The 461,373-nt window shown below is 61.1% G+C and carries 391 protein-coding genes, 7 tRNA genes, 7 rRNA genes, 8 pseudogenes and 1 riboswitch (2 of these 414 running past the window's edge); of the genes and pseudogenes, 285 read left to right on the top strand and 128 right to left on the bottom strand.

All coding sequences use genetic code 11. The annotated features are described in order from the left end of the window. The 4 genes from rpoB to KY494_RS16155 all read left to right on the top strand — a co-directional run. A protein-coding gene (rpoB, locus tag KY494_RS16170; protein WP_096233370.1) for a DNA-directed RNA polymerase subunit beta crosses the window boundary here: on the top strand, positions 1-2,373 show its 3' portion. Its footprint begins 1,734 nt before the window's first position; the window shows 2,373 of its 4,107 coding nt (coding positions 1,735-4,107); the start codon falls outside the window, past its left edge; the stop codon is at positions 2,371-2,373. Between the two features lie 109 nt (positions 2,374-2,482). After that, positions 2,483-6,724 carry a DNA-directed RNA polymerase subunit beta' gene (gene rpoC, locus KY494_RS16165; protein WP_099760957.1) on the top strand — a complete coding sequence of 1,414 codons (4,242 nt, stop codon included), beginning with the start codon at positions 2,483-2,485 and terminating at the stop codon, positions 6,722-6,724. Positions 6,725-7,276: 552 nt separating this feature from the next. Continuing rightward, positions 7,277-7,909 (top strand): ArsR family transcriptional regulator, encoded by a 633-nt coding sequence (locus KY494_RS16160; protein ID WP_219887505.1) that lies wholly within the window; start codon positions 7,277-7,279, stop codon positions 7,907-7,909. A gap of 79 nt (positions 7,910-7,988) precedes the next feature. Continuing rightward, a complete protein-coding gene (locus KY494_RS16155) occupies positions 7,989-8,828 on the top strand; it encodes an HDOD domain-containing protein (RefSeq protein WP_219891617.1) in 840 nt (279 codons plus the stop codon). 72 nt (positions 8,829-8,900) lie between these two features. Here the strand turns inward: KY494_RS16155 and KY494_RS16150 are convergent, their stop codons facing one another. The 4 genes from KY494_RS16150 to KY494_RS16135 form a co-directional block, all read right to left on the bottom strand. Next, positions 8,901-10,712 (bottom strand): DUF885 family protein, encoded by a 1,812-nt coding sequence (locus KY494_RS16150; RefSeq protein WP_219887504.1) that lies wholly within the window; start codon positions 10,710-10,712, stop codon positions 8,901-8,903. Positions 10,713-10,840: 128 nt separating this feature from the next. Beyond that, positions 10,841-11,938 carry a M48 family metallopeptidase gene (locus KY494_RS16145; protein WP_219887503.1) on the bottom strand — a complete coding sequence of 366 codons (1,098 nt, stop codon included), beginning with the start codon at positions 11,936-11,938 and terminating at the stop codon, positions 10,841-10,843. After that, positions 11,935-13,101: an HPP family protein gene (locus tag KY494_RS16140; protein WP_219887502.1), complete on the bottom strand. Its 1,167-nt coding sequence runs from the start codon at positions 13,099-13,101 to the stop codon at positions 11,935-11,937. The genes KY494_RS16145 and KY494_RS16140 overlap by 4 nt, the downstream gene beginning before the upstream one ends. 79 nt (positions 13,102-13,180) lie before the next feature. After that, entirely contained in the window at positions 13,181-13,471 is a 291-nt protein-coding gene (locus KY494_RS16135; protein WP_258194946.1) for a DUF3349 domain-containing protein, read from the bottom strand. 165 nt (positions 13,472-13,636) lie between these two features. On the opposite strand from KY494_RS16135, the gene KY494_RS16130 reads away from it, so the two are divergent. Next, complete coding sequence (locus KY494_RS16130) at positions 13,637-14,137, top strand: co-chaperone YbbN (RefSeq protein WP_219137013.1); 501 nt, start codon at positions 13,637-13,639, stop codon at positions 14,135-14,137. Here KY494_RS16130 and KY494_RS16125 read toward each other — a convergent pair. Continuing rightward, entirely contained in the window at positions 14,100-16,007 is a 1,908-nt protein-coding gene (locus tag KY494_RS16125; RefSeq protein WP_219887500.1) for a methyl-accepting chemotaxis protein, read from the bottom strand. The genes KY494_RS16130 and KY494_RS16125 overlap by 38 nt on opposite strands. A 198-nt stretch (positions 16,008-16,205) precedes the next feature. After that, positions 16,206-16,703 (bottom strand): Lrp/AsnC family transcriptional regulator, encoded by a 498-nt coding sequence (locus KY494_RS16120; RefSeq protein ID WP_219887499.1) that lies wholly within the window; start codon positions 16,701-16,703, stop codon positions 16,206-16,208. Positions 16,704-16,856: 153 nt separating this feature from the next. On the opposite strand from KY494_RS16120, the gene KY494_RS16115 reads away from it, so the two are divergent. Then, on the top strand, positions 16,857-18,905 hold the full coding sequence (locus KY494_RS16115; protein ID WP_219887498.1) for an aminotransferase class V-fold PLP-dependent enzyme: 2,049 nt from the start codon (positions 16,857-16,859) through the stop codon (positions 18,903-18,905). 396 nt (positions 18,906-19,301) lie between these two features. Further along, positions 19,302-27,929 carry a GH36-type glycosyl hydrolase domain-containing protein gene (locus KY494_RS16110; RefSeq protein ID WP_219891616.1) on the top strand — a complete coding sequence of 2,876 codons (8,628 nt, stop codon included), beginning with the start codon at positions 19,302-19,304 and terminating at the stop codon, positions 27,927-27,929. Positions 27,930-28,002: 73 nt separating this feature from the next. On the opposite strand, the gene KY494_RS16105 is transcribed toward KY494_RS16110, so the two are convergent. Beyond that, positions 28,003-28,578 (bottom strand): TMEM165/GDT1 family protein, encoded by a 576-nt coding sequence (locus KY494_RS16105; RefSeq protein WP_219137016.1) that lies wholly within the window; start codon positions 28,576-28,578, stop codon positions 28,003-28,005. Between the two features lie 9 nt (positions 28,579-28,587). After that, a riboswitch (yybP-ykoY riboswitch) is annotated at positions 28,588-28,769 on the bottom strand. A gap of 145 nt (positions 28,770-28,914) precedes the next feature. Here KY494_RS16105 and KY494_RS16100 point away from each other — a divergent pair. From KY494_RS16100 to KY494_RS16090, 3 genes are all read left to right on the top strand, one after another. Beyond that, on the top strand, positions 28,915-31,296 hold the full coding sequence (locus KY494_RS16100; protein ID WP_219887497.1) for a M1 family aminopeptidase: 2,382 nt from the start codon (positions 28,915-28,917) through the stop codon (positions 31,294-31,296). Positions 31,297-31,414: 118 nt separating this feature from the next. After that, the gene (locus KY494_RS16095; RefSeq protein WP_219887496.1) at positions 31,415-33,274 is read left to right on the top strand and encodes a M1 family metallopeptidase; all 1,860 of its coding nucleotides are present in this window, start codon (positions 31,415-31,417) and stop codon (positions 33,272-33,274) included. A gap of 22 nt (positions 33,275-33,296) precedes the next feature. After that, entirely contained in the window at positions 33,297-34,934 is a 1,638-nt protein-coding gene (locus tag KY494_RS16090) for a serine hydrolase (protein ID WP_219887495.1), read from the top strand. Between the two features lie 113 nt (positions 34,935-35,047). On the opposite strand, the gene KY494_RS16085 is transcribed toward KY494_RS16090, so the two are convergent. Together KY494_RS16085 and KY494_RS16080 are read right to left on the bottom strand one after the other, a co-directional pair. Continuing rightward, on the bottom strand, positions 35,048-35,872 hold the full coding sequence (locus KY494_RS16085) for a class I SAM-dependent methyltransferase (RefSeq protein ID WP_219887494.1): 825 nt from the start codon (positions 35,870-35,872) through the stop codon (positions 35,048-35,050). An 80-nt stretch (positions 35,873-35,952) separates the two neighbouring features. Beyond that, entirely contained in the window at positions 35,953-36,612 is a 660-nt protein-coding gene (locus KY494_RS16080) for a pyridoxamine 5'-phosphate oxidase family protein (RefSeq protein WP_219887493.1), read from the bottom strand. A 106-nt stretch (positions 36,613-36,718) separates the two neighbouring features. On the opposite strand from KY494_RS16080, the pseudogene KY494_RS16075 reads away from it, so the two are divergent. Next, a pseudogene (locus KY494_RS16075) lies at positions 36,719-38,217 on the top strand (PLP-dependent aminotransferase family protein). Between the two features lie 15 nt (positions 38,218-38,232). On the opposite strand, the gene KY494_RS16070 reads toward KY494_RS16075, so the two are convergent. Genes KY494_RS16070 through KY494_RS16040 form a run of 8 tightly spaced genes read right to left on the bottom strand, consistent with a single transcriptional unit; the run spans position 38,233 to position 46,480 of the window. Beyond that, on the bottom strand, positions 38,233-39,012 hold the full coding sequence (locus tag KY494_RS16070; RefSeq protein WP_219887492.1) for a spermidine synthase: 780 nt from the start codon (positions 39,010-39,012) through the stop codon (positions 38,233-38,235). 4 nt (positions 39,013-39,016) lie between these two features. Continuing rightward, positions 39,017-39,130 (bottom strand): hypothetical protein, encoded by a 114-nt coding sequence (locus KY494_RS30170; RefSeq protein WP_375143360.1) that lies wholly within the window; start codon positions 39,128-39,130, stop codon positions 39,017-39,019. A 36-nt stretch (positions 39,131-39,166) separates the two neighbouring features. Then, a complete protein-coding gene (locus KY494_RS16065; protein ID WP_258194271.1) occupies positions 39,167-40,471 on the bottom strand; it encodes a PAS domain-containing sensor histidine kinase in 1,305 nt (434 codons plus the stop codon). 14 nt (positions 40,472-40,485) lie between these two features. After that, on the bottom strand, positions 40,486-41,838 hold the full coding sequence (locus tag KY494_RS16060) for a sigma-54 dependent transcriptional regulator (RefSeq protein WP_219887490.1): 1,353 nt from the start codon (positions 41,836-41,838) through the stop codon (positions 40,486-40,488). 28 nt (positions 41,839-41,866) lie between these two features. After that, positions 41,867-43,102: an ABC transporter permease gene (locus tag KY494_RS16055; RefSeq protein ID WP_219137026.1), complete on the bottom strand. Its 1,236-nt coding sequence runs from the start codon at positions 43,100-43,102 to the stop codon at positions 41,867-41,869. A 30-nt stretch (positions 43,103-43,132) separates the two neighbouring features. Then, the gene (locus KY494_RS16050; protein WP_219887489.1) at positions 43,133-44,443 is read right to left on the bottom strand and encodes an ABC transporter permease; all 1,311 of its coding nucleotides are present in this window, start codon (positions 44,441-44,443) and stop codon (positions 43,133-43,135) included. Between the two features lie 9 nt (positions 44,444-44,452). Further along, complete coding sequence (locus KY494_RS16045) at positions 44,453-45,181, bottom strand: ABC transporter ATP-binding protein (RefSeq protein WP_219887488.1); 729 nt, start codon at positions 45,179-45,181, stop codon at positions 44,453-44,455. Between the two features lie 30 nt (positions 45,182-45,211). Next, positions 45,212-46,480, bottom strand: a complete 1,269-nt coding sequence (locus KY494_RS16040) for an efflux RND transporter periplasmic adaptor subunit (protein ID WP_219887487.1) — start codon at positions 46,478-46,480, stop codon at positions 45,212-45,214. 207 nt (positions 46,481-46,687) lie between these two features. Here KY494_RS16040 and KY494_RS16035 point away from each other — a divergent pair, with 207 nt between their 5' ends. After that, positions 46,688-48,253, top strand: coding sequence for a DNA mismatch repair protein MutS (locus tag KY494_RS16035; protein ID WP_258194270.1), 1,566 nt, complete (start codon positions 46,688-46,690; stop codon positions 48,251-48,253). A 9-nt stretch (positions 48,254-48,262) separates the two neighbouring features. Here KY494_RS16035 and KY494_RS16030 read toward each other — a convergent pair whose 3' ends face one another. Then, positions 48,263-50,188 (bottom strand): phosphoethanolamine transferase, encoded by a 1,926-nt coding sequence (locus KY494_RS16030; RefSeq protein ID WP_219887485.1) that lies wholly within the window; start codon positions 50,186-50,188, stop codon positions 48,263-48,265. Positions 50,189-50,621: 433 nt separating this feature from the next. On the opposite strand from KY494_RS16030, the gene rpsL reads away from it, so the two are divergent. The 39 genes and pseudogenes from rpsL to dsbD all read left to right on the top strand — a co-directional run bounded on the left by rpsL (position 50,622) and on the right by dsbD (position 79,671). Further along, positions 50,622-51,005, top strand: a complete 384-nt coding sequence (gene rpsL / locus KY494_RS16025; RefSeq protein ID WP_010394376.1) for a 30S ribosomal protein S12 — start codon at positions 50,622-50,624, stop codon at positions 51,003-51,005. A gap of 152 nt (positions 51,006-51,157) precedes the next feature. Continuing rightward, complete coding sequence (gene rpsG / locus KY494_RS16020) at positions 51,158-51,628, top strand: 30S ribosomal protein S7 (protein WP_010394377.1); 471 nt, start codon at positions 51,158-51,160, stop codon at positions 51,626-51,628. 108 nt (positions 51,629-51,736) lie between these two features. Continuing rightward, positions 51,737-53,842: an elongation factor G gene (gene fusA / locus KY494_RS16015; RefSeq protein ID WP_099760934.1), complete on the top strand. Its 2,106-nt coding sequence runs from the start codon at positions 51,737-51,739 to the stop codon at positions 53,840-53,842. Positions 53,843-53,914: 72 nt separating this feature from the next. After that, entirely contained in the window at positions 53,915-55,105 is a 1,191-nt protein-coding gene (gene tuf / locus KY494_RS16010) for an elongation factor Tu (RefSeq protein WP_096233366.1), read from the top strand. A gap of 179 nt (positions 55,106-55,284) precedes the next feature. After that, positions 55,285-55,602, top strand: coding sequence for a 30S ribosomal protein S10 (gene rpsJ, locus KY494_RS16005; protein WP_010394389.1), 318 nt, complete (start codon positions 55,285-55,287; stop codon positions 55,600-55,602). A 495-nt stretch (positions 55,603-56,097) separates the two neighbouring features. Beyond that, complete coding sequence (locus tag KY494_RS16000; RefSeq protein WP_258194269.1) at positions 56,098-58,860, top strand: TonB-dependent siderophore receptor; 2,763 nt, start codon at positions 56,098-56,100, stop codon at positions 58,858-58,860. A gap of 94 nt (positions 58,861-58,954) precedes the next feature. After that, positions 58,955-59,377, top strand: a pseudogene (locus tag KY494_RS15995) (DUF817 family protein); the annotation flags it as partial. Between the two features lie 100 nt (positions 59,378-59,477). Continuing rightward, positions 59,478-60,152, top strand: coding sequence for a two-component system response regulator CreB (gene creB, locus KY494_RS15990; RefSeq protein WP_219887484.1), 675 nt, complete (start codon positions 59,478-59,480; stop codon positions 60,150-60,152). Then, positions 60,149-61,570, top strand: coding sequence for a two-component system sensor histidine kinase CreC (gene creC / locus KY494_RS15985; protein ID WP_219887483.1), 1,422 nt, complete (start codon positions 60,149-60,151; stop codon positions 61,568-61,570). Before creB ends, creC begins: the two co-directional genes overlap by 4 nt. 248 nt (positions 61,571-61,818) lie before the next feature. After that, positions 61,819-63,228, top strand: a complete 1,410-nt coding sequence (gene creD, locus KY494_RS15980) for a cell envelope integrity protein CreD (RefSeq protein ID WP_219887482.1) — start codon at positions 61,819-61,821, stop codon at positions 63,226-63,228. A 215-nt stretch (positions 63,229-63,443) separates the two neighbouring features. Beyond that, a complete protein-coding gene (gene rplC / locus KY494_RS15975) occupies positions 63,444-64,100 on the top strand; it encodes a 50S ribosomal protein L3 (protein ID WP_071079769.1) in 657 nt (218 codons plus the stop codon). Between the two features lie 3 nt (positions 64,101-64,103). Further along, a complete protein-coding gene (gene rplD / locus KY494_RS15970) occupies positions 64,104-64,724 on the top strand; it encodes a 50S ribosomal protein L4 (RefSeq protein ID WP_034753197.1) in 621 nt (206 codons plus the stop codon). Continuing rightward, a complete protein-coding gene (gene rplW, locus KY494_RS15965) occupies positions 64,721-65,038 on the top strand; it encodes a 50S ribosomal protein L23 (protein ID WP_010394398.1) in 318 nt (105 codons plus the stop codon). The genes rplD and rplW overlap by 4 nt, the downstream gene beginning before the upstream one ends. Further along, complete coding sequence (rplB, locus tag KY494_RS15960; protein ID WP_010394400.1) at positions 65,038-65,865, top strand: 50S ribosomal protein L2; 828 nt, start codon at positions 65,038-65,040, stop codon at positions 65,863-65,865. The genes rplW and rplB overlap by 1 nt, the downstream gene beginning before the upstream one ends. Positions 65,866-65,875: 10 nt before the next feature. Continuing rightward, positions 65,876-66,151, top strand: a complete 276-nt coding sequence (gene rpsS, locus KY494_RS15955; RefSeq protein WP_008444295.1) for a 30S ribosomal protein S19 — start codon at positions 65,876-65,878, stop codon at positions 66,149-66,151. Continuing rightward, a complete protein-coding gene (gene rplV, locus KY494_RS15950; protein WP_170840583.1) occupies positions 66,148-66,480 on the top strand; it encodes a 50S ribosomal protein L22 in 333 nt (110 codons plus the stop codon). Before rpsS ends, rplV begins: the two co-directional genes overlap by 4 nt. A gap of 9 nt (positions 66,481-66,489) precedes the next feature. Next, positions 66,490-67,314, top strand: a complete 825-nt coding sequence (gene rpsC, locus KY494_RS15945; protein ID WP_034753199.1) for a 30S ribosomal protein S3 — start codon at positions 66,490-66,492, stop codon at positions 67,312-67,314. Between the two features lie 2 nt (positions 67,315-67,316). Continuing rightward, a complete protein-coding gene (gene rplP, locus KY494_RS15940) occupies positions 67,317-67,736 on the top strand; it encodes a 50S ribosomal protein L16 (protein WP_010394411.1) in 420 nt (139 codons plus the stop codon). A gap of 12 nt (positions 67,737-67,748) precedes the next feature. Further along, a complete protein-coding gene (gene rpmC, locus KY494_RS15935) occupies positions 67,749-67,940 on the top strand; it encodes a 50S ribosomal protein L29 (RefSeq protein ID WP_010394412.1) in 192 nt (63 codons plus the stop codon). Then, the gene (rpsQ, locus tag KY494_RS15930; protein ID WP_010394415.1) at positions 67,937-68,209 is read left to right on the top strand and encodes a 30S ribosomal protein S17; all 273 of its coding nucleotides are present in this window, start codon (positions 67,937-67,939) and stop codon (positions 68,207-68,209) included. The genes rpmC and rpsQ overlap by 4 nt, the downstream gene beginning before the upstream one ends. Positions 68,210-68,462: 253 nt before the next feature. Beyond that, positions 68,463-68,831 (top strand): 50S ribosomal protein L14, encoded by a 369-nt coding sequence (gene rplN / locus KY494_RS15925; protein WP_008444317.1) that lies wholly within the window; start codon positions 68,463-68,465, stop codon positions 68,829-68,831. A gap of 9 nt (positions 68,832-68,840) precedes the next feature. Continuing rightward, positions 68,841-69,155, top strand: a complete 315-nt coding sequence (gene rplX, locus KY494_RS15920; protein WP_034753204.1) for a 50S ribosomal protein L24 — start codon at positions 68,841-68,843, stop codon at positions 69,153-69,155. A 6-nt stretch (positions 69,156-69,161) separates the two neighbouring features. Continuing rightward, positions 69,162-69,701: a 50S ribosomal protein L5 gene (gene rplE / locus KY494_RS15915; RefSeq protein WP_010394421.1), complete on the top strand. Its 540-nt coding sequence runs from the start codon at positions 69,162-69,164 to the stop codon at positions 69,699-69,701. 2 nt (positions 69,702-69,703) lie between these two features. Further along, entirely contained in the window at positions 69,704-70,009 is a 306-nt protein-coding gene (rpsN, locus tag KY494_RS15910; RefSeq protein ID WP_010394423.1) for a 30S ribosomal protein S14, read from the top strand. A 14-nt stretch (positions 70,010-70,023) separates the two neighbouring features. After that, positions 70,024-70,419 (top strand): 30S ribosomal protein S8, encoded by a 396-nt coding sequence (rpsH, locus tag KY494_RS15905; protein ID WP_010394425.1) that lies wholly within the window; start codon positions 70,024-70,026, stop codon positions 70,417-70,419. Positions 70,420-70,429: 10 nt separating this feature from the next. Then, on the top strand, positions 70,430-70,963 hold the full coding sequence (gene rplF, locus KY494_RS15900; RefSeq protein WP_034778281.1) for a 50S ribosomal protein L6: 534 nt from the start codon (positions 70,430-70,432) through the stop codon (positions 70,961-70,963). Between the two features lie 13 nt (positions 70,964-70,976). Next, positions 70,977-71,339, top strand: coding sequence for a 50S ribosomal protein L18 (gene rplR, locus KY494_RS15895; protein ID WP_071079767.1), 363 nt, complete (start codon positions 70,977-70,979; stop codon positions 71,337-71,339). A 9-nt stretch (positions 71,340-71,348) separates the two neighbouring features. Further along, positions 71,349-71,867 carry a 30S ribosomal protein S5 gene (gene rpsE, locus KY494_RS15890; protein WP_010394433.1) on the top strand — a complete coding sequence of 173 codons (519 nt, stop codon included), beginning with the start codon at positions 71,349-71,351 and terminating at the stop codon, positions 71,865-71,867. 10 nt (positions 71,868-71,877) lie between these two features. After that, positions 71,878-72,057: a 50S ribosomal protein L30 gene (gene rpmD, locus KY494_RS15885; RefSeq protein ID WP_010394435.1), complete on the top strand. Its 180-nt coding sequence runs from the start codon at positions 71,878-71,880 to the stop codon at positions 72,055-72,057. Positions 72,058-72,087: 30 nt separating this feature from the next. Further along, positions 72,088-72,519: a 50S ribosomal protein L15 gene (gene rplO / locus KY494_RS15880; RefSeq protein ID WP_034753211.1), complete on the top strand. Its 432-nt coding sequence runs from the start codon at positions 72,088-72,090 to the stop codon at positions 72,517-72,519. 32 nt (positions 72,520-72,551) lie between these two features. After that, on the top strand, positions 72,552-73,886 hold the full coding sequence (gene secY, locus KY494_RS15875; RefSeq protein ID WP_010394438.1) for a preprotein translocase subunit SecY: 1,335 nt from the start codon (positions 72,552-72,554) through the stop codon (positions 73,884-73,886). 18 nt (positions 73,887-73,904) lie between these two features. Beyond that, positions 73,905-74,123: a translation initiation factor IF-1 gene (infA, locus tag KY494_RS15870; RefSeq protein ID WP_005663428.1), complete on the top strand. Its 219-nt coding sequence runs from the start codon at positions 73,905-73,907 to the stop codon at positions 74,121-74,123. 42 nt (positions 74,124-74,165) lie between these two features. Further along, a complete protein-coding gene (rpmJ, locus tag KY494_RS15865; protein ID WP_010394471.1) occupies positions 74,166-74,279 on the top strand; it encodes a 50S ribosomal protein L36 in 114 nt (37 codons plus the stop codon). Between the two features lie 14 nt (positions 74,280-74,293). Beyond that, positions 74,294-74,659 (top strand): 30S ribosomal protein S13, encoded by a 366-nt coding sequence (rpsM, locus tag KY494_RS15860; protein ID WP_219136097.1) that lies wholly within the window; start codon positions 74,294-74,296, stop codon positions 74,657-74,659. A gap of 17 nt (positions 74,660-74,676) precedes the next feature. Continuing rightward, positions 74,677-75,081, top strand: a complete 405-nt coding sequence (rpsK, locus tag KY494_RS15855; RefSeq protein ID WP_010394475.1) for a 30S ribosomal protein S11 — start codon at positions 74,677-74,679, stop codon at positions 75,079-75,081. 255 nt (positions 75,082-75,336) lie between these two features. Further along, positions 75,337-75,960 carry a 30S ribosomal protein S4 gene (gene rpsD, locus KY494_RS15850; protein WP_010394478.1) on the top strand — a complete coding sequence of 208 codons (624 nt, stop codon included), beginning with the start codon at positions 75,337-75,339 and terminating at the stop codon, positions 75,958-75,960. A 102-nt stretch (positions 75,961-76,062) separates the two neighbouring features. Further along, positions 76,063-77,040, top strand: a complete 978-nt coding sequence (locus tag KY494_RS15845; RefSeq protein ID WP_008444343.1) for a DNA-directed RNA polymerase subunit alpha — start codon at positions 76,063-76,065, stop codon at positions 77,038-77,040. A 133-nt stretch (positions 77,041-77,173) separates the two neighbouring features. Further along, entirely contained in the window at positions 77,174-77,566 is a 393-nt protein-coding gene (rplQ, locus tag KY494_RS15840; RefSeq protein ID WP_010394482.1) for a 50S ribosomal protein L17, read from the top strand. 158 nt (positions 77,567-77,724) lie between these two features. After that, the gene (gene dsbD, locus KY494_RS15835; protein WP_258194268.1) at positions 77,725-79,671 is read left to right on the top strand and encodes a protein-disulfide reductase DsbD; all 1,947 of its coding nucleotides are present in this window, start codon (positions 77,725-77,727) and stop codon (positions 79,669-79,671) included. A gap of 84 nt (positions 79,672-79,755) precedes the next feature. Here the strand turns inward: dsbD and KY494_RS15830 are convergent, their stop codons facing one another. Continuing rightward, complete coding sequence (locus tag KY494_RS15830) at positions 79,756-80,289, bottom strand: Spy/CpxP family protein refolding chaperone (protein WP_219887481.1); 534 nt, start codon at positions 80,287-80,289, stop codon at positions 79,756-79,758. Positions 80,290-80,476: 187 nt separating this feature from the next. On the opposite strand from KY494_RS15830, the gene KY494_RS15825 reads away from it, so the two are divergent. From KY494_RS15825 to KY494_RS15805, 5 genes are all read left to right on the top strand, one after another. Further along, positions 80,477-81,205 (top strand): response regulator, encoded by a 729-nt coding sequence (locus KY494_RS15825; protein WP_034753223.1) that lies wholly within the window; start codon positions 80,477-80,479, stop codon positions 81,203-81,205. Further along, entirely contained in the window at positions 81,202-82,560 is a 1,359-nt protein-coding gene (locus KY494_RS15820) for an ATP-binding protein (protein WP_219887480.1), read from the top strand. The genes KY494_RS15825 and KY494_RS15820 overlap by 4 nt, the downstream gene beginning before the upstream one ends. A gap of 87 nt (positions 82,561-82,647) precedes the next feature. Beyond that, on the top strand, positions 82,648-83,817 hold the full coding sequence (locus KY494_RS15815; protein ID WP_219887479.1) for an efflux RND transporter periplasmic adaptor subunit: 1,170 nt from the start codon (positions 82,648-82,650) through the stop codon (positions 83,815-83,817). Then, positions 83,814-86,924: an efflux RND transporter permease subunit gene (locus tag KY494_RS15810; protein WP_219887478.1), complete on the top strand. Its 3,111-nt coding sequence runs from the start codon at positions 83,814-83,816 to the stop codon at positions 86,922-86,924. The genes KY494_RS15815 and KY494_RS15810 overlap by 4 nt, the downstream gene beginning before the upstream one ends. A gap of 259 nt (positions 86,925-87,183) precedes the next feature. After that, entirely contained in the window at positions 87,184-88,098 is a 915-nt protein-coding gene (locus KY494_RS15805) for a hypothetical protein (RefSeq protein ID WP_258194267.1), read from the top strand. A 70-nt stretch (positions 88,099-88,168) separates the two neighbouring features. Here KY494_RS15805 and yihA read toward each other — a convergent pair whose 3' ends face one another. Next, the gene (yihA, locus tag KY494_RS15800; protein ID WP_219136102.1) at positions 88,169-88,906 is read right to left on the bottom strand and encodes a ribosome biogenesis GTP-binding protein YihA/YsxC; all 738 of its coding nucleotides are present in this window, start codon (positions 88,904-88,906) and stop codon (positions 88,169-88,171) included. Between the two features lie 186 nt (positions 88,907-89,092). On the opposite strand from yihA, the gene KY494_RS15795 reads away from it, so the two are divergent. From KY494_RS15795 to KY494_RS15775, 5 genes are all read left to right on the top strand, one after another. After that, positions 89,093-89,764, top strand: coding sequence for a cytochrome c (locus tag KY494_RS15795; RefSeq protein WP_219887477.1), 672 nt, complete (start codon positions 89,093-89,095; stop codon positions 89,762-89,764). Positions 89,765-89,949: 185 nt separating this feature from the next. Then, positions 89,950-92,046 (top strand): cytochrome c biogenesis protein ResB, encoded by a 2,097-nt coding sequence (locus KY494_RS15790; RefSeq protein WP_219887476.1) that lies wholly within the window; start codon positions 89,950-89,952, stop codon positions 92,044-92,046. A gap of 64 nt (positions 92,047-92,110) precedes the next feature. Continuing rightward, complete coding sequence (gene ccsB, locus KY494_RS15785) at positions 92,111-93,262, top strand: c-type cytochrome biogenesis protein CcsB (RefSeq protein ID WP_219136222.1); 1,152 nt, start codon at positions 92,111-92,113, stop codon at positions 93,260-93,262. A gap of 72 nt (positions 93,263-93,334) precedes the next feature. Further along, the gene (gene msrP / locus KY494_RS15780) at positions 93,335-94,312 is read left to right on the top strand and encodes a protein-methionine-sulfoxide reductase catalytic subunit MsrP (RefSeq protein ID WP_219887475.1); all 978 of its coding nucleotides are present in this window, start codon (positions 93,335-93,337) and stop codon (positions 94,310-94,312) included. Positions 94,313-94,321: 9 nt separating this feature from the next. Continuing rightward, positions 94,322-94,975 carry a sulfite oxidase heme-binding subunit YedZ gene (locus tag KY494_RS15775; RefSeq protein WP_219887474.1) on the top strand — a complete coding sequence of 218 codons (654 nt, stop codon included), beginning with the start codon at positions 94,322-94,324 and terminating at the stop codon, positions 94,973-94,975. Here KY494_RS15775 and KY494_RS15770 read toward each other — a convergent pair. Next, entirely contained in the window at positions 94,972-95,154 is a 183-nt protein-coding gene (locus tag KY494_RS15770; RefSeq protein ID WP_219136107.1) for a lipoprotein, read from the bottom strand. The two genes, KY494_RS15775 and KY494_RS15770, sit on opposite strands and share 4 nt — an antisense overlap. A 40-nt stretch (positions 95,155-95,194) precedes the next feature. Here KY494_RS15770 and cyaY point away from each other — a divergent pair, with 40 nt between their 5' ends. Further along, on the top strand, positions 95,195-95,524 hold the full coding sequence (gene cyaY / locus KY494_RS15765) for an iron donor protein CyaY (RefSeq protein ID WP_219887473.1): 330 nt from the start codon (positions 95,195-95,197) through the stop codon (positions 95,522-95,524). Between the two features lie 143 nt (positions 95,525-95,667). Here cyaY and KY494_RS15760 read toward each other — a convergent pair whose 3' ends face one another. Beyond that, positions 95,668-98,013, bottom strand: coding sequence for a penicillin-binding protein 1A (locus KY494_RS15760; RefSeq protein ID WP_219887472.1), 2,346 nt, complete (start codon positions 98,011-98,013; stop codon positions 95,668-95,670). 291 nt (positions 98,014-98,304) lie between these two features. On the opposite strand from KY494_RS15760, the gene pilM reads away from it, so the two are divergent. The 10 genes and pseudogenes from pilM to KY494_RS15710 all read left to right on the top strand — a co-directional run bounded on the left by pilM (position 98,305) and on the right by KY494_RS15710 (position 112,440). After that, positions 98,305-98,946: a pilus assembly protein PilM gene (gene pilM, locus KY494_RS15755; protein ID WP_219887471.1), complete on the top strand. Its 642-nt coding sequence runs from the start codon at positions 98,305-98,307 to the stop codon at positions 98,944-98,946. Continuing rightward, entirely contained in the window at positions 98,943-99,491 is a 549-nt protein-coding gene (locus KY494_RS15750; RefSeq protein WP_219887470.1) for a PilN domain-containing protein, read from the top strand. The genes pilM and KY494_RS15750 overlap by 4 nt, the downstream gene beginning before the upstream one ends. A 15-nt stretch (positions 99,492-99,506) precedes the next feature. Next, positions 99,507-100,529, top strand: a complete 1,023-nt coding sequence (locus KY494_RS15745) for a pilus assembly protein PilP (RefSeq protein WP_219887469.1) — start codon at positions 99,507-99,509, stop codon at positions 100,527-100,529. A 98-nt stretch (positions 100,530-100,627) separates the two neighbouring features. After that, a pseudogene (locus tag KY494_RS15740) lies at positions 100,628-101,953 on the top strand (type IV pilus secretin PilQ); the annotation flags it as partial. Positions 101,954-102,050: 97 nt separating this feature from the next. Further along, positions 102,051-104,279, top strand: a complete 2,229-nt coding sequence (locus KY494_RS15735) for an Ig-like domain-containing protein (protein WP_219887467.1) — start codon at positions 102,051-102,053, stop codon at positions 104,277-104,279. A 102-nt stretch (positions 104,280-104,381) separates the two neighbouring features. Continuing rightward, complete coding sequence (gene aroKB, locus KY494_RS15730) at positions 104,382-106,001, top strand: bifunctional shikimate kinase/3-dehydroquinate synthase AroKB (RefSeq protein WP_219891612.1); 1,620 nt, start codon at positions 104,382-104,384, stop codon at positions 105,999-106,001. A 1-nt stretch (position 106,002) separates the two neighbouring features. Further along, positions 106,003-107,139, top strand: a complete 1,137-nt coding sequence (locus tag KY494_RS15725) for a deoxyguanosinetriphosphate triphosphohydrolase (protein ID WP_219887466.1) — start codon at positions 106,003-106,005, stop codon at positions 107,137-107,139. Between the two features lie 242 nt (positions 107,140-107,381). Further along, positions 107,382-108,092: a sulfate reduction electron transfer complex DsrMKJOP subunit DsrO gene (gene dsrO, locus KY494_RS15720; RefSeq protein WP_219887465.1), complete on the top strand. Its 711-nt coding sequence runs from the start codon at positions 107,382-107,384 to the stop codon at positions 108,090-108,092. 3 nt (positions 108,093-108,095) lie between these two features. Then, the gene (nrfD, locus tag KY494_RS15715) at positions 108,096-109,208 is read left to right on the top strand and encodes an NrfD/PsrC family molybdoenzyme membrane anchor subunit (RefSeq protein WP_219887464.1); all 1,113 of its coding nucleotides are present in this window, start codon (positions 108,096-108,098) and stop codon (positions 109,206-109,208) included. A 10-nt stretch (positions 109,209-109,218) separates the two neighbouring features. Continuing rightward, entirely contained in the window at positions 109,219-112,440 is a 3,222-nt protein-coding gene (locus tag KY494_RS15710; RefSeq protein ID WP_219887463.1) for a molybdopterin dinucleotide binding domain-containing protein, read from the top strand. Here the strand turns inward: KY494_RS15710 and KY494_RS15705 are convergent. The 5 genes from KY494_RS15705 to mutM are packed head-to-tail and all read right to left on the bottom strand — an operon-like array spanning position 112,437 to position 118,824. Next, positions 112,437-113,051: a response regulator transcription factor gene (locus KY494_RS15705; protein WP_219136119.1), complete on the bottom strand. Its 615-nt coding sequence runs from the start codon at positions 113,049-113,051 to the stop codon at positions 112,437-112,439. The two genes, KY494_RS15710 and KY494_RS15705, sit on opposite strands and share 4 nt — an antisense overlap. After that, on the bottom strand, positions 113,048-114,850 hold the full coding sequence (locus KY494_RS15700) for a sensor histidine kinase (RefSeq protein ID WP_219887462.1): 1,803 nt from the start codon (positions 114,848-114,850) through the stop codon (positions 113,048-113,050). Before KY494_RS15700 ends, KY494_RS15705 begins: the two co-directional genes overlap by 4 nt. Then, the gene (gene mutY, locus KY494_RS15695) at positions 114,850-116,013 is read right to left on the bottom strand and encodes an A/G-specific adenine glycosylase (protein WP_219887461.1); all 1,164 of its coding nucleotides are present in this window, start codon (positions 116,011-116,013) and stop codon (positions 114,850-114,852) included. The genes KY494_RS15700 and mutY overlap by 1 nt, the downstream gene beginning before the upstream one ends. A gap of 42 nt (positions 116,014-116,055) precedes the next feature. Continuing rightward, positions 116,056-117,957, bottom strand: coding sequence for a dynamin family protein (locus KY494_RS15690; protein WP_219887460.1), 1,902 nt, complete (start codon positions 117,955-117,957; stop codon positions 116,056-116,058). A 30-nt stretch (positions 117,958-117,987) separates the two neighbouring features. Continuing rightward, positions 117,988-118,824 carry a bifunctional DNA-formamidopyrimidine glycosylase/DNA-(apurinic or apyrimidinic site) lyase gene (gene mutM, locus KY494_RS15685; protein ID WP_219887459.1) on the bottom strand — a complete coding sequence of 279 codons (837 nt, stop codon included), beginning with the start codon at positions 118,822-118,824 and terminating at the stop codon, positions 117,988-117,990. A 166-nt stretch (positions 118,825-118,990) separates the two neighbouring features. On the opposite strand from mutM, the gene KY494_RS15680 reads away from it, so the two are divergent. The 25 genes from KY494_RS15680 to KY494_RS15560 all read left to right on the top strand — a co-directional run bounded on the left by KY494_RS15680 (position 118,991) and on the right by KY494_RS15560 (position 141,026). After that, complete coding sequence (locus KY494_RS15680) at positions 118,991-120,781, top strand: tetratricopeptide repeat protein (protein WP_219887458.1); 1,791 nt, start codon at positions 118,991-118,993, stop codon at positions 120,779-120,781. 62 nt (positions 120,782-120,843) lie between these two features. Then, positions 120,844-121,494, top strand: a complete 651-nt coding sequence (locus tag KY494_RS15675) for an outer membrane lipoprotein LolB (protein ID WP_219136125.1) — start codon at positions 120,844-120,846, stop codon at positions 121,492-121,494. Next, complete coding sequence (ispE, locus tag KY494_RS15670; protein ID WP_219887457.1) at positions 121,491-122,375, top strand: 4-(cytidine 5'-diphospho)-2-C-methyl-D-erythritol kinase; 885 nt, start codon at positions 121,491-121,493, stop codon at positions 122,373-122,375. The genes KY494_RS15675 and ispE overlap by 4 nt, the downstream gene beginning before the upstream one ends. 78 nt (positions 122,376-122,453) lie before the next feature. After that, positions 122,454-122,530 (top strand) — tRNA-Gln (locus tag KY494_RS15665). Between the two features lie 150 nt (positions 122,531-122,680). After that, positions 122,681-123,631 (top strand): ribose-phosphate pyrophosphokinase, encoded by a 951-nt coding sequence (locus tag KY494_RS15660; RefSeq protein ID WP_034753270.1) that lies wholly within the window; start codon positions 122,681-122,683, stop codon positions 123,629-123,631. A 171-nt stretch (positions 123,632-123,802) separates the two neighbouring features. Further along, a complete protein-coding gene (locus KY494_RS15655; RefSeq protein WP_219136127.1) occupies positions 123,803-124,414 on the top strand; it encodes a 50S ribosomal protein L25/general stress protein Ctc in 612 nt (203 codons plus the stop codon). Between the two features lie 115 nt (positions 124,415-124,529). Then, complete coding sequence (gene pth / locus KY494_RS15650) at positions 124,530-125,114, top strand: aminoacyl-tRNA hydrolase (protein WP_071079737.1); 585 nt, start codon at positions 124,530-124,532, stop codon at positions 125,112-125,114. 215 nt (positions 125,115-125,329) lie between these two features. After that, complete coding sequence (gene ychF / locus KY494_RS15645; protein ID WP_219136128.1) at positions 125,330-126,421, top strand: redox-regulated ATPase YchF; 1,092 nt, start codon at positions 125,330-125,332, stop codon at positions 126,419-126,421. 225 nt (positions 126,422-126,646) lie between these two features. Further along, entirely contained in the window at positions 126,647-127,816 is a 1,170-nt protein-coding gene (locus KY494_RS15640) for an integrase arm-type DNA-binding domain-containing protein (RefSeq protein WP_219887456.1), read from the top strand. After that, positions 127,813-128,637, top strand: a complete 825-nt coding sequence (locus KY494_RS15635) for a hypothetical protein (protein ID WP_219887455.1) — start codon at positions 127,813-127,815, stop codon at positions 128,635-128,637. Before KY494_RS15640 ends, KY494_RS15635 begins: the two co-directional genes overlap by 4 nt. A 123-nt stretch (positions 128,638-128,760) precedes the next feature. Continuing rightward, complete coding sequence (locus KY494_RS30165) at positions 128,761-128,940, top strand: AlpA family transcriptional regulator (protein ID WP_086145739.1); 180 nt, start codon at positions 128,761-128,763, stop codon at positions 128,938-128,940. Then, a complete protein-coding gene (locus KY494_RS15625) occupies positions 128,937-129,440 on the top strand; it encodes a hypothetical protein (protein ID WP_219887454.1) in 504 nt (167 codons plus the stop codon). The genes KY494_RS30165 and KY494_RS15625 overlap by 4 nt, the downstream gene beginning before the upstream one ends. Beyond that, on the top strand, positions 129,437-129,724 hold the full coding sequence (locus KY494_RS15620) for a hypothetical protein (protein ID WP_219887453.1): 288 nt from the start codon (positions 129,437-129,439) through the stop codon (positions 129,722-129,724). The genes KY494_RS15625 and KY494_RS15620 overlap by 4 nt, the downstream gene beginning before the upstream one ends. After that, a complete protein-coding gene (locus KY494_RS15615; protein ID WP_219887452.1) occupies positions 129,724-131,532 on the top strand; it encodes a replication endonuclease in 1,809 nt (602 codons plus the stop codon). Before KY494_RS15620 ends, KY494_RS15615 begins: the two co-directional genes overlap by 1 nt. Before the next feature lie 106 nt (positions 131,533-131,638). After that, positions 131,639-131,977, top strand: a complete 339-nt coding sequence (locus tag KY494_RS15610; RefSeq protein ID WP_258194266.1) for a single-stranded DNA-binding protein — start codon at positions 131,639-131,641, stop codon at positions 131,975-131,977. Between the two features lie 34 nt (positions 131,978-132,011). Then, the gene (locus KY494_RS15605) at positions 132,012-132,374 is read left to right on the top strand and encodes a hypothetical protein (RefSeq protein WP_219887451.1); all 363 of its coding nucleotides are present in this window, start codon (positions 132,012-132,014) and stop codon (positions 132,372-132,374) included. A 474-nt stretch (positions 132,375-132,848) separates the two neighbouring features. Continuing rightward, positions 132,849-133,067 carry a major coat protein gene (locus tag KY494_RS15600; RefSeq protein ID WP_219887450.1) on the top strand — a complete coding sequence of 73 codons (219 nt, stop codon included), beginning with the start codon at positions 132,849-132,851 and terminating at the stop codon, positions 133,065-133,067. A 56-nt stretch (positions 133,068-133,123) separates the two neighbouring features. Further along, positions 133,124-134,662, top strand: coding sequence for a hypothetical protein (locus KY494_RS15595; RefSeq protein WP_219887449.1), 1,539 nt, complete (start codon positions 133,124-133,126; stop codon positions 134,660-134,662). Positions 134,663-134,664: 2 nt separating this feature from the next. Further along, a complete protein-coding gene (locus KY494_RS15590) occupies positions 134,665-135,075 on the top strand; it encodes a hypothetical protein (protein WP_219887448.1) in 411 nt (136 codons plus the stop codon). A gap of 12 nt (positions 135,076-135,087) precedes the next feature. Further along, positions 135,088-135,390: a hypothetical protein gene (locus KY494_RS15585; protein ID WP_219887447.1), complete on the top strand. Its 303-nt coding sequence runs from the start codon at positions 135,088-135,090 to the stop codon at positions 135,388-135,390. Positions 135,391-135,480: 90 nt separating this feature from the next. Continuing rightward, complete coding sequence (locus tag KY494_RS15580; RefSeq protein ID WP_219887446.1) at positions 135,481-136,635, top strand: zonular occludens toxin domain-containing protein; 1,155 nt, start codon at positions 135,481-135,483, stop codon at positions 136,633-136,635. Further along, positions 136,632-137,921 (top strand): type II secretion system protein GspD, encoded by a 1,290-nt coding sequence (locus KY494_RS15575; protein WP_219887445.1) that lies wholly within the window; start codon positions 136,632-136,634, stop codon positions 137,919-137,921. Before KY494_RS15580 ends, KY494_RS15575 begins: the two co-directional genes overlap by 4 nt. A gap of 346 nt (positions 137,922-138,267) precedes the next feature. Further along, positions 138,268-138,495 carry a hypothetical protein gene (locus KY494_RS15570; protein ID WP_219887444.1) on the top strand — a complete coding sequence of 76 codons (228 nt, stop codon included), beginning with the start codon at positions 138,268-138,270 and terminating at the stop codon, positions 138,493-138,495. Positions 138,496-139,332: 837 nt separating this feature from the next. Continuing rightward, complete coding sequence (locus KY494_RS30160; protein WP_219887443.1) at positions 139,333-139,881, top strand: DUF4365 domain-containing protein; 549 nt, start codon at positions 139,333-139,335, stop codon at positions 139,879-139,881. Continuing rightward, positions 139,878-141,026: a hypothetical protein gene (locus tag KY494_RS15560; RefSeq protein WP_219887442.1), complete on the top strand. Its 1,149-nt coding sequence runs from the start codon at positions 139,878-139,880 to the stop codon at positions 141,024-141,026. Before KY494_RS30160 ends, KY494_RS15560 begins: the two co-directional genes overlap by 4 nt. 160 nt (positions 141,027-141,186) lie before the next feature. Here KY494_RS15560 and KY494_RS15555 read toward each other — a convergent pair whose 3' ends face one another. Continuing rightward, positions 141,187-142,899, bottom strand: coding sequence for an ATP-binding protein (locus KY494_RS15555; RefSeq protein WP_258194265.1), 1,713 nt, complete (start codon positions 142,897-142,899; stop codon positions 141,187-141,189). A 319-nt stretch (positions 142,900-143,218) separates the two neighbouring features. On the opposite strand from KY494_RS15555, the gene KY494_RS15550 reads away from it, so the two are divergent. The 4 genes from KY494_RS15550 (at position 143,219) to KY494_RS15535 (ending at position 149,352) form a co-directional block, all read left to right on the top strand. Beyond that, complete coding sequence (locus KY494_RS15550) at positions 143,219-144,895, top strand: ShlB/FhaC/HecB family hemolysin secretion/activation protein (protein ID WP_219887440.1); 1,677 nt, start codon at positions 143,219-143,221, stop codon at positions 144,893-144,895. Between the two features lie 64 nt (positions 144,896-144,959). Next, entirely contained in the window at positions 144,960-146,648 is a 1,689-nt protein-coding gene (locus KY494_RS15545; RefSeq protein WP_219887439.1) for a filamentous hemagglutinin N-terminal domain-containing protein, read from the top strand. After that, complete coding sequence (locus KY494_RS15540; protein ID WP_219887438.1) at positions 146,555-148,714, top strand: MBG domain-containing protein; 2,160 nt, start codon at positions 146,555-146,557, stop codon at positions 148,712-148,714. The genes KY494_RS15545 and KY494_RS15540 overlap by 94 nt, the downstream gene beginning before the upstream one ends. After that, a complete protein-coding gene (locus KY494_RS15535) occupies positions 148,714-149,352 on the top strand; it encodes a hypothetical protein (protein WP_258194264.1) in 639 nt (212 codons plus the stop codon). The genes KY494_RS15540 and KY494_RS15535 overlap by 1 nt, the downstream gene beginning before the upstream one ends. Here the strand turns inward: KY494_RS15535 and KY494_RS15530 are convergent, their stop codons facing one another. Together KY494_RS15530 and KY494_RS15525 are read right to left on the bottom strand one after the other, a co-directional pair. Beyond that, positions 149,353-150,180: a MipA/OmpV family protein gene (locus tag KY494_RS15530; protein WP_219887437.1), complete on the bottom strand. Its 828-nt coding sequence runs from the start codon at positions 150,178-150,180 to the stop codon at positions 149,353-149,355. A gap of 10 nt (positions 150,181-150,190) precedes the next feature. Next, positions 150,191-150,685 carry a hypothetical protein gene (locus KY494_RS15525; RefSeq protein WP_219887436.1) on the bottom strand — a complete coding sequence of 165 codons (495 nt, stop codon included), beginning with the start codon at positions 150,683-150,685 and terminating at the stop codon, positions 150,191-150,193. Between the two features lie 133 nt (positions 150,686-150,818). Between KY494_RS15525 and KY494_RS15520 the strand changes: the two genes are divergently transcribed. The 3 genes from KY494_RS15520 to KY494_RS15510 all read left to right on the top strand — a co-directional run bounded on the left by KY494_RS15520 (position 150,819) and on the right by KY494_RS15510 (position 154,103). Next, complete coding sequence (locus KY494_RS15520; RefSeq protein ID WP_219887435.1) at positions 150,819-151,913, top strand: type II asparaginase; 1,095 nt, start codon at positions 150,819-150,821, stop codon at positions 151,911-151,913. Positions 151,914-152,041: 128 nt separating this feature from the next. Beyond that, a complete protein-coding gene (locus KY494_RS15515) occupies positions 152,042-152,911 on the top strand; it encodes an MOSC domain-containing protein (protein ID WP_219887434.1) in 870 nt (289 codons plus the stop codon). Positions 152,912-152,945: 34 nt separating this feature from the next. Further along, entirely contained in the window at positions 152,946-154,103 is a 1,158-nt protein-coding gene (locus tag KY494_RS15510) for a diguanylate cyclase (RefSeq protein ID WP_219136142.1), read from the top strand. Here the strand turns inward: KY494_RS15510 and KY494_RS15505 are convergent, their stop codons facing one another. Continuing rightward, a complete protein-coding gene (locus tag KY494_RS15505; RefSeq protein WP_219887433.1) occupies positions 154,104-156,083 on the bottom strand; it encodes a monovalent cation:proton antiporter family protein in 1,980 nt (659 codons plus the stop codon). It abuts the gene before it with no gap. A gap of 84 nt (positions 156,084-156,167) precedes the next feature. Between KY494_RS15505 and KY494_RS15500 the strand changes: the two genes are divergently transcribed. The 8 genes from KY494_RS15500 to KY494_RS15465 all read left to right on the top strand — a co-directional run bounded on the left by KY494_RS15500 (position 156,168) and on the right by KY494_RS15465 (position 163,030). Continuing rightward, positions 156,168-157,202 (top strand): SIS domain-containing protein, encoded by a 1,035-nt coding sequence (locus KY494_RS15500; RefSeq protein WP_375143358.1) that lies wholly within the window; start codon positions 156,168-156,170, stop codon positions 157,200-157,202. Beyond that, entirely contained in the window at positions 157,202-157,735 is a 534-nt protein-coding gene (locus KY494_RS15495) for an HAD family hydrolase (RefSeq protein WP_219136145.1), read from the top strand. Before KY494_RS15500 ends, KY494_RS15495 begins: the two co-directional genes overlap by 1 nt. 45 nt (positions 157,736-157,780) lie before the next feature. Then, entirely contained in the window at positions 157,781-158,392 is a 612-nt protein-coding gene (gene lptC / locus KY494_RS15490) for an LPS export ABC transporter periplasmic protein LptC (RefSeq protein ID WP_258194263.1), read from the top strand. A gap of 25 nt (positions 158,393-158,417) precedes the next feature. Further along, entirely contained in the window at positions 158,418-158,981 is a 564-nt protein-coding gene (gene lptA / locus KY494_RS15485; protein WP_219136146.1) for a lipopolysaccharide transport periplasmic protein LptA, read from the top strand. Continuing rightward, positions 158,981-159,736, top strand: a complete 756-nt coding sequence (gene lptB / locus KY494_RS15480) for an LPS export ABC transporter ATP-binding protein (RefSeq protein WP_099760888.1) — start codon at positions 158,981-158,983, stop codon at positions 159,734-159,736. Before lptA ends, lptB begins: the two co-directional genes overlap by 1 nt. Before the next feature lie 4 nt (positions 159,737-159,740). Beyond that, positions 159,741-161,219 (top strand): RNA polymerase factor sigma-54, encoded by a 1,479-nt coding sequence (locus KY494_RS15475; RefSeq protein ID WP_219136147.1) that lies wholly within the window; start codon positions 159,741-159,743, stop codon positions 161,217-161,219. A 69-nt stretch (positions 161,220-161,288) separates the two neighbouring features. Continuing rightward, on the top strand, positions 161,289-161,648 hold the full coding sequence (hpf, locus tag KY494_RS15470; RefSeq protein ID WP_219136148.1) for a ribosome hibernation-promoting factor, HPF/YfiA family: 360 nt from the start codon (positions 161,289-161,291) through the stop codon (positions 161,646-161,648). Between the two features lie 296 nt (positions 161,649-161,944). Further along, complete coding sequence (locus KY494_RS15465) at positions 161,945-163,030, top strand: 3-hydroxyisobutyryl-CoA hydrolase (RefSeq protein WP_219887431.1); 1,086 nt, start codon at positions 161,945-161,947, stop codon at positions 163,028-163,030. Here KY494_RS15465 and rapZ read toward each other — a convergent pair whose 3' ends face one another. Further along, positions 163,031-163,894, bottom strand: coding sequence for an RNase adapter RapZ (rapZ, locus tag KY494_RS15460; RefSeq protein ID WP_071079719.1), 864 nt, complete (start codon positions 163,892-163,894; stop codon positions 163,031-163,033). 438 nt (positions 163,895-164,332) lie between these two features. Between rapZ and KY494_RS15455 the strand changes: the two genes are divergently transcribed. Further along, positions 164,333-165,340, top strand: coding sequence for an IS110 family transposase (locus KY494_RS15455; RefSeq protein WP_375143357.1), 1,008 nt, complete (start codon positions 164,333-164,335; stop codon positions 165,338-165,340). 23 nt (positions 165,341-165,363) lie between these two features. Here KY494_RS15455 and hprK read toward each other — a convergent pair whose 3' ends face one another. The 4 genes from hprK to ilvA form a co-directional block, all read right to left on the bottom strand. Then, positions 165,364-166,299: an HPr(Ser) kinase/phosphatase gene (hprK, locus tag KY494_RS15450; protein WP_034753337.1), complete on the bottom strand. Its 936-nt coding sequence runs from the start codon at positions 166,297-166,299 to the stop codon at positions 165,364-165,366. Positions 166,300-166,335: 36 nt separating this feature from the next. Beyond that, positions 166,336-166,818, bottom strand: coding sequence for a PTS sugar transporter subunit IIA (locus tag KY494_RS15445; RefSeq protein WP_071079718.1), 483 nt, complete (start codon positions 166,816-166,818; stop codon positions 166,336-166,338). A gap of 343 nt (positions 166,819-167,161) precedes the next feature. After that, a complete protein-coding gene (gene queF, locus KY494_RS15440) occupies positions 167,162-168,004 on the bottom strand; it encodes an NADPH-dependent 7-cyano-7-deazaguanine reductase QueF (protein WP_219887429.1) in 843 nt (280 codons plus the stop codon). A 133-nt stretch (positions 168,005-168,137) separates the two neighbouring features. Then, positions 168,138-169,673, bottom strand: coding sequence for a threonine ammonia-lyase, biosynthetic (gene ilvA / locus KY494_RS15435; protein ID WP_071079716.1), 1,536 nt, complete (start codon positions 169,671-169,673; stop codon positions 168,138-168,140). Between the two features lie 202 nt (positions 169,674-169,875). On the opposite strand from ilvA, the gene KY494_RS15430 reads away from it, so the two are divergent. The 28 genes from KY494_RS15430 to KY494_RS15295 all read left to right on the top strand — a co-directional run bounded on the left by KY494_RS15430 (position 169,876) and on the right by KY494_RS15295 (position 198,812). Then, complete coding sequence (locus tag KY494_RS15430; protein ID WP_219887428.1) at positions 169,876-170,367, top strand: YqaA family protein; 492 nt, start codon at positions 169,876-169,878, stop codon at positions 170,365-170,367. Between the two features lie 262 nt (positions 170,368-170,629). Beyond that, positions 170,630-174,670 (top strand): DUF3683 domain-containing protein, encoded by a 4,041-nt coding sequence (locus KY494_RS15425; protein WP_219887427.1) that lies wholly within the window; start codon positions 170,630-170,632, stop codon positions 174,668-174,670. 5 nt (positions 174,671-174,675) lie between these two features. After that, positions 174,676-175,119 carry an HIT family protein gene (locus tag KY494_RS15420; protein WP_258194941.1) on the top strand — a complete coding sequence of 148 codons (444 nt, stop codon included), beginning with the start codon at positions 174,676-174,678 and terminating at the stop codon, positions 175,117-175,119. 9 nt (positions 175,120-175,128) lie between these two features. After that, positions 175,129-175,581, top strand: a complete 453-nt coding sequence (locus KY494_RS15415; RefSeq protein ID WP_219887425.1) for a gamma-butyrobetaine hydroxylase-like domain-containing protein — start codon at positions 175,129-175,131, stop codon at positions 175,579-175,581. Between the two features lie 99 nt (positions 175,582-175,680). Further along, positions 175,681-176,025: a YciI family protein gene (locus tag KY494_RS15410; RefSeq protein WP_219887424.1), complete on the top strand. Its 345-nt coding sequence runs from the start codon at positions 175,681-175,683 to the stop codon at positions 176,023-176,025. 2 nt (positions 176,026-176,027) lie between these two features. Further along, positions 176,028-177,269: an RNA polymerase sigma factor gene (locus tag KY494_RS15405; protein WP_219887423.1), complete on the top strand. Its 1,242-nt coding sequence runs from the start codon at positions 176,028-176,030 to the stop codon at positions 177,267-177,269. Between the two features lie 29 nt (positions 177,270-177,298). After that, on the top strand, positions 177,299-178,033 hold the full coding sequence (gene ubiE / locus KY494_RS15400) for a bifunctional demethylmenaquinone methyltransferase/2-methoxy-6-polyprenyl-1,4-benzoquinol methylase UbiE (protein ID WP_219887422.1): 735 nt from the start codon (positions 177,299-177,301) through the stop codon (positions 178,031-178,033). Positions 178,034-178,064: 31 nt separating this feature from the next. Then, a complete protein-coding gene (locus KY494_RS15395) occupies positions 178,065-179,009 on the top strand; it encodes a Tim44 domain-containing protein (RefSeq protein WP_219887421.1) in 945 nt (314 codons plus the stop codon). A gap of 152 nt (positions 179,010-179,161) precedes the next feature. After that, complete coding sequence (locus tag KY494_RS15390; protein ID WP_258194262.1) at positions 179,162-179,800, top strand: SCP2 domain-containing protein; 639 nt, start codon at positions 179,162-179,164, stop codon at positions 179,798-179,800. After that, positions 179,797-181,368, top strand: coding sequence for a ubiquinone biosynthesis regulatory protein kinase UbiB (gene ubiB, locus KY494_RS15385; RefSeq protein WP_219136156.1), 1,572 nt, complete (start codon positions 179,797-179,799; stop codon positions 181,366-181,368). Before KY494_RS15390 ends, ubiB begins: the two co-directional genes overlap by 4 nt. Positions 181,369-181,387: 19 nt before the next feature. Continuing rightward, positions 181,388-181,990: a methyltransferase gene (locus tag KY494_RS15380; protein WP_219887420.1), complete on the top strand. Its 603-nt coding sequence runs from the start codon at positions 181,388-181,390 to the stop codon at positions 181,988-181,990. A gap of 90 nt (positions 181,991-182,080) precedes the next feature. Then, entirely contained in the window at positions 182,081-182,389 is a 309-nt protein-coding gene (locus tag KY494_RS15375; RefSeq protein ID WP_219136158.1) for an FmdB family zinc ribbon protein, read from the top strand. Positions 182,390-182,429: 40 nt separating this feature from the next. Then, positions 182,430-183,071, top strand: coding sequence for a DUF502 domain-containing protein (locus KY494_RS15370; RefSeq protein WP_219136159.1), 642 nt, complete (start codon positions 182,430-182,432; stop codon positions 183,069-183,071). 63 nt (positions 183,072-183,134) lie between these two features. After that, positions 183,135-184,937 carry an aspartate--tRNA ligase gene (aspS, locus tag KY494_RS15365; protein ID WP_168208495.1) on the top strand — a complete coding sequence of 601 codons (1,803 nt, stop codon included), beginning with the start codon at positions 183,135-183,137 and terminating at the stop codon, positions 184,935-184,937. 85 nt (positions 184,938-185,022) lie between these two features. Next, positions 185,023-185,487 carry a dihydroneopterin triphosphate diphosphatase gene (gene nudB, locus KY494_RS15360; protein WP_219887419.1) on the top strand — a complete coding sequence of 155 codons (465 nt, stop codon included), beginning with the start codon at positions 185,023-185,025 and terminating at the stop codon, positions 185,485-185,487. A gap of 19 nt (positions 185,488-185,506) precedes the next feature. Beyond that, positions 185,507-185,800, top strand: coding sequence for a hypothetical protein (locus tag KY494_RS15355; protein ID WP_072457749.1), 294 nt, complete (start codon positions 185,507-185,509; stop codon positions 185,798-185,800). Positions 185,801-185,873: 73 nt separating this feature from the next. After that, complete coding sequence (locus KY494_RS15350) at positions 185,874-186,695, top strand: endonuclease/exonuclease/phosphatase family protein (RefSeq protein ID WP_141171535.1); 822 nt, start codon at positions 185,874-185,876, stop codon at positions 186,693-186,695. Between the two features lie 9 nt (positions 186,696-186,704). Then, on the top strand, positions 186,705-187,868 hold the full coding sequence (gene clsB / locus KY494_RS15345; protein WP_219887418.1) for a cardiolipin synthase ClsB: 1,164 nt from the start codon (positions 186,705-186,707) through the stop codon (positions 187,866-187,868). Then, entirely contained in the window at positions 187,865-188,254 is a 390-nt protein-coding gene (locus tag KY494_RS15340) for an RNA-binding S4 domain-containing protein (RefSeq protein WP_077398991.1), read from the top strand. The genes clsB and KY494_RS15340 overlap by 4 nt, the downstream gene beginning before the upstream one ends. 258 nt (positions 188,255-188,512) lie before the next feature. Then, positions 188,513-189,115 carry a TetR/AcrR family transcriptional regulator gene (locus KY494_RS15335; RefSeq protein WP_219891607.1) on the top strand — a complete coding sequence of 201 codons (603 nt, stop codon included), beginning with the start codon at positions 188,513-188,515 and terminating at the stop codon, positions 189,113-189,115. 79 nt (positions 189,116-189,194) lie between these two features. Next, complete coding sequence (locus KY494_RS15330) at positions 189,195-190,985, top strand: acyl-CoA dehydrogenase C-terminal domain-containing protein (protein WP_099760869.1); 1,791 nt, start codon at positions 189,195-189,197, stop codon at positions 190,983-190,985. A gap of 14 nt (positions 190,986-190,999) precedes the next feature. Then, positions 191,000-193,399: a 3-hydroxyacyl-CoA dehydrogenase/enoyl-CoA hydratase family protein gene (locus tag KY494_RS15325; RefSeq protein ID WP_219887417.1), complete on the top strand. Its 2,400-nt coding sequence runs from the start codon at positions 191,000-191,002 to the stop codon at positions 193,397-193,399. Positions 193,400-193,410: 11 nt separating this feature from the next. Beyond that, complete coding sequence (locus KY494_RS15320; protein WP_257572283.1) at positions 193,411-193,908, top strand: PaaI family thioesterase; 498 nt, start codon at positions 193,411-193,413, stop codon at positions 193,906-193,908. Between the two features lie 60 nt (positions 193,909-193,968). Next, on the top strand, positions 193,969-195,165 hold the full coding sequence (locus KY494_RS15315; protein ID WP_071079694.1) for an acetyl-CoA C-acyltransferase: 1,197 nt from the start codon (positions 193,969-193,971) through the stop codon (positions 195,163-195,165). 202 nt (positions 195,166-195,367) lie between these two features. Continuing rightward, positions 195,368-196,147 carry an enoyl-CoA hydratase gene (locus KY494_RS15310; protein ID WP_219887416.1) on the top strand — a complete coding sequence of 260 codons (780 nt, stop codon included), beginning with the start codon at positions 195,368-195,370 and terminating at the stop codon, positions 196,145-196,147. A 122-nt stretch (positions 196,148-196,269) separates the two neighbouring features. Then, positions 196,270-196,872, top strand: coding sequence for a TetR/AcrR family transcriptional regulator (locus tag KY494_RS15305; RefSeq protein ID WP_219887415.1), 603 nt, complete (start codon positions 196,270-196,272; stop codon positions 196,870-196,872). Between the two features lie 82 nt (positions 196,873-196,954). Continuing rightward, positions 196,955-198,112, top strand: a complete 1,158-nt coding sequence (locus KY494_RS15300; protein ID WP_219887414.1) for an iron-containing alcohol dehydrogenase — start codon at positions 196,955-196,957, stop codon at positions 198,110-198,112. A gap of 22 nt (positions 198,113-198,134) precedes the next feature. Next, complete coding sequence (locus KY494_RS15295; protein WP_219887413.1) at positions 198,135-198,812, top strand: type 1 glutamine amidotransferase domain-containing protein; 678 nt, start codon at positions 198,135-198,137, stop codon at positions 198,810-198,812. Between the two features lie 18 nt (positions 198,813-198,830). Here KY494_RS15295 and KY494_RS15290 read toward each other — a convergent pair whose 3' ends face one another. Next, the gene (locus KY494_RS15290; protein WP_219887412.1) at positions 198,831-199,418 is read right to left on the bottom strand and encodes a TetR/AcrR family transcriptional regulator; all 588 of its coding nucleotides are present in this window, start codon (positions 199,416-199,418) and stop codon (positions 198,831-198,833) included. Positions 199,419-199,459: 41 nt separating this feature from the next. On the opposite strand from KY494_RS15290, the gene KY494_RS15285 reads away from it, so the two are divergent. Further along, positions 199,460-200,038, top strand: coding sequence for a dihydrofolate reductase family protein (locus tag KY494_RS15285; RefSeq protein ID WP_258194261.1), 579 nt, complete (start codon positions 199,460-199,462; stop codon positions 200,036-200,038). On the opposite strand, the gene KY494_RS15280 is transcribed toward KY494_RS15285, so the two are convergent. Continuing rightward, positions 200,010-200,813, bottom strand: a complete 804-nt coding sequence (locus tag KY494_RS15280) for a metallophosphoesterase family protein (protein WP_219887411.1) — start codon at positions 200,811-200,813, stop codon at positions 200,010-200,012. The two genes, KY494_RS15285 and KY494_RS15280, sit on opposite strands and share 29 nt — an antisense overlap. A gap of 125 nt (positions 200,814-200,938) precedes the next feature. Here KY494_RS15280 and bla point away from each other — a divergent pair, with 125 nt between their 5' ends. After that, positions 200,939-201,883 (top strand): subclass B3 metallo-beta-lactamase, encoded by a 945-nt coding sequence (gene bla / locus KY494_RS15275; protein ID WP_219887410.1) that lies wholly within the window; start codon positions 200,939-200,941, stop codon positions 201,881-201,883. A 19-nt stretch (positions 201,884-201,902) separates the two neighbouring features. After that, positions 201,903-202,031 carry a hypothetical protein gene (locus tag KY494_RS29790; RefSeq protein WP_258194259.1) on the top strand — a complete coding sequence of 43 codons (129 nt, stop codon included), beginning with the start codon at positions 201,903-201,905 and terminating at the stop codon, positions 202,029-202,031. On the opposite strand, the gene KY494_RS15270 is transcribed toward KY494_RS29790, so the two are convergent. Continuing rightward, positions 202,028-202,831 (bottom strand): metallophosphoesterase family protein, encoded by an 804-nt coding sequence (locus KY494_RS15270; RefSeq protein ID WP_219887409.1) that lies wholly within the window; start codon positions 202,829-202,831, stop codon positions 202,028-202,030. The two genes, KY494_RS29790 and KY494_RS15270, sit on opposite strands and share 4 nt — an antisense overlap. A gap of 46 nt (positions 202,832-202,877) precedes the next feature. After that, positions 202,878-203,783, bottom strand: coding sequence for a LysR family transcriptional regulator (locus KY494_RS15265; RefSeq protein ID WP_219887408.1), 906 nt, complete (start codon positions 203,781-203,783; stop codon positions 202,878-202,880). A 119-nt stretch (positions 203,784-203,902) separates the two neighbouring features. Between KY494_RS15265 and KY494_RS15260 the strand changes: the two genes are divergently transcribed. Then, entirely contained in the window at positions 203,903-204,769 is an 867-nt protein-coding gene (locus KY494_RS15260; RefSeq protein WP_219887407.1) for a pirin family protein, read from the top strand. A 56-nt stretch (positions 204,770-204,825) separates the two neighbouring features. After that, a complete protein-coding gene (locus KY494_RS15255) occupies positions 204,826-205,527 on the top strand; it encodes an isochorismatase family protein (RefSeq protein WP_198521362.1) in 702 nt (233 codons plus the stop codon). Between the two features lie 5 nt (positions 205,528-205,532). On the opposite strand, the gene KY494_RS15250 is transcribed toward KY494_RS15255, so the two are convergent. Then, entirely contained in the window at positions 205,533-206,294 is a 762-nt protein-coding gene (locus KY494_RS15250; RefSeq protein ID WP_219887406.1) for an ABC transporter substrate-binding protein, read from the bottom strand. A gap of 136 nt (positions 206,295-206,430) precedes the next feature. Here KY494_RS15250 and pnuC point away from each other — a divergent pair, with 136 nt between their 5' ends. Continuing rightward, positions 206,431-207,021, top strand: coding sequence for a nicotinamide riboside transporter PnuC (gene pnuC, locus KY494_RS15245; protein ID WP_219887405.1), 591 nt, complete (start codon positions 206,431-206,433; stop codon positions 207,019-207,021). A gap of 331 nt (positions 207,022-207,352) precedes the next feature. Next, positions 207,353-209,920 (top strand): TonB-dependent receptor, encoded by a 2,568-nt coding sequence (locus tag KY494_RS15240; protein WP_219887404.1) that lies wholly within the window; start codon positions 207,353-207,355, stop codon positions 209,918-209,920. Here the strand turns inward: KY494_RS15240 and KY494_RS15235 are convergent. Together KY494_RS15235 and KY494_RS29785 are read right to left on the bottom strand one after the other, a co-directional pair. Next, complete coding sequence (locus KY494_RS15235; protein WP_219887403.1) at positions 209,917-210,597, bottom strand: response regulator; 681 nt, start codon at positions 210,595-210,597, stop codon at positions 209,917-209,919. The two genes, KY494_RS15240 and KY494_RS15235, sit on opposite strands and share 4 nt — an antisense overlap. Before the next feature lie 12 nt (positions 210,598-210,609). Beyond that, a complete protein-coding gene (locus KY494_RS29785) occupies positions 210,610-210,738 on the bottom strand; it encodes a hypothetical protein (RefSeq protein WP_257572286.1) in 129 nt (42 codons plus the stop codon). 207 nt (positions 210,739-210,945) lie between these two features. On the opposite strand from KY494_RS29785, the gene KY494_RS15230 reads away from it, so the two are divergent. From KY494_RS15230 to KY494_RS15215, 4 genes are all read left to right on the top strand, one after another. Continuing rightward, complete coding sequence (locus KY494_RS15230; RefSeq protein ID WP_219887402.1) at positions 210,946-211,206, top strand: hypothetical protein; 261 nt, start codon at positions 210,946-210,948, stop codon at positions 211,204-211,206. 12 nt (positions 211,207-211,218) lie between these two features. Next, the gene (locus KY494_RS15225; RefSeq protein WP_219136179.1) at positions 211,219-211,449 is read left to right on the top strand and encodes a hypothetical protein; all 231 of its coding nucleotides are present in this window, start codon (positions 211,219-211,221) and stop codon (positions 211,447-211,449) included. A gap of 20 nt (positions 211,450-211,469) precedes the next feature. Beyond that, the gene (locus tag KY494_RS15220) at positions 211,470-212,027 is read left to right on the top strand and encodes a helix-turn-helix domain-containing protein (protein WP_071080157.1); all 558 of its coding nucleotides are present in this window, start codon (positions 211,470-211,472) and stop codon (positions 212,025-212,027) included. 155 nt (positions 212,028-212,182) lie between these two features. Next, the gene (locus KY494_RS15215) at positions 212,183-212,620 is read left to right on the top strand and encodes a CHRD domain-containing protein (RefSeq protein ID WP_219887401.1); all 438 of its coding nucleotides are present in this window, start codon (positions 212,183-212,185) and stop codon (positions 212,618-212,620) included. 113 nt (positions 212,621-212,733) lie between these two features. Here KY494_RS15215 and KY494_RS15210 read toward each other — a convergent pair whose 3' ends face one another. Further along, on the bottom strand, positions 212,734-213,387 hold the full coding sequence (locus tag KY494_RS15210; protein WP_219887400.1) for an FMN-binding negative transcriptional regulator: 654 nt from the start codon (positions 213,385-213,387) through the stop codon (positions 212,734-212,736). Then, positions 213,388-213,849, bottom strand: coding sequence for an OsmC family protein (locus tag KY494_RS15205; RefSeq protein ID WP_219887399.1), 462 nt, complete (start codon positions 213,847-213,849; stop codon positions 213,388-213,390). 110 nt (positions 213,850-213,959) lie between these two features. Between KY494_RS15205 and KY494_RS15200 the strand changes: the two genes are divergently transcribed. From KY494_RS15200 to KY494_RS15155, 11 genes and pseudogenes are all read left to right on the top strand, one after another. Beyond that, on the top strand, positions 213,960-215,456 hold the full coding sequence (locus KY494_RS15200; protein WP_219887398.1) for a PLP-dependent aminotransferase family protein: 1,497 nt from the start codon (positions 213,960-213,962) through the stop codon (positions 215,454-215,456). Positions 215,457-215,494: 38 nt separating this feature from the next. Next, entirely contained in the window at positions 215,495-216,058 is a 564-nt protein-coding gene (locus KY494_RS15195) for a DNA-3-methyladenine glycosylase I (protein ID WP_219887397.1), read from the top strand. After that, complete coding sequence (mnmC, locus tag KY494_RS15190; protein WP_219887396.1) at positions 216,058-217,689, top strand: FAD-dependent 5-carboxymethylaminomethyl-2-thiouridine(34) oxidoreductase MnmC; 1,632 nt, start codon at positions 216,058-216,060, stop codon at positions 217,687-217,689. Before KY494_RS15195 ends, mnmC begins: the two co-directional genes overlap by 1 nt. Positions 217,690-217,903: 214 nt before the next feature. Beyond that, on the top strand, positions 217,904-218,401 hold the full coding sequence (locus tag KY494_RS15185; protein ID WP_219887395.1) for a rhodanese-like domain-containing protein: 498 nt from the start codon (positions 217,904-217,906) through the stop codon (positions 218,399-218,401). Positions 218,402-218,420: 19 nt separating this feature from the next. Beyond that, positions 218,421-219,356 (top strand): annotated as a pseudogene (epsC, locus tag KY494_RS15180) (serine O-acetyltransferase EpsC); the annotation flags it as partial. Between the two features lie 57 nt (positions 219,357-219,413). Continuing rightward, on the top strand, positions 219,414-219,638 hold the full coding sequence (locus KY494_RS29780) for a helix-turn-helix domain-containing protein (protein ID WP_258194940.1): 225 nt from the start codon (positions 219,414-219,416) through the stop codon (positions 219,636-219,638). A gap of 227 nt (positions 219,639-219,865) precedes the next feature. Beyond that, positions 219,866-220,795, top strand: coding sequence for a family 2A encapsulin nanocompartment shell protein (locus KY494_RS15175; RefSeq protein WP_034784363.1), 930 nt, complete (start codon positions 219,866-219,868; stop codon positions 220,793-220,795). After that, positions 220,770-222,560 (top strand): family 2A encapsulin nanocompartment cargo protein cysteine desulfurase, encoded by a 1,791-nt coding sequence (locus tag KY494_RS15170; protein ID WP_219887393.1) that lies wholly within the window; start codon positions 220,770-220,772, stop codon positions 222,558-222,560. The genes KY494_RS15175 and KY494_RS15170 overlap by 26 nt, the downstream gene beginning before the upstream one ends. A 157-nt stretch (positions 222,561-222,717) precedes the next feature. Then, on the top strand, positions 222,718-223,437 hold the full coding sequence (locus KY494_RS15165; protein ID WP_219887392.1) for a sensor histidine kinase KdpD: 720 nt from the start codon (positions 222,718-222,720) through the stop codon (positions 223,435-223,437). Between the two features lie 11 nt (positions 223,438-223,448). Then, a complete protein-coding gene (locus KY494_RS15160; protein WP_219887391.1) occupies positions 223,449-225,179 on the top strand; it encodes a tetratricopeptide repeat-containing response regulator in 1,731 nt (576 codons plus the stop codon). 16 nt (positions 225,180-225,195) lie between these two features. Next, complete coding sequence (locus KY494_RS15155) at positions 225,196-225,459, top strand: hypothetical protein (protein ID WP_225317168.1); 264 nt, start codon at positions 225,196-225,198, stop codon at positions 225,457-225,459. A gap of 21 nt (positions 225,460-225,480) precedes the next feature. Here KY494_RS15155 and KY494_RS15150 read toward each other — a convergent pair whose 3' ends face one another. Continuing rightward, positions 225,481-226,197, bottom strand: coding sequence for a PhaM family polyhydroxyalkanoate granule multifunctional regulatory protein (locus tag KY494_RS15150; protein WP_219887390.1), 717 nt, complete (start codon positions 226,195-226,197; stop codon positions 225,481-225,483). Between the two features lie 149 nt (positions 226,198-226,346). On the opposite strand from KY494_RS15150, the gene KY494_RS15145 reads away from it, so the two are divergent. The 7 genes from KY494_RS15145 (at position 226,347) to KY494_RS15115 (ending at position 235,226) form a co-directional block, all read left to right on the top strand. Next, a complete protein-coding gene (locus KY494_RS15145; protein ID WP_258194258.1) occupies positions 226,347-227,459 on the top strand; it encodes a DUF3108 domain-containing protein in 1,113 nt (370 codons plus the stop codon). Further along, positions 227,460-228,221, top strand: a complete 762-nt coding sequence (locus KY494_RS15140; RefSeq protein ID WP_375143355.1) for a DUF3108 domain-containing protein — start codon at positions 227,460-227,462, stop codon at positions 228,219-228,221. 235 nt (positions 228,222-228,456) lie between these two features. Then, positions 228,457-229,827 carry a hypothetical protein gene (locus KY494_RS15135; protein WP_096233629.1) on the top strand — a complete coding sequence of 457 codons (1,371 nt, stop codon included), beginning with the start codon at positions 228,457-228,459 and terminating at the stop codon, positions 229,825-229,827. Further along, positions 229,820-230,554: a hypothetical protein gene (locus tag KY494_RS15130; protein ID WP_219136191.1), complete on the top strand. Its 735-nt coding sequence runs from the start codon at positions 229,820-229,822 to the stop codon at positions 230,552-230,554. The genes KY494_RS15135 and KY494_RS15130 overlap by 8 nt, the downstream gene beginning before the upstream one ends. 8 nt (positions 230,555-230,562) lie before the next feature. Next, positions 230,563-233,394 carry an ATP-binding protein gene (locus tag KY494_RS15125; protein ID WP_219887389.1) on the top strand — a complete coding sequence of 944 codons (2,832 nt, stop codon included), beginning with the start codon at positions 230,563-230,565 and terminating at the stop codon, positions 233,392-233,394. After that, the gene (locus KY494_RS15120; RefSeq protein ID WP_219887388.1) at positions 233,391-234,413 is read left to right on the top strand and encodes a DUF4424 family protein; all 1,023 of its coding nucleotides are present in this window, start codon (positions 233,391-233,393) and stop codon (positions 234,411-234,413) included. The genes KY494_RS15125 and KY494_RS15120 overlap by 4 nt, the downstream gene beginning before the upstream one ends. 12 nt (positions 234,414-234,425) lie before the next feature. Beyond that, positions 234,426-235,226, top strand: a complete 801-nt coding sequence (locus KY494_RS15115) for a hypothetical protein (protein WP_219887387.1) — start codon at positions 234,426-234,428, stop codon at positions 235,224-235,226. Between the two features lie 10 nt (positions 235,227-235,236). Here the strand turns inward: KY494_RS15115 and KY494_RS15110 are convergent, their stop codons facing one another. Further along, positions 235,237-235,755, bottom strand: coding sequence for a hypothetical protein (locus KY494_RS15110; protein WP_219887386.1), 519 nt, complete (start codon positions 235,753-235,755; stop codon positions 235,237-235,239). 184 nt (positions 235,756-235,939) lie between these two features. Between KY494_RS15110 and KY494_RS15105 the strand changes: the two genes are divergently transcribed. The 3 genes from KY494_RS15105 (at position 235,940) to KY494_RS15095 (ending at position 238,919) form a co-directional block, all read left to right on the top strand. Beyond that, positions 235,940-238,435: a prolyl oligopeptidase family serine peptidase gene (locus KY494_RS15105; RefSeq protein WP_258194257.1), complete on the top strand. Its 2,496-nt coding sequence runs from the start codon at positions 235,940-235,942 to the stop codon at positions 238,433-238,435. Between the two features lie 67 nt (positions 238,436-238,502). Beyond that, a complete protein-coding gene (locus KY494_RS15100) occupies positions 238,503-238,655 on the top strand; it encodes a hypothetical protein (protein WP_219887385.1) in 153 nt (50 codons plus the stop codon). A gap of 24 nt (positions 238,656-238,679) precedes the next feature. Beyond that, complete coding sequence (locus KY494_RS15095) at positions 238,680-238,919, top strand: hypothetical protein (RefSeq protein WP_034753464.1); 240 nt, start codon at positions 238,680-238,682, stop codon at positions 238,917-238,919. Between the two features lie 105 nt (positions 238,920-239,024). Here KY494_RS15095 and KY494_RS15090 read toward each other — a convergent pair whose 3' ends face one another. From KY494_RS15090 to KY494_RS15080, 3 genes are all read right to left on the bottom strand, one after another. Then, on the bottom strand, positions 239,025-240,032 hold the full coding sequence (locus tag KY494_RS15090; RefSeq protein ID WP_375143353.1) for an IS110 family transposase: 1,008 nt from the start codon (positions 240,030-240,032) through the stop codon (positions 239,025-239,027). Between the two features lie 244 nt (positions 240,033-240,276). Then, entirely contained in the window at positions 240,277-244,701 is a 4,425-nt protein-coding gene (locus tag KY494_RS15085; protein WP_219887384.1) for a translocation/assembly module TamB domain-containing protein, read from the bottom strand. After that, a complete protein-coding gene (locus KY494_RS15080) occupies positions 244,701-246,596 on the bottom strand; it encodes an autotransporter assembly complex family protein (protein ID WP_219891603.1) in 1,896 nt (631 codons plus the stop codon). Before KY494_RS15080 ends, KY494_RS15085 begins: the two co-directional genes overlap by 1 nt. A 223-nt stretch (positions 246,597-246,819) precedes the next feature. Here KY494_RS15080 and queC point away from each other — a divergent pair, with 223 nt between their 5' ends. Both queC and KY494_RS15070 read left to right on the top strand, forming a co-directional pair. Next, positions 246,820-247,533, top strand: coding sequence for a 7-cyano-7-deazaguanine synthase QueC (gene queC, locus KY494_RS15075; RefSeq protein WP_219136198.1), 714 nt, complete (start codon positions 246,820-246,822; stop codon positions 247,531-247,533). Positions 247,534-247,612: 79 nt separating this feature from the next. Next, on the top strand, positions 247,613-248,509 hold the full coding sequence (locus tag KY494_RS15070; RefSeq protein ID WP_219887383.1) for a sterol desaturase family protein: 897 nt from the start codon (positions 247,613-247,615) through the stop codon (positions 248,507-248,509). Positions 248,510-248,512: 3 nt separating this feature from the next. Here KY494_RS15070 and KY494_RS15065 read toward each other — a convergent pair whose 3' ends face one another. After that, positions 248,513-249,247 carry an AraC family transcriptional regulator gene (locus KY494_RS15065; RefSeq protein WP_219136200.1) on the bottom strand — a complete coding sequence of 245 codons (735 nt, stop codon included), beginning with the start codon at positions 249,245-249,247 and terminating at the stop codon, positions 248,513-248,515. Between the two features lie 172 nt (positions 249,248-249,419). On the opposite strand from KY494_RS15065, the gene KY494_RS15060 reads away from it, so the two are divergent. After that, positions 249,420-252,464: a CHASE domain-containing protein gene (locus tag KY494_RS15060; protein WP_258194256.1), complete on the top strand. Its 3,045-nt coding sequence runs from the start codon at positions 249,420-249,422 to the stop codon at positions 252,462-252,464. Here the strand turns inward: KY494_RS15060 and KY494_RS15055 are convergent, their stop codons facing one another. Continuing rightward, positions 252,465-252,839: a hypothetical protein gene (locus KY494_RS15055; RefSeq protein WP_219887382.1), complete on the bottom strand. Its 375-nt coding sequence runs from the start codon at positions 252,837-252,839 to the stop codon at positions 252,465-252,467. A gap of 213 nt (positions 252,840-253,052) precedes the next feature. Between KY494_RS15055 and KY494_RS15050 the strand changes: the two genes are divergently transcribed. Continuing rightward, the gene (locus tag KY494_RS15050) at positions 253,053-253,289 is read left to right on the top strand and encodes a hypothetical protein (protein ID WP_219887381.1); all 237 of its coding nucleotides are present in this window, start codon (positions 253,053-253,055) and stop codon (positions 253,287-253,289) included. Positions 253,290-253,367: 78 nt separating this feature from the next. Here the strand turns inward: KY494_RS15050 and KY494_RS15045 are convergent, their stop codons facing one another. Next, on the bottom strand, positions 253,368-254,003 hold the full coding sequence (locus KY494_RS15045) for a PEP-CTERM sorting domain-containing protein (protein ID WP_219136202.1): 636 nt from the start codon (positions 254,001-254,003) through the stop codon (positions 253,368-253,370). A gap of 367 nt (positions 254,004-254,370) precedes the next feature. Between KY494_RS15045 and KY494_RS15040 the strand changes: the two genes are divergently transcribed. Beyond that, complete coding sequence (locus KY494_RS15040) at positions 254,371-254,880, top strand: hypothetical protein (protein WP_219136203.1); 510 nt, start codon at positions 254,371-254,373, stop codon at positions 254,878-254,880. 36 nt (positions 254,881-254,916) lie between these two features. On the opposite strand, the gene KY494_RS15035 is transcribed toward KY494_RS15040, so the two are convergent. The 5 genes from KY494_RS15035 to KY494_RS15015 form a co-directional block, all read right to left on the bottom strand. Further along, on the bottom strand, positions 254,917-258,093 hold the full coding sequence (locus KY494_RS15035; RefSeq protein ID WP_219887380.1) for an efflux RND transporter permease subunit: 3,177 nt from the start codon (positions 258,091-258,093) through the stop codon (positions 254,917-254,919). 25 nt (positions 258,094-258,118) lie between these two features. Continuing rightward, positions 258,119-259,324: an efflux RND transporter periplasmic adaptor subunit gene (locus KY494_RS15030; protein ID WP_219887379.1), complete on the bottom strand. Its 1,206-nt coding sequence runs from the start codon at positions 259,322-259,324 to the stop codon at positions 258,119-258,121. Between the two features lie 13 nt (positions 259,325-259,337). Beyond that, positions 259,338-260,576 carry a TolC family protein gene (locus KY494_RS15025; RefSeq protein ID WP_219887378.1) on the bottom strand — a complete coding sequence of 413 codons (1,239 nt, stop codon included), beginning with the start codon at positions 260,574-260,576 and terminating at the stop codon, positions 259,338-259,340. Between the two features lie 91 nt (positions 260,577-260,667). Further along, positions 260,668-261,036: a cation efflux protein, CzcI family gene (gene czcI, locus KY494_RS15020; RefSeq protein WP_219136207.1), complete on the bottom strand. Its 369-nt coding sequence runs from the start codon at positions 261,034-261,036 to the stop codon at positions 260,668-260,670. Positions 261,037-261,065: 29 nt separating this feature from the next. Then, positions 261,066-262,613 (bottom strand): C13 family peptidase, encoded by a 1,548-nt coding sequence (locus KY494_RS15015; RefSeq protein WP_219887377.1) that lies wholly within the window; start codon positions 262,611-262,613, stop codon positions 261,066-261,068. A 185-nt stretch (positions 262,614-262,798) separates the two neighbouring features. Between KY494_RS15015 and KY494_RS15010 the strand changes: the two genes are divergently transcribed. Then, on the top strand, positions 262,799-264,742 hold the full coding sequence (locus KY494_RS15010; RefSeq protein WP_219887376.1) for a GAF domain-containing sensor histidine kinase: 1,944 nt from the start codon (positions 262,799-262,801) through the stop codon (positions 264,740-264,742). A 211-nt stretch (positions 264,743-264,953) separates the two neighbouring features. Here the strand turns inward: KY494_RS15010 and KY494_RS15005 are convergent, their stop codons facing one another. Further along, positions 264,954-265,961, bottom strand: coding sequence for an IS110 family transposase (locus tag KY494_RS15005; RefSeq protein ID WP_375143353.1), 1,008 nt, complete (start codon positions 265,959-265,961; stop codon positions 264,954-264,956). Between the two features lie 230 nt (positions 265,962-266,191). After that, positions 266,192-267,703, bottom strand: a complete 1,512-nt coding sequence (locus KY494_RS15000; protein ID WP_219887374.1) for a DUF3369 domain-containing protein — start codon at positions 267,701-267,703, stop codon at positions 266,192-266,194. A gap of 435 nt (positions 267,704-268,138) precedes the next feature. On the opposite strand from KY494_RS15000, the gene KY494_RS14995 reads away from it, so the two are divergent. Then, positions 268,139-268,642: a DUF3016 domain-containing protein gene (locus tag KY494_RS14995; RefSeq protein WP_219887373.1), complete on the top strand. Its 504-nt coding sequence runs from the start codon at positions 268,139-268,141 to the stop codon at positions 268,640-268,642. Positions 268,643-268,784: 142 nt separating this feature from the next. Then, positions 268,785-269,327 carry a DUF3016 domain-containing protein gene (locus KY494_RS14990; RefSeq protein ID WP_257572290.1) on the top strand — a complete coding sequence of 181 codons (543 nt, stop codon included), beginning with the start codon at positions 268,785-268,787 and terminating at the stop codon, positions 269,325-269,327. Position 269,328: 1 nt separating this feature from the next. On the opposite strand, the gene KY494_RS14985 is transcribed toward KY494_RS14990, so the two are convergent. From KY494_RS14985 to KY494_RS14975, 3 genes are all read right to left on the bottom strand, one after another. Then, positions 269,329-270,114 (bottom strand): ABC transporter substrate-binding protein, encoded by a 786-nt coding sequence (locus tag KY494_RS14985; RefSeq protein ID WP_219887372.1) that lies wholly within the window; start codon positions 270,112-270,114, stop codon positions 269,329-269,331. A gap of 71 nt (positions 270,115-270,185) precedes the next feature. Continuing rightward, positions 270,186-270,629 carry a thioesterase family protein gene (locus tag KY494_RS14980; RefSeq protein WP_219136214.1) on the bottom strand — a complete coding sequence of 148 codons (444 nt, stop codon included), beginning with the start codon at positions 270,627-270,629 and terminating at the stop codon, positions 270,186-270,188. Positions 270,630-270,775: 146 nt separating this feature from the next. Then, on the bottom strand, positions 270,776-272,227 hold the full coding sequence (locus KY494_RS14975) for a sorbosone dehydrogenase family protein (protein WP_219887371.1): 1,452 nt from the start codon (positions 272,225-272,227) through the stop codon (positions 270,776-270,778). A 212-nt stretch (positions 272,228-272,439) separates the two neighbouring features. Between KY494_RS14975 and KY494_RS14970 the strand changes: the two genes are divergently transcribed. Together KY494_RS14970 and KY494_RS14965 are read left to right on the top strand one after the other, a co-directional pair. Beyond that, positions 272,440-273,546, top strand: a complete 1,107-nt coding sequence (locus KY494_RS14970; RefSeq protein WP_035824324.1) for an S-(hydroxymethyl)glutathione dehydrogenase/class III alcohol dehydrogenase — start codon at positions 272,440-272,442, stop codon at positions 273,544-273,546. Between the two features lie 115 nt (positions 273,547-273,661). Beyond that, entirely contained in the window at positions 273,662-273,895 is a 234-nt protein-coding gene (locus KY494_RS14965) for a hypothetical protein (RefSeq protein ID WP_219136217.1), read from the top strand. 4 nt (positions 273,896-273,899) lie between these two features. On the opposite strand, the gene KY494_RS14960 is transcribed toward KY494_RS14965, so the two are convergent. Next, on the bottom strand, positions 273,900-274,904 hold the full coding sequence (locus KY494_RS14960; RefSeq protein ID WP_219136218.1) for a GlxA family transcriptional regulator: 1,005 nt from the start codon (positions 274,902-274,904) through the stop codon (positions 273,900-273,902). Between the two features lie 275 nt (positions 274,905-275,179). On the opposite strand from KY494_RS14960, the gene KY494_RS14955 reads away from it, so the two are divergent. The 3 genes from KY494_RS14955 (at position 275,180) to KY494_RS14945 (ending at position 279,391) form a co-directional block, all read left to right on the top strand. After that, entirely contained in the window at positions 275,180-278,056 is a 2,877-nt protein-coding gene (locus KY494_RS14955; protein ID WP_219887370.1) for a polymer-forming cytoskeletal protein, read from the top strand. Positions 278,057-278,146: 90 nt separating this feature from the next. Beyond that, complete coding sequence (locus tag KY494_RS14950) at positions 278,147-278,845, top strand: dienelactone hydrolase family protein (RefSeq protein ID WP_219887369.1); 699 nt, start codon at positions 278,147-278,149, stop codon at positions 278,843-278,845. 129 nt (positions 278,846-278,974) lie between these two features. Continuing rightward, positions 278,975-279,391 carry an SRPBCC family protein gene (locus KY494_RS14945; protein WP_219136664.1) on the top strand — a complete coding sequence of 139 codons (417 nt, stop codon included), beginning with the start codon at positions 278,975-278,977 and terminating at the stop codon, positions 279,389-279,391. A 118-nt stretch (positions 279,392-279,509) separates the two neighbouring features. Here the strand turns inward: KY494_RS14945 and KY494_RS14940 are convergent, their stop codons facing one another. Beyond that, a complete protein-coding gene (locus tag KY494_RS14940; RefSeq protein ID WP_219887368.1) occupies positions 279,510-281,126 on the bottom strand; it encodes a M28 family peptidase in 1,617 nt (538 codons plus the stop codon). Positions 281,127-281,260: 134 nt separating this feature from the next. On the opposite strand from KY494_RS14940, the gene KY494_RS14935 reads away from it, so the two are divergent. The 3 genes from KY494_RS14935 to KY494_RS14925 all read left to right on the top strand — a co-directional run bounded on the left by KY494_RS14935 (position 281,261) and on the right by KY494_RS14925 (position 286,608). Further along, positions 281,261-282,142, top strand: a complete 882-nt coding sequence (locus tag KY494_RS14935; protein WP_219887367.1) for an alpha/beta fold hydrolase — start codon at positions 281,261-281,263, stop codon at positions 282,140-282,142. A 200-nt stretch (positions 282,143-282,342) separates the two neighbouring features. Beyond that, complete coding sequence (locus KY494_RS14930) at positions 282,343-284,505, top strand: DEAD/DEAH box helicase (RefSeq protein ID WP_219887366.1); 2,163 nt, start codon at positions 282,343-282,345, stop codon at positions 284,503-284,505. A 459-nt stretch (positions 284,506-284,964) separates the two neighbouring features. Continuing rightward, positions 284,965-286,608 carry a PAS domain-containing methyl-accepting chemotaxis protein gene (locus KY494_RS14925; RefSeq protein ID WP_219887365.1) on the top strand — a complete coding sequence of 548 codons (1,644 nt, stop codon included), beginning with the start codon at positions 284,965-284,967 and terminating at the stop codon, positions 286,606-286,608. Between the two features lie 34 nt (positions 286,609-286,642). Here KY494_RS14925 and bamE read toward each other — a convergent pair whose 3' ends face one another. The 4 genes from bamE to KY494_RS14905 form a co-directional block, all read right to left on the bottom strand. Beyond that, the gene (gene bamE / locus KY494_RS14920) at positions 286,643-286,951 is read right to left on the bottom strand and encodes an outer membrane protein assembly factor BamE (RefSeq protein ID WP_219887364.1); all 309 of its coding nucleotides are present in this window, start codon (positions 286,949-286,951) and stop codon (positions 286,643-286,645) included. Then, positions 286,948-287,736, bottom strand: coding sequence for a hypothetical protein (locus tag KY494_RS14915; protein ID WP_219887363.1), 789 nt, complete (start codon positions 287,734-287,736; stop codon positions 286,948-286,950). The genes bamE and KY494_RS14915 overlap by 4 nt, the downstream gene beginning before the upstream one ends. Positions 287,737-287,785: 49 nt before the next feature. Next, positions 287,786-288,145, bottom strand: coding sequence for a nucleotide pyrophosphohydrolase (locus KY494_RS14910; protein WP_219887362.1), 360 nt, complete (start codon positions 288,143-288,145; stop codon positions 287,786-287,788). 111 nt (positions 288,146-288,256) lie between these two features. Beyond that, positions 288,257-289,699, bottom strand: coding sequence for a cytochrome P450 (locus tag KY494_RS14905; RefSeq protein ID WP_219887361.1), 1,443 nt, complete (start codon positions 289,697-289,699; stop codon positions 288,257-288,259). Between the two features lie 113 nt (positions 289,700-289,812). Between KY494_RS14905 and KY494_RS14900 the strand changes: the two genes are divergently transcribed. Continuing rightward, positions 289,813-290,670 carry a helix-turn-helix domain-containing protein gene (locus tag KY494_RS14900; protein WP_257572334.1) on the top strand — a complete coding sequence of 286 codons (858 nt, stop codon included), beginning with the start codon at positions 289,813-289,815 and terminating at the stop codon, positions 290,668-290,670. A gap of 93 nt (positions 290,671-290,763) precedes the next feature. Here KY494_RS14900 and ilvB read toward each other — a convergent pair whose 3' ends face one another. After that, positions 290,764-292,503, bottom strand: a complete 1,740-nt coding sequence (ilvB, locus tag KY494_RS14895; RefSeq protein WP_219887360.1) for a biosynthetic-type acetolactate synthase large subunit — start codon at positions 292,501-292,503, stop codon at positions 290,764-290,766. Positions 292,504-292,602: 99 nt separating this feature from the next. Here ilvB and KY494_RS14890 point away from each other — a divergent pair, with 99 nt between their 5' ends. Beyond that, positions 292,603-293,064 carry an Lrp/AsnC family transcriptional regulator gene (locus tag KY494_RS14890; protein ID WP_070217690.1) on the top strand — a complete coding sequence of 154 codons (462 nt, stop codon included), beginning with the start codon at positions 292,603-292,605 and terminating at the stop codon, positions 293,062-293,064. 92 nt (positions 293,065-293,156) lie between these two features. Next, positions 293,157-295,634, top strand: coding sequence for a TonB-dependent receptor (locus tag KY494_RS14885; RefSeq protein WP_258194254.1), 2,478 nt, complete (start codon positions 293,157-293,159; stop codon positions 295,632-295,634). Here KY494_RS14885 and KY494_RS14880 read toward each other — a convergent pair. Beyond that, complete coding sequence (locus tag KY494_RS14880) at positions 295,631-296,299, bottom strand: response regulator transcription factor (protein WP_258194252.1); 669 nt, start codon at positions 296,297-296,299, stop codon at positions 295,631-295,633. The genes KY494_RS14885 and KY494_RS14880 overlap by 4 nt on opposite strands. After that, a complete protein-coding gene (locus tag KY494_RS14875; RefSeq protein ID WP_219887359.1) occupies positions 296,296-297,204 on the bottom strand; it encodes a histidine kinase in 909 nt (302 codons plus the stop codon). The genes KY494_RS14880 and KY494_RS14875 overlap by 4 nt, the downstream gene beginning before the upstream one ends. A 430-nt stretch (positions 297,205-297,634) precedes the next feature. Here KY494_RS14875 and KY494_RS14870 point away from each other — a divergent pair, with 430 nt between their 5' ends. The 5 genes from KY494_RS14870 to KY494_RS14850 all read left to right on the top strand — a co-directional run bounded on the left by KY494_RS14870 (position 297,635) and on the right by KY494_RS14850 (position 303,781). Further along, positions 297,635-298,450 (top strand): NF038120 family PEP-CTERM protein, encoded by an 816-nt coding sequence (locus KY494_RS14870; RefSeq protein WP_219887358.1) that lies wholly within the window; start codon positions 297,635-297,637, stop codon positions 298,448-298,450. Between the two features lies 1 nt (position 298,451). Then, positions 298,452-301,616, top strand: a complete 3,165-nt coding sequence (locus KY494_RS30040) for a S8 family serine peptidase (RefSeq protein WP_219887357.1) — start codon at positions 298,452-298,454, stop codon at positions 301,614-301,616. A 156-nt stretch (positions 301,617-301,772) separates the two neighbouring features. After that, positions 301,773-302,390 (top strand): AIM24 family protein, encoded by a 618-nt coding sequence (locus KY494_RS14860; RefSeq protein ID WP_219887356.1) that lies wholly within the window; start codon positions 301,773-301,775, stop codon positions 302,388-302,390. An 8-nt stretch (positions 302,391-302,398) separates the two neighbouring features. Continuing rightward, positions 302,399-303,040 carry an AIM24 family protein gene (locus tag KY494_RS14855; protein WP_219887355.1) on the top strand — a complete coding sequence of 214 codons (642 nt, stop codon included), beginning with the start codon at positions 302,399-302,401 and terminating at the stop codon, positions 303,038-303,040. A 3-nt stretch (positions 303,041-303,043) separates the two neighbouring features. After that, positions 303,044-303,781 carry an AIM24 family protein gene (locus tag KY494_RS14850; RefSeq protein ID WP_219887354.1) on the top strand — a complete coding sequence of 246 codons (738 nt, stop codon included), beginning with the start codon at positions 303,044-303,046 and terminating at the stop codon, positions 303,779-303,781. A 1-nt stretch (position 303,782) separates the two neighbouring features. Here the strand turns inward: KY494_RS14850 and KY494_RS14845 are convergent, their stop codons facing one another. Further along, positions 303,783-304,592, bottom strand: coding sequence for an enoyl-CoA hydratase (locus tag KY494_RS14845; protein ID WP_219887353.1), 810 nt, complete (start codon positions 304,590-304,592; stop codon positions 303,783-303,785). A 41-nt stretch (positions 304,593-304,633) separates the two neighbouring features. Continuing rightward, positions 304,634-305,263, bottom strand: a complete 630-nt coding sequence (locus KY494_RS14840; RefSeq protein WP_219887352.1) for a head GIN domain-containing protein — start codon at positions 305,261-305,263, stop codon at positions 304,634-304,636. Between the two features lie 155 nt (positions 305,264-305,418). On the opposite strand from KY494_RS14840, the gene KY494_RS14835 reads away from it, so the two are divergent. Beyond that, a complete protein-coding gene (locus KY494_RS14835; protein WP_219887351.1) occupies positions 305,419-305,976 on the top strand; it encodes a flavin reductase family protein in 558 nt (185 codons plus the stop codon). 50 nt (positions 305,977-306,026) lie between these two features. Here the strand turns inward: KY494_RS14835 and gdhA are convergent, their stop codons facing one another. The 4 genes from gdhA to KY494_RS14815 form a co-directional block, all read right to left on the bottom strand. After that, the gene (gene gdhA / locus KY494_RS14830) at positions 306,027-307,370 is read right to left on the bottom strand and encodes an NADP-specific glutamate dehydrogenase (RefSeq protein ID WP_219887350.1); all 1,344 of its coding nucleotides are present in this window, start codon (positions 307,368-307,370) and stop codon (positions 306,027-306,029) included. Positions 307,371-307,563: 193 nt separating this feature from the next. Next, complete coding sequence (locus tag KY494_RS14825; protein ID WP_219887349.1) at positions 307,564-308,811, bottom strand: DUF819 domain-containing protein; 1,248 nt, start codon at positions 308,809-308,811, stop codon at positions 307,564-307,566. A 184-nt stretch (positions 308,812-308,995) separates the two neighbouring features. Further along, entirely contained in the window at positions 308,996-310,357 is a 1,362-nt protein-coding gene (gene yegQ, locus KY494_RS14820) for a tRNA 5-hydroxyuridine modification protein YegQ (RefSeq protein ID WP_219136685.1), read from the bottom strand. Positions 310,358-310,447: 90 nt separating this feature from the next. Then, positions 310,448-311,086: a TetR/AcrR family transcriptional regulator gene (locus tag KY494_RS14815; protein WP_219136686.1), complete on the bottom strand. Its 639-nt coding sequence runs from the start codon at positions 311,084-311,086 to the stop codon at positions 310,448-310,450. Positions 311,087-311,191: 105 nt separating this feature from the next. On the opposite strand from KY494_RS14815, the gene KY494_RS29760 reads away from it, so the two are divergent. Further along, positions 311,192-312,403, top strand: coding sequence for a TCR/Tet family MFS transporter (locus KY494_RS29760; RefSeq protein WP_375143350.1), 1,212 nt, complete (start codon positions 311,192-311,194; stop codon positions 312,401-312,403). Positions 312,404-312,435: 32 nt separating this feature from the next. Here KY494_RS29760 and KY494_RS14810 read toward each other — a convergent pair. After that, positions 312,436-314,721 (bottom strand): annotated as a pseudogene (locus KY494_RS14810) (acyl-CoA dehydrogenase); the annotation flags it as partial. Positions 314,722-314,844: 123 nt separating this feature from the next. Next, a complete protein-coding gene (locus KY494_RS30035; protein WP_219136688.1) occupies positions 314,845-315,186 on the bottom strand; it encodes a collagen-like protein in 342 nt (113 codons plus the stop codon). A 595-nt stretch (positions 315,187-315,781) separates the two neighbouring features. On the opposite strand from KY494_RS30035, the gene KY494_RS14800 reads away from it, so the two are divergent. After that, positions 315,782-316,912 carry an SEL1-like repeat protein gene (locus KY494_RS14800; protein ID WP_219887347.1) on the top strand — a complete coding sequence of 377 codons (1,131 nt, stop codon included), beginning with the start codon at positions 315,782-315,784 and terminating at the stop codon, positions 316,910-316,912. Between the two features lie 190 nt (positions 316,913-317,102). Here KY494_RS14800 and KY494_RS14795 read toward each other — a convergent pair. Further along, positions 317,103-317,178 (bottom strand) — tRNA-Phe (locus KY494_RS14795). A gap of 131 nt (positions 317,179-317,309) precedes the next feature. Here KY494_RS14795 and KY494_RS14790 point away from each other — a divergent pair. Continuing rightward, positions 317,310-318,068 (top strand): hypothetical protein, encoded by a 759-nt coding sequence (locus KY494_RS14790; protein ID WP_258194251.1) that lies wholly within the window; start codon positions 317,310-317,312, stop codon positions 318,066-318,068. Between the two features lie 42 nt (positions 318,069-318,110). Here KY494_RS14790 and KY494_RS14785 read toward each other — a convergent pair whose 3' ends face one another. After that, entirely contained in the window at positions 318,111-318,548 is a 438-nt protein-coding gene (locus tag KY494_RS14785) for a hypothetical protein (RefSeq protein WP_219887346.1), read from the bottom strand. Positions 318,549-318,756: 208 nt separating this feature from the next. Between KY494_RS14785 and KY494_RS14780 the strand changes: the two genes are divergently transcribed. After that, positions 318,757-319,752 (top strand): cytochrome-c peroxidase, encoded by a 996-nt coding sequence (locus KY494_RS14780; RefSeq protein ID WP_219887345.1) that lies wholly within the window; start codon positions 318,757-318,759, stop codon positions 319,750-319,752. 136 nt (positions 319,753-319,888) lie between these two features. Here KY494_RS14780 and KY494_RS14775 read toward each other — a convergent pair whose 3' ends face one another. The 4 genes from KY494_RS14775 to KY494_RS14760 all read right to left on the bottom strand — a co-directional run bounded on the left by KY494_RS14775 (position 319,889) and on the right by KY494_RS14760 (position 325,560). Beyond that, positions 319,889-322,288: a S9 family peptidase gene (locus tag KY494_RS14775; protein ID WP_219887344.1), complete on the bottom strand. Its 2,400-nt coding sequence runs from the start codon at positions 322,286-322,288 to the stop codon at positions 319,889-319,891. A 92-nt stretch (positions 322,289-322,380) separates the two neighbouring features. Beyond that, the gene (locus tag KY494_RS14770) at positions 322,381-324,642 is read right to left on the bottom strand and encodes a bifunctional diguanylate cyclase/phosphodiesterase (protein WP_219887343.1); all 2,262 of its coding nucleotides are present in this window, start codon (positions 324,640-324,642) and stop codon (positions 322,381-322,383) included. 134 nt (positions 324,643-324,776) lie between these two features. Continuing rightward, positions 324,777-325,166, bottom strand: a complete 390-nt coding sequence (locus KY494_RS14765; RefSeq protein ID WP_219887342.1) for an energy transducer TonB — start codon at positions 325,164-325,166, stop codon at positions 324,777-324,779. A gap of 88 nt (positions 325,167-325,254) precedes the next feature. After that, entirely contained in the window at positions 325,255-325,560 is a 306-nt protein-coding gene (locus tag KY494_RS14760; protein ID WP_219136695.1) for a PsiF family protein, read from the bottom strand. A 266-nt stretch (positions 325,561-325,826) separates the two neighbouring features. Between KY494_RS14760 and KY494_RS14755 the strand changes: the two genes are divergently transcribed. Beyond that, entirely contained in the window at positions 325,827-326,366 is a 540-nt protein-coding gene (locus tag KY494_RS14755; protein ID WP_096233723.1) for a DUF2058 domain-containing protein, read from the top strand. A gap of 86 nt (positions 326,367-326,452) precedes the next feature. Here KY494_RS14755 and KY494_RS14750 read toward each other — a convergent pair whose 3' ends face one another. After that, positions 326,453-326,986: a hypothetical protein gene (locus KY494_RS14750; protein ID WP_219887341.1), complete on the bottom strand. Its 534-nt coding sequence runs from the start codon at positions 326,984-326,986 to the stop codon at positions 326,453-326,455. Positions 326,987-327,241: 255 nt separating this feature from the next. Beyond that, positions 327,242-327,317 (bottom strand) — tRNA-Phe (locus tag KY494_RS14745). A gap of 344 nt (positions 327,318-327,661) precedes the next feature. Here KY494_RS14745 and KY494_RS14740 point away from each other — a divergent pair. The 8 genes from KY494_RS14740 to KY494_RS14705 all read left to right on the top strand — a co-directional run bounded on the left by KY494_RS14740 (position 327,662) and on the right by KY494_RS14705 (position 338,773). Further along, positions 327,662-329,845, top strand: coding sequence for a S41 family peptidase (locus KY494_RS14740; RefSeq protein WP_258194938.1), 2,184 nt, complete (start codon positions 327,662-327,664; stop codon positions 329,843-329,845). A 78-nt stretch (positions 329,846-329,923) separates the two neighbouring features. Continuing rightward, the gene (locus KY494_RS14735; protein ID WP_258194250.1) at positions 329,924-331,156 is read left to right on the top strand and encodes an FAD-dependent monooxygenase; all 1,233 of its coding nucleotides are present in this window, start codon (positions 329,924-329,926) and stop codon (positions 331,154-331,156) included. 171 nt (positions 331,157-331,327) lie between these two features. After that, a complete protein-coding gene (locus KY494_RS14730) occupies positions 331,328-332,044 on the top strand; it encodes a DsbC family protein (RefSeq protein WP_242428528.1) in 717 nt (238 codons plus the stop codon). 133 nt (positions 332,045-332,177) lie between these two features. Next, on the top strand, positions 332,178-332,636 hold the full coding sequence (locus tag KY494_RS14725) for a (2Fe-2S)-binding protein (RefSeq protein ID WP_070292451.1): 459 nt from the start codon (positions 332,178-332,180) through the stop codon (positions 332,634-332,636). 10 nt (positions 332,637-332,646) lie between these two features. Beyond that, positions 332,647-334,911 carry a xanthine dehydrogenase family protein molybdopterin-binding subunit gene (locus KY494_RS14720; RefSeq protein ID WP_219891416.1) on the top strand — a complete coding sequence of 755 codons (2,265 nt, stop codon included), beginning with the start codon at positions 332,647-332,649 and terminating at the stop codon, positions 334,909-334,911. A gap of 13 nt (positions 334,912-334,924) precedes the next feature. Next, positions 334,925-335,533, top strand: coding sequence for an NTP transferase domain-containing protein (locus KY494_RS14715; RefSeq protein ID WP_219891415.1), 609 nt, complete (start codon positions 334,925-334,927; stop codon positions 335,531-335,533). A 27-nt stretch (positions 335,534-335,560) separates the two neighbouring features. Further along, on the top strand, positions 335,561-337,390 hold the full coding sequence (locus tag KY494_RS14710) for a M61 family metallopeptidase (RefSeq protein ID WP_219891414.1): 1,830 nt from the start codon (positions 335,561-335,563) through the stop codon (positions 337,388-337,390). 207 nt (positions 337,391-337,597) lie between these two features. Next, complete coding sequence (locus tag KY494_RS14705; RefSeq protein ID WP_219136702.1) at positions 337,598-338,773, top strand: GGDEF domain-containing protein; 1,176 nt, start codon at positions 337,598-337,600, stop codon at positions 338,771-338,773. On the opposite strand, the gene KY494_RS14700 is transcribed toward KY494_RS14705, so the two are convergent. From KY494_RS14700 to rpe, 7 genes are all read right to left on the bottom strand, one after another. Then, on the bottom strand, positions 338,724-339,197 hold the full coding sequence (locus KY494_RS14700; RefSeq protein ID WP_219136703.1) for a hypothetical protein: 474 nt from the start codon (positions 339,195-339,197) through the stop codon (positions 338,724-338,726). The genes KY494_RS14705 and KY494_RS14700 overlap by 50 nt on opposite strands. Positions 339,198-339,217: 20 nt before the next feature. Continuing rightward, positions 339,218-340,018: an indole-3-glycerol phosphate synthase TrpC gene (gene trpC / locus KY494_RS14695; protein WP_219891413.1), complete on the bottom strand. Its 801-nt coding sequence runs from the start codon at positions 340,016-340,018 to the stop codon at positions 339,218-339,220. A 34-nt stretch (positions 340,019-340,052) separates the two neighbouring features. Next, positions 340,053-341,096: an anthranilate phosphoribosyltransferase gene (gene trpD / locus KY494_RS14690; protein WP_219891412.1), complete on the bottom strand. Its 1,044-nt coding sequence runs from the start codon at positions 341,094-341,096 to the stop codon at positions 340,053-340,055. Positions 341,097-341,161: 65 nt separating this feature from the next. Continuing rightward, positions 341,162-341,725, bottom strand: coding sequence for an aminodeoxychorismate/anthranilate synthase component II (locus KY494_RS14685; protein ID WP_092719017.1), 564 nt, complete (start codon positions 341,723-341,725; stop codon positions 341,162-341,164). 1 nt (position 341,726) lies between these two features. Further along, positions 341,727-343,223 (bottom strand): anthranilate synthase component I, encoded by a 1,497-nt coding sequence (gene trpE, locus KY494_RS14680; protein WP_141171636.1) that lies wholly within the window; start codon positions 343,221-343,223, stop codon positions 341,727-341,729. A 227-nt stretch (positions 343,224-343,450) separates the two neighbouring features. After that, positions 343,451-344,167, bottom strand: coding sequence for a phosphoglycolate phosphatase (locus KY494_RS14675; protein ID WP_219891411.1), 717 nt, complete (start codon positions 344,165-344,167; stop codon positions 343,451-343,453). Continuing rightward, a complete protein-coding gene (rpe, locus tag KY494_RS14670) occupies positions 344,167-344,841 on the bottom strand; it encodes a ribulose-phosphate 3-epimerase (protein ID WP_100875476.1) in 675 nt (224 codons plus the stop codon). The genes KY494_RS14675 and rpe overlap by 1 nt, the downstream gene beginning before the upstream one ends. A gap of 159 nt (positions 344,842-345,000) precedes the next feature. Between rpe and apaG the strand changes: the two genes are divergently transcribed. Next, on the top strand, positions 345,001-345,375 hold the full coding sequence (apaG, locus tag KY494_RS14665; RefSeq protein WP_034753698.1) for a Co2+/Mg2+ efflux protein ApaG: 375 nt from the start codon (positions 345,001-345,003) through the stop codon (positions 345,373-345,375). Between the two features lie 27 nt (positions 345,376-345,402). Here apaG and KY494_RS14660 read toward each other — a convergent pair whose 3' ends face one another. Continuing rightward, the gene (locus KY494_RS14660; RefSeq protein ID WP_165829277.1) at positions 345,403-345,549 is read right to left on the bottom strand and encodes a hypothetical protein; all 147 of its coding nucleotides are present in this window, start codon (positions 345,547-345,549) and stop codon (positions 345,403-345,405) included. A gap of 49 nt (positions 345,550-345,598) precedes the next feature. Here KY494_RS14660 and KY494_RS14655 point away from each other — a divergent pair, with 49 nt between their 5' ends. After that, a complete protein-coding gene (locus KY494_RS14655) occupies positions 345,599-346,840 on the top strand; it encodes an MltA domain-containing protein (protein WP_308836441.1) in 1,242 nt (413 codons plus the stop codon). Positions 346,841-347,001: 161 nt separating this feature from the next. Here the strand turns inward: KY494_RS14655 and KY494_RS14650 are convergent, their stop codons facing one another. Both KY494_RS14650 and KY494_RS14645 read right to left on the bottom strand, forming a co-directional pair. Then, positions 347,002-347,439: a universal stress protein gene (locus tag KY494_RS14650; protein WP_219136708.1), complete on the bottom strand. Its 438-nt coding sequence runs from the start codon at positions 347,437-347,439 to the stop codon at positions 347,002-347,004. A gap of 137 nt (positions 347,440-347,576) precedes the next feature. After that, the gene (locus KY494_RS14645; protein ID WP_258194898.1) at positions 347,577-348,878 is read right to left on the bottom strand and encodes an MFS transporter; all 1,302 of its coding nucleotides are present in this window, start codon (positions 348,876-348,878) and stop codon (positions 347,577-347,579) included. A 76-nt stretch (positions 348,879-348,954) separates the two neighbouring features. Here KY494_RS14645 and KY494_RS14640 point away from each other — a divergent pair, with 76 nt between their 5' ends. The 6 genes from KY494_RS14640 to rrf (KY494_RS14615) all read left to right on the top strand — a co-directional run bounded on the left by KY494_RS14640 (position 348,955) and on the right by rrf (KY494_RS14615) (position 355,282). Next, positions 348,955-349,731: an enoyl-CoA hydratase gene (locus tag KY494_RS14640; RefSeq protein ID WP_219891410.1), complete on the top strand. Its 777-nt coding sequence runs from the start codon at positions 348,955-348,957 to the stop codon at positions 349,729-349,731. 379 nt (positions 349,732-350,110) lie between these two features. After that, a 16S ribosomal RNA gene (locus tag KY494_RS14635) occupies positions 350,111-351,641 on the top strand. A gap of 101 nt (positions 351,642-351,742) precedes the next feature. Further along, positions 351,743-351,819, top strand: a tRNA-Ile gene (locus KY494_RS14630). 11 nt (positions 351,820-351,830) lie between these two features. Beyond that, a tRNA-Ala gene (locus tag KY494_RS14625) sits at positions 351,831-351,906 on the top strand. A 249-nt stretch (positions 351,907-352,155) separates the two neighbouring features. Continuing rightward, a 23S ribosomal RNA gene (locus tag KY494_RS14620) occupies positions 352,156-355,031 on the top strand. A gap of 138 nt (positions 355,032-355,169) precedes the next feature. Next, positions 355,170-355,282, top strand: a 5S ribosomal RNA gene (rrf, locus tag KY494_RS14615). Together the 16S, 23S and 5S rRNA genes with 2 tRNA genes alongside form the textbook arrangement of a ribosomal RNA operon. Positions 355,283-355,480: 198 nt before the next feature. On the opposite strand, the gene rtcR is transcribed toward rrf (KY494_RS14615), so the two are convergent. Continuing rightward, the gene (gene rtcR / locus KY494_RS14610) at positions 355,481-357,085 is read right to left on the bottom strand and encodes an RNA repair transcriptional activator RtcR (protein WP_219891409.1); all 1,605 of its coding nucleotides are present in this window, start codon (positions 357,083-357,085) and stop codon (positions 355,481-355,483) included. A 205-nt stretch (positions 357,086-357,290) separates the two neighbouring features. Between rtcR and KY494_RS14605 the strand changes: the two genes are divergently transcribed. The 5 genes from KY494_RS14605 to KY494_RS14585 all read left to right on the top strand — a co-directional run bounded on the left by KY494_RS14605 (position 357,291) and on the right by KY494_RS14585 (position 362,811). After that, on the top strand, positions 357,291-358,862 hold the full coding sequence (locus KY494_RS14605; protein ID WP_219891408.1) for an RNA-binding protein: 1,572 nt from the start codon (positions 357,291-357,293) through the stop codon (positions 358,860-358,862). Positions 358,863-359,064: 202 nt separating this feature from the next. Next, positions 359,065-360,300 carry an RtcB family protein gene (locus KY494_RS14600; protein ID WP_219891407.1) on the top strand — a complete coding sequence of 412 codons (1,236 nt, stop codon included), beginning with the start codon at positions 359,065-359,067 and terminating at the stop codon, positions 360,298-360,300. 16 nt (positions 360,301-360,316) lie between these two features. Beyond that, complete coding sequence (rtcA, locus tag KY494_RS14595; protein ID WP_219891406.1) at positions 360,317-361,336, top strand: RNA 3'-terminal phosphate cyclase; 1,020 nt, start codon at positions 360,317-360,319, stop codon at positions 361,334-361,336. Between the two features lie 131 nt (positions 361,337-361,467). After that, positions 361,468-361,953 carry a cytochrome c-550 PedF gene (gene pedF / locus KY494_RS14590; RefSeq protein ID WP_219137174.1) on the top strand — a complete coding sequence of 162 codons (486 nt, stop codon included), beginning with the start codon at positions 361,468-361,470 and terminating at the stop codon, positions 361,951-361,953. A gap of 24 nt (positions 361,954-361,977) precedes the next feature. Further along, on the top strand, positions 361,978-362,811 hold the full coding sequence (locus tag KY494_RS14585) for an ABC transporter substrate-binding protein (RefSeq protein WP_258194897.1): 834 nt from the start codon (positions 361,978-361,980) through the stop codon (positions 362,809-362,811). A gap of 54 nt (positions 362,812-362,865) precedes the next feature. On the opposite strand, the gene KY494_RS14580 is transcribed toward KY494_RS14585, so the two are convergent. Continuing rightward, positions 362,866-365,004: a TonB-dependent receptor gene (locus KY494_RS14580; protein WP_219891405.1), complete on the bottom strand. Its 2,139-nt coding sequence runs from the start codon at positions 365,002-365,004 to the stop codon at positions 362,866-362,868. Between the two features lie 204 nt (positions 365,005-365,208). Here KY494_RS14580 and KY494_RS14575 point away from each other — a divergent pair, with 204 nt between their 5' ends. From KY494_RS14575 to KY494_RS14545, 7 genes are all read left to right on the top strand, one after another. Next, on the top strand, positions 365,209-366,165 hold the full coding sequence (locus KY494_RS14575; protein ID WP_219891404.1) for a beta-propeller fold lactonase family protein: 957 nt from the start codon (positions 365,209-365,211) through the stop codon (positions 366,163-366,165). Between the two features lie 254 nt (positions 366,166-366,419). After that, complete coding sequence (gene adh / locus KY494_RS14570) at positions 366,420-367,940, top strand: aldehyde dehydrogenase (RefSeq protein WP_099760759.1); 1,521 nt, start codon at positions 366,420-366,422, stop codon at positions 367,938-367,940. 53 nt (positions 367,941-367,993) lie between these two features. Beyond that, entirely contained in the window at positions 367,994-368,383 is a 390-nt protein-coding gene (locus KY494_RS14565) for a DUF779 domain-containing protein (protein WP_219891403.1), read from the top strand. A gap of 49 nt (positions 368,384-368,432) precedes the next feature. Beyond that, positions 368,433-370,169: a PQQ-dependent methanol/ethanol family dehydrogenase gene (locus tag KY494_RS14560; protein WP_257572405.1), complete on the top strand. Its 1,737-nt coding sequence runs from the start codon at positions 368,433-368,435 to the stop codon at positions 370,167-370,169. A gap of 322 nt (positions 370,170-370,491) precedes the next feature. Beyond that, positions 370,492-371,616, top strand: a complete 1,125-nt coding sequence (locus KY494_RS14555; protein WP_258194895.1) for a porin — start codon at positions 370,492-370,494, stop codon at positions 371,614-371,616. A 69-nt stretch (positions 371,617-371,685) separates the two neighbouring features. Next, complete coding sequence (locus KY494_RS14550) at positions 371,686-373,788, top strand: 4Fe-4S binding protein (protein ID WP_258194893.1); 2,103 nt, start codon at positions 371,686-371,688, stop codon at positions 373,786-373,788. Beyond that, positions 373,778-374,788: an FAD:protein FMN transferase gene (locus KY494_RS14545; protein WP_219891401.1), complete on the top strand. Its 1,011-nt coding sequence runs from the start codon at positions 373,778-373,780 to the stop codon at positions 374,786-374,788. Before KY494_RS14550 ends, KY494_RS14545 begins: the two co-directional genes overlap by 11 nt. A 1-nt stretch (position 374,789) precedes the next feature. On the opposite strand, the gene KY494_RS14540 is transcribed toward KY494_RS14545, so the two are convergent. Beyond that, positions 374,790-376,778 (bottom strand): sigma-54-dependent Fis family transcriptional regulator, encoded by a 1,989-nt coding sequence (locus KY494_RS14540; RefSeq protein WP_257572402.1) that lies wholly within the window; start codon positions 376,776-376,778, stop codon positions 374,790-374,792. Positions 376,779-377,389: 611 nt separating this feature from the next. On the opposite strand from KY494_RS14540, the gene KY494_RS14535 reads away from it, so the two are divergent. The 5 genes from KY494_RS14535 to rrf (KY494_RS14515) all read left to right on the top strand — a co-directional run bounded on the left by KY494_RS14535 (position 377,390) and on the right by rrf (KY494_RS14515) (position 382,565). Continuing rightward, positions 377,390-378,920 (top strand): 16S ribosomal RNA (locus KY494_RS14535). Between the two features lie 101 nt (positions 378,921-379,021). Then, positions 379,022-379,098, top strand: a tRNA-Ile gene (locus tag KY494_RS14530). Between the two features lie 11 nt (positions 379,099-379,109). After that, positions 379,110-379,185, top strand: a tRNA-Ala gene (locus KY494_RS14525). 239 nt (positions 379,186-379,424) lie between these two features. After that, positions 379,425-382,314: ribosomal RNA gene (locus tag KY494_RS14520) — 23S ribosomal RNA — on the top strand. 138 nt (positions 382,315-382,452) lie between these two features. Beyond that, positions 382,453-382,565, top strand: a 5S ribosomal RNA gene (gene rrf, locus KY494_RS14515). A 180-nt stretch (positions 382,566-382,745) separates the two neighbouring features. Here the strand turns inward: rrf (KY494_RS14515) and KY494_RS14510 are convergent. Next, positions 382,746-383,753 (bottom strand): IS110 family transposase, encoded by a 1,008-nt coding sequence (locus tag KY494_RS14510; protein ID WP_375143357.1) that lies wholly within the window; start codon positions 383,751-383,753, stop codon positions 382,746-382,748. A gap of 349 nt (positions 383,754-384,102) precedes the next feature. Here KY494_RS14510 and rrf (KY494_RS14505) point away from each other — a divergent pair. Next, a 5S ribosomal RNA gene (gene rrf / locus KY494_RS14505) occupies positions 384,103-384,215 on the top strand. A gap of 61 nt (positions 384,216-384,276) precedes the next feature. Here rrf (KY494_RS14505) and KY494_RS14500 read toward each other — a convergent pair. The 3 genes and pseudogenes from KY494_RS14500 to KY494_RS14490 all read right to left on the bottom strand — a co-directional run. After that, positions 384,277-384,621 carry a DUF1840 domain-containing protein gene (locus tag KY494_RS14500; protein WP_141171650.1) on the bottom strand — a complete coding sequence of 115 codons (345 nt, stop codon included), beginning with the start codon at positions 384,619-384,621 and terminating at the stop codon, positions 384,277-384,279. 180 nt (positions 384,622-384,801) lie between these two features. Further along, positions 384,802-385,347, bottom strand: a complete 546-nt coding sequence (locus tag KY494_RS14495; RefSeq protein ID WP_219891400.1) for a hypothetical protein — start codon at positions 385,345-385,347, stop codon at positions 384,802-384,804. Positions 385,348-385,413: 66 nt separating this feature from the next. Then, a pseudogene (locus KY494_RS14490) lies at positions 385,414-386,073 on the bottom strand (ATP-binding protein); the annotation flags it as partial. A 114-nt stretch (positions 386,074-386,187) separates the two neighbouring features. Between KY494_RS14490 and KY494_RS14485 the strand changes: the two are divergent. The 11 genes from KY494_RS14485 (at position 386,188) to KY494_RS14435 (ending at position 400,953) form a co-directional block, all read left to right on the top strand. Continuing rightward, positions 386,188-386,886, top strand: coding sequence for a TnsA endonuclease N-terminal domain-containing protein (locus KY494_RS14485; RefSeq protein WP_219891399.1), 699 nt, complete (start codon positions 386,188-386,190; stop codon positions 386,884-386,886). Beyond that, positions 386,876-388,807: a Mu transposase C-terminal domain-containing protein gene (locus KY494_RS14480; protein ID WP_219891398.1), complete on the top strand. Its 1,932-nt coding sequence runs from the start codon at positions 386,876-386,878 to the stop codon at positions 388,805-388,807. The genes KY494_RS14485 and KY494_RS14480 overlap by 11 nt, the downstream gene beginning before the upstream one ends. Continuing rightward, positions 388,804-389,694, top strand: a complete 891-nt coding sequence (locus KY494_RS14475; RefSeq protein WP_219891397.1) for a TniB family NTP-binding protein — start codon at positions 388,804-388,806, stop codon at positions 389,692-389,694. Before KY494_RS14480 ends, KY494_RS14475 begins: the two co-directional genes overlap by 4 nt. Continuing rightward, positions 389,652-390,779: a TniQ family protein gene (locus KY494_RS14470; protein ID WP_219891396.1), complete on the top strand. Its 1,128-nt coding sequence runs from the start codon at positions 389,652-389,654 to the stop codon at positions 390,777-390,779. The genes KY494_RS14475 and KY494_RS14470 overlap by 43 nt, the downstream gene beginning before the upstream one ends. 584 nt (positions 390,780-391,363) lie before the next feature. Next, entirely contained in the window at positions 391,364-392,218 is an 855-nt protein-coding gene (locus KY494_RS14465) for a hypothetical protein (RefSeq protein WP_219891395.1), read from the top strand. A gap of 1,019 nt (positions 392,219-393,237) precedes the next feature. Continuing rightward, positions 393,238-395,397, top strand: a complete 2,160-nt coding sequence (locus KY494_RS14460; RefSeq protein ID WP_219891394.1) for a peptidase domain-containing ABC transporter — start codon at positions 393,238-393,240, stop codon at positions 395,395-395,397. After that, positions 395,390-396,733, top strand: a complete 1,344-nt coding sequence (locus tag KY494_RS14455) for an HlyD family type I secretion periplasmic adaptor subunit (protein WP_219891393.1) — start codon at positions 395,390-395,392, stop codon at positions 396,731-396,733. Before KY494_RS14460 ends, KY494_RS14455 begins: the two co-directional genes overlap by 8 nt. 44 nt (positions 396,734-396,777) lie before the next feature. Next, entirely contained in the window at positions 396,778-397,593 is an 816-nt protein-coding gene (locus tag KY494_RS14450; RefSeq protein WP_219891392.1) for a hypothetical protein, read from the top strand. Next, positions 397,593-398,201, top strand: coding sequence for a hypothetical protein (locus KY494_RS14445; protein ID WP_219891391.1), 609 nt, complete (start codon positions 397,593-397,595; stop codon positions 398,199-398,201). The genes KY494_RS14450 and KY494_RS14445 overlap by 1 nt, the downstream gene beginning before the upstream one ends. An 82-nt stretch (positions 398,202-398,283) precedes the next feature. Further along, a complete protein-coding gene (locus KY494_RS14440; protein ID WP_219891390.1) occupies positions 398,284-399,429 on the top strand; it encodes a cupin domain-containing protein in 1,146 nt (381 codons plus the stop codon). Between the two features lie 603 nt (positions 399,430-400,032). Further along, positions 400,033-400,953 (top strand): hypothetical protein, encoded by a 921-nt coding sequence (locus KY494_RS14435; RefSeq protein ID WP_219891389.1) that lies wholly within the window; start codon positions 400,033-400,035, stop codon positions 400,951-400,953. A gap of 628 nt (positions 400,954-401,581) precedes the next feature. Here the strand turns inward: KY494_RS14435 and KY494_RS14430 are convergent. Together KY494_RS14430 and KY494_RS14425 are read right to left on the bottom strand one after the other, a co-directional pair. Then, the gene (locus KY494_RS14430) at positions 401,582-403,387 is read right to left on the bottom strand and encodes a hypothetical protein (protein ID WP_219891388.1); all 1,806 of its coding nucleotides are present in this window, start codon (positions 403,385-403,387) and stop codon (positions 401,582-401,584) included. Between the two features lie 127 nt (positions 403,388-403,514). Continuing rightward, a pseudogene (locus KY494_RS14425) lies at positions 403,515-403,724 on the bottom strand (ATP-binding protein); the annotation flags it as partial. Between the two features lie 16 nt (positions 403,725-403,740). Between KY494_RS14425 and KY494_RS14420 the strand changes: the two are divergent. From KY494_RS14420 to KY494_RS30155, 3 genes are all read left to right on the top strand, one after another. Further along, entirely contained in the window at positions 403,741-405,591 is a 1,851-nt protein-coding gene (locus tag KY494_RS14420) for a recombinase family protein (RefSeq protein WP_219891387.1), read from the top strand. A 977-nt stretch (positions 405,592-406,568) separates the two neighbouring features. Then, positions 406,569-406,859 (top strand): hypothetical protein, encoded by a 291-nt coding sequence (locus KY494_RS14415; RefSeq protein WP_219891386.1) that lies wholly within the window; start codon positions 406,569-406,571, stop codon positions 406,857-406,859. 18 nt (positions 406,860-406,877) lie between these two features. Next, a complete protein-coding gene (locus KY494_RS30155) occupies positions 406,878-407,195 on the top strand; it encodes a recombinase family protein (protein WP_219891385.1) in 318 nt (105 codons plus the stop codon). 161 nt (positions 407,196-407,356) lie between these two features. On the opposite strand, the gene KY494_RS14405 is transcribed toward KY494_RS30155, so the two are convergent. Further along, positions 407,357-408,274, bottom strand: a complete 918-nt coding sequence (locus tag KY494_RS14405) for a GIY-YIG nuclease family protein (protein ID WP_219891384.1) — start codon at positions 408,272-408,274, stop codon at positions 407,357-407,359. Between the two features lie 291 nt (positions 408,275-408,565). On the opposite strand from KY494_RS14405, the gene KY494_RS14400 reads away from it, so the two are divergent. Beyond that, positions 408,566-409,120: a recombinase family protein gene (locus KY494_RS14400; RefSeq protein ID WP_219891383.1), complete on the top strand. Its 555-nt coding sequence runs from the start codon at positions 408,566-408,568 to the stop codon at positions 409,118-409,120. Positions 409,121-409,388: 268 nt separating this feature from the next. Next, positions 409,389-409,910 (top strand): hypothetical protein, encoded by a 522-nt coding sequence (locus KY494_RS14395; protein ID WP_219891382.1) that lies wholly within the window; start codon positions 409,389-409,391, stop codon positions 409,908-409,910. Positions 409,911-410,406: 496 nt separating this feature from the next. Here KY494_RS14395 and KY494_RS14390 read toward each other — a convergent pair. Beyond that, positions 410,407-411,075, bottom strand: a pseudogene (locus tag KY494_RS14390) (magnesium chelatase domain-containing protein); the annotation flags it as partial. 111 nt (positions 411,076-411,186) lie between these two features. Next, positions 411,187-411,435, bottom strand: a complete 249-nt coding sequence (locus tag KY494_RS14385; RefSeq protein WP_102122177.1) for an accessory factor UbiK family protein — start codon at positions 411,433-411,435, stop codon at positions 411,187-411,189. Positions 411,436-411,704: 269 nt separating this feature from the next. Between KY494_RS14385 and KY494_RS14380 the strand changes: the two genes are divergently transcribed. The 13 genes from KY494_RS14380 to KY494_RS14320 all read left to right on the top strand — a co-directional run bounded on the left by KY494_RS14380 (position 411,705) and on the right by KY494_RS14320 (position 424,479). Then, positions 411,705-412,472 (top strand): TorF family putative porin, encoded by a 768-nt coding sequence (locus KY494_RS14380; protein WP_219134925.1) that lies wholly within the window; start codon positions 411,705-411,707, stop codon positions 412,470-412,472. Between the two features lie 11 nt (positions 412,473-412,483). Beyond that, complete coding sequence (locus KY494_RS14375) at positions 412,484-412,822, top strand: P-II family nitrogen regulator (RefSeq protein ID WP_010393464.1); 339 nt, start codon at positions 412,484-412,486, stop codon at positions 412,820-412,822. Between the two features lie 11 nt (positions 412,823-412,833). Next, positions 412,834-414,369, top strand: a complete 1,536-nt coding sequence (locus tag KY494_RS14370; protein ID WP_308836440.1) for an ammonium transporter — start codon at positions 412,834-412,836, stop codon at positions 414,367-414,369. A 204-nt stretch (positions 414,370-414,573) separates the two neighbouring features. After that, positions 414,574-415,872, top strand: a complete 1,299-nt coding sequence (gene gshA / locus KY494_RS14365) for a glutamate--cysteine ligase (protein ID WP_219134926.1) — start codon at positions 414,574-414,576, stop codon at positions 415,870-415,872. A 96-nt stretch (positions 415,873-415,968) separates the two neighbouring features. Then, entirely contained in the window at positions 415,969-416,937 is a 969-nt protein-coding gene (gene gshB / locus KY494_RS14360) for a glutathione synthase (protein ID WP_219891381.1), read from the top strand. Between the two features lie 2 nt (positions 416,938-416,939). Further along, the gene (locus tag KY494_RS14355) at positions 416,940-417,344 is read left to right on the top strand and encodes a PTS sugar transporter subunit IIA (protein WP_035824452.1); all 405 of its coding nucleotides are present in this window, start codon (positions 416,940-416,942) and stop codon (positions 417,342-417,344) included. A gap of 92 nt (positions 417,345-417,436) precedes the next feature. Beyond that, a complete protein-coding gene (locus KY494_RS14350; RefSeq protein ID WP_034749416.1) occupies positions 417,437-417,706 on the top strand; it encodes an HPr family phosphocarrier protein in 270 nt (89 codons plus the stop codon). A gap of 44 nt (positions 417,707-417,750) precedes the next feature. Further along, positions 417,751-419,493, top strand: a complete 1,743-nt coding sequence (gene ptsP / locus KY494_RS14345) for a phosphoenolpyruvate--protein phosphotransferase (protein WP_099764301.1) — start codon at positions 417,751-417,753, stop codon at positions 419,491-419,493. A 165-nt stretch (positions 419,494-419,658) separates the two neighbouring features. Further along, a complete protein-coding gene (locus KY494_RS14340; RefSeq protein ID WP_258194934.1) occupies positions 419,659-420,825 on the top strand; it encodes a homoserine O-acetyltransferase in 1,167 nt (388 codons plus the stop codon). Continuing rightward, the gene (gene metW, locus KY494_RS14335; protein ID WP_219134930.1) at positions 420,822-421,433 is read left to right on the top strand and encodes a methionine biosynthesis protein MetW; all 612 of its coding nucleotides are present in this window, start codon (positions 420,822-420,824) and stop codon (positions 421,431-421,433) included. Before KY494_RS14340 ends, metW begins: the two co-directional genes overlap by 4 nt. Continuing rightward, positions 421,433-422,692 carry an AmpG family muropeptide MFS transporter gene (locus KY494_RS14330; RefSeq protein WP_219891379.1) on the top strand — a complete coding sequence of 420 codons (1,260 nt, stop codon included), beginning with the start codon at positions 421,433-421,435 and terminating at the stop codon, positions 422,690-422,692. Before metW ends, KY494_RS14330 begins: the two co-directional genes overlap by 1 nt. After that, positions 422,673-423,575: a M48 family metallopeptidase gene (locus KY494_RS14325; protein ID WP_219891378.1), complete on the top strand. Its 903-nt coding sequence runs from the start codon at positions 422,673-422,675 to the stop codon at positions 423,573-423,575. The genes KY494_RS14330 and KY494_RS14325 overlap by 20 nt, the downstream gene beginning before the upstream one ends. A 1-nt stretch (position 423,576) precedes the next feature. Beyond that, complete coding sequence (locus KY494_RS14320; protein ID WP_258194885.1) at positions 423,577-424,479, top strand: pseudouridine synthase; 903 nt, start codon at positions 423,577-423,579, stop codon at positions 424,477-424,479. Between the two features lie 132 nt (positions 424,480-424,611). On the opposite strand, the gene KY494_RS14315 is transcribed toward KY494_RS14320, so the two are convergent. Further along, positions 424,612-425,388 carry an exodeoxyribonuclease III gene (locus KY494_RS14315; protein WP_141171662.1) on the bottom strand — a complete coding sequence of 259 codons (777 nt, stop codon included), beginning with the start codon at positions 425,386-425,388 and terminating at the stop codon, positions 424,612-424,614. Between the two features lie 108 nt (positions 425,389-425,496). On the opposite strand from KY494_RS14315, the gene pyrE reads away from it, so the two are divergent. Then, positions 425,497-426,159, top strand: coding sequence for an orotate phosphoribosyltransferase (gene pyrE, locus KY494_RS14310; protein ID WP_116743141.1), 663 nt, complete (start codon positions 425,497-425,499; stop codon positions 426,157-426,159). Here pyrE and KY494_RS14305 read toward each other — a convergent pair. Further along, positions 426,156-426,398, bottom strand: coding sequence for a GNAT family N-acetyltransferase (locus KY494_RS14305; protein ID WP_219134934.1), 243 nt, complete (start codon positions 426,396-426,398; stop codon positions 426,156-426,158). The genes pyrE and KY494_RS14305 overlap by 4 nt on opposite strands. Further along, on the bottom strand, positions 426,398-427,141 hold the full coding sequence (locus tag KY494_RS14300; RefSeq protein WP_219891377.1) for a sulfite exporter TauE/SafE family protein: 744 nt from the start codon (positions 427,139-427,141) through the stop codon (positions 426,398-426,400). Before KY494_RS14300 ends, KY494_RS14305 begins: the two co-directional genes overlap by 1 nt. A 126-nt stretch (positions 427,142-427,267) precedes the next feature. On the opposite strand from KY494_RS14300, the gene KY494_RS14295 reads away from it, so the two are divergent. The 4 genes from KY494_RS14295 (at position 427,268) to KY494_RS14280 (ending at position 429,860) form a co-directional block, all read left to right on the top strand. Continuing rightward, a complete protein-coding gene (locus KY494_RS14295; RefSeq protein ID WP_219134936.1) occupies positions 427,268-428,161 on the top strand; it encodes a LysR substrate-binding domain-containing protein in 894 nt (297 codons plus the stop codon). A gap of 21 nt (positions 428,162-428,182) precedes the next feature. After that, positions 428,183-429,049, top strand: a complete 867-nt coding sequence (locus tag KY494_RS14290) for an alpha/beta fold hydrolase (RefSeq protein ID WP_219891376.1) — start codon at positions 428,183-428,185, stop codon at positions 429,047-429,049. A gap of 95 nt (positions 429,050-429,144) precedes the next feature. Continuing rightward, positions 429,145-429,336: a YqaE/Pmp3 family membrane protein gene (locus tag KY494_RS14285; protein WP_070222801.1), complete on the top strand. Its 192-nt coding sequence runs from the start codon at positions 429,145-429,147 to the stop codon at positions 429,334-429,336. Between the two features lie 59 nt (positions 429,337-429,395). Next, positions 429,396-429,860: a carboxypeptidase-like regulatory domain-containing protein gene (locus tag KY494_RS14280; protein ID WP_219891375.1), complete on the top strand. Its 465-nt coding sequence runs from the start codon at positions 429,396-429,398 to the stop codon at positions 429,858-429,860. Between the two features lie 19 nt (positions 429,861-429,879). Here the strand turns inward: KY494_RS14280 and KY494_RS14275 are convergent, their stop codons facing one another. From KY494_RS14275 to gatC, 6 genes are all read right to left on the bottom strand, one after another. Continuing rightward, entirely contained in the window at positions 429,880-430,917 is a 1,038-nt protein-coding gene (locus KY494_RS14275) for an oxidoreductase (RefSeq protein ID WP_219891374.1), read from the bottom strand. 99 nt (positions 430,918-431,016) lie between these two features. Further along, positions 431,017-432,264 (bottom strand): M56 family metallopeptidase, encoded by a 1,248-nt coding sequence (locus KY494_RS14270; RefSeq protein ID WP_219891373.1) that lies wholly within the window; start codon positions 432,262-432,264, stop codon positions 431,017-431,019. Next, positions 432,261-432,644, bottom strand: coding sequence for a BlaI/MecI/CopY family transcriptional regulator (locus KY494_RS14265; RefSeq protein WP_219891372.1), 384 nt, complete (start codon positions 432,642-432,644; stop codon positions 432,261-432,263). The genes KY494_RS14270 and KY494_RS14265 overlap by 4 nt, the downstream gene beginning before the upstream one ends. A gap of 352 nt (positions 432,645-432,996) precedes the next feature. Then, entirely contained in the window at positions 432,997-434,457 is a 1,461-nt protein-coding gene (gene gatB, locus KY494_RS14260) for an Asp-tRNA(Asn)/Glu-tRNA(Gln) amidotransferase subunit GatB (protein ID WP_219891371.1), read from the bottom strand. A 52-nt stretch (positions 434,458-434,509) separates the two neighbouring features. Continuing rightward, on the bottom strand, positions 434,510-436,006 hold the full coding sequence (gatA, locus tag KY494_RS14255; RefSeq protein WP_219891370.1) for an Asp-tRNA(Asn)/Glu-tRNA(Gln) amidotransferase subunit GatA: 1,497 nt from the start codon (positions 436,004-436,006) through the stop codon (positions 434,510-434,512). Between the two features lie 53 nt (positions 436,007-436,059). Next, the gene (gene gatC, locus KY494_RS14250; RefSeq protein ID WP_096233767.1) at positions 436,060-436,362 is read right to left on the bottom strand and encodes an Asp-tRNA(Asn)/Glu-tRNA(Gln) amidotransferase subunit GatC; all 303 of its coding nucleotides are present in this window, start codon (positions 436,360-436,362) and stop codon (positions 436,060-436,062) included. Positions 436,363-436,713: 351 nt separating this feature from the next. On the opposite strand from gatC, the gene KY494_RS14245 reads away from it, so the two are divergent. From KY494_RS14245 to KY494_RS14220, 6 genes are all read left to right on the top strand, one after another. Further along, on the top strand, positions 436,714-437,757 hold the full coding sequence (locus KY494_RS14245) for a rod shape-determining protein (RefSeq protein WP_010393186.1): 1,044 nt from the start codon (positions 436,714-436,716) through the stop codon (positions 437,755-437,757). 108 nt (positions 437,758-437,865) lie between these two features. Further along, positions 437,866-438,903 carry a rod shape-determining protein MreC gene (gene mreC / locus KY494_RS14240; RefSeq protein ID WP_219134942.1) on the top strand — a complete coding sequence of 346 codons (1,038 nt, stop codon included), beginning with the start codon at positions 437,866-437,868 and terminating at the stop codon, positions 438,901-438,903. Continuing rightward, the gene (mreD, locus tag KY494_RS14235) at positions 438,900-439,412 is read left to right on the top strand and encodes a rod shape-determining protein MreD (RefSeq protein ID WP_071079524.1); all 513 of its coding nucleotides are present in this window, start codon (positions 438,900-438,902) and stop codon (positions 439,410-439,412) included. The genes mreC and mreD overlap by 4 nt, the downstream gene beginning before the upstream one ends. 12 nt (positions 439,413-439,424) lie before the next feature. Further along, the gene (gene mrdA / locus KY494_RS14230; protein WP_219134943.1) at positions 439,425-441,395 is read left to right on the top strand and encodes a penicillin-binding protein 2; all 1,971 of its coding nucleotides are present in this window, start codon (positions 439,425-439,427) and stop codon (positions 441,393-441,395) included. A 9-nt stretch (positions 441,396-441,404) separates the two neighbouring features. Further along, positions 441,405-442,520 (top strand): rod shape-determining protein RodA, encoded by a 1,116-nt coding sequence (gene rodA / locus KY494_RS14225; protein ID WP_219134944.1) that lies wholly within the window; start codon positions 441,405-441,407, stop codon positions 442,518-442,520. Then, the gene (locus tag KY494_RS14220; RefSeq protein WP_219891369.1) at positions 442,520-443,572 is read left to right on the top strand and encodes a septal ring lytic transglycosylase RlpA family protein; all 1,053 of its coding nucleotides are present in this window, start codon (positions 442,520-442,522) and stop codon (positions 443,570-443,572) included. The genes rodA and KY494_RS14220 overlap by 1 nt, the downstream gene beginning before the upstream one ends. A gap of 52 nt (positions 443,573-443,624) precedes the next feature. Here KY494_RS14220 and KY494_RS14215 read toward each other — a convergent pair whose 3' ends face one another. The 7 genes from KY494_RS14215 to argS are packed head-to-tail and all read right to left on the bottom strand — an operon-like array spanning position 443,625 to position 449,799. After that, the gene (locus KY494_RS14215) at positions 443,625-444,314 is read right to left on the bottom strand and encodes an SPOR domain-containing protein (RefSeq protein ID WP_219891368.1); all 690 of its coding nucleotides are present in this window, start codon (positions 444,312-444,314) and stop codon (positions 443,625-443,627) included. After that, positions 444,308-445,066, bottom strand: a complete 759-nt coding sequence (locus tag KY494_RS14210; protein WP_219891367.1) for a type III pantothenate kinase — start codon at positions 445,064-445,066, stop codon at positions 444,308-444,310. The genes KY494_RS14215 and KY494_RS14210 overlap by 7 nt, the downstream gene beginning before the upstream one ends. Before the next feature lie 4 nt (positions 445,067-445,070). Next, on the bottom strand, positions 445,071-445,865 hold the full coding sequence (locus tag KY494_RS14205) for a biotin--[acetyl-CoA-carboxylase] ligase (protein ID WP_219891366.1): 795 nt from the start codon (positions 445,863-445,865) through the stop codon (positions 445,071-445,073). Positions 445,866-445,875: 10 nt separating this feature from the next. Further along, complete coding sequence (locus tag KY494_RS14200) at positions 445,876-446,637, bottom strand: SDR family oxidoreductase (protein ID WP_219891365.1); 762 nt, start codon at positions 446,635-446,637, stop codon at positions 445,876-445,878. Positions 446,638-446,674: 37 nt separating this feature from the next. Next, entirely contained in the window at positions 446,675-447,346 is a 672-nt protein-coding gene (locus KY494_RS14195) for a thiol:disulfide interchange protein DsbA/DsbL (RefSeq protein WP_219891364.1), read from the bottom strand. Positions 447,347-447,355: 9 nt separating this feature from the next. Then, positions 447,356-448,069 carry an SPOR domain-containing protein gene (locus KY494_RS14190; RefSeq protein WP_219134952.1) on the bottom strand — a complete coding sequence of 238 codons (714 nt, stop codon included), beginning with the start codon at positions 448,067-448,069 and terminating at the stop codon, positions 447,356-447,358. A gap of 20 nt (positions 448,070-448,089) precedes the next feature. Beyond that, positions 448,090-449,799, bottom strand: a complete 1,710-nt coding sequence (gene argS / locus KY494_RS14185) for an arginine--tRNA ligase (RefSeq protein WP_219891363.1) — start codon at positions 449,797-449,799, stop codon at positions 448,090-448,092. Positions 449,800-450,175: 376 nt separating this feature from the next. Between argS and rsmB the strand changes: the two genes are divergently transcribed. From rsmB to KY494_RS14145, 8 genes are all read left to right on the top strand, one after another. After that, complete coding sequence (gene rsmB, locus KY494_RS14180; RefSeq protein WP_219891362.1) at positions 450,176-451,597, top strand: 16S rRNA (cytosine(967)-C(5))-methyltransferase RsmB; 1,422 nt, start codon at positions 450,176-450,178, stop codon at positions 451,595-451,597. A gap of 43 nt (positions 451,598-451,640) precedes the next feature. Continuing rightward, positions 451,641-452,201 (top strand): DUF4390 domain-containing protein, encoded by a 561-nt coding sequence (locus tag KY494_RS14175; protein WP_242428526.1) that lies wholly within the window; start codon positions 451,641-451,643, stop codon positions 452,199-452,201. Further along, on the top strand, positions 452,201-454,498 hold the full coding sequence (locus KY494_RS14170) for a PAS domain-containing sensor histidine kinase (protein WP_219891361.1): 2,298 nt from the start codon (positions 452,201-452,203) through the stop codon (positions 454,496-454,498). The genes KY494_RS14175 and KY494_RS14170 overlap by 1 nt, the downstream gene beginning before the upstream one ends. Positions 454,499-454,596: 98 nt before the next feature. Continuing rightward, the gene (locus KY494_RS14165) at positions 454,597-455,316 is read left to right on the top strand and encodes a response regulator (RefSeq protein WP_219891360.1); all 720 of its coding nucleotides are present in this window, start codon (positions 454,597-454,599) and stop codon (positions 455,314-455,316) included. Continuing rightward, positions 455,313-455,714 (top strand): GTPase, encoded by a 402-nt coding sequence (locus tag KY494_RS14160; protein WP_219891359.1) that lies wholly within the window; start codon positions 455,313-455,315, stop codon positions 455,712-455,714. Before KY494_RS14165 ends, KY494_RS14160 begins: the two co-directional genes overlap by 4 nt. Positions 455,715-455,865: 151 nt before the next feature. Next, positions 455,866-456,123, top strand: a complete 258-nt coding sequence (locus tag KY494_RS14155; RefSeq protein ID WP_219891358.1) for a DUF3567 domain-containing protein — start codon at positions 455,866-455,868, stop codon at positions 456,121-456,123. A gap of 77 nt (positions 456,124-456,200) precedes the next feature. Then, positions 456,201-456,962, top strand: a complete 762-nt coding sequence (locus tag KY494_RS14150) for a class II glutamine amidotransferase (RefSeq protein ID WP_219891357.1) — start codon at positions 456,201-456,203, stop codon at positions 456,960-456,962. A gap of 155 nt (positions 456,963-457,117) precedes the next feature. Beyond that, on the top strand, positions 457,118-458,398 hold the full coding sequence (locus tag KY494_RS14145) for an EAL and HDOD domain-containing protein (RefSeq protein ID WP_219134959.1): 1,281 nt from the start codon (positions 457,118-457,120) through the stop codon (positions 458,396-458,398). A gap of 156 nt (positions 458,399-458,554) precedes the next feature. Here KY494_RS14145 and KY494_RS14140 read toward each other — a convergent pair whose 3' ends face one another. Further along, positions 458,555-458,926, bottom strand: a complete 372-nt coding sequence (locus tag KY494_RS14140; RefSeq protein WP_219891356.1) for an SPW repeat protein — start codon at positions 458,924-458,926, stop codon at positions 458,555-458,557. A gap of 122 nt (positions 458,927-459,048) precedes the next feature. Continuing rightward, positions 459,049-461,373, bottom strand: partial view of a methionine synthase gene (gene metH, locus KY494_RS14135; RefSeq protein ID WP_258194880.1) — the 3' portion only. The gene runs 1,470 nt beyond the window's last position; 2,325 of the gene's 3,795 nt are visible here — the last part of the coding sequence; its start codon lies off the right edge, out of view; the stop codon is at positions 459,049-459,051.

Here is a 461,373-nt window from a genome sequence, read left to right as displayed (position 1 = left end):
AACTCGCTGGCTCTGTATGCCCGCCTGAATGAATACGGCTTCCTGGAAACCCCGTACCGCAAGGTCGAAGGTTCCAAGATCACCGATCAGATCGACTACCTGTCCGCCATCGAAGAAGGCCGCTACATCATCGCTCAGGCGAATGCGACCATCAGCGATGAAGGCACGCTGTCCGATGAACTGGTGTCGGCCCGTGAAGCCGGCGAAACCATCCTGGTCTCCCCGGAGCGCATCCAGTACATGGACGTGGCGCCAGGCCAGATCGTTTCCGTTGCTGCCTCGCTGATTCCGTTCCTCGAACACGATGATGCAAACCGTGCATTGATGGGCGCCAACATGCAACGCCAGGCTGTGCCTTGCTTGCGTCCGGAAAAAGCGCTGGTCGGTACCGGTATCGAACGCACCGTTGCGGTCGACTCGGGCACCACCGTGCAAGCCTTGCGTGGCGGTATCGTCGATTACATCGATGCGGGCCGTGTCGTGATTCGCGTCAACGATGACGAAGCCACGGCTGGTGAAGTGGGCGTCGACATCTACAACCTGATCAAGTACACCCGTTCGAACCAGAACACCAACATCAACCAGCGTCCTATCGTGCAAGTGGGCGACCGTGTTGCCAAGCGCGACGTGATCGCCGATGGCGCATCGACCGACCTGGGTGAATTGGCACTGGGCCAGAACATGACCGTGGCTTTCATGCCATGGAATGGTCTGAACTTCGAAGATTCGATCCTGATCTCGGAAAACGTCGTCAAGGATGACCGCTACACCTCGATTCACATCGAAGAGTTGTCGGTGGTTGCCCGTGACACGAAACTGGGCGCGGAAGAAATTACGCGCGACATCTCGAACCTGGCTGAAAATCAGCTGGCACGTCTGGATGAGTCCGGTATCGTCTACATCGGCGCTGAAGTACAGGCCGGCGACACCCTGGTCGGTAAAGTGACGCCTAAAGGCGAAACCCAGCTGACCCCGGAAGAGAAGCTGCTGCGCGCGATTTTCGGCGAAAAAGCCTCGGACGTAAAAGATACGTCGCTGCGCGTGCCTTCGGGCATGATCGGCACCGTGATCGACGTGCAAGTCTTCACGCGTGAAGGCATCGTGCGCGACAAGCGTGCTCAGCAAATTATCGATGACGAACTGAAACGCTTCCGTCTGGATCTGAACGACCAGATGCGTATCGTCGAAGGCGATGCCTTCCAGCGTCTGGAAAAAATGCTGATCGGCAAAGTTGTCAACGGCGGCCCTAAAAAGCTGGCCAAAGGCGCCAAGATCACCAAGGACTACCTGGCCGATCTGGACAAATACCACTGGTTCGACATCCGCCCTGCGGATGACGATGCAGCGGTAGCGCTCGAAGCGATCAAGGAATCGATCAACGAGAAGCGTCACCAGTTCGACCTGGCCTTCGAAGAGAAGCGCAAGAAACTGACGCAAGGCGATGAGCTGCAACCAGGCGTGCAAAAAATGGTCAAGGTGTACCTGGCCGTGAAACGCCGCCTGCAGTCGGGCGACAAGATGGCAGGTCGCCACGGTAACAAGGGTGTGGTTTCCCGTATTGTTCCTGTGGAAGACATGCCATACATGGCCGACGGCACGCCAGCCGACGTTGTGCTGAACCCGCTGGGCGTTCCTTCGCGGATGAACGTTGGTCAGATTCTCGAGACTCACTTGGGCTGGGCTGCCAAGGGTCTGGGTATCCGCATCGGCGAAATGCTGAAGGCGCAAACCAAGGTCGAGCAAATGCGCAAGTATCTGACGACGATCTACAACGACAATGGCCGCGCGGAAGATCTGGACAAGTTTGATGATGAAGAGATCATGAAACTGGCCGAGAATCTGAAAAAAGGTGTGCCATTCGCCACGCCAGTGTTTGACGGCGCGAACGAAGAAGAGATCCGCCGCATGCTGGACCTGGCGTATCCGGACGACATCGCCAAGAACCTGGGCATGACCCCGTCGAAGAACCAGGTGACCATGTATGACGGTCGCACCGGTGAAGCCTTCGAACGCAAGGTCACTGTCGGCGTCATGCACATGCTGAAACTGCATCACTTGGTCGATGACAAGATGCATGCGCGTTCGACCGGTCCTTACTCGCTGGTGACGCAACAGCCGCTGGGTGGTAAAGCCCAGTTCGGTGGTCAGCGTTTCGGTGAGATGGAAGTCTGGGCACTGGAAGCGTATGGCGCGTCGTATGTCTTGCAAGAGATGTTGACCGTCAAGTCCGATGACGTGAATGGCCGTACCAAAGTGTACGAGAACCTGGTCAAGGGCGACCACGTGATCGACGCCGGCATGCCGGAATCGTTCAACGTGCTGGTCAAGGAAATCCGTTCGCTGGGTATCGATATCGACCTCGAACGCAACTAAAAGACAGCCACCTGTCATTTGGTTTGGGAAACACAAAGCCCGGCTGGGAAACCACGCCGGGCAATGTAGTCTCAGGAATATAGAAATTTAATCACCTCTGGAGTGATACATGAAAGCACTGCTCGATCTATTCAAGCAAGTACAGACCAACGAGACCTTCGATGCAATCAAGATCGGTCTCGCTTCGCCTGAGAAAATCCGTTCGTGGTCCTACGGCGAAGTCAAAAAGCCGGAAACCATCAACTACCGTACCTTCAAGCCTGAGCGCGATGGCCTGTTCTGCGCCAAGATCTTTGGCCCGATCAAGGATTACGAATGCCTGTGCGGCAAGTACAAGCGCCTGAAACACCGCGGCGTGATCTGCGAAAAGTGCGGCGTCGAAGTCACGCTGGCCAAGGTGCGCCGCGAGCGCATGGGCCACATCGAGCTGGCCTCGCCGACCGCGCACATCTGGTTCCTGAAGTCGCTGCCGTCGCGTCTGGGCATGGTCCTGGACATGACCCTGCGGGACATCGAACGCGTGCTGTACTTTGAAGCATACGTCGTGACCGATCCGGGCATGACCCCGCTGAAGAAGTGCCAGATCATGTCGGAAGACGACTACGCCGCCAAGTACGAAGAGTACGGCGACGACTTCACCGCCTTCATGGGCGCCGAAGGTATCCGTGAACTGCTGCGCTCGATCGACATCCACCGCGATGCCGAAACCCTGCGCGTGGAACTGAAGGAATCGAAATCCGAAGCCAAGATCAAGAAATACGCCAAGCGCCTGAAAGTGCTGGAAGCGTTCCAGCGTTCGGGCATCAAGCCTGACTGGATGATCATGGAAGTGCTGCCGGTGCTGCCGCCGGAACTGCGTCCGCTGGTACCACTGGATGGTGGCCGTTTCGCGACCTCGGATCTGAACGATCTGTATCGCCGCGTCATCAACCGTAACAACCGTCTGAAACGCCTGATGGAGCTGCGCGCTCCAGAGATCATCACGCGCAACGAAAAGCGCATGCTGCAAGAAGCAGTCGATTCGCTGCTGGACAATGGCCGTCGCGGCAAAGCGATGACCGGCGCCAACAAGCGTCCGCTGAAATCGCTGGCAGAAATGATCAAGGGCAAGGGCGGCCGTTTCCGTCAAAACTTGCTGGGCAAACGCGTCGATTACTCCGGTCGTTCGGTCATCGTCGTGGGCCCGCAATTGAAACTGCATCAGTGCGGCTTGCCGAAACTGATGGCGCTGGAACTGTTCAAACCATTCATTTTCAATAAACTGGAACTGATGGGTCTGGCGACCACGATCAAGGCAGCGAAAAAGCTGGTCGAGATTCAAGAGCCGGTCGTGTGGGACATCCTGGAAGACGTGATTCGCGAACATCCGATCATGTTGAACCGCGCACCAACCTTGCACCGCCTGGGTATCCAGGCCTTCGAGCCAGTCCTGATTGAAGGCAAGGCCATCCAGTTGCACCCACTCGTCTGCGCCGCATTCAACGCCGACTTTGACGGTGACCAAATGGCGGTCCACGTTCCTCTGTCGATCGAAGCACAGATGGAAGCACGCACCCTGATGCTGGCATCGAACAACATCCTGTTCCCATCGAACGGCGAACCGTCGATCGTGCCGTCGCAGGATATCGTGCTGGGTCTGTACTACGCGACACGCGAAGCGATCAATGCGAAGAACGAAGGGATGATGTTCCCTGACGTCTCGGAAGTGATCCGCGCCTACGACAACAAGGAAGTCGAACTGACGACCCGCGTCACCGTGCGTATTACCGAATACCCGAAAAACGCCGAAACGGGCGAATTCGAGAAAACGATTACCCGCTACGAAACGACGATCGGCCGTGCGATCCTGTCGGAAATTCTGCCTAAAGGCTTGCCGTTCTCCGTCCTGAACCGCGCGCTGAAAAAGAAAGAAATTTCCAAGCTGATCAACACGTCGTTCCGCAAGTGCGGCCTGCGCGCCACCGTGGTGTTCGCAGACAAACTGATGCAATCGGGTTTCCGCCTGGCGACACGCGCCGGTATCTCGATCTGCGTCGACGACATGCTGGTACCGCCGCAAAAAGTCACCCTGATCGCGGCGGCCGAGTCGGAAGTCAAGCAGATCGAACAGCAATACGCCTCGGGTCTCGTGACCGCCGGCGAGCGTTACAACAAGGTAGTCGATATCTGGGGCAAAACCTCGGATGAAGTCGGCAAGGCCATGATGGACCAGCTCAAAGTCGAAGACGTGATTCGCCGCGACGGCACCAAGTCGACGCAAGAATCGTTCAACGCCATTTACATGATGGCCGACTCCGGCGCGCGCGGTTCCGCAGCCCAGATTCGTCAGTTGGCCGGTATGCGTGGTCTGATGGCCAAACCGGATGGCTCGATTATCGAAACGCCGATTACCGCGAACTTCCGCGAAGGTCTGAACGTTTTGCAGTACTTCATTTCGACCCACGGTGCGCGTAAAGGTCTGGCCGATACGGCGCTGAAAACGGCGAACTCCGGTTACCTGACGCGTCGTCTGGTTGACGTGACGCAAGACTTGGTGGTGATCGAGGACGATTGCGGCACCATGAACGGCGCGCTGATGAAGGCGCTGGTCGAAGGTGGTGAAGTCATCGAAGCGCTGCGCGACCGTATCCTCGGCCGCGTCACCGTGCACGATGTCGTCCATCCTGAAACCCAGGAAACGCTGTACGAAGCCGGTTCGCTGCTGGACGAAGACATGGTCGAAGAGATCGAGCGTCTGTCCATCGATGAAGTCAAGGTCCGTACGCCACTGACTTGCGACACGCGCTTCGGCCTGTGCGCCAAGTGCTATGGCCGCGATCTGGGCCGCGGCATGCTGGTCAACGCCGGCGAAGCCGTCGGTGTGGTGGCAGCGCAGTCGATTGGTGAGCCGGGTACCCAGCTGACCATGCGTACGTTCCACATTGGTGGTGCGGCTTCGCGTGCGGCAGTGGCATCGTCGGTGGAAGCGAAGTCGAACGGTACCATCCGCTTCACGGCAACCATGCGTTACGTGACGAACGGCAAGGGCGCGCAAATCGTCATTTCCCGTTCCGGCGAAGTGCTGATCACCGACGACCATGGTCGTGAGCGTGAGCGTCATAAAGTACCGTACGGCGCGACCCTGATCGTCAAGGACGGTCTGGTCATCAAAGCTGGTACGGCACTGGCAACGTGGGATCCGCTGACCCGTCCGATCATTACCGAATACGCCGGTCAAGTGCGTTTCGAGAACGTCGAAGAAGGCGTCACCGTAGCCCGTCAGGTCGACGAAGTGACCGGTCTGTCCACCCTGGTGGCGATCGATGCGAAACGTCGCGGTTCGTTGACGAAAACGTTGCGTCCGCAAGTCAAGCTGATCAACGAAGCGAACGAAGAAGTCAAGATCGCCGGCACCGAACACTCGGTGGCGATCGGCTTCCAGGTCGGCGCGCTGATCATGGTCAAGGACGGTCAACAGGTATCGGTTGGTGAAGTGCTGGCACGTATTCCTACCGAATCGCAAAAAACGCGCGATATTACCGGTGGTCTGCCACGCGTTGCGGAACTGTTCGAAGCGCGCTCGCCGAAAGATGCCGGTATGCTGGCGGAAGTCACGGGTACGGTTGCGTTCGGTAAAGAAACCAAGGGCAAGCAGCGTCTGGAAATCACGGACATGGACGGCAACAAGCATGAGTTCTTGATCACCAAGGACAAACAAGTGCTGGTGCATGACGGCCAAGTCGTGAACAAGGGCGAGATGATCGTGGACGGCCCGGCCGATCCGCAAGACATCCTGCGCCTGCTGGGTATCGAAGCACTGGCACGTTACATCGTCGACGAAGTGCAAGACGTGTACCGTCTGCAAGGCGTGAAGATCAATGACAAGCACATCGAAGTGATCGTGCGTCAGATGCTGCGCCGCGTACAGATCGTCAATGCCGGCGACACCAACTACATCGTTGGCGAGCAGGTTGAGCGTTCGGAACTGCTGGATCAGAACGACCTGATGGAAGCCGGAAACAAAATTCCTGCGACCTACGAAAACGTTCTGCTGGGTATTACCAAGGCTTCGCTGTCGACCGATTCGTTCATCTCGGCCGCATCGTTCCAGGAAACCACCCGCGTGCTGACCGAAGCGGCGATCATGGGCAAGCGCGATGGTTTGCGCGGCCTGAAAGAGAACGTCATCGTCGGTCGCCTGATTCCTGGCGGTACGGGCCTGGCCTTCCACCGCGCACGCAAAGAAAAAGAAGCGTGGGAAGTGGAAGAGCGTCAAGCACTGCTGCTGGCCGAGAAAGCCTCGATGGCCGGCGAAGCTGCCGAAGCGTTGCAGGATATTGAAAGCCAGCAACACCACGGCGACGAAGCGTAATCTACGCTGTCAGCTGACAAGAACGGCACCTTCGGGTGCCGTTTTTTTATGCCTGCGGATTCGCCTATGCACGCACATAAAATAGCGCGCTACGCGGCAGATTATGGCGGCCCATTTATTCCGGCATGTATATCCAGTATTCTCTCCACCGCAAAACGTAATTTATATGGCGCATTTGAATATTGCTCGCCTGGGTAAGTGGAAAATGCACGATGCAATGAAACTCGCACTGTTATTCATGGCTGGGATTGGAATCAAAGCTATATGCCGGTATTTATTTCGTTTGGTTTTGAATCAATGTGGCGAGTTACTGTTGCATGAAAATGGTTGAATTGATGGGCAAACCCAGGTCATGCGGTTGGTGTCAACGGATCGGAAGTGAGCGCTCACAAGGATGACGGATTGCTGGCTACCCGCAGTTGGGCAAGCGCTACCTCGCCCGCATGTATTTACCCAGCTGCTGCTGATCGCGTAGCACCGCGTTGTGGTGCCATCATGCACTATTGCCCTCGTCACGCCAGTTTCCAGTTTATTCATGCTAAGATTTAGCGCATGATTGCCCAAGCCCTGTTTACTCCCGCCCAGCAGAAACTGCTGGGCTTGCTCTTTGTTCGTGTGAATGAAGGCTTTCATTTGAACGAGATCATGCGTTTGACGGGCCTGGGCAGCGCATCGGCGCAGCGCGAACTGCGCCGGCTGCATGATTCCGGCCTGATCACGTCGGAACGGATTGGCAATGTGCGGCGCTTCTGGCCCAACAAGGAAAGCCTCGTGTATCCCGAGTTGAGCGGACTGGTGCAGAAAACCTTCGGCATCGTCGGCGTGCTCAGCGCGACCCTGGCACCCTTGCGTGCCGAGTTGCACCTGGCATTCATTTCTGGCGCCACAGCGAAGGGACAGGACATGCCCGGTAGCGCCATCGACTTGCTGCTGGTGGGCGAGGAAGCCAATTATGGCGATCTGCTGACACGATTGGCCCCGGCCGAGCGAACCTTAAGGCGTAAAATTAATCCCAACTTATATACGTTGGCCGATTATCGCCGACGTCTGCGTGAAGGCCAGCCATTTCTGCTGCAGGTATTACAGCAGCCGAAGTTGTTTGTCATCGGCGATGAATCGCTATTGCAGGCGCTGGCATTACCAGAGGCTTCCTTGCAAGCGAATGACATGCCATCTGTATTCTAAAGGCCGGGCCTGAAAAGCAGTTTCTGCAATAAAGTGAAATTGTTTGCTGGAATAATATCTGAGGCGGATTGATCGTATGATGAATAAACTACAGGCTTTCGGTTTAATTGTTTCCCAGGCAGTGCGCGGCGAATTAACGTTTCCCACGAGTGTTAATTCAGCCCTGCAATTGCAATTGGCCCTGGCTGAACCGGACTGCCATATCGATCATGCCATCAAGCTGGTGCTGGCCGAGCCCTTGCTGGCGGCGCGCACGGTGGCCCTGGCCAATTCGGCCGTGTACAGCCGTGGCGATGCGGCGCCCGTGACCAGCGTGCGCGCCGCCGTCATGCGCATGGGTTACCGCAATCTGTATGCGCTGGTGGCGGCCATGGTGGTGCGCCAGTTCGGCAGCAAGATCATCGACCCCGTCCTGCGCCAGAAGGCGACCCAGCTGTGGGAGCACACGGCGCACGTGGCGGCGCTGGCGCACGTGCTGGCCCGCCGCGTGACGCACGTCGATGCGGACACGGCGCTATTCGCGGGCATCGTGCATGAGGTGGGCGGTTTTTACCTGCTGTCGCGTGCCGACGAATTTCCTGGCCTGCTCGACGACGATGCGGATCACTGGATGGAGTCCGCCGAAGAAATCATTTCCCGCGAAGTCATGAAGAAGCTGCTGATTCCGCTGGCCGTCAGCGAAGCCATCGAAGGCTTGCGCGATGGCTTGCTGTCGATTCCGCCCGACTCCCTGCTCGACACTTTATTGTTGGCCAAGCAATTGGCGCCCGTGCCGTCGCCGTTGCAGGTGACGTACGTGGAAATGCTCACGCCTTCCGATTCTGTCATCGATTTCATTATTGATAACGAAACCCTGCAAAGCATCCTGGCCGAGTCAAACGAGGAAGTGCGCTCGATGAGTGCGGCGTTGCTGGTGTAACTGACAACGCCAGCGGCAAAAAAAACGGCAGCGCCATCGAGGTGCTGCCGTTTTGTCTTCAGGCCTTGCGTTTTACTTCTGCTGCGCGATCCAGCGGTCGACCTTGGCTTCCAGCAGTTTCAGGGGCAGGGTGCCGTCGCTGAGCACGACTTCATGGAACTTCGGCAGGCTGAACTTGTCGCCCAAGGCAGCTTGCGCGCGCTGGCGCAGTTCGACGATCTTCAGCGCCCCGATCTTGTAGCCCAGCGCCTGACCCGGCCATGCCATGTAGCGCTCCGTTTCGCTTTTCGCCACGGCGTCATAGCCGAGGGTGTCGCGCATGTACTTGATCGTCTGCTCGCGCGTCCAGCCCTTGGTGTGCAAGCCCGTGTCGACAACCAGGCGCACGGCGCGCAGCATCTCGTCGTTCAAGTGGCCGAAGTACTGGGCCGGGTCGTCGAACAGGCCCATTTCCTTGCCCAGGGTTTCCGCGTACAGGGCCCAGCCTTCCGTGAAGGCATTGTTGCCGCCGAAACGGCGGAAGTTCGGCAAGTCCATCTCTTGCACCAGCGCCAGGTGGAAATGGTGGCCAGGCTTGCCTTCGTGCAGGAACAAGGTGGTCATGCCCGTGTCGCCATACTGTTTCGGATCGGTGACGACGGACCAGAACACGCCGGGGCGCGAGCCGTCGGCCGCGGGCGCCGTGTAGTGGTCGGCGGCCGTGTCGCGGCTCAGTTCAGGCTCCAGGCGCAAGTCCAGCGGCGCTTTCGGTACCAGGGTGAACAGGGCAGGCAATTTGCTGTCGAGCAGCACGTTCAGCTTGCGGTAGACGTCGAGCACTTCCTGCTCCGTCTTGAACGGGCGGTATTTCGCCTGTTCCGAGACCCACACGGGCAAGCCGGCGGCCGGGCCGGTGTAGCCCATCTTCGGGCCCACGATCGCGTATTGTTCCTGGATGCGCGCCACTTCCTTCAAGCCGATGGCGTGGATCTGCTCCGGTTTCAAGTCCGTGGTGGTGCTGCTGGCCACGCGCGCCTGGTACCAGGCAGCGCCATCGGGCAGGGCGCTCCAGCCGCTGCTCGTGCGGCTGGCCGGCAGGTAATCGCGTTCCATGAAGGTGGACAGGCGCTGCAGCGCGGGCATCAGCTTGGCCGCGATGATGACGGTGTACGTTTGCGTCAGGCGCGCCTTGTCGGCCTCGGAAAAGCTGGCCGGCAAGTTCTTGATGGGCGTGTAATAGACGCTGTCCTGCGGCGTGGCGCTGACGAGCTTTTTGAATTGCGGCAGGGCAGATTCCGTCAGCGCCTTCGGCAGCACGATGCCCTTTTGTATGCCGACTTGCATATTGGCGATGGCCTGGTCTATCCAGCCGGGCAACTGGCCAATACGGCTCAGGTAAGCGTCGTACTGCTTGACCGTGGTCAACGGCTGCGATGCCTCGCCGCCCGCATAATTGGCCAGGGTGACGGGCATGCTGTCCATCTGGTTCAGTGGCAACAGGTATTCGGGGAAGCGCTCGAAGCTCAGCGCCGTCGCCAGTTCATAGTCGAGGATATCGTAGTTGATCTGGTCCTGGTGCGACAGCTGCGCGCGGCCGATGCTGCGCAGGGTCTTCTGGTACTGGCGGTACAGGGCAAATTGTTTCGCGCGCGCGGCGGGCACGATGGCTGAACCGAGCTGGTCGTCAAAACGGTTGTCGCCGCTTTCGGTCGCATTGATCGGCTCGAAACGGGCCTGTGCATCGTAGTACTGATCGGCCACGACCTGCAATCGTTGCTTGGCTTGCGGCGTACTGACGGCCACGCCTTTGGCAATGGGCTGGACCGCTTGCGCCATGGGCGCGTAGGCGAACAACAGGGAGATGGCCAGGGTGCCGAGGGTGCCGGCGGCAAAACGATGCTTCATGCGCGATGTCCTTTGTAAGGAGGGGAATGAACGGAGGCGTAGCGAGGTCGGGGTGGCCGGGGGCCGCCGGGGCGTAAGCATACGCCATTGCCCAGTGCGGTTGGATAAATTGTATGAGGGGAATGTTGCTATTTCGCTGTAGGCGGCAAGGCCGCTTTCATCTGCTGCCAGCCGCTGCTGTGCAATGGCACGCAGGCGGGGCAGGGCGTGGCGGCGATCAGGCTCTCGATCTGCTGTGCGCGCGCCGCCGTCTGCGGGTGCGAGGAAATCCAGCCCGGCACCTTGGCCTTGTCCTTGTCATCGCGCTTCTGAAAAAAGCGCAGCATGCCGTCGGGACGGATCTGTGCGCGCTGCAAGGCGAGCAAACCCAGGCGGTCCGCTTCCTCTTCCATATCGCGGCTGAAATACAGGGTGCCCGCCTGGTGCGCCAGCATGGCGGCCACGGCGCTGATGTCGCCGATGGTCACGCCCACCAGGGCGCCCCAGCCCAGGCTGCTGATCATCTGCCGCAGCGAATGGCGTCGCTCCACGTGCTGCACTTCATGCGCGAGCACGCCGGCCAGCTCGCCCGGATCGCCCGCCTGGCGCAGCAAGCCCGTATGCACGACGATGATGCCGCCCGGTATGGCAAACGCGTTGACCGTGTCATCCTGCTTGACCAGCCAGCGGTACTGGTAGCGCGACCCCGTTGTCAGCTTGCGGCCGATCTCCTGCACCGTCTGCTGCGCCACGCCGTTCTCAATGATGCCGCCCTGCGCGCGCACTTGCGACAGGGCCAGTTCGCCCAGCTGTTTTTCCGTCGACAAGGGGATCCATCCCGTCAGCGCGCCGATGGCGTTGCCCCCTTGCCACCACAGCAGGGCGGCAGCGACGACGGTCGCGCCCGTCAAGCCGGCCAGCCAGCCCGATACTTGCCGCCGGTTGCGCTGGCGCTCGCCCCACAGGCGCTGCAGTTGCGGCTGCAGCGCGGGTGGCGCTTCTTTTAACACGATGGCGATGTCGCCCGCTGTCAGCGGCTTGAGCGAGGCTTGCCGTCCTTGTTCGTCGAGCCAGTTCAGGAACAGTTCCGGTCCGTCGACACCGCCCACGCTGACGACCAGCTGCGCCACATCCACGTCATGGCCGGGCGCGTCGATGGCCAGCTGCCTGCCGAAAAAATGCGCGCTGACGGGTGTGCCGGCGGCGCCGCCATCGGGGCCGGTCAGCAGTGCCTGGAATGGCGTCATGCGGCCGCCTCGGCAAAGCGGCTTTCATATAAGGCCGCCATCAGATCGGACTGGCTGATGATGCCGGCCAGGCGCTCTTCAGCGTCGAGGATGGGAATATGGTGATAGCCGGCGTCGGCCATCAGCGGCACCAGGTCGATGATGGGCGTGCCCAGGCGGGCCGTGTGCGGCGATGGCGTCATCAGCTGGCCCACCACCTCGGGCTTGTCGCCGTGGGACAGCCCGCTGCGCTGCAGCAAGCCGCGCAGGCGCTGGCGCATGCCCTGATAATCGTCGAGGCCTCCATGGCGCAGAAAATCCGTCTGCGTGATGATGCCGATCACGCGGCGCGCCCGGTTGATGACGGGCAAGGCGCCCACGTCGTGCTCGCGCATGGTGCGCCAGGCAACATCGAGCGGCGTGCCGAATTCCACGCTGAGCACGTCTTTCGACATGATGTCGGCGCAGGTGACGACGCCGAAGCGGCGCTGGTAGGCGCGCATTTCCGTTTGCAGGAAGATCGCTTGCAAATCGTCGCGGCTGATGTCGAGCACTTCGCTGTGCTGGCGCAAGACGGCATCGAGGTCGTCCGGCGAAAAGCCCAGGCGGTTGCTGGGTACGTCATCGCTGGTGGCGTGCGGATGTGGCGCGACCAGTTGCTGGATGTGCGGGTAGCGACGTCCCGTCAGGTTGTTGTACAGCACGGCGCAGGCGACCAGCACGGCGGAATTGAACAGCACGGTGATGAAGACGAATTCAAAGCCGGCCGCATGCACGCTGGCGCCACCGACGACGGTGGTGAGCGCCACGGCGCCGCCCGGCGGATGCAAACAGCGCAGGGCAAACATGGCGCTGATGGCCAGGCAGGCCGCCAGCGCCGCCACGCCCACGCCAGATCCCAGCCATTTGACGCAGGCCATGCCGACCAGGCCGGAGACGACATTGCCGCCCACCACCGACCACGGTTGCGCCAGCGGGCTCGCTGGCAGGCAGAACAGCAGCACGGCCGAGGCGCCCATGGGCGCGATCAGGTAGACGCTGGCGCTGTCGGGGGCCAGCAGGAAATGGCAGACGAGACCAGTGAGCAGCAGGCCGCAGATGGCGCCCGCGCAGGCGCGCAATTGTTCGCGGCGGCTGCCGTTGTTCGGTTGCGGCAGCCAGCGTGCCAGGAAAGAAGTCGTCATGGGGAGGGCGCGTTCGGGCCGCGTTGCTCAGTGTGAGCCCGAGATTATCCCATGCGTTGCATTTCGCTGCCGGTGGGCATTAATCCTCGGCGCAGACCGCCTGCAGGCCGTGCCGCTCCAGCAGGCGCCTGGCGGCTGCGATGGCGGCCGCCTCCGGCCTGCTGCTGGCGCAGGCATAGACGTCATTGAGAATCGTCGCCGCATCTTTGCCCGTGACGGCGGCCATCAGCTCGGCCAGGTTGCGGTCGGAAAAGTGTTCATACAGCAGGGCCAGCACGGCGACATACGCCGTCTCTGGCATGCCACCGGGGTAGGCGCTGCGCAGCATGTGCGCGGCGCCGGACAGTGTCGGGGGCAGGGTATCTGGCATGCTCAAGCGGCGACTCCTTGGTGGCGCTGATACGCGCTTATGCGTTTTGCGCATAAGCACAGTGCAATTAAATGGTGGATATTTCCTACAAGCAGGCATATTCTAGACAATCACGCCCGCTGGCAGCTGTTCAGCTGGCCTCACGATTTCTCTCAGGAGCCCTGCATGCGCCTTTCCCTTTTCTTTGCCAGCCTGCTGCTTGCCGGCACCGCCGTTGCCGCTGCGCCAACGCCAAGCAACCCGGTCGCCACGCCGCACTTGCCGTACAACGCGGCGGCCGACGCCAAGGCCGACGTGGCCCGCGCGCTGGCCGACGCCAAGGCGGCGCACGTGCCTGTCTTGCTGATCTTTGGCGCCAACTGGTGCGAGGATTGCCGTGCGCTCGACAAGGCCTTGAAGGAAGGCAAGAACGCCGAGTTGATGCAACAGCAGTTCAAGGTCGTCAAGGTCGATGTGGGCAACTTCGACCATAACCTGGACGTGGCGCACGCCTATGGCAATCCGCTCAAGAAAGGCATCCCGGCTGCCGTGCTCGTATCGAGCGACAACAACCAGGTGCTGTACGCCACCAAGGGCGGCGAACTGGCGAACGCCCGCCGCATGAGTGAAAGCGGCATTTATGATTTCTTCAAGCAAGCGGCGAGCGTGAAAGCACCGGCGATTTGATCTCTTCCAGCTTGAAGACGCTGACCACCTGCGCCAGCCGGCCCGCCTGATCCTGCAGGGATTGGGCTGCCGCCGCCGCTTCCTCCACCAGGGCCGCATTTTGCTGGGTCGCATCATCCATCTGCGTCACCGTGGCATTGACTTGCGCGATGCCCTGGCTTTGTTCCTGGCTGGCCGAAGCGATTTCTCCCATCAGGTCGGCGACCCTCTGGACGGAGACGACGATGTCCTGCATGGTGGCGCCGGCCGAGTCGACCAGCTTGCTGCCCGCTTCCACCTTGCTGCCCGAGTCGACGATCAAGTCCTTGATTTCCTTCGCCGCCGCTGCCGAGCGTTGCGCCAGGTTGCGCACTTCTGTCGCCACCACGGCAAAGCCGCGGCCCTGTTCGCCCGCGCGTGCCGCCTCGACCGCCGCGTTCAGGGCGAGGATATTGGTTTGAAAGGCAATGCCGTCGATCACGCCGATAATGTCCGCGATCTTGCGCGAACTTTCCGTAATCGCGCCCATCGTCTGTACGACTTGTCCGACCACTTCGCCACCCTTGACGGCATGGCTTGACGCCGACACCACCAACTGGTTTGCCTGGCGCGCGTTGTCCGCATTCTGTTTCACGGTCGACGTCAGTTCTTCCATGGCCGCCGCCGTCTCTTCCAGGCTCGATGCCTGGGTTTCCGTGCGCGCCGACAGGTCCAGGTTGCCCGACGCGATCTGGCTCGATGCGCTGGCAATGGCCCCGGTACTGTCGCGTACTTCGCGTATTGTCACGTTCAGCGATGCGACGAAACGGTTGAAGGCGGCAGCCAGCGCGCCGACCTCGTCTTCCGATTCGACGGGCATGCGGCGGCTCAGGTCGCCGTTCCCGCTGGCGATTTCGCTGAGCATGTCCGCCGCCCGCGCCACAGGGGCGGCGATGGCGCGGCTGATGACATAAATGATGCACAGGGCGATGCCGCCACCGACCAGCCCGGCGATCAGCGCGGCGATCAGGGCCGAACGCGTGACATTGCCCAGCACTTCCGCTTCCGGCACTTCGGCCACCACGTACAGATTCAGTTCTGGCACGAAGGAAGCGGCCACCAGTTGTTTGCCGGTGGGCGCCGCGTAGCTGGCATGCGCGTACTTGTTACCGGTCAGCAGGCTCTTGCTCAGTTCTTCGCTAAAGCCGGGCAAGTCCTTCAACTGATGCTTGCCGTCGGCCAGGGCAGGGTCGCGGTGGATCAACAGGCTGCCGTCGGCGCGCACCAGGTAGACATAGCCGGTCTGGCCGATCGTGTAGCGGCGGATGGTCTCGGCCAGGGCATCGATGCTCAAGCCCAGGCCCGTGACGACCTGCTTGCCGCCCGCTGTCTGGCCCCGGGCATTCAGGAACAGCATGAAGCTGGTCGAGCCGACATCCTTGTCGATATCCATGGTGTAGCCCTTGTCGCTGGCCAGCAAGCCATAAAACCATTTGTCCGACGCCTGGTTCTTGTCCAGTGTGCGCATCAGGCCGCCCGTGGTGAAATACTTGCCGGTGCTGCCGGAGGCCCAGCTGACCGACGCCGCCTTGTTCTTTTCCTTCAGGGCGGTGGCATAGCGCTGGAAGGTGGCGATGCCGCTCTCGGGCAGGCCGGCGTCTTCCCAGTCTTGCAGGAAGACATCGTTGGCCATGGTCATGGCCACGGACAGGGGTTGGCTGATCTGGCGCAACACATCGTTGCGGATTTCACCCACTTGCGCCGGCAGTTCCTGGTTGACGACGCGCTCGCGCACATACTCGCTGCTCATGCGCACGCTGAGGACGGACGAGATCGCCATGAATAGCAGCAGGCACAAGCCCATGCTGAACATCAATTTTTTCTGGATGGAGAGGCGGCGGAGCAGATGCATGGAAGACCCTGGAATGGGCCTGCGCGACGGGCAGAAGTTGCCGGAAAGACGCAGGCAGGCAAGCTTCAAGTATACGACCCGTTGCCGCAGGAAGCCTTGGCGCGGCTGCATTTAGTTGAGGCATGTTGCAATGCGGCAACGTAAATAAAGTGCAATTGTGCACTTTACTCAAGTGAATCTGCTGCCGTTGGAAAACATTCAGGCAGGCAAGCCGTGGGCGATCAATTCCAGTGGCAATTCCGTGCTGCACTTGATTTGCTCCATGGAAAAAGCGGACGACACGCCGGTCAGCTGCACGGCCTTGATGAGCTTTTTATAGAAGGTATCGTAGCCCTTGATGTCGGTGGTGACGACTTTCAACAGGTAGTCGATGTCGCCGCTCATGCGGTGAAATTCCTGTACCTCGGGCAAGACAATGACGGCGGCGGCAAAGCGGCGCAGCCATTTTTCATCGTGCTGCCCCGTGCGCACGCTGACGAAGACGGTCACGGGCAGCCCCACTTTTTGCCGGTTGACGATGGCCACGCGGCTCTCGATATAGCCCTCTTCCTCCAGGCGCTTGACGCGCTTCCAGCACGGCGTGCTGGACAGGCCGATCTTCTCGCTGAGGGCGGCGATCGACAGGGTGCCGTCCTGCTGCAGGGCGGCCAGGATGGCACAGTCGAATTTGTCGAGCGTGGTGTTTGGTGAATTCATTTTACTATTCCGATTTTTATAGCATGAACATGCTGCATAGTACCGTAGTTGCAGTGTCCTTTGGCATATCTTCACGGCAGCGTGCCGGTAAACTATCCATACGTTCCAGCCACTTGCGCTGCCCCCTTTTTAGAGAATACTCAGACTGCCATCATGAAAGAAATCTACCTCGACAGCAATGCCACCACTTGCGTGCTGCCCGCCGCCGTTGCCGCCGCCAGACAAGCGATGGAGCAGGGCTATGGCAATCCCAGCAGCACCCATGCCACGGGATTGCGGGCCAAGGCCATGATGGATGGCGTGCGTCAGCGCGCCAGCGGCTTGCTGGGCGTGGGTGACGGCCGCTTGATGTTCAATAGCGGCGCCACGGAAGGCATCCAGACGGCCGTGCTGTCGGCCCTGTGCGCGCTGCGCGAACGGCGCGATGCGGGCAAGCGCATCGGCAGCCTGCTGCTGTATGGCGCGACCGAGCACAAGGCCGTGCCGGAAAGCCTGGCGCACTGGAACCGGCTATTGGGCCTGAACCTGGAAGTGCGTAAGCTGCCCGTCGATGCACACGGGCGCCACGATCTGCCGGCGCTCGATGCGCTGATCGGCGACACAGCCATGCTGTGCACGATGGCGGCGAATAATGAAACGGGCGTCATCAGCGATTTGTCCGCCATCGCGCAACTGCTGCAGGAGCGCGGCGCGGACGCCTACTGGATGGTCGATTGCGTGCAGGCGCTGGGCAAGCTGAAACTGAACCTGGCCGCCACGCGCATCGATTACGCGCCATTCTCCGGCCACAAGCTGTATGCGCCGAAGGGCATCGGCATGCTGTATGTGCGCGCCGGCGCGCCTTTTACACCGTTGATGATGGGCGGCGGCCAGGAAGCGGGCCTGCGCTCGGGCACGGAGAACATGGCCGGCATCGCCGCCCTGGGCGCCGTGCTGGCCGCGCTGGGCGATGGCAAGACCTTCCGCAGCGATGCGGAACTGGCGGCTTTCCGCGCGCAGCTGGTGACCAGCCTGGAACAGGCTTTCCCCGGCATCGTTTTCAATATGCCGTTCGAGTTGTCGCTGCCGACCACGCTCAATTTTTCCGTGCCGGGCTTGTCCTCGAAAGAGCTGCTGGACCTGTTCGACGCGGCGCGCGTGCGCGTCAGCTCGGGCAGCGCCTGTTCCGCCGCCAAGGCCCTGCCCAGTTATGTGCTCGAAGCGATGCATGTGCCGCAATGGCGCGCCAGTTCGGCCATCCGTTTGTCGTTCGGCCCGCAGATCGATGCGGCGACGATAGCGGCCGCCTGCGCGCGCATCGAGCGCTGCGGCGAAGCGCTGCGCAGCAGCTGTTTGCTGCCGTCGGCGCTGGCGCCATCGCAGCAGGACGGCGCGCAGGACGGCGTAATCCAGCTGAGCGTCGATGGCCAATGCACCTGGCTGCTCAGCGACGCCGCCAGCGCCAGTTGCGTCGTCATCGATCCCGTCGCCGCGCTCGTGCCGCGCCTGGCCGCCTTCATCCGCTGCCAGCACCTGGCCTTGCGCGCCATCGTGCACACGACGGCTCCCTCCGACCATGGCGTGGCGCGCCTGGCCTTGCTGCAGGAACTTGCTATCGAACAGGTGGGCCGCATCGATATCGACGGTGAGCTGGCACTGGGCCAGCAGCGTTTGCGCCGCATCGAGTGTGGCGAAAACCATGTGTATTTGCTGGAGCAGCGCTTCGCCTTCATCGGCACCCTGGCGCCCGAGGCGCTGACACCCTTGCTGGATGTGGCGCTGCTGACGCAAGACACCGTGCTGTGCGGCGCGCGCGACGATGGCGGCATCTGCTCCACCGTGCGCGCCGCACGCGAAGGCGCAGCCCCCACGCGCGAACTGCAGCTCGATGCGGCCGGCTTGCCCGCCTTCCTGCGCCAGCATCCCGACGCCATCCTCGTCGACGTGCGCGAAGCGTATGAACACGCGGCTTGCGCCGGCACCGTGTTCGAGGGCTGCGCCGTGCACAGCGTACCGCTGAGTCGCCTGGCGGGGCAGGTGGCCGCATGGCTGCCGCAGCCTCAATTCCCGCTGGTCTTTTTCTGCCGCAGCGGCAACCGCAGCGCGCGCGCCGCCGCCTGTCTGCGCCGCCTGGGCCATGCCGCGGCATGGCAGCTCAACGGCGGCATGGCGATGGCGGAAGCGACGCGCCACCCGCTGGCCCTCGCTGCTTGCGCGGCTTGAACTTTCTTCCTTGAAATATTGCACCGTGCCATCATCGGCACGGTGCCCGTCACGTAGTGTCTCCCATTCATTTCCTGCCAGCATTTTTCTGCCATTCAACGTGCTGATTCTTTGCTGAAACGTCCCTAAAACACTGTGTATGTACGCTAGCGCACGGTCCTGCACACAGGGCGCACCTACGATGAAGTTCAGAAAATCTCCCTATACCCTGAGATTCGTCGCAACGCTCCGGCGCTTCGCTTTCCGTCTTCGCCAGTGTCCGATCGTGTTCTTCCAGACTGGGCCTGCGTAACGGTGGCCGCTGGCTGCTTGCGCGCACCTAGCGAGGCCAAGTTGAAAGAGTACACCGCAGTCGTCACGCAGCAGATCAAGGAACAGCTTTCCAAATTCAAGGAAATCTTCCGCGACCATTCCCATGTACCGGACAGTTTCGACGCCGCGCGCGACGATGCCTTGCCCCTGCGTTCGGAGTTATTCAGCGCCATGCAGATGGCCGCCCACGGCAAGCATCTGGCCGCCGGCCATGCGGTAGGGCGACACCATGGCCGCGACCGCCTGCTGGCGCGCCTGGCCGACAATGCGGCCCTGATCACGGCCACCGTCAACGAGCTGACGGCGACCGTCAAAAGCGGACGTCAGGTCACGCCCGCTTCGGAATGGCTGCTGGATAATTTTTACCTGATCGAAGAGCAGATCCGCACCACGCGGCGCCACTTGCCGAAGAACTACAGCAAGGAGCTGCCACGGCTGAGTTCCGGCGTGGATGCGGGCTGTCCGCGCGTGTATAAAATTGCGCTGGAAATCATCTCGCATGGCGACGGCCGCGTCGACCTGGAAAACCTGTGCCATTTCATCGAGGCTTACCAGGACGTGGCCACCTTGACGCTGGGTGAACTGTGGGCCGTACCCATCATGCTGCGCCTGGCCCTGATCGAAAACCTGCGCCGCGTCGCCGCGCGCGTGGCCGACGACCGCATGCAGCGCGACCTGGCCAATACCTGGGCCGACCAGATGACGGACATCGCCGAGCGCAATCCCAGCGGCTTGATCCTGCTGGTAGCCGACATGGCCCGTTCGAATCCGCCGTTGACCAGCGCCTTCGTGGCCGAATTGTCGCGTCGCCTGCAGGGACAGAGTTCCTCGCTGACCCTGGCGCTGTCGTGGCTGACGCACAAGCTGGCCGAGTCGGGCCTCACCATCGAGCAGCAGATCCAGTCCGAGATCGGGCAGCAGGCGGCCGATCAGGTGTCGATCGCCAACAGCATCGGCAGCCTGCGTTTTCTCGGCACCATGGACTGGCAGGAATTCGTCGAGACCATGAGCGTGGTCGAGCAGACCTTGCGCCTGGACCCGGCCGGCACGTATGGCTTGATGGATTTCGCCACGCGCGACAGCTACCGGCACGCCATCGAACGCATCGCCAGGCGCAGCGCGCGCAGCGAAGTGGACGTGGCCGAGATGGTGGTGCAGCTGGCGCATACGCACGGCAACGGCAATGACGCGCGCCGCGGCCACATCGGCTTTTACCTGGTCGGGCGCGGCGTGCTGGTGCTGGAAAAGCAGGCCGGCGCGAAGCTGCCGTTCATCGAGGCGCTGCAGCATACGGCGCGCGCCGCGCCGCTGGCCGTCTACCTGGGGGCCATCTCGTTCCTGACCCTGGCGACGAGCGCCTTGCTGCTCGAGCGCGCCGTGCGCCATGGCGTGCAGGGCTGGCCTTTGGCGGCGCTGGGCGTGCTGGCGCTGCTGGGCAGCAGCCAGCTGGCCGTGGCCGTGGTGAACTGGCTGGCGACCCTGATGACGTCGCCCCATCCGCTGCCGCGCATGGATTACCAGGCCGGCATTCCGTCAGATGCGCGCGGCATCGTCGTGGTGCCGACCCTGATCTACAGCGCGGACAACGTGGCCGCCCTGTGCGAGGCGCTGGAAGTGCGTTATCTCGCCAACCGCGACCCGAACCTGCGTTTCTGCCTGCTGACGGATTTTGTCGATGCGTCCGCGCAAACGATGCCGGGCGACGAAGCCTTGCTGCGCCAGGCGCAGGAGACCATCCGTGGCTTGAACGATAAATACCGCGTGGAAGGCGCCGAGTTCAAGGACAACGGCGACCCAGCCGACCCGGAAGAGCTGGGCCATGCGGGGCCGTTCCTGCTGCTGCATCGTCCGCGCCTGTGGAATTCGCAGCAGAATGCGTGGATGGGGCAGGAGCGCAAGCGCGGCAAATTGTCCGATCTGCACGCGTTTTTGCGCGGCGGCGCGCGCGACAGATTCTCGCTGGTGGAAGGCGAGTTGCGCGGCCTGCGCACGATCAAATACGTGATCACGCTCGACACCGATACGCAGCTGCCGCGCGACGCGGCGCGCGAATTCATCGCCACCATGATGCACCCGCTGAACCGTCCCGTGCTGGACGCGGCCGGCACGCGCGTGGTGGCCGGCTACGGCATCTTGCAGCCGCGCGTGGCCGTGGCGCTGCCTAGCGCGAACGCCTCGCGCTACGAGCTGCTGTGCGGCGGCGAACCGGGTATCGACCCGTACACGCGCACCGTCTCCGACCTGTACCAGGACGTATTTTACGAGGGCTCCTTCATCGGCAAGGGCATCTATGACCTCGACATGTTCGAGCGCGTGCTGGGCCAGCGCCTGCCCGACAATAAAATCCTCAGCCATGACTTATTGGAAGGCTGTTATTTACGCGCCGGCTTGCTCAGCGACTCGCAACTGTATGAAGAATACCCGGCCCGTTACGACGCCGATGTCAGCCGCCGCCAACGCTGGATACGCGGCGACTGGCAACTGATTGGCTGGTTGCTGGGCCGCGTGCCGGGCCGCGCCGGCAAGCGCGAACGCAATCCTTTGTCGATGCTGTCGCGCTGGAAGCTGTTCGACAACCTGCGCCGCAGCATCGTGGCGCCGGCCACCACCCTGTCGCTGCTGCTGGTGTGGGGCTTCTTGCCGCACGTGGTTTTCTGGAGCGTGGCCGTGCTGGCCATCATCTTCCTGCCGCCCGTTTTTTCGGCCCTGTACGATCTGCTGCGCAAACCGCGCGACACCCTGTGGCGCCAGCATCTGGCCGCGTTCGAGCGGCGCTGCGGCGTGCAGTTTTCGCATGCCATGCTGACCCTCGTCTTCCTGCCCTATGAGGCCTGGATCAGCCTCGATGCCATCGCGCGCACCCTGTGGCGCCTTGGCGTCTCGCACAAGCATTTGCTCGACTGGCGTGCCTCGAACCTGCATACGTCTTCCGGCTCGCAGGCAGACAGCTGGCGCGCCATGTGGTGCTCGCCAGCGCTGGCGCTGGTCACCTTTGCCGCCTTGCTGCACTGGCGCCCGGAAGCGTTGCCGGCCGCCGCTGTGGTGCTGCTGCTGTGGCTGGCCGCGCCCGCCATCGCCTGGTGGATCAGCCGCCCCATCGAGCGGGCCGTGGCGCGCCTGTCGGCCGAGCAGGGGCGTTTCCTGCATGGCGTGGCGCGCAAGACCTGGGCCTATTTCGATACCTTCGTCGGACCGGACGATCACTGGCTGCCGCCCGATAACATGCAGGAGCATCCGAACCTGGTGGTGGCGCACCGCACCTCGCCGACGAATATCGGCCTGGCCCTGCTGGCCAACCTGACGGCCTACGATTTCGGCTATCTCACCATGGGCCAGTTGATCGAGCGCAGCCGCGCCACCTTGCACAGCATGGGGGAACTGGAGCGCTTCCAGGGCCATTTCTACAACTGGTACGACACGCAAACGCTCAAGGCGCTGCAGCCGATGTACATCTCGACGGTCGACAGCGGCAACCTGGCGGGCCATCTGCTGACCTTGCAGCCCGGCCTGGTGGAACTGTATGACGCCCCGATCATGGGGCCGCAGATCGTGGACGGCATCCGCACGACGGCGCAGGTACTGCAGGAGTTTATCGCCGCGGAAGGCGAAGGCAAGACGGTGCGCGCATCGCTGGCGCTGCTGCAGATGCCTGCCGTGCCAGCCAGCCTGCCCGAATGGCATGCCTACCTGAGTGCCGCGAATGGCGCGGCCGACGCGCTGCTGTCGTTGACCTTGCAAAGCGAGGATGGCGAGCTGGCCATGTGGTGCGGCGCGCTGGCGCGCCAGTGCCGCGCGGCGCTGGCCGAGTTGCTGCAACTGGCGCCATGGGCGGCGCAGGCAGGCCTCGATGCGGCGTGGCTGCGCGTGCCGACCCTGCGCGAACTGGCCAATCTGGAGGCGCCGGAAGGCCTGCCTTCCGAGCTGGCCGCATGGCTGGCGCAAGGCCGCGAACAGGCGGGCCGCCACATGCGCGACATCGCCCATGCGGCGGGCCAGGCGCGCGATTTCGCGCAGATCGAATACGCGTTTCTGTACAACCCATCGACCAAACTGCTGGCCATCGGCTACAACGTCAGCGAACGGCGCCTCGACCCCAGCTACTACGATTTATTGGCTTCCGAAGTGCGCCTGGCCAGCTTCATTGCCATCGCCCAGGGCCAGCTGCCGCAGGAGCACTGGTTTGCGCTGGGCCGCCAGCTGTGCATGGTGGCGGGGCAGCCCGTGCTGCTGTCGTGGAGCGGCTCGATGTTCGAGTATCTGATGCCGCTGCTGGTGATGCCGAACTATCCGAACACCCTGCTCGACCAGACCTACCACTCCGTCATCGAGGCGCAGATCGACTATGGCCGCCAGCGCGACGTGCCGTGGGGGATTTCCGAGTCCGGCTACAACACGGTCGATGCCAGCCTGAATTACCAGTACCGCGCCTTTGGCGTGCCGGGGCTGGGCCTGAAGCGTGGCCTGGCCGACGACCTGGTGGTGGCGCCGTACGCCAGCATGATGGGCCTGATGGTGCAGCCGGAAGCGTCGTGCCAGAACCTGCAGCGCATGCAGGCGGCCGGCTACATGGGCCGCTACGGTTTTTTTGAAGCCATCGACTTTACCACCGCGCGCCTGCCGCGCGGGCAGGTCAGCGCCGTCATCCGCTCGTTCATGGTGCATCACCAGGGCATGGGCTTTTTGGCCCTCAGCTACCTGCTGCACGACCGCCCCATGCAGCGCCGTTTCGAGTCCGACCCGCTGCTGCAATCGGCCTTGCTGGTGCTGCAGGAACGCACGCCGCAGGCAGGCGCGTTTTATTCGAACACGGCCGAACTGGCGGTGCTGCGCAGCGGCGCGCCCGAGCAGGCCATGCCGATGCGCATCCTCACCCAGGCCAACAGCGCCGTGCCCGAAACGCAGCTGCTGTCGAATGGCCGCTACCATATCATGGTGAGCAATGCGGGCGGCAGCTACAGCCGCTGGAAAGACTTGTCCGTGACGCGCTGGCGTGAAGACAGCACGCGCGATAACTGGGGCAATTTCTGCTACCTGCGCGACCTCGACGACGGTGCCGTCTGGTCCACCACGTACCAGCCCACGCTGGCTGAACCGAAGAAGTACGAAGTGATTTTTTCGGAAGGACGGGCGGAATTTCGCCGCGCCGACCATGGCCTCGACCTGTACACGGAAATCGTCGTCTCGCCCGAGGACGACATCGAAATCCGGCGCACGCGCATCAGCAATAATTCGAACCGCCAGCGGCGCATCGAGATCACCAGCTTTGCCGAAGTGGTGATGGCGCCATCGGCGGCCGACGCGGCGCATCCCGCGTTCAGCAAGCTGTTCGTGCAGACGGAAATCCTCGCGCATGAAAATGCGATTTTATGCACGCGCCGGCCCCGCTCGAAAGACGAGCAGATGCCGTGGCTGCTGCATGTGATGACCGTGCATGATATCGACCAGTATGCCGTGTCGTTCGAGACGGACCGCGCGCGCTTCATCGGCCGCGGCAACACGGCGCAGCTGCCGCAGGCGCTGCAGGACAGCGGGCCGCTCAGTGGCGGCCACGGTTCCGTGCTCGACCCCATCGTGGCCATCCGCTACGTCATCACGCTCGAACCGGACCAGGCGGTCACGGTCGATAGCGTGACCGGCATGGCGGAGCAGCGCGAGGCGGCGCTGCACCTGATCGACAAATACCAGGACCGCCATCTGGCCGACCGCGTGTTCGAACTGGCCTGGACGCACAGCCAGGTGGTGCTGCGCCAGTTGAATGCCAGCGAAGCGGACGCGCAGTTGTATGCGCGCCTGGCCAATGCCGTGATCTACCCGAATGCGGCCCTGCGCGCCGAGGCCGGCATCCTGATCAAGAACCAGCGCGGCCAGTCCGGCCTGTGGGCGTATGCGATTTCCGGCGACTTGCCCATCGTGCTGCTGCAGATACGCGATGCGGCCAATATTGAACTGGCGCGCCAGATGGTGCAGGCGCATGCGTACTGGCGCCTGAAAGGATTGATAGTCGACCTGGTGATCTGGTACGAGGAACAGTCGGGCTACCGCCAGCTGCTGCACGAGCAGATCATGGGCCTGATCGCCTCGGGCATCGATGCGCAGGCGATCGACCGCCCGGGCGGCATCTTCGTGCGCCTGGCCGAGCAAATCGCCAACGAAGACCGCATCTTGCTGCAATCGGTGGCGCGCGCCATCATCAGCGACTTGCGCGGCACCCTGGCCGAGCAGGTCAAGCGTCCGCCCAGCCCCGTACTGCGCATGCCGCCGCTGCTGCAGGATCCGTCCCGCGAACAGGGCGGCGTGCCGCACCGGGCGCCAAAGCGTGACCTGATTTTGGAAAATGGCCTCGGTGGTTTCACGCCCGATGGCCGCGAATATGTGATCACCACGGCAGAAGGCACGCAGACGCCGGCGCCCTGGTCGAACGTGCTGGCCAACGCGCAATTCGGCACGGTGGTGTCGGAAGGCGGCCAGGCGTATACGTGGAGCGAGAATGCGCATGAATTCCGCCTCACGCCATGGCAGAACGACCCCGTCTCCGACCTGTCCGGCGAAGCGTTTTACGTGCGAGACGAGCAAACCGGCCAGTTCTGGTCGCCGTCGGCCCTGCCTGCGCGCGGCAGCGGCGACTACGTGACGCGCCACGGTTTTGGCTACAGCATTTTTGAACACAGCGAGGGCGGTATCGCCACTGAACTGTGCACCTATGTGGCGCTCGACGCGGCCGTCAAATACTCCGTCATCAAGGTGCGCAACGACAGCGGCGTGCCGCGCCGCCTGTCCGTCACAGGCTACGTGGAATGGGTGATGGGTGACCTGCGCGCCAAGTCCTGCATGCACGTGGCGACCGAAGTCGACACCATCAGCGGTGCGCTGTTTGCGCGCAATAACTACAACACGGAGTTTTCAGGACGTGTCGGCTTTTTCAATACGGACGCCAGCATCCGTTCGATTACCTGCGACCGCAATGAATTCATCGGCCGCAACGGCAGTCTGGCGCAGCCGGCGGCGCTGCGGCGCGTGCGCCTGTCCGGCAAGGCGGGCACGGGACTGGACCCGTGCGCAGCGATCCAGGTGCCGTTTGAACTGCAGCCGGGGCAGGAGCGCGAAATCGTCTTCATCCTCGGCGTGGGCGGGCGCCGCAATGCCGACGCCAGCACCATGGTGCAGCGCCATGCGGGCAAGGATGCGGCCCGCATGGCGCTCGACGCCGTGCGCGCGCACTGGGAAAGCACCCTGGGCGCCGTGCGCATCGAAACGCCCGATCCGTCGCTGGACGTGATCGCCAATGGCTGGCTGATGTACCAGACCATCGCCTGCCGCCTGTGGGCGCGCAGCGGCTATTACCAGTCGGGTGGCGCCTACGGTTTCCGCGACCAGCTGCAAGATGCGATGGCCATGATCCACACGGCGCCGCAACTGCTGCGCGGCCATTTGCTGCTGTGCGCGGCGCACCAGTTTGTGGAAGGCGACGTGCAGCACTGGTGGCATCCGCCATCGGACCGGGGCGTGCGCACGCATTGTTCCGACGATTACCTGTGGCTGCCGCTGGCCGCCTGCCGCTATGTGATTGCCACGGGCGACGTCAACGTGCTGTCCGAAGTGGCCCCCTTCATCGAGGGGCGCGCCGTCAAGCCGGAAGAGGATTCCTATTACGATTTACCCGTGCGTTCGGGCGAGTCGGCCGACCTGTACGAGCACTGCGTGCGCGCCATCCGCCACGGCTTGCGCCTGGGCGTGCACGGCTTGCCCCTGATGGGTTCCTGCGACTGGAATGACGGCATGGACAAGGTGGGCGAACACGGCAAGGGCGAGAGCGTGTGGCTGGCCTTCTTCCTGTACGAAGTGCTGCAGCGCTTCGCCGAGGTGGCCGTGCTGCGCGGCGATGCGGCGTTCGCCCGGTTCTGCCGCGACGAAGCCGTGAAACTGGCGGCCAATGTCGAGGAACATGCGTGGGATGGCGAGTGGTACCGGCGTGCGTATTTCGACGACGGCACGCCATTGGGATCGCACACCAACGAGGAATGCCAGATCGATTCGATTTCGCAAAGCTGGGGCGTGCTGTCGGGCGCGGCCAACAAGGAGCGCGTGGCCGGCGCCATGCGCCAGGTCGATGCGCGCCTGGTGCGCCGTGACTCGGGGGTGATCCAGCTGCTCGATCCGCCGTTCGACAAATCCGACCTCAATCCCGGCTATATCCGCGGTTATGTGCCGGGCGTGCGCGAGAACGGCGGTCAGTATACGCATGCGGCCATCTGGACGGCGATGGCGTTTGCCCGCCTGGGCGATGGCGAAAAGGCGTGGGAACTGCTGCGCATGATCAATCCCGTACGCCATGGCGTGGATGCGCAGGCGGTGCAACGCTACAAGGTCGAGCCGTATGTGGTGACGGCCGACGTGTATGCCGTGGCGCCGCATGTGGGGCGCGGCGGCTGGAGCTGGTACACGGGATCGTCGGGCTGGCTGTACCGGCTGATCGTCGAATCGCTGCTGGGCTTGACGCGCGAGGCGAACGTGCTGCGCGTGCTGCCGACCATGCCGGCCGAATGGGACAGCTTCAAGCTGCATTACCGCTTCGGCGCCAGCAGCTATGCCATCACGGTGGAAAAGGCACAGGGGCGGCCTGCAGGACTGTCGCTCGATGGCGTGGCGCAGGAGGGCAACAGCATCGCCCTGCGCGACGAGGGCCGCGAGTATGCGGTGCTATTGCTGGTGTAGTCTTGCCCACGACTCAAGAAAGCGCGCTGACCGTTCAGGATCGGCGCGCCGGTATGCATGTTGCCGACATTGGTCAGAAGCCCAGAGCCGCGCCCGCGCCCAGCAGGGTTGCCACGCCCAGCACGGCAAACACCAGTGCCGCGACGCCGTGTACCAGGCGCAGCGACACGCGGTTGGCGATCTTGTCGCCCAGGTACACGGCCGGCACGTTGGCCAGCATCATGCCGAAGGTGGTGCCCAGCACAACAGAGACAATGTCGTGGTAGCGCGCCGCCAGCGCCACGGTCGCCACCTGCGTTTTATCTCCCATTTCCGCCATGAAGAAGGCGATCAGGGTGGTCAGGAAGACGCCATACTTGGCCAACTTCGTTTCGTCTTCGTCGAGCTTGTCGGGGATCAGGGTCCAGGCCGCCATCGCCAGGAAGGACACGCCGAGTACCCAGCGCAGCACGTCGGGCCCCAGCATGCTGGTGATCCAGGCGCCGACGGCGGCGGCGAACGCGTGGTTGGCGATGGTGGCGACGAAAATCGCCAGCACGATGGGCAAAGGCTTGCGGAATTTGGCGGCCAGCAAAAAGGCCAGGAGTTGGGTTTTGTCGCCGATTTCAGCGAGACCGACGATGCCGGTGGAGATGAGGAATGCTTCCATGAGATTGCAAGAGGTACGCGGGCCGGACGAATTAACCAATGATCCACGGGCGACTCCGGCCCATGCGGCCGCCCTGGATCAATGGTCTCGTCAAGTTCTGCAACCACCTGCACCATGGCCTGCGGGCCAATTATGTTGATACAGGTTCCCGCGGCAGGACCGCGGGACGACTACTCCCCAATGTTCGAGGCGCATCATACGCCAATGCCCGTGCCGGCGCCAGTGCCGCCGGGGCATGGCACTGGCTGGTGTGTGGGACTTCCACAACAATGAGCGATTTGCAAACAGACTCGACTTAGAATGCAGTCTGTCCACCACTTCCAGATGGAATGCGCCATGCCGGTCCTTGCCCGCTTGCTTGCCCTGTGTTTGACCTTGTTTGCTCCCTTGCCCGGCCTGTGCGCCGCCGCGCCCTTCGACGACAAGTTCCGCCAGCTGGAAGAATTGCTGCCCACGCCGAACAGCTACCGCACGGCGTCCGGCGCGCCCGGCCACGCCTACTGGCAGCAGCGCGCCGATTACGTGATCCGCGCCACGCTCGATGAAGCGCGCCGCGAAATCACGGCCAGCGAGCAGATCACCTATCACAACCGCTCGCCGGACAGCCTCGCGTATCTGTGGCTGCAGCTGGACCAGAATGGCTTGCGCCAGGATGCCGACCAGCGCCGCGTCCTGAGCGCGCCGTCGCGCCAGGCCTGGCTCAGCGGCACTGAAGAGGAAGCGCTGAAATTCGAAGACTTGCGCGCCCTCCATGCGGGGCGCGAATTCGACGGCGGCTTCAAGCTCACCGCCGTGAAAGCGGCCAGCGGCAAGCCGCTGCCGTATGTCGTCAACCAGACCATGCTGCGCATCGATTTGCCGGTGGCGCTGGCGCCCGGCCAGAGCATCAGCTTTGGCATCGACTGGTCCTATCAAATCAATGACCAGAAGGTGCTGGTCGAGCGCTCCGGCTATGAATATTTTGAAGACGACAAGAACACGATCTTCCAGATCGCACAGTGGTTTCCGCGCATGGCCGCGTATTACGACGCCGTTGGCTGGCAACACAAGCAATTCCTCGGCTCCGGTGAATTCACGCTGGAATTTGGCGACTACGAACTGTATCTGACGGTGCCGGGCGACCATGTGGTGGCCGCCACGGGCGAACTGCAAAATCCTGCCAGCGTGTTGAGCGCGGCGCAGCGCGAGCGCCTGGCGCGGGCGAAAAACAGCAATACGCCGCTGCTGGTGATTACGCCCGCCGAAGCGCTGGCGGCGGAAAAGGGCAAGCCAGCGGGGATGAAAACCTGGCACTTCAAGGCGGTCAATGTGCGCGACGTGGCGTGGGCGTCGAGCCGCAAGTTTATCTGGGATGCACAGGGGCTGGATAGCGGCGGCAAGCGCGTGATGGCCATGTCGTATTATCCGAACGAGGGCAACCCGCTGTGGCAGCAGTACAGCACGCGCGCCGTCGTGCACGCGATCGAACAGTACAACAAGTACAGTTTCGACTATCCGTATCCGAACGCGATTTCCGTCAATGGCGCCGTGGGCGGCATGGAGTATCCGATGATCGCGTTCAATGGCGGGCGTCCCGTGAAGGACAAGAAGACGGGAGCGCTGACCTATTCGAAGACGGCAAAATATGACCTGATCGGCGTGATCATCCATGAAGTGGGCCACAATTATTTTCCCATGATCGTCAACTCGGACGAGCGCCAGTGGACGTGGATGGACGAGGGCCTCAATTCCTTCCTGCAGTACCTGGCCGAGCAGGCGTGGGAAGAGCATTTCCCCTCCTGGAATGGCGAGCCGCGCAAGATCGTCGACTACATGCGCAGCCAGAACCAGGTGCCCATCATGACCAATTCCGAGTCCTTGCTGCAGTTCACGGCGAACGCCTACGACAAGCCGGCCACGGCGCTCAACATCCTGCGCGAGACCATCCTCGGGCGCGAACTGTTCGACTTCGCCTTCAAGCAGTACGCCTTGCGCTGGAAGTTCAAGCGCCCGACGCCGGCCGACTTTTTTCGCACCATGGAAGACGCTTCCGGCACCGACCTGGACTGGTTCTGGCGCGGCTGGTTCTATACCACCGACGCGGTCGACATCAGCATCGACGGCATCAGCGAATATGGCGTGAGCACGAAAAATCCCGAGATTGAGAAGGCGTGGAAGAGGGCGCAGAAGGCGGCGCAGCCCATCTCGATCTCGGACCAGCGCAACAAGGCGCTGCCGAAGAAGGTGGATACCGATCCGGCGTTGCAGGATTTCTATAACCGGCACGATGAATTCACGGTCACCAACAAGGACCGCAACAGCTATGCGGAAGAGCAGGAAGCGCTGGAGCCGTGGGAGAGGAAGCTGCTGGAACAGCGCAACATGGGCAAGCATCTGTACCTGGTCGATTTTTCGAATCTCGGCGGCCTGGTGATGCCGCTGATCCTGGAAATCGAACTGAAAAGCGGCAAGAAGATCATCGAACGCGTGCCGGCCGAAGTGTGGCGCTATGCGCCGCACAAGATCAGCAAGGTCATCGTCACCGACGAACCGATGGTGGGGCTGGTGCAAGACCCGTACTGGGAAACGGCCGACATCGACACCAGCAACAATAGCTGGCCGAGAAAAATTACGCCGTCGCGCCTGGAACTGTTCAAGCAGGACCGGGACAAGAATAACCTGATGAAGGATTTTAATACGCCGCTGAAGGCACCCGAGGCCAAGGCAGAAGCAAAATAGGAAAACAGCGCCGGCCAGTCCGGCGCTTTTTTCTGCCGGCCTGCGCCGGAAGTGCTATTCTGCGCGACGCCCCGGCGCACACGGACCGGGGCTTTCGCAAATCATTCAAAAGACGACCATGCAAACTTTGACCTTCCTGCGCGCGCTGGGCTGTGCGCTACTTTGCCAGGTGACCCTGGCAGCGCACGCCGATCCCCTCAGCTACGCGCGTTACGACCAGGTGCGCACGCGCGACCTGCAGCTGGACCTGAAAGCCGATTTCAAGCAAAAGACCTTGAGCGGCTATGCCGAGCTGTCCTTGAACTGGATCGACCCGGCGGCACGCACCCTGGTGCTCGATACGCGCGATCTGTCGATCGCGAAAGTGCAGGTGCAGGACAAGCGCGGCACATGGCAGATGGCGTCGTATCAGCTGGACAAGGCCGACCCGGAAAAGGGCCAGGCGCTGCGCATCACCACCACGGGCCAGCCGGGCAAAGTGCGCGTCTACTATCACACGGCGCCAAACGCCATCGCGCTGCAGTGGCTCACGCCGCAGCAAACGATGTCGGGCAAGCTGCCTTTCATGTTCAGCCAGTCGCAAAGCATCAACGCCCGCTCGTGGGTGCCATCGCAGGATACGCCGGCCGTGCGTTTTACCTACAGCGCGCGCATCGATGCGCCAGCGGGCATGCGCGTCGTGATGAGCGCCGAGAATGACGACAAGGCGACGGGCAAGGGCGGCTGGAAATTCAGGATGCCGCAGCCGATTCCATCATACCTGCTGGCGATCGCCATCGGCGAACTGGAGGTGCGCAAGCTCGGCCCCCGTTCCGCCGTGTATGCGGAACCGCCGCGCATCAAGGCGGCCGAATACGAGCTGGCCGACACGGAAAAGATGATCCAGGCAGCCGAGGCGCTGTACGGCCCGTATGGATGGGGACGCTACGACATGATCGTGCTGCCGCCATCGTTCCCCTACGGCGGCATGGAAAACCCGCGCCTGACCTTCCTCACGCCGACCATGATCGCGGGCGACCGCAGCCTGGTCGACCTGATCGCGCATGAACTGGCCCACTCGTGGTCGGGCAATCTGGTCACCAACGCGTCGTGGAAGCACATGTGGCTCAACGAAGGTTTCACCACCTACGTCACCACGCGCATCGTCGAGCAGCTGTATGGCAGCGAAGTGGCGCAGATGGGCGTGCAGGTCGACCAGGAAGAACTGGCCGCCTCGATCCGCGAATTGCCGGCCGCGAAAACGGCGCTGATCACGCGCGATGCGGATGCCAACCCGGCGGAAACGTATACGGACGACGGCATCATCTACCCGAAGGGCGCCTGGTTCCTGGCCACCATGGAGCGCCGCGCCGGCCGTGCCGTGTTCGATCCTTTCCTGCGTGGCTGGTTCGACCAGCATGCGTTCCAGAGCGTGACGACGGAGCAGTTCATCGCCTACCTGCGCAAGAACCTGCTGGCACAGCATCCGGACGTGATGCCGCCAGCGGAACTCGATGAATGGCTGTATGGCACGGGCGTGCCGGCCAGCGCGCAGCGCGTCGTCTCGCCGCGCCTGGCGCTGCTGGACCAGCACCGCGACGCCTGGCTCAAGGGCGAGCTGTCCACCAAGGACCTGGGCATGGACAAGTGGATCGCCATCGAATCGATGCACTTCCTGAACGACATCAACAACAAGGCCAGCGCGGCGCAATTGCGCGAGCTGGACCAGGTCTACGGCGTGGGCAAGAGCGGCAATAATGAAGTGGCTTACCGCTTCTACCTGGCATCCGTGAATGCCGGCTACGACGTGCACCAGCCCTTGCAGGCATTCCTGATGAGCGTGGGCCGCCAGAAGTTCGTCGTGCCCCTGTACGGCGCCTTGATGAAGACGCCGCAGGGCCACGCCTGGGCGAAGGACGTATATGCACAGGCGCGTGAACGCTACCACCCGGTGACGCAGGAAAGCGTCGATAAATTGATGGCCGCGCAAGCGCATTGAACCTTTCTTGGACATCCTGAACATGCATACCATGAACCGCCTCGCCGCCGCCATCGTGCTGGCGTTTTCCAGCGTCACCGTGCCGGCGCTGGCATTTGACGCCGCTCCCGTCGTTGCCGCTGCTTTGGCCCCCGCGCCTGCCTTTGACCTGGACCGGGACGTGAACAGCGCCTTGAAGATTTTCGACGTGCCCGGCATGGCGATCGCCATCGTCAAGGATGGTAAAGTCGTCACCGCCAGGGGCTTTGGCGTGCGCAAGCTGGGCGAACCGGCCGCCGTCGACGCCAAGACGCTGTTCGAAGTGGCATCGAACTCGAAGGGTTTCACGGCCGCCGCGCTGGCCATGCTGGTGGACGAAGGCAAGCTGGCCTGGGACGATCCCGTCACCAAACATTTGCCCGGCTTCCAGATGCACGATTCCTACGTCACGGGCGCCATGACCATCCGCGACTTGCTGACGCACCGCAGTGGCCTGGGCCTGGGTGCGGGCGACTTGCTGTGGTGGCCCACCACCACGTTCAGCACGGACGAGATCATCGAGAAGCTGCGCTACATCCGTCCGGCCACGAGTTTTCGCAACAGCTATGCCTACGATAATCTGCTGTACATCGTGGCCGGCAAGATCATCGCCGACAAGGCGGGCAAGAGCTGGGGCGAGGCGATGCATGAGCGCATCCTGGCGCCGCTGGGCATGACGGGTACCACCACCAGTCTGGCGGAAAACGTGGGTAATCCCGACGTCGCCAATGCGCACAGCAAGATCGACGGCAAGATCGCCGCCGTCAAGTCGATGCCGGTGCCGAACGCCGTGGGCGCCGTTGGCATCAACACGAATGCGGAAGATATCGCCAAGTGGATGATGGTGCTGCTCGACGAAGGCAAGATCGCCGGCGTGAAGGACAAGGATGGCAAGGACGCGCGCCTGTTCAGCGAAAAGCAGGGCCGCGAAATGTGGACGGCGCAAACGCCGATCAAGATTGCCGAGCCGAAGCCAGAGCTGGCCGCCACAAAACCGAACTTCAGCGCGTATGGTCTTGGCTTCCAGCTGCGCGACTACAAGGGCATGAAAGTGGCCATGCACGGCGGCGCGCTGCAGGGCTTTTATTCGCGCGTGGTGATGGTGCCGGAAGCGAAACTGGGCGTGGCCATCCTCACCAATGCGGAAAATGGCGGCTCCATGACGGCACTGCAATGGCGCATCCTCGACCATTACCTGCAGGCGCCGGCGTCGGACTGGCTGGCGCTGGTGGCCAAGGTGGAGCAGGACCAGCATGCCGAAGAAGTCAAGAAGCAGGGCAAGGCATCGAGCGCGCGCGCGGCCAAATCGCAGCCATCGCTGCCGCTGGCGGCGTATGACGGCGAGTATGAGGACGCCTGGTATGGCAAGGTCGTGATCAAGCCGGAAGGGAAAAAACATATCCTCAGCTTCACGCGCACGCCGGACCTGACGGGCGAGCTGGAACACTGGCAGCACGACACCTTCATCGTGCGCTGGAAGGAGCGCAATTTCAACGCTGATGCCTACGTGACGTTCTCGCTCAATCCCGATGGCAGCATCGACCGGGTAAAAATGGCGCCCGTGTCGGCCGAGACGGATTTCAGCTACGACTTCCAGGACCTGAGCCTGGCGCCGGTGAAACCGAAGGAAACAAAGAAATAAAGCGGTAGGTCGGGTTAGCGCGCAGCGCGTAACCCGACGCCATCACCGCCGATGCCATCACCGGCGCCAACGATGTTGTCGGATTACGCGCGGCGTTGCCGCGCTAAGCCGACCTACTTGACGAACTTCAAGGTCATGCGGTCGCTCTCGCCGATGGCCGTGTATTTGGCCCGATCCACATCCTTGTTGGCATACGTGGGCGGCAGTGCCCAGACGCCGCCCTGATGGTCGGCATGGTCTTTCGGATTGGCGTTGATGTCCGACTTGGCCGCCAGCTTGAAGCCCGCGTTTTCCGCCAGCTTGATCACATACGCTTCGTGCATGTAGCCGCTGCTGGCCGTGGCATCTTGTGCCTTGCCCGCCGGCAGGCGGTGCTCGACGACGCCGAATACGCCGCCCGGTTTCAGGCTGTCATACACTTCCTTGAACAAGGTCTGCATGCCTGCTTCGCCGATGGGTATCCAGTTGTGGATATTACGGAAGGTGAGCACCATGTCGGCCGTGCCCTTGGGCGCGATGCGGTAGGTGGTGGGCGGCGCGAAGGCGCCGATTTCCACCTTGCCGAAAGCGGCGGGATTGGCATCGAGTTTTTGCTGGAAGCGCGCCGCGCCACGGCGTGCGCCTTCGCTGGCGGATTGAGGATCGTTGCCGGCGGCGATCAGCTTGCCGTTGTCGCGCAGGTAGGGCGCCAGGATTTCCGTGTACCAGCCGCCGCCGGGCGCCAGCTCCACCACCGTCATGCCCGGCTTGATGCCGAAGAACGTCAGCGTTTCATACGGGTGGCGGGCGCTGTCGCGTAGCGCGTTGGCAGGCGTGCGGGCGTTGCCGGCAATGGCCGCCTTCAAGGCCGCGTCGCTGCTGTCGGCCGCCAGCGCCGCGCCGCTGCCGCCGCAGGCCAGCATGACCGTCAGGGCCGCGGCCAGGGATACTCGCTTCATCATCATCTGCTCCATTCATGAGTGGGTCGATTGGTGGCGATCGCCATCAACGCCGATCATCGGGCAAGCACGCTGGCCGGTCAAGCGGATTCCGTACTCCATGCGGCGGCATACGCGGGCATGCCGCTGGTATTGAGCGCATCGGCGATGGCCGCGCCACGGCCGTGCGTAAAAGGCAGTTCGCCCGTCCAGACGACGTGCGCCATGTCGCCCGCGTCGTCGAGCGGGCCACCCTTGCGCTGCTTGACGGCGCATTCGTCGAGCGCGATGCGCAGCACGGTGGTGGCCGCGTATTCCTTGGCGCTGCCGCCGCGCACGTGCGCCAGGCGTCCCGGCGCCAGCTTTTCCATCAGCGCATCCATGGCCGCATGCTGCGGGCCGATGTCGCTCACCTTGTCAAACCGCCCGTAGACCATCGCCGAGCGGTAGTTCATGGTGTGATTGAAGGCCGAGCGCGCCAGCACCAGGCCGTCGAGATGGGTGATGGTCACGCACACGTCGGTGTCGTTGACGAGTTGCTTGAGCATGCGGCTGCCGTTCGAGCCATGGATGTACAGGTGGCCATCGATGCGCCAGCAGGCGGTCGGGATGCAATGGCTGCCCTTGTCGTCGCGGAAGGCGATATGGCACAGGAAGGCGGCGTCGACGATGGCGTACACGGTGGCTTGCTCGTAGCTGGCCAGTTCGGCGACGCGGCGCACGCGGGTACGGGGGCTGGGAGGAAGGGCGACAGCGGTCATGGCGGGAATCCGGTTGGTTGAGGAAACAGGCCGCACTATAATCGGCATCTGGCCCTGAAAAAAGATCCAGAAGTTAGAAATAATTTGGAGCCATAACGGGAGTCGCATGGATTATGCATTGCTGCTGAACGCTTTCGAACGCACGCACCGCGAGCGGGGCTGGCCGCGCCAGCGCCTGCTGCATGAATGCCTGCGCGCGGCGATCCGCGGTGGCCAGCTGGCTCCAGGTACGCGGCTGGCCGCCACGCGCGTGCTGGCGGCCGAACTGGGGCTGGCGCGCAATACCGTGCTGTACGCCTACGAGCAGCTGGCCAGCGAAGGTTTTGTCTTGCCGGACCGGCGCGGCACCGTGGTCGCCGGCAACGTTGGCCAGCCGGTGGTGGCGCCACCGGCCGGCAGCAACGATGGCTTGTCGCGCCGCGCACAACATTTGCGCGGCGTAGCGGGACAGGACAGGAATGCGACGGTGGTGTTTCCCGCCGACGCGATGGGGGCGTTCGCGCCTGGCGTGCCGGCGCTGGACGAATTCCCGCTGGCGCAGTGGCGGCGCATGCTGGACCGCGCGTGGCGCACGCTGACGCCGCGCCAGCTCAATTACGGCGACCCTGCCGGTGAGCCGCAGCTGCGCATGGCCATCGCCGACCATTTGCGCGCCGCGCGCGGCGTCGTCTGCGATGCGGGCCAGGTGTTCATCACGGACGGCACGCAGAGCAGCCTCGATGTGTGCCTGCGCGCCTTTGCCGACCAGGGCGACACGTTGTGGATCGAGCACCCCGGCTATGGCGGCGCGCTGGCGGCGGGGCGTGGCGCCGGCCTGCAGGTGACGGGCATCGCGGTCGACATGGATGGCATCGCGCCGACGGACGACGACTGGAACGCGGCGCCGCCGCGCCTGATCTACACCACGCCGTCGCACCAGTATCCGACTGGCAGCGTGCTCAGTCCCGCGCGCCGCATGGCGCTGCTCGAACGTGCCCGCGCCGCCGGCGCCCTGATCATCGAAGACGATTACGACAGCGAATTTCGCCATGGCGGCCCGCCCCTGGCGGCCCGCCCCTGGCGGCCATGCAGGGACTGGTGGCCGATGCGCCCGTCGTGTATCTGGGCACGTTCAGCAAGACCATGTTTCCGGCCTTGCGGCTGGCATTTATCGTCGTGCCGGCAGGGCTGGCCGGGGCCTTCGCGCAGATGCAGGCGCAGGGCGCCACAAGGGGGCGCGTGGCCGAACAGCTGGCGCTGGCCGAGTTCCTGCGCAGCGGCCTGTTTGCGCGCCATGTGCGTCGCATGCGCCGCCTGTATTGCCAGCGACGCGACGCCTTGAGCGAGGCATTGCAGCGCCATGCGTGTGCGGGCGCGGTCATCCATGGCGGCACGGCCGGCATGCACCTGGCGCTGCGTTTTCAAGACGTGCAATGGGATGACCTGGCGTTGAGCCGCCGCGCCGCGCAGGACGGCATCGTGGCGCTGGCGTTGTCCGCGCATGGCACCGGCGACAGGATGGGGGAAGGTGCGGGCTGGAACGGTTTCCTGCTCGGTTATGCGCAGGTGCCGGCCGAAAACATGGACGGCCTGGCGCGCCGCCTGGGCGCGCTGCTGCCGGTGTGAGGCGGCGCTACTGCCTTACTGCTGGTCCTGCATCCACTGCTTCAAGCCGTTGACCCAGTTCTTGGCAGGCAGGTTGAATTGCTTCTTGATGGTGGCGGCGCGTTCGTACAAGTCGCTGAAATCGAGCGATGGCGATTTTTTGAAGGCCAGCACGACGATGTTTTCATCTTCCGTTTCCGGCACCCAGACGACGGCGTCGAAGACCAGTTCCATCGCCTGCAAGTTCTTGTCGTAGTTGGGGAAGTCGCCGAAGACATTCGTGCACATGATGCCGTCGTCCGTCAGGCAGTCGAAGCAGGCCTGGTAGAACTCGGGCGTGTCGAGCACGGGGCCGCGCGCCTCTTCGTCGTACAGGTCCACTTGCAGCGCGTCGACCGTGCCATGGTTGGCCGGGTCGAGCACGAAATCGAGTGCATTCATTTCACGCACGTCGAGACGCGCGTCGTTCGGCGGCAGCGCAAACTGGGCGCCGCAGATGGCGATCACGTTCGGATTGAGTTCGATGGCCGTGACCGTGGCGTCGGGGAAGCGGCGGTAGCTGAATTTGGTCAGCGCGGCGCTGCCCAGTCCCAGCTGCACGATGCGTTTTGGCTGCGTCTTGAACAGCATCCACATCATCATCATCTGCACGTATTCGAGCTCGATGGCATCGGGTTTGTCCAGGCGCATGGCGCCCTGCACCCACTTGGTACCCAGGTGCAGGTAGCGGATGCCGCGGTGTTCGGTGGTGGTGGCGGGCGGGTGGCCCGGGTGGCTGAAAGCGGTATGGCTGGTGGAGATAAAGTCGGTCGTCATGGCGTCAGTGTAGCAGCCACATGAAAAAAGACGCCGCAGCGTCCTTTGGGAGGGGAGCGCAAGATTGCTTGCGGCGCCGCGCCAGGAAGCCCAGCAGGCCCAGGCCGGCCAGCAGCATGGCATACGTTTTTCGGTTCGGCAACCGGGATCAGGTTCAGCAGGGAAGAATCAATGTCACCGCCAGTCCACCGCCTTCGCGGTTGGCCAGGGTGATGCGTCCGCCATGCGCTTCGGCGATTTCGCGCGTCAGGGCCAGGCCCAGTCCCGTTCCGCTGCGTTTGGTGGAATAAAACGGCACCAGCGCGTTTTCCAGCACGGCGCCGCTCATGCCCGGCCCCCGGTCGCGCACTTCGATGCGCAGCTGGCCTTGCGCCTGGCTGACGTGCAGGCCGATATGCTGGAGCTTGGAGCCGGACTCCAGCGCATTCTTGAGCAGGTTCAGCAGTGCCTGCTGCATTTGCGCCGCATCGAACACGGCGGCCTGCGCGGGCGGCGGGCCGTCGAGCGTGAAGGCCGCTTGCGAAGCCAGGCTGTCGAGGAAGGGTTGCCACTCGCATGGCGCCAGGCGCGGCGCGGGCAGCTTGGCAAAGCGCGCATAGCCGAGGATGAAGGTTTCCAGGTGGCGCGTGCGCTCTTCGATGGTGGCGAGGATTTGCGGCAGGCGCTCCGTCTGGCCGCGGCGTACCAGCTCGGCGCCGGAATGGGCCAGCGAGGCCAGTGGCGCCAGCGAGTTGTTGAGCTCATGGCTGATGACGCGGATCACCTTTTTCCAGGTCTGCACTTCCTGGCGCCGCAGTTCCAGGGTCAGTTGGCGCAGCAGCAGCAGTTCATGCTTGCGCCCGTTCAGGCTGAAGCTGCGCCGCGCCAGGTGATACACCTCTTCCTGTTCCCCTTCGCCGCTGGTAAACAAGCCGTCGTTGCGGCGCGCCAGCGCCTCGGCCAGGGCCGGCGCCGCCTCGCGCACGATGTCGGCCAGGTGGCGTCCTTCGAGCCGGCGGCCGTGGTGCAGCAACTGGCGCGCGGCCAGGTTGGCGTAGACGATGGCGCTGCCCTCGGCCACCAGCAGCATGGCCACCGGCGTGTTTTGCACCATGGTGTCGAGCAGCAGTTCGCGCTGCACCAGGTCCAGGCGCTGCTTGCGCAGCACGTCGCCGAGCGCATTGTGGGCCGCCACCAGGTCGGCCAGTTCATCGTTCTGCGGCCAGCGCAAGCTGAAGCCGAAGTCGCCGTCCTGGTAGCTGGCGACCGTGCCGCTCAAGGCGCGAAACAGCGACAGCATCGATTGCAGCTGCGCGCGGATGGTAATGACGGCCACCGGCAGCACGCACAGCAGGGTGCCCGCCAGTACCAGCAGCGGCTGGCCTGGCAAAAAATGCGCGAGCAGCAGAGCGATGACGATGCCCAGCACCAGCAAGGTGACGATCAGCGCCGTCCAGCGCGTCAGCAGGGAGAGGCGCATGGGACGGTAGGCCATCAGCCGCGCGCGATACCCAGGCGCTCCATGCGCCGGTACAGCGCCTGGCGCGACAGGCCCAGTTCCTGCGCAGCCTGCGCCACCACGCCGTGCGCGCGCGCCAGGGCGGCAACGACGCTGTCGCGGTCCGGCTCCGCCGCTGCGCCATCCTGCGGCACGCGCAGCGATGGCGCAGCCGCCAGCGGCAAGCCCGTTTCCAGCGCGCCGATCACCGGGCCGGCCGTCAGCAGGCTGGCGCGCTGCATCACGTTTTTCAGCTCGCGCACGTTGCCCGGCCAGCCGTGCGCCAGCAGGGTCGCCTGCGCCTGCGCGTCCAGGGTTTTTTCGCTGCCCAGGAAATGCCGCGCCAGTACCAGGATGTCCAGCGGGCGCTGGGCCAGCGGCGGCAGGCGCAGTTCGATCACGTTCAAGCGGTAGAACAGGTCTTCGCGAAACGTGCCGGCCTTGATCATCGCCGGCAGGTCGGCGTTGCTGGCGCTGATGACACGCACTTTCACTTGCCGCTCGCGGTTCGAGCCGAGGCGCTCGAAGCGTCCCGTTTCCAGCACGCGCAGCAGTTTCATTTGTCCGGCCAGCGGCAGGTTGCCGATCTCGTCGAGGAACAGGGTGCCGCCGTCGGCCGCGTCGAACTTGCCATCGCGCGCGCGCGTGATGCCGGTATAGGCACCCGCCTCGGCGCCGAACAGTTCCGCCTCGATCAGCTCCACCGGCACGGCGCCGCAATTGAGCACGACGAAGGGACCGCTGGCGACTTGCGAATTGGCTTGCACGATGGCGGCGATGCGTTCCTTGCCGCTGCCGTTCGGCCCTGAAATGAGCACGGGCACGTCGGCGCGCGCCACCTGGCACGCCAGGTGCACCACTCTTTCGGTGGCCGGGTCTTGCCACACCATGCCGCGCAAATCGAAGTCGTGTTCCAGGGCGTGGCGCTGGCGCCGCTCGGCCACCACGCGCTGGCGCAGCGCGCGGTTGGCCTGTCCCAGTTCCAGCAGGTTCTGCACGCTGGCGATCAGGCGCCGGTCATCCCATGGCTTGGCCAGGTAGTCGGCCGCGCCGGACTTGATCAGGTCGACGGCCGCATCGAGCTGGGTCCATGCCGTCAGCAGGATCACGGGCAGGTCCGGGTAGCGCGCGCGGATGGCGTGGAACAGCGCGCTGCCTTCCTCGCCCGAGGTGGTGTCGGCCGTGAAGTTCATGTCCTGCACCACCAGGTCGATGGCGTGGCGCTCGAGCAGCTGCAGGCCTTCCTCGGGCGAGGCGGCGCGCACGGCGTCGATCTCGTGCAGGGAGAACAGCACGTCGAGCGCGATGGACACGGCGGCATTGTCGTCAATAATCAGTACGGTAGGCATGCGCGCAGCATATCACTCAGGTGCCGGCTCAGGTACTGCGGGTGGCAGTGGCCGGCGAAATACTGGCCGCGCGCCATGCCGGGCCGTACACGGCGCCCAGGCCCAGCAGCCAGAAGACGGCCGCGCCACCCAGCAGGTAGGGCAGGGGCAGGCGCGCCATTTCCAGCTGGCTTACCAGCAGCTGGTTCAGCGCCAGGGCCAGCAGCACGCCGGCAGCCACGCCCACGCTGGTGATCATGAAATTCTCCGTTAAAAAATAGCGCAGGATGTCGACGCGGCGCGCGCCCAGTGCGCGCCGCACGCCGATCTGCTTCCTGCGCTGCGTCACCCACAGGCTGGCGATGCCGACGATGCCGCTGGCCGTCACCAGCAGCAGCAGGGCAGAGACCGTGATCAGCATCCACGACATCGCGTGGTCGGCGCGGTAGCGCGTGTCGCGGTCTTCATCGAGCGTGCGCAGGCGCAGGATCAGCTTGTCCGGCGTGGCTGCGCGGATGGCCTGCTCGGCTTCCTTCATCACGCGGTCGCGCTGGCCCGCTTCGGCACGGATGGTCAGCAGAGTATCGCCGTCTCCCGTCAGGCGTACGGGAAACAGCACCGAATACTCTCCCTTGTCACCCACTTCCGCACCCTGGCTCTGCAGCCGCTCGACGACGCCGACGACTTGCAATTGCTGCGCTCCTTCGCCGGTGCCCAGGAAGAGGGGCATGCCCAGCGCACTGCCGCCACCAGGGTGGATTTTCTCGGCCATTGCCCGCGTGACGATGACTTGCGGGGGGAATTCTTCCGTCACGTTCTGGTCGATTTCGACGATCTCGGCTGGCGTGAAGTCACGTCCTTCCACCAGCTTCAGCCCCCAGGTCTTGATCAGCGAATCGGGCGTGATATACACGGCGGCAATGGCGGAACTATTTTCCTGCTTGCGGCTGGCGGCGAAGCCGCTGTTGCTGCCGCTGCGCGACAACGGCACCTGGCTCACCTGCGCTACCGAGACGACGCCCGGCACGGCGCGCGCGGCCGCGGCCAGGCGCTTTTGCAGCGCGAGTTCTTCGTTGTGACCCAGCGGGCGCAGGTTGCGCGCCAGCAGGTGGAAGACGTCGCCCTCCGCCGCCACGCCGCTGGGTCGCGCCGCCACTTCCTGGCGCACGTTGACGATATGCAGGGCATTGGCCAGGATGGCCAGGCTCAGGGCTACTTGCACGGCGACCAGGATGGCGCCGGTTTTGCTGCGCATCAGCGCAGACAGGATGGGTCGAATTTCCATGGTGTTCCTATTCGTGTGCGGTCGATTCTGTCATTGGGATTTGAGCTGGATGGCCGGCGTCACCTGGCAGGCGCGCCAGGTCGGCAGCAGGCCCGCCAGGATCGCCGCGGCCACCGAGATGACGAAGGTCATGGCCAGCATCACCCAGTCCATGTGCGCGGCGACGGTCAGCTGCTTCGACTGCATGCCGATCAGTGCCAGCGCACCGAAGGACAGCAACAGTCCCAACATGCCGCCGGCCAGGCCGATGACGGTGGTCTCGACGAGGAACTGGCGGAAGATATCGCTGCGCGAGGCACCCAGTGCGCGGCGGATGCCCACCTCGGCGGCGCGTACCGAGAACTTGGCCAGCAGCAGGCCGATGGTGTTGACCAGGCACAGGGCCAGAAAACCGAAGGCCAGCCAGGCCGACAGCTTGTTGTCATTACCCACCACGCGCAGGTGCACCAGCCATTCATCGATGCTGAACAAGCGGTTGGGCGCAGCGCGTTTCAGGCGGCCCAGCTTGCGCTGCTCCTGCGCATAGCTGTCGAGGTAATTTTGCAGTTCGCCGCGCTGGCCGTCGTTGGCCATCTCGAACCAGAACTGCATCCACGTGCATTCCGAATCGAGCGTGCCCTGGTAGCCCGGCTCCCGGTTGCCGCTGCAGTTCATGCTGCCGTTATGGCTGGTCTGGTGGCGGATCGCACTGGTAAACGGGATGAAGTAACTGTCCTCGCTGCCGAAGGCGCCGCTGCCGATGATGCGATGGATGCGCGGCACCGGCTCCCATTTGTCGAGCACGCCCGTGATCTGGTATTGGAAGCCCATGAGCGTCATGCGCTGGCCCACAGGATTGCTGTCGCCGTACAGCTTTTCCGCCAGCTTGCGCGACAGGACGATGACGTCGGCACCGGCGGCATCGTCGGCCTCGCTCCATGGCTGGCCATGCAGAAAGGGCGTCTCGAACATGGGAAAGAAATCGCGGTAGGCGGCCAGACCTTGCGACGTGAAGGCGCCGATGTCCTTGCGCTGCGGCTCGATGGCACCGCCCACGCCGAACATGACGCTGCGCCGCTCACCCATTTTGCTGTTCTGGAAATTGACGGCGTCGCGGTAGCTGAGCTGCTTGTCGCCCGATGCATTTCCCGGCGTATAGCCGGAGAGGGAGCCATTGTCGACCAGCGGCACGAACATGCGGCCATTCTTGTGCGGCAGGGGATTGCCCGACATGACATGCAGGATGGTCAGGGTAGAGATGCTGGCGGCCACGCCGATGGCCAGGGTCAGCACCATCAGTGCCGTCAGGGCTGGGTTGCGGCGCAGGCTGCGCAGGCCGAGCAGAAAGTAGTACTGGAACATGGGCGATCCTCAGACAGTGGCGGCGTTGCTGCCGGCCTTGGCCTGGCGGCTGGCCAGCGATGGCCCCTTGTGCGCCAGGTCCGACACCTGGCCGTCGATGATGTGCACATTGCGCTGGCTGCGCAGCGCCAGTTCGGGATCGTGCGTGACCATCAGGATGGTGGTGCCTTGCGCGTTGATGTCTTCCAGCAGTTCCATCACGCCGCGCGCCATCTGCGTGTCCAGGTTGCCGGTCGGTTCATCGGCCAGCAACAGTTTGGGCGAGCCGGCCAGCGCGCGCGCGATCGCCACGCGCTGCTGCTGGCCGCCCGACAGTTCGGCCGGATAGTGTTTCATGCGCGACGCCAGGCCCACCTTGGCCAAGGCATCCTCGATGCGTTCGCGCCGCTCGGCACTGTTGAAGCCACGATAGCGCAGCGGCACGTCGACATTGTCGAACAGCGACAGGTCGGGAATCAGGTTGAAGCCCTGGAAGATGAAGCCCAGTTTTTCGTTGCGCAGGCGCGAGCGGGCATTGTCGTTCATGCCCTTCACGTTAACGCCGTCGAGGATGTATTCGCCGTCGGTGAATTCTTCCAGCAGACCAGCGATGTTCAGAAAGCTCGTCTTGCCGGAGCCGGAAGGGCCTGTGACGGTGACGAATTCACCTTGCTTGACGTGGATGTCGAAGCCGCGCAGCGCGTGCGTTTCGATCATGTGGGTGCGATAGACTTTGTTCAGATTTTGCATGCGCAGCATGGCGTGCCTCTTTCTAGGATGGGATGCAGCTTATTGATTGATGGAGATGCGGGCAGCGTTTTCAAACGATTCCGTGCCGGCGACGACGACCTTGTCGCCCAGCTTCAGGCCATCGAGAATTTCCACGGCCGAGACACTGGTAGCGCCCATCTTGATGGGGGTGCGGATGGCCACGCCGTCGCGCACCACATAGGCGAAACGGCCGCCTTCTGCCTCGACGAAGGGGCCGCGCGCCAGCATCAGCACATTCGGCTTTTCGTCGATCAGCAGGCGCGCCGTGATGCGCTGGTTTTGTCGTAGCCCTGCCGGTTGTTCACCATTGAAGCGCACGCGTGCCAGCACCTGGTTTTTCACTACTTCCGGCGACAGCGCCGACAGTTTCCCTGTCGCCTTGATGGCACCCGTTTCGATTTCCGCGCGCATGCCCAGGCCGATATCGGCCACATAGGTTTCCGGCACTTCCAGCTCGACTTCCAGCTGCGACAGGTCGACCAGGGTCATCAGCGCCGTATTGGCTTGCACCACGCTGCGGTTGGCCACCGACAGGGTGCCGATGAAGCCATTCACCGGTGCGCGCACGGTCAGTTCGTCGACGCGGCGCTGGGCGTTGTCACGGCTCAGGCGCTGGCGTTCCAGCTCATTCGCCTTGGTTTTCAAGGCCAGGGTCACGTCCTCGCTTTCCAGGCCTGCTGCCTGCGAAGCGTGCTTGCTGCGGATGTCGGCAGAATTCAAGGCATCCTTGGCCTTCTGGTAATCGATCTTGGCGATGATGCCCACTTGCGCCACGCTTTCGTAGCGTTCCAGGGTACGCTGTGCGGACAGGCGTTCGATTTCGGCCGTATCGGCTTCACGGCGCGCCAGCAGTTTCTGTTTCTTGGCCAGGATCTGCTGGCGCGCCACTTCCGCTTCCAGTTGCTGCACGCTCGACTGCTCCCGTTTCAGCGCGTCGGAGAGGTCCGGCGATTCCAACACGGCCAGGATGTCGCCTTTTTTTACCGTGTCACCGGCCTTGGCCTTCAATGTCACGGTCGCTACCGTTGTCGAATACAGGGTGGGACTGATGGCGGCCACCACCCGGCCATTCACGGCCGCGTCGCGGATCAGGGTGCCGCGCGTGACGTCGGCGATGCGCAGGCGGCTGCTGTTGACGGAATGCTCGCTGTTGCGCCAGCCGGCAACGGCAGCGATGGCGGCGCCGATGACGATGACGACGCCGGCCAGCAGCAGGGCACGTTGCTTGTGGCGCTGGCCCGGTGGGGCGGACAACACGGCGTCTTGGGAAGAGGTATCGCGGATCATGGTCGGGTCTCGTGGAGAATGCCTTTCCCAATGCACGATCCGTGCCAGTTATTAAGTCGTTGATTTGAATGGAGATTTTTTTTGGTGTCCGGCTGTCCGCCGTGTCCGCGCTGTCCAGCATGTCCGTTCGCGCAGGCGGCGCTTGATAAATTGGCAATCGTCTGCATCTGCTGTAGCGTTCCCTTCATTGACTCCTCTACCGGCGCCATGCATCCATTCCTCCAGCAATTTTTTCATGTCAGCCCCTTCGCGCCGGCGCTTGATTATCCTTTCGCGCGCAGCGACGTGGCGATGTTGCAGCTGCTGACGGGCGAGGCGCCAGCGCTCGATGGCCAGACCTGGGACGAGCTGCTGCTGGATCAGTATGCGGCGCAGCTGGCGCGCGAGACCAGCATCTTTGGCCAGCAGGAGCTACACCGGCGCCTGAGCGGTGGTCATGCCGATCCTGCCTCCATCGCGCGCGTCCGGCGATTGCTGGAGGAACCGGCCCAGGCGGCCAGCGTGCAGCGCGCCTGCCTGCCCTTGCGCCGGGCCGATACGGAAGTGAGCGAGACCCTGTTCGGTGCGGCGCTGGCGCCGGCGCCATGGTGGCGCGCCTGGCTATGGCTGGTGCCGCTGGCCTTGTTGCTATCCATCGCCGCCACCTGGCTGGTGGGTTGGCCTGCGCTGTTTGGCGTGCTGGCCGCCTGTGTCGCGCTAATGAGCATACAGGTGCGTTTTTACGAAAGCGCCAAGGTATGGGAACGCACGCTCGATACTCTGCGCCATCTGCTGCAAACCCGTGCCGCGCTGGCACGGCTCGATGTACCGGCGGCCGTGCCATTGGCTGCCGGCGGCGCGCAGACGGCAAAGCTGACGCGCGCCATCGAGCGCTCGCTGCTGCATTACGTGCCTTTCATCGATACGGTACTGGTTGAATATGGCGACTGGCTCTTGCTGAAAAACGTCAAGCGCTATTTCCGCACGCGCCAGCTGGTGGCGCAGCAGCTGCCCTTCCTGCGCGATAGCTTTGTCCAGGTGGCCCGGCTGGAGGCGGACCTGGCGCTGGCGCGGCACCTGCGTGCGGCGCCCGTATTTTGCTGGGCGGGCGCCGCAGCGCCGCGCGCGCTGGCCTTGCAGGGCATGCTGCATCCCTTGCTGGAGGACGCCGCGCCCCTGTCGTTCTCCGTGAAGGGCAAGGGAGGCTTCATCTCCGGCCAGAACGGTATCGGCAAGAGTACCCTGCTGCGTTGCATAGGCTTGAACCTGGTCTGCGCGCGGGCCTTTGGCTTTTGTCATGCCCACAGCGCCGATGTGCCGCGCCTGGCCGTGTATTCGAGCATGCAGAACGAGGACTCGCTCGATGGCGGCGAAAGTCTCTATATCGCCGAATTGCGGCGCGCGCGCGAGTTGCTGGCGCTGGCCGAAGCGGGGGCGCCAGCGCTGTTCCTGATCGACGAGATTTTTCGCGGCACCAACCACCTCGAATCGGTGGCGGCCGCGGCCGCCGTGCTGCACTCCCTGGCCGCGCGCCACCTGGTGATCGTCTCGTCGCACAACCTGGTGCTGGGGCCGCTGCTGGAAGACTGCCTGGCGCCGTGGTGCGTGCGCCGCGATGACGGGGGCGCGCTGCGGCTGGCGCCCGGCGTGCTGCAGGCCACCAACGGCATCGCCCTGCTGGCGCAGCGTGGTTTTGACGCCGGCATCGCTGACAAGGCCGGGCGCGTCTTCGACTGGCTCAGCACGCACATGGCGCAACCGGCCGATTGCGGCGGCGTGCTGGAACGGGGGTGATGGCCGCCCTTACTTGTCCTGCTTTTCCGGCGTGCTCTTGTCGATCACTTCGCGGCAATCGCCACGGATGATGGCGTTGTCGTAATTGGTCCAGCCGTAGCTGTCGACGTAGCGCTTGTGCTGCTTGAAGCGGGGGCTGGCGATGCTCCATTCGGGCTGTTCGCCGGCAAAGCGGATGTCGCCCAGGTCGAGCAGCGTGTGGAACATGTTTTCCGTCGACAGGCGCGCCTTCTGATGGCGCCGCAGCTGCGTCACCTTGTCCGGATAGTGCTGCTGGAATTGCGGCGAATACCAGACGAAGGCGGGCACGTGGAATTCGAATTGCGTGTTGTGGCCATGGAAGGCCAGGCGGCAGGTGCCGTCGTACAGGGTCTGGCCATGATCGGCCACGTAGACGAGCGAGCTGCGCAGGGCGGTGCGCTGGCCATCGTCCTTCAGCATGCCGATCACGTTCGACAGGAACCAGTCCGTGTACAGGATGGAGCTGTCGTAGCTGTTGTTCAGCTGCGGCTTGATGGCCGTGTCCGTGTAGACGGGCTTGTCGACGCCAAACAGCGACGGCTGCCACTTGTCGAAGGACTTCGGATAGCGCTGGCTGTAGTTCCAGTGGCTGCCCAGTGTGTGCAGCACGATGAGTTTTTTCGGCGCCGGGTCGGCCAGCGCATTCTTGAACGGGTCGAACAGGATCTGGTCGAAGTTCGAACTGTTGGTAAAGCCGCCCAGGTTCAGGAATTGCACCACGTCCGCTTCCTTGGCAAACACGGACACGGGCGTGTCGAACTGGCCGAACGAGATCTGGTTCGACAGCCAGTAAGTCTTGAAGCCCGCTTCCTTGTAGGCGGTGAGGAAGGATTTTTCCGAGAAGCCATCCTTGAGGCTTTGCGTGGCCGGCTTGCGCGAGATGATGACGGGCACGGACAGGCGCGTGGCGGAAACGGCCGTGATGACATCGGCCAGCGGCACCAGGTTGCTTTCCTGTTTCAGCAGGGGATTGGTGTCGCGTTCGTAGCCGTTCAAACTCCAGCGGTCGTAGCGCGACGATTCGCCGATCACCATGACCACCACTTCCGGATGGGCATCGGGCTGTTGCTGGTGCGCGCCGAAACGGAAGCTGCTGCTTTTCTGTCCCAGTTCGGCCAGGTACTTGCGTTCCTTGTAGAAATCGAAGCCGCGCGCGGCCAGGCCGAATGGCCAGGAATTGCTGACGGTGTCGAAGGCGTAGGGCAGGCGCGCCCAGTGGGGCAGGCTGGGCCAGCCCAGGCCCGTTTCGTCGGCGCCGGCGATGCTGGCGTTCTCCGGCTTGCTGCTTTCCTCGTCTTCTTCGGCCGTTTCGTCTTCGGTCGAGCTGGCGTCGCCGAAGCCGGAGGCGCCCGCCTTGCCGCTGGCCGCCGGCCCGCCGGCCTTGGCGGACGCGGGCGCGCTATGCAGAACCTTGGCCTCGAAACCGAATTCGTAGCCATACCACCAGAAGCCGCCCAGCAGGATCAGCAGCACGAAGGCGGCCGGGCGCGTCTTGCCGCGCCAGTCCAGGTCGCGCGTGCGCGTGGCCGCAAACCAGCCGAGCAGGCACCAGGCGATCACGCCCAGCATGACGGCGCCCATCAGCCACACTTTTTGTCCGAGGAATTCCATCGCTTCCTTGGGGCTGGTTTCGAAGATGATGCCCAGGTGGTGCGTGGAAATGCCCTGGCCGTAGAAGATGAACAGGTAGATTTCCGTCGGCAGGGCCAGGAAGGCGGGCACCAGCAGCCAGTGGAAGTACGCGGGACGCTTGAATACGCTCCAGACAGCCAGCCAGGCCAGCAGCTCGAAGGTGAGCATCTGCCAGGGATGCTCGAGCGCACGCCCCAGCAGCGCGGGGACGAAGGGCACGGCCGTCAGCAAGGCATACGTCAGGAGCAGGAACAGATTGGCAGGGCGAAGCAAGGAGCGCATAAGGGTGGGCGGGAGGGCAGCGAAAAATGTCCGCTATTATCAATCCTTTTGTTGTCTTGCGGTCGTACAAGAATGCGCGCGTCCGATGCTTGGCCGTAGAGAAAGAGTGTCAAATCATCAAGCACCGCGAGGTGCGGGCGTCTGCGCGCCGCAGCCAAAGATTAGTCAAAATGCCACAAAAGTGCCTCTTTTTTGCCTTTTTTTATAGCAAAAAGCGGTAAACTGATTGACCCCCTGTAACACAAGGTCTAAACTAGCGAGTTCTCGATTTTATTCTGCTCATCGTTTACGCATTACCTGGCATTTCATGGCCGCTCCTTATCGAGTGGCTGCGGGCGCCTCCGGTGCGCAGTTGATGGAAGCGGGACGAGGTTTTAGTCGCCGGGCATCTTGTCCGGGTTATTAATCGTAGTTTTTTGTTGGATTTATAACGATGCCAACCATCAATCAATTGATTCGCAATCCACGCGTCGCTTTGACCGTGAAGAGCAAATCGCCGGCGCTGGAAAACAGCCCGCAAAAACGTGGCGTTTGCACACGTGTTTACACCACGACTCCAAAGAAGCCTAACTCGGCTCTGCGTAAAGTCGCTAAAGTTCGCCTGACCAATGGTTTCGAAGTCATTTCGTACATTGGCGGTGAAGGCCATAACCTGCAAGAGCATAGTGTTGTGCTGTTGCGCGGCGGTCGCGTCAAGGATTTGCCGGGTGTGCGTTACCACATGGTTCGCGGTGCTCTGGATACCCAAGGCGTCAAAGACCGTAAGCAATCGCGTTCGAAGTACGGTACCAAGCGCGCTAAAGCTGGCAAGAAGTAATAAGTTGTACGCAGCAAACCCAAGTTTCGCTCAGTGGCAACTAGCTAAGTGAATGTAGTCGACCGCATCTGGTCGAGTAAGTGGAAGACTATGATGGTCGTCCGCGAGTGTGCGAAGAACGCGCGCTCAACTGAAGATTGAAAGGAATTGATATGCCACGTCGTCGTGAAGTACCCAAGCGCGAAATTTTGCCAGATCCAAAATTCGGCAACACTGATGTCGCTAAATTTGTAAACGTGCTGATGCTGTCCGGTAAGAAATCGGTTGCAGAAAACATCATCTACGGTGCTTTCGAGCACATCGCAGCAAAATCGGGCAAAGATCCGCTCGAAGTTTTTGCTACCGCAATCAACAACGCCAAGCCGCTGGTTGAGGTGAAATCCCGTCGCGTCGGTGGTGCAAACTACCAGGTGCCGGTCGAAGTTCGCCCAGTCCGTCGTATGGCTCTGTCCATGCGTTGGTTGCGTGAAGCTGCTAACAAGCGCAGCGAAAAATCGATGCCACAACGCCTCGGCGGTGAGCTGATGGAAGCGGCTGAAAGCCGTGGCGGCGCGATGAAAAAACGCGACGAAGTCCATCGTATGGCTGAAGCGAACAAAGCGTTCTCGCATTTCCGCTTCTAATATAAAGCCAGCTACCGCAAGGCGGCTGTCAAGCATCTGTTGTTCGAGGCCGGGCTCATTTTTGCAAAAAAATGCTGCTCGGTTTTGTCCATTCATTTAGGATTAATTATGGCCCGCAAGACCCCCATTGAGCGCTACCGCAATATCGGTATCTCCGCTCACATCGATGCAGGTAAGACGACCACCACCGAGCGCGTTCTGTTCTACACGGGCGTGAACCACAAGCTGGGCGAAGTCCATGATGGCGCTGCTACCACCGACTGGATGGCGCAAGAGCAAGAGCGCGGCATCACGATTACCTCGGCTGCTGTTACGTGCTTCTGGAAGGGCATGGCAAACAACTTCCCTCCGCATCACATCAACATCATCGACACCCCAGGCCACGTTGACTTCACCATTGAAGTAGAACGTTCGATGCGCGTGTTGGATGGCGCCTGCATGGTTTACTGTGCAGTCGGCGGCGTGCAGCCACAATCGGAAACGGTTTGGCGTCAGGCTAACAAGTACAAAGTGCCACGTCTGGCCTTCGTGAACAAGATGGACCGTACCGGCGCCAACTTCTTCAAGGTCTACGATCAGATGCGTTCGCGCCTGAAGGCCAACCCAGTGCCTATCCAGATGCCTATCGGCGCTGAAGACCTCTTTACCGGTGTTATCGATCTGGTCAAGATGAAAGCGGTCATCTGGGATGACGCTTCGCAAGGCATGAAGTTTGAATACGGCGAAATTCCTGCCAACCTGGCTGCTGAAGCTGCCAAGTGGCGCGAAAACATGGTTGAGGCCGCTGCTGAAGCGTCCGAAGAACTGATGAACAAGTACCTGGAAGAAGGCGACCTGACGGAAGCCGAGATCAAGGCTGCTTTGCGTCAGCGTACCATCGCCAGCGAAATCGTTCCAATGCTGTGCGGTACCGCCTTTAAAAACAAGGGCGTGCAAGCCATGTTGGACGCGGTCATCGAGTACCTGCCATCGCCAATCGACATTCCACCTGTCCCAGGTCTGGACGAGGACGAGCAGCCAGTCGAGCGCGCAGCCGACGACAATGAGAAATTCTCGGCATTGGCGTTCAAGATCGCAACCGATCCGTTCGTCGGTCAGTTGTGCTTCATCCGCTGCTATTCGGGCACGTTGAATTCGGGCGATTCGGTCCTGAACTCCGTGAAGCAGAAGCGTGAGCGTATTGGCCGTATCGTGCAGATGCAAGCCAATGAGCGCGAAGAAATCAAGGAAATGCGCGCTGGCGACATCGCCGCCGTCGTGGGTCTGAAAGACACCACCACGGGCGATACGCTTTGCGACGAGAAGGCAAGCGTCGTTCTGGAGCGCATGGTCTTCCCTGAGCCGGTGATTTCGCAGGCAGTCGAGCCAAAAACCAAGGCCGACCAGGAAAAAATGGGCCTGGCGCTGAACCGCCTGGCGGCAGAAGATCCATCGTTCCGCGTGCGTACCGATGAAGAATCGGGCCAGACCATCATCGCCGGTATGGGCGAGTTGCATCTGGACATCATCGTTGACCGCATGAAGCGCGAATTCAACGTTGAAGCGACCGTCGGCAAGCCACAAGTGGCTTACCGCGAAACGATCCGTAAAGTGTGCGAAGAGTCGGAAGGCAAATTCGTCAAGCAATCGGGTGGTCGTGGTCAATACGGTCACGTGGTTCTGAAGATCGAACCGCAAGAACCGGGCAAGGGTTTCGAATTCGTTGACGCGATCAAGGGCGGTACCGTTCCTCGCGAATACATCCCTGCAGTTGAAAAAGGTGTGCGCGACACGCTGACTTCGGGCGTGATGGCTGGTTACCCAGTCGTTGACGTGAAAGTCACGCTGTTCTTCGGTTCGTACCATGATGTTGACTCGAACGAAAATGCATTCCGCATGGCCGCTTCGATGGCATTCAAAGATGGCTGCCGCAAAGCATCGCCAGTCATCCTGGAGCCGATGATGGCCGTGGAAGTGGAAACACCGGAAGACTACGCCGGTACCGTGATGGGCGATCTGTCGTCGCGTCGCGGTATGGTACAAGGCATGGATGAAATTGCTGGTGGTGGCGGCAAGATCATCAAGGCCGAAGTGCCTCTGTCGGAAATGTTCGGTTACGCCACATCGTTGCGTTCGTCGACCCAAGGTCGTGCGACTTACACGATGGAATTCAAGCACTATGCTGAAGCACCTAAGCATGTGACTGAAGCGATCGTAAGCTCGAAAGCTAAGTAATAGAAGTTCCGGGCCGGCTTTCACGAGAATGCCGGTCCCTACATTTAAATCATTGTTCTAAGGAAGAATAAAATGGCAAAAGGTAAATTCGAACGGACCAAGCCGCACGTCAACGTCGGCACCATCGGCCACGTCGACCACGGTAAAACCACGCTGACCGCTGCAATCGCAACGGTTCTGTCGAAGAAATTCGGCGGCGAAGCCAAAGCATACGACCAGATCGATGCGGCACCAGAAGAAAAAGCGCGCGGTATCACGATCAACACCGCTCACGTCGAGTACGAAACGGCAGCGCGTCACTACGCGCACGTTGACTGCCCAGGCCACGCCGATTACATCAAAAACATGATTACCGGTGCTGCGCAGATGGACGGCGCGATCCTGGTATGCTCCGCAGCTGACGGCCCAATGCCACAGACCCGCGAACACATCCTGCTGGCCCGCCAAGTTGGCGTTCCATACATCATCGTGTTCCTGAACAAGTGCGACCTGGTCGACGACGCAGAGCTGCTGGAACTGGTTGAAATGGAAGTGCGCGAGCTGTTGTCGAAGTATGAGTTCCCTGGCGACGACGTGCCTATCATCAAAGGTTCGGCACGTATGGCGCTGGAAGGCAAAGAAGGCGAAATGGGCGTGGATGCAGTGTTGCGTCTGGCCGATGCCCTCGATTCGTACATCCCAACGCCAGAGCGCGCTGTTGACGGTGCGTTCCTGATGCCAGTGGAAGACGTGTTCTCGATCTCGGGTCGCGGTACCGTGGTCACCGGTCGTATCGAGCGCGGCATTGTCAAAGTCGGCGAAGAGATCGAAATCGTTGGTATTATCGATACCGTCAAAACGACTTGCACCGGCGTGGAAATGTTCCGCAAACTGCTGGACCAAGGTCAAGCAGGCGACAACGTTGGTCTGCTGCTGCGCGGCACCAAGCGTGAAGACGTGCAACGTGGTCAAGTTCTGGCCAAGCCAGGCTCGATCAAGCCGCATGCGCACTTCACCGGCGAGATCTATGTTCTGTCGAAAGACGAAGGCGGCCGTCATACGCCATTCTTCAACAACTATCGTCCACAGTTCTACTTCCGCACAACGGACGTGACTGGTTCGATCGAGTTGCCAGCAGACAAAGAAATGGTCATGCCAGGCGATAACGTGTCGATCACCGTCAAGCTGATCAACCCGATCGCGATGGAAGAAGGCCTGCGTTTCGCTATCCGTGAAGGCGGTCGTACCGTCGGCGCCGGTGTTGTTGCAAAAATCCTGGCTTAATTCTTAAGCCTGCATAAAAGAAGACGCGTCGTCGCCCGGCGCCCTTCTTTTTATTCAACTGCCGGGGTTGGCAAGCATTTTGGTGCTATCATGTCGACCCTGACGGTTGTTGCGTCAGAAATTCCCGTATGACCTCATTGCCGTGCAGACTGCGCGGTTCGTTCTTTTAAGGAAATATCATGTCGGCACCAAACCAAAAAATCCGTATCCGCCTGAAGGCTTTCGATTACAAACTGATCGACCAGTCCGCTCTGGAAATCGTTGAAACCGCGAAGCGCACCGGCGCTGTCGTCAAAGGCCCAGTACCACTGCCTACCCGTATTCAACGTTTCGATGTGCTGCGTTCCCCGCACGTCAACAAAACTTCGCGCGATCAGTTCGAGATCCGTACGCACCAACGCCTGATGGACATCGTTGACCCAACGGACAAAACCGTTGACGCGCTGATGAAGCTGGACCTGCCAGCTGGTGTTGATGTTGAAATCAAACTGCAATAAGAGTTTCAAGGGCGGCTGACAATACCGTAGCATCAGGTGTTGACAGCTGTTCCAGGCTGGCGGGGTGTCCCGCTGCCTGATGATGGGGCCGGGCCTGCTCACAAGCGTGAGTGCGCCCGGCCCCATTGCTATTGGCCCGCAGTATTGCGTTTACGCCGTACATCTTTCACTCCCCGTTCTCTTTCTCCGCTTTACTTTCTTTTTCTATCGTTATCCAAACTGGCGGACCAGGCCGGCACAGGCCAAATTGATCCCGGAAAACAACAAGTTGGCGGATAAAGTCGGATTAAAACAACAATTGTTAATTTCCCCCTTCCTTGCGTGGCCTCAATGTGAGAAATTTGTAATATACGGCGAGAATGTATGACTTTTTTACAAAAACGGTCAACGAGACGTATCGATTTACAAAACGAAAATAATATTTGAGGAGTAGTCTTGAAAAGTACGGTAAATAACAATACACCACGGTTGAAGAAAAGCACGCTTGCAATTGCATTGACATTAGCCTTCTCTCAATACGCCACAGCACAAACAACTGCCGAGCCTGTAGAAAAACTGCAGCGCGTCGAAGTCACCGGTAGTAGTATCAAGCGTACCGAAGCTGAAACAGCTGGCTCGCTGCAGGTTCTGACCCGCGACGACATCGAGCGCACCGGCCAGACCACGGCGCTGGGCATCCTGAATTCCTCCGCCGCCATCAGCACCTCGATCGACTCGGCAAGCTCCAGCTCCGGCAGCTTTGCTACGGGCTCCTCGGGCGTGGGCATGCGTGGCCTGGGCAAGGTCGCTACCCTGGTGCTGGTCAATGGCCGCCGCATTGCACAATACGGCCTCGCCGATGGCGCACAACAGAACTTCACCAACCTGGATGCGATCCCGGCTGCCGCCATCGAGCGCATCGAGATCCTGAAAGACGGCGCTTCGGCAATCTACGGTTCCGACGCCATCGCTGGCGTCATCAACATCATCCTGCTGAAAAACTTTGAAGGCGCCAAGATCACCGGCAACTACAAGGAAACCGACGGTTTCAAAGACCAGCGCAGCCGCAATGTTTCCGGCATCGTCGGTTACGGCGATATCGACAAGGATGGTTTCAACACCTACCTGACGTACGAATCCTACAAGAACGACGGTTACACCGCTGGCGACCTGCGCAGCCACTACCCTGAATGGCACCGCCAGACCCCGGGCCGTTCGACCTGGGACGCCCCGAGTGCGTTCTCGCCAACCGGCAACTACTTCCTGAACAGCACGAACATCGTCGCCGCGCCCGGCTGCCCGGCCGACAAGATCGACCCGAAAGACAAGCTGTGCAAGATGGATATCTTGCCGTACAGCGGCCTGACCACCAATGCCAAGCGCTATGCGCTGGCCAGCAACACGCACTTCCGCATTGGCAAGAACATCGACGCCAACTTCGAGATCACCAATGCCGGCGCCAGCAACGATTACATCGTCCCCCCGTTCAACGTCAGCAACGGTAGCGCCACCACGTCGCCGAGCACCTGGTACGACGCGATAAACGGCAAGATGGTCGGTCCATACTTCTATCCAAAATTGCCAGTTGGCCACGCCAACAACCCTTACGGCGTACCGGTGGAATACCGTGCCCGCATGATGGATACCGGCAACGGCTTCAACTTCAACCGCACCGAATCCGACCAGACGCGCGTCATGCTGAGCCTGAACGGCGACATCGGCAATTTCGACTGGAAATCCGCAGTCGGCTACATGAACTCGAAAGCCAACAAGGCCACCCGTGCCGTGAGCGCTACCGGTTACAACAATGCCATCGTCAACGGCACCTACAAGTTCGGCCAGCAAAACGATACCGCGCTGCTGGAGTCGATGTTCCCGGTGCGTACCACCAAGGGCGAGTCGAAGATCACCTTCATCGACGCAACCGTGTCCGGTGAAGTGGCGCAATTGCCAGCCGGTCCTTTGAACGTGGCGTTCGGTACCGACATCCGCCGCGAAAAGTATGAGATGGCCAGCTCGGACAACGTGCTGCGTGGTGACCTGGTCGGCATCGCCGGCCTGCAGGTCAAGGACACCATGGATCACTACGCGCTGTTCGCGGAAGCGACCATTCCGGTGGTCAAGCGTGTGGAAGTGAGCGCCGCGGTACGTGCCGACAAGTCCACCAACAGCGACGTGCACTTCTCGCCGAAGCTGGGCCTGCGCGTCAACGCCACCGATACCCTGTTGTTGCGGGCCACGGCCGCTGGCGGCTTCCGTGCGCCTAACATCGTGGAAACCGGTAATGGCCTGGGCCGCAGCTCGTTTGCCACCGATGTCAGCGATCCACGCCGTTGCGCAACCGCCAGTACCTTGAACAAGCTGGTGCAGAACAATCCAGCAGCCACCAGCGTCGACAAGGCTCAGGGCAACACCTTCCAGAACAGTGATTGCAAAGGCGGCGTGCCTAGCTTCGTGTCGGCGAACAAGGACCTGAAACCGGAAACCTCGCGTTCGATCACCGCCGGTTTCGTTTTCGAACCGGTCAAGAACTGGACTGTGGCACTGGACTACTACCATATCGAACGCAAGGACGAAATCGGTACCCGTGGCGTGGCTGACATCCTGCGCGGCGAAGCTGGTCTGCCAGCCGGACAGTTGGTGCGTGTCGATAACTCTGCTTCCGATGCGCAATTCCTGGCGCTGGTGAACAAATACGCACCAGGCAATACCACCAACTTCGGCGGCGTTGGCTCGATCGGCCTGCTGTACAACCCATACGTCAACAGCGGCAAGACCCGTGCTTCGGGCTTCGACTTTGACGCGGGTGGCCGTTTCAACACCAGTATCGGCCAGGTTCGCCTGAAACTGGAAGGTAGCTACCTGTGGAAGTACCAGGAGTTCAGCGTGACCGACAATGCCTATGACACTAACCTGGCAGGTAACTATGACCTGGGTTCGCGCCTGAAAACCAAGTTGCGCGCCAGCTTGAAGACCGGCTCGTTTGACCACGGCATGACCCTGAACTACGCCAGCGGTTTTAGCAACGACAGCCAGACTTCGCCAACCTACTGCGTCACCAACAAGGTTTCGGCTGAGAACATGGGTGTTTGCTCGCGCGTAGGCAGCAACACCACGGTCGACTACAACCTGTCGTACGGCGGCATCAAGAACACGCGTCTGAGCCTGTTCATTGACAATCTGTTCGACAAGGCTGCACCAGTGCAGTGGCGCAGAGGCTACGCTGAATCGTTCCAGATGCGTCGTATCGGTGTAACGGCCAGCTACACCTTCCTCTGATCGTCGTCAGTTGATACCCCACCGCCCGGTGCCGATGCCGGGCGTGTCAAAAACCAGGCCTCGTGCCTGGTTTTTTTTGCCCTGCCATCGAGGCAAGGTGTTCGGCGTCCCCCTGTTTTCCGGCTTCATGTATGCGGCCGTCGGCAGCTACATCATCCAGACCTGGCGCCTGCTCGACATGCGGATCCGCCACCATCCGCCGTACTGGATGGCGGTGCTGATCGCGCTGCTCATCTACGCCAACTTCTTCACCCATCACTGCATCGGCGACTACCGCTGGTATCTGGCCGCCTGCGCGCTGGGCTTGTACGCGCGCACCACCGTGGTGTTCCGTCCGCTCGACCGCGACCGCGGCATGCCCTTGCTGCTCGGTTTCGTGCTGGTCGGCTTCTTTATCTGGCTGGCCGAAAACATCAGCACCTAATGGAGTGCATGGTCGCTGCTGGTGGTGATGACGTTCACCATCGTGGCCCACCTCAAGCACATCAAGGCCAGCATCCACGTCGCCCGGCCTTAGGTCGGGCGGCTTTTTGCCAGCGCACGGCAAGGCGCGCGATTGACGCCGCTTGCCCGCTTCAGGGATACTCCGGACTTGTCCATTAATGCGTGCCGCCGCCATGTCCAAGACTGTCCTGATCGTGGAAGATGAACAGGCGATAGCCGACAGCATCGCCTATGCCTTGCGCACGGACGGCTTTACGCCGCGCCATGTGACCTTGGGTGAGCAGGCGCTTGCCGTGCTGCGCAGTGAGGCCGCACCGCAACTGGTGGTGCTCGATATCGGCTTGCCCGACATGAGCGGGCTGGAAGTGTGTCGCCGGCTGCGCCAGTTTTCCGACGTGCCGGTGATCTTCCTGACGGCCCGCAGCGATGAAATCGACCGTATCGTCGGCCTGGAAATCGGCGCCGATGATTACGTCACCAAGCCGTTCTCGCCGCGCGAACTGGTGGCGCGCATCCGCGTCATCCTGCGCCGCGCTGGCGCGGGCGTCGCGCCGGCGCCGGCGCGTTTCGAGTTGCGCGCGCTGGAGGCGAGGGTACTGTTTCACGGCCAGCCGCTGGACCTGACCCGTTACGAGTACCTGCTGCTGAAAACCTTGCTGGAGCACCCGGGCCACGTGCTGTCGCGCGCGCAGCTGATGGAGCGCGTGTGGAGCGCAGCGCCCGACACGCTCGATCGTACCGTCGATGCGCATGTCAAATCGCTGCGTGCCAAGCTGCGCGCCATCGATGCGCAGGCCGACCCCATCCACACCCACCGTGGCCTCGGCTACAGCCTGGCCGGCGCATGAAGATCGGCCTGCGTATCCTGCTCGGCTACTTCCTGATCGTCGGCCTGGCCGCGTGGTTCTTGCTGAACGTCTTCGTGGAGCAGGTCAAGCCGGGTGTGCGCTCGACCCTGGAAGACACCCTGGTCGATACCTCGCAACTGCTGGCCAGCCTGGTGGCGCCCGACTTGAAGGCGGGCACGCTGGCGCAGTCGCCCGTGGCCGAGCGCATGCAGGACTATGCGCGCCATGGCGTGGACGTCAATATCAATGGCGTGCGCAAGCGCACGCTCGATTACCGTATCACCATCACGGACCGGCACGGCATCGTGCTGTTCGACTCCAGCGGCCGCGACGTGGGGCGCGACTATTCGCGCTGGAATGACGTGTATCTGACCTTGCAGGGCAAGTATGGCGCGCGCAGCACGCGCAGCCGGCCCGACGACGAGATGTCGACGGTGATGCATGTGGCCGCACCGATCCGCGACGGCAATGCAGTGATCGGCGTGCTGACGGTGGCCAAACCGAATGCCAGCGTGCAAGCCTTTGTCGAACGCAGCCAGCGCAAGATATTGCAGCGCGGCGCCATCCTGTTGCTGCTGTCGTTGCTGATCGGCCTGGCATTCGCCTGGTGGCTGCACCATGCGCTGGGCAAGCTGATGCATTACATCGGCGACGTGGAAGCAGGGCGCAAGGTGGCGCTGCCGGCGTTGGGCAATAATGAAATCGGCACCCTGGGGCGGGCGCTGGAGGCGATGCGCACGCGCCTGGAAGGCAAGGAATACGTGGAGCAGCTGATGCACGCCCTGGCGCATGAATTGAAAAGCCCGATCGCCGCCATCCAGGCATCGGCCGAGCTGCTGCAGGAAGACATGCCGCCGGCCGAGCGGCGCCAGTTCCTGGCCAGTATCCTGGAACAGAATGCGCGCCAGCGGCAACTGATCGACAAGCTGCTGGCCCTGGTGCGCGTGGAAAAGCAGCAGCGCCTGGATAAGCCCGAGCGCATCGCGCTGGGGCCGCTGCTGGCGCAAGTGGCGCAGGACGCGGCCGCCACCCTGGCGGCGCGCGGCGTGCGCCTGCAGGTGCAGGCGGAAGAGGGGAGCGTGGCGGGCGACGCCCTGCTGCTGCGCCAGGCGCTGGGCAACTTGCTCGACAACGCGGCTGGCTTCGCGCCACCGGGTAGCGGCATCGACCTGACGGCGCGGCGCCACGGCAGCCAGGTGGAAATTGCCGTGCGCGACCGCGGTGAGGGCATCCCCGCGTATGCGCTGGAGCGCGTCTTCGAGCGCTTTTACTCGCTGCCGCGCCCGAGTGCTGGCAAGAGCACGGGCCTGGGCCTGCCCTTCGTGCGCGAGGTGGCCTCGCTGCATGGCGGCACGGTCGAAGTGCTCAATCATGCGGAAGGCGGTGCCTGCGCGCGCCTGTGCCTGCCGCTGGCTTAGAGGCTATCCCAGTAGGGAGCGTCATCTGCTGGTAGTTCATCAGGAGCGCGGACAAGGCGTGAGGAGGACGCGTGGCGAGCCACGCGACGACGATCAACGCAGTCCCCGCTTCTGAGGGGCGCCAGCAGGGGATGTATTCATCTGCTGGGATAGGCTCTTGGCGTGCATTTATCTGCAGACTTCACACGCAGCGCATCATCAGCGCACATGATTTTTCTACACTGGCCGCCTTACTTCAAGGATGCGCCATGCAAAAAACTCTATTCGTCAAAGCGTTGATCGTGTTCGGCCTGATGTTGCTGATCGGCCTGCCTCTGCTGATGATTCAGGAAACGATCAAGGAGCGGATGGAATTCCGCCAGGAAGCCGTCAACAGCATCGCCGCCGATTCGGTGCGCGAACAAACCATCATCGGTCCCATCCTGGTGATTCCCTACACGGAGCAATATGAAGAGCGCGTGGAGGTGGCCAAAGGCGATGACAGGGATGCGAAAGCGCCTGTGCGCACGGAGTTGCTGCACCGCACGGTGCAGCGCCGCTTGCTCGTGTATCCGAACGACTTGCAGATCAATGGCAATATCGACACGGACCGCCGTTACCGCGGCATCCACCAGGTGCTGGTCTACAGCGGCCAGCATGCCTTCAAGGGAGATTTTACGTTGCCGGCCAGCACGCAGTTGCCGCGCAAGTCGCCGGACTCGCGCATGACCCTGGGCGCGCCTTTCGTCGCTCTGTCCATCGAGGACGTGCGCGGCATCCGTAATATCCCGAAAATCGACTGGGGCGGGCAGAAGATCGAGTTCGAGCAGGGCACCGACTTGTTTGCCTTCCGCAGCGGCCTGCATGCGCCGCTGGGCGCCATGCCGCTGGCGCAAGCGCAACAGGTGAAATTCAGCTTTGACCTGGGGTTGGACGGCATCGAACGCCAGCATTTCGTGCCGGTGGCGAAAAACAGCCAGATCCGCATCAAGTCGAACTGGCCCCATCCGCAGTTTGGCGGGCGCTTCCTGCCGTCGCCGAAACTCCGCCAGATCAACGCCGATGGCTTTCAGGTTGAGTGGAGCATCTCCTCGCTGGCCACCAATGCGCAAACGCAGCTGAGCACCATCGAGGGGGAATTCAAGGTGCCCGACAGTGCGCCGCTGGGCCAGGTGGACCGCTTCAGTGTGGGCTTCATCGAGCCGGTGAATGTGTATTCGCAATCGGACCGCGCCACCAAATATGGCTTGCTGTTCGTGGCGCTGACCTTTGCCGCCTTCTTCATCTTTGAAATCCTGAAGAGTCTGCCGATCCACCCGGTGCAGTACTTGCTGGTAGGCCTGTCGCTGGTGATCTTCTTCCTGCTGCTGGTGGGCCTGGCCGAGCACATCGCCTTCCTCGCCGCCTATCTGATCGCCAGCGCCGCCTGTATCGCGCTGACCAGCTTTTATCTGGCGCACGTGCTGCACAACGGCTGGCGCGGCATCGGCTTCGGCATGGCGTTGACGGCGCTGTATGGCGCCCTGTATGGCTTGCTGAGCTCGGAAAACAATGCGCTGGTGATGGGCAGCATCCTGTTGTTCGCCGTGCTGGCCGCCATCATGGTGGCGACGCGTAAAGTTGACTGGTATCAAGTGGGCAAGGGCGTAGCGGCACCCGCTGCAGAGCCGCATGAATAGGCGATGTATGCTACATTAGCCGACCTTTGCAGCGCCCCAGGCAACTGTCGCAGGGGCGTCGCGCAACACTTTGACATACCCCGTGTTAACTTGTTGCGTCAAGGGTTTTTGTGCTATATACTAGCCGGCTTCGGTATGGATTCGTCTTTTTTGGATCCTACGTTACTTTGTAGTTAAACAAGCCCCGCCCAATCGCAGGTGGGAATGGAGAAAAAATGAGCCTAGGCCTTCTCGGTCGCAAGGTTGGTATGATGCGCATTTTCACGGATGAAGGGGATTCGATCCCGGTCACCGTGTTGGACGTATCGAACAACCGTGTTGCGCAAATCAAAACCCCTGAAACAGATGGCTACTCCGCTGTTCAGGTCGCATTCGGTCAACGTCGCGCTTCCCGCGTGACCAAAGCTGTTGCTGGTCATCACGCTAAAGCTGGCGTTGAAGCAGGTACTCTGTTGAAAGAGTTCCGTGTCGATGCTGCTAAAGCCGCTGAACTGAAAGCTGGCGATGTTGTCGCTGCTTCCCTGTTCGAAGTCGGTCAAAAGATCGACGTGCAAGGCGTTACCATTGGTAAAGGCTATGCAGGCGTTATCAAACGTTATCACTTCTCTTCTGGCCGTGCAACGCACGGTAACTCGCGTTCGCACAACGTTCCAGGTTCCATCGGTATGGCACAAGATCCAGGTCGCGTTTTCCCTGGTAAGCGCATGACCGGTCATCTGGGTGACGTTAACCGTACGATCCAGAACCTCGTGATCGCCCGTATCGATGCCGACCGTCAGCTGTTGCTGGTCAAAGGCGCGATTCCAGGTGCGAAAAATGGCCAGGTAGTTGTCTCGCCAGCCATCAAAACCAAAGCCAAGAAGGGAGCTTAAACGATGGAACTCAAGCTTCTGAATGCGCAAGGTCAAGCCGCCTCGAACGTTGCTGCAGCCGATACGATTTTCGGCCGTGACTACAATGAAGCGCTGATCCACCAAGTCGTCATCGCGTATCAAGCGAATGCACGTAGTGGTAACCGCAAGCAAAAAGACCGTGAAGAAGTTCACCACACGACGAAAAAGCCATGGCGCCAAAAAGGTACCGGCCGCGCTCGTGCTGGTATGTCGTCCTCGCCACTGTGGCGCGGCGGTGGTCGGATTTTCCCGAACTCGCCTGACGAAAACTTCACCCACAAAGTGAACAAAAAGATGTATCGCGCAGGTATCTGCTCGATCCTGTCGCAGCTGGCTCGCGAAGAGCGCCTGATCGTCATCGACGATCTGACGATCGACGCGCCAAAGACCAAGCTGTTGTCGCAAAAATTGAACGGCCTGGGCTTTGATTCGGTTCTGATCATCACCGACGTTCTGAACGAAAACCTGGAACTGGCATCGCGCAACCTGCCTAACGTACTCGTCGTTGAGCCACGTCACGCAGACCCGATGTCCCTGGTGTTCTACAAGAAGATCCTGGTCACCAAAGCTGCATTGGCCAAGATTGAGGAGATGCTGGCATGAGCGCGATTTTGAAACATAGCGAAGAACGCTTGATGAAGGTGCTGTTGGCGCCCGTGATTTCCGAGAAGGCCACCATGGTCGCGGAAAAGAACGAGCAAATTGTATTCCGCGTACTGCCGGATGCAACCAAGCCTGAAATCAAGGCAGCGGTCGAACTGCTGTTCAAGGTTGAAGTTCTGTCCGTGCAAACTGCAAACCGCGAAGGTAAGCAGAAACGCACCGGCAAATTCAACGGTCGTCGTAACCATACCAAGCGTGCTTTCGTGTGCCTGAAGCCTGGCCAGGAAATCAACTTCTCCGAGGAGGCTGCATAATGGCACTCGTTAAGATGAAACCAACCTCGCCAGGCCGTCGCGGCATGGTAAAGGTGGTGAACCCAGACCTGTACAAAGGTCGTCCGTTCGCTGCCCTGGTTGAAAAGAAATCCAAGACCGCTGGTCGTAACAACAACGGTCACATCACCACCCGTCATATCGGTGGTGGTCATAAGCAACACTATCGCTTGATCGACTTCAAGCGCACCAAAGATGGTATTCCAGCGAAAGTGGAACGTATCGAATACGATCCAAACCGCACCGCGAATATCGCTCTGTTGTGCTACGCCGACGGCGAACGTCACTACATCATCGCAACCAAAGGCATGGCCGTTGGCGACAGCGTGATGAACGGTTCGGAAGCACCGATCAAATCGGGTAACTGCTTGCCAATCCGTAACATCCCGGTCGGTACCGTGATGCATTGCGTCGAAATGCTGCCAGGTAAAGGTGCCCAAATGGCACGTACCGCTGGCGCTGGCGTTGTGCTGATGGCACGTGAAGGTACCTATGCTCAAGTGCGTCTGCGCTCGGGTGAAGTACGTCGCGTGCACATCGAGTGCCGTGCAACGGTTGGTGAAGTCGGCAATGCCGAGCACAGCCTGCGTAAAATCGGTAAAGCTGGCGCGATGCGCTGGCGCGGTGTTCGTCCTACCGTTCGCGGTGTGGTCATGAACCCGGTCGATCACCCGCACGGTGGTGGTGAAGGTAAAACAGCAGCTGGTCGTCATCCAGTTTCGCCATGGGGCCAACAGACCAAGGGTAAGAAAACACGCAGCAACAAGCGTACGACTTCCATGATCGTCTCGCGCCGCGGCAAGAAATAAGGGGTAGCACATGACACGTTCATTGAAAAAAGGGCCGTTCTGTGACGCCCACCTGGTGAAAAAAGTTGAAGCCGCGCAAGCAGCCAAAGACAAAAAGCCAATCAAAACCTGGTCGCGTCGTTCGACAATCATGCCTGACTTTATCGGCCTGACGATCGCGGTTCATAACGGCAAGCTGCACGTGCCGGTTTATGTTTCCGAAAACATGGTTGGTCACAAGCTCGGCGAATTCGCACTGACCCGTACGTTCAAGGGCCATGCAGCTGACAAAAAGGCTAAGAAATAATGGAAACTAAAGCTATCCTCAAAGGTGTGCGCCTGTCGGACCAAAAGGGCCGCCTGGTTGCTGACCTGATCCGTGGCAAGAAAGTTGACGCTGCACTCAACATCTTGCAATTCAGCCCGAAAAAAGGTGCTGCGATCATCAAACGTGTTCTGGAATCCGCTATTGCGAATGCCGAGCACAATGATGGCGCGGACATCGACGAATTGTTCGTGAAAACGATCTACGTCGAAAAGGGCCCGGTCCTGAAGCGCTTCACCGCGCGTGCAAAAGGCCGTGGCGACCGTATTTCGAAACAATCCTGTCACGTTTACGTGACTGTCGGTAACTAAGGAGCCACGATGGGTCAGAAAATTCATCCAACCGGTTTCCGTCTGGCGGTCACCCGTAACTGGGCTTCGCGCTGGTATGCAGGCAACGGTAATTTCGCTGCCATGCTGAACGAAGACTTGAAAGCACGTGCTTACCTGAAAAAGAAACTGAAGAACGCATCCGTTGGTCGCATCGTTATCGAGCGCCCAGCCAAGAACGCGCGCTTCACGATCTACAGCTCGCGTCCAGGCGTGGTCATTGGTAAAAAAGGCGAAGACATCGAAGTACTGAAGTCGGCGCTGACCAAGATCATGGGCGTACCTGTTCACGTGAACATCGAAGAAATTCGCAAGCCAGAAATCGACTCGCAACTGATCGCCGATTCGATCGCTCAGCAGCTGGAAAAACGGATCATGTTCCGCCGCGCCATGAAGCGTGCAATGCAAAATGCAATGCGCCTGGGTGCTCTCGGTATCAAGATCATGTCGTCCGGCCGTCTGAACGGTATCGAAATCGCGCGTAAAGAGTGGTACCGCGAAGGCCGCGTGCCTCTGCATACCCTGCGCGCCGATATCGACTACGGTACCAGCGAAGCGTCGACCACCTACGGCATCATCGGTGTCAAGGTGTGGGTATACAAAGGTGACCGCGCGCCTAACGGCGATGCACCAGTCATCGATACCCCAGCTGACGAGAAGAAAAGCCGCGGCCCACGCCGTGACGATGGCAAGCCAGCTGGCCGTCCACGTCCAGCCGGTGCCGGTGCGAAACCATCCACAGCACCAGGTGCACGTGTGCGTACCGCCGCTAAACCGGCCGCCGCAGCAGCACCAGCTGAGAAAGCAGGAGAATAATCATGCTGCAACCAGCACGCAGAAAGTATCGTAAAGAGCAGAAAGGCCGTAATACCGGTATTTCGCACAGCCGCGGCACCGCCGTGTCGTTTGGCGAATTCGGTCTGAAGGCAGTTGCGCGCGGTCGTATCACTGCGCGTCAAATTGAAGCGGCGCGTCGTGCAATGACGCGTCACATCAAGCGCGGTGGCCGTATCTGGATCCGTATTTTCCCGGACAAACCGATTTCGAACAAACCGGCTGAAGTCCGTATGGGTAACGGTAAGGGTAATCCTGAGTACTACGTCGCTGAAATTCAGCCAGGTAAAGTACTGTACGAAATGGATGGCGTTGATGAAGCGCTGGCACGGGAAGCTTTCCGTCTTGCCGCCTCTAAACTGCCACTGGCGACGACGTTTGTCATCCGCCAAGTCGGCCAATAATTGGAGTTGTATATGAAAGCATCTGAACTCCGCGGCAAAGACCAGCCAGCTCTGCAAAAAGAGCTGAATGACTTGTTGAAGGCACAGTTCGGCCTGCGTATGCAAATCGCTACGCAGCAGCTGAGCAACACTTCGCAGCTCAAGAAGGTACGCCGCGATATCGCGCGTGTGAAGACGGTAATGAATCTGAAGGAAGCCAAATGAACGAACCAGTGAAACAGTCGCTCAAGCGCACGCTGATCGGTAAAGTGGTTTCGGACAAGATGGACAAGACCGTTACCGTTCTGATCGAGCGCCACGTAAAACATCCTTTGTATGGCAAGATCATCATGCGCTCGAACAAGTATCACGCGCATGACGAGACCAACCAAGTCAAGGCCGGTGATACGGTCGAGATCCAGGAAGGTCGCCCGATCTCCAAAACGAAGGCATGGACGGTAACACGTGTGGTTCAAGCCGCACCAACCGTTTAAATAAAAACCACCGTTTCGGCGGTGGCTTTTAATTAGTACTTGCAGGCCCGCAAATTGTATGTAATACTTGCGGGCTTCGTTCATGTAACGCCGCAAAGTGTCTGGCCACAGACAGTAGCATTCGCGGTCAGTTGATGTATGAAGGTCATGCACCCAAACAGTGAAGCCCAGCAGGGCGGCTCTGGCGGGACCAAGACTGACCGTGGGTCTACATTGTGTGGATTCTTCGGCTTAAGTTGGGAAAGAGAATACTATGATTCAAACTGAAAGCCGGCTCGAAGTGGCTGACAATACCGGTGCCAAAGAAGTAATGTGCATCAAGGTATTGGGCGGCTCCAAGCGCCGTTATGCTGGCATTGGCGATGTGATCAAGGTAACCGTCAAGGTTGCTGCGCCACGTGGCCGTGTCAAAAAAGGTGAAATTTATAACGCCGTGGTTGTGCGCACCGCTAAAGGTGTTCGCCGCCAAGACGGTTCCCTGGTGAAGTTCGACGGCAATGCCGCCGTTCTGTTGAACGCCAAGCTGGAACCGATCGGTACCCGTATTTTTGGACCTGTCACACGCGAACTGCGTACTGAGAAGTTCATGAAAATCGTGTCCCTGGCACCGGAAGTCCTGTAAGGAGTCGTAATGGATAAGATTCGTAAAAACGACGAAGTCATCGTTCTGACCGGGAAAGACAAGGGCAAACGTGGTGTGGTACAGCAGCGTATCGATGCTGAACATATCGTGGTTGACGGCATTAACATCGCTAAAAAAGCGACTAAGCCAAACCCGATGACTGGCGTAACTGGTGGTATCGTCGATAAGACCATGCCAATTCACGTGTCCAACGTTGCATTGTTTAATGCAGCGACTGGCAAGGCAGATCGCGTGGGTTTCAAAGAAGTGGACGGCAAGAAAGTTCGCATCTTTAAATCCTCCGGCGAAGTAGTGAAGGCTTAAGAAATCATGGCACGTCTCCAAGAATTCTATAAAGAAAAAGTCGTTGCCGACCTGACCAGCAAGTTTGGTTACAAGTCGGTAATGGAAGTTCCACGCCTGACCAAAATCACCCTGAACATGGGTGTTGGTGAGGCAATCGCGGATAAAAAAGTTCTCGAGCACGCAGTTGCTGACTTGACCAAGATCGCCGGCCAGAAGCCAGTGACCACCAAGTCCCGCAAAGCGATCGCAGGCTTCAAAATCCGTGAAGGTTATCCGATCGGTACGATGGTCACCCTGCGCGGCGCTCGCATGTACGAGTTCCTGGATCGCTTCATTACCGTGGCTCTGCCGCGCGTACGCGATTTCCGTGGTGTGAACGGCCGTGCATTTGATGGTCGTGGTAACTACAACATCGGTGTCAAGGAACAGATCATTTTCCCTGAAATCGAATACGACAAGATTGACGCGTTGCGCGGTATGAATATCAGCATCACGACAACCGCTAAGACCGATGACGAAGCCAAAGCTTTGCTCGCCGCCTTTAAATTCCCTTTCAGGAACTGATCATGGCCAAACTGTCACTGATTAATCGTGAGATCAAGCGTGCTGACCTGGTGGCGAAATTCGCCCCTAAGCGCGAAGCTCTCAAGGCCATCGTCGATGATCAATCGAAATCGGAAGAAGAGCGCTACGAAGCTCGCCTGAAATTGCAGGCGCTGCCACGTAACTCGAACCCGACGCGTCAACGTAACCGTTGCGCCATCACTGGTCGTCCGCGCGGCACATTCCGTAAATTCGGTCTGGGTCGTATCAAGCTCCGTGAATTCGCCATGCGTGGTGAAATTCCGGGTATGACAAAAGCAAGCTGGTAATAGGAGAATATGCAATGAGTATGAGCGATCCTATCGCCGATATGCTGACCCGCATTCGCAATGCACAAGGCGTGCAAAAGACGACCGTGGCCATGCCATCGTCGAAAGTCAAAATTGCGATTGCCAGCGTCCTGAAGGACGAGGGTTACATTGAAGATTTCGCTGTTACCGAAGCTGGTGGCAAAGCGGAACTGAAAATCGGTTTGAAGTATTATGTTGGCCGTCCCGTCATTGAGCGCTTGGAGCGCGTGTCCCGTCCGGGTCTGCGCGTCTACAAGGGTAAAGACGAGATCCCTGTTGTGATGAATGGCTTGGGTGTGGCGATCGTGTCGACTCCGCAAGGCGTCATGACTGACCGCAAAGCACGCGCTACCGGTGTCGGCGGCGAAGTTATTTGCTACGTGGCTTAAGGAGTTACACATGTCTCGAGTAGCTAAAATGCCTATCGTAGTGCCAGCTGGCGCCGAAGTCGCCATCTCCGCACAAGCGATCACCGTAAAAGGCCCGCTGGGCGTACTTTCCCAGGCCCTCACCGGCCAGGTCAAAGTGGAAAACAATGCAGGAACCCTGAGTTTCGACGTGGCGAACGACAGCCGCGAAGCCAATGCCATGTCCGGCACGCTGCGCGCACTGGTCAACAACATGGTTGTTGGCGTCACCAAGGGTTTCGAGAAAAAGCTGAACCTGGTAGGCGTGGGTTACAAGGCGCAAGCTCAAGGCGACAAGTTGAATCTGTCCCTGGGTTTCTCGCACCCTGTAGTGCATGACATGCCAGCTGGCGTTACCTGCGCAACACCAACCCCGACCGAGATCCTGATTAAAGGTATCGACCGTCAACAGGTTGGCCAGGTAGCCGCTGAAGTTCGTGCTTACCGCGCTCCTGAGCCTTATAAAGGCAAGGGCGTTCGCTATGCGGACGAAGTGGTTAAGCTTAAAGAAACCAAGAAGAAGTAATTAGGGGCTGACGATGGATAAGAAAGAATCACGGCTTCGCCGCGGACGCCAAACCCGCATCAAGATTGCGGAATTGAAAGTAAATCGCTTGTCGGTGCACCGCACCAACCTGCATATTTACGCCAACCTGATCAGCCCGGATGCAAAAATCCTGGTTTCGGCCTCGACGGCTGAAGCGGAAGTTCGCGCTGAACTGGCAGGCCAATCCGGCAAAGGCGGCAATGCCGCTGCTGCAGCCTTGATCGGCAAGCGCGTCGCTGAAAAAGCGTTGAAAGCAGGGATTACCGAAGTTGCGTTTGACCGCTCCGGTTTCCGTTACCACGGCCGTGTGAAAGCGTTGGCAGAAGCCGCACGCGAAGCCGGTCTGAAGTTCTAAGGATCAATCATGGCAAAAATGCAAGCAAAAATGCAAAGCGACAAGCCGGATGATGGCATGCGCGAAAAAATGATCGCGATCAACCGCGTGACCAAAGTGGTCAAGGGTGGTCGTATCATGGGTTTCGCCGCGCTGACCGTAGTTGGTGATGGCGATGGCCGCGTCGGCATGGGCAAGGGCAAATCGAAAGAAGTGCCAGTTGGCGTGCAGAAGGCAATGGAAGAAGCCCGTCGCAACCTGATCAAAGTACCGCTCAAAAACGGTACCTTGCATCACACGGTTGTTGGTCGTCACGGCGCCTCCAAGGTCCTGATGAACCCAGCTAAGCCTGGTACCGGCGTGATCGCTGGTGGCGCCATGCGCGCTATCTTCGAAGTGATGGGCGTGACGGACGTGGTGGCGAAATCCACCGGTTCGAACAACCCATACAACCTGGTACGCGCTACGCTGGACGGCCTGTCGAAAATGAGCACTGCTTCCGATATCGCTGCCAAACGCGGCAAGTCGGTTGAAGACATTCTGGCTTAAGGTGGACAAAATGACAAACACAGTCAAAGTGCAATTGGTCAAGGGCTTGATCGGTACGCGCGAATCGCATCGCGCTACCGTGCGCGGTCTGGGTCTGCGTCGTGTAAATTCGGTTTCCGAATTGCAAGACACCCCATCCGTACGCGGCATGATCAATAAAGTATCGTATCTCGTTAAAGTTGTCGGGTAAGCCTTCGGGCTTACACGAACGGAGCAAATCATGGAATTGAATACTATTGCACCAGCCGAAGGCGCTAAGCACTACAAGCGTCGCGTCGGTCGCGGTATCGGCTCCGGCCTGGGTAAAACCTCGGGTCGTGGTCACAAAGGTCAGAAATCGCGTTCGGGCGGCTTTCATAAAGTCGGTTTCGAAGGCGGTCAGATGCCTCTGCAACGCCGTCTGCCTAAGCGCGGTTTCAAATCGATGCACGCAACCTTCAAAGCTGAAGTGCGCCTGTCCGATCTGAACAACCTGGCTGTTGGCGATGTCGACATTCTGGTCTTGAAGCAAGCTGGCGTTCTGGGCGTGTTGGCCCGTGACGTGCGCGTGATCTTGTCCGGCGAAATCACCAAAGCGGTGAATTTGAAGGGCTTGAAAGTGTCCGCTGGCGCGAAAGCCGCCATCGAAGCAGCCGGCGGCTCGGTAGCCTGAGTTGACCGCTAACAGCTTGATCGGAGCGAAAATTGGCGACTAATCCACAACTTGCTAAAAGTGCAGCGGCCGGTTTCCCTTGGGGACGGCTCTGGTTTTTGCTTGGCGCATTGGTGGTTTATCGTATCGGTGCTCACGTCCCGGTTCCCGGGATTGACCCGACACAATTAGCCTCGCTGTTCAAGGAGCACGAAGGCGGCGTCCTGGGCATGTTCAACATGTTCTCGGGCGGTGCCTTGTCTCGTTTTACAGTGTTTGCGCTGGGTATCATGCCTTATATCTCGGCCTCGATCATCATGCAATTGCTGTCGATCGTGTCACCGCAGATGGAAGCGTTGAAAAAAGAAGGCGAAGCAGGTCGTCGCAAGATCACCCAGTACACCCGGTATTTCACGGTTGCCCTGGCACTGTTCCAAGCGTTAGGCATTGCAGTCGCACTGGAGTCGCAAGCTGGTCTGGTGTTGGAACCTGGTCTTGCATTCCGCTTCGTGACGGTCGTCACTTTGTTGACCGGAACAATGTTTTTGATGTGGTTGGGTGAGCAAATTACCGAGCGTGGCTTGGGGAATGGCATCTCGATCATCATTTTTGCCGGGATTGCAGCAGGTCTGCCGTCGGCGTTGGGTGGCTTGTTCACTCAGGTGTCGAATGGTTCGATCGGCAGCTTCAGCGCGATTTTCATCGTGATTCTGGTAGCACTGGTAACGTACTTCGTCGTATTCGTCGAACGCGGTCAGCGCAAAATATTGGTCAATTACGCGAAGCGCCAGGTAGGCAACAAGATTTATGGCGGTCAAACCAGCCATTTGCCGTTGAAGCTGAACATGGCCGGCGTGATCCCGCCGATCTTTGCTTCTTCGATCATCTTGTTTCCGGCCACTATCGTGGACTGGTTTTCAAAGGGCGCCGACAACGCTAACCCTGCGGTGCGGTTCTTGAAAGATTTGGCAGCATCGATGGGGCCTGGTGAGCCTATCCATGCGCTGTTGTACGCAGTGGCGATCGTGTTTTTCTGTTTCTTCTATACAGCGCTGGTGTTTAACAGCAAGGAAACAGCGGATAACTTGAAGAAAAGCGGTGCGTTCATTCCCGGGATCCGTCCAGGCGAGCAGACAGCCCGTTACATCGACAAGATCCTGACACGCTTGACACTTGCCGGCGCAGTCTACATCACCCTGGTGTGTTTATTGCCGGAATTTATGCAAGCCCAGTGGAAAGTACCATTCTATTTCGGCGGTACTTCTTTATTGATTATTGTAGTTGTCACCATGGATTTCATGGCGCAAGTACAGAACTACGTGATGTCGCAGCAATATGATTCGCTGCTGCGCAAAGCAAATTTCAAGGGCGGAATTCCGACGCGTTAAGCGCGGTAAACATACCGAATGGCAAAAGACGACGTCATACAGATGCAGGGCGAGATTCTTGAGAATCTCCCAAATGCAACATTTCGAGTGAAGCTGGAGAACGGACACGTGGTCCTCGGGCATATTTCAGGTAAAATGCGGATGAACTATATTCGCATTCTCCCTGGAGACAAGGTGACGGTGGAGTTAACGCCGTACGACTTGAGCCGGGCCCGTATTGTGTTCCGTACCAAGTAACACACTGAATCAAACCAAAGAAGCGAAAGAAAGAGCCCCAAAATGAAAGTTCTCGCATCAGTCAAGCGGATCTGCCGCAACTGCAAGATCATCAAGCGCAAAGGCGTAGTCCGCGTAATCTGCGTGGAACCACGTCACAAGCAGCGTCAAGGTTAATCGAGGAATAACAAATGGCACGTATTGCAGGGGTTAATATCCCAAATCATCAGCATACCGTTATCGGCCTGACAGCCATCTACGGTGTGGGCCGTCCACGCGCAGAGAAAATCTGTGCATCGACCGGTGTAGCAACCAACAAAAAGATCAAAGATCTGGATGACAACGAACTGGAAAAACTGCGCGATGAAGTAGGTAAATTCATCGTCGAAGGCGATCTGCGTCGTGAACTGTCCATGAACATCAAGCGTTTGATGGATCTGGGTTGCTACCGCGGCATGCGTCATCGTAAGGGTCTGCCTTGCCGTGGCCAGCGTACGCGTACGAACGCACGTACCCGCAAGGGACCGCGTAAAGCCGCTCAATCGCTGAAAAAATAATCCGCTAGGGAATAATTATGGCTAAGTCGCAAAATAACGCCGCATCAGCACGCGTGCGTAAAAAGGTTAAAAAGAACGTCGCTGAAGGCATTGCACATGTCCACGCTTCGTTTAATAACACCATCATTACCATCACCGATCGTCAAGGCAATGCCTTGTCGTGGGCTACCTCCGGCGGTGCAGGCTTCAAGGGTTCGCGTAAATCGACCCCGTTCGCAGCGCAGGTCGCCGCGGAAGCCGCTGGTAAAGTGGCTGTTGAGTGTGGCGTCAAGAACCTGGAAGTACGTATCAAGGGCCCAGGTCCTGGTCGTGAATCCGCTGTTCGCGCGCTGAACAACCTGGGCATCAAGATCACCGAGATCCAGGACGTGACGCCGGTACCGCACAACGGTTGCCGTCCACCGAAACGCCGTCGTATCTAAGATAGTGTTGCAGAGGGCGCTTCGGCGCCAGCTGCTTTTCTGTCTGTTGTTTTAGTACAGTTATGTGAAATCGCTGGAGCAGGGAGCCGGAAACGGTTATACTGCCCGGCTGTTCTTGCCTGTCAAATTCCATTTGGCGGGTTTTTCGTTTTCAGCCACCGTCTGATTGAAGCTGAGTCAGACTAGCGCCTAACCGCAGCAGCGTGTTTGATCATGCATGTGGCTGGGGCGTTATCATTAATAAAAGGAAGCATCGTGGCACGTTATATCGGACCTAAAGCAAAACTCTCCCGCCGTGAAGGTACTGACCTGTTCCTGAAGAGCGCACGTCGCTCGCTCGACAGCAAGTGCAAACTGGACGTCAAACCAGGCCAGCACGGTGTCAAATCCGGCGCCCGCACCTCGGACTACGGTAACCAACTGCGCGAAAAGCAAAAAGTAAAACGCATGTACGGCGTGCTGGAACGTCAATTCCGCCGCTACTTCGCTGAAGCGGACCGTCGTAAAGGCAACACCGGCGAAACGCTGTTGAAGTTGCTGGAAACGCGTCTGGACAACGTTTGCTACCGCATGGGCTTTGGTTCGACCCGCGCTGAAGCGCGTCAATTGGTCAGCCACAAAGCGTTCACCGTGAACGGTATCGTTGTGAACATCGCTTCGTACGCGGTTAAAGTTGGCGACATCGTTGCTGTTCGTGAAAAATCGAAAAAGCAAGTGCGTATCGTTGAAGCACTGTCGCTGGCTGAACAAGTTGGCATGCCTAGCTGGGTTTCGGTTGATGCCAAGAAAATGGAAGGCACCTTCAAGTCCCTGCCAGAGCGTAACGAAATCGCTAACGACGTCAACGAATCGCTGATCGTCGAGCTGTACTCGCGTTAATAGTAGTTAGCACCATCACCGCCCACTCGATCGAGTGGGCGTTTTACTAATGCCATCAGCCTTATCGGTGTAATGAGCCGAGGGTATTGAAAAGGACATTTCATGCAAAACAGTTTGTTGAAGCCACGTATTATCGATGTTGAAGCTCTCGGTGCAGGTCACGCCAAAGTCGTGATGGAACCGTTCGAGCGCGGCTATGGCCACACATTGGGTAACGCGTTGCGCCGCGTCTTGCTGTCGTCGATGGTAGGCTACGCGCCGACCGAAGTGACGATCGCCGGCGTCGTCCACGAATATTCCTCCCTCGATGGCGTGCAAGAAGACGTCGTCGATCTGTTGCTGAACTTGAAGGGTGTGGTTTTCAAAGTCCACAACCGCGATTCGGTAACCCTGACCCTGAAAAAAGAAGGCGAAGGCGCGATCCTGGCCTCCGACATCGACCTGCCGCATGACGTCGAACTGATCAACCCTGACCACGTGATCGCCCACCTGACCGCTGGTGGCAAGCTGGACATGCAGATCAAGGTTGAAAAAGGCCGCGGCTACGTTCCTGGTAACGTGCGTCGCCTGTCGGAAGACACGAACAAGACCATCGGCCGCATCATCCTGGACGCGTCGTTCTCGCCAGTGCGCCGTGTATCGTACTTCGTTGAATCGGCTCGCGTTGAGCAACGTACCGACCTGGACAAGCTGATCATCAACATCGAAACCAACGGCGTGATCTCGCCGGAAGAAGCGATCCGCCAGTCGGCCCGCGTCCTGGTGGATCAGTTGAATGTGTTCGCTGCCCTGGAAGGCACGGAAGCTGCCGCTGAAGCGCCATCGCGCGCTCCGCTGGTCGATCCTATCCTGTTGCGTCCAGTCGACGATCTGGAGTTGACCGTGCGTTCGGCGAACTGCCTGAAAGCGGAAAACATCTACTACATCGGCGACCTGATCCAACGTTCGGAAAACGAACTGCTGAAAACGCCAAATCTGGGCCGCAAGTCCCTGAACGAAATCAAGGAAGTGCTGGCATCGCGCGGCTTGACCTTGGGCATGAAGCTGGAAAACTGGCCGCCTGCAGGCCTGGAAAAGTAATTCGTAGTTGTAGCAAACTGCCTGGGACAGGTGTCCCAGGCTTTTATTTTGAAGCACCAAACCGGCCCGCGATGTTGCACTAGCTTCATCGATCGAAGAGCTGGAATTTAAACACTCACCGAAAGGATTTATCATGCGTCACGGTCACGGCCTCCGTAAACTGAATCGTACCTCGTCCCACCGTCTGGCAATGCTGCGCAACATGACAGTATCGCTGCTGCGTCACGAAGCGATCAAAACCACCCTGCCAAAAGCAAAAGAACTGCGCCGCGTTGTTGAGCCAATTCTGACCTTGGGCAAAACTGACTGCCTGGCAAACAAGCGTCTGGCCTTCAACCGCCTGCGCGATCGTGAAATGGTCTTGAAGCTGTTCGCTGAACTGGGCCCACGTTACGCCAACCGTAACGGCGGCTATGTGCGTATCCTGAAAATGGGTTTCCGCGTAGGCGATAACGCTCCTATGGCGTTCGTCGAACTGATGGATCGTCCAGACACGACCGAAGCAGTTGAAATCGCTGGCGAGTAATCCCGGTAGTTGCATCTGAGAAAGCCAGGCCTAGCCTGGCTTTTTTGTTTTCTGCTGCAGTCATTCTTACCGCAGTGTACTATTCTCCTTTCGCGCCGGCCCGGCACAAGCGCTGCCTGCTCCGCGCGTCCTCTGTCGAATGGTCGAAAAGGTAGTTCATGTCCCGTTTCCTCTCCAGCGCCACCGCGCGCGCCGCGCCACGCCATCCTTTGCTCACTTGGTTTGCTGCCTGTTTCTTCCTGTTGATCGCCGTTTTTGGCGCCGGCCATGCCCGTGCCGACGATGAATTCCTCGATCCCGAACTGGCGTTCAAATTTTCCGCCCGCATGCAGGATCCGTCCACCATCGCCGTCACCTATGTGATTGCCGATGGTTACTATATGTACCATGAGCGCTTCAAGTTCGACGCCGTGGGCGCCAAGCTGGGCACGCCTGTGTATCCGGCTGGCAAGGTCAAGTTTGACGACACTTTCCAGAAGAACGTGGAAACGTTCCGCAAGACGCTGACCATCACCATTCCCGTGCAGGCCGCTGGCGCGTTCACCCTGAAAGCGACGGGACAGGGCTGTTCCGACAAGGGCCTGTGCTATGCGCCGCAGGATGCCACGGCCCAGCTGGTGGGCGGGGGCGGCGGCCAGAGCATGGCGCCGGGCGGCGTGGCGTCGAAGTTTGCCTTGCCTTCCGCGCCGGCAGTCGACATGGCGGCCGTCAACGGCTCGCAGGCGCAGGCGTCGCCTGGCGTATCCGTGCTGAGCGTTCCCCAGGCCGATATCACCAGCACGCCCGAGCCGGTAGCGGCGGTTCCTGTGGCGGCAGGCCCGGCGCCCGCGCAAAACGAGCTGGGCAAGATCGAATCGGCCCTGAAGGGCGGCAAGCTGCTCGTCATCGTGCCCCTGTTCATGTTGCTGGGCCTGGGCCTGGCGTTCACCCCATGCGTGCTGCCGATGGTGCCGATTTTGTCGTCGATCATCATCGGCGATGGCGCCAAGGTCAGCCGTTCGCGCGGCTTGCTGCTGTCGCTGACGTACGCGCTGGGTATGGCCATCGTCTACACGGCGCTGGGCGTGGCGGCGGGCCTGGCGGGCGAAGGCCTGGCGGCCAAGCTCCAAAATCCGTGGGTGCTGGGCTTTTTCGCCTTGCTGATGGCGGGCCTGGCCCTGTCGATGTTCGGCTTGTATGAGCTGCAAGTGCCGGCTTTCCTGCAAGGCAAGCTGACGTCCGTGTCGAACCAGCAATCGTCAGGCCGCCTGGCGGGCGTATTCGTCATGGGCGCCATTTCCGCCCTGATCGTCGGGCCATGCGTGGCCGCGCCGCTGGCCGGCGCCTTGCTGTACATCAGCCAGACGCGCGACGTCGTCATCGGCGGCAGCGCGCTGTTTGCCATGGCGGTGGGCATGAGCGTGCCCTTGCTGTTGGTGGGCGTCTCGGCCGGCACCTTGCTGCCGCGTGCCGGCGCCTGGATGGATGCCGTCAAGCGCTTCTTTGGCGTGCTGCAACTGGGCGTGGCCTGGTGGCTGGTCTCGCCCGTGCTGCCTGGCGCCGTGCAAATGCTGGGCTGGACGGTGCTGTTCGTCGGTTACGGTATGTATTTGTTGGTGGGCAAGAGCGGCGCGCAGCACGCCTGGGTGGCCAAGGCCTTCGGCCTGGTGTTTGCCGTGCTGGGTGCGATGCAACTGGTGGGCGTGGCCAGCGGTGGACGCGATCCGCTGGCGCCGCTGGCGCACCTGGGCGGTGGCCAGGTGTACGCGCAACCTTTTACACGCGTAAAGACCGTGGCGCAGCTCGATGCGGCGCTGGCGCAGCTGGGTGGCAAGCCGGCCTTGCTGGACTTTTATGCCGACTGGTGCGTGTCGTGCATCGAGATGGAAAAACTGACCTTCGTCGATCCCGCCGTGCGCGAGAAGATGGGACAAGCCGTGCTGCTGCAAGTGGACGTGACGGCCAATGACGCGGACGACAAGGCCATGCTGAAGCGTTTCCAGCTGTTCGGCCCGCCAGGCATCATCATGTTCAACCCGCAAGGGCAGGAGATCGCCCAGTCGCGCGTGATCGGTTTCCAGAATGCATCGACGTTCCTGATTTCCTTGCGCAAGCTGGAGGAGTAGCTCGGGTTAGCCCGGGAGGGCGTAACCCGACACCACCGCACACGTCAACGTTGTCGGATTACGGTCCTGCGGACCTAATCCGACCTACCCTGCTTTCGGATGCTGCTCCATGCCATGGTGGCCACCACGATGGCCGCCGTGCTTGCCGCCAGGCACGCTGTCATCAAACACTTTCTTTTGCTCCGGCGTCAGCACGGCATAGAAGGTCTTCAGCGAGGCCAGGCGACTTTCCTGGCTGGCGATGCGTTCCTTCGACATGGCGATCCATTGTTCCATGCGCTCCGGCGCCGACAGCTTGGCCATCGCTTCGTGCTTGGCCTTCCAGTCGCCCATCGGTTTTTTCGGCGCGTTGGCGGCCGTGAAAGTGGCCCAGGCCGGTTCCTGCGCGGCTGTCAGCTTCAGCTTGTCGTGCAGGCGGGCCTGGTACTTGGCCATGCGCTCGGCAGGGTTGCCACCGCGGTGCGGGCCGCGCTGGCCATCATGTTGCATTTTGGTGCTGGCGGCAGGCGCGCTGGCGGCCGCTTCCTGGGCGTGGACGGTCAGCGATGCCGCACCCATGCCGAGTACGCTCATGGCGATGATCAAATTCTTGCGCAAGGTTGTCATTGAGGCGTTCATCTGGATTCCTTTGTAAAAGATGAGGGATGTACATGTTGCTGCACATGAATCCATGGTGGACTCTCCATGTTTCCCCGAAGTGTCCGCTGTCAGACAGTTTGTATCTATATGTTTCTTCGGGTCTCCTATATACAAGACGATACAAATGCGCTGTGCAAGGGCGGGGGAAGTGGGGATAATTCGTACCATGGAACCCACTTCTACAATTCTCATCGTCGACGATGACCGCGATATCCGCAGCTTGCTGGCGGACTACCTGGAAACGAACGCCTACCGCACCCTGGGCGCGGCGGATGGCACGGCCATGTGGAAAATTCTCGATGAAACGCGGCCCGACCTGATCGTGCTCGATTTGAACCTGCCTGGCGACGATGGCCTGACCTTGTGCCGCAAGCTGCGCGCCCAATCGACCGTGCCGGTGATCATGTTGACGGCGCGCAATGAGCCGCTGGACCGCATCCTGGGCCTGGAAATGGGTGCCGACGATTATTTGCCGAAACCGTTCGAGCCGCGCGAATTGCTGGCGCGTATACGCAGCGTGCTGCGCCGCAGCCATGCCATGCCGTCGAACGTGCCATCGGACAAGGCGCAGCAAATCCGCTTTTCCGGCTGGACCCTGGACCTCACGGCGCGCCACCTGCTCAATCCCAGCGGTCTGGTGATCATGCTGTCGGGCGCCGAGTTCCGCTTGCTGCGCGTGTTCCTGGAACACCCGAACCGCGTGCTCAACCGCGACCAGTTGCTGAACCTGACGCAGGGGCGCGACGCCGACCCGTTCGACCGCTCGATCGATATCCAGATCAGCCGCTTGCGTCAAAAGCTCGGTGAAGATGCCCGTTTGCCGCAAATCATCAAGACCGTGCGCAACGGCGGCTACGTGCTGGCCGGGCAAGTCAACGTGGAGCCGCACGCGTGAAGGCCTTCCTGGGATCGATGACGGGCAGGGTCTTCATGTTTCTGCTGATCGGCATCGTCGCTTCGGCCGCGCTGACGCAGTGGCTGGCCGTGGGCGAACGCCAGCGCGCCATCGAGCAATACCGCGACTATCACGCCGTCGAGCGGGCCGAGCAGCTGGTGATGGCGGCCGACGTGGTGCCGCTGGCCTCGCGCGCCGCCTACCTGAAGGTGGCCAACAAGGGCAGCGTGCGCCTGGAATTGCGTCCCGACACGGAACATAAGCCCGGTACGCCGACGGAATTTTCCAGCGCCCTGCAAGCCAAGCTGGGCGAGGGTTTCAAGGTCAGCGCGCTGGCCGAACGCCCGGCCGCCTGCATCAATCCACGCCAGTCGCCGGGCATGTTCGGCGCCAAGCCTTGGGGCGGTACCTGCGAAAACCTCGACGTGCGCATGCAGGATGGCCACGTGCTGCGCCTGATGGTCTTGCCGCCGCGCCAGCAGCCACCGTTCAATGAACACAATGACTGGATGACCCTGCTGCCTTTCCTGATCAGCATCGCCATCCTCGCTTACCTGGTCACGCGCATGACCATGCGTCCGCTCAAGCAGCTGGCGCAGGCGGCGAAAGACCTGGGCAACGACATCAACCATCCGCCGCTGACCCTGTCGGGCGCCAGCGAGATCCGCCAGGCCAGCGCCGCCTTCAATGCCATGCAGGCGCGCATCCGCCAGCATATTTCCCAGCGTACACAAATGCTGGCCGCCATCACGCACGACTTGCAGACGCCGCTGACGCGCTTGCGCCTGCGCCTGGAAAAGGTGGCCGATACGGAATTATATGACCGCCTGGTGGGCGACCTGTCTGCCATGCAGAGCATGGTCAAGGAAGGGCTGGACCTGGCCCGCTCGATGGATAGCACGGAAGCGATGCAGGCGCTCGATCTCGACTCCCTGCTCGACAGCGTTTGCTCCGACGCGGCCGATGCCGGCCAGAACGTGACCCTGGCCGGGCAGGCCAGCATGGCCTTGATGGGCCGGCCCATCGCCATGCGGCGTTGCCTGGTGAACTTGATCGACAATGCCGTCAAATATGGCCAGTACGCGCAGGTGACGGTCGAGCGCATCGCCGGCGCGGCGCGCATCCGCATCCGCGACGGCGGACCGGGGATTGCGCCAGATCAGCTGGCCAAAGTGTTCGAACCGTTTTATCGCATCGAGACCTCGCGTTCGCGCGAATCGGGTGGCATGGGCCTGGGCCTGACCATCGCGCGCAACATCGCCGAGCAGCATGGCGCCACGGTTTCACTGCTGAATCATGTCGACGGTGGACTGGAAGTCACCCTGATCGTGCCAGAGTATTACGCGGGAAAGTGAGCATTTCCGTGCGACAATATTGTGCTTTACGCCCCCTGGCAACTACCTTCAACCTGCAGCCCTGCGCTGCAACAGCGTGACAGAACAATGAAAAAGACTAGCCTGGCAATCCTCGTGGGTGCGGCCCTGTGTATCGGTGGCGGCATCTGGTATTTCAATCAGGCAGGCAAAGCGGCCGGTGGGCAGGATGGCAAAGGGGGCAAGGGCGGACAGGGACCAACCACGGTGAACGTGGTCGCGCCGCTGCGACAGGATGTGCCGATGCTGCTGCAAGCCAATGGCAGCGTGACACCGATCAGCAGCGTCGACCTGCATCCACAGACGACCAGTACGATCACCAAGGTGCACATCCGCGAAGGCCAGTTCGTCAAACAGGGCGAACTGATGTTTACGCTGGACGCGCGCAGCGAGCACGCGAATGTCGACAAGGCGCAGGCGCAAGTATTGCGTGACCGCGCCTCGGTGCTGGACCTCGAACGCCAGCTCAAACGCAGCCAGGATTTGCTGAGCAAGAACTTCATCGCCCAGGGCGCCGTGGATACTTTGCAAAGCCAGCTCGACGCGGCACGCGCCTTGCTGGCCGCCGACCAGGCCGCCTTGCGCGCCGCCCAGGTCGACTCCAGCTACACCGTCCTGCGCGCGCCGCAGGGTGGCCGCGTGGGCGCCATCAATGTGTACGCGGGCAGCCTGGTGCAGCCGACTACTTCGCTCACCAGCATCACCCAGCTCGACCCGATCGATGTGGTCTTCACCTTGCCGGAAAGCAGTCTGTCGGGCTTGCTGGCGGCGCAGAAGGCGGGCGAGGTGGCGGTCAAGGCGCTGCTGGCCGATGCCGGCGGCAAGCAGCTCGACGGTAAACTGAGTTTCATCGACAATGCCGTCGATCCCGCCACGGGCGTGATCAAGGTCAAGGCCCGTTTCAACAATGGCGGTACCGACCTGTGGCCTGGCCAGTATGTGAATACGCAGTTGACGGTGCGCACGCTCAAGGATGCGCTGGTCATCCCGCAAAACGCCATCATCACCAATACCACGGGCATCTTCGTGTATTCGATGGAAGCCGATAATACGGCCAAGGTGCGCAAGATTGCCCGCGTGTATGCGTTCGGCCCGAATGCCGTCGTCACCGGATTGACCGGCGACGAGAAAGTCATCGTCGACGGCAAGCAGAACCTGCGTCCGGGCGGCAAGGTGCGCCTGGCGGAAAAACACAAGGCCGCCGATGGCGCCGCCGCACCGCAGGGCAAGCCAGCATGAACCTGTCCGAACTGAGCATCCGCCGCCCCGTCATGGTGGTGCTGCTGTCCCTCTCCATCATCCTGGCCGGCGTGCTGGCGTATGGCCACATTCCCGTGGCGGCCTTGCCAAGCTATAACACGCCCGTCATCAACGTCAGCGCCGACCTGGCCGGCGCCAGCCCCGAGACCATGGCGTCCTCCGTGGCCTTGCCGCTGGAAAAGCAGTTTTCCACGATTGCCGGCCTGAGCCTGATCACCTCGACGAGTACCCTGGGCAATACCTCGCTGACCCTGGAGTTTGACGCCAGCATCAATGTCAACGAGGCCGCCGTCGACGTGCAGGCGGCCTTGCTGCGCGCGCAGCGCCAGTTGCCGACGGAAATGACGGACTTGCCGTCCTACCGCAAAGTCAATCCGGCCGATGCGCCCGTGCTGTTCATCCAGATGACGTCGCCATCGCTGAACTTGTCGGATCTGAATGATTATGCGGAAAACCTGATCGCGCCCAGCCTGTCGACCTTGCCAGGCGTGGCCCAGGTCAGCGTGAATGGCCAGAAACGCTTTGCCGTGCGCGTGCGCGCCCGTGCCGACCTGATGAACGCGCGCAACCTGACGATGGACGAGCTGGCCCAGGCCCTGCGCGCCTCGAACACGAATTCGCCGCTGGGCATCCTCGACGGCCCCAGCCAGACCTTGACCATCCAGGGCAACCCGCAGATGATGAAGGCGGCCGATTTTGCCGAACTCATCGTCGCCACGCGCAATGGCCAGCCCGTGCGGCTGAAGGAAGTGGCCGAAGTGGAAGACAGTTTCCAGTCGACCAAGACGGCCGGCAGTTTCAACGGCGAGCGCTCGATCACCTTGCTGGTGCAGCGCCAACCGGATGCGAACACGGTGCAAGTTGTCGATGCCGTGCGCAAACTTTTGCCGGGTTTCAAGGCGCAATTGCCCGCTTCCATCCAGATCAGCCTGGTCAACGACCGTTCCGTCTCGATCCGCGAAGCGATTCACGACGTCAACCTGACCCTGGCCCTGACGGTGATTCTGGTGGTGCTGGTGATCTTTTTGTTCCTGCACCGCGCGGCGGCCACCTTCATTCCGGCCGTCACCATGCCCATTTCCCTGCTCGGCGCGCTGGCCCTGCTGTACTGGCTCGGCTACAGCCTCGACAACATTTCCCTGCTGGGCATTACCCTGGCCGTGGGCCTGGTGGTCGACGATGCCATCGTGGTGCTGGAAAACATCGTGCGGCATATCGAGATGGGCAAGAAACCGATCCAGGCGGCCCTCGTGGGCGCCAAGGAAATGGGTTTCACCATCATCTCGATTTCCGTCTCGCTGGTGGCCGTGTTCATCCCCATCTTCTTCATGCCGGGCGTGATCGGCTTGCTGTTCCACGAGTTCGCCGTCGTCGTCACGCTGTCCATCCTCGTCTCGGCCATCGTGTCGCTGACCCTGGTGCCGATGCTGGCCAGCCGCTTCCTGCCGGCCGATACACGCGAACACAATGACAGCGACCCGAGCCATGGCGAGAAAACGTTCATCGGCCGCCACTTCGAGGCGGGGTTCACGAAATTGCGCAACGGTTACGTGCATCTGCTCGACAAGGCCCTGGCGCACCGCAACGTGGTGCTATTCGTTGCCGTGTGTACCTTTGCGCTGACGGTGCTGCTGTACGCGACCATTCCGAAGGGTTTCTTCCCCGAGGAAGACCTGGGCCAGATCCAGGTGAATACGGAAGCGTCGGAGGATATTTCCTCTGCTGCATTGCAGGACTTGCAAGCGCGCGTGGCGGCCGTGCTCAAGGCGGACCCCAGCGTGCAGGATGTGACGTCGTTCGTCGGTGGCGGCAACACGGGCCGCATGTTCATGGTATTAAAACCGCGCAGCGAACGGCCGAAAATGCCCGTGGTGCTGGAAAACCTGCGCCGCGCGACGAGCGCCGTGCCCGGCATGGCCGTGTATTTCCGTCCCGTGCAAAACTTGCAACTGGGCGGGCGCCAGAGCAAGAGCCGCTACCAGTACACCTTGCAAAGCGTCAGCCCCGATGCCTTGAATGACTGGGCGGAAAAGTTTATTGCTGGCATGCGCACCGATCCCGCGTTCCGCGACGTCACCAGCGATTCGCAGATCAAGGGCTTGCAGGCGTCCCTGCGGATCGACCGCGACAAGGCCAATCTGCTGGGCGTGCAAATGTCCGATATCCGCACGGCCCTGTACAGCGCCTTTGGCGAGCGGCAAGTGTCGACCATCTATTCGTCGGCGGCCAGCTATTACGTGATCCTGGAAGCGGCCACGGCGGATCGCCAGTATGACGATGCGCTCACGCGCGTGTCCGTGCGCAGCAAGTCGGGCGAGTTGGTGAAGCTGTCGAGTATTGCCTACGTGGAACGCACGATTGGCCCCACGTCCGTGAATCACCAGGGGCAGTTGCAGGCCGTGACGATCTCCTTCAACCTGGCGCCGGACGTGCCGCTGGGCATCGCCACGGGCAAGATCGACGTGATGGGCAAGGAAATGAGCTTGCCGGCCTCCATCATCACGCGCTACGGTGGCGATGCGGCCGTGTTCCAGGATTCGCAGGCTAGCCAGATCATCCTCATCATCGCCGCGCTGGCCGTGATCTATGTGCTGCTCGGCGTGCTGTATGAAAGCTACATCCACCCGCTGACCATCCTGGCCGGCTTGCCGTCGGCGGCCGTGGGGGCGCTGTTGACCTTGCGCCTGTTCGGCATGGACCTGACGATGATCGCCATCATCGGCATTTTGATGCTGATCGGTATCGTCAAGAAAAACGCCATCATGATGATCGACTTTGCCCTGCATGCGCAGCGCAACGAGGGCATGAGCCCGCCTGAAGCCATCCGCCAGGCCTGCATCCTGCGTTTCCGCCCCATCATGATGACATCGGCGGCGGCCCTGATGGGGGCCTTGCCCATCGCCCTGGGCCTGGGCGCCGGCGCCGAGCTGCGCCAGCCGCTGGGCCTGGCCGTGGTCGGCGGATTGCTGTTTTCGCAAGTGATTACCCTGTTCATCACGCCCGTCATCTATTTGTTCCTGGATAAGTACAGCGGCACGGGGCCGGTGACGGACGAGCAACTGGTCGCACTCGACAAGCAGGCTTGAGCGCTTGCATTACCTGTTGACCCGTGACCGGCGTCCCATTCCTGCGTGAATGGGACGCCGGTTTTGTATGGGCAGTGATACATACGGTAACAACCGTCAAGGGACGGCTCGGGTACTCTGGTTAGCGCTGCAAGGAATGTCACTATCCTGTACGCTTCGGATTGGCAAGGCCGAGGAAGTGTTCCCAAAAGCAAGGGACTCTGGCACTATGGCTGCCCTGTAATGTTATTTCTTCGCTACACAGAAAGCACGATTCATTTTGCATGACACGACCCATTTGTTGGCTGCCGATTCCGATGTTTGCCCCACCTGCGGGCAAGTGATCCAGCCACTACCGGCCTACGGGTCCAGGACCAGCACCACGCGCAAGGTTGCGCTCGGCGTGTCCGTCTTGCTGCACGTGCTGCTGGCGGCGTATGTTCTGTTGCGCAGCGACAAGATAGAAAAGATTCCGCCGCCGAAGAAGGAAAGCGCGATGGTCTACATCGCGCCGCTGAAGGACAAGCCGCAACCGAAGCCGCAGCCGCAGCCGAAACCCACGCCCAAGCCGAAGGACACGAAAGTGGCCAAGGTGAAACCGCCGCCGGCACCGAGCAAGCGCGTGGTGAGCAAGGACGTGCCGCGCGACAAGCCGAAACTGGAAACATTCACGCCGCCGCTGGTATCGAAAGTGCCGTTGCCGCCGCCACCGGCCGAAGACATGAGTTCGATGATCGAGCAGCGCCGCAAGCAGCGCGAGGCGCAGAACCCCGCGCCGCCGGCCGAGGAAAGCGAGAACGACCGCGCCATGCGCGTGGCCAAGGCGAATATCGCCGGCGCGCAGGGCCGCAATTCGGGCAGCGACCGCGAGGATTCGGGTGGCGTGTTTTCCATCGTCAACCAGACCTCGTTCAGCGCCGAAGTCAAGTTCAAGGGCTGGAACGGCAACTTCAAGCGCAATTGGCTGAAGCAGGAAAAAGTCGAACTGGGCAATGAACCCGATATCGAATCGGCCATCATCAAGAAGATGATCCAGTTGATCCGTGCCGAAAAACCGGGCGACTTCGTCTGGGAATCGCGGCGCCTGGGGCGTAACGTCAACCTCAGCGCCCGCGTGGAAGATACGGCCGAGCTGACTGCCTTCCTGCGTCAGGAATTCTTTTCGGAGAAGCGGCCAGGGCCGGGACGGCGTTAAACGCTCAGCGCAATCAAAAAAGGCTGCACCGTGTGAACGGGCAGCCTTTTTTACGTAGCGTTGATCTCGATCAAGCCGGTTTGTCGGACTCCGGCTCGACGTCGTCTTCCATGTCGATCAGTTCGACCATCTGGGCCGCGCTATCTTCGCTGATGCCGGCCAGTTCCATGATCTTGTCATTGGCTTCGTCGATGCCGACTCTTTTCAAGGCCGAGAACAGTTGCACGGTGAACGGGAAGCCGACGCCGTCTTCATCGACATAGCTGTCGAGCTTGGCTTTCGCCTGGCGCAGCGCGTTGACCGATTCATTGCGGTTCAGCTTATCGACTTTGGTCAGGATGCAGTGGATCGGTTTACCCGTGGGGGCGAACCATTCCAGCATCTGGACGTCCAGGTCGGTGAACGGACGGCGCGAATCCATGATCAGGACCAGGCCCGCCAATTGCTCGCGGCGCTGCACGTAGTCGCCCAGCAGGCGCTGCCAGTGCAGTTTGGCCGAGCCCGACACTTCCGCGTAGCCGTAGCCCGGCAAGTCGACCAGCAGGCATTCGATCTCTTCGACGATGGTGGCATCCTTGCGATGCTGCGCCACGTGGGCGCCGCCGATGGAGAAGTAGTTGATGTGCTGGGTACGGCCAGGTGTCTTGGAGGCGAACGCCAAGCCTTTCTGATTACACAAGATGTTGATGGCGGTCGATTTACCGGCATTGGAGCGGCCGGCAAAAGCGATTTCCGGCACCGTGGTATCGGGCAGGTCACGCAATTGGTTGACGGTCGTAAAGAAGCGGGCTTGCCAGAGTTTTGACATGGGAGTAGTAAAGCAACAAAATGGAGCGATAAGGGAGCGATAACGCCAAGAAGCTATTGTACAATAAGGGATTGTTAATTGTTGCCGGCGTAGCAGCGATGCGGCTTGCGGCCCTGAAAATAAATCAAAAATCTCAGGAGCGCGGCAATGTCCACCACTAATTTCTCACTGTCTCAGGGTGCCTGAATGAATCGTGCGTTTTCACCGTTGTTCAAATCCATGCTGCTCGCTTTGCTGGCTGTATCGGCAACTGCCTCCGCGGTCGAAGCACCGAAACCGGCCGTCAAGGCTGACGCCGCCAAGGGCGCTACCCTGTACGCCGATGGCGATGCGGCGCGCGGCTTGCCTGCCTGCGTATCGTGCCATGGCGCGGCCGGCAACTCGACCATCACGGTCAATCCGAAGCTGGCCGGCCAGCACGAAAGCTATATCTACAAGCAACTGGTCGACTTCACCACGCCGGAGCGCAACCAGCCCGTCATGACGACGTACGCGAAGATGCTCAGCGACGCCGACAAGAAGAATATCGCCGCCTACCTGGGCGCGCAGCTGTCCAAGCCGGGCGCCGCGAAAAACAAGGATACGATTGACCTGGGCAAGAAAATCTACCGTGGTGGCATTGCTTCCAAGCAAGTTGCCGCCTGCGCCAGCTGTCATGGCGCGACGGGCAATGGTATTCCCGTCCAGTATCCGCGCATCGCCGGCCAGCACCAGGACTACACGGTGGCCCAGCTGACCATGTTCCGCAGCACCAAGGTGGATGCCCGCAAGAACAGCGCGCAAATGCACACCATCGCCGCCCGCATGTCGGATGACGAGATTGCCGCCGTGGCCGACTATATCGCCGGCCTGAAGTAAGTTTTCATAGTGGCAAGAGATTGCCAGGCGCAGCAGCGCGCATGAACCAGGGCGGCCTTTTCAACAGGCTGCCCTTTTTTATGGCAGGGGCCAAACAGGAGTATGCTGCCGCCTTGCGCGGAGAAACTATCTGCTCCATGCCTACATTTTCTTGAAGATTGCATATCCCGTATGAGTATCCACGTATGAGCACAGGCACGACCGGAATCGAGTTAAAGACCCAACGCCGCGGCCTGGCTGAATTCGTCGAGCTGGTCTCGTCGATGCGCTTTGCCATCAGCCTGCTGACCCTGATCGCCGTGGCGTCCATCATCGGCACCGTGCTCAAGCAGAACGAGCCCATGCCCAACTATGTGAACCAGTTTGGTCCATTCTGGTTTGCCGTCTTCGACAAGCTGAGCCTGTATTCCGTGTATTCGGCCTGGTGGTTCCTGGTGATCATGGGTTTCCTCGTCGCCTCGACCTCGCTGTGCATCGTGCGCAATGCGCCGAAGATGCTCAAGGATATGCGCAGCTGGCGCGACAATGTGCGCGAGCAATCGTTGCGCAATTTCCATCACAAGATGGAATGGCAGGCGCCGCTGCCGCGCGCCGTGCTGGCGCAGCAGATGGTGATGCGCCTGAAAGACAGCGGCTATGCGGCCAAGGTGGTCGAGAAGGACAACGCCACCCTGGTGGCGGCCAAGCGCGGCGCGGCCAATAAATGGGGCTATATCTTTGCCCACGGCGCCATCGTCATCATTTGCGTGGGCGGCTTGCTCGATTCGGAAATGCCGATCCGCGTACAACAATGGTTCTTTGGCAAGACGCCGTTTTCCGGCAGCGGCGTGATCGCCGACATTCCCGCCCAGCACCGGCTGAGCCTGTCGAACCCCACTTTCCGCGGCAATACCATGATCCCGGAGGGTTCGTCGAGTAACACGGCCATCATTCCCCAGGCCGATGGCGTGCTGATCCAGGATCTGCCCATCACGATTTTGCTGAAGAAATTCCACATCGATTTCTACAGCACGGGCATGCCCAAGCTGTTCGCCAGCGATGTCGTCATCACCGACCATGTGACGGGAGAAAGTTTTCCTGCCACCATCAAAGTCAACCAGCCGCTGCTGTACAAGGGCCTGGCCCTGTACCAGTCCAGCTTTGAGGATGGCGGCAGCAAGCTCAAGTTGACGGGTTTTCCCATGACGGGCAAGACGACGAAACGCTTCGATATCGGCGGCGAAGTGGGCGGCAGCACGCCGCTTGAGCGCAGCGATGGCAATTCCTACACGGTGGAATGGTCGGGTTTCCGTCCCTTCAACGTGGAAAACCTCAGCGCCGGCCAGGATGTGCGCGCCGTCAGCAAGGCGGAAAGTTTCAACGATAAATTTGCCGTCGGCCTCGATAAACGCCTCGGTTCGGCCGCGAAGAACGCGCATAACAAGGATCTCAAGAACGTCGGCCCCTCGGTGCAATACAAATTGCGCGACAAGACGGGCCAGGCGCGCGAGTACCAGAATTACATGCAACCTGTCACCGTGGATGGCACGACGGTGTTCCTGGCCGGCATGCGCGTCAATCCCAGCGACCCGTTCAGCTATCTGCGCATTCCCGTCGATGACAATTACAGCGTGACGGAATGGATGCGCTTGCGTGCCGCGCTGCAAGATCCGGCGCTGCGCCAGCAGGCCGCCGCGCGCTATGCGGCGCGCGCCATGCCGCAGGCGAACGCGGAAGCCCTGCGCGGCCAGCTGCAGGAATCGGCAGCGAAAAGCCTGGGCATCTTTGCCGGCAATGGGCAAGAGGGCGGTTTCCTGGCCATTTCGCGTTTCCTGGAGAAAATTCCTGCCGCCGAGCAAGAAAAAGCGGCCGACATCTTCATGAAAATCTTGAATGGCAGCCTGTGGGACTTGTGGCAGGCGGCGCGTGCGCAGGATGGCTTGAAGGCCATCGAGGCCGATGACAAGCACGGCCGCTTCCTGCAACTGGCCACGAATGCGCTGTCCGACAGCTTCTTCTATGGCGCGCCCGTGTATCTGCAGCTGGACGAGTTCACGGAAATCAAGGCGTCCGTGCTGCAAGTGACGCGTTCGCCGGGCAAGAGCGTGGTCTACCTCGGTTGCCTGTTCCTCGTGATCGGCGTGTTTTCCATGTTTTATATCCGCGAGCGCCGCCTGTGGGTGTGGATCAAGGATGGCGAAGGCGGCAGCGTAGCCCTGATGGCCATGAGCACGCAACGCAAGACGCTGGATTTTGAAAAAGAATTTGAGACTTTGAAGGCAAAGCTGCCGCAATCGGCGTAAGCTGCGCTGAGTTGGATTGGCTGAGTTTCGGGACGCTTGCGCGTCGCCGGGAATGGAGAAAATGATGGAATTGGCAAACAAGCAAATATATACGCAGGAACCAGGATTTTTCAAGCGCCTGAGCCTGATCGATTGGCTGTATGGCGCCGGCTTGCTGGCGGCCTCCCTGTTCGGCCTGATGCGCTTTGGCGCCTTCATGGATATCTATGAAAAGGCCATCCTGCTGGCCGCGGCGCCCACGTTCGCGTGGCTGGGCTGGTACTGGAAGCCCGTGCGCTGGCTGATCCCGCTGGCGGCCGTGCTGTCGCTGTTTGCCATCGAGCTGTACTCGGGCCACCTGGAGATGGCGAACCAGAAATTCTTCCTCAAATACATCTTGTCGAGCCAGTCCGCCATCTTGTGGATGGGCACCCTGTTCGTGCTGTCGACCCTGTTTTACTGGATCGGCCTGGTGGCGCGCTCGGAATTTGGCTCGTCCGTCGGCTCCCTGCTGTGCTGGGCCGGCGTGGTGCTGGGTCTGACGGGCATGCTGGTGCGCTGGTACGAGTCTTACCTGATCGGCGCCGACGTGGGCCATATTCCCGTGTCGAACCTGTATGAAGTGTTCATCCTGTTTTCCTTGATCACGGCCATGTTCTACCTGTATTACGAGCAGCATTATGCGACGCGCCAGCTGGGCGCCTTCGTCATGCTGGTCATTTCGGCGGCCGTGGTGTTCCTGATGTGGTACACGGTCACGCGCGACGCGGCCGAAATCCAGCCGCTGGTGCCGGCCCTGCAAAGCTGGTGGATGAAGATCCACGTGCCCGCCAACTTCATCGGCTACGGTACCTTTGCCCTGTCGGCCATGGTGGCGGCCGCGTATCTGCTCAAATCGAGCGGCTACCTGGTCGACCGCCTGCCGTCGCTGGAAGTGCTCGACGACGTCATGTACAAGGCCATTTCCGTGGGCTTTGCTTTCTTCACGGTAGCGACCATCCTGGGCGCCCTGTGGGCGGCCGAAGCATGGGGTGGCTACTGGTCGTGGGACCCGAAAGAAACCTGGGCGCTGATCGTCTGGCTCAACTATGCAGCCTGGCTGCACATGCGATTGATGACGGGCTTGCGCGGCCGCGTCGCTTCTTGGTGGGCGCTGGTGGGCTTGCTGGTGACGACGTTTGCCTTCTTGGGCGTCAACATGTTCCTTTCAGGCCTGCATTCTTACGGCAAACTTTAATGACAGAAGCGTCATGAACGGCCCGGAAAAACTGGTGTAAGGTATATCCAATCACCTTTTTCCGGAGCCGCCATGTTGATCAAGCGCAGTCCCAACGGCATCGAATTGCCGTATTCTTCCGAAATCACGCCGCGCGCCGTGTTTGAATCGCGCCGCAGCTTCATCAAGCAAATCGCCCTGGGCTCCGTGTCCAGTGCGGCCTTGCTGGAAATGGCCAGCCGCGAAGCGTTCGCGCAAGGCAGCAATCCCAAGCTGGCTGCCAAGCTCAATCCCGCGTATTCGGCGCTGGACAAGCAGACGGCCTATAAAGACGCCACCAGCTACAACAATTTCTACGAATTCGGCACGGACAAGAGCGAGCCTGCGCAAAACGCGGGCACCTTGCGCACGCGGCCGTGGACGGTCAGCATCGAAGGCGAGGTCAAGAAACCCATGATCTTGGACCTCGACGCGCTGCTGAAGCTGGCGCCGCTGGAAGAGCGCGTCTACCGGCTGCGCTGCGTGGAAGGCTGGTCGATGGTGATTCCGTGGGTCGGTTATTCCTTCTCGGAAATCATCAAGAAGGTCGAGCCGACGGGCAATGCCAAGTACGTGGAATTCATCACCCTGGCCGACAAGAAGCAAATGCCGGGCGTGGGCGGCAGAGTGCTGCAGTGGCCGTATACGGAAGGCTTGCGCATCGACGAAGCGAACCATCCGCTGGCGCTGCTGACCCTGGGCATGTATGGCGAAACCTTGCCGAACCAGAATGGCGCGCCCGTGCGCATGGTCTTGCCGTGGAAATATGGTTTCAAGTCGGCCAAATCCATCGTCAAGATCCGTTTCGTCAAGGAACAGCCGCGCACCTCCTGGAACCTGTCGGCGCCGTCCGAATATGGTTTTTACTCGAATGTGAACCCGAACGTCGATCATCCGCGCTGGTCGCAAGCTTCCGAGCGGCGCATCGGTGAAGACGGCTTTCTCACGCGCAAGCGCAAGACCCTGATGTTCAATGGCTACAACGATGTCGCTTCCTTGTACGCGGGCATGGATCTGAAGAAGTTCTTTTAAGGAAACACCATGGCCCTCAACCCCACGCCGAGACAATTGTCGCTATTCAAAAGCCTGGTTTTTCTGCTGGCGCTGCTGCCATTCGCGCGCATGGTCTGGCTGACGTACACGGGGCAACTGGTGGAGCCGCTGGAATTCATCACGCGCGGCACGGGCGACTGGACCCTGTATTTTATCTGCATCAGCCTGGCGGTGACGCCCTTGCGGCGTTTCACCCAATGGAATTGGCTGATCAAGCTGCGCCGCATGCTGGGCCTGTTCGCGTTTTTCTACGCGGCGCTGCACTTCACCACGTTTTTATGGTTCGATCACTTTTTTGATGTGCAGGAAATGTGGAAGGATGTGCTCAAGCGGCCGTTCATCACGGTGGGTTTTATTGCCTTTGTCTTGCTCATTCCGCTCGCCGTGACGAGCACGAATGGCATGGTCAAGCGCCTCGGTGGCAAGCGCTGGCAGTGGCTGCACCGGCTGATCTATGTGATCGCGCCGCTGGGTATTTTGCACTTCTGGTGGATGAAGGCGGGCAAGCACAATTTCGCACAACCGATCCTGTTCGGCGGCATCGTCGCGCTACTGCTGGCAATTCGTGTGTATTTCGCCTGGAGCAAGCGAGAGAAGAGCGCCAGGGCGGCGAAGACAGCCACCCCGGTGCGTTCCGTTTAGGTGACTGGCACGATCACGGGTGGCGGCGGCACGGGCGCCGGTTCGACCGGGCCTTTTGCCGGCGCGCCTTTGGCCGCGGGTGGCTTGGGCAGGTACAGGGCGCCGGGCTGGCCACAGCCGGCCAGGACGCTGGAAACCACAATGGCAATGCCGATATAAAACGCTGAGGATGACTTCACGATTAGAATCACGGTTTGATTAAGATCTTTGGAGTGTAGCATGAGCGAATCGGAATTCCTGGCCCTGGCCGAAGCCACCCTGACCCAGATCGCCGCGGCGCTGGACCGGCTGAACGATGAAGACGTGCTCGACGTCGAATGCAGCCGCAGCGGCAATGTGCTGGAAATCGAGTTCATCGACAACGGCACGAAAATCATCGTCAACAGCCAGGCCCCCATGCGCGAAATGTGGGTGGCCGCCCGTTCCGGCGGTTTTCATTACAAGCGTGTGGGCGATGAATGGCTCAACACGCGCGACGGCTCGGAACTGTTTGCCGCCTTGTCCACCATGGCCAGCGAGCAGGCGGGCGCGCCCGTTGTGCTGAAGTAATTAGCTCATCGAGACGTAGGTCGGATTAGCGGCGAAGCCGCGTAATCCGACACCACCCGGGCGCTAACAATGTTGTCGGATTACGCGCTTGCGGCCTCGGCGGCCCCCGCTAATCCGACCTACCCGATCCCCCGCAATTTCCGTCAGAACAACTCGTTCTTGACGGCTTCCTTGGCTTTCTCTTCCTCCGGCGTGCCGCGCGCCGCGCCTTCCAGGCTGCCGACGCCCGTGCCCGGTGGATTTTCCGCATAGTAATACTCGTCGCCCACGCGTATCAGGCCTTCCGGTACGGCGCGTTCCTCGACGGGAATGCTTTTCAATGCCTTCGCCATGTAGTTGATCCAGATCGGCAAGGCCAGGCCGCCGCCCGTTTCCCGGTTGCCCAGGTTGCGCGGCTGGTCGTAGCCGATCCAGGCGATGCCCACCAGCTTGGCCTGGTAACCGGCGAACCAGGCGTCGATGGAATCGTTGGTGGTACCCGTCTTGCCGGCCAGGTCAGGGCGCTTCAAGGCCATGGCCTTGTTCGCCGTGCCGAAGCGCACGACATCGTTGAGCATGCTGTTCATCATGAAGGCATTGCGCTCGTCGATGACGCGGTTGGCTTCCTCGCCCGCCAGATCCGGCTTGGCTTGCGACAGGATATTGCCATCGCTATCGGTCACCTTGGCGATCAGATACGGGTTGATCTTGTAGCCGCCATTGGCGAACACGGCATACGCGCCCGCCATCTGCAGCGGCGTCACGTTGCCGGCGCCCAGGGCCAGGGTCAGGTAGGGCGGGTTCTTGTCCGCATCAAAGCCGAAGCGCGTCGCGTATTCCTGGCCATACTTGGCGCCGATCTTGTGCAGGATGCGGATGGAAATCATGTTCTTCGATTTCATCAAACCCTTGCGCATGGTCATCGGACCATCGTATTTGCTGTCGTAGTTTTTCGGTTCCCACGCCTGGCCGCCCGTCTGGCCCGCGTCGAACGAGATCGGCGCATCGTTGATGATGGTGGCTGGCGACAGGCCCCGTTCCAGCGAAGCGGAATAGATGAAGGGCTTGAAGGCGGAACCGGGCTGGCGCCACGCCTGCGTGACATGGTTGAACTTGTTGCGGTTGTAATCGAAGCCGCCCACCATGGCGCGAATGGCGCCGTCCGTGGTGCTGGCCGAGACGAACGCCGATTGCACTTCCGGCATCTGCGTCAAGACCCAGGTGTTGTTTTCTTGCATGACGCGGATCACGGCGCCGCGCTTGATGCGGCGGTTCGGCGCCGCTTTTTCTGACAGCCAGGCCGCGCCGAAGGTCAGGCCGGGGCCGGTAATGGTAATTTCCTCGCCGGCTGACGTGACTGCCTGCAACGATTTGGGCGACGCCTGCAGCACCATGGCGGCGATGATGTCGTCGCTGTCCGGGTGGTCGGCCAGTTCCGTCTCGATGGCGTCGTCCGCTTCGGCCTTGGTTTTCGGAATCTCGATATACGCTTCCGGGCCGCGGTAGCCGTGGCGTTTCTCGTAATCCATCACGCCCTTGCGCAAGGCAATGTAGGCGGCGTCCTGGTCGGCCTTGGTGATGGTGGTGTAGACGTTCAGGCCGCGCGTATACGTGTCTTCCTTGAATTGCTCGTAGACCAGCTGGCGCGCCATTTCCGACACGTATTCCGCGTGCACGCCGAAGGCGCTGCTGTCGGTCTTCACTTTCAGCTCTTCATTTTTCGCTTCTTCGAACTGCGCCGGCGTGATGTAGCCCAGCTGCGCCATGCGCTGCAGAATGTATTGCTGACGCATGCGCGCGCGTTTCGGATTGACGACCGGGTTGTAGGCCGACGGCGCCTTCGGCAAGCCGGCCAGCATGGCCGCTTCGGCCACGGTGAGATCCTGGATATTCTTGCCGAAATAGATTTGCGCGGCCGAGGCGAAGCCGTAGGCGCGCTGTCCCAGATAAATCTGGTTCATATACACTTCGAGGATCTGGTCCTTGCTGAGGTTTTTCTCGATCTTCCATGCAAGCAAGACTTCATACGCCTTGCGTTTCAAGGTCTGTTCGCTGGACAGGAAGAAATTGCGCGCCACCTGTTGCGTGATGGTCGAGGCGCCTTGCTTGGCGCCACCCGTCAGGTTGTGCAGGGCCGCGCGCGTGATACCCAGATAGTCGACGCCACCATGTTCATAGAAGCGGTCATCTTCGATGGCCAGCACGGCTTTCTTCATGACATCGGGAATATCCTTGATATGCACCATGTTGCGCCGCTCTTCACCGAACTCGCCGATCAGCACACTGTCGGACGTGAACACGCGCAGCGGCATCTTTGGCTTGTAATCAGTCAAGGTATCGAGCGCCGGCAGGTTCGGATAGGCCATGGCCAGGCCAAACACCACCAGCAAGACGCCGACGATGCCCAGGCCCAGCAGCGATACCAGGGCCATTAGCAGAAAACGTTTGGGTTTGCTGCCCTTGGTGGGCGGCTTCGAGCCAGCGGAGCCAGCGGTGTTTGAAGATGTCATGCGTCGTATGTCTTTCGGTTAATTATGCCGGTCAATTATAAGCGAGCTTGCCGGGGTGGCAGCGCGCCGTGGCGCTTGCCGGGGGAGTATCGAAACTTGCCGATACTCTATATAAGCGCGTATTGGCCCGCTGGCAACCAGGATTTGGTAACAATTATTCTGCGCCAGATCACGGCCCCGCCAGATAGGCGCCGCGCGCCGCAGACACCAGCGTGAAATCCGTTTACAAGCCAGCGCTGCCGGGACTAGGCTTGCGGATGGCAGCAACCCCTCCCACGCTGACGTTTCTCTATGAAAAACATATCCATCCGCAGTTTTCTTGGCATCGGTTTGCTGGGCATCGATATGGCGGACGATGCCGTGCGCGTGGTCGAGTTGAGGCGCCGGCGGGGAAAATTGTCATGCCGGCATTGCGGCAGCGCCGCGCTGGCGGCAGGAGTGATGCTGGAAGGTCATGTCGAAGATCCACAGGGCCTGGCCAGCGCCGTGCGCCTGGCATGCCGCAACAGTGGCAGCGGCTGCACCCGCGTGGCGCTGGCCATGCCGGCCACGGCCCTGATCACGCATGCGATCCGCCTGCCCGCCGGCTTGCCGGAGGAACAGCTGGAAATCCTCGTGGAGCTGGAAGCGGCCCAATACATGCCGTTTGCGCTGGAAGACGCCAGCCTGGATTTTTTCATTCTCGGCCCCGCGCCGCCGCTTGCGGGCCAGACAGGCAGGGAGATCGACGTGCTGCTGGTGGCGGCGCGGCGCGCCAGCGTGCAGCGCCGCCTCGATGCGGCCATGGCGGCCGGCTTGACGCCCATCGTCATGGATAGCGAGGCGCTGGCCCTGCAGGCGGCGCTCGCGCAGGGTGGCTGGCAAGCCTTGCCGGACGGCGGCCTCAGTTATCAGCTGGCCTGGGGCCTGGCCATGCACCGGTACGCGCGATGACGGCCGTGGCGCAAGTGCCATGCATCAACCTGTTGCCGCATCGGCAGGCGGCACGGCGTCGGCGCAGTCAACAGCTGCTGTGGCAGCTGGTTGGTGGGGCGGTGCTGGGATTGCTGTTGGCCCTGGCGGCAGGCGCCTGGCTGCAGCAGCAGCTCGACGTGCAGCTGCGTCGCCAGCAAGGCTGGCGCCATGCCATGCAGCAGGTGAATGCCATCCTTGCCACCGGCAAGCGGGTGCAGGGAGAGACAGCGGCACTGCTGCTGCGCCAGCAGGCCATTGCCAATTTGCAAGAGCAACGCCATGCCTGGGTGCGCATGCTGGACGCGCTGGCGCGGGCGATGCCGGCCGGTGTGGCCTTGCACAGTGTGCGCCAGGAATCGGCGATGGTGCGCCTGCAAGGGCATGCCATTTCGCAGGAAAAGGTCGCAGCATTGCTGCAGGCGCTGGAGCAGGCAGCACCCTGGTCCCGCCCGGAAGTGATTGAAGTGCGCGGTGCGGCAGATGGCGCCGTGGAATGGACGATACGGCTGGCGTTGGCACCCTAGTCTTGGAGGTTGATCATGCTGAGCTTGAAGACTGCGTCGCTGTGGCCGCTACCCGCGCGCCTCGCGTGCGCCAGCCTGGCCGGTACGCTGGTGGCCGCGCTGCTGCACCTTGCGTGGCTGGAGGGACTCATGGCCGCCGTGCAGGCGGCGCAAGACGAGGAAGGCCGCTTGCGCGCCGGGTATCTGGCGGCGCAAGCCAGGGCGAGCCAGTTGCCGCAGTGGCGTGCGCAGCGGCGCCAGGCCGGCGCCGAGCTGGCCCAGCTGGAACAGCAATTGCCCGACCAGCAAGCGATGGCGGTGCTGTTGACGGACATTAACGCCGCAGGCCAGTCGCGCGGACTGCAATTTTCGCTGTTCAAGCCGGGCGCGGCCCGGCCGCAAGCGCCGTATGTCGCCTTGCCGATCGCCATACAGTTGCGCGGCGGCTATCACGCCATGGGCGCGTTGCTGGGGGACCTGGCGCGCCTGCCGCGCATCGTCACGGTGCATGAGCTGGCCTTGACCCAGGGCAAGGATCGCTTGCTGACCCTCGATGCCGTGCTGCACGCGTATCGCTTGCCCGAAGCGGGGGAGCTGGCGGCACAAGCGGCATTGCCTGCAAAGACCGGCGCGCCGGCATGGCGCCCGCTTGCCGCTGTCGTGCCGCAGCCGTACGCGGCCGCCGCCCTGGCCGACCCTTTTAATGCATTGGCGGCGGCAAGCGCGCCGGGCCAGCATGGCAGTGTGGCCGGACCCGACCCGCGCCGCGTGCGCGAGCCGCTGGAAAGCGTCGCCTTGCCGGCCATCAGCATGGTGGGCAGCGTGCAACAGGGAGGGCGCCTGAGCGCGCTGCTGCTGGCGGGCCAGCGCGTGTACCGGGTGGCGGTGGGCCAGTATCTGGGGCCAGACCACGGCCGGGTCACGCAAATCAGCGAACAGGCGCTGCAGTACAAAGAGTTGCTGCCGGACGCGGGCGGCGGGTGGCGCGAACGGCATGGCAGCCTGTCCCTGCAAAGACCGGGTGACGCCAGGGCCAGTGTGCCGGAGGTCACGCCATGAAGCCGTCTGTGTGGATGTGTTCGATGTATTGGCTATTGCTGCATGGCGCCGCCCTGGCCGGGGACGAGGCGGTGGTGCCGGTGACGGCGCCGCGCCAGTATGCCGGCGAGAAAATCTCCGTCGATTTCCAGAACGTGGGCGTGCGCGCGGCCCTGCACATCCTGGCCGACGCGTCGGGGAAAAACATCATCGCCAGCGACAGCGTGGCCGGCAATGTGACGATGCGCCTGCGCGACTTGCCGTGGGACCTGGCGCTCGACGTGCTGCTGCAGGCGAAGGGCCTGGACATGCGGCGCAATGGCAACGTGCTGTGGATCGCGCCGCGCGAGGAAATGCTGGCGCGCGAAAAACTGGAACTGGAACAGCGCGCGCAGATCGCCGAACTCGAACCCTTGCAATCAGCCATCTTCCAGCTCAATTACCAGAAGGCCGAAGCATTCCGTACCGTGTTCGGCCTGGACGCGGGGGAAGGGCGCAGCCGGCTGCTGTCGCGCCGTGGCAGCGTGCTGATCGAGCCGCGCACGAACCAGCTGTTCGTCACCGACGTGCCGGCGCGCCTGGAGCAGATCCGTCAGCTGATCGCCAAGACGGATATTCCAACGCGGCAAGTGATGATCGAGGCGCGCATCGTCGAGGCGAACGACAGCTTCAGCCGCAACCTGGGCGCGCGCCTGGGTTTTACGGACCAGCGCCTGGCAGCGGGCCAGTTGCCGGGTTTTTCGCTCGGTGGCAGCGGACGCCGCGCGGCCATCGGCGGCACGTATCAGGGCGTGGGCGAGGCGACGGGGCAAACGGTGGCCGGCGCCGGCGCCTTCGTGCCGAACACGCAATTCGTCAACTTGCCGGCCGCCAGCATCAATGGCTTGCAGCCGGCCAGCTTCGCCCTGAGCCTGTTTTCGGCGGCCGCCAACCGCTTTTTAAACCTGGAGTTGTCCGCGCTGGAAGCCGATGGCAGGGGCAAGATCATTTCCAGCCCTCGGGTGGTGACGGCCGACAAGGTACTGGCGCTGATCGAGCAGGGCATCGAACTGCCCTACCAGGTGGCCACCAGCAGCGGCGCCACTTCGATCACGTTTCGCAAGGCGAACCTGCGCCTGGAGGTCACGCCGCAGATCACGCCGGACGGCAACGTGGTGCTGGAAGTGGATGTGAACAAGGATAGCGTGGGCCAGGAAACGCGTTTCGGCTTCGCCATCGACACCAAACACGTGCGGACGCAAGTGATGGTGGAAGACGGCGGCACGGTGGTGCTGGGTGGCATTTATCAGCAGTCCGAACGGGGTACGGACAGCAAGGTGCCGCTGCTGGGCGACATCCCCGTGCTCGGTGTTTTTTTCCGCAGCACGGGCCGCAGTCAAGAAAAAACGGAACTGATGGTGTTTATTACGCCGAAAATAGTGGCAGATCGGCCAGCAACACGTTAATGTCACATCTTTACGTTTAAGTAACAATGCAAACGAAAGCGGACTGATGGCGACTATGCGGAATTTCTCTTTAGGCAATACCTCTTGGAGTAGGGCATTGAATTGGCTGGCTTTGCTGGTCTTGAGCACTGTGCTGGCCGCCTGTGGTGGCGGTGGCGGTGATCCGACCATTGATGGCGGCAAGGGCGGTGGTACCACCGGTGGTGTGGCCGCGACGGTCACGGTGAGCCTGTTGAACTCGGCCGACCAGCCTGCCATTACGCTAAGCAGCACTGCGCCGCTGACGGCCAAGGCGCTGGTGATCGATAAAAATGGTGCTCCGGTCAGCAATACGATAGTCACTTTCGCCTCCGACGCCACATTGGTAACGCTGTCGTCGAGCAATGGCACGGCGCTGACGGATGCCAAAGGCTATGCCAGCATCACTGTCTCGGCCTTGAATGCGACGGTCACCGGTGCGGGCAAGCTGACGGCCACTGTCGCGGCGGGCACCGCCATGGTCACCGGCGAGGGGAGTTATGAAGTCAAGGCGGCGCAGGCTGCGGGCGCGAAAATGACGCTGTCGCTGTTCAGTGGTAGCAGCGCCAGTAACGCGCTGTCGAGCGCCACGCCGCTGACGGCCAAGGCGTTGGTGACCGATTTGAACGGCAAGCCGATCACCAACGCCCTGGTCGCATTCTCCACTGACAATACCATGGCAGTGATGTCACCATCGGTAGGGACAGTACTGACCGATGCGACAGGCACGGCCAGCGTCACGCTGCGGCCATTCAGCCTGTCGGCCAGCGGCGCGGCCACTTTGCAGGCGACGACGACGGCCAATGGTGCCGTTGCCGGCAGCCAGATCAATTATGTGCTGGGAGCCACCGACCTGAGTGTGGAGAACATGCGGTTTTCGCCCGCCAGCATCGCGGCCTATGGCACCACCAACGTCACGGTTGATGTCATGGCTGGCACCAGCCTGTACACGGGATCAGGCCAGACGGTCAATTTCAGTTCGACTTGCGTGCAGGCCGGCAAGGCTAGCGTGACCAGTGGCGTGCCGGTAATTAACGGCAAGGCTACGGCTGTTTTCCGCGACCTGGGTTGCAATGACTACGATATGGTCAATGCCACAGTGGCGGGCAGCGCTTCCATGTATCTTCACGCGACGCTGCCGATCGGCCGCGTCGCGCCGGCATCGGTACAGTTTTCCGCCGTCAGTCCGATAGGAAAATCGATCGTGATTCAAGGGCAGGGCGGCATAGCGCGCACGGAAATGGCCACGCTGACTTTCCGCGTATTCGATACTTTCAACAAACCGCTGGTCGGCCAGGAAGTGACGTTTGCGCTGTTGAACGGCCCTGGCATGACGCTCAATAAAGTGACAGACACCACGGATGCCAACGGTGACGTCATCACCACCGTCAATTCCGGCACCACCCCGACCACCTTCCGCGTCAAGGCCAGCTTGGCCTCTGGCATTTCCACTTTGTCCGATTCCATCCTGGTAACGACTGGTTTGCCTGTGCAAACGGCGTTTTCGCTCAGCTCCGTCAAGTCCAGCGTGGAAGGCTGGTCGTATGACAGCCCCGTGGGCAACCCTGCCACGACCGTCACTATCTTGCTGGCAGATCAAGCGGGCAACCCCGTTCCCGATGGTACGCCAGTGGCATTCCAGAGCAACTTGGGCGCCATCGGCTCGTCCAGCATGGGCGGCTGCACCACCATGAACGGCGGCTGCTCGGTCGACTTCCGCAGCCAGAACCCGCGTGTGGCGACCAATCCACCTGTCACGCCCTGCAATGACGTCAGCCATGGCGGCACGCCCGACAGCCTGTGGCCCGGTCTTGCCACCGTCTGCGCCAGCACTTCGGACGGCAGCAAGACGCTGTTCGCGAAGATCGCCATCTTCCTGAGCGGCAGCCGTCCCGAAAATGTCACGCTGTTCGATCAGTCGGCCCAGGTCAGCCTCGATCGCAGCACTTATGATCTGGGGAGCGTTTCAGCCGCTGGAGTGCGTCAATTCAGCCTGCGATTGAGCGATTTGCATCAAAATCCCATGCCTTCCGGGACGACTGTCGCGATCACGAATATGATCAATGGAGTCGGATCCATCACCCCGGATAGCATCCAAAATATCTATCCGCACAACACGCTTGGCGTGGATGACCGTACCGGAGGCAACATTCAAGGTAACCAGGGAGGCCGGCATGCCGTTACAATTAACAGCCTGACGCCGACAAATTGTGTAGCGAATGTGGTCAGCACGTTTAATGTAACAGTGACGACGCCGCTGGGTAACGCCACCAGTTACCCGTTTAGACTGACATTCTCCTGTCCTTGACGCAAGGGGAAACGGGCGCCGTAGAGGCGGTGCCCGCTTATTTTCTGATTGATATAAAAAGTGTCTGAAATTTCCAACAGTAATATTTTCCTTGTCGGCCTCATGGGCGCAGGCAAGACCACCATCGGGCGCATCCTGGCCCGCAAACTGGGCTTGCGCTTTGTCGATTCCGACCACGAAATCGAGGCACGCACGGGAGCGACCATCCCGTGGATCTTCGAAATCGAGGGGGAAGCGAGCTTTCGCCGGCGCGAGGCCGAGGTCATTCGCGACCTGAGCGCCCAGCAAGGCATCGTCATGGCCACGGGCGGCGGGGCCATCCTCAATGCCGACAGCCGCGCCTACCTGAAGGAACGGGGCACGGTCGTGTACCTGCGCGCCAGCGTCAGCAACATCCTGGCGCGCACCAGCCACGACAAGAATCGCCCGCTGCTGCAGACGGCCGATCCGCGCCGCAAACTGGAAGAATTGACGACCCAGCGCGAGCCCCATTACATGGAAGTGGCCGACATTGTCATCGACACGGGCCGTCCTAACGTACAATCGATGGTCCAGACAATTCTGATGCAGTTGGCCAGCCTCGAATGCGAGGCCTCGCCCAACTGCGTCATTCATGCAGAGCCTTCGATGAACGAGCAATCCAAAATGTTGTTGAGCGTAGACCTCGACGAACGCAGTTACCCGATCGCCATCGGTCCCGGCCTGCTGGCCGACGCCGATGCGCTGCTGCGCCATATCAGCGGCCACAAGGTGGCCATCGTCACCAATACCACCGTCGCCCCCCTGTACCTGGGCCGCCTGCAGGCCGCGCTGGCCAGCGACGGCCGCGACGTGATCAGCATCGTCCTGCCGGACGGCGAAGAATATAAAAACTGGGCCAGCCTGATGCAGATCTTCGACGCGCTGCTGGCCAATAAATGCGACCGCAAGACCACCCTGGTGGCGCTGGGCGGCGGCGTGATCGGCGACCTGACCGGCTATGCGGCGGCCAGCTACATGCGCGGCATCGGCTTCGTGCAGGTGCCCACCACCTTGCTGGCGCAGGTCGATTCTTCCGTTGGCGGCAAGACGGGCATCAACCACCCGCTGGGCAAGAACATGATCGGCGCGTTTTATCAGCCGCGTGCCGTGATCGCCGACACCTCGACCCTGGAAACCCTGCCGGTGCGCGAGTTGTCGGCCGGCCTGGCCGAAGTGATCAAGCATGGCGCCATCATCGATGCCGCCTTCTTCGACTGGATCGAGGCGAACATGGCCAAGCTGATGGCGCGCGACAAGGGGGCTTTGGCGTATGCGATTGCCCGCTCGTGCGAAATCAAGGCCGACGTGGTGCGCCAGGACGAGCGCGAGGGAGGCTTGCGCGCCATCCTGAACTTCGGCCACACCTTCGGCCACGCCATTGAAGCGGGCCTGGGCTACGGCCACTGGCTGCATGGCGAAGCCGTCGGCTGCGGCATGGTGATGGCGGCCGACCTGTCCTGCCGCATGGGGTATATCGACCAGGCGGCCGTGGAGCGCTTGCGCAAGCTCGTCGCCGCCGCCGGCCTGCCCGTCAAGGCGCCCGACCTCGGTGTCGCGCGCTGGCTGGAACTGATGGAAGTGGACAAGAAGAACGAGGGCGGCGCCATCAAGTTCATCCTGTTGAAACCGCTGGGCAGCCCGTGCATCACGTCGGCGCCGCACGAACTGGTGCTGGCCACCCTGGCCGCCGGAGTGCAATAAGATGCTGCCCGAAGACTTCCTGGCTCCCTATGCGGCCCATTCGGCACAGGGGCAGGGACGTCGCTTTGCCGAGGCGGCGCACGCCTCGCGCAGCCAGTTCCAGCGCGACCGCGACCGCATCATCCATTCCTCGGCCTTCCGCCGCCTCGAATACAAGACCCAGGTTTTCCTCAATCACGAGGGAGACCTGTTCCGCACGCGCCTGACGCACAGCCTGGAAGTGGCACAGGTGGGCCGCTCCATCGCGCGCAACCTGCGCCTCAATGAAGATCTGGTCGAAGCCATCGCGCTCGCGCATGATCTGGGCCACACGCCGTTCGGTCACGTGGGCCAGGATGTGCTCAATGAGTGCATGCAGGCGCACGGCGGCTTCGAGCACAACCTGCAAAGCCTGCGCGTGGTCGATACCCTGGAAGAGCACTACGGTGCCTTCGATGGCTTGAACCTGATGTTCGAGACGCGCGAAGGCATATTAAAACACTGCTCGCTGGCGCATGCGCGCGAACTGGGGCCCGTGGCCCAGCGCTTCATCGACCGCACGCAACCGACCCTGGAAGCGCAGCTGACCAACCTGGCCGATGAAATCGCCTACAACAGCCACGATATCGATGACGGCCTGCGTTCGGGCCTGATCACCATCGCGCAGCTGGAAGAGGTGGAATTCTTCGGCCGCCTGTGGCGCGACGTGCAGCAGGCGTTTCCCGGCCTGTCGGGACGGCGCGCCATCTACGAAACCCTGCGCCGGCTGATCACGGCGCTGGCCGACGATCTGATCGTCACGTCGACCGGCTTGATTGCCGATGCGGCGCCGCGCGATGTGAACGAAGTGCGCGCCAGCCCCCCGCTGATCCGCTTTTCGGATGCCATGCGGCGCGATGCGACGGACCTGAAACGCTTCCTGCGCGCGAACCTGTACCGCCACTACCAGGTCAACCGCATGCGCGTCAAAGCGAGCCGCATCGTGCGCGAACTGTACGACAGCTTCATGGCCGAACCGTCCCTGCTGCCGCCCGATTATCAGGTCAATGGCGATGATGTGACCAAGCAGGCGCGCAAGATCGCCGACTACATCGCCGGCATGACGGACCGCTACGCGATCCGCGAGCACCGCCGGCTGTATTCGCTCGACGAGCTGTAACGGTTACTGCGGGGACTGACATGCCCGCGCGACGCTGCGTGTCGGGTTACGCCGTGCCGGCTAACCCGACCTACCAATGCAAGCGCTCATGGGGAATCCGACCTACTCCGCATTGTCGATCCTGTCAATTGGCATGATCATCTAGGCCCCCACCCGATCACCCCAATATCCGTACGGCAACTTCTTTTCTATCATGGCAGCAAGTCAACAAGGGCTTGCCGCCCATAGTCAAGGAGAGTGTCATGATTGAATCGCGCCGCAGTTTTTTGCGCGCCTTGCCAGCCGTTACTATCGGGGCGGCCATCGCGCCGCTGCCCGGCAAGGCCGCCACCAGGGGCGAAGGCGGGCAGCGCTGGGCGATGGTGGTCGATGTGCGGAAGTGCATCGGCTGCCAGGCGTGCACGGTCTCCTGCATCATGGAAAACGCCGTACCGGAAAACAGCTTCCGCACCGTCGTCTCGACCTATGAAGTGAAGGAAGAGAACCGCTGCGGCACCTACATGCTGCCGCGCCTGTGCAACCACTGCGCCAATCCCCCCTGCATACCCGTCTGTCCCGTGGGTGCTACCTTCCAGCGCAAGGATGGCGTCGTCGTCGTCGATGGCGACCGCTGCGTGGGCTGCGCCTACTGCGTGCAAGCCTGCCCGTACGATGCGCGCTTCATCAACCACGAAACGGGCAAGGCCGATAAATGCACATTCTGCGCGCACCGCGTCGACGAAGGCTTGCTGCCGGCCTGCGTGGAAACCTGCGTCGGCGGCGCGCGCATCTTCGGCGACCTGAATGACCCGGAAAGCATGGTGCATCAGCTGCTCAGCGAGAACAAGGTGAAAGTGCTCAAGCCCGAACAGGGTACCCAGCCCCACGTGTTCTATCTGGGACTGGACACGCGCTTCGCCGGCCACGTCGAGGGCGAAGCGACACTTTGGCAACCGAGCAAACACGGGAAATAAACCATGGACAGCCACATCACCGAAATTCTCAACGTCACGCGCGAAGCGGCATGGCTGCCGTGGGCGGTGCAGTATTTTTTCCTCATCGGCCTCAGTTACGGCAGCTTCATGCTGACCTTGCCGTACTTCGTCTTCGGCCGCAAGGCGTATGAACGCCTGGGGCGCATCGCGCTGCTGGCGTCCCTCGTCTGCGGCATGACGGCGCCCGTGGCGCTGCTGGCCGACCTGCACGGGCCGGGCCGCTTCTATCACTTCTATATTTACTTCCAGCCGCAATCGTGGATGTCGTGGGGTTCGTTCTTCATTCCCCTGTATCTGGGCTGCCTGATGCTGTACGCGTGGCTGGCGCTGCGCAGCGACTTCGCCGCGCGGGGGCAGGGCAAGGACCGCCTGGCCTTCGCCTATCGCCTGTTGGGACGTGGTGGTGTCGCCTCGCGCCGCGCCATCGTCACCGCCGCCGCCTTCACCCTGCTCGCCGCCTTCGTGGTGGGTCTGTACACGGGCATGGAAGTGATGGTGGTGCGCGCCCGTCCGCTGTGGTTCACGCCTTTCCTGCCGGCGCAATTTGCCGCCACGGCCTTTGTCGGGGCGGCGGGCCTGGCCTTGCTGTTCAACCGCTTCCTGCCCGGTCGCGACCAGGCCCTGGAAGTGTCGCTGAATCGCGCGCTGGCCCTGTCGCTGGCGCTGGTGCTGGCGCTGGGCGGCGGCTGGCTGTTCGTCAGTCTCTCCGGCGTGAGCGCCAGCCACAGCATGGCCTTTACCCAGGTGGCGGGCATGCCGCAATGGCAGTTCACGGCTGTCTGGGCCGTGCTGTCGTCCATCGTGCCGATGGCGCTGGCCATCTGGCGCCCGGCCACGAGTGGCCTGGTGAACGGCCTGATCGCGCTGCATAGCGCCTGGATGATGCGCTGGACGATTTTCATCGGCGGCCAGAACATCCCGAAAACGGGCGCGGGCCTGTACGACTACCACCTGCCGATGGGGAATGACGGCTTGATGGGGATCATCGGCACGGCCGGCCTGTGGATCGCGCTGCTGTTGCTGATGCTGGAATTTTTGCCATGGGCGGGACGCGCGATTACTACACGCAGCCGTCCTGCCATGGCCACGCACTGAGGAGTCAAAAATGAACGAACACACAAACAACGACGACCGCAACGACGTCCCTGAAGATGAAAACGAAAAGCGCCGCAAGCTGCTGCGCTACGGCGCCATCGGCGGCGGCCTGGCCGCCTTTGCCGCCAGCTTTTCCACCACGGCCGGCCGCATGGTCGACCACGCGCTGGGCAAGGACAAACCCGTACAGCGCTTGCACGGCAATTCCCTGCCGCCCGAGTTTTCCGTCGACACGACCACGGGGAAATTGACCGTCAACCCGGACCAGCAGGTCAGCTACACCATGTGCATGGGCTGCACCACGTTTTGCGGCGTGCGCGTGCGCCTGGATAAAAAAAGCGGCAAGGTGCTGCGCGTGGCGGGCAATCCCTACAGCCCCATGTCGGCCGACCCGGCGCTGCCTTACCAGACCTCGATACGCGATAGTTTTGTGTCGCTCTCGCGCTTCCAGGAAAAGGGGCTGAAGGGGCGCTCGACCGCTTGCGGCCGCGGCAATGGCGTGCTGGAACAGATGGAGTCGCCGTTCCGCGTGCTGGCGCCCATGAAGCGCGTGGGACCGCGCGGCGGCGGCCAGTGGGAACCGATCGCTTTTGACCAATTGGTGAAGGAAGTGACGGAAGGCGGCGACCTGTTTGGCGAAGGCCACGTGCAGGGCTTGCGCGCCTTGCGCGAGCTGGAAAAACCGATCGATCCGGCGCAACCGGAACTGGGTCCGCAAGTGAACCAGGTGGGCCTGATGTGCAGCACGGACGACGGTCGCCTGGCGTTCGGCACGCGCTTCTTCAAGCAGTCGTACGGCAGTTTGAACCTGGTCAACCACGGTTCGTATTGCGGCGGCGCCTACCGCAGCGGTTCGGGCGCCATGTTCGGCGACATGAAGAAAATGCCGCATGCGAAAGTGGACCTGGAAAATACGGAATTCTGCATTTTCGTGGGCACGGCGCCGGGCAATGCGGGCAATCCGTTCAAGCGCCAGGGCACCCTGATCGCGAAAGCCCGCTCGGGCAAGCGCGATTTCAGCTACGTCGTCGTCGACCCGGTGCTGACGAATGCCGACAGCCTGGCTGCGGGCGACCGCAGCCGCTGGGTGCCGATCAAGCCGGGCACGGATGGCGCGCTGGCCATGGCGATGATACGCTGGATCATCGAGCACGAACGCTATGACCGCAACTTCCTCGCGCAGCCGAACCTGAAGGTGGCGGAAGCGGCGGGCGAGGCCGCCTGGTGCAACGCCACGCATCTGATCATCAACGAGAAAGGCCACCCGCGCGACGGCCGCTACCTGCGCGCATCGGACATCGGCGCGGTGGAGTTGGCGGAAGAAGAGCGCTACAAGGATGGCGACGCCTTTTGCGTGATCGACGCCGCCACGCAAGCCATCGTGCCGCACAACGCCGCCAAGGGCGAGGGTCGCCTGTTCTTCGACGGTCCGCTGGAGGTGGCGGGCGCGCCGCTGCACCTGAAGACGGCCATGACGATGTTGAACGAAGAAGCGCAGCGCCACAGCATGGATGAATACGCGGCTGCCTGCGGCATCGGGCGCGACATCATCGAAGGCCTGGCGCAGGAACTCACCAGCCATGGCAAGCGCGCCGCCGTCAATGCGCATGGCGGCATGATGTCGGGCGCCGGTTTCTATAACGCGTATGCGCTGGTCATGCTCAATACATTGATCGGTAATTTGAACCGCAAGGGCGGCACCCTGGTCAATGGCGGCAGCTTCAAGGATGCGGGGCCTGGGCCGCGCTATAACCTCGAGAGTTTCGACGGCGAAATCAAGGCGGCCGGCATGCCGATCGGGCGCAATGTGCCCTATGAAAAAACCTCGGAATTCAAGCTGAAGAAAGAAGCGGGCAAGGCGTATCCGGCCAGGGCGCCGTGGTATCCGAACGCGCCCGCGCTGGCGACCGAGTGGCTCACCAGCGCCATGAACGGCTATCCGTACACCTTGAAGGCGCTGATCCTGTGGAGCTGCAATCCCGTCTACGGCATCACGGGCTTGCGCGCGCAGATCGGCAAGGAACTGGCCGATCCGAAGAAGATTCCCCTGATCGTGGCCATCGACCCCTTCATCAATGAAAGCTCGGCGTTTGCCGACTACCTGCTGCCCGATACCTTGCTGTATGAAAGCTGGGGCTGGGCCGGCGCCTGGGGCGGCATGCCCGTCAAAATGAGCACGGCACGCTGGCCCGTGGTCGAACCGCGCGTGCAAAAGACGCCGGATGGCCAGACCATTTGCATGGAATCGTTCTTCATCGCGCTGGCCAAAACGATGGCCTTGCCGGGCTTCGGCCCGGAGGCCTTGCAGGACATGGATGGCCAGCGCTTCCCCTTGCTGCGCGCCGAGGACTGGTATCTGCGCGGCGGCGCCAACATCGCCTGGCAGGGCAAAACGGCCGTACCGGAGGCGAGCGACGACGACATTGCGCTCTCTGGCGTGGCGCGCATCCGTTCCGAACTGGAGCGCACCCTGAAGCCGGAAGAGTGGCGCAAGGTGGCCTTCATGCTGGCGCGCGGAGGACGCTACCAGAGCTATGGCGAGATGTTCGGCCTGCGCCTGCCGCCGCCTGCGAATGCCAAAGCGCCAGTGGCTCCCGCTCCGGTGGCCGATGAAACGCCGTATCCGCAGGACTGGTCCACGCACCGTTATCTGAAACCGATGATGCTGTACAACGAGGGCCTGGGCGTGAGCAAGAACAGCTTGAGCGGCAAACGCTTTCCCGGCACGCCCGCCTGGAGAGTGGCGGCGTTTGCCGATGGCACGCCGGTGCGCAAAACCTATCCGGCCAGCGAGTGGCCATTCGAGTTGATCAGTTTTAAATCGGCGCTGCAGAACTCCTACAGCATCGGCGCACGGCGCTTGCGCGGCATCCATCCTGACAACCCGGTTGCCGTGCATCCCGACGATGCGGCGCGTTTGAAGCTGGAAAATGGCGATGAAATATATCTGGAAACGCCGGGCGGCAGGGCCAGGGCCACGGTGATGCTGCGCCATGGGGTGCAGCGCGGCGTGATCGCCATTGAACATGGCTTTGGCCACAAGGAGCATGGCGCGCGGGTCCACCGCATCGGCAAGTCGCGTCAGCCCGACGAGCCGGCCATCGGCGCGGGCATCAACCTGAACGACCTGGGGCTGACGGACCCGAGCCGCGGCGACAAGAACGTGTTTGTCGATCCTGTGTCGGGCACGTCGGTGCGGCAAGGGCTGCCGGCGCGCATCGTGCGCGCCTAGATCTCGCCGCTGGCCATCAGCAGCCGGGCCACCTCGGCTGCTGAGTGCAGGCCCAGTTTTTCCATCGTGTTATGGCGGTGCACCTGCACCGTCTTGTCGCTGATGCCCAGCTCGCGGGCGATGACTTTCGAGGCTTTGCCTTCGGCCATCAGCAGCGCCACTTCGCGCTCGCGCGCGGTGAGCCTGGCCAGCGCCGACTGCGCCGTATTCGCGCTGGCGGCGTTGCGGCTCTCATCCATGCTGCGGGCCACGGCCCGGCTGACGGCATCGAGCAGTACCTGGTCCTTGCACGGCTTTTCCAGAAAATCGCAGGCGCCGGCCTTCATCGTCTGCACGGCCATGGCCAGGTCGCCATGGCCACTGAGGAAAATCACGGGCAGCGCTATCGCATGGCGCACCAGCTCCTGTTGCAGTTCCAGTCCGCTCATCAAAGGCATGCGCACGTCGAGCAGCAAGCAACCGGGCGCATGGCCATCGTAGCGCTGCAGGAAGTCGCGCGCCGATTCGAACGTCGCCACTTTCCAGCCGGCCGAATCGAACAGATAGGCCAGCGAGCGGCGCATGGCGGCGTCGTCGTCGACGACAAAGATGATCGCATCGCTTTCATTCATGGTGTTTCCTTGTTTGCTTCCATACCGGTATCTTCGGGCAGGCGGAACCAGACCGTCAAGCCTGGCGCATCGGCGTTGGCATGTGCCGACAGGCTGCCGCCGAACGATTCGATGATGCTTTTGCTGAGCGACATACCCAGGCCCAGGCCTTCGGCCTTGGTGGTAAAAAAGGGTTCGAACAGGCGCGCCATCTGCGCCGCCTGCAGGCCGCAACCGGCGTCGCGCACGGCCACCGTGCAGGCGCCGTTTTCGCGGTGCAGCAGCACGCCGATGGGGTGCCCGGGATTGTCGTTTTCCACCTGCGCATCGAGCGCATTTTTCAATAAATTGAGCAGCACCTGCTGCACTTGCTGCGGGTCGGCCAGCACGCGCGGTGCGGCGCTGACCGCCTCGTGGCGCCAGCTGATATTGGCTTGCGGATGAGCCGCGCGGAACAGCGATACCGCCTGCTCCACGGCGTCGGCCAGGGCGAAGGGCGTGCTGTGCGCGGGACGCTTTTGCGCCATCGCGCGGATGTGCCGGATGATGGCGCCCGCGCGTTCGCTTTGCGTGGCGATTTCCTGCGCGCCGTCGAGCAGTGGCGCCGCATCGAGCCGGCCCGCCGCGATGCGGCGCGCCATGCCGCGCGCGAAATTGCCGATGGCCGCCAGCGGCTGGTTCAATTCGTGCGCAATGGCGCTGGCCATCTCGCCCAAGATGGCCAGGCGCGCCGTGTGGTCGAGCGTGGCCTGGCGCTGGCGCGCCTGTTCTTCCAGCGCGCGCTGCTGGTGCTGGGCAGCGCGCAATTGCTCCGTGCGCCGGCTGACCAGGTATTCCACGCGCACCGTATGCACGGCCCAGGCCACCAGCAAGGCCAGCACCAGCAGCATCCAGCCCCAGTAGCGGCGCAGGGCCGTCTCGAACGTCAGCTTGTCCAGGTAGGCGTAGGGGCCGATGCGCAGCTCGCGGAACAGTTCATCGACGATCTGGTAATCGCTGGGCACCGTCCAGCTGTAACCTTCATCGGTACGCGGCATGGCCAGCAGGGCCTGCGCCACTTTTTTCGCCAGCGCGGGCGGCGTCTGGCGCAGGGCCACGAAGGGCCAGTCCGGATACAGCCGCGACGAGCTGGCGCAGCGAAAACCGGGAATCGGGCGCGTGGTGATCACGCGCAGTTCATCGGCGCGCACTTCGCCGCGCGCCACCATCTGTTCCAGCAGGCAGGTGCGCACGATGCCGGCATCCATGCGCCCCGCCCGCACGGCTTCGACGATCTGCTGCGAGGGGAAACCGCTGTAGCGCAGGCTGGCGAAATCATGCGTGGGATCGATGCCCGCTTCGCGCAGTTCGCGCGCCGCGATCTGGTAGCCGCCAAACGCATCGGGCGCCACCGCCATCACGTTCTTGCCCGCCAGGTCGGCCAGGTCATGCAGCGGCGACGCGCTGCGCACGACGATGGCCGAGCCGATGGCCTGGCGCGGTGACTCCGTCCATGGCGATTCGAGCGTGGCGATGCGGCTGGCGCCATCGCTGTGTTCGAGCGCCACGTAATGGCCGCTGCTGGTGATGGCGAAGGCGATCGCTTGCGACTGCACGGCGCGCGTCAGGCCCGCCTGGTCGTAGTCGGCCAGGATGAAACGGATGCCGGGGATGCTCGCCTGCAGGTGGCGCGTCACGTACGACCAGTCCTGCTGCACGGCGTCGGCGCCCTTGTAGGCGAGTACGCCTATTCTCACCTCCGGTATCTCCGGCAGCGCGTCAGCCGCTTGCGCGCCGTGCAGACACAGCGCCGTCAGCGCGAACAGTAAAAAACGTCGCACTAGAACATGCTGCGCTGCGCCGCGCGCGCATCGCCGAACAGTTCCAGCAGCAGTTTCTTGATGGGTGCGGGCAGCGGCGCGTCCGCAATTTTCGCGCCGTCGTACCAGACGTGGGTCGCTTCCCCTGCCAGCGCCAGGCGGCGCGCCAGGGTGATGCGACAGGGGACGATGTGCAATTTGTAGTGGGTAAAGACATGCACGATGGGCAGCAGCCGTTCCTGCGTTTCGATTGCGCCGAACGGCGCCACGGCGCGTGCCAGTACCTGCTGGTCTATCTCTCGCGGCGAGTCCGCATCGGCCAGCAGATGGCCATCGAGTTCGGGCAGCGACAGCAAGCCCCCCCAGATGCCCGAGCCGGGGCGCTGCTCCAGCAGCACCTGGCCGTCGTCGATGATGGCCAGCATAACCGCGTGTTTTTCCGGACTGGTTTTCTTCGGTTTACGCACCGGCAAATCCTTGGTGCGGCCGGTGGCGTAGGCCACGCAGCGCGGTTGCAGCGGGCAGCGGCCGCAATCGGGGCTGCTGCGCCTGCACAGGGTGGCGCCGAAGTCCATCAGACCCTGCGTGTAGGCTTCGATACCTGTTTCAGGCAGCAGCGCCTCGGCGCGGCGCCACATGGCTTCCTCGACCCGTTTTTCGCCGGGATAGGCATCGATGCCGAAGGTGCGCGCGAAGACGCGCTTGACGTTGCCGTCCATGATGGCCGCGCGCGTGCCGCTGGAAAACGCGGAGATGGCGGCCGCCGTCGAGCGGCCGATGCCGGGCAGGTCGGCCAGCAGAGCCGGGTCGCTGGGAAAGACGCCGTCGTATTCGGCCACCACGCGCTGCGCGCACTTGTGCAGGTTGCGTGCCCGCGTGTAGTAACCGAGGCCGCTCCACTGCGCCATCACGTCTTCCACCGGTGCGCCAGCGAGGTCGCGCAGGGTGGGGAAGCGTTCGAGGAAGCGCGCGTAGTAAGCGAGTACGGCGGTGACCTGCGTTTGCTGCAGCATGATTTCGGACAGCCAGATCAGGTAGGCATCGCGCGTGTTTTGCCACGGCAGCGCGTGGCGGCCATGCTGCTTTTGCCAGGCGATGACGGTGGCGGAAAAAGTCGGGTCGATATAGTCTTCAAATGGTGCCGCGCCCGTGGCGGGCGAGAGCGGATGCAGCAGACGTTTCATGCGGGATTCCAGTGTTCTGTTGTTGGATGGTGCTGATGTTGCTCAGTCAGCGCTGGCCGCGCGCAAGGCGGCCAGCAATTGCGCCAGCTGCGCCTTGTCGCGTTCGAGCGCCGCCAGGCTCGCCTCGAAGCCGGCGATTTTCTGTTCCAGGCTGCCCGTGGCGTCGTGGATGCGCTGGATCGAGGCAAAGCGCAGTTTCAGCTGTTCCTTGTACTCGACGATCTGCGCTTCGAGCGGCGCCATGATGACTTTCAGCCAGGCGCTGGCGTCGTCGTTGGCGTTGGTGAAACTGCGGCGCACGCGCGAGGCGATGGTGTCGAAGAATTTTTCCATCAGCACGACGCGGCTGGTGGTCAGCAGGGTCGCCGTGCCGAACTGTTTATGGTAGACGGCTTCGATGTCGGCGATCTCCTGGCGGTAGCGGGCCAGCGAAAATGGCATCGGCAAGGCCAGCGCCAGGCCGTGTTCGGAGGCGAATTTGCGGTACATCACGTTCATCATTTCCGTGATCTCGGCCGTCTTGCCTTCCGAACGGTCCAGGTTACTGGCGATGCGCTCGAAATACTGGCGCACGGCTTCGCGCAGGCCCGTGAAAAAGCGGCTGCGCTGCATGGCCGCGCGCACGCCATCGATATCGTCGCGCACGATGTCCATGCCCAGGCTCGTGTACAGCTCCGTCGACAGCCGCGTAAATACGGCGCGCGTCGCTTGCAGCTTGAACAGGCTGCTGTCGAATTCCTTCTTCTCGATATCGATGCGCCGCATCATGTGGGCGATCACGCTCTGGTTCTTGCCGCGCAGGCTGTGCAGCTCGTGCAGCTGCTCGGCGATGCCGCGCGCGCGGGCCGCCGCCTGCACCTGCTGCGCCGCTTCGATGGCGTCCAGGTCGAACGCCAGCTGGCGCCGGATGATGTCCTTGCGCGCGGGGATCAGCTCCTCGAACAGGGCCGTCTCCAGCGCCTGCAGGCGGCTCTTTTCCAGCAGCGCCGCATCGTGGTTGATCTTGCCCACCAGGGCCTTTTGCGCCGAGACGGGAAACACCTGGCCGGCGTCCAGGGTCAACAGATGCGCCACGCTGGCCTGCTGGCGTTCGATCGCCAGCGCCACCTCGGCGTCGCCGCGCAATTCATCCCACATGCTGTCGATCTTGTTGAGCACCACCAGGCGCCCGGCGCCGGCGCCGATATGGTTGCGCCATACCTCGATGTCGCTGCGCGTGACGCCCGTGTCGGCCGCCAGGATGAACAGCACCGCGTGCGCATTCGGGATCAGGTTCAGGGTCAGTTCCGGTTCCGTGCCGATGGCGTTCAGGCCGGGCGTATCGAGGATGACCAGGCCCTGTTTCAGCAGCGGATGGGGGAAGTTGATGATGGCGTGGCGCCACATGGAAATTTCCACCTGGCCGTCCTCGTCGAGCATGGCGGGAGCGTCCGCATCGTCGGCGTCGTACAGGCCGTAGCGCGCCGCTTCTTCCACGCTGACTTTTTTCGTCAGGCTGACCTGGCGGATGGCTTCCTGCATGTCGTCGCCCGCATCGATGTTCAGGGGCAGGACGGTCCAGGCGGCGGGCAGCTCGCGGTAGTCGCTGGTCGACAGGTTGTGCGCGCGCGTCTCGATGGGCAGCAGCCGGATCGATGGCGGCCAGGCCGCGTCGTACAGCAGCTCGGTGGGGCACATGGTGGTGCGGCCCGCGCCCGAGGGCAGGATGCGCTGGCCATAGCCGGCAAAGAAGATGGCGTTGATCAGCTCGGATTTGCCGCGCGAGAATTCCGCCACGAAGGCGACAGATAAACGGTCATCGAGCAGGCGGGAGCCACAGCGCGCCAGGCGCAGCGCGGAGGCGCCGTCGACCAGGCCCGCCGCGCTGGCGGCTTGCCGGTAGGCCTGCAAGGCGGCCTGCACGTCCTGCCGCCATGCGCTGTATTGTTCCAGGTCTCTGACCATCTGGCTCCCTCCGTGAGTGTGTGAGCGTGGTTACTTTTGACAATTCACGCAGTAGAACGTGGAACGCTGTCCCTGCACGATTTGCCGGATAGTCGCGCCGCACACGCGGCAGGGCTTGCCCGCGCGGTTGTACGTGAAATACGTCTGCTGGAAGTAGCCGGACTGGCCGTTCACGCCGATGAAGTCGCGCAGGGTGCTGCCGCCTTGCACGATGGCTTCGGCCAGCACGTCGCGGATCGCTTGCGCCAGTTTCTCATAGCGCGCCAGGCCGATGCGCCGGGCCGGCGTCTTCGGGTTGATCCCCGCGCGGAACAGGCTTTCGGAACAATAGATATTGCCCACGCCGACGACGATGTCGCCCGCCATCAGTACCTGCTTGATGTTGGTGCCCTTGTTGCGCGTTTTTTCGAACAGCAGCTGGCCCGTGAAGCCGCCTTCCAGCGGTTCCGTGCCCAGGCCGCGCAGCAGCGCGTGGCCATCGAGCGGGCCGTCCGCCTCGTCGTGCCACAGCACGGCGCCGAAACGGCGCGGGTCCGTCATGCGCAGCACCTGGCTGCCGCCGTCCGCGTCTTCCACGATCAAATCAAAATGGTCATGTTTTTGCGCCTCCGTCCCCGTCGGCAGCACGCGCAAATGGCCCGACATGCCCAGGTGGATGATCAAGGTGCCGTGGCGGAAGTGGATCAGCAGGTATTTGCCGCGCCGCCCCGTCAGGCCGATGGTTTGCCCGGACAGTTGCTCGCCCAGGGCAGGGGGAAAGGGCCAGCGCAGGCCGTCGCGGCGCAGCACGACGGCGCGCACGGCGCGGCCCTCGATGTGGGGCGCGACACCGCGCCGTGTGACTTCGACTTCTGGCAATTCTGGCATAGGGCTCGAATGGTTGAAAACCGGGTAAAAACAGGCGGGTTGCAGGCCGATGGCTGGTCCGGGCCGGCCACGCCGTCACGACGTATATATTTCGTTACATACGTGAAGTACGCGATAGCCGCGTTGGGCGTAGAATCAAACTTTGCCGTTTAGCCAGGATCAGCCTTTGAAAAACGCTTTCGCCATTGTAACCTTGTCCGCCCTGATGGCCACGCATGCCATGGCACAGACGCCTGTCGCCCCCGCCGATGCCGCGGCCGGCCCCTCTGCGGCCGCGCCCGTCGCGCCGCAGGAGCCGGACGCCACCTCCAAGGAGGGGGCCGGCGGCGACGAGCTGCCGAAGGTCGAACTGAGCAGCGACTTGCTGTACAAGCTGACCAAGGCCGAGATGGAATTCAAGAGCGGCCAGTGGCAAGGGCCGTACGTGACGATGATGGTGGCGGCGCAGCAGACGCGCGACCCGCGCCTGGCGCGCCGCGCTTCCGAAATGGCGCTGGCCGCCAAGCAGGGTAGCGAAGCGCTGGCGGCCATCCGCCTGTGGCGCGAGCTGGCGCCTGACTCGGACGAGGCGACGCAGTTCTTCCTCGGCTTTGTCGTGTTGACGGACAAGATCGAAGAAGCGGAACCGATTTTCGCCGAACGCCTGGCCAATGCGCCGGCGGGGGCGCGCGGCGTGGCCCTGTTCCAGATGCAGCAGATTTTGTCGCGCTCGAATGACAAGCTGTATGCCTATTCGATGGTGACGCGCCTGGTGCAGCCTTACCTGGACATGTTCGAAGCGCACCTGGTGCTGGCGCAGGGCGCCCTGTCGATCGGCGAGCGTGAGCGCGCCATCGGCGAAGCGAACAAGGCGCTGGCCATCAAGCCAAACTCCGAGCTGGCCGTGCTGACCCTGGCGCAGGTGACGGGCGAGCCCGAGGCGGCGGGCAAGGTGCTGGCCGCTTTCCTGCAAAAGAATCCGGACGCCGTCGAAGTGCGCGGCGCGTATGCGCGCCTGCTGGTCGAACAAAAACAGCTGGAGCCGGCGCGCGACCAGTTCCTGCTGCTGCTGAAAAGCGCGCCCGATAACGTGGGCGCCCTGTATGCGCTCGGCATCGTGGCGCTGCAGCTGGAAGACACCAAGGGCGCGGAGCAGTACTTCAAGCGCTTCCTGGCCGTGCTCGAAAAATCCCCTGGCGACACGCGCGATCCGTTCAAGGCCCTGATGATTTTGTCGCAGATCGCCGAGACGCGCGGCGACACGGCCGGCGCCATCGCCTGGCTGGACAAGGTTGATAATAGTGCCTCGACCGGCTATGTCGAGGCGCGCTTGCGCCGCGCCCAGCTGATCGCCCGTGGCGGCAATCTCGATGCAGCCCGCAAGGCGCTGACGGAAATCGAAACGGACGATCCGGCAAGCCAGGCGCAGGTGCTGCTGGTCGACGCGCAATTCCTGCGCGACGCCGGCTATGTGCAAAGCGCCTACACGGTGCTGGAAAACGCCTTGCTGCGCTTCCCCGACAATCCGGAACTGCTGTATGACTACGCCTTGCTGGCCGAGCGCCTGGATAAACTCGATCTGATGGAGGCCAGCCTGCGCCGCGTGATGGCGCTGGCGCCCGACAACCAGCATGCGTACAACGCCCTGGGCTACTCGCTGGCCGAGCGCGGTATCCGCCTGCCGGAAGCCCATGCGCTGATCGAAAAAGCCTTGCAGATGGCACCGGGCGATCCGTTCATCATGGACAGCATGGGCTGGGTGCAGTTCCGCATGGGCAACTTGGCTGCCGCGGAAAACGCCTTGCGCCGCGCCTATGCCGTGCGCAGCGATCCGGAAATCGCCGTCCACCTGGGCGAAGTGCTGTGGCAGAAGGGCGACAAGGATGAAGCGCAAAAACTGTGGCGCGATGCGCGAAGCAAGGACCCGAAAAACGATGCGCTGAAAAGCACCCTGGCGCGCTTGAATGTCAGTCTGTGATTGAATCGATTAACTCCACTATAAAAAAACCAGCGCCATGGCGCTGGTTTTTCCTTTTGCCCATGTCTAAACATCTCCTGCCCCTGACTGTCCTGTGCCTGTCCCTCTCGGCCTGCTCGACCTTGAGTTCCCCATTCTCGTCCGGCACCGCGCCATCCGCTCAAACCGTCGCTCCGTACCGCGAACAGGTGGAGCTGACGGGCCGCTTGAACGTGGTGTACCAGAAGGATGACAAGCCCGAATCGGCGACCGTCAATTTCAACTGGCAGCAGACGGCGCAGCGCACGGACGTGACCCTGTATTCGCCCGTCGGCAGCACGCTGGCGACGATTGCCGTCACGCCGCGGCAGGCCGTGTTGACGCAAAGCGGCAAGGCGCCGCGCAGCGCGCCCGATGTCGATACCCTGAGCGCGCAGATGCTGGGCTGGTCCTTGCCCGTGTCGGGCTTGCGCGACTGGCTGCAAGGCTATGCCGTGGGCGCCGATGGCAAGCGCTTTGTCGCTTCGCCCGCCAACGACAGCGTGACCACCAAGGACGGCTGGCGTTTGCGCTATGTGTCGTGGCAAGAAGTAGGGCAAAATGCGGGCGAAAATGTACCGGGCGCCTTGCCCCAACCGCGGCGTATCGATGCCGAACGCAATGCCAGCGCGCAGGCCGATGCCGTCTCGCTGCGCATCGTGCTCGATCCCGCCCCTTCCGCACCTGCACCATGACACTGACGACCCTGAACAATTGCCCGGCACCGGCCAAGCTGAACTTATTTCTACACGTCAACGGCCGCCGCGCCGATGGCTACCATCTGCTGCAGACGGTGTTCCAGTTGCTCGACCATGGCGACACCTTGCACTTCGCGCTGCGCGACGACACGGCGATTGTCCGCGTGACGGAACTGGCCGGCGTGCCGCAGGAGCAGGACCTGATCATCCGCGCCGCGACATTGCTGCAGGCGGAGGTGCTGCGCCGCAAGGGCGCCTTGCCGCGCGGCGTCGATATCGCCATCGACAAGGTGCTGCCCATGGGCGGCGGGCTGGGGGGCGGCTCGTCCGACGCGGCCACGGCGCTGATGGCGCTGAACCGTTTGTGGCAAGCGGGCTTGACGCGCGAGGAATTGATGGCGCTGGGCTTGCCGCTGGGCGCCGATATCCCGTTTTTCATCTTTGGCGAGAATGCCTTTGCCGAAGGCGTGGGCGAGGCCTTGCAGCCTGTCGCCACGCCAGAATGCTGGTATGTGGTGATCGAGCCGGGCGTGCAAGTGCCCACCGCCGCAATTTTTTGCGCGGAAGGCTTGACGAGAAATACCGAACCCGTCACAATAGCGGACTTTTCCAGGTACCTCGCAGAAGGAAACGATGCGGGCGGGTTTGGTAAGAATGATTTACAGCAAGTAGCATGCAGTCTTTTCAAGCCGGTAGCAGATGCGGTAGAATGGCTGGGTGCTTACGGTGAGGCCAGGATGACTGGTTCCGGTGCTTGTGTGTTTAGTGCGTTTGGCAGTCAGGAAGAAGCGGATGCGGTGCTCAGCAATGTGCCACCAGTCTGGGTCGCCTGGAAGGCAAAAGCGCTGACGCGCCATCCGATGCTCACCAGGTTGTAGAGAGCAAAAAAAGATTTTGCTTAGCGTCAAATAGTCGGTATGATACTGGCCAACATGACGGAAAGCAGTCAGTAACGTAGGGGAATCGCCAAGCTGGTTAAGGCACTGGATTTTGATTCCAGCATGCGAAGGTTCGAATCCTTCTTCCCCTGCCACCATTTCACCGTAGTCTGTCGATGCGAAGTTAGCGTCCAGTGCGGGAAAAAGCAGATATGTCGCCACGCGGCATATTCTAAACAATGACTGACCGGGCCTATGCCCGGTTAGTGCTTTTCAAGACTTCTTTATCACCTCTTGGGACTCCCATGGCTTACGAAAACCTGATGGTTTTTACCGGCAACGCGAATCCAGCGTTGGCAGAGGGGGTCGCAAAAAACCTCGGCATTCCTCTCGGTAAAGCAAACGTTTCGAAATTCTCCGACGGCGAAGTAATGGTCGAGATTAACGAAAACGTGCGCGGCAAGGATGTTTTTGTTTTGCAATCCACCTGTGCTCCAACCAACGACAGCCTGATGGAAATCATGCTGATGGTTGATGCCTTGAAACGTGCTTCCGCTGGCCGCATCACCGCCGCGATTCCTTACTTCGGCTACGCCCGCCAAGACCGTCGTCCCCGCTCCGCGCGTGTGGCGATTTCGGCCAAGGTAGTGGCGAACATGCTGGAAGAAGCCGGTGTCGAGCGCGTCCTGATCATGGACTTGCACGCTGACCAGATTCAAGGTTTCTTCGATATCCCAGTCGACAATATTTACGCTTCGCCAATTTTGCTGGGTGACCTGCAAAAGAAAAACTACCAGGATCTGCTGGTGGTGTCGCCGGACGTCGGCGGTGTGGTACGTGCGCGCGCCCTGGCAAAACGCCTGGGCTGCGACCTGGCCATCATCGACAAGCGCCGTCCAAAAGCGAACGTGTCCGAAGTGATGAACATCATCGGTGAAGTCGAAGGCCGCAACTGCGTGATCATGGATGACATGGTCGACACGGCAGGCACCCTGACCAAGGCTGCCGAAGTGCTCAAAGAGCGCGGCGCGAAAAAAGTCGTGGCGTATTGCACGCACGCGGTGCTGTCGGGCCCGGCGATCGACCGTATTTCGGCTTCGCCACTCGATGAGCTGGTCGTGACCGATACGATCCCCCTGTCCGAAGCGGCCCTGGCCTGCGGCAAGATCCGTCAATTGACGTGCGCGCCGCTGCTGGCCGAGACGTTCAAACGCATCATCAAGGGTGACTCCGTCATCTCGCTGTTCATCGATTAATTCGATACAGTCGATAGAAACAGACGAAATGCCTGCGGCGCGACCGGCTTTTTGCCTGTTGCGCCGCAGTGTTTTAGTTTTCGGGGTGCATCTGCACCCATTTCCGAAGATTCCTGGTCGCGGGAATCTTCATAACACAAGGCGCAAGCCTTGTTCTTCTTGGAGTTTCACATGAAAGTTATCGCATTTAAACGCGAATTGCAAGGTTCCGGAGCGAGCCGCCGCCTGCGCATTTCCGGCCAAACCCCTGGTATCGTCTACGGTGGCGCTGAAGCCCCGGTGCTGATCTCGCTGGATCACAACGCCCTGTACCACGCGTTGAAAAAAGAAGTGTTCCACTCGTCGATCCTGGATCTGGAAATCGACGGCGTTTCCCAGCAAGTTCTGTTGCGCGACTTCCAAGTCCACGCATACAAACAACTGGTTCTGCACGCTGACTTCCAGCGCGTTGACTCGAAGCAAGCTATCCACGTGAAAGTTGCTCTGCACTTCACGAACGCTGACGTTTCGCCAGCAGTCAAACTGCACGGCGCGACCATCAGCCACGTAGCCAACGAAATCGAAGTTTCGTGCCTGCCAGGCCAACTGCCAGAATTCATCAACGTTGACCTGTCGAACATCGACGTCGGTCACTCGCTGCACATCGGCGACCTGGTCCTGCCAGCTGGCGTGACCGCTGTCACCCACGGCGCCAACCTGACCATCGCTACCGCTTCGGTACCGGCTGGCCACGTTGCTGCTGAAGCTGAAGCCGCTGCTGTTGTTGAAGCCGACAAGAAGTAATTTTGCCGCCGCAGCAATGCGGTAGTCGCAAGGAAAAACCCGCCAGGTTCGCCGCGCGGGTTTTTTTCTGCCTGTTTTCACCGATAATGTTTTCTTTTTCATTGCAGACACAGCCATGCCCATACGCCTGATCGTCGGTCTCGGCAACCCGGGACCCGAATACGAACAAACGCGCCACAATGCCGGTTTCTGGCTGGTGGACAATCTTGCCAACAGCTTGCCCGGCACGCGCTTGCAGCGCGATTCGCGCTATAACGCCATGCTGGCAAAAACGTCGATCGCCGGCAAGGAAGTCTGGCTGCTCGAACCGCTGACCTTCATGAACCGCTCGGGCCAGTCCGTGGGCGCGCTGGCGCGCTTTTTCAAGATCGCCGCCGATGAAGTGCTGGTCGTGCACGACGAGCTCGACTTGATGCCCGGCATTGCGCGCCTGAAGAAAGGTGGCTCGGCCGGTGGCCACAATGGCTTGAAAGACATTACGGCCGCGCTGGGCACGCAGGATTACTGGCGCTTGCGCCTGGGCATCGGTCACCCGCGCACCCTGAGCCTGCAGCAGCAGGTGGCCGACTTCGTGCTGCACCGGCCGCGCCGCGAAGACCAGGAACTGATCGAGCAAGCCATCGAGAAATCCTTGCAGGTCATGCCGCAGATCGTCGAAGGCAAGTTCGAGGCGGCGACCATGAAGCTGCATACGGCTTGAGAACAGGGCCTGATGGCGTCACGATACGGCTGTTTTGGCGTCATTTGCCCATCATCGGGCTTTTGAAGCGCGCCTGTCAGGGGTACAATTGACCCCTTGAAATGCAGCACACGCACCATTCCCGGAAAACGGCGAGCGATAGCTCCGTTTTCCCTAACAGCACGGCAAGCACGCCGATAGACGGCGCCATGTGCTTTGATTATTAAAGGTTTTCCATGAGTCTCCAATGCGGTATCGTCGGCTTGCCGAACGTCGGCAAGTCCACCCTGTTCAATGCACTGACGAAAGCCGGCATCCCGGCTGAAAACTATCCGTTCTGCACCATCGAGCCGAACGTCGGCGTCGTCGAAGTGCCGGATCCACGCATGGATGCGCTGGCCGCCATCGTCAAGCCGGAACGCACGGTCAACGCCATCGTGGAATTCGTCGACATCGCCGGCCTGGTGGCTGGCGCATCGAAGGGCGAGGGCCTGGGCAACCAGTTCTTGTCGCACATCCGCGAAACGGACGCTATCGTCAACGTCGTTCGCTGTTTTGAAGATGACAACGTCATCCACGTGGCCGGCAAGATCAGCCCGCTCGACGATATCGAAGTCATCCAGACCGAACTGGCGCTGGCCGACATGGGCACCGTGGAAAAAGCGATTCATCGCGAAAACAAGAAAGCCCGCTCGGGCGACAAGGACGCGGCCAAGCTGCTGGCCATCATGGAACGCATGATGCCTTACCTGAATGACGCCAAGCCGGTGCGCGCGATGGGTCTGGACGCCGACGAAATGGAACTGATCAAGCCCTTGTGCCTGATCACGGCCAAACCGGCCATGTTCGTCGCCAACGTCTCCGACACGGGCTTTACCAACAACCCGCTGCTGGACCAGCTGACCACCTACGCGCAATCGCAAAACGCGCCCATCGTCGCCATCTGCGCATCGATGGAAGCGGAAATCGCCGATCTGGATGCCGCCGACAAGGGCGCTTTCCTGGCTGACATGGGTCTGGAAGAGCCCGGCCTGGACCGCCTGATCCGCAGCGCCTACAAGCTGCTGGGCCTGCAAACCTACTTCACGGCGGGCGTGAAGGAAGTGCGCGCCTGGACCATCCATGTGGGCGACACGGCACCGCAAGCGGCCGGCGTGATCCACACCGACTTCGAACGCGGCTTCATCCGCGCGCAAACCATCGCCTATGACGACTTCATCGCCTACAAGGGCGAAGCCGGCGCCAAGGAAGCGGGCAAGATGCGCGCCGAAGGCAAGGAATACGTGGTCAAGGATGGCGACGTGCTGAACTTCCTGTTCAACGTCTAAATTGGGAGTGTTGTTTCATGGCATTTCATTGTGTTTCATGATGCCGAAAAATTCTTGAATTTTTCCTATGAGAGCCGCGAAATTCGCGGCTTTCTCGTTTCTGATTGTTTCACAATATTTCTTGAGTATTCATGAAAATTGCGGGTACATGGGTGGGTACAATTGCTTGGCATTGCGGGTGTTGGTGGGTACAATCCGGTAACTCATCAATTGCCCGGAGACAAGATGTTGACTGACGCACGCTGCCGAAGCGCCAAACCGATGGAAAAGCTCTACCGGCTGAACGATTACAAGGGCTTGTATCTTGAAATCAAGCCGACTGGCGTGAAGGCATGGCGCTATCGTTTTAAGCTCGGAGGTAAGGAATCGCTTTTTGCGCTTGGCGACTACCCCAGCGTTGGCCTCGCCGATGCCCGCGAAAAATGCGAAGACGCGCGTAAGTTGGTAAGGCTGGGAGTCAGTCCTGTTCAAAATCGACAGTTTGAAAAAATTAGGCGTGAGATGGATTCCGCTAATACTTTCGAGGCCGTTGCAAAAGAATGGTTAGCGTTGAAAGATTGGGAGGATGTGACCAAGACGCGACGGTTGGACATGCTTCAGAGGGTAGTCTTCCCGTCAATTGGGAAGTTGCCCGTGCGACAAATTACATCCGCTCATGTGCTCGATATTCTCATGAAGACTGTTAAGCGCGGAGCGCCGTCCGTTGCCGCCGAAGCCAAGCGAACGATGTCGTCGGTGTTCGAACTTGCGGTTGCGACGCTGCGCGCCGATACCGACCCGGTGTGGGCGGTGCGTAAATCGTTGCCGCCCAATAAAACCCAGCACAAGCGGGCTTTGTCAGTTGAGGAAATTGGCAAGCTGCTTGTTGATTTTGACGGCCACGGAGGTAACTTCCAGACGATCAATGCATTTCGATTGATGTGGTTGACGCTTACGCGACCTAATGAATCGGTTAAGGCAGAGTGGTCTGAGTTCGATATCGAAAATGCGCTTTGGAAAATTCCAGCGCAGAGGATGAAGGCACGTCGAGAGCACGTGCTACCGTTGCCGACGCAGGCGCTTGACTTGCTGAAGGCTATGAGGCCCGTAACGGGGAATACGAAATTCGTTTTCCCAAATCGAGATGACCGTGCGCGCCCGATGGCCGATGCGGCTTTGCGGCAAGCTTTGAAAAAGCTGGGATGGGCGACCAAATATAGTCCGCATGGGACGCGAACAACTGGCTCTACTCGATTGAATGAAATTGGCTTTCGCCATGATGTTATAGAGGCTCAGCTTGCACATGCGGAGCCAAACGCTGTCCGTCGCGCATACAACCATGCCACCTACCTTGAGGAGAGGCGTGTCATGATGCAAAAATGGGCCGACCTTCTGGATGAGTGGAGAAAACAATGACGAGTTCAATGTCTTTTGGTGGCGAGATAGGTGTTCAGGAAAACGATGTTCTGAGGCGTTTTGTCGAGTTTGTCGAAACAGTTCGTGAGTCGCGCAGGAATCGTGGGGAGTCGGTGATTCTGGGCGCGCAAGTGTTTATCGGGAAGTTGCTTGATCTGCGTCGCTTATATGCTGCCCAGCGCGACCGGGAGTGCAAGATCGATGCGGCTCGAGATCGTATTGTGCTCATTCGGAAGTTGTCGGTGGCGCTTCTTGATGCAATTCATGGGCTTGATGATTTTGAATCGAGTGTCCTGTTTGAATCGCGTGCTTCTTCTGATGTAGTCGAGTGTACTAGGTGGTTGGCAGGGGCAGCTACATCGCTATCTGGCGGTCATTCTATAGGGCGTAAAGGGGATGTGGTGGTTCGCAATCTGGCATCGGAATTCGTGATCATGTGTATTGAGCACGATTGGCTGCCTATTCGCGTCGCCAATTCTGCCGTGACCGAAGCGGCCACTTCGGATCATTGTCGGTGTCTTGCGATGGTGCTTGATGCGTGTGGCCTGTTGGACCAAGTAGCGAGTTCGAAGGACCGGGCTGATCTGTTGCGTACCAAGGCAAGTTCAGCATTACGAAGCTTAAGAAAGGGATTTGACTACGTGGCGGCCCAAAGCGAGGCACAGCGCGAATTCGGCGAATCTTTTCTATACAAAGCGCAGTTCGATGGAAAGACGTTCGTTTCCGTCGTGGATGAAAGCGTTTTTGATACCTGGCTCGACGATGACGTTGATATCGATTCACTTCCAAACTTCATTCCCCCTGGTGCACCAGCCGTCTAGCACGGATACAACTCCCCGTCACGGGCATTAAATGGCCGCTCTAGGTCAGTATTTATTGCCCGTGCTTTCTATCTTTCCCTCTGCCAACATTCTCCCCGGTTTCATTGTCTTTCGGGGAGCGCCATGCGCATTCGTTCATATTCAGATGTTCTAGAAATTCTCGGCATAAGTCGTGTGACGTTGTGGCGTTGGCTGCGTGACGACGGCTCAAATTTCCCACGGCCAGTTTGTTTGGGTAAGCGCAAGCTGGGTTTTGTCCAGAGCGAACTTGATGCGTGGATAGCCGGGAATCGTCGTTCATGAATCAAACTTCCGTTGTGAAAAATTCTTGTGGCCATGGCTCTCCTTGCGCGCATCCAGTATTTACGTATCGGATTTTCAGCGGTGTAACCATGCTTTCGCAAGGTGCTTTCAACGACTTTTTACTTTGCGTGTTGACCGCTCAGCAGATCAAAAATGAATCCCTTTCGAAACTTTGGGGAAGTGTTTTGCGTGTTGAGGTTATTTATCCTCATGGCGCACGTGTCCCATCTGCGGACCTTTTCGCGGCTGAAGCCGCCCTCGCTGCACCTGCGCCTGGAACTGAGTTTGGTTGTCCGATTCGGAAAAATATAGGACAACTTGTCGAGTCTCGTCGCGGTTCAGCCTCGCCGAGTTTCATGGTTATTGACACTCCTAGTACGGCGTCACGGCAAAGCTCGAACGTGCACGCGGTAGCGGGTGCGGGCGAATTTTGCCGTGTGTCCGCTAAAGGCGGACCTGCTCCTCAGAATACTTTAAATTCACAGGAATCTGCGGCATGAAGCGCTCCGTACAAATGAACGATTTAAACCCGGCGATTCGTGCTGTCGATGCAGAAGCTGTTCGTGCCATTTTTTGGTCGCGTGCGTCAATCTCTGCCCGTATTGTTGCCATTAGAGCGGCAGATTTCCCCATAGAGCGCGCCAATAGCGGTCTAATGTCCTTTGATACGGCCGAGCGAGATATCGTTTGGAACGCGCTTCAGAATTTGCTGTGCGAGCTTACTGCTATACAAAAATGCATGTGCGGTGGGCATGCCTCCAACCTGGCAAGCAAGGTACATTGATGCTGGACATGGGGATTCCATCGCGCATGGCGAACGCCGTGCATCGTCTGTTCGGAGGATTGAACTGCCGCCGTGGCGAAGTGATCGATGCAATTCTAGCCGACGACCAGCGCCTGCCGCTGGCCGATAGTAACGGCATGATGACCGGCCCGGGCGCTATCTCGGTAGCCGCACTGCAGGCCGCGCGCGAGTGCTACGAGGTGTGCTCAAGTCTGCACGATGAGCACGCCATCAAGGCGCAAATCGACGCGATATGCAGTCGTCGCGGCGTCAAGTCGCCAGTGGCTGCAACGATACGCGGCTATATCTCGCGCGCCGCAGATCATGCATGGTGGCGCCGCGCACTGCGCAAGGAATTGATGCGCCGCTTCGAACATACGTCTATTCAGCTGGGCCTGACCTACGTGCGAGCGGATCCGTATGTGAGCCGCGAAACGTGCCTGGCCCAAGCGGCGCAGAACGAGGCAAACCAGAAAGCGCTGGCGGCCGTGACGGCCACCAATGAAAACGGCGACGTCTACAGCCTGGCCGAACTGGCCGAACTGGGTATGGGCAATAAAACGCTTCGCCGCGGCGAATTGATGCTGCGCATTCGCGGCTTTGAAGAGGTAGCCGACAAGATGCGCCACGTAGGCATGTTCTGGACCATAACATGCCCCAGCAAATACCACTCGGTGGGCGGTACGAACGCAAAGTACACGGAATTCGGCAGTCCGACGCCGCGCGCGGCACAGGCGTATCTGGTCAAGGTATGGTCCGCCATCCGTTCCGCGCTGCATCGTCGCGGTATCCAGCCCTACGGCTTCCGCATCGCTGAGCCGCACACGGACGGGTGCCCGCACTGGCACATGCTGCTGTTCGTCGCGCCTGAACACCAGGCCGAGATGGAAGGCGTGATAAATGCCTACGCCATGCGCCAGGATGGCGACGAGCCAGGCGCCATCAAAAACCGCGTCAAGCTGGTACGGATCGAGGCGGGGAAAGGCACGGCGGCGGGCTACATCATCAAGTACGTCTGCAAGAGCATTGACGGCGCAGGCGTGGGCGATCACAAGGCATTCGAGGATGGCCGCACTTACGTCATCGTGCCCGATAAGTTCGACAAAAAGGAATTCACGGCATCTCAGCGCGTCACCTATTGGGCGCAGGTACACGGCATTCGCCAGTTCCAGCAGATCGGTGGCGTGCCGGTGGGCGTATGGCGCGAGTTCCGCCGCCTGTCGGAGGAGTCGGTGCGCAATGCTCCGGAACCTATCCGCGAGGCGTACCAGGCCGCGCAGAAAGTCGAGTCCGAAAATCCCGCCATCGCCCAGCGCGCCGACTTCGCCCGTTTCATATGGGCTATGGGCGGCCCCACGTGTGGCCGCAACACGACGATCAGGCTGGCGACAAGGGAGGAGGACGTTGAGGGGCGATATGAGCAGGTGGAGGCACACAGGCCGGTAGGCGTGTATCTTGCGGCGCAGCCGCATGCGGTCTACGAATCCACCCGCTACCGCTGGACGATAGACCGGGCCGGGGTGGCCCTTGCCGTTCCTCGGACTAGTGTAAATAAGTATACGCAGTCCGCAGAAGCGAAGCCAGCGACTCAGCCAAAAAATAAGATTGTCTCTTCGCCCTTCGATGCTGGACGAATTTCTGATCGTAATCACGTTCGATGTGCAGAGGTGGACCACATCGCTGTCTACCTGCGGCATCGGAAACGTGCCCCAGGTGCCCCGAGCGTGCATTTGGAATACCTACGCGAAAAATATAGGGACCGCCATGAGGTACCCGTCACAAGCTTGCGCACGCCATCAGTGCATTAAAAATAGCTTCAAAGGTTTAGCAAGCGATTGTGTTTTGTACCGGCGCGCAATCGTGAGAAGTAGCACGCAAGCCGGAAATTATGCAGATAGTTTAGGGGAATAAAAAATGGCGGAATCGAACGTAATGATGAAGATGGACGACAAGAAGGGCCATCAGGCAAGCAAGGCAATGCAGGTGATGGTGAGCGGTCGTATCGAGGGTTCCAAAACCTATGAAGGAAAACGCTACACACAGGTGATCACGCCTGCGGCCGATGTCTATTCGCGGCCGCAGATGGTTGAAATTCGTAGCAAAGCTCGTCTGGGCGATAAGGGCGAGGAAATCTCAGTTCCGTGTGTGTTGGGTGGTTTCCAGCGCAAGCCGTATGAAACGAAGGATAAGCAAACCGGTGAGGTTGTGAAGGTAGTGCCAGTTGAGCATACGCTCGATCTCATCGAAGAGTAGCCGACGCTATTAGATACATGAAAAGAGGAGGTATTTGAATGGACGCAATGACGCCGGAATTTGTTTTGGCTATTGCTGTTGTCGTCATCTTCTCCCTGGGCTGGATTGCCGGGGGGCAGCGGTGACGATCAGCACTCTCGAAATTGAAGCCTTGCAGCGCTTCATTGGTATTCAGACGGCTTGGTCATGGTTTTTTGGCCTCCTTGTTGCAATATTTTTTGATTTTGGGAAATGGCTATTTCGTCGTGTACACACGCATTTTCGCCCAATGCAAGAGAGGAAATTGGAGCAGGAAATGCGGCAGAAGAAAGTTAATTCGGTGACGCCGGGATTTGTCTTTTGGATTGCTGCACTTGTCATCTTGTTCCCGCTGTGGATCACAGGAAGGCTGTCATGACGATGATTAACTACGAAATTGAGATGTTCCAAAATTTCGTTCTGTCCCAGATCGCCGCGTCTTGGTTTGCTGGTTTCCTTGGTGTGATCACTTACAAATTCTATTGGTTGCTGGAATGCTATGAGTCCAAATTTAAATCTGAAATACGGCGAGAGGAGGTTGACGAGTGAAAATTCTTCTTGAATCCATTTGGCCGATTCTGCTATTGACCGCGCTTTTCGTTGGCGGGGTGTATCTCTTCAAGTACATCGTCCACCGCTGGTTCGACCACAAATGAGCGTCTACCAAATCGTTGGCTACTGCCTTACCGCCTTCGGCCTCGGCTATGCAGGTGGGGCTATTCGGCGCATTGCACGTCAGGCAATAGAGTCGCTTGATTAACTCTATTCACTTGTCGCATTAAATATTTTGTAGTACTCCCCGGCGTTGCCAAACCGGGGTTTCATTAACGGCTCTCCTGAAAGAGATTTTTACATGAACGCAAATATCAAAAAAGGCCTGGTAGCTGTCGCTGCTTTCGCTGCTTCCGCCACCTCGTTCGCTCAAGCCGCCGATCCTGGCGTCGATGCAATCACCGCGCTGTCGGCTCAGGCTACTACCTACATCACTGCCGCGTTCGCGGTCGCTGTGTTGGTTGCTGGTGGCTTCTGGGGCATCAAGATGATGAAAAAGGCATTCAGTAAAGCCGGTTAAACGGTCTCGCTCCTATAGACCCTTTCGGCCAGCGTTTAGCGACTCTGGCCGTTTTTATGGCAAGTGCAAAAATGGCCTCGTTTAAAAAAATCCTCGCCGTCTCGTTCATATCGGCATCCCTAATTGTCGTGCCGATTCGGAGCGCCCGGGCCATCGTGCCGCTGATTATTCCTTGGCTGCTGGTTGGTTCCAATTTGCTCGTTACCGATCTGGTTGTCGGGCAGGTCGGCTTCCTTGCCGCACTGTTCTGGTGGGACTGTAATAAGTTTGCGCTTAGCGCGCCATGTACGACCAAGACGCCCATTCCCGCCGCTCAGTTGCCCAAGCCTGCCCTCACGGTTAACCTCCAACCAGATGCTAAGCGCGAGAATCCTAATCCTGCTAAGTTCAACGATCCTGCACCGGGTAAGCGCGATGTGACGCCTAAGCCGGTCATTGCGGCTTCCGGCAAAGGACCTCCAGCCAGTGCACAGGAAATTCCTGGCGTTCCTGTTGGGCCATCTGATATCGGGGTGCTGACGCAGGCAAATGTTGGAGTCGCTGGTACGGACGCCGGGGTACAGCGCTCTATATACAATGGCTCTTATTCCGCTGGCGGTGTTGTAACCGGGATTTTGGTTGTTCCTCAAAAACTACCCGCATCTCCATTAGCCATTCCCTTTGTTGCTCTGCATGCCACATGTGTGACTAAGGAGGATCAACAATATCCAGACTGTGTTGGTCCTATCCGGGATACGGAGAGTTATCTTTGGCGCTTAACAGGTGGCAAGTCTGCTACCACTCATGTTATTGAGTGCTGTACTGGCAATGTCTATCGTTATGTCAGCGTCGTTTATTTATTCGATCAAGCTACCAATGTGACTTTGGCTTGTGATCCTGGTTATGTGGATGGGGGGAAGGACGTCAACGGCAACTACCGGTGCAGTCTTACCGACGCTACCAAGGTTAAGAAGCCGTTGGACACCCCCTGCGAGATGCTGTTTGACCCGGCTACCAAGCAGATCATGACCGATCCCGCTAATCCGGGGTGTGCTGGTATGGAGTCCACTTCTAGCCTGAGCGTGCCAGGTTCTGATGGCAAGTCGAGCATCGACGTTAAGGCCAACGCTGGTAACGGATTTGATGTCTGCATTAACAAGGCGAATGGCGGCAAGACTTGTTTTGACACTGGCGTCTACGATCCAGGTACCGGAGGATACGTCATCGTACATACCACTGTCACGCCACCACCTGATCCGAACAACGGCTTGGGTTGCGGCGGACCCGGTCAGGGTGTTTGTGCGATGGTCGCTAACACTAACGCCGACATGCTGGAAAAGGACGCTGCCTCGCGCGCCAGTGTCGATCAGGCCAACGTGGGCTTAAAGGGGAAGATGGACAACATCGACCCGAATAAATTCCAGTGGTCGTTCATCCCACAGATTCCTACTACCGCCTGCGTCAATCCCTCCCTTCGTAACCCTGTTACCGGAGGCCCTGTCGAAATGGACATCTGTGGAGGCTTCAATAAATTCACGTTCCTTCTTAATGCCGTGCTGGCTATTGCCTGTGTGTATGGGTGTGTTAGGCAGGTACAGAACGCGATTAAGGCATGACCATGATCCGTTTTCTCATTTTTCTCGTCATTGCTCTGGCGACAATATCGGCATCGGGGCAAACCGTCGCCACTGCTTGCGGTGGTAGTTCGCAACCACGCTGTGAGGTGAATATGACCGCCGATAGTTCCATGATCTCTACCGAAAAGGCATACAAGGACAGTCGTACTTCCTGGGACGACTACTCGAAGTCGTTCATTAACACCAGCATGAGTTTCCGGTGGTCTTTTATTCCTAGCATCCCGACCGCCACCTGCGTTAACCCGAGGCTTGACAATCCGTCGGGCACCGCGTCGGTGGAAATGGATGTGTGTGGACCATTTAACGTGTTTATGACGTTCATCAACGGTGTTCTGGCGTTCTTCTGCCTACTTGGCTGTGTTCAACAAATTCGCGGCGCTCTGGCCGCATAAAAAGGAAGTCCCATGTTCCAGTCAATTTTAGCGTTTATCGGCTTTAACGCTACATCCAACATCGGCATGAAGGTGTGGGCCGTCACCACTCTCGCGCTTATGGTCAGCGTTCTGTGGGCCGCAGGACAGGGCTGTGCGCAGTACGTGTGCGGTCCCGCTATTCAGGCGATCAGCACGTCGCATCCTTCGTTTGCCGTAGGCCTATCGCTTGGGTTCAATCCGACCACTTACGGGCTGGCGAGTTGCTACATGTCCGTCTACACGGCATGCCAGCTCTACATCTACAAGAAACGCACTTTGGATAAATTGGTTTAATCATGACATTTCTCATATTTTTTTTGAGCGGCTTTGTTATTGGTTTTGTTTTCGGCTTGTTCTCGTCTAAGCGCTATTGGAGACCGTGACATGGCCGTCTACGCAATCACCGGAAAGCTCGGAAGCGGCAAGGGCAAGGGTGCGATGAAGTTGTTGCGCGACTACCTGCGCGCTGGCAAGCGCGTTGCGACAAACTGTGACGTGTTCATGGAACATATGATGCCGGGGCAGTCGAAGCAAACTGTTATTCGTGTGCCGGACAAACCCACGTCGGCGGACCTGTACGCCATCGGCTCAGGCAACCGCTTCATCGACTTCGAGCCTGTGCTCAAATACACTTCCAAGGGGTTTGAGTACACGCCGCCCGCGCCGCAGCTTCTCCCCGGTTTCGATGAGTCGCACAACGGAGCGCTGTTCCTCGACGAATGCGCGTCTTGGTTGAATACCCGGGACTTCCAAGCTGGCGGACGTAAGGAGCTGCTGGAATGGGCGATCCATGCACGTAAGTACGGATGGGACGTGTACTTCATCTGCCAGAACATCAGCCAGATTGACAAGCAGTTGCGAGACAGCTTGTTCGAGTACGTGGTGCGCATGAGCCGCCTCGACCGGATGAAAGTGCCGTTTGTTTCAGCCGCCTTCAAGCTGGTCACGGCTGGCTTCAGCGATGGCTCACTGCCCCGCATGCATATCGGCGTGGTGCGTCTTGGCTGCTCTCCGGAAGGCATCGTCGCCGACCGCTGGCACTTCCGAGGCGATGACCTGAACCGCGCCTATAACACCACACAAGTGTTCTCGGACAGCTATCCGCACGCTATCCACTGCTTGCTGCCTAGCTGGCACTTACAGTCCCGTACTGGCATCCGTCCTGGCTTCGTTGGCCCTGTACGTATTCCCCAGGACTACGAACTTCTCGCAGTCCGCCCGATTCCTCCCAAACCACCGCACAAGCACATGACCAAGTTTCTCGCAATCGCTCTAATATTTGGCCTCGTACTCGGGGGCGTAGGCTCTCATGTACTTGGACCGATGTTTTTCACCCCCTCTGCCGCCGTGGCCGATGCTGCCAAGCCGGTCAAGTTCTCCGAGACCGTTACCGGCAAAGGGTTTCTCACCAACTCCGGTTCGGTGAGCGTGGTTCTTTCCGATGGCCGTGTTATATCGCCGCTGCGCTTCAAGTCTGGTGTCAGCGGTTGGGAGGCCGAAATCGAGACAGGTCTGTGGGTCAGAGGAGGTGCGCAATGAGACGCTTCCTGTCTGCCCTGATCCTCGCCCCGGTCTTGGCGTTTGCCGCACCTGCTCCTGCTCCGGTTTCATTGAGCTTCGATGCCACGCCGCTGATGGCGTTCGGTGAAGCTATGTTTAAGGCGATCATGCACAGGGACTTCGTGGTATCCCCCGACGTTATCGGAATCGACAAACGAATTACGATCAAAGTAAAGAACATCGACGCCGCCGAGTTGCCACGCTTCGTTGAAGACCTGCTCCTGCGCGAAGGAATTGCGACGACGCTCAAGGGCGGTATCTACTACCTGTCGCTGAACCGTGAGAGCGGCCATCAGGATGTCATTGCGAGCCAGCCGCTACCTGCGCACTCGGCTAGTCAGGCATTGAGCTTCACTGGCCCGCAAATCGCGCCCATTGGCATCGATGGTCACGTGGTGCAAGATGCCGCAGGTTTTCAAACGCGGAAAGAGGACGAAGAATCGGAACTTTTTGCGCCCATTCACAGGACCAGCGAATTTGTGAGCGCAGTTGTCGCCGCTGGTTTCGGTGCTAAGGCGGCCACCGTCGCTGGCGAATTGGTGGTGCTTACTGGCTCTAAAGCAGCTGTTTCCAAGATGCTTTCGTTGTGCCGCAGTCTCGACACCCACGCCAAGATGGTCGACGTCTCGGCATCGTGGATTGAAGTCACTAACAGCAGCGGTTCTGGCCGTGGCATTTCATTGGCGGCTTCCTTTCTGGGGGCCAAGCTGGGAGCCTCGCTCGGTACAACTAATTCGGGTTCGGTCATCAGTCTGAAGAACACACGCTTTGAGCTGGTCATCGATGCGCTGAACAGCGATACCCGTTTCAAACAGGTTACGAACAGCCGTCTTGTTGGCTATGACAGGACCAAGCTTAAATTGACGGTGGGTGACAAGACGGCCACTGTCTCCAGTAGTGGCAACGACAATGCAGGCAATCGGGTTCAAAACATCGTGTATACGCCGTCCGGGGTCATCATTGACGCCTTGCCTCGCGTATTGGGGAACGGAGAAATTAGCCTGGACGTGGATGCGCAGATCAGTAGCTTTAAAGCAAATAGTAGCGGGCTTGTCGGGTCGCCGACACTCATCCTGCGCCAGTTGACCACCACCGTAGGTCTCAAAGACGGTGACGTAATGCTGTTGGGCGGATTGCAGGATACCCAGGCGTCGGAATCGAAATCTGGGTTGAGTTTCCTGCCTGCATCATGGTCCGCTGGATCGGACAGCAAGACTCAGACCGATCTAGTGCTCGTGGTATCTGCAAAGGTCTTAGAGGACTAAGGTAAATTGTATTGCGATTTGCGCCAGCTGCAACAGGCTGATGAACGAACGTTTCATCGCCGTATGTTGTTGCGATTCTGGGATTATCATGGGATCGTTGAACGGGGTAAAGGCTCAACTAAATGAGGATGGCAACTCGGCTCAATCACGACGCGCACTCGACTTCTGAGTGTTTATGCGTACATATTTTGGGCTTCGTCCGTCAGGAAACTTTGACGGCCTTGACCGGTTTTATCAACGAGAATTTGCCGTGAAAAGTCGCTAATACCTAGCTGTCGGCACTGACATCGAAGCGAACAAGGCGATGGGGAATCGTTGCCCCGTACCAATGATCAAAGGAAAAATAATGAAAACATATGTTCGCCTGACTGATGCCGGTTTCGCCGCCAAGATGGAAGATGGGCGTTGCATCGAGCGCTTCGATTTGCTTGACCTGGCTCATGAGCTACACGCTGCTGGTGTAAATGCTGATGATGTGTCTTGTGGCGATTGGCGCGAAGGAGAGCATGTTTTGATGTCAGGCCAGCAGGTCGCCTTGAAATTTGAATTGCGCCGACTCGGGTTGCGCGCATGATTATATTCTTGGAGGTTGCCCCTGAAGTCGAGTTGCCCTTCAAGGGCAAACCCGAGCGGCGCTAGCGATCTGAGTGTTTATGCGTGAAAATTCCTCGGTGCGCCAGTCAAGGGAGCGTTGAATATCATGTGCCGTTTCATCGACGAGGATATTCCTTCAACTGCTTCTTAGGACCTAACAATAGATCGCCTGGTAGGCACCGCGATTTCCATCGAAGAGTGACCTAAAGCCGGGAGCGTTTGAGGATGAATTTACAAGAGTTAGCTCATGCCGTGCCAGTTTATATGCATGCTGGTCGACGATACTTTATTCGGATTCGGGAGATTCCCGATCCGTGGCGCAGCCACTTTACGAAGGCGTTACGTGGTTCTGCGTGTCCTGTGCTGGAAGGCGAGGAAGCGTTGGCGTACGTTTGGGATTGGGAGGCATGGATTGAGGGGCGTTGGGCTGGTCGTCCACCTCCTTTTGCCTGATCCAGGGAAAGCGGCTTAGTTGGCGGCACAAGGTACCTTCGTTGGTGATGTAGAGTTCCCCCCACTCGTTGCAAAACCGTAGTAAAAGTTTGCTCAGGAGGAAGAAAGCGCGTTAGCGGGCCGGTCTTTCGCTTTAGCGGCCTGATCCCTGTCAGGGGATCACTTGATGGGTCATGACGCCCCTCAAGGGCGTCAGTTGTTGCGGGAGGCAGACACGCTCCGTATAGCGCTCACTTAAGCACGAATTGGTATTCTCGCGGTAGGGCTGTCGGAGACAGCCTCATGTATGCAGCGCAGTTGTCATTTTTTTGAGTTAGTGCCTGCTAGGGTATGATGTACAGAATTTACTTAATTGCGTGTCCCAATGTCCCCACTTAGCGATCAAAACGTCGAGTCAGAGTTAAGCTATGCCTATTTGCACGCAGTTGCTGCTCATGCGGGTGCGTCGTGTTCATCATCCGGGCGGCATATGGATAACGCGGGTGTAGACGCTACTATCACTGGTTGGGGGCCCTTCCCAGACGGTGGTTATAGGCAGGAAGTTAGTATCAACATTCAGCTGAAGGCGACCATAAAAGTTCCAGCTGAAGTTGGCTCAAGCTTCTCCTACAGCTTGGATGGGATCAGCCGATATGATGATCTACGCACAGACGCAATGGCACTTCCGCGTATTCTTGTAGTTCTTTTTCTTCCCAAGACTCGTGACAAATGGATAACCCATGCTGATGATGCATTGTCGTTACATAAATGTGCATACTGGGTGAGTTTGCGCGGTGCGCAGCCATCAACCAACGCCACGAGCCAAGTAGTGTATCTTCCAAAGAGCCAGAGGTTTGATGTGGCTGGCCTTTCAGTTTTAATGGCAGCAATTTCGCGAAATGACGTACCAACGTACAAGGGAGAGCCTGCATGACGGAGCTAATGCAGCTTGGGCCAACTGACGTACGTGATTTTTTGAAATCGCAGGGATGGTCCGTCCTTGATGATGCTCTAAAGGATCGTCTCTACGTAATGTCTAATGTACATTTTCCAAGACGACAACTTGTGTTTCCTATGGATCAGTTTGCACCAGACTATGCTGATTCGCTTAAGTTGGTCGTGGAACGTGCAGCGGAGTTTTCATCAAATTCATACCAGCAAATTGTATCGAAAATTCAGTCTATTAAAGATGATGTTCTACGATTACGCGTGGCGTTTGATGGTGATGATTCGGCACTGCCATTAAGCTTCGCCTCAGCCTTTGTTCAGAATACTGAAAAATTATTGAAGGCTGCCGCTTGTACGGTTTTGCGTCCTCGTACTCATCATCCACGCTTGACACTCAGTGAGGCCGCACAATTTGTCGATCAGACTCGTTTTGGGCAAACAGAGTTAGGCAGTTTTGTTCTTCATGTGGCATGCCCAATCAATGCATTAGCACTACAAGGCATGCTAGAGTTTGATGGGCCGGAAGCACCATTTGTTAGGTCTGTAACATCAAATTTATATAATGCTCTGTCTCAGTTGGCAGGTGCAATCGAGGCTGACACAGTTGATCAACTCGTTGATAAGCTAAAGGCATCTGAAATGCCGCTGATTTCCTCAAATTTGTGCGAGGCGATCTCCAGCATGCATGATGAAAAAATCAACAATCGGCTTGACTTGAGTTTTGATTGGTCTCTTCTACGTCGACCTACTTTTCTAATAAGCAATAGAGCAATCTCCTTTCAGCGAGATTACTTTTCTCGCATCGAGGAGATACGCCAGGAATTGCGGAGTGCAGAGCTTGACCAGGTTGATACTTTCATTGGCACTGTCGAGGCTTTGGAAGGGGAAATGGGTGGGGATGGGCGTCGTTATGGCGTAGTCGTGCTTTCTTTGCTACTCCGTGAGGAAGGCGAGTCTGTTCGAGCTAGAACCTCTCTATCACCAGACGATTACGAGAAAGCGCAGGCCGCGCATATGCAGCATGGAGCCTATGTTAGCGTTACTGGCCGTCTACGACCAGGGCGACAGCCTCGTCAACTGAAGGACGTAAGTTCGTTTCAAATTCTGTCGAGAAGTCGACCAGTGATTTAAAAGGGTACATTTGAGGGTACAATAATTGAAATTAAAAATATTTCTCATTATAAACATGTACTTATGTGTTAATTTCCTGTTTAACGTCTGATTGTCTGGCAGATAAAAAAAACCTCGCGGCGTGCGAGGTTTTTTTACTTCTGGCGCATCGCCAGGCAGGCTAGCGCGTCCCCACGCCTTTTGGCGCGGCTGCCGCCAGGCTCAGCGCCGTGTCAAGCGCCTCCATGAACTCGGGTACGTTGATGGGCTTGGTCAAATAGCGCAGGAAGCCGGCATCGAGACCCTTGCGGATGTCGCGCGGCAGGGCGTTGGCTGACAAGGCGATGACGGGAATGTGCGCCGTCAGCGGATCGACGCGCAGCAAGCCCATGACCTCGGTGCCGCTGATGCCGGGCAGGTTGATGTCCATCAGGATCAGGTCGGGCTGATGCTGGCGCGCCAGCGCGATGCCCAGGTGTCCATCGACGGCGCTGAGCATGCCCAGGTCGCTGCGTCGGGCGATCAGCTGCTCGACCAGGATCAGATTGGCCGGATTGTCTTCCACATACAGTACCTTGCGGCAAGGTGCATCGCAGGACGTCTCGCCCGACGGTTCCCGGTCCAGGTCTGCCGCATGCGTGCCGAGCAGCAGTTCGGGAGCAGACGAGGCCGCCAGTTCGATCCAGAACAGCGTGCCGACACCGATTTCGCTCTCCACCCCCAGCGTACCACCCATCAGTTCGACCAGTTGCTTGGTCACGACGAGGCCGATGCCGGTACCTTCCTCGACGCCGGCTTCCTGTCCCAGCCGGTTAAATGGCTGGAACAATTGCGCCAGTTGTTCGCTACGCAAGCCATTGCCCGTATCGCGCACGCTCAGGCGCACCCGATCGCCATGCGGTTTGCATTCCACCAGCACGCTGCCGCCCGTGCGGTTGTATTTGATCGCGTTCGACAGCAGATTGATGACCACCTGTTTGACGCGCGTCAGGTCGGCATGCACGTAGAACGGCTGGTCGAGCGAAGGGAAGGACAGCGTGATATTGCGCTTTTGCGCTTGCGGCATGATCATGGCGCGGCAGTCGCGCAAGACATCCGTGAGCGCCATCGCCTCGCGCGACATGGCGACCCGCCCCGATTCGATCATCGACAGGTCGAGAATTTCATTGATCAGGCGTAGCAGATACCAGCCGCCGTTGAGGATCTGGTCCAGCGAGCGTTGCTGCGAGGCGCTGGGCGGCGGCGTGTCCGACGCCATCAGCTGGGCAAAGCCCAGCACCGCGTTGAGCGGCGTGCGCAACTCATGGCTCATGCTCGACAGAAATTCCGACTTGGCGCGGTTGGCCTTGTCCGCTTGCGCACGCGCATTTTCCAGTTCGACGCTATTGTCGCTCAGCACGCGATTGAGCAGCTCGCGCTCCTGTTCCGCATGCTTGCGCACGGTATTGTCGGTGCCGATCAGCAGATAGCCGATGATGGCGTCGTCCGCATCGCGCAGCGCCGTCACCGAGACGATCGCCGGGAAGCGGCTGCCATCCTTGCGCACATACGTCAGCTCATAACTGTCTTCGATGCCGCGCGACGCCTTGTAGACGAGCGCCTCAAAACCGGGAGCTATCAGCGTACCGAGTTCTTGCGAGAGGGCGGCGGCGCGGGTGATGACCTCGGTCGGATCGGATATGCCGGCCGGCGTAATCTGGTCGATCACCTCGTCTGCCTGATAGCCCAGCATGCGCTCGGCACCGACATTGAATAATTGGATCACCCCCTGTGCATCGGTGGCGATGCAGGAGAAATAGGGGCTGCTGAAGATGGCTTCCTGCAGTACTCCCGCTTTCAGGAGCGCAGGCTGGGTTGCGCGTGCGGTGGTACCGGCGCGGTGAATGTCGTTCATGCTTACTGCCCTTGGTTCGCAACGGCCGCTTCCGGTCGGATAGGGCTGGCTGCACATTGTTGAGCGACAGGCGCTGTGGTCTTGTGAAAGACGCTGCTGTCTGTGTTGCTAAACCACACGACAAGCGACATTTTAGCAAACTTTCTCCCCCACGCCGCACCGATCACGCGGACAAGACGGACGCCCGGCCTGACTCCCCGCATGCTGCTTCATAGCAAACATTCTTGTGTTCGGTAACCGGCAGACAAGAATTTTCCCAGCAGGCAATATTATCATTAAGAAATTTTACAGTTTAAAAGACACTTAACGCGAGGCCAGCATGTCGACCACCAAATTCCTACCATTCGCCGTGTTGGCGCTCACGCAAAGCATTGCATTCGCACAACAGGTGCCCAGCGCGGGCAGCCAGCTGCACCAGATTCCGCCCGCACCGGCACTGCAGCAAGTGCCGCCGCGCCTGCGCGTCGAGCAGGCCGCCGAGCCGGTGGCCGCCAACATGCCATCGTCGACCGCCAGCATCGAGGTCAGGCGCTTGCGCGTGACGGGCGCCCGGGCCTATCCGGAAGCGGCGCTGCTGGCCCAGACAGGCTTCCAGCCGGGTAGCCGGCTGACGTTGGCCGAACTCAATACCATGGCCCTGATGATCGAACAGCACTACCGCAGCAACGGCTATTTCGTCGCGCAGGCGTATTTGCCCGCGCAGGATATCCAGGATGGGGTGGTCACGATCGCGGTGCTGGAAGGCCAGTATGGCCAGATCGGCCTGAAGAACCAGACGAATATGTCCGACGGCAGGCTGGGTGCGCTGCTGGCCGGCCTGGACAGCGGCGACACGGTGATGCGCGAGCCGCTGGAGCAGCGCCTGCTGCTGTTGTCGGACTTGCCTGGCGTGATCGTCAAGTCGACGCTGGCGCCGGGCGCCACGCCCGGCGCGTCCGACCTGCTGGTCGATGTCCAGCCCGGTCAACGCGTCACCGGCAGCATCGACGCCGACAATGCCGGCAGTCGCTATACGGGCGCTTACCGCATCGGTGCAACCGTCAACCTGAACCAGCCGTTTGGCCTGGGCGACGTCGCCAGCCTGCGCGTGCTGACCTCCGGCGACGGCTTGAAATATGCGCGCGCCGCGTACCAGCTGCAGGTGGGGCGCGCCACGGTGGGCGCCGCCTACAGCCGGCTCGATTACAAGCTGGGCAAGGAATTCGACAGCCTCGGCGCCCGAGGCACGGCGAGCATCGCCAGCATCTATGGCAGTTATCCGCTGATCCGTTCGCGCGACAACAACCTGTATGCGCAGCTGTCGTATGACGACAAGACCTTCCAGGACAAGGTCCAGGTGGCATCAGTCGTCAACGATAAAAAGGTGCGTGCCGCCACCATCGGCCTGGCCGGCGACCACCGCGACAGTCTTGGCGGTGGCGGCATCAGTAATTATGCGCTGGCGCTGACGAGTGGCGACCTCGACATCCAGACGGCCGACGTGCGCGCTTTCGATGCCCTGACGGCGCGCAGCAATGGCGGCTATCGCAAGCTCGCCTGGAGCGCATCGCGTTTGCAAAGCGTCAGCGACGCGGTGTCGTTGTATGCGGCGATCAATGGCCAGCTGGCGTCGAAAAACCTCGATGTGTCCGAGCGTATGGAGCTGGGCGGCATCAACGGCGTGCGTGCCTATCCGGAAGGCGAGGCGTATGCCGACCAAGGTTATGTGCTGAACCTGGAAGCGCGGCTGCAACTGCCGCCGCCGCCCGCCAAGCTGCCGGGGCAGATGCAGCTGATCGGTTTTGTCGATACCGGCACTGTCTCGCTGAACAAGAACCAGTGGGCGGCGGGCGGCAACAAGCGCACCTTGAGTGGCGCCGGTATCGGCCTGAGCTGGGCCAATAACAATGATTTCGTGGTGCGCGCGTATTACGCGCACAAGCTGGGTGCCGGCGTGGCAACCTCGGCACCGGACAAGGGCGGACGCTTCTGGATCCAGGCTGTGAAGTATTTCTAAGCCAGCGGCCCCCCCACGCACAGTCCGCCCCATCGCCACGCCCAACACAGAACAGAAAGACACCATGAACCACATTTACCGCTCGATATGGAATGAAAAGACGGGCGCCTATGTCGCCGTTTCCGAAAACACCAGCAGCGCTGGCAAGGCCTCGTCGCCGGTGCGCGGCAGCACCGCCAGCGCCGCCTTGTTCGCCCTGAAGACCTTGTCGGTATCGCTGATGATGGCGCTGGGCGCGAACGTGTATGCGCTGCCGCCTGGCGGCACCGTGACCGCCGGCGGCGCCACCATCAACAGCACCAAGTCAGGCATGGTGATCAATCAATCGACGCAGAACGTGGCGATCAACTGGCAGAGTTTTAATATCGCCACCGGCGAAAGCGTGCAGTTCGTGCAGCCGAACAGCAATTCGGTGGCGCTCAACCGTGTCACCGGCAGCGATCCGTCCAGCATCCTCGGTACGCTGAACGCCAATGGCAAGGTCTTCCTTGTCAACCCGAACGGCATCCTGTTCGGCAAGGGCGCGTCCGTCAATGTGGGCGGCCTGGTCGGCTCGACGCTGGGCCTGAGCGACGGTGATTTCATGGCCGGACGCTATCAGTTCAGCGGTGCGGGCAACGCGCATGTTGTCAATCAGGGCGCGATCACGGCCAGTGGCGGCTATGTGGCGCTGGTCGGCGGCAAGGTCGATAACCAGGGCAGCATCGTGGTCAACCGCGGCATGGTGGCGCTGGCCGCCGGCAGCGCCGTCACGCTCGATGTGCTGGGTGGGCAGTTGCTCAACGTGACGGTCGATCGCGGCGCCCTTGGCGCACTGGCGCAGAACGGCGGCCTGATCCAGGCCGACGGCGGCCAGGTCATGCTCAGCGCACAAGGTGCGGGCGGACTGCTGGGCAGCGCGGTCAACAACAGCGGCGTGATACGCGCACGTACGCTGGAAAACCACAACGGTGTGATTCGCCTGCTCGGCGACACGGCCGGCGGCAGCGTCACGCAGTCCGGCACCCTTGAGGCAACGGGCCGCGGCGCAGGCGAACGCGGCGGCCGGGTGACCATGCTGGGCCAGCATATTGCGCTGACCGGCACGGCGGCTGTCGACGTATCCGGCGATGCCGGCGGCGGCACGGTGCTAATCGGCGGCAATTATCAGGGCAAGGGTGCGGAAGCGCACGCGACCTCCGTCACGATAGACAGCGGTGCCCAGGCGCATGCCGATGCGCTGGGCCGAGGCAATGGCGGCCAGATCGTCGCCTGGTCGGACGGCAAGACCTCGTTCGACGGCATGCTGACGGCGCGCGGCGGTGCCTTCGCGGGCAACGGTGGCTTGATTGAAACCTCGGGCAAGACTGTGGTGCGCGGCGCCGATGCGCATGTCAATACGCTAGCGCCACGCGGCAAGACCGGTACCTGGCTGCTCGATCCGGTCAACTATACGATCGCGCTCGTCGGCGGCGATGAAACACCAGCGCAGGTGGCGTTCAGCCTGGCCAGCAGCAACCGCGTGATCACCGCCACCAAGGATATTACCGTGGGCAGCGCGCTGACGTGGAACACGCCGCAAACGCTGGAACTGAACGCCGGCCATGACGTGCTGGTCAATGCGACGATCACCGCCAGCACGGCCGGTTCCGGCATCAAGTTGGTCGCGCTGAATGACGTGTGCTCAATGCGGCGGCGGCTATCACCGCCAGCGGCAATGCATCGCTGGTCAGCCTGGATGCCGGGCACAACATCGTCATCGATGGCGCGCTGACGACTGACGGTGGCGGTTCCATGGCCATGCGCGCGACCAATAATATCGCGATCAACGGCGCCTTGAGCGCCAATGGCGGCGGCTCGCTGATCATGATCGCCGACAATAACATCGCCATCAACAATCTGGTCAGCGTCGATGGCGGCCGGGTGACGTTGCGTGCTGACAATGACGGCACCGGTCCTGGCGCTGCCGGCGGGACGGTGGTGTTGGCCGGCGTCGGCAAGGTTAGCGCCGACAGCACGGTGATCCTCTTCAATCCGAACGGCTATGCCAACACGGCCGCCGAAATCGCCGACTACGGCACCAAGGTGGTCGGCGCGCTAGACGCGCGCGCCTGGACGTTCGCCCGCGCCGACAATAAAGTGTACGACGCCACCAACGGCGCCAGCCTGGGCTTCATCAGCGATCCGCGCGCCGGTGGCGACGTCACGCTGGTTCCTGGCATCGCCACCTTCAGTGACAAGAACGTCGGCACGGGCAAGGCCGTCGCCTACAGCGGTTACAGCCTCGGCGGCGGAGACGTGGCGCGCTTCGCGCTGTTCGGCAACGGCACGGGCAGCAGCTCTGCCAATATCAGCGCGCTGGCGATCGTCGGGGTAATCGGTGCCGCCAGCAAGGTCTACGATGGCAACCAGGGCGCCGATATCACCAGCCGCGGCCTGATTGGTGTGCTCGCGGCCGATACGGCGAGCGTCAGCTACACGGGCGGCTCGGCCACCTTTGACAGCAAGAATGTCGGCAACAACAAGGCGGTGCTGGGCACCGGCATGGGCCTGACTGGCGCGGATGCCAGCAATTACACGGTCAATAGCAGCGCATCGACCACGGCCAACATCACGCCGGCGTCGCTGACGGTGACGGCATCGAATGCCAGCAAGGTCTATGGCCAGACACCGACCCTGTCGGCCTTCACCTATGCCGGCACGCAAAACGGCGAAACGGTCGGCAGCGTGACCGAAACGAGTATCGGCGTGTCCGCCACCGCACCGGTTGCCGGGCCGTACGCCATCGTGCCCAGCGCGGCCGGCGGCGGCACCTTCACGCCGTCCAACTACACCATCACCTATGTCAACGGCGCGCTGGCGGTGACGCCGGCGCCGTTGACGATCACGGCCATGGATGCGAGCAAGGTCTGCGGCCAGACGCCGACGTTGTCCGCGTTTACCACGACAGCGCTGCAGAATGGCGAAACCATCGGCAGCGTGACCGAAACGAGCGCCGGCACGCTGGCCAACGCGCCGGTGGCCGGACCGTATGCCATCATTCCAAGCGCGGCATCGGGCGGCACCTTTACGCCATCGAACTATGCGATCACCTATGTCAATGGCGTGCTGGTGGTCACGCCGGCACCGTTGCGCGTCACCGCCAATAACGTCACCAAGGCGTATGGCGAGACGCCGGACCTGAGCGGCTTTACCTCGAGCGCGCTGCAGAACGGCGAAAGCATCGGCAGCGTTACCGGCCGCAGCGCCGGCGCCGCCGCGGACGCCGCCGCGCCCGGACCGTACGCGATTACGCCTGGCAATGCGACGGGTGGCAGCTTTACACCGTCAAATTACGCCATTACTTATGTGAATGGCGTTCTGGCCGTGACCCCTGTGGTGGTCGTGCCGCCCGTCGTGGTGCCGCCGGTCGTCGTGCCACCAGTCGTCGAGCCGCCCGTGGTTGTCCCGCCTGTCGTCGTGCCACCGGTCGTCGTCCCGCCCGTGGTGGTCCCACCGGTCGTCGTGCCACCTATCGTCGTCCCACCCGTGGTCGTCCCACCCGTCGTCGTGGTGCCGCCGGTCCTGGTGCCAGCTGTGCCGGTGCCACCTGTCCTGAAGCTGCCGCCAGTGGTCGTGCCGCCGAATAACGTGACACCCGTGCCGCCGCCCATCGTGACACTGGAGGTGGTGCCGCCGGCCTTGCCGCCTGATGCGACATTCACGCTACCGCCGCCTGCACCGCCGGTGCTGCCGCCGGTACCGGTCGCCGCGCCACCTGCGCCGCCTGTCACCCTGCGGGAAGCGCCGCCACCGCCCTATGTGCCGGTGTCGCGTCCACGCAAACAGGATCGCAACTGATGGCCGGGCGCTGGGGCCGCCTGCTGTGCGTGCTGAGCGCCGTGCTTGCGGCGCCTTGGGCGCTGGCGGCCGGGGGGCGGGCCGATTTCAAGCTGGAGCCGGCCTCTCCCGAAGCGAGCAGGCTGGCGGACTGGATCGTCGATTCCGGTGACAATGGCCGGCTGCCGTTCATCATCGTCGACAAGCAGGGCGCCAAGGTATTTGTCTTCAGCGCCGACGGCGGCTTGCGTGGCGCCTCGCCCGCCTTGCTGGGACAGTCGTCGGGCGATGACTCGGCGCCCGGCATCGGCACGCGCAAGTTGGCCGACATCCGGCCCGAGGAGCGCACCACGCCGGCGGGCCGCTTTGTCGCTTCGCTGGGCCATAACCTGCACGGCGGCGAAATCCTGTGGGTCGATTACGACGCCGCCATTTCCCTGCATCCGGTGGTCACCAGCAATCCGCGCGAACACCGGCTGCAGCGCCTGGCCAGCGCCACGCCGCTCGATAATCGCATTTCCTATGGCTGCATCAATGTGCCGGCCAAGTTTTATCATGGTGTCGTCAGCCCGGCCTTCAGGCAGTCCGACGGCATCGTGTATATCCTTCCAGAAACGCGATCGGCCAGCGCCGTGTTCCCGCGCTATCCTGCGCACTGATCAGTCGACGGCCTTGCTGCCCGAACGTTGCCACGTCCACATCAGGCCGATGCCGGCCGAGGTGCCGCTGTTCTGGCGCAGCAGGGGGCTGGCACGGTTGGCGGCGCCTGAGTAGTTGTCGTAGCGCAAAAAGGCAAAGGCGCGCCAGTCCCGGTGTAGCCGGTAGGAACCGCCCAGGCCCAGGCGCGTGAGCATCAGCCCGCTTTTTGCCGCATACGTCGGACGCTGACCGGTGGCAAACGCGGGGCTGACCCCATAAAAGTAATCGTTGATGGCGGCATTGCCCAGTACGGCGCCGACGCTGGCGTCTAGGTGCCATGCCTGCTGCTCGCCTTGCAGCGCGTACACGAGGCGCGGTTCGAACGTGGCGCCCTGGCGGTGCAGGCCGCCGCGCGCTTCGATGACGGCGCGCAAGGGCAGTTCCAGGCCCAGGCGGCTGTGTGGCGTCGGTTCGGCCAGCTTGATTTTCAGGCGCGGGCCAAATTCCACCAGGGTGCCCAGGTCCGGCATGCCGCGCCGGGCCGGCACGTCACTGGACCTGGCCGGCAAGGACAGGGCAAAACCGATATCGAAATCGAATCGTTGCGTATTGAGCAGGCGCGCGCCCACGCCGGAGCGGTCGGCGCGCAGCACTTTGCCGCGATAAATCAGATAGGGCAGGGCCAGGCTGCGCGTCGAACGTTCGCTGGCGCCCGGATAGGCGGGCGTGACGGCCGTGCCGCCGAAGACGCCCGCTTCCCATAAGGGTAACGCTGGCTCTGCGGCGCATGCGGGCGCCATTGTTGCCAGGAGGAGCGGTGTTGTCAGCAGCGTACGGGCGATGCTCATCGACGGACTCCTAGGGCGGTGTCCCGCAAGGCTTGCCCACCGGCAGCGATTCCCGGTCGGCAAATGCGCCCAGCGCCCCCGATTGAGGCCCGCCCAGTTCATTGCGCACTGCCAGGGCTTGCGTCGCCTTGCCCTGGCGTTCATATTGGTCGATCAGCGCCTTGTAGCTGAGGGCGCTCGAATATTCGCCCTTCTTTGCCAGCGCGATGGCCTGGCGGAAATGAAACTCGGCCGCATCGTAGCGGCAGGCCCCGCTGGCGGCGCGTCCCGCCTGGTGATGCAGCCGCGCCTGCCAAGCGAAGTCGCCATGGCCCAGTTCGGCATTCTCGGCCGCGGCCGCGTAGCTGCGCATGGCTCGCTCCCAGTCGCCCTGGCTGGCCGCTTCCCGCGCGAACTGCTCCTGCTGCGCCGCCGTGCGCAGTTCGGTTTGCGTGGAGCAGGCGCCCAGCGCGATCAGGATCAGCGGCAGGACGAGGCACGCGCGCAGGCAGAGGAGTGTGGACATGGCGCCACTGTAGCGCAAGCAAGGGCGCGCACGTTTGCGCGGGACGCATGAATTGGGGGATTTGTGCGGCACTGATGACATATAATTTGCACACGACTTTGTTATTTTTGACAGTACACCTCACGGGAGCACCATGTTTTCACGCAAATTCCATTCTTGTGCACAGCTGATGCTGGCCACCTTGCTGATGAGTTTTGTCGCCACCGCGCCCGCGCGCGCGCAAGAGGCGGCTGTCAAATTGCCGAATGTGGTGATCCTGGCCACGGGCGGCACCATCGCCGGCAGCGGCGCCGACAGCACCACCACCGTTGGCTACACCTCGGCCACAGTGGGCGTCGAGCGCCTGATCGCGGCCGTGCCGGAATTGAAGAAAGTGGCGAATGTGAAAGGCGAGCAAGTATTCCAGATCGCCAGTGAAAGCATGGGCAACAGCCACTGGCTGGCCCTGGCCAAACGCATCAACGTGCTGCTGGCCTCGAACGACGTCGATGGCGTGGTCGTCACGCACGGCACCGATACCATCGAAGAGACGGCGTATTTCCTGAACCTCACCGTGAAGAGCCACAAACCCGTGGTAGTGGTGGGCGCCATGCGTCCGTCGACGGCCATTTCGGCCGACGGCCCCATCAACCTGTACAACGCCGTGATGCTCGCTGGCAGCAAGGAAGCCGTGGGCAAGGGCGTGCTGGTGGCCTTGAACGACCAGATCAACGCGGCGCGTGAAGTGACGAAAACCAATACCTCGACCACCGACACCTTCAAATCGCCGGAACTGGGCATGCTCGGCTATATCCAGGGCAGCAAGGCGTTTTTCTATCGCCAGTCGACGCGCAAGCACACCCTGGAATCGGAATTTGACATCAGCAAGCTCGATACCTTGCCGCAAGTGGACATCGTGTATGGCTACGCCAACATGAACCGTGTCGGCATGGACGCTTTCATCGCCGCCGGCGCCAAGGGCATCATCCACGCAGGCGTGGGCGATGGCAGCGTGGCCGCGCAAATGAAGCCGGCCCTGGTGGAAGCGCGCCAGAAAGGCGTGCTGATCGTGCGTTCCAGCCGCGTCGGCCAGGGCATCGTGGCGCGCAATGGCGAAGCCAACGACGATGAACTCGACAGTGTCGTGTCCGATACCCTGAACCCGCAAAAAGCCCGCATCCTGCTGATGCTGGCCTTGACCAAGACCAACAGTACGCAAGAAATCCAGCGTATTTTCTACACGTATTGATCCTTGTCGCGCCAGGCCAGCCGTATTGGTTGAGCCTGGCTGATTTACGCTTGCCCGCTTTGCTGCCATACTTCGTTTCTGAATAACTTCCTGGCTGAAGCAGCAACACTGTTCCTTCTCCCTTGTCCATGGCTATCCTGTCCGACATCATTCTGTATCCGATCAAATCGTGCGCCGGCATCCACTTGCAGGAGGCAGTGCTCACGCATTCAGGGCTGATGAGCGAGCACGTGTTCGACCGCGAATGGATGGTGGTGGACGAGCAAGGCCGCTTCCTGACCCAGCGCGAACATCCGCGCATGGCGCTGATCGTGCCCTCCATCAAGGCCACCACGCTGGAGCTGCGCGCGCCGGGCATGTTGCGCCTGGAAATCGAGCTGGGCTTGCCGCATCCGCAACTGGCGCCCATGCTGGAAGTGCAGGTGTGGGACGATACCGTGCGCGCCTACGATTGCGACGACGTCACGGCCACCTGGTTTTCCAACGCCATCGGCGTGCCGTGCCGCCTGGTGCGCTTTCACCCGGACGTGGTGCGCGCCACCAGCACGGAATGGACGAATGGGACCGATGGGACGAATGGTATTGCCGCCGCGACCATGTTTGCCGACGGCTACCCGGTGCTGATCGCCGGCAGTGCCTCGCTGGACGATGTCAATGACAAGCTGCGCGCCGCCGGCCGCGAGGCGCTGCCGATGAACCGTTTCCGTCCCAACCTGGTCATCGGCGATATTGCTGCCTTCGAGGAAGACTACGCCGCGTTCCTGCAATTTGGCGCCACCGTGCTAAAACCCGTCAAGCCGTGCTCGCGCTGCCCGATCCCGTCGGTGGACCAGGCCACGGGCGTGCCGGGACCGGACCCGCTCGACGTCATGCATGGCTATCGCGCCAAGCCCGAACTCGATGGCGCCATCTGCTTCGGCATGAACGCCATCGTCACCGACGGCGGCGACGAGCGCATCGTGGTGGGGCAGGACATCGGTTTCGAACTGGCATTTTAAGCATGGTGCCCGCACACAAGGGTTTAAGGTTTCTATGAATCAAGCAATACCGCCGGACCCGCGCATTGCCAGCCTCGAAGCCGAAAACCAGGCCTTGCGCGCGCGCATGGCTTTCCTGCTGGAACAGGTCGAGCGCAACCATGACATCATGTGCCGCCACCAGGCGTTTGACCTGGAAATCGTCAGCGCGTCCACCTTTCCCGAGTTGATCGGCACCATTTTCCGCACCTTGCCCGTGATCTCCGACCTCGACGGCGTCACCTTGAGCCTGCTCGACGAGGATGACGATATCGTGCTGGTGATGGAAAAGCTGGGCGTCGATTTCAGCGCCTTTCCGCAGTTGCTGTTCGTGCATGCCGTGGCGGAGCTGGGTTTTGCTTTGCCGGCGCCCGTGGCCGAAGGGGAAGCGGCCTCGCCGCCGTTGCCCCTGCTGGGACAGTTCGACGCCGCCGTGCATGGTTCCCGCTTTCCGCAGATCAGCGCTTTGCGTAGCGTGGCGCTGGTGCCCTTGCTGCGCAACAAGCGGCTGATTGGCAGCCTGAACCTGGCCAGCGGCGACGTGACGCGCTTCACGCCTTCGCTGGGCACGGATTTTATCAAGCACATGGCCTCCATCATCGCCATTTGCCTGGAAAACGTGATCAGCAATGAAATGCTGAAATACATCGGCTTGACCGATTCCCTGACGGGCGTCTATAACCGCCGCTATATCGACCGCCGGCTGCTGGAAGAAATCGCCCGCGCGCGGCGCCAGAATTATTGCATTTCGTGTATGTATATCGATATCGACCATTTTAAACGGGTCAATGACACCTATGGCCACCAGGGCGGCGATGAAGTGCTGCGCGAAGTGGCCACGCGCATCCGCACGGAATTGCGCCGCTCCGATGCGCTGGGCCGCTTCGGCGGCGAGGAATTCGTCGTCCTGCTGATCGATGCCGACCTCGACAGCGCGACCTTTGTTGCCGAACGCATCCGCGCCAGCATTGCCGGCACCATGTTTGACTTGCCGGGCAGCGCGCAAGCGTGGGTCAGCGTGTCGATCGGTGTGGCCAGCCTGGAAGCGGACGCGGCGCTGCTACCCATCGAAACGGTGGCGCAGCAGCTGGTGGCGCACGCCGACCAGGCCCTGTACCAGGCCAAGGCGGGCGGCCGCAACAAGGTCATCAGCTGGCAGGCGCAGATCGGCTGACTATTTCAATAATAACGTTTCGGCCTTGGCCACGGCATCGGCCGTGCCGCGCAGCACCACCACGTCGCCGCTGGCCAGCTGCGTCTCTGGCGTGATATCGAGGCGGCCGCGGCCGCGGCGGATGGCCGTGACAAACGCGCCGCAGCCGGCCACGTCGACCGTGCTTAACGGCAAGCCGACGCACTGCGCGCCCTCGCTGACGGTGACTGTATGCAGGCGTTCCAGCTCGGCATCGTCGCCCGCGTCGCTGGAGCCGTGGAAATAGCCGCGCAGGGACGCATAGCGTTCCTCGCGTGCCGCCTGCACCCGGTGCACCACGCGGCGCAGGGGCACGCCCATCATGATCAGCGCGTGCGAGGCGAGCATCAGGCTGCCTTCCATCAATTCCGGCACCACTTCGGCCGCGCCCGCTTTCTTCAACTGGTCGAGGTCGCTGTCGTCGTGGCTGCGCACGATGACGGGCAAGGTCGGCGCCATATCGTTGAGCAAATGCAGTAACTTCAGTGCCGAGGGCGTATTCGCATAGGTGATCACCACGGCGCTGGCCCGGTAGATACCGGCCGCGACCAGGCTTTCGCGCCGGCCCGCGTCGCCATACGAGACGTGGGCGCCAGCCAGCTGTGCTTCCTGCACCCGTTCCGGGTCCAGGTCCAGCGCGTGGTATTCGATCTTTTCTTCCGCCAGCAGGGTGGCCAGGCTTTGGCCGCTGCGCCCGAAGCCGGCGATCAGCACGTGTTTCTGCGACGCCATGGTGCGCGTGGCGATCTTGGTCAGTGCCAGCGATTGCATCATCCAGTCGTTGGCCGCCAGTTTCATGACGATGGCATCGGACTTGGCGATGAGGAAGGGCGCCACCAGCATCGACAGCACCATCGAGGCCAGCACTACCTGTACGACGAACGGGTCCATCAGCTTGATGCCGCCTGCCAGGTTCAGCAGCACGAAGCCGAATTCGCCCGCCTGCGCCAGCGCCAGGCCCGTGCGCAATGACACGCCCGTCGATGAGCCGAACAGCCTGGCCAGCCCTGCGATGAGGGCAAATTTCAGCAGCACGGGGCCGCACAACAGCAGCAAGACCAGCCACCAGTTATCGAGCACCACGCGGATGTTGAGCAGCATGCCGACGGTGATGAAGAACAGGCCCAGCAGCACATCGCGGAACGGTTTGATATCCTCTTCCACCTGGTGCTTGAATTCCGTCTCGGAAATGAGCATGCCGGCAACAAACGCCCCCAGGGCCAGCGACAGCCCCGCCCGTTCCGTGATCCAGGCCGCGCCCAGGGTGATCAGCAGCAGGTTGAGCATGAACAATTCCTGCGAGCGGCGCTTGGCGACGATGGTCAACCAGCCGCGCACCATCTTCTGGCCGATAAACAGCAGCAAGATCAGCACGACCAGGGCCTTGCCGCCGGCCCAGGCCAGGGTTTCGGCCAGGTTGTCGGAATCGCGCGTGAGGGCGGGAATCAGGATCAGCAGCGGTACCACGGCCAGGTCCTGGAACAGCAGAATGCCGATGATTTTGCGGCCGTGTTCGCTTTCGAGTTCCAGCCGTTCCGTGAGCATTTTCGAGACGATGGCCGTCGACGACATGGCCAGCGCGCCGCCCAGGGCGAAGGCGGCTTGCCAGCTCAGGTGGATGTAGGCGGACAGGTAGCGTCCGACGAACCAGCCGAAGACGACGGTGGCGATGATGGTGGTGACCACCTGCGCCATGCCAAGGCCGAAGACGATGCGCCGCATGGCGAGAAACTTGGGAAGTGAAAACTCGAGCCCGATGGAAAACATCAGGAAGACGACACCGAATTCGGCCAGGGTATGGCTCGCTTCGTTCTCGGCTGCCAGGCCCAGCGCGTGGGGGCCGATGACGATGCCGACGGCCAGGTAGCCCAGCATGGGCGGCAAGTGCAACATTCTGAAAGCGACCACGCCCAGCACGGCGCTGCCGAGTAACATCAGGGTCAGTTCAAGCGAGGAAAACATGGGTTGCCCGATGCGGTCAATGGAAATCGTTGTTTGTTGTGACTGGCAAGTTTTTTGCTTTCCTAATTCGTTTATACTTTGGGCATGAGTGTAACCCATGAAAAAACAATGCTGAAAGCTTTTGATCGAATTGACATGCAAGCGACGACCGAGCGCGCCGTCGCGCTGGCACGCACCACCTTGCAGATCGAGTCCGACGCCATCGTAGCGCTGCGCGCGCGCCTGGCCACGGACGACAGCGTGGGCCGCGCCGTGGCGATGTTGCTGCAATGCAAAGGGAGAGTCGTCGTCTCCGGCATCGGCAAGTCCGGCCATATCGCGCGCAAGATTGCCGCCACCCTCGCTTCCACCGGCACGCCGGCCCTGTTCGTGCATCCGGCCGAAGCGGCCCATGGTGACCTGGGCATGGTCACCTCGGACGATGCTTTTATTGCCATCTCGTACTCCGGCGAATCGGCGGAACTGATGGCCATCATGCCCGTCGTCAAGCGCATGGGCGGCGTGCTCATTTCCATGACGGGCAAACCGCATTCCAGCCTGGCCCAGCTGGCCGATGTGCACCTGGATATTTCTGTTGAGAAAGAAGCCTGTCCGCTGAATCTGGCGCCGACGGCCAGCACCACCGTCACCCTGGCCTTGGGCGATGCGATCGCCGTGGCCTTGCTCGACTTGCGCGGCTTCAAGGAAGAGGATTTCGCCCGTTCGCACCCGGGCGGCGCCCTGGGCCGCCGCCTGCTCACGCACGTGCATGACGTCATGCGCAGCGGCGAACGGGTGCCCAAGGTGCCCGTGGACGCTTCCTTGCTGCAGGCGCTGGAAGAAATGACGAAGAAGGGCATGGGCATGACGGCCGTCGTCGATGCGGATGACCGCCCCGTGGGCGTGTTTACGGATGGCGATTTGCGCCGCATGTTCGAGCGCGTGCAGGATTTCACGCAAGTGGCGATTCGCGACGTCATGCATGCGCAGCCGCGCAGCATCGCGCCCGAACGCCTGGCCGTCGATGCCGTGGCCGTGATGGAGCAGTTCCGCATCAACCAGATGCTGGTCGTCGATGCCGACGGCAAGCTGGTGGGCGCGCTGCATATCCATGATCTGACGCAAGCGAAGGTGATCTGATGGATAGCGTAGCGGACAACCTGGCGCGCGCGGCCAAGGTCAAACTGATGATCTTTGACGTCGATGGCGTGCTCACCGACGGCAGCCTGCATTTCGGCCCCGATGGCGAGATGATGAAAACGTTTAATGTGTATGATGGCCTGGGCATCAAGCTGCTGCAGGAATCGGGCGTGCAGACGGCCATCATCAGCGCGCGCCGCTCGGCCATCACGGCGCGCCGCGCGCAAGACCTGGGCATTACCCATGTGCACCAGGGCGGTCACGACAAGCTGACGCCGTTTCGCGAACTGCTGGCGCTGACGGGCTTGACGGAAGAGCAATGCGGCTATATCGGCGACGATGTCATCGATGCGCCCATCCTGCGCCGCGTGGGCTTTGCCGTCAGCGTGCCGGGCGGGCGTCCGGAAGCGCTGGACCTGGCGCACTATGTGACGCAGGCCGGCGGCGGCCGTGGCGCCGTGCGCGAGATCTGCGAATTCCTGCTGCGCGCCCAGGATAACTATGCGCGCGTCATGGCGCCGTTCCTGGAGTGAGGCGCATCGCCTCGCCGCCAGTGCGATTTGAAAGAGTGAAACCCTATGCGTAAGCCAGGAGGCGCCCATCGCTGGCGCATGATTTTTACCGTGCTGGGGGCCATCGTCTTTGCGCTGGCCAGCTTCTGGCTGCTGGAAGTGATGAACAAGAATGCCCAGAACATCACGGCCAGCAAGCATCTCGATGAGCCAGATTATTTCATCACCAATTTCAGCCTGGTGCGCATGGACTTGACGGGTAAACCCAGTTATATCGTCTCGGGCACCAAGCTCACGCATTACCCGCTCGACGATTCATCCGATATCGACCAGCCTTTCGTGCGCAAGCTGACGCCAGGCATGCCGCCGATGAACATGAATGCGGAACTGGCGCATATCGACCAGGACAATACCCGGCTGCAACTGTACCGCAAAGTCGTGATCGACCGCGTGGCCAGTCCGAAGGCGCATAACCTGACAGTCAGGACGGAAGCGCTGACGGTATTCCCGGATGAGGAAAGAATGGAAACGGACGTGCCTGTCGATATCCTGACGGGCGCCTCGCGCATCAATGGCATCGGCATGAAGGCCAATAACGCCACCGGCGTGGTGGAAGTGCAGAATGCGCTGCGCATGGTCCTCCCGCCGAAACCGCGCCCGGCCGCGGCGGCAAAATGACAGAATGAAACAAGGAAACCATACTATGAAGAATATCTTGCTGTTGACCGTATTTTCTCTGGCCGTGATGGGCGTGGCGCATGCCGAAAAGGCCGATTCCGAGAAGGAAGCCGTCATCACGGCACGTAGCGGCCACGTCGATGACGTCAAGCAGGTGCGTACCCTGACGGGCGATGTCGTGCTGGTCAAGGGTACCTTGACCATGAAGGCGGGCCGGGCCCTGATCACGGAAGACCCGCAAGGCTACCAGTTCATCACGTTCTGGGCCGATCCCGGCAAGCTGGCCACCTTCCGCCAGAAGCGCGATGGCGCGGGCGACCTGTGGGTCGAAGGCGAGGCGGAGCGCGTGGAATACGACAACAAGACGGAAGTGGTGAAACTGTTTTCCAAGGCCAAGCTGACGCGCCTGGAAGGCACGAAAGTGACCGACGTGGCCAACGGCGCCTTCATCTCGTATGACAGCCGCAAGGAAGTATTCAAAATGGAAAATTCCGACAGCGGCACCAGCACGCCGGATGGCGGCAGCGTGCGCATGGTGATCCAGCCGAAGCCCAAGACGCCGGCCACGCCCGCGCCAGGAAAGAACTAATGGACAATACACGTTGCGGCAGCACCCTGATCGTTCGCGGGCTGCAAAAAACCTATGGCAAGCGGCAAGTCGTGCATGATGTCTCGCTGCAAGTCGAATGCGGCGAAGTGGTGGGCTTGCTGGGCCCGAACGGCGCCGGCAAGACCACCTCGTTCTACATGATCGTCGGCCTGGTGCCGTCGGACGGCGGCAGCATCGATATCAGCGGCGTGGACATTTCCCGCCTGCCCATCCACCGCCGCGCGCAGATGGGCCTGTCGTATCTGCCGCAGGAAGCGTCCGTCTTCCGCAAGCTGACGGTGGAAGACAATATCCGCGCCGTGCTGGAAATCCAGACCGTCGAAGGCCGTCCCCTGAAGAAGGCCGAGATCGAAGAGCGCCTGGATAAATTGCTGGCCGACTTGCAAATTGAAAAGTTGCGCGAGAACCAGGCGCTGTCCCTGTCGGGCGGCGAGCGCCGCCGCGTGGAAATCGCCCGCGCGCTGGCCACCGACCCGCGTTTCGTGCTGCTCGACGAGCCGTTCGCCGGCGTCGATCCCATCGCCGTGATCGAGATCCAGCGCATCGTGCGCTTCTTGAAGGAGCGCAATATCGGCGTGCTGATCACCGATCATAATGTGCGCGAGACGCTGGGTATTTGCGACCGTGCCTACATCATCAACCAGGGCTCGGTGCTGGCGTCGGGACGCCCCGACGACATCATCGCGAACGAGTCGGTACGCCGGGTCTATCTGGGCGAACACTTCCGCATGTGAGCCAATGAAACAATCATTGCAGCTGCGCACCTCGCAGCACCTGGCACTGACGCCGCAGTTGCAGCAATCGATACGCCTGCTGCAATTGTCTACCCTGGAATTGCACCAGGAACTCGAGCAACTGCTGACGGACAATCCCTTGCTCGAGCGCCTCGACGATCCGCTCGACCGTTCGCTGCGCCTGCTGTCCGACGGGGCCCTGAGTTCCACGGCCGCGCCGGCCGAAGCGCCGCCCCAGCCGCCAGGCCAGGAGGCGCCCGCAGCGCCAGCCGAAGCGGAAACCTTTGACGGCGAGGCGGGTGACAGCCCGGCCGCCGCGGACGGCGGCGACAGCGACTGGAGCGAGGCGAGCCGGGGCAAGGCGCCCGACGACGAAGATTCGCGTCCGCAACTGGAGGCCCATCACTGCACCCTGCGCGAACACCTGATGGAGCAGATGCGCGTGACGGTGCTCGAATTGCGTGACCGCGCGCTGGTCGAGCTGATCATCGACGCGCTCGACGACAATGGCTACCTGGAAGAGTCACTCGACGACATCCTGGCGCGCCTGCCGGAAGAGCTGGAAATCGACGCCGACGAGATGCGCACGGCCTTGTCCCTGCTGCAAAGTTTCGATCCGCCGGGCGTGGGCGCGCGCAATGCATCCGAATGCCTGGCGTTGCAAATCAAGCGCTTGCCGCACGTCGCCATGGTGACGCGGCGCATGGCCCTCGTCATCGTGGAAAAGCACCTGGCCTGGTTTGCCCAGCGCGATTTCAACAAGCTGAAAAAAGCCCTCGATTGCGACGAGGAAGACTTGCGTGAAGCGCAGACGGTGATTCGCCAGTGTAATCCGCATCCGGGCGCCGTGTTTGCCTCGGACGTGTCCGATTACGTGGTGCCCGACGTCGTCGTCAAGCGCGCGCGCAATGGCTGGCAAGTCACCCTGAACAATGACGTCATGCCGCGCCTGCGCGTCAACGCCATGTACGCCAACCTGCTCAAGCAGGGCAAGGGCGAGGGCGCCATGGGTGCACAGTTGCAGGAAGCCAAGTGGCTGATCAAGAATATGCGCCAGCGCTTCGACACGATCCTGCGCGTGGCGCAGGCGATAGTAGAAAGACAAAAGAACTTTTTCTCGCATGGGGCCGTTGCCATGCGCCCCCTTGTGCTCCGTGAAATAGCTGATACACTGGGTTTACACGAGAGTACTATCTCGCGGGTAACAACTCAAAAGTACATGCTGACCCCGCACGGCATGTTCGAGTTGAAATATTTCTTTGGTAGCCACGTCGCCACCGAAGCGGGGGGCGAAGCGTCATCGACGGCGATACGGGCATTGATCGTGCAACTGACAGGAGCAGAAGACCCTAAAAATCCTTTATCCGACAGTAAGATTGCGGACATGCTGGGGGAACAAGGCATGGTGATTGCGCGACGTACTGTTGCCAAATACCGGGAAGCGTTGAAAATTCCGCCAGTGAGCCTGCGTAAGTGTTTGTAAGTTTTTTTCGGTTCCTCTGCGGGCCGGATAGGATGGACCGCACGAACCCGATCATCTTTAGGAGTGTGTATGAATCTCACCATCAGCGGACATCATCTCGAAGTGACACCAGCCATCCGTGAATACGTACAAACGAAGCTGGAGCGCGTGAAACGTCATTTCGATCAAGTTATCGATATCGCCGTGATTCTGACCGTGGATAACCTCAAAGAGAAAGAAAAACGTCAAAAGGCCGAAGTCAACCTGCGTCTGAGTGGCAAAACCGTCTATGTGGAAAGCCTGGCGCATGACCTGTATGCCGCAATCGATACCCTGATCGACAAGCTGGACAGGCAAGTGATGAAGTACAAAACCAAAGTGCAAGGGCACGGTAAAGAGGCGATCAAGCATCTGCCAGACAACTCGGAAGAAGAATTCGCCGCCGCCTAACTGGCCCGCGACTTTCAACCGGTTGTGATCAACTAAGGGCGCACATTGCGCCCTTTTTTGCGCCTGGACCTGTTGAACGCAATCTTCCCCGCACAGGCGCTAAGTAACCCCCAATAAATTATTGTGATTTCTGACTTCCATAACCGGCCCTCTGCGGCGTTGCCCGCTGCTAGCAGTGCTCGCACTGCGTCGCAGCGGGCGCCTTGCATAGCATCCGGTTCTGTTCGTCATAAATTCACAATAATTTCCTGAGGATTACTTAGAATGTTTGCACTTTCACTTCTTTCCTGCCTGCCATGAGCAACTTCGTCCAGACCTCCATTCGCCACCGCACCGGACACATCGTGCTCGACCGTCCGAAAGCCTTCAATTCCCTGTCGCTGGAGATGGTGCGCGCCCTGAGTGCCGTCTTGCTGGCCTGGCGCGACGATCCGCAGGTGGACGCCGTCGTGATCCGTTCCAGCAGCGAGAAAGCGCTGTGCGCCGGTGGCGATATCCGTTTCTTTTACGATGCGGGCCTGGCTACGCCGCAAGGCGGCAGCGCGTTGCTGGAAGACTTCTTTACGGAAGAATACGCGTTAAATCATGTGATTCACTTCTATCCGAAACCGTATATCGCCGTGATGGATGGCGTGGTGATGGGCGGCGGCATGGGCGTGGCGCAAGCGGGGCCAGGCAACCGCCTGCGCATCGTCACGGGCCGCACTCGCATGGCCATGCCGGAAGTCAATATCGGCCTGTTCCCGGACGTGGGCGGCAGCTATTTCCTGTCCCGCCTGGCGGGCCAGCTGGGTCTGTACCTGGGCTTGACAGGCCTGACGATCAACGCGGCCGATGCCCTGTACACGGGCCTGGCCGATGTGTACCTGCCCGAGGCGCACATGGGAGCGCTGCTGGCCCTGTTCGAATCGACGCCGGGAGAGGCCTTGCCGGTGGCCATCAAGGCCTTGGCGGCACCGTTCCACGCCGAGGCGGGTATTTCTCCTCTGGCCGCGGCGCGCGCGGCGCTGGACCGCCACTTCAGCGCCCCTTCGGTGGCCGCCATCATGGTGTCGCTGGCGCAGGACGACAGCGCGTTCGCGGCGAAGGCCCTGGCGGCCATGCGCCTGCGTTCGCCCTTGATGATGTCGGTGACCCTGGAATTACTGCGGCGCGGTGCCCACCTGGGCGTGGCCGATTGCCTGCGCCTGGAGCGCAGCGTGGTGCGCCACAATTTCGCGCATGGCGAAGTGCTCGAAGGCGTGCGCGCGCTGGTGGTCGACAAGGACAATGCGCCGCGCTGGAACCCCGCCAGCCTGGACGAGGTCGATGCAGCCATGGTGGCGCGTTTCTTTGCGCCCGTCTGGCCGGCGTCAGCGCATCCGCTGCGCCACCTGGATTAACTAAGAGCGCTCGCGATGGCGCAGCACGACTCTTTCGTTGGGGCCGAAGTATTGCGCCAGCCGTTCCGCCATGTACACGGAGCGGTGCTGGCCGCCCGTGCAACCGAGCGCCACCGTCAGATAGCTGCGGTTGTCGGATTTGAATGACGGCAACCACTTCTCGATGAAGGCGCGGATGTCGGCCAGCAGTTCCAGCGCGCTTGGCTGCGCGTCGAGGAAGGCGATCACGGGCGCATCGCGTCCGTCGAGCGGACGCAGCGCCAGGTCGTAATAGGGATTCGGCAAGGCCCGCACGTCGAAGACAAAATCGGCGTCCAGCGGCACGCCCAGTTTGAAGGCGAACGATTCGAAGAACAAGGTCAGCGGCGCGCGTTCGGAGGCGACGATATCCTTGATCCAGGCGCGCAATTTATTGGCGCTCAGTTCCGAGGTGTCGATCACATGGCCCAATTGCTCGATGGCCGACAGGCGCTCGCGTTCTTCCGAGATGCATTCGATCAGGGTGCGGCGGCTGGCCGGGTTCTGGTTCGGACGCAATTCGTGCGACAGCGGATGGCTGCGCCGCGTTTCCGAGAAGCGCGCCACCAGCGAATGCGTGGTGGCCGTGAGGAACATCACCTTGACGTCGTGTCCCTGGTCGCGCAGCAGGGCCACATTGTGCGGCAGGCTGGCCAGCGACTCGGCACTGCGTGCATCGACGGCGACGGCCAGTTGCGGTGTGCCTTCGTCAAGCAAGGTTTGCACCAGGCTAGGCAGCAAGGCCGGCGGCAGGTTGTCGACACAATAGTAGCCGGTATCTTCCAGCACATTGAGCGCGACGGATTTGCCGGAGCCGGATATTCCGGTGATAAGGACGATATGCATACGTCGATCATACAATAAAGATCGACGTTGCGCTCCCGAGGCAATTAGCTTTACAAATTATTGCAATTTCATATGTGTATTTCGTAGGTCGGCTTAGCGCAAAGCGGTGCAGCAGGGAATTCACGCAGCATGGCTGCGTGCCTGCGTAACGGTCCTCGCTTGCAAGCGATGGCTCCTGCCGACACCCGCTAACAATGTCGTCGGATTACGCGGGGCTTTGCCCCACCTCGGCGGCCCCGCTAATCCGACCTTGTATTATTCCCCTCATGCCGTTCGTGGTATTGCGAACGGCATCGACCGCTGTCAAAATCTTGGTAGGCATATCAAGACCGGGTAACTGGATGCCGTATCCGCCCTTAGGCCCCGAGCCAGCTCCGTAGATCTCGCACCAGTTACCCATCCTCCATGTCAAGATCGGACAGTATCTTTGGCACCGGCATGCCGGTTAGCCCGCATTTGCAAGGTAGATCGCAAGAGGAACACAGCATGTTTAATTTAGGAATCGACGTTGCCAAGGCCAAGCTCGACTGCGCGCTGCGCCTACCCAACGGCAAGCATCGTAACAAGGTTGTCGAGAACAACCACACAGGATTCACTGCACTCAACGCATGGCTGCTGAAGCACGCTGCCGGCAACCCCAGGGTGTGCATGGAAGCGACTGGCACCTATTGGGAAGGGGTGGCCGAATATCTCGCTGGACTTGGCATGGTGGTCAGTGTCATCAATCCGGCCCAGATCAAGGCCTTCGGCGCTTCGCGCCTGGTGCGCACCAAGACCGACAAGGTCGACGCACAACTGATCGCCGACTTCGCCCACGAACGCCAGCCAGAGCCCTGGCTGGCGCCATCGCCCGCCGAGCAATCGCTGCGCGCGTTGGTGCTGCGCCTGGATGCCCTGCAGGCGATGCGCCTGCAGGAAAGCAACCGGCTTGAAGTCGCGCGCGCGGCGGTACGCCAGGGTATCGCGGATCATATTGCCTGGCTCGACGCCGAGATCAAGGCGCTGATCCTGGCGATCCGCCGCCATATCGATGACGACCCGGATTTACGCGACAAGCGCGAACTGCTCGATAGCATCCCTGGCCTGGGCGAGCGGACGATTCCGGTACTGCTGTCCTACTACGCCAATCCGGACCGCTTCGACAGCGCCAAGCAGGCGGTAGCGTTTGCGGGACTCGACCCGCGCCAGCACGAGTCGGGTTCCAGCGTGCGTGGCAAGCCACGCATGTCGAAGGTTGGCCACAGCTTCCTGCGCAAGGCACTGTACATGCCGGCCATGGTGGCAGTCCATAAGACGCCTTGGGGCAAGCGCTTCGGTCAGCGCCTGCGTGACGCCGGCAAGGCGCCCAAGCTGATCATCGGCGCCATGATGCGCAAGCTGGTGCATGTGGCATTTGGTGTGCTCAGGTCGGGAAAAATATTTGATCCGGCCTTGCATGCCGCTTGACGGGGATAACAGTATCTACGTTGTTAATCGCCACTCATTGCCAATCTCTGCCGTTCCATGAACTCCTGCAAGGTATCGATGCCGCGCAGTTGCAGAATCGTGTTGCGCACGGCCGCTTCCAGCAGCACGGCGATGTTGCGGCCGGCGGCGACGGGGATGACAACTTTGCGCACGGGCAAGCCGAGCACGTCCTCCGTGGGGAACAGGAAGGGCAGGCGCTCGACTTCTTCCTCCAGCGCGTTGCGGCGCACCAGGTGCACGATCAGTTTCAAACGCATCTTGCGGCGCACGGCCGTTTCGCCAAAGATGGCCTTGATGTCGAGCAAGCCCAGGCCCCGTACTTCCAGCAGGTTTTGCAGCAGGGGCGGGCAGCGGCCTTCGATCATGTTGGGTGCGATGCGCGAGAATTCCACGGCGTCATCGGCCACCAGGCCGTGACTGCGCGAAATCAGTTCCAGGCCCAGCTCGCTCTTGCCCAGGCCCGAATCGCCCGTGATCAGCACGCCCACGCCCAGCACGTCCATGAACACGCCATGCATGATGATGCGCTGCGCCAACTTTTTCGACAGGTAGACGCGCAGGAAGTCGATCACTTGCGCGGCCGGCAGCGGGGTCGAGAACAGGGGAATGTTTTGCTCGTCGCAGATGGCGAGGATGTCGGGCGGCGTTTCCAGCCCTTGCGCGATGATCAGCGCGGGCGGACCGCCGGCGATCAGCTCGCCGATCACGTGGGTGCGCGTGTTGACCTTCAGGCGCTGATAATAATTGATTTCCTGGTGACCGAAGACCTGGATGCGGCCCGGATGGATCAGGTTCAAGTGGCCCACCTGGTCGGCGGCCGACGAGACGTCGCCCGAGATCAGGCGTTCGCCGCCGGGAAAACCGGCGAACCAGCCCAGTTGCAGACTTTCACGATTATCGTCGTACAGGCGTTGTATCGTCAGCGGCGTTTGCAACATGGCAGTCTTCTTCAGGAGTGGAGGAATACCTGAAGTTTAACCCGCCGCTTGCAGACTGGGTTGCCAATTGACGATGCGCGAATGCACGGATTTCGGTTCCGGATCCGTGGCCAGCGCCGTGCGGAAGGCATCGTCGGAAAACATTTCAGCGATTTCCGACAAAATTTCCAGATGTTGCTGGGTGACATGATCGGGAATCAGCAGGAAGAACAGCAGATTGACGGGCTTGCCATCGGGCGACTCGAACGGAATCGGCTCGGCCAGGCGCACGAAGGCGCCCAGCGGCGCTTTCAGGGTCTTGCTGCCTTTGACTCTGCCATGCGGCACGGCTACGCCATGGCCCAGGCCTGTCGAGCCCAGGCGTTCGCGGGCAAACAGATTGTCCGAAACGGTAGAGCGGGCGATGCCGTAATTGTTTTCGAAGATCAGGCCGGCTTGCTCGAAAGCGCGCTTTTTACTGGAGACTTCCAGGTCCAGCAGGACGTTTTCGAGGGATAATATTTTGCTAAGATTAGTCATGACACTCAATGAAATGGTGCAATGCGCAGAGGGCTTGCGAGCCGAATTATAGGCCTGTTTCCGCGGCCTGTAACGCCAATTCTCAACAGTATACGCCCGCTGCGGGCGCAGTGGGCGCTACAGCCCATGTAGCCATCATTTTAGCAAAAAAATAACATCGGGGTGTATCGGCTATTTCTTGATTAAAAACACGCGGCGAACAGATTTTTCCGCCGCCGAATGCCGATTTTCCGATTTTTCAGCGTCTTTGACATGCACTAGGGCACTACTGCAACGTTGTTTTAAAACACAGCCAACATTCCTGTTGGCATGATTTCAAGGTATTGCGCGGTGTTGCTTTGGATTACTGGCGCGCATTGCGCAGATTGCCCGGCATCGTGCCCGTGCTGTAGTTGCTGCGCCACGGATTGATATCGAGCCCGCCGCGGCGCGTATAGCGCGCATACACGGACAGTTTTTGCGGCTTGCACTGGCGCAAGATATCGACAAAGATGCGCTCCACGCATTGCTCATGGAATTCATTGTGCTCGCGGAAACCGATCAGGTAGCGCAGCAGGCTTTCCTGGTCGATTTGCGGTCCCGCATACGCGATCTGCACGCTGCCCCAGTCGGGCTGGCCCGTCACCAGGCAATTTGATTTGAGCAGGTGCGAGACGAGTTTTTCTTCCACCGGTGCTTCATCGAGCGCCGCCTTCAACAGCAGCGGCGACGGCGTGTATTGCGTGATTTCCAGGTCCAGGCGGTCCAGCAGCACGCCGTCGAATTCACCCATTTTCAGCTTGCCGAAGTCTTCCTGCAAGGTCAGTTCCACTTGCACGGGCGCGCCAAAGCCGTTCGACAAATCCTGCTTGAGCAGGGCCAGCAGGGCATCCGGGCTGTCCAGTTTGGTCTGGTTGAACGAGTTCAGGTAGAGCTTGAACGATTTCGATTCGATGATGTTGGGCGAATCGGCCGGCGCGCTGACCTTGGCAATGGCCACCTGCGGCTTGCCGCGCTGGTTCAGCCACGACAGTTCGTACGCGTTCCAGATATCGAGGCCGAAAAACGGTAACGTACCGTGCAGCTCCAGCTCGTCGCGCTTGCCCTGGCGCGGAATCGGAAACAGCAATTCCGGTGCGTAATCGGTACGGTAGGCGGAGCTTTTGCCCAGGGGAGATTGTTCGGCGAGGTCGTTGGTGGTGGTCATGGTGATGGCGTGAATTCAGTCAAGCACGCATGGTAGCCTATTTCAACCCAACAGCGACGGCTGGGGTCGGACCCTCAGGGGGAATACGGCCCAATGGGACGTATTCCGATCGCGAAGCGACTGACCCCTTCTTTTACCCCAAAAACAGCTTATACACAGGATTGCTGCTCTCATCCCAGTAACGATAGCCGAGGGTATCGAGGAAGCGGGCGAATTCTCCCATCTCGTCGGGCGGCACTTGCAGGCCCACCAGGATGCGGCCCACGTCGCCGCCCTGGCTGCGGTAATGGCACAGGGAAATATTCCAGTTCGGCGCCATGCTGTCGAGGAAGCGCATCAGCGCACCGGGGCGCTCGGGGAACTCAAAGCGGTACAGCAGCTCGTCCTGCGCCAGGCGGCTCTTGCCGCCCACCAGATGGCGGATGTGCGACTTGGCCAGCTCGTCGTGCGTCAGGTCCAGCGTCTTGAATTCATGCTCCTCGAATTTCTTCGCCATCGCCCCGGATTCATGCCGGTCGGCAATCTGGATGCCGACGAACACATGCGCGGCTTTTTCATCGCTGATGCGGTAGTTAAATTCCGTCACGTTGCGCGCGCCGATGAGCGAGCAGAAACGTTTGAAGCTGCCCCGCTGTTCGCGCATGGTGACGGCAAACACGGCTTCGCGGAACTCGCCCAGCTCGGCACGCTCGGCAACGAAGCGCAGGCGGTCGAAATTCATGTTGGCGCCGCAGGCGATGGTGACCAGCGTCTGGTTGACGATGGGGTGCTTGCTCAGGCTGGCCCGCTCCACGTAGGCCTTGGCACCCGCGATGGCCAGCGCGCCGGCCGGTTCCAGAATGGAGCGCGTATCCGTAAACACATCCTTGATGGCGGCGCAGATGGCGTCCGTGTCGACGATGATGATGTCATCCACATATTGCTGCGCCAGGCGGAAGGTTTCCTCGCCCACCAGGCGCACGGCCGTGCCGTCCGAAAACAGGCCCACGTCGGGCAGGGTCACCCGTTCGCCCGCTTTCAGCGAGCGCGCCATGGCGTCCGAATCGACCGTTTGCACGCCGATGATCTTGATGTCGGGGCGAATCTGTTTCACGTACGCAGCCACGCCGGCGATCAGGCCGCCGCCGCCGATGGCGACGAAGATGGCGTGGATGGGACCGGAATGCTGGCGCAGGATTTCCATGCCGATCGTGCCCTGGCCGGCGATCACGTCCGGATCGTCGAACGGGTGCACGAAGGTCAGCTTCTGTTCTTTTTCCAGGGTCAGCGCGTGGTTGTAGGCGTCCGTGTAGGACTCGCCGTGCAGCACGATTTCCACATGCACGCCGCCGCGCGCCTTGACGGCGTCGATCTTGACGGGGGGCGTGGTGGTGGGCATGACGATGACGGCACGGCAGCCCATGCGCGCGGCCGACAGGGCCACGCCTTGGGCATGGTTGCCGGCCGAGGCGCAAATGACGCCGCGCTTGCGTTCCGCATCGCTGAGCTGGGCCATCTTGTTGTAGGCGCCGCGAATCTTGAAGCTGAACACGCTCTGCATGTCTTCGCGCTTGAAGTAAATCTGGTTGTTCAGGCGCTGCGACAGGGCAGGGGCCAGTTCCAGCGGCGTTTCGGTGGCGACGTCATAGACGCGGGCGGTCAGGATTTTCTTGAGGTAGTCGATGTTCATAGTCTGCTAGCAAGTGATTCTGGGCCAGAAAGGTACTGGAGCGTGTCGGTCGATAGCGGCGGCGCGGCGGCGGATAGCCTGGCGACAAATAATGCTCTGTGGAACTAGGGGCCGGTGAGCCCTGGCTGCTTGGCGCGGATTGTGCGGCGCGCAAGCTGCTCTTCATTATAATGGAGAGCCTTACCGCATCGCGAAGTGTTCCATGATCGAATCCGCAATCGCCTGGCTGCTGCAGCTGATCGCAGCACCGGAAGTCGGGCTGACCTCGGTCTTTCTGATCAGCTTTATTTCCGCCACCCTCTTGCCGCTCGGCTCGGAACCGGCCGTATTTGCCGTCATCAAGGCCAATCCCGCACTGTTCTGGGCCGTCATCGGCGTCGCCACCCTGGGCAATACCCTGGGCGGCATCGTCGACTACTGGATGGGCTACCGGGCCAAGCAGGCGTTCGCCAAGGAGCGCGACACGCGCTGGTTCCGTTGGCTGGCCCGCTATGGCGCCAAGACCATGCTGCTGGCCTGGCTGCCCATCGTGGGCGACCCCCTGTGCACCCTGGCTGGCTGGCTCAAGCTGCCATTCTGGCCCAGCGTGGTCTACATGGCCATCGGCAAGTGCGCGCGCTACCTGAGCATGACGGTTTTGCTGCTGTACGTGCCCGATGGCGTATGGCACCGGATCGGGCAAATGCTGGCGTGATGGCGATGGGGCGTATTGCAACGCCTGTTTGCCCTATTTTGGGCCGCTTGATAGTTTGTGGCTGAGTCCGATTCTTGGCATTTTTGCGTCAAAAAATCATGGAAACTGGTTTTTTATTCATGCAAAAGTAGGCTTTCCCGTATTTGCTATGGTAGCCGATGAGGTGCTTAAACCTTAGGCGGGCTAAGGCTGTTCCCGCATGGTGCGGCGCAATAAGATAAAATGGTCCTTTAGGGTCCAGTCCACATCGTCACCACACTCCATGAACGCTCCCGCACATATCCAAGCTTTACTGGCAGAAACGCCGAATGGTCCCGCAGCAAGCCGCCTGCGCGAAATCCCGTATAACTACACGTCGTTTTCCGATCGCGAGATCGTCATACGCCTGTTGGGGGAGGACTCCTGGCGCCTGCTCGACGAGTTGCGCGGCGCCCGTCAGACGGGCCGTTCGGCCCGCATGCTGTATGAGGTGCTGGGCGATATCTGGGTCGTGCGCCGCAATCCCTACCTGCAGGATGACTTGCTGGACAACCCGAAGCGCCGCCAGGGTTTGATCGATGCCTTGCATCACCGCCTGGCCGAAGTCGACAAGCGCCGCTTGGGCATCGATGCGGCCGGCGGCGACGTCGCGGCCAGTGGCGAAGCGCCCGAAGTGGCCAAGGCGCGCAGCGCCAACGTGGAACTGCTGCTGAAGGCTGCCAGCAAGGCCGTGGCCGACTTCGGCGACGAATTCCGCAAGACCTACGATTTGCGCAAGCGCACGGTCAAGGTGCTGGGCCGCTACACGGAAAAGCACAATGTGCGCTTCGACGGCATGACGCGCGTGTCGCACGTGACGGACGCCACCGACTGGCGCGTCGAATACCCGTTCGTCGTGCTCACGCCCGACACGGAAGAGGAAATGGCCGGCCTGGTCAAAGGCTGCATCGAGCTGGGGCTGACCATCATCCCGCGCGGCGGCGGCACCGGCTACACGGGCGGCGCGATTCCCCTGACGCCGATGTCGGCCGTCATCAACACGGAAAAACTCATTACCCTGGGCGCCGTGGAAATGACGGTCTTGCCGGGCCTCACGCACGAATACGCGACGATCCATTCGGGCGCGGGCGTGATCACCAATAAAGTCTCGGAAGCGGCGGAAAAGGCCGGTTTCGTGTTTGCCGTCGATCCGACCTCGGCCCACGCTTCTTGCATCGGCGGCAATGTCGCCATGAATGCGGGCGGCAAGAAGGCCGTGCTGTGGGGTACGGCGCTCGATAACCTGGCTTCGTGGCGCATGGTCGACCCGAACGGCGACTGGCTCGACGTGACGCGACTCGACCATAACCTGGGCAAGATCCACGATATCGCACTGGCACGTTTCCAGCTGGAATGGCGTCACCCGAGCACGCGCGACGCGACGAAACCGAACGCGCCGTTCAAGACGGAAATCCTGGAAATTCCTGGCCGCAAGTTCCGCAAGGAGGGCCTGGGCAAGGACGTGACGGACAAATTCCTCGCCGGCTTGCCGGGCATCCAGAAGGAAGGCTGCGACGGCCTGATCACGTCGGCGCGCTGGATCTTGCACAAGATGCCGAAATTCGCCCGCACCGTCTGCCTGGAATTCTTTGGCCAGGCGCGCGATGCGATCCCGTCGATCGTGGAAATCAAGGATTACCTCGATGGCTTGCCGGCCAAGGGCGAGCAATACACGACCATCCGCCTGGCGGGCCTGGAACACCTGGACGAGCGCTACCTGCGCGCCGTCGGTTACGCCACCAAGTCGAAGCGGGGCGTGCTGCCGAAGATGGCCCTGTTTGGCGACATCGTCGGCGACGATGAAAACGCCGTCGCGCAAGCGGCGTCGGAAGTGGTGCGCATCGCCAACACCCGTGTGGGCGAAGGTTTTGTGGCCGTCAGCCCCGAAGCGCGCAAGAAATTCTGGCTCGATCGCGCCCGCACGGCGGCGATCGCCAAGCACACCAACGCCTTTAAAATCAATGAAGACGTGGTGATTCCGCTCAATCGCATGGGCGAATATACGGATGGCATCGAGCGCATCAATATCGAACTGTCGATCAAGAACAAGCTGCAACTGGCCGATGCCCTGAGCGAATTCTTTGCCAAGGGTAACTTACCCATTGGCAAGAGTGACGATGCGTCGGACGACCGCGTCGATGACGCGGAAATGCTGGGCGACCGCGCCGAGCAGGCGCAGCAGTTGCTGGCGCAAGTCACGGCACGCTGGACCTGTCTGCTGGCCCAGCTGGACCGTCCGCTGGCCGATGTGAAGGGCGAACTGGCTGAACTGGGCATGGAGCGTTTGCTGCCCGTCTTCGATGCACGCCTGGAAACACAGCCGGACGCCACCCTGTTCGACGTGGTGCAGGACCGCACCGTGCGCATCACGTGGAAGCAAGAGATCCGCGCCCAGCTGCGCCAGATCTTCAATGGCGCCGCGTTCAAACTGATCCTCGACGAAGCGACGGCGATTCACGCGCGCATCTTGCGTAGCCGCGTGTTTGTCGCGCTGCACATGCATGCGGGCGACGGCAACGTGCACACGAACTTGCCCGTCAACTCGGACAATTACGACATGCTGCAGGATGCCCACGCCGCCGTGGGTCGCATCATGATCCTGGCCCGCTCGCTCAATGGCGTCATTTCCGGCGAACACGGTATCGGCATCACCAAGCTGGAATTTTTGACGGAAGAAGAAATCGGCGAATTCCGCAGCTACAAGCAGCGCATCGACCCGGAAGGCCGTTTCAATAAAGGCAAGTTGCTGAATCTGCCGGGCATGGGCGCCGACTTGCGCAATGCCTATACGCCATCGTTCGGCCTGATGGGGCATGAGTCCTTGATCATGCAGCAAAGCGATATCGGCGCCATCGCCGACAGCGTCAAGGATTGCTTGCGCTGCGGCAAGTGCAAACCCGTGTGCGCAACCCACGTGCCGCGCGCCAATTTGCTGTACTCGCCACGCGACAAGATTTTGGCGACCTCGTCCCTGATCGAAGCCTTCCTGTACGAAGAGCAGACGCGCCGCGGTATTTCCATCAAGCATTGGGAAGAGTTCGAAGACGTGGCCGACCACTGCACGGTGTGCCATAAATGCGTCACGCCTTGCCCCGTCAACATCGACTTCGGCGACGTGTCGATGAACATGCGTAACTTGCTGCGCAAGATGGACAAGAAAAGCTTCAATCCGGGCACCAAGGCGACGATGCTGTTCCTCAACGCCACCGATCCCGTGACCATCAATGCCACGCGCAAGGTCATGATCGACTGGGGCTACAAGGCGCAGCGCCTGGGCCACGATCTGCTGAAGAAGTTTGCCAAGAAGCAAACCAAGGCGCCGCCGCCATCGACGGGCAAGCCGCCCGTCAAGGCGCAGGTGATTCACTTCATCAACAAAAAGATGCCGGGCAACTTGCCGAAGAAAACGGCGCGCGCGTTGCTCGACATCGAAGATGATAAAGTCATTCCGATCATCCGCAATCCGAAGACGACCACGGCCGATACGGAAGCCGTGTTTTACTTCCCCGGTTGCGGTTCGGAACGGCTGTTCTCGCAAGTGGGCCTGGCGACGCAAGCGATGCTGTGGGAAGTGGGCGTGCAGACGGTCTTGCCGCCTGGCTACCTGTGCTGCGGTTATCCGCAGCGGGGTGCGGGTGAGTTCGACAAGGCCGAGAAGATGATGACGGACAACCGCGTCCTGTTCCACCGCATGGCCAACACGCTCAATTACCTGGACATCAAGACGGTGCTGGTGTCGTGTGGCACCTGCTATGACCAGCTGGCAACCTACCAGTTTGAAAAGATTTTCCCCGGCTGCCGCATCATGGATATCCATGAGTATTTGCTGGAGAAAAACGTCAAGCTGGAAGGCGTCAACGGCACGCGCTATATGTACCACGAGCCATGCCACAATCCGATGAAGTTGCAGGAATCGGGCAAGACCATCAATTCCCTGATCAGCACGGTGGACAACGTGAAGATCGAGAAAAATGAGCGTTGCTGCGGCGAATCGGGTTCGCTGGCCGTCACGCGTCCCGACATTTCCACGCAAGTGCGTTTCCGCAAGGAAGAAGAGATGGTCAAGGGCGCCGACAAGCTGCGCGGCGACGGTTTTACCGGCGACGTAAAAATCCTCACCAGCTGCCCGTCGTGCCTGCAAGGACTCTCGCGCTACAATGATGATTCGGGCACGACGGCCGACTACATCGTTGTCGAGATCGCCAAACACTTGCTGGGAGAGAACTGGATGCCGGATTATGTGAAGCGCGCCAATGACGGCGGCATCGAACGGGTGCTTGTGTGAGTTCCTTGACCTGCGATCTGTGCAGCTTGCTGGACGGCTACGCCAACAAGCAGGGTCTGGAGACCTTGCTGTGGCGCAGCGAACGCTTGTCCGTGGTGGCCGTCGATGATCCAAGCTACCCCGGCTTTTGCCGCGTGATCTGGAACAAGCACGTGAAGGAAATGACGGATTTGACGCCGGGCGAGCGCAATTACGTCATGGAAGTCGTGTGGCAAGTCGAGCTGGCCGTGCGTGAAGTGATGCAGCCAGAAAAGGTCAATCTGGCCAGTTTCGGCAACATGACGCCGCACGTGCACTGGCACGTGATTCCCCGCTACCGCGACGATGCGCATTTCCCGAACCCCAGCTGGGCGGTGGTCCAGCGCGAGACGGCGCCGGAAGTACTGGCCACGCGCCGCGCCCTGTTGCCAGCACTGCGCGCCGCCATCATTCAACGTTTATCCGCATAAAGTATCGTCATGACTGAAAAAACAGCAACACCCCAACCGACCGGCTTGACCGTGCACAACCAGTCGCGCGTGCTCGATGTGGCCTTCGACGATGGCAGCACATTTACGTTGCCGTTCGAATACCTGCGCGTGTATTCGCCGTCGGCCGAAGTGCAGGGCCATGGCAAGGGCCAGGAAACCTTGCAATTAGGCAAGCGCCTCGTCGGCATCACGGGTCTGGAGCCGGTCGGCAACTACGCCGTGCAGCCGACCTTCAGCGATGGCCACAATTCCGGCCTGTACACCTGGGCTTATCTGCACAAGCTGGGCGCGCAGCAAGCGACATTGTGGCAAGCCTACCTGGACCAGCTGGCGGCGGCCGGCTACCCCGGCGACAGCGGCCGCGACGCGAAGGCCGACATGACGGTCAAGCAATCTTCCGGCGGTCATATTCACGGCCCAAGTTGCGGGCATAAACACTAAGGTGAAAAAAATAATGCGGTAAGCTTGTCGGATTGCCGCATATCCATTCGTCGTATGAATGCCCGCGCTTGCGGGCATTTTTCTTTTGGAGAAGAGACTATGGAATACCTGATCCTGATCTACGCCGACGAATCCCGTTATGCATCCATGCCAGAAGGGCAGATGGCCAGCCTGATGGCCGACTTTGCCTGTTATACACAGGCACTGGAAGCGGCCGGCGTGCTGCGCGGCGGGGCCGAGCTGGCGCCCGTGGGCAGCGCCACCTGCGTGCGGGTGCAAAATGGCAAGCCCGTCATTACGGATGGGCCGTTCGCGGAAACCAAGGAGCAACTGGGCGGCTATTACCTGCTCGATTGCGCCCACCTGGACGAGGCGCTGGCCTGGGCCGGGCGTTGCCCCGTGGCCTCGCTGGGCACCATCGAAGTGCGGCCTGTCACGGCATAGCCATGGCAAGCGATGCCATTGCGGCCGTCGAACACGTCTTTCGTCAGGAAAAGGGCAGGGTGCTGGCCGGCCTGATGCGGCGTTTCGGCGACCTGGGCCTGGCGGAAGATGTGTTGCAGGAAGCGTGCCGCAAGGCACTGGAACTGTGGCCGCAAACGGGCATCCCCGACAATCCCGCCGCCTGGCTCAGTGCCGTGGCGCGCAACGCAGGCCTCGACCACGTGCGCCGCGCGGGCAAGAGCGTGCCGGACGGCGAAGCCCTGCTGTCGTGCCTGCCTGCTGCCGTGATGGAAGAAACACAAGCCATCGAGGATGATCGGCTGCGCCTGCTGTTCATTTGTTGCCATCCTGCGCTGGCGCCCGAGGCGCAGGTGGCGCTGGCCCTGCGCACCTTGTGTGGCTTGTCCACGGCCGAGATCGCGCGCGCCTTCGGCGTGGCGGAGGCGGCCCTGTCGCAGCGCCTGTTGCGCGCCAAACGCAAGATCGCCGAAGCGCGCATTGCCTTCGAGTTGCCGCCAGCGCAAGACTGGCCGCCACGGCTGGCGCAAGTGTTGCATGTCATCTATCTGGTGTTCAGCGAAGGCTATTGCGCCAGCGGCGGCGATAGTTTGCTGCGCGCCGACCTGTGCGCGGAAGCGCTGCGCCTGGGACGGCTGCTCGACAGCCTGCAGCCGGGGCAGCCGGAAGTGCAGGGGCTATTGGCCCTGATGCTGCTGCAGGCGTCGCGCGGTCCGGCCCGCCTGTCGCCAGACGGTGAACTGCTGACCCTGGAAGAGCAGGAGCGGCGCCTGTGGGATGACGCGCTGATCGCGGAAGGGCTGGCGTTGCTGGAGCAGGCGATGGCCGTCCGAACGCCAGGGCCTTACCAATTGCAGGCCGCCATTGCCGCCTTGCACGCCCGAGCGCCCACGGCCAGCCAGACGGACTGGCGCCAGATCAGCGCCCTGTACGGCGCCTTGCTGCGGCACAAGCCGGAACCGTTGATCTTGCTCAATGCGGTGATTGCCTGCGCCATGGCGCACGGCGCCGCACATGGCCTGGCGTGGCTGGAACGGCTGGAAGCCGTGCCCAGCCTTGCCAACTCGCATTATCTGCATGCGGCCCGGGCCGACTTTCTGCGCCGCCAGGGTGATCGTGCCGGTGCGCTGGCGGCGTATGCGCAGGCGGCAATGCTGGCTTCAAATGTAGTGGAAAGGCAATACCTTCTCCGGCGTCACGGGGAAATGCGCCTGCCGCTTGTATAATGCGTGCAAGTTCAAACAGACTGCCTACCATGACCAATACGACCCATTTCGGATACAAAACAGTTGCAGAAGACGACAAAGTGCGCGAAGTCGCCAAGGTGTTCCATTCCGTCGCTGCCAAATACGACGTGATGAACGACTTGATGTCGGGCGGGCTGCACCGTCTGTGGAAGACGTTCACCATTGCCAACGCGGGCGTGCGCCCCGGCTTCAAGGTGCTCGACATCGCCGGCGGCACGGGCGACCTGTCGAAGGCGTTTGCCAGGCAGGCGGGTCCTACCGGTGAAGTCTGGTTGACCGATATCAATGAATCGATGTTGCGCGTGGGCCGCGACCGCCTCTTGAATCGCGGCTTGCTCACCCCCACCTTGTTGTGTGACGCGGAAAAACTGCCGTTCCCCGATAATTATTTTGACCGTGTCAGCGTGGCCTTTGGCTTGCGCAACATGACGCACAAGGATGTGGCGCTGGCGGAAATGCGCCGCGTGCTGAAACCGGGCGGCAAGCTGCAGGTGCTGGAGTTTTCCAAGGTGGCGGCACCGCTGCAAAAGCCGTATGACCTGTATTCGTTCTCGGTCTTGCCGTGGTTCGGACAGAAAATCGCCGGCGACGCGGAAAGCTATCGCTACCTGGCCGAATCGATCCGCATGCACCCGGACCAGGAAACGCTGAAGACCATGATGGAAACGGCGGGCCTGGAGCGCGTGCAGTACTACAATTTGACGGCAGGCATTGCCGCTTTGCATACCGGCATCAAGATGTAATTCACCCTTGCCGGTGATTTTAGGAGATGGAATGAAATTGAAGAAATTTATGGTCGGCATGATGCTGGCCGCGACCACGGTATCCATGCTGGGCGAGGCGCTGGCCCGTCCGATGGGCGGTGGCCGCTCGTTTGGCCGCCAATCGCAAAACGTGGGCCGCCAGGCGCCCGCACCGGCGCCGACCCCGGCTCCGGCTGCCGCGCCACGTCAGGCGCAACCTGCGCCAGCGCCTGCACCGGCACCCGCCGCCAAGGCGCCGAGCCGCTGGAAGGGGCTATTGGGCGGCGCACTGCTGGGCCTGGGCCTGGGCGCGCTGCTGTCGCATTTCGGCCTGGGCGGCGCCCTGGCCAGCATGATCAGTACCCTGCTGATGGTGGCTTTGCTGGCTGGCGTGGCCTTCTTCATCTACCGCATGGTGCGCGGCAAGCGTGACGGCAACACCAGCGGCAATGCGCCGTTCAGCGGCTTTGGCGGCAACCAGCCTGCGCCAGCGGGCAACGTGCCCGACATTGGTTCGGGCATTCCACCGCTGCCGCCGTTGCAGCCCGCCTCGTCCGGCGTCGGCCTGGACAAGCCAGCAGAGGTTGCCGCGCCATGGGGCGTGCCAAGCGACTTCGACAAGGAAGCCTTCCTGCGCCACGCGAAAAGCAATTTTATTCGCCTGCAAGCGGCCTGGGACAAGGCCGACGTCAACGATATCCGTGAATTCACGTCGCCGGAAGTGTATGGGGAACTGCGCATGCAGATCCAGGAACGGGGCGCGCAGCCGGACTTTACCGATGTCGTCACCATCGATGCCGAATTGCTCGGTATCGAGACGAGCGTCAACGATTACCTGGCCAGCGTGAAGTTTACGGGTCTGATCCGTTCGGCGCCGGGCGCGGCAGCCGAGCCGTTCGCGGAAGTGTGGAATATGTCGAAACCCGTCAGCGGCAACAGCGGCTGGGTCTTGGCAGGCATTCAGCAATTGAATTAATTGTCAAAACTTGCTGAATAATGGCTTAAGTTCAGGCGCAATGCGTGATGCTTGACAGATATTTCCTGCTGAACTGGTAAGATCGAAACCGCCCACGTTGTTTTACGGGCGGTTTTTTCTTTTTAGGGGCGCGCGCGGCGCGCAGTATATAAATGGCACCACTTTCCGATCTCTCCCTGATGACGCCCGTCATCGCGACCATCAACCATTTGCTGGCGCAGGAGCCGTGGGCGCGCCAGCAGCTGGCCGTGCACGCCGGCAAGCTGGCCTGCATCGATACGGGCGCCGTGGCCTTGCGCCTGCGCGTCGACAGTGCCGGCATGCTGGAAACGGCGCCGGCCGACATGCCGGCCAACGTCACCATCCGCGTGAAATTGTCCGATGTGCCGCTGATCCTGCAAAACCGCGAGCGGGCGTTTTCGTATGTGAAAATCGAAGGCGATGCCGAGTTTGCCAATGCGATTTCGCAATTGAGCAAGGGTTTGCGCTGGGAAGCCGAGCACGACCTGGAAAAGGTAGTCGGCCCCATGCTGGCCACGCGCCTTGTTTCCGGCGCGAAGGATGCCGTCGCCTTCGTGCGCACGGGCCAGCAAAAGCTGGCGGAAAACGTGGCCGAATATTTTCTCGACGAACAGCCCATGCTGATCCGTCCTTCCACCCTGCAAGAGTACTCCGCTGGCGTGACGCGCGTGCGCGATGATGTCGAACGCCTGGCCAAGCGCCTTGCCCGGCTGGAAAAGGCGGCCGCCGCCGTCCAGCCGCAGTCCTCCTCACCGGATTTGTCTACATGATATTGAAATTTCTGCGCCTGTTTAAAATCATCCGTGTTTCCATCAAGTACGGTCTGGATGAGATAGCGATTTCTGGTCTGCAAGTTCCCCGCACCGCCAAATTGATCGACACCCTGATTTTCTGGCGCGACCTGTCGTCGCCACGGGGCATGCGCCTGCGCCTGGCGCTGGAAGAGCTAGGCCCCATTTTCGTCAAATTCGGGCAAGTGCTGTCGACGCGGCGCGATCTGATGCCGCCCGACATCGCCGAAGAACTGGCGCGCCTGCAAGATCGCGTGCCGCCGTTCGATTCCGACCTGGCCATCGCGCAAATCGTCAAGTCACTGGGCGCGCATCCGGATCAGTTGTTTGCCCACTTCGAGCGCGAGCCGGTGGCGTCCGCCTCGATTGCCCAGGTGCACTTCGCCACCCTGAAAGATGGCCGCGAAGTGGCCGTGAAGGTCTTGCGTCCAGGCATGAAAAAGCTGATCGACGAAGACGTGGCCCTGATGCACATCGCGGCCGACTGGACCAGCCGCCTGTGGGCCGACAGCAAGCGCCTGAAACCGAAAGAGGTGGTGGGCGAGTTCGACAAATACCTGCACGACGAGCTGGACCTGATGCGCGAGGCGGCCAACGCCAGCCAGCTGCGCCGCAACTTCGCCAACTCGGACTTGCTGATGGTGCCGGAAATGCACTGGGATTATTGCTCCAGCAGCGTCATCGTCATGGAACGCATGGTGGGCATTCCCGTGTCGCAGATCGACCGCCTGGTGGCGGCCGGCGTGGATTTGCGCAAACTGTCCAGCGATGGCGTGGAAATTTTCTTCACGCAAGTGTTCCGCGACGGCTTTTTCCATGCGGATATGCATCCGGGGAATATTCTCGTGTCGATCGCGCCCGAATCGTTCGGCCGCTACATCGCGCTGGACTTCGGCATCGTGGGAACGTTGAACGATTACGACAAGGATTATCTGTCGCAAAACTTCCTCGCCTTCTTCCGCCGCGACTACAAACGCGTGGCCGAGGCGCACATCGAATCGGGCTGGGCGCCGAAAGACACGCGCGTCGATGAACTGGAAGCGGCCGTGCGCGCCTGCTGCGAACCGATCTTCGACCGTCCGCTGAAAGATATTTCTTTCGGACAAGTCTTGCTGCGGCTGTTCCAGACCTCGCGCCGCTTCAACGTGGAAGTGCAGCCGCAGCTGGTGCTGCTGCAAAAGACCTTGCTCAATATCGAAGGCCTGGGCCGCCAGCTCGATCCGGAACTGGACCTGTGGCAAACGGCCAAGCCGTATCTGGAAAAATGGATGAGCAACCAGGTGGGGCCGCAAGGTTTCATGGAACGCCTGCGCGCCGAGGCGCCCCGTTATGCGCACATCTTCCCGCAACTGCCGCGTTTGCTGCACCAGGCCTTGACCGTGCATGGCGAACCGCGTGAAAACGACGTGGAACTGATGAAAACCTTGCTGGCGGAACAACGCCAGACGAACCGCTTGCTGAGCTTTATCGTGTACTTCGTGGGCGCCTTCGCGCTCGGCGCGCTGGGCTTGCAAGTGTTCATGCGCTGGCATCAACTGCCGTTTTAACTCGCTGAGGACGTAAGTGATGGCTGACTTCCATACCCGCGATCCGCTCTCGCCCGCTTTCTGGGACGAGCGTTTCGAGAAGCAATTCACGCCCTGGGACCACGGCGGCGTGCCGGCGCGCCTGCGCAGCTTCGTGGCCGGCTGCCCGGCGCCGCTGCGCTGCCTGATTCCCGGCTGCGGCTGCGCGTATGAACTGGTTTTCATGCTCGATCACGGCTGGGATGCCACTGCCATCGATTTTTCGCCGGCCGCCGTGGCCGCCGCGCGCGCCGTCGTCGGTGCGCGGGCAGGGCAGGTGGTGGAAGCCGATTTCTTTGCCTGGCAACCCGCAGCGCCGCTGGACCTGATCTATGAACGGGCGTTTTTGTGCGCCATGCCGCGCGCCATGTGGCCGCAAGTGGCGGCCCGCTGGGCGCAGCTGCTGGCGCCGGGCGCCATGCTGGCCGGCTACTTTTTCTTTGACGACAATGCCAAGGGGCCGCCATTTGGCATATCGCGTGAGACACTGCAGGAATTGCTGGCGCCGCATTTCGACTGCCTGGCCGATGAAGCCGTCGATGATTCCATCGCCGTCTTCGCCGGCAAGGAGCGCTGGATGAGCTGGCGCCGCCGGGCGGACTGAGGCGGCAACGGTCGCGGCCGGGCATTTTCCGCTGAGAATGGCGGAAAAGCTTTATAATTCAGGGTTTTTGATGATTTTCTCGGAGTAGAGATGCCGATTTATGCTTACCGTTGTGACGAGTGTGGTTTTGCCAAGGACGTCTTGCAAAAGATCTCCGATCCAGTACTGACGGTGTGCCTGTCGTGCGGCAAGCCCAGTTTCAAGAAACAATTGACGGCCGCCGGTTTCCAATTGAAGGGCACTGGCTGGTACGCGACCGATTTCCGCGGCGGCACGGCGCCCACCACGGCCATTCCGACGGGCCCGGCCGATGGCGCCAAGCCCGCCCCGGCCGCCGAGAGCGCGCCTGCTGCGGCAGCTGCGTCCGCCCCGGCTGCCGCTGCGCCGAAAGCGGACTGAAAAGCGCGCCGCGCCGATACGTTCCATTACCGAGAAACCGATGCGTAAATACTTTATTACCGGATTACTGATTTTGGTACCCCTGGCCATTACGGCCTGGGTGCTGAATCTGGTGATCAGCACGATGGACCAGTCGCTGTTGCTGGTGCCCGGCAGTACGAAGCCCAGCATATGGTTCGGCCACCAGGTTCCCGCGCTGAACAGCATTCCCGGCCTGGGCACGGTATTGACGGTACTGATCGTGTTCTTCACGGGCTTGTTGACGAATAACCTGGTCGGCAATTACGTGGTGAAACTGTGGGAAAAATTGCTGCAACGCATACCCATCGTCAACTCCCTGTACTCCAGCGTCAAGCAAGTGTCCGATACCTTGTTTTCCCCGTCGGGCAATGCCTTCCGCAAGGCCGTGCTGGTGCCGTATCCGCATCAGAATTCCTGGACCATCGCTTTCCTGACCGGCGTGCCGGGCGGCGATGCGGCGAACCACCTGGTGGGCGACTATGTCAGCGTGTACGTGCCGACGACGCCGAATCCGACGTCAGGCTTTTTCCTGATGATGAAACGCAGCGATGTCGTCGAACTCGACATGAGCGTCGATGCGGCGCTCAAATATATCGTCTCGATGGGCGTGGTAGCGCCTGCGGAAGTTGTTGCTGTACCGGCCCCGGCAGCCAAAGAATAAAGGCAGGCGTCCCACGCGGGACGTGGCCGGATTGAACACTCACTAACCTGAACTGAGAATTTTATGTCTATGCGTACTGAATACTGCGGCCTCGTCACCGAAGCCATGCTGGGACAAACCGTCAGCCTGTGCGGCTGGGTACATCGCCGCCGCGACCACGGCAGCCTGATTTTCATCGACTTGCGCGACCGTGAAGGCCTGGTGCAAATCGTCTGCAACCCGGAACAAGCGGAGATGTTCAAGGTCGCCGAAGCCGTGCGCAATGAATTCTGCCTGCGCGTGACGGGCGTCGTGACGAACCGTATCGAAGGCACCATCAACAACAACCTGAAATCGGGCAAGATCGAAGTGGTCTGCTCGGAACTGGAAGTGCTGAACCCGTCCGTGCCCGTGCCGTTCCAGCTCGATGACGACAACCTGTCGGAAACGACGCGTCTGACGCACCGTGTGCTGGACCTGCGCCGCCCGCAAATGCAGAATAACCTGCGCCTGCGCTACAAGGTGACGATGGAAGTGCGCAAGTACCTCGACGCGCTGGGCTTCATCGACATCGAAACGCCGATGCTGACCAAGTCCACGCCAGAAGGCGCGCGCGACTACCTGGTGCCGTCGCGCGTGAACGCGGGCAGCTTCTTCGCCTTGCCGCAATCGCCACAGTTGTTCAAGCAACTGTTGATGGTCGCTAACTTCGACCGTTACTACCAGATCACCAAGTGCTTCCGCGACGAAGACTTGCGCGCTGACCGCCAGCCAGAATTCACGCAGATCGATTGCGAAACCTCGTTCCTGACGGAACAGGAAATCCGCGACCTGTTCGAAGACATGATCCGCGTCGTGTTCAAGAACACCCTGAACATTGACTTGCCGAACCCGTTCCCGGTGATGGATTTCGCCGAAGCGATGGGCCTGTATGGTTCCGACAAGCCGGACATGCGCGTCAAGCTGGCCTTCACGGACTTGACCGAAATCATGAAGACGGTCGAATTCAAGGTCTTCAACGGCGCCGCCAACATGAAGGGTGGCCGCGTGGTGGCCCTGCGCGTGCCGCAAGGCGGCAGCATGCCCCGTTCGGAAATCGACGCCTACACGCAATTTGTCGCCATCTACGGCGCCAAGGGCCTCGCTTACATCAAGGTCAACGAGAAAGCCAAGGGTCCTGAAGGCTTGCAGTCGCCGATCGTCAAGTTCCTGCCTGCCGACGTGCTGGCCACGATCCTTGAGCAGACGGGCGCGCAAGACGGCGACCTGATCTTCTTCGGCGCGGACAAGGCCAAGGTCGTCAACGACGCCATCGGCGCGCTGCGCGTGAAAATCGGTCACAGCGAGTTCGGCAAGAAAGCCGGCCTGTTCGAAGACGTGTGGAAGCCATTGTGGGTGGTCGACTTCCCGATGTTCGAGCACGACGAAGAAGCGGACCGCTGGACGGCGACCCACCATCCGTTCACGGCACCGAAAGACGGCCATGAAGACATGCTGGAAACCAATCCGGGCGCCTGCATCGCCAAGGCCTACGACATGGTCTTGAACGGCTGGGAACTGGGTGGCGGTTCGATCCGTATCCACCGCGAAGAAGTGCAAAGCAAGGTCTTCCGCGCATTGAAAATCGATGCCGAAGAAGCGCAGCTGAAGTTCGGCTTCCTGCTCGACGCCCTGCAATACGGCGCGCCACCGCATGGCGGCCTGGCATTCGGCCTGGACCGTATCGTGACCATGATGACGGGTTCCGATTCGATCCGCGACGTGATCGCCTTCCCGAAAACCCAGCGCGCCCAGTGTCTGCTGACACAAGCGCCGTCGGAAGTGGACGAGAAGCAATTGCGCGAGCTGCACATCCGTTTGCGCGGCGCCGAGCCAAAAGTAGCGTAATGCAGCATGCGGCCGCTGCGGCGGCCGCTGTCTGATAATGCTATGCAAAAAGAGGCGCTGTCGAGGCGCCTTTTTCATTGTTGATATGACTCATAAAATTCCCGTTTCCGTGCTGGTCGTCATTCATACGGCTGATCTGGACGTCTTGCTGATCGAGCGCGCGGGCCAGCCCGGTTTCTGGCAATCGGTGACCGGTTCCGTCGACGCCGTCGACGAACCGCTGCTGCAGACGGCAGCGCGCGAATTGTGCGAGGAGACCGGCATCGTCGTCGATGGGCACGACATCGTGCTGCGCGACTGGAACTTGTCGAATGTGTACGAGATCTATCCGATCTGGCGCCACCGCTATGCGCCCGGCGTGACGCGCAACACGGAACACGTGTTCAGCGTGCAAGTGCCGCGCGACACGCTGATTACGCTGAGTCCCCGCGAACACTTGCAATACGCGTGGCTGCCGTATCTGGCGGCGGCCGACCGCTGTTTCTCGTCGTCCAACGCGGAAGCCATTTTGCAATTGCCGGCCATGACGGGCCTGGCGCGCCCCACCTGATTTCCCTAGAAAGCATTCCATGTTGAACTGGTTACATTTGACTGCGCAGCAAAAATTGCTGGGCACCCTGGGCATTGTGTTCTGCCTGTGTTTTATCTTCCTGCTGTTCAGCTCCACCGTGCCTGGCCGCACGCCGCCCATCGGCATGCCGCTGATGGCGATCGGCTGGCTGCTGCATCCGGGCGCGTTTGCCAAGGGCAAGCGCACGGTGGCCTGGCGCGGCGCACCGTTGCTGGTCAAGATCGTCTGGGCGGCCGGCATTACCGCGCTGCTCGTCAGCGTGACGGCGGGCGTGGGACGCATGCTGGCGTGATTGTGTGCGTTTAGGTGCGCACGCGCACCTACGCTGGCGCCGCGCGGGGGCTGTCTGGGAGTAGAATCAAGGCATGAAAATCCGCGTAGCAACTTATAATATCCACAAGGGCGTCTCCTCCGTGCGGGGCTTACCCCGCGTGCACGCCTTGAAGCAGGCGATTGCCCTGTTCCATGCCGATGTCGTCTTCCTGCAGGAGGTACAAGGCAAGCATGACCGCAATGCGGCCCGCTATGGCGCCGAGAACAACGGCCACAAGCATTGGCCGGAAGCATCGCAGCATGAATTCTTTGCCGGCGCCGAGCACCATTCCGCGTATGGCATGAATGCCGTGTATGACCATGGCCACCACGGCAACGCCTTGCTGAGCAAGTTTCCCATCGCCTCGCAAACCAACCACGACGTGTCCGACCATGCCTACGAGCAGCGCGGCATCCTGCATTGCGTGCTCAAGACGCCGCAGGCCGACGTGCATTGCTATGTGGTGCACCTGGGCCTGTTTGAATCGGGACGGGGCCGCCAGACGCAGGCGCTGATCGATGCCGTCCTGGAATCGGCGCCGAATGGCGAGCCCGTCATCATCGCGGGCGACTTCAACGATTGGCGCAACACGCTCAGCGACAAGCTGCGCAATGCGCTCGGCGTGGTCGAGGTATTCGACCAGCGTGCGTCGAACTCGGCCCTGGGCGACCTCGTGCGCACCCTGGCGCGGCGCCAGACGAAAACACCGGTGCCCGTACCGGCGCGCACCTTTCCCGCCGCCTTGCCTTGGTTCCGCCTGGACCGCATCTATGTGCGCGGTTTCCACGTGGAAGGCGCGCAAGTGATGCATGGCACTCTGTGGGCAAAATTGTCGGACCATGCGCCGATAGTTGCTGCCTTGAAACTCGCGTAGACTGCCGGCATGCGCACAGTCAATTTCATCGCCCACAACGACATCCAGCTGCTGTGTTGCGGCACCGATTATTTTCCCGCTTTGATAGCCGCCATCGATGGCGCGCGCTCGGAAGTGTATTTCGAGACGTATATCTTTGCCGATGACGCGACGGGCACCCTGGTGCTCGACGCGCTCAAGCGTGCCGCCGCGCGCGGCGTGCTGGTGTGCATGATCACGGACTGGTTCGGCACGGGCAACCGCCGCGTGAAAGCCATGCATGCGCAGCTGGAAGCGGCCGGCGTGCATCACCGTATCTTCAACCCGTGGTTCCGGCGCGGCATCACGCGCACGCACCGCAAGATTTGCGTCGCTGATGGAGAAATTGCCCTGGTGGGCGGCATCAATATCAACGACGATATGTTTTGCGATTACGACCACAGCATCAGCCTGGAAGCGCCGCGCTGGGACTTCGCCGTGCAGGTGAAGGGCCCGCTGGTGGACGCCATCCATGAAGAGGCGCATGCACAGTGGGCGCGACTGGGCAAGATGAACCTGGTGCGGCGTATCAAGCTGTATCGCAAGATGCGCGTGGTCAGCAAGGAGCTGGCGAAGAACCCCGTCGTGGCCGGCTTCGTCGTGCGCGACAACCTGCGCAACCGCCGCACCATCCAGCGCGCCTACCTGCAGGCGCTGGGCCAGGCGAGGAAAAGCGTGATGCTGGCCAACCCGTATTTCGCGCCCGGACACAAGCTGCGCCACGCCCTGGCCCAGGCGGCCCAGCGGGGCGTCGACGTGGTCCTGCTGATCGGCGTGGGCGAGTTCCGCATGCAAGATGCCGTGGCGCACTCGTTTTATCCGAAACTGCTGGCCGCCGGCGTGAAAATCGTCGAATACCGCAAGACGCAGCTGCACGCCAAGGTGGCCGTGGTCGACGATGACTGGGCGACGGTGGGTTCGAGCAATATTGACGCGCTGAGCCTGTTCCTGAACCAGGAAGCGAACGTGGTCATCAAGGACGTGGCGTTCGCCCAAAGCCTGCGCCAGCACATCGAGCAGGGCGTGGCCGACGGCATCGTGATTCACCAGGACGATTTCAAGCACATCGGCCGTGTCCGGCGCATCGGCTACGAAGCCGCCTTCCTCGTGTACCGGCTGGTGATGCGCATTTTTTCAGTAGGCAAGTACGCATGAACGAGATGACAACGGTAAGGCTGGATAAATGGCTGTGGGCGGCGCGCTTCTTCAAGACGCGCTCGCTGGCCAGCGAGGCCGTCGATACGGGCAAGGTCAAAGTGGGCGGCGAGCGCGTGAAACCGGCGCGCAGCCTGCGCGTGGGCGACGAGCTGGCCATCGACAATGGCGCGGAAACGTGGGAAGTGGCCGTGCTGGGCCTGTCCGACAAGCGCGGCGCGGCGCCCGTGGCGCGTCTGCTGTACGGAGAAACACCGGCCAGCATCGCCCGCCGCGAGCAGCTGGCGGAGGAGCGCAAGCTGTTCCGCGAGCCGGGCACCACCATCAAGGGGCGGCCGACCAAGCGCGACCGCCGTCAACTGAGCAAGGCAGGCGACCTTTCCTGAGGCACGCTTGTTGCTGTCAGGCAAGGGCGTGCACCGCTTTTGCCCGCCTGAAATCGATACAAACATGCGGCCAAAAAATGCTGCGCTGCACCAATAGAACGCCGGCTCTAAAGTTCCCGTTTGACTTTTACGTGGTAGTGGATAATAGTACGAGCGTTCGGATTTTTTCGGAGCGTGCCTTTTTTTACCCTCGCTTCAGTCCGTCAAATCGGCAACATCACTTTTAGAACGGACATCTTGAATACTTCAGTCAAATTCATGCGCAAGGGCGAACTGACCCGTGCAGCCATCCTCGACGTGGCGCTGGACCTGTCCAGCCGCGACGGCCTGGAAGGCCTGACCATCGGGCTGCTTGCGGACAAAATGAACATGAGCAAGTCGGGCGTGTTTGCCCACTTCGGCTCGCGCGAAGACTTGCAGATGGAAGTGCTGAAGCTCTACCACTATCGTTTCGAGCAAGAAGTTTTTTTCCCCAGCATGAAAGAGCCACGCGGCATCCAGCGCCTGCAATCGATGTTTGCGCGCTGGGTCAAGCGGGTCAGCGTGGAAATCGCTTCCGGCTGCATCTATATCAGCGGCGCCGTCGAGTATGACGACCGTCCTGGCCCCATCCGCGACGCCCTGGTGGCCATGGTACGGGCCTGGCAGGGTGCGCTGCTGCGCTGTGTCGAGCAATCGATCGCCACGGGCGACCTGAAAGCGGACACGGACGCCCAGCAGCTGGTGTACGAGATGTATGGCCTGATCCTGGCCCTGCACCACGATGCGCGCTTCCTGCGCGTGCCGGGCAGCATCGAACGGGCGCAGGCAGGATTTGTCCGCTTGCTGGCGTCGTACCAGAATTCCGTCACAAGCAAATAAGCCGTCAGGCAGTATCCGCAGCAACGCACACGCAGTTCACAAGTACAACACTTTAGTTAAACGCCTTCAGGAGAAAATTATGGGTCAATACGTCGCGCCAATCCGGGATATGCAATTCGTTCTGCATGAGTTCCTGCAAGTGGAAGAAGAACTGAAGCAAATGCCGTCGTACGCCGACGTCGACGCCGATATCATCAACCAGGTACTGGAAGAGGGTGGCAAGTTCACTTCCGAAGTGTTGTTCCCGCTGAATCACTCCGGCGACCGCGAAGGCTGCCACCACGATCCCGTCACGAAAAGCGTGACCACGCCTAAAGGCTTTAAAGAAGCGTATAAACAGTACGTCGAAGGCGGCTGGGCGGCCTTGGCTTGCGATCCGCAATACGGCGGCCAGGGTTTGCCTGTCGTGCTGAACAATTCGTTCTATGAAATGCTGAACTCGTCGAACCAGGCCTGGTCCATGTACCCGGGCTTGTCGCACGGCGCCTACGAGTGCCTGAAGGAACACGGCACCGACCACCAGAAGGAAGTATATCTGCCGAAACTGGTGTCGGGCGAATGGACGGGCACCATGTGCCTGACCGAACCGCACTGCGGCACCGACCTGGGCCTGCTGCGCTCGAAGGCGCTGCCTGAGGCGGACGGTTCCTGGACCATCACCGGCAACAAGATCTTCATCTCGGCCGGCGAGCATGACATGGCGGAAAACATCCTGCACCTGGTGCTGGCCCGCGTGCCGGACGCGCCGGAAGGCTCGAAAGGCATCTCGCTGTTCCTGGTGCCGAAATTCCTGCCGAACGCGGACGGCACGGTCGGTGAGCGCAACCCGATCACCTGCGGCGCCATCGAAGAAAAAATGGGCATCCACGGCAACTCGACCTGCCAGATGAACCTGGACGGCGCGAAAGGCTGGATCATCGGCCAGCCGAACAAGGGCCTCAACGCCATGTTCGTCTTCATGAACGCGGCCCGCCTGGGCGTGGGCATGCAGTCGCTGGGCCTGACGGAAATCGCTTACCAGAACGCGCTGATCTACGCCAAGGACCGCACGCAAATGCGTTCGCTGTCCGGTATCAAGAACCCGGAACTGCCGGCCGACCGCATCATCGTGCACCCTGACGTGCGCCGCATGCTGTTGACGGGCAAAGCCTACGCCGAAGGCGCGCGCGCTTTCACTTCCTACGTGGCGCTGCAGATCGACCGCGAACTGCACCACCCGGATGCCGACGTGCGCAAGGAAGCCGCCGACGAAGTGGCGCTGCTGACCCCTGTCATCAAGGCCTTCATTACCGACAACGCCTGGATCGCCACTTCGGAAGCGATGCAAGTGTTCGGCGGCCACGGCTACATCTCGGAGTGGGGCATGGAGCAGTATGTGCGTGACGCGCGCATCAACATGATCTACGAAGGCACGAACACGATCCAGTCGCTGGATCTGCTGGGCCGCAAGATCCTCGGCGACAACGGCGCCAAGCTGCGCAAGTTCGGCGAAAAGATCAAGGCCTTCGTCGAAGACAATGGCACCGATGAAGCGATGAGCGAATTCGTCACTCCACTGGGCGACCTGGGCGACAAAGTCACCAAGCTGACCATGGAAATCGGCATGAAAGCCTTCCAGAATCCTGACGAAGTGGGCGCGGCATGCGTGCCTTACCTGCGTGTCGTCGGCCACATGATCTACAGCTATTTGTTCGCGCAGATGGCCAAGATCGCCCTCGAAAAAGAGTCCAGCGGCGACAAGTTCTATACCGCCAAACTGGCTACCGCACGTTTCTACTTCGCCCGCTTGCAGCCTGAAACGGCAACCCTGATCCGTCAGGCGCGTTCCGGTTCGGCCAACCTGATGGCACTCGACGCAGACCTGTTCTAAGACTTGAGGAAAATATGACCAATTTCATCGTTAAAAAAGTAGCCGTCCTCGGCGCCGGCGTGATGGGCGCGCAGATCGCCGCCCATTGCATCAACGCGAAAGTGCCGGTCGTGCTGTTCGACCTGCCAGCGAAGGAAGGACCAAAGAATGGCATCGTGCTGCGCGCCATCGAGAACCTGAAAAAACTGTCGCCTGCCCCGCTGGGCAACAAGGATGACGCCGCGCTGATCCAGGTGGCCAATTACGAAGACAACCTGGACCTGCTGGCCGGTTGCGACCTGATCATCGAAGCCATCGCCGAGCGCATGGACTGGAAACACGACCTGTACCAGAAGGTCGCGCCGCATATCGGCCCGAACGCGATCTTCGCCTCGAACACCTCGGGCCTGTCGATCACCAAGCTGGCCGAAGGCTTCGACGCCGACCTGAAATCGCGCTACTGCGGCGTGCACTTCTTCAACCCGCCGCGCTATATGCACCTGGTCGAGATCATCCCGACCGAGTTCACCAAGCCCGAGATCGCCGACCAGCTGGAAGGCTTTTTGACCACCACCCTGGGCAAGGGCGTCGTGCGCGCCAAGGACACGCCGAACTTCATCGCCAACCGCGTTGGCGTGTTCGGCATCCTGGCCATCGTGCACGAAGCGGAAAAATTCGGCCTGTCCGTGGACGTCGTCGATGACCTGACCGGCTCCAAGCTGGGCCGCGCCAAGTCGGGCACCTTCCGCACGGCGGACGTGGTCGGCCTGGATACCATGGGCCATGTGATCAAGACCATGCAGGACTACCTGCCGAACGATCCGTTCGCCGCCGTCTACAAGACGCCGGCCGTGCTGGCGCAACTGGTGGAAAAAGGCGCGCTGGGCCAGAAGAGCGGCGCGGGCTTCTACAAGAAGGTCGGCAAGGAGATTCAACGCCTCGATTTCGCCACCGGTGAATACGTCGCTGGCGGCGCCAAGGCCGCCGACATCATCGCCCGCATCCTGAAAGAAAAGGATCCGGTCAAGAAGATGAAGGCGCTGCGCGAATCGACCAATCCACAAGGCCAGTTCCTGTGGGCGATCTTCCGCGACGCTTTCCACTACATCGCCATTCATCTGGACACCGTGGCCGACAATGCGCGCGACATCGACTTCGCCATGCGCTGGGGCTTCGGCTGGAACGTCGGTCCGTTTGAAACGTGGCAGGCATCGAACTGGCTGCAAGTGGCCAACTGGGTCAAGGAAGACATCGACGCCGGCCACGCGCTGTGCAACGCACCGTTGCCTGCCTGGGTCTTCGAAGGTCCGGTCGCTGAAAAAGGCGGCGTGCACACGCCGGAAGGTTCGTATTCCGCCGTGTCGAACAGCTTCGTGCCCCGTTCGAGCCTGGCCGTGTACGACCGCCAGCAGTTCCGCGCGCCAGTACTGGGCAGCGGTGCCATCGACGGCAAGACCGCCGGCACCACCGTCTTCGAAGACGAATCCGTGCGCGTCTGGCATACGGGCGACGACGTCCTGATCATCTCGTTCAAGACCAAGATGCACGTGATCGGCGAAGGCGTGATCAATGGCCTGAAACTGGCATTGGCTGAAGCCGAGAAGAACTTCAAAGGGCTGGTCATCTGGCACGCCGACGCAGCCGAAGGCGGTGCCTTCTCGGCCGGCGCCGACCTGCAATCGGCCCTGCCTGCCTTCATGCAAGGCGGCGTGAAAGCCGTCGATCCGATTATCGCCGAACTGCAAAACACCTTCATGTCGCTGAAATACGCGAACGTGCCGGTGATCGCCGCGGTCGCGGGCCTGGCACTGGGCGGCGGTTGCGAGCTGGCCTTGCACTCCTCGAAGCGCGTGGCCTCGATCGAGTCCTACATCGGCCTGGTGGAAGTGGGCGTGGGCCTGATTCCAGCCGGCGGCGGCTTGAAGGAAGCGGCGCAGCGCGCCTACAAGGAAGCCAAGGGTAACGATATCCTGCAATTCCTGAAAACGGGCTTCACCAATGCGGCCACCGCCAACGTGTCGAAATCGGCGCTGGAAGCGAAGAAAATGGGCTACCTGAAAGAAGACGACGTGATCGTGTTCAACGCCTACGAGCTGCTGCACGTGGCCAAGGTCGAAGCGCGCGCCATGTTCGACGCGGGCTTCCGTCCGGCGCTTCCTTCGCTGATCCAGGTCACGGGCCGTTACGGCTGGGGCACCATCAAGGCGCAGCTGGTCAACATGCGCGACGGCGGCTTCATTTCGGCGCACGATTTCAAGCTGGGCGAAATGATCGCCGAGATCGTATCGGGCGGCGACGTGGACCAGGGCAGTTTCGTCAGCGAACAGTGGCTGCTGGATATGGAACGCAAGGCATTCCTGGAGCTGTTGAACCATCCGAAAACCCAGGAACGGATCATGGGCATGATGCAAACCGGTAAGCCGGTACGCAACTAAGCACAACGTCGATGACGATCCTGTCCCTTGTTTTTAAAGTACTGCTGCGCGTGAGGCCAAGCATGGTGTATGACCGTATCAAACAACAGATGATGGACACCTTGCCCTTCGTGCGGCTGCTGGGGATCAGCATCGACGAGATCGGCGCCGGCACCTCCAGGGTGTCGATGCCGGAAGATCCAAAACTGAATAATCACCTGGGCACGCAGCATGCGGGCGCCTTGTTTACCCTGGCCGAAACGGCGTCCGGCGCGGCCATGGCTGGCGGTTTCGCCGAGCTGATACTGGGCTTGCGCCCGGTGGCCAAGGAGTCGCGCATCGCCTACCAGAAGCTGGCCCGGGGCGCGACGCGCGCCGAAGGCCGGGTGCCGGGCGACCTGGCGGCCTTGAAGGCGCAGCTGGCGCAGGACGGCAAGGTGGCGTTTCCCGTGGCAGTCGACATTTTCGACTCCGAAGGCACGCTGGCGGCACAGGTGACGGTGGACTGGTATTTGTCGCAGAAGCGATAGACCAGCATCCCGGACATTCGACAGAACACGAACCTCGTTCAACATCTTTGAAAGAATAAAATGAGCAAACAACTTCAAGACGCCTACATCGTCTCTGCAACCCGCACCCCGATCGGCAAGGCGCCGCGCGGCATGTTCAGAAACACCCGCCCGGACGACCTGCTGGTGCGCGTGCTGCAATCGGCCCTGGCGCAAGCGCCTGGCCTCGACCCGGCGCTGATCACCGACGCCATCATCGGCTGCTCGTTCCCGGAAGCGGAACAAGGTTTTAATATTGCGCGTAACTCGGTGCTGCTGGCCGGCTTGCCGAAAACCGTCGGCGGCGTCACCGTCAACCGCTACTGCGCCTCGGGCATCACGGCCATCGCCATGGCCGCCGACCGCATCCGCGTGGGCGAAGCCGACGTGATGATCGCCGGCGGCATCGAATCGATGTCGATGGTGCCGATGATGGGCCATCACCCATCGATGAACCTGGACATGTTCAGCGACGAAAACATCGGCATGGCCTACGGCATGGGCCTGACGGCCGAGAAAGTGGCGCAGCAATGGAAAGTGTCGCGCGAACAGCAGGACGCGTTCTCCGTTGAATCGCACCGCCGCGCCATCGCCGCGCAGCAAGCCGGTTTCTTCAAGGCCGAAACGACGCCCGTCGAAATCATCACGCGCACGCCGAACCTGGCCACCGGCCAGGTTGATGTGAGCCGCCGCACCGTCGACACCGACGAAGGCGCGCGCGCCGATTCGACGATGGAGTCGCTGGGCAAACTGAAACCCGTGTTTGCCGCCAAGGGCACCGTCACGGCCGCCAACAGCTCGCAGATGTCCGACGGCGCCGGTGCGCTGCTGATCGTCAGCGAGAAGATTTTGCGCGAGCATAACCTGACCCCGCTGGCGAAATTCTCCTCGTTCGCCGTGCGCGGCGTGCCGCCGGAAATCATGGGCATCGGTCCGAAATTCGCGATTCCCGCGGCGTGCGCCGCCGCCGGCATCACGCAAGACCAGCTGGACTGGATCGAGCTGAACGAAGCATTTGCCGCGCAAGCCTTGGCCGTCATCGGCGACCTGGGCCTGGACCCATCGAAGGTCAACCCGATGGGCGGCGCGATCGCCCTGGGCCACCCGCTGGGCGCCACCGGTGCCATCCGCGCCGCTACCGTGATCCACGCGCTGCAGCGCACCAAGCAGAAGTACGGCATGGTCACGATGTGCGTGGGCGCCGGCATGGGCGCGGCAGGAATCTTCGAGCGCGTCTGATGTCACCTGGCATAAGCTACTGCGCGTTGCGATTCGCGGCCTGCGATGCTCACTGTGCCTTCGCACAGCTGCGCGTCTCGGCCACAACTCGCTGCCGCTCGCTACGCTTCTGCCAGGCGTCGTGACGTAAGTGGTCAGATAAGATTAGTCAAAACTTGGGCGCTGGGGATACCTCGGCGCCCTTTATCTTTTTGGAGACGACATGGATATTTTGTGCAGCACGAGCGAGGGCATCCTGACCCTGGAATTCAACCGCCTGGAACGCAAGAATGCGATCACGGGCGCCATGTACCAGACCCTGGCCGATGCGCTGGTGGCGGCCGAGACGGACGACGCCGTGCGCGCCATCCTGATCTGCGGCAAGCGCGAGATTTTCACGGCCGGCAACGACCTCGATGACTTCATGAAGACGGCGCGCCCGAAGGATGGCTCGCTCGACCATGACCGTCCCGTGTTCCAGTTCATGCGCGCGCTGTACGGCAGCAGCAAGCCCGTGGTGGCGGCCGTCTCCGGCCCCGCCATCGGCATCGGCACGACCTTGTTGATGCACTGTGACCTCGTCTACGCGGCCGACAATGCCAGTTTCTCGATGCCGTTTACGCAGCTGGGCCTGTGCCCCGAATTCGGTTCCAGCCTGCTGCTCACGCAACTGGCCGGCTACCCGCGCGCGGCGGAAAAGCTGATGCTGGGCGAGTCCTTCCCGGCCAGCGAGGCGCTGGAAATGGGCCTGGTGTCGAAAGTCGTGCCCCTGTACGACCTGATGACGTTCGCGCAAGGGCAGGCCGCCAAGCTGGTGGCCCTGCCAGCGGCCTCGATCCGCGCCACCAAGCGCCTGATGAAGCAAAGCCGCATGGAGCCGATGAAGGCGGCCATCGCGGACGAAAACAAACTGTTCAGCGCCATGCTGGGCGGCGCCGAAGCGAAGGAAGCGTTTACGGCCTTCTTTGAAAAGCGGAAGCCCGATTTCAAGAAGTTTGTATAGGTTCCAGTAAGCAAACCCAAATGCGGCACTGCCGGGGTCGGACCCTCAGGGTCCGACCCCGGAATTTGCTTCTCGGGTTTACTCACGCTAGACGACTGGTCTAATTGTGCTACAATCATCGCATGAAAGCTGAATACACCGACGTGCGCCAGCACATTATCGACCAGGGCAAGGCCATCATCACGCGCAAGGGCTTTGCCGGCGTGGGGCTGAACGAGATTTTGTCGGCCGCCGATGTGCCCAAGGGATCGTTCTACCATTACTTCAAGTCCAAGGAATTGTTTGGCGAGGCGATGCTGGAAGATTACGTCACCGGCTACCTGGCCGGGATGGAAGACGTGCTGGACCAGCCGGGCCAGAGCGCGGCGCGGTCGCTGATGGCGTATTGGGCCAGCTGGACCAGCGAGAGTCTCGATGGCAGCGGCTGCGACTGCCGCTGCCTGGTGGTCAAGCTCAGCAGCGAAGTGGCGGACATGTCCGAACCGATGCGCGTGGCGCTGCTCGACGGCACCCACCGCATCATCGCCAGGCTGGCCCTGGCCATCGCGCGGGGCAGGGTGGACGATTCGCTGCCATCGGTGGCCGATCCGGTGCAAATGGCCGCCACCTTGTACCAGCTGTGGCTGGGCGCGGCCATGCTGACCAAGCTGCGGCGCGACGCCAGCGCCTTGCAAACGGCCTGGCGGGCGACCCTGGCCATGCTGCAGCTGTCGCCGGATCAATAAGGGCGCCAGATACGCGGATGACAGACATCCGCGTTTTTTTGAACCGCATTCTAGACGACCAGTCTAATAATAAAGGAGCAGCATGAAGAATTTTGAATTCCACAACCCGACCCGTATCGTCTTCGGTACCGACACGGTAGACAAATTGTCCACCCTCGTGCCGCACGATGCGCGCGTGCTGATCTTGTACGGCGGCGCCAGTGCGGAAAAGACGGGCACCCTGGCCGAAGTGCGAACTGCGCTGGGCCAGCGCACGGTGCGGGAGTTTGGCGGCATCGAACCCAATCCCAGCTATGAGACCCTGATGCGCGCCGTGGCCCAGGTGCGCGGCGAGAAACTGGACTTCCTGCTGGCCGTCGGTGGCGGCTCCGTTATCGACGGCACCAAGTTCGTCGCCGCCGCCGCCCTGTACGACGGCGAGCCGTGGGAAATCGCCGAGCGCGGCGGCGCCAATGTGCAGCGCGCCCTGCCGTTCGGCACGGTGCTGACCTTGCCTGCCACGGGGTCGGAAATGAACAGCGGCGGCGTGGTGACGAAAAAAGCCACGCATGACAAGCTGAGTTTTCGCAGTCCGTTGCTGTACCCGCAGTTTTCCGTGCTCGACCCCAGCAAAACGTTTACCTTGCCGGCCACGCAGGTGGCCAATGGCCTGGTCGACGCCTTTGTCCACACGACGGAACAGTATCTGACCTATCCGGCGCAGGCGAAGGTGCAGGACCGCTTTGCCGAAGGCTTGCTGCAAACGCTGGTCGAGATCGCCCCGCAGGCGATCGCCATGCCCGACGATTACGCTACCCGCGCCAACCTGATGTGGACCGCCACCCTGGCCCTGAATGGCCTGATCGGCGCCGGCGTGCCGCAGGACTGGGCCACCCACATGATCGGCCACGAACTGACGGCCCTGTACGACATCGACCATGCCCGCACCCTGGCCCTGGTGCTGCCCGCACTGCTGGACGTGCAGCGCGAACAGAAACGCGGCAAATTGCTACAGTATGGCGAACGTGTCTGGAATATCACGCACGGCAGCGACGACGAGCGCATCGACATGGCCATCGCCCGCACCCGCGCCTTCTTTGAAGGCCTGGGTATCCCGACCCGTTTGTCCGCTTACCAGCTGGGCCAGGAAGCGGTGGAAGCGGTACTGAAACAATTGGAAGCACACGGCATGACCTCGCTCGGCGAACACCGCGATATCGACCTCGCGCGCAGCCGCCGTATCCTCGAAGCAGCACTGTAACCCTGACATAAAAGGAAACAACATGAACATCCTGATGGTACTGACCTCGCACGATCAACTGGGCGACACGGGCAAGAAAACCGGCTTCTGGCTGGAAGAATTCGCCGCGCCCTACTATGCCTTGCAGGAAGCGGGCGCGAAGCTGACGGTGGTTTCGCCCAACGGCGGCCAGCCGCCGCTGGACCCGAAAAGCGACGAGCCCGATTCGCAAACGGACGCCACGCGCCGCTTCAAGCAGGACGCCGCTGCGCAAGCCGTGCTGGCCAACACGGGCAAGCTGGCCGACGTGAAGGCGGCTGACTTTGACGCCGTGTTTTACCCGGGCGGCCATGGTCCGCTGTGGGACCTGGCCGAAGACCCGCACTCGATCGCGCTGATCGAGCAGATGATCGCCGCCGGCAAGCCCGTCGCCGCCGTCTGCCACGCGCCGGGCGTGCTGCGCCACGTGAAGGCGCAGGATGGCACGCCGCTGGTGCGCGGCAAGCAGGTGACGGGCTTTACGAATACCGAGGAAGACGCCGTCGGTTTGACGGCCATCGTGCCTTTCCTGGTCGAGGACATGCTCAAGCAAAACGGCGGCATTTACTCGAAGCTGGGCGACTGGCAGCCGTACGCGGTCACCGATGGCTTGCTGGTCACGGGCCAGAATCCCGCGTCGTCGGAAGCGGCCGCGCAGGCGCTGCTCAAGCTGCTGGCCTGATGCCCGGCTAGTGCCCGGCTAGTGCCCGGCGGTCATGCCCGCCAGGATCAGGCCGACCGAGGCGTGCCATTGCGTCGCGCTGGCCGGCCTGCCCGCCAGCGCATAGCCGTGTAAAAAATCGACGAGCGCATCGCGCCCGCGCAGCCGGATTTTTTTGTCCAGCTCAAGGCCCTCCACGGCCAGCTCGAACAGCGCCGTAAACCGCTCGGCGACATCGGCTTGCTGTACCAGCCCGCGCGCCATCAGGCGCACGAAATACGGCGTGGCGCTGACCAGTTCCAGGTATAGCGCGCACAGCGCGAGCACTCGCCGCGGTGGCGCCTGGCGCCGCGTAAACGGCGGCTGGCGCGGATCGAGCGCGGCAAAACGCTGCGCCATCAAGGCCAGCAGCAATTCTTCTTTCCCCGCATAGTAGTGATACACGGCCATGGCGTCGACGCCCAGGCTTAGCGCCAGAGCGCGCATGGAAAACGCTTCGCCTTGCTCTTCCAGCAGGGCCAGGGCGGCGTGCAGGATGCTGGCGCTGTCCAGCGCGGGCACGGCGCGGCGCGGACGCCCCGCGCGGCGCACGGGAGATTCCAGGTCTTGAAGTTTTTGGGTTTTCATGGGCATAATTCTACACTGTAGAATTAAATCAAGGAGCACCCATGCAAAAAACTTTCGTCAGCGTTTTTCTCGGCATCAGCATCGACGGCTGCATCGCGGGAGAGAACGGCGACCTGTCCTGGCTGGCCGAGCTGGCCCCCGACTCGCCCGACGCCACCGGCTACACGGCCTTGATGGAGCAGGTCGATACCCTGCTGATCGGCCGCACCACGTATGACGCCGTGCTGGGGTTCGATCCTTGGCCGTATGCGGGCAAGCGCGTGGTGGTATTGAGTCACCGCGACTTCGCGCCACGCCATGGCGAGCAGCGCCGCGAAGGCGGCGTGCGGGAAGTGCTGGAGGCGCTGGCAGGGGAGGGCTGCCGCCACGTGTATCTCGATGGCGGCGCCATCATCCGCGCCGCCTTGCGCGAGGGCGTCATCGACAGCCTGACCTTGTCCGTGCTGCCCGTGGTGCTGGGCAAGGGCGTGCGCCTGTTCGATGACGCGCTGCCGCGCAGCGACTGGCTGACGCGCTGCCGCGCAGCGACTGGCGCCTGGACGACACGCGCCAGCTGCCCAGCGGCGTGGTGCAGCTGCGCTATGCAAAGCGTTAAACCGCGTCGGCCAGTTCGACGATGAAGCCTGTATCAAAACGTTCGTTTTCCGGCGTGCCGTCTGGCCGCTTGTAGCCGCAGGGGTTGCACACGACGCGGCACCCGCCTATCTGGTAGTCGAGCGAGGCGTGCATGTGGCCATGCACCCACAGGTCCGCCTGCGCCACCATTTCGTCCAGCTGCGAGGCGAACGCTGGCGAACCCAGGTTCGTCGCGTATTGTTCTTCCACCGACAGCATCGATGGCGCCATGTGCGTGATGACGACGGTCTTGCCGGCGAACGGTTGCGCCAGTTGCCCGGATAGCCAGGTCTTGTGCCGCGCGTGCAGCAGGGCCGTGTCAGTGGCGCACAGCAGGCGCGGCGCGTCGCCGCCCGTGCTGATGCGCTTGTAGTCGGGCATGTAGGCTTGCGCCGCGTTTAGCGCTTCTTCCCGGCGCTCCGCGCCGAAGAGTAAAAAATCCGTCCACAGAGTGACGCCGAGGAAGCGCACGCCGTTCAAGACCACGGCGTCGCCGTCGAGCAGGCCGATGTTGGCATCCTGCGCATTGGCGCAGCTACAGGCATCGCGTACGGCGTCCTGCATGTGTTCGAGCTGGTGGCCATAGCCCTCGTGATTGCCGTGCACGTACAGCACGGGCAGGGCGCCGAAGGTACGCGCGGCCCAGGCGATGGCATGGTTGCCCGTGGCGATGTCGCCGGCCAGGATCACCACGTCGGGGCGGCTGGTGGCAAGGTCGATGGCGGGCGTGTCGTCACCCCAGACTTCCAGGTGCAGGTCGGACAGGATCAGCAAACGCATGGCAATAGGGGAGCAGTGAATGGGCCTCTATCGTAGCGCAAGTCGCTGCGTCCGTCTGCTTGACCGCGCAGGGTGGCGACGTTACCCTATGGCATCGATTACCACACACTCACTCCTGGAGCCGCATGCCGCCTTTCTTCCTTCCCAAGACCTTGCTGAACATCGTGCTGGCCGCCATGGCACTGCCGTTGACGGCGCATGCCGCCACGCCCGCCATCGATCCCCTGACGCAGCCGATCGCCTCGCCGTATGCGGCGCAGTGGAACCGCCCGCAGCAGCCGGCGCGCATCCACGGCGACACGTATTACGTGGGCGTGGGCGGTCTGAGCGTGGTGCTGATCGACACGCGCGACGGCTTGATCCTGATCGATGGCGCGTTGCCGCAATCGGTGGCCGCCATCAAGGAGCATATCCTTGAACTGGGTTTTCGCCTGCAAGACATTAAGTTCATCCTGAATACGGAAGCGCATTTCGACCATTCGGGCGGCGTCGCCGCCCTGGCCCGCGACAGCGGCGCGCAAGTGGTCGCCAGTCCGCTCGGAGCGCAGGCGCTGCGCGCGGGCTCGGTGCTCGCCATGGACCCGCAAGCGGGCGAAATCGACCCCATGCCGGCCGTGGAAAACGTGCGCGAGATCGCCGATGGCGAAACCCTGCAACTGGGCGACGTGACCATCACGGCGCGCTACACGCCCGGCCATACGCCGGGCAGCACCAGCTGGACCTGGGTCTCGTGCGAGGATGCGCAGCGTCAGGACTGCCTGAACGTGGTGTTCGGCGCCAGCCTCACGCCGGTGGCGGCCGACGATTTTCACTACCTGGGCGACGAACGCCATGCGGACCTGACGCCGGCCTTCCGCCGCGTCATGCAGGACTTCGCCAGACTGCCGTGCGACATCCTGATCTCGGCCCACCCCGACCACTCCGGCGGCGACGGCAAGCTGACGCAATTGCTGGAAGGCGTCACGCCGAATCCCTTCATCGATGCGCAGGCGTGCAGCAATTACGCGGCCAGGAATGAAGCCAAGCTCGATGCCCGCATCGCCAAGGAAAAGGCGGCTGCGACAAAATAACAACGTTGGTGCATGCGCCATGAAAATCAAAGTGAAAGCCACGCCCAAGCCGCGCAACCCGCTGGTGGCCGCCGCCAGGCTGCGCGGCGGCGCCGGCAAGCACCGCCTGCAGCAATGGCTGGCGGGACGCCTGAAGCCCGAGGATTAACGCGGGGCCAGCTCGACGATGAAGTTCGGATCAAAAGCGGGATTTTGCGGCGTGCCGCTGCGCGTCTTGTAGCCGCAGGGGTTGGCTACGACGCGGCACTGGCCGATGCGGTAGTCGTGCGAGACGTGGAGGTGGCCATGTACCCACAGGTCCGCCTGCGCGGCCAGGTCGTCCAGGCGCGAGGCATAGGCGGGCGAACAGGCCTCGCTGCCGTACGCATCATCGACCGACAGCAGCGACGGCGCCATGTGGCTGATGACGACGGTGCGGCCCTCGAACGGCTGCGCCAGTTCGCGCGCCAGCCAGGCTTTTTGCTGCGCGTGGAACATGGCCGTGTCGGCTGCGCGCAGCTTGCGAAAGCCCATGTTGGCCAGGCGGATGCGCTTGTAGTCGTTCATGACGGCTTCCGCGTTGCGCATGGCCGCCTGGCGCGTATCGTCGCCCAGCAGGCGGAAATCCGTCCACAGGGTGGCGCCCAGGAAGCGCACCTGCTTGCCGGCCTGGTCGGTGATGACGTGGCTGTCGGCGTCGAGAAAATGCACGTTGTCCGTGGCGGCGCAGGCCGCGCGCAATTCCTGGCGCACCTTGTCCAGATGGTGGCCATAGCCTTCGTGGTTGCCATGCACGTACAGCACCGGCAGGCCCGCAAACGTGCTGGCCGCCCAGGCGACGGCGCGGGTGCCTGTGTCGATGTCGCCGGCCAGGATCACGGCGTCGGGACGGCTGAGCGCAAGATCGCCTTGCGGCGCATCCTCGCGCCATAACTCATGGTGCAGGTCAGACAGAATCAATAAACGCATGCGGTATCCAGGCGATTCGGGAGTACGCCATCGTACCTGAAAACCGTCACTCTTCCTCCAGCGCGGCGAAGCTGTGCGCCAGGTAGTCGATCAGCGCGCGCACGGCCGGCAGCAGGCCGCGCCGCGACGGGAAGACGGCGTGGATGATTTCGCGCTGCGGCCGCCACTGCGCCATCAGCGGCAGCAGGCTGCCATTGGCTACCTGTTCGACGATCATCATGGTCGGCAGCTGCACCACGCCCACGCCGGCCACGGCCGCGTCGCGCAAGGTCAGCATGTCGCCCGTGACGAAGCGCGGCACGTGGCGCAGCTGGGCGCGCGCGCCGTCCGGGCCGTACAAATCCCATTGGTAGTGCTGTTGCGGCATGCCCAGGGCCAGGCTGGGCCAGTCGGCCAGGTCGGCCGGCGCTGTCGGCCTGGCGGCGTCGCCGAACAGCAGCGGGCTGCCCACCATGCACTGGCTGCGCTCGGCCAGCACGCGCAGCACCAGGTCGCTGTCGGGCAGCGGCGGCGGACGCACGCGGATGGCCACGTCGATGCCTTCGGCCACCAGGTCGACGCGGCGGTTGCTCGCTTCGAGCAGCAGGGTCACCTGCGGATGCTCGCGCATGAAGCCGGCCAGCATGGGCGCGACCAGGGAATGCAGCAGGGCGATGGGGCAGGACAGGCGCACCGTGCCGCGCGGCGCCGCCCGCGTCAGCTCGATCGCTTCCTGCGCCGCTTCCGCTTCCACCAGCATCGCCTTGCAATGCTCGTAAAACGTTTGCCCCACGTCGGTGACGGAGAAATGCCGCGTCGTGCGCTGCAGCAGGCGCGCGCCGAGGCGCTCTTCCAGCAGCGCGATGCGCCGGCTGAGTTTGGATTTCGGCATGCCCAGCGCGCGTCCGGCCGGCGCGAAGCCGCCATGGTCGACCACCTGCACAAAATAATACAAATCGTTCAAATCCTGCATGCCGCCTCCTTGATCGTTCTATTTTTGGAACGCTGATGGCGAATTTTACCGTCTACCGCCTCTATCGTTGCAAGAGTATTCTGTTTCCATCGTAATGCAAACCCCAACAGGAGATCGAGATGAACACAGTCACAGGTATCTACAGCGCACCGCGCCAGCACTGGGTCGGCGACGGTTTCCCCGTGCGCTCGATGTTTTCGTACACCGGCCATGGCAAGCAGCTGAGCCCCTTCCTGCTGCTCGACTATGCCGGCCCCGCCGAATTTGCGCCCGGCACGCGTCCGCCCGGCGTCGGTTCGCACCCGCACCGCGGCTTTGAAACGGTGACCATCGTCTACAAGGGCGAAGTGGCGCACCGCGATTCGACGGGCCAGGGCGGCGTGATCGGCCCCGGCGACGTGCAGTGGATGACGGCCGGCGCCGGCATCCTGCATGAAGAGTTTCACTCGCCTGCTTTCACGCAGTCGGGCGGCACGCTGGAAATGGTGCAGCTGTGGGTGAACCTGCCGGCGAAAGACAAGATGACGGCGCCCGGCTACCAGGCCATCACCAGCGACACCATTCCCACGGTGACGCTGCCCGACGGTGCCGGCTCGGTGCGCGTGATCGCCGGCGACTTCGACGGCCAGCATGGCCCGGCCCGCACGTTCTCGCCGATGCGGGTGTGGGATGTGCGCCTGGCGCCGGGCAAGCTGACGGAGCTGCCGGTGCACGCCGGCTGGAGCACGGCGCTGATTGTCCTGCACGGCACGCTGCTGGTCAATGGCGAGAGCGTGGTGCGCGAAGCGCAGATGGCGCTGTTCGGGCGCGATGGCGACAGCATCACCGTCGAGGCGAACAGCGATGCCGTGGTGCTGCTGCTGAGCGGCGAGCCGATCGACGAGCCCATCGTCGGCCATGGTCCCTTCGTCATGAACACCGAAGCGGAAATCGTGCAGGCGTTCGAGGATTTCAACAGCGGCCGCTTTGCCCGCATCGCGCCGTAGTCATTTTATGCAGTATCCATGCCGCATCCTGCGGCATGGTTTTTCAGGAGACCACCATGAGCACCCCCGCCAACTTCCAAGGTTTGCCACCGATGATCGATCCCGACGACGCCGTCATGCTGCTGATCGACCACCAGAGCGGCTTGTTCCAGCTGGTGCGCGACATCGAGCAGCACGTGCTGCGCGGCCACGTCACGGCGCTGGCCAAGCTGTCGCGCCTGGCCAACATGCCAACTTTTACCACCGCTTCCGTGCCCGACGGCCCGAACGGCCCCTTGATCCCGGAAATCCACCATTTCAACCCGGAAGCCGTCTACATCCCGCGCACGGGCCAGATCAATGCCTGGGACAATCCGGCCTGGGTCGAGGCCATCGAAAAGACGGGCCGCAAGACCCTGCTGATCGCCGGCACGCTGACCAGCGTGTGCATGGCCTTTCCCACCATCAGCGCGCTGGCGGCCGGCTACAAGGTGTTTGCCATCATCGACGCATCCGGCAACTGGTCGAAGATGGCGACTGACATCACCATGGCGCGCGTGACGCAGGCTGGCGCCGTGCCGATCGATACGTATGCGGTGCTGGCGGAAGTGATGAGCACCTGGAACCGCGCCGATGCGATGGAGTTCGCCGCCATCATGACGGACCATATCGTGCCGCCGTACCGCGCGCTGATCGAAAGCTACGACAAGGCGCAGGGCGTGCAAAAGAATGGCCGCGAAACGAAGCTGGAAATCCTGGAAGCGGCCAGCAAGGGCTGATCGCCTTACGGCGCTTCATAGCGGGCACGTATCGCCGCCAGCACGCCACGCTGTTCCAGGTGCGTGATGGCGGCGTTCAGGCGCGCCAGGTCGTCGGCGCTGGTCGTGCGCGCGTTGAGCATCAGGTGCACGGGGGCGCGCAGGACCAGGAAGGGCAGGGTGTTCAAGGCAACGCCCTGCAGGCGCGCTGCGTGGCGTACGGCCAGCACGTCGCCCAGCAACAGGTCGGCGCGGCCCGCGTCGAGCATGAGGATGCCCTGCCGGAAGCTGCCGAAGGTATTCAGGCGGCCGGCCTTTTCCAGCGCCGGCCGGGCCGCCGCATAGTCTGCCCCATACCAGCCCACCTTGGGCGCCAGCAAGGTCGACTTGCCGCGCGCGAGCTGGTCGAAGCTGCCGACTTGGCGCTGCACGGCGTGCGTGCCGGCCTTGCCGAAGATGCCCACGGTTTCATCGCGGTAGCTCACGCTGAAACGCGCATACGCATGGCGCTCCGAGGTGTCGGAGGCGGCGGGCAGCAGGTCCAGTTCGCCTTTCTGGAACAGCAGCTGGCGCCGCGCCGTGGGCAGTTCCGGCACGCTCAGCAAGGTGCAGCGCGCTTCCTTGAAAATGGCGCGCAGCAGCTCCAGGTCCAGCCCCGTATAGCTGCCTTGTGCATCGCGATACAGGTAGGGCGGCCATTGCTCGAGCGCCATCGTCATGCGGCAGGCCTGGGCGGGCAGGACGCTGCCGAGCAGCATTGCCGCAAGCAGCACGTGGCGCAAGCGCATGGAACATCTCCGCAGTGGTTCAGGGGTACTGTTTGCCAATTTGCCAGAATGGCCATGGAAGTCAAGCAGTGCATGGCTGGTTGCGGATATCAAATGGGCTATAGTGGCGGCCTGCCTTCATTCTAAGGAAATCCGCTTGACTCCCCCGCTCGAGATCGCCGCCAATGTCTTGATGACTGCTTCCATCATCCTGGCAGGACGCAATAATATTCATTCCTGGTGGATCGGCATCGTCGGCTGCGTGCTGTTTGCCGTGCTGTTTTTCCAGGTTAATCTGTATGCCGACGTGATGCTGCAGCTGTTTTTCATCGTCACCTGCGTCATCGGCTGGCTGCAATGGCGGCGCGGCGCGGGCGGCAAGCCGTTACCGATCACGCGCACGGGCTGGCGCAGCCTGGCCTGGGTGGTGCCGGCCGGTATCGCCTCCGTGGTCATCTACGGCATGCTGCTGCATCGGTTTACGAATGCCTACGCGCCGTTCATCGATTCGGCAGTGTTGGTATTTAGCATCATCGCCCAATTCCTTCTGATGAGCCGACGCATCGAGACCTGGGCCTTCTGGCTGCTGGTCAACACCGTGGCCGTGCCGCTGTACTACAGCCGCGGCCTGCACCTGACGGCCGTGCTGTATGCGGCCTACTGGGTCAATGCGCTGATTTCCTGGTACTGGTGGGGCGTGCAGGCGCGCCGCGCGGCGGCCGCGCCGCAGGCGATGGTCGACGCCTGATATTGCCAAACGCCAAGTCCTTAGATTCAAATCGTATATACAATCAATTTTTAATTCGTTCACGCCATAAAGACACCGGGATATAGTGGCCTTTCCCCGCTTACCGGTGTCTTTTATGTTGCGCTTTAGTCTTTCTGCCTGTTTTTATGCCGCCCGGAACCAGCTGACCATGCCATGCATGGCGCAGTCGATGCCGGTGCGTGCCCGTCCACGCATCCCCTAAGTCATTCCCATTCAGCTCGTTGTCGTTTGCCCGCTGGCCTACCCGGTCCGCGTGCCCCTGCTCGGCCTTTTTTATCGGAAAAAGGCTCAATCCCAATAAGAGGAAACCATGTTCAAACCACTCGCCATCAGTCTTGCCATCGCCGCCGCGTTTCCCGCCGTCTCCACCATCGCCCACGCCGAGGAGGCAATGGCGAGAGTCAACGTCACCGGCTCGAATATCCGCGTCAGCGAAAAGGAGGGTGCCAGCGCCGTGCAAGTCATCACGGCCAAGGAGTTGAAAGCCAGCGGCAAGACCAGCGTTTCGGATGTGCTGCGCGCCATCTCCGCCAACAGCGGCAACAGCTACAACGAACAATATACGGGCAGTTTCTCGGCCGGCACCTCGGGCCTGTCGCTGCGCGGCATCGGCCAGCAAAACACCCTGATCCTGGTGAATGGCCGCCGCGTGGCCAGCTACGCCACGGCGCAGGATTTGCAGCAGACCTTCGTCGATCTGAACAGCCTGCCGATGGCGGCCGTGCAGCGCATCGAAGTGCTCAAGGATGGCGCTTCGTCCGTGTATGGCTCCGACGCCGTGGCCGGCGTGGTCAACATCATCCTGTACAAGGAATTCACGGGCACGGACATCACGGCGCAATGGGGCGGCTCGACGCAAGGCACGGGCCAGCACGAAAAGAGCGCGGCGCTGCAAACGGGCTTCGGCAAGCTGGAGGAAGATGGCTACAGCGTGGTCTTCTCGGTCGACGCGCAGCAGCGCGACAAGCTGCAGCAAAGCGACGTGGCGTGGCTGCGCGATGCCGATTTCCGCCAGCAGCAGCGCGGCAGCCTGGGCTGGAACGTGACGAATTACGCGGGCGCCGATCCCACGCAGACCCTCGGCGGCGTGCGCGGCCCGCTGCAGCTGGTGCCGTACAGCGCCATCAACCCGGACGGCGCGGGGCAGGTGCTGGCCTATAATCCGTCGCCCTACGAAACCCTGATCCCCGGCATCCAGCGCATCCACTCCTCGCTGCGCGGCACCGTGAAACTGAACGCGGACACGGAAGCCTATGTCGACCTGCTGCACAGCTATTCGCGCGCCGACCAGACCTTCAGCGCGCCATTGACGGTGAGCAGCTCGCTGCGCGCGTGGAATAACGGCACCAAGCGGCTCGACACGATTCCCGTGGTGCTGCCCGTGGGCCATCCGAACAATCCGGGCGCGACGCCCCTGCCGTTCACGGCGACCCTGTTCGACCTGGGGCCGCGCCTGAAGCAGGACAAGGTGACGTTCTACCGCGCGCTGGCGGGCGTCAAGGGCACCCTGGCGGGCTGGGACTGGGATACGGCCGTGGCCCATTCCAGCAGCAAGCTGGAGGAGACGGTGCAGAACTTCGTCAACCGCTACGAATTCCAGAAAGTGCTGGCCGACGGCAGTTATAACTTCTTTGATCCATCGCAGAACAGCGAAGCGGTGCGCAACCGCCTGCGCCTGTCGACCCTGCGCCCGGCCGAATCGACGCTCGACACGCTCGACTTCTCGGCGGCCAAGGATATCTGGAACCTGCCGGCGGGCCCGCTGGGCTTTGCCGCCGGCTTTCAATGGCGCCGCGAAAAGATGGATTCGCAAACCTCGACGGCCGTGCTGTCGGGCACGGAACTGCGTCCGGCGCTCAATATCATCGAGGGTTCGCGCAGCGTGTCGGCGCTGTTCGCCGAATTCAATGTGCCCGTGGTGAAAAACCTGTCCGTCAACGTGGCGGGACGCGCCGACCATTACAGCGATTTCGGCAATGCATTTTCGCCGAAGGCCAGCGCCCGCTATCAGGCGGCGCCATGGCTGCTCTTGCGCGGCACCGTTTCGCGCGCCTTCCGTGCCCCGTCGCTGCCGGAAATCACCGACAGCACGGCTGTCAGCTATACCGGCGTGATCGATCCGCGCGACCCGTTGACGCCGACGCTGTCGCGCGGCGTGACGGTCATCACCATCGCCAATCCGGCGCTGCGCCCCGAGCGCTCGAAAAACCTGAACCTGGGCGTGGTGATTTCGCCCACCAGCAGTTCCAGCATCGGCCTCGATTACTACCGCATCCGGCAGGAAGGCGTGATCGGCACGGAAAGCGCCACCACCACCCTGGACAATGAATTGACGTCGCCGGAAAAGGTCGCGCGCGGCGCCGATGGCCGGATCACGACCCTGTACCGCCAGTTCCGCAACCAGGGCCAGCGCGATGTGTCGGGCATCGATCTCGACCTGCGCCAGCGCTTCGTCGACCAGGACTGGGGCAAGCTGACCCTGGCCGGCCAGCTGAGCCGCGTGCTGCGCTTTGCCGAGCCGCTGTCCGATGGCGCGCCGCTGACGAACGGCGCCGGCACCAATTATTTCGGCTCGATTCCGAAATGGCGCGGCGTCACCTCGGCCACCTGGGAGCAGGGGAAATGGTCGTCCACGCTGACCTGGAACTACGTGGGCAGCTATGCGCAACAACAGCACCTCGATGAATCGGTAGCCGCTTTCAGCACCTTCGACGTGACCAGCAGCTGGCAGGTGACACCCAAGGCGAACGTCACCTTCATCGTGCAAAACCTGGCCAACAAGCGCGCGCCGTGGGATTACTCGGCCTCGGGCTTCGATTTTACCCAGAGCGACCCGCGCGGACGCTTTGCATCGCTCAAGCTGAACTACAAGTTCTAATGACCGTTTGACACCTGCCGCTGCCCCGTCTGCTGCAGCAATGCCACGCCGCGGGCGATGCGCGCTTCGCGGATGAAGGCAAACACCGTCATGCCCGTCTGCTCGCGGAACATCAGGGTCAGCTTTTCGCGGTAGGTGCCCACGCTGCGGGCGATGTCGGACAGGTTGGGCAGGCTGCCCAGGTTGTCGAGTATGAGCTGTTTGACCGCATTGACGAACACCAGGTCGGGATGCTGCTGGCGCTCGCTGGCGGGGACCGCGATGGGTAAGGTGCTGTTGCTTTTACGCATCAACCCCAGGTGGATATGAATGCGCGCGGCCAGTTCTTCCGGCGTGAACGGCTTCGAAATGTAATCGACACCGCCCACCTGCAAGCCCATGATGCGTTCCTTGGCGGCATCGGCGCCGCTGAGAAAGATGACGGGTATCTGTTCCGTTTCGGGATTGGCCTTGAGCAATCGGCATGCCGTGTAGCCATCCATCTCGGGCATGCGCACGTCGAGCAGGATCAGGTCGGGCAGCGTGGCCAATGCCAGCTGGTAGCCCTGGTAGCCGTTGAACGCGATGCTGAAACGGTAGGGCTGCTCGCTGAGCAGCTCCATCAGCATGCGCTGCTCGAACGCGGAATCGTCCACGATCAAGATGTTCTTTTTGACGGTTTCGCTGGTCAATGGCATGGCATGGATGACTTAACCAAAAAGCAAGTTGTGGCTTATTATGCCTCGCTTTTTCTTTTTTTTCTGTTTTTCTCGTGTTTCAAAAGAGGTTTCTCCGCCAGAAGAAGCGGCGATTTCCCAGATCGCTAATAATTCACCCATGCATTGACTTAAAGCAATGTCGATTATTAAAAAATCTGTTTTGTAAATGCGGCAAAAAAACTGGCGCCCTCAGGTTCCTGGCTCCCGGCGCTGATATTTTGTTGTCCTGGTTTGCGTGCCCCAAAAAACGCCGGCAATACCGTGACTATCCTCGACGTCCTTCATATTGACGGGCTCATTAATGATGTTCCATCATCAGGAGGTATCATGTTGCGCGTTATTTCCCCCCACCTTATCGTTGCCGCCAGCGTCGCTGTCGCCGGCACGGCACTGTTGCCGCATGGCGCCGACGCGGCCGTGTATCTGAACGGCAGCGCCCATATCCCCGTTGACCAAAGTCAGGGTGTACTGGCTACTGCCGTGAACGTCAATACGACCGTGAGTGTGGCCCGCACCAATAGCACCCCGTATAACGCACCGGCGCCCGATACCTGCAAGTCGAGCATCGCGGCCACCGTTGACTGTTAAGCCAGGCGCTGCGTGAAGGCCGGTTCTGCTTCCCTGACGCTCAACCTCCGCCGTGTGCGTGCCGAGGCTGGCCCCGTCGCGCAGGCAAACACCTATCGCGTGTTCATCGATGAGGTCAGCCGTGACGATGAGCCGGGCCGCATGATGCATATCGGATCAGCAGCAAAAGGCGTGACTGACTTTGTATTGGATCGTACTGATGTTTTCGTGTTGCAACTGAGATTTTTTCGATTGTTGTGTTGAATCAATGTGAGGAGATGGTCATGAAACATACCAACTTTAATAATTTGCCTTGCCCGATTGCCCGCAGCCTGGGCAAGGTGGGCGAATGGTGGAGCATCCTCATCCTGCGCGAAGCGTTTTATGGCAAGACGCGCTTCGACGAATTTGAAAAAAGCCTCAAGATCGCCCCCACCATCCTGACGCGCCGCCTGGCGGACCTGGTGGAGGGCGGCTTGATGACGCGCCGCCTGTATTGCGCCAAGCCGCCCCGCTACGACTATGTGCTGAGCAAGTCCGGGCGCGCCTTCAAGCCCGTCTTGCTGGCCTTTATCGCCTGGGGCAATGAAAACTTCGCGCCGGAAGGCGCCAGCCTCGTCATCGCCAGCCGCGACACGGGCCTGGCTGCCGATCCCGTGCTGGTCGACGCCATGACGGGCTTGCCCATCAATGATGAGTACTACGCGTTCGCGCCGGGGCCGGCCGCCAGCGACAGCATGCGCAGCATCATCCTCGATGCGGAAAAGAGCAGCGGCATCGCACCCAAACCGAAGCCAGCGCCAGCCAACCGGGGCTGGGTGGCGGAAGGGCATCTGGCCTGAGGCGCGACGGCAGGCGAGCAGCAAGTTTGGCGCACAGCAAAGCGGGCACGGCGGTATGGCGTTACCGTCGCAGTATGCAACACCAGTGCGGCGCAGGCCCGCTTATGCGGACAGGGCGCCCTCCGTGATCCGCTGTCCGTTGAAGGAGATCTGCGATGAGCACATTGCAACAACACGTACGCCGCGCCGCCACCGTGCTGGCGCTGGCCGCCTTGCTGGGCGCCTGTTCCCATGGGCCGCATCATCCGGGCGGCCATGATGTCACCCTGACGGGCGCGCAGGAAGTGCCGGCCAATGCCAGCACGGCCACCGGCAGCAGCAATATCCGCGTCGCCCACGACCGCAGCGTCAGGGGCGGCGTGCGCTACACGGGGATGGTGGCTACCGTCGCGCATATCCATGAAGCGCCGGTGGGCGCCAACGGCCCCGTCATCGTGCCGCTGGTGAAAACCGCCGAAGGCATGTTTGCCGTGCCGGCTGGTACCCTGCTCACGCCGTCCCAGCATGCGAGCTACCAGGCCGGCAACCTGTACGTGAACGTGCACAGCGCCGCCTACCCGGCAGGCGAGATCCGCGCCCAGCTCAAGCCATAGCCGTCCACCGGCGTTTTCTCCGAAACCTCCTTGGGCCGCGCGAGCGGCCTTTTTTTGCTCCAGCGGATGCTGCACGGGCGCGCGCTGCCGCCGCTGGCCGCCATCGGCGGCCGTCAGCTGGCTGACTTGACGTTGGCGGCGATCAGCGCGCCCAGCGCCTGTGCCGCGCCGGCTTGATGGCCCAGCGCCAGGCCGTGCGCCATGCTGGCCTGATCTTGCAGGCTGCGGTTCTGCCCCAGCTTCCATTTACCCGTGATGCGCGTGAGGGGAATTTCGATGCCGATGATGGCTTTTAACAGCTTGTCGATATAGTCGGCCGGCGCATCGCTCACCCGCCACGGCGCGACTTGATCCGCCTCATGGCGCGCCGTCAGCCGCTCCACCAATCCCAGCAGCCATGCCGCGTCGTCGATGGCGCGCAGGGGGCCGTGCGCGTGCACCACCGCATAGTTGAAGGTGGGGACTTCCTTGCCGCTGCGCTGCTTTTCCATATACCAGGCGGGCGTGATGTAGGCGTGCGGCCCCTGGAAGATCACCATGCATTCATCCTCTTCGCCAGCCGCGCGCCACAGCGGGTTGGCGCGTGCCACGTGGGCGCGCAGGATGCCGAATGGGGCGTCAAGCGTGGGCGCGGCGATCTCGAACGGCAGATGGTCGGCGCACAGGCCATCGGCGCTCTGGCGCACCAGCGCGCCCAGCGGATGCGCATCGATCAGGCCATGCAGCACGTCGAGGCGTTCTTCGCGAAAGCTGGCGGGCGTGTACATCTAGGCGACTCCTTCCACGACCACGTCGGCCGTCAGCGAGTTGGCGATGTAGCAGCGCTCGTGCGCGTCGTGGTGCAGGGTAGCCAATGCCTCGCGCGAGGGCGGTGTTCCCGCAAAGGCGATGCGCGGGCGTAGCACGATGCGCGTCATGGCCAGGCGGCCCGCGGCATTTTTTCCCAGCTCGCCGACGGCGTCGTCGCGGTAGTCGTCGATGACGTAGCCGCGCTGCGCTGCCAGCGACAGGAAGAACAGCATGTGGCAGCTCGACGTGGCGGCCACCAGCGCCTCTTCCGGGTCGATATTTTCCGCCACCGACATGGGCAGCGGCACGGACAGGGGCGACGACGAGGCGGGTACCGTCAGGCCGCCGTCGAACTGCCATTCATGGCCACGGCTGTAGCACTGACCGGCGAACTCCTGGCCGTCGCGTTGCCAGGCCACGGTGGCGAAAAACTGATGCATGGGTGCTCCACGGGAGAAGAGGGGATGCGTCATCTTAGCGCCAGTCTTGGCTATTTAAAACAGCCAATAAGTGCTATCTTGAAGCTACCAATTCAAGAGCCTTCCCCGCCATGCCAGCTTCCCACCTGAACCAGATCATCGCCGCCTTGCCGCTGCAGCGCGGCGCCATCGAGCCGCTGTTCCGCCAGCTGTATGCGGCCATCAAGGCCGCCATCCTCGATGGCCGCATGAGTCCCGGCATGCAGCTGCCGCCCACGCGCGACTTTTGCCGCCTGCTGGCCGTGTCGCGCCAGACGGTGCTCAATGCGTATGCGCTGCTGACGGCGGAAGGCTATCTCGATGGCGCCGTGGGGCGCGGCACCTTTGTCAGCCGCGACGTTCCGTTGTCCGTGCCTTTGGCCGCGCCGGCCGGCAAGTTGGATGCGCCCGGCCTGCTGCGGCCCCTGTCGGCGCGCGGGCAGGGCGTGGTGGCGGCCATGCGCCAGGTGGCGTTCCACCGGGGCCCGCTGCGCGCTTTCCGCGTCGGCATGCCGCGCATCGACCATTTTCCATTTGACGTGTGGAACCGCCTGGAAGCGCGGCGCTGGCGCCGGCCCGACCACCAGTTCGGCTACAGCGACCCGGCCGGCTACCTGCCGCTGCGCGAGCTGCTGTGCGTGTACCTGAAGGCGTCGCGCGGCGTCCAGTGCACGCCGCAGCAGATCGTCATCACCTCCGGTTCGCAGCAGGCGCTGTTCATGCTCTCGACTATTCTGCTGGCACCGGGCGACGCTGTGTGGATGGAGTCGCCCGGCTACCGGGGCGCCAGCGGCCCCTTGCGCGCGGCCGGCGCGCGCGTCTTTCCCGTGCCCGTCGATGCGCAGGGACTGGACGTGGCGTATGGCGTGGCGCACTGTCCGCAGGCGAAGCTGGCCTATGTGACGCCGTCGCACCAGATGCCGCTGGGCGTGAGCATGAGCCTGCCTCGCCGCCTGGCCCTGCTGGCCTGGGCCGCGCAGCACAAGGCGTGGCTGGTGGAAGACGATTACGACAGCGAATACCGCTATACGGGCGCGCCGCTGGCGTCGCTGCAAAGCCTGGACCGCGCTGGCTGCGTGGTCTACGTGGGTACCTTGTCGAAAGTGCTGTTCCCCGGCCTGCGCCTCGGTTACATGGTGGCGCCGCCCGCGCTGGCCGAAGCGCTGGTGCAAGCCAAGGCCGTGATGGACCGCCACACGGCCATCGTGCCGCAGATGGCGCTGGCGGACTTCATCGCCGAGGGCCACTTTGGCCGGCATATCCGCCGCACGCGCGACAGCAATGCCGAGCGGCGCGACCTGCTGGTGCGCGGCCTGGCGCACGAACTAGGCGACCAGCTCGCGTGCGGCCCGGCCGACAGCGGCCTGGAATTGTGCGCGTATTTTCGCGGCGGCCATGATGAAGAAACGGTGTCGCGCGCGGGGCTGGAGCGTGGCATCGAACTGCGCCCTCTGGGGCACTATGCCGACCCTGACGCCGGTGCCGCCTGCGCCACGCCGCCCGGGCTGTTATTGGGCTTTGCCGCCATTCCCCCGGCAGAGATGGCGCACGGCTTGCAGGAACTGGGGCGCCTGCTGCGCGGCCGATAAACTATACTGGTGCTTGCCTGCACACGAAGAATCCGACCATGACCACCATCCGCTGCTCCTGGGCCAATCCGGCCAATCCCCGCTACCTTGATTACCACGATACGGAGTGGGGCGTTCCCTGCCACGACGAGCGCCGACTGTTCGAGATGCTGAACCTGGAAGGCGCGCAGGCTGGCCTGAGCTGGGAAACCATTTTGAATAAACGCGACACCTACCGCGCCGCTTTCGATGACTGGGACGCGGAGAAGATCGCCGCGTATGGCCCGGAGAAGGTGGCGCAGCTGCTGGCGGACCCCGGCATCGTGCGCAACCGCCTGAAGGTGGCGGCCGCCATCACGAATGCGCAAGCCTATTTGCGCCTGCGCGCGCAAGGCCAGACCCTGGACAGCTTTTTGTGGGCGTATGTCGATGGCCAACCCATCGTCAATAGCTGGCAGCCGGGCGCATTCCCCGCCAAGACGGCCTTGTCCGACACATTGTCGAAAGACTTGCTCAAGCTGGGCTTCAAGTTCGTCGGCTCGACCATCGTCTACGCCTACATGCAGGGTATCGGCATGGTCAACGACCATGCGCCGACCTGCTTTTGCCGCGCGGGGCATTGATGCGCCGCGCGCTGGTCCTGCTCGACACGGATTTTGACGGCGCCCGTTTGCGCGCCGCCTGTGCGGCGCATGGCGGACGGCGCCTGCATTACATCGCGCTGGCGCCGCGTCCCGTCGATGCCAGCCACTTGCCCGAGCAGTGGCGCGCACAGTGGCCGCTTTGCGTGCCGGGCCTGCACCGCATGGTCTCGCACGACGGCCTCGTCACGCTCGATGTGCTGATCGGCGAACCCGATGCCTGCCTGGCGCAATTGTCGGCGCGTGTCGATGAAGTGCTGCTGGCCTGGGTGCCTGCCGCCATGGCGGTGCTGGCGCGCCTGATGGTCGATGGCGGCCAGCTGCATGCGGTGCACCTGGACGAGGCACAGCGCGCGGCGCTGCAACAGAATGGTTTTGTCTTCGACGAAAGCCGCTTGCGCGCCGTGTTCTATGCGCGGCGCGCAGAGCACGTGGCCGTCACCGCGCCCGAGCGGCGCGCCATCGTCATCGGCGCGGGCGTGGCCGGCGCGGCCGCCTGTGAGCGGCTGGCCGCGCGCGGCTGGAAGGTGACCCTGATTGAACGCCACGCGCAGCCGGCCGGCGAGGCGTCGGGCAACCTGGCGGGCATCTTCATGCCGCTGATGTCGAAGGATGACAATATCCCCACGCGCCTGGTGCGCGCCGCCTACCTGTACTCGCTGAACCGCTGGAAAGACCTGGGCGGCATCGGTGCCGCCATCGAGGGTGCGCAAAGCGGCGTGCTGCACCTGGCGCGCGACGGCGCGCATGCGCAGGTGCAGCGGCAGATCGCCGCCAGCGGCCTGTATCCGCGCGAATTCGCCCGCTGGCTGGAAGCGCCCGAAGCGAGCGCCATGCTGGGCGCGCCGGCGCCCGATGGCGCCTGGTGGTTCGCACAGGGCGGCTGGGCGCGTCCATCCTCCGTCTGCGCGGCCATGCTGGACGCCTGCGGCGCCTTGCTCACGCGGCGCTTCTCCAGCAGCGCCCTGCGCCTGGAACGTGGCGACGGCGAATGGCTGGTGCGCGATGCGGACGGTGCCCTGATCGCGGCGGCACCCACCGTCATCCTGGCGACGGGCACGGGAGCAGTCGATTTTGAGCAGGCGGCCGGTCTGCCGCTGGACGCCGTGCGCGGCCAGGTCACGCACCTGGCCGAAGGCAGCTTGCCATCGCTGCCGTTCGTCGTCTGCCGCGAAGCCTACATGACGCCGGCGCACCAGGGCATCGTCTGCGTGGGCGCCAGCTACGACGCGGACACGGACGCCAAGCTGCGCCCATCGAACCAGGAAGACAATATCGCGAAGATCGCCGCCATCCTTGGCGTGACCCCGTTTGAGGCGCCGCTGGCCGGGCGCACGGGCTTTCGCTGCATGGCAGCGGACCGCCTGCCGCTGGCGGGCGCCTTGCCCGATCCCGGCGTGCCAGGCCGCTGCGAGCGCCTGCGCAACGTGCCGCGCTGGCCCGGCCTGTTTGGTTTGCTCGGTTACGCTTCGCGCGGCCTGATCTGGGCGCCGCTGGCGGCCGAGCTGTTGGCTTGCCAGCTGGAGGGGGAGCCGTTGCCGCTGGAGCGTCAACTGGCAGAGGCGCTTGATCCTGCCCGGTTTTTACTGCGCGAGCGCCGCCGGAACGCCTGAAAAAGTCCATGGCGTTGTTGTCGTGCCTCGCCGTACATTCGTACTGTCTTTGGCACTCCGCCTAGCCCTGGGCATTTTCAGACGTTCCACACCTTGATTTCTCCATATACGTTTTTCAGCTTTCCAAACTCTTTTTAATTTGTTTTCCGAACAACATAAGTTCGCTACAGTGGACTCGTGCTGGTTTTTGACGACGGAATAAAGAGGTGGAACGATGGCTGCTGCAGAACTGATTTTCGATCCCCGCGCCGCGCACGGCGAGGCGGCGTTTGACGAAGTACTCCATCTCGCGCGCGCCCAGGCGCAGGCCCAGGGCTTGCCGTATGCGGGCATCGTCAGCGCGCAGGATGCATGGCAGCTGGTGCAGGCTGGCAAAGCCGTACTGGTCGACGTGCGCACCAACGAGGAACGCACTTTCGTCGGCTACGTGCCCGCCTCGCTGCACGTGGCGTGGGCCACCGGCACGTCCATGAACCGCAATCCCCGCTTTACGCGCGAACTGGAAGCGAAGGTGGGCGGCAAGGATGCCGTCGTGGTGTTGCTGTGCCGCAGCGGCAAGCGCTCGGCCCTGGCCGCCGAAGCGGCCGCCAAGGCCGGTTTCACGCACGTCTTCAATATCGCGCAAGGCTTCGAGGGCGACCTCGACGAACAGCAGCAGCGTGGCCACAGCGGCGGCTGGCGCTGGCATGCGCTGCCCTGGCTGCAAGATTAAATCTCTTTCCGGGACCACCATGAACCAGCGAGCCCTTCCCCCCGCCTCCCTTGCCGCGCAGCCGCAATGGGAACTGCGCCAGATCGTCGATGAATTGCGCGCCGTGCGCGCACAGTGGCGCGAAGGATTGGCCAGCAACCAGGAGTGCGGCGCGCGCGAATTCCCGTCACGCCAGCATTTGCACGATATCATCAAAGCCCTGTGCGCGGCCCTGTTCCCCATGCGCCTGGGACCCCTCGACCTGCAGCAGGAGAGCGAAGATTTCTTTGTCGGCCACACGCTCGACACGACGCTCACGGGATTGCACGAACAGGTGCGGCGCGAACTCAGTTACCACGCGCGCCAGCACGGCTTGCAGCAGACGGTCTCCATCGAACAGCAGGCGCTGGCCATCGTGCAGCGCTTCGCCCGCGCGCTGCCGCGCATCCGCGCCCAGCTCGACACGGACGTGGCGGCCGCCTTCCATGGCGACCCGGCCGCGCACAGCGTAGATGAAGTGCTGCTGTGCTATCCGGGCATCCTGGCCATCATCCATTACCGCCTGGCGCATACCCTGTATGCACTGGGCGCGCCGCTGGTGGCGCGCATCATTGCCGAGGTGGCCCATTCGCAGACGGGCATCGACATCCACCCGGGCGCCATCATCGGCAGCGGCTTTTTCATCGACCATGGCACGGGCGTGGTGATCGGCGAGACGGCCATCATCGGCGAAAGGGTGCGCATTTATCAAGCCGTCACCCTGGGCGCCAAGCGCTTTCCCGCCGGCGCCGACGGTGTGCTGAAAAAGGGACTGGCGCGCCACCCCATCTTGCAGGACGACGTGGTCATCTACGCGGGTGCGACGATCCTGGGACGGGTGACCATCGGCCAGGGTTCCGTCATCGGCGGCAATGTCTGGCTGACCCGCAGCGTGGCGCCCGGCAGCCATGTCACGCAAGCGCACAACCAGCAGGAAGCAGCGGACTTGCCTGCGCCATCCCCCCCGCTTTTGCCCACCACCCATGAGGACAGCATGTTGATCAAACAGTTTGGACTGGCCGTGCGCCAGTTGCGCGAAGGGCGTGGCTGGTCGCAGGAGCGGCTGGCCGAAGCGGCCGACTTGAACCGCTCGTTCATCGGCGAAATCGAACGGGGCGCCGCCACGCCGTCGCTGCTGACGGTGGAAAAGCTGGCCGTCGCGCTGGGCGTCGGCCTGGCGGGATTGATGGCCCGCTGCGAACCGGAGCTGGTGGATTAAAAACGGGTAAAACGCTTAACAAAACCGTAGCGAGCGGCAGTGAGTTGTGGCCGAGAAGCGCAGCTGTGCGAATGCACAGTGAGCATCGCAGGCTGCAAATCGCGACGCGTAGTAGGTTTGGTTAAGCGTGTTTTGATGGCGATAGCATGTTGAGGGAAGAGGGGAGACATCCGATACTTTATTTGTTTTTCAGATAAGCATATTCACTTTTCTCATCAGGAGTAGTCATGGCAGAAGCAACAGAGAACCAGTTCGCGCTGGGCGATAACGCCGCGCGCCAGCTGGCCAATGCAAGCAAGAGCGTCCCCCAGTTATCCACGATCACGCCGCGCTGGCTTGTGCACCTGCTGCAATGGCTGCCCGTGGAAGCGGGTATCTACCGCCTCAATCGCGTGAAAAATCCGAAGGATGTGCGCGTGGCGTGCTCGCAGCGCGACGAGTCGGAACTGCCGCAAACCTTCGTCGACTACGACGACCAGCCGCGCGAGTATTTTCTCAATGCCGTCAGCACGGTGCTCGACGTGCATACGCGCGTATCGGACCTGTACAGCAGCCCGCACGACCAGATCAAGGAGCAGCTGCGCCTGACCATCGAAACGATCAAGGAGCGCCAGGAAAGCGAACTGATCAACAATCCCGACTACGGCCTGCTGGCCAGCGTGCACGACGACCAGCGCATCTTTACCCTGACGGGCGCGCCCACGCCGGACGACCTCGACGAACTGCTGACGAAAGTGTGGAAGGAACCGGGCTTTTTCCTCGCGCACCCGCTGGCGATTGCCGCCTTTGGCCGCGAATGCACGCGCCGCGGCGTGCCGCCACCGACCGTCAGCCTGTTTGGTTCGCAGTTTTTGACGTGGCGCGGCGTGCCGCTGGTGCCGTCCGACAAACTGCCCATCGAAGACGGCAAGACGAAGATCATTTTGCTGCGCGCGGGCGAACAGCGGCAAGGCGTGATCGGCCTGTTCCAGCCTGGCCTGGCGGGCGAACAAAGCCCGGGGCTGTCCGTGCGCTTCATGGGCATCAACCGCCACGCGATTTCGTCCTATCTGATTTCGCTGTATTGCTCGCTGGCCGTGCTGACCGACGATGCGCTGGCCGTACTGGAAGACGTGGAGATCGGTAAATACCATGACTACCCAGACACCTACAAGTGATGGCGCGGCGGCCCTGTCGCCGTCGTCCCTTTTGCCCGACGAAGCGACCCTGAACCGCCTGGCCGGTGAATTCTTTGCCCGTTTGCCGGGCTTGGACAAGTCGCCCAGCCTTGGCGGTTCCGGCAGCGTGCTCGATGCGGTGCCCCGCTACGTGAACCGTCCGCCGCCGCAGCCCGGCCCTTCGTTCGCCGCCATCGCCCCCGGCGTGGCGACGGCGCAAGTGCCGCCCGTGACGGCGCCCCTGGAGTCGCCGATTGCGCCGGCGCCGGCTTCCGTGCCGACGCCACGGCTGTCCGCCCTCGGTGCGCCGTCGCCCTACTATTTTGTCGGCGGCGCGCATGGCTATCCCGCATCGCACGACAAGCTCGATGGCCTGGCGCAGCAGGGACTGGGGCAAGCCGCTCCTGACGACCTGCGAGGACTGTTTGCCACGCCGCAGCGCGCGCCCACGCGCCAGCTGCCCGTATCGCCATCTGACAGCCAGCCCGCGTTCTATTTCCAGACCGAGCTGCCTGCGCGGCAGCAAGGGCATGGCCAAACCCCCGCGCCATTCGACGTGCATGCCGTGCGGCGCGATTTTCCCGTGTTGCTTGAGCGCGTCAACGGCAAGCCTTTGGTGTGGTTCGACAATGCGGCCACCACGCACAAGCCGCAATCGGTGATCGACCGCATATCGTATTTCTATGCGCACGAGAATTCGAACATCCACCGTGCTGCCCACGCATTGGCGGCGCGCGCCAGCAATGCGTACGAGGCCGCGCGCGCCAAGGTCGCCCATTTCCTTGGCGCTGCTTCGCCCAATGAAATCATCTTCGTGCGCGGCGCCACGGAAGGCATCAATCTGGTCGCCAATACCTTCGGCCGAAAATATATCGGCAGCGGCGACGAGATCATCGTGTCGCAATTGGAGCACCACGCCAATATCGTGCCGTGGCAGCAGCTGGCGGCGGAAAAGGGCGCGACACTGCGCGTGATTCCCGTCGACGACAGCGGCCAGATCATCGTCGACGAGTTCCGCAAGCTGCTCAACGGGCGCACCAAACTGGTGTCCGTGACGCAGGTGTCGAATGCGCTGGGGACGGTGACGCCCGTGGCGCAGATCATCGCGCTGGCGCATGCGGCCGGCGTGCGCGTGCTGGTCGATGGGGCGCAAGCCGTGTCGCACCTGCGCGTGGACGTGCAGGCGCTCGGTGCGGATTTCTATGTGTTTTCGGGACATAAAGTGTTCGGCCCGACGGGCATCGGCGCCGTGTATGGCAAGGCGGACTTGCTGGAGCAATTGCCGCCATGGCAAGGCGGCGGCAACATGATCGCCGACGTGACGTTCGAGCGCACCGTCTACCAGGGCGTACCGAACCGTTTCGAGGCGGGCACGGGCAATATCGCCGATGCCGTGGGCCTGGGCGCGGCCATCGATTACGTGCAGCGCATCGGCCTGGAGAATATCGCCGCCTACGAGCACGCGCTGCTGGAATACGCCACGCACCATCTGCAGGCGATTGCCGGCGTGCGCCTGATCGGCACGGCGCTGGACAAGGCCAGCGTGGCTTCTTTTGTGCTGGCCGGCTACGAGCCGGCGGAAGTGGGGCGCGCCCTGAACGACGAGGGCATCGCCGTGCGCTCGGGCCACCACTGCGCCCAGCCGATCTTGCGCCGCTTCGGCGTGGAAGCGACGGTGCGGCCATCGTTCGCCTTCTACAACACGTATGAGGAAATCGACCGGCTGATCGCTGTGGTGCGCCGCCTGGCGGGTGCCCGGCGCTGATATTGTCGCCTTGTCATGCGAATGCCGCCCCGGCGCCAGCGGGGGCGGCATTGTTGCGTCAGGTCACGGACTTTGCGCGCGCCTGGCTGGCGTCCGCAGGCTGGCGGTATAATTTATCCTTGGCAATATTCAAGCTGCGGCCCCAAGGAGATATCCGGTGGAAAATCAACACAGCTCGCCCGAGCTTTTCCTGTTCCTGGCGTCGACCGTGCACGACATGAAAAACTCGATCAGCGTGGTCAGCGGCACTTTGGAGTCGCTGCTGGCGGCCGAGCAGGCGAAGGAAGCCCCCCAGGCCGACCCCGCCTACCTGCAGATGGCGCAGATGCTGTACCAGACCAAGCGACTCAACGATAACCTGATCCAGCTGCTGGCCCTGTACAAGGAAGTGGGCAAGCCCGGCTACCCCTTCGACGTGCAGCCGCAACTGGTGAGCCAGGTCATCGACCAGGTGGTGGACCAGGAAAAGATCCTGCTGGCCTCGAAAGGCATCCGCCTGGAGACGGCTTGCCCGGCCGAGCTGATCTGGACCATCGATGAAGACCTGGTCATCGGCGTGCTGGCGCATGCCATCAACAACGCCATCCGCTACACGAAGGACACGATCCGCCTGTCGGTGCAGGAGCACGACGATATGCTCGAGCTGCGCGTGGAAGACAATGGCGACGGCTACTCGCAGGCGCTGCTCGACGCGGGCAGCGCGGCCATGGATGGCATGGCGGCCGGCGTGAACTTTTCCACCAACAGCACGGGACTGGGCCTGTATTTCTCCAGCGAAGTGGCGAAGATGCACAAGCACCGGGGCAATAGCGGCAGCATCGCCCTGGAAAATGGCGGCGCGTTGGGCGGCGGCTGTTTCATCCTGCGCCTGCCCTGAACGAGGATGCCATGACGACAGACAGCCACGCCACCGCCGCCGAAGCGGGCAGCACCGACTGGGCCGACAAGCATTATCTGCTGGTCGACGACTTCATCGGCATCCGCATCCTGCTGCGCGAATCCTTGCGCAACCTGGGTGCGCGCCATATCGACCAGGCGGCCAGCGGCGGCGAAGCCATGAAGCTGCTGGCCAAGACGCGCTATGACGTGGTGCTGTGCGATTACAACCTGGGCGAAGGCAAGAATGGCCAGCAAGTGCTGGAAGAGACGCGCGTGCGCAACCTGACGGCGCCATCGAGCGTATGGCTGATGGTGTCGGCCGAAAAAAGCGTGGAATCGGTGATGGGCGCGGCCGAGCACCAGCCCGACGCCTACCTGATCAAGCCGATCACGGAAGGCGTGCTGCTGACGCGGCTGAACCGCGTGTGGCACAAGAAGCAGGTGTTCCGCGAAATCGACCAGGCCTGCATGGAAAAGGATTATTTGCGCGCGGCCAGATTGTGCGACGCGCAGATCGAGCTCAACAAGCTGCACGCGCTGGAATTGCTGCGCATGAAGGCATCGTTGCTGCTGAAAAGCGGCGAGCCGGAAAAGGCCCGCGCCGTGTACGAAAAAGTGCTGGCCGAGCGCGATTACAGCTGGGCCAGGGCGGGCCTGGGCAAGATCCGCATGAATAACGGCGAGCACGAGGCGGCGCGGCAGATCTTCCAGGGCGTGATCGTCGAAAACAAGTATTACATCGATGCCTATGATCAGATGGCCGTCGCTTACCAGCTGATGGGTCAGCACGAGGAAGCGTGCGGCGTACTGGAAAAGGCGGCGCGCCTGTCGCCCAATTCCGTGCCGCGCCAGCGCAATCTGGGGCTGGCGGCGTTAAAGATCGGCAATGTCAGCATGGCGGAAAAGGCTTTTCGCAAATGTATTTCCATCGGTGAATTTTCCGTCATGAAGACGCCCGATGCCTATCTGGGCCTGGCGCGCGTGTGCGGACTGAAGAAGGATGCCAAGGAGGCGCTGCAATGGCTGTTGCTGGCGCAGCGTGAATTCCCGCCCGAGCAAATCGGTTTGCGCGCGAAGATCACGGAAGGCATGGTGCACCACGAAACGGGCGATTACCGGCGCGCGCGCAAGTGCGGCGACGAACTCGAAGCCATGCTGGCGGAAGACCCGGCGCGGCCCGAAAAAAGTATCTGCATGGAACTGGCGACCCTGCTGTTCGCCGTCGGCGTCAAGGACGCGCCGGCCGGCCTGCTGTGCTACGTGGTGAAGAACAATCACGACAACCAGGTGGTGCAGGACGAGGTGCAAAAGATCTTCGACAAGGCGAAGATGGGCGACGAAGGGACCAGCCTGATCATCGCTGCGCGCAAGGAAGCGTCGGATTTGATGAACAAGGGCGTCCTGCTATGGAAGACGGACAAGCTCAACGAGGCGGTCGCCTGGATGCGCGCGGCACGCGAAAAACTGCCGAACAACCTGCGCATCCTGTTCAATTCCGCGCAAATCATCGTGTCTTTCCTGGAGCAGCGCGGTTACCAGGCGGAATTGGCGGCCGAAGCCATGGAAGTGTTGTTGTATGTAGACAAAATTGCACCGGGACAGCAGCGCTTTGCGCAATTGATGGAGCAACTGGTGCAGCTGACGCCGCCGCCCGGGCCGGAACAGGCCGTCGATGTGCCGGAAAAAACGCCGCCGGCGCCGGAAAAAGGGGGAAAATCCGTGCGCGAGCGTGCCGGATGATAAACTAGGGGCCAGCGTGGGTTCGCCCGTGCTTGAGTTGCTTTACAACAATAAGGAAGAAACTATGCGTGATGTGGTCAATGAAGTGTACAAAAAAATGAAGGTCGGCAGTATTGCCTGGGTACGCCCGGTCGCCGCCAAGGGAGACACGCTGGAAACATTCCAGTCTTCGTACGAGCACGCCAAGGCGCTGGCCGACGAAGGCCTGATCACGATCGGTGACGTAAAACGCCAGGCCGACAACATGATCGAGGCGATCCGCATTCATCGTATCGCCTGATCATATCGCTGGCTTGCAGTGCTAGGCCTTGCCTGGTGCTTTAGCCTTGGGCGCTGCGCGTTTCGCGGGCGCCTTGCGCAGCGGGGCCTTGGCCTTGGCTGCCGTGCCTGCCTCGGCAGGTTTGGCCGGCTTGCTGGCCGCTGGCTTGGCTTTGCTTACGCTGCCAAAGCTGGCCGCTGCCGCACTGGCAGCATCGGGCGACATTGCCGTCGACACCGCCTGCTTGAACTGATCTTGTAACAAATTCCACCAAGCACTTGGATTGGCCAACTGGGCTGCTGCCTGGTTGCCGGCATCGTCGGGCGCCGCCGCAGCGGGTTCCGGCGCGGGTGCAGGTGCGGGCGCCGGTTTTGGCGCTGGCGCCGCAGGTGTTGCCTGCTGGAAAAACGCGGAAGCGTAGGGCACCGATTCAAAGACGGTTTTCTCGCTGGCGCCTGGCTGGGTGATGGCCGCCGCCAGTGAAGCACCCATCGATTTCAGGGTGGCGATGGTGCCGCGCTGTACTTCCAGCGCCTGGATACTGCCGCGCAGCATGCTGGTATTGAGGTTCAGCCATGCTTCGACGGCTTTCAGGTCGCTGATTTTCTTGTCCAGCTCTTCCACCGACATGGTGGGCGCCGTGATGCCGGGCATGCCCATGCCGGGCACGCTCATGCTGCCCCACAGGTTCTTGACGAAGTCGAGGGTATCGGTCACAACTGCTGCGCCCGGTATTTGGGGCATTTGCGGATTTGCCATGCGAAATCTCCTGGTAGGTGGATGTCCCTAGCGTAGCAGATATCAGCTTGCAACTGACGCAACGCTGCCAACATTTTCTTACATAAAACATCAGGAGTTGAGCACGGGCAAGACGCGGGAAGTGGGGCGGAAGCGTTACACTACAGCCTATGATGCCAGACTCCTTCTTTTCGCCGCCGCGCCGCCGTACCGTCATCTTTGTCGCGGTCATCGGCGCACTGCATTACGTGGCGTTGGAATGGCTCACCTCGCATGCCCGCATGGTACCGCTGGGACAGAATCATGCGCAGGTGGTCAGCATGGCCTTGATCGCCGAGCCGCCCAGGCCCCTGCCAGTGGTGCCACCGCCGCCCGAGCTCCCCATGCCCAAGCCCAGGCCGCCACCACCGCCGCCGCCGACGGAACTGGCGTCGAGCGAAACGCCCCAGTGGACGGCGCCCGCCAGCGATGTGCCGGAAGGCCCTGCCACGTCCGAGCCGGCCGCAGTGGCTGCCCCGGCCATCACGGCGCCCGTGCCCGCCGTGGCGGCCGCGCCCGCGCCAGCTGCCGCGCCGCCACCACCGGCCGTCGAGCAGGCACGGCACTACAAGACGAATGTGCCTGCCTCGGCCCAGTTCGACTTGCACGTGGACCGGCGCGATGCCGACGGTACCAAGTGGCAGGGCGTGGCCGCCATGGCGTGGGAGAACAAAGGCGATACCTACCAGCTGAAACTGGAAGTGGGCTTGAGCATGCTGATCACGCGTATCAACCTGCTGGTGCTGACCAGCGAGGGGGTGATCGATGGCAGCGGCATCGTGCCTGTCACGGCCACGGAAAAACGCAAGGGCCGCGCGCAAACGGCCATGCATTTCAACCGCGACGCCAAGGCCATCACGTTTTCGGCCACGACGGCCACGGTTCCATGGCAGGAGGGGGCGCAGGACAAGGCCACCGTGCCGTTCCAGCTGGCCGCCATCGGCCGCGCCGACGTCAACCAGCTGGCCGGCAATATCGACATCCTCGTCGGCGAGGAAAAGGAAGCGACCGTGTTCCGCTTCCAGCTGGTGGGCGAAGAAGAACTCGAGACCAAAATGGGCCGTCTGGTGACCTGGCATCTGCGCCGGCCACCGAAGCCCGGCAGCTATTCGTCGCAGCTCGATATCTGGCTGGCGCCGTCCATGCAATGGTATCCGGTACAAATACGCAATACCGAGGCGAGCGGGGCTTTGACCACGCAAACCGTGACCCAAATTCGCGTCAATGACGCTACAGGAAAATAAATGATGACTTTGACTACTTTTAAACGCGCTGTGCTGGCCAGCTTGCTGGCCGCCACCCTGACTCCCGCCATGGCCGACGCGCCCGTGGAGCATCCCGTCATCAAGCGCCCCTACAAGCTGGCGCCATCGGCTGACCTCGTCTATTCGATCAAGGCGAAACAGCGCGGCATTGCGCTGTCCGGCGAATCGGTCAGCAACTGGCGCGTGGGCGACGGCAAGTATTCGCTGCTGGCCGAAACCAAGGCGGCCCTGTTCGGCAAGATCCTGGAACAGCGCAGCGAAGGTACGGTGGACGATTACGGCCTGGCGCCTTCTCAATTCGTGGAAAAACGTTTCCGCAAGGAAGCGGCCACCACCACGTTCAAGCGCGACAGCAAGACCATCGTCTTCAGCGAGGGCGATGACAGCTATCCGCTGAAAGGCGGTGAGCAGGACCGCAACAGCACCGTCTGGCAACTGGTCAGCGTGGCGCGCGCCACGCCCGAGAAATTCACGCCCGGTTCGGAATGGAGCTTTTTCGTTGCCGGCCGCCACGATGCCGAGCCGTGGACCTTCAAGGTCGTCAAGGATGACAAGGTCGCCACCGGCCTGGGCGAAGTGGCTGCCATCCACCTGGTCAAGGCGCCGCCGCCGGACAAGAAGGGCCAGCAAGTGGACCTGTGGCTGGCGCCGTCGCTGGAATGGTATCCAGTGAAGGTAACGTTCGCCGATGAAGACGGTGATTATGTCGAGCAGACCTTGCAAAAGATCGTCAAGAAGTAAGCGCTTGCTGTTGTTGTGGGGTCAGACCCGCCGGGTCTGACCCCAGCCTTTCATGGGTTTTCGCCATCAGGAGTCTTAATACGCAGGCGCCAGCGTTGCGCGGCGTCCGCAGCGCCCCCTGCCGCACGCTAAATTGCATGTCAGAACTGATATACTGACGCCCCCGCCCCGCAGCGCTGCGTTAGCCCGCTGCGCCGCCCGCTGAACACTCATCCGGAAAAGAATGATTGATATAATGGCAAGTGCAGCCGTGGCTACGGATGCACATCAGACAGAGCAAGAGCATCACGATTCCTTGCAGGCGCATTTCCAGCCCAATATTTCGGCCGACGAGATCGAGCAGGTATTTCACTTGAAGCGGGCGCAGCCTTTGCTGCAAGTGTTTACGGCCCTGTTTCATGGCGGTTTCGATGGCGTGCTGGTGCGTCTGCTGGTGTTGCGCGAGCTGGCGTCCGATGCGGCCACGTCCGCCTATACGCGCGCTGATATCAACACCAAGCTGGCCTATTTATTGCCGGAAAGCCTGGAAACGGTCTTGCTGCGCCTGCGCTCGAACCAGTTGCTGGCCTGGGATGCGCAGCAGGGCGTGTACCGCGTCACGCCCATGGCGCGCAACGTGCTGTCCGCCATCGACAGCTTGCTGGGCCTGGGCCAGACGGAAGACGAAGCGGAAATGGGCTTTCTGCTGTCGCAGGTGGCTGGTGCGCAAGCCGTCGGCGGCGTATCCGTTGAACAACTCCAGCATTTGCTGGGCCGGCTGGTGGATTTGACGGAAGAGTTCTCCGACGCGATCGCTTCCGGTTCCGAATTCCGGCTGCGCACGGCGCAAGCGAAGTGGAACATGGCCTGCGACTGGGTGGAAAAGGGTTCCGAGATTCTCGTGGCGATTACCTCCGATGAAAACGCGGACAGCGCCACGCACAAGGCGGCGCAGGCGATCGGCCGCGCGCAAAGCAAATTGCTGAACATGCAAGGCATGTTTTCACGCGCGCTGAACCAGATCGAGCGCCAGCGCGTGCACCTGGGCCAGTCGGGCCTGTCGACCACGGACATCAAGCGCTGGCTCTTGCTGCATGAAGACCTGGCCAGCCTGGCCGAGGGCGCCATCGACCAGCCCGTCGTGCCCTTGTTCTCCACGCCGGCCGAAATGATCGACGTGGCCGAAACGGAACTGCTGTCCGAACGGGCGGCAGGTGTCATCAACACGGGCCTGCCCAGCGGAGAGGACGCGCCCACCACCATCAGCGACGGTCCCGCCATGCAGCTTGAACTCGATGACTTGCTCGAACGCCTGTCGAACTTTGCCAGCCTGGGCAATTTCCCCAGCATCGGCGAAGAAGGGCCGAAATCGGTGCCCGTGCAGGATTCGCTGCTGCCGGCCAGCTTTGCCGTGGCCTCGTACCGCGCCTCGATGCTGCCGCTGCTCGGTGATGTCTCCGAAGCGAGCTTGCAAGGCTCGACGGCCGAACTGGCCCGTTTGCCGATCACCTTTACACCGACCGACGAGATGGTCCAGCTGACCGACCCCCACGTGGCGGCCATGTCGATCGCCTCGCTTTCACTGAATGTTTCACTTGATTTAGATAGCGGCACAGCCGATGAATGACGATTCCCAAATCCTGATTGCGCGCCTGCTCACGCATCAAACCCTGCGCCGCGACGACAAGCTCGTCAAGCGCGTGCTGTCCGACGAGCTGTTCCGCGCCGAAATCGATGCGCGCCTGCTGGCCTGCGGCTTGAAACTGCTCGACAACGTGTATGCCGACCACGTGACCTTGGCCCTGACGCGTACCATCGAGCCGAAGATTTTCGGCGCGCGCGACGTGTGGCAAAACAATAATTTCGGCCTGGCGCGCGATGGCGTAGCCTTGCTGGTGGTGCTGTGGGCGCAGATCATCCTGCCCAAGCGCGAACGCCAGGAAACGCACCAGCACGCGGACGACGATCAAAATGATATGTTCGGCACGGAAAAACCGCTGCCGCGCGCGGAAGACGCGTCGATCGGCATTTCCTACAAGGCGCTGCTGTCGGACTTCGGCGACAAGCTGGGCAAGAAGACGCGCATGGATATGAACCTGGGCACCCTGGCCAAGCTGGGCTTCATCGAGCGGCGCGGCGATTTCATCCTGGAAGGCCCGCTGCTGGACCTGATGATGGATACCGACGTCTTGAAAGAGCGCATCATCAACGGCGCCCTGGCCGACGTGTTCAAGCGCGCCCCGGCGCGCCTGGTGGCCGTCGACCCGGATGCCGACCTGGCAGACGACCTGTCCGCCGACATCGGCGACTTGCCAGACGCGGGCGACGAGCCTGCGTCCGACCTCCCTCACTGAAAGCGCCCATGTTTCATATCAAATCACTTGAACTGGTGCACTGGGATTACTGGCAGCGCATCAAGAATATTCCGCTCGACGCAAAGATCATCACCATCGCGGGGCAGAACGGCTCGGGCAAGACCACCTTGCTCGACGCCTTGCGCACCCTGTTCGGCCTCGATTGCTCGATGGGGCGCACGTATAAACACTATGCGCGCCACTCGGGCCAGCAGACGGCCTGGCTGCGCGCCGTGGTCGACAACAAGAACGTGGGCAAGCAGCTGTCGAACCGCCCGTTCCGCAGTTCCGGCTTCTTCAGCGACGATGAAGTGACCCTGTTTTGCCAGATCCAGAAGAATGGCGGCGACTGGAAGCGCCAGTATCTGATGCGTCCAGGCAATGTGCAGATCGAGGACATCACGGACGCCAACGACTGGCTGGGCGTGGAAAACTACCGCAAGCGCCTGGCCAATGCGGGCCTGTCGCCCGCCATGTCGAAAGTGCTGGCGCTGGAGCAGGGCGAGACGGACAAATTGTGCGAATACGCGCCGCGCCAGTTGCTCGACCTGGTGTTCCAGGTGTTTGGCGACAAGGAAGTGCTGGACGCCTACGACGAAGCCAAGCGCCACCAGCGCGATACGGAAGTGGAGCTGAAACGCTTCGAAACGGAACTGGAAGCGTCGAAGACCAATCTGGAAGGCTTGCGCCTGCGCGTGGCCAATTACCATCAGTGGGAAGGGCTGCATAAAGAGCGCCGCAACCTGCTGGAAGAAGTGCTGCCCAGCTTGCAGTACCACGAGGCGCGCGAAAAAGCCGCCATCGCCAGCCGGCAATTGCGCGATGCGCGCAAACCGATGGCGCAGGCGGATCAGCAGCTGACCGATAAACGCAATGCGCTGGCTGCGCAGGCGAAGGCCCTGTCCGACGCGCAGATGAACGAAACTCTGCTGGAGCAGGAATCGATCGGCTTGCAGAGTCGCCTATCCCTGATCAATGCAAAACTGAAACCGCTGGACAGCCTGCTGGAGCAGAAAGACCGTTTGCACAAGCTGGCGGCCGACTCGGGCAGCGACATCGCCGAAGTGACGGCCCAGCTGGAGCAGAAGGAAGCGCAATTGCTGCAGCAGCGCCAGCAGCGCGACGCCCTGTCGGCCCGCATCGCGGGCGAGCAGGCAACGATTGCCGCGCTGCAAGGCAAGACGGCCATGCCTGAGCCGGACAATGTGCGTGGCATGCGCCGCGCGCTGCGCGACGCGGGCATTGCACACGCGATGCTGTCCGACATCGTCGAAGTGACGGACAGCCGCTGGCAGGGCGCCGTCGAAGGTATCTTGGGCGGTTACGCCTCCGTCGTCTTGCTCGACAAGGCCAAGGATGCGGCCGCCGCCTACCGTCTGGCCGAGAAGGAGCGCTATCGCCACTTCATCGTGCCCGAGCTGGTCACGGCGCCTGACGCGAAAGACGAGAGCTTGCTGGCGGTGGTGAAATTTTCCGCGCCCGTGCCCAGCTGGCTGATCGAGCAGTTGTCGCGCATCGCGCGCGTCGATTCCGTCGAAGCCGGTTTCAAGTTGGGCAACCATGAGGAATGGATCACGCCCGAGGCGTATCACCGCGAACGCCGTGGCGGCCGTTCCTTGTTCGTGGAAGCGTCGCGCTACCGCTTCGGCCAGGCTGGCCGCAGCGGCCGCCTGGAAGCGCTGCTGCGCTCGCTGCCGGGCCTGGAAGGACAGGAAGATACGCTGACCCTGGCGATCTCGAAACTGGCGGCGGAAGTGGGCGCGTTGAAGGCGCGCATCGCCGGCGTCGACGCGGCCAAGGAACTCAGTGCACGCCAGGAAGAGTTCGCCGAAGCGCTGCGCAATTCGAAGCCGCTCAAGGAAGAGCGCCTGGAAGTGGGTGGCCGTTTGGGCGAGTTGCAAAACCTGACAAAAAACGCCACCGTGGCGCGCACGCGTGCCGATACCGTGTGGCAAAACGCACGCCTGGCTTTGTCCGAAGCGGAAGCGGGATCGCGCCTCGGCTACAAGAAACAGATTGAACAGCGCGCCGAGCATGCGCGCGCCTTGCTGGCCCTGCGCCATGCGTGGCGCCACCTGCCGAAAAGCTGGCGTCGGCCCGCGCGCCGCGCGGCCCTCGTCGCCGAGCACCAGAATGCGCATCAGGTCGACTTGCGCGTGGCCAGCCTGCAAAACAGCCTGGCGCGCGACGACTGGGAACTCGACGCCACCGTCATCGACCAGCATCACCGCCTGTCGGACCAGCTGCATGGCCGCCAGTCGGAAACGGACGAGCGCCGCTACCAGAACAACCGCGCCATCGAAGCGACGGGCAACGCCCGCGGCGCCTACATGGAGCGCTTGCGCTACACCATCAAGACCTACAGCAAGAACATCAAGGAGCTGGGCGAACTGGCCGGCATCGAAGTGCATGCCGACCCCGTGCGCCTGGAAAACGATGACGTGCAGTTGTCGCAGGCGGGCTTGCACGTGCGTTTTAAATTCGACGGCAAGGGCGTGATCGGCATGAACGATGGCGAAGCGTCGGGTGGCCAGCAGGTGATGAAGTCGCTGGTGTTGCTGATCGGCTTGCTGAAATCGGAAGACGGTTCCGGCGGCTTCGTCTTCATCGACGAACCGTTTGCCCACCTCGATATCCGCAACATTCAATTGGTCGGCGAGTTCCTGAAGAATACGCAAGCGCAATACCTGATGACGACGCCGTTGACGCACAACACGGATGTCTACGATCCCTCGGAACTGACTTTGATCACGAGCAAAAAGAAAAAGGATAGCCAATGGGCGCAACCGATTTTCGTGCTGCAGCGCCGGGTCGAGCCCGTAGCGGGCAAGGTGGCATGATGCGCCGTTTGCTGCTGTCGGCCGCGCTGGCGCTGGCGTTCTCGGTGTCAGCGATGGCCAATGACGGCATCGGTTCGGTCAGTGCCGGCGGCATTATCGTCGGCAAGACCGACGCCGTGGCCATGAAAAAGGAAGTGCTGACGGTCAGCACGGACCTGATCAGGGTCGAGTACGAGTTCCTCAACGAATCGACAAACGATGTGGAAGAGACGATCATCTTCCCGCTGCCCGCCTACCAGGCCGGCTACCACCAGTCGCCCACGTACTATGGCCAGCCGCGGCAGTTCTCGATCGAGGTCGACGGCAAGCGCAAGGATTACCAGACCGTGCTGCTCGCCAAACTCGACGGCCGTGACGTGACGGCGCGCCTGGCGCAGCTGGGCCTGTCGGATGCGCAAGTCGCTTATTTCCCGTCATTCAGCCCGTTCGAAAAAAAGGTGGCGCCCTTGAGCGCCGCGCAGAAAAAAGCCATGATCGCCGACGGCTTGCTGGCCAAGCTGTCCGAAGACGAAGAATGGGTGCCGGCCTGGTCCGTGACGGTGGTCTACCAGTGGCAGCAGAAATTTCCTGCCGGTAAAGTCGTGCGCGTGCGCCATCAATATGCACCGTTCGTCGCGGCCGGCCCCGGCGCTTCCTACCTGGGCGATGGCAATACATTTGAAAAGAAATACTGCGGCGACAAGGCCTTCTACAAGACGTGGAACCGCCTGGTGGCACAACAGGGCGAGGGCGGCTTCGTCAATGCCAAGTGGGTCTCGTACATCCTCAAGACGGGCAATACCTGGAAGAATGGCATCGAGGACTTTACCCTGAACCTGGTCAAGGGCAAGCCGGACGAGCTGGTCAGCCTGTGCTTCCCCGGCACGTTTACCAAGATCAATCCCACCACCTTGCAAGTCAAGCTGCGCAATTTCCGCCCGCAGCAGGATCTGAACGTGTATTTCGGCAATGTCGAGGGTGGCAGCGAGAATACGGGCGAGGCGCCTGCGCTGCGTACCAATTACTTGCTGAAGAAATAGAAAGACAGCGCCATGCCCACTCCGATTCTCGCCCGCCGTCTGCGTAGCCTGTTCTTGGGCGCGCTGCTTGCCGCGCCTGCAGCCTGGGCCGACAGCCATACCGATTTCCAGCAAGCCAGCGGCCAGCTGGAAGCGCTGATGGCCAAGGCGACGCCGCAAAGCGGCTTGCCGCGCCTGGGCGACCCCGAGGTGGCGCAGCTGTTTGCGCAGATCGCCGAGCGCCCGCGCCTGTTCCAGGCGCCCGTCGCGGCGCTGCAGGACATGAACCAGAGCGTGGCCGTGTGCGAGCAGGCCATGCGGCTGGGAAAAACATACTATGCGTTTGGCCTCTCATGGCCTTTGCCGCTGTCCGGCGCTGAGCTGCTGCAGGCGCGCAAGGACCAGATGACGCGGAACCTGGCCAATTATGGCGATGAAATGAGCACCTTGTTTGCCTTTGGCATGCATTGTCATGGCCATGTGATCGGGCTGATGGAGCAGGAATTCAGTGCCCAGCCAGCGGATGCGGTGAGCGGAACCGAGCGCATGCGCGCGCGCGCCTTCAGCAAGGGTTCGACCGCCCTGTATGCTGGCGTGGTGCAGTTCGTGCAAGGGCCGTTCTGGAGCGTGGCGCAAAAGAAGCGGATGCTGGAAGCGGCGGCGCAGCACGCCACAGCGAATGCCAATCTGATGGCGCTGCCGTTGCGCGAGCGCCTGCCGACCAGCCTGGCCGATGCGGACAAGGATCTCGATCCCGCCCTGGCGCCGGCGCTGGCGACGATACGCCAGGCACTGGCGGTGACGACGTGTACCGGCCTGTGCCAGTACTACTGACTGATCTGACTTACTCGGGCGCCTGCAGCGGCTTGTTGCGCTGGCGCCAGCGCACCAGGCCCCACGCATACACGGCGTAGTAGCCGATGACGAGGCCGTAGGCGGCCATCGTCAGCGCGCTCTGGCCGAACGGCGGCGGCGGCACTGGCACGGCCTCGCGCGTGTTCATATAGATTTCCATGCCGCGGTACAGCAATCTGGCGATGAACAGCATCGTGATGGCCAGGCCCAGGTAGCGGTGCTGGGTAAAGAAGAAATCTTTTCCGACTTGCTCGAAGCGCGTCAGCTTCAAGCCCAGCACGCCCAGCCAGCCACCGGCCAGCGCGCCCGCGCCCAGGCTGGACAGGGGCAGGATGTCGAATTTCGTCGTCGTCGCCAGGAATAGCAGCAGCGCGGGAAACGCGATCGCCACGCTCCAGTGGCGCCACAGCTGCGACTTCTGGCGCGCCACCAGTTTCTTCAGGCGCGAATAAATGCGCCAGACCAGCAGCGGGACCAGTAACAGCAGGGCGAGGGTGGTGGTTTCCATGTAGGCAATCGGGTGCGGGTAAAACAGCGATTGTAAGCGAGATGGGGACGGGCGGCGATGCTTGTCAAACGGTAAAAGTTGCTGGTTGACATTTACATGGCATGAACGCACTATGCCTTGTCACAATGCGCCGCCATGAGCGGTGCATTCGCTTGTTGTCGCCACCTTCATACACTGGAGTTCCATGTCTACTCGTTTGCCTTTGCTGCCCATCACTGTCGGCCTGTTGGCCTCGTCCTCCCTGGCCATGGCGCAAGATAGCGCTTATCAAGCCCCGCCAGCGCCCCTGCAAGCCATCGTCGATGCGCCGCGCGCGCCGACCCTGAGCCTGAGCCCGAAACGCAACCTGGCGGCCGTGCTGCCCACGCCATCCTTGCCCGGCATTAGCGAAGTGGCACAGCCGGAACTGAAGCTGGCCGGTTTGCGCATCAATCCGCGCACCTATTCGGCCAGCCGCTTCAGCTTCCACACGGGACTGGGATTGCTCGACATCGATACGCAGAAGGAGATCAAGGTCAGCGGCTTGCCCGCCTCGCCCCGCATCGCCGACCTGGCCTGGTCGCCCGACCAGCGCTACCTGGCGTTTACGCATGTCGCCTATGCCGATCCCGCCAAGGGCGTGAAGGATGCGGGCGTGCAATTGTGGCTGCTCGACGTGCAGACGAAAGCGGCGCGCAAGCTGGCCAGCGCGCCCCTGTCGACCGTGTATGGCCGTGGTTTTTCCTGGATGCCGGACAGCAAGACCCTGCTGGTGCAGCTGAAGCCGGTCAAGCTGGGCGCGGCACCCGTGGCCAACGGCATCCCGACGGGTCCGTCCATCCAGGACAGCGTGCCGGGCGGTGGCGTCAAGCAATTGCGCACCTATCCCGACCTGTTGAAGAACGAACAGGATGCGCAGCTGTTCGAACACTACATCACCGTGCAGCTGGCCTTGCTGGACGTGACGGGCAAGCAGCGCCTGGTGGGCCAGCCGGGCCAGTTCTCGCGCGTGTCGGCCTCGCCCGATGGCAAGCATCTGTTGACGACCAGCATCGTGCGTCCGTATTCGTACATCGTCCCGGCGCATGACTTTGCCCACAAGATCGACGTGCGCGACCTGAATGGCAAGGTGGAGCACGCGGTGGCGGCCTTGCCGCTGGAGGAAGGGCTGCCGCCAGGCAATGATGCCGTGTCCGCCGGCGTGCGCTCCGTCAACTGGCGCGTCGATGCGCCCGCTACTTTGGTGTGGGCCGAAGCGCAGGATGGCGGCGATCCTGCCAAGACGGTCGAGATCCGCGACATCGTCTACACGCAGGCGGCGCCGTTCACTGCCAAGCCCGCCGTGTTGGCCAGGCTCGGCTCGCGCTACGCGGGCGTGGCCTGGGGCCGTGGTGACCTGGCCCTGCTCAGCGAAGCGTGGTACAAGACGCGCGCCGTCAAGCAGTGGAAGATTTCGCCAGATCAACCTTCCACGCCGGCCGACCTCGTGTATGCGGGATCCTTCGAAGACCGCTACAACGATCCGGGCCAGCCCGTCATGCGCGCAGATGCGGCTGGCTTGCCGCGCCTGCTCATCGCCTTTGATAACTCCATCCTGCTCGATGGCCAGGGCGCCTCGAAGGATGGCGACCGCCCGTTCATCGACCGTCTGAACCTGGCGACAAAACAGAAGGAGCGCCTGTTCCAGAGCGCCGCGCCCTACTATGAAAACGTAGTGGCCGTGCTGGACGAGGACGGCAGCCGTTTGCTGTCGACGCGCGAATCGCCGACCGAGCAGCCGAATTACTTTGTGCGCAACCTGAAACAGCAGGGCGCCGCGCAATTGACGGCCCTCACGCACTTCCCCCATCCGCTGCCGCAATTGAAGGACGTGCAGAAAGAGCTGATCCGCTACAAGCGCGCCGACGGCGTGGACCTGACGGCGACATTGATGCTGCCGCCGAACTACGACGTCAAGCGCGACGGCCCGCTGCCGACCCTGATGTGGGCGTATCCGCAGGAATTCAAGACGGCCAGCGCGGCCAGCCAGACCAAGGGTTCGCCGTACAAATTCAACGCCGTCAGCTACTGGGGCCCGGCCGCCTTCCTGTCCATGGGCTACGCCGTGCTCGACAATCCATCGTTCCCCATCGTCGGCAACGGCGAGCAGGAACCGAACGACACCTATCTGCCGCAGCTGGTGGCCGATGCCGAAGCGGCCGTCGATGAAGTGGTGCGCCGGGGTGTGTCCGACCGCAACCGCATCGCCATCGGCGGCCACTCGTATGGTGCCTTCATGACGGGCAACTTGCTGGCGCATACGCGGCTGTTCCGCGCCGGCATCGCCCGCAGCGGCGCCTACAACCGCACCCTGACGCCGTTCGGCTTCCAGGCGGAAGAGCGTTCGTTCTGGCAGGCGCCGGCCGTCTACCAGGCCATGTCGCCGTTCAACTATGCGGACAAGATCAAGGATGCGCTCTTGATGATCCATGGCGAGCAGGACAACAACTCGGGCACCTTCCCCATCCAGAGCGAGCGCATGTTCCAGGCCGTCAAGGGACTGGGCGGCACGGCGCGCCTGGTGATGCTGCCGAACGAGAGCCATGGCTACCGCGCGCGCGAATCGATCATGCAGATGCTGTATGAAAGCAACAACTGGCTGGAGAAATATGTGAAGAACGCCCCGCCGCCGGCCGCCGACGTCAAGCCTGCAGCGAAATAAGGGGCGCGCAGGGCAGGTGGCGCATCTCTCGTGGTATGGTCTTCTTTTGTCTGCAGGGAGGCTAGCCATGACCGTCATCCACGCCCACCGCGCGCCCGACCCGGCGCCTGTCGATGAACCCATGCCGGCACCGGAGCCGCAAGAAGCGCCCGGGCACCATCCGGGGCCCGTGCATCCGGTGCCGCAGGACGATCCCGTGCCGCACCCGCATCCCAGTTAACCTCGTCAAGAAAGGCTGTTTCAGATGGCAATTGTCAAGGAAGTCTACACACGCAAAGTCAGCGGAGAATCGTTTGACTATGAACTCGATTACACCCAGGGCGCGGACGTGGCCTGGATTGCGCGCGTGTACCACGACGGCGTGCTGAAAGGCTCGCCGCACGGCGCGCTGACGGCCAACGTGCTGTCCGGCCCCGCGCTGGAACAATACCTGCGCGCGTATGTCGAAGGCATGATCGAGCGGGGGCTCGACGTGGCCGAGTAAGCTGTTTGCGGTAGAGCAAAGAAAAGGGCGCCGAGGCGCCCTTTGTTGTTTCTGGTGGTGTCGGATTACGCGTATGCACATGGGCCGTAGATACTGTTATCCCCGTCAAGCGGCATGCAAGGCCGGATCAAATATTTTTCCCGACCTGAGCACACCAAATGCCACATGCACCAGCTTGCGCATCATGGCGCCGATGATCAGCTTGGGCGCCTTGCCGGCGTCACGCAGGCGCTGACCGAAGCGCTTGCCCCAAGACGTCTTATGGACTGCCACCATGGCCGGCATGTACAGTGCCTTGCGCAGGAAGCTGTGGCCGACCTTCGACATGCGTGGCTTGCCACGCACGCTGGAACCCGACTCGTGCTGGCGCGGGTCGAGTCCCGCAAACGCTACCGCCTGCTTGGCGCTGTCGAAGCGGTCCGGATTGGCATAGTAGGACAGCAGTACCGGAATCGTCCGCTCGCCCAGGCCAGGGATGCTATCGAGCAGTTCGCGCTTGTCGCGTAAATCCGGGTCGTCATCGATATGACGGCGGATCGCCAGGATCAGCGCCTTGATCTCGGCGTCGAGCCAGACAATATGATCCTCGATACCCTGGCGTACCGCCGCGCGCGCGACTTCAAGCCGGTTGCTTTCCTGCAGGCGCATCGCCTGCAGGGCATCCAGGCGCAGCACCAACGCGCGCAGCGATTGCTCGGCGGGCGATGGCGCCAGCCAGGGCTCTGGCTGGCGTTCGTGGGCGAAGTCGGCGATCAGTTGTGCGTCGACCTTGTCGGTCTTGGTGCGCACCAGGCGCGAAGCGCCGAAGGCCTTGATCTGGGCCGGATTGATGACACTGACCACCATGCCAAGTCCAGCGAGATATTCGGCCACCCCTTCCCAATAGGTGCCAGTCGCTTCCATGCACACCCTGGGGTTGCCGGCAGCGTGCTTCAGCAGCCATGCGTTGAGTGCAGTGAATCCTGTGTGGTTGTTCTCGACAACCTTGTTACGATGCTTGCCGTTGGGTAGGCGCAGCGCGCAGTCGAGCTTGGCCTTGGCAACGTCGATTCCTAAATTAAACATGCTGTGTTCCTCTTGCGATCTACCTTGCAAATGCGGGCTAACCGGCATGCCGGTGCCAAAGATACTGTCCGATCTTGACATGGAGGATGGGTAACTGGTGCGAGATCTACGGAGCTGGCTCGGGGCCTAAGGGCGGATACGGCATCCAGTTACCCGGTCTTGATATGCCTACCAAGATTTTGACAGCGGTCGATGCCGTTCGCAATACCACGAACGGCATGAGGGGAATAATACAAGGTCGGATTAGCGGGGCAAGGCCCCGCGTAATCCGACAACATTGTTGGCCGCCACTCTAATCAAACGCCCACGTGTACAACACGTCCAGCGCATTGTTCGTGCCCGTCTGGAACTGCAGGGTGATGCGGCGGTTCAGCTTGTAGCGCAGTTTCACCAGGCTCGTCGCCGTGCTCGTGCCTTGCTCGAACGTCAGATAGGCGCGCGACGACAGCCGCTTGCCGACGGTGACGACCGTGCTTTCCAGCCCTTGCGCCTGCGACAGGCCCACTTCATCGAGGCCCAGCGAACTGGCCAGCTTGCCCTGCAAGCCGCCGCCGGAGCCGCCGAAGAGGGCGCCCGCCGCCGTGGTGAGCAGGGCCATCTCGTCGCCAGCCGCCGTTTCCGCGCCGTGGCCGAGGATCAGCCAGGCCAGCTTGTCGCTGTCCGACACGCTGGGCGTGGAGACCAGCTTGGCCGTCGGCGCCTGGGCCGTGCCGCGCACTTCCACGCCCGCTTCCACATTCGTTTCCGACAAGGCTTCGCCTTCGGGACGCTTGCGCACGGCCAGGATATTCAGCGACGGGTTGTCGTAGGCGCCCGTGAAGGCGATCAAGCCCCGTTCGATCGACAGCTTCTGTCCGTACGCCGCGTACAGGCCGTTGACGACGCGGATGCTGCCCGTCACGCGCGGCGCGGCGCGGTTGATGACCCTGGCGCGCACATTGCCCGCCAAATCCGCATCGAGTCCCATGCCGCGCAGGTGGAAGGCATTGCCCAGGTCAAATTCCAGATCGATATTCAGGGGCAAGGATGGCGCTTCCTTGCCGCCCTTGACTTCCTTGCCCAGCACCACCACGTCATTGCTTTGCGTCGGGGTATCTTGTGGCGCCAGCTCGATCAGCGCGCGGTTGGCCTTGAACTTGCCCTCGAAGCTGAAGCGCTTGTCGTTGCGTACCAGGGTGCTGTTGCCCGACAGGATCAAGGTGCGGTCGGGGCGCGACAGCGCCTGCAGGCGGTCGGCCATCAGTTTCAGTTCCAGGCTCGCTTCGCCATTTGCAAAGCGCACCCAGCCATCTGCCTGCACCTTGCCATCGCCGCCGTCAAAGCTCAAACGCTGCAATTGCAATTGATCGCCGGCCAGCTTGGCTTGCAGCACGCCATTGCGCAATTTCAAGCCCTGGTCGGCCCAGTTCACCAGCAGCTTGCTGCCGTTGATGTCGCCATTCAATTGCGGCGCGCCGATGGTGCCGCTGCCGGACAAGGCCACTTTCAAGGCGCCGCCCAGCTCCAGGCCCGGCTGGCCCGTCAGTGGCGCCAGCCACGCCAGTGTATCGATGCTGGTGGTGCCCGTCAGCGAGAGGGCGCTGTCGTTGCTGATGCGTCCGTTCAGCATTTGCACGGTGGCATTGATATCGCTCTGGCCCGCGCGCGCGCCATCGAGTTTCACGGCCAGGCGCAGTTGCTGGTTGGCGACATCCACGCGGGCATCGAAGGTGCGCAGTCCCAGCGCCAGCGGCTGTTCCACGCCCACCGTCACATCGCCTTTTTCGCGGTAGATGTGCAGCATGCCGGCCAGGGACGGGTCTTTCTGCTTGGCCGTCGGCACCTGCATGTCGAGCGACCATTGCGCGCCCAGGGTCAGGTCGCTGCGCGCATTCGCCTGCAGCGAGGGGATCACTTGCGCCAGGTAGGTCAGCGCCACGCCGGCCGCCTGGCCGGAACTGCTCCAGCGGGGGCCGTTCTTGACCAGGCTTTGCATGGTGATGCTGCCTGCTGGCAATTTGATGACGGCGTTGCCCACGCTGATCTGCTCGGGCTGGCCCAGGCCCGCCACGCCGCTGCCGGCCGGTCCCGCCACTTTCACGGGCACGGGCGCTTGCAGCACCAGCGCATAGCGGCCCTTGTTTTGCAGGCTGTCGATGCTGCCCGTCCAGGCGGCGCCGCTCTGGCTGCCGCGGATTTGCACGGTGGCGTCGAAATCGTCATTGCGCGCCGCCAGGCTCACCGTATGGCTGCCGCGCGTGCCCGTCGTGCCCAGGCGGGCGCTGGCCAGCTTGAAGGTGGGCGTGCTGTAGCCCGTGATGTCCAGGCTGCTGACCATGGGGTCGAGCGCGCCTTGGCCGGCGCCCACGCTGGCGCTGCCTTTGACGGCTTTCAATTGCTGGTCGCCAAAGAAGGTCAGATCCTTGCCATCGAGCGTCAGTTGCGCGGCGGGCGCGTCCATCTTGCCGCTCACGGTACCGGCCGCATGCAGCACGCCGGCAAACTTGGGACCCAGGGTCGACAGTTGCGGCGCATCGAGTTTCCATGTGAGCTTGTCGGTGGCGCCGCCCAGCGCGCCCTTGGCCAGCAGGCTGTTCGGCCCCAGGCGCAATTCCGTATCCACGCTGTCGATGCGTTTCGCGTTGGCGGACAATTTGGCGTAGCCGGCCAGCGGTGCATTTTGCAGGGTCGATTCACGCAGGGCCAGGTTCAGGGCCACTTGCCAGTCGCTGGTCAATCGGCCGCTGCCGTTGAAGTCCGCATTGACGTTGCCGTTAGGCAGTGATGCGCCAAACGCGGCCGGGTTGATCTTTTGCAAGGATCCCGTCATTTTCAATTCCGCCTGCTGCTTCGGCCCCGTCAATCCCACTTCGCCGCTGGCGTGGATGGCGCTGTCGGGCGCGGGACGCTTGCCGCTGGTGAGGCCCAGTCCCTTCGCATCGGCAACAAAGCTCGTGCGCGGCTGTTGCAGCGTGCCTTGCACCACGCCGCTGGCCTGCACGGCGCCCAGCAAGTCGCTTTTCAGGGCGGACAGCTGGCGCGCATCGACGTTCCAGTTGAGTTTTTCGCCGGCGCCGCCAAAGTTGCCCTTGGCCGTGACATTATTCTTGCCCAGCGCCAGTTGCACGTCGATGCCGCTGAAATGCGCCGCATCGGCCGTCAGCTTGCCCTTGCCGGACAGGGGCTGATCCAGCAGCTTGCTGGGGCGCACGGTAAAGTCCGCATGCGCCAGCCACTTGGGTGCAACGTGGCCGTTGGCGCGCACGTCGAGGTTCAGGTCGGCCACGGGGAAAGCGCCGAAGTCGGCGGGATTGAGGCGGCTGGTGCTGGCCACGGCCTTGAACGGCTGCTCGTCCTTCAGGCTGATCTGGCCCGTCGCGTTGACGCTGCTTTTGCCTGCCTGCAAGGTCGCCTTGCGCAGTTGCACCAGCGAGTCGGCCAGTGTCGCTTCCACATCCAGGCGCAGCTTGGCTTCACCGAGCCTGGCGCGCAGGGTTTGCGTCTTGCCGTCGCTGTCGAGCACGATGTCGCCGACGATCTTCGTGCTGTTGATGCTGCTGTAGATGTGCTGCAAGTCGATCTTGTCCGTGTGCAAGGTCAGTTGCGCATTGCCGATGGGGCCATCGACGGCGTCGCGGTTGAGTTTGCCGCCGCCCGTGAATTTGCCCGCGTTGCCGAAATCGATGATGGCCGATTCCAGGGTCGTGGCCGTCAGGGTGCCGCCCAGGCGCGCTTCGAACTGGCGCAGCGGCAGCTTTTGCTGGTCGATGGGGCCAGGCGTGGCATGGTTGAGGATGGCCAGCTTGCCCGACACCGTTTGCTTGGTCGGCCGGGTGTCGATGGCGGCATCGAGTTCCAGGCTCAGGTCCGCCTGCGGCAAGGTCGCGTCGAATTTGCCTGGATTGATGTTGCGGCCACGGATGTTGGCCGAGCGCAGGATGATGACGGGGTCGAACGGCGCCAGCGCCAACCGGGCATCGGCTGTGGCCGCGCCCGCGCTGCCCTTGGCCGTGACGTTCAGCAGATTCAGGTCGCCGCCCAGTTGCAGCGCCAGGGCGGCCGGTTTTTCGCCGGCGGCAGGGTTGAGCTGCGTCAAGCCCGCCTTGCCGCTGAGTTTGAATGGCTGCGTGGCGGCAATCGTGGCGCTGGCCGTGGCCTGGCCGAACGGCGTCAGCGCCGAGGCGTCTTCCAGCTGCCATTGCGACTTGTCGCCCGACAAGGTGAAATGGATCTTTTCAAATACCGTGTTGCCGCCCGCGCTGATGAGGGCCACCTTGTCCAGGCGCGCGTCGGCAATGCCGATTTTAAAAGGCGCGGCCAGGCTGGCGGGCATCGTCGACGGTTCCTCGGACGGCGCCGTGCTTGCCACGGACAGGCTGGCCACGTGCAGTTCGCTGATGGCGATGCCTTCCGAAAAGAACTGGAACGGCGACCAGTTGATGTCGATATTGTCGGCCGTGATGTGCTGCGTCTTGCTGCGGTAGCTGACGTGGCCCAGGTGCATGCGGTTGTACAGCGAGCCGGACACGCCCGACACTGCGATGTCGCCGCCGCTGGCGCTGGCCACTTTTTGCACCAGCATCTGCAAGGTCGATTCGCGGCCCAGGAACCAGAAGGCGCCGCCCAACAGCACGGCCAGGCTGGCGACGGCGATCAGCACGTAGCGCACCCAGCGACGCGGTTTTTTCGCCGGCGGTGGCGGCGCGGCGTCGTGGGACTCGGTAGAAATATCGGACATCAGAAAGTAAATCCCAGAGAAAAGTGCAAACGGTATTTTTGGACGGCGTGGCCATATGCCACGTCGACATTGATGGGGCCGACGGGGCTCTTGTAGCGCCCGCCCAGGCCATAGCCCGATTTCGGCGTCAACGCCTTGACGGTATCGGCCGCGTTACCGGCGTCATAGAAGGCGGCAATCGCCCACTTCGGCTTGAACCAGTACTGGTATTCGGCGCTGGCGGTGGCCATGTAGCGCCCGCCGACGGTGGCGTCGCCCTCTTTGACGCCCAGTTCCTGGTAGCCATAGCCACGCACCGACTGGTCGCCGCCCGCGCGGAACAGGTAGACGGCCGGCACGCCGCGTTTTTCCTTCGAACCCAGCGCGCCCATTTCGCCGCGCACGATCAGCTCGCCCTTTTCACCGAGCGGACGGTAATACACGGCCTTGCCGGCCACGCGCACGAAGCGCTCGTCCGTCAGCACGGGCAGCAGGGCGCCGCCCAATTGGGCGTTGATGACGTAGCCCCTGGTGGGGAACAGCAGACTGTCGAGGCTGCGCTTGGTGATGGCATAGGTCAGCGGCAAGCTCTTGCTGCGCGTCTGTTCCAGGCCCACGATGGTCTTGTCTTCGCTGAGGAACTCGAACGTCAGGCTGCGTTCGAGGTTGGTGCCGCCCCAGTTGCGCTTGGCCGAGATGGTGGTGACGGCCGTGATTTCATTGGAAATGTCGCTGCGCTCGAACGAGGCGCCCGCGCTGTCGTTGTAGCCGCGCTCGGTGGTGGGGAAATAGAAGTTGGCGTGCGCCGCCTGTTTCTTCGTTTCCATGGTGATCGCGCTCTTGAAGCGCGTGCCCCACACGTTCAGGTTGTCATAGTTGAGCTGGGCGCGATTGCCCGTATTCGTACTGAAACCGAGACCGGCGCTGACGTTTTGCTGCTTGTTTTCCGTCACGCGCACGACCAGCGGCAGTTGCGGCGCGGGGCCGCGGTTGGGGGGCCTGGTTTCGGCGGCGTCACCGGCGGCCTCGGCTTGCTGGCTTTCCTGGCCCGCCTCGATCTGCTCGCCCAGGATGCTGCTCATGTCGGCGCTCACTTCCACGCTGGCAAAGTAACCCGTGTCCTGCAGGCGCGCCTGGAACGATTGCAGCGCCGATTCGCTGTAATAGTCGCCCGGGCGTATCTTGTCGAGGTTGCGGATGATGCTGGCATCGTAGCGCTTCAGGCCTTCGATGCGCAGTTCGCCAAAGCGCAGTTCGGGGCCGCTGTCGAGCACCACCAGCAAGGACACCTTGTGCGTTTCCGGGTCAACCACGGCTTGCGTGTCGACCAGCTGGGCGCGCGGGTAGCGCGTCTGCACCACTTCGCGCAGCAGCGCGCGCTTGGCCGATTCCCATTCGGCCTGGCGGAACACGCTGCCCGATTTCAGCGACCAGCTGCGCTTCAAGCCTTCCGTATCGAAGGGCTCGGATGCGGCCAGCGGCGGCGTGGGGTCGAAGCCGCGCAATTCCAGCTCGACCTTGTCGATGGTCACCGGTTCGCCCGGGTCGACGTCGACGATGACGACGGGTTTGGCGCCCGTCGTATCGACGCGCACCGTGACGACGGGCGTGTAGTAGCCGGCCGTGGCGACGAGGTTTTTGGCTTGCTCGGGCGTATCGCGCACGAGGCGCTGCAATTGTTCGCGGTCCATGCGCGGGTTGCCGCGGAAGCGTTCCAGGTCCAGGTTTTTTTCCAGCAACTCATCGAGGTCGCCGGGCGCGTTGACCTTGACCTCGTACTGCAGCGGCGCGGGTGCCGCTTCCGTGGCGCTGGCGCTCTCTGGAGCAGCATCTTGCGTGCCCTCCTGCGCGCGGGCTTCGGCGATCGGGCATATCAAGATGACACTGCCGGCGGCCGCCAATGTCAGTTGCCCCATTACTTTTGTCACTACTTGTGCCAAAATTCGTGGTCGTATCGCCTTGCCGGCAGCCGTATGCCGTATGGGTCGTGCAGAAAACATGGTGCTCCAGATGAGTAAATGCTGACTGCATGTTACCGGAATAGGTAAACTGATGGCGGACGAATAAGTATTTTTTGCGCGGGGAATCACGTTTCCCCGCGCACGATTGCAACAGAGTAAAACTGAAAAGAAAGAAATTATGCTAGCAACGGACTCCGCACTGGTGCTCTTTAGCGGTGGACAAGATTCCACCACCTGCCTGGCCTGGGCCTTGAAACACTATAGCCGCGTGGAAACCATCGGCTTTGACTATGGACAGCGCCATGCGATCGAGCTGACCGTGCGTCCCGGCGTGCTCGAACAGATGCGCCGGCAATCGCCCGAGTGGGACAGCCGCCTGGGCCAGGATCACATGATCGACCTGTCCCTGATTGCCGCCATTTCCGATACGGCCATGACGCAGAACGTCGAGATCGTCATGCAGGAAAACGGCTTGCCGAACACCTTTGTTCCTGGACGCAATTTGCTGTTCATGACGGTGGCCGCCACCGTGGCCTACCGCCGCGGCTTGACGGTGCTCGTCGGCGGCATGTGCGAAACGGATTTTTCCGGCTACCCGGATTGCCGCGACGATACGATGAAGGCCCTGCAAGTGGCGCTGAACCTGGGCATGAACACGCGTTTGAAACTGGAAACGCCGCTGATGTGGCTGGACAAGGCGCAAAGCTGGGATCTGGCGGAAGACCTGGGCGGCCAGCCGCTGGTCGACCTGATCCGCAGCGGCACGCACACCTGCTACCTGGGCGAGCGGGGACAATTGCACGACTGGGGCTATGGCTGCGGCACTTGCCCCGCCTGCGCCCTGCGCGCGAATGGCTACCAGCAATACGCGGCGAGGAAGGCCGCCAAGTAAGTAATTTTGCGCCGTTTCTTCAAGCGGCGCGGCAGGGGGACACGCCATGCTGTGGTTTTTGCCACAGGAGCGCCTTGTCATGAAATCCCTCTTTGCCGCGCTGTACGGCCCCGTCTTCTGGGCCGGCTTCATCGGCGCCGCCGCCTGCCTGATCGCGGTGTGCGACACCTCTCTCTGGGTCTTGCCGCCCTTGCTGCTGCTGGCCCTGCTCACGTCCTTTCTTGCCGAGCGTTATCTGCCGTACGACGATGCCTGGAACCATGCGCACGGCGACGGCTGGCGCGACGTGCTGCACGCGTTCGTCAACGAGGCGCTATACCTGCCGGGCCTGGCGGCGTTTCCCCTGCTGGCAGGACACCTGGCGCTGGGGCCGTTCTGGCCCGTCCAGCTGCCGTTCTGGCTGCAACTGTTGCTGGCCATCCTCATTGCCGACTGCGGCATTACCCTGGTGCATTACCTGAGCCACCGCTACTATTTTCTGTGGAAACTGCATGCCGTGCATCACAGCGTGCAGCGCCTGTATGGATTCAATGGCTGGATGAAGCATCCGCTGCATCTGCTGCTGGAAGCGGCGGGCGGCATGCTGCCCTTGCTGCTGCTGGGCATACCGGAGCGTGTCATGGCCGTGCTGGCGTTTGCCGTGGCGATCCAGCTGCTGCTGCAGCATGCGAATGTCGACATGCGCATGGGGCCGCTGCGCCACGTGTTTGCCTGGGCGCCCTTGCACCGTTTTCACCACATGAAATACGGCACGGCCGGCGACGTGAATTTCGGCCTGTTCTTTACTTGCTGGGACCGCTTGCTGGGCACCTGCTTCGACGCGCCGGATTATCGCATGCGGGGCGAAGACCTGGGCATCGGCAGCCGTCCCGATTATCCCGTGGCCTACCTGCCGCAATTGATCGAACCATTCCGCGCGGAAGAGGGCGTGCGCGCGCCCGAGCTGCCGGCCGGCTTGAAGCCGGCGCAGAAGTGACACTTAATCGAGCAGCTTGACCTTGAGCTGGCGCAAGCTGCGGTCGGCGCGCACGCCGAACAGGCTGCGCATGGTGCGCGAAAAATGCGCGGCATCGGCAAAGCCGGCGCCGTGGGCCGCGTCCGTCAGGGTGCTGCCGAGCAAGATGAAACGGATGGCCAGGCGCAGGCGGCGCCACAGCACCAGCCGGCGCACGGGCAGGCCCAGCTGGGCGCTGAACAGGCGTTCCAGCTGGCTCAGCGACAAATGCGCGGCCCCGGCCACGGCGGCCGCGCTGACTTTGCCCGACAGCAGCGCATCGACTTGCTCCAGCGCGCGCCGCAGGCGGGGATCGGGCAAGTGCTCGCGCGGCTGGGCCTGCAATGCGGCGGCGACATTGTCCAGCGTGGGGGCGCCAGCATGGGCGGCGGCCAGCAAGGCCGCGCCGCTCAGGCGCTGCGGTTCCGCATAGATGGTCAGCATGAAAGCCGGCGCGGCCACGATGGCGTGCGGGCGCAGGCTTTCGATCAGCAAGTGCCGCGCCGTGTGGACGATACCGTCGAGTTCTGCCGTGAAGGGCGCCCCGGTGCTCAGCATCAGCTGGTGCGCATAATGGGCGTGGCTGTCCGTGGCGCCAACTGCGCCATGCAGGATGGCAAAGTCCGGCGCCAGCCATAGTGTTCCCTGCCAGCTATCCTGCTGCAAACGCGACTCCTGCGTGATGGTTTCCAATGTATCGAATTTTCCCGAAGTACTCATTATTGCATTTGCGAAATTTGTGATTTTTTTAATACAATATTCAGCATTGCAAGGGCGCCCGCTGTAACGTACTATCATTCTCATCGACTACCGATGGTAATCGTGCAGCCCGCTGCCAGCCATGCTGCTGACCGTGTAGCGGTTTGATGTCCGTTCTGCCTGTCAGCCTGTCATGCCTACACGCGCGTCTACGTCGTGGTTTGCTCGGTCAGTGTCGCACTGGGTGGGGCCGCGCGTGCTGGCTGCGCTGGTGCTGGCGCTGTGCCTGGGACTGACGTATGGCGCCTGGCGCAATGCCCACGACGCCAGCGAACAGCAGGTGCAGGCCGATTTTGACTTCCGCGTGCGCGAACTGGTGGGCAACATCGTCGTCCGCATGCAGACCTACATCCAGGTGCTGCACGGCGTGCAGGGACTGTATGCCAGTTCGCAGGACGTCACGCGCAGCGAATTCCATGCCTATCTGGCGGTGCAGCAGGTGGACCAGCATTTTCCCGGCATCCACGGCATCGGCTACCTGCCGCTGTTGCCCGGTGCCGGGCTGGCGCGGCACGAAGCGAGCGTGCGCGCGGAGGGATATCCCGGCTATGCCGTGCGTCCGCCGGGCCAGCGCGCCTGGCATGCGCCCATCACTTATCTGGAACCTTTAAGCGAAAGCAACCTGCTGGCGTTCGGCTATGACATCTGGTCGGAACCCGTGCGCCGCGCCGCGCTCGAACAGGCGCGCGACACGGGGCAAGCGGTCATGACGGGCAAGATCCACCTGGTGCAAGATGGCGGCAGCGCCCAGGCGCATGGCTTCCTCGTCGTGCTGCCCGTGTATGACAATGGATTGCCGCATGCCAGCGTGGCGCAGCGCCGCGCCGCCTTGCGCGCCTGGGTGTTTGCGCCGTTCCGCATGGTCGACCTGATGGCGGGCGTGGGCGGCGAGGGGGCGCGCCAGCTGGATCTGGAAATCTATGATGGGGCACAACAGGCTGAGGCGGCCCTGATGTATGACAGCTTGCCGGAGCTGCTGGCGGCGGCCGGGTCGGACAGCCTGGTGTCGCAGCAGGCGGTCAGCATCGCCGGCCATGCCTGGACCTTGCGCGTGCGCGCCATGCCGGGCTTCGATGGCGAGCTGCTGGCGCGGCCCCGCCTGGTGGCCTGGACCGGCTTGCTGGCCAGCATCGTGCTGGCGCTGGCGGCCTGGCTGCTGGCGGCGGGCCGCGCCCGCGCCCAGGCGGCGCTGGCGCGTTCGAGCCAGTTGACGGACCAGCTGGAGCAGGGCCAGGCCAGCGTGCTGGCGATGGCCGAGGCGGCGCAGCGCAGCCAGGCCATGCTGCGCAGCATCCTCGATTCGACCATCGACGGTATTTTGGTCGACAACATCGAAGGCCGCATCTTCACCTCGAACCGGCGCTTCCGCGACCTGTGGCAAGTGCCCGACGCGCTCGACTGGCAAGCGGACGGTGCGGCACTGGTACGCCATGTGGAAAGCCAGCTGGAGCAAGCGGCGCCTTTCCTGGGAGCACGCGCCCACGCGCCGCATGGCCACCGCGAGCGGCGCGACGTGCTGCACCTGCGCGATGGACGGGTGGTCGAGCAATATGTGCGCAGCATGCAGTTGGGCAATGAACAGGCGCGCTTGTGGACCTTCCGCGACATCAGCGAGCGCAGCCAGATGGAACGGCGCGAGCACACGCGGCGGCAAGTGCTGGAAATGCTGGCCACGGGCGCGCCGCTGGAGCGGGTGCTGGAAAGCGTGGTGCTGAGCGTGCAAGCCGACCATCCCGCCATGCTGTGCAGCATCTTGTTGCTCGATGAAAACCGCCACCGTCTGGTGCTGGGGGCGGCGCCCAGCTTGCCCGCGTTTTTCAACGTGTCCAGCCATGGCCATGGCCTCGACACCCTGCAAGGCGTGCATGGCATCGCCGCGCAAGCGCTGCGCGACGGCCAGCGCGTGATCGTGGGCGACTTGCATGCCGCTGCCGATGTGCAAGAGACGATGGAACTGGCGTGGCGGGCCCAGCTGCAATCGTGCTGGGCCGAGCCCGTGCGTGGCGGCTCGGGCAAGTTGCTGGGCGTGCTGATGGCGTATCACCGCCAGCCTACCTTGCCGGGCGCGGCGCATCTGGCGCGGCTGAGCGAGGCGGCGCACCTGGCCGGCATGGCCATCGAACAGGCGCAGGTGGCGCTGGCCCTGCGCGCCGGCGAAGCGCGTTTCCGCAGTCTGTACGATCATGCGCCCGTGGCTCTGTGGGAACAGGACTGGTCGGCCGTGCGCGCCGCGCTCGTTGCGCTCGAACAAGCGGGCGTGCGCGACCTGGGTGCCCATTTCCAGGCCCATCCGGACGCGCTACAGCGGCTGGCGGGGCTGGTGCGCATCATCGATGCGAACGGCGCCGCGCTGGCGCAGGTGCGCGCCAACGAGAGCGACCAGCGCCGCGGCGCGCTGGGCCTGGCGCAGAATTTCGATGCCAGCGCCTTGCCCCGTTTTGGCGATGCGCTGCTGGCGCTGGCTGGCGGCGCCCACCTGTACGAGTGCGAGAGCAGCTTCCTGCGTCTCGATGGCGCGGCGCGGCAAAATGAGCTGAGCTTGCTGGTGATGCCCGGCCATGCCGACAGCCTGGACTTCGTCATGGTGTCCTCGCTCGATATCACCGAGCGCAAGCGCATGAACGCGGAATTGCTGCAATTGGCGACCACCGATTTTTTGACGGGCTTGCCGAACCGGCGCCATTTCATGGCGGCACTGGAAAACGAGCATGCGCGGCTGCAGCGCGAACTGGCCAGCTGCGCCAGCGTGTTGATGCTCGATATCGATCACTTCAAGCGCGTCAACGACGAGTATGGCCACGCCGTGGGCGATACCGTGCTGCGCCACCTGGGCGCGCTGATGTGCCAGGCGCTGCGCAAGGTCGACGTACCGGGCCGCGTGGGCGGCGAAGAATTCGCCATCTTGCTACCGGGCACCGACCTGGCGGCGGCGGCCGTGTTTGCGGAGCGGTTGCGCCGGCGCGTGGCGGAAAGCTCGCTGACCACCGATGGCGGCATCCTGATCACCATCACGGTGAGCATCGGCATGGCCGCCATGGCCGGCACGGATGCCGATTGCGACGCCGTGCTGGCGCGCGCCGACGAGGCCCTGTACCGGGCCAAGCGGGGCGGGCGCAACCGCATCGAACAGAATGATGGCGGCAGCGACGGCGTGCTCAGCAAATTCATGGCGCAGTGATTACAGGCTGTGCTGATGCGCTTGTGCCTGCTTGTGCTTGCGGCTGACGATCAGCCAGACGATGGCCACGGGAATCAACAGGGGCAGCAGCACGGGCGTGCTCAGCGCCAGCACCAGCACCACGCAGAGTGCCAGCACGGCGATCAGCACCACGCCCATTCCCGCCAGCACCACGCCCGTGACGACGGCGGCGCACACCAGCGCAATGGCGGCGACCAGCAAGCCGCCACCGGCAAACACCAGGCCGAACAGCCATTCCAGCGGACCGTCGACATCGTCGCCGTTGAACTGCATGTGCATGTCGCTGCCACCGACCTTGTCGAGCAACAGGCAGGCCAGCATGACGATGAGGATGAAGGTGAGCAGTTTTTTCATGGTAAGCCTCGGTGTGTGGGTGATGGGGTGTTGCATGCTACACACTGTAGGGGCGCGCCGGGCTGGCCGCCAGCGGCATGCGACAGGCCGTCATTTTCACGGTATGGGAGGTCTGTACGGGCAGAAAATGCTGAATCTGGAACAAGATTTCTTTTCTTGTAATACGCGCAAGCCGTCCTATACTGAATACCTCAGTCTCGCAAGGAGGGCAACATGCTTTTGTTTGCAGATACCGGGGATCAATCGCTATCCCTTTCCCACCATCGAACCACGCGCCAGCGTAGCGCCCCGCAGTCCTGCGCCGAGCCCGTCGGCGCGCCATCGGCGATACCTCCGATCATCATCAATCCCTTTAATTACCATGCGCCATTGCCAGCCATCGACCCGCGCTGGGTGCCGCCCGGTCCGCCGCTGACCTGGCCCAGCCGGCCTGCCATGTCCATGTGCTGACGGCACCGGCGGACGGCAGTCGGCTGGTCTGGCCGTGAAAAAGCCCGCATCGCGGGCTTTTGCCAGTACTTGCCCGCGTCAGGAGGATTTGCGGCGCAGCATGAAACCCAGCAAGCCCAGGCCGGCCAGCAGCATGGCATAGGTTTCCGGTTCGGGAACGGCCGCGATGAAGGCGTGGTTGTCCGTCTCGAAGGCATTCTGCGTGGAGTTGAAGGCAACCGAGGTGATCTTGCTGCCAACGCCGGCGAAGGCGTTCACGTACAGGCCCACGGACTGATTGCCGTTGGCGGCATCGCCGGCCAGCGTTGCCAGTTGCGTGCCCGTCAGCGTGGTCGAGCTGTGGTCGGCAAAGGTGTAGGTCACGCTGTTGTACGTGTCCGGCGAACCCATGTAGAAGCCGAAATAGCTCAAGCCGCCACTGAAGTTGGCGGTCACGGGCGAGTGCTGGTCGGAAGAAGTGCCTGCCGACAAATACTTGCTCATATCGCCAGGAGGCGTGGCATGGTTGCCGTTCGTGCCGGTGAACAGCGCGCCGTCGATGTAGTTGGCGGGCAGGATGCCGCTGTTGAAATCGATCGTGGTGGCGCCTGCAACGGATGTCACCAGCCCTTGGCCGGCCAGGGCCGTGCCGCCGGCCGTAAATGTGGGGACGGCGCTGGCGCTGCCTGCGGCGGCAGCGAGCGTCGCGCATGCCAGTGTGGACAAGATTTTCATGTTTATTCCCTCAAAGATTTATAGGTGTACGCAGCTGTTTTGATCAGGACAGGCAGAAGTGCTTGGCGTGGCGATGCAAGGCGGCGTGCGGGGATGAGGGACGTCGCAAGATGAAATAATTTCTTGAGGCCAAGCATTACTAAATGCAATATTTGAAATATAAAAAACATAATTCAGATTGCAAAATAATAATAGTCTTAGTTGAGCAATATCAAAGCTCGATTACTAGAATAAAGCTACTACATTGATAGCTTGTCTTATTGCCGAGATCGACTATGGCGGGCCGCGCCTTACCTTGCGGCAAGGCGGCACGGGTGGACGTTTTCGACTATCATGCTAGCCCCGACCCTCCACCACGAGCACCGCCATGAGTACCGATTTTCCCGACTTTTCCGACGAAGCAGCCGAGCAGGACAATGACGCCCCGATCCAGGAGCCGCGCCTGTGGGTAGGCAATGGCTGGACGGCGAGGGTGATCAAGAACGAGGAAGATGAAGGCTGGGCCGTCGCCATGATCAAGGATGGCGAACCGGAGCCGGCGCTGGTAGGCCCGTGGACCATGGGCCGCGACAAGAAAAATCCGAAACCGCTCGACGTCAACGCGTTCAACACGCTGGTGAAGACGGCGTCGGAAGTGCTGCGCCGCCACGAGCAGCAGTTGCATGCGCAATTGCACAAGAACCTGTTTGTCGCCACCGACGAGGGGCAAGTCAAGGTGATGTTCGACATCGTGCCCGACGAAGAGCACCCATACGCGGAACTGAGCGCCTACGACGCGGACGGCGAACAGATCGCCAAGGTGCGCACCTCGGCCGCCTTCAAGTTCAACGCCACGTCGGCCGCGAACTGGATCGAAGGCGGCTACCGCAAGCCGTAAGCTATATATATTGTCGGCGCCGGTGTTGGTGTCGGATTACGCTCCTTCGGAGCTAATCCGACCTACCTCCTCTTCCTCTTCCTCCTCTTGCCGGCGGTATGCCAGCCGGTACAGCAGCGGCAGCACCAGCAGGGTCAGGGCCGTCGACGACAGGATGCCGCCGATCACCACGGTGGCCAGCGGACGCTGCACTTCGGCGCCCGTGCCCGTGGCAATCGCCATCGGCACGAAGCCCAGTGACGCCACCAGCGCCGTCATCAAGACGGGACGCAAACGCGTAATGGCCCCTTCGCATATCGCCTCCTGCAAGGGCATGCCCTGTTCGCGCAACTGGCGGATGTAGGCGATCATCACCAGGCCGTTCAGTACCGCCACGCCGGACAGGGCGATGAAGCCGACGGCCGCCGAGATCGACATGGGAATGTCGCGCAGCCACAGGGCGACGATACCGCCCGTCAAGGCGAACGGGATGCCGCTGAACACGAGCAAGCCATCTTTCACGTTGCCGAACATGGCGAACAGCAACACAAACACGAGGGCCAAGGCCACGGGCACCACCAGCTCCAGGCGTTTCGTGGCCGACTGCAATTGCTCGAACTGGCCGCCCCAGCTGGTCCAGTAGCCGGCCGGAATGGCCACTTGCGCTTGCAACTGCTGCGTGGCGTCAGCCACGAACGAGCCGATATCGCGCCCGCGCACATTCGCGCTGACGACGATGCGGCGCTTGCCGTCTTCGCGGCTGATCTGGTTCGGTCCCGGCGCCACTTGCAGGCTGGCCACTTCACCGAGCGGGATGAAGCGCGCACGGCCTTCCGCCGCCGCGCCCTGGGGCAGGGCGATGGGCAGGCGCTTTAATTGCTCCAGGTCGCTGCGCAGGCTGTCGGGCAGGCGCACGACGATGTCGAAGCGGCGGTCGCCCTGGAACAGGGTGCCCGCCTCTTGCCCGCCGATGGCCGTGGCGATCGCCGACTGCACATCGGCAATATTGAGGCCGTAGCGCGCCGTCTGCTCGCGGTCGATCTGCACCGTCAGCATGGGCAGCCCCGTCGTCTGCTCGACTTTTACCTCTGTCGCGCCCGGTATCTTGCCCAGCACGCCGGCGATCTTTGCCGCCGTGCTGTCGAGGACAAGCATGTCGTCGCCGAACAGTTTCACGGCCACGTCGCTGCGCACGCCGGAAATCAGTTCATTGAAGCGCAGCTGGATCGGTTGCGAAAACTCGTAGTTGTTGCCCGGCAAGCTGGTGGCCGTCGCTTCGATTTCCGCCAGCAATTGCTCGCGCGATTTTGTCGGCTGCGGCCATTCGCTGCGGGGTTTCAGCATGATATAGCCGTCGGAAATATTCGGCGGCATGGGGTCCGACGCGATCTCGGCCGTTCCCGTGCGGGCGAACACGCGCGCGATTTCCTTGTGGTTTGCCATGAGCTTGCTTTCCAGCTGCTGCTGCATGGCCAGCGATTGGCTCAGGCTGGTGCCGGGGATGCGCAGGGCCTGGATGGCGATATCGCCCTCGTTCAGGCTGGGCACGAATTCGCTGCCCATGCGCGTGGCCAGCAAGCCCGACAGCAATACGGCCACCGCCGCGCCCGTCAGCACGACGGGCGTGTTGCGCATCACCTTGCCCAGCAGCGGCGCATACCAGCGCTTGGCGGCGCGCATGATGGCGTTTTCTTTCTCCGCTACCTTGTCGCCGATAAACAGCGCCACGGCGGCCGGGATGAAGGTGATCGACAGCAGCATGGCACCCAGCAGGGCGATCACTACCGTCAGGGCCATCGGCGTAAACATGCGGCCTTCCACGCCCGTCAGCGCGAAGATGGGCAGGTACACCACCATGATGATCAGCTGGCCATACAGCAGGGGCCTGCGTGCTTCTTGCGATGCCGCAAACACTTCGTGAAAACGTTCCTGCAAGGTCAGGGGCCGCCCGAGTTTCTGCTGCGCATGGGCCAGGCGGCGCACGCAGTTTTCCACGATCACCACGGCGCCATCGATGATGATGCCGAAATCGAGCGCGCCCAGACTCATCAGGTTGGCACTCACATGGTATTGCACCATGCCCGTAAACGTGAACAGCATGGCCAGCGGAATCACCATGGCCGTGATGATGGCCGCGCGGATATTGCCGAGGAACAGGAACAGGATGGCGATCACCAATACCGCGCCTTCCAGCAGGTTTTTCTTTACCGTATTGATGGCCTTGTCGACGAGCACCGTGCGGTCATACACGGTGACGGCATGCACGCCTTTCGGCAGGCTGCGGTTGATTTCGATCATCTTTTTGTCGACGGCTTGCGACACGGCGCGGCTGTTCTGGCCGATCAGCATGAAGACGGTACCGAGCACCACTTCGCGGCCGTTTTCCGTGGCCGCGCCCGTGCGCAGCTCACGCCCCAGCACCACGTCGGCCACGTCGCGAATGCGGATCGCCACGCCCTGCACATTGGCGACGACGATGTTGCCGATGTCGTCTTTCGATGCCACCTGGCCCGGCGCGCGGATCAGCAGTTGCTCGCCCTGCTTTTCGATGTAGCCGGCGCCCACGTTGCTGTTGTTGCGCTCGAGCGCCGTCACCACGTCTTGCAGGCTGATGCCGTAGGCGGCCAGTTTTTCCGGGTAGGGCGCCACCTGGTATTGCTTGGCGTAGCCGCCGATGGCATTGATTTCCGTGACGCCCGTGACATTGCGCAACTGCGGCTTGATGATCCAGTCCTGGATTTCGCGCAAGTCCGTCGGCGTGTACGGCGTGCCGTCCGGTTTCTTCGCGCCCTCCTGCGTTTCCACCGTCCACAGGTAGATTTCGCCGAGGCCCGTGGAGACGGGCCCCATCTTCGGCGTGATGCCGGCCGGCAAGCTTTCCTTGGCTTCCTGCAAGCGTTCGTTGATCATCTGGCGGGCAAAATAAATGTCCGTGCCATCCTTGAAGATCACGGTCACTTGCGACAGGCCATAGCGAGACAGCGAGCGCGTCTGCTCCAGGTTCGGCAAGCCGGCCATGGCCGTCTCGATGGGGAAGGTGACCCTCTGCTCGGTTTCCAGCGGCGAATAGCCGGCGGACTGGGTATTGATTTGCACCTGCACATTGGTGATGTCGGGCACGGCGTCGATGGGCAGCTTTTGATAGTTGTAGATGCCCAGGCCGGCCATGGCGGCCACGGCCAGCATCACCAGCCAGCGCTGCTCGATGGCGAAGCGGATCAAGCGTTCAAACATGATGGTTTCCTTTCGTTTGACGTGATCAATGTTCGTGGCCGGCGGAATCTTTGCCCAGCTCGGATTTCAGGACAAAACTGCCTTGCGCCGCGTACGGCGTGCCGGCGGCCAGGCCCTGCTTGATGTGCGTCAATGTGCCATCGCTGCGCCCCAGCACCACGGGCGTGGCCTGATAGCCATCCTTGACTTGCACGAAGACGACGGGCTTGTCTTCCACCGTCTGGATGGCCGTGCTCTGCACGGTGACGGGTGCGTCCGCTTCGCCGGACACCACTTCCACGCTGACGAACAGGCCAGGACGCCAGGCCATGTCGGGGTTCTGCAAGCTGATGCGCGCCTTGGCCGTGCGCGTCTGCTCGCCCAGCAGCGCGCCCACGTAGGTGATCGTGCCTTGCGCGCTGGCATCGAAAGCGCTGGCTTTGACTTCCGCCTTGCCTCCCATGCGCACGGTGGCCAGGTCCTTCGCCGGCACGGCGATTTCCGCCCACACGGTCGACAGGTCGGAAATGACGAAGATGTTCGCGTCTTCCTTGACGGCTTCGCCCAGGGTGATATGTTTTTCCAGCACCATGCCGTCGAACGGCGCGCGGATCTCGTAGCGGTTCAGCGGCCCTTTGCTGGCGCCACTGGCGCCCAGCGCGCTGAGTTTTTGCTGCGCGTTCTGCACGGCGATTTCCGCTTCGCGCCACGCTTGCTGCGCCTGCAGATAGTCTTGCTCCGCTGAAATTTTCTCGCGCCACAGTTTTTCTTCGCGCTCATACGTGGAACGGGCCAAGGATAAGCGCCGCTGCGCCGACAGCAGTGCGCTGCGCTGTTCCGACAGTTCCGTGCTGGCGATGACGGCCAGCACTTGCCCCTTTTTCACCAGCTGGCCCAGGTCGGCCTGCACGGCTTCCACCACGCCGGCCAGGCGCGGCACGACGTGGGCAGTACGGTCTTCGTTAAAACGGATTTCGCCGGGCAGGGCGACGGTCGTCTTGATGCGGCCGGGCGCGGCCGTGGCGATGACGACGCCGGCGGCCTTGCTTTGCGCGGCGCTCAGCTCCAGCCTGCCTTCCACTTCCTCGTGGCCGTGTTCGTCTTTCTTTTCAGCATGTGCTTCCGTCTTGACGGCGGCGGACGGCGCAGTCTTGGACTTGCCCGTGCCGAGGATGAGGATTGCCAGCACGATGCCGGCGGCCGCGATGGCCGCGATGGCGATCGCTTGTTTCTTGTTGAGTTTGATATTCATTGTCGGGTCTTCCTTACAGGGGAGCGGGGGCGCCAAGCAGGCGCTCGATCTCGGCGGCGGCGTGCTGCGCTTCGGTCAGCGCGCGCAGGTATTGGTTTTTGGCTTGCAGCAAGGTGCGCTGGGCATCGAGCACGTCGAGAAAGGCGAACTTGCCGAACTCAAAGCCCTTGCTGGCCGCGTCGTAGGCGCTTTGGGCGCCAGGCAAGATGTCCTGGCGCAAGCTTTCCACGTCGAGACGGGCTGTGGCCAGCCGTTCGCTGGCGGCGGCGACCTTCGTCTGCACATCGATGCGGGCGGCGGCCAGCTCGTCGCTGGCCTTGTCGCTGCGGCGCAAGGCGTCGAGCTTGTTGCCCGCGTTGCGGTCGAACAACGGCAGCGGCAGGGCCAGGCCGATGATGGCCTGGTTGCGGCCCAGTTCTTCCGAGCGCTTCATGCCGATGCTGACGGTGACGTCGGGCGTGGCGCGCCGCTGTTCCACGTCCAGCATGGCTTGGCGCTGCGCCAGCGCGCTGTGTGCCTGGCGCACGCTGGGCGCCTGGGCCAGGCGCGCCGCCAGTTCGCTGGCGGGGGGCAGCTCGGGCAGGGTTTCCAGGCGTCCTTCGGCTTGGGTAAAACGGGGCGTGGCGTTGCCCCACAGGGCGGCCAGGCGCTTGCGCGCGCTGGCCAGGGTGCTGCGGGCCAGGTTCAGCTCCAGCCGCACGCTCGCTTCGGCGACCCTGGCGCGGGTTTCCTCGACGGGGGAGGCCTTGCCGGCCGTGACCCGGCGCGCAGTGATGTCGCTGGCGCGCGCGGCCAAGGCTTGCGCGCTGTCGGCCAGGCGCAAGCCTTCCTGCGCCGCCAGCACGTCGACAAAGGCGGAAGTGACGGCCGCGCGCGTGTCGGCTTGCTGCAGCGACAGGCCCGCTTGCGCCAGGTCCTCGCCGCGCCGGGCGACGGCCGTGCGCGCCCCCCGCTTGCCGCCCAGTTCTATGAGCTGGTTCAGCTGCACGGTGGTGCTGCGCGTGGCGCGCCGCGTGTCTTCCAGCACGGTTTGCAGTTCCGGGTTGGGCAGGGCGCGCGCCTGCTGCAGGGCGCCCCCTTGCGCCGCCAGTTCATGGCGGGCGGCGGACAGGGTGGCGTTGCCGCTTTCTGACAGCAGCAGCGCGGCGGGCAGGGTCAGGGGCGCGGCGGGTTCCACGCTAGATTGCGCGTGGGTAAAGTTGCCAGCCAGCAGGCCAGCGGAGAGACATAACAGATAGATGGAACGGTGCATCGAATTCTCCAGGGTACGGAAAAAGAATTCGACGGGACGCGCAGGCTTGCGCCTGGCTCATTGCGATCAGTGAAAGAAACGTCCCGTCGGCCTAGATGGCCGACGACCAGTCAGGGCGCTTGGGAGCGTCCGGGATGTGGGAAGCGTAAAAGAAGGGGGCAGTGTCCGCGTTGACGGACGCCATGTCGCCGATGGGCAGGCTGGAGCCGGCCGGCAGCCACGCATGGCCGATGCCGTGGCAGACGTTGCAATCGCTGTGCGGCTGGCCTTTGGATTGCTTGTCAGCTAGCTTTTTATCGGCCACGGGTTGCTTGTCCGCATCGGCCTTGTGCTGGTGGCTGTGGTGGCCCAGGTGCTGCGCCGCCTTGCCTTCCTCGTGCAGGCAATACGCGCTCGCCGCGGCCCAGGACATCTGGAGCGGAAGCACGAACAGCAGCAAAATGAGGAAGAATCGTCGCATGGTGACGGCTATTGTACAGAAAGAAGCGCTTAGCGTGGCTGGGCACGCCACGCCTTCAGCTGCGCGGCAATCGCCTTGCCCTGGAATAGCTGCGGCTCGGAATGCTCTTCCGCTTCCATGCCGCCCTCGCGGAAATCGGCCGCCTCGCGCGCCTGCACCAGCACTTTGGCCTTGTCGAACGCTTCGGCAAAGCCGGCGCTCTTGGGCAAGGCTTCCTTGAAATACGCTTCGCTGAAGTACGTAAAATCGTTCTGGTCGTCGCAGCCGAACGAGGTGCGGTCGCTGCGCGCGGCCGTGATGATGAGGGTGTTGTCATCTTTTAATGGCGCAATGAAGCCGCCCGCATAGCAGGCCGAGATCACGATGACTTTCCAGCGGATGCCGCTGTGCTTGAGCATGCCCGCCAGCTCTTGCGCGGGCAGGCTGTGCAAATCCATGCCGTTCTGCGCCAGCGCCAGTTCATGCTCGGGCGAGCCGTGGCTGGTGAGGAATAAAAACAAGATGTCGTTGGCCTTGTCCATCTTCGCGCCCAGGGCGTCGAGGCTGGCGGCGATGCTGGTGCGCGTGGCCATCGGCTGCTGCGCCACCGTGTTGCGGCTATTGACCAGCATCAGGGAGCGCCCCACGGTGCCGTAATCGCGGTCGAACTGGTGCTGCACGAAGGCCGTTTCGCGGTGAAACACTTCCTGCGCGCCATCGCCGGCCACGCCCAGCAGGTAGAGATTGATTTTTTTCGCCGCATCGCGCGGCGCGATGCGCGCCAGGGCGCCGTCGAGCAGGGTGCGCTGGTTATACAGGGCCAGCTCGATATTGTCGCGCGTGAGCTTGTCGGCCGCCGGGTCGTCCAGCTGGCCTTCCGTCCAGTTGCCGCTGTCTTCGCGCCGGCCGTCCGCCTGCGCCACGGCGTAGCGCAGCACACCCTTGCCGTCGAACTGGCCATTCTTGAAGCCGCCCCGGTATTCGTCGCCGTCTGCCGTGCGCAGCACGCCTTCGCCTTCGAATTTCCAGTCTTTCAGCTCGCCTTCGTAGTGGATGCCGTCGCTGGTGCTGACCTTCGCCTTGCCCTGCACTTGGCCCTGGACGAATTCGCCTTCGAAGACGGTGCCGTCCGTATCGGTCAACTTGCCGGCGCCGTGCGGGCGCCAGTGCTTGAAATGGCCTTCGAAGGTGGCGCCATCGGCGCCCTGGAAGCGGCCTTGCCCCTCGAAGCTGCCCTTGACGAAGCTGCCCGCATAGATCTCGCCCTTGGGCGAGGTGTAGCGGCCGATGCCGTCGAAGGCGCCCTGGCGGAAGGCGCCCGTGTACTCGACGCCGGAGGCCTGGCGCAGCGTGCCCTGGCCGGAAAACATGCCGCGCGCGAAGCCCCCTTCGTAAAACGCGCCGCTCGCGTACTCGAGCCGGCCCTGGCCATGCATCTTGCCCGCCACGAGGGGGCCGAAATAGCGTCCGCCATCGGCCGTTTCCGCCGCCGGCGCCTTGGCGGGCGCGGCGCACAGCGGTGGCATGCCCAGCGCGGCAAAGACCAGCAGGCCGGCGAGGGTATAGGGGCGAAGCGAGGCGCGTAGCGTGGCGGTCATGAGGACGGTCTGGTCTGTAGGAAGGGGCCTAGTCTGCCACTGTATCGCCAAGGTGGCAAATGCCGGCGTGGCGTGTGTTGCGCTGCCTCAAGGCAAGATTGTGCGTTTTATGCCGTGCCAAGGCTGGACTGAACTGATAATATTGATTTTCAGAACATATACTTACACAAGGCACACAGTTACCCATGGAAAGCCGTCTCAGCCGTCTGGAAGCCGTTCAAACCGTGTTGCTGGAAATCGGGCAGCGTTCGAGCACCTGCAGCGATATCAGCGAATTCCTGCAGGCGGTGCATGCGGCGCTGGGCCGCATCATGTATGCGGCGAACTTTTATGTGGCCCTGAGCGACCGCGATGACGGCCTGGTGCGCTTTCCCTATTTTGTCGATGAATTCGACGCCGCGCCCGACCCGGACGAGGGCGTGCGCCTGGCCAGTGCCGCGCAGTCGCCCACGGCGTGGGTCATCGTCAACCGCAAGCAGCTGGTGATGACGGCCGACGACGACGCCATGCGTGCCATCGGTGGCGGCGCCTGGGGCGGCGGCACGGCGGCCGAGCACTGGATCGGCTGCCCGCTGCTGGACCAGCAGCAGCAGGTGCTGGGCGCCATCGTCATCCAGAGCTATGACGCGCAGCACCGCTTCAGCCTGGAAGACCAGGCCCTGTTCGCGCTGATCGCCACGCACGTGTCGAGCGCCCTGCAAGGCATGCAAAGCATGGACCGGCTGGAAAAGGCGGTGCAGGAGCGCACGGCCCTGCTGGCGCACGAGGTGGCCGAGCGGCGGCGCGCGGAAAACCTGCAGCATGCGCTGTATGAAATCGCCAACCTGTCGGCGCAGGCGGCCGACGCGACGACCCTGTATGCGCGGTTGCACGCCATCATCAGCGAGCTGGTGACGGCGAAGAATTTCCTCATCGCCCTGTACCATCCCGACAACAAGGACATCACGATCCCGTATTTTGTCGATGAAAAGGATGCGCAGGCGCCCGTGAAACGCTTTCATTACGGCATCGGCATGAGTTCGTACGTGCTGGCGCGCCGGCAAGCGTGTTTGCTCGATGCCAGCAGCTATGCGGCGCTGGTGGCCAGCGGCGAGATGGACGAGCCGCTGGGCAATGTCGGCATCGCCAGCTGGATGGGCGCGCCCATGCTGCTGGGCGAGCGCAAATATGGCGTGATCATCGTGCAAAGCTACGACGAATCCGTCGTGTATGGGCAGGCGGAACTGGACGTGCTGGCCTTCATGGCCAGCCATGTGGCCGTGGCGATGGCCCGCATTCAGGCCGACAGCGCCATGCGCCGCGCCAAGGAAGCGCTGGAAGAGCAGAATGCGGCCCTGAACAGCGCCCTGAGCGCCTTGCAGGAAGCGCAGTCGGAACTGGTGCGCCAGGAAAAGCTGGCGTCCCTGGGCCGGCTGGTGGCGGGCGTGGCGCATGAAATCAATACGCCGCTGGGCATATGCGTGACGGCCACCAGCCACCTGGTGCAGGAATTGAAACTCACGCGCGAAGACCTGGACGGCGGCCAGCTCGATGAAGACGGCTTGCGACAATTCTTCGACATCATCGACCAGACCCTGCGCATCATGACGACGAATACGCAGCGCGCCGCGGCGCTGGTGCGCAGCTTCAAGCAGGTGGCCGTCGACCAGTCCTCGGACGAATTGCGCAGCTTTAATTTGCGCAAATATCTCGATGAAGTCCTGCTGTCCCTGCAACCGAAGCTGAAGGGCAAGCCGATCAAGGTGGAGATCGATTGTCCACCCGAAGTGCAGCTGCGCAGCTATCCGGGCGCCGTCTCGCAGATCGTCACGAACATGGTGGTCAATTCACTGGTGCACGGCTTTGTCGAAGGCGAGCCGGGCAAGATCAAAATCAGCGTGCGGACGGCCGGCGAGATGCTGGAACTCGACTACAGCGACGATGGCATGGGCATGGACAGCGCCACCCTGGGCCAGCTGTTCGACCCCTTTTTCACGACCAAGCGCGGTTCCGGCGGCAGCGGCCTGGGTGCGCATATCCTGTATAACCTGGTGACGGGGCCGCTGGGAGGCACGGTGAAGGTGGTCAGCGCGCCGGGGATGGGGTTGCATTACAAGATACGCTTTCCGCTGGAACCGAAAACCGCGTAATCCGACGCCGGCGTGTGTCCTTGAAAATCTCAAAACGGTGGGCCGGAGGCGCGGGCCTGAGAAAATGCCGATGGCGGCGTTGCAGCTCCTTGCCGTACATGCGTACTGTCTGCGTCGCTGCGCCTTGCCCTCGACATTTTTCAGGCCCGCTTGGCCCGGAACGCCCGTGTTTGGGGCTTGGGCCGAAGCCACGTAGATACTGTTATCCCCGTCAAGCGGCATGCAAGGCCGGATCAAATATTTTTCCCGACCTGAGCACACCAAATGCCACATGCACCAGCTTGCGCATCATGGCGCCGATGATCAGCTTGGGCGCCTTGCCGGCGTCACGCAGGCGCTGACCGAAGCGCTTGCCCCAAGACGTCTTATGGACTGCCACCATGGCCGGCATGTACAGTGCCTTGCGCAGGAAGCTGTGGCCGACCTTCGACATGCGTGGCTTGCCACGCACGCTGGAACCCGACTCGTGCTGGCGCGGGTCGAGTCCCGCAAACGCTACCGCCTGCTTGGCGCTGTCGAAGCGGTCCGGATTGGCATAGTAGGACAGCAGTACCGGAATCGTCCGCTCGCCCAGGCCAGGGATGCTATCGAGCAGTTCGCGCTTGTCGCGTAAATCCGGGTCGTCATCGATATGACGGCGGATCGCCAGGATCAGCGCCTTGATCTCGGCGTCGAGCCAGACAATATGATCCTCGATACCCTGGCGTACCGCCGCGCGCGCGACTTCAAGCCGGTTGCTTTCCTGCAGGCGCATCGCCTGCAGGGCATCCAGGCGCAGCACCAACGCGCGCAGCGATTGCTCGGCGGGCGATGGCGCCAGCCAGGGCTCTGGCTGGCGTTCGTGGGCGAAGTCGGCGATCAGTTGTGCGTCGACCTTGTCGGTCTTGGTGCGCACCAGGCGCGAAGCGCCGAAGGCCTTGATCTGGGCCGGATTGATGACACTGACCACCATGCCAAGTCCAGCGAGATATTCGGCCACCCCTTCCCAATAGGTGCCAGTCGCTTCCATGCACACCCTGGGGTTGCCGGCAGCGTGCTTCAGCAGCCATGCGTTGAGTGCAGTGAATCCTGTGTGGTTGTTCTCGACAACCTTGTTACGATGCTTGCCGTTGGGTAGGCGCAGCGCGCAGTCGAGCTTGGCCTTGGCAACGTCGATTCCTAAATTAAACATGCTGTGTTCCTCTTGCGATCTACCTTGCAAATGCGGGCTAACCGGCATGCCGGTGCCAAAGATACTGTCCGATCTTGACATGGAGGATGGGTAACTGGTGCGAGATCTACGGAGCTGGCTCGGGGCCTAAGGGCGGATACGGCATCCAGTTACCCGGTCTTGATATGCCTACCAAGATTTTGACAGCGGTCGATGCCGTTCGCAATACCACGAACGGCATGAGGGGAATAATACAAGGTCGGATTAGCGGCGCAGCCGCGTAATCCGACGTACGCATGCTAATCAGGGAAACGTTTGTTCAAAGCCAATGCCTCATCCAGGTTCGCAATCAGCAACTCCACATACTGCGGATCGAGGTGGCTGCCGCTCACTTCGCGCAAATAGCTGACCACGCGTTCCAGGGGCCAGGCGTCCTTGTAGCAGCGCTTGTGCATGAGGGCGTCGAAGACGTCGGCGACGGCGGCGATGCGCGCGTATTTGTGGATGTTTTCACCTACCAGGCCTTGCGGGTAGCCGCTGCCGTCGTATTTTTCATGGTGCTGGTGGGCGATCACGGCGGCCGCCTTCAAGAGCGGGCGCTGCGATCCGTCGAGGATGGACATGCCCACCGTCGGATGCTGCTTCATGATTTCCCACTCGGCCGCGTCGAGCTTGCCGGGTTTCAGCAGCACCGCGTCGGGCGTGGAAATCTTGCCGATGTCATGCATGGGCGCCGCGTGGCGCAGCACCATGGTTTCCTCTTCCGACATGCCGGACGCTTGCGCCAGCAGCTGGCACACTTCGGCCATGCGGCGCACGTGGTTGCCGCCTTCGTGCGAGCGCGATTCGACCACGTCGCCCAGGCGCAAGATCAGTTCGGCCTGGGTATCGGTAATTTCCTGCGTCAGCAGGATGTTGTCGAAGGCAATCGCCACGCCCGAGCAGAACACTTCCAGCAATTGCGCGTCGAGGTCGGAAATTTCTTCCACGCCCTTCAAGACCAGCAGGGATGCCTTGCCGCTGCTGTTGGGGAAATAGCCGACATAGGTGTCGCCGTGCAGGCGCGAAATTTTATTGCTCTTGGCGTCGTCCAGCTGCGACAGCAGGGAGGGGCTGAGGATGCCGCCATCGGCTTCATGGTCGCCGATCTGCGCGAGGATTTCATAGTCCTGCTCGCCCGTGATGGCGCTGGCGCCGCGCAGGCGCAGCAGCATGCTCGTTTCCAGGCGCAGCAGGGCGACGACTTGCTGCAGCAGGCCGCTGGCGAAGTCGCGCAGGTTGCGCTGCTTGAAGATATGCGCCGAGGCGGCGATGACTCTTTCCAGGCCTTCGCGGTAATGCAGCTGGGCCTGGCGCGCCTCTTCCACCTTCATGATGTCGCGGTAGGCGCGCAGGGCGGCAAAGGTGGTGGTGAACAGCTTGGTGCGGTCCAGTTCCGTCTTTTCCTTGTAGTCGTTGATGTCGTAGTTGACGATCACCCGTTCTTCCGGCGCCTGTCCCGGCTGCCCGGTGCGCAGCACGATGCGCGTAAACTGGTTGCCCAGGTCTTCGCGCATCCAGCGCGCCACTTCCAGGCCGCTGTCTTCGCGTTCCATCACCACGTCCAGGAAGACCAGCGCGATGCCGTCTTCGCGCGCCAGCACCTGCTTGGCTTCGGCGCCGCTGTACGCGTGCACGAAGCTCAGGGCACGGCCCTCCAGGCGGAAACGGCTCAGCGTCAGTTTGGTGATGTCGTGGATGTCGGGTTCATCATCGACGAGCAGGACTTTCCAGGGGGGTAACTTGGGCGATGCTGAAGACAAAAATGACATAAGGGCGAGTTCCGCTAAAAGGCATAACTGACGCAATGTTGAGACGCCTGCGCCAGGAATTCCTGTGCGCCATTACCGGCGTTGCGCATTTTTCGGGCGCATTTTGTCGATTGTAGACTGACAGCTAAATATTAACAATATGCAAGAAAAATTGACTAAAAACATGCAACACCCATGCTAAAAAAACACTTTAAATCCAGGCTGCCGACACTATCTATGCTTTATCGCTTAGGCAACTATATTTTCAAGACAATACTTTGTTTTAATTAATATTGCCAATGAATCTGCAAAAAAAAGTCGGCGTCTTGCCTTTCTGGCGGAAAAGCAGAAAAGTAACAAGGTATGAATTGCGCGTCAGAATGGGCTGCGGCGCGCTATATTGAATAGGTATAAGAAGTGGCATCATGCCACGCACATTTCCTGAAAGGGTACATCATGCAAAAGCAAACGACGCGCGCCCTGGTTGCCGGCCTGGCCTTGCTGGCCAGCAGCGCGGCCTGGGCAGGAACGGAAGTGCAGTTCAGCAAACCGGATCAATACACGGATGTCCCGTTCAACCCGCAGGAACGCGATGACGTGTTGAAGGAACTGAGCCGGCATTTCGAGAAACTGGGCGCATCGCTGCCGCCCGGGCAGACCTTGAAAATCGACGTCACCGATGTGGACCTGGCGGGACGTGAAAATCCTTCCCTGCGTGCGGGGCAGGATATCCGCGTCATGAATGGCCGGGTCGACTGGCCGCGCATACGCCTGCACTATGTGCTGGAACAGGATGGCAAGGTCATTCGCAGTGGCGATGCAGCCCTGTCCGACATGTCGTACATGACCCGCATCAATCATTATTTCAGCAATGAAAAGCTGCGCTATGAAAAGCTGATGATCGATGACTGGTATGCCGATACTTTCGGCGTCAAGGTGAAACGCCAGGCGCGCAAGTAAGGGGCGCAGCCCGTCAGGCGGCTTGCCGCTGCGCGTGCCGCCGCGCGAAACGTATTGCGCTACGGAAATTTTCACTTCCGGCTATAGTCAAACGGGATCAGGCAGTTGCTGCCTGGCCGTGACTTTTCTGAAAGGAATGCACATGCGTATTTCCAAGATGGCGAAAACATGGCTGGCCGCATTGGCGCTGGCCGCCGGCAGCAGCGCCTGGGCGGGCGTGCAAGTGACGTTCGACAAACCCGATGACTATTCCGATGTTCCGTTCAGCTCGCGCGACCGGGAACAGGTGCTGGCGGGCCTGGCGAATCACTTCAGCTGGCTGGGCAAGAGCTTGCCGCACGGCCAGGACCTCAGGATCGAGATCACCGATGTCGACCTGGCAGGACGCGAAGACCCGGCACGGCGCGGCGCCTTCGATGTGCGCGTGATGACGGGCCGTGCTGACTGGCCCCGTCTGCGCTTGCGCTATACGCTCGAGCAGCATGGCAAGGTCATTGCCAGCGGCAACGCTTATCTGTCCGACATGTCCTATTTGCAGCATATCAATCGTTATTCCAGCAACGATGCCTTGCGCTATGAAAAGCGCATGATCGACGACTGGTTCAAGAATACCTTCGGCGTCAAGCCCCAGGGCCGCAGCAGTCCCGTCATGAGCTTGCAGCCGCGCGAAGTGCAGCGCCGGTAATTCAGTGCAGGTAAGCCTCTTCGATGCGTGCCAGTTGGCCGTTGTGCCGCATGGCGAGCAAGGCCGCATTCATCTTCTCGATGAAATCGGCCTTGTAGGCGGGCGTATTGCGTGCGCTGTAGGCGATGTACGTGGCTTCGGACGACAGTTCCAGCACTTCGTGCAATTGAAAGCCGTAGCCGCTTAGTTCTCCTTGCAGCTGGCGTGCCGTGTGGCGGGCCGCGCCGCGGTCGCTGGCGTAGCAATCGATGCGCCGCAGCGCCAGTTTCTTCAGATTGGCATCGTTGCCCTTGGCCGCTTCCAGATGCAGCAATCCCTGGCGGGCCGGTACCATCAATTTTTCCGACAGCAAAAAACCCGTGTTGACGCCGATGGTCAGGCCGGTGAAGTCCGCTGGAAAATGCGTGCGCGGCGTGCGCATGACGGCGTCATTGCAAAACAGCACCACCGATTCGCGGTACAGCATGGCCGAATACGGTTGCACGTACGGCCGCTCCGTCTTGCGCCCGGGCGGGAACAGACCGAATACCTGGCCTTTTTCCAGCGCGTCGAGTCCCCGTTTCCAGGGGCGCGGCTGCAAGTCCAGCCGATACTCCGGCATGCTGGTGGCGGCTGCGCGCAGCATATCGACGTACATGCCCTTGAAGACGCCGTTTTCCACATAGCTGTACGGCGCATAGTCATCGTCGCCATACAGGATGACGGTTTGCGGCGCGGCCAGGGCGGTCTGCCACACGCCCGACAACGCCAGGGCCAGGCATAGTCTTGCCGTTATCGCTGCTTGCATGCCGCTCCAGTTTCAATGTCTTCCTGGCAAGCATACAGCATGGCGGCAAGGCGAGCCGCTTAATCTGTCCCTTAATCGATCCAGTTCACTTGCGGGAACTTGCTGCCGAACTCTTCCGGCATGGGGACGACCTGGCTGCGCTTGTAGTTGAAAAACACAAAGCCGGACTTGGCCATGGCGATCAGGATGTTGTCGCGCGGGCGCGTGATGCGGAAGGTGATGTCGCCGCCATACTTGTTGAAATCCATGACGCCCACTTCGAACAGCAACTGGTCGCGCGCATGGGCTTCGGCACGGTAGGTGGTGGCCAGGTCGGTGACGATGATGCCGGTGCCGTCCGCTTCAATGTCGCGCACGCCGAATTCAAACAGGAAGCGGGCGCGCGCCTCGGAAATCATGGAAATCATGGAATCGTTGCCGAGATGGTTGCCGGCATTGATGTCCGTGGTGCGTACCGTCAGTTGCGAGGAATAGCAGTACTGGTCTTCGGGAAATTCAAGTTTCAAACGGGCCATGGTGTTCTCTTGGGCTGGTGCGCGGGGCGCGACGGGAAAAACCCATTCTAGCCGGTTCCCCGCGTTCCGTCGAAAAACGCCCTCTGCCGCGTGCGTCGCCATGACCGCCTGCCCACGCTTACTTATGTACGCTTACTTGCGTACGCTTATTTACGTACAACCTTGTACACCTTCCCCGTGCCGCTCAGCATATACAGCTCGTTTTGCGCATCCTGGCCAAACGACAGGATATTGCCCACGTTGGTGATGCCCCAGTCCGTCACGGCGGAGGCCGTGCCATTGCTGTAGCTGAAGCTTTTCAGCCAGCCGCTGCAGTAGTCCGAATACAGGTATTGCCCCGCCAGTTCCGGCAGGGCCGTGCCCCGGTACACATAGCCGCCCGTGATCGAGCAGCCGCCGGCCGTATCGTGGCCGTATTCGATGGCGGGCAGGACCAGCCCCGCCTGGTTGCAACTGGCGCTGTTGTAGCAATGCAATCCTTCCATGATGTTCCAGCCATAGTTGTTGCCCGCCTGGCCCACGGGACGCACGTCGACCTCTTCCCAATTGGCCTGGCCCACGTCGGCGATATACAGCAGCTGGGCCGGCACGTCGAAGGCGTAGCGCCACGGGTTGCGCAAGCCATACGCCCAGATTTCGGCGCGCCCGCCCGGCGTGCCGGCAAACGGGTTGCCTGGCGGAATGGCATACGGCTGGGCCACTGTGCTGGCGTTGACGTCCAGGCGCAGCAGCTTGCCCAGCAGTACCTGCGTGTTTTGCGCATTGCCGGGCGGGTCGCCCGCGCTGCCGCCGTCGCCCGTGCCCGCATACAGATAGCCGTCCGGCCCAAAGCTGAGCAGACCGCCATAGTGGTTGCTGAACGTGGGGTGGGGTATCGTGAGGATGGTCAGGGCGGACAGGGGATCGGCCACGTTGGCGTTGCCCGCCGACACTTGCCGCCGCTCGATGACGATGTCGCCGGCCAGGTTGGTGTAATAGATAAAGAAATAGCCGTTGCTGGCGTACTGCGGATGGAAGGCCATGGATAGCAAGCCTCGCTCGCCGCTGGTGGTGGTGAGCGGGCTGACATCGAGGAAGGGCGTGGCCAGCAGGTTGCCGTTCTGCAGCACGCGGATACGGCCGGGGCGTTCGACTATGAACAGGCGGCTGTCGCCTGGCGGCGCCGTGAGGAAGATGGGGGCGTCCAGTCCGCTGGCCACCTCTTGCAGGGCCAGTGCCAGCGGTGCCGTGGCCGTATAGGTGACGCCGGCGCTGGCCGTCGCCCCCGCATCGACTTGCACCTGCTGCGTGACGGGTGTGGGGGCCAGCGTTTGCGTGCCTTGCGCTACGCTGGCGGCGCTGATGGCGTAGGCGCCGGGCGCCAGACCGGTGAGCGTGGTGCTGGCCGTCAGCATCTTGCTGTACGACGCGGGGCCCGTGAGCGTGACGGCGCCCGCCACGCCGGCCGGCAAGCCGCTGATGGTGACGGCCAGGCTGCCCGTGGCGGCGTCGGGCGCAGGATGGTGATGGCCGCCGCCGCAGGCGGCCAGCAGGGTCAGGCAGCACGCCAGCAGCAGGGCCAGCCAGGGCAGGGGAACGCGGAAAAATGGATGGCGCATGTCAGTCTCCTGCGGGTAGGACGCAACGACTGGTCAATTGGGGGACTTGCACCAAGAATGCGCGTCTTTGTGTCGGGAAGTTTGAGCTGGCGCAAACGTGCGGCGGCATCGGACAAATGCGCCGCGTTTTCAGACAAGCGCGGGGCCAGCTGCCGCGTCTCGCCCGCCTGCGCCCGATAATGGCGCATCTGAAACCGAGCAGGAAGAAACCCATGAAAACCAAAGCCGCGATTGCCTGGAAGGCGGGCGCCCCGTTGACCATCGAAGAAGTCGACCTGGCCGGCCCGCGCGCCGGCGAAGTGCTGGTCGAGCTGAAAGCCACGGGCATTTGCCACACCGATTACTACACCCTGTCGGGCGCCGACCCGGAAGGCATCTTCCCCGCCATCCTCGGCCACGAAGGCGCCGGCGTCGTCGTCGACGTGGGCCCGGGCGTGACGACCCTGAAAAAGGATGACCACGTCATCCCCCTGTACACGCCGGAATGCCGCCAGTGCAAGTTCTGCCTGTCGCAAAAGACCAACCTGTGCCAGGCCATCCGCTCCACGCAGGGCCGCGGCCTGATGCCGGACGCGACCAGCCGCTTCTCGCTGAATGGCCAGCCGCTGTTCCACTACATGGGCACGTCCACTTTTTCCAATTACATCGTCGTGCCGGAAATCGCCCTGGCCAAGATTCGCGAAGATGCGCCGTTCGACAAGGTGTGCTACATCGGCTGCGGCGTGACGACGGGCGTGGGCGCGGTGCTGTTCTCCGCCAAGGTCGAGGCGGGCGCCAACGTGGCCGTGTTCGGCCTGGGCGGCATCGGCCTGAACGTGATCCAGGCGGCCAAGATGGTCGGCGCCGACAAGATCATCGGCATCGACATCAATCCGGCGCGCCAGGCCATCGCGCGCAAGTTCGGCATGACGCATTTTATTAACCCGAACGAGGTGGAAAACGTCGTCGATGCCATCGTGCAACTGACCGACGGCGGCGCCGATTATTCGTTCGAATGCGTGGGCAACACCACTCTGATGCGCCAGGCGCTCGAGTGCACGCACAAGGGCTGGGGCAAATCGTTCATCATCGGCGTGGCGGCGGCGGGGCAGGAAATTTCCACGCGCCCGTTCCAGCTGGTGACGGGGCGCGAATGGCGCGGTTCGGCCTTCGGCGGCGCGCGCGGGCGCACGGACGTGCCGAAAATCGTCGACTGGTACATGGAAGGCAAGCTCAACATTGACGACCTGATCACGCACCGCTTGCCGCTCGAACGCATCAACGAAGGTTTCGACCTGATGAAGAGCGGCGAATCGATCCGTTCCGTGGTGTTGTACTAATCGTATCGCATGTACTCATTGCGCAACACTTGACGGACGGGGCAGGGCGACAGGCTGTACTTCGCTGCCTGCCCCTGCTAGTGTGAAAGCATCCGCCTTGCTTTGGGAGCCGTTCATGTTTGCCACTGCCTACCTCGCCACCTTGCGCCGCATGCTGCCCGTCTTCCTCGGCGCGGCCCTGTCTTCCCTGCTGGCCTTGTGGTGGAGCAATGCCACCAGCCTCGCCACGCCCGCCATCTGGCTGGCGCTGCTGGCCACCTATCTGCTGTGCGCGCTGGTGTTTACACCGCTGGCCCGGCAGAGCCGCCAACTGGCCACGCGCCACGTGCGTCACGGCAAGCCGCGCTGACGTCCTAGCGCGCCGTGCTGGAAAAGCGTTCGCGGTAGTCGCGCGGCGTGATGGCGAGTTTCTTTTGAAACAGGCGACGCAGCCTGTCCTCGCTGTGCAAGCCCGCCTGCACGGCCACCTGTTTTAAGGAAGACACATTGTCTTCCAGCAAGCGGCGCGCCACTTCAAAGCGCGCCGTCTCGATGAATTCCGTAGGACTGCTGCCCGTTTCGCGCTGGAACACGCGCGTAAAATTGCGCTCGCTCATGGCCAGCCTGGCTGCCAGCAGCGGCACCGTGAGCTCTTCGGCCAGGTGTTCCATGATCCAGCCCTGCAACTGGCGGATGGTCGGATGCGTGGTCATCTGGCTCGACAGGTGCACGGAAAACTGCGACTGGCCGCCGGGCCGCTTCAGGTACACCACCAGGTCGCGCGCCACTTCCAGCGCGATATCGCGGCTGAAATCGTCTTCCACCAGGGCCAGCGCCAGGTCGATGCCGGCCGTCACGCCGGCCGATGTCCAGAATTTCCCTTCCCGCACGAAAATCGCATCGGCATTGACCTGTATCAATGGATAGCGCTGGCGCAGGCTATCCACGGCGCTCCAGTGTGTGGCGGCGCTCTTGCCGTCGAGCACACCGGCCTCGGCCAGGAAGAAGCAGCCCGTGCACAGCGCCGCCAGCGTATCGATGCGCGGCGCCGCCTCGGCCACCCAGGCGGCCAGGGCGGGAATCTCCTGCAAGACTTGTTCGACGTGGTGGCAGCCGACGATGACGGCCAGGTCGGGCAGGCGGTTTACATCGAGCGCCTTGCTGGCGTGCAGCGACATCAGGGTGTCGGACTCGACGGGGCCGATGGCTGTCGAGGCGATGCGCACGTCGTAGCCGCCGGGCAGATTGCGCAGGCGCAAATGGGTATTGGCGTAATCAAACACTTTCATGGCGCCGATGGCTTCCAGCGCCTTGAAGCCGGGGTAGACGATGATGTCGACGGTACGTAATGGAAATTCTTGCGGGCTGTGCTTGATCATGCAATGAGTCAGATAAATGAGATAGTGCCATAATGCAACTGCGGTTTTGGCATGCAGATTAGCATGAAATTCGCTACCAACCGTTTGTCCTCTCATTCATCAGATTGCCGAATACCGTGCGCCTATATATTTTCATTGCCGCTTTACTATTTTCGCTGTGTACTGGCCTGGCCCGCGCCGGAACGCTCAATTTTAACGGTGCCGCCGTCACGGACTGCAGCAATAGCGGCGTCGAATATACCTGCGCCTCTTTGTCGATGCAATGGAATGACGACATGGTCATTGAGAGCGGCTACCGTGTGACGGTCAACAGCCCAGTGACAATTACGTATAACCAAGGCTTGACGATGAGAGGCACGGCGACCCTGACGGCCAAGGGAGATATCAATGTCAGCGACAACCCGCCATCGAGGTTAAAAATAAGTGGCGGTAGCATGATCGCCAATGGCGGCACTTTTATCGCAGGCGGGCAGAACGGGCAAAACATAGTCGCCAATATCATCGCGTCGTCGATCAAGCTGGGTGGCAGTCCGATCAGCGTGACAGGCAATCTTAATGCCACGGGTGCCGTCACTATCTCTGCCAGTTCGATCGTGAATGGCGCTATCCAGGGCGGCTCCGTGAGCATCGAGGCGGATGCCAAGGTCACCAACGGTATTAGCTCGACAGGGCCAATCAATCTCGCATCGAGAGTGAATGTCACGGGGGCTATTACCGGTACCACCATCGTTACCGCTTCCGCTGTCGTTATTGATGGCAGCATCACCGCCAGCACCTCGCTCTTGATCGAGTCCGCCAGCAAGGTGACGGGCAACCTGACTGCCCCTTCCATCCAGCTGAAGTCGACGGACCTGGTGGTGACGGGCAATGTCAAGGCATCCCAGACTCTGGTCATTGAGAACAAAGCTACCATCAAGGGCGATATAGAAGGTGGAAACGTGACCCTTGGGGATTCCGAAGCGACCATTACCGGCAACGCCTTGGTCGATCACATTACATTGGGCTATCACGGCTGGGTGCAGCAGACCATTACCTGCAAGGCGTACACGCCGTCCAACCCTTGCAGCTGCGTCACCAACAACAGCGGCTGGCCTGCCGGCAGCGTCAACCTCCCGAAATGCGGCCCCGGCACCCCCACCGGGCCCCACCATTTCCAGATCGACCATCCGGGCACGGCCCTGACGTGCGCGCCGCAAACCGTGACGGTGACGGCGTGCGCGGATGCCGCCTGCAGCGCCAAGTACACGGGCGGCGCGAATGTCACCGTCAGCCCCGGCGGCGTGGCCACGCCGATAGACAGCAGCGGGGTGGCAACGGCCAGCGTGCGCCAGTACACGGTCGGCACGGCCACCCTGAGCCTGACCAGCGTGCCCGGCACCACGGGCGCGCTGGTGTGCAAACGCAGCTCGGACAATAGCAATAGCTGCAACATGGCGTTCGCGGCGACGGGATTGATGCTCACGCCCACCAACCATGTCTCGGCCACGCAGCCGTCGTTTGGCATCAGCGCCGTGCAGGCCAGCGGAGACCAGCAAGCCTGCGTGCCCCTGTTTGCGAATAAAAACAAGGACTTGACGCTCGCTTGCGGCTACAGCAATCCCGCCAGCGGCACTTTGCCCGTCTTCATCAAAGGCACAGGCGCCTTCATCGCCCTGGCGGCTGATAACAGCAGTGCTTGCAGTGCCCTGGGGAAGAGCGTCAACCTGGCGTTCGATGACAAGGGCGTCGCCAAGGCCACCATGTCCTACGCGGATGTGGGAAAAGTGAATTTGAAAGCGACCTATACGGGGTCAAGCGCCAGCGGCGACACTGGCTTGAGCATGACGGGCAGCGCCGATGTCATCGTCGTGCCGGACGCGTTCAGCGTCGTTGCCATCGCGAACCCCCAGCGCGCAGGCGCGCCAGTGACGGTCAGCATGAGCGCGCTCAATAGCGCGGGCGCCGTGACGCCGAACTTCGGCAATGAAAAGCCGTCAGAAACTGCACTGCCTACGCTGGCCAGCCTGGTAAAGCCGACGACGATCGAGATTAGCAAACCAGCCAAGCCGGACATTCAGGGTGGCGTGGTCTTCAAAAATGGCAGCGTTGCCAGCAGTGACTTGAGCTGGCCGGAAGTGGGAACGATCACCATCGCCTTCAAATTGGCCAATCCCAAGGGCTACCTGGAGGCCAACACTGCCGTGCTGACCTTGCCCAAGCCCTCACGCGTGAGCGAGGAGGTGCAGTTCATCCCGCATCACTTCATCACGGAGTTGATCAAAAACAAGGACGCTGACCAGCCTAAAGTTACTGACGGCATTGCCACGCCGTGCGCCGCGCCGCTGACCTGCGCCAACGATGGGGAAAAAGGCCGCTACGCCTACTCGGGGCAGGCGATAGGCGTGCGCGTGACGGCGCGCGCCCTGGGGGGGGCGACGACGGCCAATTATGACGAGCGCAATCCGAGTGCCATGGCGCCCGTGTTGCTCGAAGGCCTGGATGCGGCCACGGGCACGATTTCCTTTCCGCCGAGCACTCCTGATGGCAGCAGCCGCCTCACCGATGGCAGCAAGGCGCAAACCACCGTCACCGGCGTGGCGCCCGTGAAATTCACCCTGGGCGTTGCCTCGCCCATGGTCGCCTACCGTTTTCCGGGCAAGGCAGGCGTTCCGGTGAAGTTGGCGCCCACCGACGTGCTGCTGCGCGCCAGCAGCACGTATCCCGGCGGCACCGTCGTCAGCTCAAGTTCGGCATTGATACAGAACGAGGCACGGATGACCGTGCTGTCGGGGCAATGGCAGGTAGCCCACGGCTATGGCTCCGAGTTGCTGCCCGTCCGACTGGCCGTGCAAGTGCAGTACTGGAATGGCACGAAATGGATCACGAACCTGCTCGACAGCATCAGTGCGTTCAACAAGTCGCAGGTGGTGTTTGTCAATTGCAAGAAAACGCTGGACTGCAGCAAGCTGGCCGCTGATGACCTGGCCTATACCGTCGTGCAAGGCGCGTTGCCGCAGGCCAATCGCCTGACCCTGCTGGCGCCCGGAACCGGCAAGGCCGGCAGAGTGGACGTTTCCGTGGGCAATCATCCCTATCTGGCCAGCACGGTGGGCGTTGTTGTCTTTGGCATCCTCAGATCGGGCCCCGTGATTTACCTGCGCGAGATGTATTGAGCCTGGGCAAAGGTGGGCGGACGCAGGCGGCGCGAAAAACCAGTAACATGCCTGGCTGTGGCATTCCCCCAACCTCAGACTGGAGTTTCTATGAGCACAACATCGCAGTGGATCGATATCGCCGGCCCCGACGGCAGCTTCCAGGCTTACCTGGCCGTGCCGCATATCGGCAAAGGCCCCGCCATCATCCTGTTGCAGGAAATTTTCGGCGTCAATGAACACATCCGCGCCGTGGCCGACCAGTACGCGGCCGATGGCTACGTAGTGCTGGTGCCCGACCTGTTCTGGCGCGAGGGCGCGCACATCGAGCTGGGCTATGACGAAGCAGGCTGGAAGCGCGCCGTGGAACTGATGCAGGCCACCGACAATCCGCATGCCGACGCCGATATCGCCGCCACCGTCGCCGCCCTGCGCGCGCGCCCGGAAGTGACGGGCAAGCTGGCCTCGATCGGTTACTGCTTCGGCGGCCGGCTGTCGTTTCAAACGGCCGCGGCCGGCCTGGTCGACGCCGCCATCGCCTATTACGGCGGCGGTATCCAGAACAAGCTGGACCTGGCCGAGCGTATCCAGGTGCCGCTGCTCATGCATTTCGGCGGGCAGGACAGCCATATTTCGCCGCAAGCCGTGCAAACCATCGCCGAGCGCTTCGAAGACCGGCAAGACGTGGAAATCCATATCTATCCGGGCGCCGAGCACGGCTTCAATTGCACCCACCGCGACAGCTACCAGCAGCGCGCCGCGGCCCAGGCGCATGGCAATTCCTTGATTTTCTTGGCGGAAAATCTTTAAGCGGGAGCGCCGCCAGCGCTGTCGACTCGGCAGTAAAGCCGCATGGGCGCTAAAATAGCGGCTGTGCCGGGCATCTCCGGCCGGCCGGGCGCAGCGCCCGGCAAACCTGGATGAGGAACCGAATCAAAGATGGCCCAAGTAATTGTTTCTGTGACATTGGCGGCAAGCGCCGAAAGAGTGTGGGATTTTATCGGCGGCTTCCAGTCGCTGGCTGAATGGTCGAGTTCAATCAAGACCAGCCTGTCCGAACATGGCGGCCGCGTGCGCCGGCTGAAAACCACGGACGGCGCGATCATCGCCGAACGTCTGCAAAGCTACAGCGAAGCGGACAAGAGCTACAGCTACACCATCGTCTCTGGCCCGATCCCCGTCAAGAACTACCGTTCCACCCTGCGCGTCACGGGCGAACCGGGTGCGAATGAGTGCGTGGCGCAATGGTCGGGCGAGTTCGACGCGGCCGAAGGCGTGGAAGAGGTCATGGTGGGCGCGTTTCAGCACCTGTATGAAACGGCGTTCGTCGACCTGAAACGCATCATGGCCATTTGAATCAACCATTGTAGGTCGGATTAGCGGCTACGCCGCGTAATCCGACACCACCACCGGCGCTAACCATGTTGTCGGATTACGCGGGGCGATGCCCCGTTAATCCGACCTACGCTAGACGTTAACGCTTCACTTTTCCAAACGCTTCTCCCTTGTTCCAAGTAGGCAAGTTCTTGTCGTTCGCCACTTCGTAACCGAGGTTCAGCGTGAACTGTGCCTGCTGCACCATGCCGGACAAGTCCCACGACGGGTGGTATTCATCGGTGACCTGGTGATAATCCTTTTTAAACGCCACCAGGCGCTCGCTGGACGCTTTCGGTTCCTTGACGAAATCGAAGGAGCCGTCGCCGGAGAATACTGCCGAGCCCACGTTGAAGGCGGGTACGCCGGCCTTGGCAAACGCAAAATGGTCGGCGCGGTAAAACGCGCCGGACAGGTCGGGAATGGTGGGCGCCAGGCGCAGGCCCATGCGCTTGGCCACCCTGGCGGCGCTCGCGTACAGGCTGCTGCGCTCGGCGCCGGCCACGCCGATGTCGTGCGTCTTGCCGACGAAATTCATGCTGTCCAGATTCAGGTCGGCGGCCGTTTTCGCCAGCGGCCACAGGGGCGCGCGCGTATAGGCCGTGCTGCCCAGCATGCCCGTTTCCTCGCCGGCCGGCCACAGGAAGATCTGCGTGCGGCGCGCCGGCTGTTTCACGGCAACCTGCGCCATGGCCAGCAGGGCCGCCGCGCCCGAGGCGTTGTCGATGGCGCCGTTGTAGATATGGTCGCTTTGCCCTGCGCGGGCGCCGCCCTCGTCATCCTTGCCCAGGTGGTCCCAGTGCGCCGAGTAAATCACGGCTTCATCCTTGAGTTTCGGGTCCGTGCCCGGCACGATGCCGGCCACGTTGAATTGCTCGATGCTGCGCACCTGGCTGTCGAGTTGCACCTTGACCGTGGCGTTCAGGGCCACGGGGCGGAAGTCGCGCGTTTCCGCCTGCGCGCGCAGGGCGTCCAGGTCTTGCCCCGCTTGCTGGAACAGCGCGCGCGCCATGTCTTCCTGCAGCCAGCCTTCCATGGCATTGCCCGCGCCAGCGAGGTTGAAACGCTCGTGGCCGAAGCCGTTGGCGGGCACCGACCATGGATACGACGCCGATGCCGTCGTGTGGATCAGCAAGACGCCGGCGGCGCCCTGGCGCAGCGCTTCCTCGTACTTGTAGACCCAGCGGCCGTAATACGTGAGCGACTTGCCGGCAAAACGGTTGGGTTCGGCAACGGTCGGCTGCGGGTCGTTGACCATCATGATGACGAGCTTGCCCTTCAGATCGGCGCCCTTGAAATCGTCCCAGTTTTCTTCCGGGGCGCGGATGCCGTAGCCGGCAAACACGACGGGCGCGTCGAACGCCACTGTCTGCTGGCCATTCGCCGCGCCAAAGACGATATCCTTGCCGAAGGCGGGAGACAAGGTCTTGCCGCCCGCGCTGAAGGTCACGGTGCTCGATGGCAGGGCCTTGCTGCCGACGATGGTCAGCGCCTGGCGGTAGCTGCCATCCTGCAACGGTTGCAGGCCGGCCACGGCCGCCTGCGTCTCCAGGTAGCGCACGGCCAGGTCGCCGCCGCGCTGGCCCGTGCCGCGTCCTTCCAGCAAGTCGTCAGCCAGGAAGGACAGATGGGCGCGCAGGGGCGCTTCGGCAACGAGCGGTTGGGCGAGGGCGGCCGTGCTGAACAGGCTGGCGGCGAGGACGAAGGGTAAACGCATGACAACTCCAAAAGTGAATACGGGAAGGCAAAGCAGCGACAATCTTACTCTACCGCAATGCTCCAGCGTAGCGCGCGGCGTGCGCGCGCCATTGCGGCCACAATGGCCGCTGGTCCACCGACAAGGAGCGTTCCATGACTAGCCCTGACTTGCAATCGAGTAATACCCTGCGCACCGCCGACGGCACCCTGATCTACTACAAGGACTGGGGCAGCGGCCCGCCCGTCGTCTTCAGCCACGGCTGGCCCTTGTCGTCCGACGCCTGGGAAGACCAGATGTTTTATCTGGCTTCGCATGGCTACCGCGTCATCGCGCACGACCGGCGCGGCCATGGCCGCTCCAGCCAGCCTTTCGACGGCAACGACATGGATACTTATGCCGACGACCTGGCCGCCCTGATCGACGCGCTGGACTTGACGGGCGCCACCCTGGTCGGCCACTCGACGGGCGGCGGCGAGGTGGCGCGCTACATCGGCCGTCACGGCACCGAGCGCCTGGCGGGCGCCGTGCTGGTGGGCGCCGTGCCGCCGCTGATGCTGCAAACCACTGGAAATCCGCTGGGCTTGCCCCTGTCCGCGTTTGACGCCATCCGCGCCGGTGTGCAGGCCGACCGCAGCCAGTTCTTCCGCGACTTGAGCGAAGCTTTCTATGGCTATAACCGCCCCAGTGCGAAGCCGTCGCAGGGTGTGCGCGAGCATTTCTGGCTGCAAGGCATGCAGGCGGGCATGCCGGCGTCTTACCTGTGCATCAAGCAATTTTCCGAGACGGATTTCACAGCTGACCTGGCCTGCTTCGACGTGCCGACCCTGGTGATCCATGGCGACGACGACCAGATCGTGCCGATTGCCGCCTCGGCGCGGCGCACTGCCGAGCTCATCATCGGCAGCAAGCTGCTCGTGTATGCGGGCGCGCCGCACGGCCTGGCGACGACGCACAAGGACAGGCTGAACGAGGACTTGCTGGAGTTTTTACGCCACTCGGTCGATGCGGCAAGCAATATCGAGGCGCATCTGTAAAACAGCCGAATCTATTGCAAAACATATAATATTGCTTGTTTTTTGCACCAATTGCGTGCGGATCGCCGATTTTTCTGCGTTGTAGATTGCAAAAAACGGCGTTCTGCCGCCTGTGTCCACCCGGTAAGGTCCAGTAAAGAGTAAACTAGCAGATACACTCTTTCGCATTGGGCGATTCGAGCGAACTTGTGAGTGATTTCATGTCTGATACACCAATTTCCTTATTTTCCGACCTTAACCTGAGCGAGCCGCTGATTCGCGCGCTCAAGGATGTCGGTTACGAAACACCGTCGCCTATCCAGGCGGCCACGATTCCATTATTGCTCGCTAACCGCGACGTGCTGGGCCAGGCGCAAACAGGCACGGGTAAAACCGCCGCCTTCGCCTTGCCTATCCTGTCGCGCATCGATCTGAAACAAAGCTCACCCCAAGCCCTGGTCCTGGCACCGACGCGCGAACTGGCCATCCAGGTCGCCGAAGCGTTCCAGGTGTACGCCGCCCACATTCCCGGCTTCCACGTGCTGCCGATCTACGGCGGTCAAAGCTATGGCCCGCAACTGTCGGCCCTGCGCCGCGGCGTGCACGTCATCGTCGGTACTCCTGGCCGCGTCATCGATCACCTGGACAAGGGTTCGCTCGACCTGTCCAAGCTGAAAACGCTGGTGCTGGACGAAGCCGATGAAATGCTGCGGATGGGCTTTATCGACGATGTCGAACGCATCTTGAAAGAAACGCCGGACGGCCATCAAACGGCCCTGTTCTCGGCCACCATGCCTTCCGTCATCAAGCGTATCGCCACCACTTACCTGATCAATCCAGCCGAAGTGACGGTTGCCGCCAAGACGGGCACGGCCGACAACATCCGCCAGCGCTACTGGCTGGTGTCGGGCATGCACAAGCTCGACGCGCTGACGCGCATCCTGGAAGCGGAAGCGTTTGACGGCATGATCATCTTTGCCCGCACCAAGCTGGGCACGGAAGAGCTGGCCGGCAAGCTGCAAGCCCGTGGCTTCTCGGCTGCCGCCATCAATGGCGACATCCAGCAAGCGCAGCGCGAGCGCACGATCCAGCAGTTGAAAGACGGCAAGATCGACATCCTCGTGGCTACCGACGTGGCCGCCCGCGGCCTGGACGTCGAGCGCATCAGCCACGTCGTCAACTACGACGTGCCGCACGATCCGGAAAGCTATACCCACCGTATCGGCCGCACGGGCCGCGCTGGCCGCAGCGGCGAAGCGATTTTGTTCATCACCCCGCGTGAAAAGAACTTGCTCAAGGCTATCGAGCGCTCGACCCGTCAGCCGATCAGCATGCTGGAATTGCCGACCATCCAGGCCGTCAACGATGTGCGTATCGCCAAGTTCAAGGAACAGATCAGCGAAACCCTGGCCCTGGGCGAACTGGAGCAGTTCCAGTCGCTGATCGAAGATTTCGAGCGCGAGCAAAACATTCCCGCCATCGAAATCGCCGCCGCCCTGGCGAAGATGGCGCGTGGCAATACGCCTCTGCTGCTGGACAAGAACAAGGCGCGCGAGCAAGCCACGTGGCAAGACGACCGTCCTGTACGCCAGGACCGCTTCGAACGCAATGACCGTCCGGAACGGGGCGACCGCTTCGAGCGTAACGAGCGCAGCGACCGTGGCGAACGCCCGGCCTTCCCGAAAAAGGAACGCATCTCCCGTCCTGCCGACGCCGGCATGCAGACTTTCCGTATTGAGGTAGGTCATCAGCATGGCGTGAAACCGGGCAATATCGTGGGCGCCATCGCCAACGAAGCGGGCATCGATTCGAAAAACATCGGCCGCATTGAAATCTATGACGATTACAGCGTGCTGGACTTGCCAGATACCATGCCGAAAGAATTGCTGGATCAGCTGAAGTCCGTCTGGGTCGCTGGTCAGCAACTGCGCATCAGCCGCGACGGCGATGCACCGGACCTGGCACCGCCAGCCGCGCCGCGCAAGCCGTTCGCCGCCAAGTCCGTGCCAGCGTTCAAGGATGCGCCAGCGGACGCGGGCGAGGCAGCACCAGCGCCGCGCGCGCCGAAGAAGGAACGTCCACGCCCGGGCGTGACGGCCTACCGCATCGAAGTGGGCCGTGAGCACGCCGTGACGCCAAGCAACATCGTGGGCGCCATCGCCAACGAAGCGAACCTGGAAGCCAAGCATATCGGCCGTATCGATATCTTTGACAACTACAGCGTGCTGGACCTGCCGGAAGGCATGCCGCCGGAAATCCTCGACCACCTGAAATCGGTCGTCGTGTCGGGCCAGAAACTGCGCATCAGCCTTGATGACGGCACGACGGAGCGCAAACCTGCGCCAGCGCGTCCAAAGTCGCCACCGCGTAAAACGTTCAAGTAAGCCATCCCTGCACAGGCGCCTCCCCGGCGCCTGTGTCGCGGATTGGAGACATATATCCCACTGGCGCGCTCGCGCCAGTTTTTATTTCCCCTCAATAAATGTTCATTACTGATGCGTCATGCTTGCCGGCAGGCGTCGCCATGTGCCGGCGGTTATTGCGGCGCTTGCGCATCTTTTTATCGTCGCCCACACCATATTTATTGCCTGCTACATCGATACATAATTTTTTATTAATTATTGCATCTACACGCAATTTGAATTTTGCATTTCAATAAAATCAATCAAGTTGAATCAAAGTAAATTCTAAAACATAAATGAATTGATTTTTATTAAATTGTTTGACCAGCGTCACTGTCGCCGTGGCGATATCTCGCCGGTGCTTGATGTGGTATATTGTTTTTACGATTTTGTTATGCTAGTTGAAAAAAATAGAGGAGCGACGATGCGGGTCAATATGCTATGCCTATCACGCAAAAGGAATACGTATTAAATGAAGGCATGACGATTGTTTCCACCACGGATTTACAGGGAAACATCAATTACGCCAATCAGTATTTCATTGAGGTCAGCGGCTTTTCAGAAATGGAATTGCTGGGTGCGCCACAGAATATCCTGCGTCATCCCGATATGCCGGCCGAAGCGTTTGCCGACCTGTGGGATACCATCAAGACGGGCATGCCGTGGACCGGCATGGTCAAGAACCGCTGCAAGAACGGCGATTTTTACTGGGTCTTCGCCAATATCACGCCCGTCATCGAAAATGGACGCCCGATCGGCTATATGTCCGTGCGCACCAAGCCCACGCGCGAGCAGATCAACGAGGCGGCGGCCCTGTATAAAAGTTTCAAGGACGGCAATAGCGCCAACCTGGCGATCCGCAACGGCCGCGTCGTGCGCCAGGGCTGGGCCGCCAAGCTGGCCGAGTGGCGCAAATTGACCCTGTCGCAAGACCTGGCCCTGCATTGCATCGTCTTTGGCGTGGTGCTGGCCATCCTCGGCTGCGCCGTGTGGAATATCGATGGCGATACGAGCACGGCCACGCGCAGCTGGCTCAGCGGTGCCGCCGCCGCCGCCGTCGCGCTGATGCTGTATTTCTGGGCCCATCTGCACAATTCGCTGGTCGCGCCGCTGGGCGACGCCATCACGATGGCGCGCAAGATGGCGGGCGGCGATTTGACGGGCGTGATCGACAAGGTGCGCGACGATGACATGGGTCAATTGATGGCGGCCTTGCGCCAGACCAACATCAACTTGCACAGCATTATCGGCGACGTGCGCGCCAATTTCGAGGATATCCGCATCACCACGGCGGAAATCGCCACGGGCAATATGGATCTGTCCAGCCGCACGGAATCGCAGGCGTCCAGCCTGGAGCAGACGGCGGCCAGCATGGAAGAACTGACGTCCACCGTGCAAAACAGCGCCGACCACGTGTCCACGGCCAACGACCTGGCGGTGCAGGCGTCCACCGTCGCGGCCAAGGGCGGCACCATCGTCAGCGAAGTGGTCACCACGATGGATGAGATCAGCAGCTCGTCGCGCAAGATTCTCGACATCATCGGCCTGATCGACGGCATCGCCTTCCAGACGAATATCCTGGCCTTGAACGCGGCCGTGGAAGCGGCCCGCGCGGGCGAGCATGGCCGCGGCTTTGCCGTCGTGGCGGGCGAAGTGCGCAGCCTGGCGCAGCGCTCGGCAACAGCGGCGAAAGAGGTGAAAAACCTGATCGACCATTCGATCGCCACCGTGAACGCGGGCAGCGTGCTGACCAGCAATGCGGGCGCCACCATGGCGGAAGTGATCGCCTCGGTGGCCCGCGTGACGGAAATGATGGACGAGATTTCCTCCACCACGCGCGAGCAGAACCAGGGCATCGGACAAGTCAACCAGGCCGTCATTCACATGGATGGCATCACGCAGCAGAATGCGGCGCTGGTGGAGCAGGCGGCGGCCGCCGCCACCAACCTGGCGCAGCGCACCGAGAGCGTGGCCCAGTCGATCGGCATCTTCAAATTGAAGGCCTCGCCCAAGCGCAAGGCTGCCGGCGTGGGGCGCGGCGTGGGTGCAGGCGTGGCGGCAAGGGCCTTGCTGAAGGCACGCTAAGACAATCATCCCGCTAGCGCAACGCTGGCGGGATTTACTTCGGTACCCGATACACTTCCCCGCTGCGCACCTTCTTCACCACCCCATCCCCGCCAAACAGAATCACATATTCGCCCTGCGCGCCCGAGGCGGCCGGATAGGTGTACATCCACACTTCATTGCCGCTGTCGAAGCGGATGGCCGTGCTGTCGCCCAGCGCGGCGCGCACCTGTTCGCGCGTGCTGCTACCCGGCTGCACCGTCTGTTCCAGGGTAGCGTAAGGCACATTCTTGCTTGCCTGCAAGGCGCGCGTGCCGGAACAGGCGGCCAGCAGCGTCAGCATGGCGATCATCAGCCACTTCATGGCGCCACCTCGTCCATATAGTCAAATTCCAGCAGGGTATCGTCGGGCCAGCTGCTATCCCACAAGGGCGCGTAATACGTGCGGTCAAGCAAGACCTGGCAATCGCAATAGGGCAGCGAGGCGGGCGTTTGCTCGCCGCCCGCGTACAGCATCCTGAACGGCAGGGCCAGGCGGCGCTCGCCATGCACGAGGGTCACGCCGAACAGGGGGCGGTTCGTGAAGAACAGATAATTGCCGTCCGGCTCGGAACACACTTTGTCGGTGCTGTAGAGCATGCTGGACAGCCAGGCGATGATTTGCGGGTCGTTCGAGATCAGGCCCGAATCCATGCCGGCGCGGCACTCCAGGCGCAAGTCGCCCAGGCGCCGCGTGTCGGGCGGCAAGCCGGGCGTGATCACCTGCGCGCACCAGCTCATGGTAGTGGCCCTGCGGTTGGCGATCAGCACGGCGTCTTCGCGCGCCGCTTGCGCATGGCGCACGGGGGCAAAGCTGTTGTCCGGCGCCAAGGGCAAGGGGATGCTGACGGTGTCGCCGGCGATGCGCAGCTGCACGCCCGTCATGTCCACGCCGGGCTGGCGCGGCAGCAGGCGAAAGCGCAGCACCGCTTGCGGCGCCAGCGCATGGTCGCGTTCGAAGCGGTCCACGCCCTGCAGCATCTTGCGATACGATTTATCGACGGGGTCGCGCGTGGCGTCCACTTTGACTTGCGGCACGGGCGCGGTTTGCGCCAGTGCAACATGGCCGTGGATCAGGCAGACGAGCAGCAGGGAAAAAGGAATACGCATGGCTGGATGCTACGCCTTTTTACGCGGCAGCCACGCACGGATGGGTGTTTCAGTATTCGCTATATTTGCGCGCGTCGCCGCGCACCTGCCGCGCCGGGTATTTCTGCGCGTTGAGTTCCATCTTTTCCAGCACGGCCGCGTGCAGGTCGACGCCGCTCTTGTCGGCCAGCCGCACCAGGTACATCAGCACGTCGGCCAGCTCGTGGCGGATGCCCGTGCGCTTGGCATCGTCCAGTTCGCTATCTGCCCCCGTGGGCAGCCACTGGTAGTGCTCGGCCAGTTCCGCCACTTCGACGGACAAGGCCATGGCCAGGTTTTTCGGCGTGTGGAACTGGTCCCAGTCGCGTTCATCGGCAAAGGCGCACAGGCGCGCGCGGATATCGAGCAGGCTGTCGGCGGACGCGCTCATGCCGCCGCCTGCAGCGGTTTTTCCATGAAGGTCAGCACGTCGGCTTGCTGCGGCGATTCCAGGTGAATTTGCATGGGGGAAAGCACGTTGACTGAGATTGCCTCCATGGTATCACTGCGGCGGCGCCAGGCGTAGCGTCAGGCCGATGGGCGACATCACAAAGCCCATCAATTCCTGCGCCTCGCCGCCATCGGGCGTATCGACGCCGGCGATGTCGAAGCTGCCCAGCAGCATGGCCATGGCGATCTTGATTTCCAGCAAGGCCAGATAGCGGCCCGGGCACGTGCGCAAGCCGGCGCCGAAGGGCATCGAAGCGCGCTTGTTGTTCGCCTCGCCGCCTTCGGCCAGCCAGCGCTCGGGCTGGAAGGCTTGCGCGTCGGGGAAGTGCGTCTCGGACACCGTGTCGTGGCGCATCACGCACCAGACGAGAGTGCCGGCCGGCACGGCAATATCGCCGATGACCGTGTCGCGCAGCGCCTCGACGGGCAGGAATGGCGCCACGGGTTTCAAACGCATGGCTTCGCTGGCGCAGGCGCCCAGGTAGTCGAGGCTGTCCATCTGTTCGATCGTAAAATGGGCCGCGTCGGGCGCCAGGCGCCGCACTTCCTCGCGCGCCCGCGCCAGGGTGTGCGGATGGCGTTGCAACAGGTAAATTATCCAGGACAGCGTGTTGGCCGTCGTATCTTCGCCCGCCAGCAGCATGGTCAGCACATTGCCGGCCACGTTGCGGTCGCTCACGCCGCTGCCTTCCAGGTCGGCGGCGGCGATCATCGCTTCGAGCAGGTTGGGCGGACGCTCGCGGCGCGCCGGGTCGTGCGCCATGCGTGTGCGCGCCTGCTGCACCAGGTCGGCCACGGCGGTGGAAAGAGCTGCCACGTCACGGTCCAGCCGCCGGTCGACGGGCAGCTTGACATAGCGCCAGTACGGGAACATGGACAGGCTGCGCCGCGCCACGGCGGGCAGGATGTCGTCCATGTGGCGCTGGATCACGTCTTCGCCCGATTCGAGCGTGTTGACTTCCGTGCCGAAGGCCAGGCCGGCGATGATGTCGACCGTGTAGCGTTTCAGGTCGCCGTCGAGGTCGATCGCCTGGCCTTGCGTGGCGGCCAGATACCAGCGCCGCTGCAGGCGCTGCGCCACCGTCACCAGCGCGGGGAAATAGGCCTTGATGGCGCCGGGCGCCATGCCGGCCATGACCATGCGGCGCTGGTTGCGCCACTCCGTGCCCTCGGCCAGGAACAGGCCGGGCACGCCGCCCATTTCGTCGGAGACGACGGAGCTGCTCAGGGGGCGGCGAAAACCGTCGGGCCGGTCGCGCAGCACTGCGCCGACGGCTTCGCTGTCGGCCACCACCAGCACCAGCGTGCGGCCGAACCAGGCGCGCATGAAGGGGCCGTAGCGCCGCACCCACTGCTCCACGTCGAGGTGGATGCGCGTGAGCTTGAGTTGCAGGCTGTTGCCGACGATGGGCAGGGCGAAGGGTCCCGGCAGGTGGCGGATCTGGCGCAAAGGCGTGGCGACGACGGGCGTGGCAGCGTGGTCGAGCGGGGGCATGGCGGACTCCTGGTGGATGGCGACAATGACATCACTGTAGCGCGCTTGCGCGCCCGCGTCTTGAACGAATACGACATCGTGCGGTGCCCGACTTTGCCGGTACAATCGTCGCCATGCCTGCCGCCCCTACGCCCCTGACCCGTTTGATCGCACCGCGCACCGCGCTCGCTTCCTGCGTGCGCGCCATCCTCGTGCGCGACACTACGCGCTGCGCGCCCCTGCCGCCGGCGCAACGCCTGAACCGCTTTCCCGTCGCGCCCATGTGCAGCATCATCTGGACCGTCGCGGGCGACGTCGAGGCGGCCGCGCCGGGCCTGTCGCTGCCGGACGTGCGCATGCCGCCCGCGCTGTTCGGCGGCCCCCGCTCGTATCCGCTGGTCAGCTACAACCCCGGCCCCGTGCATTCGTTTGTCGTGATGTTCTATCCCGCCGCCCTGCATGCCTTGACGGGCATATCGATGGATACCTTGCTGGACCAGTTTCGCCCGCTCGATGCGCTGTTCGATGCCGACTGGCTGGTCCTGTCCGACGCCGTGCTGGCGGCGCCCGACGACGAGGTCCGCGTCAGGCTGGTGGAAGACTTCCTGGCACCGCGCTGGCAGGCGGCGCGCAAGGGCAGCGACGTGTCGGCCGGCGTCGTGCAGGACTGGGTGCGCCGACTGGGCGTGCAGGCGGCATCGACGGGCCTGGCCAGCAGTGCGCGCCATATCGAGCGCCGCATCAAGGCCTGGGCCGGCCAGCCCATGCGTACCTTGCGCCGCATGCGCCGCGCAGAGCAGCTATTCCTTGACGAGCGTGGCGCCATCCTGCAAGGCAGGGTGTCGTGGTCCGATATCGCCGCCAGCGGCGGTTACGCCGATCAGGCCCATTTCTGCCGCGAGACGCGCGAAATCACGGGCTTGAGTCCCACCGAGCTGGCGCGCGCCATGAAAGAAGATGAAAGTTACTGGATCTACCGGATTTGGGCGTAGGTCGGATTAGCTCGTAGAGCGTAATCCGACAACATCGTTGGCGAGGCCGGTGGTGGTGTCGGATTACGCGAGGCGTTGCCCCGCTAATCCGACCTACCGTTCCGTGTACACCTTTCCCTTGGATAAGGTCACTTCATGGTGCCCCGCGCCGGGGGCCATCATGGGGAAGCAGTTTTCCGCGCCATGCACGCGCACGTCGAGGAAGTAGGGGCCTTCGGAGGCCAGGCAGGCGGCCAATGCCGCGTCGAGTTCCTCGCGCCGGCTCACCATGTGCGCCTGCCAGCCGAACGCGCGCGCCAGGGCGACGAAGTCGGGCAGCGCTTCCGTGTAGCTGTGACTGTAGCGCCCGCCGTGTATCAGTTCCTGCCACTGGCGCACCATGCCCATATAGCCATTGTTCGACAGCACCACTTTCACGGGCAGGCGGTGCTGCACGGCCGTGGCCAGTTCCTGGATATTCATCAAAATCGAGGCGTCGCCGCTGACGCACACCACGCAGGCATCCGGGTGGGCGATCTGCGCGCCGATGGCGGCCGGCAAGCCATAACCCATGGTGCCGGCGCCGCCCGAGGTCAGCCAGCGCCGGGGCTGCTCGAAACGCAAATGCTGGGCCGCCCACATCTGGTGCTGGCCCACGTCGGTGGAGACGATGGCGTCCCGGCCGTCCAGGGCCGCCTGCAGCCGGCGCATCAGCGCCTGCGGCGCGATCACCTGCGGCGTGTCGTCGAACGCCAGCGAGTCCTGCGCGCGCCAGCCATTGATGCGCTGCCACCACGGCTGGCGGTCCGCCAGCAGGCGGCCGCGCAGCTGCGCCAGCAAGGCAGTGAGCACGGGCGCGCAGTCGCCGCGCAGGGCCACGTCGGCGCGCACCACCTTGTGGATCGACGCCGGGTCGATATCGACGTGGATGACCTTTGCGCCAGGATAAAAGGCGTCGAGCCTGCCCGTGACCCGGTCGTCGAAGCGGGCGCCCACGCAAACGACCAGGTCGGCATGGTGCATGGACAGGTTGGCTTCCAGCGTGCCGTGCATGCCCAGCATGCCGAGGAAGGCCGGGTGCGAAGCGGGAAAGGCGCCCAGGCCCAGCAGGGTCAAAGTGCAGGGCGCGGCGGCCAGCTTCACCAGTTGCCCGAACGCGGCGCAGGCGGCGGGGCCGGAATTGACGAGGCCGCCGCCGCCGTAAAACACGGGCTGGCGCGCGGAGGCGATCAGGCTGGCGGCCCGTTCGAGATCGGCGGCGGCCGGCGGCGGCAGCGGGGCCGGCGTGGCAGGGGCCAGCACCGTCGTTGCCTGCACCGGCGCCAGCTGCAGATCCTTGGGAAAGTCGACCAGCACGGGGCCGGGCCGGCCCTGCGTTGCCTGCGCGTACGCTTCGCGCAGCACGGCCGCCGTTTCATCGGCCGTGCGGATTTGCCGGTTCCACTTGGTGACGGGGCGCGAAATGCCCAGCGCGTCGCATTCCTGGAAGGCGTCGGTGCCGATGCTGGTGGTGGCCACCTGGCCGCTGATGCAGATCACGGGTATCGAATCGCACAGGGCGTCGAGCAGTCCCGTGGTGGTATTGCTCATGCCGGGACCGGAGGTGACGAAGACGACGCCGGGCCGGCCCGTGCTGCGCGCATAGCCTTCGGCCGCGTGCACGGCCGCCTGTTCGTGGCGCACCAGCACGTGGCGCAAGCGGGGCTGGGCGTGCAGCGCGTCGTACAGGGGCAGCACGGCGCCGCCCGGATAGCCGAAGACGGTGTCGACGCCCAGGGCCAGCAGGGTGTCGATCAGGGTGCTGGCGCCGTTATGGGATGCGCGCGCGAGGAGGGGAGCGGGATCAGGTTTCATGGCCTTATTTTCTGCCTGATGCGGCAGAAAAGGCTGCTGGTTTTCTCGTATAGAATGCATAATTCAGCAAAATTTGCTGCAAAATAGTAGAAAAACAGAATGAAGCTGGATAAATTCGACCTCGCCATCCTGACGGCCCTGCAGCAGGACGCCCGCATCAGCCTGCACGACCTGAGCGCCAAGGTGGGCCTGACCTCGTCGCCATGCTGGGCGCGCATCAAGCGCATGGAAGACGATGGCGTCATCGAGGGGTATACGGTGAACGTCAACGCGGCCAAGGTGGGGCTGGCCGACACCGTCATCGTGCAAGTCACTTTGGACGACCATTCCGACCAGGCCCTGTTCGAATTCGGCCACGCGCTGGCCATGATCCCGGAAGTGCTGGAAGCGTTTCTTGTCTCCGGCGACTACGATTACTACCTGCGCATCGCGGTCAGCGACACGCGCGACTATGAGCGCCTGCTGCGCGAGCGCCTGTATAAAATTCCCGGCATCCGCCACAGCAAATCGAGCTTTGTCTTGCGCCAGCTCAAGCAGAGCTACCTGCCGTTGCAGCGCTAGCTCCCCGCACGGCGGGAGTTTTTCCCTAGCCCATCCCCGGTGGCTGCCCGATACTGGACAGCAATAAAACCACTATAAAAACGGGGATACGCATGAAACTGACTTTATTCGCGGCCGCCGCCATGGCGCTGTGCCAGGCGCAGGCCGTCGAACCGACGATGGCCACCTCGGGCGACTTGCCCACCGTCATCATCACGGGCAGCATGCCGCTGCCTACCGTGGAGCAGCCGCGCGATACCCTGGCCGCGCCCGTGCAGACGGCCAGCGCGCAGCAGATCGCGCGCAGCGGCGCGCTCGACATCTCCGCCTTCCTGCGCCGCAACCTGGGCAGCGTCTACGTGAACGAGGTGCAGAACAACCCGTTCCAGCCCGACGTCACCTACCGCGGCTACACGGCCTCGCCCCTGCTGGGCACGCCGCAAGGGCTGTCCGTGTATCTCGATGGCATGCGCCTGAACCAGCCGTTTGGCGACGTCGTCAGCTGGGACTTGATCCCGCGCATGGCGATTGAATCGCTGACCCTGATGCCCGGCTCGAACCCCCTGTTCGGTTTGAACACACTGGGCGGCGCGCTGGCCCTGCAAACCAAGGATGGCAAGAGCAATCCCGGCACCGCCATCGAAGCGCGCCTCGGTTCCGCTCAACGTCGCGGCGTCGAGTTCGAGCATGGCGGCAGCAATGCGCAGGGCTGGCACTGGTATGTGACGGGCAACCGTTTCAGGGAAGTGGGCTGGCGCGACGATTCCCCATCCGACGTGCGCCAGCTGTTTGGCAAGCTGGGCTGGAGCGATGCACGCACCGATATCGCCGTCACCGTGGCCCACGCGGACAATGCGCTGACGGGCAACGGCTTGCAGGAACAGCGCATGCTGGCGCGCGACTACCGCAGCGTCTACACCAAGCCCGATTTGACGCAGAATAGGTCGACCCTGCTGAACCTGACGGGCAAGCACCAGGCCAGTGAGGCCTTGCTATTGTCCGGCAATGTGTACTACCGCAAGATCGACACGCACACGTTCAACGGCGACCTGAACGACGAGTCGCTCGACCAGTCCGTCTACCAGCCCGGCGCGGCCGAGCGCGCGGCGCTGGCGGCGGCCGGCTACACGGGCTTTCCCGCCAGCGGGGCGAACGCAGGCAATACGCCGTTTCCGAAATGGCGCTGCATCGCCAACGTCTTGTTGAACGATGAACCGGCTGAAAAATGCAACGGCATGATCAATCGCAGCCATACCGAGCAGGAAAACTATGGTTTTTCGGGCCAATTCACGGTGCTGGCCGACGTGGCCGGAGCGCGTCATGCCGTCACGGCCGGCGCCGCCTACGACACGAGCCACGCCACGTTCCGCCAGACCAGCCAGTTCGGCTACCTGAACCCGGACCGCAGCATCACGCCCGTCAATTTCTTTGCCGACGGCACGGAAATTGATGACGACGGCACGCCGGTCGATAACCGGGTCGATTTGAGCGGGCGCATGCGCACCTGGAGCGTGTATGCGAGCGATAGCATTGCGTTCAATCAAAATTTGACCTTGACTGTTTCCGGTCGCTACAACCGCAGCACGGTGCGCAACCGCGACGCCATCACGCCGGGCGGGGGCAACGGTTCGCTCGATGGCGACCACCGTTTCAGCCGCTTCAATCCAGCCATCGGCCTGGCCTATGCGCCGGCGAAGGGCGTGAGCGCCTACCTCGGTTACAACGAAGGCAGCCGCACGCCGACGGCGATCGAACTCGGCTGCGCCGACCCGGAAAACCCGTGCCGCCTGCCCAACGCCATGGCCGGCGACCCGCCATTAAAACAGGTGGTGACGAAGACTTGGGAAGCGGGCGTGCGCGGCAAGTTCGCCGACGTGGCGCGCTGGAGCGCGGGCGTGTTCCGCGCGGAAAACCACGACGATATCCTGTTCGTGGCCGATAACCAGGCGGGATTTGGCTACTTCAAAAATTTCGGCAAGACGCGCCACCAGGGCATGGAGCTGGCGCTGGACGGCAAGACGGGCGCGCTGGACTTCGGCGTCAACTATACGTGGTTGCAGGCGACGTACCAAAGCCGGGAAGTGGTCAACGGCAGCGCCAACAGCAGCGGCGACGCGCAAGCACCTGGCCTGGAAGGCAATATCGTCATCACGCCGGGCAACCGGATTCCGCTGACTCCCAGCCACATTTTCAAGGCACACGTGGATGTCCAGGGCGGACGCGAGTGGACGGTGGGGCTGGCCATGACGGCCGTGTCGAGCGCCTATGCGCGCGGCAATGAAAACAACCGGCACCAGGCGGGCGGGGCGTCGTACCTGGGCGCGGGCAAGAGCGGCGGCTATGCCGTGGTCGAGCTGAATGGCAAGTACCAGCTGACGCCACGGCTGAGCATATTTGCCCAGGTGAATAACCTGTTCGACCGGAAGTATGCGACGGCGGCCCAGCTGGGCGCGACGGCTTTCGACGCCAACGGCAATTTTGCCGCCCGGCCGCTGCCCGCCGTGAATGGCGCGTATCCGATGGTCAACGCGACCTTTTATGCGGCCGGCGCGCCGCGCAGCGTGAATGCGGGCTTGCGTTACGCGTTTTAAGGGAGAATATGTTCGATGACGCCGTGGCGCAGCGCCAGGTGGACCAAAGCGGCGGGGCCGGGCACGTCGAGCTTTTCCTTGATGCACGTCTGGTGGTTGGCCACCGTCTTGCTGCTCAGGTGCAGCAGGCGGGCGCAGTCGGCGGCGCTGCGGCCTTCGGCCAGCAGGCGGAAGATTTCGAATTCGCGCTGGCTCAGGCTGCTCAAACGGTTTGCTTCCATGCGGGCCGTGCCCTGTAGCACGCCCGGTGCGCTGTGCGGATCGAGGTAGCGCCGGCCCGCGTGGGCGGCGCGCACGGCGTCGACCAGGTGTTCCGGGTCGGCCTGCTTGCTGACGAAGCCGCAGGCGCCGCCGTCCAACGCGCGCGCGATCAGCTGTGGCGTGTCGTGCATGGTAAACACCAGCACGCGCGCAGCGGCGTCGCGCGCGACCAGCTTGCGCAGCAATTCCAGGCCGCCGATGCCGGGCATGGACAAATCCGTGACGCAGACGTCGGGCGCCTGCTCCTGATACAAGGCATACGCCGTTTCGCCATTGCCGGCCTCGGCCACGACGGCGATGTCGCCGCCCTGTTCCAGCAGGCGCCGGTAGCCCGTGCGCACCACCGGGTGGTCGTCCACCAGCATCACGCGGATCGGCTGCAGGGTGCTGTGCATGGCGTTCATGCCGCGCACCGGGCCGCCAGGGCCACTTCGATGCGCAAGCCGTTGCCCAGCGCGCTGATCCAGCGGATATGGCCGCGCAAGCCGGCCACGCGCTCGCGCATGCCCAGCATGCCGAAGCCGGGATCCTGCTGCCTGTCCTGGCATAAACCCCGGCCATTGTCTTCGATGGCCAGGTGCAGCAAGCCGTGCGCATCGGCGCGCAATTCCACCGTGGCCTGGTCGGCGCCCGCATGGCGCGCCACATTCGTCAAGCCTTCCTGCACCAGGCGGTAGATGGCCGTGGCGATGCTGTCGTCGAGGTCGGCGGGAATGGCGTGCGGGGCGAAACGGCAGGCGATGCCGTGCTGCTGGGCCCAGCTGTCGCACAGCGCCTGCAGGGCCGGCGCCAATCCCAGGCTGTCGAGCACGGGCGGACGCAGCCGGCGGAGCATGCTGCGCACCATCGCATGCAGCGCTTCCGCGGAGCGGGCGATGCTGGCGGCGCAGGCCTGCACGTTCGCCTGGTCGCCGTCGCGCGCGCGCAGGATATAGCTGGCGGCGGCGCGGATGGCCGTGCAGTCTTGACCCACTTCATCGTGCAGTTCGCGCGCCAGCGCGCAGCGCTCCTCTTCCTGCGCGCGCAGCAGGCGCTGCGTGAGCGCGCGGTTTTGCGCCAGCAGCAGGGCCACCTGGCGTCCGCGCCAGACGGCAAAGCCGGCCAGTACCAGCACCAGCAGCAGCAGGCTCAGGGCCAATTCATCGAGTTGCCAGTGCTCCTGGCGCCAGAGGACGCGCGTCAGCCGTTCGGCCAGGTCCAGCCTGATGGCCAGCAGGAAAAAAGCCAGCGCCAGCGCGCCGCACGCGATGCTGCGCCAGACCGGCCGCATGCCTGAGCGGCCGCTGCCGGCCAGTTGATGGTGTTCCATGATGCGGCTCCCTGAGCACGGTCGATCCCCTTGTTGTGCAAGCTTCATGCCATCGGCACAAGGGGGCGCAGGGGGGGCGTCTGGCGGAGCGCCGGCAGACCAGGCAGTGTTCCAGGATGGAACAGGTGTACCGCGATGTAACGGTGCGGCAAGCGCGGATTTCGAGCTTATCTGAAGTCGCGTCGGCACGCTGGCGCACACATCTGCAGTGCGATGCATTGTTGTTCAAATGTAACGTTGAGATTCCTCAAGCTTTCATAGGTAAAACAAAACAAAGTTTCGCAGAGTTAGATAAAAAATAAATAAATGATATTAAAAATATGATATTTATTTTATGCAATTTGCTATATTTATTAACACTTTTGTGAAAAAGCTGAAAGCGGGCGCCAGACCTGCCGACCTATCTATCCACAACAATCAAGGGAATAGAATGAATCGTTTATCACCTGCGCGGGTATCGCCCGCCACCGTCAATCCGCCCGCTACCCGCAGTCGCGCCACCGTTTTTGCCGCGCTGGCCACCTTGTCCGTGCTGGCCTCGGCGCCGGCCATGGCCGGTGTCCTGACCTTCGACAATCTGCGCCCCGACGTATATGCAAGCGGCCAGACGCTCAATACGCCGAGCTACAATTTGCTGTTCCTGGCCGACCCGACCACGGCGGCCGGCGGCGGCATCAGCGGCGTGGGCGCCATCCTCGACGGCCGTGTGGGCTCGTCGTGCGATATCGCCGCCTGCCCGCAGGGCGCCAGCGGCAACTACCTGGCCATCCTCAACGATGGCGGCGTGAATTTCTCGCGTGCCGATCGCCAGGCATTCACCCTGGCCGGTTTCGACTATTCCTTCATCGCGCCCGTCTCCGGCTTGCCCAACATGCAGTGGGGCAAGCTGCAGCTGAGCGGCACCCTCGGCAATGGCCAGGTGATCAGCACCTCGCTGGCGTTTCCCGATCAGGGCAGCGATGGCAATTACCATTTCCAGAGCGCTTCCCTGCTGAGCAGCTTCAGCAACTACGCGTTTACGGGCCTGACTTTCAATGCGTGCATTTTCAACGATACTGGCGCGTGCAGCAATTCCCTCGATTTTCCCGCCTTTAACCAGGGCCAGTTCGCGCTCGACAATATCAATATCAGCGCCGTGCCGGAACCGTCGACCTACATGCTGATGCTGGCCGGCCTGGGCGCCATCGGCATGCTGTCGCGCCGCCGCACCGGCAAGTTCGCCGCGTCCACCGTGCAAGGAGCGTGACATGAAACTACGTCCCGTTTCACTCGGTATCCTCTTGCTGGCCGCCAGCCTGGCGCAAGCGGCGCAGGCGCAGGAACGCCGCTCCTACATCGTGCAGCTGGTCGACAAGCCGGCCGCCACCTACACGGGCCAGGTCGACGGCCTGGCCGCCACCAAGCCGGCCCCGGGGGCACGCATCAACGTGGGCGCCGCCGACGTGCAGGCCTATTTGAATTACCTCGACACCAGACAGGCCGCCGTGGCCGGTACCGTCAGCGCGGCGGAAATCACGCACCGGTACAGCGTCGTCTTCAACGGCTTTTCCGCCCTGCTGACGGACGATGAAGTGCGGGCGCTGAAGAAAAACAGCGGCGTGGCCAGCATCAGCGCCGACTCCATCCTGCAACTCGACACCAGCTACACGCCCAGCTTCCTGGGCCTGGACAAACCGGGTGGCATCTGGGAGCAGCTGGGCGGCAAGGCGCATGCGGGTGAAGACATCATCATCGGCATCGTCGACAGCGGCATCTGGCCCGAGAACACGGCCTTTGCCGACCGCCTCGACGAGAGCGGCGTGCCCAGCCACAGCGGCAACAACGTCGTGTACGGCGCGCCACCGGCCAACTGGCAGGGCATGTGCCAGACGGGCGAAGGTTTTGGCGCCGAGAATTGCAACAATAAGCTGATCGGTGCGCGCTACTACCGCGCCGCCACGTCGGCGCTGCACTGGACGGAATTTTTGTCGCCGCGCGATTCCGTCGCCGGCCTGACGGGGCACGGCGGCCATGGCACGCACACGGCGTCCACGGCCGGCGGCAACAATGGCGCCCTGGCCAGCTCGAACGGTGTGTCGCTGGGCAAGGCGTCGGGCATGGCGCCGCGCGCCCGCATCGCCGCCTATAAAGTCTGCTGGACCGCCGCCTCGACGGGGCGCAACGGCTGCGCCACGGCCGACAGCGTGGCCGCCATCGACCAGGCGGTCAAGGATGGCGTCAACGTCATCAACTTTTCCATCGGCCCGAACGCGGGCGGCGGCGCCTTCGACGAACCGACGGAAGTCGCTTTCCTCGGCGCGGCGGCGGCCGGCGTGTTCGTCGCCACGTCGGGCGGCAATTCCGGCCCGGCCACGCCCGCGCCCGACGTGCCGGCGCCCGTGTCGCACATCAGCCCGTGGCTGGCGACGGTGGCCAATTCCACCCACAACCGCCTGTACGCGGGCAATGTGATACTCAGCAACGGCGCCAAGCTGGAAGGCGCATCGAGCAATGCGAAGACGCCGGCGCTGCCGCTGATCCGCTCGCGCGACGCGGGCCTGGCCGGCGTGTCGCCAACGGATGTCAACCTGCTGCGCTGCTTCGGCGCGGCCGATACCACCTCGGCCTACCTGGACCCGGCGAAAGTGGCGGGCAAGATACTCGTGTGCGACCGCGGTGGCAACGTGCTGGTCAACAAGAGCGCGAATGCCAAAACGGCGGGCGCGGCGGGCGTGATCATCGCCAACGTGGCCGGTGGCGCCAACACCATCATCAACCAGGCGCACGTGCTGTCGACCGTGCACCTGGCGCAGGCGCAGGGCGATGCGTTGAAGGCTTTCATGGCGGTCAACCCCGATGGCACGGCGGCATTGGGCGAAATCCATACCATCCCCGACACGACGGTGCAGGCGCCGATCGTCAGCGACCGTTCCTCGCGCGGGCCGAACGTGGCCAACGCGAACATCCTGAAACCCGACCTGTCGGCCCCCGGCACCAACGTGCTGGCCGGCGTGACGGCCGACCTGACGCCGGCGCAGCGCGATGCCGTGGCGGCCGGCGGCGTGGCGCCCGTGGCCGAGTGGGATTTCTATTCCGGCACCTCGATGGCCAGCCCGCACGTGGCGGGCGTGGCGGCATTGCTCAAGCAGCAGCACCCGACCTGGTCGCCCGCGGCCATCAAGTCGGCGCTGATGACGACGGCCTTCAGCACGTATTCCGACGGCTTGAACGGTTCCGTGTCGTGGGATGCCACGGCGAAGAACTCGGGCCAGTTGCCGTGGGGCCAGGGCGCCGGCCACATCGCGCCGAACAGCGCGGCCGATCCCGGCCTCGTGTACGACGTGTCGGAACTCGACTATGCGCGCTTCCTGTGCGGCCTGAACCTGAAGGTCTACAGTCCCGCCACCTGCCAGTCTGTCGGCACCATTCCCGCCTACAACCTGAACCTGGCGTCGCTGACGGCGGCCAACGTGCTGGGCACGCAGACATTGACGCGCACGGTGACCAACGTGGGCGCCGGCAGCGCCGTCTACAACGTCTCGGCCAGCCTGCCCGGCTACACGGTGGCGGTGACGCCAACGAGTCTGAGCCTGGCGCCGGGCGCCAGGGCGCAGTACCAGGTCAAGCTGACGCGCACCACGGCGCCGGCCAATACCTGGACCTACGGCGCCCTGAGCTGGAGCGATGGCACGCACACGGTGCGCAGCCCGCTGACGGCGCGCGGCACCTCGCTGGCCGCCATTCCACTGGTCAGCAGCGAAGCGGCCACGGGCAGCAAGGTGCTGACCCTGGGCACGGGCTTCACGGGCGCGCTGGTGGGCGTCAAGTCGGGGCTGGTCGAAGCCGTACGTGAAGCGCGCACGATCGGCCAGGCGACGACGGGTGCTGCCGCATCGGCCGCCTGCAAGGCCGGTGGCGCCACGGGCGTGAACGTGCACAACGTGGTGATCCCGGCCGGCACCCTGGCGGCGCGCTTTGCCACCTACGACGGGGAAACGACGGGCGGCGCGAATACCGACATGGACATGGAGGTCTACAACGCCGCCAATGTGCTGGTCGGCAGCAGCGGCAATGAAGGTTCCAATGAGCAAGTGGAACTGCGCCTGCCCGCCGCCGGCACGTACAAGGTGTGCGTGATCGGCTACGCGCCGCAAAACGGCCAGGCCGACTACACTTTGTCGTCGTGGGTGCTGGCGCCGGGCCTGTCGAATGGCGGCTTCAAGGCGTTGATGCCGGGCACCGCCTACACGGGCGGCACGGCGACGGTCTCGCTGAGCTGGTCCAACCTGGTCGAAGGCAAGCGCTACCTGGGCGCCGTCGGCTACCAAGTGGGCGGCGTGGTGCAGGGCGTGACGGTGGTCGAGGTCAATACCAATGACCCCGTGCCGCTGTTCCAGAACGCGCGCGGCGCCAGGCCGGTGCTGGCTGAATAAGCTGTTTCCTGTGTGAACGCAAGGCGTGCTTCCGGGCACGCCTTTTTTATTCGCTCACCCCCGTTCGGGAGGAATAGCACTTGCATGGCGGTAACGCCCCCGGTATCTTGTCGGATAGCCATGGCTTTGTGCCCTGGCATTCTTGGGGAGTCGCGCGTGACCAGTTTCCGCACCAATACCGACCGCCTGCTGGAAGTGCGCCTGCAGGATGAAAAAGTGCTGGCGATCGCCGGCGCCATGGTCGCCTATACGGGCAGCATCAAATTTGAAAAATCCTTGCTCGGCGGCGAGGGCATCTTCGGCGCGCTCAAGCGCAAGGTGACGAACGAAGGCATGCAGCTGATGCAGGCTTCAGGCAGCGGCACGGTGTTTTTCGCGCAGAATGCGGCCGAAATCACTGTCATGGCGCTGGCCGGCGAAAAACTGACCATCGAAAGCAGCAGCCTGCTGGCCTACGACACCAGCCTGAAGACGGGCACCAGCTTTGCGGGCCTGCGCGGCGCCAGCTCGGGCCAGGGCCTGTTTTCCACCACCGTCGAAGGTCAAGGCAACCTGGCCGTCATTTCGCGCGGCAACCTGATCATGCTGGAAGTGACGCCCGCGCACCCGCTGCGCGTGGACCCGGACGCCTTCGTCGGCTTCAAGGGCGATATCCGCCAGGAATTCGTTTTTGATGTCAACTGGCGCACGATGATCGGCCAGAGCTCGGGCGAATCGTACCAGCACAAATTCACCGGTCAGGGCGTGGTGTTCATCCAGCCCGCCGAACGCTAGGAGCCGTCATGCCTGTCTATCAGCAGATCAATGAAAAGATGCTTGAGGTCAAACTCGGCAATGAAGAAGTGTTCGCCCGCAAGGGCGCCATGGTGTCGTACCAGGGTGACGTGGCGTTCAGCCGCTCCTTCCTGGCGGGCCAGGGCGTGCAAAGCCTGGCCATGCGCGCCGTCACGAACGAGGGTTACGCCCTGATGTCGGCGCGCGGCACGGGCAGCGTGTTTTACGCGCAGGGCGGCCTGTTCGTCAGCATCGTGCCCGTGCGCGGCGAAACTTTCTATGTGGAAAGCGACTCCCTGCTGGCCTTCGATGCGCGCCTGACGGCCGGCACCATGTTCCTCGGCAACCAGGGCGGCGTGCAGGGCGTGGTGCGCGGCATGGCCTCGGGCCAGGGCTTGTTTACCACCACCTTGCAAGGCACGGGCGAAGTGGCGATTTTGTCCGACGGTAATGCCATCGGCTTGCCCGTCACGCCGGACGTGCCCGTGTTTGTCGACCCGCAAGCGTATATCGGCCACACGGGCCAGCTGAGCTCGACCATCGTCACGGACCTGAACTGGAAAACCTTCGTCGGCCAGGCGTCCGGCGAATCCTACCAGGTGAAGTTTGCGGGCCAGGGCACGGTCTACATCCAAGCGAGCGAAAGGTAAGCCATGACGATTTACAACCCCGATACCTTGCCGAAGAACGATAACCTGAACCGTTTTTCGTATGTCATCGACGTCAAGGAACAGATCTTCATTCGCAAGGGCAAGATGATCGCCTTCTATGGCGAGCTGCGCTTCGAAGCCATGGGCAGCAGCGTGCTCGACTTGATCGTGCGCACCGCCTTCAATGCGCCCAAATACGTGCACCACTTTGTCGTGGCGCAAGGGCAGGGTCAGTTGATCCTGGGCGATAACGGCAACGACCTGGCGTGCTACGACCTGGACAACGCCAACATGACCATCCGCGCGAAAAACCTGCTGGGGTTTACCAAGGACGTGATTTGCCAGGAATCGACCTTGCCCGGCTTTTTGACCATGATAGGCACGGGTAAAGTCATCGCCTCGTCGAACGGCCCCGTGCATTTTCTGGAATTGCCGTGCCGCGTGGACGAGCAGGCCGTGCTGGGCTGGGCCGATTGCCCCAGCCCCTCGTATCACTACGATTACGCCCACGTGCAGGGTTGGGCCTCGGCTGCCGGCGCGCTCACGGGTTTCAGTTTGTCGGGCGAGGAAAAGCAGATCGACTTCACGGGCGCCGGCACGGTGCTGGTGCAGTCGTCCGAACTGGACGTGACGGGCAGCTCGGCCCTGATGCAGCTGCTGGCGCAACTGCCGCTGCTGGGCAAGGAAGACCTGGGCAAGCTGAGTCTTTCCGTCCAGCAGCAGATGAAGCAGGAACGTTAAGCTACTTGACGGCCGCCCAGCCGGGTGGCCGCTTCTCTAAAAAGGCGCTCACGCCTTCGTTTGCATCCTCTTCCATCATATTGCGCGCCATCACGTCGCCCGCGTAGGCATACGCGTCGTCCAGCGGCAGCTGGCGCTGCCGGTAGAACATGGCCTTGCCGTAGCGGATGGCCGTCGGGCTTTTCGCCATGATCTGCTGCGCCAGGCGCGCCACGGCCTCGTCGAGCGCCGCGTCGGCCACCGTTTCATTGATCAGGCCCCAGTCGGCGGCCGTGTCGGCGTCGATGAAGCGGCCCGTCACCAGCATGTCGAAGGCCCGCTTGGGCGACACATTGCGCGACAGGGCGACCGATGGCGTGGCGCAGAACAGGCCCACGTTGATGCCGGAGACGGCAAAACGGGCGGACGCGCCCGCCACGGCCAGGTCGCAGCTGGCGACCAGCTGGCAGCCGGCCGCCGTGGCGATGCCGTGCACGCGGGCAATCACGGGCACGGGCAAGGTTTGAATGGCTTGCATCACGCGCGAGCATTGCGCGAACAGGGTTTGATAATACGCAAGCTGGCGCGTGGCTTGCATCTGGCGCAAATCGTGGCCCGCGCAAAAAGCCTTGCCTTCGGCGGCCAGCACCACGCAGCGCACGTGCGGCTGCTGCGCGATGCCGTCGAGTTCGGCCTGCAGCGCGGTCAGCATGGCTACCGACAGGGCATTGAATTGCAGGGGGCGGTTCAGGCGCAGGGTGACGAGGCCACCCTCATCCTCGCGCAGCACCAGCGGTGCGTCGGTGTCTTGGGTATCGGGTGTTGCGGTCATGCGGTCTCCAGTGGCTTGATGGCCTGTTTTTATGGAAAATCTTATTTGGCGGCATTCACGCTGCCGATGCCGGCGACCGACTTGTGCACGATCTTCGGCTTGCCGTAATACGTCAGTTCGCCCATGCCGCGCACCACGGCGTTCAGTTCGCCAGAGGAATACACCTTGACGGAGCCGATGCCGTCGAAATTGACGTCGACGTTTTTCGCCAGCAAGGCTTTCGTATCGACTTCGCCCACGCCTTGCGCCTTCAGGCGCAGCCAGTCGACCTGGCCATCGGCGGCCAGACGGCCCGCGCCCTTGTAGCTGATGTCAACTCTTGGACCATTGAGCTTGGTCAAGATCTTCTCGCCCGCGCCTTCCGCGATCAGCTTGCGCAAGGTCGGCATGGTGATGATGATGCGCGGGTCGCCCTCGGTCTTCTTGATGTCCTTGTCCTTCATGGAAATTTTCAGCTCGCCATCGACCACTTCCGTGATGACGCCGCTGAGGAATTTCTGGTCGCCGCGCAGCAGCAGGCTCTGCTCCTTGCCCGATTCCACTTCGATGCTGATGGGGCCGCGGATGTCGATGGCGTTGAAGGCGGCTACCGTGCGGGTTTGCTCGTCGGCATGCGCGAGGGTAGCGAGGCAGGCGAGGGACAGGACGGACAACAGGAACAGAGGACGCATGGCGGTTTCCTTGAGTAGTTGATCAGCGTATTCTATGTTGCAACATCTCCAACGGGGAGAAATTTGCGATGAACGGCACAAATCGCATCGGCCAGCCGCGCGCCCGGCCAGGCGCCATTGGGCTATGCTATGGCGTACCGCGTCCTGGAGACCAGATGAAAAATTACCACAAAGAAGATTATCCCGTCGCCGATATCCGCCGCTTCCTCGAACCGGGGCCGGTGGTGCTCGTCAGTTCAACGTGGAAGGGCGAAAGCGACATCATGACCATGGGCTGGCACATGCTGATGGAGTTTACGCCATCGTTGCTGGGCTGTTTCATTTCCGATGCGAACCACAGCTATGAAATGATCAAGCGCAGCATGGAATGCGTGATCAACCTGCCCACGGCCGACATGGTCGACCAGGTGGTCGCCATCGGCAATTGCAGCGGCGAAGACACGGACAAGTTCACGGCCTTCGGCCTGACGCCGCAGCCGGCCGAACTGGTGGGCGCGCCGCTGATCGCCGAGTGCTACGCTAACTTCGAATGCAAGCTGGCGCAGGTGGCGGGCAACCCGAAGGGCGGCTTCTTCATCTTCGAGTGCGTGAAAGCCCACGTGGCCACTTCGCCCAAGCTGCCCGAAACCCTGCACTACCGGGGCAATGGCGAGTTCATGGTATCGGGCCGCACGATCAGCCGCAAGAGCCTGATGAAGCCCGAGATGTCGTAGGTCGGATTAGGTTCGAAGAACCGTAATCCGACAACACCGTTGGCCGATGATTAAATCACCCCTTGCGCCAGCATCGCGTCAGCCACTTTCACGAAGCCGGCGATATTCGCGCCATCCACATAGCTGACGGTGCCATCGGCACGCGTGCCGTACTGCTTGCATGCGGCGTGGATGCCTTGCATGATCTGCAGCAAACGCGCGTCGACTTCTTCGCGCGGCCACGATATGCGGGCCGCGTTCTGGCTCATTTCCAGGCCGGAAGTCGCCACGCCGCCCGCATTGCTGGCCTTGCCCGGCGCATACAGCACGCCAGCCGCCTCGAACGCCTTGGCTGCCTCGATGGTGGTGGGCATGTTGGCGCCTTCGGCCACGCACTGCACGCCATTGGCGATGAGCAGGCGCGCATCGGCGATATCGAGTTCATTTTGTGTGGCGCAGGGCAGGGCGATGTCGACCGGCACATGCCATGGCGACACGCCCGCTTCGAAGCGCACGCCCGTGCGCGCGGCGTAATCGCTGACCCGGCCATACAAATGGTTCTTGACCTCCATCAGGATGGCCAGTTTTTCCGGCGTAAAACCGTCTTCATCGATGACGGTGCCGCTGGAATCGGAGACGGTGATGACTTTCGCGCCCATGGCCATGGCTTTTTCCACCGCGTACTGCGCCACGTTGCCCGAACCGGACACGGACACGCGCATGCCTTCGAACGAGCGGCCCCGCGTTTTCAGCATTTCTTCGGCGAAATACACAGTGCCGTAGCCCGTCGCTTCCGGCCGCATCAGCGAGCCGCCGAAGCTGGCGCCCTTGCCCGTGAACACGCAGTCGGCACGGTTGCTGAGCTTTTTCATCATGCCGGCCATATAGCCCACTTCGCGTCCGCCCACGCCGATGTCGCCGGCCGGTACGTCCGTGTCCGAGCCCACATGGCGGAACAGTTCGCTCACAAACGCCTGGCAGAAACGCATCACTTCGCCCGGGCTCTTGCCCTTCGGATCGAAATCGGCGCCGCCCTTGCCGCCGCCCATCGGTAACGTGGTCAGCGCATTCTTGAACGTCTGTTCGAAAGCGAGGAATTTCAGCACGGACAGGGTGACGGAAGGGTGGAAGCGGATGCCGCCCTTGTACGGCCCGATGGCCATGCTGTGCTGGATGCGGTAGCCGCGATTGACTTGCACTTGCCCATGGTCATCGACCCACGACACACGGAACATCACCACGCGCTCCGGCTCGATCAAGCGTTCCAGCAAGCCTTGTTCCGCGTATTTCGGGTGCTGCTCCAGGAACGGCCACAAGCTTTCCATGACTTCGGTGACGGCTTGCAGAAACTCGGGTTGACCTGGATTGCGTGCGGCGACATGCTGGACATACTCGTGAGCAGATGCGTATTTCATCAGAATTCCATGGAGGTAATCGGTTATTTGGGCAACTATCATCGCAGATTTCGCACAAAAATGGTGCGGAAATTTGGTTTTGAGGGGTTTCTGCTACATTGTGGGGAGTTTTAGGGCTCTGCGGCCGATGCGCGTGGTAAACGACAACGCCAGCCCGAAGGCTGGCGTTGTCGTCACTGTGCTGCCAGGAGCGTCACCCCGCCATGCCGCGCAGTATCAGCCCCGTGATGTAGGCGCCGTAGGTGCCCAGCGCGTAGCCGAGCACGGCCAGCAGTACGCCGACAGGCGCCAGCGATGGGTGGAAGGCGCTGGCGATGACGGGGGCGGAGGCGGCGCCGCCGATGTTCGCCTGCGATCCCACGGCCATGAAGAACAGCGGTGCGCGGATCAGCTTGGCGACGAGCAGCATCAGGCCGCCATGCACGGCGATCCAGATCAGGCCCAGCAGGAACAGGAAAGGCTTGTCGAACAGGGCTTTCAAGTCCATGTGCATGCCGATGGTGGCCACCAGCACGTACAGCATGGCCGAGCCGATGGTCGAGGCGCCCGCGCCTTCCAGGCTGCGCGCGCGGGTAAAGCTCAGCAGCAGGCCGAAGGTGGTGGCGAGCACGACGATCCAGAAGAAGTTCGATGTCAGGCTGTAATCCTGCAAGCGCCAGGCGGCCGGCAAGGTAGCGATCCAGCTGATGATGGGGCCGGCCAGAAAATGCGACAGGCCCGTCACGCCCAGGCCCACGCCGAGGATGATCATGATGTCGGTCAGACTGGCGATGCGCGCGTGCTGGGCCCGATAACTTTCGATGCTGTCCTTGAGCGCATTGATGGCCGATAAATCCGCGCCGGTCCAGCGGTCGAAGGCGCCCGCGCGGCCGGCCAGGAACAGCAGCACGGCTGTCCAGACGTTGGCCACCAGTACGTCGACGGCGACGAACTGGCCGAACAGCGTGGCATCGACTTCAAATACTTCCTTCATGGCCGCCTGGTTGGCGCCGCCGCCTATCCAAGAACCGGCGACGGTCGTCATGCCGCGCCAGGTATCGCCCGCCACCGTTTCCGGGTGGATCAAACGCAAGGCTTCGAACGAGACGAGGGCGCCCAGCATCACGCCGAGTGTTCCTGTGAGAAACATGATGATGGCCTTGGGGCCGAGGCGGATAATGCCGCCGAAATCGATGGCCACGCACAGCAGTACCAGCGCGCTGGGCAGCAGATAGTCGCGCGCCACGGCGTACAGGCCGGAGGCGTTGCCGTCGATGATGCCGAAGGTGTTGAGCAGCGCCGGGATCAGGTAGCACATCAGCAGCGACGGGATATACGTATAAAACTTTTTCCAGAAGCCGTCCGCGCGGGAGGCGCTCCAGAAGACGGCCCCCAGGGTCATGGCGAGCAGGCCGAGGACGACGGCATCGTTGGTGATGAGGGCAGAGGTGGCAGGTGGCATCGGGGATTCCGGTGAACGTGTCAGGGACGCACCGGATGCCGATACGGCCCCCGGGCGCAGGGTGGCCGTATCGTATAGCAATGTTGAGGCTTAAACAAATTGTTTAAGCGCTACTCTGCGGATTTTTTCTTGTCAAATCAAACACTTACATACTGGTTTGCCGCCCGGCATGCCTGACTGGCGGTTACAAATAGCGCGCCAGCAAGGCTTTATTCAGCGCCCCGTCGAGTTCGATGCGCACGAAGTGGCCGCTGCCGGGCGCGACCTGGATCTCCTTGCCGTCATCGCTGAGCATGCGGGCAATGGTGAAATCGCGGTTGCCGCCCGGATGCAGGGCCTCAATGCGGTCGCCCACGGCGAAGCGGTTTTTCACTTCCACCCTGGCCCAGCCGTCCGTCACGCCCAGCACGTCGCCCACGTACTGGCTGCGGTCCGCCTCGGACGCGCCGCGCATGTAGTTCTGGTGCGTTTGCGTGTGATGGCGTTGATAAAAACCGTCCGTGTAGCCGCGGTTGGCCAGGCCTTGCAGTTGGCCCAGCAGGCTGATGTCGAAAGGACGGCCCGCCACGGCGTCATCGATGGCCTGGCGGTAGACTTGCGCCGTGCGCGCCGCGTAGTACAGCGACTTGGTGCGGCCCTCGACTTTGAGCGAATTGACGCCGATCTTGACCAGGCGTTCGATATGCTCGACGGCGCGCAAGTCCTTCGAATTCATGATGTAGGTGCCGTGCTCGTCTTCGAGGATCGGCATCAGCTGGCCCGGGCGCTGCGCTTCTTCGATAAAGTAGGGCTGGTCGGCCAGCGGGTGGCGCGGCTGCTGGTGCAGGGCGGAAAATGCATTGTTGTCGGCCTCGGCCAGCGCCTGGTGAAATTCCAGCGGCACCACCTGCATGCCGCCCAGGTCGCCGCTGGCGTCTTCCGAGGCATTTTTCACCTTGTAATCCCAGCGGCAGGAATTTGTGCACGTGCCCTGGTTCGGGTCGCGGTGATTGAAGTAGCCGGACAGCAGGCAGCGGCCCGAATAAGCGATGCACAGGGCGCCGTGGACGAACACTTCCAGTTCCATCTCCGGGCAGCGCTGGCGGATTTCCTCGATTTCGTCGAGCGACAGTTCGCGCGACAAGATCACGCGCGTCAGGCCCATGCGGTGCCAGAATTTCACGTCGGCCCAGTTGACGGCATTCGCCTGCACCGATAAGTGCACGGGAACGTCCGGCCACTTGTCGCGCACCATCATGATCAGGCCCGGGTCGGCCATGATCAGCGCGTCCGGGCGCATGGCGATCACCGGTTCCATGTCGCGCAAATACGTTTTCAGCTTGGCATTGTGGGCGAAGATATTGCTCGCGACAAAGAACTGCTTGCCGCGCGCATGCGCGCCATCGATGCCCTCCTGCAAGGCTTGCAAGGTTGAAAAGTCGTTATTGCGCACGCGCAAACTGTAGCGCGGCTGGCCCGCATAGACGGCGTCGGCGCCATAGTCGAAGGCGGCATGCATCTTGGCCAGGGAGCCGGCAGGCAGGAGGAGTTCGGGAGCGTGGCGCATGGAGGAGGGGCAAAGCCGGCGATTGTAGGCGGGCTGGCGCCAGATTACCTTGCCTTGGATCAAGGGATTGACATCCGCTGCCTGACAGCTTCAGGCGTAAGGCGTGCCCGCCATGGCGGCGTTGAGGCCGACATGCCCCTGGTCCACCAGGGACAGAAAGAAGGCCTTGGCCAGTTGCGCGTCGCCATGCAGACGAAAGGCGCGGTGCGCTTCGATGAGGGCCGTGCTCCAGGTGGCCAGCAGCAGGCTGGCCGCCAGCTGGGCCAGGGGATCGTCGCTTTCCCGTCCCGTGGATTCCATCAGCGCTTGCGCGACGACGTGCGCCAGCTCGTCGCGGATGGCCCGCGCCCGCGCTTTCAGGGTATCGCTGGCCTCGATGGTGGCAATGAAACCCTGGCCGGCGGCGGAAAACACGATGTAGGGACTGTCTTCCCGTACCAGGCGGTGCGCCAGCAGGCGCAGGGTTTCGACGGGGGAAACGGTGGGCTCGCGCTGGCGCAGCGCCTCGCGCAGCAGTTCGCGGCCCTCTTCCTCGCGGTCGAAGAACATGTCTTCCTTGCGGGGGAAGTGGTTGAACACCGTCATGCGTCCCACGCTGGCGGCTGCGGCGATCTCGTCCACCGTCACGTGCTCGAAACCGCGCACGAAGAACAGGCGCGTGGCGGCATTCGAGATAGCTTGCCGGGTGGCAAGGCGTTTGCGGGAGCGGAGGTCGGCAGGAATCGTCATGTTGCCCCGATCATACACGAAGTGTACTGAGTACAGATAACGCTTGATGGCGCAGCCAGGCGGGGCGTACTATTTATGTACTGAGTACATATTTAGATTGAGTATATGAAACCATCCGTTCCCGTGGCAGCGCTGCCCGTCATCTTTGCCACGGTCGCGCTCGATGCCGTCGGCATCGGCCTGATCTTTCCCATCCTGCCCGCGCTGCTGCGGGACGTCACACATGCCGATAACGTGGCGCCGTATATCGGCATCATGACGGCCCTGTATGCGTTGATGCAGTTCATCTTTGCGCCCGTGCTGGGCGCGCTGAGCGACCGCCTGGGGCGGCGCCCCGTGCTGCTGCTCTCGCTGGCGGGCGCCGCCGTCAATTACCTGTTCCTGGCCTTCGCCCCCAGCCTGTGGATGCTGTTGCTGGGGCGCGCCATTGCAGGGTTGACGAGCGCCAACGTTTCCGTGGCCACGGCCTACATCACCGATATTTCTCCCGATGAAACGCGGGCGCGCCGTTTCGGCTTGCTCAACGCTATGTTCGGCGCCGGTTTCATCATCGGCCCGGTGCTCGGCGGCGCGCTGGGCGATTACGGGCTGCGCCTGCCGTTCATGGCGGCGGCCGTGTTGAATGCCGGCAACCTGCTGCTGGCGTTGTTGACGTTGCCCGAATCACGAACGCCGACACGCGAAAAAATCGACCTGGCGGCATTCAATCCCTTGCGCCCGCTGCGCTGGGTGTTCTCGCAGAAAAGCTTGCTGCCGATCACCGCCATCTTTTTTACCTTCAGCGCGGCGGGCGAAGTGTATGGCGTGTGCTGGGCGCTGTGGGGCCACGATGCGTTCGAGTGGAATGGCTTGTGGATCGGCCTGTCGCTGGGCGCCTTCGGCGTGTGCCAGGCGCTGGCCCAGGCCTTCTTGCCCGGCCCTGCAGTAAGGCTGCTGGGCGAGCGCGCCACCATCCTGGCGGGCGTGGCCTGCGCCTGCGTGGCCCTGGTGGTCATGGCCTTTGCCAGCCGCAGCTGGATGATCTTCGCCATCATGCCCGTGTTCGCCCTGGGCGGCATCGGTGCGCCGGCCCTGCAGTCGCTGGCCACGCGGCAAGTCGCCGAGGACCGGCAAGGCCAGTTCCAGGGCGTGCTGGCCTCGGCTGTGAGCCTGGCGTCCGTGCTGTGCCCGCTGGTGTTTTCCAGCATTTACTTTGGCGTCAGGGCGTACTGGCCAGGCGCCGTCTGGCTGTCCGTGATCGTCGTGTACGCGGCGCTGGTGCCGCTCGTGCTGGGCTTGTCGCTGGCCTCGACGACGCCGGCGTCATCGCGGGGATAGGAGGCCGGCGTTTCCTGCGCTGCGGCGGGCGCAAAATCGTCGACCTGGATCAAGCCATCGACCAGGCGCGCGTATTCCAGCAAGGTATTGTGCTCCTGGCAGCTGACGGTGCCTGCCGCCTTGGCCGGGGCCAGCCAAGCCTGCATGGCGGACAGGCTTTGCGGCAGGTGCCGCAGGGCCGCGCCTTCGGGCGTGTCTTTCAGGCGTTTTTCGATGGACAGCACTTCCGGCAGCAAGGCCAGCGCCCGTTCGGCGCAAGCCACGGGATCGCCGCTGTCGCTGGCAACATGGCCGTCGGCCAGCAGGCGTTCGCGGTCGGCGCCCGGCGTTTGCAGGGCCAGCGCCACCTCGCTGCCGAGTTCGTCGGACGGCGGACGGTGGGGCAGGCCGAACGGAAACAGCAAGCTGCGCAGCAGCACGGCCAGCACGCGCGCGGGGAAATTGTCGAGCACGCCCGTCAAGCCCTGCTGCGCCTTGAGCAGCGCATCCTGCAGCGACCAGTGCACATAGGGCATGTCGGCCTCGGGCCGGCCATCGTCCTCGTAGCGCTTCAGCACGGACGAAGCCAGGTACAGCTGCGCCAGCACGTCGCCCAGCCGGGCGGACAGCCGTTCGCGGCGCTTGAGTTCGCCACCGAGCACGAACATCGACATATCCGTCATGACGGCAAACGCCGTCGACAGCCGCGTCAGGGCGCGGTAGTAGGGCGCCAGTGCGGGTGCGCCGGCGTCGGGCACGGCCGCCAGGCGCGCGCCGCCCAGCCCGTACCAACATCCCCTGGCCAGGTTGCCCAGCACAAAGCCCACGTGGCCGAAGAAGGCCGCATCGAAATCGCGCAGGGCTTTGCGGCCATCGGGTTCCTGGACGGCGGCCATTTCCCTGAGTACATACGGATGCGCGCGGATGGCGCCCTGGCCGAAGATGATCAGGCTGCGCGTGAGGATATTGGCGCCTTCGACGGTGATCGCGATGGGGATTTGCTGGTAGGCGCTGGCGAGGAAATTGTTCGGCCCCACGCAGATGCCCTTGCCGCCGAGGATATCCATGCCGTCGTTGACGAGCGCGCGTCCCCGTTCCGTGACGTGGTATTTGACGATGGCGGAAATGACGGCCGGCTTCTCGCCCAGGTCGACGGCGTGCGCGGCCAAGGTGCGGGCCGCGTCCATCAGGTACAGGTTGGCGCCCATGCGCGCCAGCGCTTCCTGCACCCCTTCGAACTTGCCGATCGGCATGTTGAACTGGCGCCGCACGGCCGCGTACGCGCCGGTGCCGCGCACGGCCATCTTGCCCATGCCGACGCTGGACGAGGGCAGCGAGATGGCGCGCCCCGCCGCCAGGCATTCCATCAGCATGCGCCAGCCTTTGCCCACTTGCGCCTGGCCACCGATGACCCAGTCGATGGGGATGAAGACATCGTTGCCGGACGTGGGGCCGTTCTGGAACGCGGCGTTCAAGGGATGGTGGCGCCGGCCGATCACCACGCCGTCGTGGCTGGCGGGGATCAGGGCGCAGGTGATGCCCGGTGCATCGTTGTCGGAGAGTAAATGTTCGGGATCGCTGGTCTGGAACGCCAGCCCCAGCAAGGTCGCGACGGGCGCCAGCGTGATGTAGCGCTTGTTCCAGCTGAGGCGGAAACCCAGGGTGGATTTCCCCTCATGCATGCCCATGCACACCACGCCCAGGTCGGGGATGGAGGCCGCGTCGGAACCCGCATACGGGCTGGTCAGGGCAAAGCAGGGAATCTCGGTACCGGCGGCCAGGCGCGGCAGGTAGTAATCTTTCTGTTCTTCGGTGCCGTAGTGCAGCAGCAGTTCGGCAGGCCCCAGCGAATTGGGCACCATCACGCTCACGGCCAGCGCCGAGCAGCGGCTCGACAGTTTCATCACCACTTGGGAATGCATGTAGGCGGAGAATTGCTTGCCGCCGTATTGTTTCGGGATGATCATGCCGAGGAAACCCTGGCTTTTCATGTAGGCCCACGCTTGCGGTGGCAAGTCGAGTTGCTGCTGCGTTTCCCAGTCATTGACCAGTTCGCACAGCCGCTCGACGTCGTGCTCGAGAAAGTGGCGTTCCTCGGCGGTCAGCGAAGCGGGTCCATACGCGAGCAGCTTGGGCCAGTCGGGCCGGCCGGAAAACAGGTCGGCGTCCCACCACGTGGTGCCCGCCTCGAGGGCGTCGCGTTCCGTGTCGGACATGGTCGGCAGGATGCGCTTGAACAAGGCCAGCAGGCGCGGAGCGAGCAGGGCGCGGCGCACGGGGCCGGGCGCGAATAGTAGAACCAGGCCCAGCAGGGCCACCATCAGTATGATCGTCAGCATGCGATATCTCCCTGTGTAATGACAACAGGGTAGGCCGATGTGGCCGATGTTACTGTGCGGTACAGCGCATACGCACAACGCCAACCGCAGGGGTTGGCGTTGTGGTGTCTGGCGTGAGACGGATTAGCGTTGTGGAACGACAATCACCGTGTCGCCCGTTTTGCCCTTGGCGCCGTCGTCGCCCTTGGTGCCATCGTTGCCTTGTGCGCCAGTAGCGCCGGTAGCGCCCTTCGCGCCATCGTATCCGGCGGCACCGCTGTCGCCGGTCTGGCCCGTGGCGCCGGTGGCACCCGTCGCACCGGCAGGGGCTTCAGCGCCCTTGGCACCGGTAGCGCCGGCAGGACCAGGCGCGCCGGCAGGGCCGGGAACGACTTGCACGACGGTCGGCGCGGGTGGCGCTTCGCGCTGGCAAGCGGTCAGGGCGAGGGTAGAGGCGAGCGCGAGCAATATCAGGGTAGTTTTCATGATGCATCCTTTGGCAGTGTGCCGTTATGTACGGAACGGCTCGACGGCGTCGGGCGCGAGTTTCGCATGGCGGTGTGGCGGGGAGAGCTGACCTGGCACCCCGTCTGCCGCGTCGCGCAGGGCGCTGGCGGCGGGAAGGGTGTTTGGTCTGCCTGCAGCATGGGCTCTTGCGCGGCTGCAGTCCGTACGTTTGCGTACATAGCGGTGGGATGGAAGGTTTTTGCTATGTGCTGCTGAATTCTTGGTGCCCGGGTGGTATCGAACCACCGATGCAAGGATTTTCAATTTCGATGCTGGGCGATATTAAACAAATTACATTTTTATTTATATTCGAGATAATTCCTGGAAATCAACATAGTGCGATCAATCTGGCATCCCGGAGTACGGTGGGCGCACATCAAACCATAGTTGATCAAGGGCAACGATCTCTCATTTTAGTCATCGGCTGCCGCATAAAAGGTAGACACTATCCGCTGACCAGTCCGAGTGCCTGTTCGAAACGAACGTCGACCGAACGCTTCGGCCCGCATTCCAATGTAGCGAATTTCCGATTAAATGGTTTGGCAGAATTTTTTCTGATAAAGGTCATTCAACCATGAAATTCTATTTTTTGACATGCCTGTTGACGCTCGCACTTGCTGCCGAAGCCGCTATTTCGTCCCCGACATTAGACGAAGTCAACACGGCATATGAGGCGAAAGATTACCCTGCGTCTTTAACGGGCTACGCGAAACTTGCTGAGGATGGTAATGCGGTGGCACAGAACAAGTTGGGCGAGATGTACGCCAATGGCGTGGGTACTTCAAAAGATGAGCAACGGGCGGTTTCATGGTATCGAAAAGCTGCGGAGCAGGGCTTGGCCAATGCGCAGCAGAACCTGGCCGTAATGTACGGCAAAGGAAAGGGAGTCCCCCAGGATTGGCAGCAGGCTCTGGCTTGGAATCGCAAGGCGGCGGAGCAGGGCTACGCTCTCGCACAGTTTGTCATGGGAGTGATGTACGAATTCGGACATGGCGTTTCCAAGGAACCAGCGCAAGCTATCAGTTGGTATCGCAGAGCCGCCGATAATGGGTTTGCTCGCGCTCAATATCGTATGGGAACGGCAGCGACAGACGGGTGGGGCATGCATGAGGACGCACAGCAGGCGGTGACCTGGTATCGCAAGGCTGCTGAACAAGGGCATGCCAACGCACAGCTTGAATTGGGCTTGGCGTTCGCCAGTGGGGATGGTGTCCCGAAAGACGAGCAGCAAGCTGTGAGTTGGTATCGAAAAGCGGCGGCGCAGGGGAGTGCGCGTGGACAGTTCAGTTTGGCATTGGCTTATGTCAACGGTACAGGGGGGCCGCGTGACGAAGAGGAAGCCTCGACCTGGTATCGGAAGGCTGCGGAGCAAGGCTACGTCGACGCGCAATACAATCTGGGTGTGCTGTATGCCAGCAGTCGCGGGCCTATCAAGGATGAGAAGCAAGCGGTCAAATGGTATCGGCGAGCGGCGGATCAAGGCGATGCCGGTGCGCAGTACAATTTGAGCTTGATGTACCTTTACGGCAGAGGCGTCCCGCAGGATATTCAGCAAGCTTATTTCTGGTGCCTGTTATCTAGCTTCAGAGGCCATAAAGCCGCAACCCTATCCAAGCTACTTGCTTCCTTTGACAGCAATGAGACAGATGCGGCGCATGAAAAAATGTTTGCAAAGGTTAAGGCATGGGTGCCACGCACTGAATAGTCCTACGCCCTGATCTCAGGCGGTCGTGCTCGGCATGGTAGAGTATATTAACGCTGAGCAACAAGTGGAGCCGCCCGAAGTACGGTGGCCTACCGGGCAACATAGATGGACCAGGGCAAAGATTTTTTTGAGCCTGCAAACAAAAAGCCAACCCGAAGGTTGGCTTTTTTGCTATTTACTGCTGAATTCTTGGTGGCCCGGGGCGGAATCGAACCACCGACACAAGGATTTTCAATCCTCTGCTCTACCGACTGAGCTACCAGGCCAAGGCGGCGAATTATAGCAGAAAGACTTTCCACCTGACCAGAGCTAGCTGTGTTCAAATGCAACAGATGGCCAAAACATGGTGTTTTGGCATCCTTGTATGACTTGAAGGGATGTGGCGATGCGGCGACGTATGGGAGTGCAGGGCCTGGCGGCTGCGGGCTTGTTCAGTTTGTTTTGCGGTACGGCGCGGGCCGATGGCTTGGCCGATCTGAATGCGGCGCTGGCGCGTTTGCAGGGCCAGATGCCGATCAAGGCGCAGGTCGAATCGAAAACCTGGCGCCGCGAGGGCGAGGGCAAAGCGGCGGAAGACGATAGCGGCCAGGCCACGGTGGCTGTCGAGGGCGGGCCGGCGGGCTTGCAGGTGCTCTACAGTAAGGACTTGCTGGCGAAAGTGGAAGCCGAGCAGCGCGCCAGGGTGAAAGATCCGAAGGTCAAGACGCCGATCGGCTTTGCGCTGGGAGAAATGAAGGCGACGGAGCTGCACTCCATGGTGTCGGCGGCCGATGCCCTGTCGCGCGAAATCGAGGAAGCCGTGTTCAGCGGCGAGAAGATCGATAACTACAAGGGCAAGCCGGCGCGCCTGCTCAGTTTTACCTTGTCGCTCGACAAGGTGCCTGAGAAAGACCGCAAGTATGTGAAGAAGTTCGAAGGTGGCATCGAGGTGTGGATCGCCGCCGACGGCACGCCGCTGGCCAGCCATTTCCACTTTGACGTCAGCGGGCGCGCCTTTGTCGTCGTCAGCTTTACGCAAAAGACGGACGAAACGCGCCAGTATGGCGTCAGCGGCGACCATTTATTGCTGCTGCGCAAGGAAAGCAAGAATGCCACCTCGGGCGCGGGCGAGAAGGTGGAAAGCAAAATCATCAAGACCTTGCAGCTGCAGTCCTGACCTGTTGCAGAACCCGCCAAGCCGCTGATCCAGCGGCTTTTTTTACATCGCCGAGCTGCCGCCCAGGCCGCTCTTTTGCAGCACGCAGCGTCCCGCTTCGCAGGTGGCGCCCGGGTCCGTGACGATGGAGCAGGTCGACATCATGCCGTCCGCCTGCTGTTGCTTGCGGCTCGCCTCGGCTTGCGCCTGGGCCAGTGCCTTGAGTTTCTTGCCATCATGCTCCTTGCTGGACCAGGCCAGGTAGCGCTCGGGGCCGCCGCAAGCCTTGGCGCCGATGGCGATGGTTTGGCATTGCTGGGTGGAATCGCAAGCGGCGGCGCCCACTTCCGCCTGGATTTGCGCCAGCAAGCCGGCATTGCCGGGCGCGGGCGGCGCATCTTGTGCGGGGGCGCTGCCGCAGGCGCTGGCGGCAAGCAGCAGGAAGCTGGCGCACGCGGCGCGCAGCAGGGGCAACAGTGCGGGGGAGGTGGTCGTTTGCATGCCTTCATCATGTGCCACGCTTGCGTAAATGGCAAGCACGATTCGCACTTGGCCAGAACCTTGATCCCGGTCATTTCCATTGTCAACCCGTCAAAGTTAATATAAATCAACATCCAATCAGCGATGTACGGGTGGCAACCGGGTCGGTGCGCTGCATTCCCGCGCCGGCGCGTGCCGCCGATTCGGGAATGTTTCCAGGAGTTAGACTATGCGCCGCACCCTCTCACCCTTCCTCTTCATCACCAGCCTGGCCTTCGGCGGCGTGCTGCACGCCGCTGAAAAGGAGCCGATCCAGCCCATCACTGCCGCCAAGGTGACCAATCCGGCGATGGTCGAGCTGGGCAAGAAACTGTTTTTCGACCCGCGCCTGTCGCGTTCGGGCTTTATTTCCTGCAATAGCTGCCATAACCTGAGCATGGGCGGCACGGACAACATCAAGACCTCGATCGGCCACAACTGGCAGCGCGGGCCCATCAATTCACCCACGGTGCTCAATGCCAGCATGAACGTGGCGCAATTCTGGGATGGCCGCGCCAAGGATTTGCAGGAGCAGGCGGGTGGTCCCATCGCCAATCCCGGCGAGATGGCTTTTACGCACGCGCTGGCCATCGACGTGCTGGCCTCGATTCCCGCCTACCGCGCGGAATTTCGGCAAGTGTTCGGCCAGGATAAATTGACCATCGAGCAAGTCACGCGCGCCATCGCCGCCTTCGAGGAAGTGCTGGTGACCCCCGGTTCGCGCTTCGACCAATGGCTGATGGGCAAGAAAAGCGCGCTGACGAAAGACGAGCTGGCCGGCTATCAGCTGTTCAAATCGAGCGGCTGCATCGCCTGCCATAACGGTCCCGCCGTGGGCGGCAATACTTTCCAGAAGATGGGCGTGGTGGAACCGTACAAAACGGCGATGACGGCGCAAGGGCGCTCGGCCGTGACGGGCAAGGATGCCGACCGTTTCAACTTCAAGGTGCCGACCCTGCGCAACGTGGAATTGACGTACCCCTATTTCCACGATGGCGAAGCGGCGACCCTGACGCAAGCCGTCGACGTGATGGGCCGCTTGCAACTAGGCCGCACCTTTACGCCCGATGAAAATGGCAAGCTGGTCGCCTTCCTGAAAACCCTGACGGGCAAGCAGCCGCAGCTCGTGCTGCCGATCCTGCCGCCATCGTCGGACACGACACCGCGGCCCGTGCCGTTTGACTGAGTAATTGGAGTGTGGGGGTGTCGGATTACGCGGCTGCGCCGCTAATCCGACCTACGCCTGAGCGAGTAGGTCGGATTAGCGAGGCCTCGCCTCGCGTAATCCGACAGTTTTTGCCGAGCGGGCCGGGCAATGACGATTACTTCAAGGTTCTTTGGAACAACTGATAAATCCGCCGGTACTCGTCATACCACGCTTCCGGCTGCACGAAGCCGTGGCGCTCCATCGGGTAGCTGGCCATTTCCCAGTTATCCTTTTTGAGCTCGATCAAGCGTTGCGACAGGCGCACGGAATCCTGGTAAAACACGTTATCGTCGATCATGCCATGGGCGATCAGCAGGTTGCCCGTCAGCTTATCCGCGTATTCGATCGGCGACGAGATTTTATACGCCTGCGGATCGACGTCCGGCGTGTTCAGAATGTTCGCCGTGTATTCGTGGTTGTAGGTGGTCCAGTCCGTCACGGGACGCAGCGCGGCGCCGGACTTGAAGATTTCCGGGGCGCGCATCAGGGCCATCAGGCTCATGAAGCCGCCATAACTGCCGCCATAGATGCCCACGTTCTTGATGTCGCCCTGGTGTTGCGCTGCCAGCCAGTTGGCGCCGTCAATAAAATCTTCCAGTTCCGGGTGGCCCATCTGGCGGTAGATGGCCGTGCGCCAGGCGCTGCCGTAGCCGAGCGAGGCGCGGTAGTCGACGTCGAGCACGATATAGCCCTGCTCCACCAGCAGGTTGTGGAACATCTGTTCGCGGAAGTAGACGGGGTAACGCTGCGTGACATTCTGCAGGTAGCCGGCGCCGTGCGCGAACATGACGATCGGATACTGTTTTCCTGCTTCCAGTGTTGCGGGCCGGTACAGCTTGGCCCAGATCGGTGCCGCGCCATGCGTGGACGGCACTTGCACCAGCTCCGGCATGACCCAGTTGCGCGCCTTGAAGGCGTCGCTGCGCGTATCCGTCAGGATATTTTCCTTGCCGCCTGCAACGGAAATCGTCGCCAGCTGGGCCGGCATATAGCTGGTGGAATAGCGCAGCAGCAGCTTGCCGTTATCGGGCGACAGGCCGAAGTTTTCCACGCCTTTCAAGTTCGTCACTTCGCGCGCGCCGCCCTCTTTGGCAGTGCTGGCGCACACTTCATACGTACCCGGCGCCTGCCGGTTGCACATGAAATACGCATTCTTGCCGTCGCGGCTCCATTCGACGGCGCTCACTTCCCACTGGCCGCTGGTCAAGGCGCGCGCCGGAGCCGCGCCCGTTTTCGTGTACAGGTGGGCGTAGCCGCTTTCCTCGGACAGATACCACAGGGTGGCATTGTCGGGCAGCCAGCCGAATTCCTCGGCGCGGCGGTTGACCCAGGCCGCGTCGCTGATGCGGTGCACGGGCAGCAAGGCGCCGTTGGCCAGGTCGACGTTGGCGAGCCAGCCGTCCTTGTTGTCGATGGCGCGCACGCGCACGGCCACCTTGGAACCGTCGTCGGTCCAGGCGATGCCGTCGCGCTGGGCGTCGATGCGCACGGCGCGGTTGCCTTTCAACGGCGGCAGTTTTTGCTCGGCGCGCAGAAGCGCCAGCGGATCGACCGCGATGCCGGGCAGGCTGTCGAAAGCGATGTCACGTACCTGGCCCGTGCGCAGGTCGGCCAGCTTCAGGCTTTGCGCAATCGGCATGTTGCGGCCCACGCGCGTGCGCTCGTCGTCCGCTTCCGGGTAGCCCGTTTCCGTCACGTAGCGGGCCAGTTTGCCCAGCTTGCCCTTTTCGGCGGCCTTGTCTTGCGTAACGAACAGCAGCCAGCGGCCGTCCGGCGACAGGGCGCTGCCGGAAATCGTGACTTTCTCGCCCAGGTAGATCGGTTCCGGTGCGCGCGTGCTGTCCAGGCGGCGCTCTGCGTGGCGGCGTTCGCGGCTCGTATCGCGGTCTTCCTTCTGGCGCGCCAGGTTGACGATCAGGCGCAGCTGCAATTCGCGCAGGGCGTCCGCTTCCGGCTTGGCGTCCGGGTCCTTGGCCGCGCGCAGCAGGGCGACGGGCGCGCTCAGGCGGTCCACGCGGCTCCAGCTGAACCAGTCGGTGCCGCTACGGTATTGCACGGCGCCGCCGTCGTTTGAGTATTGCGGGTCGCTGATGGCCGGGACGCCGCGCGTGATTTGCGTCAAGGCGCCGTTTTTCAGGTCGCGCTCGAACAAGTCGCCATTGCGCAGCAGGATGGCGCGCGTGCCGGCCCGGTTGACGACCATCTGCTGGCCATCGAGGTTGGCCAATTGCGCGTCGTCGACCTTCTTGCCGCTATTGAGCTTGGCGTTCGCGCCAGGCAATTGATAGGTGTTGCGCAGGGGCGAGCCGAGGCGCTTTTGCTTGTAGTAGAGCTGGCCGTTCCAGCCCCACCATGCCGCTTCGACGGGCGTGCCGATCCAGTCGGGATCGGCCATGGCCTGGTCCAGGGTGATGGGCGTGGGTGCGGTGGTGGAGGGCGGGGCTGCATGCGCGGTGGGCAGCAGAGAGAGCAGCAGCGGCAGCAGGAGCGGCAGCAGGGGAAGAACCAGACGCATCGGGGATCGCTTTAAAAAAAGGGGATGGTGAAGGTACAGGCTATGAGGCCCGTATTCTAGCGGAGGAGTTTCGTTCAGGAAATGTCGGAAAGCTAAGCTTGCTGCCGGGCCAGCCAGGCGAGAAAGTCGGCTAGCGGCATCGGCCGCGCATACAGGTAACCCTGCAAGCCGTCGCAATCGTGGGCGACGAGGAAGTCGGCCTGCTCCTGCGTTTCCACGCCTTCGGCCACCACGCGCAAGCCCAGGTGGCGCGCCATGGCCAGGATCGCCTGCACGATGGCCGTGTCGCGCGGCGTGTCGTCGATGAAGCGTTTGTCGATTTTGAGTTCGTACAGCGGCATCGAGGTCAGGTAGGCGAGGCTGGAATAGCCGGTGCCGAAATCATCGATGGAAAAGCGGATGCCCAGGGTTGCCAGTTCGCGCATGCGCGCCAGCGAGGCGTCGCGCTGGTCGATCAGCAAGCCTTCCGTCAGTTCCAGGATCAGGGCGGCGGCCGGCGTGCCGTGTTCGGCCAGCGCCGCCTGCACGCGGGAGGAAAAATCGGGCTGGCGAAACTGGGCCGGACTCACATTCACGGACAGGGCGACGGGCTGTCCCGCCTGCGCCAGCACCCTGGCGGCGCGGCACGCTTCGCGCAGGGCCCAGTGCCCCAGCCTGACGATCAGTCCCGATTCCTCGGCGATGGGGATGAAGATGCCCGGTGCGATAAAGCTGCCGTCCGGCTGCGGCCAGCGCATCAGCATTTCGGCGCCCGTGACCCGTCCATCGCGGTCGACCTGGGGCTGCACGTGCATGCACAATTGGCCCATGTCGAGGGCGCGCGCCAGCGCCCGTTCCAGCGTCAGGCGGCGCTCCACGTCCGCTTGCATGACCGCTTCAAAGAAGGCGATGCCGTTGCGCCCTTCCGCCTTGGCGCGGTACATGGCGATATCGGCTTCGCGCAGCAGGTCGTGCGCCTGCTGGCCCGCTTTCGGCAGCAGGGTCACGCCGATGCTGGCGCTGCAATGATACGACTGCCCCTCGATATCGAAGTCGCGCGCGATGGCGGTGCGGATTTTCTCGGCCACCTGGGCCGCCGCATGGGCCGCGCCGTGCAAATCATCGGCCAGGTGCGCCAGCAGCACGACGAATTCGTCGCCGCCGATGCGCGCCACCGTGTCGGCCTTGCGCATCAGCTGCGCCAGCCGTTCTCCCGCCAGGCGCAGCAGCGCGTCGCCCGTGGCATGGCCGCGCGCGTCATTGATGTGCTTGAAGTGGTCGAGGTCGATGAACATCAGCGCGCTGATGGACTGGTCGCGCGGCGCGGCGGCCAGCAAATGGGCGATGCGGTCCATCAGCAGGCGCCGGTTGGGCAAGCCCGTCAGCACGTCGTAGAAGGCCAGGCGGTGGATGTCCGCTTCCGATCGCTTGCGCTCGTCGATTTCGCGTTCGACAGCCACCCAGTGCGTCTGCCTGCCGTCCGCATCTGTAAACGGTACCAGTTCCGCTTCGACCCAGTACGCCTTGCCGGCCTTGTTGTAGTTCAGCAATTCCGCCCTGGCCGGCTGGGCGCTGGCCATGGCGGCGGCGATGCGCGCCAGTTCGCCCGCATCGGTGGCGGGGCCTTGCTGGAACAGCAGGCTGCGGCCCAGCACCTCGGCGCGCGCATAGCCGCTGCTGCGCCTGAAGGCGTCGTTGACGAAGATGATGCGCGTGGCCGATACCGTGCCGGCGCCGGGGCCGGGCGGGCCGTCCAGCACTTCGGCGATCATCACCATGTCGTTCAGGCGGGCCAGCGCCGTGGCCGTCAGGCGCAGCTCGGCGTTGAGCTGCGACAGGGTCTGGCTGCTGTCTTCCAGGTGGCGCAGCAGAAAGGCGCAGGACAGGGTCAGCACGGCGGCGATAAACAGGAAGTTCAGGGCCACGATCAGTGCGCGCAGCACGGGAGAATCGGGCGTGCCCGGCAGGTGCAGGGCGACGTCCGGGTGCAGGCCGAGGAAAAAGATGGTCAGCGAGGTCAGGGCCAGGGTCGACAAGGCTGGCCGCATGCCCAGCAGCAGCGCCGCCAGCACGGGCATGAGCATCATGTAGATCTGGCTGACGGGGCCGATTTTCAGCAGCAGGCCCACGCCTACCAGGTAGGCGACGATGAGGAATTGCCACACGCGCCAGCGGTAGGGCATGGCGCGCAGATGCCAGATGACGTCGATCCAGCCGATGGCCAGCAAGTCGAGGGCGACGATGGACCAGATGGCTTCGCTCGCGGCCAGCAACGCGCTGGGAATGGCCGTCACGCAGCCAAGCAGCAGCACCACCTGCAGCAGGCGGTCAAAGACCTGGCCGCGCCAGTGCGCGAGATCGTTCGACGCCGCCACGCTGCCGTCCTTTCTCCAGAATGCCGTGTAACCGTACTGAGCAGTAGGTTGACTAAATACTACGCGCTATCTTTCTCCATGTCATCTTGATCATTCATCATGATTGCCTGCGTTCAGCGTTCAGCGTTGCTGCCTCATTCATTGATCCATTGGTAGGGCATGATCACCTTGCTGGCGACGGGCTTGCCATCCAGCGTTTCCGGCTGGAAGACGCATTTGGCCAGCGTATCGCGGGCCGCCTCGTCGAGGGCGGGATAGCCGCTGGAGCGGATGACTGCCGCTTTGCTGACCTGGCCATCCGCTTCCACCGTGAAGTGCAAGGTCACCCTGCCTTGGGCGCCGCGCCGTTTTTCGCCCGGGGGCCAGGCTGGCTGGGTGCAGCCGGCCGGCATGCTGGCCGGCACGCGCACGGCAGCTGCCGCGACCGGCGTCGGCGTGGCCGTGTGACAGCCGCTCAGGACGATGGCGAGGCAGGCGGTGGCCAGCAGGCTGCTGGCAGAGGAAGGGGGCAGGCGATAGGGCAAAAGGGAACTCCATATTCGGAACAAAAAAAAGCCAGCCTGTCGGCTGGCGCTGTGGGGTGAAGCGCACACTGGCGCTTCGAACGGGCGCTTATTTCTTTGGCGCGCTCAGGCATTCTTTCATGAATGCCTTGCGCGCGTCGCCCTTCATGTCCTTGGCGTCGGCATTGCATGTTTTCATCTTGTTTTGCTGCGTCATGGCCGGTGCCGGCTTGGCGCTCAGGCACTCCTTCATGAAGGTTTTGCGCTCATCGCCTTTCTTGCCGGCGGCATCGGCATTGCAGGTGGTCATTTTCGACTGTTGCGCCGTCTTGGCGACTGGGGCCGCTTCCGGTGCGGCGGCAAAGGCGGTGCTGGCAAACGCGGCAGCGATGCAGAGGGCGATTAATTGTTTCATGGCAAATCCTTGTAGACGCAGGCGATGGAAGGGGACATGCAATCGGCAGCTCACTGCCGATATGCAGAACGTAACTAACTATATGACATTTATCAACAAAATTCCCACTCGTGTGTGTCTTTTTGTTACCGATAGGCACAAGGCGCCCGTCGGCTGGCCCGGGCGGTCATTCTGCGGCGGCAGCGGTCCTGTTTTTTGCTATGCTAGCGTCTTTCCACCGGCCGATGCCGCTGCCTTGGCCGGCGCACCCTCAATACGGAGTAGTTATGGTCTCGTTGCAAGAGCAGTTTTTAAAGGCCGGCCTGGTCGACAAGAAGAAGGTCAAGCTGGCCAACCAGGACAAGAGCAAGCAAAAAAAGGACGAGCGCAAGAGCGGCACGCAAAGTGTCGATGAGGTGCGTCTGGCCGCGCTCGAGACCCAGCGCAAGAACGCCGAACGCGCGCGCGAACTGAACGCCCAGCGCGACGCGGCCGCCAATCAGAAGGCCATCGTGGCGCAGATTGCGCAAATGGTGCAAAAGAACCGCCAGAGCAAGGGCAACCACGGCGAGCTGCCGTACAACTTCACGTTTAACAACAAAATCGAGCGCATCTACGTGACGGCCGCCGTGCAAGCCCACCTGGTGGCGGGCCGCCTGGTGATCATCTGCCTGGGCGGCGCCGTGGAACTGGTGCCGCGCATCATCGCCGACAAGATCGCCGAACGCGATCCCGCCATCGTCGTGCGCGTGAAACAGGCCAGCACGCAAGTGGACGAGGACGATCCGTATGCGGCGTTCCAGATTCCTGATGATTTGATGTGGTAAGAAGGTGTTACCTGGCGCCAAGTGCGCCGGATGAGGGTAGCGAACGGGCCGGGAACGGCCCGTTTTCATATGCGTGCGGGCGCCACCTAGAATTTCTCGGCCTCAGTTTTTTTCTTCGCGGCTTCTTCTGCTGCCGTATCGGCGTTGAACTTCTGCAGGAGGTCGTTACGCAGATAGCGCACCTCCATCGTAAAACTCAGGTGCGGCGCATCGAGTTCGATTGTTGCGTCTGCAGGTTTGAAGAGAGCATATTGATCTCCGACAAAAGGGCGCTTCTCTGAGCGGACCTTATACTTTTGCCGCAGCAGTTGATAAATCGATGAGAAACGGTCTTTATCCATATCCATGATGACGCCCGCAAGCTTGCCCTGGGCGTCGAAGATATACACGACTTCCGAGAGCCCTTGAATGTCGTAGGGTGAACCATCTGTCGCCAGCATCTGCCCGCCGCTGTACTGGTTGACTCCTTGGTCTCGAATTTTGGTGTTCTTGGAGAGCGCTTTTCGCAGCTGTTCGCTGGTGGTGACGCCTATTTCCGCGCCGAGGACTTGCGTGCCGGCAATGGCCCAAGGGCACGCTAAAACGATGGCCGAGAAGGCAAGGACGATGAAATGCTTCATGGCGACCCCTTGATGAGCAAAAGACCTGTGAGAACTGAGGGAATGTATCGACGATCTGCGATTTTGCCCATTTCTGCCAGCGCGGACATGAGCGCGCGCAAAGTGGCGCTGGAAAGATCGGGTGATGGTACTGTCAGGAGATAGGCCAGTCATTCGCCGGGGCGCGGCCATGGAGACGGGCTGATGTCAGGAATGTATATTGCACAAACAAAAACGCCACCCGAAGGTGGCGTTTTTGAACGTATTACGAATTCTTGGTGGCCCGGGGCGGAATCGAACCACCGACACAAGGATTTTCAATCCTCTGCTCTACCGACTGAGCTACCAGGCCAAGGTGGCGAAGTATAGCAGATCAAAACGCGAATGCAAGGGCTAGCTGTGACTTTTCCTGGATTTTCTGGGTGCACCTGCCTTTTTAGATAAGGATGTACCGTGTAGCCATGGAGGGGAGCGCTGCAGGCGAACGCTCTTGCGTGCGTAGTATTATTGCTTGATAATCAATTCCTTATCAAACCAGTCAATCCGCATCGCGATGTACACACCGGCGCCAGCCGGTTTTTTTATGCGCGGCGCAGGCGTTGGCTTCAATGGCGGAACAGGGAAGCCGGGATGGCGATGCAATGCTTGGCGGTAGAAAATGGGGGCGCGTGGCGCGCGTTGGCGGGTTTATTGGCGGTGTTGGCGGTGCTGGTTTGCGCGGCAGCGCCGGCACAGGCGGGCGACGAGAATATCGTATCGCTGGCGCGCTTGTGGAGCGCGGCCCGCGCCACGCATCCGGCCCTGGCTGACGACCGCATCGACTGGGACCGCGCGCTGGTGGCGGCCTTGCCCCAACTGCGGGACGAATACGATGAACCCAGTTTGCGGCTTGCCATCGCGACCCTGATGGCGCCGCTGCAGGATGAGGCCTTGCGCATCGGGGCAGAGGCGCCGGCGTACGTGCGCTGGCCGGCCGATGGCGATATGCTGGAATGGCTGCCCGGCGACACGGCGCTGCTACATCTGCATCCGGGCATGCGAGATGGCGGCCCGCCGCCGCTGCCAGCCAGGGCCCTGCAAGTCATACTTGATTTGCGTCCGCGCAGGGAGCTTTCCCGCGCGCCGTCACCAGCCATGCTGCATGCCGTGCTGGCGCAGTTGATCGCCGAACCCTTGCTGCTGCCGGCCGAGCGCTATCGCTTTTCGACCGGCCCGCGCCCGAATAAGCCCGGGCAATGGGAAGGCATGACTGCGGGTTTCATGCAAATGGAAGCGCAACGGCTGCAGCCGGCGCCCGGTGCGCGGGCGCTGCCCATGGTCTTCATCGTCAATGACACGCAGACGGTGCCGCATGCCGTGCTGGCGCTGCAACGCACCGGCCGCGCGCGCATCGTGGCCGAGGAGGGCGCCTGGCGCAGCCGCGCCGGTCCGGTGCAAACGTTGTCGATAGGCGACGGCTTGCGCGTCGAATTCGCGTCCGGCCAGCTGGCCTGGCCGGACGGCAGCGCCGCCGTGCTGGCCGCCGACCGCACCTTGCGCATGGATCGCGCCACCGGGGCGGCCAGCGCGCCCGTCAAGGCGGCGCTGGCGCTGCTGGCGCAGCCATCGACGCCGGTGATATCGGTGATATCGCCGCCGGCATCCGCTGCGCTGTATCCGGTGCGCCACGACGACGAACCGTATCGCGACATGCGCTTGCCTGAGCGCGAGTGGCGCATGCTGGCCGCCATCAAGCTGTGGGCCACGCTGGACAATTACTTTCCGGCCAAGCGCCTGATGAGCAGTTCCTGGGATGACGCCTTGCGGCGCTGCCTGTATAAGATGGCCCAGGTGCGCGATGCGCGCGAGTATGGCGTGATCCTGCAGGAGATGGCGGCCAGCCTGGATGACAGTCATGTCGGTGTGGGCAGCCGGGCGCTGGGCGGGAATAGCCGCACGCACGGCATTGGCGTGGTGCTTGCCGCCATCGATGATGGCATCTTGGTTGCCAATGTAACGGATCCCGCCTTGCTGCGTTCGGGCCTGCTGAAGGTGGGCGACGATATCGTGCAAATCGATGGCGAGTACGTGGGCGCGCGTCTGGCGCGGTTGCGCGCCGCGACGGCCGCCTCGAACGAAGCGGGACGCTGGCGCAAGGCCATGGCCGAGATGCTGACCTTTTTGCCCGGCGCCAGCGTGACCTTGCAGGTCGATGGCGGCGATGGCAAGCGGCGCGAGGTGGTGCTGCAGCCTACGCCGCTGGACGATGCGCTGGCACCGCGCCACGCGCGCCCGATGATCTCGGTGAACAAGGGCATTGCCTACGTCGATCTGGACCGCTTGCAAGCGGGCGAGGTGGACGCCATGTTTGACAAGATAAAAGGCAGCCGCGCCCTCATACTCGATATGCGCGGCTATCCGCATGGCACGGGCCGCGCCATAGCGGAACGGCTCAATGTCAATGACGCCAGTATCTTTGCCATGAACTACCAGCCGCTGGTGACGGCTCCTGAGGCCAGTTACGGCGTGCAACTGGCGTATCCTGACTTCCTGCTCCCCGCACGCGCTCCTCTGTACCACGGCAAGGTCGTCATGTTGATCAACGAACACACGCAAAGCCAGGCCGAGCATCTGGCGCTGGCGGTCGAGGCGGCCACTCCCGTCACCTTCATCGGTACGCCCAGCGCGGGCGCGGATGGCGATTTGCGCGAAGTGGTGCTTCCTGGAAATGTCCATGTCTGGTATTCGGGCCTGGAAGTGCGCCATGCGGATGGGCGCCAGCTGCAAAGAGTGGGCGTGCAGCCGCATATCCTGGTCGCGCCCACGGTGGCCGGCTTGCGCGCGGGGCGTGACGAAGTGCTGGAGCGTGCGCAGGCATTTCTGCGCCAGGATCAAGAATAGTCAAAATCTTTGGCTTCCCCCGTTTTCTCTGGCGCGCAAGCATGCTGAAACGGAGGCGGCAAACGCTATAATGACCGCATGAACAGTCCCACTCCCCCTACCATGCGGCGCTTCATGCACAGCCACAGCGACGTTTGCATCGTCGGCAACGGCGCCATCGCGAAAACCACGGCGCTGGCGTTTGCCCAGGCAGGACAAAGCGTCACCCTGTTATCCCCGGCGAGTCCTCCGGCACCCATCGCCAAGCCGGTGGAAGCCAGCTGGGATGTGCGCGTGTATGCGCTCAACTACACGGCGCACCAGTTGCTGTCGTCGCTGAAGGTGTGGGGCGCCCTGGAGGCCGACAGGGTGGCGCCCGTCGACGCCATGCTGGTCAACGGTGACGGCGCGCAGGCGGGCGGACTCGGTTTCGACGCCTACGGCGCCCATGTGAATACCCTGGCGTGGATCGTGGAAGACCGCAATCTGGGCCAGGCGCTGGACGCCGCCCTGAAATTCGCGCCGAACGTCAGCGTGCTGCAGGGCCGTGCCAGTCGCCTGGAATGGACGAACGACTCGGCCATCGTGCACCTCGATGGCGGCGACACCATCACCTGCGCGCTGGTGATGGGCGCGGACGGCGCCCAATCGTGGGTGCGCGGCCAGTGCGACATCGGCCTCGATTACCGCTCCTATGGCCAGCGGGGCGTGGTCAGCAACTTCGCCTGCGAAAAGCCGCACCATGGCGCGGCCCACCAGTGGTTTACGGGCAGCGAAGGCATCGTCGCGCTGCTGCCGCTGCCGGGCGAGCGCGTTTCCCTGGTCTGGTCGGCGCCCGATGCGCTGGCCGATACCTTGATGTCCGAATCGGCCGACGCCCTGGCCGCGCGCCTGGCCGCGTATTGCCACGACAAACTGGGTAAACTCACGCCGTTGCAGCCGGAACTGGTGCGCGCGTTCCCGCTGACCCTGATGCGCCCGCACGCCATGGTGGCGCCGCGCGTGGCTTTGGTCGGCGACGCCGCCCACGTGGTGCACCCGATGGCCGGCCACGGCATGAACCTGGGCTTTGCCGATGTGGCGCAGCTGGTCAAGACGATCAGCGAACGCGAGGCGCACCGCGGCATCGGCGACGAGCGCGTGCTGGCCCGCTATGCGCGCGCGCGCAAGGAAGACGTGCTGCTGATGCAGCTGGCCACCGATGGCCTGGCGCGATTATTCGGCGCCGATCTGGAGCCGCTGCGCGTGGTTCGCAATTTGGGATTAAACTTGCTGGATAAATTACCGGCCCTGAAGCGGAAAATGATTTCGCACGCATTGGGGCATCAGTGAAAATCAGTAAGTCTTAAGATATCGCTGGATAATGGTAGCAGTGAAAATTCAAGGTCGCCGCAGCTGGTCTGCGGCGGTCGTTTTGTCAAAGAGATAACGACGTCGGGCCAGGTGCCAGTTCCGCCAGGCGTTTCAAGTGGAGAAGTGATAGTGATAACAATGAACAGAAGCATGAGCAAAATCGCCTTGCTGATGGCCTCGGGCCTGATGATGTCGTGCGCCGGCGCGGAAACGCCAACGGAAGCGAGCATCAAAAAGCTGATCGAGCCGCGCCTGGGCGAAGGCGCCAAGGTCGATTCGGTCAAGGAAACGCCGTACGGCGGCCTGTACGAAGTGCGCACGGGTGGCGACATCCTGTACACGGACAAGGCCGCGCAATACCTGTTCGTGGGCCACGTCTTCGATGCCAAGACCTCGCAGGACCTGACCAAGGTGCGCCTGGACGAAGTCAACCGCATCAAGTTCTCCGACCTGCCGCTCGACTCGGCCATGAAATCCGTCAAGGGCAACGGCAAGCGCGTGATCGCCGTGTTCGAAGATCCGAACTGCGGCTATTGCAAGCGTTTCCGCCAGAACGCGCTGAAGGAAATCGACAACGTCACCGTCTACACCTTCATGTACAACATCCTGTCGCCGGACTCCATCGTCAAGTCGCGCAATGTGTGGTGCGCACCTGACCGCAACAAGGCCTGGGATGACTGGATGTTGAACGGCAAGGCGCCGGCTACGGTGGCCGCCACTTGCGCCAACCCGCATGAAAAAATCCTGGCCCTGGGCCAGCAGTTGCGCGTCTCGGGCACGCCGGCCATCTTCTTTGCCGACGGCAGCCGCATTCCGGGCGCAGTCGACGCGAAAACGTTGGAACAGAAATTCTCGACCATTAAGTAATCCGGGCTGTCGCCAGGAAGGCTGGACGGCGCGCCCTCGCAAGGCGCGCTTTTTTTTGTACTTTTTTTCCGCTGTCGTATCATCAAGTGTTGTTCGTAGACGCCATAACAATCCAAAAAAGGGGAAGCAGCAGATGATTACCTTGAATATCAACGGACGCGACACGCAGGTCGACGCCGATCCTTCCACGCCCATCCTGTGGGCGCTGCGCGATAACCTGAACATGACGGGCACCAAATTCGGTTGCGGCGCGGCCCTGTGCGGCGCCTGCACGGTGCATCTCGACGGCCAGCCTATCCGCTCGTGCATCACGCCGATTTCCTCGGTGGGCGCGCAAAAGATCACCACCATCGAAGCGATGGAAAACGACCAGGTGGGCAAGGCCGTGCAGGCGGCATGGGTGCGCCACGACGTGCCGCAATGCGGCTACTGTCAAAGCGGCCAGGTGATGAGCGCCACGGCGCTGCTGCGCACGAATAAGTCGCCCAGCGATGCCGACATCGACGGCGCCATGAGCGGCAATATCTGCCGCTGCGGCACCTATCAACGGATCCGCGCAGCCATCAAGGACGCGGCCAAGACCCTGGCCTGAGGAGAACGACATGCGTATCGAATGGTTGAATCAGGAAGCATTGCAGCATGGTGGCGTGACCCTGGGCGCGGCACTGGCATCGGCGCCTGTTGCCGTGGTCGATGGCGTCTCGCGGCGCGGTTTCATGAAGGCCGGCGCGGTGGCCGGCGGCGGCTTGATGCTGGGCTTTTTCCTGCCCGGCGCAGGGAAACTGGCGCAGGCGGCCGATGCCGCCCCCGCCAAGCCCGTGTATGCGCCGAACGCCTTTTTGCACATCGCCCCCGATAACACGGTGACGGTGCAGGTGAACCGGCTGGAATTCGGCCAGGGCGTGCAAACGAGCTTGCCCATGCTGATCGCCGAGGAACTCGACGCCGACTGGTCGACGGTAACGGGCGCGCTGGCGCCGGCCGGCGAACAGTACAAGGATGCCGCCTACGGCATGCAGATGACGGGCGGCTCCGGCAGCATCGCCCATTCGTTCACGCAGTACCGCGAAATCGGCGCCAAGGCGCGCGCCATGCTGGTGGGCGCCGCCGCCGCGCAGTGGAAAGTGAACCCTGACCAGGTGCGTGCCGCAAAAGGCGTGCTGTATGGCCCCGGCGGACAAAAGGCGACGTATGGCGAACTTGCCGACGCGGCCATGCGCCAGCCCGTGCCCGCCACGGTCAAGCTGAAGGACCCGCGCGACTTTTCCATCATCGGCAAACCCGTGAAACGGCTCGACGCGGCCGCCAAGTCCACGGGAAAACAGCAGTTCGGCATCGACTTCAAGCCGCCCGGCGCGAAAGTGGCCATGGTGGCGCGCCCGCCCGTGTTTGGCGCGAAAGTGGCGAAATTCGACGCCAGCAAGGCGAAAGCCATCAAGGGCGTGCTGGAGGTGCTGGAAGTGAAAACCGACCGTGGCGGCAGCGGCGTGGCCGTCATCGCCGACGGCTACTGGCCCGCCAAGCAGGGACGTGACGCGCTGGTGATCGAGTGGGATAGCAGCGCCGTGGAAAAGGTCAGCAGCGACCAGCAACTGGCGGCCTTCAAGGCGCTGGCCAAAACGCCGGGCACGGTGGCGCGCGCATTCGACGTCTCCGCATTGTCCAAGGCGCCGAAAAAAATCGAGGCCGTCTACGAATTTCCCTATCTGGCACACGCGCCGATGGAGCCGCTCAACTGCGTCGTCGACCTGCAGGCCGACAAATGCACGATGTGGGTCGGTTCGCAATTCCAGACGGGCGACCAGGCGGCGATTGCCGCCACCTCCGGCCTGAAACCAGAACAGGTGACCCTGCACACGATGATGGCCGGCGGCGGCTTCGGCCGGCGTGCCGTGCCCTCGTCCGACTACGTGGTCGAAGCCGTCAATGTCGCCAAGGCGTACCGGGCGGCGGGCAAGAGCGGTCCATTAAAGCTGATGTGGAGCCGCGAGGATGACATCAAGGGCGGCTACTACCGGCCGTCGCATGTGCACCGCGCGCAGATCGGCCTCGACGCCAAGGGCAAGATCCTCGCCTGGGACCACACCATCGTCGGGCAGTCCATCATGGCCGGCACGCCGTTCGAAGCGTTCATGGTGAAAAATGGCGTCGACGGCACCATGGTCGAAGGCATGGGCGAGCCGTACACCTTGCCGATGAAACTGTCCGTGCACACGGCCAAGGCGAACGTGCCCGTGCTGTGGTGGCGCTCCGTCGGCTCGACGCATACGGCCTTCGTCATGGAAACCCTGATCGACGAAGCGGCGCATGTGGCGAAGATGGATCCCGTCGCCTACCGCAAGCAGCTGATCGACGCCAAACACACGCGCCACATCGCCGCGCTAGACCTGGCCGTGGCCAAGTCGGGCTATGGCAGGAAGAAGCTGCCGAAGGGCCAAGCCTGGGGCGTGGCCATGCATGAATCGTTCAACTCCGTGGTCGCCTACGTGGTGACGGCGTCCGTGGTGGAAGGGGCGCCCAAGCTGCACCAGGTATGGGCGGGCGTGCATTGCAACCTGGCCGTCAATCCGCTGACGATCGAGGCGCAAGTGCAGGGTGCCGCGCTGATGGCGCTGGGCATGACCATTTCCGGCGCGGCCATCACGCTCAAGGATGGCGTGGTGCAGCAGCAGAACTTCGGCGATTACCCGGTGCCGCGCATGCCCGACATGCCGGTGATCGAGGTGCACCTGGTGCCATCGGGCGACGCGCCGACGGGCATGGGCGAGCCGGGCGTGCCGCCGCTGGCGCCCGCCTTTGCCAATGCGCTGTTCGCCCTGACGGGCAAGCGCCTGCGCAAGCTGCCGTTCGACCTGGCGGCCGCATGACGGTAGCAGTTTTTTGAGTACGGTCGGCATCTTGCTGGCAGCCGGAAGGGGACGCAGGTTCGATCCTTCCGGCGTGCAGAACAAATTATTGCAGCCGTTGACGGAAGGCCCGCACGCGGGCTTGCCGGTCGTGGTGGCGGCGGCCAGGAACATGCTGGCGGCCTTGCCGCGCGTGCTGGCCGTGGTGCGCGCCGACGACACGCAGGTGGCGCGCGCACTCGGCGCGCTGGGCTGCGAGGTGCGCGTCTGCCATGATGCCGACACGGGCATGGCCGCCTCGCTGACCTGCGCCATCGATTACGTACGCGGCGCGCCGGGCTGGCTGATCGCCCTGGGCGACATGCCTTTCGTGGAAGCGGCTACAATCGCCGCCTTGTCGCAAGCCATCGGCGATGGCGCGCACATCGCCGTGCCCGTGTTCCAGGGCCGGCGCGGCAATCCTGTCGCGTTCAGTGCCTTTCACTTGCCGCTGCTGCTGGCGCTCGATGGCGACCAGGGCGCGCGCAGCATCGTCAACAGCCATGCCGTATGCGAAGTGACAGTGGACGACAGCGGCATCTTGCGCGATATTGATACACCTGACGATTTGTCGCCGGTGCATGGCGCGCCCGGGCAACTTTAGAACATCCATGCCAGACACAAGGAAAACATGAAAAAAGCTCCAGTTAAAAAAAGCATCGCCAAGGCGCCCGCCGCCGGCATCATCTACAGCATCGCCGCCTCCGACCTGGCTGGCCACATGTTCAAGGTCACCTTGACGGTCAAGTCGCCGGCCGCCATCGGCCAGGTCTTGTCCTTGCCGGCCTGGATCCCGGGCAGCTACATGATCCGCGAATTTTCGCGCAACATCGTCAGCATCCGCGCCGAGTCCGAGGGCAAGGCCGTGGCGCTGAGCAAGCTGGACAAGCATTCGTGGCAAGCCGCGCCGTGCAAGGGCGCCTTGACGGTCGAATACGACGTCTACGCCTGGGATTTGTCCGTGCGCGCCGCGCACCTGGACCAGAATCACGGCTTCTTCAACGGCACCAGCGTATTCCTGCGCGTATTGGGCCAGGAGGCCGAGCCGCACGAGGTGCACATCGTGCAGCCGAAGGATGCGGCCTGCAAGACCTGGCGAGTCGCCACCACCCTGCCGGAACTCAAGGCGAAGCGCTATGGCTTCGGCAGCTACCAGGCGGCCAACTACGATGAGCTGATCGACCATCCGGTGGAAATGGGCGACTTCGCGCTGGCCACTTTCAAGGCGCATGGCGTGCCGCACGATATCGTCGTCACGGGCAAGGTGCCGAACCTGGACTTGCCGCGTTTGTGCCGCGACCTGAAAGCCATCTGCGAAACGCAGATCGCCTTCTTCGAGCCGAAGACAAAAAAAGCGCCGATGGACCGCTATGTGTTCATGACCATGGCCGTCGGCGACGGTTACGGCGGCCTGGAACACCGTGCCTCGACGGCGCTGATTTGCGCCCGCGCGGACTTGCCGACGACGGCGTCAAGCAGCACGGAGATCGGCGAGGGCTACCTGAAATTCCTCGGCCTGTGCAGCCATGAGTACTTCCACACCTGGAACGTCAAGCGCATCAAGCCGGCCGCCTTTGCGCCGTACAACCTGCAGGCGGAAAGCTATTCGCCGCTGCTGTGGCTGTTCGAAGGCTTCACCAGTTATTACGATGACCTGATGCTGGTGCGCGCGGGCTTGATCGATGAAGCGGCCTATTTCAAATTGCTCGGCAAGACCGTCAACAGTGTGCTGCGCGGCAGCGGCCGCACCAAGCAAAGCGTGGCCGATTCCAGCTTCGACGCCTGGGGCAAGTACTACCGCCAGGATGAAAACGCGCCGAACGCCATCGTCAGCTACTACACCAAGGGTTCGCTGATCGCGCTGGCCTTCGACCTGACGATCCGCGGCAAGACGCATGGAGAGAAATCGCTGGACGACGTGATGCAGGCGCTGTGGCAGCGCTACGGCCGCGATTTCTACAAGGGTAAAGCGCGCGGCGTGACGCCGGCCGAAGTCGAAGCCCTGTTCGATGAGGTCTCCGGCACGCGCATGAAGCCGTTCTTCGAGCGCTACATCCGCGGCACGGACGACGTGCCGCTGGCGCGCCTGCTGGCGCCGTTCGGCGTGAAATACAGTGACCAGCGCAGGGCGGAAAAGCCCAGCCTCGACGTCAACCTGGGCCGCGACGGCAACGACGCCAAACTGGCGCAGGTGCACCAGGGCGGCGCCGCCCATGTGGCCGGCCTGTCGGCGGGCGACGTGCTGGTGGCGGTCGATGGCTTGCGCGTGACGGGCACCAACCTGGATACCTTGCTGGGCCGTTACGCCGTCGGCGCCAGGGTGGCGATCCACGCCTTCCGCCGCGACGAGCTGATGACGTTTGCCACCGTATTGCAGGGCGACCGTGTTCCTGGCGTCAGCTTGACACTGCTGCCGGCGCCCAAGAAGGCCACGGGGCCTAAGCGTCCTAGCGCCGCATGATGATCATGCGCTAAGTCAGAAACCGGCCGTTATGGCCGGTTTTTCATTTCAAGATGCAACTTCTTAAATGCAACTAATCCACTAATATTGGCGCTGTGCCATCATATTTACCGCAAATGAACTAATTTTCCTTCAACTAAACTAAAATTGCCGAACTGTTTCTTTTAGATCGCGCCCAACGTGCAAACCCTCGATCCACGAACGATCATGCTGATGACGACCCTGATGTGTGGGGCGATGAGCATTGTCATGTTCTCGGTGTATCGGAGTTTCCGGCGCGAGGTGCATGGCCTGGGACATTGGGCCGCCGGTTTGCTGTTGCTGGTGTGCGCATCCCTGCTATTCGGCACCCGCGAGGTGCTGCCGCCGGCATTGTCCATGATCGCAGCCAATGCGGCGCTGGTGGCCGGCATCGGTCTGTCGATGCTGGGCACGGAGAAATTCTATGGCCTGGCGACGAGTCGCCGCGCCTATCTGCTGATACTTGCCCTGGCCATCGCCGGCAATAGCTGGTGGCTGCTGGTGCACCCCGACTTCTCGGCGCGCGTGGCGGTCTTCTCTCTGCTGGTCTTCCTGCTTTATGCGCGCCAGGTGCAGCTGGTATGGCGCCATGGCGAGCGCCATTTTTCGAGTTTTTTCTTTGGTGCGCTGATGCTGATGCAAGCTGTCGTGGTGCTGGCGCGCGGCGTGTCGGCGTTGCTGCATGGCGGCGCCAGCGTGAACCTGGCGGTGGCCGGCACGCCGGCCGGCATCTATCTGGCGGTCGCCAATTTCATGGCGCTGCTGCTGACGGTGGGCTTCATGACGGTGGCGACGCGCCGCCTGCAGCAGATACTGGAGCGCCGCTCGACCCACGATCCGCTGACGCAGGTGCTGAACCGGCGCGGCTTTGGCGATGCCTATGCGCGCGAGATAGATAATCTGCGCCGCCGCCGTGTGCCATTGACACTGCTCAGCATCGACCTCGATTACTTCAAATCGATCAATGACCGCCACGGTCACGCGGTGGGAGACCAGGTGCTGGCGCATGTGGCTACCGTTATCAAAGGCGCCTTGCGCGAATCGGATTGCGTGGCGCGTTTCGGCGGCGAGGAGTTCGTCGTGCTGATGCCGGATATGCCTGTACATAATGCCTTGGGCGTGGCTGAACGCATACGCGCCTTGCTGCGCGAGTCCAGTCATGCGGGACTGCCTTCGTGTACCGTCAGCATCGGCGTCGCTTGCCAGGCATCGGTGGTGGAGGGGCTGGAAGAATTGCTGTCGCGCGCCGATGCGGCCCTGTACCTGGCCAAGGAGCGGGGACGCGACCGCATCGAGCTCGATGCCGCCGCGTTTACTGCGGACCTGACAATGTCCGCAGCTGGAAGCGGTATTGGTCGTTGAAGAGGAAGGTTTCGGAAAAATCGAAGGTTTTGGCGTGGCGGCGCATCAGGTGTGCCGCCGGCGGAAAGAGAGTTTGCACGCGCCGCACGGCGGCCAGCGCGGCGGCCGAGGCTTCGCTGTCGCGCGAACGGTGCACGTGCACGCTTTTCAGCTCGCCGTCTGGGCCCACGCTCAGGTCGAGCACGACGATGGCCGGCAGCATGGGCGGCAGGCGCCCGCTGAACATGTAGGCGCCGTTGGCTGCCATGATCTGCTGCGCCACCAGCGACTTGTAGGCGTCGATGTTGGCGGCAAGCTGTAGCGCGGCCGGCGTGCCAGAGGGAATGCGCTCCGCTGGCGAAGGCCTGCGCTCCCCTTGCGGGGGTGCAGTCTGGCAGGCCGACAGCAGGACAGTGGCGGCAAGGACGGTGATTGCGTGTCTCATGGCTGCCAGCCTACCATGGTTTAACTGAACAGGCGTGCCAGCTCCACGCCGGGGTCGGGCGCGCGCATGAACGCTTCGCCCACCAGGAAGCTGTGGATGTGCGCGTCGCGCATGCGTTGCACGTCGGCCGTGCTGTGGATGCCCGATTCCGTGATGATCAATTTGTCTTGCGGGATGCGCGGCAAGAGATTGATGGTGGTGTCGAGCGAGGTCTCGAAGGTGCGCAGGTTGCGGTTGTTGATGCCGATCAGCGCGCTCTTGAGTTTCAGGGCCGCCGTCAGTTCGTCGCCATCATGGCTTTCGATCAGCACGCCCATGCCCAGTTCGTGGGCGCACGCTTCCATCTCCGCCATCAGGCCATGGTCGAGCGCCGCGACGATCAGCAGGATGCAGTCTGCGCCCATGGCGCGTGCTTCATAGATCTGGTACATGTCGACCATGAAGTCCTTGCGCAGCACGGGAATGGCGCAGGCGGCGCGCGCCTGCTGCAGATAGGCCACGGATCCCTGGAAGAACTGTTCATCCGTCAGCACGGACAGGCAAGCCGCGCCATGCGCCGCATAGCTGGCGGCGATGTCCGCCGGGCGGAAGTCGGCGCGGATCACGCCTTTCGACGGCGACGCCTTTTTGACTTCGGCGATGATGCCGGGCTTGCCGGCGGCGATGTGCTGGCGCAGGCTCGCTTCGAAGCCGCGCAGATCGGTGCGCAGGGCGCTGTCGCTTTCCACGTCGCCGCGCAGGCTGGCCAGGCTGCGGTGGGCTTTGGCCTTGGCCACTTCATCGGCCTTCACGGCCAGGATTTTATCGAGTATGTCGGACATGATGGTCGCTATTCTTTCAAGGAGGGCGAGGAGCTTACGCTTGCGCCGGGGTGCCAAGCTGCTGCGTCACTTGCACGAATTGTTCCAGTTTTGCCAGGGCGGCGCCCGAGCTGACGGCGGTGCGCGCGCGCGCCAGGCCATCTTCGATCGAGCTGGCCACGCCGGCCGCGTACAGCGCCGTACCCGCGTTCAGGGCGACGATGTCTGCCGCCGCACCGGGTTCACCGCGCAGCGCTTCCATCATCTTGGCTTTCGATTCGATGGAATCGGCTACCTTCAGATTGCGGCTGGCGATCATCGACATGCCGAAATCCTCAGGATGGATTTCATATTCGCGGATTTCGCCGTTGATCAATTCACCCACCATGGTGGCCGCGCCCAGCGACACTTCATCCATATTGTCGCGGCCATACACGACGATGGCATGCTGCGCGCCCAGGCGCTGCAGCACGCGTACCTGGATGCCGACCAGGTCGGCGTGGAACACGCCCATCAGGATGTTCGGGGCGCCGGCGGGATTCGTCAGCGGGCCGAGGATATTGAAGATCGTGCGCACGCCCAGCTCCTTGCGCACGGGCGCCGCATGCTTCATGGCCGCGTGGTGGTTCGGTGCGTACATGAAACCGATGCCCGTTTGCGCGATCGACTGGGCGATCTGCTCGGGTTGCAGGTTGATGTTGACGCCCAGGGAGTCCAGCACGTCGGCGCTGCCGGACGAGGACGAGACGCTGCGCCCGCCATGCTTGGCCACGCGCGCGCCGGCTGCCGCCGCCACGAACATCGACGCGGTGGAGATATTGAATGTGTGCGCGCCGTCGCCGCCCGTGCCGACGATGTCGAGCAGGTTGGTGGTGTCGGCCATCGGCACCTTGGTGGAAAACTCGCGCATCACTTGCGCGGCGGCGGCGATTTCGCCGATGGTTTCCTTTTTCACGCGTAAACCCATGGTCAGGGCCGCGATCATGGTGGGCGACATTTCGCCGGACATGATCTGGCGGAACAGGTACAGCATTTCGTCGTGAAAAATTTCGCGGTGTTCGATGCAGCGCAGCAGGGCTTCTTGTGGGGTGATCGGCATGATGCTTCCTTCTTCAATGATGGCGCAGGAGGACACTGATGGCACGCCGTGGCGTGCGCTTGGAATCAGCGCTCGAGGAAATTCTTCAGCAGGGCGTGGCCGTGCTCCGAGAGGATCGATTCGGGGTGAAACTGCACGCCCTCGATATCGTATTCCCGGTGGCGCACGCCCATGATTTCGCCGTCGTCCGTCCACGCCGTCACTTCCAGGCAGGAAGGCAGCGAGGCGCGTTCGATCGCCAAAGAGTGGTAGCGGATCACTGTGAAGGGGCTGGGCAAGCCTTTGAAGACGCCCACGCCCGTATGCGCGATGAGGGAAGTCTTGCCATGCATGACCTGCTTGGCGCGGATGACTTTGCCGCCAAACGCCTCGCCGATGGCCTGGTGGCCCAGACAGACGCCCAGTATCGGTTTCTTGCCGGCGAAGTGCTTGAGCACTTCGACCGAAATGCCCGCCTGGGCCGGCGCTTTCGGGCCGGGCGAGATGCAGATGCGGTCCGGGTTCAGCGCCTCGATCTGCTCGATCGTGATTTCATCGTTGCGGTAGACCCGCACGTCTTCGCCCAACTCGCCGAAATACTGCACGATGTTGTAGGTGAAGGAGTCGTAGTTGTCGATCATTAGCAGCATCTTAAAACTCCCCATCCAGGCCATCTTGCACTTGTTCGGCGGCGCGCAATACGGCGCGCGCCTTGTTTTCGGTTTCCTGCCATTCCATTTCGGGGATCGAGTCGGCCACGATGCCGGCCGCGGCCTGCACATACAGCATGCCGTCCTTGATCACGCCCGTACGAATCGCGATCGCCACGTCCATTTCGCCGCCAAACGACAGGTAGCCGCAGGCGCCGCCATAGATGCCGCGCTTGGTGATTTCGAGTTCGTCAATCACTTCCATGGCACGCACTTTCGGCGCGCCCGTCAGGGTGCCGGCGGGGAAGGTGGCGCGCAGCACGTCCAGGTTCGACAGGCCGTCTTTCAGCGTGCCTTCCACGTTCGAGACGATGTGCTGCACGTGCGAGTATTTTTCGATGACCATGCGGTCGGTGACTTGCACGCTGCCCGTTTCGGCGATGCGGCCGATGTCGTTGCGCGCCAGGTCGATCAGCATCACGTGTTCGGCGATCTCTTTCGGATCGGCCAGCAGTTCGGCCGACAGCTCGGCGTCGCGCTCTGGCGTGGCGCCGCGCGGACGGGTGCCGGCGATGGGGCGCAAGGTGACTTTCTTGCCGCCGTCCGCCCTCGTCTCGTTGCGCACCAAAATCTCGGGCGAGGCGCCGATGATCTGCATGTCGCCGAAATTATAGAAGTACATATACGGCGACGGATTGAGCGAACGCAGGGCGCGGTACAGGGTCAGCGGCGAATCGACATACGGTTTGCGGATGCGCTGGCCGATCTGCACCTGCATCAGGTCGCCGGCCATCACGTATTCATGCGCCTTGGCGACGGCCTTCAGGTAGTCTTCCTTGGAAAAGTCGCGGATGGTTTCCGTGCGCACGGAAGCGCTGGTCACGGGAGCATCGACGCCACGGCGCAGCATCATGCGCAAGTCTTTCAGGCGCTGGCGCGCCTTGCTGAACGACTCGGGCTGCGTGGTGTCGGCGTAGACGATCAGATACAGCTTGCCGGACAGGTTGTCGATGACGGCCAGTTCTTCCGTCACCATCAACTGGATGTCGGGCAGGTTCAAGTCGTCTTTCGGCGCGCCGCCGGCCAGCTTTTTCTCGATGTGGCGCACGGTGTCGTAGCCGAAGTAGCCGGCCAGGCCGCCGCAGAAACGCGGCATGCCGGGGCGCAGGGCCACTTTGAAGCGCGATTGGTACTGTTCGATGAAGTCGAGCGGATTGCCTTCGTGCTCTTCGATCACGGCGCCGTTCTTGACGATTTCCGTGCGGTTGCCATGGCTGCGCAACACCGTGGTGGCGGGCAGGCCGATGAAGGAATAGCGGCCGAAGCGTTCGCCGCCGACGACGGATTCGAGCAGAAAGGTGTTTTTGCCGCCTTGCTGGGTCTGTGCCAGTTTCAGGTACAGCGTGAGCGGGGTCTCCAGGTCGGCAAAAGCTTCCGCGATCAGAGGGATGCGGTTGTAGCCTTGCTGGGCCAGCGATTTGAATTCGAGTTCGGTCATGTGTCTCTCCATGCCGTCAGGGTACAAGTGTGCGCGATGCACAAACCCTGCGGTGGGTTATCAAAAAACCTGCCACTGCACGCGTGCGCGCAGCCGACAGCAATCTTACACGGCTCGGCCCTCAGGCCTGCCAGGATTGCCAGCGTCGCCAAAGCCAGGCCTCAATCGAGCCGGTTTGGGTGACATTGTGTTTTTTGATGAGAAACGTGTTCACGATGTGGTGTGGGTCAGTATGCTGGTCTGTTGTGCATGCTTATAAAATGCGCCGCTTCGAGCAGCGTATTTACTATACCATCGGAATCGGTGTCGTGTATAGAGTGTCCGTGGTTGTAGCCATACGGTACGGTCAAGACGGGGCAGGCCGCAGCCCGTGCCGCTTGCGCGTCATTCGAGGAGTCGCCGATGGCCACCACTTTGGCGGGCGCCAGGTCGAAGTCCGCACACACTTGCAGCAGCGGCATGGGATGCGGTTTTTTCTGCGGCAGCGAATCGCCACCGTAGACGATCTCGAAATACTGCGCCAGGTTTTTCTGTTGCAGCAGGGGCAGGGCGAAGGCGATCGGTTTGTTGGTGACGCAGGCCAGGCGCAAGCCCGCCGCCTTCATCGCCGCCAGCCCTGCTTCCACGTCCGGGTACAGGGTGCTGTACTGGCCGTTGACGGCCAGGTAATGACGCTGGTAGGCGTCCATGGCGTGCTCAAAACGCTGTTCCACACCGGCCGCGTCGAAGTCCAGGGCCAGCACGGTGCGGATCAGGTTTTCCGAACCCTTGCCCACCATCCGCTTGATGGCCTCGGCGCTGATGGGCGCCAGGTCCAGTTCGGCGCGCATGCCGTTGATGGCGACATGAAAATCGGGCACGGTGTCGAGCATCGTGCCATCGAGGTCGATGATGGCGGCGCGCACGCCGGCCAGTACGTGGTCTTTCACCTTGCCCGCTTGCATCAGGCGCCCGTCACTTTTGCCAATTCGGCACGCATGGCGTCGATGACTGCCTTGTAATCCGGCTTGCCGAAGATGGCCGAGCCGGCGACGAAGGTGTCGGCGCCGGCGGCGGCGGCGGCGGCGATGTTGTCGATCTTGATGCCGCCGTCGACTTCCAGCATGATGTCACGGCCCGATTCGTCGATCATGCGGCGTGCTTCGGCGATTTTCTTCAGCGCTTGCGGAATGAAGGACTGGCCGCCGAAGCCCGGGTTGACCGACATGATCAGGATGATGTCGATCTTGTCCATCACGTGTTCCAGGTAGTGCAGCGGCGTGCCCGGGTTGAACACCAGGCCCGATTTGCAGCCATTGTCGCGGATCAGCTGCAAGGAACGGTCAAGGTGATCCGACGCTTCCGGGTGGAAGGTGATGATGTTCGCGCCAGCCTTGGCGAAATCCGGGATAATGCGATCGACAGGCTTGACCATCAGGTGCACATCGATGGGGACTTGCACGTGCGGGCGAATCGCTTCGCACACCAGCGGGCCGATGGTCAGGTTCGGCACATAATGGTTATCCATGACGTCGAAGTGGATGATGTCGGCGCCGGCGGTAACGACGTTGCGCACTTCCTCGCCCAGGCGGGCAAAGTCGGCGGACAGGATGCTGGGAGCGATACGGAATGTTGTCATGGTGGCTTAGGGCTAAGAGTAGAAAATGCGAAGATGCGCTATTTTACGCTTGACGCCGTTACCATGCCTCACTGGAACGCAGAATACACGGCGCGCGATGGCCAATGCGGCGCGCGCGACACACAATATACGACTGGCAATGTCTGAATAGGAATGACGATGGCGACTTATGAATTTACGGTAACGGTCAAGACGCAATATCTGCCCGAGCAATCGGCACCGGACCAGGGGCGGCACGTGTTCAGCTACACGATTCGCGTCGTCAACACGGGCACGGCTGGCGCGCAACTGATTTCGCGCCACTGGGTCATCACGGATGCGAACAACAAGGTGGAAGAGGTGCGCGGCCTGGGCGCCGTCGGCCACCAGCCGCTGCTGCAGCCGGGCGAACAGTTCGAATACACGAGCGGCACCATGCTGGGCACGCCGCAGGGCTCGATGCACGGCGAATACTTCTGCGTGGCCGAGGATGGCCATCAGTTCGAAGCGCCGATTCCCGAGTTCGTGCTGTCGGTGCCGCGCACCCTGCATTAACGCAACGCCGGGGGCTTGCGCCCCCCCTTACTTCAGCTTTTCGGTGCTGTCCTGTTCTTCGCCGAGCTGCTTGCGCGCCGGTGGTGCGGGTTTTTTACCCGAATACATGGTCCACCAGACTATAAATGCCAGCAAGAAGAACGCTACCAGCGCCTCTATCATCAAGATCCACATACGTACCCCTATGTTATTTACCCGCAGCTTAGTATTTACCCGCCGTCTGTTGACACGCGGTAGTCTACCCGTTTCAGTCGGCGCCGTCGCGCTTGCTCTGTCCGCCTGTACCACGCCGCCGGCAGAGCCGGTCGCTGCGACTGGCAAGGCGCCAGCGATTGCGCCGACTGTCGTCAAGCCAGTGCCGGCCAAGCCGGCCGAAGCCAAGGATGCCAAGGACGCCATCGATGCGGCGACGGCCCCCACCTTCGTGCCCGCCAAGTTTGCCGCCTTGCCTGGCTGGGCCCGCGACGACATGCGCGCCGCCTGGCCCGCCTTCATGGCTTCGTGCGGCGTGCTGGTGAAACGCCCGGACTGGAAGGAATCGTGCACGATTGCGCGTCAGGTGAATGCGGACAGCGACAAGGCCATCCGCCTGTTCTTCGAGACCTTCTTTGTGCCCAATCAAGTCATCACCGCCGATGGCGCCAATACCGGCTTGGTGACCGGCTATTACGAGCCGTTGCTGCACGGGGCGCGCAAGCGCGGTGGTCCATACCAGACACCGTTGTACAAGGTGCCCGACGATCTCGTTTCGGTGGACTTGTCCGGCGTGTATCCGGAACTGAAGAACATGCGCTTGCGCGGCAAGCTGGTGGGCAAGAAAGTGATCCCATACGCGACCCGCGCCGACATCGAGCGCGCCACGGCCGTCACGGGCAAGGAATTGCTGTGGGTGGATGACGAAGTCGAGGCGTTCTTCCTGCAAGTGCAGGGTTCCGGGCGCGTGCAGCTGACCGATACGCAGGAAACCGTGCGCGTGGCGTACGCGGACCAGAACGGTCATCCGTACAAATCAATCGGCCGCTACCTGGTCGACAAGGGCGAGCTGACCTTGAGCCAGGCGTCCGCGCAGGGCATCAAGGCGTGGATCGCCGGCCACCCCACGCGCAAGGATGAATTGTTCAACGCCAATCCCAGCTATGTCTTCTTCAAGGAAGAGCGCCTGCCCGATCCGAAAGTGGGACCGAAGGGCGCATTGGGCGTGCCGTTGACGCCGCAGCGCTCGGTGGCCATCGATTCGCGCTTCCTGCCGCTGGGTGCGCCCGTGTTCCTGTCCACCACGCAAGCCAATAGCGAGATTCCCCTGCAGCGCTTGGTGATGGCGCAGGATACGGGCGGCGCCATTCGCGGGCCGATCCGGGTCGATTATTTCTTTGGCTTTGGCGCGGAAGCGGCCGAGAATGCGGGCCGCATGAAGCAGAGCGGCGCCGTGTGGGTATTGTTGCCGAAGCAGGCGCCGGCGCGCTGAGTTTCTCGCGGCGCCGGGGGCAAGGTCGGTACCTACATAATAAAACACCTAACAAAACCGTAGCGAGCGGCAGTGAGTTGCGGCTGAGAAGCGCAGCTGTGCTTTAGCACAGTGAGCATCGCAGGCCGCAAATCGCGACGCGCAGTAGGTTTGGTTAGGTGTTAGCGCAGGACCATCACTGGCAGCTGGGTATGCGCCAGCACTTTTTGCGTTTCGCTGCCCACGAACAGTTTGTTCAAGCCTTTGCGGCCATGCGAGGCCATCAGGATGATGTCGCAATGGTAGGTTTGCGCCGCATTGACGATTTCCTCATGCGGGCTGGGCGAGACGACGACCACGCCTTCGAAGGGCACGCCGACGGCGCGCGCCGCTTCGCCGATCTTGTCGACGGCGCGTTGCGATGCTTCCTGCATTTGTTGCTCGTACAAACCGGCGTCGAGCACGATGCCGCCATCGGCCATCGGCGAGAACGGGAAGGGTTGCACCACGCTGATGCTAACCAGCTTGGCCTTGTTCAATTGAGCGAAGGCGAGGGCCGTCTCGGCCGCTTTGTCGGACAGCGGCGAGCCGTCGGTGGGAAATAAGATGGTGTTAAACATGACGTGCTCCTAGAGTGATGGAAGACAGCTTATGGATTTACCTCAATTAAAACCTTGATGTAAATCAAAACTCACAGGCTTTGGCATGAATAGTGTCGCCAAGGCAATCTTTCAGCAGTGTATGCCCGTTCATTGTTTCAGGTGCGCACGCTACGCAGCGGCGTGCCCCACACCATGGCGATCGTCAGTGCAATGCTGCCTGCCGCGATGCAGGCCAGGCCATTGCGCACGCCAAAGTGTTCCGCTACCCAGCCGGCGGCCAGCGCGCCCAGCGGCGCCGTTGCCACCGTCAGGAAGCGCATGGTCGAGGTCATGCGGCCCAGCATGGGGTCGGGTGTGACCTTCTGGCGCAAGCCCAGGTAGGGAATGAAGAACAGCATCACGCCGCAATCAAAAAAGAACATCAGTACGGCATACGCCACGGCGCTGCCGGCCGCGCTGCCGAACAAGGCGGCGGGGATGGTGGGCGTCAGGGCAAAGCACACGGAGGTGGACGCCAGTCCGATCAGGATGGTGGGGCCGGCGCCATAGCGGCGTGTCAGCGGCTTGACGATGAAGGCGCTCAGCAGCACGCCGGCGCCACCGAGCATCTGCGTCATGCCCAGCACGCCAGGGCTCATGCCCAGGTCGCGCGTGGCGAACAGCACCGTCAAGGCCATGCTGGCGTAAAACAGGAAGTGCCAGATGCCGGCACCCCAGGCCAGCGCGCGCAGCAGCGGCTCGCGCCAGACAAACAGCAAGCCGTCGGCGATGTCGCGCAAGGCGTGCTTGCTTGACGGCGCCGGGCGTGGATCGCGCACGCTCATGGCGCGCAGATTGATTACAGAAACCAGATAGCCGCAAGCCGTGCACAGGATGGCGACGGGCGCCGACAGGACTTGCACCAGCACGCCGGCCAGGCCGGGGCCGATCAGGCGCGAAGCCGATTCGGTGGCGGCAAATTTCGATTGCGCATCGATCAAGCCGTCGCGGCCCACGAGGAAGGTCAGAAACACCTGCTCAGCGCCGCCACCGACAACGAAGCCCGTGCCGATGATGAATCCCACTATATATAACCAGGGCATCGACAGCACGCCGCACCAGTAGGCGACGGCGACGCTGGCCAGCGCCAGGCCCGACATGGTTTCGCTGAACAGCATGATCCGGTGTTTGCTGCGCCGGTCCAGCAGCACGCCGACGGGCAAGCCGAAGAGGGCAAACGGCAGCGCCTGCAGGGCGACGAGCACCCCCATCTGTTCCGGCGTCGCATGTAATAACAATACCGCGCACAGGGGCAGGGCCAGCGAGGTGATCTGGGCGCCGAAGCAATTGAGGCCGTTGCTGAACCACAGGCGGCGAAAATTGACGCTGGCGGCGCTGCCGTCGCCGCGCAGGTGGCGGGCGCAATACTGGAAGAGGGAGGAGAAAATACGCTGCTCGATAAAGGTGACCGGGCTCACAATAATAGCAGCGCACCTGTCGCGCCGCCGCCGTTAGCCGCTACAATCGTCACACCGTTCATCGAGAGGAGACACTATGCAATACGAAGACCTGATCATCGACATCCAGGACAAAGTGGCGGTCATCCGCCTGAATCGCCCGAAGGCGCTCAACGCCTTGAACGACAACATGATGAATGAGTTGGGTGACGCCCTGCTCAAATTCGACGTGGACGAGAATATCGGCTGCATCGTGCTCACGGGCAGCGAAAAAGCATTTGCCGCTGGCGCCGATATCGCCGCCATGGCCGATTACACCTATCCGGACACCTTCACCCAGGGTTACATCAGCCGTAACTGGGAGCATATCTTGCGCGTGCGCAAACCGGTGGTGGGCGCGGTGGCCGGTTATGCGCTCGGCGGCGGCTGTGAACTGGCCATGATGTGTGATTTCCTGATCGCCGCAGACAACGCCAAATTTGGCCAGCCGGAAATCAAGGTTGGCGTCACGCCGGGCGCGGGCGGTACGCAGCGCTTGCCGCGCGCCATCGGCAAGGCCAAGGCCATGGATTTATTGTTGACTGCGCGCACCATCGATGCCGCCGAGGCGGAACGCATCGGCCTGGTGTCGCGCGTGGTGCCAGCCGATAAATTGCTGGAAGAAACCTTGGCTGCCGCCAGGACCATCGCCGCCATGCCGACCTCGGTGGCCATGATGATCAAGGATTGCGTCAACCGCGCCTTTGAAACGACCCTGACCGATGGCGTCGCCTACGAGCGCCGCTTGTTCCAGGCCGCCTTCGGTACGCCTGCACAAAAAGAAGGCATGCACGCTTTCCTTGAAAAGCGCTTGCCAAACTTCGACGGTCTTTGATATGATTCGCTTCCCCGATGAGACGCACTGGTTTGCGGCACAAAAGGGACGGCCTTCCGGGGCTGGGTAGTAAAAAAGAAGGTTGACGAAATGCTGAAAAAGCTTCATACTCTTCCTTCTTCGCAGCTGACAAACACAACGCTTTGTCGATAGCGCGAAAGCAGTACCGAATACCGTTCTTTAACAATTAACAGTCGATAAGTGTGGGCATTTGATGTAAGTGCAGCGTCAATCTTCGGATTGGCGTCTAACTTAAAATATCAAATGTTCACAAGAAATAATGAAATAGGATACTTCTTCGGAAGTAGCCTGTCAGTTTTTTGAGTGAGCGACCCATCAGCAATGATGGTGCCTGTAAAATGGCAAAGTAACAGAGATTAAACTGAAGAGTTTGATCCTGGCTCAGATTGAACGCTGGCGGCATGCCTTACACATGCAAGTCGAACGGCAGCACTGAGCTTGCTCTGGTGGCGAGTGGCGAACGGGTGAGTAATATATCGGAACGTACCCTGGAGTGGGGGATAACGTAGCGAAAGTTACGCTAATACCGCATACGATCTAAGGATGAAAGTGGGGGATCGCAAGACCTCATGCTCGTGGAGCGGCCGATATCTGATTAGCTAGTTGGTAGGGTAAAAGCCTACCAAGGCATCGATCAGTAGCTGGTCTGAGAGGACGACCAGCCACACTGGAACTGAGACACGGTCCAGACTCCTACGGGAGGCAGCAGTGGGGAATTTTGGACAATGGGCGAAAGCCTGATCCAGCAATGCCGCGTGAGTGAAGAAGGCCTTCGGGTTGTAAAGCTCTTTTGTCAGGGAAGAAACGGTGAAAGCTAATATCTTTTGCTAATGACGGTACCTGAAGAATAAGCACCGGCTAACTACGTGCCAGCAGCCGCGGTAATACGTAGGGTGCAAGCGTTAATCGGAATTACTGGGCGTAAAGCGTGCGCAGGCGGTTTTGTAAGTCTGATGTGAAATCCCCGGGCTCAACCTGGGAATTGCATTGGAGACTGCAAGGCTAGAATCTGGCAGAGGGGGGTAGAATTCCACGTGTAGCAGTGAAATGCGTAGATATGTGGAGGAACACCGATGGCGAAGGCAGCCCCCTGGGTCAAGATTGACGCTCATGCACGAAAGCGTGGGGAGCAAACAGGATTAGATACCCTGGTAGTCCACGCCCTAAACGATGTCTACTAGTTGTCGGGTCTTAATTGACTTGGTAACGCAGCTAACGCGTGAAGTAGACCGCCTGGGGAGTACGGTCGCAAGATTAAAACTCAAAGGAATTGACGGGGACCCGCACAAGCGGTGGATGATGTGGATTAATTCGATGCAACGCGAAAAACCTTACCTACCCTTGACATGGCTGGAATCCTTGAGAGATCAGGGAGTGCTCGAAAGAGAACCAGTACACAGGTGCTGCATGGCTGTCGTCAGCTCGTGTCGTGAGATGTTGGGTTAAGTCCCGCAACGAGCGCAACCCTTGTCATTAGTTGCTACGAAAGGGCACTCTAATGAGACTGCCGGTGACAAACCGGAGGAAGGTGGGGATGACGTCAAGTCCTCATGGCCCTTATGGGTAGGGCTTCACACGTCATACAATGGTACATACAGAGCGCCGCCAACCCGCGAGGGGGAGCTAATCGCAGAAAGTGTATCGTAGTCCGGATTGTAGTCTGCAACTCGACTGCATGAAGTTGGAATCGCTAGTAATCGCGGATCAGCATGTCGCGGTGAATACGTTCCCGGGTCTTGTACACACCGCCCGTCACACCATGGGAGCGGGTTTTACCAGAAGTAGGTAGCTTAACCGCAAGGAGGGCGCTTACCACGGTAGGATTCGTGACTGGGGTGAAGTCGTAACAAGGTAGCCGTATCGGAAGGTGCGGCTGGATCACCTCCTTTCTAGAGTTTGCACGAATCAGGTAACTGATTCACGCATCAAATGTTCACACTTATCGGCTGTTTAATTAAGAAGAAACAGTAGTCGTCAGTAGCACCGCGTTGGGGCTGTAGCTCAGCTGGTTAGAGCACCGTGTTGATAACGCGGGGGTCGTTGGTTCGAGTCCAACCAGCCCTACCAGTCATTACCCAGGGGGATTAGCTCAGCTGGGAGAGCACCTGCTTTGCAAGCAGGGGGTCGTCGGTTCGATCCCGTCATCCTCCACCACGTTTTACTCGAAAGTGCAAACGTAAGCCAGTCAACAAGACTTGGGTTTAGGTTTGATCTTTTAGCGATCAAAGCTGTTTCGTTCTTTAACAATCTGGAAGAAGTAAAGATTATTTATTGATTGGTTTGCCGTAAAAAGCGAATCGATGGGTAATGATTGTATGTATCAACAAACAAGCAACAACGTTGTACTTTCTTATTCCTGTAACGCTCTTTCATCATGCAAATGATGAGAGGCTAACGTTATAGGGACAAGCGAATAAGTGCACATGGTGGATGCCTTGGCGATTACAGGCGATGAAGGACGTAGTAGCTTGCGATAAGCTGCGGGGAGTGAGCAAACACACTTTGATCCGCAGATTTCCGAATGGGGCAACCCACCCTTTTAGGGTATTGCATACTGAATACATAGGTATGCAAGGCGAACGCGGCGAACTGAAACATCTAAGTAGCTGCAGGAAAAGAAATCAACCGAGATTCCCAAAGTAGCGGCGAGCGAAATGGGAAGAGCCTGTACGTGATAGTCGGACCGATAACAGAATCCCCTGGAAATGGGAGCCATAGTGGGTGATAGCCCCGTATGTGAAATTGGACCGGTGATACTAAGCGTACGACAAGTAGGGCGGGACACGTGACATCCTGTCTGAATATGGGGGGACCATCCTCCAAGGCTAAATACTCGTAATCGACCGATAGTGAACCAGTACCGTGAGGGAAAGGCGAAAAGAACCCCGGAAGGGGAGTGAAATAGATCCTGAAACCGTGTGCATACAAACAGTAGGAGCGGACTTGTTCCGTGACTGCGTACCTTTTGTATAATGGGTCAGCGACTTACATTCAGTGGCAAGGTTAACCGCATAGGGAAGCCGTAGAGAAATCGAGTCCGAATAGGGCGATCAGTCGCTGGGTGTAGACCCGAAACCAAGTGATCTACTCATGGCCAGGATGAAGGTGCGGTAACACGCCCTGGAGGTCCGAACCCACTAATGTTGAAAAATTAGGGGATGAGCTGTGGGTAGGGGTGAAAGGCTAAACAAACTTGGAAATAGCTGGTTCTCTCCGAAAACTATTTAGGTAGTGCCTCAAGTATCACCATCGGGGGTAGAGCACTGTTATGGCTAGGGGGTCATTGCGACTTACCAAACCATTGCAAACTCCGAATACCGATGAGTGCGAGCTTGGGAGACAGACGTCGGGTGCTAACGTCCGGCGTCAAGAGGGAAACAACCCAGACCGCCAGCTAAGGTCCCAAAGATTGGCTAAGTGGAAAACGAAGTGGGAAGGCTAAAACAGTCAGGATGTTGGCTTAGAAGCAGCCATCATTTAAAGAAAGCGTAATAGCTCACTGATCGAGTCGTCCTGCGCGGAAGATGTAACGGGGCTAAGCCAGTCACCGAAGCTGCGGATATCCTTTATTGGATATGGTAGGAGAGCGTTCTGTAAGCCTGCGAAGGTGTCTTGTAAAGGATGCTGGAGGTATCAGAAGTGCGAATGCTGACATGAGTAGCGATAATGGGGGTGAAAAGCCTCCACGCCGTAAGCCCAAGGTTTCCTGTTCAACGTTCATCGGAGCAGGGTGAGTCGGCCCCTAAGGCGAGGCAGAGATGCGTAGCTGATGGGAAGCAGGTTAATATTCCTGCACCGTCGTATGATGCGATGGGGGGACGGATCGCGGAAGGTTGTCCAACTGTTGGAATAGTTGGTTTTTGACTCATAGAAGGCACTTAGGCAAATCCGGGTGCGGAATTCAAGGGGTTGAGACGAGTGAATTTATTCATGAAGCAATCGGAAGTGGTTCCAAGAAAAGCCTCTAAGCTTCAGTCATACGAGACCGTACCGCAAACCGACACAGGTGGGCGAGATGAGTATTCTAAGGCGCTTGAGAGAACTCGGGAGAAGGAACTCGGCAAATTGGTACCGTAACTTCGGGAAAAGGTACGCCCCGGTAGCTTGACTGGTTTACTCCAGAAGGGTGAAAGGGTTGCAATAAACTGGTGGCTGCGACTGTTTAATAAAAACACAGCACTCTGCAAACACGAAAGTGGACGTATAGGGTGTGACGCCTGCCCGGTGCTGGAAGATTAAATGATGGGGTGCAAGCTCTTGATTGAAGTCCCAGTAAACGGCGGCCGTAACTATAACGGTCCTAAGGTAGCGAAATTCCTTGTCGGGTAAGTTCCGACCTGCACGAATGGCGTAACGATGGCCACACTGTCTCCTCCCGAGACTCAGCGAAGTTGAAATGTTTGTGATGATGCAATCTACCCGCGGCTAGACGGAAAGACCCCATGAACCTTTACTGTAGCTTTGCATTGGACTTTGAACCAATCTGTGTAGGATAGGTGGGAGGCTTTGAAGCGGGGACGCTAGTTCTCGTGGAGCCAACCTTGAAATACCACCCTGGTTTGTTTGAGGTTCTAACCTTGGTCCGTTATCCGGATCGGGGACAGTGCATGGTAGGCAGTTTGACTGGGGCGGTCTCCTCCTAAAGTGTAACGGAGGAGTTCGAAGGTACGCTAGATACGGTCGGACATCGTGTTGATAGTGCAATGGCATAAGCGTGCTTAACTGCGAGACTGACAAGTCGAGCAGGTACGAAAGTAGGACATAGTGATCCGGTGGTTCTGTATGGAAGGGCCATCGCTCAACGGATAAAAGGTACTCTGGGGATAACAGGCTGATTCCTCCCAAGAGTTCATATCGACGGGGGAGTTTGGCACCTCGATGTCGGCTCATCACATCCTGGGGCTGTAGCCGGTCCCAAGGGTATGGCTGTTCGCCATTTAAAGTGGTACGTGAGCTGGGTTTAAAACGTCGTGAGACAGTTTGGTCCCTATCTGCCGTGGGCGTTGGAAATTTGAAGGGGGCTGCTCCTAGTACGAGAGGACCGGAGTGGACGTATCTCTGGTGTACCGGTTGTCACGCCAGTGGCATTGCCGGGTAGCTAAATACGGAAGAGATAACCGCTGAAAGCATCTAAGCGGGAAACTTGCCTTGAGATGAGATTTCCCAGAGCCTTGAGCTCTTTGAAGGGTCGTTCGAGACCAGGACGTTGATAGGCTGGGTGTGGAAGTGCAGTAATGCATTAAGCTAACCAGTACTAATTGCCCGTACGGCTTGTCCCTATAACCTTAGCAGGTACAGAGGATAAGACGGTACAACGTTGTGCGTTTGTTGATACTACTATTCATTACCCAATCTTTGCTTCTTCCAGATTCATGGCTTTGTCGCTCCACTGAGGACAAATGCCGGTACAAGTTATGCCTGATGACCATAGCAAGTTGGTCCCACCCCTTCCCATCCCGAACAGGACCGTGAAACAACTTTGCGCCGATGATAGTGCTGCAACCAGTGTGAAAGTAGGTTATCGTCAGGCTTGTTATACGCAGTAAGAGAAAAACCCCGCCAGCGATGGTGGGGTTTTTTTTCGTCTGGTGGTTTTGTGGGGCGCTGGTGGTGATGTCGGCTTACGCGCGTTGCGCTAAGCCGACCTACGCCGACCTACGCCGGTCCCGCTACTTCGCCGTTGGGGGAATGCTGGACGAAAAAAAGGCAGCGCTGTGCGCTGCCTTTGTCATCTAATATTGTCCCATTCCAGGTCAAAGCGGGCCAGGAATTTCTTGAGCCGGTCCGCATCATTTGGTTTCGCCTTTGCCTCGCGCGAGATGGCATACAATGTGCGGCCCGCATCGGACAGGCTGTTTGACTGCCGGCACACCTGGATGACTGCCTGCAGCTGCAGCGCATCGAACAGATCGAGTTGCGAAGTCGCCTGCTCTCCCATGATCGCTGTCAGGTCCACTTCCGCACTATCGCTTCGCCCACCATGATGTTGCCACATCCGCTGCAGGCGCTTGATCTCTTCGTCGACGACACTATCCGTGATGCGCCCCGCTTCCGACAGGGTGGCCAGGCGCGTGACAGCGGCCGACAGGTCGCGGAAATTGCCTTTCCATGCCGAGGTGGGCAGGGCGGCGAAGCGCATGAAGCGTTCGCGCGCCTCCTTGTTGAAGCGCACACGCTCCCCCGTCTCGGCGCTGTATTGCGCCAGCAGGTATTCCAGGTTCGGCTCGATGTCTTCCGGCCGCTGCGCCAGGCCCGGTAATTCGTAGGTCCACAGGTTGATGCGCGCATACAGGTCTTCGCGGAAGCGGCCGGCCGCCACTTCTTTTCCCAGGTCGCGGTTGGTGCCGGCGATCAGCTGGAAGTCGCTCTGCGCTTCCGTATCGGCACCGACGGGGAAAAAGCGCTTTTCCTCAATGGCTTTCAGCAGCATCGCCTGCTCGTCGAGCCCCAGTTCACCAATTTCATCGAGAAACAGCAAGCCCTTGTGCGCGCTGCGCAGCAAGCCGGGTCGATCCGCTCCCGCGCCCGTGAAGGCGCCCTTGATATGCCCGAACAGGGTGGACGCAGCGCCGTCGCCATGCAAGGTGGCGCAATTGAGGTCGATGAATTTGCCGTCGATCTGGTGGCGCGATTTTTTCAGTTCATACACGCGGCGCGCGAGGAAGGATTTGCCGGCACCGGTCGGTCCCATCAGCAGCATGGGTGCCTTCGATTTGATGGCGACGCGCTCGATTTCCTCGATCATGCCATTGAACTTCGCATTGCGTGTAGCGATGCCGGACTTCAGGAAGGCCACGCCTTCGGCCTGTTCGCGCGTAAAGCGCTGGGCGATCTGATCGTAGCGCGACAGATCGAGGTCGATCAGTGCGTAGCTGCCGGGATTGCCGCTAGCCTGGCGCCGGGGCGGCGACGTTTGCACCAGGCGGCCCGGAAAATAGCGTGCTTCCGTCATCAGGAACATGCAGATCTGTACCACGTGACTGCCGGTGGTGATGTGGATCCAATAATCCTCCTTGTCCGGATCGAAGGGATAGCTATTGGCAAAATCGTAGAGGGCGCCATACACGTCTTCAAAATCCCAGGCATCGCTGATGGGTAGTTCATGGGTGATCAGCCTGGTTTCAGGCGAGACGCTGGCGATATCCTGCGATACCTGGCGTACCAGATTGTCGAACTGGCTGCCCGCGTACAGCAGTTCGAAACGGTCGATGATCTTGTCCTCGTGCTGGGTCAGCGCGATGCTGGGTCGCCACTTTTCCCAGCGGGCCGCTCCCCTGCCATTGTCGAGTTGCGTGCCGAGAAAGCCGATGACGACGGTGCGTTTTGCTTGCATAATTTGGATAAATATTTATCTTAAAAGATAATTGTATTCGAAATCACAATGATTGACATATTTTCAATGCAAAGCATGTATGAGGATATTATTTAATAAAATCAATGGCTTATATTTGTTTTTGACGAAATGTTTAAAGCTGGCACAGCGCTTGCAATACAGGAGATAGCAACGAGATAAACGTAGAGAGCAGAGAGGACAAAAAATGGCCAACGCCCAGTTATTCCAGAGCGCGCAACAGAGCACAACCTTGCCAGCGGCGCTGGCACGCAATGCGGAAGGCGCGCCAGCTTACGCGCTGACGCCCCGGCATCAGTTGGCGCAATACGCGGCCACCGGTTGTCTGAACACGACGTTTTATGCGAGCGCCGAAGCGCAGCTGGCGATGGTGCTCGAGCTGTGCAAGGCGGTGGAGCCGGCCTTCATTGCGCAGACGGCCGTGTATTGCCGCGAACGGGGCTACATGAAAGACATGCCGGCCTTGCTGGTAGCCGTGCTGGCGGCGCAGTGCGCTGTAGAATTCGCGCCGGCTTTTCAACGCGTCATCAACAATGGCAAGATGTTGCGCAACTTCGTGCAGATCATGCGTTCGGGTGTCATTGGCCGCAAGTCGCTGGGATCGCGTCCGAAAAAGCTCGTGCAGGCATGGTTGAACGGCGCTTCGGAGCAGGCCTTGCTGGCCGCCGCCGTCGGTAACGCGCCATCGCTGGCCGACGTGGTCAAGATGGTGCACCCGAAACCGACGGATGCCTGGCGCGCGGCGTTTTTTGCCTGGTTGATCGGCAAGGCATACATAGCCTCAGATTTGCCGCCGATATTGACCGCGTTCGAGGCGTACAAGCTGGATCCAGCGCAAACGATACCGGACGTGCCGTTCCAGATGCTGACGGCGCTGCCCTTGAGCGCGCAGGACTGGGCGCAGATCGCCCGCCAGGGCAGCTGGCAAATGGTGCGCATGAATCTGAACACCTTTGGCCGCCACGGCGTGTATGCGATAGCCGGCATGCCCGAGCTGATTGCTGCCAAGCTGCGCGATCCCGAGGCGATTGGCCGGGCACGGGTATTTCCGTACCAGCTGATGTCAGCGTACATGGCGGCCGGCGAGAACGTGCCGGCCATCGTGCGCGATGCGCTGGAGCAGGCGCTGGAAATATCGCTGCTGAACGTGCCGCGGATCGCGGGCAGGGTGGTGGTGTGTCCCGACGTTTCCGGCTCGATGTCTTCGCCCGTCAGCGGTTTTCGCGGCAGTGCTACGTCGAGCGTGCGTTGCATCGATGTGGCGGCGCTGGTGGCGGCGGCCATGCTGCGCAGGAATCCGGACGCGATGGTGCTGCCGTTCGAGCACAGCGTGGTGCAGTGCGGACTCGGCGCGGATGACAGCGTGATGACCAATGCGGCCAGGCTGGCGGCCATCGGCGGTGGCGGTACCAATTGCAGTGCGCCGCTGCTGCGCATGAACAGCAAGAAGGAACTGGCCGACCTGGTGATTTATGTGTCCGATAACGAATCGTGGATCGACGCCAAACGCAGTGGCGCCACGGCGACGATGGGACAGTGGAATGTCTTCAAGCGGCGCAATCCGCAAGCGAAACTGGTGTGCATCGATATTGCGCCGCACGCCACCACGCAGGCGATGGAGCGCGAGGATATCCTGAACATCGGCGGCTTTTCCGACGACGTGTTCACGATCATCGCCGCCTTTGCCGCCGGACAGCTGGACCCCGCCCATTGGGTGGGAGAAATTGCCGCCATCGATATCGCGGCACCAGCTTGTTGAAGTAAAGCGCATGAATGCGGACAAGACTACATAACAGACGTCTTGTCCAACCTTGTCATGACGCCGCAGTGCCCCGAATGCCGACAGGATTACATCGATCAGCCGCGTCAAACCGGCCTGGCAGGCGCAGTGAGCCTGGCAGAAAATCCTGTCCCACCTTGTCGGGTTGTCGTACTGATTAAAATACAAGATGAGAGAAGCGATGAAGAAAGAAGAATACGAAGTCCTGCATACCGAAGGCAGCCGTCCCGTCAAAATGTGGACCCGTGGCGTGCCCGTCGAAGAAGCGGCAAAAAAACAATTGCGCAACACGGCGACCCTGCCGTTCATTTACAAGCATATCGCCGTCATGCCCGACGTCCACCTGGGTAAAGGGTCGACCATCGGCAGCGTGATTCCCACCCTGGGTGCAGTGATTCCGGCGGCGGTGGGCGTGGATATCGGTTGCGGCATGATGGCGGCGAAAACCACGCTGACGGCCAGCGACTTGCCCGATAAGCTGGGACCGCTGCGCAGCGCCATCGAGCGCGCCATTCCGCACGGGATGTCACCGAAGACGCGTGGCCACCGTGGCCGTGACGAAGGTTCCTGGCAGACGCCGCCTTCGGTGGTCGATGCCGCGTGGCTGCAATTGAAAGATGAATTCGACGCCATCTGCCTGAAAACGCCGAAGCTGAAGAACACGAACAATTATCGTCACCTGGGGACTTTGGGCAGCGGTAACCACTTCGTCGAAGTGTGCCTCGACGAGCAGGGTTCCGTGTGGTTCATGCTGCATTCCGGCTCACGCGGCGTGGGCAATGCCATCGGCACGCATTTCATCGAACTGGCCAAGCAGGATATGCGTATCCACTTCATCAACCTACCCGACCAGGACCTGGCTTACCTGGCCGAAGGCACGCAGCATTACGACGATTATGTGGAGGCGGTGGGCTGGGCGCAGCGGTTTGCCCACAACAACCGCGAAGTGATGATGCAGAACCTGATCGCGGCCGTGCGCACGGTCATCCATAAACCGTTCCAGACGCATGTGGAAGCCGTCAACTGCCACCATAACTATGTGCAGAGGGAGCACCACTTTGGCAAGGATGTGTTGGTCACGCGCAAGGGCGCCGTCTCGGCCCGCGCCGGCGAGCTGGGGATCATTCCCGGTTCCATGGGCGCCAAGAGTTTTATCGTACGCGGCAAGGGCAATGCGGAGAGTTTCCATAGCTGCAGCCACGGTGCGGGACGCACGATGAGCCGCACGGAAGCGAAGCGGCGCTTCAACCTGGACGACCAGATCCGCGCCACGCAAGGCGTGGAATGCCGCAAGGATGAAAACGTGATCGATGAGATTCCGATGGCTTACAAGGATATCGATGCGGTGATGCTGGCGCAGCGCGAACTGGTCGATGTCGTGCATATCCTGAAGCAGGTCGTTTGCGTCAAAGGTTAACAGAGAGAAAGAAGAAATGATAGAAATTGATGGAGCGCAAGGCGAAGGCGGCGGACAGATTTTGCGCTCGGCGCTGAGTTTGTCGATGATCACGGCGCAGCCATTCCGCTTGACGAATATCCGCGCGGGGCGGGAAAAGCCCGGTTTGCTGCGCCAGCATCTGCTGGCCGTGCAGGCGGCGGCCGCCATTTGCGGGGCGCGCACGACGCCGGTGGCGCTGCGTGCAACCAGCCTGGAATTCGTGCCCGGCCCCGTACGTAGCGGTGATTACCGCTTCGCCATCGGCAGCGCCGGCAGCTGCACCCTGGTACTGCAAACCCTGTTGCCGGCTTTGCTGCATGCGGACGGGCCGTCCACCGTGCGCATCAGCGGCGGCACGCACAATGCCATGGCGCCGCCCGTGCATTTCCTGCAGCGCGCGTATGGCCGCATCCTGGAACAGATGGGCGCAGAGGTAGAGATTACGCAGCAGCGCTATGGCTTTCATCCCGCAGGTGGTGGCGAGGTGCTGGCCACCGTGCAACCGTGTCAGCGCTTGCTACCCATTTCACTGCTGCAGCGCGGTGAGCGGAAGGCCGGGTATGCGGAAAGCGTGGTGGCGGGCGTGCACGTGAGCGTGGCGCAGCGCGAGCTCGAGCGTGTTGCCAGCGGCATGGGCTGGAGCGGCAAGCAGCTGCGCCTCGTCGGCTTGCCGGCGGAGCAGGGACCGGGCAATGTCCTGTTGCTGACGCTGGAGCATGAACACGTCACGGAAGTGTTTACTTCCTTCGGCGAAAAGTCCTTGCTGGCCGAATCCGTGGCCAAGCGCCTGTTGAACGAGGTGCGCGCCTATCTCAAGACGGACGCGGCCGTGGGCGAGCACCTGGCCGACCAGCTCCTGCTGCCGATGGCGCTGGCCGGCGGCGGTAGCTTCAGTTGCAACAAGGTGTCGCAGCATGCGCTGACGAATGCCGATGTGATTTCCCGATTCTTGCCCGTGCAAATTACTTTCGAGCAGAAGGAGCGAGGCAGCATCTGCACGGTGGCCGCCGCCTGACCCTCGTGGTGACACAGATACCTGTTGCAGCTGTTCCAAATTGATACATGGGCGGCCGGATGTGGGGCATGTACGCATGGCATGGCATTTGCTCTTCTTGGATATTGACTAAAAAAACCAAGGAGACCAGCATGACCTATTCCATCCGTACCCTGCTCGGCGTGGCAGCCGCCGGCGCCGTTGCCCTCACTTCCCTGCTGACCTTGCCGCATGCCTATGCGCACGGCAATGTCACGCCGCAAGGCGTCGACACCACGGGCTTGCCCAAGGTGGGCGACAAGTGGCTCGAACAAAATCCATATCGGGGCAACAAGCTGGCCTTGACGGTCGGCACGTCGGCCTACAACCAGAATTGCGCGCGTTGCCACGGCATCGAAGCCATCTCGGGCGGCATCGCGCCGGATTTGCGCCAGCTCGACCGTGATTGCTTCGGCATCAAAAATGAGACAAAGAAACAGGCTTGCTACAAGGAAACTGACAATTATTTCCTGGCGACCATCCGCCACGGTAAAGTACGCAATGGCGCCGTGTACATGCCGCCGTTCGAGGGCGTCTTCAACCAGGAAGCCATGTGGGCCATCAAGACCTACCTGGAAACCCGCCGCGAGCCTAACTGAGCCGATTGACCACCAAGGAGTCCCATGCGTTCATTCCAACTCCCGGGCGCGCGCGCGATGCTTTCGCTCGCTTGCCTGGCGCTGTGCGCAGCCGCGCCGGCGCGCGCCGACTGGCAGAAAGTGCAGCAGTCGGGCAGCCTGAAAGTGGCGGTGTATAACGAGTTCGCGCCGTTTTCCGACAAGGGCACGGGCATCGATATCGACATTGCCGAAGCGCTGGCCAAAAAACTGGGTTTAAAGCTGAGCTTGCTACCCTTTCCCGCTGGCGAAAACCTGAACGACGATTTGCGCAATATGGTGTGGAAAGGCCATTACCTCGGTTATGGTCCCGCCGATGTGATGTTGCACGTGCCAGTCGACAAGAAGTTGATGGCTGACAACGACAAGGTCGAGATCTTTGCCCCGTATTACGTGGAAACCGTGCGCCTGGCGCGCAGCGCGCAAGCCGTGCCGCAGTTCGATGGCGTCGCTTCGCTGGCAGGCAAGCGTATCGGCGTGGAAAAGGTCTCGATCGCCGCGATGCTGATGCTCGGTGAAGACAATGGCAAGTACCGCGACGACGTGCGCATCTTCGACACGGCGGCCGAAGCCTTGCAGCAATTGCAGGCCGGCCAGCTCGACGCCGTGCTGGCGAACCGTTCGGAAATCGAATCGGTGCTGAAAAGCGATCCCGCTTTCCCCTTGAGCGAAGTGGCGTTCGCCCGCTTGCCGCGTGCCGGCTGGGCCGTGGGCCTGGCCGTCAGCCGCCAGCAGCTCGACGTGGGCAAGTTGCTGCAGGCAGCCATGAATGAGATGGTGGCCAGCGGCGAATTGAAAGCCATTTTTGAAAAGTATGGCGTGAAGGAAGCGCGGCCGTAACAGGCCATGCTGGATGGCGAAGCCCGCGCATCGGAAGATACGCGGGCTTTTTCTTTAGAAACTGTATTGGGCGCTCATGCCCAGCAGCCAGTTACGGCCCGGCGCCGCTTCATAGTAGCGCTTGTTGCTGTCGCCGACGATGACGGAGCCCACGTAGGTCTTGTCGAAAAGATTGTTCAGGCGGGCAAACTCCTTGAAGCGCCAATTCCCTACGTTTTGTTTGGCGTTGAAGCGCGCATTGAACACCGTGTAGCCGGGCGCCGGCTTTTCGATGTTGCTGTCCTCCGCATACACCTGATTGCTGGCCACGCTTTCCAGCGCCGCGCCAAAACGGTCCAGCGTATCTTTCCAGGCCAGTTCCGCGAACAGGTTGGCGCTGGGCACGCCCGGCAAACGGCTGCCTTCGCGCACGCTGCCAAACGCCTGGTCATACACGGCGTGCAGGCTGGTCAGCGCCACTTTCGTCGTGAAACCATACGGCAGGTTGGAGTCCAGCGACACTTCCATACCCTGGCGCAAGGTTTTACCTGCATTGCGGTAGCTGGTGCGCCCGCCGCTCGATTGATCGACTACCAGTTCGTCGCTGGTCTTGATCTGGAACAAGGCGGCGTTCACATGCGTGTTGTTGCTGATCCTGGCCTTGATGCCCGCTTCCAGGTTGGTGCTGGTGGCCGGTTTCAAGTTGAAATTGAAACCGCCGCCCGTGCCCGAGTAAAACAGTTCATTCAGGGTGGGTGCTTCGAAGCCGCGCGCGGCGCTGGCGTACACGTTGACGTTCGGCGTCAGTTTATACAGCAGGCCCAGCACCGGCGTCGTGTGGCTGTATTCCAGGCTGCCGCTGTCGTTGCCATTACTGAGGTAGTGGTCGTCGACCGCCACTTTCATCTTGCTGTAGCGCAAACCGGCGCTGAGCAGCCATGGGCCGCTTTGCCATTCCGCCTGGAGATACGGATCGAGGCTGGAGACCACATCCTGCTCGTCGCGGCGCAGCTTGCCCTTTACGCCGAAGCTATTGCCGATGAAGTTTTCATAGCCGGTGCGGTCATCGCTGGAGCGGCCGTAATCGATGCCGATGGTGGTGCTCAACTTGCCGCCAGCCAGCTGGTTGACGTGCAGCCAGTTGGTGTCGATGCCGTAGAACTGACGCTGGAAGTCGACCACGCCGCCCGAATGGCTGGCCGGCGCCTGGAAACCCTTGGTAAAGGCCTGGTACTGGATCACGTCGCGGTTGCCGCCATACACCATCACATGCAGGCGGTCATCGCCGAATGATTGCTCGTAGGTGGCGCCGATTTGCTGGTGGTCGATGCTTTTGCGCGTGTTGTAGCGTTCGGCCAGGGTGCGTTTCGGGTTTTGCGTGTCGCTCGCATCGATTTCGCCAGCGCGCGGATCGCGGGAAAACGTGGCCCAGGTGGTGCCCAGCGGATCTTGCGTGTTGCCTTGGTGCAGGCTGTTGGCGACGATGGTCAGCTTGCTGTCCGCATTGGGCTTGACGGTGATCTTGCCGAACGCCTGTTCGCGCGTGGCGGCGCTGTGGTCGCGGAAGCCATCCGTGCGGAAGCGCGAACCGTCGAGCACGTAGCCGATGCCGCCTGCCTGGCCCTGCGCCGTCAGGTCCACCTTGCTGGTGCCGTAGCTGCCGCCCGTCACATTCAATTCGACGGATGGGGGATTTTGCCCATCCCTGGAAAACAGCTGGATCACGCCGCCCGAATGGTTGCCATAGATGGCCGAGAACGGTCCGCGCAGCACTTCGATACGCTCGGCCGTATCGAGGTTGAAGGTGGCGGCCTGGCCCTGGCCATCGGGCATGCTGGCAGGAATGCCATCGCTGATCAGTTTGACGCCGCGCACGCCGAAGGCCGAGCGGGCGCCGAAGCCGCGCGACGAGATCTGCAAGTCTTGTGCGTAGTTCTGGCGGTTTTGCACGACCAGGCCCGGCACGGCGGCCAGCGCTTCCGACGCGTTGACGCGGATCTGCCCATCCTGGATGCGGGCGCTGTCGACGACATCGATCGAGGCCGGCACTTCCTGGCTGGGGTGGGCGATGCGGCTGCCGCTGACGACCACCGTATCCATGAGTTGCCCGGCGGCCAAGTCAGCTGCCTCGGCGGCGAAAACGTGGGGGGCGAGGGTGGCGCTGCCGGCGACAAACAGGCTGGCGATAGTGTTCAGGCGGAAACGATGCTGCATGCGGATTCTCCAATGTGAATAAAAGCCTGCTTGGTCGCGTGCGCGGCGCAGGTCTGCATAGTTGTATCAAGCAATATGCCTGCCATGTCTCCATTGGTGGGCGGAAATTATACGCGTGTCCGTGGCACGGCGTTTGCATGCAGCAATGATCAGAGGCGCCGCTACCGCGCGCTTTTCCTGTGTTTTGCCATTAAAAAGGTGATTATGCCCAACTTATTCTCGCGCTTGCGCCAGGTGTGCTGGCTGCTGCCGGCGCTCGCCAGCACCGCCCTCCAGGCCGCTCCTTTTGCCTATGTCCCCAATGAAAAATCGGGCACCTTGAGCGTGATCGACACGGCGACCGACCAGGTGGTGCGCCAGATCGTGGCAGGCAAGCGTCCGCGCGGCATCGCCGCCGACCCGACAGGACGGCAATTGTTTGTCACGGACGCCGCCAGCAGCGCCTTGTTGCTGATCGATAACGCGACCGGCACGCCCATGCGCACGGTGGCGCTGGGCAAGTCGCCCGAAGGCGTCAGCGCCTCACCGGACGGTCGCTACGTGGCCGTGGCCGTCGAGGAAAACAATAGCGTGACCTTGCTCGATGGCCAGACGGGCGTCTTGCTCGCCGATATTAAGGTGCAAGGACGCAACCCGGAACACGCCGTGTTCAGCCCGGATGGGCGCTGGCTGCTGGTCAGTGCGGAAGAGGCCGAGCAAGTCGATGTCATTGATGTGGCGCAACGCCGCCAGGTGGCGTCCATCGCCGTGGGACTGCGTCCGCGCGGCATCGGTTTCAGTCCGGACTCGGGCCGCGCCTATGTGGCGTGCGAACTGGTCAACGCCGTCTACGTGATCGACATGGCCGCGCGCAAGGCCGTCGCCACTGTTCCTGCAGGCAAGAATGCCAACGGCATCGCCGTCCATCCCGGAGGCAAGCAGGTGTATGTGTCGAATGGCGCGGATGGCACGGTGATGGTGATCGACACGGCCAGCAACGAGGTCACAGCCACCATTGCCGTCGGCAAACGCCCGTGGAATATGGCCATCACGCCCGATGGCAGCAAGCTGTACGTGGCCAATGGCCGCTCGAACAGCATTTCCGTCATCGATACGGCCAGCGCGCGCAAGGTGGCCGATATTACCGTGGGCGAATTGCCATGGGGCGTGGTGATCCGTTAGGCAAGCTGGAACAAGTGTTCCAGTCTGGTACACCTGTTCCATTGTGCAGCGGCGATGGCGCGCTACGGCAGCAATTGAACCCGCCGATATCGCCACCAGGCCCTTGCAACAGAGGTAAAACCCGCTAAGTTGGGTAGGGGGACAGCGAGCTGGCACGGCATTTGCGGAAGACTCCGTGTACTCACCCCATCTGTACCAGGACGTTTGATTTTAATTAAAGCAATTCCATTCTAATTAACCCGATAGAGGACGACATGAATCTCGCAGACATCAGCAAACTGGGCGTAGCCAATCCCTTCAAACAACGCTATGACAATTACATCGGCGGTCAGTTCGTTGCCCCAGTAAAAGGTGAATACTTTCCTAACATCACGCCGATCACGGGCTTGCCGTTTTGCGAAATCGCCCGTTCCACGGCGGAAGATGTCGAGCTGGCGCTGGATGCCGCGCATGCCGCCAAGGATGCCTGGGGCAAGACTTCACCTGCCGAGCGCGCCAATATCCTGAACCGCATCGCCGACCGCATCGAACAGAACCTGAGCCTGATCGCCACGGCGGAAACCATCGATAACGGCAAGCCGATCCGTGAAACGATGAATGCCGACATTCCGCTGGCCATCGACCATTTCCGTTACTTCGCCGGCTGCATCCGCGCGCAGGAAGGTTCCGTCGCGCAAATCGACGCGGAAACCTATGCCTATCACTATCACGAGCCGCTGGGCGTCGTGGGCCAGATCATCCCGTGGAATTTCCCGATTCTGATGGCCGTGTGGAAACTGGCACCAGCCCTGGCCGCCGGCAATTGCGTGGTCTTGAAGCCGGCCGAGCAAACCCCCGCCTCCATCATGGTGTTGATCGAGCTGATCGGCGACTTGCTGCCGCCGGGCGTGTTGAACATCATCAACGGTTTCGGCCTGGAAGCGGGCAAGCCGCTGGCGTCGAGCAAGCGCATCGCCAAGATCGCCTTTACGGGTGAAACGGGCACGGGCCGCCTGATCATGGGCTATGCCGCGCAAAACCTGATCCCCGTCACCCTGGAGCTGGGCGGCAAGTCGCCGAACATCTTCTTTGAAGACGTGATGGATGCCGATGATGATTATTTCGATAAGTGCCTGGAAGGCTTTACCATGTTTGCGCTGAATCAAGGCGAGGTGTGCACTTGCCCATCGCGCGTGCTGATCCAGGAATCGATCTACGAGAAATTCATCGAACGGGCCTTGAAGCGCGTGGCCGCCATCAAGCAGGGCAACCCGCTCGACTCGTCCACCATGATCGGCGCCCAGGCGTCGCAGGAGCAACTGGAAAAAATCCTGTCCTACCTCGACATCGGCCGCCAGGAAGGCGCCGAAGTGCTGGCTGGCGGCGAGCGCCATACGCAGGCAGGCGACCTGGAGGGCGGCTACTACGTGCGTCCGACGGTGTTCAAGGGCAATAACAAGATGCGCATCTTCCAGGAAGAGATCTTCGGGCCCGTCGTCTCCGTGACCACCTTCAAGGATGAGGCCGAAGCGCTGGCGATTGCCAACGATACCTTGTACGGCCTGGGTGCCGGCTTGTGGACGCGTGACGGCTCGCGCGCCTTCCGCATGGGGCGCGCCATCCAGGCGGGCCGCGTGTGGACCAATTGCTATCACCTGTATCCGGCCCACGCCGCGTTTGGTGGCTACAAGCAATCGGGTATCGGCCGTGAAAACCACAAGATGATGCTCGACCACTACCAGCAAACGAAGAACTTGCTGGTGAGCTATAGCCCGAAAGCGCTGGGCTTCTTCTAAACCGGCTACAGGCGCCACGCCTGTAGTCCAGGCGCGGCGCAGAAAGGGATGCCATGAGTGCAGCAATTGCCCGGGTGGTCGCCACCGATGCGGCGCTGGAAATGATGGACAAGTTGCGTCAGCGTCACGGCCCGTTGATGTTTTTCCAGTCGGGCGGCTGCTGCGACGGCAGTGCGCCCATGTGCTATGCGCTGGGCGAGTTCGATGTCAGCGACACCGATGTTTATCTCGGCAACTTGAATGGCACACCGTTTTACATGGGACTCGAGCAATTCGAGTACTGGGAGCATACCCAGTTGATTATCGATGTGGTCGATGGCAATGGCGGCATGTTTTCACTCGACAACGGCACGGGCAAGCGCTTCCTGACGCGCTCGCGCCTGTTCACCGATGAAGAGTGTGTGCTGTTGCATGCCCAGCCGCATGAGCACCGCAAGACTTGATACACACATACTAATAAAACAGAGGGAGATGATTGTGCAGAAAAAAATCATGGGAATCGTCGTCGGTTTGAGTGTCGCCTCGTTGGTCCAGGCGGCCGACGTGGGCAATGTCACCAATGCCATGCTCGACAACACGGCGAAGAATCCGGCCAGCGTGCTGTCGTTTGGCATGGGCACGCAGGGGCAGCGCTATTCGCCGTTGACGCAGATCAATGACAAGACTGTGGCCAAGCTGGTGCCGGCCTGGTCGTTCTCGTTTGGCGGCGAAAAACAGCGGGGCCAGGAATCGCAGCCGTTGATTCATAACGGCAAGATGTTCGTCACGGCATCGTATTCGCGCATCTTTGCCGTCGACTTGAAAACGGGCGCCAAACTGTGGAAGTATGAGCATCGCTTGCCGGACGGTATCATGCCATGCTGCGACGTGGTCAACCGCGGCGCCGCCCTGTATGGCAACCTGGTGATTTTCGGCACGCTGGACGCCTATCTGGTGGCGCTGGACCAGAACACGGGCAAGATCGTCTGGAAGGAAAAGGTCGACGATTATGCGGCCGGTTACTCGATGACGGCGGCGCCGCTGATCGCCGAAGGCTTGCTGCTGACGGGCGTGTCGGGCGGGGAATTCGGCATCGTCGGCCGGGTCGAGGCGCGCAACCCGATGACGGGTGAGCTGGTATGGAGCCGTCCGACGGTAGAGGGCCATATGGGCCACCGCTACGACAAGGATGGCAAGGCCATCGACAATGGCATCTCGGGAACGGTGAACAAGACCTGGCCGGGCGACCTGTGGAAAACGGGCGGCGCCTCGACCTGGATGGGCGGCACCTACGATCCGCAAACCAAGCTGGCCTATTTCGGCACCGGCAACCCGGCGCCATGGAACAGCCATTTGCGTCCCGGCGACAATCTGTACTCGTCGTCCACCGTGGCGCTGGACGTGAAAACGGGCCAGATCAAGTGGGCCTATCAAAACACGCCCAACGATGCCTGGGATTTCGACGGCGCCAACGAGTTCGTCACCTTCGACATGGATGGCAAGCGTTACGGCGGCAAGGCCGACCGCAACGGTTTCTTTTATGTCATCGACGCCAACACGGGCAAGTTGCAGAACGCCTTTCCGTTTGTGAAAAAAATCACCTGGGCCAGCAGCATCGACCTGAAAACGGGACGGCCGAATTACATCGCCGCCGGCCGCCCAGGCGACCCGACCAAGGGAGAAGAAGGCAAGAAGGGCACGACCGTGTTTGCCGCGCCCGCTTTCCTCGGTGCAAAAAACCAGATGCCGATGGCGTACTCGCCGCAAACCAAGCTGTTCTATGTACCCGCGAATGAGTGGGGCATGGACATCTGGAACGAGCCGATCAGCTACAAGAAGGGCGGCGCCTTCCTCGGTGCGGGTTTTACCATCCGGCCTTTGTTTGACGACTACATCGGCGCCATGCGCGCCATCGATCCGAAGACGGGCAAGATCGTCTGGGAAATCAAGAACAACGCGCCGCTGTGGGGCGGCGTGATGAGTACGGCCGGCAATCTGGTGTTCTACGGCACGCCGGAAGGCTTCCTGAAAGCCGTCGATGCGAAGACAGGCAAGGAACTGTGGAAATTCCAGACGGGCTCCGGCGTCGTGGCGCCACCCGTCACCTGGCAGGATGGCGATACGCAATATGTAGCCGTCGTATCGGGCTGGGGTGGCGCCGTGCCACTGTGGGGTGGCGAAGTGGCGAAGAAGGTCAACTTCCTGGAACAGGGCGGTTCCGTGTGGGTCTTCAAGCTGGCATCGAAGTAAGGGGGTGAAACGCCCGGGCCACTCGGATAGGTGTCTCCCTGTCCGCCGGGCGCTTTCTTTTTTCTGACGGCCAGGCCGTCAGTTTTTTGTTTACCTGCACGCCCGATATGCATACTTGCGGTCAAAAAATGAACACTATCTGTGGCAATTGATCCGCTGCTGCACACGTTAAATACGCTTTTTCTCTTTCCTCCTCTGAGCAGTGCTGGGCACGCTTATTGCCAAAGCTTGAGGTACATCAATCACTGGTGTGCACACTAAAAACAGAGAAGAAAGAGGAGAAGCAATGAACACATTAATCAAGCTTGGGAGCCTGGGTGTCATGACAATCGCAGCGATGGGGCAGGCACAAGCCGTCGATATCAAGGCGGGCGACTGGACCGTGTCGGTGGGCGGCATCGTCAACGCCTATTACACGCAAGTGTCCTGTTCGGGTGATGCGGTGGGCGGGCTGGCGCTGGGCGGCCAGGCGCTCGGTTGCGGCGGAGAAAAGGACCGCACCACGATCGGTAACGGCTTGCTGCCGAATGGCTTGATCACCTCGGCAAGCTCGCGGCTGGGTGAGTATGACGTGAAAGCCTTGATCGGCATCTATAACTCGACGGCCACGGACAGTGCCATCAGCCAGAACAGCGTGGTCGATGTGCGCCAGGCCTTCTTCACGTTCGGCAATGCGGAAATGGGCACCTTCAAGCTGGGCCGCGACTACGGCATCTTTGGCGCGAATGCGATCTTGTCCGACATGACCTTGCTGGGCTCGGGTGCACCCGTGCAGGCGACGCAACGGGGCCGGGTGACTCTGGGCCATATCGGCGCCGGTTACACGTATCTGGGCAACTATGGCCAAATCATGTACAGCTCGCCGAAGTCGGGCGGCTTTGGCGTCGATGTGGCGCTGGTCAGCCCCGTGTCCGACACGCCCATCGTGGCAGGCTCGACCTATTCTTCGAAATCGAGTCCGCAAGTGCAGGCGCAAGTGACGTATGCGCAGGAAGGCTTGAAAGCCTGGCTGGGCGTGAAGTCGCAAAAATTCACCTCGAAAACGCCAGGCGTGGATGACCTGACCATGCGCGGCGTGGAGGTGGGCGGCTCCTATCAGATGGGCCCGGCCGGCGTGCTGCTCAACTTCCAGGGTGGCAAAGGGCTGGGTATCTTGTCCGATGCGGATCAGGGCGATACCAAGTCGAAGAACTGGCTGCTGCAAGGCACATATAAAACGACGGACAAGCTGAAGCTGGGCTTGTCCTACGGCATCAGCAAGAACGACGACAACACGGCCGGCACGGGCGGCTTGAAGTCGAACGCCAACCTGACCCTCGGTGCGTACTACTCGCTCAACAGCGCGATCACCCTGGTGGGCGAACTGGGCCAGACGCGCTCGAAAGGCTTTACGGGCGGCGAAGCGAAGATGAATGGCGTGTCGCTGGGCGGCATCATTTTCTTCTAATTAATGAACGCGGCGCCTTGCGACAGGGCGCCGCACGGAGTGCAATGAATGTGGACAATGCGGCGGATAATGCGGTTAGTCATAGCTTGCTGGTTATTCCTGTTCATTCTGGGACAGGCGTGGGCGGGCGTGCTCACCAAGGCCGAGCTGGCACGGCGCTTTCCTGCTCCCATCGTCGTGGGCGAGAAGGAAGCCGATTTGCCCGTCTGGCCCTTGTTCCGGCAAAACGCCACGGCCACCGAACTGGTCGGCTACGTGTTTGAGTCGGTGGACCTGGCGCCGATTCCCGGCTTTTCCGGCGTTCCCGTCAATTTATTGATCGCCATCAATCCGCAGGGCAGTTTTCTCGACGTATCCGTCCTGTCGCAGCACGAACCCGTGTTTCTCGACGGCCTCGGTGAAGCACCGCTGTTTCAATTCGTCAAACAGTATCAGGGGCTGTCGCTGAAACAGAACATCGCCATCGATGCCAAGAAGAAACGCGCGCCAGATGCGACGCATGCCGATATCGACGGCGTGTCGAAGGCGACGGCCTCCGTGCGCATCATCAACCAGAGCGTGCTGGCCTCGGCCTTGAAAGTGTCGCGCAAAAAACTGGGTTTTGCGCAAGGACGCGACCCCGACCAGATCGCCCGCATCCGCATGGACGTGTTCGAGAAACGCAGCGCGGCGCAGATGCTGGCGCAAGGCTTGATTCAGCATGTACGCCTGAGCAATAAGGACGTGGAAACCCTGTTTGCCGGCAGCAATGGCGCGGGACTCGATGCGCAGGCCCAGCGCGAGCCGGACGGCGTGTTCATCGACCTGTACCTGGCCTATGTCTCCGTGCCCACGGTGGGACGCAATCTGTTGACGGAGCGCAGCTGGAACAAGCTGCGCAACCGACTCGACGAGGGCGACCACGCCATCCTCGTCATGTCGCGCGGGCGCTACAGTGTGCTGGGCGACGATTTCGTGCGCGGCACCGTGCCGGACCGGCTGTTGCTGAAGCAGGATGGCTTGCCCATCGACATGCGCGACCTGGACCTGGAATTGACGTTGTCTGATGCAGGACCGTTGCCGACGGAAAATATCGCTGTCTTTCGCGTCATCAGTCAGGCGGGGCTCGATGCGGCCAGCCCGCTGGCGTTCACCATGCCGATCACGCGCAACAAGGGCATCGTGTATCCGGAGCGCATCGCCCGCAACGTCGATTTCAGCTACCGCTTGCCGGCCGATTTTTATAGCGCGCCGCAAGGCGACGATGCCGGCTGGCGCGGCACGTGGAAGAACCGCAAGGCTGAGTTGCTGCTCTTGCTCGCCGGGCTGGCGCTGCTGGCTTGCGCTTTGGCCTGGCAGAAACGCCTGGTGCGCGATGGCCGGCAATTCGTGTGGTTCCGCCGCCTGTTCCTGTTGTTTACCATTGCGTTCATCGGCTACTACGCGCAGGGGCAGTTATCGATTGTCAATATCACGGGTGTCATCCAGGCGCTGCTGGCGGGCCGCAGCCTGGGCTTTTTCCTGTTCGATCCGATGACGGTGATCCTGTGGGCGTTCGTGCTGCTCAGCCTGCTGATCTGGGGGCGCGGCACATTTTGCGGCTGGCTGTGTCCGTTCGGCGCGCTACAGGAATTCACGGGCAAGCTGGGCCAGTGGCTGCGCTTGCCGCAGTGGAAGATCAAGCCGCGCCTGGACGGGCGCTTGAAATGGATCAAGTATGGCTTGCTGGCGGCCATTCTTGGCAGCAGCATGTTTTCCAGCCAGATCACGGACAAGCTGGTCGAGCTGGAGCCGTTCAAGACGGCGATTACCTTGAACTTCGTGCGCGCCTGGCCCTTCGTCGCCTATGCCGTGGGCTTGCTGCTGCTCAGCAGTGTTTCCTATAAATTCTTTTGCCGCTACCTGTGCCCGTTTGGCGCGGCGCTGGCGCTGCTGGGACGCTTTCGCCTGTTCAACTGGATTCCGCGCCGCAAGGAGTGCGGCACGCCCTGCCAGACCTGCCGCCACCGTTGCGAGTATCACGCCATCGCGCCGAGCGGGAAAGTTGATTACGGCGAGTGTTTCCAGTGCATGGATTGCGTGGTGATTTACGCCAGCGATGAAAAATGCGCACCCTTGATGCTGGAAATCAAGCGTGCCCGCACCATTCCCATCGTCCGGGCCACGGCAGAGGAGAGCAGCAATGCAGCGTAGAACCTTTATTTCCTCAGCGATCGGCAGCGTGGCCGGTATGGCGGGCTTGTCCTTGCCTGGCAGCATGGCGCGCGGCACGGCCACGGCGTCCGGCGTGCGGCCTTATCAAGGCGCCGCGTTGGCGTTTGGCACGACGATCGCCGTCACCGTGTTGCACCACGATCAGCACCAAGCCGAACTGGCGATTGAAGACGCCTTGCATGCGGCCAGGAATATCGACCGGCTGATGAGCATTTACAGCCCGGCCAGCCAAGTCTTCCAGCTGAACCGTGATGGCCGCCTGGCCCGGCCGGACACGCAGCTGCTGGCCGTGCTGGCGCAGGCGCAAGCCTTGTCGCAATGGAGCGATGGGGCGTTTGATATCACCGTGCAACCTTTATGGCAGCTGTTTCGCGCGGCGGCAGACCAGGCAAGCGTGCCGGTGGACGCATTGCGTCGTGCGGCGCAGGCGCGGGTAGGCTGGCGGCAACTGGCGTGGGATAGCCGGGAAGTGCGTTTTCTTCAGTCCGGCATGGCGTTGACCTTGAATGGTCTGGCGCAAGGCTACGCGGCGGACATGGCGCTGGCGGCCGTGCAGGCACGCGGCATACGGCACGCGCTGCTCGACACGGGTGAGTTCATTGCGCGCGGACAGCGCTCCGTGCGCCGTCCGTGGACCCTGGGTATCCAGGACCCGCGCGACGCAGAAATCCTGGCGGCCAGCTTGAAAGTGGAGGGGCGCAGCGTGGCCACGTCGGGTGATTACGAATGCACGTTTACGCCGGACTTCGTGCATCACCACATCTTCGACCCTTCGAAAGGCGATTCGCCGGGCGAACTGGCCAGCGTGACCGTGCTGGCGCCCACGGGCTTGCTGGCCGATGGTTTGTCGACCACCTTCATGGTGACGGGGGCCGCGCGCGCGCATGCGATGGCCGCGCGCATGGACGGCGTCGACCTGATGACCATCGACAAGCAGGGCCGGCGCACGATGTCGCCCGGCTTTGCCCGCCTACTCTAGGCTATTTCAAATGCGGCACCTTGCGATAGATCGTATTGCGCGACACGCCCAGGGCCCGCGCCGTGGCCGAGACGTTGCCGCCGTGGGCATCGAGCGACTTGAGGATCGCGCTTTGCTCCATCTCTTCCAGGTTGGCGCCGGCGGCGATCATGCGGTCCGTGCTGGCGCTGGCGGCAGTCGCTTGCGTCATCTCAATATCGTCGAGGAAATCATCGGGCATATGGCGCAAGCAGATTTCATGCTCGTCGCCGGCCATGACGATGGCCGTGCGCAACAGGTTCGTCAACTGGCGGAAATTGCCCGGCCATTTATGCTGGTGGAACAGGCGCAGGATGTCCGGCGCCACCGTATAGCGCGTGTCGGGCGCTTCCGTTGCAAGGATTTTCTTCACGACCGTGTCCAGGTCCGTGCGCTCGCGCAGCGGCGGCAGTTTGACCACCAGGCCATTCAGGCGGTAATACAAGTCTTCGCGAAACAGTCCCTTGGCCATGCGTTCGCGCAAGTTGTGATTCGTGGCGCAAATGAGTTCCACATTGACGGTGATCGATTTGCTGCTGCCCAGCGGGGTGACCATGCGTTCCTGCAGCACGCGCAACAGCCGCGCCTGCAAGCCGAAGGGCATGTCGCCGATTTCATCAAGGAACAGGGTGCCGCCATTCGCTTGCAAAATCTTGCCGATGGCCCCTTTCTTGCGCGCACCTGTAAATGCCCCGTCTTCATAGCCGAACAGTTCAGACTCGATCAGGGTTTCCGGGATGGACGCACAATTGACCGCAATAAACGGTCCCATGGCCCGTGGCGAGTCGTTATGGATGGCTTGCGCCAGCAATTCCTTGCCGGTGCCTGTCTCTCCCATGACGAGGATGGGAATATCGCGCCCCAATACCTTGTTGACCTTTTCGATCACCAGTTCCAGTTGCGGATCGCCCGTGCGCAAGTAGCGCAGGCCGGACAGGCGGCGCGCCGCGTTGGCCGCATGGCTGGCAGGCGCGGGAACCTGGGCCGGCACGGCGTTGATATCGCTATGGTCGGTGCTGGCAGTAAAGCCGTGCTGGAAGACGCTATTGGACAAGCGCAACTGCGCGCGCCCATACACGCGTACGCCGCTGTGCATGCACAGGTTCAGCAAACCGGGTGAGGCCGTTCGGTAATGTTCGTACAGGGCAGACACGGGCAAGCCGAACAGTGAACTGAAGGTATGCGACTGCAGCGCGGCGAATGACAGGCCCAGCTGGAACAAACCGTTTTTATTGGCGGATAAAAACCGTCCGCCCGGCGTGAATGAGGCGATGCCTTCCATCAAGGTGCCGATGAATTCGGGACGCGCGTGGAAGTGCACGGTGATGGCGTCCTCGAAGGTGGCGGAAAACAGCTGATTCTCGATCATCAGCGCCGACATGCGCACCAGGGCCATCGTATGCTTGTGAAAGCTGCGCTGATCGCTGGACACGTCCAGCACGCCGATGACATTGCCCCGGTGATCGGTGATCGGTGCCGCGGAGCAAGTCAGGAAGTGATTGGCGGCCAGGTAATGCTGGTCCGCATGGACCAGGGTCGGTACTTTCTCCGTGATGGCCGTGCCGATGGCATTCGTGCCGCGGCTTTGTTCCGACCATGCCACGCCCGGCTGCAGGGCCACGCGGTTGGCTTTCTCCAGGAAATCATCGTCGCCCAGCGAATGCACGATCACGCCATTGGCATCCGTCAAAATCACCATATTGTGCGTGTTGACGATTTGCTGGTACAGGGTTTCCATGGCGGGCAGCGCATGCGTGTGCAGCATGCGGTTTTGCTCGATCAGCAGCGACAGGTCGGATTTGCCGGCCGGCGTAAAGTCGGGCGTGGCCGTGGGCGACAGGCCAAAGGCGACTGAGCGCTGATGCGACGTTTCGATGATGACGGGGACGTTGTCCTGTCCTGCCGGCAAAATGTTCGCGTCCGCGATGGACGAAAACGGTGCGCTACGGTAAGTAGCTGACGGTTGATACATGATCTCGTTGCCTCCGTTGGGCCCTGTACTGCGGCGCTCTTTTGAATATCGAGAGTGTTCCATAATGTAGCACCTGTCACAGATGGGAGCAAAGCAAAGCGAACCGGACTATCCCCGGTGTTGCTGCCAGGCCCAGAGTTGCTCCTTTCAGTGGACAGTGCATATGCCTGTATAAGCAAGTGCGGTGCCAGGGGCGTTTCACGGGGTGCAAAAATAGCCCTTGCGGGGCGTGCGGGGCAGGGCTATAATTCGCCCCCTCGCTGAACGATGCATGCAAATGCCGAGTGAAGCGGGTAAAAAAGAAGGTTGACGAAATGCTGAAAAAGCTTCATACTCTTCCTTCTTCGCAGCTGACAAACACAACGCTTTGTCGATAGCGCGAGAGCAGTAAATAAGCAGTACCGAATACCGTTCTTTAACAATTAACAGTCGATAAGTGTGGGCATTTGATGTAAGTGCAGCGTCAGTCTTCGGATTGGCGTCTAACTTAAAATATCAAATGTTCACAAGAAATAATGAAATAGGCGCTACGCAAGTAGTGGCCTGTCAGTTTTTTGAGTGAGCGACCCGTCGCAAGACGGTGCCAATAAAATGGCAAAGTAACAGAGATTAAACTGAAGAGTTTGATCCTGGCTCAGATTGAACGCTGGCGGCATGCCTTACACATGCAAGTCGAACGGCAGCACGGAGCTTGCTCTGGTGGCGAGTGGCGAACGGGTGAGTAATATATCGGAACGTACCCTAGAGTGGGGGATAACGTAGCGAAAGTTACGCTAATACCGCATACGATCTAAGGATGAAAGTGGGGGATCGCAAGACCTCATGCTCGTGGAGCGGCCGATATCTGATTAGCTAGTTGGTAGGGTAAAAGCCTACCAAGGCATCGATCAGTAGCTGGTCTGAGAGGACGACCAGCCACACTGGAACTGAGACACGGTCCAGACTCCTACGGGAGGCAGCAGTGGGGAATTTTGGACAATGGGCGAAAGCCTGATCCAGCAATGCCGCGTGAGTGAAGAAGGCCTTCGGGTTGTAAAGCTCTTTTGTCAGGGAAGAAACGGTAAGAGCTAATATCTCTTGCTAATGACGGTACCTGAAGAATAAGCACCGGCTAACTACGTGCCAGCAGCCGCGGTAATACGTAGGGTGCAAGCGTTAATCGGAATTACTGGGCGTAAAGCGTGCGCAGGCGGTTTTGTAAGTCTGATGTGAAATCCCCGGGCTCAACCTGGGAATTGCATTGGAGACTGCAAGGCTAGAATCTGGCAGAGGGGGGTAGAATTCCACGTGTAGCAGTGAAATGCGTAGATATGTGGAGGAACACCGATGGCGAAGGCAGCCCCCTGGGTCAAGATTGACGCTCATGCACGAAAGCGTGGGGAGCAAACAGGATTAGATACCCTGGTAGTCCACGCCCTAAACGATGTCTACTAGTTGTCGGATCTTAATTGACTTGGTAACGCAGCTAACGCGTGAAGTAGACCGCCTGGGGAGTACGGTCGCAAGATTAAAACTCAAAGGAATTGACGGGGACCCGCACAAGCGGTGGATGATGTGGATTAATTCGATGCAACGCGAAAAACCTTACCTACCCTTGACATGGCTGGAATCCTTGAGAGATCAGGGAGTGCTCGAAAGAGAACCAGTACACAGGTGCTGCATGGCTGTCGTCAGCTCGTGTCGTGAGATGTTGGGTTAAGTCCCGCAACGAGCGCAACCCTTGTCATTAGTTGCTACGAAAGGGCACTCTAATGAGACTGCCGGTGACAAACCGGAGGAAGGTGGGGATGACGTCAAGTCCTCATGGCCCTTATGGGTAGGGCTTCACACGTCATACAATGGTACATACAGAGCGCCGCCAACCCGCGAGGGGGAGCTAATCGCAGAAAGTGTATCGTAGTCCGGATTGTAGTCTGCAACTCGACTGCATGAAGTTGGAATCGCTAGTAATCGCGGATCAGCATGTCGCGGTGAATACGTTCCCGGGTCTTGTACACACCGCCCGTCACACCATGGGAGCGGGTTTTACCAGAAGTAGGTAGCTTAACCGCAAGGAGGGCGCTTACCACGGTAGGATTCGTGACTGGGGTGAAGTCGTAACAAGGTAGCCGTATCGGAAGGTGCGGCTGGATCACCTCCTTTCTAGAGTTTGCACGAGTCAGGTAACTGATTCACGCATCAAATGTTCACACTTATCGGCTGTTTAATTAAGAAGAAACAGTAGTCGTCAGTAGCACCGCGTTGGGGCTGTAGCTCAGCTGGTTAGAGCACCGTGTTGATAACGCGGGGGTCGTTGGTTCGAGTCCAACCAGCCCTACCAGTCATTACCCAGGGGGATTAGCTCAGCTGGGAGAGCACCTGCTTTGCAAGCAGGGGGTCGTCGGTTCGATCCCGTCATCCTCCACCAAAGTTTTACCGAAAGTGCAAACGTAAGCCGGTTAGGTTTAGGTTTGATCTTTTAGCGATCAAAGCTGTTTCGTTCTTTAACAATCTGGAAGAAGTAAAGATTATTTATTGATCGGTTTGCCGTAAAAAGCGAATCGATGGGTAATGATTGTATGTATCAACAAACAAGCAACAACGTTGTACTTTCTTATCCCTGTAGCGCTCTTTCGTCATGTAAATGATGAGAGGCTAACGTTATAGGGACAAGCGAATAAGTGCACATGGTGGATGCCTTGGCGATTACAGGCGATGAAGGACGTAGTAGCTTGCGATAAGCTGCGGGGAGTGAGCAAACACACTTTGATCCGCAGATTTCCGAATGGGGCAACCCACCCTTTTAGGGTATTGCATACTGAATACATAGGTATGCAAGGCGAACGCGGCGAACTGAAACATCTAAGTAGCTGCAGGAAAAGAAATCAACCGAGATTCCCAAAGTAGCGGCGAGCGAAATGGGAAGAGCCTGTACGTGATAGTCGGACCGATAACAGAATCCCCTGGAAATGGGAGCCATAGTGGGTGATAGCCCCGTATGTGAAATTGGACCGGTGATACTAAGCGTACGACAAGTAGGGCGGGACACGTGACATCCTGTCTGAATATGGGGGGACCATCCTCCAAGGCTAAATACTCGTAATCGACCGATAGTGAACCAGTACCGTGAGGGAAAGGCGAAAAGAACCCCGGAAGGGGAGTGAAATAGATCCTGAAACCGTGTGCATACAAACAGTAGGAGCGGACTTGTTCCGTGACTGCGTACCTTTTGTATAATGGGTCAGCGACTTACATTCAGTGGCAAGGTTAACCGCATAGGGAAGCCGTAGAGAAATCGAGTCCGAATAGGGCGATCAGTCGCTGGGTGTAGACCCGAAACCAAGTGATCTACTCATGGCCAGGATGAAGGTGCGGTAACACGCCCTGGAGGTCCGAACCCACTAATGTTGAAAAATTAGGGGATGAGCTGTGGGTAGGGGTGAAAGGCTAAACAAACTTGGAAATAGCTGGTTCTCTCCGAAAACTATTTAGGTAGTGCCTCAAGTATCACCATCGGGGGTAGAGCACTGTTATGGCTAGGGGGTCATTGCGACTTACCAAACCATTGCAAACTCCGAATACCGATGAGTGCGAGCTTGGGAGACAGACGTCGGGTGCTAACGTCCGGCGTCAAGAGGGAAACAACCCAGACCGCCAGCTAAGGTCCCAAAGATTGGCTAAGTGGAAAACGAAGTGGGAAGGCTAAAACAGTCAGGATGTTGGCTTAGAAGCAGCCATCATTTAAAGAAAGCGTAATAGCTCACTGATCGAGTCGTCCTGCGCGGAAGATGTAACGGGGCTAAGCCAGTCACCGAAGCTGCGGATATTGTTCTGTGATTTATCACAGATAGATATGGTAGGAGAGCGTTCTGTAAGCCTGCGAAGGTGTCTTGTAAAGGATGCTGGAGGTATCAGAAGTGCGAATGCTGACATGAGTAGCGATAATGGGGGTGAAAAGCCTCCACGCCGTAAGCCCAAGGTTTCCTGTTCAACGTTCATCGGAGCAGGGTGAGTCGGCCCCTAAGGCGAGGCAGAGATGCGTAGCTGATGGGAAGCAGGTTAATATTCCTGCACCGTCGTATGATGCGATGGGGGGACGGATCGCGGAAGGTTGTCCAACTGTTGGAATAGTTGGTTTTTGGCTCATAGAAGGCACTTAGGCAAATCCGGGTGCGGAATTCAAGGGGTTGAGACGAGTGCACTTGTGCATGAAGCAATCGGAAGTGGTTCCAAGAAAAGCCTCTAAGCTTCAGTCATACGAGACCGTACCGCAAACCGACACAGGTGGGCGAGATGAGTATTCTAAGGCGCTTGAGAGAACTCGGGAGAAGGAACTCGGCAAATTGGTACCGTAACTTCGGGAAAAGGTACGCCCCGGTAGCTTGACTGGTTTACTCCAGAAGGGTGAAAGGGTTGCAATAAACTGGTGGCTGCGACTGTTTAATAAAAACACAGCACTCTGCAAACACGAAAGTGGACGTATAGGGTGTGACGCCTGCCCGGTGCTGGAAGATTAAATGATGGGGTGCAAGCTCTTGATTGAAGTCCCAGTAAACGGCGGCCGTAACTATAACGGTCCTAAGGTAGCGAAATTCCTTGTCGGGTAAGTTCCGACCTGCACGAATGGCGTAACGATGGCCACACTGTCTCCTCCCGAGACTCAGCGAAGTTGAAATGTTTGTGATGATGCAATCTACCCGCGGCTAGACGGAAAGACCCCATGAACCTTTACTGTAGCTTTGCATTGGACTTTGAACCAATCTGTGTAGGATAGGTGGGAGGCTTTGAAGCGGGGACGCTAGTTCTCGTGGAGCCAACCTTGAAATACCACCCTGGTTTGTTTGAGGTTCTAACCTTGGTCCGTTATCCGGATCGGGGACAGTGCATGGTAGGCAGTTTGACTGGGGCGGTCTCCTCCTAAAGTGTAACGGAGGAGTTCGAAGGTACGCTAGATACGGTCGGACATCGTGTTGATAGTGCAATGGCATAAGCGTGCTTAACTGCGAGACTGACAAGTCGAGCAGGTACGAAAGTAGGACATAGTGATCCGGTGGTTCTGTATGGAAGGGCCATCGCTCAACGGATAAAAGGTACTCTGGGGATAACAGGCTGATTCCTCCCAAGAGTTCATATCGACGGGGGAGTTTGGCACCTCGATGTCGGCTCATCACATCCTGGGGCTGTAGCCGGTCCCAAGGGTATGGCTGTTCGCCATTTAAAGTGGTACGTGAGCTGGGTTTAAAACGTCGTGAGACAGTTTGGTCCCTATCTGCCGTGGGCGTTGGAAATTTGAAGGGGGCTGCTCCTAGTACGAGAGGACCGGAGTGGACGTATCTCTGGTGTACCGGTTGTCACGCCAGTGGCATTGCCGGGTAGCTAAATACGGAAGAGATAACCGCTGAAAGCATCTAAGCGGGAAACTTGCCTTGAGATGAGATTTCCCAGAGCCTTGAGCTCTTTGAAGGGTCGTTCGAGACCAGGACGTTGATAGGCTGGGTGTGGAAGTGCAGTAATGCATTAAGCTAACCAGTACTAATTGCCCGTACGGCTTGTCCCTATAACCTTAGCAGGTACAGAGGATAAGACGGTACAACGTTGTGCGTTTGTTGATACTACTATTCATTACCCAATCTTTGCTTCTTCCAGATTCATGGCTTTGTCGCTCCACTGAGGACAAATGCCAGTACAAGTTATGCCTGATGACCATAGCAAGTTGGTCCCACCCCTTCCCATCCCGAACAGGACCGTGAAACAACTTTGCGCCGATGATAGTGCTGCAACCAGTGTGAAAGTAGGTTATCGTCAGGCTTGTTATACGCAGTAGAGAAAAACCCGATCAGCAATGGTCGGGTTTTTTTTCGTCTGGTGGTTTTTGTTGGGCGCTGGTGGTAGCTGTCGGCTTACGCGCGTTGCGCTAAGCCGACCTACGCCGACCTACGGTCAGACCCTCGACACCGCCAAGCAGTCGGGTAGATACTGTTATCCCCGTCAAGCGGCATGCAAGGCCGGATCAAATATTTTTCCCGACCTGAGCACACCAAATGCCACATGCACCAGCTTGCGCATCATGGCGCCGATGATCAGCTTGGGCGCCTTGCCGGCGTCACGCAGGCGCTGACCGAAGCGCTTGCCCCAAGGCGTCTTATGGACTGCCACCATGGCCGGCATGTACAGTGCCTTGCGCAGGAAGCTGTGGCCAACCTTCGACATGCGTGGCTTGCCACGCACGCTGGAACCCGACTCGTGCTGGCGCGGGTCGAGTCCCGCAAACGCTACCGCCTGCTTGGCGCTGTCGAAGCGGTCCGGATTGGCGTAGTAGGACAGCAGTACCGGAATCGTCCGCTCGCCCAGGCCAGGGATGCTATCGAGCAGTTCGCGCTTGTCGCGTAAATCCGGGTCGTCATCGATATGGCGGCGGATCGCCAGGATCAGCGCCTTGATCTCGGCGTCGAGCCAGGCAATATGATCCGCGATACCCTGGCGTACCGCCGCGCGCGCGACTTCAAGCCGGTTGCTTTCCTGCAGGCGCATCGCCTGCAGGGCATCCAGGCGCAGCACCAACGCGCGCAGCGATTGCTCGGCGGGCGATGGCGCCAGCCAGGGCTCTGGCTGGCGTTCGTGGGCGAAGTCGGCGATCAGTTGTGCGTCGACCTTGTCGGTCTTGGTGCGCACCAGGCGCGAAGCGCCGAAGGCCTTGATCTGGGCCGGATTGATGACACTGACCACCATGCCAAGTCCAGCGAGATATTCGGCCACCCCTTCCCAATAGGTGCCAGTCGCTTCCATGCACACCCTGGGGTTGCCGGCAGCGTGCTTCAGCAGCCATGCGTTGAGTGCAGTGAATCCTGTGTGGTTGTTCTCGACAACCTTGTTACGATGCTTGCCGTTGGGTAGGCGCAGCGCGCAGTCGAGCTTGGCCTTGGCAACGTCGATTCCTAAATTAAACATGCTGTGTTCCTCTTGCGATCTACCTTGCAAATGCGGGCTAACCGGCATGCCGGTGCCAAAGATACTGTCCGATCTTGACATGGAGGATGGGTAACTGGTGCGAGATCTACGGAGCTGGCTCGGGGCCTAAGGGCGGATACGGCATCCAGTTACCCGGTCTTGATATGCCTACCAAGATTTTGACAGCGGTCGATGCCGTTCGCAATACCACGAACGGCATGAGGGGAATAATACAAGGTCGGATTAGCGCAGCGTAATCCGACAACATTGCTGGCGTTCGTTCGGGCGGCGGCTTGGCTTATGCGCTTGCGCGCCAAGCTGACCTACGGTATAATTCGCCATCCTCAGATCAGATGGTTTGCTGCCCCGTTGGGAGCAGACTGTTGAAAAAGTTATGCCTGATGACCATAGCAAGTTGGTACCACCCCTTCCCATCCCGAACAGGACCGTGAAACAACTTTGCGCCGATGATAGTGCTGCAACCAGTGTGAAAGTAGGTTATCGTCAGGCTTGTTATATAAAAAAACCCCGCTAGGTGCGGGGTTTTTTTTCGTCTGCAGCATTCATCGGATTAGATGCCCCAGGTGATGCTTTCACCTTCCGCCTTGGCCGAGCGCAGCATCTCCATCAAGGGATAGGCACGCTGTGAAAAATGTACTTTTTGCGCGCGCGCATGGGCGCCCGATTCGCCATCTTCCAGCGTTTCCGGCGTATGGGTATCATGTTCGATGTCATTTTCCGGATGCAGTTTGCTTTCCGCAACTTCTTTTTCCAGCAGGGCCAGGGCATCGCCTGCTTCCGTTGGCGTAATGACGCCGCGGGTGGGATTTTTGTGCAGGATGTCGAGGATACGCTGGGCATGTTCCTGGTACATCAGCACTTCAGGGGAGGATTTGGATTTGAATGAGATCAACATAGGGGCTTTCTGAGACTTGTTGTTAGTGTCGAAACAATATCACGACTTGAAATATCGCACAGGCCGTTCGATTGCGCGGATGGTACATTTGCGAGCCGGATAGGGCCATGTGTTGGACAACACACGTATTTACAAGGGCGGCTGTTCCAGGCAGCTGCCTGTTTAAGCGATCGCTAAGTCTCAATCCAGTTTCACCGAGTCCATGAAGGTGTCGATGGTGTCACGCGACAGCTTGCGCTCCTCACCGAGAATGATGATCTGGAAGATGTGCTTGTCCTGTGCCACAAAACGGCCGACCAGCAGGACAGGCTTGCCTTGCTGCGTGCCGCTGGCCTCGATGCTGAGCGAACTGCGCTGATGTATTCCGGCAGCAGTGCTGCTGGCTGCCGATGCCGATTTTTCGCTGCGCACAGTGCCGTTGATATTTTTCAACAAGGCAGTCTGCATGGCGGGCAGGGCCGCTTGCGCCTGTTCTGCGCTGTCGAGCACGGCGCTGCCGATGGCGAAGGTATTGCCATCGACTTCGCTCGCCGTCATGGTCAGGCTGACTTTCTTGCCATCGAGATCGATCTCGCGCGTCAGCACGGTCGGCTTGCCCGGAAACAGGGCCGTGAACTGGGCGTCGGGGCTGCGATAGTCGCGCCAGTCGAATTTCGGACTGCAGGCGGACAAGACGCTGACGGCCGCGAGCGTAGACAGAAAGAGGGCGAGTGATGGTTTTTTCATCAGCAGATGGTAGCAGCGCCGCCAATCACGCGCAATCGCGCACGTGTGGCTCTTTCACTGGTCGTTTTATACTTCACGCAGCACGCGCCGGTACTGGATCGCTTCGGCAATATGCGGCTGCGTGATGGCGGGACTGGCCGCCAGGTCCGCGATGCTGCGCGCCACGCGCAGTACCCGGTGGTAGGTGCGTGCCGACCAGTGCAGGCGCGCCATGGCACCATGCAACAATTGTTCGCCATGTGGCTCCAGGCGACAATGCTGTTCGATTTCCGTGCTGCTCAGGCGCTGGTTCGCTTTCCCCTGGCGTGCCAGCTGCAGGGCAAAGGCTGCCGCTACCCGCGTGGCGATGCACTGCGTGCTTTCGCCGGCGCCTGCGTGCCGCCCCAGCGCCGCCGGTGGCATGGCGGCAACTTCGATTTGCAGGTCGATACGGTCGAGCAGCGGGCCGGACAGGCGATTGTGATAACGGAGCACGGCATCCGGCGTGCTGCGGCAACGGCCGGAAGCATGTCCCAGGTAGCCGCACGGGCAGGGATTCATGGCGGCGATCAACTGAAAGCGGGCAGGAAACTCGGCCTGGCGGGCCGCGCGCGAAATGCTGATGACGCCCGATTCCATGGGTTGGCGCAAGACATCGAGGACCCGGCGCTGAAATTCGGCGATTTCATCGAGAAACAACACACCGCAGTGTGCCAGCGAGATTTCTCCCGGGCGCGGCACGTTGCCGCTGTGATACTCTTTAATAAGTGCGACAACTTAGCTCGAAAATCAATGACTTAGCCGGATTTTTTTCAAATTATTACGACGTTTTTTTCTAGAATAGCTGCGACCGAACCCAAAATGAACCAAAATAGCTGCGACGAGCTTGTGCCGTATCAAACTCGCAAAATTAAGCCGACCCGTCGGAGCGTATCCGGGGTGTATCCCTTCCGTGGCGACGTGGCAGTCCCGTTCGAGTCTACGTTGGAGCGTGATTTTTTGATGCGGTCCGAGTTCTTCTTGGATGTGCTCGACGTCATAGCTCAACCTGCGCAGATACCCTTTTTGGGAGTAAATGGGCAGACCTATACCTACACTCCTGACTTCCTGGTGTATTACAAACTGGGTAACCGTAGTTACAGCGACTATCCCAAACCTTTGCTCGTTGAGATCAAGCCTCAAGTGGAATGGCGGCAACATTGGCGTAGCTGGTTGCCGAAATGGAAGACTGCGCGACATTACGCGCATGAGCAAGGCTGGCAGTTCCGCATACATGATGAGTCGCGCGTGCGCGACAAAGTTTTTGAAAATATCCGCTTTTTCGAGCGATACAAGCGTATGAGCTTCTCTCCGGAAGAGAGCCAATGTGTGATTGACAGCGTTCAACAGATGGGGGCCGCACCCATTCACTACCTTCTTGCCCGCCATTTCATGGGGCTATACCGTAGCCAAGGTGTGGCACACATCTGGCATTTGATCGCAACTCGACGTTTGGACTGTGACGTCAGCAAAAGCATCAACGAATTTTCTGAAGTATGGATTCCTACAAATGTCTACTGAGACCGAATATGTAATATCCAATGATGCTTTCGAGCCCATCCGCGAGCGCGTTAATGTGAACGTAGGCGGACTCGTCCAGCGCGGTGAGACTATCTTCCGTATTGTTCAAGTGCTCGATTTTGAGTCACTCATCGGCGTGAATGTCGATACGGGCCAAAGCGCATCTTTGCGAATTGGTGATCTGCGCTCGATTGAGCGTTCGCCAACTGTCACTCAGAATGCCAGTCAGGATTTGGGAGATATCGCCGATGAAGATTGGCGTATCGCTCAGGAGCGCCTTGCAGCAATCAAACCACTCGTCGACGCAGGTCGCCTTGGTCGCGAGAATGTCGAGGCGCGGGCGAGCGAACTGAAGATCAACCCTGCGACGTTGTATCGCTGGCTTCAGCGTTATAAAGCGTACGGGGTTGTAACGGCGCTCATTCCGCAAAAGCGTGGCTGGAAACAGGGAAATGGTCGAATTGATCAAGATGCTGAGGCATTGATTGAGCAGGTGATTCGTGACTTCTACTTAACGCTACAACGACCCACCGCTCAAAAGGCGATCACCGAGGTCTTACGTGCTTGCCAAGCCAAGGGGATTACTCCGCCTAGTCCCACAGCAATTCGCGCGAGGATTTCTCGTATTGCTGAGAAGGAACAACTGCGCGGCCGTGGCCACAAGGAAAAAGCCAAGAACAAATTTCTTCCCGCCGCAGGCAGCTTTCCCAACGCCACTTTCCCGCTCGCCGTCATGCAAATTGATCACACGCCAGCCGATATCATCCTGGTTGATGATGTGTACCGAAAGCCGATTGGCCGTCCTTGGATCACGCTGGCAATGGACGTGCACACGCGTGTGGTGACAGGATATTACCTGTCATTCGATCCACCATCGGAGACCTCGGTCGCCATGTGCGTTGCGCATTCCATGTTGCCTAAAGACGATTGGATGTTGCTTCACAAGGTGGATGCAGAATGGCCTGTTTGGGGTGTTCCAAGGACAATTTACGTTGATAACGGCGCAGATTTTCGCTCCAATAACTTTCAACAGTCGTGCCTGATGTACGGCATCAGTTTGGAGTTTCGGCCAGTCAAACAACCGCGATACGGCGGCCATATCGAACGTATGCTTGGCACGCTACTGCGCGAGATCCACGATCTGCCTGGTACCACCTTTTCTTCAGTGAAGGAACGGGACGGTTATGACTCCGAGAAGCACGCAACGCTCACGAAGTCGGAATTCGAGGAGTGGCTAGTTACCCTTATAACCAAGCTCTATCATCGACGCCTGCACTCCGCGATCGGCCTGTCGCCAATGCGCAAATGGGAAATCGGAATATTTGGTAACGCTGAGGTTCAGGGTATTGGTGTGCCACCCCGGCCCGCCGACAGGCTCACAATCCTGCTCGATTTTTTGCCATTTTTCCGCCGCACTGTGCAAACCTTTGGTGTCACTATCGATGGACTGAGCTACTACGCCGAAGCATTGCGGCCGTGGATTAACGCCCAGGATGAGAACACGAAGAAAAAGAAAGATCTGATTTTTCGACGCGACCCGCGTGACATCAGCACGATCTGGTTTTTTGATCCCAAGCTTGAGCATTATTTCAAGATACCGCTGGCGGACCTGACTTTGCCAGCGATGAGCATTTGGGAGTATCAGCAGGCCAAGGATAAATTGAAACGTGATGGCGTGGCCAGCGTGAACGAGCATCAGATCCTCCATGCGATCACCGAGCTACGCAGCCGAGTCGATGAAGCGGCGGAGAAGACTAAAGCAGCTCGCCGGCAGGCGCAACGCCGGAAAGAGCACGCCAAGAATGTGTCGCCTGCACAGCCCTTGCCAGCGCCGAAGTTGCCAGTCCAAGTTCAATCCGCGATGGCGTTACAAGATGGCCTGCTTGACGGTGAAATTAACGACTTTGGGGATATTGCATGAGTACTTACGAACACATTCACGAAGACTTCCGACATATTATGGCGTTGAGTGCCGCAGAGCGAATTGAGTTTCTGGATCACCCCCGCTGGATTGGGTACAAGGTCGCGCAAAACATCCTTGATACGCTCCAGGGCTTGATTCTCAAACCCATGCGTCCACGGATGCCCAATCTGCTTATCGTCGGTGACTCCAACAACGGCAAGACGACTATCGTCGCGCGTTTTCGTCATCTGTGTGGGCAACCTTATGTCAATGACGAATCTGAACCAGTCAAACCGGTCATTGTCGCGGAGGCGCCGCCAAGTGCGGATGAGAAAGGCTTGTACATCTCGATCCTGGAAGAATTTTTTGCGCCCTATCGGGCAACCGACCCGACATCAAAACTCAGATATCAAACTATCCATCTGTTCAGGGCTTGCCACGTCCGCATGCTTATCATTGATGAATTCCACTCCCTGCTCACGGGTTCGCCGGTAAAGCAGCGTGAGGTCATGAATGCCATCAAACTGCTGTGTAATGAGCTGGCGATCCCGATCGTCGGTGTCGGTACACGGGAGGCAGTGCGTGTTTTGCATACAGACCCACAGCATGCCAGTCGTTTCGACGTCATGACGCTGCCAGCCTGGGAACTCAATGTCGACTTTCAACGTCTGCTGGCTGGATTCGAAAAGGTATTGCCACTCAAGTTAGGATCGAATCTGCATGCGCCGGAGCTTGCTCAGCGGCTCTACACGATCTCCGAAGGTAACACAGGTAATCTGCATCGCCTATTGATTGAGTGCGCTGTCGAAGCGATCAAGTCCGGCAAGGAACAGATTGATAAGACTATCGTGGAGAGTAAAGCATGGTTGCGTCCCACACGTGGCATCCGGGAACTGGTCGGATAGCGTCTCGCTGGCCGGTGCCGGTACCACTGGAGGCAGACGAACTCCTCTCGACTTGGCTTGTTCGGGTGGCCTTGTCGCAAGGCTGTGATCCACTCGCGCTCACTGGAGAACTCTGGCCGAAGTGGCGAGTGTGGACGCTTGATCTTGATAGAGGCGTCGCTACTGAGCGATTACGCATCTTGGAGCGCATGTCTGGCATTGATATGTCCGCGCTGGACGCGGCATCACTGCGAACAATTGCAATGGCGATCGGAACGGCGGTACCCGGCGACGTAGCGGTCGTTCCGTGGATTTTGGCCTTGGGCTCGCGTAACCGTCAGCGTCATGGAGGCCTCCAATACTGCCCGCAGTGTTTTGGCACCGATAAATCTCCTTTCTATCGTCTTCAATGGCGCCTTGCATGGCATAACTGTTGCCACGTCCACAGCGCGGCGTTGCTTGATCGTTGTTGTCACTGTGCGGCCCCCGTCGAGCCACACCGCCTGTCGCCGCCGACGGGCCTTTTGAACGTCTGCTCATCATGTGGTTATGACCTGCGCGCATGCCACGCGATGGCCGCTGACGCCGGAGCAATGGCGTTCCAAATTACCGCTGACGATGTCGTTAGCTGTGGATATGGAAAATACGGTGAATTCACATTAGCCACTACCGAATGGTTTCTGCTCAGCAGATATTTCCTTATGTTGCTGCGTGTCGCTATACGTAACTCGTCGAGTAACTTAGCCAGCTGCTTGGTGATGCTGGGCGCTGATATACCTGGAATGCGTCCTTCGCTCACCGGGTTGGGTTTTGAATTGCTGCCGGTTGGGGAGCGCGCGGTGTTTTTGGCGGGCACTGGAAAACTACTGGCAGCTGGCCCGAAGCGCTTGCTGGAAACGGCGCAAGCCTTGTCACTGAGTTCGGCCACATTGAGGCAATGTCTGTCAAATCTACCTGTGCACATTCGCGATATCGTTGACGCTCTGCCAAAACAATCCCGCAGTCGAAAATCAAACAGCAAAACCGCAGAGATTGCCCCTTTGCCACGCCAGACGGTTACACGCATATGGGCGCGTCTCCAACGTAAAATGCGGAGGATTTCATGAAGGCCTCTTTGCCTGTGGCGCAGTGCTGCGATCAATGTGGGCACAACATGCTTAAAGCGCACCGGGTATATCACGGAGTGCGTATCTGCTCGTCGTGTTATCCCAAGGTGTTCGAACGCCGACAATGCCCTGCGTGCGAGCAGTTCGCACGCTTGCCCAAGGCCGACCTGAGTGCTGTCTGCACGACATGCGAAAATGACGTGCCCTGCGCCAGGTGCGGAAAAATCGACTACGTCATTGGAAAAGTCACACTCTACGGGCCCGTCTGCAGGAGTTGTTCCGTGTATTTTCGACCCCGGCGTACCGTTGTCATTAAACCACCGATCGACACCACGCTAGCCAACGTACCAAGTGATATTTTATCAGCAGCAAGCAGTGTGTACGCCACGTGCCGAAGTTGCAGGCGCCATCGTATCGTTGCAAGTTATATCAACAGAATTCCAATGTGCAAGGCTTGTAGCGATAGTGGTCCTATTTCCTGTCCATTATGCGGTTGCAAGATGCCTGCCGGACGCGGCAAACGCTGTGCGGCTTGCTATTGGACAGACACGTTCTTTAGCCGGGCCAATCTTGACGAAGCTGGTTTGTCGACACCGCAAATAACGGCTCTTTTTAAGGAGTTCTGCCTCTGGCTCATCAACGAAGTGCCGAAGCAAATAGCTGCGCAGTCAATCCATCGGTATTTTCTATTCTTCTACGAAATTGACAAAAAGTGGGGTGCAATACCGAGCTACAAGAAACTTTTGGATCATTTCAACGCCGAAGGCCTGCGGCGGGTTCGCTTGCCGATGTGCTGGTTGGCTGAAACGTCGCGAGTGGTCGTGGACGCCAACCTGCGTGAGCAGGCATCCGAGCATCGCCGCATCAAGGCCATTACCTCACAATTGCGACCGGAGACAATGCCAGCGAAAATCCTATTAGCATATAGAGATGAGCTGCTTGGCCGGATGGCTGATGGTAAGATTACGGTCAGAAGCGCCCGCTTGTCTCTACAGCCGGCGGCCGCGCTGTTGGGTGAATGCGAGGCGGACGGCGTTTCCGTCCCAGGGCAATTGTCATTGAATCGGTATCTGGCGAGGGTACCTGGCCAACAGGCTGGAATTACTGGATTCGTTGGATTTATCAATAGCAATTATGGCGCTGGCGTGAACATTGAGCACAAGAAAAGCCAAGCTCATGCCAACCAGAAAAGAAAACTTGAAGCGGATCTGGTCGCTTTGATCAGCGCAGCCAACACCTCCCCTCTTTTTCAGGGCCAATGGCTATCGGTTGCGCTAGCCTATTTTTATGGGTTACCGCGCAGGCTCGGCAAGCGGCTCGAAGACAGCAAGATTTCTGTGCAAACTGACGGCAATTTTTACGTTACTGTTGATGAGAAAAAATACTGGGTACCTCGTTGGAATTTTAATCCCAGTGCCACATCTGCGAAGACGCAATAGTTTGCTCTCAGGTGACGGTGCGTTTCTTCAGGATGGATCCTGTTCGAAAGCCGGCGACGGCGTGCCTGATCTGTAGGCTTCACCAGTTGAGCTGGAAGAAAGTACGCCCCATGTACGACCTGGAAAGAATCGTTCCTCCGATGAACTATAGAACCAGAATCCTCCAATAAATCATGTTGTTAGGTCGGCTTTTGGGAATTTTTACACGAATCCCGGCCGACCCTCATGTATGTAGTGACCTGCATTTGAAACGGGCCCGACCAGCATTTTAGCCGATTCTCGGCCAGGAATAACTGCAACTGAAGCCCCTTCCTTCAAACCAGCATTAGCTGAAAATGAACCAGCATTTATCCGCGCCGACGTGCATTCCATCGCCGCGAACCAGCATTATCTGCAACTGACCAGGATGTTCAGCTCCGCCTTTGTATCGGCCTCGATTTCGGCCACTAATCCCAACCAGTGGTCGATGACCCGCTTGACTCTCGCTGCCAACTAGGTCTTGCGCCAAACTCTAAGGATGCGTTGGTAGCCGATCAGATCGGACCGTTGTACGCAATACCCGGTCGCCATCTGGATTGCGTCGATGTAGGTAAATGCTCGGAGGTTGGCCTGCTCCAGCAGGCCGACTTGGGTAGCCGAGTCGCTCTGCAGGCCCTGCACTGGTGCTCGATGATGAGCTGCAACCCGGTCGGATTCGGCTACGCAAGGGTTTCGACTTCCTCGGTCGTCCCTCAATTGAGGCGCTCTACCGTGCTGTCCAAGAAACGAATGTTTGTTGCACTTCAGCGCCCGGCCAGAAAGCGTGTCATTTTCATAAGAATGGCCCAGTCATCTTCTGAAAATGACAGACAATTCACAAAAATACTATTTTTAATTTAACAATAATATGCTACAGTGTGAATGGTAGTATAAATAAGAACGATTCGTATTAATTTTATGGACAATTCACGTCCTCTGTACGGTAACAAAAGCCTCCAGCTTCAATATTTTCCTCCGTTTTTCTTTGGGAATTTTACTTAATGGCAATTTCATCTCGCCAGCTTAGCGCAGTCATTAGTTTTTGTCTTTTTGCCAATAAACATAAAATAGATGTCAATAGCCAGAAATTAATTTCCATGGGCATGATTGATGAGGATAAAAATCCCATCGAACTATTTCATGAGTTGGCAAAAAAGTTCCAATTGAAAGCAAGAGTCACAAAAATGGGGCGCGCAAAGGCGTCATTATTCACCTATCCATTCGCGTACCAAAACGTTGATGGAGTATTCATACTGGTGATGGAAAAAAATGATGCTGGATATGTCACTGTCAATCCGCTTTTCCCAGCCGAGAGGGGTATTGCTACCACTTCCCAACTGCGTGACGCTTGCGATGGGAAAATAATTGAAGTGGTAGAGACGGGCAGCACGCAGGAGGAGCATCGGCGGTTTGGAATGGGCTGGTTGGGTAGGCGTATGCTCAAATTTAAGGCGCTGCTTTGGAAGATTGCTCTGGCTTCATTGGTGCTGCAGCTGTTTGCCACGGCAACTCCTTTATTCAGTCAGATCATTATCGACAAGGTATTGGTACGCAACAACCCTTCCATGCTGTATGTACTCGGTTTGGGTATGTTCATCGTCATCGCCTTTGAACTGGTGCTGACAATTCTTCGCTCCCGTCAACAGGCGCATATTGCCAGCAAAATCGATATTGCACTTGGAACCCACATTAAACGACATTTGATGCGACTACCACTGGGTTATTTCCAGCATCGTTCCAGCGGCCAGGTGATCGGCATTTTTCGCGAACTGGATACAGTACGCAGCTTTATTACTGGTCCATCAGCAACAAGTATCGTTGATATTTCATTTATTGTGATTTTTCTCCCTTTGATGTACAGCTACAGTGGCAGACTGACGCTGATTACCATAGTTACGGGCCTGCTCATGGCTACGGTAGCGATCATCGCCAAGCCTTGGGAGTTACGCAATGCCAAGGAATTTTCTTTCGCGACGACGGAAGCACAAACCCGATTGATCGAAGGCATTTCGACCATCGAAACCGTGAAAGCACTGGGTGCGGAAAATATCATCCGGGGTCGCTGGGAAGCAGCGTTTGCGCGATTGGTTCTTGCTACGAAGGAAACCTCCGGAACGCAGGGATCGTTGCAGGCCATCAACGCATCGATCCAGCGCCTGTCGACACTGGCGATTTTATGGCTTGGCGCGGAATTGGTGATACAAGGGCAGATGAGTGCTGGCCAACTGATTGCGTATCAGATGTTGTCGATGCGCGTGCTGCATCCGATGCTGCGGTTGACGCATTTGTGGCATGAAGTGAAAAAGGTGGAGTTCGCCCTCGGGCGACTTGGCGAGATCATGAACGCAGCCACAGAATCGGACGTATCGACCCATGTCGGCGACACCCTACCGCAGGGTGACATTGTGCTGAAGAACGTATCGTTTCGCTACGGTGATCAGCGTACTCAGGCTTTGCGCAACCTCACCCTGACGTTCGGCGCAGGGAAGTTCAGCGCCTTGGTCGGCAGCAGCGGCTCCGGCAAAAGCACATTGCTCAAGTTACTGCTCAAGCTGCAACAGCAAAGCATTGGCTCGATTCAATATGGAGCAAGCGACTTGCGCGGTATTGATCCGGTGCTGTTGCGCAAACGGGTCAGCCTTGTCGTGCAGGATACGCAACTCTTCACCATGTCTGTCGCCGAAAATATCGCTATCCGAGCGCCATGGGCCAGCATGGAGGAGATCGTGGCCGCTGCGCAGTGTGTCGGGGCGCACGAGTTCATTGACAATCTGCAGCATGGCTATCGTACCGTCCTAGGTGAAAACGGTGTGGCGGTTTCGGGCGGCCAGCGTCAGCGCATTGCCATCGCGCGCGCTATTCTGGACCAGCCGGATGTCCTTATCCTGGACGAAGCCACCAGCGCGTTAGATTTCCCAAGCGAGAAATTGATCTATCGCAATCTATTCCAGATATTTAAAGGAAGAAAAATCATTGTCATCACGCATAGAATTCGTTCAGTCGAGCACTGCGACACGATCCATGTGCTGGATCAAGGCGCGTTGGTGGCCAGTGGCAGCCACGCGGCGTTGATGGCCAGCTGTGATGCATATCGCCACATGCTGGAACAAGGCCCGGTGCGGGCCGAAGCGAATGGCAGCGAGGAGGTGCAATATGGCTGACCCCGCTAAGTCGCAGCCTGCACAGCGTGTGGACGTCGCTGACATTGCCGACGCTGAACTGCCGCGTTCGCACGACTGGCTACAGGGCGCCGTACTCTGCCTGACCGCCGCAGCAATCGCTTGGTGCTGTTGGGGCGAGACTGATGTGGTGTCTACCGCGCAGGGCAAGATCATTCCCGAAGGCCAAATCAAGATGCTGCAGTCGCCGGAGAATGCCATTATCACAGCGATCCATGTTCGAGAAGGCGCACACGTCAAGCAAGGGGACGTGTTGATCGAGCTTGATCCTTCCGTCAGTTCAGCGGATGTGGCATCGCTGACTGCACGCACCGGCTTGCTTGTATTGGAAATCGCTCGCATCAGTGCCGAGATCGGCAAGACGGAGCCGCGTTATCCGGTGGTGCTGGGCAACGCCGCGCTGGTCGCTTTACAGGAACAACTACGCTTGGCCAGGCAGAGCACCCACGCCGCGCGTATCAGCCAGCTTGATGCCGACGTGGAGAATGCCCAGAATACCGAGGCCATGGTGCGCGGACTGATCGTGAAGTTGAATGAATCATTGGCCGATGCTCACGAGCAAGAAGAACGATTTCGGCCGTATGTCGGGCTGGCCATTCCCATGGTCACCTACATGGCCACCAAAGATGCCTTGCTGGCGAAGGAGCGCGAGCTGTTGACGCAGCAGGCCAAGCTGCGCTCGACCGCCACCGATCTGAAAAACCTGACCCAAAAACGCCGCCAACTGTTAGGCGAACAGCAAAGTCAGTTGATGACTGAACTGTACGACAAGCAGCGCGAATTGGGCACGCTACAAGCGGAGTTGGAAAAAAGCAGCCGCAGTTTGCGCATCAAGGTGTTGCGCGCACCGATAGACGGGTTCGTGCAAAATTTGTCCGTCACAACGCTCGGCGGGGTGGTGACGCCGGCGCAGAACCTGGTCTCGGTGGTACCGGAAAACGCGCCCCTTGTGGTTGAGGCCTATCTCGCCAACGCCGATATCGGTTTCGCGAAAGTGGGTCAAACGGTCGCGATCAAAGTCGATGCCTATCCGTATATGCAGTACGGCGAAATTTCCGGGGTACTAAATTGGGTCAGTCCGGATGCCGACAGCCAGCCCGCCAACGTCGGTGCCGAGCGTGCCGCCGCACAAGCGGCCGGCTCCATGTATCGCATTCGTGCCAGCACGAACGGCCAGCGTTTGAAGACCGAAGCAGAGTATGTCCTCAAGCCCGGTATGTCGGTGCATGTCGATATCAAGACTGATCGCCGCACGTTCCTCCGGCTGTTCATGCAACCGCTATTGCGCTACTGGAAGGATGCGGTGCAGCAGCGTTAGATAGGCAAATTTTTCTCCAACCGTTTTTTGAAAGGCTTTTATATATGAAACCATCTTCCATATACCTCGCCATGGCCGTCCTCTGGTTCGGTGCCAGCTACTTGTCCGAAGGCATTGCTGCCGAAGTGCAGATGAGTAGCGGTAGCGCGGTGCGGCTGGTCCAGTTCGAGCCACGTGTTGAGGACGGGCCGGGGGATCTGCAGGGGCAGAATGTGGGCCGCATCAGTGTCTTGCGCGCCTCTGACCGTCGGACCGTCTATGCCGACGATACGCCGCTGCAGCCTGCTTGTGCCCCCGTGCCGGCGGTCACCCTGCTGAATCAGCGCCTGGTTGCGGTATGTGGAAATTTGGGTGGCCGACACAACACCTACAAGGTGTTGCGCATGGAAGGGGAGGCCATCGACGTGGCGACGCTGGATATGCAGGATGGTAACGATCCCCTCAGGGTGGATCAGCATGGCCGCATCTTCGGGGTGGTCATGCGGCGCGATCTCTACCCAAAATTGACGGGGCCGCGCTACTTTCCTATTGTGTACCGGCTTCATGAAGACGATGCCGGTTTTGGCTTCCGGCCGGACTTTAGCAGTTCTGCAGCACCCATATATGCACAGCGCTACGCGTCGATGAAACAAAGTGAAATAGGAAAACCTGCGGCTGAAGAGATGCTGGCGATGCTGCTTGCCACGCAAGATCGCAGTTTTGTCTGCAAAGAATTGGCCTATTTGGAAATCCAACTCGTCAAGAGGGGACAGTTCCAGCAGCGCCAAGATGCGCGTATTTTCCTGAAGGAATGGGCGCAGAAATTACCGGAGGCTGGCTATCCGGCATTCAATGATCTGACATGTAAAGGGAAAAAATAATGGATTGTCCAAATGCAAATAATCTCGGCACCAGCCAGAAGGACATGTTAAATCGCATCATCCAGGCTGGCGCAGTGCGCGGTTTTAGTGGCGCGATGATCGACTACGCACTCAAGAGCGCATTTATTGAGTCGTCGCTGGGCGACCAGTTGGGTGCGCGTGCCGGGACAGGACACGTCGGCATCTTCCAGTACGATCAGCCGACCTGGAACAGCTTGCATCATACAGGCAGCATCACTAGCGTTGATGCGCAAATTAGCGCGTTTTACGACGACATGAATAAATATTCCGCGCGGTACAACGCGTTGGCGCCGAGTGATCGGGGCAATCTTGGGCTGGAACAATATATGTATCTGAAGCACCACGATGGCAATAGCTACACGAACTGGGCCAACTCACCTGGGGTGAAGATCTTTAACAATGCCTGCTTTGAGCCGCATGTGCATACCCGTGCAGAAGTTGGTGACGCCCCACCGGGACCGGGCACTGACCATATGTTCGACTACCTTGCATGGTGGCAACCACATGAGAAGGAGGGCATCGTTACCGTGGTTTTTCCCATTGAACCCAATCCCCCGGCCACCGAAGATGGCGACGAAACAGCTTGAGTCACCAGGACTTTTACGCTAAATAATTTTGCGCGGTGGATGCTGACCGCGCTTCTGATACTTAAACGAGAGATGGTTTCACATGATCAATTTTTGTGTTGGGCGCGAAGAATTTTTATCCACATATTTCGAAAAACAGTTCTTGCTTCTGCGCTCAGCTGCCGACGTCGGCGACGTCTCTTGGGATTTCATTAACGGATTGCTGTACTTGGTGGAACCTGCTTTACCTCAATTTAAATTGTTGCACGAGGGCACCCTTGACGAGGATGTGTATGCTGAGGATTGCGACGAATTTGGGGTGAAGCGTCGACGCCTCAAAAAAGAGCAATTCTATGGGCTGATGGGGGCCGGCGCCACGGCAATTTTTAACCGCATCGAGGTTTATTCGCCTTATATCAAGGGGCTTTGCATGGAAGTTGCTGACTTTGCGGGAGGCAATGTTGCCGCCAACGCCTATCTCTCATACACAGGCAGCGGCACGTTTGGCAAGCACTGGGATACCCACGATGTATTCGTGATTCAGCTGTTCGGAACAAAGCGCTGGCAAGTGTTCGAACCGACCCTACCACTTCCCTTGCGCTCGCAGACCAGTCAGAACGTCAAGCGCACTTGCCCTGAAGAGGCTGTGTTTGACGGTGTGCTGGAAGCGGGCGATGTCATGTATTTGCCGCGAGGCTGGTGGCACGTAGCCACGCCGATGGACCATGTATCATTTCATGTCACCGTCGGTATGTATTATCCGAACATGATGGAATATGCGGCGTGGTGCGCCAGCAAATACTTGCCGGAGGTATTACTTGCACGTAGATCGGCGCACCTCGATGGCATGGACCAAACTGATCTGGACACGCTCGCTGAGCTCATGCGCAACGCTATTGCGAATCCCTTGCACTACGAAGAATTTCGGCTTGAACGTTTGTTGGCCGAGCGGGTTGTGACGCCTTTTAATCTGGAGCGCTTCACGACCGAGCGTATTGTGCCGTTACACGACACCAGGCAGATTCGACTTTGTAGCAACCTGGACACGAACCTGGATCGACGCTATCTACGACTCAATGGATCACTGAGTCGCCGCAGTCAGTGCGACATCGACGCCATAGGTGTGTTGGCGGAACGTCGCAATCTGTCAGTCGGCCTGCTGCGCGTGAGTTTAGCGGAGCATACACCGGAGGCAATCAATGCCACATTGGAAGATTTACTGAAAAAGAATATTATTTCTTTGATTTGAAAGGTAGCTCTAGCAGAAAAAACCTGAAATCGCACAAATTTAGCCGCTAAAGTATATGGCTTTTCGGCTACGCCTTTTTCGCACCCGACTTGTCCGGTGCCGCCTCAGGCGCCAACCCATGGCGCTCAAGGCGTTGAGCATTCGCCGGCGAATAGTGGATTGTCAGGTTTTCGTTATGCGCGTAGGTAGATGTAGCGGCTCACGTTTGAAAACGGGCGTGCTCGTATTCGATACAGTTTTCGGCTCAAATTAGCTGCAAATACCGGCGCGCCCGCGCTCACGCTATCTGCAAATGAGCTTGCAATCGACGGCGCCGACTCGCATTCCATCACGGTCTGCTCACGATAAGTGAAAAGTGGCGTTTCGCCTGAAGATGAGCGGGGCGAAGATTAAACGTTAGTCCACAGTATGCCTCGTATGGGTCCCCCCCCTACGGTACAATGGATTATCGAAATCGTTCTTAAAGCACGGCCGCGCTGCTGGTTTGTGGTGTCGGCGTTGAACACTGCGTATGCATTGCCGAATGCGACAAGCAGCTTGCGCGTCGTCCTGCCGACCAATCCTCGTCGGTACCGCAACACTGCCACCATCTGGAGAGAATACATGGCCACAGCAGCAGTCCAAGCAGTTCAGGCAGTATCGACGGGGTGGCTGGGTGCCCCCTGGATTATCTGGTCAGGGCTGATTAGTGCTGTCGTGGCGTCCGGTGTCGCAGCGTTCACGACCCGGGCGTCAAGCAAAAACAGCCTGCGGCTATTGGCGATGCAGCACGAGCATGATAATTTTGAGGCAAATCGGCAGCGGGAACATGACGCAAAGCAGAAGGACGAGGATCGAAAAGCGACCATTCGCCGAGAGGTCTACGCGAAGGCGGTAGAAGAGACTCATGCGCTTCTTGGATACATCGGTGGCCTGCCAGATCGGCCTTTGAACGCTGGTAACGATGCGGACGGCTTCCAATCGTTTTTAAAGGCCAACGCGAAGATTTGGCTAGTTGCAGATGCAGAGGCCGCTCACCTTTCACGAGATCTCGCAAGCGACTTCGCAGAGGTATTTTTCCACGAGATGACCACGTCCTATCCGATTCGCATAGCAATGGAACCGATACGTCGGCGACGGGAAGATATTGCATTTGCAGAGGGCGAGGCTCGCCGCCTAGTTTCTCAATTCACCGACGCTAAGGCGAGGAATGCGAGTTCGGAAGAGCAGGCGAAATTGGGCGACCTAGCGGTAAAGGCCCATGAATACGTTAAGGCGCTTGAACTCGCCCAGCAGCAGGCCATGGGCGATACCGCCTTGATGCGAATGGAAACGTTTCAAGCGACCTTTGGCAAGCTTCGGCCCGTCCAGCGTGCAATTGTCAAGCTGGTGAGTGCGCTACGCGAAGAGCTAAACTTGCCTCGAGATGATGACAAGTTCATGGAACAGCTCAAGGACATGGAGCGGCGGGCGTGGACGGCAGTGAACAGTGCCTCTGGCATCGATCCACCTTGGCCGATGCCAGAGATTGTCGAGCCCGACTGACGCTATGGGAAGTAAGGTACCATCACCTGATGCACTCACTTCGCGAATCACGCGCTGCAGTGTGTGAGGCAAAGGCAGTTGCGATCCGGGCGATGTTCAGCAACCAGCTCGAACCGAAGCGCACCGCCGAGATCCGCGAGCGCATGCTGGCGGCGGACTTGCCGATATGAGCCATCATTTGCAGTTAGCGTGAGCAGGTGGGGATGAAGGCGAGCAAGCGCCGTTGATTGCAAGCTCATTTGCAGATAGTGAGAGCGCGGCCCCACCGTCATTCGCAGTTAATTCGAGCCGAAATCGACGTCAAATGCGAGCATGGCCGATCTCAAACGCGAGCCGCTACAGGTATAGGGCGCATTGTCAACACTGTTGCGTCCGGTATCGAGCGGCAGCAGTGGCTGTTTGCGGCGACGACGAAAGACGTTGACGGCATCGGCTTGGCAGGCAAGATCGAGAAATCGGGACTAGTGCATGTAGGCGGAAAAAGGGGCGAACAACGATGGATTAGGCTAATGACGCCGACCTGTTCATCCGGTAGTACATAACTGAACACCCTCCCGCTGGAAATAGCTGGCATTTTTGTGTGTGCCAGCATAGGCGCTATATGGATGGGTGAGTCGCCACCATGGAGTTATCTTATCGTTTTTTCAGTGACTTTACTGAGAGCGTGTAATACGATAGACTCACGCGGTAAACAGCCATCGACCAGCTCTGTCGGATTCCGATGCGAGAATGACTCTGCTTCTCCCGAACAACTGCCAGTGAGTCGCCGAACAACGCCCTTAGCGTGGCGAATTTGCTCCCTAAAATAGCGAAGCCAAGGAACCAGCTGGTTTTCGTGTTTCAACCTAAACACCATACCTTGAAACTGGTCTTCGCCCGCTTTGGTTTCTCCGTCTTTGTCCTTCACTAATTTTGGACGGCGTTGTAGTTCTATGATGTAGGCAGGCCCGTCGGCCAAGATAAGTCTTGCGACCAAAAAACCTCGCAGGCCTGGTTTCGGTGGCTCTAAATATGGAAATCGTTTTACTTTAGTTGTAACGTCTTCATCGATGTCAAAAGGGGTAAGCGGAATTAATTTATATTCCGATGTAGAGATGAATCCGTCTTCAAAAGTGAACCAGGACAAGGATCTAATCAGGTCAGGTCGCTTGCGGTGAAGACTGCCCATTGCATCCCACATATCACGCAAAATTCCATGCGATTCGTATGTCTGTGGGGCATGTATTGATGCATGTCCGATACCTTTATCGCTTCCATGCGCTTCTCCGGCCGAGAACATCGAAGCATCGCTACCTTTTCCGTGTTTGCCGGAGACGGTTTTTGCTTGATCTGCACGCATGTCGATCACCGCACGTTCAATGCCCAGTGTTACAAAAACTGGATCCTGTATTTCCACGGCCGGAGAGTCACCGTCAGGCTCGCCATCACCGGTCAGATCGATGATTTCATTAATATTAAGTATCCGTTCTGGTCTTCCCGCCCATGCTTCGGGGCTGCCATCCGGGGCAGCTGTTTCTGCATTGTTGCTGTTCTCGCGACCGCGGTGAATTTGCTCACCGATCGGGTCGCTCATACCAACGATATTGAACGCCAAAAATGACTTGCCGTCATCAAAGCTGAAACCCTTCACACTGAGCTCTGCCGGTCCTCGGAACCAAGGTGCAATTTGTATGAATGCAGGCTTGGTAAGTTTTGGATCGATCATCGTCTGAAGATCGGCGTTGATACGTTTGGTAAGCCTTGTCGTATAGTTGTCGTATTTTGCATGTGCGAGAAAGACGACATCACCGTTGAACATCCGCCGACGCAGCCGTACCTTCCATTTTCCGGCCTCTTCAGGCTCGTCCAGTGTTGCGTACAGCCGGCTTTTCGCGGAGTCGGGAACGTCCTCCCAAGGATAGGTTGCAACTATCCGCTTCAATTCTCCCGAACGACCGTAGCAACGTGTGAAGAATTCTAAGCAGGGCACGAAGAGCTTACCGCCGTTCGGTAAGTCAAATTCGATAAGCCAATTTGCATCGTTCTCGCGCTCTAGCTTATATAAGCTTTGCTGGAATGGTGGAGCAAGGTGTTTTCGCCTTGCTTCGGACAAGGAGGTAAACCGCCATCCGTCCTCGTTAAAATTGAGAGAAAACTTCGTCGGTTCGAGATCCAATTCCCCTTTACATCGATCATTTTTCCACACGGTTCCCACACGTACCTGACCAAGGGAGGTCAGGGGTATCCTTCTATGCGCAATCTTATCCCCGATTACTCCCGGTGAAATATATTCTCGAAAATGGACGAGGACGTGTGGTTGGGAATTGTCCTTGGGATTTTTGTAAAAACCGGAATACCACCATGCAACCATCGCATCGTTACCAAAGTCAAGAGTGCCCTTGATTCTGATTACCGTGCTGATCTTCTTGAACTTATGCTTGAACTGAATAGGCATGCTTGTCATATCGCGTGCCCATGAATGACCGTGATACGGTTATCCAAAGTTGACGACATTAAAATGTTGTAGTGCGGCAATTATCGCATCTATTTCGAGAACGTCGCAGTTATTTGAAAAAGTCACAGCCGCCGCCCACCAGGGCCACGCCGGACGCCGTCTGGTGCGGGGCGCGATACGGCCGTCGTTTCCAGTGTTCCACCTTGAAGTGGCCGCCCAGCGAATGCACGGCGGCCGATTCCAGCGCCTCTGCATCGCTCATGGGCGGCAGCACGCCGGGAAAACGGCTGGCCAGCATGGTCTTGCCCGCTCCCGGCGGCCCCACCATCAGGATGCTAAGTTAGAATACACCTATGAACACATTACAGCCCAAAGCATATTCGTACATCAGGTTCAGCAGTGCCGCCCAATCAAGCGGGGATTCGCTACGCCGACAGACCATAGACGCCCAAGCCTATGCGGCAGAACACAAACTAACGCTCGACACGACACTAAGCATTCGTGATCTTGGTGTGTCAGCATTCAAGGGAAAGAACTTTGTAGAGGGCGCGTTAGGTCAGTTCATTATCGCCGTGGACGAAGGTATAGTCGAAAAAGGTTCCTTCCTATTGGTGGAACACTTAGACCGCCTCTCCAGGCTACCTGTAATGGATGCACTTCATATTTTTCAGGAGATTATCCGGAGGGACATTTGTATCGTTACTCTACGAGATCGGATTGCCTATAGCAAAGAAAACCTTAACGAAAATTGGACAACTTTAATAATTGCATTGGCTACAATGTCCGGCGCAAATGAAGCAAGTGCAATTAAGTCTGATAGAGTTGGGAAGGCTTGGAAGAATAAAAAAGAAAAGGCAAGGGAAAATCTAACTCCGATTGGTGACAATGCACCATTATGGCTTAAGTATGTATCAATGCCAAGACCAGCATACATAATTAACCAAGTAAATGTTGATATAGTGCGTAGGATTTTTGACCTTACTATCAAAGGTTACGGTAAGACTCTTATTCTCAAGGCGCTTAATAATGAATTAATACCTTCATTCAATGATAAGAGTTGGGGAACATCGTCAATTAAAAAGATACTATCAAATCGTGCCGTACTTGGTGAATATCAGCCTTTCACTGGACACGGTAAAGAGCGCAAGCCAGTAGGTGAACCGATACAGGGTTACTTTCCAGTTATCATAACTGAAGACATGTTCTACCAAGCACAGCAAGCCACGGCATCACGCCGCATTGCTGGCGCTACAAAGCAAACAGAACGGTTCAATGTTTGGCAAGGGGTATCACGTTGCTTACAGTGCGCCTCAGCCCTTCACCTTGTCAACAAAGGTAAGGCACCAAAGGGGAATACCTATCTGCACTGTGCAAACGCCCGCAAGGGGCTATGTAAGGCGAAGGCGATACGGTTGGATCGATCAGAACTCGTATTCAAGCAGATACTAGCAAAGGTAGACAGCCTATCTTTGATACAGGACAGCAGCGCCAACATAAGCAAGCAGATAACAGCGATTGAGGGCCGGTTATCAATAGAGAATGGGAAGCAAGCAGAATACAAGGCCGCGTTAAAGGCTCGGTATTCGGCAACACTTGATGACTTGGTGTATGAATGTGAACAAGTTATTAGTACACTCAGCCAAGAGAAAGAAGCCTTGTTGATAGACTTGGCCTCGGAGGCTATAACCAATAAAGACGATTTCTTTGCTAAGTTAGATGAAGGCGGTATTCTAACCAGCTATGAGGGACGCTATCGTGCGAACGCCCTATTAAAGCGTCTCAAGATTAATGTTGCCATTGAACGCAATAGTAGTACGACTGATTACATTCTATCTAAGGGAGATAAGAAGGTATTAGGTATTGTCCACCATTCAAGCGGCAAGATTGATTCTCTGGCCTTCACAGCTGACCTGCTAGACAAGGTGAAAGCGCAAGACTTCGACGGCTCAATTCAATCTTCAATTGATATGCTCATTACAGAAATTACTACAGAATTAGTACTTAATAGAGAGCGCTGTGACGGTGCCGCACTTGATGAGAGAATAGGGGAAATGCTCAAACGTATTGATGTTGGAATAGCCGTTGATAGTGAAGAATTTCAACGTATCAGAGACATAATAAAAAACAGTCAAATGCATGCAATCAATAAGCTTGTAGCTTCCGTGGATGAGTTGGAACGCCGGATAGAAGATGGTGGGTTATAGATATTTTAAAATAATGTCTTTTCTGCAACTACCCGGCTGCGTATCCTTGTTTGATAGCCCGCTCGATTCACGGCTGTTTGTTGGGAGATAGTCGCCAAGCAACGAATTCAGTCCAAGACTCGTAATTACTCTGTAGTTGCTTAACGGTAGGAACGTAGGAGATCGCACACAAGCAATCGCGTTTGACGTCCATTACAGCCCAATAGAAGGCGTTTTCAGCAAGAGTTAATGGGGTAGTGAGGGTGACAGCGCAGCGTCGATTGTAGGCCCACAAATACAGCCAAACGACGGGTAATTGATTGATTATATTTGATTAATTAAATAACAACGTCACCCAACAAAATCCCAAAAAATAATACACGGTTTAATCTTGTTACATATTGTTACAAATACTTTCCTAATTATTTCATATTATGAAAAATATATGCAATAAGTTGACAAAAAAGTATTGACTTATTTCTCATTTCCGATATAATGTACTCAAGAAGAAAAGCAGCAGCGCCATAATTGGTACGGTATGTTATTATAACGCACTTTTCATGTATTACAAAATAATTTCAGCATCGACAGATAGGCGGCAGTAGCTCAAGCGGGCGAAGGTCGAAGTCCTGGACGATGCCAACTGCCAGGAGAGAGAACAACAAGCGCTCGGGTATTCGCAGTTGGCCCCACATGCGCGGTTCCGGGGCGGCAGGTCAGGCATGGGCGCAATCAAGTAACAATACCCATGTTTCATTACACCAATCACAACGACTACTCAGACGCCGCATTCCCGAATGCCTGCAATAGACACCTCCAAAGGGTGTTGTAGCGCCGCCAGAAAACTAACTCACCGTGAAAAAAGTAATGACGCCAAGCGCGTGACAATAAGAAAACCTCTTATTGAAAACATAGATTCATCAGTCTATGCCAAGGGGTCACGCCAGAGTTACGTCCAGAATTCCTAATAAGCAACAAATATGTAAGGTGAAAAGACAATGAAGGCCAGCAGGGTAGAGAGTGCGAGAGACAGATTGATAGAGGGATATGTCATACAAGGAGTAGATGAACGCATGGACTTGGGAGAGATGGCGAGCTTGCTTAATGGCTCTATCAGGACAGGCACAGGCTACTTGTTCAATGATGCCTCAGTAGCTGCCTTACTCGATCAGTTTGGATTCGCTGAATACGTTGCTTACCAAGCAGAAAAAAATATAGACAATAAGACAAAAATTATCAAATTAGTACATATATCAACCCAAGGAGAACCGATTCATGCAGATTTTTAACCACAGAAAGGTATCAAAATGTCAGACGCACTCAGCACGTATATTGCCAATTGCAAGGCACCGAAGGCCGTAGCAAAAGTTAAAGAAATTGTGAAGTACATCCTGTTAGGCTTTCGGAAGGGCTACAGTAGCTCGCACTTAGCCAGCCAGCTTAACAAGGTAGGTATCTATACATTGATGGGCAAGAAATGGACTGCAAACTCTGTGCAGATTCAAGCCCTTAAAATGTGTCGGTTCGACCATGACAGTTCCCTTGCATGGGGATTTGCTCAGGCCATGAAATCAGGCGAGGCCACACGAGCAGACCTCGATCTATTGCTTGCACGAACTCGGTAGCACCTGCAACAGCAATATCCAAGACCGGGTACGCTGACAGCCAGCAGATGCGGAAGTCCTCTAGCCATCTTTCAGTGTAATACAGTACAAACAAAATGCAATATTGACTGCACCAAGTAAGAATAATGGCAAAAAGAGCAATAAGGTGCTAACGTCAGTTATTACAAGTATTTCTTGCAAAGCGCGGTTAACTGATTATTTTTCTCTAATTTCTCATCAACATTTGTCGTTTCATTAATAAGACTAAGAAATTTTGGTAGAAATTTCTGCATTGCATTGACATCAAATTGATTCTGCTTCCCGTCAATTAGCTTCAGATATTTCTCAAGAGAAAAAAACAATTGTCTATCTTCGGATTTTGCAACATCAACAATGTCGAAAAATTTGCAATATGCTTTTCTGGAATTGTCAAAATTGATAGGGATATCATTAAATCGAAAGTCTTCGCCGTTAAATATGGCAGCTAGGAAAAGCCAGCACTCTGGGTGCCCTCCATCTGCTCCACGCTTGATCCAATCCAATCCCACAGTGCCTTGATAGCATTCGCCCAAGCGCACATATGCTTGCCCGGAGCCAAGTTTGGCTGCGGTTTTGAATAGTGCTATGGCTTTTTCTTCATCTTCCAACTTTTCGTCGTTCCCATACAAATAGTCGTGACCTTCTTCAAGTAATTTTTCCCACGGCTGGCTAGCCGACGCTGAACTTATATCAAGAGCATCGTTACTTTGCGCGCTTGGAGTGCAGTCCGTAGATGTGTCTGTGGAAGCCACTCCCAATCTGCCTTGTGCCTGAATCACTGCCTTAATGGCCTGCGATGCGGTAATTGAAAAAAATTCACGATTTGATGCAAGCCTTACACCTTCTGACTCAAGCAAGGTGTGAATATAAGTTTCTGCCTCATGGCAATTTTCAAAGTATGCCTCGAATGCGACCAAAAATGGGGTTGGCACGCCAGTAGCTGATGACAATTCCGCTGCTCGTGCCGCGCAGTCTCTAGTAGTTCGTCCAATCTTCACGCAACCCGGTAGTGACTGATTCATCAAAACGTAAACGAAGCCTTGCTTTGCCGTTTGCAGCATATTCTTTCCCTTAGTGTGCGTTATCGAATGACTTCAATACTACCGCATATTAGTTGTTAGTGTTGCATGTTGAAAGGAAATTAAAGGCATCAAGATACGCAGTTGGCTAAAATGTGTTTGTAAAAATACCGTATCAAAGGGCTTGCTCCAACGACAGGTTGAAATAATCCAATAATTCCTATCAAACAGCTTGCCATACCAACCCCATTGAGATATTATCATAGCATCTAAGAAGTCATTGATAAACAAAGGGGGGCGAAAATGAATGTAGGCTACGCAAGAACGAGCAGCTTGGAACAACAGGCCGGCTTTCAGGATCAGATAGCAAAGTTGATAGACAGCGGTTGCGACAAGATCTTTTCCGAACAGGTCAGCGCCACAGACATGACAGCCAGAAAAGAATGGGCCTCAATGATGAAGGGCTTGAAGTCGGGCGATGTTGTCACGATCACCAAAATCGACAGGGCAGCAAGATCCATAGCCGACATGGTGGGGATCACAAAGGCTCTAGCCGAAATTGGAGCGTCAATCAAGATCCTTGATATGAACATTGATACCACGACGCCCACAGGCGCGCTAATGCTGAATATCTTTTCATCGGTTGCACAATTTGAAAAAGACATGATGCTTGAGCGCCAGCGTGTCGGCATCGCAGCGGCCAAGTTAGCCGACAAGGGCAAGCCGTTAGCCGAACGGACGTACAAAGGCGCAGCCCCAACAGCTAGAGCCAAAGCCGGTGAGGTAATGGCTTTGCTTGCAGACGGCACAAGAACAAAAGCTCAGGTAGCAAAGAGTTTGAACATTGGTGTAGCCTCCCTGTATCGCATATTGAAAGATGCAAAATGACAACGGAAAGTGGACAAATACAATCCAATGAACACGTTGTTGCTCTCAATTGATGGTGCCATAAGTGTTTTGAAATTATCTAAGATTAGCGGGCAACGATAGAGAAAAAAGGAAAACTGGCTTCTGAATATGCAGTTAGCCGCGCTACGCCGTATGCTGCATTAAAAATATCTTGATTTTTTTCCATATTCAATGCAATGTTCCATCTTGTCAATTTTTCATTAGGAGTGACATTCCTTAATCATGGTAGCTTACGAAGAAAGAAAAAATGAATAACAAAATAATGCTTTTTCTAATCACTGCAATGTTGTCTGCAACTGGCGTTGCAAGCGCCGCGTCCAAAGATGGCTTCACTTGTGAAAAAATTAAAGACAAAATAGTTCGTGCATCGTGTATAGATTCCCGCAATGAAAAAAATGATATAAATAAGGGGGAGAAAGAAAGAAATGATGCAATACAGAAATTTGTGAAGGAGGCAAAATATAAACTAACCTCTGATTTAAAAGATCCTGTTTCTGCACAATTAACTGAATTGTTGTATGTTAAGGATTCATCGTCTAAGTCGGAATTTCTTTGCGGTATGGTTAATGCAAAAAATTCCTATGGTGGTTATATCGGTGCGAAACCCTTCTATGTTCAAAAGTTTGAAAACCCAATTAGCGGGAATTCTCAGAATCAATTTCTTACGTGGATAGCTGGGCAAGAAGAAGTTAGTGTCGGAATGGAAGGCGCAAATATAAAGTTGGCAATGGCTTACTGTGGTGTGAAATCAGCCATACCTGTGCAGTAGAAAAATAAACTGAACTATAGAAAATTAAATTTAATGGTTATTGAGGGATATCTTTAACATCAATAATCATTATATCTTTTGACTGTATTAAAAAAACTCTGGGCTTATCACTGATGCGAATTAGAACCTCCCCAGTATCAAATAAGCTGTAATCATATACAGAGACTACGCCCGAGTACTGGCTGCTTGGGACTTTATTTTGAACTACCACGTATGCATTTGAATTTTCATCATAAGCAGTGAAGCGATCAACTATCGACATGCGGAACCTTGAATGGAAAATGAAGAAATACACCAAAAGCAAAAATAAAGAAAATGCAAATGATTTTTGATTCACTCCTTAATAGTAAGTCGAACTGAGAAAGGGGCGGCTTCATATATTCTAGTGCCACAGTCGAAATCGATCAGCTTGGCATCGATCTTGACTATCATAGTAGCATCATTGCCTATTAGGCACTCACTGAGACTCAAGAAATATTATTGGTGTATTCGCACACAAGAGCAGGACGTTGTGGCCGCCCGCGGCCGCCACTTCCAGTGCGCGTCGCGCCTGCTGCTGCCCCTGCACATCGGCAAAGTCGGGATACGCAAAAACCTGCGCTGCCAGCACGGGCTGATGGCGTTGCAGGGCCGTCTGGCTGGCGGGCGCGGCAAAATGCGCGCAGACCTCGAGCAGGCTGTGGGCGGGATAGATGCAGGCATCGCTGACGAGAGCCGCCTCGTCCGCGTTCGCTTGCGGCAGGATGAAGGCGCGCGGTGTGCCCGATTGGCTGCGCTGCATGGCAAACGTCATGGCCAGCGCACCGCGGATGGGGCGTAGCTGGCCCGACAGCGACAGTTCGCCCGCGAACTCGTAGTGGTGTAGTTGGTTGCCCGGCAACTGGCCGGAGGCGGCCAGGATGCCCAGCGCAATGGGCAAGTCGAAGCGGCCCGATTCCTTGGGCAAGTCCGCAGGCGCCAGATTGGCCGTGATGCGCCGCGCCGGCATCTCGAAGCCGCAGTTTTGCAGCGCGGCGCGCACGCGGTCGCGCGATTCCTTCACTTCCGTATCCGGCAGGCCGACTATCGTAAACGAGGGCAAGCCATTGGCAAGGTGGACTTCGACACTTACCTCGGGTGCCTCCATGCCGGCCAGGGCGCGGCTTTTCAGGACGGCCAGACTCATCAGACTCCCCTGTGGCGCGAGCGCGGTCAGGATCAGTCTAGCGCTTGAAGCGCTGTCAGGCTTGAGATATGCCAGCAAGGCCGTGTAAATCGCGACCTTGCTGGCGGTACTTTATGCCTTTGCTTCGTTCAGGCGCGTTTCCAGTTCGATCAGGCGCAATTCCAGTGCATCGAGCTTGGCGCGGGTCTTGGCCAGCACTTGCGCCTGGATATCGAATTCCTCGCGCGTGACGAGATCGAGGCGGGCGAAGCCCTGGGTCATCATCGATTTCACGTTTTTCTCGATATCCTTGGCCGGCGAGTTCTCGATGGCCTGGTGAATCTTGCCTTGCAAGTCGTTAAAGAAGGTATTCATGTCCATGGTCAGTCCTTTTATGGTGCGGCATGTGCATCGCACCATTGCGGTGCACAGCGGTGTTAATCTGGTGCGAAAATAGGCAAATCCACAACGCTTCAGCAGCCCATTCCCGCATGCCCAAGGGCTTGCAGGGTATGTATGGACGGAAATGCACCTGTCAAGGCGGCTGAGAGCTGGCACGTATTCTGCTAAAGAAGTGATGAACGCTTTGTGATCTCCAGCCAAGATTTTAAACCTCAACCGCTTTAAAAGTTCAATAAAAGGGAATCGCCATGAAGAATCTGTCCAAGAACATGACTTTAGCAGCAGCGTTGACGCTGGCCATGACCGCCTTGTGCGGTAGCGCCATGGCCCAGGATGCAGTGGCAGCACCTGCTGCGGCCGAAGCCGTACCTGATAACGTGGTGAGCTACAACGTGGCGCTGACCAGCGATTACCGTTACCGCGGTGTGTCGCAAAGCCGCCTGAACCCGGCCGTCAGCGGCGGTGCCGACTATACCCACAATCCGACGGGCCTGTATGTCGGCACCTGGCTGTCGAGCATCAAATGGATCAAGGATGGCGGCGGCGATACCAGCCTGGAATGGGATATCTATGCCGGCAAGCGTGGCGAGATCAGCAAGGATTTCACCTATGACGTGGGCGGCCTGTATTACTTCTACCCATCGAATGGGCTGAGCACGAATGCCAACACCTTCGAGCTGTATGGTCAGCTTGGCTATGGTCCGGCCTACATCAAGTACTCGCACTCGACGACCAATCTGTTTGGTGTCGCCGACAGCAAGAACAGCGGCTACCTCGATGTGGGCGCGAATATCGATATGTACGAAGGTTATCTGCTGAACCTGCATGTGGGCCGCCAGAAGGTCGCACATAACGATTCCCTCAGCTACAACGATTACAAGATCGGCGTGACCAAGGATTTCGGCGTGGTGACCGTGGCTCTGGCCGCCGTCAAGGCCAACATCACGTCGCTGGCACCGAATGGCAAGAACCTGGCGAAATCCGGTCTCGTGCTGACCGTGTCCAAAACCTTTTAAGCGAGACTGCCATGAAAATGATTACCGCAATCATTAAACCGTTCAAACTGGACGAAGTACGCGAAGCCTTGTCGGCTATTAATGTGCAAGGCATTACCGTCACCGAAGTCAAAGGCTTCGGCCGCCAGAAAGGTCACACGGAACTCTACCGTGGGGCTGAGTATGTCGTCGATTTTTTGCCAAAAACCAAGATTGAAGCGGCCGTCGACGACGCCATTGTCGACCAGGCCATCGAAGCGATCGAAGGTGCCGCGCGTACCGGTAAAATCGGCGATGGCAAGATTTTCGTCTACAACCTGGAACAGGTCATCCGCATCCGTACCGGTGAAACCGGCAACGAAGCGCTCTAAGGGGAATATTGATGCATAAAAATATAACAAAATTGCTCGCCGGGATAGCCTGCCTGTGTGCGTTTGGCGTCGCCACGCCGAGCTTTGCCGATGCGCCCGCCAAGACGGAGGCGGCCACGACCACGGCCGTCGCCGCCCCCGCCGTGACGCCGGTGCCTGACGCCGCGCCCGCTGCCACCGCTCCGGCCCCGGCCGCTGCCGCGCCAGCCGCCGCGCCCGTCGCCAACAAGGGCGATACCAGCTTCATGATGATCAGCACCTTGTTGGTGATCTTGATGACCATCCCCGGCCTGGCCCTGTTCTACGGCGGCCTGGTGCGCTCGAAGAACATGCTGTCGGTGCTGATGCAAGTGTTCATGGTGTTCGCGCTGGTGATCGTGCTGTGGTGCATCTACGGCTACTCGATCGCCTTCACGGAAAAAACCGCCTTCTTCGGTGGCTTCGACCGCCTGTTCCTGAACGGTATCTGGGATCCGGCCAAGGGCACGTTTGCCGCCGCCGCCACCTTCAGCAAGGGCGTCGTCATTCCCGAGTTCGTCTTCGTGGCATTCCAGGGCACGTTTGCCGCCATCACCTGCGCACTGATCGTCGGCGCCTTTGCCGAGCGCGCCAAGTTTTCCGCCGTGCTGGCCTTCGTCGTGCTGTGGTTCACGTTCGCCTACCTGCCAGCGGCCCACATGGTGTGGTTCTGGACCGGTCCTGACCTGATCACCAATGCCGCCACCTCGGCCAGCGAAGCCCTGAAGGCGGGCTGGATCTGGCAAAAAGGCGCGCTGGACTTCGCCGGCGGCACCGTGGTGCACATCAACGCCGCCGTTGCCGGCCTGGTAGGTGCCATCATGATCGGCAAGCGCGTCGGCTACGGCCGCGAATCGATGGCACCGCACTCGCTGACGATGACCATGATAGGCGCATCCTTGCTGTGGGTGGGCTGGTTCGGTTTCAATGCCGGTTCCTCGCTGGAAGCGGGCGACGTGGCGGCCCTGGCCTTCGTCAACACCTTGCTGGCCACTGCCGCCGCCACCCTGTCGTGGGTGTTTGGCGAGTGGATCAGCAAAGGCAAGCCATCGATGCTCGGTGGCGCATCGGGCGCCGTGGCCGGCCTGGTGGCGATCACCCCGGCGGCCGGCTTTGTCGGCCCGATGGGCGGCCTGGTCATGGGCTTGCTGGCCGGTATCATCTGCCTGTGGGGCGTGAATGGCCTGAAACGCCTGATCGGCGCCGATGATTCGCTCGACGTGTTCGGCGTGCACGGCGTGGGCGGTATCCTGGGTGCCTTGCTGACGGGTGTGTTTGCTGCACCACAACTGGGCGGCCAGGGCATCTTCGACTATGTCACCAACAAGATGTCGGCGGATCCGTACTCGATCGGCCATCAGGTGTGGGTGCAGGCGCAAGCGGTCGGCACCACCATCATCTGGTCGGCCGTGGTCTCCGTCATCGCCTATAAACTGGTCGACATCGTCATCGGCCTGCGCGTACCGGAAGAGGAAGAGCGCGAAGGCCTCGATATCACCAGCCACGGCGAGCAAGCTTACCATGGCTAAATGATAATTATCTGGCATGCCAGCGCCCCGGCGCGGCATGTCCGGCTGGAAAAGGCGCCTCATTGAGGTGCCTTTTTTTCGTTGTGGGAATGGAAAAGGTCTTTAAAACAAGGCTTTTGCCCCGATTTGGGGTACTTACACGGTAATATAGTCGGCAGTTCTGTGTGCTTTTTTGAATACTGCACATAATTTAAGGATGTAACTATGGTTCCCCATCTCGTCACGGCCCTGACCGGACCGCTGCTCGACCTCGAAAAAAAGATTCTGGCCGCGACGCCGGCCATTGAGCGCTGGTTCCGCATGGAGTGGCAAGAGCATACGCCGCCCTTCTATTGCTCGGTAGACTTGCGTAACGCGGGCTACAAGCTGGCGCCCGTCGATACCAATCTGTTCCCTGGCGGTTTTCATAACCTGGCCACGGAAATGCTGCCCCTGTCCGTGCAGGCGGCCATGGCCGCCATCGACAAGTATTGTCCGGATGCCCGCAACCTGCTGATGGTGCCGGAATTGCACAACACCACGCCGCAATACCTGCAGAACGTGGCGCGATTGATGCAGATCTTCCGCCAGACGGGCCTGCACGTGCGCCTGGGCTCGTGGTCGCCCGAGATCACCCAGCCGACGCCATTGGCGTTACCAGATGGCAACATGCTCGTCATCGAGCCGCTCGTGCGCCTGAACAATGGCCGTCGCCTGGGCTTGAAGGATTTCGATCCGTGCACGATCTTGCTGAATAACGACTTGTCGGATGGCATCCCCGATATCTTGCAAAATATTCATGAACAAAGCCTGCTGCCGCCTTTGCACGCGGGTTGGGCCTTGCGCCGCAAGAGCAACCACTACACGGCCTACGATGAAGTGGTGAAAAAATTCGGCAAGATGATCGATGTCGACCCGTGGATGCTCAATCCCTTCCACGCCAAGTGCAGCGACGTCAACTTCCAGGAAGGCGAGGGCGAAGATGCGCTGGCCGCCAGCGTCGACGTGTTGCTGGCCAAGATCCGCAAGAAATACAAGGAATACGGCATCAAGGAAAAGCCGTTCGTCATCGTCAAGCCCGATGCGGGCACGTATGGCACGGGCATCATGACGGTGCGCGACGCCAGCGAAGTGCGTGACCTGTCGCGCAAGCAGCGCGAAAAAATGTCGATCGTCAAGGATGGCCAGCTGGTAACCGACGTGATCATCCAGGAAGGCGTGCCGACCTTCGAAAGCATCAAGGATGCCGTGGCCGAACCCGTCGTCTACATGATCGACCGCTACGTGGTGGGCGGTTTTTACCGCGTGCATGCGGAGAAGGGCGTGGATCAGAACCTGAACGCGCCCGGTTCGCAGTACGTGCCGCTGGCGTTTGCCCAGCAGCATGCCGTGCCGGACTTGAAGGCCAAGCCGGGCACGGCCGCGCCGAACCGCTTCTATGTGTACGGCGTGGTGGCGCGTCTGGCCTTGTTGGCCGCGTCGCTGGAAATGGAGCGCACGGACCCGAATCCCGAGGTGTATTGATCCCTCCCTGCGGCTGGCCGGGCGCGGCGACTACCGCGCCTGGCGATCTCGGCTAGAATCAAGCATTCCTTATCAGGCTCCCCGATTGGACGCACCATGAAAATTGCATTCCTTGCCGACCCGCTGGCAGGCTTCAAGACTTACAAAGATTCCACCTTCGCCATGATGCGCGAGGCGGCCAGGCGCGGCCACGCCGTGTACGCGTTCGAGCAGAAGGACATGGCGCTGGAAGAAGGCATCGTCACGGCATTGGTAAAACACATCGAGCTGACCGGCGACGAACACGACTGGTACAAGGTCGTCTCCACCGAGGAAGTGCGCCTGTCGGCCCTGGACGCCATCATCGAGCGCAAGGATCCGCCGTTCGACATGGAATACGTGTACGGCACGTATTTGCTGGAACTGGCGGAAAAACAGGGCGCCTGCGTCTTCAACAAGCCGTCCGCCATCCGCGACAACAATGAAAAGCTGGCCATTGCCCAGTTTTCCGAATTCACTTCGCCGACCCTGGTAACGTCGGATGAAGCGCGCCTGCGCGCCTTCCACGCCAAGCACCAGGACGTCATCTTCAAGCCGCTCGACGGCATGGGCGGCACGGGCATCTTCCGCGTCAAGGCCGATGGCCTGAACCTGGGCGCCATCATCGAGACCTTGAGCGAGAACGGCGCGCAAACCATCATGGCGCAGCGTTTTATCGCCGACATCGTCAAGGGCGACAAGCGCATCCTCGTTATCGGCGGCAAGCCGGTGCCGTTTTCGCTGGCGCGCATCCCGCAGGCGGGTGAAGTACGGGGCAACCTGGCCGCCGGCGGGACGGGCGTGGCGCAGCCATTGACGGCGCGCGACCTGGAAATCGCTGAAAAACTGGGCCCGATCCTGGCCGCGCGTGGCCTGATGCTGGTAGGATTGGACGTGATCGGCGACTATCTGACGGAAGTCAATGTCACCAGCCCGACCTGCTTCCAGGAAATCATGCAGCAGACGGGCTTTGATGTGGCTGCCATGTTTGTCGACGCCGTCGAGCATGGCGTTGCGCAAGCGCAGCAGCGTCAGACGGTGAAATGACCATGGTAGGGATTTTGCTCATGACACATGCACCGCTGGGACAGGCATTCATCGCCGCCTGCGCGCATGTGTTTCGCGGGCCAACAGAACGTTTTGAAGCCATCGACGTCGTCGCCGACCAGGACCTGGCGGAAGTGCAAAAGCTGGCGTCGGACGCCATCTGCCGCCTCGACGACGGCTCCGGCGTGCTGGTGATTACCGACGTGAAGGGCGGCACGCCGTCGAACTGCTGCAACAAGCTGGCCGATGCGGGCCGGGTGGAAGTCATCGCCGGCATCAGCCTGCCGATGCTGCTGCGCGCCATCACGTATCGCCGCGACACGCTCGACGTGGTGGTGGAGATGGCGCTGGCCGGTGCGCAAAGCGGCGCCGTGCGCGTCGATAACCGCATCCGCGTGGGCGAATAGGGAAGTGCAAGGCCGCCGCCCCGAAGGCGGCGGGTTTTATAGGCCAAGATTGTCATCAGCGTAGTGCATTCAGGGATAGAGACCATACAAAAATGATTCAAAGAGAACTCGAAATCATCAACAAGCTGGGACTGCACGCACGCGCCTCCGCCAAATTTACCCAGCTCGCCGCCAAGTTCAAGAGCGACGTCTGGCTGACCCGCAACGCGCGCCGCATCAACGCCAAGTCCATCATGGGCGTGATGATGCTGGCCGCCGGCAAGGGCGCGAAAGTGACCCTGGAAGCCGAGGGCGATGATGAGCAGGCATGTGTCGATGCCCTCACCGCCCTGATTAATGACAGGTTTGGCGAAGGCGAGTAATGCCCGCCGAACGTAGCCGCAGCCGCATTCCGACAGGTCACCCCATGGCATCTTTCACGCTCCACGGCATCCCGGTCTCCCGCGGCATCGCCATTGGCCGCGCGCATCTGCTGGCGCCGGCCGCCCTTGACGTCAAACATTACCTGGTCGCCCAGGAACAGATCGAAGCCGAAGTCCAGCGCTTGCAAAACGCCATCGCCGCCGTCCACAAGGAACTGCAAACCCTGTGGAACGAGCTGCCGAAAGACGCCCCCACGGAACTGGGCGCTTTCATCGACGTGCACGCGCTGATCCTGTCGGACCCATTGATCGCCGAAGCGCCGCTCGACATCATCCGCTCGCGCCATTACAACGCCGAATGGGCGCTGCTGACGCAAATCGATGAATTATCGGCGCAGTTCGACGAAATCGAAGACCCGTATTTGCGCGAGCGCAAGGCCGATATCCAGCAAGTGGCAGAGCGCGTGCTGAAGGTCTTGCTGGGCACGGAACAGCTGCTGCCCAAGGCCGCGGCCGAAGACGAATTGATGGCGCAGATGATCGTCGTCGCGCACGACATTTCTCCGGCCGACATGCTGCAATTTCGCGACCGCTCCTTCATCGGCTTCATTACCGACGTGGGCGGGCAGAACTCGCACACGGCCATCGTCGCGCGCAGCCTCGATATCCCGGCCGCCGTCGGCATGTCGCAGGCGTCGATGCTGATCGAGCAGGACGACTGGCTGATCATCGACGGCGACGCCGGCGTGGTCATCGCCAACCCCAGCGCGCTGGTGCTGGAGCAGTACCGCGAGCGCCAGGTGGCCATGCAGCGCGCGCGCAAGAAGCTGGGCAAGCTGAAAAAGACGCCGGCCGTCACCAAATGCGGCACCCCCATCACCCTGCTGGCGAATATCGAATTGCCCGAGGATTGTCCTTTTGCGCTGGAATCCGGCGCCAGCGGCGTGGGCCTGTTCCGCTCCGAATTCCTGTTCATGGGCCGCGCCCACAAGATTCCCACCGAGGATGAGCAGTTCGAGGCTTACCGCAACACGGTGCAGTCGATGAAAGGGCGCGTGGTGACCATCCGCACGCTCGACATCGGCGCCGACAAGCCGCTCGACCAGTCCGACCATACGGCCTTGAATCCCGCGCTGGGCCTGCGCGCCATCCGTTACTGCCTGGCCGAGCCGCAACTGTTCCTGACGCAGCTGCGGGCGATCCTGCGCGCCTCGGCCTTCGGCAAGGTGCGCATCCTGATCCCCATGCTCGCGCATGCGTTCGAGATCGACCAGTCGCTGGCCATGATCGCGCAAGCCAAGGCCAGTCTGCGCGAGGAGGGCGTCAAGTTCGACGATGCCGTCGAAGTGGGCGCCATGATCGAGATTCCGGCCGCCGCGCTGGCCCTGCCCATGTTCGTCAAACGCATGGATTTCCTGTCGATCGGCACGAATGACCTGATCCAGTACACGCTGGCCATCGACCGCGTCGACTACGAAGTGGCGCATTTGTACAATCCGCTGCATCCGGCCGTGCTGCAACTGATCTCGATGACGATCGCGGCTGGCCACAAGGCGGGCATCGACGTGGCCGTGTGCGGCGAAATGGCGGGCGACGTGAAGCTCACGCGCTTGCTGTTGGGCATGGGACTGCGCGAGTTTTCCATGCATCCGGCGCAGCTGTTGGCGGTCAAGCAAGAGATCCTCAATAGCGACCTGGGCCTGATCGCACCGCAAATGCGCAAAATTATGCGTTCCATGGAGCCAAATGTGATCGCGGAAGCCGTGCAACAGTTGCAGCTAATGTAAACTGTCACCTATCAGCATCAGGACACATCGCGCGCGGCAAGAGGTGTCCTGATGCTACAGTTGCAGCACCTATCATCGCGGTGCCGCATCGACCATGGCCCGTGGGGCCACCCCCTTTATAAACCGACACACATGTCATCCATTGGAATCGTTTCGCCGCAAACCATGTATTTTGCGCAACCCCTGCAGCTGCAAAGCGGCGCATCGCTGCGCGACTATATGTTGATGTATGAAACCTACGGCACCCTGAACGCCGACAAATCGAACGCGGTGCTGGTCTGCCACGCCCTGAACGCCTCGCACCACGTGGCCGGCGTGTATGCGGACGAACCGAAAAGCACGGGCTGGTGGGACAATATGGTGGGACCGGGCAAGCCGCTCGACACCGACAAATTCTTCGTCATCGGCGTCAACAACCTGGGTTCCTGCTTCGGCTCGACTGGCCCCATGCACACCAATCCCGCCACCGGCAAGCCATATGGCGCCTCTTTCCCCGTCGTCACGGTGGAAGACTGGGTCAGCGCGCAGGCGCGCCTGGCCGATGAACTGGGCATCGCCCAGTTCGCCGCCGTGATGGGGGGATCTTTGGGTGGCATGCAGGCGCTGGCGTGGAGCATCATGTTTCCCGAGCGGCTGCGTCACTGCGTGGTGATCGCCTCGACGGCCAAGCTGTCGGCGCAGAACATCGCCTTCAACGACGTGGCGCGCCAGGCCATCCTGTCCGACCCTGACTACCGTGGCGGTGACTTTTATGCGCACGGCGTGGTGCCGAAGAACGGCTTGCGTGTGGCGCGCATGGTGGGCCACATCACGTATCTGTCGAATGACGACATGGCCGAAAAATTCGGCCGCAAGCTGCGCGACGCGGCGCAGACGGGCGACTACAAATTCGGCTTCGGCATCGATTTCGAGATCGAATCGTATCTGCGCTACCAGGGCGACAAGTTCTCCGAGTACTTCGACGCCAACACGTATTTACTGATTACCAAGGCGCTCGACTATTTCGACCCGGCGCGCGCGCACGGCGGCGACCTGGCCAAGGCCCTGTCGGGCACGAAAGCCAAGTTCTTCCTCGCCTCGTTTTCCACCGACTGGCGCTTCTCGCCCGAGCGCAGCCGCGAAATCGTCGAAGCGCTGGTGTGCAACCGCCGCCAGGTCACCTATGCCGAAATCGACGCACCGCATGGCCACGACGCTTTCCTGCTGGAAGATGCGCGCTACATGAACATGGTGCGCGCCTATTATGGCCAGGTCTGGCACGACATCGGGACGGGCTTGCCCATTCCTGCACCGCATACCGCCGTCCGCCAGGGCGCCAAGGAGACCGCATGACTTTTGACGAATTGAGCGCACTGCGCCCCGACCTGGCCTTCATCGCCCACTGGGTGCCGAACAACGCGCATGTGCTGGACGTGGGCTGCGGCGAAGGCGTGATGCTGCAGTATCTGCAAAGCGACAAGGAATGCAGCGGCTATGGCATCGAGATCGCCGACGACAAGGTGCTGGCCAGCACCCTGCGCGGCGTGAACGTGATCCAGCAAGATATGGAAAAGGGCCTGGCCATCTTTGGCGACAACAGTTTCGATACGGTGCTGTGCCTGTCGTCCTTGCAGATGATGAAGCAGGTCGAGCCGCTGCTGCGCGACATCGTGCGCGTGGGCGCCGAGGCCATCGTCTCGTTCCCCAACTTCGCCTACTGGCCGCACCGCGTGGCGCTGCTGAAAGGACGCATGCCCGTGTCGAAGTCGCTGCCCTACCAGTGGTACGACACGCCCAACGTGCGCTGCGCCACCATCAACGACTTCCGCGAACTGGCCGAGGAATGCGGCCTGGAAGTGATCGACTGCGTGGCCCTGGCCGAAGGCAAGATGGTCTCCGTGCTGCCGAACCTGCGCGGCGACCTGGCCGTCTTCCGCCTGCGTAAAAAAGCGGTGCATTGATGACCACAAGCCCGGCGCCTGGCTGGCGTTCCTACGTCAGCGGCCGCATGCTGGCCGTGCTGGTGCTGGGCTTCAGTTCCGGCCTGCCCCTGTTCATCCTGCTGTACCTGCTGCAGGCATGGCTGGCCAAGTCGGGACTGAACGTGAAGGCGCTGGGGCTGTTCGCCCTGGTGCAGTTCCCGTACATCTGGAAATTCCTGTGGGCGCCCCTGATGGACCGCTACCGCATCCTGGGGCTGGGACGCCGGCGCGGCTGGATGGCGCTGACGCAAGTGGCGCTGTTCTCTGCCATCGGCGCCATGGGCATGCTCGATCCGCTCACGCAGATCGGCCTGATCGCGGCCGCCGCGGGCGGCGTGGCCTTTCTGTCGGCCAGCCAGGATATCGTCATCGACGCCTACCGGCGCGAAATCCTGTCCGATAACGAGCAGGGCCTGGGCGCCGCCGTCATCGTCAACGCGTATAAAGTGGCGGGCATGGTGCCGGGCGCGCTGTCGCTGATCCTGGCCGACCGCATGCCGTGGCAGCCCGTCTTCTGGATCACGGCCGCCTTCATGTTGCCGGGCCTCGTCTGCACCCTGCTGATCAAGGAACCGACCGTGTACGGCTCGCCGCCGAAGACCATGCGCGAAGCCATCATCCTGCCATTCCAGGAGTTCATCGCGCGCGATGGTTGGCGTAACGCAATGTGGATCCTCGCCTTCGTATTACTCTACAAAATCGGCGACAGCATGGCCACGGCGCTGGCGACGAAGTTTTATCTGGACCTGGGTTTCAGCATGACGCAGATCGGCCTGGCCGCCAACACCACGGGTTTCTGGGCCAGCCTGGCCGGCGGCGTGGTGGGCGGCGTGTGGATGCTCAAGCTGGGCATCAACCGGGGTCTGTGGGTGTTTGGCGCGCTGCAGGCGATCGCGATTCTGGGATTCGCCTGGCTGGCGCAGGTGGGGCCGAATACCATGCTGCTCAGCGCCGTGATCGGTTTTGAAGCGTTCGCCAGCCTGGGCCTGGGTGCGGCCGCCTTTGTCGCGTTCCTGTCGCGCACCACGGACCCGCGCTACACTGCCACGCAATATGCCTTGTTTTCCAGCCTGAGCGCCGTGCCGCGCACCCTGATCAATGCCTCGGTGGGCTTTCTGGTCGCCGAGCTGGGCTGGTTCTCGTTTTTCATCGTGTGCTTCTTCCTGGCCTTCCCGGCCATGATGATGCTGCCTAAAATTGCTCCATGGAGGTCTGCCAATGGCACCAATATCCCTTAAACGTTACGCCATCCTGGCCAGCCTGTGCGCGGCTACCGCGCTGGCGCCGCTGTCCGCCCACGCCCAGCAGGCGACGGTCCAGGATGGCATCAAGGTACGCCCCTTGTCGACTTCGCGCATCTTTGCGGGCGGCGCCGATTTCAATGCGCAATCGAAGCAGCAATATGCGCAGCTGGTCAACGAAGCGAAGGAAAAAAACGCGCTGGTGCCCGACAGCGATCCGCAAGTGAAACGCCTGCGCGCCATCGCCCAGCGCATCATCCCGTTCGCCACGCGCTGGAACGAGGCGGCGGCCAGCTGGAACTGGCAAGTCAACCTGCTCAACTCGGACGAGGTCAATGCCTTTTGCATGCCGGGCGGGCAGATCGCTTTTTACAGCGGCATCATCACCAAGCTGAACCTGACCGACGATGAAGTGGCCGTCGTCATGGGGCATGAAATTTCGCATGCGCTGCGCGAACACTCGCAGGCGCAGGCTGGCAAGGGCAACCTGGCCGCCGTCGGCGCCAAGCTGGCCGGCGCCGGGCTGTCAGCCTGGCTCGGCGTCGATCCGAACATCACCAGTACCGCCACGAATATGGCGGCGCAGGGCGTGATGCTGAAGTTCTCGCGCGACGACGAACGCGAGGCAGATTTGATCGGCATGGACCTGGCCGCGCGCGCCGGCTTCGATCCGCGTGCCGGCGTGATCCTGTGGCAGAAAATGGCCGCCGTGAGCAAGGGCGCGCCGCCGGAATTCCTCTCGACCCATCCGTCGGGCAAGGACCGTATCTCGCAGATGAACAGCCACATGGCGCAAGTGCTGCCCTTGTACGCGCGCAGCAAGGGCGTCAGCGTGGACGCCTTGCCGCCGTACCGCAGCACCGCCATCGCGCAGCGCTAGGATGGCGAAGCGTCACGCCGCCGCACCGTTGCCCATGCGCGACGGCGTGGCGCCCAGTTATCTGTGGCTGCCGGAAGGGCAGTGGCCGGACATGCTCACCTTTCTGATCGAGCGCTATCCGCAGATCGGCGCCGCGCAATGGCTGGACCGCATGGCGCGCGGCGAAGTGCTCAATGGCGACGGCGCCGTGCTGGGTCCCGGCAGCGCGTACAAGCGCGGCATGCGCATTTTTTACTACCGCGAGCTGGAACGGGAAACGCCGATCCCGTTCCACGAAGAGATCCTGTTCCAGGATGAACACCTGGTGGTGGTCGACAAGCCGCATTTTTTGCCCATGACGCCGGCCGGGCGCTTTGTGCAGGAGACCCTGCTGACGCGCCTGAAGAAAAACCTGGACTGCGCCGAGCTGACGCCGATCCACCGCCTCGACCGCGAGACGGCTGGCGTGGTGATTTTTTCGCGCCAGGTAGACAGCCGGGGCGCCTACCAGACGCTGTTCCAGCGCCGCGAGGTGCGCAAGACGTATGAGGCGCTGGCGCCGCACCTGGATGGCCGCGATTTTCCATTCACCTATCGCAGCCGCATGGTCGAGGGCGAGCAGTTCTTCCTCATGCGCGAGGAGGCGGGCGAGCCGAACTCGGAAACCGTCATCGACGTGATCGAACGGCGCGGCGGGGTGAACCTGTACCGGCTGCACCCGCACACGGGGCGCAAGCACCAGCTGCGCGTGCACCTGGCTTCACTCGGCATCCCCATCGTCAACGATGCGTTTTATCCGCTGGCCCAGCGATGCCAGGAAGACGACATGTCGCACCCGCTGCAGCTGCTGGCGCGCGCCATCGATTTCACGGACCCTTTGAGCGGTGAGCCGCGCCATTTTGAGAGCCGGCGCATGCTGGCGTAACCCGACACCCCCATTGGCGTGTCAACCATGTTGTCGGATTACGGCCCTGCGGTCCTAACCCGACCTACGGTAGATCAGGCGTAGGTCGGCTTGGCGCAGCGTAAGCTGACACCACCGCCGACGTGTCAAAGATCAGCCCTTGACCGTGTAATCGATGATCAACGGCGCGTGGTCGGAAAAACGCTCGTCCTTGTAGACGCTGACCGTATGCGCCTGGGCCGCGATGCCGGGGGTGGCGACGTGATAGTCGATGCGCCAGCCCACGTTTTTCGCGTAGGCTTGTCCGCGGTTGCTCCACCACGTGTACTGGTCTTCGCGCTTGTCCAGGCCGCGGTGCACGTCGACAAAGCCCACTTCGTCGAAGACGCGCGTCAGCCATGCGCGTTCCTCTGGCAGGAAGCCGGAATTCTTCTTGTTGCCCTTCCAGTTTTTCAGGTCGATTTCGTGGTGGGCGATGTTCCAGTCGCCGCAGATGACCACTTCGCGCCCCAGCGCCTTCAATGCCAGCAGGTGCGGCAGGAACAGTTCCATGAAGCGGAACTTGGCTTCCTGGCGCTCCGGGCCGGATGAGCCGGACGGGCAGTACACGGAAATGACGGACAGGTTGCCAAAATCACAGCGCACATAGCGGCCTTCGGCATCGAATTCGGGGCTGCCGAAGCCGATATGCACGGCGTCCGGCTCCACCTTGCTGTACACGCCCGTGCCGGAATAACCCTTTTTCTCGGCATAGTGGAAATGGCCATGATAGCCGTGCGGGTTGAGGAATTCCGGCGTCATGTCGGGCAGCTGCGCCTTCAATTCCTGCACGCAGATGAAATCGGCCGTTTGCGTGCCCATCCAGTTGAAAAAGCCTTTTTTGGCGGCGGAACGGATGCCGTTCAGGTTGGCGGAGATAATTTTTGGCATAGGTCGAGAGTAAAAGGACGCTGGGCGGGGCCGGCGGGCGCGGCATGGCGATTGTCTCGCCGCTGCGCGCGGATTAAAATACAGGCACTTTTAAAAAATGAGGCTAATGTGAATAATTTACGCCAGCAGTTTATCGCGTTTTCAGTATCCAAGGGCGTCTTGCGGTTTGGCGAGTTCACCACCAAGGCCGGACGCCAGTCGCCGTACTTCTTCAATGCGGGCCTGTTCCATGACGGCGCCACCCTGGCCGAGCTGGCGCAGTTCTACGCGCAGACCCTGCTCGATTCGGGCGTGGAATTCGACATGCTGTTCGGTCCCGCCTACAAGGGCATCACCCTGGCGTCGGCCACCGCCGTGGCGCTGGCCGGCAAGGGCCGCAACACCTCGTTCGCCTTCAACCGCAAGGAAGCCAAGGACCATGGCGAAGGCGGCACCATCGTCGGCGCCAAGCTGCATGGCAAGGTCGTCATCATTGACGATGTGATCTCGGCCGGCACCTCGGTACGCGAATCGGTGGACATGATCCGTGCCGCCGGCGCCGAGCCATGCGCCGTGCTGATCGCCCTGGACCGCATGGAGCGTTCGGGCCCGGATGGCCAGCTGTCGCCCAGTTCGGCGGTGCAGGAAGTGTCGAAACAGTACGGCATTCCCGTCATCTCGATCGGCAACCTGGACGACTTGTTCGGTTACCTGAATGGCGCTGGCGCCGATCCGGAACTGCTCCAATATAAAGAAGCCGTTTCCGCCTACCGCACGCGCTACGGCATTTAAGTCGGTTTTTCCAGCAGCGCCCGCAGCCGCGGGTCGCTGCAGGCAGCACCGGCCGATGGGTGGCATTGCAACAGCCGCCGCAACAGCGCGCCACCGATGCCGCGCCGGCGGAACGGCGGTTTCACGAACAGCATGTTTACCGTCACGTCATCCGCATGTTTGCTGATATCGAGCATGGCCACTTGCTGGCCGTCGATCCATGCGCACAGCGCACTGTCCCCTTGCCAATCGATGTGCATCACACCAGCCATGGTTTGAGCGCCGCATGCAGGCCCAGGGCGAACAGCCCGACAAAAAAACACCGCTTGAACACCTGCTGCGCGATGCGCCCGCGCAGCCATTGGCCGGCCAGCATGCCGGCCAGCGCGGGCAGCAGCGCATACGCGGAAGCACTGGCCGCACCGAGGCTGAAGTCGCCGTGCACGGCCAGGCTGGCCGCCAGCGCCACGGTCGATGCGGTAAACGCCAGGCCCAGCGCCTGTATCAGGGCGTCGCGCGCCAGGCCCAGTCCCTGCAGATACGGCACGGCGGGAATCACGAACACGCCCGTGGCGGCCGTCACCAGTCCCGTCGCCGCGCCCGCCAGAGGGCCCAGCCAGGCTTCGTGCCGCGCCGGCACGCGCAGCTGCAGCGAGAACAATCCCGCCAGCGCATACAGCATCAGCGCCACGCCCAGCGCGACGACGGCCCAAATACCGCTGTCCTTCGGCAGCAGCGCGCCGCCCGCGAGGGTGCCGCCCATGACGGCGGCCAGCATGGGCCACAGGCGCCGCAGCAGGGCGCGCAGGCCGGGGCCGGCCGCCAGCTGCCACACATTCGTCACCATCGACGGCACGATCAGCAGCGCCGCCGCCTGCACAGGCGGCATGACAAGGCTGAGCGTGCCCATGGCCACCGTCGGCAGGCCCAATCCGACTACGCCCTTGACGAAGCCAGCGACGAGGAAACTGGCGCCGACGGCCAGCATGAATGACGTCTCCATCTTTTTTATCCCACAGTGATTTTGCGTGGATTCTGCGCTTGCCCGGGACTTTCGCCAAGGTGGATTATTTTGAGTCAGCCTCAGTAAAATACGAAGGCTGATAAGATGGCGAAAAGGAGAGCTGCCATGCGTTTTGATCTGGTCGATTTGCAGCTGTTCGTCAACGTGGTGGAGGCGGGCAGCCTGACGGCGGGCGCCGCGCGCAGCCACCTGGCGCTGGCCTCAAGCAGCGCGCGCGTGCGCGGCATGGAAGAGATGCTGGGCATGCCCCTGCTGCTGCGCGGGCGGCGCGGCGTGGAGCCGACACCCGTGGGGCAGACTTTGCTGCATCACGCGCGCCTCGTATTGCTGCAAATGGAGAAAATGCGTGGCGAACTTGGCGAATTTGCGCGCGGTTTGAAAGGACAGTTGCGCCTGCTGTGCAATACGGCAGCGCTCAGCGAATTTTTGCCCGAGGCGCTCGGTGCTTTTCTCGACCGCCATCCGAACCTGACCATCGACCTGGAAGAGCGCCTCAGTTACGATATCGTCAAGGCCGTCTCGGAAGGGCTGGCCGACATGGGCATCGTGTCCGACTCGGTCGACATGCGCGGCTTGCAGACGTTTTTGTTCCGCCCCGACCGGCTGGTGGTCATCGCGGCGGCCGACGGCGTGCATCACCGCGCGCTCGGACACGATGGCGTCGTCGACTTTGCCAGCGTGCTGGATCACGATTTCATCGGCCTGGCCGATGACAGCGCGATGCAGCAGTACCTGGGCATGCACGCGGCGCGCCTGGGCCGCCCGTTAAAGGTGCGCGTGCGCCTGCGCAGTTTCGATGCCGTCTGCCGCATGGTGGCCAGCGGCGTGGGCATCAGCGTGGTGCCGCTGGCGGCGGCCAGCCGCTGCCAGCAGACGATGGCGCTGCGCTGCCTGGAATTATCCGATCCCTGGTCGGTACGCAATCTGACGATTTGCGTGCGCCAGTTCAGTGAATTACCCCTGTATGCGCGCCAGTTGATCGATCATCTGAAGGCGTGACAGGGCATGACAGGAGCAGCGATGCGTTTTTCAGAAGACAAGATGGCCAGCCTGCGGTGCAGCGACCAGGTCGAGCGTCCCATCCACATCTGGCAGCCCGAGCATCCACGTGCCGTGATCCTGGCGATCCACGGCGGCATGGCGCACGCGGGCGACTATGTCACGCCGGCGCTGTATTTTCGCCAGCACGGCATCGCCACCGTCAGCTTCGACATGGTGGGCCACGATGGCAAGCGCAAGGTCGATATCCCCTCGTTCGAGGCCTTCCTCGACGATGAAGAGCTGTTCCTCGCCTGGGTCAAGCAGGCGTATCCGGGCTTGCCTATCTTTGTCATGGGGCACTCCATGGGCGGCCTGATCGCCACGCATTTGGGGCTGCGGCGTTTTGCGGGCGACCCGGCGATCAAGGGCTTTGTTATTTCATCGCCGTATTACGTGAATGCGATTCCCGTGCCGAAGGTGCTGCAGATGCTGTCCGGCTGGCTGGCACAGCGCTTCCCGACGATGAAGGTACCGCTGGGGAATCTGACCATGCTGCTGACGCACGATCAGACCATCACCGCGCGCCATTTCCAGGATGAGCGCGACGGCATCCGCGCCAGTGCAGCGTCGGTGCGCTTCGCCCATGCCTTGATGTCGGCGCAAAAGGAACTGGCGGGCGGCTTGTCGGACTGGCGTTTCCCCCTGTTCGCCGTGGTGGCGGGCGACGACAAGCTGGCCGACAGTCGCGCCACGGAAAGCCTGCTGCGCAGCGTGCCCGATGGCCTGCTCGACTACCATTTTTACCCAGCCAATTATCACGAGAACTTCAATGAGGTGAACCGTGACGTGATCTTCGCCGCCATCCTGGCCTGGATGGAGAAACTGCTCGCACCCGTGCAGGCTTGAGGGCCAGGTATCGTTATAATCGGATTCACTGAATTTACCGTCGGCGCATGCCGGCCCGGTCCCCGCGGCACAGGGGAATACTCAAGGAACGAACGATGCGCTTGCTGATTGCCCTGTTACTCCCGTGGCTGACTTTTTTCACGATCGGCCGTCCGATCGCCGGCATCATTTGCCTGATCCTGCAAATTACCCTGATCGGCTGGCTGCCGGCGACGATCTGGGCCGTATATGCGCTGAGCCAGTACAAGACGGACCAGAAGATCGCCGACGCCATGCGCCGGCGCTAAGCTAAGACTGGCTTAAGCTGCGCTTCCTATCTTGATTCAACCGACATGAGGAGAGTGAGATGGCATTAAACAGACGCGGTACCCTGGGCCTGGCGGCGGCGATGCTGGCCGCCGGGCTGTTGCTGGGAAGTGCGGCGCAGGCGCAGGGCGATAGCGCTTTGCCGCCCGTGCAAAAGAGCGGGGTGGTGGAGTATCTGAGCGGCGGTATCGGCCTCGATGAATCGACGGCCATCAAGAGCGCCAGCCGGCAATGGCCTTTGAGCCTGGTGTTTTCCGTGCAGGCGGCGGGCAAGGCGGAATTTGCCTCCGACGTGAAGCTGACAATACGCGACGCCAAGGGCGCGCAGGTGCTGGAAACGACGGCCAGCGGACCGTTCCTGCTGGCGAAACTGCCACCGGGCAGCTACAGCCTGCATGCCACCCTGGCCGGCAAGACCCTGGAGCGCAAGGTGCAGGTCAAGGCGGGCAGTTCCGCGCGCGTGGAGCTGGTCTGGCCGGCGGGAACGAACCCGGGCCGGCCTTGATGCGGCGACGGCAGCCCGATCAGCTGACCGCGAGCACGCGCCCTTCGGCGGCGCTTTGCAGCGCCAGTTCGATCAGGCGTATCGTCGCCGCCGCATCCTCGGCCGCCACGGGCGCCGCTGTGCCGTGGCGGATGGCGTCGGCCATGCCCTGGTAAAAGTCCTGGTAGCGGCCCGCCTGTATTTCCAGGTGTTCACAGTGCCCGTCCGGCTGCGTGCCCAAGTGCAGCGCGCCGCGCACGGGGTCCACGCCCCAGCCGGGCCGGCCCGGCCTGGCGCCTGCCTTCAGGGCGTCTTCCTGCGGGTCGAGGCCAAACTTCACGAAACTGCCCTTGTCGCCATGCACGGCGAAGCGCGCCGTCGGCGCTTTTACCAGGCAGCCGGCTTGCAGCACCACGCGCAGCCGGTCGTAGTACAGCACAAGGTGGAAATAATCGACAGCCTGCGCGCCATCGCGTTGCAGGACGATATCGGCGTACAGCTTTTCCGGCTGGCCGAACAGCTGCATGGCCTGGTCCAGCATGTGCGGGCCTAGGTCGTACAGCAAGCCGCCACCGGGTGCGCCGGACTCGCGCCAGCGCTGGCGGATTTCGGGGCGGAAACGGTCAAAATGCGATTCGACGCTGGCGATGCGCCCCAAGGTGCCTTGCGCCAGCAGCGCTTTCAGGGTCAGGAAGTCGCCATCCCAGCGCCGGTTGTGATACACGCTGAGCACCAGCTTGCGCTCTTGCGCCAGGGTGATCAGGGTCTGTGCTTCAAAGCTTGAAATGGTGAAGGGCTTGTCGACCACCACGTGCTTGCCCGCCTGCAGAGCCGCTTGCGCCAGGCTGAAATGCGCCTCGTTGGGCGCGGCGATGACGACCAGTTCGATCGATGCATCGGCAAACAGCTGCGCCGCATCCGCATACACGGTGGCGTGCGGCCAATCCTTGCGCACGAGCTCCGGCTTGCTGGAGGCGACGGCCGTCAGCTCCAGGGCATCGATGGTGGACAGCACGGGAGCGTGGAAGGTGGAGCCGGCAAAGCCGTAGCCGACCAGGCCGGTCTTGATCTTGTTCATGGCGTATTCACGGGTGCGTGGAAGAATCCATGATCATACCTGCAAGCGGGCGGCGGCACCGTTGCAGCAATGCTGCCACGATGTGCCGCCGCGCATGCCTTAGTTCAGGCTCCAGACGTATTGCACCTTGACGCTGGCGCTGACGGGCTTGCCGCCGGCGAGGGCAGGCTTGAACGTACACTTGGCAATGCCGCTGCGTGCCGCCTCGTCGAGGGCCGGATGGCCACTGCTTTTGACCACGCTCGAATTCGTTACCTTGCCGGAGGCATTGACGTCAAAGGACATGTTGACCGTGCCCTCTTCCTTCGCCTGCAGCGATGTGGCTGGGTAGACCGGTTTGCCGCAGACGCCAAAGTCGATGATGGGACGGCGCTCCAGTACCGGCGCACTGTCGGCGGCGACGGCCTGGCCGTAGATGCCGAGGCAGGCGCCGGCGAGGACCAGCAGCGGCACGGCCGCTTTCCAGTTCAGGGGCTGTGGTGCAGGGCGCAGCAATCGTTTGATACGTGACATAAGATCTCCTCCGTTGGCCGCCTGGGCCAGGTGGTGGGTTGAGAACTGGAGACGTTCCAGTTCCGAGAGTGCAAGAGCCAGACGCCGCGGTTCGCCCAGTTGTCTTGCTGCGAAATCATCTGCAATATGTTCGCGTTCGAGGCGCACGCCGCGAGAGATCCACCAGACGGCAGGGTGGAAGAACAGCAGCGCCTCGATGGCGTTTTGCAACAGGTTGAGCAGATAATCGTGGCGCCGGATGTGCGCCAGTTCGTGCGCCAGCAGCGCATCGAGCAGCTGCGGCGGCATGCCGGTGATCAGCGCTGCGGGCACCAGCACCATGGGGCGCCAGATGCCGGCCGCGAGCGGGCTGGCGATGTTGTCGAGTACGCGCAGGCGCACGGGCCGCGCCACGCCGGCATCCTGCGCCATGCGCGACAGCCTTGTCTGCAGTTGCTCATGTGTGGCGCCCGTCTTGCTGGCGCTGCGCTCTATCCATAGCATGCCCAGTGCCATGCGCATGGCCAGCACTGCGGCGCATAGGGCCCAGACGCCGACGACGGCGCGAAGAAGCAGGTCCAGGTCAGGCAAGGTCGTGGGCATGAGCAGTGCGGCCGGCAGCAAGGTGCTGGAGAACATGGCACCCGTGGCATCGCCATCGGCCAGGCGCAAATACAAGCCCGCTGCCGGCCATGCCAGGCAGGCCAGCAGGGCACCGCAACCGACGGCGTAGCGTGCCTCGGGACGCGCATTGCGCAGGGCGGCCCACGCCAGCGCCGTGGCGCAGCCGATCAGCAAGCCTTGCCACAGGAAATGCAGCAGAGTCCAGCCCAGCGCTGGCACGAAGCCGCTCATGATTGATCGTCCTTGAGCATTTTTTCTATCTCTTCGCGCTCGGCGCGCGACACGCCCGTGCGCAGCGCCGCCAGCACCAGCGCCTTGGCCGAACCGGCAAAGGCTTTTTGCATCAATTCCTTGAGCAGATTCGTCTGCAGGCTGTCCTGTGCCTGGGCCGGCGCATACACGTGCGAACGCTGGCTTGCGTCGCGGATCAGCAAGCCCTTGGTGTGCATGATCTGCATCAAGCGCAGCACGGTGCCATACGTGATGGCCGGCTTGGTCAACGTCATCGCCTCGTGCATCTGCTTGGCCGTGGCGGCGCCCAGCGGCCACAGTGTTTGCAGCAGATCGAGCTCGGCAGCCGTTGGTTTCGGGATGTCGGGAGTCTTGGCCATGCTATTTTTCCTCTTGCTGGAATCTCAATGTAGCTAAGTAGGTCGCAATAAATTATTGTGATTTCTGACTTCCATACCCGGCGCTCTGCGGTGTTGCCCGCTGCTAGCAGTGCTCGCACTGCGTCGCAGCTGGCGCCTTGCAGAGCATCCGGTTCTGTTCGTCATAACTTCACAATAATTTCCCACGACCTACTTAGATTAATCGTTGTAGACAAAAATGTATACTTTAATTTTATGTACCGCATAAGCGCCTTGCAGGCATGGGGAAAAAACTAGACAAGCTTGTTTATGCGTGGAGCGGCCAGGCAAAAAAAAAGACGCCGCAGCGTCTTTTCCTTGGGGGGCGTGGGAATTATCCCGCCAGCTTGGCCTTCAAGAGTTCCGTCAGCTGGGCCGGGTTGGCCTTGCCTTTGGAGGCTTTCATGGCCTGGCCGATCAGCGCGTTGATGGCCGCTTCCTTGCCGGCGCGGTACTGCTCCACCGATTTGGCGTTGGCCGCCAGCACTTCATCGACGATGGCTTCCAGGGCGCCCGAGTCCGAGATCTGCTTCAGGCCCTTGGCGTCGATGATGGCGTCGACCAGGTTCTCGTCGTTTGACTTCGCTTCCCACATGCCGGCAAAGACTTCCTTTGCCGCCTTGTTCGAGATCGTGCCGTCGGCAATGCGCTTGAGCATGGCGGCCAGCTGCGCGGCGGAGACGGGCGCGTCGTCCAGGTCCACGCCTTCGCGGTTCAGGGTCGACGACACGTCGCCCATCAGCCAGTTGGCGGCGGCCTTGGCGTTTTCCTTGCCGGCTTTCTCGACCACGGCGACGAAATAGGTGGCCATGGCTTTCGATTGCGTCAGCACCAGCGCATCGTAGTCCGGCAGCGCGTATTCGCTGATGAAGCGCGCGCGCATGGCGGCCGGCAGTTCCGGCATCGATGCCTTGACCGTGGCTATCCACTCTGGCGAGATGACCAGCGGCGGCAAGTCAGGATCCGGGAAATAGCGGTAATCCTGCGCGTCTTCCTTGCTGCGCATTTCGCGCGTTTCCTTGCGGTCCGGATCGTACAAGCGCGTCGCCTGCACGACCTTGCCGCCGTCTTCGATCAGTTCGATCTGGCGGCGCACTTCGACGTGCACGGCTTCCTCGATGAAGCGGAAGGAGTTCAGGTTCTTGATTTCGCAGCGCGTGCCGAATTCCTTCTGGCCGACGGGGCGCACGGAGACGTTGACGTCGCAGCGGAACGAGCCCTCCTGCATGTTGCCGTCGCAAACGCCCAGCCACATGACCAGCGAATGCAGCGCCTTGGCGTAGGCCACGGCTTCGGCGGCGCTGCGGATTTCCGGTTCCGAGACGATTTCCAGCAGCGGCGTGCCGGCGCGGTTCAAGTCGATGCCGCTCATGCCCGCGTAGTCTTCATGCAGCGATTTGCCGGCGTCTTCTTCCAGGTGGGCGCGCGTCAGGTTGACCGTCTTGGTGACGAATTCGCCATCCTTTTCGTAGCCGAAGGTCAGGGCGCCACCGATGACGACGGGGTCTTCGAACTGGCTGATCTGGTAGCCCTTGGGCGAATCGGGATAAAAATAGTTTTTACGGGCGAAGACCGAGTGCGGCGCCACGGTGGCACCCACGGCCAAACCAAAACGGATCGCGCGGTCGACGGCTTGCTTGTTCATCACGGGCAGCACGCCTGGCAGCGCCAGGTCGACTGGGCTGGCTTGCGTGTTGGCGTCGGCGCCGTACTTGATCGGCGAACCGCTGAAAATTTTGGATTCGGTCGTGAGCTGCACGTGATTCTCAAGACCGATGACGACTTCCCATTGCATAGTGTTCTCGCTTATTTTTTGATGGCGCCGCCTGGGCGGCGCGAATTTTTTCTTAGATGCCGGCAGTTGCGTTGCCTGGAGCACGCGTATGCCAGTCCGTCACTTGCTGGAACTGGTGGGCCACGTTCAGCAGTTTGGCTTCGCCAAAATAATTGCCGATGATTTGCAGGCCGACGGGGCGCTTGCCATTCTTGTCTCCCGCGCCGAAGCCGCAGGGAATCGACATGCCGGGCAGGCCGGCCAGGCTGGTCGACAGGGTGTAGATGTCGGCCAGGTAGTTCGCCACCGGGTCGTCCGTCTTGTCGCCCAGGTCCCAGGCGACGGTCGGCGCGACGGGGCCCATGATGACGTCGCAGACGGCGTTCGGGCCATTTAATACGGCATCGAAATCCTGCGCGATCAGGCGGCGGATCTTTTGCGCCTTCAGGTAGTAGGCGTCGTAGTAGCCGTGGCACAGCACATAGGTGCCGACCATGATGCGGCGCTGCACTTCCGGGCCGAAGCCCTGGGCGCGCGACTTCTTGTACATGTCCTGCAAATCCTTGTACTCGGCGGCGCGGTGGCCATAGCGCACGCCGTCGTAGCGCGACAGGTTCGACGACGCTTCTGCCGGCGCGATCATGTAGTAGGCGGGAATCGACAGGGCCGTGTTGGGCAGCGAGATGTCGACCAGGGTGGCGCCCAGCTTTTCATACTGCGCCAGCGCGCCGCGCACGGCCGCTTCCACATCCTTGGCCAGGCCTTCGCCGAAGTACTCGCGCGGCACGCCGATGCGCAAGCCCGTCAACGGCTGGCCCAGCTCACGTGAAAAATCTTCCGTCACGCCGCCCTGTTCCGGCGACAGGCTGGTCGAGTCGCGCTCGTCGAAGCCGGCCATGGCGCTCAAGAGCAGGGCGCAGTCTTCGGCCGAGCGGGCCATCGGGCCACCCTGGTCCAGCGACGAGGCAAAGGCGATCATGCCGAAGCGCGACACGCGGCCATACGTCGGCTTGATGCCGGTGATGCCGCAGAAGGCGGCTGGCTGGCGGATCGAGCCGCCCGTGTCGGTGCCGGTGGCCGCTGGCGTGAGGCCGGCGGCGACGGCGGCGGCAGAACCGCCCGAGGAGCCGCCTGGCACGGCTGTTTTATCCCACGGGTTCTGCACGGCGCCGAAGGCCGAGTTCTCGTTGCCGGAACCCATGGCGAATTCATCGCAATTGACCTTGCCCAAAGTGACCATGCCGGCCGCCTGGAATTTTTCCACCACGGTGGCGTCAAACGGGCTGGCGTAGTTGGCCAGCATTTTCGAGCCGGCCGTCGTGCGCCAGCCTTTCGTGACGAACAAGTCCTTGTGCGCGATCGGCACGCCCGTCAACGGCGTGGCCGTGCCAGCGGCGATGCGCGCGTCGGCCTCGGCCGCTTGCGCCAGGGTCAGGGCACGGTCGACGTGCAGGAAGGCGTTCGAAGTGTCCGCCGCGATGCGGTCGAGGAAGTGCGTCGCCAGTGCAACGGCGGAAATTTCCTTGTTCTGCAAAAGCGTGGACAGCTGTTTGATGGATTTTGTATGCATGGCGTTTCTATTTTGATATTCGGCAAGAAGGCGGGAACGGCGCAACGGCGTGTTTATTCGATAACCTTGGGCACGAGATACAGGCCATCCTGGACCTTCGGCGCCACGGCCTGATAGGCGTCGCGGTGATTCGTTTCGGTGGCGATGTCTTCGCGCAGGCGCAGGGCGATATTGTCCATATGGGCAGCCAGCGGGTGGCTCAGGGGGGCCACGCCATCGGTATTGACGGCTTGCATTTGTTCCGCCAAGGCAAAAATCTTGTTCAATTGGGCCAGGGACGTGACGGCCTGATCGTCGGCCATTTCGAGTTGTGCCAGGTGGGCGATGCGTTTTACGTCGGAGAGTGTCAGGGACATGGCGAATGGCGCGGAGTGCCGCGCATTAGTATTAAGTTGGCGTTTTGATAAAACGCGAATATTTACTGCTATTTTGCTCACAAAAATCGAGGAATGCCGCGTAACTCGCGGCTGCAAGAGTCGCACTTTTCCATGGTTTTTGAGCAAATCGCATTCAAATTATAAGGTAGAATGGCGGGTTAATGCGTTGCCGGCGCTGATGGACCGCAGCCGCAGCATAGAAAAGATTGCGCAAGCGCCAAGCGAAACCCGGAAAAATCGCCTTCATGGATTTTCAGGGTGCCTGAAAGCGCCCGCTTTGAAACTCCCCATAAACAGCTTTTGCGCAGCTCGATGCGCTACAGGACACTCATGTTTGGTTTTTTACGCAGGTATATCTCCACCGATCTGGCCATTGACTTGGGCACGGCCAACACCCTTATTTATGTGCGCGGCCTCGGTATCGTCCTGGACGAACCGTCCGTCGTCGCCATCCGCCAGGAAGGCGGTCCGAATGGCAAGAAGACCATTCAGGCAGTCGGCAAGGAAGCCAAGCAGATGCTGGGCAAGGTGCCGGGCAATATCGAAGCGATCCGTCCGATGAAAGATGGCGTGATCGCCGACTTTACCGTGACCGAGCAGATGCTCAAGCAATTCATCCGCATGGTGCATGACTCGAAATTCTTCCGTCCATCGCCGCGCATCATCATTTGCGTGCCGTGCGGTTCGACCCAGGTCGAGCGCCGCGCGATCCGCGAATCGGCGCTGGGCGCCGGCGCTTCGCAGGTGTACCTGATCGAAGAACCGATGGCAGCGGCCATTGGCGCGGGCTTGCCCGTGTCCGAAGCGACCGGCTCGATGGTGGTCGACATCGGCGGCGGCACCACGGAAGTGGGCATCATTTCGCTGGGCGGCATGGTCTACAAGGGTTCCGTGCGCGTGGGCGGCGACAAGTTCGATGAAGCCATCGTCAACTACATCCGCCGCAACTACGGCATGCTGATCGGCGAACAGACGGCCGAAGCCATCAAGAAGGCCATCGGTTCGGCTTTCCCGGGTTCGGAAGTGAAGGAAATGGAAGTCAAGGGCCGCAACCTGTCCGAAGGCATCCCCCGTTCGTTCACCATTTCCAGTAATGAGATTCTCGAAGCGCTGACCGATCCGCTGAACAACATCGTTTCGGCCGTGAAGAACGCGCTGGAACAGACGCCGCCGGAACTGGGCGCCGATATCGCCGAAAAAGGCATGATGCTGACGGGCGGCGGCGCATTGCTGCGCGACCTGGACCGCCTCCTGATGGAGGAAACCGGCCTGCCGGTGCTGGTGGCCGAGGACCCGCTCACCTGCGTGGTGCGCGGTTCCGGGATGGCACTGGAACGTATGGACAAGCTCGGCTCGATCTTCTCCTACGAATAATCTGACAGAAGGGCCGGAAACCATTCCGGCCTTTTTTTGGTTTTGGCGCCGGCATTCGACCGGGGCCTGCACGTTGGCGCACTGCGCCTGGCCTGATTATTGGAAGTCATGGAATACAGTCCTCCGCCACTTTTCAAACAAGGCGCCTCCGCCCGCGTCAAGATGATGGTGTTCGCCGGCATTTCTATCGCCCTGTTACTGGTCGATTCGCGCATGCACGCCTTGACGGCCGTGCGCCAGGCAGTCGGTACCGTGCTGTATCCGGTGCAGATGGCGGCCCTGGTACCGCGTGATGTGGCGCTGGGCGTCGGCAACTACTTTTCTTCGCTGTCCTCGCTGGAAAAACAGGTGCGCGACCTGAAGCACGAACAAATCGCCTCGGCGCAGATCATGCAGCAGGCGCAGCTCAACATCGTTGAAAACAACCATTTGCGCAAATTGATGGAAGCGCGCGAGCGCGTTCCCGTGAAGACCCTGATGGCTGAAGTCCTGTATGACACGCGCGATTCGGCCACGCGCAAGATCGTGCTGGATCGGGGCATCCAGAATGGCGTCGAACTGGGCCGTCCCGTAATCGATAACCTCGGCGTGGTGGGGCAGGTCACGCGCGTGTTCCCGTTCACCTCCGAAGTAACCCTCTTGACCGATGAAGAACAGGCGATTCCCGTGCAGCTGCTGCGCAATGGCGTGCGCAGCGTGGCCATCGGCCGCGGCAAGTCCGGCACCATGGAGCTGCGCTTTACGGCCCCCACCGCCGACATCCAGATCGGCGACATCGTCATTACCTCGGGCCTCGATGGCCTGTACCCGGCCGGCCTGGCCGTGGCGCGCGTGACCCTGGTCGAGCGCAATGCGCATGGCCCGTTCGGCCGCGTCGTGTGCCAGCCGCTGGCCGGCATCGAACGCAACACCCAACTGCTCATCCTGATGACGTCGCCGGAGATTCCACCGCGTCCGCCAGCCGAAGACGTCAAGACGGGCCGCAAGATCGCCGGCAAGATGGCGCCCATCAAGGACCCGGCGGCCGCCGCGACCCCGCCCGCCGCCACCGCCGCACCGGCGGCAAAACCGCCAGCCACGCCTGCCGCCGTGCCGAAACCGGCTGTGGTACCTGCCGCCGTGCCACCGAAGGAGGCGACACGATGAACCGCCCGCATTACATCCTGCTGCCGGTCAGCCCCCTGTTCATCGGCTTCTCCCTGCTGTGCGCTTTTCTGCTGAACCTGCTGCCATGGGGGCAGTTCGTCGGCGTGCCCGATTTCGTCGCCCTGGTGCTGGTCTTCTGGGGCATCCACCAGCCGCGCAAGGTCGGCATCGGCGTGGCGTTCTTCATGGGCCTGATGATGGACGTGCACGACTCGACCCTGCTCGGCGAGAATGCGCTGGCCTACACCTTGCTGTCATATTTCGCCATCATGATGCACCGCCGCGTGCTGTGGTTCCCCATCCTGACGCAGGCGCTGCATGTGCTGCCGCTGCTGCTGCTGACGCAGGCGCTGCAATTGCTGACGCGCCTGATCGTCTCGGGCCGTTTCCCCGGCTGGCTCAATTTCATCGAGAGCTTCGTCGCCGTGGCCCTGTGGCCCTTCGTCACGTGGGTCTTGCTGGCGCCACAGCGCCGTGCCGTGGACCGCGACCATAACCGGCCGATTTGACGGGCGCCTGCCATGACTGAACTGAAAAATACCGAGCGCGAGCTGCATTTTTTCCGCATGCGCCTGACCATCCTGGGCGCGCTCGTCTTCGTCTGCTTTTCGCTGCTGCTGGCGCGCTTCATCTGGCTGCAGGTGATCAAGCACGAGGACTACGCGACCAAGGCCGAAGACAACCGCATCGCCGTGGTGCCCATCGTGCCCACGCGCGGCCTGATCCTCGACCGCAACGGCGTGGTCCTGGCGCGCAATTACTCGGCCTATACGCTGGAAATCACGCCGTCGAAATTGAGCGCCAGCCTCGATTCGGTGATCGATGAGCTGTCGACCCTGGTGCAGATCGACATCAAGGACCGCCGCCGCTTCAAGAAGCTGCTGGAAGAATCGAAGAACTTCGTCAGCGTGCCGCTGCGCACGCGTTTGACGGACGAGGAAGTGGCGCGTTTCACGGCGCAGCGCTTCCGCTTCCCCGGCGTCGAGGTGCAGGCGCGCTTGTTCCGCCAGTATCCGATGGGCGAAATCGCCTCGCATGTGGTGGGTTTCATCGGCCGCATCAACCGCAATGAAGCCAAGGCGCTCGATGAGGGCGACGACGCGGCCAACTACAACGGCACCGACCATATCGGCAAGGAAGGCCTGGAAAAAAGCTACGAGAAGCAGCTGCATGGCACCACCGGCTACGAAGAGGTGGAAGTGTCGGCCGGCGGACGCGCCATGCGCACCCTGTCGCGCACGGCGGCCACCCCGGGCAACAACCTGATCCTGTCGATCGACATCGAGCTGCAGAAGGTGGTCGAGGAAGCGTTCGGCGAATGGCGCGGCGCGGCCGTGGCGATCGACCCGGCCACGGGCGACATCCTGGCCTACGTCTCCAAGCCCGGCTACGACCCGAACCTGTTCGTCGACGGCATCGACCAGCAAAGCTGGAACGAACTCAATACCTCGCTGGACCGGCCGATGGTCAACCGTCCCTTGTCCGGCACCTACGCGCCCGGCTCGACCTTCAAGCCCTTCATGGCGCTGGCCGCTCTGGAACTGGGCAAGCGCACGCCGAGCCAGGCGATTTCCGATCCCGGCTTCTTCATCCTCGGCGGCCACACCTTCCGCGACGACAAGGTGGGCGGCCATGGCACGGTGGACATGCACAAGTCCATCGTCGTCTCGTGCAACACCTATTACTATCAGCTGGGCCGCGACATGGGCATCGATGCCATCCACGACTTCATGAAACCGTTCGGTTTCGGCCAGCTGACGGGCATCGACCTGAATAATGAAAAGACGGGCGTGCTGCCGTCGATGGAATGGAAGCGCAACCGCTTCAAGACGCCGCAGCAGAAAAAATGGGTGGGGGGCGACACGATTTCGGTGAGTAACGGCTCCGGCTACAACTCGTATACGCCGCTGCAGATCGCCCACGCGACGGCCAACCTGGCCAATAACGGCGTGGTGATGAAACCGCATCTGGTGAAGATCATCGAAGACGCGGCCACGCGCGCACGCACCCTGACGGTACCGAAGGAAAGCTACCGCATCGCGCTCAAGCAGGAAAACATCGATGTCATCAAGCGCGCCATGGTGGGCGTGACCAGCGAACAGGGCGGCACGGCCGCGCGCATTTTCGCCGGCGTACAGTACACGGTGGGCGGCAAGACGGGGACGGCACAGGTGGTGGGCATCAAGAAAAACGAGAAGTACAATGCCAAGCTGCTGGCCGAACGCTTGCGCGACAATGCCTTGTTTACGGCCTTCGCGCCGGCCGACAAGCCGCGCATCGCCATTGCCATCGTGGTGGAAAACGCGGGCTTCGGCGCCGGCGTGGCTGCGCCGATCGCGCGCAAGGCGCTCGACTACTACCTGCTGGGCAAGCGCCCGAGCGACAAGGAAAAGGACACCACCAAGGTGCCCAAGGAAGATGTCGACGAAGTGCGCACCCTGGAAGAAATCACCGACGAGCAGGCCGCCCCGGCGCCGCCTGCCAGGCAATAAAGGAAGCACATGCCCATTAACGAGAGGCGCTCGCTGTGGCGGCGCGCCAAACCCTATCTGGCGGTGTTCGATCCGCCGCTGATGATCATCATCCTGATGCTGCTCAGCACCAGTCTGCTGACCCTGTATTCGGCCAGCATCGGCATCCCCGGCAAGATCGAGGACCACCTGCGCAACATCCTGCTATGCTTTTTCGTCATGTGGGTGGCGGCCAACATCACGCCGCAGATGATGATGCGCATCGCCGTGCCCGCGTATACGGTATCGGTGATCTTGCTGGTGGCCGTGGCGCTGTTCGGCACCATCAAGCTGGGCGCGCGGCGCTGGTTGCATATCGGCGTGATCGACATCCAGCCCTCCGAGTTCCTGAAGATCGCCACGCCGCTGATGCTGGCCTGGTTCTTCCAGCACAATGCGGGCGCCCTGCGCTGGAAATCGTTCCTGATGGCGGCCGTGCTGTTGCTGGCGCCCGTCTACCTGATCGCACGCCAGCCCGACCTGGGTACGGCGCTGCTGGTGGTGGCGGCCGGCTTTACCGTCATCTTCCTGGCGGGCCTGTCGTGGAAGGTGCTGGCCGGCTTGCTGATCACCTTTGTTTCCTGCCTGCCGATCGCCTGGTCGCATCTGCATGATTACCAGCGCGACCGCGTGATGATGCTGATCGACCCGACCAAGGACCCGCTGGGCAAGGGCTTCCATATCATCCAGTCCATCATCGCCATCGGTTCGGGCGGCATGACGGGCAAGGGCTGGACGCACGGCACCCAGGCCCACCTGGAATTCGTCCCGGAGCGCACGACCGATTTTATTTTTGCCGTATATTCCGAGGAATTCGGACTGGTCGGTAACTTGATCCTGATGCTGATGTATTTGCTGCTGGTGGGACGGGGCATGATGATCGCCGCCAACGCCCCCAGTTTTTTCACTCGCCTGCTGGCAGGAGCGATAACAATGATTTTCTTTACGTATGCGTTTGTCAACATGGGCATGGTCAGCGGCATCGTGCCGGTGGTCGGCGTTCCCCTGCCTTTCCTCAGCTATGGCGGCACCGCGCTGCTGACCCTGGGCGTGGCCACCGGTATCCTGATGAGCATTCAGCGCCACCGCAAGCTGGTGCAAACCTGATGCGGGCGCCTTTCGATACCTTCGCCATGCGCGGGCTGAGCCTGACGGTCCTGCTGACCCTGGCCGCCTGCGGCACCGCGCCGCACAAGCCCGCATCGAATAACGTGCCGCTGCCGTCAGGCGGCAAGGTCAAGGTGCCCGTGCGCCAGGACCCCACCTTGCCGGCGCTGCCGGCGGCCGGCTCCGGGCGCGGCGGCTACTACAAGGATGACGGCCCGGGCGACAATCCGCCGGCCAACCTGCGCGACGTGCCCGACGCGGACGTGCGCAACGAGCCGTATTCGACGCGCTCGAACCGTCCGTATGTCGTCTTCGGCAAGACGTACACGCCGATCACCGACAACGAACCATTTACGCAGAAGGGCACGGGCACCTGGTATGGCAAGAAATTCCATGGCCAGCGCACTTCGTCGGGTGAAATCTACGATATGTACAAGATGACGGCGGCCCATCCCACCTTGCCGATTCCGTCGTATGCGCGCGTGACGAGCATCGACAGCGGCGAACAGGTGATCGTGCGCGTCAATGATCGTGGTCCCTTCCACGCCACGCGCGTGATCGACGTATCCTACACGGCGGCGCTGAAACTGGGCTTCCTGGGCAAGGGCAGCCACCAGGTGGTCGTCGAACGGCTGCTGCCGGCCGATATCGATGCCATCCTGGCTGCCCGCGCGGCGCCCAAACCGGCACCGTTGACGCCTTCCGTGGTGGCCATTTCCATCGATACACCGCCCGAGACGGGCGCCGTGGTGCAGCCGGAAGTGTCGACGCAAATGCTGCCCGTCGATGCGACGGTCGCCATGCCTGCCCCGACGGTGCTGGCCAGCGGCTTTTATTTGCAGCTGGGTGCCTACTCGCGCGCCGACAATGCGGAAACGGGACGTTCGCGCCTGGCGCCGTATGCGGCGGCTCTCGGTACCTTGGGCGTGGTGCAGGCCGGTAACCTGTTCCGCCTGTACGGCGGACCGTTTTCCAGCCGTGCCGAGGCGGCGCGGGCGGCGGCGAATTTGCCGGAATCGACGGGCATCAAGCCTATCGTCATCGAAAGATAAACGTAGGTCGGATTAGGCGTAAAGCGCCGTAATCCGACGCGATTGTCAGGTGTCATTTACAGGAGCGCAGTTCCTGCTCCGGGAACTGCGCCTTGATCTTCTCGAGACGCGTGCGCGTGGCGGCGTCGAGGTCGCGGAACTGGTAGGCGAACTGCTTGCTGGCGCTGTAGCGCGGCGCGACGCGGGCGCTGTGCACGCCCTGTTTGTTGAGCGATGCCAGCTGGCTTTGCGCGCTGGTTTCCGACTTGAACACGCCCAAGGAAATACCCCAGCGCTGCGGGCTGCTTTCGCTGATGATGAAGTAATTCGTCACGCCCAGCTGCTTCAACTCGCCGGCCTTGCGGTCGGCGCCTTCCTTGCTGCCCTGCGGCGGGATGTACACCATGTAGCTGGAAATGTCCTGGCCGGCCACGTTGCGGCGCGACTGGCGGTCGCCCAGGTCCAGCGCGGCTACTTGCGCCTCGAAGCGGCGCCCGTCAGCCAGCAGGAAATTGCCCACTTCCGTGCAGGCATACGATGGCGGCGTGGCCGCCGCCATCGTCGCGCCGTCTTCGGCAGCGGGCGGCGCGGCCGGTGCCGTGGCCTGCGCCTGCGTCAGCAAGGTGAGTTTATTCGCCTGCAGCTGGTTTTTCAGGCGCGCCGGTTCGCGTGTCTCCGTGCGAAAACTGCCCAGATAGCCCTGGCCGATGGCCAGGACCAGCAGGTTGACGCCGGCCAGCAGCCAGAAGACGAATTTCAGCATACGTGGTTTCCTTGTGTTCCTGCCGCGTCGGCGCGTGCGGATGCCTGCAGGCCGAGCATGACGATATTGTCCACCAGATGCAGCGGTACCGACAGTGCCAGGGCCGGTGCGATACGCGGCGCGGCGCCGCCTGACAATAAACAGGCGCTGGCGCCGTGCATGCGCACGGCCCGTTCGATGGCGCCCGCCTGGGCCGCCAGGCATCCACTCAAAATCGCGTCGTCCGTGTTGTCGGCAAAGCCGGCCGGCAGCATGGCGTCGCCGGCGATTTGCGGCAGCTGCGCCGTGTTGCGCGCCAGCGAGCTGGCCATCAATCCCAGTCCCGGCAAGATCATCCCGCCGAGGAAAACGCCATCGGCCGTGATGGCGTCGATGGTGGTGGCGGTGCCGCAATTGGCGACGATGACGGCCTGGCCAGGCGCCAGTGCGTGCGCGCCGATGGCGGCGGCAAAACGGTCGCAGCCCAGTTGCGACGGCGTGCGGTAGCCATTCGTCAGTCCGGCCAACTGCGGCAGCGAGACAAAGTCACAGGGTGCTACCGGCAGCATGGCGCGCAGGCGCATGCCGATGACGCTGCCCGCCACGTTCGACAGCAGCGCTTCGCTGATGGCGAGTTTCTCCCATTGCGCCGCCAGGGTGTCGAGCTGCGCATGCGTGACGGCGCCGCTGGCCAGCCAGCCGCCAGCGGCGCCATCGGCGGCCACGAGTGCCCATTTGATGCGCGTATTGCCGGCGTCGATCAGCAGTAGCATGCGCTTACTCCCCGCTCAGGCGCAAGGACACGTCGCCTGACATGATTTCCTGCAGGCCGCCATCGGTGCGCAGCAGCAGGCGGCCCAGGTGGTCCACGCCGGCCGCCACGCCTTGCTGCAGCAGTTGGCCATTGTCGAGGATTTTCACGTGCTGGCCCTGCCAGGCGTGCAGCAGGTTCCAGCGTTCGGCAAACGGCGCGAAGCCCGTGTCGTCGAATTCGGCCAGCACGCCGGCCAGGCGGCTCAGGAGCGCCGCCACCAGGGTATTGCGCTCCATCTGCGCCAGCCACGGCACGGCCGAGACGCTGCGGCCGATCCGCCGTTCCAGCGCATCGGGCATCAGCAGATTGATGCCGCAGCCGATCACGGCCCACACGCCGCCGTCCGCTGTCTGCTTCGTCTCGACGAGGATGCCGGCCAGCTTGTGGCCATCCTTGAGCAGGTCATTTGGCCATTTCAGTTGCACCGGCACGCCCAGCGCCGTCATGCTTTCGGCCAGCGCCACGCCGACGGCCAGCGGCAGGCCGACCAACTGATGCAGCGGCCCCTTGAAGCGCCAGGCCAGCGAGAACATCAGGCTGGCGTCCGCCTGCGACACCCACGGCCGTCCGGCACGCCCGCGGCCGGCCGTCTGTTGGCCGGCGATGCGCAGGGTGGGGCCGGCCAGCGTGGCGCAGCGCGCCAGCAGGTCGGCGTTGGTCGATCCCGTTTCGTCGACCACTTCGATGGCCACGTGGGAGGCGCCCGTGGCGCAATGGGCGGCGATGGCCGCGCAGTTCAAGTCTGAGTGCTTCGTCATGGTGATCAGTTCAGTTGCGCGCCTTGTGCGGCGCATTCGCGAAGACCCGGTCGTAGACGGCATTCGGCAGCGCGCGCAGCAGCTTGGCGACGACGCCCATCTGCCACGGGATCACGCGGTAGCTGTCGCCGTCGGCGATGGCGCGCGCGGCGCGCACGGCGAATTTTTCGGCCGGCATCAGGAAGGGCATGCGGTAGGCGTTGTGGCGCGTCATCGGCGTGTCGATGTAGCCGGGCGTGATGGTGACGACCTTGATGCCGGCCGGTTTCAATTCCAGGCGCAGCGATTCGCAGTAGCTGATGACGGCCGCCTTCGAGGCGCTGTAGGCTTCGGCGCCGGGCAGGCCGCGTATACCGGCCACGCTGCCGATGCCCACCAGGCGTCCGCTGCCCTGGCTTTTCATGGCGGCGATGAAGGGAGCGAAGGTGGCGACGGTGGCCGTTACGTTGATTGCGATCAGGCGCGCGAAGGCATCGAGGTCTTCCGCGTGTTCGCTCAAGGTGCCGTACGACACGCCGGCGCTGGCGATGACGACGTCGATATGCCCGGCATGGGCGATGAAGTCCTGCGCCGCGCTTTTCAGGGCGGCATGGTCGCACACATCGACGGCGTAGGCGCGGTGGCGTTCAGGGTGGGGCAGGGAGGCGATCAGTTGCTGCAGGGTCTCGCCGCGGCGCGCCAGCAAGCCCAAATGGGCGCCCTGGCGCGCGTACTGCAGCGCCAGCGCTGCGCCCAGTCCGCTCGACGCGCCCGTGATGAAAACGCTGTGCATCAGGCGATGCCCGGGCGCGCCAGGGAGGTGGCCATGCTTATTTCTTTTCCGCTTTGGCTTTCGCAAGCAGCACGTCCATCACGCTGAGCGCCTGGGCGTTCAGCTGCTCTTCGTTCTTGGCCGACTTGCTGCCTTGATCGGCCTGTGAAGGCGAGGTGATGTAGCGGCCGTCGATGGCGATCATGGGCCAGAACGTCACGTTATAGCCCTGCATCATGGCGTCCGCACGGCGCACGCGGGCCGAGACGCCCATCGAACGGTAAGTGTCGATGAACTTCTGGCGGTCCACGCCCTGCCTGGCGACGAAGTCGAAGACGGCGTCGTCGGTGGCCAGGCGGTTGCGCTCCACGTGCATGGCGTGGAAGACGCTGGTGTGCAGCTTGTCGAGCAGGCCCATGGCTTGCAGGGTGAAGAACAAACGCTGCTGCGGCGCCACGCTGTCATCGCGCGACACGTGCACGCGCTTGAAGATGATGTTGTCGCCCTGTTTCTTGACCCAGGCCGCCAGTTGCGGTTCGAGCACGTTGCAATGCGGGCAGTAATACGCGAAAAATTCCGTCACTTCGATTTTCTTGCCCGCTTCCGTCGCCTGCGGCGTGGCCAGGGTGTCGTACTCGACGCCATTCTTCGGCTCGGCCGGCGAGGCCGATGCGCCCAGGGCGACAGTGCACAGGGCGGCGGCGAACAGGATTTTCTTCAGAAAATGCATGCTGGTTCCTTATTTTTGGTTGCGGACGACGGCGACATCGATGCCGTTTTCAGACAGCTTGGTGCGCGCGCGGTTCATCGCTTCGAGCTGGTTGAACGGCCCGATGCGCACGCGGTGCAGCACGCCGGCATCGGTGCTGCGGTCGCTGATGGCCGCTTCGAAGCCCAGCAGCGCCAGTTTGCCGCGCGTGCTTTCGGCGTCCGACATGTCATGGAAGGCGCCGGCCTGCAGATAATAAATCCATTTGTCGCTGGCGGCATCGGCCTTGGCTTCGGCTTTCACGTCGGCCTTGGCTTGCGGTGCTGGCGCTGGCGCCGCCGGCGTTTTCGGCGTCGGCTTGTCCTTCAGTGTACCGATGAGTTCCTGCAGCGCGTCCGGCGGCGGCGCCTTCGGCTGCTGCGCGGTGGTGGGCGCAGGCGCCGGTGCGGCTGGCTGCGTCGGCGCGGCGATTTCGCGCGGCTCTTTGGAGAAGTCGCGCGCCGCTTCCTTGGCCGCTTCCTTGTTGCCGTACATCGGCTTGTTCGGGTCGGCGATCTGGCCGGCCGTCGGTTCGGCCGACTTGCCGGCCTTGCCCGACTTGTCGGTGAAGGGCGAGGCGCCCTTGGTGATCACCAGGGCGACCACCACGGCGATGCCCAGGCCGATGACCAGGCCGATGATGATGCCGACCAGCGTGTTGCCCTGCTGGCGCCGGGTCGAAGAGAAGCGGGAAGCATGATTCATTGACGGTTAGACCTTCGCGATTACATTTTGTTTGGCGCGGATACGCCGATCAGTGCCAGGCCGTTGCGCAGCACCTGGCGCGCGGCGATGACGAGGGCCAGGCGCGCCATCTTGACGGCGTCTTCCTCGACCAGCACTTTTTCGGCGAAGTAGAAGCTGTGCAGGTTGGCAGCCAGGTCGCGCAGGTAGAACGCCACCTGGTGCGGTCCCAGTTCCGCTTGCGCGCGCGCCAGCGTTTCCGGGTAGGCGGCCAGGGTCGCCAGCAGGGTCGCTTCGGTCGGCGCCGTCAGTGGAGATAAATCCACGCCGGCGACCGTGCTTTCATCGCCGCCCCAGTTTTCCAGGATGCGGCAGATGCGCGCATGCGCGTACTGCACGTAATAGACGGGGTTTTCATCGGTGGTTTTCAGCGCCACGTCGACGTCGAAGACGAATTCCGTGTCGGCCTTGCGCGAGATCAGGAAGAAGCGCACGGCGTCGCGGCCTTTGGCGATGTCGCCGCCGCCCGACCATTCGATCAGGTCGCGCACGGTCACGTAGGAGCCGGCGCGCTTCGAAATCTTGACTTCCTCGCCGTCCTTCATGACGGTGACCATCTTGTGCAGCACGTAGTCGGGGTAGCCTTGCGGGATGCCCATGTCGACCGCCTGCAGGCCGGCGCGCACGCGCGCGATGGTGCCGTGGTGATCGCTGCCCTGGATATTGATGGCCTGCACGAAGCCGCGCTGCCATTTCACCAGGTGATACGCCACGTCCGGCACGAAATACGTGTAGGTGCCGTCCGTCTTGCGCATGACGCGGTCCTTGTCGTCGCCGAAGTCGGTGGTGCGCAGCCACAGCGCGCCATCCTGCTCGTAGGTGTGGCCCGCCTTGATCAAGGTTTCCACCGCGCTGTTGACCTTGCCGTCCGCGTACAGCGAGGACTCCAGGTAGTAATTGTCGAATTTGACGCCGAAGGCCTGCAAGTCGATGTCCTGCTCGTTGCGCAGGTAGGTGACGGCGAACGGGCGGATCGAATCGATGTCGTCGATGTTGCCATTCGCCGTGGCGGGCAAGCCATCGCTGGCCGACACGGTCTTGCCGGCCTTGAAATCGTTGGCGATATCGGCGATGTAGTCGCCGTTGTAGGCCGGCTCCGGCCATTCGGCGTCGCCCGGCTTGAAGCCGCGCGCGCGCGCCTGCACGGAATTGGCCAGGGTCTGGATTTGCACGCCCGCGTCGTTATAGTAGAACTCGCGCGTCACCTGGTAGCCTTGCGCATCGAACAGCGAGGACAGGGCGTCGCCCAGCGCCGCCTGGCGGCCGTGGCCCACGTGCAGGGGGCCGGTCGGGTTGGCCGAGACGAATTCGAGGATGACCTGCTTGCCGGCGCCGGCCGTGCTGCGGCCATAGCCGTCGGCCTCGCTCAAGATGCTTTTCACCACGGCTTGCTTGGCGGCGTTTGACACGCGCACGTTGATGAAGCCGGGGCCGGCGATTTCCACTGCCTCGACCAGGCCCTTGCCGGCCGGATTGGCCAGCACGGCGCTGACGATGGTTTGCGCCAGTTCGCGCGGATTCTGTTTCAGCTGCTTGGCCAGTTGCATGGCGATGTTGCAGGCGACGTCGCCATGCGATGCGTCGCGTGGTCGCTCGAGCACCACGGATGGCGTCAGCGTAGTGCCGGCCAGGACGGGAGCGAGGGCGGCCTGGAACAGGGCGATGATTTCTTGTTTCTGTTGGGCGAGCATGAGCAGGATGGCGGTGGAACCGCGTTAAGAATGAATAGAATGAATCAAAAAGCAAAACGGACGGCAAGTACCCAAGCCGCCCAGACTGCGTCAATTATACTGGTTTGCCGGCGGGAACAATACGCTTGCCGGCAAGGTCCCCGTGCCGGCGCATTTCACGATATTATCAGGACAACATGCCCATGTTGGTGTGCGAAAACATCAGCATGGCGCATTCTGCTTGTATATATGCAGTTTTTTGCCGCAATTTACATGTATCGCTGCAATCGCTTGGGCCAGAGAGCGCCACAAACGCTACAATCGACCCTTTATTGATAACGCGCGGCCGCGACTTTGCCACCATGCAGCCCACCGCGCGCAGCCACACCGGATAACTATGAACAAGCGCCCCACGCTGAAATTGAAAACCAAGCCGGCGCCAGGCCAGGCGCCTGCCGCACCGAAATTGCGTCCCAGCTACCATCCCGACCTGAAACCGGTCTTGCAGCCAGGCTTCCAACCCGATTTGCGCGCCGACTCGCTGGCGTTTTGCCTGCTGGGCGCTGCCAATGCCGTGGCGCAAGTACGCACGGGAACGGCCCTGCCGCAGGCGCTGGCCAAGGTGTTTGCACAATCGAACGCCAGCCCGCAGGCGCGCGGCGCCATCCAGGATATTTCCTACCGTACCATGCGCCAACTGGGCCGCAGCGAAACGCTGGTCGGCCTGATGATGTCGAAGGCGCCCGAGCCGCCGATGCTGGCCGCCCTGCTGTGCTGCGCGCTGTCGCTGATGTCGGCCGAGCCGGACGAGCAGCCGTACGAAGAATTCACGGTGGTCGACCAGGCTGTCACGGTGGCCACCTCGCACCCTGACCTGGCGCATGCCAAGGGCATGGTGAATGCCGTGTTGCGACGTTTCTTGCGCGAGCGCAAGTCCTTGCTGGAAGCGGCCCTGCAGCAACCTTTGGCGCAATGGAATTATCCGCAATGGTGGATCGATTCGCTGCGCCTGGCTTATCCGCGCGACTGGCAAGCCATTTTGACCGCCGGCAATGCCGTGCCGCCATTGACCCTGCGCGTGAATCGCCGCAAGAGTACGGTCGAAGCGTATCTGGCCGTGTTGCAGGAAGCGGGTATCGCCGCGCGCCAGGTGGGACCGTTTGCCGTACGCCTGGACAAGCCCATCGGCGTGGCGCTGATTCCAGGCTTCGAGCAGGGCGTCGTCTCCGTGCAGGATGCTGGTGCGCAACTGGCCGCGCCGCTGCTGGACTTGCAGGATGGCATGCGCGTGCTGGACGCCTGCGCGGCGCCGGGCGGCAAGACGTGCCACATCCTGGAACTGGCCGACGTGCACGTGACGGCCATCGATGCGGACGCCAAACGCTTGCCGCGCATCGCGGAAAACCTTGAGCGCCTGGGCCTGGACGCTACCTTGAAGGCGCAGGATGCGCAATCGAGCGCATGGTGGGACGGCCAGCAGTACGACCGCATCCTGGCCGACGTGCCGTGCACGGCCTCGGGCATCGTGCGTCGCCATCCCGACATTCGCTGGTTGCGCCGCAAGGGCGACGCGTTCCAACTTGCAACACTTTCCTCCAAAATTCTGGACAACCTGTGGCAGATGCTGCGCCCCGATGGTAAATTGCTGTTCGTGACATGTTCACTGTGGCCGCAAGAGTCCGAGGCACAGGCGGCGGCATTTGCGATGCGTAATAATGCGACCCGATTGACAGCGCCTGGCCAGCTGTTGCCGACTGGTAGCGCGGAGCAGGACCATGACGGTTTGTTCTATGCGCTATTCCAAAAAAATGCGGCTTGAGCGAGTCGTCGAACCTTTTCCTACGGACACCACCGGCACACTTGTGACAACACGACTCTTCCGACTCCTGGCCCTGCTGCTGATGCTGGCATGTACCATGCCGCGCGCGCAAGCCGCCGACATGGTCGAGATCACCCGCGCCTACATCGAATCGAGCGAAGAGGGCTACAAGCTGGCCGCCACCTACTCCTTTGATCTCAATCACGACCTCGATGATGCCGTGCAGCATGGCGTGCCCCTGTTTTTCACGACAGAAATCGAACTGACCCGGCCCCGCTGGTACTGGTTCGATGAAAAGGCCATCGTGGCGCGCCAGACCAGCCGGCTGTCGTACAACGTGCTCACGCGCCAGTATCATGTGTCGGGCGGCGGCTTGCAGCAAAGCTTCCCCACGCTCGACGATGCGCTGTTCCTGATCCGCCGTCCCAGCCGCTGGCTGGTGGCGCCGCGCGGCGCGCTGAAAGTCGGGCAGACGTATAACGTCACCTTGCGCATGGGCATGGACCGCGACTACCTGCCCAAGCCGATACAGGTGAATGCCTTCAATAACAGCGACTGGCGCCTGGCTTCGAATAAAAAAACCTTCTTGTATACGGCGGAGTAGTGAGTCAAGCATTACGCTATCTGCTGGTGGTGGGCGGCGGCATTGTCAGTATCCTGCTGTTCCTGCTGGCGTCGGCTTCCGACAATTCCGGTTTTTTCGACCGCTATTACACCTGGCTGCTGGGCCTGAACGCCGCCGTGGCCGTGGCCCTGCTGGCGCTGGTGGGCATTTCCCTGGGCCGCCTGTACGCGCGCTACAAGAGCGGCAAGTTCGGCTCCAAGCTGATGACACGTTTGGTGATGCTGTTCGCCGCCGTCGGCATCCTGCCGGGCCTGGTGATTTTTCTTGTCTCTGTACAATTCGTCTCCCACTCCATCGAATCCTGGTTCAACGTCAAGATCGAAGCGGCGCTGGAATCGGGGATTGAGTTGGGTCGCGCCGGCCTCGATGCGGCCCTGGTCGAGCTGGACCACCGGGGGCACAAGGTGGTCGCGGAACTGGGCACCGATCCGGCGGCGGGTCCGGCCGTGCTGACCAGCCTGCTGCGCGAAGAAGGCATGCAAAATGTCATGGTTGTCAGCGGCGACGGCGTGCTGCTGGCCAGCGCCGGACCACACAGCGCGGCTGACTTGCCCACGCCGGCCATGCTGGTGCAGGCCGCCTCTCCGGCCGGCTATGCTTACGCCGAAGGGGGGCAAGAGTTGCACGATGATGGCGCGGAGTCGGGCGGTGGTGGTTTCCGTGCGGGCACGCCGGCGTCGCTGGAAACGGCGACCAGCCTGCGTTTGCGCGTGCTGGTGCCCGTACCCGGACCCTCCGTCTCGCCCCGCTACCTGCAATTGCTGCAATCGGCGCCGCCCAAGCTGGCGACGAACGGCGAGGTGCTGCGGGCCGCCTACAGCGAATACAAGGAACGTTTCGTCGCGCGCGTGGGCTTGCGCAAGATGTACATGGAAATCCTCACCTTGACCTTGCTGCTGGCCATCTTTGGCGCCATCGGCAGCGCTTTCCTGATTGCGGGCAACCTGGCCCAGCCCCTGCTGCTGCTGGCGGAAGGCACGCGCGCCGTGGCCGAGGGCGACCTGTCGCCGCGCCCCATCGTCGCCACCAAGGATGAACTGGGTACCCTGACGCAGTCGTTCAATATCATGACGCGCCAGTTGCTCGATGCGCGCACGGCCGTGGAAAGCAACCGTGCCGCGCTGCAAAACGCCAAGGCCCACCTGGAATCGGTGCTGGCGAACATGTCGGCCGGCGTGATGGTGCTCGACGGCGATTTCAAGCTGGTGACGTGCAATGAATCGGTCGAGCGCATCTTGCAGCATTCGGGCATGAGCATCGTGGGGCAGCCGCTGGCGCATATTGCTGGAATGGAAGAGTTTGGCGGCGCCATCATCAGCGCCTTCACGGCGCAAAGCGCACAATCGGCGTCGGGCCGCAACCAGCAGCGCCTGCACTGGCAGCGCCAGATCGAGATTCCGCGCCGCCTGGGTAGCAGTGCCGACGAGCATGACATCACCCTGCTGGCGCGCGGTTCGCGCTTGCCGCTGGAGTCCGGCAGCGGCTACATCGTCGTCTTCGATGATATTTCCGACGTGATTTCTGCACAGCGCTCGATCGCCTGGGGCGAGGTGGCGCGCCGCCTGGCGCATGAAATCAAGAATCCGCTCACGCCCATCCAGCTGTCGGCCGAACGCCTGCAGATGAAGCTCGAAGGCAAGCTGGAGCAGCCCGATGCGGACTTGCTCAACCGCGCCACCACCACCATCGTCAAGCAGGTCGATGCGATGAAGCGCATGGTCGATGACTTCCGCGACTATGCGCGCACGCCGCCGGCCGTGCTCACGCCGTTGCGCCTGAACGAACTGATCGAAGAGATCCTGAACCTGTACCTGCGCGGCGATGATGGCGACATCATCCACCCGCAACTGGCGCCGAATTTGCCGATGGTGATGGGCGATCCGACCCAGTTGCGCCAGGTGATCCATAACTTGCTGCAGAACGCGCAGGACGCCATGGCCGACCTGCCGCCGGACTCGCCGCATCCGCGGATTGACGTAAGGACGGAAGCAATTCATTATCGCAGTGCGGACGGCGGCGTGAATATCGCCGTGCGGCTGGCCATCACCGACAATGGCCCTGGTTTCGCGCCAAAAATCCTGGCGCGCGCCTTCGAACCCTATGTGACCTCGAAGGCGCGCGGCACGGGATTGGGCCTGGCGATGGTCAAGAAAATTATCGATGAACATGGTGGACGCATCGATATCGAGAACCGGGTCGACGGCAATGGCGCTTCGGTGGTCATTTTGCTGTTAAAGTTAGCTCCCGACACTCCTGCCCAGGATTTCCTGGCGTGAGGGTCTGGTTTAGTATTTAAAACACTAATAAAATCATAGCTGTCCGCCGTGTGCATCTTGTGCGCGAGGGCCGGCGAAATGAGGAAGGCAAGACACGAATGGCAAACATACTCGTAGTGGATGATGAAATGGGTATCCGTGAGTTGCTCTCGGAAATTCTGGGCGACGAAGGACATGCTATCCAGCTGGCCGAAAATGCGCAGCAGGCGCGTGAAGCGCGTGCCGCCGGTGCGCCGGATCTGGTATTGCTGGATATCTGGATGCCCGACACCGATGGCGTGACCCTGCTCAAGGAATGGCAGCGTGACGGCTTGCTGACCATGCCGGTGATCATGATGTCGGGCCACGCCACCATCGATACGGCGGTCGAGGCGACGCGCATCGGTGCCATGAATTTCCTGGAAAAACCGATTGCTCTGCAAAAACTGCTGAAAGCAGTCCAGCAAGGCTTGACGCGGGCACAGGAAACCGTGCGCGCGCCGAGCGTGGCGCCGCGTCCCATGGCACCCGTGGTGGCCGAAGAAAGCAGCCATCCCGTGCCCAGTTTTGGCGGCAGTGCGCCGCAACAGCTGATGGTGCGCCCAGGCATCGCCGTACCGGCGGTGGCTGAAGGCCATGGCTATAACCTGTCGTTCGATTTGCCGTTACGCGAGGCGCGCGACGCGTTCGAGCGCATGTATTTCGAACACCACCTGGGCCGCGAAGGCGGCAGCATGACCCGCGTGGCGGAAAAAACAGGCCTGGAACGTACCCATTTGTACCGCAAGCTGAAACAGTTGGGCGTCGAACCGGGCAAGCTGGCCAAGAAAAGCCTGTGACGGCAGCCGTGCGGCGTCCGACGCCGCTGACCCTTGTCAGCGGTGGACGCGCCGCCGGGCGCGAGGCCTCCATCGCGCAAGCCTTGGCGCTGGACGAGCCGGCCGCCGTGATCCTTGAGGGATTGGCTGACGGCAACGCCATCCTGGCCGACCTGGCCGGGCAAGTTTCCCCTTCTCCACCATTTCCATTGCAACTGTTGCGCATCGCGCCCGGTTGCCTGTGCTGCAGCGGCAATCTCGTATTGCGTGTAACATTGAATCGTCTGCTGCGCCATCCTCCCGCGCGCTTGTTCATCAGCCTGGCCGATGCCACGCACATCGAACAATTGCGCGCCTGGCTCACTGCCAGTCCCTACGACGTCCTGCTGGCGCTGCAAGCCGACATCGTGCTTTCTTGACGATTTCCTGATGGAATTGCCGCACTTGCCTTTGCATCTCGTTACAACTCTGTAGCCCGCCGGGTGGCATGGCGCTTGAAATGGCGCCGTATCAGCCCCACCTCTGTTCTGAAACCGCAGGAGGCTCTCCTACTTGAGCGAAGGATGCAAAATGAATCTGATCTATAACAGCGAACAATACAGCGTCGTGGAATTCGGCGCCGACGTCGACCTGGAAGCCCTGCGCTTTGGCGGCTATGAAATCGTCGACAAGGGCTGCAAACGCGAGACGTTTATCGCCGGCATCCTTGCGCAAAACTTCCGCCGCGACGTGACGGAATTGATCGCCAGCGAACCCAGCATGGAAGAGATCGATGAATTTTTGGGCAGCTACGATTCCCTCATGAGCCAGCCAGTCCTGTTGCACTAGGGTGGTGGCTATCGTCACCATACCAATCCGCCGGGCGGCATGGTATGGTGGCCGTGTTATCCAGCTGCAAACAGACCATGTGCCAACTTCTCGGAATGAATTGCAATGTCCCCACGGACATTGTCTTTAGTTTTACCGGCTTCGCCATGCGCGGCGGCCATACCGATACCCACCATGACGGCTGGGGCATCGCCTTTTTCGAGGGCGCCGGCGTGCGCCATTTCGTCGACCACCAGGCGGCCATCGCCTCGCCCGTGGCCGAACTGATCAAACGCTACCCGATCAAGTCGCGCAATGTCATCGCGCATATCCGCAAGGCCACGCAAGGCCAGGTGGCGCTGGAAAATTGCCACCCGTTCGTGCGCGAACTGTGGGGCCGCTACTGGGTATTCGCCCACAATGGCGATTTGAAACAATTTCATCCCGTGCTGACGGGCAGTTACCGCCCCGTCGGCTGCACGGACAGCGAACTGGCTTTCTGCTATCTGCTGCAGGAATTGCATGCGCGCTTTGGCGATGCTCCTCCGGCCTTGCCGCAACTGCATGCCGCGCTGGCGGAATTGTTGCCCAGCATCGCCGCCCACGGCACCTTCAACATGATGCTGTCGAGCGGCGAGGCGCTGTTTGCCCATTGCTCGACCAGCTTGCACTATCTGGTGCGACAACATCCGTTTCCAACTGCTAAACTCTCCGATGAAGACCTGAGCGTGGACTTTTCCCAGGTGACGACGCCCCAGGACCGCGTGGCCGTGATCGTTACCCAGCCGCTGACGACGAATGAGCAGTGGACGGCGTTTGCGCCCGGTGAATTGAAATTATTTGTCGACGGGATGGTGTAAGACACGCCAGCGGCCTAATTTGTTGACGACAATACGCCGGATTGCTGCCAAAATACCCACAGCGCGGGCGAAATTCAGCTAAAGTATTGTCAATAGTGAACCTTGATGCGGGCACCGCGCGGCCGGTGTCACTCGACCTGATTGATGAAGACTTAATGATCGATATTTCCAGCAATGACATCACCCCGAAACCCTTGCGCGTGCGCGAGTTCTATCTGGGTCGACAACCTATCCTTGACCGCAATCAAGCCCTGTTTGGCTATGAGTTGCTATTCCGCAACGCTCCGGTCGGTCCCGCCAACATCACCAGCGACCTGTCCGCCACGGCTTCCGTGATCGCCCACGCATCCCAGCTGGGGATGGAAAAGGTGATCGGCGACGCGCTCGGTTTCGTCAACGTCGATGCCGACGTGATCATGAGCGATATCTTCGTTTTCCTGCCACGTGAAAAAGTCGTGCTGGAAATCGTCGAATCGATGCCCGTCACGCCGGAAGTGCGCGCGCGCATCAGTGAACTGGTGGGCCACGGTTTTACTTTCGCGCTGGAAAACGTGGTGGCCGACACGTCGCAAGTGCAGGAACTGTTGCCGCTGGTGCAATACGTCAAGATGGACATGAGCACGGTCGACCCGAAAGTGCTGGCGGCGCTGGCGCCCCGTTTCAAGCAGGAAAGCAAGAAACTGGTGGCGGAAAAGGTCGAGACGCGCGAAGAATTCAAGTCGGGCCTGGACCTGGGCTTCGATTATTTCCAGGGTTATTATTTCGCCAAGCCCGCCATCATGACGGGCAAGAAGCTGTCGCCGTCGCAACTGGCCGTCATGGAACTGATGACACTGGTGACGTCCGACGCCGACAACATGGATATCGAGCGCGCCATCAAGCGCGATGTGTCGCTGGCCCTGAACTTGCTGCGCCTGGTCAATACACCGGCCGTGGGTGCGCGCCAGCGCATCGATTCGCTGAGCCAGGCCGTGACCGTGCTGGGCCGCCGCCAATTGCAGCGCTGGCTGCAAATCATGCTGTACGCGGAGCCAAGCAAGCGCGGCCATAGCATGACGCCGCTGCTGATGCTGGCCACCACGCGCGGCCGTTTGCTCGAATTGCTCGCGCATAAACTGCGACCGAACCACGCCCATTCGGCCGATATCGCCTTTACGGTCGGCATCATGTCCCTGATGGATACCCTGTTCGGCGTGCCGATGTCGGAAATCCTCAGCCAGATCGAAGTGATCGATGAAGTGGCTGAAGCGCTGCTGTCGCGCGAAGGCTTCTACGGCGACCTGCTGCGCCTGGCCGAATGCATCGAGCGCATCGAAGACATGGAAGGCGAGATCGTACCGACCCTGCGCGACCTGGCCATGTCGCCGGACGACCTGGTGGAGCTGGAAATGGCCGCTTACGAATGGAGCGATAACGTTGTCAGGTATGCGCTGTAGGTCGGATTAGGCCCAAAGGGCCGTAATCCGACAACATTGTTGGCAATGGTGGTGGTGTTGTCGGATTACGCGCAAGCGCTAATCCGACCTACCCGCTGTCGTAGCGCCCCTTAAAAGCCCTGCACGGCATCGCCGTGACAGGGCTTTTTTACGCCGCTACGCTGCCGCGCCGGGCCAGTGCTTGTGCAGCTCGGGGTCGGTGCGCAGTTCCCACAGTGCCAGCACGACGACGGCGATGCCGACGATCAGCTCGTTCCACATGACGACGCGCTGGTCGGCCAGCCGCAGGACCCATGGCGAGACGGCGACCCAGACGCCCACCAGCAGGTTGACGACGACGGCCCAGAAATAGGTCTTGTACAGGTCGAAGGCGGCCAGCACGGCGATCACCAGGCCCGAGGCAAAGGCGTTGATCATCTGCGGTGAGCCTTCGGAATAGGAAAAAGCCCAGGGCGAAACGAGCAGCCACAGGCCCAGCAACAGGATCACTTGATCTTGCCAGCGTTTCAGTTTGAAATTGCTTGCCATATATCCTCCTTAGCCAGTCAGGGAACGGGCCGGAGCGGGCATGCAGCATGCCGACCGGCATACTGCGTTAGTGCGCTGCGGCGCGCGATAAGTTCCGCGCGCCTTGTGCTTATATTATGGCATTACGACAGATTCGGCGCCAGCCAGCGTTCCACGTCCTCGATGCTGGCGCCGCGGCGCTTGGCCATGTCTTCCACCTGGTCCATGCCGATCTTGCCGACGACGAAGTATTTCGACTCCGGGTGGGCAAAATAGAAGCCGGAGACGGCCGCGCCGGGGAACATGGCATACGATTCCGTCAGCTGCATGCCGATGTCCTCGGCCTGCATGACCTCGAACATCTCTTTCTTGACCGTGTGCTCGGGGCAGGCCGGGTAGCCGGGCGCGGGGCGGATGCCGACATATTTTTCGCCGATCATGTCGTCATTGCTCAGCTTCTCGTCCGGCACATAGCCCCACAAATCCTTGCGCACGCGCTCGTGCAGGTATTCGGCAAATGCCTCGGCCAGACGGTCCGCCAAGGACTTCAACATGATGGACGAGTAATCGTCGTGCGCGTCCTCGAAGCGCTTTTCGTATTTCTCGATACCCAGGCCGGACGTGACGGCGAACATGCCGATGTAATCGTTCACGCCCGATGCTTTCGGCGCGATGAAGTCGGCCAGGCACTGGTTCGGCCGTTGCACGCCGTCGACCACGGGTTTGACGCCCTGCTGGCGCATGCCGTAATACGTGAACGCCACGCTACTGCGCGTATCGTCCGTGTACACCTCGATATCGTCGTCATTGACGCTGTTGGCCGGCAGCAATGACACGACGCCATTGGCCGTCAGCCAGCGTCCGTCGATGAGTTTTTTCAGCAGGGCCTGGCCTTCCGCATAGACCTTGGTGGCCGCGTCGCCCACCACTTCATCCGTCAAAATGGCGGGGAAGGGGCCGGCCAGGTCCCAGGTCTGGAAGAACGGGCCCCAGTCGATGTAATTGGCCAGGGTGGCCAGGTCGACATTTTTAAACACGCGGCGGCCGATGAACTTCGGTTTCACGGGCGTGCAGGCGCCGTCGAAGGCCACGATCATCTTGTTGGCGCGCGCCTGCGCCAGCGGCAGGATGGGCAGCGCCTTCTTGTTGGCGTGCTGTTCGCGGATGCGCGCGTAGTCGAGTTCGATGTCTTGCACATACTTGTCGCGCTGTTCCGGCGTCAGCAACGATTGCGCCACGGACACGGAACGCGAGGCGTCCGGCACGTAGATCACGGGGCCTTCGTAGTTGTGCGCGATTTTCACTGCCGTGTGGGCGCGGCTGGTGGTGGCGCCGCCGATCAGCAGGGGAATCTTCAGCATGCGGAAATGCTCGTCGCGCTGCATTTCCTTGGCGACATACGCCATTTCTTCCAGCGACGGCGTGATCAGGCCGGACAAGCCGATGATGTCCGCGTTTTCCACCTTGGCGCGGGCGAGGATTTCCGAGCACGGCACCATCACGCCCATGTTCACCACTTCGAAGTTATTGCATTGCAAGACTACCGTGACGATATTCTTGCCGATGTCATGCACGTCGCCCTTGACGGTCGCCATGATGATCTTGCCCTTCGGCTTGGCGACGATGCCCGTGCGCTTTTCTTCCAGCAGCTTTTCTTCCTCGATGAATGGAATCAGATGGGCCACGGCCTGCTTCATCACGCGCGCCGATTTCACCACTTGCGGCAGGAACATTTTACCTTGGCCAAACAGGTCGCCCACCACGTCCATGCCGGCCATCAGCGGGCCCTCGATCACGTGGATGGGGCGCCCGCCATTGTGCAGCAGCTCCTGGCGCGCTTCTTCCGTGTCTTCCACGATGAATTGCGTGATGCCATGCACCAGCGCATGCGACAGGCGTGCCTGTACGGTGCCTTCGCGCCAGGCCAGGGTTTGCGCCTCGGCCTTGCCGCCCGCCTTCAGGGTGCCGGCGATCTCGATCATGCGCTCGGTCGAGTCTTCGCGGCGATTCAGCACCACGTCTTCCACGCGCTCGCGCAATTCCGGGTCGAGGTTGTCGTACACGCCCACCATGCCCGCGTTGACGATGCCCATGGTCATGCCGGCCTTGATGGCGTGGTACAGGAAGACGGTATGGATGGCTTCGCGGGCTGGATCGTTGCCACGGAAACTGAACGACACGTTCGACACGCCGCCCGAGATCTTTGCGTACGGCAGGTTTTCCTTGATCCAGCGCGTGGCATTGATGAAGTCGACGGCGTAGTTGTTGTGCTCTTCGATGCCGGTGGCCACGGCAAAGATGTTCGGGTCGAAAATGATGTCTTCCGGCGGGAAGTCCAGCGCATCGATCAATAAATGGTATGCGCGGGCGCAAATCTCGATCTTGCGCTCGAAGGTATCGGCTTGCCCCTTTTCATCGAAGGCCATGACGATCACGGCGGCGCCATAGCGGCGGCACAGTTTCGCCTG

This window comes from Janthinobacterium sp. PAMC25594, assembly GCF_019443505.1.
GTDB lineage: Bacteria > Pseudomonadota > Gammaproteobacteria > Burkholderiales > Burkholderiaceae_D > Janthinobacterium.
The sequence above is the reverse complement of the archived record's forward strand: the minus strand, read 5'-3'. Positions and strand labels throughout refer to the sequence as shown.

What these genes read in the sequence shown, in the direction of transcription:
- ccsB (WP_219136222.1), top strand. Translation starts at nt 92,111, where the DNA reads ATGGAATTGGCAAACAAGCAAATATATACGCAGGAACCAGGATTTTTC.
- KY494_RS29790 (WP_258194259.1), top strand. Translation starts at nt 201,903, where the DNA reads ATGAAAATCAAAGTGAAAGCCACGCCCAAGCCGCGCAACCCGCTGGTG.
- KY494_RS15520 (WP_219887435.1), top strand. Translation starts at nt 150,819, where the DNA reads ATGTTTTCACGCAAATTCCATTCTTGTGCACAGCTGATGCTGGCCACC.
- ubiB (WP_219136156.1), top strand. Translation starts at nt 179,797, where the DNA reads ATGATATTGAAATTTCTGCGCCTGTTTAAAATCATCCGTGTTTCCATC.
- KY494_RS15525 (WP_219887436.1), bottom strand. Translation starts at nt 150,685, where the DNA reads ATGTCCACACTCCTCTGCCTGCGCGCGTGCCTCGTCCTGCCGCTGATC.
- KY494_RS15600 (WP_219887450.1), top strand. Translation starts at nt 132,849, where the DNA reads ATGAACGCAAATATCAAAAAAGGCCTGGTAGCTGTCGCTGCTTTCGCT.
- KY494_RS14545 (WP_219891401.1), top strand. Translation starts at nt 373,778, where the DNA reads ATGCAGCGTAGAACCTTTATTTCCTCAGCGATCGGCAGCGTGGCCGGT.
- KY494_RS15115 (WP_219887387.1), top strand. Translation starts at nt 234,426, where the DNA reads ATGCCCACTCCGATTCTCGCCCGCCGTCTGCGTAGCCTGTTCTTGGGC.
- ilvA (WP_071079716.1), bottom strand. Translation starts at nt 169,673, where the DNA reads ATGAACATCGACTACCTCAAGAAAATCCTGACCGCCCGCGTCTATGAC.
- KY494_RS15085 (WP_219887384.1), bottom strand. Translation starts at nt 244,701, where the DNA reads ATGTCCGATATTTCTACCGAGTCCCACGACGCCGCGCCGCCACCGCCG.
- KY494_RS30170 (WP_375143360.1), bottom strand. Translation starts at nt 39,130, where the DNA reads ATGCTGCTGGCCGGCCTGGGCCTGCTGGGCTTCCTGGCGCGGCGCCGC.
- KY494_RS15725 (WP_219887466.1), top strand. Translation starts at nt 106,003, where the DNA reads ATGCTGCCCGAAGACTTCCTGGCTCCCTATGCGGCCCATTCGGCACAG.
- hpf (WP_219136148.1), top strand. Translation starts at nt 161,289, where the DNA reads ATGAATCTCACCATCAGCGGACATCATCTCGAAGTGACACCAGCCATC.
- rpsK (WP_010394475.1), top strand. Translation starts at nt 74,677, where the DNA reads ATGGCTAAGTCGCAAAATAACGCCGCATCAGCACGCGTGCGTAAAAAG.
- KY494_RS14735 (WP_258194250.1), top strand. Translation starts at nt 329,924, where the DNA reads ATGAACAGTCCCACTCCCCCTACCATGCGGCGCTTCATGCACAGCCAC.
- KY494_RS15065 (WP_219136200.1), bottom strand. Translation starts at nt 249,247, where the DNA reads ATGAGTACTTCGGGAAAATTCGATACATTGGAAACCATCACGCAGGAG.
- KY494_RS14785 (WP_219887346.1), bottom strand. Translation starts at nt 318,548, where the DNA reads ATGCAAACGACCACCTCCCCCGCACTGTTGCCCCTGCTGCGCGCCGCG.
- rtcR (WP_219891409.1), bottom strand. Translation starts at nt 357,085, where the DNA reads ATGCAAGCAAAACGCACCGTCGTCATCGGCTTTCTCGGCACGCAACTC.
- rplQ (WP_010394482.1), top strand. Translation starts at nt 77,174, where the DNA reads ATGCGTCACGGTCACGGCCTCCGTAAACTGAATCGTACCTCGTCCCAC.
- KY494_RS15325 (WP_219887417.1), top strand. Translation starts at nt 191,000, where the DNA reads ATGACCAATTTCATCGTTAAAAAAGTAGCCGTCCTCGGCGCCGGCGTG.
- KY494_RS15160 (WP_219887391.1), top strand. Translation starts at nt 223,449, where the DNA reads ATGACGACAGACAGCCACGCCACCGCCGCCGAAGCGGGCAGCACCGAC.
- KY494_RS30160 (WP_219887443.1), top strand. Translation starts at nt 139,333, where the DNA reads ATGTCCCCACTTAGCGATCAAAACGTCGAGTCAGAGTTAAGCTATGCC.
- KY494_RS14145 (WP_219134959.1), top strand. Translation starts at nt 457,118, where the DNA reads ATGATCGATATTTCCAGCAATGACATCACCCCGAAACCCTTGCGCGTG.
- KY494_RS14150 (WP_219891357.1), top strand. Translation starts at nt 456,201, where the DNA reads ATGTGCCAACTTCTCGGAATGAATTGCAATGTCCCCACGGACATTGTC.
- KY494_RS14660 (WP_165829277.1), bottom strand. Translation starts at nt 345,549, where the DNA reads ATGTGGATCTTGATGATAGAGGCGCTGGTAGCGTTCTTCTTGCTGGCA.
- ubiE (WP_219887422.1), top strand. Translation starts at nt 177,299, where the DNA reads ATGACCAATACGACCCATTTCGGATACAAAACAGTTGCAGAAGACGAC.
- KY494_RS16090 (WP_219887495.1), top strand. Translation starts at nt 33,297, where the DNA reads ATGCATACCATGAACCGCCTCGCCGCCGCCATCGTGCTGGCGTTTTCC.
- KY494_RS14710 (WP_219891414.1), top strand. Translation starts at nt 335,561, where the DNA reads ATGAAAAAAGCTCCAGTTAAAAAAAGCATCGCCAAGGCGCCCGCCGCC.
- KY494_RS15205 (WP_219887399.1), bottom strand. Translation starts at nt 213,849, where the DNA reads ATGCATCAGTTTTTCGCCACCGTGGCCTGGCAACGCGACGGCCAGGAG.
- fusA (WP_099760934.1), top strand. Translation starts at nt 51,737, where the DNA reads ATGGCCCGCAAGACCCCCATTGAGCGCTACCGCAATATCGGTATCTCC.
- KY494_RS30035 (WP_219136688.1), bottom strand. Translation starts at nt 315,186, where the DNA reads ATGAAAACTACCCTGATATTGCTCGCGCTCGCCTCTACCCTCGCCCTG.
- KY494_RS15295 (WP_219887413.1), top strand. Translation starts at nt 198,135, where the DNA reads ATGAACATCCTGATGGTACTGACCTCGCACGATCAACTGGGCGACACG.
- KY494_RS14885 (WP_258194254.1), top strand. Translation starts at nt 293,157, where the DNA reads ATGAAACTGACTTTATTCGCGGCCGCCGCCATGGCGCTGTGCCAGGCG.
- KY494_RS15140 (WP_375143355.1), top strand. Translation starts at nt 227,460, where the DNA reads ATGATGACTTTGACTACTTTTAAACGCGCTGTGCTGGCCAGCTTGCTG.
- KY494_RS15185 (WP_219887395.1), top strand. Translation starts at nt 217,904, where the DNA reads ATGGCTGCTGCAGAACTGATTTTCGATCCCCGCGCCGCGCACGGCGAG.
- KY494_RS15270 (WP_219887409.1), bottom strand. Translation starts at nt 202,831, where the DNA reads ATGCGTTTATTGATTCTGTCTGACCTGCACCATGAGTTATGGCGCGAG.
- KY494_RS14875 (WP_219887359.1), bottom strand. Translation starts at nt 297,204, where the DNA reads ATGGAACACCATCAACTGGCCGGCAGCGGCCGCTCAGGCATGCGGCCG.
- KY494_RS15635 (WP_219887455.1), top strand. Translation starts at nt 127,813, where the DNA reads ATGACGAGTTCAATGTCTTTTGGTGGCGAGATAGGTGTTCAGGAAAAC.
- rpe (WP_100875476.1), bottom strand. Translation starts at nt 344,841, where the DNA reads ATGACAACATTCCGTATCGCTCCCAGCATCCTGTCCGCCGACTTTGCC.
- KY494_RS15580 (WP_219887446.1), top strand. Translation starts at nt 135,481, where the DNA reads ATGGCCGTCTACGCAATCACCGGAAAGCTCGGAAGCGGCAAGGGCAAG.
- clsB (WP_219887418.1), top strand. Translation starts at nt 186,705, where the DNA reads ATGCGCACAGTCAATTTCATCGCCCACAACGACATCCAGCTGCTGTGT.
- KY494_RS14455 (WP_219891393.1), top strand. Translation starts at nt 395,390, where the DNA reads ATGGCTGACCCCGCTAAGTCGCAGCCTGCACAGCGTGTGGACGTCGCT.
- KY494_RS14945 (WP_219136664.1), top strand. Translation starts at nt 278,975, where the DNA reads ATGGCCCAAGTAATTGTTTCTGTGACATTGGCGGCAAGCGCCGAAAGA.
- KY494_RS16115 (WP_219887498.1), top strand. Translation starts at nt 16,857, where the DNA reads ATGAAAGAAATCTACCTCGACAGCAATGCCACCACTTGCGTGCTGCCC.
- rpmD (WP_010394435.1), top strand. Translation starts at nt 71,878, where the DNA reads ATGACAAACACAGTCAAAGTGCAATTGGTCAAGGGCTTGATCGGTACG.
- pth (WP_071079737.1), top strand. Translation starts at nt 124,530, where the DNA reads ATGCCCATACGCCTGATCGTCGGTCTCGGCAACCCGGGACCCGAATAC.
- rpsC (WP_034753199.1), top strand. Translation starts at nt 66,490, where the DNA reads ATGGGTCAGAAAATTCATCCAACCGGTTTCCGTCTGGCGGTCACCCGT.
- KY494_RS14890 (WP_070217690.1), top strand. Translation starts at nt 292,603, where the DNA reads ATGAAGCTGGATAAATTCGACCTCGCCATCCTGACGGCCCTGCAGCAG.
- rplO (WP_034753211.1), top strand. Translation starts at nt 72,088, where the DNA reads ATGGAATTGAATACTATTGCACCAGCCGAAGGCGCTAAGCACTACAAG.
- tuf (WP_096233366.1), top strand. Translation starts at nt 53,915, where the DNA reads ATGGCAAAAGGTAAATTCGAACGGACCAAGCCGCACGTCAACGTCGGC.
- KY494_RS14960 (WP_219136218.1), bottom strand. Translation starts at nt 274,904, where the DNA reads ATGATCAAGCACAGCCCGCAAGAATTTCCATTACGTACCGTCGACATC.
- gatB (WP_219891371.1), bottom strand. Translation starts at nt 434,457, where the DNA reads ATGCAATGGGAAGTCGTCATCGGTCTTGAGAATCACGTGCAGCTCACG.
- mreD (WP_071079524.1), top strand. Translation starts at nt 438,900, where the DNA reads ATGAACCGCCCGCATTACATCCTGCTGCCGGTCAGCCCCCTGTTCATC.
- KY494_RS14355 (WP_035824452.1), top strand. Translation starts at nt 416,940, where the DNA reads ATGGTAGGGATTTTGCTCATGACACATGCACCGCTGGGACAGGCATTC.
- KY494_RS14700 (WP_219136703.1), bottom strand. Translation starts at nt 339,197, where the DNA reads ATGAGACACGCAATCACCGTCCTTGCCGCCACTGTCCTGCTGTCGGCC.
- KY494_RS14720 (WP_219891416.1), top strand. Translation starts at nt 332,647, where the DNA reads ATGCGTATCGAATGGTTGAATCAGGAAGCATTGCAGCATGGTGGCGTG.
- KY494_RS14650 (WP_219136708.1), bottom strand. Translation starts at nt 347,439, where the DNA reads ATGTTTAACACCATCTTATTTCCCACCGACGGCTCGCCGCTGTCCGAC.
- KY494_RS14385 (WP_102122177.1), bottom strand. Translation starts at nt 411,435, where the DNA reads ATGGACATGAATACCTTCTTTAACGACTTGCAAGGCAAGATTCACCAG.
- KY494_RS14195 (WP_219891364.1), bottom strand. Translation starts at nt 447,346, where the DNA reads ATGCATTTTCTGAAGAAAATCCTGTTCGCCGCCGCCCTGTGCACTGTC.
- KY494_RS15340 (WP_077398991.1), top strand. Translation starts at nt 187,865, where the DNA reads ATGAACGAGATGACAACGGTAAGGCTGGATAAATGGCTGTGGGCGGCG.
- KY494_RS16145 (WP_219887503.1), bottom strand. Translation starts at nt 11,938, where the DNA reads ATGACGCCATTCCAGGCACTGCTGACCGGCCCCGATGGCGGCGCCGCC.
- KY494_RS15370 (WP_219136159.1), top strand. Translation starts at nt 182,430, where the DNA reads ATGCGTAAATACTTTATTACCGGATTACTGATTTTGGTACCCCTGGCC.
- KY494_RS14845 (WP_219887353.1), bottom strand. Translation starts at nt 304,592, where the DNA reads ATGACCGCAACACCCGATACCCAAGACACCGACGCACCGCTGGTGCTG.
- KY494_RS15500 (WP_375143358.1), top strand. Translation starts at nt 156,168, where the DNA reads ATGAGTGTAACCCATGAAAAAACAATGCTGAAAGCTTTTGATCGAATT.
- KY494_RS16085 (WP_219887494.1), bottom strand. Translation starts at nt 35,872, where the DNA reads ATGAAGCGAGTATCCCTGGCCGCGGCCCTGACGGTCATGCTGGCCTGC.
- KY494_RS15390 (WP_258194262.1), top strand. Translation starts at nt 179,162, where the DNA reads ATGGCACCACTTTCCGATCTCTCCCTGATGACGCCCGTCATCGCGACC.
- KY494_RS14965 (WP_219136217.1), top strand. Translation starts at nt 273,662, where the DNA reads ATGTTTGCCACTGCCTACCTCGCCACCTTGCGCCGCATGCTGCCCGTC.
- ptsP (WP_099764301.1), top strand. Translation starts at nt 417,751, where the DNA reads ATGGCATCTTTCACGCTCCACGGCATCCCGGTCTCCCGCGGCATCGCC.
- KY494_RS15125 (WP_219887389.1), top strand. Translation starts at nt 230,563, where the DNA reads ATGTTTCATATCAAATCACTTGAACTGGTGCACTGGGATTACTGGCAG.
- KY494_RS14970 (WP_035824324.1), top strand. Translation starts at nt 272,440, where the DNA reads ATGAAAACCAAAGCCGCGATTGCCTGGAAGGCGGGCGCCCCGTTGACC.
- KY494_RS16135 (WP_258194946.1), bottom strand. Translation starts at nt 13,471, where the DNA reads ATGCCAGATACCCTGCCCCCGACACTGTCCGGCGCCGCGCACATGCTG.
- KY494_RS14835 (WP_219887351.1), top strand. Translation starts at nt 305,419, where the DNA reads ATGAAAAATTACCACAAAGAAGATTATCCCGTCGCCGATATCCGCCGC.
- KY494_RS15025 (WP_219887378.1), bottom strand. Translation starts at nt 260,576, where the DNA reads ATGCACCGTTCCATCTATCTGTTATGTCTCTCCGCTGGCCTGCTGGCT.
- KY494_RS14790 (WP_258194251.1), top strand. Translation starts at nt 317,310, where the DNA reads ATGGGAGTGCAGGGCCTGGCGGCTGCGGGCTTGTTCAGTTTGTTTTGC.
- KY494_RS15010 (WP_219887376.1), top strand. Translation starts at nt 262,799, where the DNA reads ATGGAAAGCCGTCTCAGCCGTCTGGAAGCCGTTCAAACCGTGTTGCTG.
- KY494_RS15555 (WP_258194265.1), bottom strand. Translation starts at nt 142,899, where the DNA reads ATGAACGACATTCACCGCGCCGGTACCACCGCACGCGCAACCCAGCCT.
- KY494_RS14915 (WP_219887363.1), bottom strand. Translation starts at nt 287,736, where the DNA reads ATGCGTATTCCTTTTTCCCTGCTGCTCGTCTGCCTGATCCACGGCCAT.
- mnmC (WP_219887396.1), top strand. Translation starts at nt 216,058, where the DNA reads ATGCGCCGCGCGCTGGTCCTGCTCGACACGGATTTTGACGGCGCCCGT.
- KY494_RS15545 (WP_219887439.1), top strand. Translation starts at nt 144,960, where the DNA reads ATGAACCACATTTACCGCTCGATATGGAATGAAAAGACGGGCGCCTAT.
- KY494_RS15585 (WP_219887447.1), top strand. Translation starts at nt 135,088, where the DNA reads ATGTTCCAGTCAATTTTAGCGTTTATCGGCTTTAACGCTACATCCAAC.
- KY494_RS15640 (WP_219887456.1), top strand. Translation starts at nt 126,647, where the DNA reads ATGTTGACTGACGCACGCTGCCGAAGCGCCAAACCGATGGAAAAGCTC.
- KY494_RS14730 (WP_242428528.1), top strand. Translation starts at nt 331,328, where the DNA reads ATGAGCAAAATCGCCTTGCTGATGGCCTCGGGCCTGATGATGTCGTGC.
- KY494_RS15535 (WP_258194264.1), top strand. Translation starts at nt 148,714, where the DNA reads ATGGCCGGGCGCTGGGGCCGCCTGCTGTGCGTGCTGAGCGCCGTGCTT.
- KY494_RS14430 (WP_219891388.1), bottom strand. Translation starts at nt 403,387, where the DNA reads ATGCCTATTCAGTTCAAGCATAAGTTCAAGAAGATCAGCACGGTAATC.
- adh (WP_099760759.1), top strand. Translation starts at nt 366,420, where the DNA reads ATGAATCTCGCAGACATCAGCAAACTGGGCGTAGCCAATCCCTTCAAA.
- rpsN (WP_010394423.1), top strand. Translation starts at nt 69,704, where the DNA reads ATGGCCAAACTGTCACTGATTAATCGTGAGATCAAGCGTGCTGACCTG.
- KY494_RS14420 (WP_219891387.1), top strand. Translation starts at nt 403,741, where the DNA reads ATGAACACATTACAGCCCAAAGCATATTCGTACATCAGGTTCAGCAGT.
- rpsJ (WP_010394389.1), top strand. Translation starts at nt 55,285, where the DNA reads ATGTCGGCACCAAACCAAAAAATCCGTATCCGCCTGAAGGCTTTCGAT.
- KY494_RS15175 (WP_034784363.1), top strand. Translation starts at nt 219,866, where the DNA reads ATGGCAGAAGCAACAGAGAACCAGTTCGCGCTGGGCGATAACGCCGCG.
- cyaY (WP_219887473.1), top strand. Translation starts at nt 95,195, where the DNA reads ATGAGCGAATCGGAATTCCTGGCCCTGGCCGAAGCCACCCTGACCCAG.
- KY494_RS15675 (WP_219136125.1), top strand. Translation starts at nt 120,844, where the DNA reads ATGTCTAAACATCTCCTGCCCCTGACTGTCCTGTGCCTGTCCCTCTCG.
- KY494_RS14290 (WP_219891376.1), top strand. Translation starts at nt 428,183, where the DNA reads ATGCGTTTTTCAGAAGACAAGATGGCCAGCCTGCGGTGCAGCGACCAG.
- KY494_RS15255 (WP_198521362.1), top strand. Translation starts at nt 204,826, where the DNA reads ATGAGCACCCCCGCCAACTTCCAAGGTTTGCCACCGATGATCGATCCC.
- KY494_RS15320 (WP_257572283.1), top strand. Translation starts at nt 193,411, where the DNA reads ATGACGATCCTGTCCCTTGTTTTTAAAGTACTGCTGCGCGTGAGGCCA.
- mutM (WP_219887459.1), bottom strand. Translation starts at nt 118,824, where the DNA reads ATGCCAGAATTGCCAGAAGTCGAAGTCACACGGCGCGGTGTCGCGCCC.
- KY494_RS15550 (WP_219887440.1), top strand. Translation starts at nt 143,219, where the DNA reads ATGTCGACCACCAAATTCCTACCATTCGCCGTGTTGGCGCTCACGCAA.
- KY494_RS14445 (WP_219891391.1), top strand. Translation starts at nt 397,593, where the DNA reads ATGGATTGTCCAAATGCAAATAATCTCGGCACCAGCCAGAAGGACATG.
- KY494_RS15760 (WP_219887472.1), bottom strand. Translation starts at nt 98,013, where the DNA reads ATGACATCTTCAAACACCGCTGGCTCCGCTGGCTCGAAGCCGCCCACC.
- KY494_RS15240 (WP_219887404.1), top strand. Translation starts at nt 207,353, where the DNA reads ATGTTCAAACCACTCGCCATCAGTCTTGCCATCGCCGCCGCGTTTCCC.
- KY494_RS14450 (WP_219891392.1), top strand. Translation starts at nt 396,778, where the DNA reads ATGAAACCATCTTCCATATACCTCGCCATGGCCGTCCTCTGGTTCGGT.
- rpsE (WP_010394433.1), top strand. Translation starts at nt 71,349, where the DNA reads ATGGCAAAAATGCAAGCAAAAATGCAAAGCGACAAGCCGGATGATGGC.
- rtcA (WP_219891406.1), top strand. Translation starts at nt 360,317, where the DNA reads ATGATAGAAATTGATGGAGCGCAAGGCGAAGGCGGCGGACAGATTTTG.
- KY494_RS14435 (WP_219891389.1), top strand. Translation starts at nt 400,033, where the DNA reads ATGGCCACAGCAGCAGTCCAAGCAGTTCAGGCAGTATCGACGGGGTGG.
- KY494_RS15305 (WP_219887415.1), top strand. Translation starts at nt 196,270, where the DNA reads ATGAAAGCTGAATACACCGACGTGCGCCAGCACATTATCGACCAGGGC.
- gdhA (WP_219887350.1), bottom strand. Translation starts at nt 307,370, where the DNA reads ATGAAATACGCATCTGCTCACGAGTATGTCCAGCATGTCGCCGCACGC.
- KY494_RS16125 (WP_219887500.1), bottom strand. Translation starts at nt 16,007, where the DNA reads ATGCATCTGCTCCGCCGCCTCTCCATCCAGAAAAAATTGATGTTCAGC.
- KY494_RS16155 (WP_219891617.1), top strand. Translation starts at nt 7,989, where the DNA reads ATGAATAAACTACAGGCTTTCGGTTTAATTGTTTCCCAGGCAGTGCGC.
- KY494_RS15830 (WP_219887481.1), bottom strand. Translation starts at nt 80,289, where the DNA reads ATGAACGCCTCAATGACAACCTTGCGCAAGAATTTGATCATCGCCATG.
- KY494_RS15080 (WP_219891603.1), bottom strand. Translation starts at nt 246,596, where the DNA reads ATGGGGCAACTGACATTGGCGGCCGCCGGCAGTGTCATCTTGATATGC.
- KY494_RS15775 (WP_219887474.1), top strand. Translation starts at nt 94,322, where the DNA reads ATGGCCCTCAACCCCACGCCGAGACAATTGTCGCTATTCAAAAGCCTG.
- KY494_RS15560 (WP_219887442.1), top strand. Translation starts at nt 139,878, where the DNA reads ATGACGGAGCTAATGCAGCTTGGGCCAACTGACGTACGTGATTTTTTG.
- KY494_RS15005 (WP_375143353.1), bottom strand. Translation starts at nt 265,961, where the DNA reads ATGCCGGTTAGCCCGCATTTGCAAGGTAGATCGCAAGAGGAACACAGC.
- KY494_RS14940 (WP_219887368.1), bottom strand. Translation starts at nt 281,126, where the DNA reads ATGCGTTTACCCTTCGTCCTCGCCGCCAGCCTGTTCAGCACGGCCGCC.
- KY494_RS14685 (WP_092719017.1), bottom strand. Translation starts at nt 341,725, where the DNA reads ATGCTGCTAATGATCGACAACTACGACTCCTTCACCTACAACATCGTG.
- KY494_RS15610 (WP_258194266.1), top strand. Translation starts at nt 131,639, where the DNA reads ATGGCGGAATCGAACGTAATGATGAAGATGGACGACAAGAAGGGCCAT.
- KY494_RS30165 (WP_086145739.1), top strand. Translation starts at nt 128,761, where the DNA reads ATGCGCATTCGTTCATATTCAGATGTTCTAGAAATTCTCGGCATAAGT.
- lptA (WP_219136146.1), top strand. Translation starts at nt 158,418, where the DNA reads ATGAAGAATATCTTGCTGTTGACCGTATTTTCTCTGGCCGTGATGGGC.
- KY494_RS14380 (WP_219134925.1), top strand. Translation starts at nt 411,705, where the DNA reads ATGAAGAATCTGTCCAAGAACATGACTTTAGCAGCAGCGTTGACGCTG.
- KY494_RS15235 (WP_219887403.1), bottom strand. Translation starts at nt 210,597, where the DNA reads ATGCCATTGACCAGCGAAACCGTCAAAAAGAACATCTTGATCGTGGAC.
- KY494_RS14395 (WP_219891382.1), top strand. Translation starts at nt 409,389, where the DNA reads ATGAATAACAAAATAATGCTTTTTCTAATCACTGCAATGTTGTCTGCA.
- KY494_RS14870 (WP_219887358.1), top strand. Translation starts at nt 297,635, where the DNA reads ATGAATCGTTTATCACCTGCGCGGGTATCGCCCGCCACCGTCAATCCG.
- KY494_RS14415 (WP_219891386.1), top strand. Translation starts at nt 406,569, where the DNA reads ATGAAGGCCAGCAGGGTAGAGAGTGCGAGAGACAGATTGATAGAGGGA.
- KY494_RS29760 (WP_375143350.1), top strand. Translation starts at nt 311,192, where the DNA reads ATGAAACCATCCGTTCCCGTGGCAGCGCTGCCCGTCATCTTTGCCACG.
- KY494_RS15395 (WP_219887421.1), top strand. Translation starts at nt 178,065, where the DNA reads ATGAAATTGAAGAAATTTATGGTCGGCATGATGCTGGCCGCGACCACG.
- msrP (WP_219887475.1), top strand. Translation starts at nt 93,335, where the DNA reads ATGTTGATCAAGCGCAGTCCCAACGGCATCGAATTGCCGTATTCTTCC.
- KY494_RS14510 (WP_375143357.1), bottom strand. Translation starts at nt 383,753, where the DNA reads ATGCCGGTTAGCCCGCATTTGCAAGGTAGATCGCAAGAGGAACACAGC.
- gatC (WP_096233767.1), bottom strand. Translation starts at nt 436,362, where the DNA reads ATGTCCCTGACACTCTCCGACGTAAAACGCATCGCCCACCTGGCACAA.
- KY494_RS15410 (WP_219887424.1), top strand. Translation starts at nt 175,681, where the DNA reads ATGGAATACCTGATCCTGATCTACGCCGACGAATCCCGTTATGCATCC.
- KY494_RS14190 (WP_219134952.1), bottom strand. Translation starts at nt 448,069, where the DNA reads ATGAATCATGCTTCCCGCTTCTCTTCGACCCGGCGCCAGCAGGGCAAC.
- KY494_RS15495 (WP_219136145.1), top strand. Translation starts at nt 157,202, where the DNA reads ATGGATAGCGTAGCGGACAACCTGGCGCGCGCGGCCAAGGTCAAACTG.
- KY494_RS14295 (WP_219134936.1), top strand. Translation starts at nt 427,268, where the DNA reads ATGCGTTTTGATCTGGTCGATTTGCAGCTGTTCGTCAACGTGGTGGAG.
- KY494_RS14320 (WP_258194885.1), top strand. Translation starts at nt 423,577, where the DNA reads ATGGCGAAGCGTCACGCCGCCGCACCGTTGCCCATGCGCGACGGCGTG.
- bla (WP_219887410.1), top strand. Translation starts at nt 200,939, where the DNA reads ATGCCGCCTTTCTTCCTTCCCAAGACCTTGCTGAACATCGTGCTGGCC.
- KY494_RS14775 (WP_219887344.1), bottom strand. Translation starts at nt 322,288, where the DNA reads ATGCGTCTGGTTCTTCCCCTGCTGCCGCTCCTGCTGCCGCTGCTGCTC.
- KY494_RS14760 (WP_219136695.1), bottom strand. Translation starts at nt 325,560, where the DNA reads ATGAAACAATTAATCGCCCTCTGCATCGCTGCCGCGTTTGCCAGCACC.
- KY494_RS14440 (WP_219891390.1), top strand. Translation starts at nt 398,284, where the DNA reads ATGATCAATTTTTGTGTTGGGCGCGAAGAATTTTTATCCACATATTTC.
- KY494_RS15200 (WP_219887398.1), top strand. Translation starts at nt 213,960, where the DNA reads ATGCCAGCTTCCCACCTGAACCAGATCATCGCCGCCTTGCCGCTGCAG.
- KY494_RS14815 (WP_219136686.1), bottom strand. Translation starts at nt 311,086, where the DNA reads ATGACGATTCCTGCCGACCTCCGCTCCCGCAAACGCCTTGCCACCCGG.
- infA (WP_005663428.1), top strand. Translation starts at nt 73,905, where the DNA reads ATGGCAAAAGACGACGTCATACAGATGCAGGGCGAGATTCTTGAGAAT.
- rplR (WP_071079767.1), top strand. Translation starts at nt 70,977, where the DNA reads ATGGATAAGAAAGAATCACGGCTTCGCCGCGGACGCCAAACCCGCATC.
- rapZ (WP_071079719.1), bottom strand. Translation starts at nt 163,894, where the DNA reads ATGCATATCGTCCTTATCACCGGAATATCCGGCTCCGGCAAATCCGTC.
- nudB (WP_219887419.1), top strand. Translation starts at nt 185,023, where the DNA reads ATGACTCATAAAATTCCCGTTTCCGTGCTGGTCGTCATTCATACGGCT.
- KY494_RS29780 (WP_258194940.1), top strand. Translation starts at nt 219,414, where the DNA reads ATGTTGATCAAACAGTTTGGACTGGCCGTGCGCCAGTTGCGCGAAGGG.
- KY494_RS15300 (WP_219887414.1), top strand. Translation starts at nt 196,955, where the DNA reads ATGAAGAATTTTGAATTCCACAACCCGACCCGTATCGTCTTCGGTACC.
- KY494_RS15215 (WP_219887401.1), top strand. Translation starts at nt 212,183, where the DNA reads ATGAGCACATTGCAACAACACGTACGCCGCGCCGCCACCGTGCTGGCG.
- rpsS (WP_008444295.1), top strand. Translation starts at nt 65,876, where the DNA reads ATGACACGTTCATTGAAAAAAGGGCCGTTCTGTGACGCCCACCTGGTG.
- KY494_RS15745 (WP_219887469.1), top strand. Translation starts at nt 99,507, where the DNA reads ATGCTGAGCTTGAAGACTGCGTCGCTGTGGCCGCTACCCGCGCGCCTC.
- KY494_RS14300 (WP_219891377.1), bottom strand. Translation starts at nt 427,141, where the DNA reads ATGGAGACGTCATTCATGCTGGCCGTCGGCGCCAGTTTCCTCGTCGCT.
- KY494_RS14950 (WP_219887369.1), top strand. Translation starts at nt 278,147, where the DNA reads ATGAGCACAACATCGCAGTGGATCGATATCGCCGGCCCCGACGGCAGC.
- KY494_RS15845 (WP_008444343.1), top strand. Translation starts at nt 76,063, where the DNA reads ATGCAAAACAGTTTGTTGAAGCCACGTATTATCGATGTTGAAGCTCTC.
- KY494_RS14925 (WP_219887365.1), top strand. Translation starts at nt 284,965, where the DNA reads ATGCCTATCACGCAAAAGGAATACGTATTAAATGAAGGCATGACGATT.
- rpsH (WP_010394425.1), top strand. Translation starts at nt 70,024, where the DNA reads ATGAGTATGAGCGATCCTATCGCCGATATGCTGACCCGCATTCGCAAT.
- queC (WP_219136198.1), top strand. Translation starts at nt 246,820, where the DNA reads ATGCTAGCAACGGACTCCGCACTGGTGCTCTTTAGCGGTGGACAAGAT.
- KY494_RS15660 (WP_034753270.1), top strand. Translation starts at nt 122,681, where the DNA reads ATGGCTTACGAAAACCTGATGGTTTTTACCGGCAACGCGAATCCAGCG.
- KY494_RS15120 (WP_219887388.1), top strand. Translation starts at nt 233,391, where the DNA reads ATGATGCGCCGTTTGCTGCTGTCGGCCGCGCTGGCGCTGGCGTTCTCG.
- KY494_RS14560 (WP_257572405.1), top strand. Translation starts at nt 368,433, where the DNA reads ATGGGAATCGTCGTCGGTTTGAGTGTCGCCTCGTTGGTCCAGGCGGCC.
- KY494_RS14140 (WP_219891356.1), bottom strand. Translation starts at nt 458,926, where the DNA reads ATGGCAAGCAATTTCAAACTGAAACGCTGGCAAGATCAAGTGATCCTG.
- bamE (WP_219887364.1), bottom strand. Translation starts at nt 286,951, where the DNA reads ATGAAGTGGCTGATGATCGCCATGCTGACGCTGCTGGCCGCCTGTTCC.
- KY494_RS16060 (WP_219887490.1), bottom strand. Translation starts at nt 41,838, where the DNA reads ATGCCTACCGTACTGATTATTGACGACAATGCCGCCGTGTCCATCGCG.
- KY494_RS15040 (WP_219136203.1), top strand. Translation starts at nt 254,371, where the DNA reads ATGAGTACCGATTTTCCCGACTTTTCCGACGAAGCAGCCGAGCAGGAC.
- KY494_RS15290 (WP_219887412.1), bottom strand. Translation starts at nt 199,418, where the DNA reads ATGAAAACCCAAAAACTTCAAGACCTGGAATCTCCCGTGCGCCGCGCG.
- KY494_RS15335 (WP_219891607.1), top strand. Translation starts at nt 188,513, where the DNA reads ATGCGCAAGGGCGAACTGACCCGTGCAGCCATCCTCGACGTGGCGCTG.
- KY494_RS15145 (WP_258194258.1), top strand. Translation starts at nt 226,347, where the DNA reads ATGATGCCAGACTCCTTCTTTTCGCCGCCGCGCCGCCGTACCGTCATC.
- KY494_RS14580 (WP_219891405.1), bottom strand. Translation starts at nt 365,004, where the DNA reads ATGCAGCATCGTTTCCGCCTGAACACTATCGCCAGCCTGTTTGTCGCC.
- KY494_RS15825 (WP_034753223.1), top strand. Translation starts at nt 80,477, where the DNA reads ATGGAACCCACTTCTACAATTCTCATCGTCGACGATGACCGCGATATC.
- KY494_RS14205 (WP_219891366.1), bottom strand. Translation starts at nt 445,865, where the DNA reads ATGACGAAGCACTCAGACTTGAACTGCGCGGCCATCGCCGCCCATTGC.
- KY494_RS14640 (WP_219891410.1), top strand. Translation starts at nt 348,955, where the DNA reads ATGCAATACGAAGACCTGATCATCGACATCCAGGACAAAGTGGCGGTC.
- KY494_RS14955 (WP_219887370.1), top strand. Translation starts at nt 275,180, where the DNA reads ATGGTCATTGAGAGCGGCTACCGTGTGACGGTCAACAGCCCAGTGACA.
- KY494_RS15750 (WP_219887470.1), top strand. Translation starts at nt 98,943, where the DNA reads ATGACGGCCGTGGCGCAAGTGCCATGCATCAACCTGTTGCCGCATCGG.
- rpmC (WP_010394412.1), top strand. Translation starts at nt 67,749, where the DNA reads ATGAAAGCATCTGAACTCCGCGGCAAAGACCAGCCAGCTCTGCAAAAA.
- KY494_RS14405 (WP_219891384.1), bottom strand. Translation starts at nt 408,274, where the DNA reads ATGCTGCAAACGGCAAAGCAAGGCTTCGTTTACGTTTTGATGAATCAG.
- KY494_RS14495 (WP_219891400.1), bottom strand. Translation starts at nt 385,347, where the DNA reads ATGAAAAAACCATCACTCGCCCTCTTTCTGTCTACGCTCGCGGCCGTC.
- KY494_RS14750 (WP_219887341.1), bottom strand. Translation starts at nt 326,986, where the DNA reads ATGAAGCATTTCATCGTCCTTGCCTTCTCGGCCATCGTTTTAGCGTGC.
- KY494_RS15330 (WP_099760869.1), top strand. Translation starts at nt 189,195, where the DNA reads ATGGGTCAATACGTCGCGCCAATCCGGGATATGCAATTCGTTCTGCAT.
- KY494_RS15505 (WP_219887433.1), bottom strand. Translation starts at nt 156,083, where the DNA reads ATGTTTTCCTCGCTTGAACTGACCCTGATGTTACTCGGCAGCGCCGTG.
- KY494_RS15375 (WP_219136158.1), top strand. Translation starts at nt 182,081, where the DNA reads ATGCCGATTTATGCTTACCGTTGTGACGAGTGTGGTTTTGCCAAGGAC.
- KY494_RS14540 (WP_257572402.1), bottom strand. Translation starts at nt 376,778, where the DNA reads ATGTATCAACCGTCAGCTACTTACCGTAGCGCACCGTTTTCGTCCATC.
- creC (WP_219887483.1), top strand. Translation starts at nt 60,149, where the DNA reads ATGAAGATCGGCCTGCGTATCCTGCTCGGCTACTTCCTGATCGTCGGC.
- KY494_RS14600 (WP_219891407.1), top strand. Translation starts at nt 359,065, where the DNA reads ATGAAGAAAGAAGAATACGAAGTCCTGCATACCGAAGGCAGCCGTCCC.
- KY494_RS15445 (WP_071079718.1), bottom strand. Translation starts at nt 166,818, where the DNA reads ATGACTAATCTTAGCAAAATATTATCCCTCGAAAACGTCCTGCTGGAC.
- KY494_RS14780 (WP_219887345.1), top strand. Translation starts at nt 318,757, where the DNA reads ATGCGCCGCACCCTCTCACCCTTCCTCTTCATCACCAGCCTGGCCTTC.
- KY494_RS16150 (WP_219887504.1), bottom strand. Translation starts at nt 10,712, where the DNA reads ATGAAGCATCGTTTTGCCGCCGGCACCCTCGGCACCCTGGCCATCTCC.
- KY494_RS14475 (WP_219891397.1), top strand. Translation starts at nt 388,804, where the DNA reads ATGAGTACTTACGAACACATTCACGAAGACTTCCGACATATTATGGCG.
- KY494_RS15475 (WP_219136147.1), top strand. Translation starts at nt 159,741, where the DNA reads ATGAAACAATCATTGCAGCTGCGCACCTCGCAGCACCTGGCACTGACG.
- KY494_RS15260 (WP_219887407.1), top strand. Translation starts at nt 203,903, where the DNA reads ATGAACACAGTCACAGGTATCTACAGCGCACCGCGCCAGCACTGGGTC.
- rplP (WP_010394411.1), top strand. Translation starts at nt 67,317, where the DNA reads ATGCTGCAACCAGCACGCAGAAAGTATCGTAAAGAGCAGAAAGGCCGT.
- aspS (WP_168208495.1), top strand. Translation starts at nt 183,135, where the DNA reads ATGTCTATGCGTACTGAATACTGCGGCCTCGTCACCGAAGCCATGCTG.
- KY494_RS15575 (WP_219887445.1), top strand. Translation starts at nt 136,632, where the DNA reads ATGAGACGCTTCCTGTCTGCCCTGATCCTCGCCCCGGTCTTGGCGTTT.
- KY494_RS14725 (WP_070292451.1), top strand. Translation starts at nt 332,178, where the DNA reads ATGATTACCTTGAATATCAACGGACGCGACACGCAGGTCGACGCCGAT.
- gatA (WP_219891370.1), bottom strand. Translation starts at nt 436,006, where the DNA reads ATGCATACAAAATCCATCAAACAGCTGTCCACGCTTTTGCAGAACAAG.
- KY494_RS15280 (WP_219887411.1), bottom strand. Translation starts at nt 200,813, where the DNA reads ATGCGTTTGCTGATCCTGTCCGACCTGCACCTGGAAGTCTGGGGTGAC.
- rplW (WP_010394398.1), top strand. Translation starts at nt 64,721, where the DNA reads ATGAGCGCGATTTTGAAACATAGCGAAGAACGCTTGATGAAGGTGCTG.
- KY494_RS15425 (WP_219887427.1), top strand. Translation starts at nt 170,630, where the DNA reads ATGAACGCTCCCGCACATATCCAAGCTTTACTGGCAGAAACGCCGAAT.
- KY494_RS16140 (WP_219887502.1), bottom strand. Translation starts at nt 13,101, where the DNA reads ATGACGACTTCTTTCCTGGCACGCTGGCTGCCGCAACCGAACAACGGC.
- KY494_RS14995 (WP_219887373.1), top strand. Translation starts at nt 268,139, where the DNA reads ATGCAAAAGCAAACGACGCGCGCCCTGGTTGCCGGCCTGGCCTTGCTG.
- gshB (WP_219891381.1), top strand. Translation starts at nt 415,969, where the DNA reads ATGAAAATTGCATTCCTTGCCGACCCGCTGGCAGGCTTCAAGACTTAC.
- KY494_RS14220 (WP_219891369.1), top strand. Translation starts at nt 442,520, where the DNA reads ATGCGGGCGCCTTTCGATACCTTCGCCATGCGCGGGCTGAGCCTGACG.
- KY494_RS14705 (WP_219136702.1), top strand. Translation starts at nt 337,598, where the DNA reads ATGCTGATGACGACCCTGATGTGTGGGGCGATGAGCATTGTCATGTTC.
- KY494_RS16030 (WP_219887485.1), bottom strand. Translation starts at nt 50,188, where the DNA reads ATGCGCTCCTTGCTTCGCCCTGCCAATCTGTTCCTGCTCCTGACGTAT.
- KY494_RS14210 (WP_219891367.1), bottom strand. Translation starts at nt 445,066, where the DNA reads ATGCTACTGCTGATCGACGCCGGCAATACGCGCATCAAATGGGCACTC.
- KY494_RS15455 (WP_375143357.1), top strand. Translation starts at nt 164,333, where the DNA reads ATGCCGGTTAGCCCGCATTTGCAAGGTAGATCGCAAGAGGAACACAGC.
- KY494_RS14155 (WP_219891358.1), top strand. Translation starts at nt 455,866, where the DNA reads ATGAATCTGATCTATAACAGCGAACAATACAGCGTCGTGGAATTCGGC.
- KY494_RS16095 (WP_219887496.1), top strand. Translation starts at nt 31,415, where the DNA reads ATGCAAACTTTGACCTTCCTGCGCGCGCTGGGCTGTGCGCTACTTTGC.
- lptC (WP_258194263.1), top strand. Translation starts at nt 157,781, where the DNA reads ATGCGTAAGCCAGGAGGCGCCCATCGCTGGCGCATGATTTTTACCGTG.
- KY494_RS15355 (WP_072457749.1), top strand. Translation starts at nt 185,507, where the DNA reads ATGTTGAACTGGTTACATTTGACTGCGCAGCAAAAATTGCTGGGCACC.
- KY494_RS16045 (WP_219887488.1), bottom strand. Translation starts at nt 45,181, where the DNA reads ATGCTGCGCATGCAAAATCTGAACAAAGTCTATCGCACCCACATGATC.
- KY494_RS15170 (WP_219887393.1), top strand. Translation starts at nt 220,770, where the DNA reads ATGACTACCCAGACACCTACAAGTGATGGCGCGGCGGCCCTGTCGCCG.
- KY494_RS14460 (WP_219891394.1), top strand. Translation starts at nt 393,238, where the DNA reads ATGGCAATTTCATCTCGCCAGCTTAGCGCAGTCATTAGTTTTTGTCTT.
- queF (WP_219887429.1), bottom strand. Translation starts at nt 168,004, where the DNA reads ATGACCACCACCAACGACCTCGCCGAACAATCTCCCCTGGGCAAAAGC.
- KY494_RS16065 (WP_258194271.1), bottom strand. Translation starts at nt 40,471, where the DNA reads ATGCGCCTCTCCCTGCTGACGCGCTGGACGGCGCTGATCGTCACCTTG.
- KY494_RS15045 (WP_219136202.1), bottom strand. Translation starts at nt 254,003, where the DNA reads ATGAAAATCTTGTCCACACTGGCATGCGCGACGCTCGCTGCCGCCGCA.
- KY494_RS14165 (WP_219891360.1), top strand. Translation starts at nt 454,597, where the DNA reads ATGGCAAACATACTCGTAGTGGATGATGAAATGGGTATCCGTGAGTTG.
- KY494_RS16120 (WP_219887499.1), bottom strand. Translation starts at nt 16,703, where the DNA reads ATGAATTCACCAAACACCACGCTCGACAAATTCGACTGTGCCATCCTG.
- rplB (WP_010394400.1), top strand. Translation starts at nt 65,038, where the DNA reads ATGGCACTCGTTAAGATGAAACCAACCTCGCCAGGCCGTCGCGGCATG.
- KY494_RS15690 (WP_219887460.1), bottom strand. Translation starts at nt 117,957, where the DNA reads ATGGTCAGAGACCTGGAACAATACAGCGCATGGCGGCAGGACGTGCAG.
- KY494_RS14555 (WP_258194895.1), top strand. Translation starts at nt 370,492, where the DNA reads ATGACAATCGCAGCGATGGGGCAGGCACAAGCCGTCGATATCAAGGCG.
- KY494_RS14330 (WP_219891379.1), top strand. Translation starts at nt 421,433, where the DNA reads ATGACCACAAGCCCGGCGCCTGGCTGGCGTTCCTACGTCAGCGGCCGC.
- KY494_RS30040 (WP_219887357.1), top strand. Translation starts at nt 298,452, where the DNA reads ATGAAACTACGTCCCGTTTCACTCGGTATCCTCTTGCTGGCCGCCAGC.
- trpE (WP_141171636.1), bottom strand. Translation starts at nt 343,223, where the DNA reads ATGACCGAACTCGAATTCAAATCGCTGGCCCAGCAAGGCTACAACCGC.
- KY494_RS15815 (WP_219887479.1), top strand. Translation starts at nt 82,648, where the DNA reads ATGAAAAAGACTAGCCTGGCAATCCTCGTGGGTGCGGCCCTGTGTATC.
- KY494_RS15790 (WP_219887476.1), top strand. Translation starts at nt 89,950, where the DNA reads ATGAGCACAGGCACGACCGGAATCGAGTTAAAGACCCAACGCCGCGGC.
- KY494_RS30155 (WP_219891385.1), top strand. Translation starts at nt 406,878, where the DNA reads ATGTCAGACGCACTCAGCACGTATATTGCCAATTGCAAGGCACCGAAG.
- KY494_RS16100 (WP_219887497.1), top strand. Translation starts at nt 28,915, where the DNA reads ATGCCGGTCCTTGCCCGCTTGCTTGCCCTGTGTTTGACCTTGTTTGCT.
- mutY (WP_219887461.1), bottom strand. Translation starts at nt 116,013, where the DNA reads ATGAAACGTCTGCTGCATCCGCTCTCGCCCGCCACGGGCGCGGCACCA.
- KY494_RS14315 (WP_141171662.1), bottom strand. Translation starts at nt 425,388, where the DNA reads ATGCCAAAAATTATCTCCGCCAACCTGAACGGCATCCGTTCCGCCGCC.
- aroKB (WP_219891612.1), top strand. Translation starts at nt 104,382, where the DNA reads ATGGGCGCAGGCAAGACCACCATCGGGCGCATCCTGGCCCGCAAACTG.
- KY494_RS14905 (WP_219887361.1), bottom strand. Translation starts at nt 289,699, where the DNA reads ATGCCCCCGCTCGACCACGCTGCCACGCCCGTCGTCGCCACGCCTTTG.
- KY494_RS14325 (WP_219891378.1), top strand. Translation starts at nt 422,673, where the DNA reads ATGGCACCAATATCCCTTAAACGTTACGCCATCCTGGCCAGCCTGTGC.
- rsmB (WP_219891362.1), top strand. Translation starts at nt 450,176, where the DNA reads ATGAACAAGCGCCCCACGCTGAAATTGAAAACCAAGCCGGCGCCAGGC.
- KY494_RS14215 (WP_219891368.1), bottom strand. Translation starts at nt 444,314, where the DNA reads ATGCTGAAATTCGTCTTCTGGCTGCTGGCCGGCGTCAACCTGCTGGTC.
- KY494_RS14825 (WP_219887349.1), bottom strand. Translation starts at nt 308,811, where the DNA reads ATGCCACCTGCCACCTCTGCCCTCATCACCAACGATGCCGTCGTCCTC.
- pilM (WP_219887471.1), top strand. Translation starts at nt 98,305, where the DNA reads ATGAAAAACATATCCATCCGCAGTTTTCTTGGCATCGGTTTGCTGGGC.
- KY494_RS14285 (WP_070222801.1), top strand. Translation starts at nt 429,145, where the DNA reads ATGCGCTTGCTGATTGCCCTGTTACTCCCGTGGCTGACTTTTTTCACG.
- KY494_RS16035 (WP_258194270.1), top strand. Translation starts at nt 46,688, where the DNA reads ATGCATCCATTCCTCCAGCAATTTTTTCATGTCAGCCCCTTCGCGCCG.
- yihA (WP_219136102.1), bottom strand. Translation starts at nt 88,906, where the DNA reads ATGTCAAAACTCTGGCAAGCCCGCTTCTTTACGACCGTCAACCAATTG.
- KY494_RS29785 (WP_257572286.1), bottom strand. Translation starts at nt 210,738, where the DNA reads ATGGGTGAATTATTAGCGATCTGGGAAATCGCCGCTTCTTCTGGCGGA.
- KY494_RS14975 (WP_219887371.1), bottom strand. Translation starts at nt 272,227, where the DNA reads ATGCGCCATCCATTTTTCCGCGTTCCCCTGCCCTGGCTGGCCCTGCTG.
- KY494_RS15110 (WP_219887386.1), bottom strand. Translation starts at nt 235,755, where the DNA reads ATGGAAACCACCACCCTCGCCCTGCTGTTACTGGTCCCGCTGCTGGTC.
- KY494_RS15100 (WP_219887385.1), top strand. Translation starts at nt 238,503, where the DNA reads ATGACCGTCATCCACGCCCACCGCGCGCCCGACCCGGCGCCTGTCGAT.
- KY494_RS15515 (WP_219887434.1), top strand. Translation starts at nt 152,042, where the DNA reads ATGGCTATCCTGTCCGACATCATTCTGTATCCGATCAAATCGTGCGCC.
- czcI (WP_219136207.1), bottom strand. Translation starts at nt 261,036, where the DNA reads ATGCGACGATTCTTCCTCATTTTGCTGCTGTTCGTGCTTCCGCTCCAG.
- KY494_RS15595 (WP_219887449.1), top strand. Translation starts at nt 133,124, where the DNA reads ATGGCAAGTGCAAAAATGGCCTCGTTTAAAAAAATCCTCGCCGTCTCG.
- KY494_RS14990 (WP_257572290.1), top strand. Translation starts at nt 268,785, where the DNA reads ATGCGTATTTCCAAGATGGCGAAAACATGGCTGGCCGCATTGGCGCTG.
- KY494_RS15135 (WP_096233629.1), top strand. Translation starts at nt 228,457, where the DNA reads ATGGCAAGTGCAGCCGTGGCTACGGATGCACATCAGACAGAGCAAGAG.
- KY494_RS14280 (WP_219891375.1), top strand. Translation starts at nt 429,396, where the DNA reads ATGGCATTAAACAGACGCGGTACCCTGGGCCTGGCGGCGGCGATGCTG.
- KY494_RS14585 (WP_258194897.1), top strand. Translation starts at nt 361,978, where the DNA reads ATGCGTTCATTCCAACTCCCGGGCGCGCGCGCGATGCTTTCGCTCGCT.
- KY494_RS14340 (WP_258194934.1), top strand. Translation starts at nt 419,659, where the DNA reads ATGTATTTTGCGCAACCCCTGCAGCTGCAAAGCGGCGCATCGCTGCGC.
- yegQ (WP_219136685.1), bottom strand. Translation starts at nt 310,357, where the DNA reads ATGCGCCACGCTCCCGAACTCCTCCTGCCTGCCGGCTCCCTGGCCAAG.
- ychF (WP_219136128.1), top strand. Translation starts at nt 125,330, where the DNA reads ATGAGTCTCCAATGCGGTATCGTCGGCTTGCCGAACGTCGGCAAGTCC.
- nrfD (WP_219887464.1), top strand. Translation starts at nt 108,096, where the DNA reads ATGGACAGCCACATCACCGAAATTCTCAACGTCACGCGCGAAGCGGCA.
- KY494_RS15380 (WP_219887420.1), top strand. Translation starts at nt 181,388, where the DNA reads ATGGCTGACTTCCATACCCGCGATCCGCTCTCGCCCGCTTTCTGGGAC.
- trpC (WP_219891413.1), bottom strand. Translation starts at nt 340,018, where the DNA reads ATGTCCGACATACTCGATAAAATCCTGGCCGTGAAGGCCGATGAAGTG.
- KY494_RS15405 (WP_219887423.1), top strand. Translation starts at nt 176,028, where the DNA reads ATGGCAAGCGATGCCATTGCGGCCGTCGAACACGTCTTTCGTCAGGAA.
- KY494_RS15655 (WP_219136127.1), top strand. Translation starts at nt 123,803, where the DNA reads ATGAAAGTTATCGCATTTAAACGCGAATTGCAAGGTTCCGGAGCGAGC.
- rplD (WP_034753197.1), top strand. Translation starts at nt 64,104, where the DNA reads ATGGAACTCAAGCTTCTGAATGCGCAAGGTCAAGCCGCCTCGAACGTT.
- KY494_RS15285 (WP_258194261.1), top strand. Translation starts at nt 199,460, where the DNA reads ATGCAAAAAACTTTCGTCAGCGTTTTTCTCGGCATCAGCATCGACGGC.
- KY494_RS14485 (WP_219891399.1), top strand. Translation starts at nt 386,188, where the DNA reads ATGAACCAAAATAGCTGCGACGAGCTTGTGCCGTATCAAACTCGCAAA.
- rplX (WP_034753204.1), top strand. Translation starts at nt 68,841, where the DNA reads ATGGATAAGATTCGTAAAAACGACGAAGTCATCGTTCTGACCGGGAAA.
- KY494_RS15310 (WP_219887416.1), top strand. Translation starts at nt 195,368, where the DNA reads ATGGATATTTTGTGCAGCACGAGCGAGGGCATCCTGACCCTGGAATTC.
- KY494_RS15220 (WP_071080157.1), top strand. Translation starts at nt 211,470, where the DNA reads ATGAAACATACCAACTTTAATAATTTGCCTTGCCCGATTGCCCGCAGC.
- rplF (WP_034778281.1), top strand. Translation starts at nt 70,430, where the DNA reads ATGTCTCGAGTAGCTAAAATGCCTATCGTAGTGCCAGCTGGCGCCGAA.
- rpoC (WP_099760957.1), top strand. Translation starts at nt 2,483, where the DNA reads ATGAAAGCACTGCTCGATCTATTCAAGCAAGTACAGACCAACGAGACC.
- rplN (WP_008444317.1), top strand. Translation starts at nt 68,463, where the DNA reads ATGATTCAAACTGAAAGCCGGCTCGAAGTGGCTGACAATACCGGTGCC.
- KY494_RS15000 (WP_219887374.1), bottom strand. Translation starts at nt 267,703, where the DNA reads ATGTCATTTTTGTCTTCAGCATCGCCCAAGTTACCCCCCTGGAAAGTC.
- KY494_RS15530 (WP_219887437.1), bottom strand. Translation starts at nt 150,180, where the DNA reads ATGAGCATCGCCCGTACGCTGCTGACAACACCGCTCCTCCTGGCAACA.
- rpmJ (WP_010394471.1), top strand. Translation starts at nt 74,166, where the DNA reads ATGAAAGTTCTCGCATCAGTCAAGCGGATCTGCCGCAACTGCAAGATC.
- pedF (WP_219137174.1), top strand. Translation starts at nt 361,468, where the DNA reads ATGACCTATTCCATCCGTACCCTGCTCGGCGTGGCAGCCGCCGGCGCC.
- KY494_RS14900 (WP_257572334.1), top strand. Translation starts at nt 289,813, where the DNA reads ATGCCTGCCGCCCCTACGCCCCTGACCCGTTTGATCGCACCGCGCACC.
- mrdA (WP_219134943.1), top strand. Translation starts at nt 439,425, where the DNA reads ATGACTGAACTGAAAAATACCGAGCGCGAGCTGCATTTTTTCCGCATG.
- KY494_RS14550 (WP_258194893.1), top strand. Translation starts at nt 371,686, where the DNA reads ATGCGGTTAGTCATAGCTTGCTGGTTATTCCTGTTCATTCTGGGACAG.
- KY494_RS15060 (WP_258194256.1), top strand. Translation starts at nt 249,420, where the DNA reads ATGCCTACACGCGCGTCTACGTCGTGGTTTGCTCGGTCAGTGTCGCAC.
- rpsL (WP_010394376.1), top strand. Translation starts at nt 50,622, where the DNA reads ATGCCAACCATCAATCAATTGATTCGCAATCCACGCGTCGCTTTGACC.
- KY494_RS14850 (WP_219887354.1), top strand. Translation starts at nt 303,044, where the DNA reads ATGACGATTTACAACCCCGATACCTTGCCGAAGAACGATAACCTGAAC.
- trpD (WP_219891412.1), bottom strand. Translation starts at nt 341,096, where the DNA reads ATGCCGATCACCCCACAAGAAGCCCTGCTGCGCTGCATCGAACACCGC.
- KY494_RS16055 (WP_219137026.1), bottom strand. Translation starts at nt 43,102, where the DNA reads ATGGAAATTCGACCCATCCTGTCTGCGCTGATGCGCAGCAAAACCGGC.
- KY494_RS14350 (WP_034749416.1), top strand. Translation starts at nt 417,437, where the DNA reads ATGATTCAAAGAGAACTCGAAATCATCAACAAGCTGGGACTGCACGCA.
- KY494_RS14565 (WP_219891403.1), top strand. Translation starts at nt 367,994, where the DNA reads ATGAGTGCAGCAATTGCCCGGGTGGTCGCCACCGATGCGGCGCTGGAA.
- KY494_RS14755 (WP_096233723.1), top strand. Translation starts at nt 325,827, where the DNA reads ATGGTCTCGTTGCAAGAGCAGTTTTTAAAGGCCGGCCTGGTCGACAAG.
- KY494_RS15250 (WP_219887406.1), bottom strand. Translation starts at nt 206,294, where the DNA reads ATGCGCTTGCGCCACGTGCTGCTTGCGGCAATGCTGCTCGGCAGCGTC.
- KY494_RS15265 (WP_219887408.1), bottom strand. Translation starts at nt 203,783, where the DNA reads ATGCAGGATTTGAACGATTTGTATTATTTTGTGCAGGTGGTCGACCAT.
- KY494_RS16050 (WP_219887489.1), bottom strand. Translation starts at nt 44,443, where the DNA reads ATGTTCCAGTACTACTTTCTGCTCGGCCTGCGCAGCCTGCGCCGCAAC.
- rpsQ (WP_010394415.1), top strand. Translation starts at nt 67,937, where the DNA reads ATGAACGAACCAGTGAAACAGTCGCTCAAGCGCACGCTGATCGGTAAA.
- KY494_RS14575 (WP_219891404.1), top strand. Translation starts at nt 365,209, where the DNA reads ATGCCCAACTTATTCTCGCGCTTGCGCCAGGTGTGCTGGCTGCTGCCG.
- KY494_RS15625 (WP_219887454.1), top strand. Translation starts at nt 128,937, where the DNA reads ATGAATCAAACTTCCGTTGTGAAAAATTCTTGTGGCCATGGCTCTCCT.
- KY494_RS15050 (WP_219887381.1), top strand. Translation starts at nt 253,053, where the DNA reads ATGCTTTTGTTTGCAGATACCGGGGATCAATCGCTATCCCTTTCCCAC.
- KY494_RS15090 (WP_375143353.1), bottom strand. Translation starts at nt 240,032, where the DNA reads ATGCCGGTTAGCCCGCATTTGCAAGGTAGATCGCAAGAGGAACACAGC.
- gshA (WP_219134926.1), top strand. Translation starts at nt 414,574, where the DNA reads ATGGTTCCCCATCTCGTCACGGCCCTGACCGGACCGCTGCTCGACCTC.
- ilvB (WP_219887360.1), bottom strand. Translation starts at nt 292,503, where the DNA reads ATGAAACCTGATCCCGCTCCCCTCCTCGCGCGCGCATCCCATAACGGC.
- KY494_RS15465 (WP_219887431.1), top strand. Translation starts at nt 161,945, where the DNA reads ATGAGCAACTTCGTCCAGACCTCCATTCGCCACCGCACCGGACACATC.
- KY494_RS15230 (WP_219887402.1), top strand. Translation starts at nt 210,946, where the DNA reads ATGTTGCGCGTTATTTCCCCCCACCTTATCGTTGCCGCCAGCGTCGCT.
- KY494_RS15350 (WP_141171535.1), top strand. Translation starts at nt 185,874, where the DNA reads ATGAAAATCCGCGTAGCAACTTATAATATCCACAAGGGCGTCTCCTCC.
- KY494_RS14270 (WP_219891373.1), bottom strand. Translation starts at nt 432,264, where the DNA reads ATGAGCGGCTTCGTGCCAGCGCTGGGCTGGACTCTGCTGCATTTCCTG.
- KY494_RS15195 (WP_219887397.1), top strand. Translation starts at nt 215,495, where the DNA reads ATGACCACCATCCGCTGCTCCTGGGCCAATCCGGCCAATCCCCGCTAC.
- KY494_RS15705 (WP_219136119.1), bottom strand. Translation starts at nt 113,051, where the DNA reads ATGAATGAAAGCGATGCGATCATCTTTGTCGTCGACGACGACGCCGCC.
- KY494_RS15210 (WP_219887400.1), bottom strand. Translation starts at nt 213,387, where the DNA reads ATGTACACGCCCGCCAGCTTTCGCGAAGAACGCCTCGACGTGCTGCAT.
- KY494_RS14605 (WP_219891408.1), top strand. Translation starts at nt 357,291, where the DNA reads ATGGCCAACGCCCAGTTATTCCAGAGCGCGCAACAGAGCACAACCTTG.
- rpsM (WP_219136097.1), top strand. Translation starts at nt 74,294, where the DNA reads ATGGCACGTATTGCAGGGGTTAATATCCCAAATCATCAGCATACCGTT.
- KY494_RS14275 (WP_219891374.1), bottom strand. Translation starts at nt 430,917, where the DNA reads ATGAACAAGATCAAGACCGGCCTGGTCGGCTACGGCTTTGCCGGCTCC.
- KY494_RS15130 (WP_219136191.1), top strand. Translation starts at nt 229,820, where the DNA reads ATGAATGACGATTCCCAAATCCTGATTGCGCGCCTGCTCACGCATCAA.
- KY494_RS14935 (WP_219887367.1), top strand. Translation starts at nt 281,261, where the DNA reads ATGACTAGCCCTGACTTGCAATCGAGTAATACCCTGCGCACCGCCGAC.
- KY494_RS15590 (WP_219887448.1), top strand. Translation starts at nt 134,665, where the DNA reads ATGATCCGTTTTCTCATTTTTCTCGTCATTGCTCTGGCGACAATATCG.
- KY494_RS16130 (WP_219137013.1), top strand. Translation starts at nt 13,637, where the DNA reads ATGCGCCTTTCCCTTTTCTTTGCCAGCCTGCTGCTTGCCGGCACCGCC.
- hprK (WP_034753337.1), bottom strand. Translation starts at nt 166,299, where the DNA reads ATGTTGCAAACGCCGCTGACGATACAACGCCTGTACGACGATAATCGT.
- KY494_RS15035 (WP_219887380.1), bottom strand. Translation starts at nt 258,093, where the DNA reads ATGTTTGAACGCTTGATCCGCTTCGCCATCGAGCAGCGCTGGCTGGTG.
- KY494_RS14980 (WP_219136214.1), bottom strand. Translation starts at nt 270,629, where the DNA reads ATGGCCCGTTTGAAACTTGAATTTCCCGAAGACCAGTACTGCTATTCC.
- KY494_RS14375 (WP_010393464.1), top strand. Translation starts at nt 412,484, where the DNA reads ATGAAAATGATTACCGCAATCATTAAACCGTTCAAACTGGACGAAGTA.
- rplE (WP_010394421.1), top strand. Translation starts at nt 69,162, where the DNA reads ATGGCACGTCTCCAAGAATTCTATAAAGAAAAAGTCGTTGCCGACCTG.
- KY494_RS16070 (WP_219887492.1), bottom strand. Translation starts at nt 39,012, where the DNA reads ATGACGACCGACTTTATCTCCACCAGCCATACCGCTTTCAGCCACCCG.
- KY494_RS15795 (WP_219887477.1), top strand. Translation starts at nt 89,093, where the DNA reads ATGAATCGTGCGTTTTCACCGTTGTTCAAATCCATGCTGCTCGCTTTG.
- rodA (WP_219134944.1), top strand. Translation starts at nt 441,405, where the DNA reads ATGCCCATTAACGAGAGGCGCTCGCTGTGGCGGCGCGCCAAACCCTAT.
- KY494_RS15710 (WP_219887463.1), top strand. Translation starts at nt 109,219, where the DNA reads ATGAACGAACACACAAACAACGACGACCGCAACGACGTCCCTGAAGAT.
- KY494_RS14370 (WP_308836440.1), top strand. Translation starts at nt 412,834, where the DNA reads ATGCATAAAAATATAACAAAATTGCTCGCCGGGATAGCCTGCCTGTGT.
- KY494_RS15105 (WP_258194257.1), top strand. Translation starts at nt 235,940, where the DNA reads ATGTCTACTCGTTTGCCTTTGCTGCCCATCACTGTCGGCCTGTTGGCC.
- KY494_RS14910 (WP_219887362.1), bottom strand. Translation starts at nt 288,145, where the DNA reads ATGAGCGCGTCCGCCGACAGCCTGCTCGATATCCGCGCGCGCCTGTGC.
- KY494_RS14470 (WP_219891396.1), top strand. Translation starts at nt 389,652, where the DNA reads ATGGTTGCGTCCCACACGTGGCATCCGGGAACTGGTCGGATAGCGTCT.
- rpsG (WP_010394377.1), top strand. Translation starts at nt 51,158, where the DNA reads ATGCCACGTCGTCGTGAAGTACCCAAGCGCGAAATTTTGCCAGATCCA.
- KY494_RS14985 (WP_219887372.1), bottom strand. Translation starts at nt 270,114, where the DNA reads ATGCAAGCAGCGATAACGGCAAGACTATGCCTGGCCCTGGCGTTGTCG.
- KY494_RS14265 (WP_219891372.1), bottom strand. Translation starts at nt 432,644, where the DNA reads ATGGCCAAGACTCCCGACATCCCGAAACCAACGGCTGCCGAGCTCGAT.
- KY494_RS16105 (WP_219137016.1), bottom strand. Translation starts at nt 28,578, where the DNA reads ATGGAAGCATTCCTCATCTCCACCGGCATCGTCGGTCTCGCTGAAATC.
- creB (WP_219887484.1), top strand. Translation starts at nt 59,478, where the DNA reads ATGTCCAAGACTGTCCTGATCGTGGAAGATGAACAGGCGATAGCCGAC.
- KY494_RS14930 (WP_219887366.1), top strand. Translation starts at nt 282,343, where the DNA reads ATGTCTGATACACCAATTTCCTTATTTTCCGACCTTAACCTGAGCGAG.
- KY494_RS15415 (WP_219887425.1), top strand. Translation starts at nt 175,129, where the DNA reads ATGACTGAAAAAACAGCAACACCCCAACCGACCGGCTTGACCGTGCAC.
- argS (WP_219891363.1), bottom strand. Translation starts at nt 449,799, where the DNA reads ATGCTCGCCCAACAGAAACAAGAAATCATCGCCCTGTTCCAGGCCGCC.
- dsbD (WP_258194268.1), top strand. Translation starts at nt 77,725, where the DNA reads ATGTCCCGTTTCCTCTCCAGCGCCACCGCGCGCGCCGCGCCACGCCAT.
- KY494_RS14880 (WP_258194252.1), bottom strand. Translation starts at nt 296,299, where the DNA reads ATGAACGCCATGCACAGCACCCTGCAGCCGATCCGCGTGATGCTGGTG.
- lptB (WP_099760888.1), top strand. Translation starts at nt 158,981, where the DNA reads ATGGACAATACACGTTGCGGCAGCACCCTGATCGTTCGCGGGCTGCAA.
- KY494_RS16080 (WP_219887493.1), bottom strand. Translation starts at nt 36,612, where the DNA reads ATGACCGCTGTCGCCCTTCCTCCCAGCCCCCGTACCCGCGTGCGCCGC.
- KY494_RS14840 (WP_219887352.1), bottom strand. Translation starts at nt 305,263, where the DNA reads ATGCGTCCTCTGTTCCTGTTGTCCGTCCTGTCCCTCGCCTGCCTCGCT.
- KY494_RS14245 (WP_010393186.1), top strand. Translation starts at nt 436,714, where the DNA reads ATGTTTGGTTTTTTACGCAGGTATATCTCCACCGATCTGGCCATTGAC.
- KY494_RS15030 (WP_219887379.1), bottom strand. Translation starts at nt 259,324, where the DNA reads ATGAATATCAAACTCAACAAGAAACAAGCGATCGCCATCGCGGCCATC.
- KY494_RS14675 (WP_219891411.1), bottom strand. Translation starts at nt 344,167, where the DNA reads ATGCAAGCGGGCAAGGTGAAAGACCACGTACTGGCCGGCGTGCGCGCC.
- KY494_RS15095 (WP_034753464.1), top strand. Translation starts at nt 238,680, where the DNA reads ATGGCAATTGTCAAGGAAGTCTACACACGCAAAGTCAGCGGAGAATCG.
- KY494_RS15015 (WP_219887377.1), bottom strand. Translation starts at nt 262,613, where the DNA reads ATGACCGCCACGCTACGCGCCTCGCTTCGCCCCTATACCCTCGCCGGC.
- KY494_RS15510 (WP_219136142.1), top strand. Translation starts at nt 152,946, where the DNA reads ATGAATCAAGCAATACCGCCGGACCCGCGCATTGCCAGCCTCGAAGCC.
- KY494_RS14855 (WP_219887355.1), top strand. Translation starts at nt 302,399, where the DNA reads ATGCCTGTCTATCAGCAGATCAATGAAAAGATGCTTGAGGTCAAACTC.
- apaG (WP_034753698.1), top strand. Translation starts at nt 345,001, where the DNA reads ATGGCGACTTATGAATTTACGGTAACGGTCAAGACGCAATATCTGCCC.
- KY494_RS15150 (WP_219887390.1), bottom strand. Translation starts at nt 226,197, where the DNA reads ATGGCAAATCCGCAAATGCCCCAAATACCGGGCGCAGCAGTTGTGACC.
- KY494_RS14800 (WP_219887347.1), top strand. Translation starts at nt 315,782, where the DNA reads ATGAAATTCTATTTTTTGACATGCCTGTTGACGCTCGCACTTGCTGCC.
- KY494_RS15315 (WP_071079694.1), top strand. Translation starts at nt 193,969, where the DNA reads ATGAGCAAACAACTTCAAGACGCCTACATCGTCTCTGCAACCCGCACC.
- KY494_RS14305 (WP_219134934.1), bottom strand. Translation starts at nt 426,398, where the DNA reads ATGCACATCGATTGGCAAGGGGACAGTGCGCTGTGCGCATGGATCGAC.
- KY494_RS15620 (WP_219887453.1), top strand. Translation starts at nt 129,437, where the DNA reads ATGAAGCGCTCCGTACAAATGAACGATTTAAACCCGGCGATTCGTGCT.
- mreC (WP_219134942.1), top strand. Translation starts at nt 437,866, where the DNA reads ATGGAATACAGTCCTCCGCCACTTTTCAAACAAGGCGCCTCCGCCCGC.
- KY494_RS14200 (WP_219891365.1), bottom strand. Translation starts at nt 446,637, where the DNA reads ATGCACAGCGTTTTCATCACGGGCGCGTCGAGCGGACTGGGCGCAGCG.
- metW (WP_219134930.1), top strand. Translation starts at nt 420,822, where the DNA reads ATGACTTTTGACGAATTGAGCGCACTGCGCCCCGACCTGGCCTTCATC.
- KY494_RS15615 (WP_219887452.1), top strand. Translation starts at nt 129,724, where the DNA reads ATGCTGGACATGGGGATTCCATCGCGCATGGCGAACGCCGTGCATCGT.
- KY494_RS16040 (WP_219887487.1), bottom strand. Translation starts at nt 46,480, where the DNA reads ATGATCCGCGATACCTCTTCCCAAGACGCCGTGTTGTCCGCCCCACCG.
- creD (WP_219887482.1), top strand. Translation starts at nt 61,819, where the DNA reads ATGCAAAAAACTCTATTCGTCAAAGCGTTGATCGTGTTCGGCCTGATG.
- dsrO (WP_219887465.1), top strand. Translation starts at nt 107,382, where the DNA reads ATGATTGAATCGCGCCGCAGTTTTTTGCGCGCCTTGCCAGCCGTTACT.
- KY494_RS16160 (WP_219887505.1), top strand. Translation starts at nt 7,277, where the DNA reads ATGATTGCCCAAGCCCTGTTTACTCCCGCCCAGCAGAAACTGCTGGGC.
- KY494_RS15055 (WP_219887382.1), bottom strand. Translation starts at nt 252,839, where the DNA reads ATGAAAAAACTGCTCACCTTCATCCTCATCGTCATGCTGGCCTGCCTG.
- KY494_RS15070 (WP_219887383.1), top strand. Translation starts at nt 247,613, where the DNA reads ATGAAATCCCTCTTTGCCGCGCTGTACGGCCCCGTCTTCTGGGCCGGC.
- rplC (WP_071079769.1), top strand. Translation starts at nt 63,444, where the DNA reads ATGAGCCTAGGCCTTCTCGGTCGCAAGGTTGGTATGATGCGCATTTTC.
- KY494_RS15810 (WP_219887478.1), top strand. Translation starts at nt 83,814, where the DNA reads ATGAACCTGTCCGAACTGAGCATCCGCCGCCCCGTCATGGTGGTGCTG.
- KY494_RS15570 (WP_219887444.1), top strand. Translation starts at nt 138,268, where the DNA reads ATGAAAACATATGTTCGCCTGACTGATGCCGGTTTCGCCGCCAAGATG.
- KY494_RS15430 (WP_219887428.1), top strand. Translation starts at nt 169,876, where the DNA reads ATGATCGAATCCGCAATCGCCTGGCTGCTGCAGCTGATCGCAGCACCG.
- KY494_RS14500 (WP_141171650.1), bottom strand. Translation starts at nt 384,621, where the DNA reads ATGTTGATCTCATTCAAATCCAAATCCTCCCCTGAAGTGCTGATGTAC.
- ispE (WP_219887457.1), top strand. Translation starts at nt 121,491, where the DNA reads ATGACACTGACGACCCTGAACAATTGCCCGGCACCGGCCAAGCTGAAC.
- KY494_RS14480 (WP_219891398.1), top strand. Translation starts at nt 386,876, where the DNA reads ATGTCTACTGAGACCGAATATGTAATATCCAATGATGCTTTCGAGCCC.